Source organism: Pseudoxanthomonas sp. 97-1-1 (genome assembly GCF_057773125.1).
Genome location: NZ_JBYMTJ010000004.1, coordinates 62530 through 520560, shown reverse-complemented (window position 1 = coordinate 520560; position 458031 = coordinate 62530). Strand labels below are relative to the sequence as shown.

The 458031-nt window shown below is 66.8% G+C and carries 399 protein-coding genes, 1 tRNA gene, 2 pseudogenes and 2 riboswitches (2 of these 404 cut by a window edge); of the genes and pseudogenes, 200 read left to right on the top strand and 202 right to left on the bottom strand.

Annotation, left to right across the window (positions count from 1 at the left end):
• Together AC3DET_RS17575 and AC3DET_RS17570 are read left to right on the top strand one after the other, a co-directional pair.
• A protein-coding gene (locus tag AC3DET_RS17575) for a S46 family peptidase (RefSeq protein ID WP_488392460.1) crosses the window boundary here: on the top strand, positions 1-511 show its final stretch. The gene continues 1634 nt to the left of window position 1, outside the view; 511 of the gene's 2145 nt are visible here — the last part of the coding sequence; its start codon lies beyond the left edge, outside the window; it ends in the stop codon at positions 509-511.
• Positions 508-711 (top strand): oxidoreductase-like domain-containing protein, encoded by a 204-nt coding sequence (locus AC3DET_RS17570; RefSeq protein ID WP_488392459.1) that lies wholly within the window; start codon positions 508-510, stop codon positions 709-711. The genes AC3DET_RS17575 and AC3DET_RS17570 overlap by 4 nt, the downstream gene beginning before the upstream one ends.
• A gap of 214 nt (positions 712-925) precedes the next feature.
• Here the strand turns inward: AC3DET_RS17570 and AC3DET_RS17565 are convergent, their stop codons facing one another.
• The 5 genes from AC3DET_RS17565 to AC3DET_RS17545 all read right to left on the bottom strand — a co-directional run bounded on the left by AC3DET_RS17565 (position 926) and on the right by AC3DET_RS17545 (position 14317).
• Positions 926-3676 (bottom strand): protein kinase domain-containing protein, encoded by a 2751-nt coding sequence (locus AC3DET_RS17565; RefSeq protein WP_488392458.1) that lies wholly within the window; start codon positions 3674-3676, stop codon positions 926-928.
• 328 nt (positions 3677-4004) lie between these two features.
• Positions 4005-7046, bottom strand: a complete 3042-nt coding sequence (locus tag AC3DET_RS17560; protein ID WP_488392457.1) for a prealbumin-like fold domain-containing protein — start codon at positions 7044-7046, stop codon at positions 4005-4007.
• 368 nt (positions 7047-7414) lie between these two features.
• The gene (locus tag AC3DET_RS17555) at positions 7415-9583 is read right to left on the bottom strand and encodes a prealbumin-like fold domain-containing protein (protein ID WP_488392456.1); all 2169 of its coding nucleotides are present in this window, start codon (positions 9581-9583) and stop codon (positions 7415-7417) included.
• A 137-nt stretch (positions 9584-9720) separates the two neighbouring features.
• On the bottom strand, positions 9721-10218 hold the full coding sequence (locus AC3DET_RS17550) for a hypothetical protein (protein ID WP_488392455.1): 498 nt from the start codon (positions 10216-10218) through the stop codon (positions 9721-9723).
• A gap of 235 nt (positions 10219-10453) precedes the next feature.
• A complete protein-coding gene (locus tag AC3DET_RS17545) occupies positions 10454-14317 on the bottom strand; it encodes a DUF6923 family protein (RefSeq protein ID WP_488392454.1) in 3864 nt (1287 codons plus the stop codon).
• Positions 14318-14563: 246 nt separating this feature from the next.
• Here AC3DET_RS17545 and AC3DET_RS17540 point away from each other — a divergent pair, with 246 nt between their 5' ends.
• Positions 14564-14800: a hypothetical protein gene (locus AC3DET_RS17540; RefSeq protein WP_488392453.1), complete on the top strand. Its 237-nt coding sequence runs from the start codon at positions 14564-14566 to the stop codon at positions 14798-14800.
• Between the two features lie 157 nt (positions 14801-14957).
• On the opposite strand, the gene AC3DET_RS17535 is transcribed toward AC3DET_RS17540, so the two are convergent.
• The 5 genes from AC3DET_RS17535 to AC3DET_RS17515 form a co-directional block, all read right to left on the bottom strand.
• Positions 14958-16358, bottom strand: a complete 1401-nt coding sequence (locus tag AC3DET_RS17535; protein ID WP_488392452.1) for an FAD-binding oxidoreductase — start codon at positions 16356-16358, stop codon at positions 14958-14960.
• The gene (locus AC3DET_RS17530) at positions 16339-17424 is read right to left on the bottom strand and encodes a GNAT family N-acetyltransferase (protein ID WP_488392451.1); all 1086 of its coding nucleotides are present in this window, start codon (positions 17422-17424) and stop codon (positions 16339-16341) included. Before AC3DET_RS17530 ends, AC3DET_RS17535 begins: the two co-directional genes overlap by 20 nt.
• A gap of 123 nt (positions 17425-17547) precedes the next feature.
• A complete protein-coding gene (locus AC3DET_RS17525; protein WP_488392450.1) occupies positions 17548-18300 on the bottom strand; it encodes a class I SAM-dependent methyltransferase in 753 nt (250 codons plus the stop codon).
• A 512-nt stretch (positions 18301-18812) separates the two neighbouring features.
• Positions 18813-20702 (bottom strand): tRNA uridine-5-carboxymethylaminomethyl(34) synthesis enzyme MnmG, encoded by a 1890-nt coding sequence (gene mnmG / locus AC3DET_RS17520; RefSeq protein WP_488392449.1) that lies wholly within the window; start codon positions 20700-20702, stop codon positions 18813-18815.
• 457 nt (positions 20703-21159) lie between these two features.
• Complete coding sequence (locus tag AC3DET_RS17515) at positions 21160-21840, bottom strand: hypothetical protein (RefSeq protein ID WP_446539493.1); 681 nt, start codon at positions 21838-21840, stop codon at positions 21160-21162.
• Positions 21841-21977: 137 nt separating this feature from the next.
• On the opposite strand from AC3DET_RS17515, the gene AC3DET_RS17510 reads away from it, so the two are divergent.
• The 3 genes from AC3DET_RS17510 to AC3DET_RS17500 are packed head-to-tail and all read left to right on the top strand — an operon-like array spanning position 21978 to position 24021.
• The gene (locus tag AC3DET_RS17510; RefSeq protein WP_488392448.1) at positions 21978-22940 is read left to right on the top strand and encodes a pyridoxal-phosphate dependent enzyme; all 963 of its coding nucleotides are present in this window, start codon (positions 21978-21980) and stop codon (positions 22938-22940) included.
• Positions 22937-23545 (top strand): YdcF family protein, encoded by a 609-nt coding sequence (locus AC3DET_RS17505; RefSeq protein WP_488392447.1) that lies wholly within the window; start codon positions 22937-22939, stop codon positions 23543-23545. The genes AC3DET_RS17510 and AC3DET_RS17505 overlap by 4 nt, the downstream gene beginning before the upstream one ends.
• A gap of 47 nt (positions 23546-23592) precedes the next feature.
• On the top strand, positions 23593-24021 hold the full coding sequence (locus AC3DET_RS17500) for a ketosteroid isomerase-related protein (RefSeq protein ID WP_192203294.1): 429 nt from the start codon (positions 23593-23595) through the stop codon (positions 24019-24021).
• Positions 24022-24077: 56 nt separating this feature from the next.
• Here the strand turns inward: AC3DET_RS17500 and bioC are convergent, their stop codons facing one another.
• The 4 genes from bioC to bioB form a co-directional block, all read right to left on the bottom strand.
• Positions 24078-24974: a malonyl-ACP O-methyltransferase BioC gene (gene bioC / locus AC3DET_RS17495; RefSeq protein WP_446539490.1), complete on the bottom strand. Its 897-nt coding sequence runs from the start codon at positions 24972-24974 to the stop codon at positions 24078-24080.
• A complete protein-coding gene (gene bioH / locus AC3DET_RS17490; RefSeq protein WP_446539489.1) occupies positions 24971-25747 on the bottom strand; it encodes a pimeloyl-ACP methyl ester esterase BioH in 777 nt (258 codons plus the stop codon). The genes bioC and bioH overlap by 4 nt, the downstream gene beginning before the upstream one ends.
• Before the next feature lie 60 nt (positions 25748-25807).
• The gene (gene bioF / locus AC3DET_RS17485; protein WP_446539488.1) at positions 25808-27007 is read right to left on the bottom strand and encodes an 8-amino-7-oxononanoate synthase; all 1200 of its coding nucleotides are present in this window, start codon (positions 27005-27007) and stop codon (positions 25808-25810) included.
• A 126-nt stretch (positions 27008-27133) separates the two neighbouring features.
• Positions 27134-28210, bottom strand: a complete 1077-nt coding sequence (gene bioB, locus AC3DET_RS17480) for a biotin synthase BioB (RefSeq protein ID WP_488392446.1) — start codon at positions 28208-28210, stop codon at positions 27134-27136.
• Positions 28211-28271: 61 nt separating this feature from the next.
• Between bioB and AC3DET_RS17475 the strand changes: the two genes are divergently transcribed.
• Positions 28272-28976, top strand: a complete 705-nt coding sequence (locus AC3DET_RS17475) for a ComF family protein (protein ID WP_488392445.1) — start codon at positions 28272-28274, stop codon at positions 28974-28976.
• Positions 28977-28991: 15 nt separating this feature from the next.
• Here the strand turns inward: AC3DET_RS17475 and AC3DET_RS17470 are convergent, their stop codons facing one another.
• Positions 28992-30737: a hypothetical protein gene (locus AC3DET_RS17470; protein WP_488392444.1), complete on the bottom strand. Its 1746-nt coding sequence runs from the start codon at positions 30735-30737 to the stop codon at positions 28992-28994.
• A 108-nt stretch (positions 30738-30845) separates the two neighbouring features.
• Positions 30846-31760 carry a 4-hydroxybenzoate octaprenyltransferase gene (gene ubiA / locus AC3DET_RS17465; RefSeq protein WP_488392443.1) on the bottom strand — a complete coding sequence of 305 codons (915 nt, stop codon included), beginning with the start codon at positions 31758-31760 and terminating at the stop codon, positions 30846-30848.
• Between the two features lie 99 nt (positions 31761-31859).
• Here ubiA and AC3DET_RS17460 point away from each other — a divergent pair.
• Both AC3DET_RS17460 and AC3DET_RS17455 read left to right on the top strand, forming a co-directional pair.
• Positions 31860-31936, top strand: a tRNA-Arg gene (locus AC3DET_RS17460).
• Positions 31937-32066: 130 nt separating this feature from the next.
• Positions 32067-34724, top strand: coding sequence for a serine/threonine-protein kinase (locus AC3DET_RS17455; RefSeq protein ID WP_488392442.1), 2658 nt, complete (start codon positions 32067-32069; stop codon positions 34722-34724).
• A gap of 74 nt (positions 34725-34798) precedes the next feature.
• Here AC3DET_RS17455 and AC3DET_RS17450 read toward each other — a convergent pair whose 3' ends face one another.
• From AC3DET_RS17450 to AC3DET_RS17440, 3 genes are all read right to left on the bottom strand, one after another.
• Complete coding sequence (locus tag AC3DET_RS17450; protein WP_488392441.1) at positions 34799-38521, bottom strand: TonB-dependent receptor; 3723 nt, start codon at positions 38519-38521, stop codon at positions 34799-34801.
• A gap of 11 nt (positions 38522-38532) precedes the next feature.
• Complete coding sequence (locus tag AC3DET_RS17445; RefSeq protein ID WP_488392440.1) at positions 38533-43146, bottom strand: isopeptide-forming domain-containing fimbrial protein; 4614 nt, start codon at positions 43144-43146, stop codon at positions 38533-38535.
• Between the two features lie 513 nt (positions 43147-43659).
• Positions 43660-44409, bottom strand: coding sequence for a GntR family transcriptional regulator (locus AC3DET_RS17440; protein WP_192203003.1), 750 nt, complete (start codon positions 44407-44409; stop codon positions 43660-43662).
• Between the two features lie 123 nt (positions 44410-44532).
• Here AC3DET_RS17440 and zwf point away from each other — a divergent pair, with 123 nt between their 5' ends.
• The 4 genes from zwf (at position 44533) to AC3DET_RS17420 (ending at position 49557) form a co-directional block, all read left to right on the top strand.
• Entirely contained in the window at positions 44533-46011 is a 1479-nt protein-coding gene (zwf, locus tag AC3DET_RS17435; RefSeq protein WP_488392439.1) for a glucose-6-phosphate dehydrogenase, read from the top strand.
• 86 nt (positions 46012-46097) lie between these two features.
• Complete coding sequence (gene pgl, locus AC3DET_RS17430) at positions 46098-46811, top strand: 6-phosphogluconolactonase (protein ID WP_337732778.1); 714 nt, start codon at positions 46098-46100, stop codon at positions 46809-46811.
• 166 nt (positions 46812-46977) lie between these two features.
• Entirely contained in the window at positions 46978-47496 is a 519-nt protein-coding gene (locus AC3DET_RS17425) for a c-type cytochrome (RefSeq protein ID WP_192203006.1), read from the top strand.
• Positions 47497-47832: 336 nt separating this feature from the next.
• A complete protein-coding gene (locus AC3DET_RS17420) occupies positions 47833-49557 on the top strand; it encodes an ExeM/NucH family extracellular endonuclease (RefSeq protein WP_488392438.1) in 1725 nt (574 codons plus the stop codon).
• A gap of 67 nt (positions 49558-49624) precedes the next feature.
• On the opposite strand, the gene AC3DET_RS17415 is transcribed toward AC3DET_RS17420, so the two are convergent.
• From AC3DET_RS17415 to AC3DET_RS17390, 6 genes are all read right to left on the bottom strand, one after another.
• Positions 49625-50179, bottom strand: a complete 555-nt coding sequence (locus AC3DET_RS17415) for a DUF1697 domain-containing protein (protein ID WP_488392437.1) — start codon at positions 50177-50179, stop codon at positions 49625-49627.
• A gap of 41 nt (positions 50180-50220) precedes the next feature.
• Positions 50221-50466 carry a hypothetical protein gene (locus AC3DET_RS17410; protein WP_488392436.1) on the bottom strand — a complete coding sequence of 82 codons (246 nt, stop codon included), beginning with the start codon at positions 50464-50466 and terminating at the stop codon, positions 50221-50223.
• A gap of 5 nt (positions 50467-50471) precedes the next feature.
• A complete protein-coding gene (locus AC3DET_RS17405; protein WP_488392435.1) occupies positions 50472-50714 on the bottom strand; it encodes a DUF1653 domain-containing protein in 243 nt (80 codons plus the stop codon).
• A 136-nt stretch (positions 50715-50850) separates the two neighbouring features.
• Positions 50851-51279: a hypothetical protein gene (locus tag AC3DET_RS17400; protein ID WP_488392434.1), complete on the bottom strand. Its 429-nt coding sequence runs from the start codon at positions 51277-51279 to the stop codon at positions 50851-50853.
• Positions 51280-51419: 140 nt separating this feature from the next.
• Positions 51420-53135: a gamma-glutamyltransferase gene (gene ggt / locus AC3DET_RS17395; RefSeq protein ID WP_488392508.1), complete on the bottom strand. Its 1716-nt coding sequence runs from the start codon at positions 53133-53135 to the stop codon at positions 51420-51422.
• A gap of 69 nt (positions 53136-53204) precedes the next feature.
• On the bottom strand, positions 53205-53837 hold the full coding sequence (locus AC3DET_RS17390) for a tetratricopeptide repeat protein (protein ID WP_337732788.1): 633 nt from the start codon (positions 53835-53837) through the stop codon (positions 53205-53207).
• A gap of 155 nt (positions 53838-53992) precedes the next feature.
• Here AC3DET_RS17390 and AC3DET_RS17385 point away from each other — a divergent pair, with 155 nt between their 5' ends.
• On the top strand, positions 53993-57718 hold the full coding sequence (locus AC3DET_RS17385) for an indolepyruvate ferredoxin oxidoreductase family protein (protein WP_488392433.1): 3726 nt from the start codon (positions 53993-53995) through the stop codon (positions 57716-57718).
• A 42-nt stretch (positions 57719-57760) separates the two neighbouring features.
• Here the strand turns inward: AC3DET_RS17385 and AC3DET_RS17380 are convergent, their stop codons facing one another.
• Positions 57761-58357: a DUF938 domain-containing protein gene (locus tag AC3DET_RS17380; protein ID WP_488392507.1), complete on the bottom strand. Its 597-nt coding sequence runs from the start codon at positions 58355-58357 to the stop codon at positions 57761-57763.
• A complete protein-coding gene (locus tag AC3DET_RS17375; RefSeq protein WP_488392432.1) occupies positions 58357-59190 on the bottom strand; it encodes an NYN domain-containing protein in 834 nt (277 codons plus the stop codon). Before AC3DET_RS17375 ends, AC3DET_RS17380 begins: the two co-directional genes overlap by 1 nt.
• 124 nt (positions 59191-59314) lie before the next feature.
• On the opposite strand from AC3DET_RS17375, the gene AC3DET_RS17370 reads away from it, so the two are divergent.
• The 15 genes from AC3DET_RS17370 to AC3DET_RS17300 all read left to right on the top strand — a co-directional run bounded on the left by AC3DET_RS17370 (position 59315) and on the right by AC3DET_RS17300 (position 81925).
• Positions 59315-60943, top strand: coding sequence for a TldD/PmbA family protein (locus AC3DET_RS17370; protein ID WP_488392431.1), 1629 nt, complete (start codon positions 59315-59317; stop codon positions 60941-60943).
• A 310-nt stretch (positions 60944-61253) separates the two neighbouring features.
• Positions 61254-62888, top strand: a complete 1635-nt coding sequence (locus tag AC3DET_RS17365; RefSeq protein ID WP_192203020.1) for a TldD/PmbA family protein — start codon at positions 61254-61256, stop codon at positions 62886-62888.
• 27 nt (positions 62889-62915) lie between these two features.
• A complete protein-coding gene (locus AC3DET_RS17360) occupies positions 62916-64250 on the top strand; it encodes a TldD/PmbA family protein (RefSeq protein ID WP_192203021.1) in 1335 nt (444 codons plus the stop codon).
• A 206-nt stretch (positions 64251-64456) separates the two neighbouring features.
• Positions 64457-65161, top strand: coding sequence for a DUF4159 domain-containing protein (locus tag AC3DET_RS17355; protein WP_488392506.1), 705 nt, complete (start codon positions 64457-64459; stop codon positions 65159-65161).
• 107 nt (positions 65162-65268) lie between these two features.
• Positions 65269-66261, top strand: coding sequence for an AAA family ATPase (locus tag AC3DET_RS17350; RefSeq protein ID WP_192203022.1), 993 nt, complete (start codon positions 65269-65271; stop codon positions 66259-66261).
• Positions 66251-67165: a DUF58 domain-containing protein gene (locus tag AC3DET_RS17345; protein ID WP_488392430.1), complete on the top strand. Its 915-nt coding sequence runs from the start codon at positions 66251-66253 to the stop codon at positions 67163-67165. The genes AC3DET_RS17350 and AC3DET_RS17345 overlap by 11 nt, the downstream gene beginning before the upstream one ends.
• Positions 67162-68328 carry a BatA domain-containing protein gene (locus AC3DET_RS17340; protein WP_488392429.1) on the top strand — a complete coding sequence of 389 codons (1167 nt, stop codon included), beginning with the start codon at positions 67162-67164 and terminating at the stop codon, positions 68326-68328. Before AC3DET_RS17345 ends, AC3DET_RS17340 begins: the two co-directional genes overlap by 4 nt.
• Positions 68325-70496 carry a hypothetical protein gene (locus AC3DET_RS17335; RefSeq protein WP_488392428.1) on the top strand — a complete coding sequence of 724 codons (2172 nt, stop codon included), beginning with the start codon at positions 68325-68327 and terminating at the stop codon, positions 70494-70496. Before AC3DET_RS17340 ends, AC3DET_RS17335 begins: the two co-directional genes overlap by 4 nt.
• Entirely contained in the window at positions 70493-72319 is a 1827-nt protein-coding gene (locus tag AC3DET_RS17330) for a carboxypeptidase regulatory-like domain-containing protein (protein ID WP_488392427.1), read from the top strand. Before AC3DET_RS17335 ends, AC3DET_RS17330 begins: the two co-directional genes overlap by 4 nt.
• Before the next feature lie 58 nt (positions 72320-72377).
• On the top strand, positions 72378-72743 hold the full coding sequence (locus tag AC3DET_RS17325; protein ID WP_488392426.1) for an I78 family peptidase inhibitor: 366 nt from the start codon (positions 72378-72380) through the stop codon (positions 72741-72743).
• A gap of 240 nt (positions 72744-72983) precedes the next feature.
• A complete protein-coding gene (gene gltB, locus AC3DET_RS17320) occupies positions 72984-77456 on the top strand; it encodes a glutamate synthase large subunit (protein ID WP_488392425.1) in 4473 nt (1490 codons plus the stop codon).
• Positions 77457-77592: 136 nt separating this feature from the next.
• Positions 77593-79038: an FAD-dependent oxidoreductase gene (locus AC3DET_RS17315; protein ID WP_488392424.1), complete on the top strand. Its 1446-nt coding sequence runs from the start codon at positions 77593-77595 to the stop codon at positions 79036-79038.
• A 121-nt stretch (positions 79039-79159) separates the two neighbouring features.
• Positions 79160-80044 carry a methylglyoxal synthase gene (locus tag AC3DET_RS17310; RefSeq protein ID WP_488392423.1) on the top strand — a complete coding sequence of 295 codons (885 nt, stop codon included), beginning with the start codon at positions 79160-79162 and terminating at the stop codon, positions 80042-80044.
• Positions 80045-80163: 119 nt separating this feature from the next.
• On the top strand, positions 80164-81339 hold the full coding sequence (locus tag AC3DET_RS17305) for a benzoate/H(+) symporter BenE family transporter (protein ID WP_488392422.1): 1176 nt from the start codon (positions 80164-80166) through the stop codon (positions 81337-81339).
• Between the two features lie 133 nt (positions 81340-81472).
• On the top strand, positions 81473-81925 hold the full coding sequence (locus tag AC3DET_RS17300; RefSeq protein ID WP_192203032.1) for a PepSY domain-containing protein: 453 nt from the start codon (positions 81473-81475) through the stop codon (positions 81923-81925).
• Between the two features lie 59 nt (positions 81926-81984).
• Here AC3DET_RS17300 and AC3DET_RS17295 read toward each other — a convergent pair whose 3' ends face one another.
• The 4 genes from AC3DET_RS17295 to AC3DET_RS17280 form a co-directional block, all read right to left on the bottom strand.
• Positions 81985-83235, bottom strand: a complete 1251-nt coding sequence (locus tag AC3DET_RS17295) for a TCR/Tet family MFS transporter (RefSeq protein WP_488392421.1) — start codon at positions 83233-83235, stop codon at positions 81985-81987.
• A 185-nt stretch (positions 83236-83420) separates the two neighbouring features.
• Positions 83421-84287, bottom strand: a complete 867-nt coding sequence (locus AC3DET_RS17290) for a D-hexose-6-phosphate mutarotase (RefSeq protein ID WP_488392420.1) — start codon at positions 84285-84287, stop codon at positions 83421-83423.
• A complete protein-coding gene (locus AC3DET_RS17285) occupies positions 84284-85540 on the bottom strand; it encodes a lytic murein transglycosylase (protein WP_488392419.1) in 1257 nt (418 codons plus the stop codon). Before AC3DET_RS17285 ends, AC3DET_RS17290 begins: the two co-directional genes overlap by 4 nt.
• 118 nt (positions 85541-85658) lie before the next feature.
• Positions 85659-86081, bottom strand: coding sequence for a protease inhibitor I42 family protein (locus tag AC3DET_RS17280; RefSeq protein ID WP_488392418.1), 423 nt, complete (start codon positions 86079-86081; stop codon positions 85659-85661).
• Positions 86082-86150: 69 nt separating this feature from the next.
• Between AC3DET_RS17280 and queF the strand changes: the two genes are divergently transcribed.
• The 6 genes from queF to AC3DET_RS17250 all read left to right on the top strand — a co-directional run bounded on the left by queF (position 86151) and on the right by AC3DET_RS17250 (position 91193).
• Positions 86151-86966 (top strand): NADPH-dependent 7-cyano-7-deazaguanine reductase QueF, encoded by an 816-nt coding sequence (gene queF / locus AC3DET_RS17275; protein WP_337732806.1) that lies wholly within the window; start codon positions 86151-86153, stop codon positions 86964-86966.
• Positions 86967-87073: 107 nt separating this feature from the next.
• On the top strand, positions 87074-87379 hold the full coding sequence (locus tag AC3DET_RS17270; RefSeq protein WP_488392417.1) for a LysM peptidoglycan-binding domain-containing protein: 306 nt from the start codon (positions 87074-87076) through the stop codon (positions 87377-87379).
• A 36-nt stretch (positions 87380-87415) separates the two neighbouring features.
• Entirely contained in the window at positions 87416-87898 is a 483-nt protein-coding gene (locus AC3DET_RS17265; RefSeq protein WP_488392416.1) for a hypothetical protein, read from the top strand.
• A 159-nt stretch (positions 87899-88057) separates the two neighbouring features.
• Positions 88058-88219: a hypothetical protein gene (locus AC3DET_RS17260; protein WP_488392415.1), complete on the top strand. Its 162-nt coding sequence runs from the start codon at positions 88058-88060 to the stop codon at positions 88217-88219.
• A gap of 215 nt (positions 88220-88434) precedes the next feature.
• The gene (locus tag AC3DET_RS17255; protein WP_488392414.1) at positions 88435-90666 is read left to right on the top strand and encodes an NADP-dependent isocitrate dehydrogenase; all 2232 of its coding nucleotides are present in this window, start codon (positions 88435-88437) and stop codon (positions 90664-90666) included.
• 179 nt (positions 90667-90845) lie between these two features.
• Positions 90846-91193: a gamma-glutamylcyclotransferase family protein gene (locus tag AC3DET_RS17250; RefSeq protein WP_488392413.1), complete on the top strand. Its 348-nt coding sequence runs from the start codon at positions 90846-90848 to the stop codon at positions 91191-91193.
• A 141-nt stretch (positions 91194-91334) separates the two neighbouring features.
• Here the strand turns inward: AC3DET_RS17250 and AC3DET_RS17245 are convergent, their stop codons facing one another.
• Positions 91335-91562, bottom strand: coding sequence for a hypothetical protein (locus tag AC3DET_RS17245; RefSeq protein WP_488392412.1), 228 nt, complete (start codon positions 91560-91562; stop codon positions 91335-91337).
• A gap of 109 nt (positions 91563-91671) precedes the next feature.
• On the opposite strand from AC3DET_RS17245, the gene AC3DET_RS17240 reads away from it, so the two are divergent.
• The 4 genes from AC3DET_RS17240 to AC3DET_RS17225 all read left to right on the top strand — a co-directional run bounded on the left by AC3DET_RS17240 (position 91672) and on the right by AC3DET_RS17225 (position 97970).
• Positions 91672-92550, top strand: a complete 879-nt coding sequence (locus AC3DET_RS17240; RefSeq protein WP_337732811.1) for a LysR substrate-binding domain-containing protein — start codon at positions 91672-91674, stop codon at positions 92548-92550.
• Positions 92551-92579: 29 nt separating this feature from the next.
• A complete protein-coding gene (gene aceK / locus AC3DET_RS17235) occupies positions 92580-94289 on the top strand; it encodes a bifunctional isocitrate dehydrogenase kinase/phosphatase (RefSeq protein WP_488392411.1) in 1710 nt (569 codons plus the stop codon).
• A gap of 67 nt (positions 94290-94356) precedes the next feature.
• Complete coding sequence (locus AC3DET_RS17230; protein ID WP_488392410.1) at positions 94357-97062, top strand: bifunctional acetate--CoA ligase family protein/GNAT family N-acetyltransferase; 2706 nt, start codon at positions 94357-94359, stop codon at positions 97060-97062.
• Between the two features lie 32 nt (positions 97063-97094).
• Positions 97095-97970, top strand: a complete 876-nt coding sequence (locus tag AC3DET_RS17225) for a hypothetical protein (RefSeq protein WP_488392409.1) — start codon at positions 97095-97097, stop codon at positions 97968-97970.
• An 11-nt stretch (positions 97971-97981) separates the two neighbouring features.
• Here the strand turns inward: AC3DET_RS17225 and AC3DET_RS17220 are convergent, their stop codons facing one another.
• Complete coding sequence (locus tag AC3DET_RS17220) at positions 97982-99010, bottom strand: NADP-dependent oxidoreductase (RefSeq protein ID WP_488392408.1); 1029 nt, start codon at positions 99008-99010, stop codon at positions 97982-97984.
• Positions 99011-99157: 147 nt separating this feature from the next.
• Between AC3DET_RS17220 and AC3DET_RS17215 the strand changes: the two genes are divergently transcribed.
• Entirely contained in the window at positions 99158-100024 is an 867-nt protein-coding gene (locus AC3DET_RS17215; protein WP_446539040.1) for a class I SAM-dependent methyltransferase, read from the top strand.
• Positions 100025-100084: 60 nt separating this feature from the next.
• Entirely contained in the window at positions 100085-100621 is a 537-nt protein-coding gene (locus tag AC3DET_RS17210) for a pseudouridine synthase (protein WP_446539039.1), read from the top strand.
• A 67-nt stretch (positions 100622-100688) separates the two neighbouring features.
• Here AC3DET_RS17210 and AC3DET_RS17205 read toward each other — a convergent pair whose 3' ends face one another.
• Both AC3DET_RS17205 and hrpB read right to left on the bottom strand, forming a co-directional pair.
• Positions 100689-101072, bottom strand: coding sequence for a hypothetical protein (locus AC3DET_RS17205; RefSeq protein ID WP_488392407.1), 384 nt, complete (start codon positions 101070-101072; stop codon positions 100689-100691).
• 99 nt (positions 101073-101171) lie between these two features.
• On the bottom strand, positions 101172-103658 hold the full coding sequence (gene hrpB, locus AC3DET_RS17200) for an ATP-dependent helicase HrpB (protein WP_488392406.1): 2487 nt from the start codon (positions 103656-103658) through the stop codon (positions 101172-101174).
• 206 nt (positions 103659-103864) lie between these two features.
• Between hrpB and AC3DET_RS17195 the strand changes: the two genes are divergently transcribed.
• On the top strand, positions 103865-104674 hold the full coding sequence (locus tag AC3DET_RS17195) for a TatD family hydrolase (protein WP_192203055.1): 810 nt from the start codon (positions 103865-103867) through the stop codon (positions 104672-104674).
• Positions 104675-104702: 28 nt separating this feature from the next.
• Here the strand turns inward: AC3DET_RS17195 and AC3DET_RS17190 are convergent, their stop codons facing one another.
• Together AC3DET_RS17190 and AC3DET_RS17185 are read right to left on the bottom strand one after the other, a co-directional pair.
• Positions 104703-105956 (bottom strand): vanadium-dependent haloperoxidase, encoded by a 1254-nt coding sequence (locus AC3DET_RS17190; RefSeq protein ID WP_488392405.1) that lies wholly within the window; start codon positions 105954-105956, stop codon positions 104703-104705.
• Positions 105957-106054: 98 nt separating this feature from the next.
• The gene (locus AC3DET_RS17185) at positions 106055-106381 is read right to left on the bottom strand and encodes a hypothetical protein (protein ID WP_337732820.1); all 327 of its coding nucleotides are present in this window, start codon (positions 106379-106381) and stop codon (positions 106055-106057) included.
• 182 nt (positions 106382-106563) lie between these two features.
• Between AC3DET_RS17185 and AC3DET_RS17180 the strand changes: the two genes are divergently transcribed.
• On the top strand, positions 106564-108531 hold the full coding sequence (locus AC3DET_RS17180) for a winged helix-turn-helix domain-containing tetratricopeptide repeat protein (protein WP_488392404.1): 1968 nt from the start codon (positions 106564-106566) through the stop codon (positions 108529-108531).
• 4 nt (positions 108532-108535) lie between these two features.
• Here AC3DET_RS17180 and AC3DET_RS17175 read toward each other — a convergent pair whose 3' ends face one another.
• The 4 genes from AC3DET_RS17175 to AC3DET_RS17160 all read right to left on the bottom strand — a co-directional run bounded on the left by AC3DET_RS17175 (position 108536) and on the right by AC3DET_RS17160 (position 111826).
• Entirely contained in the window at positions 108536-109051 is a 516-nt protein-coding gene (locus AC3DET_RS17175) for a hypothetical protein (RefSeq protein ID WP_192203059.1), read from the bottom strand.
• Between the two features lie 68 nt (positions 109052-109119).
• Positions 109120-110049, bottom strand: coding sequence for a 2-dehydropantoate 2-reductase (panE, locus tag AC3DET_RS17170; RefSeq protein WP_488392403.1), 930 nt, complete (start codon positions 110047-110049; stop codon positions 109120-109122).
• Positions 110049-110858 (bottom strand): ABC transporter permease, encoded by an 810-nt coding sequence (locus AC3DET_RS17165; RefSeq protein ID WP_488392402.1) that lies wholly within the window; start codon positions 110856-110858, stop codon positions 110049-110051. Before AC3DET_RS17165 ends, panE begins: the two co-directional genes overlap by 1 nt.
• On the bottom strand, positions 110855-111826 hold the full coding sequence (locus tag AC3DET_RS17160) for an ABC transporter ATP-binding protein (RefSeq protein ID WP_337732824.1): 972 nt from the start codon (positions 111824-111826) through the stop codon (positions 110855-110857). Before AC3DET_RS17160 ends, AC3DET_RS17165 begins: the two co-directional genes overlap by 4 nt.
• A 99-nt stretch (positions 111827-111925) precedes the next feature.
• Here AC3DET_RS17160 and AC3DET_RS17155 point away from each other — a divergent pair, with 99 nt between their 5' ends.
• The 4 genes from AC3DET_RS17155 to AC3DET_RS17140 all read left to right on the top strand — a co-directional run bounded on the left by AC3DET_RS17155 (position 111926) and on the right by AC3DET_RS17140 (position 116278).
• Positions 111926-112678, top strand: coding sequence for a ferredoxin--NADP reductase (locus AC3DET_RS17155; protein ID WP_337732825.1), 753 nt, complete (start codon positions 111926-111928; stop codon positions 112676-112678).
• Between the two features lie 108 nt (positions 112679-112786).
• On the top strand, positions 112787-114295 hold the full coding sequence (locus AC3DET_RS17150; RefSeq protein WP_488392401.1) for an alpha/beta fold hydrolase: 1509 nt from the start codon (positions 112787-112789) through the stop codon (positions 114293-114295).
• Between the two features lie 43 nt (positions 114296-114338).
• The gene (locus AC3DET_RS17145) at positions 114339-115085 is read left to right on the top strand and encodes an ABC transporter ATP-binding protein (RefSeq protein WP_192203068.1); all 747 of its coding nucleotides are present in this window, start codon (positions 114339-114341) and stop codon (positions 115083-115085) included.
• Between the two features lie 2 nt (positions 115086-115087).
• Entirely contained in the window at positions 115088-116278 is a 1191-nt protein-coding gene (locus AC3DET_RS17140; RefSeq protein WP_488392505.1) for an ABC transporter permease, read from the top strand.
• A 75-nt stretch (positions 116279-116353) separates the two neighbouring features.
• Here AC3DET_RS17140 and AC3DET_RS17135 read toward each other — a convergent pair whose 3' ends face one another.
• The 7 genes from AC3DET_RS17135 to rpmH form a co-directional block, all read right to left on the bottom strand.
• A complete protein-coding gene (locus tag AC3DET_RS17135) occupies positions 116354-116488 on the bottom strand; it encodes a hypothetical protein (protein WP_488392400.1) in 135 nt (44 codons plus the stop codon).
• Positions 116489-116551: 63 nt separating this feature from the next.
• On the bottom strand, positions 116552-116899 hold the full coding sequence (locus tag AC3DET_RS17130) for an outer membrane beta-barrel protein (protein ID WP_488392399.1): 348 nt from the start codon (positions 116897-116899) through the stop codon (positions 116552-116554).
• A 201-nt stretch (positions 116900-117100) separates the two neighbouring features.
• Positions 117101-118087: an energy transducer TonB gene (locus AC3DET_RS17125; RefSeq protein WP_488392398.1), complete on the bottom strand. Its 987-nt coding sequence runs from the start codon at positions 118085-118087 to the stop codon at positions 117101-117103.
• Positions 118088-118325: 238 nt separating this feature from the next.
• Positions 118326-119666, bottom strand: coding sequence for a tRNA uridine-5-carboxymethylaminomethyl(34) synthesis GTPase MnmE (gene mnmE, locus AC3DET_RS17120; protein ID WP_488392397.1), 1341 nt, complete (start codon positions 119664-119666; stop codon positions 118326-118328).
• 88 nt (positions 119667-119754) lie between these two features.
• A complete protein-coding gene (yidC, locus tag AC3DET_RS17115) occupies positions 119755-121473 on the bottom strand; it encodes a membrane protein insertase YidC (RefSeq protein ID WP_488392396.1) in 1719 nt (572 codons plus the stop codon).
• Positions 121474-121486: 13 nt separating this feature from the next.
• The gene (gene rnpA, locus AC3DET_RS17110; RefSeq protein WP_488392395.1) at positions 121487-121927 is read right to left on the bottom strand and encodes a ribonuclease P protein component; all 441 of its coding nucleotides are present in this window, start codon (positions 121925-121927) and stop codon (positions 121487-121489) included.
• 87 nt (positions 121928-122014) lie between these two features.
• Positions 122015-122155 (bottom strand): 50S ribosomal protein L34, encoded by a 141-nt coding sequence (gene rpmH / locus AC3DET_RS17105; RefSeq protein WP_013536759.1) that lies wholly within the window; start codon positions 122153-122155, stop codon positions 122015-122017.
• Positions 122156-122426: 271 nt separating this feature from the next.
• Here rpmH and dnaA point away from each other — a divergent pair, with 271 nt between their 5' ends.
• The 12 genes from dnaA (at position 122427) to AC3DET_RS17045 (ending at position 135316) form a co-directional block, all read left to right on the top strand.
• The gene (gene dnaA / locus AC3DET_RS17100; protein WP_488392504.1) at positions 122427-123755 is read left to right on the top strand and encodes a chromosomal replication initiator protein DnaA; all 1329 of its coding nucleotides are present in this window, start codon (positions 122427-122429) and stop codon (positions 123753-123755) included.
• A gap of 431 nt (positions 123756-124186) precedes the next feature.
• On the top strand, positions 124187-125287 hold the full coding sequence (dnaN, locus tag AC3DET_RS17095) for a DNA polymerase III subunit beta (RefSeq protein WP_192203079.1): 1101 nt from the start codon (positions 124187-124189) through the stop codon (positions 125285-125287).
• Positions 125288-125489: 202 nt separating this feature from the next.
• Positions 125490-126608 carry a DNA replication/repair protein RecF gene (recF, locus tag AC3DET_RS17090; protein WP_488392394.1) on the top strand — a complete coding sequence of 373 codons (1119 nt, stop codon included), beginning with the start codon at positions 125490-125492 and terminating at the stop codon, positions 126606-126608.
• A gap of 101 nt (positions 126609-126709) precedes the next feature.
• A complete protein-coding gene (gyrB, locus tag AC3DET_RS17085) occupies positions 126710-129157 on the top strand; it encodes a DNA topoisomerase (ATP-hydrolyzing) subunit B (RefSeq protein ID WP_488392393.1) in 2448 nt (815 codons plus the stop codon).
• Between the two features lie 11 nt (positions 129158-129168).
• A complete protein-coding gene (locus tag AC3DET_RS17080; protein ID WP_488392392.1) occupies positions 129169-129999 on the top strand; it encodes a CPBP family intramembrane glutamic endopeptidase in 831 nt (276 codons plus the stop codon).
• Between the two features lie 70 nt (positions 130000-130069).
• Positions 130070-130876 carry a M48 family metallopeptidase gene (locus AC3DET_RS17075; RefSeq protein WP_337732834.1) on the top strand — a complete coding sequence of 269 codons (807 nt, stop codon included), beginning with the start codon at positions 130070-130072 and terminating at the stop codon, positions 130874-130876.
• A 133-nt stretch (positions 130877-131009) separates the two neighbouring features.
• Positions 131010-132203 carry a tetratricopeptide repeat protein gene (locus tag AC3DET_RS17070; RefSeq protein ID WP_192203087.1) on the top strand — a complete coding sequence of 398 codons (1194 nt, stop codon included), beginning with the start codon at positions 131010-131012 and terminating at the stop codon, positions 132201-132203.
• Positions 132204-132362: 159 nt separating this feature from the next.
• Complete coding sequence (locus AC3DET_RS17065) at positions 132363-133031, top strand: energy transducer TonB (RefSeq protein WP_142122859.1); 669 nt, start codon at positions 132363-132365, stop codon at positions 133029-133031.
• 96 nt (positions 133032-133127) lie between these two features.
• On the top strand, positions 133128-133889 hold the full coding sequence (gene exbB / locus AC3DET_RS17060; RefSeq protein ID WP_142122860.1) for a TonB-system energizer ExbB: 762 nt from the start codon (positions 133128-133130) through the stop codon (positions 133887-133889).
• 46 nt (positions 133890-133935) lie between these two features.
• Positions 133936-134364, top strand: a complete 429-nt coding sequence (locus AC3DET_RS17055; RefSeq protein WP_192203091.1) for an ExbD/TolR family protein — start codon at positions 133936-133938, stop codon at positions 134362-134364.
• A gap of 3 nt (positions 134365-134367) precedes the next feature.
• Complete coding sequence (locus AC3DET_RS17050; protein ID WP_192203093.1) at positions 134368-134778, top strand: ExbD/TolR family protein; 411 nt, start codon at positions 134368-134370, stop codon at positions 134776-134778.
• Positions 134779-134920: 142 nt separating this feature from the next.
• Complete coding sequence (locus AC3DET_RS17045; protein WP_488392391.1) at positions 134921-135316, top strand: ExbD/TolR family protein; 396 nt, start codon at positions 134921-134923, stop codon at positions 135314-135316.
• Positions 135317-135343: 27 nt separating this feature from the next.
• On the opposite strand, the gene AC3DET_RS17040 is transcribed toward AC3DET_RS17045, so the two are convergent.
• The 3 genes from AC3DET_RS17040 to cls all read right to left on the bottom strand — a co-directional run bounded on the left by AC3DET_RS17040 (position 135344) and on the right by cls (position 137887).
• Positions 135344-136111, bottom strand: coding sequence for a pyridoxine 5'-phosphate synthase (locus AC3DET_RS17040; RefSeq protein WP_337732836.1), 768 nt, complete (start codon positions 136109-136111; stop codon positions 135344-135346).
• A complete protein-coding gene (locus AC3DET_RS17035; protein WP_192203098.1) occupies positions 136108-136368 on the bottom strand; it encodes a hypothetical protein in 261 nt (86 codons plus the stop codon). The genes AC3DET_RS17040 and AC3DET_RS17035 overlap by 4 nt, the downstream gene beginning before the upstream one ends.
• Positions 136369-136432: 64 nt before the next feature.
• Positions 136433-137887 (bottom strand): cardiolipin synthase, encoded by a 1455-nt coding sequence (cls, locus tag AC3DET_RS17030; protein WP_488392390.1) that lies wholly within the window; start codon positions 137885-137887, stop codon positions 136433-136435.
• Positions 137888-137944: 57 nt separating this feature from the next.
• Here cls and AC3DET_RS17025 point away from each other — a divergent pair, with 57 nt between their 5' ends.
• A complete protein-coding gene (locus AC3DET_RS17025; protein WP_488392389.1) occupies positions 137945-139030 on the top strand; it encodes a PA0069 family radical SAM protein in 1086 nt (361 codons plus the stop codon).
• Between the two features lie 92 nt (positions 139031-139122).
• Complete coding sequence (locus tag AC3DET_RS17020; protein ID WP_488392388.1) at positions 139123-139656, top strand: nucleoside 2-deoxyribosyltransferase; 534 nt, start codon at positions 139123-139125, stop codon at positions 139654-139656.
• 16 nt (positions 139657-139672) lie between these two features.
• Here the strand turns inward: AC3DET_RS17020 and AC3DET_RS17015 are convergent, their stop codons facing one another.
• Positions 139673-140386, bottom strand: a complete 714-nt coding sequence (locus AC3DET_RS17015) for a 2OG-Fe(II) oxygenase (protein ID WP_488392387.1) — start codon at positions 140384-140386, stop codon at positions 139673-139675.
• 34 nt (positions 140387-140420) lie between these two features.
• On the bottom strand, positions 140421-141452 hold the full coding sequence (locus tag AC3DET_RS17010; RefSeq protein ID WP_488392386.1) for a class 1 fructose-bisphosphatase: 1032 nt from the start codon (positions 141450-141452) through the stop codon (positions 140421-140423).
• A 91-nt stretch (positions 141453-141543) separates the two neighbouring features.
• Here AC3DET_RS17010 and AC3DET_RS17005 point away from each other — a divergent pair, with 91 nt between their 5' ends.
• Positions 141544-142782 carry an MgtC/SapB family protein gene (locus tag AC3DET_RS17005; RefSeq protein WP_488392385.1) on the top strand — a complete coding sequence of 413 codons (1239 nt, stop codon included), beginning with the start codon at positions 141544-141546 and terminating at the stop codon, positions 142780-142782.
• A 155-nt stretch (positions 142783-142937) separates the two neighbouring features.
• On the opposite strand, the gene AC3DET_RS17000 is transcribed toward AC3DET_RS17005, so the two are convergent.
• The 8 genes from AC3DET_RS17000 to phhA form a co-directional block, all read right to left on the bottom strand.
• Entirely contained in the window at positions 142938-143567 is a 630-nt protein-coding gene (locus AC3DET_RS17000; RefSeq protein WP_488392384.1) for a response regulator transcription factor, read from the bottom strand.
• Positions 143564-144670 (bottom strand): sensor histidine kinase, encoded by a 1107-nt coding sequence (locus AC3DET_RS16995; protein ID WP_488392383.1) that lies wholly within the window; start codon positions 144668-144670, stop codon positions 143564-143566. The genes AC3DET_RS17000 and AC3DET_RS16995 overlap by 4 nt, the downstream gene beginning before the upstream one ends.
• A gap of 84 nt (positions 144671-144754) precedes the next feature.
• The gene (gene prpF, locus AC3DET_RS16990) at positions 144755-145948 is read right to left on the bottom strand and encodes a 2-methylaconitate cis-trans isomerase PrpF (RefSeq protein ID WP_488392382.1); all 1194 of its coding nucleotides are present in this window, start codon (positions 145946-145948) and stop codon (positions 144755-144757) included.
• 12 nt (positions 145949-145960) lie between these two features.
• Positions 145961-146347, bottom strand: coding sequence for an endonuclease domain-containing protein (locus tag AC3DET_RS16985; protein WP_446539012.1), 387 nt, complete (start codon positions 146345-146347; stop codon positions 145961-145963).
• A gap of 83 nt (positions 146348-146430) precedes the next feature.
• Positions 146431-146895, bottom strand: coding sequence for an SRPBCC family protein (locus tag AC3DET_RS16980; protein ID WP_446539011.1), 465 nt, complete (start codon positions 146893-146895; stop codon positions 146431-146433).
• A gap of 43 nt (positions 146896-146938) precedes the next feature.
• On the bottom strand, positions 146939-149554 hold the full coding sequence (gene acnD, locus AC3DET_RS16975; protein ID WP_488392381.1) for a Fe/S-dependent 2-methylisocitrate dehydratase AcnD: 2616 nt from the start codon (positions 149552-149554) through the stop codon (positions 146939-146941).
• A gap of 148 nt (positions 149555-149702) precedes the next feature.
• Positions 149703-150158, bottom strand: a complete 456-nt coding sequence (gene azu, locus AC3DET_RS16970; protein WP_488392380.1) for an azurin — start codon at positions 150156-150158, stop codon at positions 149703-149705.
• Between the two features lie 45 nt (positions 150159-150203).
• Positions 150204-151088: a phenylalanine 4-monooxygenase gene (gene phhA, locus AC3DET_RS16965; RefSeq protein WP_488392379.1), complete on the bottom strand. Its 885-nt coding sequence runs from the start codon at positions 151086-151088 to the stop codon at positions 150204-150206.
• 129 nt (positions 151089-151217) lie between these two features.
• Here phhA and AC3DET_RS16960 point away from each other — a divergent pair, with 129 nt between their 5' ends.
• The 4 genes from AC3DET_RS16960 (at position 151218) to AC3DET_RS16945 (ending at position 153547) form a co-directional block, all read left to right on the top strand.
• Positions 151218-151700, top strand: a complete 483-nt coding sequence (locus AC3DET_RS16960) for an Lrp/AsnC family transcriptional regulator (RefSeq protein ID WP_488392378.1) — start codon at positions 151218-151220, stop codon at positions 151698-151700.
• Positions 151697-152377, top strand: a complete 681-nt coding sequence (locus AC3DET_RS16955) for a glycosyltransferase (protein WP_446539006.1) — start codon at positions 151697-151699, stop codon at positions 152375-152377. Before AC3DET_RS16960 ends, AC3DET_RS16955 begins: the two co-directional genes overlap by 4 nt.
• Positions 152378-152461: 84 nt before the next feature.
• Entirely contained in the window at positions 152462-152764 is a 303-nt protein-coding gene (locus AC3DET_RS16950) for a putative quinol monooxygenase (protein WP_488392377.1), read from the top strand.
• A 171-nt stretch (positions 152765-152935) separates the two neighbouring features.
• Positions 152936-153547: an HD domain-containing protein gene (locus AC3DET_RS16945; protein WP_488392376.1), complete on the top strand. Its 612-nt coding sequence runs from the start codon at positions 152936-152938 to the stop codon at positions 153545-153547.
• Between the two features lie 9 nt (positions 153548-153556).
• Here the strand turns inward: AC3DET_RS16945 and AC3DET_RS16940 are convergent, their stop codons facing one another.
• The 3 genes from AC3DET_RS16940 to AC3DET_RS16930 form a co-directional block, all read right to left on the bottom strand.
• Complete coding sequence (locus AC3DET_RS16940; protein ID WP_488392375.1) at positions 153557-154591, bottom strand: patatin-like phospholipase family protein; 1035 nt, start codon at positions 154589-154591, stop codon at positions 153557-153559.
• Positions 154592-154663: 72 nt separating this feature from the next.
• The gene (locus tag AC3DET_RS16935; protein WP_488392374.1) at positions 154664-155476 is read right to left on the bottom strand and encodes a hypothetical protein; all 813 of its coding nucleotides are present in this window, start codon (positions 155474-155476) and stop codon (positions 154664-154666) included.
• A gap of 49 nt (positions 155477-155525) precedes the next feature.
• Positions 155526-156545: a TIGR00266 family protein gene (locus AC3DET_RS16930; protein WP_488392373.1), complete on the bottom strand. Its 1020-nt coding sequence runs from the start codon at positions 156543-156545 to the stop codon at positions 155526-155528.
• Between the two features lie 262 nt (positions 156546-156807).
• On the opposite strand from AC3DET_RS16930, the gene AC3DET_RS16925 reads away from it, so the two are divergent.
• On the top strand, positions 156808-159123 hold the full coding sequence (locus AC3DET_RS16925) for a TonB-dependent receptor (RefSeq protein ID WP_446539002.1): 2316 nt from the start codon (positions 156808-156810) through the stop codon (positions 159121-159123).
• Between the two features lie 148 nt (positions 159124-159271).
• On the opposite strand, the gene AC3DET_RS16920 is transcribed toward AC3DET_RS16925, so the two are convergent.
• Positions 159272-160057, bottom strand: a complete 786-nt coding sequence (locus tag AC3DET_RS16920; RefSeq protein WP_488392372.1) for a rhomboid family intramembrane serine protease — start codon at positions 160055-160057, stop codon at positions 159272-159274.
• 90 nt (positions 160058-160147) lie between these two features.
• Entirely contained in the window at positions 160148-161107 is a 960-nt protein-coding gene (locus tag AC3DET_RS16915) for a TerC family protein (protein ID WP_488392371.1), read from the bottom strand.
• A 241-nt stretch (positions 161108-161348) separates the two neighbouring features.
• Between AC3DET_RS16915 and AC3DET_RS16910 the strand changes: the two genes are divergently transcribed.
• Both AC3DET_RS16910 and AC3DET_RS16905 read left to right on the top strand, forming a co-directional pair.
• The gene (locus AC3DET_RS16910) at positions 161349-162518 is read left to right on the top strand and encodes a class I SAM-dependent rRNA methyltransferase (RefSeq protein ID WP_488392370.1); all 1170 of its coding nucleotides are present in this window, start codon (positions 161349-161351) and stop codon (positions 162516-162518) included.
• 2 nt (positions 162519-162520) lie between these two features.
• Positions 162521-163201, top strand: coding sequence for a 3-keto-disaccharide hydrolase (locus AC3DET_RS16905; protein ID WP_488392369.1), 681 nt, complete (start codon positions 162521-162523; stop codon positions 163199-163201).
• 187 nt (positions 163202-163388) lie between these two features.
• Here the strand turns inward: AC3DET_RS16905 and fabV are convergent, their stop codons facing one another.
• The 3 genes from fabV to AC3DET_RS16890 form a co-directional block, all read right to left on the bottom strand.
• Positions 163389-164606 carry an enoyl-ACP reductase FabV gene (gene fabV, locus AC3DET_RS16900; RefSeq protein WP_488392368.1) on the bottom strand — a complete coding sequence of 406 codons (1218 nt, stop codon included), beginning with the start codon at positions 164604-164606 and terminating at the stop codon, positions 163389-163391.
• A gap of 169 nt (positions 164607-164775) precedes the next feature.
• On the bottom strand, positions 164776-166212 hold the full coding sequence (locus AC3DET_RS16895) for an amino acid permease (protein ID WP_488392367.1): 1437 nt from the start codon (positions 166210-166212) through the stop codon (positions 164776-164778).
• Between the two features lie 171 nt (positions 166213-166383).
• Positions 166384-167022, bottom strand: coding sequence for a suppressor of fused domain protein (locus tag AC3DET_RS16890; RefSeq protein ID WP_488392366.1), 639 nt, complete (start codon positions 167020-167022; stop codon positions 166384-166386).
• Positions 167023-167239: 217 nt separating this feature from the next.
• Here AC3DET_RS16890 and AC3DET_RS16885 point away from each other — a divergent pair, with 217 nt between their 5' ends.
• Positions 167240-168535, top strand: a complete 1296-nt coding sequence (locus tag AC3DET_RS16885; RefSeq protein WP_488392503.1) for a DNA recombination protein RmuC — start codon at positions 167240-167242, stop codon at positions 168533-168535.
• A gap of 106 nt (positions 168536-168641) precedes the next feature.
• On the opposite strand, the gene AC3DET_RS16880 is transcribed toward AC3DET_RS16885, so the two are convergent.
• The 6 genes from AC3DET_RS16880 to AC3DET_RS16855 form a co-directional block, all read right to left on the bottom strand.
• Positions 168642-169643 carry an MlaA family lipoprotein gene (locus tag AC3DET_RS16880; protein WP_488392365.1) on the bottom strand — a complete coding sequence of 334 codons (1002 nt, stop codon included), beginning with the start codon at positions 169641-169643 and terminating at the stop codon, positions 168642-168644.
• Positions 169644-169674: 31 nt separating this feature from the next.
• Positions 169675-169977, bottom strand: coding sequence for an STAS domain-containing protein (locus AC3DET_RS16875; protein ID WP_488392364.1), 303 nt, complete (start codon positions 169975-169977; stop codon positions 169675-169677).
• Positions 169961-170623 (bottom strand): MlaC/ttg2D family ABC transporter substrate-binding protein, encoded by a 663-nt coding sequence (locus tag AC3DET_RS16870; protein WP_488392363.1) that lies wholly within the window; start codon positions 170621-170623, stop codon positions 169961-169963. The genes AC3DET_RS16875 and AC3DET_RS16870 overlap by 17 nt, the downstream gene beginning before the upstream one ends.
• Before the next feature lie 8 nt (positions 170624-170631).
• Positions 170632-171174, bottom strand: a complete 543-nt coding sequence (mlaD, locus tag AC3DET_RS16865; protein ID WP_192203170.1) for an outer membrane lipid asymmetry maintenance protein MlaD — start codon at positions 171172-171174, stop codon at positions 170632-170634.
• A 3-nt stretch (positions 171175-171177) separates the two neighbouring features.
• Complete coding sequence (locus AC3DET_RS16860) at positions 171178-171930, bottom strand: MlaE family lipid ABC transporter permease subunit (protein WP_192203171.1); 753 nt, start codon at positions 171928-171930, stop codon at positions 171178-171180.
• A gap of 175 nt (positions 171931-172105) precedes the next feature.
• Positions 172106-172894, bottom strand: coding sequence for an ABC transporter ATP-binding protein (locus AC3DET_RS16855; RefSeq protein ID WP_488392362.1), 789 nt, complete (start codon positions 172892-172894; stop codon positions 172106-172108).
• A gap of 215 nt (positions 172895-173109) precedes the next feature.
• Here AC3DET_RS16855 and recC point away from each other — a divergent pair, with 215 nt between their 5' ends.
• From recC to AC3DET_RS16830, 5 genes are all read left to right on the top strand, one after another.
• The gene (gene recC / locus AC3DET_RS16850; protein ID WP_488392361.1) at positions 173110-176484 is read left to right on the top strand and encodes an exodeoxyribonuclease V subunit gamma; all 3375 of its coding nucleotides are present in this window, start codon (positions 173110-173112) and stop codon (positions 176482-176484) included.
• Positions 176481-180098 (top strand): UvrD-helicase domain-containing protein, encoded by a 3618-nt coding sequence (locus AC3DET_RS16845; protein WP_488392360.1) that lies wholly within the window; start codon positions 176481-176483, stop codon positions 180096-180098. The genes recC and AC3DET_RS16845 overlap by 4 nt, the downstream gene beginning before the upstream one ends.
• Positions 180095-181972, top strand: coding sequence for an exodeoxyribonuclease V subunit alpha (gene recD / locus AC3DET_RS16840; RefSeq protein ID WP_488392359.1), 1878 nt, complete (start codon positions 180095-180097; stop codon positions 181970-181972). The genes AC3DET_RS16845 and recD overlap by 4 nt, the downstream gene beginning before the upstream one ends.
• A gap of 185 nt (positions 181973-182157) precedes the next feature.
• Positions 182158-182430 carry a hypothetical protein gene (locus tag AC3DET_RS16835; protein ID WP_488392358.1) on the top strand — a complete coding sequence of 91 codons (273 nt, stop codon included), beginning with the start codon at positions 182158-182160 and terminating at the stop codon, positions 182428-182430.
• An 8-nt stretch (positions 182431-182438) separates the two neighbouring features.
• The gene (locus AC3DET_RS16830; protein WP_337732872.1) at positions 182439-182783 is read left to right on the top strand and encodes a hypothetical protein; all 345 of its coding nucleotides are present in this window, start codon (positions 182439-182441) and stop codon (positions 182781-182783) included.
• A gap of 127 nt (positions 182784-182910) precedes the next feature.
• On the opposite strand, the gene AC3DET_RS16825 is transcribed toward AC3DET_RS16830, so the two are convergent.
• From AC3DET_RS16825 to AC3DET_RS16815, 3 genes are all read right to left on the bottom strand, one after another.
• On the bottom strand, positions 182911-183483 hold the full coding sequence (locus AC3DET_RS16825; protein ID WP_337732873.1) for an ester cyclase: 573 nt from the start codon (positions 183481-183483) through the stop codon (positions 182911-182913).
• A 339-nt stretch (positions 183484-183822) separates the two neighbouring features.
• Positions 183823-184584 carry a LytR/AlgR family response regulator transcription factor gene (locus AC3DET_RS16820; RefSeq protein WP_488392357.1) on the bottom strand — a complete coding sequence of 254 codons (762 nt, stop codon included), beginning with the start codon at positions 184582-184584 and terminating at the stop codon, positions 183823-183825.
• Entirely contained in the window at positions 184581-185672 is a 1092-nt protein-coding gene (locus tag AC3DET_RS16815) for a sensor histidine kinase (RefSeq protein WP_488392356.1), read from the bottom strand. The genes AC3DET_RS16820 and AC3DET_RS16815 overlap by 4 nt, the downstream gene beginning before the upstream one ends.
• Positions 185673-185954: 282 nt before the next feature.
• Between AC3DET_RS16815 and AC3DET_RS16810 the strand changes: the two genes are divergently transcribed.
• Positions 185955-186137, top strand: coding sequence for a hypothetical protein (locus AC3DET_RS16810; RefSeq protein WP_488392355.1), 183 nt, complete (start codon positions 185955-185957; stop codon positions 186135-186137).
• A gap of 92 nt (positions 186138-186229) precedes the next feature.
• On the opposite strand, the gene AC3DET_RS16805 is transcribed toward AC3DET_RS16810, so the two are convergent.
• Both AC3DET_RS16805 and AC3DET_RS16800 read right to left on the bottom strand, forming a co-directional pair.
• Positions 186230-187354, bottom strand: coding sequence for an alpha/beta hydrolase family protein (locus AC3DET_RS16805; protein WP_488392354.1), 1125 nt, complete (start codon positions 187352-187354; stop codon positions 186230-186232).
• Positions 187355-187391: 37 nt separating this feature from the next.
• The gene (locus tag AC3DET_RS16800) at positions 187392-187940 is read right to left on the bottom strand and encodes a DUF2058 domain-containing protein (RefSeq protein WP_337732877.1); all 549 of its coding nucleotides are present in this window, start codon (positions 187938-187940) and stop codon (positions 187392-187394) included.
• 76 nt (positions 187941-188016) lie between these two features.
• Between AC3DET_RS16800 and AC3DET_RS16795 the strand changes: the two genes are divergently transcribed.
• Positions 188017-188517 carry a M48 metallopeptidase family protein gene (locus AC3DET_RS16795; protein ID WP_488392353.1) on the top strand — a complete coding sequence of 167 codons (501 nt, stop codon included), beginning with the start codon at positions 188017-188019 and terminating at the stop codon, positions 188515-188517.
• Between the two features lie 497 nt (positions 188518-189014).
• Here the strand turns inward: AC3DET_RS16795 and AC3DET_RS16790 are convergent, their stop codons facing one another.
• From AC3DET_RS16790 to AC3DET_RS16760, 7 genes are all read right to left on the bottom strand, one after another.
• On the bottom strand, positions 189015-189311 hold the full coding sequence (locus tag AC3DET_RS16790; protein ID WP_337732879.1) for a hypothetical protein: 297 nt from the start codon (positions 189309-189311) through the stop codon (positions 189015-189017).
• A 71-nt stretch (positions 189312-189382) separates the two neighbouring features.
• Positions 189383-190840, bottom strand: a complete 1458-nt coding sequence (locus AC3DET_RS16785) for a serine hydrolase domain-containing protein (RefSeq protein ID WP_488392352.1) — start codon at positions 190838-190840, stop codon at positions 189383-189385.
• 150 nt (positions 190841-190990) lie between these two features.
• Positions 190991-191740 carry a LytR/AlgR family response regulator transcription factor gene (locus tag AC3DET_RS16780; RefSeq protein ID WP_488392351.1) on the bottom strand — a complete coding sequence of 250 codons (750 nt, stop codon included), beginning with the start codon at positions 191738-191740 and terminating at the stop codon, positions 190991-190993.
• Positions 191737-192834, bottom strand: a complete 1098-nt coding sequence (locus AC3DET_RS16775; RefSeq protein ID WP_488392350.1) for a sensor histidine kinase — start codon at positions 192832-192834, stop codon at positions 191737-191739. Before AC3DET_RS16775 ends, AC3DET_RS16780 begins: the two co-directional genes overlap by 4 nt.
• A 484-nt stretch (positions 192835-193318) precedes the next feature.
• On the bottom strand, positions 193319-194293 hold the full coding sequence (locus AC3DET_RS16770; protein WP_488392349.1) for a S41 family peptidase: 975 nt from the start codon (positions 194291-194293) through the stop codon (positions 193319-193321).
• A 98-nt stretch (positions 194294-194391) separates the two neighbouring features.
• Positions 194392-194862 carry a LuxR family transcriptional regulator gene (locus AC3DET_RS16765; protein ID WP_488392348.1) on the bottom strand — a complete coding sequence of 157 codons (471 nt, stop codon included), beginning with the start codon at positions 194860-194862 and terminating at the stop codon, positions 194392-194394.
• Between the two features lie 187 nt (positions 194863-195049).
• A complete protein-coding gene (locus AC3DET_RS16760; RefSeq protein WP_192203185.1) occupies positions 195050-195349 on the bottom strand; it encodes a hypothetical protein in 300 nt (99 codons plus the stop codon).
• A gap of 306 nt (positions 195350-195655) precedes the next feature.
• On the opposite strand from AC3DET_RS16760, the gene AC3DET_RS16755 reads away from it, so the two are divergent.
• The 3 genes from AC3DET_RS16755 to AC3DET_RS16745 all read left to right on the top strand — a co-directional run bounded on the left by AC3DET_RS16755 (position 195656) and on the right by AC3DET_RS16745 (position 197077).
• Entirely contained in the window at positions 195656-196108 is a 453-nt protein-coding gene (locus tag AC3DET_RS16755) for a fasciclin domain-containing protein (RefSeq protein WP_488392347.1), read from the top strand.
• Between the two features lie 118 nt (positions 196109-196226).
• A complete protein-coding gene (locus AC3DET_RS16750) occupies positions 196227-196568 on the top strand; it encodes a cupin domain-containing protein (protein WP_446538981.1) in 342 nt (113 codons plus the stop codon).
• Positions 196569-196588: 20 nt separating this feature from the next.
• On the top strand, positions 196589-197077 hold the full coding sequence (locus AC3DET_RS16745) for a DUF421 domain-containing protein (RefSeq protein ID WP_488392346.1): 489 nt from the start codon (positions 196589-196591) through the stop codon (positions 197075-197077).
• Positions 197078-197176: 99 nt separating this feature from the next.
• Here the strand turns inward: AC3DET_RS16745 and AC3DET_RS16740 are convergent, their stop codons facing one another.
• On the bottom strand, positions 197177-197797 hold the full coding sequence (locus AC3DET_RS16740; RefSeq protein ID WP_142122914.1) for a ferritin family protein: 621 nt from the start codon (positions 197795-197797) through the stop codon (positions 197177-197179).
• A 337-nt stretch (positions 197798-198134) separates the two neighbouring features.
• On the opposite strand from AC3DET_RS16740, the gene folE reads away from it, so the two are divergent.
• Together folE and AC3DET_RS16730 are read left to right on the top strand one after the other, a co-directional pair.
• The gene (gene folE, locus AC3DET_RS16735) at positions 198135-198740 is read left to right on the top strand and encodes a GTP cyclohydrolase I FolE (RefSeq protein WP_142122915.1); all 606 of its coding nucleotides are present in this window, start codon (positions 198135-198137) and stop codon (positions 198738-198740) included.
• A 144-nt stretch (positions 198741-198884) separates the two neighbouring features.
• Positions 198885-199268: a YchJ family protein gene (locus tag AC3DET_RS16730; RefSeq protein WP_488392345.1), complete on the top strand. Its 384-nt coding sequence runs from the start codon at positions 198885-198887 to the stop codon at positions 199266-199268.
• A 215-nt stretch (positions 199269-199483) separates the two neighbouring features.
• Here AC3DET_RS16730 and AC3DET_RS16725 read toward each other — a convergent pair whose 3' ends face one another.
• Complete coding sequence (locus tag AC3DET_RS16725) at positions 199484-200815, bottom strand: M20 family metallopeptidase (protein WP_488392344.1); 1332 nt, start codon at positions 200813-200815, stop codon at positions 199484-199486.
• 179 nt (positions 200816-200994) lie between these two features.
• Between AC3DET_RS16725 and AC3DET_RS16720 the strand changes: the two genes are divergently transcribed.
• Entirely contained in the window at positions 200995-201780 is a 786-nt protein-coding gene (locus AC3DET_RS16720) for a TSUP family transporter (protein WP_488392343.1), read from the top strand.
• A gap of 156 nt (positions 201781-201936) precedes the next feature.
• On the opposite strand, the gene AC3DET_RS16715 is transcribed toward AC3DET_RS16720, so the two are convergent.
• Positions 201937-203247 carry an amidohydrolase gene (locus tag AC3DET_RS16715; RefSeq protein WP_488392342.1) on the bottom strand — a complete coding sequence of 437 codons (1311 nt, stop codon included), beginning with the start codon at positions 203245-203247 and terminating at the stop codon, positions 201937-201939.
• Between the two features lie 152 nt (positions 203248-203399).
• On the opposite strand from AC3DET_RS16715, the gene AC3DET_RS16710 reads away from it, so the two are divergent.
• Positions 203400-204737, top strand: a complete 1338-nt coding sequence (locus AC3DET_RS16710) for an APC family permease (protein WP_446538976.1) — start codon at positions 203400-203402, stop codon at positions 204735-204737.
• A 163-nt stretch (positions 204738-204900) separates the two neighbouring features.
• Here AC3DET_RS16710 and purU read toward each other — a convergent pair whose 3' ends face one another.
• Together purU and AC3DET_RS16700 are read right to left on the bottom strand one after the other, a co-directional pair.
• Complete coding sequence (gene purU, locus AC3DET_RS16705; protein ID WP_488392341.1) at positions 204901-205752, bottom strand: formyltetrahydrofolate deformylase; 852 nt, start codon at positions 205750-205752, stop codon at positions 204901-204903.
• A gap of 10 nt (positions 205753-205762) precedes the next feature.
• Positions 205763-206080: a hypothetical protein gene (locus tag AC3DET_RS16700; protein ID WP_337732893.1), complete on the bottom strand. Its 318-nt coding sequence runs from the start codon at positions 206078-206080 to the stop codon at positions 205763-205765.
• Between the two features lie 110 nt (positions 206081-206190).
• On the opposite strand from AC3DET_RS16700, the gene AC3DET_RS16695 reads away from it, so the two are divergent.
• On the top strand, positions 206191-207249 hold the full coding sequence (locus AC3DET_RS16695; RefSeq protein WP_488392340.1) for a linear amide C-N hydrolase: 1059 nt from the start codon (positions 206191-206193) through the stop codon (positions 207247-207249).
• Here the strand turns inward: AC3DET_RS16695 and AC3DET_RS16690 are convergent, their stop codons facing one another.
• The gene (locus tag AC3DET_RS16690; RefSeq protein WP_488392339.1) at positions 207250-208512 is read right to left on the bottom strand and encodes a serine hydrolase domain-containing protein; all 1263 of its coding nucleotides are present in this window, start codon (positions 208510-208512) and stop codon (positions 207250-207252) included.
• Between the two features lie 107 nt (positions 208513-208619).
• A riboswitch (cobalamin riboswitch) is annotated at positions 208620-208853 on the top strand.
• A gap of 199 nt (positions 208854-209052) precedes the next feature.
• Here AC3DET_RS16690 and metE point away from each other — a divergent pair.
• Complete coding sequence (gene metE / locus AC3DET_RS16685) at positions 209053-211344, top strand: 5-methyltetrahydropteroyltriglutamate--homocysteine S-methyltransferase (RefSeq protein ID WP_488392338.1); 2292 nt, start codon at positions 209053-209055, stop codon at positions 211342-211344.
• Between the two features lie 168 nt (positions 211345-211512).
• Positions 211513-212046 (top strand): hypothetical protein, encoded by a 534-nt coding sequence (locus tag AC3DET_RS16680; RefSeq protein WP_488392337.1) that lies wholly within the window; start codon positions 211513-211515, stop codon positions 212044-212046.
• A gap of 12 nt (positions 212047-212058) precedes the next feature.
• On the opposite strand, the gene AC3DET_RS16675 is transcribed toward AC3DET_RS16680, so the two are convergent.
• The 7 genes from AC3DET_RS16675 to AC3DET_RS16645 all read right to left on the bottom strand — a co-directional run bounded on the left by AC3DET_RS16675 (position 212059) and on the right by AC3DET_RS16645 (position 220364).
• On the bottom strand, positions 212059-212475 hold the full coding sequence (locus AC3DET_RS16675; protein ID WP_142122924.1) for an acyl-CoA thioesterase: 417 nt from the start codon (positions 212473-212475) through the stop codon (positions 212059-212061).
• 222 nt (positions 212476-212697) lie between these two features.
• Complete coding sequence (locus tag AC3DET_RS16670; protein ID WP_337732898.1) at positions 212698-213717, bottom strand: ribonucleotide-diphosphate reductase subunit beta; 1020 nt, start codon at positions 213715-213717, stop codon at positions 212698-212700.
• 273 nt (positions 213718-213990) lie between these two features.
• Positions 213991-216327 (bottom strand): ribonucleoside-diphosphate reductase subunit alpha, encoded by a 2337-nt coding sequence (locus tag AC3DET_RS16665; protein ID WP_488392502.1) that lies wholly within the window; start codon positions 216325-216327, stop codon positions 213991-213993.
• Positions 216328-216600: 273 nt separating this feature from the next.
• Positions 216601-216819: riboswitch (cobalamin riboswitch) on the bottom strand.
• A gap of 294 nt (positions 216820-217113) precedes the next feature.
• On the bottom strand, positions 217114-218478 hold the full coding sequence (gene hglS, locus AC3DET_RS16660) for a 2-oxoadipate dioxygenase/decarboxylase HglS (RefSeq protein WP_488392336.1): 1365 nt from the start codon (positions 218476-218478) through the stop codon (positions 217114-217116).
• A gap of 74 nt (positions 218479-218552) precedes the next feature.
• The gene (locus AC3DET_RS16655; RefSeq protein ID WP_446538970.1) at positions 218553-219413 is read right to left on the bottom strand and encodes a sterol desaturase family protein; all 861 of its coding nucleotides are present in this window, start codon (positions 219411-219413) and stop codon (positions 218553-218555) included.
• Positions 219414-219423: 10 nt separating this feature from the next.
• The gene (locus AC3DET_RS16650; RefSeq protein ID WP_488392335.1) at positions 219424-219723 is read right to left on the bottom strand and encodes an EF-hand domain-containing protein; all 300 of its coding nucleotides are present in this window, start codon (positions 219721-219723) and stop codon (positions 219424-219426) included.
• A 116-nt stretch (positions 219724-219839) separates the two neighbouring features.
• Complete coding sequence (locus AC3DET_RS16645) at positions 219840-220364, bottom strand: hypothetical protein (RefSeq protein ID WP_488392334.1); 525 nt, start codon at positions 220362-220364, stop codon at positions 219840-219842.
• Positions 220365-220557: 193 nt separating this feature from the next.
• Here AC3DET_RS16645 and ompR point away from each other — a divergent pair, with 193 nt between their 5' ends.
• Genes ompR through AC3DET_RS16630 form a run of 3 tightly spaced genes read left to right on the top strand, consistent with a single transcriptional unit; the run spans position 220558 to position 223471 of the window.
• Positions 220558-221277 carry an osmolarity response regulator transcription factor OmpR gene (gene ompR, locus AC3DET_RS16640; protein WP_488392333.1) on the top strand — a complete coding sequence of 240 codons (720 nt, stop codon included), beginning with the start codon at positions 220558-220560 and terminating at the stop codon, positions 221275-221277.
• Complete coding sequence (locus AC3DET_RS16635; protein ID WP_488392332.1) at positions 221274-222539, top strand: ATP-binding protein; 1266 nt, start codon at positions 221274-221276, stop codon at positions 222537-222539. The genes ompR and AC3DET_RS16635 overlap by 4 nt, the downstream gene beginning before the upstream one ends.
• 26 nt (positions 222540-222565) lie before the next feature.
• On the top strand, positions 222566-223471 hold the full coding sequence (locus tag AC3DET_RS16630; RefSeq protein ID WP_488392331.1) for an alpha/beta hydrolase: 906 nt from the start codon (positions 222566-222568) through the stop codon (positions 223469-223471).
• A 221-nt stretch (positions 223472-223692) separates the two neighbouring features.
• Here AC3DET_RS16630 and AC3DET_RS16625 read toward each other — a convergent pair whose 3' ends face one another.
• The 5 genes from AC3DET_RS16625 to AC3DET_RS16605 all read right to left on the bottom strand — a co-directional run bounded on the left by AC3DET_RS16625 (position 223693) and on the right by AC3DET_RS16605 (position 227601).
• Entirely contained in the window at positions 223693-224364 is a 672-nt protein-coding gene (locus AC3DET_RS16625; protein ID WP_488392330.1) for a hypothetical protein, read from the bottom strand.
• A 62-nt stretch (positions 224365-224426) separates the two neighbouring features.
• On the bottom strand, positions 224427-225179 hold the full coding sequence (locus AC3DET_RS16620) for an SIR2 family NAD-dependent protein deacylase (RefSeq protein ID WP_488392329.1): 753 nt from the start codon (positions 225177-225179) through the stop codon (positions 224427-224429).
• 4 nt (positions 225180-225183) lie between these two features.
• Positions 225184-226335 (bottom strand): cell division protein ZapE, encoded by a 1152-nt coding sequence (gene zapE, locus AC3DET_RS16615; RefSeq protein ID WP_488392328.1) that lies wholly within the window; start codon positions 226333-226335, stop codon positions 225184-225186.
• Positions 226335-226994, bottom strand: a complete 660-nt coding sequence (locus AC3DET_RS16610) for an alpha/beta hydrolase (protein ID WP_488392327.1) — start codon at positions 226992-226994, stop codon at positions 226335-226337. Before AC3DET_RS16610 ends, zapE begins: the two co-directional genes overlap by 1 nt.
• Positions 226995-227058: 64 nt before the next feature.
• The gene (locus tag AC3DET_RS16605) at positions 227059-227601 is read right to left on the bottom strand and encodes a VOC family protein (RefSeq protein WP_488392326.1); all 543 of its coding nucleotides are present in this window, start codon (positions 227599-227601) and stop codon (positions 227059-227061) included.
• A 167-nt stretch (positions 227602-227768) separates the two neighbouring features.
• On the opposite strand from AC3DET_RS16605, the gene AC3DET_RS16600 reads away from it, so the two are divergent.
• Positions 227769-228683: an AEC family transporter gene (locus AC3DET_RS16600; protein ID WP_488392501.1), complete on the top strand. Its 915-nt coding sequence runs from the start codon at positions 227769-227771 to the stop codon at positions 228681-228683.
• 76 nt (positions 228684-228759) lie between these two features.
• Entirely contained in the window at positions 228760-229230 is a 471-nt protein-coding gene (locus AC3DET_RS16595; protein ID WP_488392325.1) for an MgtC/SapB family protein, read from the top strand.
• A 44-nt stretch (positions 229231-229274) separates the two neighbouring features.
• Here AC3DET_RS16595 and yczR read toward each other — a convergent pair whose 3' ends face one another.
• Complete coding sequence (gene yczR, locus AC3DET_RS16590) at positions 229275-230726, bottom strand: MocR-like transcription factor YczR (RefSeq protein ID WP_488392324.1); 1452 nt, start codon at positions 230724-230726, stop codon at positions 229275-229277.
• Positions 230727-230786: 60 nt separating this feature from the next.
• Here yczR and yczE point away from each other — a divergent pair, with 60 nt between their 5' ends.
• The 4 genes from yczE to AC3DET_RS16570 all read left to right on the top strand — a co-directional run bounded on the left by yczE (position 230787) and on the right by AC3DET_RS16570 (position 234084).
• On the top strand, positions 230787-231470 hold the full coding sequence (gene yczE, locus AC3DET_RS16585; RefSeq protein WP_337732910.1) for a membrane protein YczE: 684 nt from the start codon (positions 230787-230789) through the stop codon (positions 231468-231470).
• Positions 231467-232309 carry a PhzF family phenazine biosynthesis protein gene (locus tag AC3DET_RS16580; RefSeq protein WP_488392323.1) on the top strand — a complete coding sequence of 281 codons (843 nt, stop codon included), beginning with the start codon at positions 231467-231469 and terminating at the stop codon, positions 232307-232309. Before yczE ends, AC3DET_RS16580 begins: the two co-directional genes overlap by 4 nt.
• Before the next feature lie 200 nt (positions 232310-232509).
• Positions 232510-232827, top strand: coding sequence for a hypothetical protein (locus AC3DET_RS16575; protein ID WP_488392322.1), 318 nt, complete (start codon positions 232510-232512; stop codon positions 232825-232827).
• Between the two features lie 894 nt (positions 232828-233721).
• Positions 233722-234084: a hypothetical protein gene (locus tag AC3DET_RS16570; protein ID WP_488392321.1), complete on the top strand. Its 363-nt coding sequence runs from the start codon at positions 233722-233724 to the stop codon at positions 234082-234084.
• Positions 234085-234347: 263 nt separating this feature from the next.
• On the opposite strand, the gene AC3DET_RS16565 is transcribed toward AC3DET_RS16570, so the two are convergent.
• Genes AC3DET_RS16565 through AC3DET_RS16545 form a run of 5 tightly spaced genes read right to left on the bottom strand, consistent with a single transcriptional unit; the run spans position 234348 to position 239487 of the window.
• On the bottom strand, positions 234348-235598 hold the full coding sequence (locus AC3DET_RS16565; protein ID WP_488392320.1) for an ABC transporter permease: 1251 nt from the start codon (positions 235596-235598) through the stop codon (positions 234348-234350).
• Positions 235595-236881, bottom strand: coding sequence for an efflux RND transporter periplasmic adaptor subunit (locus AC3DET_RS16560; RefSeq protein ID WP_488392319.1), 1287 nt, complete (start codon positions 236879-236881; stop codon positions 235595-235597). Before AC3DET_RS16560 ends, AC3DET_RS16565 begins: the two co-directional genes overlap by 4 nt.
• Complete coding sequence (locus AC3DET_RS16555; RefSeq protein ID WP_337732914.1) at positions 236881-237855, bottom strand: HlyD family secretion protein; 975 nt, start codon at positions 237853-237855, stop codon at positions 236881-236883. Before AC3DET_RS16555 ends, AC3DET_RS16560 begins: the two co-directional genes overlap by 1 nt.
• Positions 237852-238829: an HlyD family secretion protein gene (locus tag AC3DET_RS16550; RefSeq protein ID WP_337732915.1), complete on the bottom strand. Its 978-nt coding sequence runs from the start codon at positions 238827-238829 to the stop codon at positions 237852-237854. Before AC3DET_RS16550 ends, AC3DET_RS16555 begins: the two co-directional genes overlap by 4 nt.
• A complete protein-coding gene (locus tag AC3DET_RS16545) occupies positions 238813-239487 on the bottom strand; it encodes an ABC transporter ATP-binding protein (protein ID WP_337732929.1) in 675 nt (224 codons plus the stop codon). Before AC3DET_RS16545 ends, AC3DET_RS16550 begins: the two co-directional genes overlap by 17 nt.
• A 1919-nt stretch (positions 239488-241406) precedes the next feature.
• On the opposite strand from AC3DET_RS16545, the gene AC3DET_RS16540 reads away from it, so the two are divergent.
• Entirely contained in the window at positions 241407-241757 is a 351-nt protein-coding gene (locus tag AC3DET_RS16540; protein WP_337732546.1) for a DUF1428 domain-containing protein, read from the top strand.
• Between the two features lie 199 nt (positions 241758-241956).
• On the opposite strand, the gene AC3DET_RS16535 is transcribed toward AC3DET_RS16540, so the two are convergent.
• Together AC3DET_RS16535 and AC3DET_RS16530 are read right to left on the bottom strand one after the other, a co-directional pair.
• Positions 241957-242352 (bottom strand): polyhydroxyalkanoate granule-associated phasin, encoded by a 396-nt coding sequence (locus tag AC3DET_RS16535; protein ID WP_337732521.1) that lies wholly within the window; start codon positions 242350-242352, stop codon positions 241957-241959.
• A gap of 119 nt (positions 242353-242471) precedes the next feature.
• The gene (locus AC3DET_RS16530) at positions 242472-243971 is read right to left on the bottom strand and encodes an AAA family ATPase (protein WP_488392318.1); all 1500 of its coding nucleotides are present in this window, start codon (positions 243969-243971) and stop codon (positions 242472-242474) included.
• 154 nt (positions 243972-244125) lie between these two features.
• On the opposite strand from AC3DET_RS16530, the gene AC3DET_RS16525 reads away from it, so the two are divergent.
• The 10 genes from AC3DET_RS16525 to AC3DET_RS16480 all read left to right on the top strand — a co-directional run bounded on the left by AC3DET_RS16525 (position 244126) and on the right by AC3DET_RS16480 (position 253481).
• Positions 244126-244758, top strand: coding sequence for a ParA family protein (locus AC3DET_RS16525; protein ID WP_142122952.1), 633 nt, complete (start codon positions 244126-244128; stop codon positions 244756-244758).
• 30 nt (positions 244759-244788) lie between these two features.
• A complete protein-coding gene (locus AC3DET_RS16520) occupies positions 244789-245265 on the top strand; it encodes a SixA phosphatase family protein (protein ID WP_192199678.1) in 477 nt (158 codons plus the stop codon).
• A complete protein-coding gene (locus AC3DET_RS16515; protein ID WP_337732519.1) occupies positions 245262-245846 on the top strand; it encodes a YceI family protein in 585 nt (194 codons plus the stop codon). Before AC3DET_RS16520 ends, AC3DET_RS16515 begins: the two co-directional genes overlap by 4 nt.
• Positions 245843-247801: a phospholipase D family protein gene (locus tag AC3DET_RS16510; protein WP_488392317.1), complete on the top strand. Its 1959-nt coding sequence runs from the start codon at positions 245843-245845 to the stop codon at positions 247799-247801. The genes AC3DET_RS16515 and AC3DET_RS16510 overlap by 4 nt, the downstream gene beginning before the upstream one ends.
• Before the next feature lie 184 nt (positions 247802-247985).
• Complete coding sequence (locus tag AC3DET_RS16505) at positions 247986-248414, top strand: hotdog fold thioesterase (protein ID WP_488392316.1); 429 nt, start codon at positions 247986-247988, stop codon at positions 248412-248414.
• Between the two features lie 37 nt (positions 248415-248451).
• Entirely contained in the window at positions 248452-248757 is a 306-nt protein-coding gene (locus tag AC3DET_RS16500; RefSeq protein WP_488392315.1) for a hypothetical protein, read from the top strand.
• Positions 248758-248832: 75 nt separating this feature from the next.
• Positions 248833-249630 (top strand): lysophospholipid acyltransferase family protein, encoded by a 798-nt coding sequence (locus AC3DET_RS16495; RefSeq protein ID WP_488392314.1) that lies wholly within the window; start codon positions 248833-248835, stop codon positions 249628-249630.
• A 93-nt stretch (positions 249631-249723) separates the two neighbouring features.
• Positions 249724-250713: a YheT family hydrolase gene (locus AC3DET_RS16490; RefSeq protein ID WP_446539107.1), complete on the top strand. Its 990-nt coding sequence runs from the start codon at positions 249724-249726 to the stop codon at positions 250711-250713.
• A gap of 52 nt (positions 250714-250765) precedes the next feature.
• Complete coding sequence (locus AC3DET_RS16485) at positions 250766-252835, top strand: tetratricopeptide repeat protein (protein ID WP_488392313.1); 2070 nt, start codon at positions 250766-250768, stop codon at positions 252833-252835.
• Positions 252836-252866: 31 nt separating this feature from the next.
• The gene (locus AC3DET_RS16480; protein ID WP_488392312.1) at positions 252867-253481 is read left to right on the top strand and encodes a YbhB/YbcL family Raf kinase inhibitor-like protein; all 615 of its coding nucleotides are present in this window, start codon (positions 252867-252869) and stop codon (positions 253479-253481) included.
• Here AC3DET_RS16480 and AC3DET_RS16475 read toward each other — a convergent pair.
• The 3 genes from AC3DET_RS16475 to AC3DET_RS16465 form a co-directional block, all read right to left on the bottom strand.
• Positions 253478-254911, bottom strand: a complete 1434-nt coding sequence (locus tag AC3DET_RS16475; protein ID WP_488392311.1) for a hypothetical protein — start codon at positions 254909-254911, stop codon at positions 253478-253480. The genes AC3DET_RS16480 and AC3DET_RS16475 overlap by 4 nt on opposite strands.
• Positions 254912-255031: 120 nt before the next feature.
• Complete coding sequence (locus AC3DET_RS16470; protein ID WP_488392310.1) at positions 255032-255853, bottom strand: DUF4377 domain-containing protein; 822 nt, start codon at positions 255851-255853, stop codon at positions 255032-255034.
• 96 nt (positions 255854-255949) lie between these two features.
• Complete coding sequence (locus AC3DET_RS16465) at positions 255950-256747, bottom strand: undecaprenyl-diphosphate phosphatase (RefSeq protein WP_337732511.1); 798 nt, start codon at positions 256745-256747, stop codon at positions 255950-255952.
• Between the two features lie 214 nt (positions 256748-256961).
• Between AC3DET_RS16465 and glnA the strand changes: the two genes are divergently transcribed.
• From glnA to AC3DET_RS16430, 7 genes are all read left to right on the top strand, one after another.
• A complete protein-coding gene (gene glnA, locus AC3DET_RS16460) occupies positions 256962-258371 on the top strand; it encodes a type I glutamate--ammonia ligase (RefSeq protein ID WP_488392309.1) in 1410 nt (469 codons plus the stop codon).
• 248 nt (positions 258372-258619) lie between these two features.
• A complete protein-coding gene (locus AC3DET_RS16455) occupies positions 258620-258751 on the top strand; it encodes a hypothetical protein (RefSeq protein WP_337732509.1) in 132 nt (43 codons plus the stop codon).
• Between the two features lie 52 nt (positions 258752-258803).
• Positions 258804-259142 carry a P-II family nitrogen regulator gene (locus tag AC3DET_RS16450; RefSeq protein ID WP_056880236.1) on the top strand — a complete coding sequence of 113 codons (339 nt, stop codon included), beginning with the start codon at positions 258804-258806 and terminating at the stop codon, positions 259140-259142.
• A gap of 15 nt (positions 259143-259157) precedes the next feature.
• The gene (locus tag AC3DET_RS16445; RefSeq protein WP_488392308.1) at positions 259158-260732 is read left to right on the top strand and encodes an ammonium transporter; all 1575 of its coding nucleotides are present in this window, start codon (positions 259158-259160) and stop codon (positions 260730-260732) included.
• A 61-nt stretch (positions 260733-260793) separates the two neighbouring features.
• Positions 260794-261846, top strand: a complete 1053-nt coding sequence (locus AC3DET_RS16440; protein ID WP_337732507.1) for a two-component system sensor histidine kinase NtrB — start codon at positions 260794-260796, stop codon at positions 261844-261846.
• A complete protein-coding gene (ntrC, locus tag AC3DET_RS16435; RefSeq protein ID WP_337732505.1) occupies positions 261836-263278 on the top strand; it encodes a nitrogen regulation protein NR(I) in 1443 nt (480 codons plus the stop codon). The genes AC3DET_RS16440 and ntrC overlap by 11 nt, the downstream gene beginning before the upstream one ends.
• Before the next feature lie 79 nt (positions 263279-263357).
• A complete protein-coding gene (locus AC3DET_RS16430; RefSeq protein WP_337732504.1) occupies positions 263358-263930 on the top strand; it encodes a superoxide dismutase family protein in 573 nt (190 codons plus the stop codon).
• Between the two features lie 120 nt (positions 263931-264050).
• Here the strand turns inward: AC3DET_RS16430 and AC3DET_RS16425 are convergent, their stop codons facing one another.
• The gene (locus AC3DET_RS16425) at positions 264051-264932 is read right to left on the bottom strand and encodes a hypothetical protein (protein ID WP_488392307.1); all 882 of its coding nucleotides are present in this window, start codon (positions 264930-264932) and stop codon (positions 264051-264053) included.
• Between the two features lie 109 nt (positions 264933-265041).
• Between AC3DET_RS16425 and AC3DET_RS16420 the strand changes: the two genes are divergently transcribed.
• A complete protein-coding gene (locus AC3DET_RS16420) occupies positions 265042-266322 on the top strand; it encodes an acetyl-CoA C-acetyltransferase (RefSeq protein ID WP_337732502.1) in 1281 nt (426 codons plus the stop codon).
• 64 nt (positions 266323-266386) lie between these two features.
• On the opposite strand, the gene ggt (AC3DET_RS16415) is transcribed toward AC3DET_RS16420, so the two are convergent.
• Positions 266387-268132 carry a gamma-glutamyltransferase gene (gene ggt, locus AC3DET_RS16415; protein ID WP_488392306.1) on the bottom strand — a complete coding sequence of 582 codons (1746 nt, stop codon included), beginning with the start codon at positions 268130-268132 and terminating at the stop codon, positions 266387-266389.
• Positions 268133-268309: 177 nt separating this feature from the next.
• Between ggt (AC3DET_RS16415) and AC3DET_RS16410 the strand changes: the two genes are divergently transcribed.
• Positions 268310-269326 (top strand): DUF4349 domain-containing protein, encoded by a 1017-nt coding sequence (locus tag AC3DET_RS16410; protein ID WP_488392305.1) that lies wholly within the window; start codon positions 268310-268312, stop codon positions 269324-269326.
• A 15-nt stretch (positions 269327-269341) separates the two neighbouring features.
• Here AC3DET_RS16410 and AC3DET_RS16405 read toward each other — a convergent pair whose 3' ends face one another.
• The 3 genes from AC3DET_RS16405 to AC3DET_RS16395 are packed head-to-tail and all read right to left on the bottom strand — an operon-like array spanning position 269342 to position 272438.
• Positions 269342-270601 carry a heme biosynthesis HemY N-terminal domain-containing protein gene (locus AC3DET_RS16405; protein WP_488392304.1) on the bottom strand — a complete coding sequence of 420 codons (1260 nt, stop codon included), beginning with the start codon at positions 270599-270601 and terminating at the stop codon, positions 269342-269344.
• Positions 270598-271620 (bottom strand): uroporphyrinogen-III C-methyltransferase, encoded by a 1023-nt coding sequence (locus tag AC3DET_RS16400; RefSeq protein ID WP_488392303.1) that lies wholly within the window; start codon positions 271618-271620, stop codon positions 270598-270600. The genes AC3DET_RS16405 and AC3DET_RS16400 overlap by 4 nt, the downstream gene beginning before the upstream one ends.
• A gap of 47 nt (positions 271621-271667) precedes the next feature.
• On the bottom strand, positions 271668-272438 hold the full coding sequence (locus AC3DET_RS16395) for a uroporphyrinogen-III synthase (protein WP_446538932.1): 771 nt from the start codon (positions 272436-272438) through the stop codon (positions 271668-271670).
• A 16-nt stretch (positions 272439-272454) separates the two neighbouring features.
• Here AC3DET_RS16395 and AC3DET_RS16390 point away from each other — a divergent pair, with 16 nt between their 5' ends.
• The 5 genes from AC3DET_RS16390 to AC3DET_RS16370 all read left to right on the top strand — a co-directional run bounded on the left by AC3DET_RS16390 (position 272455) and on the right by AC3DET_RS16370 (position 275579).
• On the top strand, positions 272455-272913 hold the full coding sequence (locus AC3DET_RS16390) for a YiiD C-terminal domain-containing protein (protein ID WP_488392302.1): 459 nt from the start codon (positions 272455-272457) through the stop codon (positions 272911-272913).
• Positions 272914-272939: 26 nt separating this feature from the next.
• Entirely contained in the window at positions 272940-273365 is a 426-nt protein-coding gene (locus tag AC3DET_RS16385; RefSeq protein WP_192199698.1) for a hypothetical protein, read from the top strand.
• 64 nt (positions 273366-273429) lie between these two features.
• Complete coding sequence (locus AC3DET_RS16380; RefSeq protein ID WP_337732495.1) at positions 273430-273873, top strand: rhodanese-like domain-containing protein; 444 nt, start codon at positions 273430-273432, stop codon at positions 273871-273873.
• 98 nt (positions 273874-273971) lie between these two features.
• On the top strand, positions 273972-274493 hold the full coding sequence (gene secB, locus AC3DET_RS16375) for a protein-export chaperone SecB (protein ID WP_142122975.1): 522 nt from the start codon (positions 273972-273974) through the stop codon (positions 274491-274493).
• Positions 274494-274541: 48 nt separating this feature from the next.
• Entirely contained in the window at positions 274542-275579 is a 1038-nt protein-coding gene (locus AC3DET_RS16370; RefSeq protein ID WP_446538930.1) for an NAD(P)H-dependent glycerol-3-phosphate dehydrogenase, read from the top strand.
• Between the two features lie 137 nt (positions 275580-275716).
• Here the strand turns inward: AC3DET_RS16370 and AC3DET_RS16365 are convergent, their stop codons facing one another.
• Positions 275717-276274 carry an OmpO family porin gene (locus tag AC3DET_RS16365; protein WP_192199701.1) on the bottom strand — a complete coding sequence of 186 codons (558 nt, stop codon included), beginning with the start codon at positions 276272-276274 and terminating at the stop codon, positions 275717-275719.
• A gap of 496 nt (positions 276275-276770) precedes the next feature.
• A complete protein-coding gene (locus tag AC3DET_RS16360) occupies positions 276771-277787 on the bottom strand; it encodes a hypothetical protein (RefSeq protein WP_488392301.1) in 1017 nt (338 codons plus the stop codon).
• Positions 277788-278303: 516 nt separating this feature from the next.
• Here AC3DET_RS16360 and AC3DET_RS16355 point away from each other — a divergent pair.
• Complete coding sequence (locus AC3DET_RS16355) at positions 278304-279938, top strand: hypothetical protein (protein ID WP_488392300.1); 1635 nt, start codon at positions 278304-278306, stop codon at positions 279936-279938.
• A gap of 92 nt (positions 279939-280030) precedes the next feature.
• The gene (locus AC3DET_RS16350) at positions 280031-280888 is read left to right on the top strand and encodes a hypothetical protein (RefSeq protein WP_488392299.1); all 858 of its coding nucleotides are present in this window, start codon (positions 280031-280033) and stop codon (positions 280886-280888) included.
• 329 nt (positions 280889-281217) lie between these two features.
• On the opposite strand, the gene AC3DET_RS16345 is transcribed toward AC3DET_RS16350, so the two are convergent.
• The 8 genes from AC3DET_RS16345 to AC3DET_RS16310 all read right to left on the bottom strand — a co-directional run bounded on the left by AC3DET_RS16345 (position 281218) and on the right by AC3DET_RS16310 (position 289393).
• The gene (locus tag AC3DET_RS16345; RefSeq protein ID WP_488392298.1) at positions 281218-281670 is read right to left on the bottom strand and encodes a hypothetical protein; all 453 of its coding nucleotides are present in this window, start codon (positions 281668-281670) and stop codon (positions 281218-281220) included.
• A 429-nt stretch (positions 281671-282099) separates the two neighbouring features.
• Entirely contained in the window at positions 282100-282714 is a 615-nt protein-coding gene (locus AC3DET_RS16340; protein WP_488392297.1) for a hypothetical protein, read from the bottom strand.
• A 60-nt stretch (positions 282715-282774) separates the two neighbouring features.
• The gene (locus tag AC3DET_RS16335) at positions 282775-283074 is read right to left on the bottom strand and encodes a hypothetical protein (protein WP_446537972.1); all 300 of its coding nucleotides are present in this window, start codon (positions 283072-283074) and stop codon (positions 282775-282777) included.
• Between the two features lie 616 nt (positions 283075-283690).
• Positions 283691-284155, bottom strand: a complete 465-nt coding sequence (locus AC3DET_RS16330; protein WP_446537973.1) for a DUF695 domain-containing protein — start codon at positions 284153-284155, stop codon at positions 283691-283693.
• Between the two features lie 372 nt (positions 284156-284527).
• Positions 284528-284899: a hypothetical protein gene (locus AC3DET_RS16325; RefSeq protein ID WP_446539538.1), complete on the bottom strand. Its 372-nt coding sequence runs from the start codon at positions 284897-284899 to the stop codon at positions 284528-284530.
• A gap of 70 nt (positions 284900-284969) precedes the next feature.
• Positions 284970-285263, bottom strand: a complete 294-nt coding sequence (locus AC3DET_RS16320; protein WP_488392296.1) for a hypothetical protein — start codon at positions 285261-285263, stop codon at positions 284970-284972.
• A gap of 1656 nt (positions 285264-286919) precedes the next feature.
• Positions 286920-287852 carry an AAA family ATPase gene (locus tag AC3DET_RS16315; protein WP_488392295.1) on the bottom strand — a complete coding sequence of 311 codons (933 nt, stop codon included), beginning with the start codon at positions 287850-287852 and terminating at the stop codon, positions 286920-286922.
• A gap of 80 nt (positions 287853-287932) precedes the next feature.
• Positions 287933-289393, bottom strand: coding sequence for a hypothetical protein (locus AC3DET_RS16310; RefSeq protein WP_488392294.1), 1461 nt, complete (start codon positions 289391-289393; stop codon positions 287933-287935).
• A 1516-nt stretch (positions 289394-290909) separates the two neighbouring features.
• Between AC3DET_RS16310 and AC3DET_RS16305 the strand changes: the two genes are divergently transcribed.
• From AC3DET_RS16305 to AC3DET_RS16290, 4 genes are all read left to right on the top strand, one after another.
• A complete protein-coding gene (locus AC3DET_RS16305) occupies positions 290910-291794 on the top strand; it encodes a hypothetical protein (RefSeq protein ID WP_488392293.1) in 885 nt (294 codons plus the stop codon).
• A gap of 175 nt (positions 291795-291969) precedes the next feature.
• Entirely contained in the window at positions 291970-294411 is a 2442-nt protein-coding gene (locus tag AC3DET_RS16300; protein ID WP_488392292.1) for an SIR2 family protein, read from the top strand.
• Between the two features lie 242 nt (positions 294412-294653).
• Entirely contained in the window at positions 294654-295043 is a 390-nt protein-coding gene (locus tag AC3DET_RS16295; RefSeq protein WP_488392291.1) for a hypothetical protein, read from the top strand.
• 808 nt (positions 295044-295851) lie between these two features.
• Positions 295852-296268 (top strand): transposase, encoded by a 417-nt coding sequence (locus tag AC3DET_RS16290; protein ID WP_488392290.1) that lies wholly within the window; start codon positions 295852-295854, stop codon positions 296266-296268.
• 95 nt (positions 296269-296363) lie between these two features.
• On the opposite strand, the gene AC3DET_RS16285 is transcribed toward AC3DET_RS16290, so the two are convergent.
• The 5 genes from AC3DET_RS16285 to AC3DET_RS16265 are packed head-to-tail and all read right to left on the bottom strand — an operon-like array spanning position 296364 to position 301889.
• Positions 296364-297626: a dicarboxylate/amino acid:cation symporter gene (locus AC3DET_RS16285; protein ID WP_488392289.1), complete on the bottom strand. Its 1263-nt coding sequence runs from the start codon at positions 297624-297626 to the stop codon at positions 296364-296366.
• Positions 297623-298417, bottom strand: coding sequence for a L,D-transpeptidase family protein (locus tag AC3DET_RS16280; protein WP_488392288.1), 795 nt, complete (start codon positions 298415-298417; stop codon positions 297623-297625). The genes AC3DET_RS16285 and AC3DET_RS16280 overlap by 4 nt, the downstream gene beginning before the upstream one ends.
• Positions 298417-299274 carry a MurR/RpiR family transcriptional regulator gene (locus tag AC3DET_RS16275; RefSeq protein WP_337732490.1) on the bottom strand — a complete coding sequence of 286 codons (858 nt, stop codon included), beginning with the start codon at positions 299272-299274 and terminating at the stop codon, positions 298417-298419. Before AC3DET_RS16275 ends, AC3DET_RS16280 begins: the two co-directional genes overlap by 1 nt.
• A 54-nt stretch (positions 299275-299328) precedes the next feature.
• Positions 299329-300426 carry a dipeptide epimerase gene (locus tag AC3DET_RS16270; protein ID WP_337732489.1) on the bottom strand — a complete coding sequence of 366 codons (1098 nt, stop codon included), beginning with the start codon at positions 300424-300426 and terminating at the stop codon, positions 299329-299331.
• Positions 300423-301889 (bottom strand): C40 family peptidase, encoded by a 1467-nt coding sequence (locus AC3DET_RS16265; RefSeq protein ID WP_488392287.1) that lies wholly within the window; start codon positions 301887-301889, stop codon positions 300423-300425. The genes AC3DET_RS16270 and AC3DET_RS16265 overlap by 4 nt, the downstream gene beginning before the upstream one ends.
• A 262-nt stretch (positions 301890-302151) precedes the next feature.
• Between AC3DET_RS16265 and AC3DET_RS16260 the strand changes: the two genes are divergently transcribed.
• From AC3DET_RS16260 to AC3DET_RS16230, 7 genes are all read left to right on the top strand, one after another.
• Positions 302152-303573, top strand: a complete 1422-nt coding sequence (locus AC3DET_RS16260) for a transglutaminase-like domain-containing protein (RefSeq protein ID WP_488392500.1) — start codon at positions 302152-302154, stop codon at positions 303571-303573.
• A gap of 46 nt (positions 303574-303619) precedes the next feature.
• Positions 303620-306607: a TonB-dependent receptor gene (locus AC3DET_RS16255; protein WP_488392286.1), complete on the top strand. Its 2988-nt coding sequence runs from the start codon at positions 303620-303622 to the stop codon at positions 306605-306607.
• Between the two features lie 137 nt (positions 306608-306744).
• Complete coding sequence (locus AC3DET_RS16250) at positions 306745-307521, top strand: N-acetylmuramoyl-L-alanine amidase (RefSeq protein ID WP_488392285.1); 777 nt, start codon at positions 306745-306747, stop codon at positions 307519-307521.
• Between the two features lie 371 nt (positions 307522-307892).
• Positions 307893-310778 carry a TonB-dependent receptor domain-containing protein gene (locus tag AC3DET_RS16245; protein ID WP_337732485.1) on the top strand — a complete coding sequence of 962 codons (2886 nt, stop codon included), beginning with the start codon at positions 307893-307895 and terminating at the stop codon, positions 310776-310778.
• Positions 310779-310891: 113 nt separating this feature from the next.
• The gene (locus AC3DET_RS16240; protein WP_488392284.1) at positions 310892-312436 is read left to right on the top strand and encodes a serine hydrolase; all 1545 of its coding nucleotides are present in this window, start codon (positions 310892-310894) and stop codon (positions 312434-312436) included.
• 10 nt (positions 312437-312446) lie between these two features.
• Positions 312447-313145 carry a M15 family metallopeptidase gene (locus AC3DET_RS16235; protein WP_488392283.1) on the top strand — a complete coding sequence of 233 codons (699 nt, stop codon included), beginning with the start codon at positions 312447-312449 and terminating at the stop codon, positions 313143-313145.
• Complete coding sequence (locus AC3DET_RS16230) at positions 313142-314407, top strand: NAD(P)/FAD-dependent oxidoreductase (protein ID WP_192199712.1); 1266 nt, start codon at positions 313142-313144, stop codon at positions 314405-314407. The genes AC3DET_RS16235 and AC3DET_RS16230 overlap by 4 nt, the downstream gene beginning before the upstream one ends.
• An 18-nt stretch (positions 314408-314425) precedes the next feature.
• Here the strand turns inward: AC3DET_RS16230 and AC3DET_RS16225 are convergent, their stop codons facing one another.
• The 6 genes from AC3DET_RS16225 to AC3DET_RS16200 all read right to left on the bottom strand — a co-directional run bounded on the left by AC3DET_RS16225 (position 314426) and on the right by AC3DET_RS16200 (position 318500).
• Entirely contained in the window at positions 314426-315325 is a 900-nt protein-coding gene (locus AC3DET_RS16225) for a DUF4440 domain-containing protein (RefSeq protein WP_488392282.1), read from the bottom strand.
• A complete protein-coding gene (locus AC3DET_RS16220; RefSeq protein ID WP_446538919.1) occupies positions 315312-315461 on the bottom strand; it encodes a hypothetical protein in 150 nt (49 codons plus the stop codon). The genes AC3DET_RS16225 and AC3DET_RS16220 overlap by 14 nt, the downstream gene beginning before the upstream one ends.
• 74 nt (positions 315462-315535) lie before the next feature.
• Positions 315536-316405, bottom strand: a complete 870-nt coding sequence (locus AC3DET_RS16215; RefSeq protein WP_488392281.1) for a helix-turn-helix transcriptional regulator — start codon at positions 316403-316405, stop codon at positions 315536-315538.
• A 19-nt stretch (positions 316406-316424) separates the two neighbouring features.
• Complete coding sequence (gene trmL / locus AC3DET_RS16210) at positions 316425-316904, bottom strand: tRNA (uridine(34)/cytosine(34)/5-carboxymethylaminomethyluridine(34)-2'-O)-methyltransferase TrmL (protein ID WP_337732477.1); 480 nt, start codon at positions 316902-316904, stop codon at positions 316425-316427.
• Positions 316905-317017: 113 nt separating this feature from the next.
• The gene (locus AC3DET_RS16205; RefSeq protein ID WP_337732476.1) at positions 317018-317395 is read right to left on the bottom strand and encodes a hypothetical protein; all 378 of its coding nucleotides are present in this window, start codon (positions 317393-317395) and stop codon (positions 317018-317020) included.
• Positions 317396-317795: 400 nt separating this feature from the next.
• The gene (locus AC3DET_RS16200) at positions 317796-318500 is read right to left on the bottom strand and encodes an SDR family oxidoreductase (protein WP_337732475.1); all 705 of its coding nucleotides are present in this window, start codon (positions 318498-318500) and stop codon (positions 317796-317798) included.
• 145 nt (positions 318501-318645) lie between these two features.
• Here AC3DET_RS16200 and AC3DET_RS16195 point away from each other — a divergent pair, with 145 nt between their 5' ends.
• From AC3DET_RS16195 to AC3DET_RS16180, 4 genes are all read left to right on the top strand, one after another.
• Positions 318646-321507, top strand: a complete 2862-nt coding sequence (locus tag AC3DET_RS16195; RefSeq protein ID WP_488392280.1) for a M16 family metallopeptidase — start codon at positions 318646-318648, stop codon at positions 321505-321507.
• A gap of 106 nt (positions 321508-321613) precedes the next feature.
• Positions 321614-321931, top strand: a complete 318-nt coding sequence (locus AC3DET_RS16190; protein WP_337732473.1) for a DUF4156 domain-containing protein — start codon at positions 321614-321616, stop codon at positions 321929-321931.
• Positions 321932-322055: 124 nt separating this feature from the next.
• The gene (locus tag AC3DET_RS16185; protein WP_142122995.1) at positions 322056-323072 is read left to right on the top strand and encodes a 3-oxoacyl-ACP synthase III; all 1017 of its coding nucleotides are present in this window, start codon (positions 322056-322058) and stop codon (positions 323070-323072) included.
• Between the two features lie 67 nt (positions 323073-323139).
• The gene (locus AC3DET_RS16180; protein ID WP_488392279.1) at positions 323140-324045 is read left to right on the top strand and encodes an alpha/beta fold hydrolase; all 906 of its coding nucleotides are present in this window, start codon (positions 323140-323142) and stop codon (positions 324043-324045) included.
• A gap of 174 nt (positions 324046-324219) precedes the next feature.
• On the opposite strand, the gene AC3DET_RS16175 is transcribed toward AC3DET_RS16180, so the two are convergent.
• Positions 324220-324600: a YkgJ family cysteine cluster protein gene (locus AC3DET_RS16175; protein ID WP_488392278.1), complete on the bottom strand. Its 381-nt coding sequence runs from the start codon at positions 324598-324600 to the stop codon at positions 324220-324222.
• A gap of 93 nt (positions 324601-324693) precedes the next feature.
• Between AC3DET_RS16175 and oleC the strand changes: the two genes are divergently transcribed.
• The 5 genes from oleC to ubiB all read left to right on the top strand — a co-directional run bounded on the left by oleC (position 324694) and on the right by ubiB (position 330187).
• The gene (oleC, locus tag AC3DET_RS16170; RefSeq protein ID WP_488392277.1) at positions 324694-326337 is read left to right on the top strand and encodes an olefin beta-lactone synthetase; all 1644 of its coding nucleotides are present in this window, start codon (positions 324694-324696) and stop codon (positions 326335-326337) included.
• Positions 326334-327335: a 2-alkyl-3-oxoalkanoate reductase gene (gene oleD / locus AC3DET_RS16165; RefSeq protein WP_488392276.1), complete on the top strand. Its 1002-nt coding sequence runs from the start codon at positions 326334-326336 to the stop codon at positions 327333-327335. Before oleC ends, oleD begins: the two co-directional genes overlap by 4 nt.
• 285 nt (positions 327336-327620) lie before the next feature.
• Entirely contained in the window at positions 327621-327779 is a 159-nt protein-coding gene (locus tag AC3DET_RS16160) for a DUF1328 domain-containing protein (protein WP_082563134.1), read from the top strand.
• A gap of 117 nt (positions 327780-327896) precedes the next feature.
• Positions 327897-328538, top strand: coding sequence for a ubiquinone biosynthesis accessory factor UbiJ (locus AC3DET_RS16155; protein ID WP_192199725.1), 642 nt, complete (start codon positions 327897-327899; stop codon positions 328536-328538).
• Positions 328535-330187 carry a ubiquinone biosynthesis regulatory protein kinase UbiB gene (gene ubiB, locus AC3DET_RS16150; RefSeq protein ID WP_488392275.1) on the top strand — a complete coding sequence of 551 codons (1653 nt, stop codon included), beginning with the start codon at positions 328535-328537 and terminating at the stop codon, positions 330185-330187. The genes AC3DET_RS16155 and ubiB overlap by 4 nt, the downstream gene beginning before the upstream one ends.
• A gap of 38 nt (positions 330188-330225) precedes the next feature.
• Here the strand turns inward: ubiB and AC3DET_RS16145 are convergent, their stop codons facing one another.
• Entirely contained in the window at positions 330226-330624 is a 399-nt protein-coding gene (locus tag AC3DET_RS16145; protein ID WP_488392274.1) for a hypothetical protein, read from the bottom strand.
• A gap of 134 nt (positions 330625-330758) precedes the next feature.
• Between AC3DET_RS16145 and AC3DET_RS16140 the strand changes: the two genes are divergently transcribed.
• Positions 330759-331325 (top strand): type 1 glutamine amidotransferase domain-containing protein, encoded by a 567-nt coding sequence (locus AC3DET_RS16140; RefSeq protein ID WP_488392273.1) that lies wholly within the window; start codon positions 330759-330761, stop codon positions 331323-331325.
• Between the two features lie 24 nt (positions 331326-331349).
• On the opposite strand, the gene AC3DET_RS16135 is transcribed toward AC3DET_RS16140, so the two are convergent.
• Positions 331350-331766 carry a hypothetical protein gene (locus AC3DET_RS16135; protein ID WP_488392272.1) on the bottom strand — a complete coding sequence of 139 codons (417 nt, stop codon included), beginning with the start codon at positions 331764-331766 and terminating at the stop codon, positions 331350-331352.
• Positions 331763-332608 (bottom strand): hypothetical protein, encoded by an 846-nt coding sequence (locus AC3DET_RS16130; protein ID WP_488392271.1) that lies wholly within the window; start codon positions 332606-332608, stop codon positions 331763-331765. The genes AC3DET_RS16135 and AC3DET_RS16130 overlap by 4 nt, the downstream gene beginning before the upstream one ends.
• An 80-nt stretch (positions 332609-332688) precedes the next feature.
• Here AC3DET_RS16130 and AC3DET_RS16125 point away from each other — a divergent pair, with 80 nt between their 5' ends.
• On the top strand, positions 332689-333549 hold the full coding sequence (locus AC3DET_RS16125) for an endonuclease/exonuclease/phosphatase family protein (RefSeq protein ID WP_488392270.1): 861 nt from the start codon (positions 332689-332691) through the stop codon (positions 333547-333549).
• A gap of 792 nt (positions 333550-334341) precedes the next feature.
• Here AC3DET_RS16125 and AC3DET_RS16120 read toward each other — a convergent pair.
• Positions 334342-337125 (bottom strand): M16 family metallopeptidase, encoded by a 2784-nt coding sequence (locus tag AC3DET_RS16120; protein ID WP_488392269.1) that lies wholly within the window; start codon positions 337123-337125, stop codon positions 334342-334344.
• Between the two features lie 82 nt (positions 337126-337207).
• Between AC3DET_RS16120 and AC3DET_RS16115 the strand changes: the two genes are divergently transcribed.
• Positions 337208-337936 (top strand): pseudouridine synthase, encoded by a 729-nt coding sequence (locus AC3DET_RS16115; protein ID WP_488392268.1) that lies wholly within the window; start codon positions 337208-337210, stop codon positions 337934-337936.
• Between the two features lie 160 nt (positions 337937-338096).
• On the opposite strand, the gene AC3DET_RS16110 is transcribed toward AC3DET_RS16115, so the two are convergent.
• The 3 genes from AC3DET_RS16110 to AC3DET_RS16100 form a co-directional block, all read right to left on the bottom strand.
• Positions 338097-338489, bottom strand: coding sequence for an MAPEG family protein (locus tag AC3DET_RS16110; RefSeq protein ID WP_488392267.1), 393 nt, complete (start codon positions 338487-338489; stop codon positions 338097-338099).
• Between the two features lie 303 nt (positions 338490-338792).
• The gene (locus tag AC3DET_RS16105) at positions 338793-340496 is read right to left on the bottom strand and encodes a M28 family metallopeptidase (protein WP_488392266.1); all 1704 of its coding nucleotides are present in this window, start codon (positions 340494-340496) and stop codon (positions 338793-338795) included.
• Between the two features lie 82 nt (positions 340497-340578).
• The gene (locus AC3DET_RS16100) at positions 340579-341241 is read right to left on the bottom strand and encodes a DUF4097 family beta strand repeat-containing protein (protein ID WP_337732456.1); all 663 of its coding nucleotides are present in this window, start codon (positions 341239-341241) and stop codon (positions 340579-340581) included.
• 136 nt (positions 341242-341377) lie between these two features.
• On the opposite strand from AC3DET_RS16100, the gene gpmI reads away from it, so the two are divergent.
• The 3 genes and pseudogenes from gpmI to AC3DET_RS16085 all read left to right on the top strand — a co-directional run.
• Positions 341378-342955: a 2,3-bisphosphoglycerate-independent phosphoglycerate mutase gene (gene gpmI, locus AC3DET_RS16095; protein ID WP_488392265.1), complete on the top strand. Its 1578-nt coding sequence runs from the start codon at positions 341378-341380 to the stop codon at positions 342953-342955.
• A complete protein-coding gene (locus tag AC3DET_RS16090; protein WP_488392264.1) occupies positions 342955-344211 on the top strand; it encodes a murein hydrolase activator EnvC family protein in 1257 nt (418 codons plus the stop codon). The genes gpmI and AC3DET_RS16090 overlap by 1 nt, the downstream gene beginning before the upstream one ends.
• 116 nt (positions 344212-344327) lie before the next feature.
• Positions 344328-345674: pseudogene (locus AC3DET_RS16085) on the top strand (S41 family peptidase); the annotation flags it as partial.
• Between the two features lie 91 nt (positions 345675-345765).
• On the opposite strand, the gene AC3DET_RS16080 reads toward AC3DET_RS16085, so the two are convergent.
• Positions 345766-346086: a DUF1820 family protein gene (locus AC3DET_RS16080; protein ID WP_488392263.1), complete on the bottom strand. Its 321-nt coding sequence runs from the start codon at positions 346084-346086 to the stop codon at positions 345766-345768.
• Between the two features lie 117 nt (positions 346087-346203).
• Positions 346204-346767: pseudogene (locus AC3DET_RS16075) on the bottom strand (rhomboid family intramembrane serine protease); the annotation flags it as partial.
• 354 nt (positions 346768-347121) lie between these two features.
• Between AC3DET_RS16075 and AC3DET_RS16070 the strand changes: the two are divergent.
• Positions 347122-348489 (top strand): OmpP1/FadL family transporter, encoded by a 1368-nt coding sequence (locus AC3DET_RS16070; protein WP_488392262.1) that lies wholly within the window; start codon positions 347122-347124, stop codon positions 348487-348489.
• A 72-nt stretch (positions 348490-348561) separates the two neighbouring features.
• On the opposite strand, the gene AC3DET_RS16065 is transcribed toward AC3DET_RS16070, so the two are convergent.
• The 4 genes from AC3DET_RS16065 to putA form a co-directional block, all read right to left on the bottom strand.
• Positions 348562-349500 (bottom strand): SMP-30/gluconolactonase/LRE family protein, encoded by a 939-nt coding sequence (locus AC3DET_RS16065; RefSeq protein ID WP_488392261.1) that lies wholly within the window; start codon positions 349498-349500, stop codon positions 348562-348564.
• 16 nt (positions 349501-349516) lie between these two features.
• A complete protein-coding gene (locus AC3DET_RS16060) occupies positions 349517-350314 on the bottom strand; it encodes a hypothetical protein (protein ID WP_488392260.1) in 798 nt (265 codons plus the stop codon).
• A gap of 58 nt (positions 350315-350372) precedes the next feature.
• Complete coding sequence (locus AC3DET_RS16055) at positions 350373-351542, bottom strand: GGDEF domain-containing protein (RefSeq protein ID WP_488392259.1); 1170 nt, start codon at positions 351540-351542, stop codon at positions 350373-350375.
• Positions 351543-351791: 249 nt separating this feature from the next.
• Positions 351792-355007, bottom strand: a complete 3216-nt coding sequence (gene putA, locus AC3DET_RS16050; RefSeq protein WP_488392258.1) for a bifunctional proline dehydrogenase/L-glutamate gamma-semialdehyde dehydrogenase PutA — start codon at positions 355005-355007, stop codon at positions 351792-351794.
• Positions 355008-355269: 262 nt separating this feature from the next.
• On the opposite strand from putA, the gene AC3DET_RS16045 reads away from it, so the two are divergent.
• The 6 genes from AC3DET_RS16045 to AC3DET_RS16020 are packed head-to-tail and all read left to right on the top strand — an operon-like array spanning position 355270 to position 359994.
• Entirely contained in the window at positions 355270-355746 is a 477-nt protein-coding gene (locus AC3DET_RS16045) for a DUF2244 domain-containing protein (RefSeq protein WP_337732448.1), read from the top strand.
• Between the two features lie 18 nt (positions 355747-355764).
• Complete coding sequence (coxB, locus tag AC3DET_RS16040) at positions 355765-356709, top strand: cytochrome c oxidase subunit II (RefSeq protein WP_337732447.1); 945 nt, start codon at positions 355765-355767, stop codon at positions 356707-356709.
• Positions 356710-356744: 35 nt separating this feature from the next.
• The gene (gene ctaD / locus AC3DET_RS16035; protein ID WP_337732446.1) at positions 356745-358358 is read left to right on the top strand and encodes a cytochrome c oxidase subunit I; all 1614 of its coding nucleotides are present in this window, start codon (positions 356745-356747) and stop codon (positions 358356-358358) included.
• Positions 358359-358377: 19 nt separating this feature from the next.
• Positions 358378-358512 carry a hypothetical protein gene (locus tag AC3DET_RS16030; RefSeq protein ID WP_255431468.1) on the top strand — a complete coding sequence of 45 codons (135 nt, stop codon included), beginning with the start codon at positions 358378-358380 and terminating at the stop codon, positions 358510-358512.
• Positions 358509-359087, top strand: coding sequence for a cytochrome c oxidase assembly protein (locus AC3DET_RS16025; protein WP_192199749.1), 579 nt, complete (start codon positions 358509-358511; stop codon positions 359085-359087). The genes AC3DET_RS16030 and AC3DET_RS16025 overlap by 4 nt, the downstream gene beginning before the upstream one ends.
• Before the next feature lie 28 nt (positions 359088-359115).
• The gene (locus tag AC3DET_RS16020; protein ID WP_192199750.1) at positions 359116-359994 is read left to right on the top strand and encodes a cytochrome c oxidase subunit 3; all 879 of its coding nucleotides are present in this window, start codon (positions 359116-359118) and stop codon (positions 359992-359994) included.
• A 126-nt stretch (positions 359995-360120) separates the two neighbouring features.
• On the opposite strand, the gene AC3DET_RS16015 is transcribed toward AC3DET_RS16020, so the two are convergent.
• Positions 360121-360342, bottom strand: a complete 222-nt coding sequence (locus AC3DET_RS16015; RefSeq protein ID WP_192199751.1) for a twin transmembrane helix small protein — start codon at positions 360340-360342, stop codon at positions 360121-360123.
• Between the two features lie 101 nt (positions 360343-360443).
• Between AC3DET_RS16015 and AC3DET_RS16010 the strand changes: the two genes are divergently transcribed.
• From AC3DET_RS16010 to cyoE, 4 genes are all read left to right on the top strand, one after another.
• Positions 360444-361163, top strand: a complete 720-nt coding sequence (locus AC3DET_RS16010; RefSeq protein WP_488392257.1) for an SURF1 family protein — start codon at positions 360444-360446, stop codon at positions 361161-361163.
• A 142-nt stretch (positions 361164-361305) separates the two neighbouring features.
• The gene (locus tag AC3DET_RS16005; RefSeq protein ID WP_446538894.1) at positions 361306-361887 is read left to right on the top strand and encodes a hypothetical protein; all 582 of its coding nucleotides are present in this window, start codon (positions 361306-361308) and stop codon (positions 361885-361887) included.
• Positions 361888-361912: 25 nt separating this feature from the next.
• Positions 361913-363058, top strand: a complete 1146-nt coding sequence (locus tag AC3DET_RS16000; protein WP_488392256.1) for a COX15/CtaA family protein — start codon at positions 361913-361915, stop codon at positions 363056-363058.
• 1 nt (position 363059) lies between these two features.
• Positions 363060-363998, top strand: a complete 939-nt coding sequence (cyoE, locus tag AC3DET_RS15995; RefSeq protein ID WP_337732441.1) for a heme o synthase — start codon at positions 363060-363062, stop codon at positions 363996-363998.
• Positions 363999-364123: 125 nt separating this feature from the next.
• On the opposite strand, the gene AC3DET_RS15990 is transcribed toward cyoE, so the two are convergent.
• Positions 364124-364636 (bottom strand): protein tyrosine phosphatase family protein, encoded by a 513-nt coding sequence (locus AC3DET_RS15990; RefSeq protein ID WP_488392255.1) that lies wholly within the window; start codon positions 364634-364636, stop codon positions 364124-364126.
• A 10-nt stretch (positions 364637-364646) separates the two neighbouring features.
• A complete protein-coding gene (gene dnaG, locus AC3DET_RS15985; protein ID WP_488392254.1) occupies positions 364647-366374 on the bottom strand; it encodes a DNA primase in 1728 nt (575 codons plus the stop codon).
• Positions 366375-366434: 60 nt separating this feature from the next.
• Between dnaG and dld the strand changes: the two genes are divergently transcribed.
• Positions 366435-368135 carry a D-lactate dehydrogenase gene (dld, locus tag AC3DET_RS15980; RefSeq protein WP_488392253.1) on the top strand — a complete coding sequence of 567 codons (1701 nt, stop codon included), beginning with the start codon at positions 366435-366437 and terminating at the stop codon, positions 368133-368135.
• A 27-nt stretch (positions 368136-368162) separates the two neighbouring features.
• On the opposite strand, the gene AC3DET_RS15975 is transcribed toward dld, so the two are convergent.
• From AC3DET_RS15975 to rpsU, 4 genes are all read right to left on the bottom strand, one after another.
• A complete protein-coding gene (locus AC3DET_RS15975) occupies positions 368163-369035 on the bottom strand; it encodes a YihY/virulence factor BrkB family protein (RefSeq protein ID WP_488392252.1) in 873 nt (290 codons plus the stop codon).
• Between the two features lie 58 nt (positions 369036-369093).
• Positions 369094-369588, bottom strand: a complete 495-nt coding sequence (locus AC3DET_RS15970) for a GNAT family N-acetyltransferase (protein WP_192199760.1) — start codon at positions 369586-369588, stop codon at positions 369094-369096.
• Between the two features lie 59 nt (positions 369589-369647).
• Positions 369648-370094 carry a GatB/YqeY domain-containing protein gene (locus tag AC3DET_RS15965; RefSeq protein WP_337732437.1) on the bottom strand — a complete coding sequence of 149 codons (447 nt, stop codon included), beginning with the start codon at positions 370092-370094 and terminating at the stop codon, positions 369648-369650.
• A gap of 109 nt (positions 370095-370203) precedes the next feature.
• Complete coding sequence (gene rpsU, locus AC3DET_RS15960; protein ID WP_002808376.1) at positions 370204-370419, bottom strand: 30S ribosomal protein S21; 216 nt, start codon at positions 370417-370419, stop codon at positions 370204-370206.
• 134 nt (positions 370420-370553) lie between these two features.
• On the opposite strand from rpsU, the gene tsaD reads away from it, so the two are divergent.
• From tsaD to AC3DET_RS15940, 4 genes are all read left to right on the top strand, one after another.
• Entirely contained in the window at positions 370554-371591 is a 1038-nt protein-coding gene (tsaD, locus tag AC3DET_RS15955; RefSeq protein ID WP_488392251.1) for a tRNA (adenosine(37)-N6)-threonylcarbamoyltransferase complex transferase subunit TsaD, read from the top strand.
• 84 nt (positions 371592-371675) lie between these two features.
• On the top strand, positions 371676-372035 hold the full coding sequence (folB, locus tag AC3DET_RS15950; protein ID WP_488392250.1) for a dihydroneopterin aldolase: 360 nt from the start codon (positions 371676-371678) through the stop codon (positions 372033-372035).
• 4 nt (positions 372036-372039) lie between these two features.
• Positions 372040-372531 carry a 2-amino-4-hydroxy-6-hydroxymethyldihydropteridine diphosphokinase gene (folK, locus tag AC3DET_RS15945; RefSeq protein ID WP_488392249.1) on the top strand — a complete coding sequence of 164 codons (492 nt, stop codon included), beginning with the start codon at positions 372040-372042 and terminating at the stop codon, positions 372529-372531.
• Positions 372528-373052 (top strand): hypothetical protein, encoded by a 525-nt coding sequence (locus AC3DET_RS15940; protein ID WP_488392248.1) that lies wholly within the window; start codon positions 372528-372530, stop codon positions 373050-373052. Before folK ends, AC3DET_RS15940 begins: the two co-directional genes overlap by 4 nt.
• Here the strand turns inward: AC3DET_RS15940 and AC3DET_RS15935 are convergent.
• Complete coding sequence (locus AC3DET_RS15935) at positions 372993-373733, bottom strand: pteridine reductase (RefSeq protein ID WP_488392247.1); 741 nt, start codon at positions 373731-373733, stop codon at positions 372993-372995. The genes AC3DET_RS15940 and AC3DET_RS15935 overlap by 60 nt on opposite strands.
• Positions 373734-373917: 184 nt before the next feature.
• On the opposite strand from AC3DET_RS15935, the gene AC3DET_RS15930 reads away from it, so the two are divergent.
• On the top strand, positions 373918-375375 hold the full coding sequence (locus tag AC3DET_RS15930) for a circularly permuted type 2 ATP-grasp protein (RefSeq protein WP_337732430.1): 1458 nt from the start codon (positions 373918-373920) through the stop codon (positions 375373-375375).
• Positions 375375-376316 (top strand): alpha-E domain-containing protein, encoded by a 942-nt coding sequence (locus tag AC3DET_RS15925; protein ID WP_337732429.1) that lies wholly within the window; start codon positions 375375-375377, stop codon positions 376314-376316. The genes AC3DET_RS15930 and AC3DET_RS15925 overlap by 1 nt, the downstream gene beginning before the upstream one ends.
• 170 nt (positions 376317-376486) lie before the next feature.
• On the opposite strand, the gene AC3DET_RS15920 is transcribed toward AC3DET_RS15925, so the two are convergent.
• Positions 376487-377317: a proteasome-type protease gene (locus tag AC3DET_RS15920; protein ID WP_488392246.1), complete on the bottom strand. Its 831-nt coding sequence runs from the start codon at positions 377315-377317 to the stop codon at positions 376487-376489.
• A gap of 119 nt (positions 377318-377436) precedes the next feature.
• On the opposite strand from AC3DET_RS15920, the gene AC3DET_RS15915 reads away from it, so the two are divergent.
• Both AC3DET_RS15915 and AC3DET_RS15910 read left to right on the top strand, forming a co-directional pair.
• Positions 377437-378621: a class I SAM-dependent methyltransferase gene (locus AC3DET_RS15915; protein WP_488392245.1), complete on the top strand. Its 1185-nt coding sequence runs from the start codon at positions 377437-377439 to the stop codon at positions 378619-378621.
• 59 nt (positions 378622-378680) lie between these two features.
• Positions 378681-379010 (top strand): VanZ family protein, encoded by a 330-nt coding sequence (locus tag AC3DET_RS15910; protein WP_337732540.1) that lies wholly within the window; start codon positions 378681-378683, stop codon positions 379008-379010.
• Between the two features lie 98 nt (positions 379011-379108).
• On the opposite strand, the gene AC3DET_RS15905 is transcribed toward AC3DET_RS15910, so the two are convergent.
• The 3 genes from AC3DET_RS15905 to AC3DET_RS15895 form a co-directional block, all read right to left on the bottom strand.
• Positions 379109-381445: a beta-N-acetylhexosaminidase gene (locus AC3DET_RS15905; protein ID WP_488392244.1), complete on the bottom strand. Its 2337-nt coding sequence runs from the start codon at positions 381443-381445 to the stop codon at positions 379109-379111.
• A gap of 99 nt (positions 381446-381544) precedes the next feature.
• Positions 381545-384235 (bottom strand): TonB-dependent receptor, encoded by a 2691-nt coding sequence (locus AC3DET_RS15900; RefSeq protein ID WP_488392243.1) that lies wholly within the window; start codon positions 384233-384235, stop codon positions 381545-381547.
• Between the two features lie 145 nt (positions 384236-384380).
• Positions 384381-385415 (bottom strand): glucokinase family protein, encoded by a 1035-nt coding sequence (locus AC3DET_RS15895; protein ID WP_488392242.1) that lies wholly within the window; start codon positions 385413-385415, stop codon positions 384381-384383.
• A 380-nt stretch (positions 385416-385795) separates the two neighbouring features.
• On the opposite strand from AC3DET_RS15895, the gene AC3DET_RS15890 reads away from it, so the two are divergent.
• The 6 genes from AC3DET_RS15890 to AC3DET_RS15865 all read left to right on the top strand — a co-directional run bounded on the left by AC3DET_RS15890 (position 385796) and on the right by AC3DET_RS15865 (position 392792).
• Positions 385796-387112, top strand: a complete 1317-nt coding sequence (locus AC3DET_RS15890) for a sugar MFS transporter (RefSeq protein ID WP_337732422.1) — start codon at positions 385796-385798, stop codon at positions 387110-387112.
• An 11-nt stretch (positions 387113-387123) separates the two neighbouring features.
• Positions 387124-388191 carry a LacI family DNA-binding transcriptional regulator gene (locus tag AC3DET_RS15885; RefSeq protein ID WP_488392241.1) on the top strand — a complete coding sequence of 356 codons (1068 nt, stop codon included), beginning with the start codon at positions 387124-387126 and terminating at the stop codon, positions 388189-388191.
• Entirely contained in the window at positions 388188-389225 is a 1038-nt protein-coding gene (locus tag AC3DET_RS15880; RefSeq protein ID WP_488392240.1) for an SIS domain-containing protein, read from the top strand. Before AC3DET_RS15885 ends, AC3DET_RS15880 begins: the two co-directional genes overlap by 4 nt.
• Before the next feature lie 5 nt (positions 389226-389230).
• Entirely contained in the window at positions 389231-390367 is a 1137-nt protein-coding gene (gene nagA, locus AC3DET_RS15875) for an N-acetylglucosamine-6-phosphate deacetylase (RefSeq protein WP_488392239.1), read from the top strand.
• Between the two features lie 10 nt (positions 390368-390377).
• On the top strand, positions 390378-391448 hold the full coding sequence (locus AC3DET_RS15870) for an acyltransferase family protein (RefSeq protein ID WP_488392238.1): 1071 nt from the start codon (positions 390378-390380) through the stop codon (positions 391446-391448).
• A 264-nt stretch (positions 391449-391712) separates the two neighbouring features.
• Positions 391713-392792 carry a PQQ-dependent sugar dehydrogenase gene (locus tag AC3DET_RS15865; RefSeq protein WP_446539103.1) on the top strand — a complete coding sequence of 360 codons (1080 nt, stop codon included), beginning with the start codon at positions 391713-391715 and terminating at the stop codon, positions 392790-392792.
• On the opposite strand, the gene AC3DET_RS15860 is transcribed toward AC3DET_RS15865, so the two are convergent.
• The 5 genes from AC3DET_RS15860 to AC3DET_RS15840 all read right to left on the bottom strand — a co-directional run bounded on the left by AC3DET_RS15860 (position 392793) and on the right by AC3DET_RS15840 (position 398115).
• Positions 392793-393080 carry a lipid-A-disaccharide synthase N-terminal domain-containing protein gene (locus AC3DET_RS15860; protein ID WP_337732538.1) on the bottom strand — a complete coding sequence of 96 codons (288 nt, stop codon included), beginning with the start codon at positions 393078-393080 and terminating at the stop codon, positions 392793-392795.
• Between the two features lie 47 nt (positions 393081-393127).
• On the bottom strand, positions 393128-393862 hold the full coding sequence (locus tag AC3DET_RS15855; protein WP_192199778.1) for a glycosyltransferase family 2 protein: 735 nt from the start codon (positions 393860-393862) through the stop codon (positions 393128-393130).
• 22 nt (positions 393863-393884) lie between these two features.
• Positions 393885-395552 (bottom strand): phosphoethanolamine transferase, encoded by a 1668-nt coding sequence (locus AC3DET_RS15850; RefSeq protein WP_488392499.1) that lies wholly within the window; start codon positions 395550-395552, stop codon positions 393885-393887.
• Positions 395549-396208 carry a phosphatase PAP2 family protein gene (locus tag AC3DET_RS15845; protein WP_488392237.1) on the bottom strand — a complete coding sequence of 220 codons (660 nt, stop codon included), beginning with the start codon at positions 396206-396208 and terminating at the stop codon, positions 395549-395551. The genes AC3DET_RS15850 and AC3DET_RS15845 overlap by 4 nt, the downstream gene beginning before the upstream one ends.
• Positions 396209-396399: 191 nt before the next feature.
• Positions 396400-398115 (bottom strand): ArnT family glycosyltransferase, encoded by a 1716-nt coding sequence (locus AC3DET_RS15840; protein WP_488392236.1) that lies wholly within the window; start codon positions 398113-398115, stop codon positions 396400-396402.
• A 127-nt stretch (positions 398116-398242) separates the two neighbouring features.
• Here AC3DET_RS15840 and AC3DET_RS15835 point away from each other — a divergent pair, with 127 nt between their 5' ends.
• The 3 genes from AC3DET_RS15835 to AC3DET_RS15825 are packed head-to-tail and all read left to right on the top strand — an operon-like array spanning position 398243 to position 400897.
• On the top strand, positions 398243-398947 hold the full coding sequence (locus AC3DET_RS15835) for a response regulator transcription factor (RefSeq protein ID WP_337732537.1): 705 nt from the start codon (positions 398243-398245) through the stop codon (positions 398945-398947).
• Entirely contained in the window at positions 398931-400190 is a 1260-nt protein-coding gene (locus AC3DET_RS15830) for a sensor histidine kinase (RefSeq protein ID WP_337732413.1), read from the top strand. The genes AC3DET_RS15835 and AC3DET_RS15830 overlap by 17 nt, the downstream gene beginning before the upstream one ends.
• Before the next feature lie 59 nt (positions 400191-400249).
• A complete protein-coding gene (locus tag AC3DET_RS15825; protein WP_337732412.1) occupies positions 400250-400897 on the top strand; it encodes an MliC family protein in 648 nt (215 codons plus the stop codon).
• Positions 400898-400945: 48 nt separating this feature from the next.
• Here AC3DET_RS15825 and AC3DET_RS15820 read toward each other — a convergent pair whose 3' ends face one another.
• The 3 genes from AC3DET_RS15820 to AC3DET_RS15810 all read right to left on the bottom strand — a co-directional run bounded on the left by AC3DET_RS15820 (position 400946) and on the right by AC3DET_RS15810 (position 405096).
• Complete coding sequence (locus tag AC3DET_RS15820; RefSeq protein ID WP_337732411.1) at positions 400946-401611, bottom strand: DUF3011 domain-containing protein; 666 nt, start codon at positions 401609-401611, stop codon at positions 400946-400948.
• Between the two features lie 92 nt (positions 401612-401703).
• Positions 401704-402933, bottom strand: a complete 1230-nt coding sequence (locus tag AC3DET_RS15815; protein WP_337732410.1) for a multifunctional CCA addition/repair protein — start codon at positions 402931-402933, stop codon at positions 401704-401706.
• A gap of 201 nt (positions 402934-403134) precedes the next feature.
• Complete coding sequence (locus tag AC3DET_RS15810; RefSeq protein WP_488392235.1) at positions 403135-405096, bottom strand: transglycosylase SLT domain-containing protein; 1962 nt, start codon at positions 405094-405096, stop codon at positions 403135-403137.
• 61 nt (positions 405097-405157) lie between these two features.
• On the opposite strand from AC3DET_RS15810, the gene AC3DET_RS15805 reads away from it, so the two are divergent.
• Complete coding sequence (locus tag AC3DET_RS15805) at positions 405158-405955, top strand: sulfite exporter TauE/SafE family protein (RefSeq protein ID WP_488392234.1); 798 nt, start codon at positions 405158-405160, stop codon at positions 405953-405955.
• Between the two features lie 214 nt (positions 405956-406169).
• Entirely contained in the window at positions 406170-409010 is a 2841-nt protein-coding gene (locus tag AC3DET_RS15800; RefSeq protein WP_337732407.1) for a TonB-dependent receptor plug domain-containing protein, read from the top strand.
• Positions 409011-409114: 104 nt separating this feature from the next.
• Here the strand turns inward: AC3DET_RS15800 and AC3DET_RS15795 are convergent, their stop codons facing one another.
• From AC3DET_RS15795 to AC3DET_RS15780, 4 genes are all read right to left on the bottom strand, one after another.
• Positions 409115-409885, bottom strand: coding sequence for an endonuclease/exonuclease/phosphatase family protein (locus AC3DET_RS15795; RefSeq protein WP_488392233.1), 771 nt, complete (start codon positions 409883-409885; stop codon positions 409115-409117).
• 23 nt (positions 409886-409908) lie between these two features.
• The gene (locus tag AC3DET_RS15790; protein WP_446538867.1) at positions 409909-410736 is read right to left on the bottom strand and encodes a thiol:disulfide interchange protein DsbA/DsbL; all 828 of its coding nucleotides are present in this window, start codon (positions 410734-410736) and stop codon (positions 409909-409911) included.
• Positions 410737-410832: 96 nt separating this feature from the next.
• Complete coding sequence (locus AC3DET_RS15785; protein WP_488392232.1) at positions 410833-411483, bottom strand: thiol:disulfide interchange protein DsbA/DsbL; 651 nt, start codon at positions 411481-411483, stop codon at positions 410833-410835.
• Positions 411484-411614: 131 nt separating this feature from the next.
• The gene (locus AC3DET_RS15780; RefSeq protein WP_337732403.1) at positions 411615-412385 is read right to left on the bottom strand and encodes a c-type cytochrome; all 771 of its coding nucleotides are present in this window, start codon (positions 412383-412385) and stop codon (positions 411615-411617) included.
• A 141-nt stretch (positions 412386-412526) separates the two neighbouring features.
• On the opposite strand from AC3DET_RS15780, the gene yihA reads away from it, so the two are divergent.
• Positions 412527-413126: a ribosome biogenesis GTP-binding protein YihA/YsxC gene (gene yihA, locus AC3DET_RS15775; RefSeq protein ID WP_142123064.1), complete on the top strand. Its 600-nt coding sequence runs from the start codon at positions 412527-412529 to the stop codon at positions 413124-413126.
• 3 nt (positions 413127-413129) lie between these two features.
• Here the strand turns inward: yihA and AC3DET_RS15770 are convergent, their stop codons facing one another.
• Entirely contained in the window at positions 413130-413846 is a 717-nt protein-coding gene (locus tag AC3DET_RS15770) for a VIT1/CCC1 transporter family protein (RefSeq protein ID WP_337732401.1), read from the bottom strand.
• Positions 413847-414015: 169 nt separating this feature from the next.
• Between AC3DET_RS15770 and AC3DET_RS15765 the strand changes: the two genes are divergently transcribed.
• Positions 414016-415380 carry a glutamate--cysteine ligase gene (locus tag AC3DET_RS15765; RefSeq protein WP_488392231.1) on the top strand — a complete coding sequence of 455 codons (1365 nt, stop codon included), beginning with the start codon at positions 414016-414018 and terminating at the stop codon, positions 415378-415380.
• 38 nt (positions 415381-415418) lie between these two features.
• Here the strand turns inward: AC3DET_RS15765 and arsN2 are convergent, their stop codons facing one another.
• The 6 genes from arsN2 to AC3DET_RS15735 form a co-directional block, all read right to left on the bottom strand.
• A complete protein-coding gene (arsN2, locus tag AC3DET_RS15760; RefSeq protein ID WP_488392230.1) occupies positions 415419-415850 on the bottom strand; it encodes an arsenic resistance N-acetyltransferase ArsN2 in 432 nt (143 codons plus the stop codon).
• Between the two features lie 80 nt (positions 415851-415930).
• The gene (gene arsJ, locus AC3DET_RS15755; protein ID WP_488392229.1) at positions 415931-417151 is read right to left on the bottom strand and encodes an organoarsenical effux MFS transporter ArsJ; all 1221 of its coding nucleotides are present in this window, start codon (positions 417149-417151) and stop codon (positions 415931-415933) included.
• A 5-nt stretch (positions 417152-417156) separates the two neighbouring features.
• A complete protein-coding gene (locus AC3DET_RS15750; RefSeq protein WP_488392228.1) occupies positions 417157-418161 on the bottom strand; it encodes an ArsJ-associated glyceraldehyde-3-phosphate dehydrogenase in 1005 nt (334 codons plus the stop codon).
• Positions 418162-418205: 44 nt separating this feature from the next.
• Positions 418206-418700 (bottom strand): arsenate reductase ArsC, encoded by a 495-nt coding sequence (locus tag AC3DET_RS15745; RefSeq protein ID WP_337732396.1) that lies wholly within the window; start codon positions 418698-418700, stop codon positions 418206-418208.
• Between the two features lie 42 nt (positions 418701-418742).
• Positions 418743-419768: an ACR3 family arsenite efflux transporter gene (gene arsB, locus AC3DET_RS15740; protein WP_488392498.1), complete on the bottom strand. Its 1026-nt coding sequence runs from the start codon at positions 419766-419768 to the stop codon at positions 418743-418745.
• Between the two features lie 32 nt (positions 419769-419800).
• Positions 419801-420136: an ArsR/SmtB family transcription factor gene (locus AC3DET_RS15735; RefSeq protein WP_185894848.1), complete on the bottom strand. Its 336-nt coding sequence runs from the start codon at positions 420134-420136 to the stop codon at positions 419801-419803.
• 41 nt (positions 420137-420177) lie between these two features.
• Between AC3DET_RS15735 and arsH the strand changes: the two genes are divergently transcribed.
• From arsH to AC3DET_RS15710, 5 genes are all read left to right on the top strand, one after another.
• Positions 420178-420993, top strand: a complete 816-nt coding sequence (arsH, locus tag AC3DET_RS15730; RefSeq protein WP_488392227.1) for an arsenical resistance protein ArsH — start codon at positions 420178-420180, stop codon at positions 420991-420993.
• A 78-nt stretch (positions 420994-421071) separates the two neighbouring features.
• Positions 421072-421347, top strand: a complete 276-nt coding sequence (frmR, locus tag AC3DET_RS15725; protein WP_337732394.1) for a formaldehyde-responsive transcriptional repressor FrmR — start codon at positions 421072-421074, stop codon at positions 421345-421347.
• A gap of 14 nt (positions 421348-421361) precedes the next feature.
• Complete coding sequence (locus AC3DET_RS15720; RefSeq protein WP_488392226.1) at positions 421362-422471, top strand: S-(hydroxymethyl)glutathione dehydrogenase/class III alcohol dehydrogenase; 1110 nt, start codon at positions 421362-421364, stop codon at positions 422469-422471.
• Between the two features lie 147 nt (positions 422472-422618).
• A complete protein-coding gene (fghA, locus tag AC3DET_RS15715) occupies positions 422619-423455 on the top strand; it encodes an S-formylglutathione hydrolase (protein WP_488392225.1) in 837 nt (278 codons plus the stop codon).
• Positions 423452-423787, top strand: coding sequence for a putative quinol monooxygenase (locus AC3DET_RS15710; protein ID WP_298126543.1), 336 nt, complete (start codon positions 423452-423454; stop codon positions 423785-423787). The genes fghA and AC3DET_RS15710 overlap by 4 nt, the downstream gene beginning before the upstream one ends.
• Before the next feature lie 139 nt (positions 423788-423926).
• Here AC3DET_RS15710 and AC3DET_RS15705 read toward each other — a convergent pair whose 3' ends face one another.
• The 3 genes from AC3DET_RS15705 to AC3DET_RS15695 are packed head-to-tail and all read right to left on the bottom strand — an operon-like array spanning position 423927 to position 426000.
• Entirely contained in the window at positions 423927-424622 is a 696-nt protein-coding gene (locus AC3DET_RS15705; protein ID WP_488392224.1) for a Dph6-related ATP pyrophosphatase, read from the bottom strand.
• A gap of 30 nt (positions 424623-424652) precedes the next feature.
• Positions 424653-424997 (bottom strand): hypothetical protein, encoded by a 345-nt coding sequence (locus AC3DET_RS15700; RefSeq protein ID WP_446538855.1) that lies wholly within the window; start codon positions 424995-424997, stop codon positions 424653-424655.
• A gap of 55 nt (positions 424998-425052) precedes the next feature.
• The gene (locus AC3DET_RS15695) at positions 425053-426000 is read right to left on the bottom strand and encodes a DegV family protein (RefSeq protein ID WP_337732389.1); all 948 of its coding nucleotides are present in this window, start codon (positions 425998-426000) and stop codon (positions 425053-425055) included.
• 265 nt (positions 426001-426265) lie between these two features.
• Between AC3DET_RS15695 and AC3DET_RS15690 the strand changes: the two genes are divergently transcribed.
• Positions 426266-427948, top strand: coding sequence for a sensor domain-containing diguanylate cyclase (locus AC3DET_RS15690; protein ID WP_488392223.1), 1683 nt, complete (start codon positions 426266-426268; stop codon positions 427946-427948).
• 16 nt (positions 427949-427964) lie between these two features.
• Here AC3DET_RS15690 and AC3DET_RS15685 read toward each other — a convergent pair whose 3' ends face one another.
• Both AC3DET_RS15685 and AC3DET_RS15680 read right to left on the bottom strand, forming a co-directional pair.
• Positions 427965-429206, bottom strand: a complete 1242-nt coding sequence (locus AC3DET_RS15685; RefSeq protein WP_488392222.1) for an amidohydrolase family protein — start codon at positions 429204-429206, stop codon at positions 427965-427967.
• Between the two features lie 146 nt (positions 429207-429352).
• A complete protein-coding gene (locus AC3DET_RS15680; RefSeq protein ID WP_192199809.1) occupies positions 429353-430774 on the bottom strand; it encodes an amidohydrolase in 1422 nt (473 codons plus the stop codon).
• Between the two features lie 113 nt (positions 430775-430887).
• Here AC3DET_RS15680 and AC3DET_RS15675 point away from each other — a divergent pair, with 113 nt between their 5' ends.
• Genes AC3DET_RS15675 through AC3DET_RS15660 form a run of 4 tightly spaced genes read left to right on the top strand, consistent with a single transcriptional unit; the run spans position 430888 to position 433829 of the window.
• Positions 430888-431664 (top strand): AMP nucleosidase, encoded by a 777-nt coding sequence (locus tag AC3DET_RS15675; protein WP_055937943.1) that lies wholly within the window; start codon positions 430888-430890, stop codon positions 431662-431664.
• A 40-nt stretch (positions 431665-431704) separates the two neighbouring features.
• Positions 431705-432544, top strand: a complete 840-nt coding sequence (gene tcmP, locus AC3DET_RS15670; protein WP_488392221.1) for a three-Cys-motif partner protein TcmP — start codon at positions 431705-431707, stop codon at positions 432542-432544.
• A gap of 2 nt (positions 432545-432546) precedes the next feature.
• Positions 432547-433293 (top strand): phage Gp37/Gp68 family protein, encoded by a 747-nt coding sequence (locus AC3DET_RS15665; protein WP_488392220.1) that lies wholly within the window; start codon positions 432547-432549, stop codon positions 433291-433293.
• Positions 433290-433829 carry a DUF924 family protein gene (locus AC3DET_RS15660; protein ID WP_488392219.1) on the top strand — a complete coding sequence of 180 codons (540 nt, stop codon included), beginning with the start codon at positions 433290-433292 and terminating at the stop codon, positions 433827-433829. Before AC3DET_RS15665 ends, AC3DET_RS15660 begins: the two co-directional genes overlap by 4 nt.
• A gap of 171 nt (positions 433830-434000) precedes the next feature.
• Here the strand turns inward: AC3DET_RS15660 and grxD are convergent, their stop codons facing one another.
• On the bottom strand, positions 434001-434930 hold the full coding sequence (grxD, locus tag AC3DET_RS15655) for a Grx4 family monothiol glutaredoxin (protein WP_446538848.1): 930 nt from the start codon (positions 434928-434930) through the stop codon (positions 434001-434003).
• A 65-nt stretch (positions 434931-434995) separates the two neighbouring features.
• On the opposite strand from grxD, the gene AC3DET_RS15650 reads away from it, so the two are divergent.
• Positions 434996-435808, top strand: coding sequence for a polysaccharide deacetylase family protein (locus tag AC3DET_RS15650; RefSeq protein WP_488392218.1), 813 nt, complete (start codon positions 434996-434998; stop codon positions 435806-435808).
• Between the two features lie 235 nt (positions 435809-436043).
• On the opposite strand, the gene AC3DET_RS15645 is transcribed toward AC3DET_RS15650, so the two are convergent.
• Positions 436044-436691: an SGNH/GDSL hydrolase family protein gene (locus tag AC3DET_RS15645; protein ID WP_337732381.1), complete on the bottom strand. Its 648-nt coding sequence runs from the start codon at positions 436689-436691 to the stop codon at positions 436044-436046.
• Positions 436692-436895: 204 nt separating this feature from the next.
• Complete coding sequence (locus AC3DET_RS15640) at positions 436896-438176, bottom strand: pyridoxal phosphate-dependent aminotransferase (RefSeq protein WP_488392217.1); 1281 nt, start codon at positions 438174-438176, stop codon at positions 436896-436898.
• 103 nt (positions 438177-438279) lie between these two features.
• Between AC3DET_RS15640 and rsgA the strand changes: the two genes are divergently transcribed.
• The gene (rsgA, locus tag AC3DET_RS15635) at positions 438280-439404 is read left to right on the top strand and encodes a ribosome small subunit-dependent GTPase A (RefSeq protein WP_488392216.1); all 1125 of its coding nucleotides are present in this window, start codon (positions 438280-438282) and stop codon (positions 439402-439404) included.
• A gap of 167 nt (positions 439405-439571) precedes the next feature.
• Here the strand turns inward: rsgA and gltS are convergent, their stop codons facing one another.
• Positions 439572-440774 carry a sodium/glutamate symporter gene (gene gltS, locus AC3DET_RS15630; protein ID WP_337732378.1) on the bottom strand — a complete coding sequence of 401 codons (1203 nt, stop codon included), beginning with the start codon at positions 440772-440774 and terminating at the stop codon, positions 439572-439574.
• A 101-nt stretch (positions 440775-440875) separates the two neighbouring features.
• Between gltS and AC3DET_RS15625 the strand changes: the two genes are divergently transcribed.
• Positions 440876-442114 carry a flavohemoglobin expression-modulating QEGLA motif protein gene (locus AC3DET_RS15625; protein ID WP_337732534.1) on the top strand — a complete coding sequence of 413 codons (1239 nt, stop codon included), beginning with the start codon at positions 440876-440878 and terminating at the stop codon, positions 442112-442114.
• Positions 442115-442162: 48 nt separating this feature from the next.
• Positions 442163-442807, top strand: coding sequence for a response regulator (locus AC3DET_RS15620; protein ID WP_337732377.1), 645 nt, complete (start codon positions 442163-442165; stop codon positions 442805-442807).
• 3 nt (positions 442808-442810) lie between these two features.
• Here the strand turns inward: AC3DET_RS15620 and AC3DET_RS15615 are convergent, their stop codons facing one another.
• Both AC3DET_RS15615 and AC3DET_RS15610 read right to left on the bottom strand, forming a co-directional pair.
• The gene (locus AC3DET_RS15615) at positions 442811-443725 is read right to left on the bottom strand and encodes an AEC family transporter (protein WP_488392215.1); all 915 of its coding nucleotides are present in this window, start codon (positions 443723-443725) and stop codon (positions 442811-442813) included.
• Positions 443726-443747: 22 nt separating this feature from the next.
• Entirely contained in the window at positions 443748-446390 is a 2643-nt protein-coding gene (locus tag AC3DET_RS15610; protein WP_488392497.1) for a hybrid sensor histidine kinase/response regulator, read from the bottom strand.
• Between the two features lie 137 nt (positions 446391-446527).
• Between AC3DET_RS15610 and AC3DET_RS15605 the strand changes: the two genes are divergently transcribed.
• The 4 genes from AC3DET_RS15605 (at position 446528) to AC3DET_RS15590 (ending at position 454739) form a co-directional block, all read left to right on the top strand.
• Entirely contained in the window at positions 446528-447883 is a 1356-nt protein-coding gene (locus AC3DET_RS15605; protein ID WP_488392214.1) for a dicarboxylate/amino acid:cation symporter, read from the top strand.
• Positions 447884-447963: 80 nt separating this feature from the next.
• Positions 447964-451014 (top strand): TonB-dependent receptor domain-containing protein, encoded by a 3051-nt coding sequence (locus AC3DET_RS15600; RefSeq protein ID WP_488392213.1) that lies wholly within the window; start codon positions 447964-447966, stop codon positions 451012-451014.
• A 13-nt stretch (positions 451015-451027) separates the two neighbouring features.
• Positions 451028-452326: an alpha/beta hydrolase gene (locus AC3DET_RS15595; RefSeq protein WP_488392212.1), complete on the top strand. Its 1299-nt coding sequence runs from the start codon at positions 451028-451030 to the stop codon at positions 452324-452326.
• A gap of 115 nt (positions 452327-452441) precedes the next feature.
• Entirely contained in the window at positions 452442-454739 is a 2298-nt protein-coding gene (locus AC3DET_RS15590) for an NADP-dependent malic enzyme (protein ID WP_337732370.1), read from the top strand.
• A gap of 174 nt (positions 454740-454913) precedes the next feature.
• Here AC3DET_RS15590 and AC3DET_RS15585 read toward each other — a convergent pair whose 3' ends face one another.
• The 4 genes from AC3DET_RS15585 to AC3DET_RS15570 all read right to left on the bottom strand — a co-directional run.
• Positions 454914-455297 (bottom strand): STAS domain-containing protein, encoded by a 384-nt coding sequence (locus AC3DET_RS15585; protein WP_488392211.1) that lies wholly within the window; start codon positions 455295-455297, stop codon positions 454914-454916.
• A gap of 112 nt (positions 455298-455409) precedes the next feature.
• The gene (locus tag AC3DET_RS15580; protein WP_337732368.1) at positions 455410-455799 is read right to left on the bottom strand and encodes an STAS domain-containing protein; all 390 of its coding nucleotides are present in this window, start codon (positions 455797-455799) and stop codon (positions 455410-455412) included.
• On the bottom strand, positions 455796-456233 hold the full coding sequence (locus AC3DET_RS15575; RefSeq protein WP_192199829.1) for an ATP-binding protein: 438 nt from the start codon (positions 456231-456233) through the stop codon (positions 455796-455798). Before AC3DET_RS15575 ends, AC3DET_RS15580 begins: the two co-directional genes overlap by 4 nt.
• Positions 456205-458031, bottom strand: the 3' portion of a protein-coding gene (locus tag AC3DET_RS15570; protein ID WP_488392210.1) for a SpoIIE family protein phosphatase. The gene runs 201 nt beyond the window's last position; the window shows 1827 of its 2028 coding nt (coding positions 202-2028); its start codon lies off the right edge, out of view; the stop codon is at positions 456205-456207. Before AC3DET_RS15570 ends, AC3DET_RS15575 begins: the two co-directional genes overlap by 29 nt.

The window sequence follows — 458031 nt, the reverse complement described above, 5'->3', positions numbered from 1 at the left end:
GCGTCCCGCCTACATGCGCGCGCTGTTCGCCTGGCGGCAGCAGCAAGGGCGGGCGTTGTATCCGGACGCCAACGGCACGCTGCGCGTCAGCTTCGGCAGGGTGGATGGTTTCTCCCCGCGCGACGGCGTGCGGTACACGCCGGTGACGACGGTGGCCGGCATCGTCGAGAAGAACACCGGTGACGTGCCGTTCGACGCGCCGAAGCCGTTGCTCGATGCCATCGCGAAGGGCGACTTCGCCGGCACGGAAGATCCCGCACTGAAGACGCAGACGGTCAACTTCCTGACCAACCTGGACACCACCGGCGGCAATTCCGGTTCACCGGTGCTCAACGCGCGTGGCGAACTGATCGGTCTCAATTTCGACAGCAACTGGGAATCCGTGAGTGCCAGCTGGATGTTCGACCCGCGCTACAAACGCGCCGTCCATGTCGACATGCGCTACCTGCGCTGGTTGATGGGCAAGGTCTATCCGGCGCCGCACCTGCTGGAGGAGATGGGCGCACAGTGACCCCGGACGACGACCCGCGACCGGTGGAACCGGAACCGCCGTTGCCCAGCGACTGCTGCAACAGCGGCTGCCCCATCTGCGTGCACGACCTGTATGCGGAGCAGTTGCAGCACTACCGCGAACAGCTGGCGGCGTGGAATGTCCGGCATCCCGCAACGCCGGACCTTGATGGCCATGACCCAGAGCTCCGCGGGTCATAGAGCCGGACTTTCGACATGAACAACGCTCGGGGCCCGTTCTTGCGGTTTTTTCTGCGGAAGCACAGGTCCGGGAGCAGCTCGGATGACTCGCTGGAGCTTGCATGGCGCTGCGCCATGCAGAGCCAGTGCTTGCGTCATTCGGGATAGAGGCTCTGCACGAGGCCGAGACGAGCGCGCGCTCGTGCGAGGCTGCTCGTCCGCGCACCGGCACGCCTCACGGCATGGGTGTCAGCCTGCCCGTGGTCTCGAGTTCCGTGATGGCCTTCCGGAGTCCCGCCACATAGCGATGGTCGTCGGCAAAGTGGGACGCGAAACGCATGTGGGCGCTTCGTAGCTGCGTGAGCGCCTGCTCTGTCCTCCCCTTCCTGGACGCAATATCCGCCCGCCTCAGCACGGCGGTGTTGAGGCGGCTGTACGCATTGGGCTCGGGAAGGCGCGTGAGGGCATCCGCTTGCTGCTCCGCATACACCGCGTCCGCCTCGTCCAGACGACCGCGCTTGTAGTACAGATGCGCGAGCGACATCTGGTTCAAGCCGTAGTAGAACGTGTTCGCGAGCCCATGCTCCAGGATGAAATCCCGGTTGTCGGCGAGGAGCGTTTCGGCGCGCTGGAAATCTTCTTCCGTTCCCCGCATCACATGGAGCCTGGCCAGCGTACGCCTGCTCAGGAAAGGAGGCGGCAGGCCCTCGTTGCGGCATGCCGCGATCACCTCTTCAAGAAGCACCATGGCCTCACCGATGGTTTTCCCCTGCAGCCCCTCCGGAAGGGTCTCCAGGTTGTTGACCAACCGCTGAGCGAGATTGATCTGCATGTTCGCCACCTTCTCGTGGCACAAGGGATAGTGCTGCCGCAGGAGAGAGAGGGACTTCCGGGTCAGCGCCAGCAACTCATGGCGCGGACTTCCTTCGATCCGCATCAGCCAGGTGCGGTAGGTCAGCAGCAGCCCGTACTCCGGATGCTGCTCGCCATAGCCGGCCAGGATCAGCGCTTCGGCCCTCTGGATGGCCTCACCACACCCGGCGAGGTCGCCGTCGATGCATCGCACGTTGCCCAGGACCATCCAGGCCGTCCCCATCCCGGGATGGGCGTCGCCCAGTGCATCGCGCGTATTCTTCCACTGCAACTCCGCATACGGTTTTGCCTCGTCCGTGCGTCCGAGGTCCGCAAGACCATCGAAGAGAAGCCTCTGGGCTTCCGCGGCAAGCAGGGGATAGGCGGGTTCGGCCAGCGCGTTCGCTTCGCGCAAATGCTTCAGCGCGGAATCGAATCGGTACTGCTGGAGATACCAGTACCCCTGGATGGTCAGAAGTTCGATGTAAGGCTCCGGCGCCGTGGACTGCTGCGCCCGGGCAAGCACGAGCGCCTGCTCCAGCGTCGCCTGAGCCTCGGTGTGCCGGACCAGATTCCATTGCGCGCGCGCAAGCTCGGTCAGCAGTTGCAGGCGCGCCGGCACCAAGCGCTCGTCCGGTTCTCCAGGCAGTGCCGACAGCCCTGCCCGCGCGGTGGCGAGTGCGCGGTCCGGCCGGCCTTCGAAGTTGGAGAGGGCTGCACGTGTCGCCTGCACTTCGATTCCTGTCACGGCCTCGCTGTCGGCTAGCCTCGATGCTTCATCGGCAAGTCGCCGCGCCTGCGGATGGTTGCCGATGGACGCGTGGCTGCGCGCCAGCACCAGAAGTCCACGGGCCAGCACGGCCGGGCGGTCTTCCAGAGAAAGCGAGCGTATCTTCCGTTCCGCCTTCAGCAGCAGCGCTTTCGAAGAATGGGGACTTCGTCCCAGGCCCGACAGCGTGGCGACACCCAGCGTCTCGCCGAAGACGGACGCAAGGGCGTCGCGAGCGCGAACCTCTTCTTCGGCCTGTCGCTGCTGCCAATGCAGCGCCAGAAGCCCTGACGCGGCTATCACCAAGGCCAATACGGCCGACGCCGACGACACGCGATGCCGGGTGACGAACTTCGTCAGACGATAGAGCGCCCCCCCATTGCGCGCCTCGACAGGGTGCTGACGCAGCCAGCGGTCCAGGTCGCGCTCCAGTTCCCCCATCGTGGCGTAGCGCCCGGCAGGATCCGAAGACGTGCAGCGCGCCGCGATGGCTCCCAAGTCGCCCTTCAGCGCGCGCGCCAGCGCCCGCGAGTCCGGCAGGCCCCTCGCCTTCGCCTCCTTCGGCGATGCCTGACATGCGAGCGCGCTCAACGTATCGGCCGCGACGTCGGGTGCGATGCCGATGCCCGCCCCCAGGAGCGTGGCGCCGGCCGGGAGCCGTCCGCAGAGTATGCGGAACATCACCATGCCCATCGAGTAGATATCCAGCGCCGCAGTCGGGATGGCGGCGGTCAAGGCCTCCGGCGCCATGTAGCCCGGCGATGCCGCGATGCGGGGCACGTTCCGTTCGTTGTCGAGGATGGACGATAGTCCGAAGTCGACGACCTGCACGCTCCCGTCCGCCGTGACCAGCAGGTTCGAGGGCTTGATGTCCTGGTGAAGCACGCTGCGACCATGTGCATACGCCAGCGCTTGGCACGTCGCCTTCAGCAGGCGCACGCGGTCGGCGATGCCCGAACGATGGCGCTCGCACCAGGCATCGATGGGCTCGCCCTCCACCATCCGCATGGCGAACCAGGGGCTTCCGTCCGGCTCGATGCCGCCGTCCAGCAGCGGCACGATGCCGGCATGGTTGAGTTTCGCCAGTGCATTGCGCTCGGCAATGAAGGCGGCGACCAGTGCAGGGGAGGTCAGTTCATCGCGGATGCACTTCAGCGCCACCTGTTGCTGGTACTGGCCATCATCGCGCTGCGCCTCATACACCGTCCCCATGCCACCCGCCCCGATGACCCGGGTGATGCGCCAGGCGCCGATACGAGTACCCAGTCTTGCGTCCGGCCCCGAGTGACCTTTGCGCCTGGTCCGTTCGAGCAGATCGCCGGGAAGCTGGTCCAGCGGGTGCGCCGCACCATCCGCCTTGAGCATGGCGACAAGCACGCGATGTACTGCCGGCTCGCTTCGCTCCAGCGCTTGCAGCTCCCGCTCGCGCTGACTGGCTGGAAGCGAAAGATATTCACCCAGGAGAGAGAGAGCTCGGGCCCTAGCAGGATTCATGGACACATTCGGACTGGATGTGATCAGGCGGGCTGGAACACGCCAGACAGGTGCGTTCCGGTGAATCAGGCGACTCACATCGTTCACCGGCATCTGACGCCCTCGGTGGAAGCCGGTAGACGTGATGCACCCGACCGGGATCTACCGCTCTCGCCAAAAGGACATCCCCGCCTTCAACCGGGACGAGAAGTCACAATCATCATAGTCCGGTCGCAGTGACGGTGCACCGGAGCTCAACCGTGACCTGCCCACCGACCGGCAGGGAGGGTATCGTCACCCCGCTCCCCAACAGCGAACTCACCGGCACGGTCGGCGAGGGACAGCTGGCGCCGCCTGTCGCGGTGCAGATCGCGGCTGTGCTGGGTGTGGTGCAGTCCTGCCCGGCACCGGCCGCATCGGTCAGCACCGCGCCGTCAGCGGCCAGTGGCCCGTTGTTGGTCACGACGATCTGGTACGTCACCACCTCCCCGGTGACCACCGGATCCGGCGAAGCGGTCTTGACCACCTGGATGTCCGCCTGGCGCAGGGTGTTGGTGAAAGTGCACTCGATGCTGGCACCGACCGCCGTCGCCGCCGTGTCCAGCACCACCGTGCGGGCAGCCAGATCCGGCGTGGCCGTTCCACCCGTACCCAGCCCCGTGCACGCGATGCCGGTGACCTGGTACGTCGCGGGCGACGTGCTTTCGATGATCGTGGTGACGGTTGCGGCGGCGGCCAGTGTCTGCGTGGCACCCGCCACAGCCGTACCGGCGGTGGTGGTGGTCAGGGTCTGCGTCTGCACGCCGTTGTCGCCGCTGAAACCGAAGCTGTCCACGCCGCCCACGCTGGTCTTCCGGATCGTGAGCCGCGGTACGGACTGGTCTACGTCGGTGGCGGAATTGTTGGCCGCATTCGCGTCATTGATCGTGACCGGTGGCGTGATGGTCACCGTGTTGACCAGATCGCCAGTGAAGCCGGTCGGCACCGTCATGGTCACCAGATAAGTTGCAACCGCGCCGGCAGGCAGATCGAGTCCCGTGTCGTTCAGGGCCCCGGTTCCGCTGGCGGCGCCGCATGCCGCGCCGCCCGATGTGGATGCACAGGTCCAGCTCATGGTCGCGGCATTGATTCCCGCCGGCACCGGATCGCTCACCGTGATGTTCTGTGCCCCGAACGGACCGTTGTTGGTTACCACGACGCTGTACGTGCGCGCCTGTCCCGGCACATAACCGTCGCCGGCCAGATCGCTGGGCCCCGATGCGGTCGTATTGGTCTTGGTCACCGACAGGTCCGCGCTGAACTGGATCGGTGCTGTCGGGCAACTGGCGCCATCATTCACGTTCGAACCGGGTGAGCCGGAAATCAATGTTCGGGCGCCGGTAACAAGATCGAAACTATAGAAGCCGCCGCCGTTCGCACTGCCAAACAGGCCGGTGGGCGAGCCGAACATCGCGCCATAGTCAACGGCCGCAGTGGGTGACCCGATGTTGGTCACTACGCCTGTCGCAGGATTGATTGAGCGCAGTTGACCATTACCCTGCACGGTGTAGATCAATCCGCCGATCCACGCCATGTCCGAAGCCTGCACGCTCGACGACAGCGTGATCAGCGTCGATGTGTTGGTTTGCACATCGATCGCCCGCAGGTTGGTCGAACCCCCGCCTGCCAGCGCATACATGACGCCCGTGTCCGAGAACGTGCCCATGATCCAGTTGTCGGTCGCCATCCCGCCGCCCACCGGACCAAGGTCGACAGAGCTGCCGTCTGCACCAACCCGGATCAAGCGATTGCCGGTGCCGCCACCCGCATTGATGCCGTAGATGAAGTTGTCCACGGGATTGAAGCCAATGGCGTTATAGACGTTGGAACCCTGCCCGATCGGCGGATACGTGAAGGGATTGGTAGCGGTGACGATGTCGTAGAGCGTGGTGTTGGTGTTTATGTTCGGGCTCTGCGACAGGTACATGCCGGACGAACAGGATGCGAACGCCGGCTGGCTCTGCACGGCATTGGTGATGGTGCAGGCGCTATTGCTCCCCGCATCGACTGCCGCCGCATTGAGGGTGAACGAACTTGCACCTTGCGTGACCGTGCCCCCGGTACCCATGCCGGTGCAGGTCACGTTGCTCAGCTGGAAGCCGGACGGCAACGCTTCGTTGATCGTGGTGGCGACCAGGGGATTGGTGAGCGTCTGCGTCGTACCGGTAACGCCCACGCCGGTCGCCGTCGTGGTCAGCGTCTGGCTGGTCCAGCCGTTGTTGCCGGTGAAGGTGAAGGCGCGCGTACCGCCCTCGCTGATCTTGGTCAGCGTGAGGGTGACCGGCCGCCGCGTGTTGACGACCGTGCAGGTGATGTCATCGCCCGAGGCAGGTGTCAGGCTGAAGCTGGTGCCCGTGCCGCTCGGCAGGACCGTCCCCGTGCCACTGGATGCGTTGGCGCAGCTGTAGGTCGAGGTGTAGTCGCTCAGGTCCGTCGTGCCGGACGCCGCTTCGGACAGCGTATGCAGCACGCCGGGATTGAACGGCGCCAATGTGGCAAGCCCGGTAGTGACCGTGGTGCCGGCACCGGTGGTCGTGGTGCTCGCCAGCGGCGACCCGCCACTCGCGATGGACAGCGCGAACTGGTCGGTGCCGCTCTCGCGCCCGGTCACGATCTGCTTCTGCAACCGCAGCGTGGCCTTGCACTGGTTGATCTGGATATTCCGGAAGCGGATATCGTCGTCGGCCGAGGCTCCGCTGTAGTTGGACCGGTAAACGTACTGCACGCTGGTGACCTGCGTGACCGTCGTTGGCAAGCGGACAGTGAAGAGGCGGTACGTGCGTCCGGTGGACGTCGCGTCGCCGACGAACGCCTGCTGCGTGGCGGTTTCCGCACTGCCGCCGACGGAGATCAGCGAACCGTTGTCGGGCCAGAACTCGCCCGCCGTGCTGTTCATGCCCGCGACCGCTTCGGAGGTGAACAAGGTGGCGTAGGTCACGCCGTTGACCCGGATCTCCATAGTGGCCCGACCGGAGTTCTGGCCAGCAGGGTTGTTCCATTGCAGTTCGCCGGCGATCACGATGGCGCCGTTGGTCTGGATGCCGTAGCGCGTGCTGGTCTGGTTACCGTTGAGCGTGGGGGTGTGGGTGATCCCGGCGGCATCGTCGTTCAGCCAGCCGCTGTCGGCCGGCGAGGTGATGATGGGCTGTGTGTTGGCCAGCGTGCACTGGTTGGCGGCCTGTGCCCAGAGTTCACGGGGCGCCAGCAACAGCAGAATGGCCATGGCCATCCAGTACAGCATGCGGCCGGTGGCCTGCAGTGGCCTGTGCCGAGGGAGGCAGCTTTCCTGCTGCTGCGTAATATCGACTACGCGCGCGCCGCGAACGGGATCGCGCCAGTCCGCAGTCCCGATCACTCCATCCATCACCGCCCCCTTTGGCGAATCCTGTATCGCCACGGCACCTTGCGGCGCCGTGCGACAAACTGCCACACCGGACAACAAGCCGCAACGCCGCTTGTCACATTGATGGTGAGTAGATCGTACTTGGCTTGTCCCTCAGGACATCACATTGCGGCGCCGTGCCCGCTCAAGGACATCACGGCGCTTTCCATACCCTTCTTGCGCCGGAAACCAGCGAAGCCATTGCGGCCTCAAAGGCCGCTGGCGGTCACCCTGCACTGCAAGCCGAACGTGACCGCCCCCCCGACCGGCAAGGTCGGGATGGTGACGCCCGCGCCGAGCAGGCTGCTCACCGGCACCGTCGGCGACGGGCAGCTCGCGCCGCCTGCGGCCAGGCAGGTCGCGGTCGTGCTGGGTGTGGTGCAGTCCTGCCCTGCCCCTACCACGTCGGTCAGCAGGACATCGGTGACCGCCTGCGGACCGTTGTTGCTGACCACGATCTGGTAGCTCACCACACCCCCGGTGACGACCGGATCCGGCGAGGCCGTCTTCACCACCTGGATATCCGTCTGCTGCAGGGTATTGGTGAACGTGCACACGATGTCGCTGCCCGGTGCCGTGGCGGCGGCATCCAGCGCGACCGTGCGCGCGGCCAGGTCCGGCGTCGCGGTGCCGGTCGCACCCAAGCCGGTGCAGGTGATGTCGGTGACGCGGTACGTCGCCGGGGAAGCGCTTTCGGTGATGGTGGTGGCGGTGGCGGTTGCCGTCAGCGCCTGCTTGGCGCCGGCTACGGGTGTCCCGTCCGTGATCGTGGTCAACGTCTGTGTCGCAACGCCATTGCTGCCGCTGAAGCCGAAGCTGTCCACGCCGCCGATACTGATCTTGCGCAAGGTCAGCTGTGCCACCGAACCATCGCTATCCGTGGCGGTGTTGTTCGCCGGCGTCGCATCCACGTAACCATCCGGCACCCGGATCGTCGCAGTGTTGGTGATGGGGGAGACGCCTGCGGCCACCGTCGCGGTGACCGTGAACGTCATGGTGCTGCTCGGCGGCAGGGTCGGAATGACGATGCCGCCCGCACCCTCTAGGGCCGCCACGGTCACGCCACCCGCGACCGGACACACGGCCCCGGCCGTCGTTGCCGTACAGGCCACCGCGGTCTTGGTCAGGCCGGTGGTGGCAGGGTCGATGAGGGTCGCCAGGTCGACGTAGTTCATCGACGGGTTGCTGACAACGAGGGTGTACGTGGTCGTGCTTCCGGGCGTCACCGTATCGTTCGCCTGATCGACGTTGCCGTTGATGCCCGGGGTATTGGTCTTGGTGATGGACAGGTCCAGCAGCGCACGCGTCAGCGTGAACTTGGCCGCCATGCCGCCGGAGGTTCTTTGGCCGGCCGTCAGCGCACCGTTCTGCGACTGCAGGGTGATGTTGGCGGCTGGTATGCCACTGGCGTACTGGAACGACGTACTGAAGCCGTCCGATTCCGTGGTGGCCAGGAAGTGCGCCCCGGCCACGCCTGCAGTGCCGGGATCGGTGTTGACCACCGCAGGATTCGACACTTCGGTGAAGCCGGGCACCGTGGCGAAGTCCAGCGGACCGCTGCGGGCGTAACCGTTGTAGCCCACCAGCAGCACGCCATCGCCGGCATTCACAGGCGCCTGGCCAACGTCGTAGCCGTCCAGGCACGCCGACCAGTTGCCCGGCGCGCTCACGCCCGCCAGGTAGACCAGCCCGGTGCCGCAGTCGGTGGTGGAAACGAAGCGGGACCGCACGATGCCCGTACCGGGATCGCCGGTCGCCAACTGACTGACATGGTTGAACTGCAGTGCCGACAGCAGCGCCTCGTCGCCGGCGCGATTCGGCGCATCGACGTTCGGGAGGGTGATCGTGAGGGTGCCGCTGGCGGCACCGCCCAGCAGGGTGCGCAGCTGCGACTCATAGATCGCGGCGAAGTAGAGTTCCTGCGAATAGGTCGCCCGGTCGGCGGCGCCATTGCCTATGCTGTAAAAACTGTTGACGAGCCGCAGGTCGCCGGCCGGAGGCGCCAGCGGGTTTGTCACCGTCGTCGAGCCGCCCGGGCCGGTCACGGTGAACTGGATCTGTACGTTCGCGCCGTTCGTGACCACGAAGGCGGGGGACGCGAAGTTGCTGTTGGCGGAAGTCTCGTCGACGCACGTACCCGAGGTTTCCAGGGTATCCGTCGTGCAGTGGTCGCGCTCGAACGCGGCGGTGATGAAGACGACGCGGTTCTGGCCCGCCGTCACGTTGAAGCTGAGGGAAGGGGTCCCCGGGACGCCTGCGCCGATCGCGGTCGATGCGCCGCCATGGTCGAAGGTCACGGTCTGTGCATGCGTCGTGGCACTCCAGCCCGAGGCCAGCCCGAACGCGAGCGCCCATCCTGCGAATCGTCTGCTTTTCATGCGGCTTCTATCTTTCCTTCCAATGGATACCGATCCGTCCGGTCGCTGCGCCGCGCCATGCGACGCGACGCCCGCCGCGGCCACCGTTCGCGTGACCGTGCCGGGCGCCTCGGCAATGGCGATGCGGACGGGTTGTATCAGCCGTTGGTCCCGCCGTTGCCATCGATGCAGGTGCCGGTACCGATCAGCCCGTTGTTCCAGTCATCGAGCACGCGCGATACGGCGATCATTTCCTGCCGCGGTTCGCTGCTCTTCGGCATCGCGGCAATCTGGGCCGGCGTGTACAGGGCCATCAACTGGCTGGCACGGGACAGCGCATCCGAGACCAGGGTGGGCGTCTGGGCGCCCAGCGTGTAGTTGGCCTGCGCGGCGACGAGCTGGTGGCCGAGGATCCAGTACGCGTTGCCGCGCGAGGGTTCCTGCAGTACTTGCTGATAGGTGAGGCCCGACAGGTAGAAGGGCTGGTAGCGAAGGGTCAGCCAGACGTCCGTGCTCAGGTCGCCAGCGTTCTGTGCCCGGTTCTGCCAGTAGCCCTGGGTGAACTGGCAACCGCTTTCGGCGCGGGCATCCGCGGTGGCCGTCAGGCCGGCGACCGCCATCAGCAGGCCCGCCGTTGCGTTACGAAACAACATCATGCGTGTGATCCTTGATTCGGGTGATGGTGAAACACGGGCGTTCCGCCCGTACCGTTGACCTCGGCTCACATCACGCGCGTGCCTTTGCGTGATCCGAGTGAGGTCAGTACCCGATCAATTCGTGACGGCCGTCAAAAAAAGGACAGCGGTTGCACATGAAAGCGAGTCGGCCACCTTGTGGTGGCCGACTCGCTTCTGTTTCGCAACAAGGAGGATGTGCGCGGGATGAATTGCGTCAGGGCGTACCGGTGGCCGAGACGGTGCACTGCAGTCCAATGGTGACCTGACCCCCCACGGGCAGGGTCGGAATCGTGATGCCGCTGCCCAGCAGACTGCTGACGGGCACGGTGGGGGACGGACACGTCGCGCCGCCCGTAGCCGCACAGGTCGCGGTGGTACTGGGCGTGGCGCAGTTCTGGCCCGCGCCGGCCACATCGGTCAGCACCGTCCCATCGGCGGCCAGCGGACCGATGTTGGTGACCACGATCTGGTAGGTCACCACGTCGCTACTGACCACGGGGTTCGGCGAAGCGGTCTTCACCACCTGGATGTCGGTCTGTCGCAGCGCGTTGGTGAAGTCGCATTCGAACAGCGCGCCCGTCACCACCGACGCGCCGGGGATCGTGTAGGTGGTGTCGGTCAGCGAACCGACGGTATTGCCGTCCACCCGACAGGTGGCGCCGGTGAGACCCCAGCCGGTGGGCAGGTTGGCCTCGTTGATCGTCAGCGACTGCCCCAATGCCGCCGTCTCGACGGTGAAGGGCTGCACGCCGGGCGTGCTGTCATCGCCGTCGACCTGCACGGGCGTGCCGGCAGCCGTCGTGGTCGCCGTGCCCGATGTGTCCACCGTGTTGTTGATCGCGAACGCGAAGGGTCCGCTGAAACCGCCCGTCGTCGTCTTGCGCAGGAGGATGGCCGGCGCACCTTGCGGCGGCGCGACCGGACAGCGGGCACCGTCCAGGCTGGCGGCCGTCAACGAGGTGGACAGCAGGTCGTAGGCCAGCGTACCGCTGCCATCGACGTTGAACACGCGGTAGACCAGCCCGGTGCCGCCAGAGCTGTTGCTCTTGTAGGCGTACAGCGTGCCTTGGTTGTCGAAGAACACGCCGCCGAACCCGCCGGGCGCGGCATTCGGCAGGCTGATGCCGATCGGCGTCACGGCGCCGGTCGCGGGATTGATCCGCACGACCTCGCCTGAGGAGCTCCGCACCGTGTAGAGGTTCCCATCGGTCGGGTGGTAAGCGATGTCGGTGCCGATGTCCGAAGAAGCCAGCGTCACCGGCGGACCCGCCAAGGTGTTGGTGGCCACATTGATGAACCACAATTGATTGTCGATCACGCCTGTGTAGATGCCTGCGGGCGAGACGTCGGCGGAATAGAACTGGGGGGCTGCCGGCAAGCCGGCCGGTGCAGTCGCATACGGCACGTCCGCCACGCCGCCAACGCCGATGCGCACCAGGCGCCGGACCGTCGCGCCATTGCCCCAGCCCCAGATGTAGCCGTCCTGTTGCCGGAAGCCGATGCCATTGACCATGTCAGCCAACGCCGGGCTGGTGCCCTGGTCGGTCATGGCGCCATCCGCCAGACCCAGCGTGTACAGCCGGACCGTCGTCGCCGTGGCACCGCGGGTGATGAAGGCATCCGCCGGGCAGGTACCGAAGCTCGGTTGGGGATTGTTGGCCTGGTCTACGTCCGTGGCGGTGTTGTTTGCAGGGTTGGTGTCGTTGATGGTGCTGGGCGGAGTGATCGTGACCGTATTGGTCAGATCGCCGGTGAAGCCTGCCGGCACCGTCATGGTCACCAGATAGGTGGCCACCGCACTGGGCGGCAGATCCAGACCGGTATCGTTCAGCGCGCCGGTGCCGCTGGCGGCGCCGCAGACGGCGCCGCCTGAGGTCGAGGCACACGTCCAACTTACCGTCGACGCATTGATGCCCGCCGGCACCGGGTCGCTGACCGTGATGTTCTGTGCGCCGAAAGGACCAGCATTGGTCACGACCACTTGATACGTGCGCACCTCACCAGGAACATACGTGTCACCTGCCTCGTCGTTCGGCCCACTCGTTGGCGTGTTGGTCTTGGTTGCTGAAAGATCCGCATTGAACTGGATGTTCGCCGTGGGACAGTTGGCGCCGTCGCCATTGTTGGTAGCAGGCGAGATGCCGCTGAGCCGCGTCACCGCACCCGTAGCCGGATCCAGCGCGTAGATCGCGACACCTTCCGAACCCAGCAGCATGTTGTTGTACCCCCACATGGCCAGCGCGTGGCTCAGTGGAAAGGTCGACGCGCCGATGGTCGTCACGGCGCCGCTGACGGGATTGATACTGACCAGCCGGCTCGGGCTGGAAGTGCTGTCAACGCCATACAGCAGCCCGTCGTGCCAGGCAAAGTCGTAACTCCGTACCGGCTGGCTCAATGTGATCGCAGTAGCGGTGTACGGCAGGGTGGCCAAATTCACGCGGTAGAGCGTCGTGTTCGAAAGACCCGATTTCAGGTAGTAGTCGCCGGTCGGCGAAATGACGCCGTTGTTCCAGAGGGTTTCTCCTGGCAGACCCGCGATGGCGCCCAGGTTCTGGCCAGTGCCGTTGGAACCTACGCGAATGAGCTCAACGATGCTTCCGCTCGCCGGCGACCGGATGCCGTACATGTAATTGTCCAGTGCGTTGTAGCCCACGCCATTGCGACCCGTCGTGGTGGTGGAGGACCCCAGCGAGGTCAGCGTGAACGGCGCCGTGGCGTAGTTCACGTCGAACAGCGTAGACGTGTTCGTGGAAGTCTGGTCCATGAACATCCGCGCATCGCATGTACCGAAATCCGGCTGGATCCTGGTATTGGTGAACGTGCACGTGAGCTGCGCACCCGCCACGATCTGGCTGCCGGGAATCGTCAGCTGTCCGGTCGTGGTATTCGCCGTTACCGGTACCGTGGTACCGCCGGCATTGGTGCAGCCGATGGATGACAGCGTGTAGCCGCTCGGGATTACCTCACGGATGCCGGTATCCGTATTGAACTGCGACAGGAATACGCCCGTGGCGGCTCGCGGATTGGCGGTCGTCGTATCGAGCGTCAAGGTCGAAGGCAGGCCATTGGTGCCGCCCGTGAAACTGAAGCTGCCGGTGTCCCCGACGCTCTGCTTGCGCACGATCACGCAGGCCGGCACCGTGGCGTTGAATGCGGTATTGGCCGCGCTCAGGATGGTCGCATCGTTGTAGGCCGTGCTGTACGACGCAATGCGCGGCGTGCCCGTATCGAATGCCTGGGTGGAGAGGGCCGTCGGATGGGCGGAATCGTAGTCGGTGGCCGCGCCGCCCCTGCTGGCGAATGCGGCCACCTCGCCCCGGTTCACGGCATTGGCCGCGGCCGCATCGATGCCCACGCCGACAATCACGGCGTTGCGCACGTTCTTGAGACGATTGCTGTAGTGATAGAAACCCAGGGCGGTTTCGCTGGAGGGCATTTCCCGGATCGAGGTGCCATTGAAGCGCCCGAAGTTCGGGTCCGCATCGGTCATGTGGATCAGCATGAGCTGCTGGGTAGGCGCCGAGGGCCCCAGCGTCGGCTGGTTGTAGCTGTCGTTGCCGCCCGTGGTGCCGCCGCTGTACAGCACGCCCTCCAGGATCTTCAGGCCATGCTGGGCGTAGTCGTCGTTGATGTCGACGCTGAAGTTGGCACCACCGCAGTTGTTGCGATTGACGGAACCGGCGAAGTTGGTGCCGAACGAACGGCAGACCCGGTTGGAGGCGCTGTTGTTGCCGGCGTAGGCGAAATCGGCGGGATTGCTGGACCACCCGCCCGGAATGGCCGAACCGGTCGCAAGGTCGATGCGGCACCCATCGCGGGTCGTGCGCCTGCCCGCCTCGCAGCCCCAGTTGACCACGGCCAGGCGGTAGCCCGGCCGGCTCAGCACACTGGCGGCGATGCTGGCGATGGCCTGCTGCGCCTCATCGAACTCGGCATTGGTGATGGAGCTGGAGTTGTCCACGAACAACAGCACATCCTTGCCGGGGGGCGTCGGACACGACTGCGCCTGACCTGCCACCGGCACACCCACCGCAGCGCTCACCACCGCCGACAGCGCTAGCCGCCTGAAAACATTCATTCCTCTATCCCCGACTGGATTCTTTCGACACGCGTGCGACCCACTACAGGATCCGCACCGGCAATGAAGGTCCACCTCGACCCACACAGGCACATTTCGCGATAAGGCCCCTTGAAGGGACATCACGTGCCCGCACCGGCTCTCGCCATGTCCTGATCCAGCCCCGTACTCCGAATAACAAGTGCTCCCCCCGGGAAAGCATCTCTGGCATGACTGGAGAACACGCAATCCGCAGGAACCCGCAACGTGATCTACCTTCCGCCACGCTGGACCACCGTCTTCGTCGACGTACTGATCCAGGAACACGCCTCGTTCTTCGTCCTGGAGAATCCGCTGGACCGGCTGGAAGCCTTCGCCGCGAGAGCCAATTGCCTGCTGGATTTCACCGCGCCCGAGGAGCAACTCGCGGTATTCGAGCGGCTTGAAGCGGTGGTGCATGCCACTGAGGGCTTCAGCAAGACCCTGCCGCCCGGGCATCCATAGCCAGGCGGGCAACACCGCTGGCCGAGCGTGACGGCCAGCCTCGCGCGCAGCGTGCCTATGTAACGGCACGATCCATCCGGAGTCGGGCGAACGGGCAATGGATCCTCTGGCGCCGACCCGAGGGTGATCCCACCCCGGGAACGAGACGCCCCACCCGCTATGCCTCTCCCGGCGGGATCCTGCTTGATGACCTGGCGGGCGGGTGCTGTATGCCGGGGATGACGCCTTCGCTGTCGTAGCGGCGCCTCAGTGCCTGCAGGCGGCTCCACGCTTCGGCCGAGAAGCACCTGGATACCGATCCGGCCCGCTCTTCCAGGTCCATTTCATTGATGTAGTGTCCGGCCGAAGACGGGGACAGTTCGTCATAGAGCGCCTTCAACCAGTCGCGATTCGACGCGTCCGCGTCCGCATCGTTCCACTGCGCGTAGGTCGAGATGAAGAACTTCCCCCCGACCGAGAAGGCAGCATCCGGGTAGTGATGCGCCGGACGGTGGATCAGCAACGAGAACGTGGCGCGCGACGGCCGCTCACCGAAGCGGGCGAGCAGCACGCGCGATGCCGTCTCCGCGTCATCGGTCATGACATTGTCTGCACGATAGCGTTTGGACACCATGGCTTCGTCCGTCTTGTCGTAGATGGACTGGAATCCGCGAAGCTCCTGCTCGTCGAACTCGTTGCCCGTCCACGCGGCGACTGCCGAGAGAAGGTCGGCATGCAGCAGCCTGGTTTCATCATGGTCACCGCAGAACGACGTCGCGCTGAGCGATGCGGCCAGGTCCGCATCACCGGAAAGCGCCACCATCACCTGCATGCGCTTGTCCGCAGCGCGTCCCGACAATGCAAGCAGCACGGAGGCCAGGTGCTTCGGATCGAATCGATAGTTGCGCGCCAGTATCTTCTTCGGCGCAGGCCAGCACTTGATATAGAACCTGACCACCACGACGAAGAGACAGGGACCCGCCCCCCGTGCGGCCCACAGCAGTTCGGCATTCTGATGCGCGTTGGCATGCAGAATCTGGCCGTCGGCGGTGACCACGTCGACCGCCTGGACATTGAACGTGCTCATGCCTCCCCAGGCATCGCAGTTCACCCCGAGCCCGCCCCCGAGTAGAAAGCCACTCAATCCCACACCGCCGCCATGGCCGGTCGGAAAGGCAAGTTCATGGGCGGCCAATGAGCGGCTCAACTGCGCACTGGTAACACCAGGGCCCAGGACGGCAGTACCTTGCTCGGCGTGGATCTCGAGGTCGTTGAGCAACGACAGATCGAGCAGAATGCCTCCGCATTGAAAGAAGCTTCCGGAGTAGCTGTGTCCCGAGCCTTTCACCCCGACCGCCAGGCTATGGGATCGCGCGAAAGCTATCGTCCTTGCGACATCGGAGATCGAAGCGGCGCGGACGATGTACTCGGGATATCGTTCGAATCCCCGTCCATTCCACGCTGCGCCGTAATGCCAGCCCGCATACTCCGCATGATGCCGGGACCGGACTTTTCCATCCAGGCACCGGGAGAATGCACGGAAGTCGTCTGGCCTGATCCTAGAGTGAAGCAGTTCCATGGCTCGCTCCTGGTGAGCATCCTTCGTTGGGGAGACTCGGTGTCGCGCACACGACCTCGCTGGTCGCCGAGTACAGGGGGAGCGGCTTGAGTCCGAGCCGGACCTTGATGCGCTCGTTCAAGCGACCCGCTTCTATGGTCTCGATGCCGTGCGCAAGCGCCCATCTGTATGCGCAGGCGAAACTGACGGTGTAGGGACTGTAGGCCGCGAGGTCATAGCGCATGCCCGCAGACCAGATGCAGAAGACGCCCCTGTCAAGAAAGCAGACCAGGCCGCCAACGACAGCACCCTCCTCTTCAACGAGGACGATGCGCGCCAGATCTCCACAGATCCTGACGAAGCGCGCCAGTGCGTCGGCCGGAAAATACTTCGGCGTACCGTTCCTCGCCGTTGTCTGCTGGCACAGCGACGTCAGTGCTTCGAGGCGGTGATCGAAGGGAGGGCCGATGACGGCCACGGTCCCATCGCTTGCATCGAACTTTCTGAGCTGGCGCGTCATCTCATGGCGCCCCTCTTTGGGAAGCGTCTGAACCAGTTCATCGAAACTGCCGAGTCGGGTCAGGTCCAGGTAGTACCTGTCGACGAGGTGACGGATCATCAACTGCTCGCCGGCAGCCGTCCTCAGTGCATCCGCCTCTGCCACATTCAGCAGGCCGACGTAGTGCACGCCGATATCGGATGCCAGCCGCTTCAGCGCCGCCACCACGACCCGGGGAGCGGATGTGCCCGGGACGCAGACCACCTTGCTGTCGAAGCAGTGCATGACATGGCTGAAGAGTGCCTGCTGGCCGCGATCACCGGCGATGCCGGCCGTGCGTGCAAGCAGACCGAAAGGATCGACGGAATCGACTGCCTGCACATAGGCCGGAAGGAACGCGACGAGCCTCCCCTCGTCCCTTGCCAGGAAATAGTAGGTGGCATTGACGGGCAGCAACGGTGAGCGCTCGGCGGCGTACAGGAATCGCCGGTCGTAGAAGAACGATGCTCCGCTCGCTCGAAAGAAGGCTTGATACTCCTCCTCTTCGACGGCATCGATCGACTGCCTGAGTTCGACTTCAATGGACATCGGAGCTCCCCCGATGAAGACATCGACCCCGTTCGTCCGGCAGCGGGCCACAGCCCGCAGGGCCAACGCGATACCGGGTCAACAGATGGCGCGGACGATCAGGCGATCAGCAGGCGCCGGCCCCTACGACTTGCGGCACTGGAGTATCGATGCATGCGGCTTTTCGACATACGCCTGGAGCGCTTGTGGCACGTCGGCCGCGCCATATCGCTCATCGAGCGCCGGATTCGCCCATCGAATGGCGGTCGCGCCCGCCTTGCCGAGGGCGGCACTGATGGCATCCTCGGACCAGTACCAGGCATACACGCTCGCGTCGTATTGGCGGTAACGCAGATCCAGACGCAAGCGCCCACCCTCCTCGTACGGGTGCTGCGGATCATCCGGCGTCAGGGTGAACCCGCATGCCGCGTAGTAGCCGGGATCGGGTTCGAAGCGCGCGTGGATCGGCAGGGCGATCAGCCTCCCGCCAGGACGAAGCGGCGCCATCATCTCGGCGCACATCTGATCCAGTTCTGCGCGTGTTGTCGCGTAGGGGAGCACATAAACCGCCAGCACCACATCGAATGCACCCTCGCATTCCGGCCCGAGTCTCGAGCGGAACTCGATGGGCACGCCGTCGCGCTCCGCCACGCGGCGGGCATCGTCGAGCATGCCGTCCGCCAGGTCGTATCCCACGACACGGCGTGCGCCTTCGGCCTTCATGGTGCGTGCGTAGAATCCGCTGCCGCATCCGTAGTCGACCACATCCAGTCCCGCGAGCGACCCCAGCGCATGTTTGACGCTGGGTGTCTCGATGTGTTCGCGGAATGGCCAGGTGGCCAGATCTTCGTAGAGAGCGCCAAGCTGATCGAACTGGTTCGCCGATTCCTTGCTCACGTGCCACTCCTTTGCGCTTAGGTTGTGTACCCCGATGCAGCGGTGCGAATGCTGGGCAACGCGGCGTTTTTAAACCGTGATGTCCGTTGTGAATCATCGAAAATTCATCTTCGATCGCGAAGCGGCATGCAGCAAGTAACTCTGGTTACTCGACTGCTCACCTCGAATGCGCCGCTTCACGTGTTTACGATGGTCATCGATGAACCCTCCCTGGAATTTCACAGGCCACAACGTGCAGGGATTCCATCCGGGCGGGATGTGCGGCTTGGAGATGGTCACCGGAGCCAGGGCGATTCAATCCGATTGCGGCGCCTGGATGAAGTATTCGAGATATCGAAGCGCTTTACGGAAGACGCGACTCCCCAACGAGGCATGGGCGCTCACTGTAGCGACGCAAGTCGCGACCGCAGATTCTCGGCGACAGTGCGCCATCGGTCGAGAATGACCCTGTTCTGGAAATCGGAACGCGTGCGATCGCGACTTGCGTCGCTCCTGCAACGGAACGCAACGGGTTACGCCACCCGCGTGCGCCGCGCGCGCTCCAGGTGCACCAGCAGCAATGAAATGGCGGCGGGTGTCATGCCGGGAATGCGCTGGGCCTGGCCAATGGTTTCGGGCTGCACGCGCTCCAGCTTCTGCTGCACTTCGGCAGACAGGCCACGCACGCTGGCGAAGTCGAAGCCGGTTGGGATCGGCGTGGATTCGTTGCGCTGCTGGCGTTCGATCTCGTCGCGCTGGCGGTCCAGGTAGCCGGCGTACTTCACACCGATCTCCACCTGCTCGGCCACCCGCGCATCCTCCACGCCGGGGCCGATCGACGGCACGGCCACCAGCTTGGCGTAGTCCAGTTCCGGACGCTTGATCAGGTCGAGCACGTTGGTCTCGCGGCTGACCTGCACGCCGAGCGTGTCGGCCACTTCGCGGCCCAGGGCATTCGCGGGCGTGGCCCACAGCGCCCGCAGGCGGCCGGTTTCGCGCGCGATGGCTTCGCGCTTGGCCTCGAAGCGCTGCCAACGCGCATCGTCGACCAGACCCAGCGTGCGACCCGTCTCCGTCAGGCGCAGGTCGGCATTGTCCTCGCGCAGCTGCAGCCGATACTCGGCACGGCTGGTGAACATGCGATACGGCTCCTTGGTGCCGTGTGTGATCAGGTCGTCGACGAGCACGCCGAGATAGGCTTCATCGCGTCGCGGCGACCAGGCCTCCTTCTGCTGCACGAAGCGCGCGGCATTGAGGCCGGCGAGCAGTCCCTGCGCAGCAGCTTCCTCGTACCCGGTGGTGCCGTTGATCTGCCCGGCGAAGAACAGGCCGGCCACCGCTTTGGTTTCCAGCGAGGCCATGAGGCCGCGCGGATCGAAGAAGTCGTATTCGATGGCATACCCCGGCCGCGTGATGTGCGCGCGCTCCATGCCGCGGATGCTGCGCACCAGCGCCAGCTGCACATCGAACGGCAGCGAGGTGGAAATGCCGTTGGGGTAGATCTCGGTGACGTCCAGGCCTTCGGGCTCGACGAAGATCTGGTGGCTGGCCTTCTCGGCGAAGCGCACCACCTTGTCCTCGATGGACGGGCAGTAGCGCGGGCCGATGCCTTCGATCTGGCCGGAATACATCGGCGAACGATGCAAGGCGCCGCGAATGATCTCGTGCGTCTGTTCGCTGGTGTGGGTGATCCAGCACGACACCTGGCGCGGATGGTCGGCCACGTCGCCCATGAACGACATCACCGGCAGCGGATCGTCGCCGGGCTGTTCTTCCATCACCGAATAGTCCAGCGAACGGCCATCGATGCGCGGCGGCGTGCCGGTCTTCAGGCGATCCACGAGGAAGGCGCCTTCGCGCAGTCGTTGCGCCAGCGCGGTGGCAGGCGGATCGCCCGCGCGACCACCGGCGTACTGGGTTTCGCCCACGTGGATCTTGCCGGCGAGGAAGGTGCCCGCAGTCAGGACGACCGCAGGCGCATGGAAGGTCAGGCCGGTCTGGGTGATCGCGCCACGCACCGTGTCGTTCTCGATGACCAGATCATCGACGGCTGCCTGGAACAGGGTCAGGTTGGGCTGCGCTTCCACGGCGCGCCGGATCGCGCTGCGGTACAGGGCGCGATCGGCCTGGCAGCGCGTGGCGCGCACGGCAGGCCCTTTCGACGCGTTGAGGGTGCGCCACTGGATGCCGGCCCGGTCGGCCGCCCATGCCATCACGCCCCCGAGCGCGTCGATTTCCTTGACCAGGTGCCCCTTGCCGATGCCGCCGATGGCTGGATTGCAGCTCATCGCACCCACGGTTTCCACGTTGTGGGTCAGCAGCAGCGTGCGTGCGCCGGCTCGCGCGGAGGCCAATGCGGCTTCGGTGCCGGCATGGCCGCCGCCGATGATGATGACGTCGTAGTGGTGGAAGCTGGCATTCATCGTGGGAGTCCGGTACCTGCGCGGATGTCGACAGGCAATGGGATTGGGTCGGGCGGATCCGGCATGCCGGGAGGGCAAAGTTGGCACGCTTCCTGCTGTATTCCCGTGCACCCGTCGTGGCAAGCGACCAGGGGCGCCGGGCTGGTAATTGGAACAGGGGCCAGCCATGCGCACGCCGGGGATGCCGAGGGGCCGGTAGTCGGGGGACTACCGGCCCCTTTTTTATGCGCGCAGGATAGCAGAGACAAGAAAAAGCCCGGCATTGCCGGGCTTTTTGCAGAGGCGCCGACGCCCGGCAGGGCCGGAACAGGGGGGATCCAGATTTCCCCACCGGACGTCGACATTGAACCTTTATTGCCGCTTACGTCAGAAAGCGACGCAACCGGTCAACTGATTGTTCGGAGCCTGCGACGACGGCGAGGGGAAAGCAACGGAAGAACCCCGTCAGGGGGCTGTTTCAGCGCTCCAGCTGACGGGTGGCATTCTCCGAGCGTCCGGATGACGGTCGCGGCGGCGGCGCGGGACGCTCCACTCTGGCCGGTGCCGGGCGCTCCATGCGCTGTTGCGGCCGCTCGACCGCACGCGGCGCGGAGGGCGAAGAAGTCACGCGGGGAGGACGATAGCCACCCTCACTCATGCGTGGCTGGTTGGGCGATGGCATCACGCGGGGCGGGCGATAACCCCCTTCACCCACGCGCGGCTGGCTGGGGGAAGGGATGACCTGGCCAGGACGATTCGGGACCATCGGCTGGGAACCGCCTTCACGCCAGCGACCGGTGGGGTCCCGCCACGGCGGCGGCCGGTTGCCACTTCCTCCATTGCCGGGCGGCTTGGGGGTGTTGTCGCCGGGACGCGGCGGCCGGGGATGGTGGTGCGGCGGGTAATAGGGGTAGTGGGAGCCGTAGTAGCCGTAGTACGGATAGCCGTAATAGCTGCTGTAGCGATAGGGTCCGCCATACCCATACCCACCATACGACCCGACGCCACCGTAGTAGCCGCCGTAGGGATCGTAGTACTGGGTGCTGGGCCGACCGTGGTAATAGCCACCCGGTGCGGTATCACCCACGTAGTCATAGGTCGCACAGCCGCCCAGGGCCAAGCTGGCGAACGCGATGGCGAAAAGAGATGTGCGCTTCATGGCGGAACCCCCGTTACTCTGCCTTTGCAGCATCTGCCCGGCGCATTGAATCAGTGCTTAACCCCTCCGGCTCCGTCCGGGCGCGGAAAGCCCGTCAACACAGGTCTGATGGACGGACGATGCGTTAACCTTTCTGCATGCCGATGCCCTTGCCCACCTTCGACGACGTCCTCGCCGCTGCCGCCCGTATCGCCCCCCACGCACACACCACTCCCGTCCTGCACTCCAGCGCACTGGATGCCTTGGCGGGCTGCGTGCTCCATTTCAAGGCTGAACCGCTGCAACGGACGGGGGCGTTCAAGTTCCGCGGCGCCTGCAACGCGGTCTGGGCGCTCGACGACGCGACGGCAGCGCGTGGCGTGGTGACGCATTCCTCGGGCAACCACGGCGCCGCGCTCGCGCTGGCGGCACGGACGCGCGGCATCGTGTGCCACGTCGTCGTGCCCGAGGGCGCAAATGCCGCGAAACTGGCCAACATCACCCGCTATGGCGCCCACCTGCACACCTGCGCGCCGACGATAGCCGCCCGCGAAGCGGCGGCTGCACGGGTGCAGGCCGAAACCGGCGCCAGCCTGATCCATCCCTACACCCATCCGCACGTGATCGCCGGCCAGGGCACGGCAGCGCTGGAATTGCTGAACGCTCACGGCCCGCTGGATGCCCTGGTCGCACCGGTCGGCGGCGGTGGACTCCTCTCGGGTACCGCGATAAGCGCTGCCGCGACGACCATGGACTGCCGCATCTTCGGTGCGGAACCGGAAGGGGCTGCCGATACCGCCGATTCGCTGGCGGCCGGTGAGCGACGGGTCGACTTTGTTCCCGACACCGTGTGCGACGGCCTTCGCGGTGCGCTCGGCGAACCCAACTTCACCCTGCTGCGCATGCATGCCGTGGAGGCGTTGACCGTGCCCGATGCCGAAACGCTCTCCGCGATGCGGCTGCTGTGGCAATGCCTGAAGCTGGTGGTCGAGCCTTCGTCCGCCATCGCATTGGCGGCGATCCTGCGGCACCGGGAGCGCTTTGCCGGGCAGCGGGTCGGCGTGCTCCTGTCCGGCGGCAACGTCGACCTGGATGCGCTTCCCTGGGAGGCAGCGGCATGAGCACGCGGCGGCGCAAATCAAAGCGTGGCCTTGCGGCCTGGATGTGGCGCCTGCTGTTGCTTGCCCTGGTGTGGCTGGTGTGTGTGGCGGCCTACATCGTGTGGGTGGGGCAGCGGGACGATGCGGCGCGCGCCGATGCGATCATCGTGTTGGGTGCCGCCGCTTACGACGCCAAGCCATCGCCCGTGTTCGAGGAGCGCATCCGCCATGGCATCGATCTGTACAAGCGTGGCATGGCGCCGACACTGATCTTCACCGGCGGCTACGGCGGCTCGGGCGCGCGCTTCTCGGAATCGCAGGTCGCGCGCCGCTACGCGTTGCGCCAGGGCGTGCCGGAGAAAGCGATCCTGATCGAGTCGCTGTCACGCAATACGCACGAGAATCTGCGCCAGGCTTCCCTGCTGATGCAGCAACACAACCTGCACAGCGTCATCATCGTGAGCGATCCGCTGCACATGGCGCGCGCCCTGCGGATCAGTCGCGGCCTGGGCATCCGTGCCGTCGGTTCGCCCACGCCGACCAGCCGCTTCCGCACGTTCGCCACGCGTTGGCGCTTCCTGTTGCAGGAAGTCTATTTCTTCCATCGCGACCGCCTGCCACGCTGAAGGCCTGGCGTATCATCGGCGCGTCGCCCTCCCCCCGGGAATCCACCATGAAGATCGACGGCACGCGCCGGCAGGATCGCGCCACCGAACTCGTCCTCAGCTACTACGCCGCGTTCAATCGCGGCGACTGGGCGAGCATGCTGGCATTGCTGACAGACGACGTGGTGCACGACCTCAACCAGGGCGCGCGCGAGATCGGGCGCGACGCCTTCGCCGCCTTCCTCGGCCGCATGAATGCCAGTTACCGCGAACAGCTGCGCGACATCGTGGTACTGGTCACGCAGGACGGCCAGCATGCCGCCGCCGAATACGTGGTGCATGGCGAATACCACCACACCGACGAGGGCCTGCCAGCCGCGAGTGGCCAGACGTACATGCTGCCGGGCGGTGCGTTCTTCGATATCCGCGACGACCGCATCGCGCGCGTCACCAACTACTACAACCTGCAGGACTGGATCGCACAGGTCGGCGGTTGATTCCCTAGGGTGCGCCCGGTGGCGCCGGATGCGCGCGATCGGGGCGGAAGCCGCTCCTACAGCTTGCGCCTGATCGGGATCTTCGCCAGCGGTACCGCCGCGATGTCTTCTCCCTGCCCGCGGATCGGGGCACCCGGCGGCGGCGCCCAGGCGTGTGCGTAGATGACATCCCAGGTGCTGGGCAGCTTGCCGTCTGCCCGCCGCAGCGGTTCGTACGCGCTGGCAGCGGCAGTGAACCGCGCACGCCCGGTCAGCGTATGCCGGCGATGCTGCAGGGCGTTGGTCGCGCCCATCGCGCGCAGCTCGCGCATCAGGGCCGGCAGGTCGTCGTAGGTCAGGGTGAAGCGGTCGCGATCGAGCACCGGATCGCGGAAACCGGCCATCATCAGCGCATCGCCGAACTGGGCGATCTGCGGGAATGGACTGACATGCGGCACGGCATCGGCATGCGCGAAGGCATCGCGCAGCTCCTGGAGCGTCTCCGGCCCGAAGGTCGAGCACACCAGCAACCCGCCGGGTTTCAGCACGCGGCGGAACCCGTTGAATGCGGCAGGCAGGTCGTCCACCCATTGCAGACTGAGATTGCAGAACAGCACGTCCACCGTCCCTTCGGCCAATGGCAATGCGCGCAGGTCGGCACACACGCGCTGGAACGGCTTCCACCAGCCGGATTGCTTCTTGGCTTCGCGCAACATCGGCAACGCCAGGTCCAGCGCGACCACCTGCGCCTTCGGCCAGCGCTTGCGCATCGCCGCCGCCGCGTGTGCGGGGCCGCACCCCACGTCCAGCACCACGCTGGGCGCTGCGGCGTCCTGCCCTCTTCGCAGGGTGAAATAGTCCAGCGACTCCATCAGCCGCTTTTCCACTTCGTGCTGCAGAGCCGCCGCCGCGTCGTAACCGGCAGCGGAGCGCGAGAAGGCGCGCCGGATATGGCGCTGATCGAAGGTGGTCATGCCGCCACCTCATGCGTGAGGGACTGCATGAAGCGGTCGACTTCTTCCGCCACCCGGTCGGCATGCCCCAGGAACGGCGCGTGCCCGCCCCCGGCGATCTCGACGAAGTGCGCCTGCGGCGCGAGCGCTGCCGCCGCATGCATCGCCTTCGACGGCACCAGCAGGTCGCGGCGACCGGCCAGCCACAGGCTGGGCACGGACAGCGCGGGCAGCGTCGCGCGCATGTCGGATTGCTCCAGCAATTGCAGGCCCGCCTGCAGCGCTTCGGGTGCGGGTTCGCCGCGCGCATAGAGATCGTGTTTCAACGTGCGCAACTCGCTGCGCGCATGTTCGGAGCCCATGGTGTCCAGCGCGAGAAAGCGCTCCAGCGTGCCCGCGTAGTCGTTGCGCAGGTCGGTGCCGAATTGCGCGAATACGCTGGCATCGACCGCGTGCGTCCATGCGTCGCTGCGAACGAAGCGCGGAGTGGAGGCGACCATCGCCAGTCCGCGCACGTGCGGCGACCGCGCGGCGGCCTGCAATGCGAACAATCCGCCCAGTGACCATGCCAGCCACACTGCGGGCGGCGTGCTGGCGAGGATGGCATCGGCGGTGGCGTCCAGCGTCAGCGCGACGTCGCTGCCACGACTGTGGCCATGGCCGGGCAGGTCGACGAGATGGAGGGTGTAGCGGTCGGACAGCCGCTGCACCAGCGGTGCGAACACCCCGCCATGCAGCGCCCAACCGTGCAGCAGCACCAGGGACGGGCCGTTGCCGAGGGATTCGATATGCATGTGCGTATTGTCGCCGATCCCGCCCGGAGCGGGATCACGCAGACGGGATGGCGCGTCGCGTCAGGCGACGGCGCCGTGCACGCGCTGTACCGCATCCCACGAGCGCGCCAGCGTCGTCACCAGTCCATCCACGTCCTGCGGCGAGTGCAGGGCGGACAGGGTGATGCGCAGGCGCGCCTTGCCGTCCGGCACGGTGGGTGGGCGGATGGCGGGCACGAGGTAACCGGCACTGTCCAGCGCGGCGGACAGGGCCAGCGCATTGGCGTCGCTGCCGCACAGCACCGGCTGGATCGGCGATTCGGAAGCCATCAACTGCAGGCCCGCGCGCTGGGCCCCGCTGCGGAAGCGATCCACCAGCGACTGCAGCTTCTCGCGGCGCCAGTGGTCGCGGCGGGCGTGCTTCACGGCGACGCGGCTGGCCGCCGCCAGCGCCGGCGGCAGCGCGGTGGTGTAGATGTAGGGGCGTGCGGTTTCGGCGAGATGCTGGATCAGGATCTCTTCGCCCACGACGACGGCGCCATAACCGCCAAGCGCCTTGCCGAGCGTGACCAGCTGCAGGGGCACGTCGGCCACGCCCATCCGGGCTTCCGCCACGCTGCCGCGGCCGTCCGGCCCGCGCACGCCGACGCCATGCGCGTCGTCGACGAACAGCAATGCCTGCTGCATGCGCGCCACCAGGCTCAACGCACGCAACGGCGCAGTGTCGCCGTCCATGCTGAAGACACCGTCCGTCACCAGCATCGCCGCGCCGTCCGCCTGCAGCTTGAGCTGGCGCAATGCGCCTTCCGGGTCGAGGTGCGGGTAACGCCGCAGCCTGGCACCCGCCAGCCGCGTCGCATCGAGCAGGCTGGCGTGGTTGAGCCGGTCCTGCACACAGACGTCCCCGTCTTCCAGCAGGGCCTGCTGCACGGCGAGGTTGGCAAGGAAGCCACTGCCGAACAACAGCGCACGCGGATAACCCAGCCATTCCGCGATGTCGCGCTCGAGTCCTTCGTGGGCGGCGTGGTGGCCGCTGACCAGATGCGATGCGCCCGCGCCCGCGCCTTCGCGCGCAGCGGCGTCCTGCAGCGCATTGGTCACTTCGAACTGCTGTGCCAGGCCCAGGTAGTCGTTGCTGCTGAATTCGGTCAGCCACCGGCCATCGACCTCCACGCGCACGCCGTCGCGCCGGCTGACGATGCGGCGTGTGCGCTGGCGGGCCAGCGCCACGCGTTGCTGGCGCTGGGCAAGGATGCGGTCGTGCAGGTCAGGGCGGGTCATGGTGTCGGCACCGGATACGGAGGATCGCGTCGGCGGATGCGGCCGGGACGCAGCGACGCCGACGCGCCGGTCCGCGATGCCCGCGCCGGCGTGATGGCCTTCGTCCTGCCCCTGTCGTTCCCCCGACTACGCCGCCTGGCCGCAGTGCGGCGCAGGGTGGGTGATGTCGGCATGCACCGTACCGCTGCCCGGGGCATCGGTTCTGTGATGCTCGTGCACGTTTTCCACCTGCACCCTCATCGGCCGCAGCCCCAGGCGTGCGAACAGCGCCTGGTCGCGCTCGGTGTCGGGGTTGCCGGTGGTCAGCAGCTTCTCGCCGTAGAAGATCGAATTGGCGCCGGCCAGGAAGCACAGCGCCTGCAGCTCGTCGCTCATGGCCTCGCGTCCCGCCGACAGCCGCACCATGGAGGCCGGCATCGCGATGCGGGCGACCGCGATGGTGCGGACGAATTCGAACGGATCCAGTTCGGTCGTCCCGTGCAGAGGGGTGCCCGCCACCTGCACCAACCGGTTGATCGGCACCGAGTCCGGATGCGCGGGCAGGTTGGCCAGCGCCTGCAGCAGGCCGGCGCGCTGGTCACGCGACTCGCCCATGCCGACGATGCCGCCGCAGCAGGTCTTCATGCCGGCATCGCGCACATGCGACAGCGTGTCCAGGCGGTCCTGGTACTCGCGCGTGTGGATGATGTCGCCGTAGAACTCCGGCGCAGTGTCCAGGTTGTGGTTGTAGTAGTCCAACCCGGCGTCCTTCAGCGCATGTGCCTGCTCACCGCTGAGCATGCCCAGCGTGGCGCAGGTTTCCAGGCCCAGGGCCTTCACTCCACGGATCATCTCGGCGACCTTCGGGATGTCGCGGTCCTTCGGCGAACGCCAGGCCGCGCCCATGCAGAAGCGCGACGCACCGGCCGCCTTGGCCTGCGCGGCTTTCGCCAGCACCCGTTCGGCATCCATCAGTTTCTGCGCGTTCACGCCGGTGTCGTAGCGCTGGGCCTGCGGGCAGTACGCGCAGTCCTCCGGGCATCCGCCGGTCTTCACCGACAACAGGGTCGAGACCTGTACTTCGGCGGGATCGAAATGACGGCGGTGCACGGCCGATGCCCGGTGCAGCAACTCCGGGAACGGCAGGTCGAACAAGGCCAACAGCTCCTCGCGCTGCCAGTCGTGGCGCAGCACCGGCGCATCGCTCGAAATGTGAGAGGACATGGTGGCCTTGGGGAATTAGAGTCGGGGAAGTCTGGAAACCGGGCTGCGCCCTGTCAACCGCATGGATGCTCTGAAAGTTGACGGCTTTTATCGATGGGCCAGCACGTTGCTGCTCGCCCCACGCTGCCTGGTCTGCCGCGAACGTGGCGCCAACGGCGTCGATCTGTGCGCGTCATGCACCGAACAGCTTCCATGGAACAGGTCTTCATGCGTCCGCTGCGGATTGCCGATGCCGGTCCCCGGCGAATGCGGAGACTGCCTGCGGCAGCCTCCCGTGCTGACGCACACCCGGGCGGTGTTCGTATACGGCTTTCCGCTGGACCGGTTGGTCCCGCGCTTCAAGTTCCACCGCGACCTGGCCGCCGGGCAACTGATGGCGGAGCTGATGGTCGGTGTCCTCGCTTCCGCGCCGAGGCCGGAGGCGATCGTGCCTGTGCCGCTGCATGCACTGCGCCTGCGAGAAAGGGGCTACGACCAGGCGCTGGAACTCGCCCGCCCGCTGGCCACCGCACTCGGCCTTGCCCTTCGTGCGGACCTGGTGCAACGCACTCGGTCGACACATGCGCAGTCGGAACTGGACGCCGAACAGCGGCGGCGCAACCTCGCCCGTGCATTCACCGCACGAGACACTGCATCACTGCCCGGTCATGTGGCGCTGGTCGACGACGTGATGACCACCGGCGCGACCTTGCACGCCGCCGCGCACGCGCTGCTCAGGGCAGGCGTGCGACGCGTGGATGCGTGGGTCTGCGCGCGCGTGCCGTGACCGGCACGCCGCAGGTCAGGGCGCGCCGGTGGCCGTGACCCGGCATTGCAGGGTCAGCACGATCTGGCCCGACACCGGAAAACTGGCAATCGGTATGCCGGCACCCTGCAGGTCGGCCACCGGCACGGTGGCACCCGGGCAGAGTGCGCCATTGGAAGCGGCGCAGCTGGCCGTGGGGCCCGGGTCGGCGCAGGCCAGGCCGCTGCCGGGCGTATCGAAGATCCGCATGCCATCCGCCGCACTGGGACCGTTGTTGATGGCAGTCAGGGTGAAGGTCGCGACATCCCCCGAGGTGACGGCGCCGGGCGTGGCCACCTTGCTGATCGACACGTCCGCACGTGGAATCCGCACGTTGCGGAAGCGGCAGGCCAGCTGGTCGCCCGCCACCGGCGTGATCGCAAACGAGGCAGCACTGCCACTGGGCGCCTGGCCACCGCTGCGCGCGTTGGTGCAGGCATAGGTCGTGGTGTAGTCGGCCAGGTTCGCACCCCCTGCACCGGTCTCGGCGAAGGTGTAGCTGCTGCCCGCCGTGGCGGGGCTGACGATCGCCGTCTGCGCGGGCGTGCTGGTGGCGCCGGTCGTGGTCACCGCCGCGTCTGCCCCTGCACCGGTTCCGGCAATGGTGAGCGCGAACTGGTCCGTGGCCTGCAGGCGACCGTCGGGCAGTTCCTTGCTCAGGCGCAGGATGGGCCGCGCCGTGTTGGTGATCGTGCAGACGATCTGGTTGTTGGCGGCGGGCGTGACGTTCCATGTCGGGGCCGCGCCCGCGGGCGTGAACGCCACGCCGTTGCGGGTGCAGCTGATCGACGCGGTATAGGCACCCGCCAGTGTGGACGCGCTCCCGCTCACCATCACGTCACGCAGGTAATACGTCGTGCCCGTGGTGACGGGCAGCGCACCGGTGCTCGCCTGCTGACCGACGCCGCTGCCGGAGGTGGTGGCCTCGCGCACGGTGCCCGCCGCCGACGTCGTGCCGATCTGGACCGTGAACTGGTCGCTCGCGTCGGCGCGCGGGGCGCCCAGCGCCTTGTTCAAGGTGATGGTGGTGCCGTTGCCGGTGATGGAACCGTTGCAGCCGGTCGCGCTGGCCGCCGCGCCCGGATCGCGGAACGCAGTCGCCGGAATGATCGCGGTACCGCCGCCCGGCAGCGTCCAGCGCAGGCGAGCGAAGTTGATGCCGCCATGGTTGAGCCAGTAGACGCGCACCAGCGCGCAGCTGTTCGCATTCGTCGCGGTGAAGCTGCCCAGCGTGGCGTACGTGGTCTCGCCCGTCGTCCAGTCGTTGACCACCCCCACGGGGACGTCATACGAGGCCGAACGGTAGTTGGTGTTGGCGTAATCGCTGGAGAGCCCGATTTCGACGTTGTCGTCGTGGGCAACGCTGAGGTTGTAGGTGCCCGCCTGCGGGAACTGGATCAGCGCGTATGACACTCGACCCATGGCCTGGAGGCCGCAGGACGTGGCGCTGGCCACTGCACTGTCGAGGTTGCAGAGGTTGTAATCCGCCTGCCGGTAGTTGATGTCGGTCGCGGTGCCGGTACGCACGGCATTGGCGGCGTTCGCGGCGATCGCACGCAATGCATTGAGCCGGTCCGCGCCGGTACCGGTGTTGTTCGCGAACGTGGGGCGACCCGCCGGGCCAGTGTAGACAGCCCCGACACGCGAATTGCCACGGTAGTCCTCCCAGCGCACCGTCTGGGCGGCCGCATTGCCCAGGCAAAGGACCAGCAACATACCCGCCAGCCAACGCCCGCTCTTCATCGAAGGGAATCCTGCGATTCCCGCCCCCCTGTCATGTTTCGCCATGGTCGCGCGTTACGTGATGTCACCCTTTGGAAATGAGAAAACTATCACGCTTTTCGCGGCGGATCATGAAGACCACCAGCCCCCCGGAACCGACAGATCCAGCGCCAGACCGGCAAATATCGCCGCGCCTATCCAGTTGTTGTGCAGGAACGCCCGGAAGCATGCTTCCCGTCCCCGGTGGCGGGCCATGACGAACTCCCACGCGACCAGGAACGTGGCCACTCCCAGGGCCGCCCAGTAACAAGGCCCCAGGGCCGCCTGTCTTCCCACCAGGTACAAGGCCAACAGCACCAGCGCATACAGGACGCCCTGGATGACCAGATCAAGATCACCGAAAAGGATCGCGGTGGACTTGGACCCCGCCCGGATATCGTCCTCGCGGTCCACCATCGCGTACCAGGTGTCGTAGGCGGTGGCCCACAGGATGTTGGCGCCATACAGCACCCACGCCACCGGCGGCACCTCGCCCTGCACGGCGGCAAACGCCATCGGGATGCCCCAGCCGAAGGCGAGCCCCAGGTAGACCTGCGGCAGGTAGGTGTAACGCTTCAGGTACGGGTAGCTCGCCGCCAGGAAAACGCCGACGACGCTCAGCCAGGCTGTGAGCCTGTTCAACGTCAGCACAAGCCCGAAGGCCACCAGCATCAGCACGGCGAACACCAGCAACGCCTCACGCCCACTGACGGCCCCGGTCGCGAGAGGGCGATCGCGGGTGCGTTCCACCTGCGGATCCAGCCAGCGATCGGCGTAGTCGTTGATCACGCAACCCGCCGAGCGCGTCAGCCACACCCCGGCCGTGAACACGAACAGCGTCCACAGCGGCGGCACCCCATCGGAGGCCAGCCACAGCGCCCACCACGTGGGCCACAGCAACAGCAACACGCCGATCGGACGATCGCCGCGCACCAGTTTCCAGTACTGCCCCAGGCGCTCGCGCCAGCGCGGTACTGCAGCCGCTTCAAAACGCTCGTATGTCATGTCGGAAAGGGTAGCAGGCCCGCCGCCAGCCCCCGATTCCCCCGCCTGCACGTCGAAGTGGGCCAACCTGCCGGTTTGCGGCTAGAATGCCCGTCCCGTGCGCCTGTAGCTCAGCCGGATAGAGTAGTGGCTTCCGAAGCCATTGGTCGGGGGTTCGAATCCCTCCAGGCGCGCCATTTCTCCGCGGCATCGACGCGCGGGGCCACGAAAGCGCTACCCTCACCGCGATGGGTCCCGGTCCGCTCGCGCATCCACTGCATCCTGCCTTCGTGGCACCTGACGCCGTGTCCTTCCCCGATGTCACCGATGTCCGACCTAGCGGCCCGCGCGCTTGAACTGTTCGACGCGTATGTCGATCTGACACCGTCGCAGCGTTGCGCTGCCTTGGCACGGCTCAGGAAAAGCGACCCCGCACTGCACGATGCCCTGCACAGGCTGCTGGTCGCCGACGCCGCAGAGCACGCGCTGCAGAGCACCGCGTTCGACGCCCTCATCGGTCTTCCGGAGCACGACGATGCCGACCTTTCCTCGTCGCGCATCGGCAACCGCCTGGGACCGTGGCGCATCGACGGCGTGCTGGGGACCGGTGGCATGGGCACGGTCTACGAAGCCAGTCGCGTCGACGGGCAGTACAACAAGCGGGTCGCACTCAAATGCATCCGTGCCGAGATGTCCTCACCGGCATTGATCGATGCCTTCATGCGCGAACGCAACCACCTCGCGCAACTCGATCATCCCCACATCGCCGCCCTGCTCGACGGCGGCGTCGAGGAAGATGGTCGGCCCTGGTTCGCGATGCGACTGGTCGATGGCATCTCGATCGATCTCTGGGCCGACCAGCAACGTCTGACACTGCACGAGCGCGTGGCGCTGCTCCTGCAGGCGTGCCAGGGACTGCAGTACGCGCACGCGCACGGCGTGCTGCACCAGGACATCAAACCCGGCAACATGCTGGTATCGACGGACGGACGCGTCCATCTGCTCGATTTCGGTCTCTCCACCGTCATAGACGGAAGGGGTGGCGCCTCACCCCCACGGATCGCGGTCTCCCATGGCTACACCTCGCCCGAAGTGCTCGCGGGCGGGATACCATCCGCGGCCAGCGACATCTACTCGATCGGCGTGGTGCTGTATCAGCTGCTGGTCGCGGATTGGCCGTGCCCACTGCCGCCACTGCATGCCGGCCTCGTCGCGCAGCCAGCAACACCGGTGCGCGCGCCCTCCGGGTTGGCGGTCGCGGCATCCGCCGACGTCGCCTGGAAGCGCAAGTGCGGCAACAGCCGGCAGCTGTGCAGGCGCCTGCAGGGCGACCTGGATGCAATTGCATTGAAGTGCGTCGCTGTCTCGCCGGACGAACGCTATGCCGGCATCGGCGCCTTGGCCGACGACCTCGATCGCTGGCTCAGCCGGCGGCCGGTGGCGGCGCGCAAAGGTGGCCGTCGCTACGTCCTGCAGCGTTTCCTGCAACGCAATGCGCTCGCCAGCGTGCTGGCCGTCAGCGTGATCGTGGTTGCGGCGACCGGCGCCAGCGTGCTGGCATGGTTCCATCTTCGCGACCGGCAGGAGATGCGTGACATGCAGGCGGTGTCCGCCCTGTTCGAACAGACACTGGGCGCGGCAACTCTCTCGGGACTCGCCGAAGCTCGCCCTTCCTCCCGGCAGCTGCTCGAGAAATCCGAAGCGCACCTGCGCGAACTCCAGCTGCAGTCCAGCCCCGCCATCAAGGCACGAGCCCTCGCGTCGCTGGCCCGCAGCTACGCCTTGCTCGGCGACTATGAGCATGCGCTTGCGCTGGCCGGTGAAGCCAATCTCCTGTTGGCGGATGATCGCGTGCACCAGTCCGATACGCAGGCGATGCTCGCTACCCTGCTCAACCTCCAGTCCCGCCATGCCGAAGCGCGCGAGGTGGCCGCAGGGGGCTTGGAGCAGGCGACTTCGACACGCCCGACCGCCGACATGACCACGCTCGGCCTGCTGACGGAGCTGGCACGCGCGAACTGGGGCCTGTCGGAATATGACGCTGCATTCGATGCCCTGAACTTCGCGCAGGAAACTGCCGCCGGCATGCCCTCACGCGTTGCGCTCGACACCCGCGTCGAACTGCTCATCCTGCGCGGCCAATGGCACCTGCAGCCGTTGAACCTGCCCGAGGCCGCCCGCGACCTTCAACGCGCCATCGACCAGGCAGGCACGAGATCCCCCGCGCTGGCAGACAATGCCCGCGAAGCGCGCTTGTCCCTGCTGCTGTCGCAGGCGCGTCATGCAGAAGCCGGCGCGCTGGCGGAATCACTGCTGGCCTCGCGCCGCCAGCGACTGGGGTCGACGCATCCGGACACTGTGCGCAGCGAACGACTGCAGTTGGAAGTGAAGTACCAACAGTCCGGCGGGGAGGCCATCCAACCCGCCGCAGTAGAGAAGGTGCGCGAAGCGATCATCGCAGCTTACGGAACGCGACACCCCGAGTACGCACGCCTGCTGATGCTGGAGGCCCGTCTGCGGCTGCACGAAGATCCAGCCAGTGCACTCGCACTCGCCAGCCAGGCCTCCCAACTGCTGGAGCAGATGCTCGGCCCGCGCCACCAGGCTACGCTCGCAGCCAAGGAAGAACAGGGCCGCGCGCTCATCGCGGCTGCGGGCCGTCAGTCAGACGCCGATGCCAGTGCCTCGTTGGCGCAGGCCATTGGCCTGCTGCAGGAGGTTGTCCACGCCACCCGTCAGCACCACCAGCCCTCCCCCGCCGCCAAGTTCTGGCTGGCGCAGGCGCTGATCCAGCGGGCCGGCCACAGCAGGCCTGCAAACCTGGATGACAGGCAGCAGGCGGAAACCCTGCTGCAGGATGCGTTGGTGGAAGCGAGCCGCCACCTGGGTACCAGTCACGCGCTGACGAAGCATATCCGCCAGTCGCTGGTGCGGAACTACCAGCCGGATACATCCGATAGCGCACCGACAGCCCTTGGCCCCTAGGCCTCGGGCTCACCAACGCGTGGGCATGCGCGCGCCGGACGACGCTGCCGGGCGATCCTTCGCCCGTGATGAGGTCAGTAGGTTCCGACCAGGTTGAGGAACCAACCCTTGTGGTCGTAATCGAAGTCGGTCAGGTCGTCGCTGAAGTCGGTGAAGTTGTAGCCCACGCCGACGCGGAAATTCTTGTTGAGGTCGCGGTCGACGCCCACCAGGAAGCCCTGTTTCGTGCCGCCGTTGTCGACGTCCAGCCAGCGATACTCGGCCAGCGCGTGCCACTGCGTGCGCAGGTCGTAACGCACCTGCGCCGCTGCGAACGTGGTCGCCGAATCCAGCCACGCACCCGTGCCGCGCCCCATCCGCACCTCGCCCTCTCGACGGGCCAGCTTGCCGGCGAACTCCCAGTGCTGATCCGGCTTGTAAACGCCCTCGAACGACAGGATCTGCGACTTCTGGTCGTACTCCGCCCCACCCAGCTGGCCCAGCGTGGCCAGGTCGTACAGATACGTGTAGCGGCCGAACAGGCCCCAGCGCTGGCTGTTCCACGGGCGGTAGGCGAAGCCCACGTTGCCTTCGATGAACTTCGCGCCTGCCAACGGATTGAGCTGGTCGTCGGTATCGGCGTAGTTCAAGCGTGCGGCGATGCGCCAGCTCTCGTTGATCTTGTGGGTCAGGCGATTCGTGCTGACCCACTGCTCGCGCTGCTCCGCACCGGAATCCTCGCGCCACTCCAGCTTGCTCTGCCAGTCCGTATCCGGTGAGGTGCGCCCGCCGGACACACTGATCGCGCGACGATCGACATTGCCGCCGCTCGAATTCGTCAGCTCGCCATCGGACAGCGTGAAGCCCATGTTCCAGCCTTGGGCCGGATAGAAATCCATGCCGAAGGTGTGTGCCAGGCCCGACTCGTTGCGCTCCTTCAGGAACTGGCTTTCGTTGTACAGGTTGACCTGGTTGGACAAGCGCCAACGCTGGCCCAGCGTCCAGCCATTCTGCGCATTGCGGGTGAACAGCGAATCGTAGGCCGTGGTGTCGGTGGAGTACGTGTACGCGCCGTACACGGAATGCTCGGCCGTCAGGCGATGCTCCGCCGACACGGTGGCGCCTTCGCCACGGTCGCCGGTGGTCACTTCCGCGCCGACCGAGGATTGGTTGCCGTACAGGTACTTGCCGCCCAACGTCAGCGCGTTGTTGTCGGCGTACTGGCCCCCATCGTCATCCAGCGTGAACTGACCGACACCGTACAGTTCCAGCGTGCTTCCGAAGCGATGCTGGTACTTCAGTGCGCCCAGCGTGCCCGCGACGTCGGTCGACGTGCTTTCCTGATCCACACGACGCAGTTCGGCGCTGAACGTGCTGGCATCATTGATGCGCCATTCCAGCGTAGCCTGCGCCTGCGTCAGTGATTCCGCACCACTCTCGGCCCGCGTGTAGCGCGTGTACAGGCCCAGATTGGGGGTGAACTGGCCCAGCAGCTCGGCACCATACTCGGTCACCGGACGGCCGGTGTCGTAGCGCGAGATCGAGTAGCCGGCACTGGCATTGCGCCACCAGGCCCCCACGCTCCAGTCCTGTTCCGTCCAGCCCAGTTCCTTGAAATTGGCGCGGGCTTCGAGCGACTTGGCCTCGCCCTCGCGGAACATGGCCGTGTTGTTCTGCTGGATGAAGCTCAGGCCACCGTTGTCGGAGAAGAACACCGGCGCACCGAATGATTCGGTCTGCGCGTACTCGGCCTTGACATAGGTGCCCTTGCCCGCCTGCAGCGTCAGGTCCCCGGCGGCCAGCGTGTAGTCCTGCCCCGCCCGGTTCTCCTGCACGTAGGTGGCACCCACGCCCACATGGTTGCCGAACCAGTGCTTGCCGCGGAAGCCGGCGGTGACGTCGTCGGCATCGAAGCCGGACGGCACCCATTCGTAGTCCACGATCAGGCGCTGCTCGAAGCCGTCCAGCGGCGTGTCGCGCGTCAGCGTGGGAATGTTCTCGCGGGTGATCTGCGTCAATGGGCGCGTCAGCAGGATGCGGCCCTGCAGTTCGTCGATCTCGTAATCCGCACCACGCTGCAGGACCACACGGTTTTCCGTGCGGCCCGTGGTCAGGTCGCGGATCTCCAGCGTCACGATGTCCGAGCCCGGCAGCAGGTCGGTGTGGCGCAGGTAGTAGAGGCTGCCGCCCGTGCCGATGAATTCGTTGTGGCCGGGTGCCGTTTCAGCCTGCGAGCCGAACATGCGCAGTTCGGTTCCCGGGTCGCCCCAGCGGTTGGTCGCGATGGAACGCCAGTTCAACGCCGCGCCGTACAGCGAGCGCTGGTACTGTGCGTACTCGGTGCCGGTGATGCCGGTGCTGTAGTTGCCCCACAGCGCCTGGTTCTTGTCCCAGTCCACGCGCAGGTAGAAGCGCCCCATCGTATCCACGTCACGATAGGTCGTGGAATCGTCGCCATACACCGGGTAATAGAGGTCCGGATCCAGCCGGCGGAACACGTCCTGCGGATCGGCCTGGGTGAATCCGTTGAACAGTCGATCCAGGTCGCGCTGGGTGGTGTCCGCCTGCGCGGTCACCAGGTACTTGCCGGCATACTTGGCCTTGCCGTAGAACGCCAGGCGACCGTCGCTGATGACATCATCCTCGTAGCGGCTGTCATTGGCGAACGGCTCAACCGAACCGCTGACCTTGTTCTGCGCGATGGTGACGTCGGCCAGGCCGACGCCGAAGAAGTAGCGTCCGGTGACGTCCACGTCCAGGGTGTGGGAGCCCGTGGCCGAATCCTTGCCTCCGGCGCTCTCGCCACTCAACCCGATATCGAAACGGTGCCGCCCGACGGGCACGAGATACTCGGCGACGAACTTGCGTTCCTGGTCGACCGGATAGCTTTCGCCATTGATCGTCAGCGATGCCGACTGTGGAATGTTGCGACCCTGGATACGGATGCGCGAGCCATACATCGCGATGTTCTGCTGGCGCAGACCATTCTCGGAAAACACGTCGCCCAGCAGGCTCTGCGCTTGCGCTTGCTCGCCACTCAACGCACTGCCCAGCGAGCGTTCCACGCTGTCGCGCAGCAGGTTGGTACCGCGCTCGGCTTCTTCCGGCGACACCAGCTGCAAGGTCCGCGGATGGGTTTCGTCGAAGCTGTCGTTGTCCCCGTAGGCGCGCAGCACGTACACCAGCTCGTCACCCTTGCGGAAGGGGTACTTCGACGGCAGCACGCCCGCCCATTCCACACTGCTGACCGCTGCAACCTCCATCGGAATGGTGGCGATCGGCTCGATCAGGTCGCCGTCGCTGCTGCGGTACAGCGAGATCTCCAGACGCTTGATGAAGGCCGGGTAGTTGCCGCGCGCATAGAACTGCACCGGCTTGGTGATGCGTTCGCCATCGAAGGCCACCACCGACGGCGCGGACACCGACAGCTCGGGCTGGCCCAGCGTGGGATCTTCCGTCGCCCAGATGACGCCTCCGCCCGGCAGGTCGATGGAGAACTTGCCCACGGCGGTCGCCTTGCCTGGCTGCTCCATCGCCACGGTGACGCGGCGGTCCGGCTGGAGGGCTTCCGACGATGAGCGCTCGCTCGTTTCCCGCGTGACCGGCTTGTCGTAGCTGCGCGTCCTCAGGCGGAACAGCAGTCCCTCCTCTCCCGTGCACGTCTCGGCGTTGCAGTCCACCGGCGTGGCCATGCCGTCGGCACGATCCTTCGCCGCCTGCGTACCTGCATCCGTCTGGGCGCCCGCCAGCGGGGCCGTGCCCGCCAGCAGACTGATCAGCGTGACATCCAGCAGCTTCATCTTCATACGCTTCTTCATGACACGCCCCCTCACTTCCGTACGCCGACAGGGGCTGTCGGATCGTTACTGGCTTCCACGCGGACCTTCGTACGTATCTCCGGACTCAGGCGTTTGGCGAGCGCTTCATAGACCGCCTTGGCACGGCGCATGCCGAGCGCGACGTTGTAGGCGTGCGACGCACGCACGTCGGTGTGGCCGACGATCGCGATGCTGCCGCCCCCCATCCTGTCCAGCGCGGCCGCCACCTTGTCCAGCAACGGCTCGAACTCCGGACGGATGTTCGATTTGTCCGTGTCGAACAGCACCGTTCCAAGCAGGGCACCCCCTTCATCGACACCGACGATCAGCGAGCCCGGATCGTCCACGTTGCCACGCGCACTGACCACCAGTCCCTTGGCCGAAACAGCGTCGAGCTTCTCCAGCAGCGCCGCCTTGACCGCGTTTGCACGATCGAAGGCCAGCGCCTCGCCATCGGCATTCGCATTGATGACCACTTCACCACCCTGGTACTCGCGCACCTTGGCTGCCATGGCCTCGATCACCGGCAGGTACTGCGGACGAATCTCGGCGCTGCCCGGGGCGAAGAACACCTCGCCCATCTCCAGTTCGACCTGTTCGCTGCCGCCTTCGATGACCTGTTCCGGCACCTTCACGCCGAAGTCGAAGCGCACCGGCACGCCCGGGGTGATCCGGCGCAGCAGCGGGTTGTCGGTGGTGAACGCGGCGCCGGCCGGCAGGGTGGACGGGTCGACCTTCAGGATGAAGTTGCGGCCCCGCTCCCACGCGCCGCCGGACACACCGGCCAGGTGGTAGCGACCGTACTGGTCGGTCTCGATCAGCAGGCCTTCCACCGACGCGATGCGCACACCGGGGATGCCGCGCTCATCGATACCGGCGTTGCGGATGATGTAGTCGACCACATAGCCCTTGTCGCCCTGGGCCACGCGCCGCTCCACCGTCGGCGCCGCGGCCGTCAGACCCTTGGCGGCATCGCCGGTGGTCTGCACCGTGGTGTTGCCCGCCGCGTCCATGCGAACGGTGACGCCCTCGGCGCTCGTCAGAATGAAGTCGTCCGTGAAGGCGGCTTCGCTCAGGTGCTGACGGATGACCACCGCGTGCTGCTCGACAGGATCGGCCACGGACTGGCGACCGCTGATGGCGCCCACGGCGATCCCGTGCAGCAGCGGCGAACTGGCGTCCGCTTCAGGCTGCGGTCCTGCGCCGCGGTCCACGGTCGTGGAGTTCGCGATGTAGGCACCCGGGGCAAAGCCGCCCTGCACCTTCACGCCACTCAGTGCCGCGCTGTCCTGCCAGCCATCACCGTCGCGGTCGTTGAAGACCGTGCCCAGCAGCAGGCTGTCGTCCAGCATCGGATCAGCCGTGAGCACCACGTCCGCAGTGGCGACATTGGACACCGGATCGTCGGTCGCCGAGCGCACCTGGGCCTGGTTGACGTGGGTGCCCGGGCGGACGCCCGCACCGACGCGCATCACATAGACCAGGGTGGCGGTCTCGCCGGCGGCCACGTCCACACCGCCGAAGCGGAGCGGGCTGCTGCCGGAAATCGTCGCCATGGCATCGGCATCGTTGGCCAACAGCGAGCCCTCGACGTAGCTGAAGCCCGCCGCCGGCGTATCGACAACAGTGCCGTTGACCAGATCGGTGCTGCCCACGTTCTCCACGGTCAGCGTGTAGCGGACCAGGTCACCGATGCGAACCTCGCGCGAGCCGGCCGTCTTGCTCAGGCGGATCTCCGGCGCATCCAGTTCATGCTCCGTACTGCAGGTGGTGCAGACGGGCGGCTCACCACCGCCGCCCGACGCGACCACCTGGTTGCCGACGATGGCGCCCGCGTTCGCATTGACGACGGCGTCATAGCTCAGCGCATGCACACCGGCGGCCGTACCGGCAGGCAAGCGGCAGGTCAGCGTGGTGCCATCGAACATGCAGCCCGCAGGCAATGCGCCCAGCGTCAGTCCGCGGTCCGGTGTATCCACCAGCACCAGTTCTTCGGTCAGCGCGGACGCGCTGATCGCGACCGACAGGGTGTAACGCACCGTCTGCCCGATCTGCACCTGAGCACCCGTCCCCGGATCGGAGGACTTCGTCACGGTCACGTGCGGCTCGGCCACCGGGGTGACGGTATCGCAACGATCAGCACAGGTCGGCGTGTCGTCACCGGTGCCTACCACCGCATTGTTCACCGTACCCGAGGCCGCGGCATTCACCGTCGCCGTGTAGGTCACCGTGTAGGTGCCCGGCAGCGTGCCCACCGGCAGCGTGCACACCAGCGGGTTGGTGCTGTTGCAGGTGTACGCACCGGCATCGGTCATCGCCACGAAGTCCAGGCCCGTGCCCAGCGTGTCGGTCAGCACCAGCTCCGCCGTGGTAGCGGCATTGTTCACCGTCGCCGTCAGCATGTAGGTGATCGTGTCGCCTACGCTGACTTCCGTCTGGTCCGCAGGCAATGCCGCGCCCTTCGCGTACGTCACCAGCGGCGGCAGCGGCTCCGTGACCGGCGTTTCGGTGCTGCAGCTGCCTGCGCAGGTCGGCGCGTCGTCGCCGGTGCCCACCACAGCGTTGTTCACCGTGCCCGAAGCCTGGTCGTTGACCGTGGCCGTGTAGGTCACCGTGTAGGTGCCCGGCGCCGTGCCCTCAGGCAAGGTACAGACCAGCGGGTTGGTATTGCCGCAGGTGAAGGTGCCCGCCGTCACGGTGCCCAGATCCAGACCAGGACCCAGGGTGTCGGTCAGCGTCAGCATGGCCGTCGTGCGGGAATTGGTGATCGACAGGCTCAGCGTGTACGCCAGGGTATCCCCTGCCGAGACTTCGGTTTGCCCTGCAGGCAGGACAACCGACTTGCTGTAGCTCACCGCAGGCGCCGTCACCGGCGTGCTCGTGTCGCAGTTCGTCGTGCAGGTCGCGTTGGTGCCGACCACGGCGTTGTCCACCGTGCCCACGGCCTGGTCATTCACCGTCGCCGTGTAGGTCACCGTGTAGGTGCCCGGCAGCGTGCCCACCGGCAGCGTGCACACCAGCGGGTTGGTGCTGTTGCAGGTGTACGCACCGGCATTGGTCACCGCACCGAACGTCAGGCCCGTGCCCAGCGTGTCGGTCAGCGTCGTCACCGACGTGGTCTGCGAGTTCGCCACCACCGTCGTCAGCGTGTAGGTGATCGTGTCACCCACCGCCACCGGGCCGGCCGTGCTGGCCGACTTGCTGTAGCTCACCGCAGGCGCCGTCACCGGCACCTCCACGAACCCGTTGCCACACGGGCTCGGACCTGAGGGTCCACCCGGCCCGGGGGGGCCAGCTTGTATCAGACAGCTGGCCGAGTTGCTGACCGTTCCCGTCGCTTCCGAATTTACGATCGCCGTGTAGCTCACCGTGTAGGTGCCCGGCACCGTGCCCGCAGGCAGCGTGAACGTCAGCTCCGGCGCACCCGCCGTGTTCGCCGTGTACGCGCCGACATTGGTCACCGACCCGAAGGTCAAGCCTGTGCCCAAGTTATCCCTAAGCACCAAGGCGCTGTATAGCTGCGAGTTACTTATCGTCGCCGTCAGCGTGTAGGTGATCGTGTCACCCACCGCCACCGGGCCGCTCGTGTTCGCCGTCTTGGTGAAGATGACCGCAGGCGACACATAGGTATTGGTGATCGAGCAGGTGGCACTCTCACCGTTCGCCAGGGTCAGCTGATCGCCCGACAGCGCGCCGCCAGTGCAACTCCAGGCGCTGGCCGTATAGGTGACATTGCTCACTCCACCGGTTTCGGACAACGTGTAGACGCCCGCGCCCACCGAAGCAGCACTTACGCCTCCCGCCCCGCTGACCGGCGTGGGGCCTGCAGCGGAGAGCGTCCAGTCGGTCGCGACCGCAGAACCACCGCTCACCGTCTTGACCAGCGTCAACGTCGCCGCCTGGTCATCGTTGACGATGCTGCACGTCGCGGAATCCCCATTGGCCAAGGTCAGCTGATTGCCCGACAAGGCGCCAGCGGTACAGCTCCACGCGCCTGCCGTGTAGCCCGCGACCACCGGTTCGGACAGTGTGTAAACGCCGGCATTCACCGGGGCGTTGGTCACCGCAGCCGTGCCGCTGATGCCCGTAATCGTGGTGGGCCCGGTTGCTGTCAGCGGGAAGTCGCTGACCGTCGCCGTGCCGCCATTGTCGTTGACCACCGTCTTGACCAGCGTCAGTGTTGCCGCCTGGTCGTCGTTGGTGATCGTGCAGGTCGCGATATCCCCGCCAGCCAGGGCGATCGAATCGGAAACGATGGCCGCCCCACCGTTGATGACGCAGCTGTAGGTCCCGGGGGTGTAGCCAGCGGGGCCACCCGCTTCGCTCAATGCATAGGTACCGACCGGCACCGCGACATTGGTGACCGCAGCGCTGCCGCTGGTTCCGCTCACTGTCTGGGCGGACCCCGTTGCCGTCAGGGTCCAGGCAGTGGCTACGGCGGCACCGCCATCGTTGTTGAGGACGTTCTTGACCAGCGTGAGGCGGGGCAGCGCCAGTACGTTGACCGTCGCCGTTGACGTGTTGTTGCCCGGTGTGGGATCCGTCACGCCAGAAGGAGGAGCGACCGTCGCCGTGTTGGCGACCTGCGTTTGGGCGAGCACCGGTGCCGTAAGCGCGCCACACATGGCCAGCACCCCCAGAACGAGGAGGGAGCGGCTCTTCTGGGCCATATGGCGGAATTGAGTCGAGACGTACACGGGTGGTCCCTTACGCTGGATCGGGAGAAAAGCCAGCCAGGGACTGCCTCCCCCAAGGCTGTCTTGAAAGTCGCAACTCCCCTCGACCTGGGCCAGGACAGCCCTGTCGGAGCGGGATTACGTCACAAATCGCATTGCATCCCCGAAAGAGGACATTTGTCACAACCAAATGAGACATACATTACACATTCACCATTTCTTAACGTCAACAAGTTGGCGTCAACAGGTAAACGTGTGAACTTCATCACATAACGAGATGCGCCAAGCGCCCGAAAACCGACATGACCGACCAATGGCCCCCGCCGACAGACAGGCGGCGGCCGGGAAAGGACCATGCAGCGCGTGCCCGCAGACACTGACGGCCTGCAGGCAAAGGGATGCGGGGACGCGATGGGAAAAAGCGGACCTTGCAGTCCGGCCGGTCAAACGGGCCGGGGCGGGTCAGTCGCTCTGGAGTTCGGCGACGAAGTCGTAAGCGTCGCCACGGTAGAAGGACCGGGTGGATTCGACGACCCGACCATCCTCAAGGAAGGCGCGGCGCTCGACCAGCAAGCCCGGCGCCCCGACCGGCAGTTCGAGGTGCCGGGCCGCCTCTTCGTCCAGGGCGACGGCGCGCAGGCGCTGGAGGGCACGCCGCGGCCGATGGCCATAGGCATCCAGTGCCTCATACAAGGATGTGGTCACGCTGTCCGGGTCCGGCAGCAGGAGGTACGGCACCAGGGTCCGTTCGATGGCGATCGGCGCCCCGTCCACGTGGCGCAGGCGGTACATGCGTACCACGCCGCTGCCCGGTGACAGGTTCAGGGCCATGGATTCTTCCGGGGTCACCTCGCCCACCGAGCGCTCGAGGAACTTCACTTGCGGGTTGAGCCCGCGCTCGCGCAGGTCGTCGGTGAAGCTGGTCAGGCGGGAGAACTGGCGCAGGATGCGCTCGGCCACGAAAGTGCCCGCTCCCTGCCGCTGCACCAGCAGACCACTTTCGATCAGACCCGCCAGCGCCTTGCGGATGGTCACCCGCGACAGGTCCAGCAGTTGGGCCAGGTCCCGTTCGCTCGGCAGGGCCTGCCCGGGCCGCAACACGCCGGCATCCATCAGGTTCTGCAGCGCGCGACGCAAGCGCAGATAGGCCACCGCACGCGTGGACTCGCCGGTCTGCAATCGCTGGTATTCCTCGAGCAGGTTCTTTTGCATACGAATCAAGATACCAGTGGAGTACCAATGCTGCAACAATTGCGTTACAGGGCCGGACCTGTTGGCGCGCCGTGGTACCCCGGTGGTATTGTTGCCACTCATTCCCGCTTCACCGAGACGCCCGTGACCGCGAAGACCCTGCCCGTCGATACCTTCGATCTCGTCATCTTCGGCGGCACCGGCGACCTGGCGCTGCGCAAGCTGCTGCCGGGCCTGCTGCGGCGCTATGCCGACGGCCAGATCCCGGAAGACAGCCGCATCATCGGCGTGGCCCGCGACAAGCAGGGCGATGCCGAGTATCGGGCGAAGGTCGGTGACGCACTGGCCCGCGCCTGCGGCAACGACGAATCGCTGAGGTCCAAGCTGCCGGCGTTCCTCGAGAAGCTGGGCTATCTGGCCCTGGATGCCACCAAGGACGAGGGCTGGGATGACTTCGCCGCCCGCCTGCAGACCACCGGCGACCGCATCCGCGTGTTCTACCTGTCCACCAGCCCCACGCTGTTCGTGAACATCTGCGACCGCCTGCGCACGCACGGCCTGAACACCGGCAACGCCCGGGTGGTGATCGAGAAGCCGATCGGCCATGACTCGGCCAGTGCCGCAGTCATCAACGACGCCGTCGGCAGCGCGTTCGCGGAAAGCCAGATCTTCCGCATCGACCATTATCTGGGCAAGGAAACCGTCCAGAACCTGCTGGCGCTGCGCTTCGCCAACATCCTGTTCGAACCGCTGTGGAATGCCAGCCGCATCGACCACGTGCAGATCACCGTGGCCGAGACCGTCGGGCTGGAGAAGCGTGCCGGCTACTACGACACCTCCGGCGCGCTGCGCGACATGGTGCAGAACCACCTGCTGCAGCTGCTGTGCATGGTGGCCATGGAACCGCCCGCCGCGCTGCAGGCCGACGCCGTGCGCGACGAGAAACTGAAGGTCCTGCGCTCGCTGCGCCCGATCACCGCCGAAGACGCCGGCCAGCTGACCGTGCGTGGCCAGTACCGCGCCGGCGCCAGCAATGGCGCGGCCGTGCCCGGCTACCTGGACGAACTGGGCCGCGACGATTCGCGCACCGAGACCTTCGTGGCCATCAAGGCCGAAGTGGACAACTGGCGCTGGGCCGGCGTGCCGTTCTACCTGCGCACCGGCAAGCGGTTGTCCGAGCGCGTGTCCGAGATCGTCATCGCCTTCAAGCACGTGCCGCATTCCATCTTCGACGACAGCGCCGGCCCGGTGATGGGCAACAAGCTGGTGCTGCGCCTGCAGCCGGATGAAGGCGTCAAGCTGTGGCTGATGATCAAGGACCCGGGCCCCGGTGGCCTGCGGCTGCAGCACGTGCCGCTGGACATGAGCTTCGCCGAAGCCTTCGGCGTGCATCAGCCGGAAGCCTACGAGCGCCTGCTGATGGACGTGGTGCGCGGCAACCAGACGCTCTTCATGCGCCGCGACGAAGTGGAAGCCGCCTGGAAGTGGGTCGACCCGATCCTGGCCGCCTGGGAAAACCTGCGCGAAGCCCCCAAGCCCTACACCGCCGGCTCGTGGGGCCCCAGCGCCGCCGTGGCCCTGGTCGAACGCGACGGCCGCACCTGGCACGAAGACACCGTCTGACGCCCCGGCCCCGCCTGCGCGGGGCCTCCCCCCGGCCACCTGCCGGCCTGCCTTCCCCCGGGAAGCCCCCACTCCCGAGTCGCGCCATGCCCCCCACCGATCTCTCGCTGCAGGTCCAGCTGCACCCCTTCCCCGACGGCGAAGCAGTCGCCGATGCCCTCGCGCTGTCCGTTGCCGACGACCTGCGCGCCGCGTTGGCGCAGCGGGGCACCGCCAGCGTCGCCCTGTCCGGCGGCACCACCCCGCGCCGCTTCCTGCAGGCGCTGTCCCGACAACCGCTGGACTGGGCGAACGTCACCGTCACCCTCGTGGACGAACGCTGGGTGCCCGACGACAACGACCGCTCCAATGCCCGACTGGTGAAGGAACACCTGCTGCAGAACGCAGCTGCCGGTGCCCGCTTCCTTCCGCTGCACCGGCCCACCGCCACGCCCGAGGAAGCGCTCCCGGCCATTGCCGCCACGCTGCCGATACCGCTGGACGTGGCCGTGCTCGGCATGGGCGGCGATGGGCACACGGCATCGTTCTTCCCAGGTGGCGACCTGCTCGCCCAGGCCACTGACCCCGCCACCACGACCACCGTACTGCCGATGCGCGCGCCCGGTGCCGGGGAGCCCCGCATCACCCTGACGCTTCCCGTGCTGCGCGATGCCGGCCATCTGTATCTGCACATCGAAGGCGGCGAGAAGCGCCAGGTGCTCCAGCAGGCCCTGTCAGGCCAGGGCGCGGGCGCCGGCTACCCGATCCGCACGCTGATGCAGGCCCTGCGCGCGCCACTGCAGGTCTATCTGGCGCAGTGATCGGCACGTGCCGGTGTTGAGGCAAAGCGGGCCGCACTGCTTATAATGCCCCCCTGCCCGCGGCGCTCCGGCGCCCGGTCCCGCCTGGATCGCGCACCGCGCACTCCGTCGGCCCCCGTTTTCGTAGCCATGCGCGGCCTTGAGGCCGTGCTGCCAAAGGTGGAAAGTGCGTAACTACGACCTCGAATTCCTCAAGCATTTCTCGATGGTGATCGGCTTCCTGGTGCTGGTCACCGGCGGTCTGATCGTCGGCGCGTACTTCCTGCACGACACGCTGCCGCCGGAAGTGAACCCCAAAGCCGTGCAGATCACCGAGGCGCGCATCGCCCCGGCCGGTGCCGTCTATGCCGGTGAAACCGGTGCGGCCGCCCAGGCTGCCGCTGCGGCCGCCGCCCAGGCCGCCGCCGCTTCGCAGGTCGCCTATGGCGGCACGCTCGATGGCGGCGAGATCTACAAGAACCTCTGCGGCGCCTGCCACACCAACGGCGTGGGCAAGGCTCCCATGCTGACCGCCGCCGGCATGGGCGCGCGCGCCGCCAAGGGCGTGGATACGCTGTACAAGCACGCCATCGAGGGCTTCACCGGTCCGGACGGCGGCATCATGCCTCCCAAGGGCGGCAACCCGGCCCTGACCGACGAGCAGGTGCACGCCACGGTCGACTGGATGCTGGCCAACAGCAAGTAAGGCCCCGCGCCTTCCACGAAACGCCGCCTCCGGGCGGCGTTTTTGTTTGGGACGACAAGAACCGTGGGGGACATTCCTTCTCCCCGTTTGCGGGGAGAAGGTGCCGAAAGCGGATGAGGGGCGAGCGAGGTCCATTTCCTGCTGTCCGGCGCCGCCCCGACCGCTCGACGCACGGGGGTAACGCACGCTCCACGGCACCAGCGCCCCTCGCCCACCCCGGATCAGGTCCGGGGCAGGCTTTCCGCGCCCTCTCTTCCCACGAGCGGAGGAGAGGGAAAACCTGCCCGTCACCCATTCCGTTTACCCTTGCCGCCTCGCTTCAATGGTCGCCCCACGATGACGCCCCCCCGCTCGCTGCTCACCCTCGCCCTGCTCGCCACCCTCGCCCTGCCGGCCTGCGCGGCCACACCGAAGGAGCGCGTCATGCCCATCGGCCAGGTGCAGGGTGAAAGCGCGCGCAGCGGGCTCGATGGCCAGACCGTCACTATCGAAGGCGTCGTCAGCGGCGCGTTCCTCGAGGGCCTCGGCGGCTTCTTCCTGCAGGACACCGGTGACGGCAATCCGAAGACCTCCGATGCGCTGTTCGTCGCGCTTGATGAAGGCGTGCCACCGCCGTCGCTCAGTGCTGGCGACCGTGTCCGCGTGAGCGGCATCGTCGGCGAACGCAAGGCCGGCGGCGACGCCACGCAGACCGCGCTGCATGCACCGGTCATCCAGCCGCGCGGCAAGGGCAGCGTCGCACCGACCGTGCTCAGTGCGCAGCCCGCCGACTGGGAAGCGCTGGAGGGCATGCTCGTGCGCATCGACGCGCCACTCACGCTCAGTGGCACGCATACGCTCGAACGTTTCGGCGAACTGATCACCGGTTTCGATGGCCGCCTGTGGCAACCCAGCGAGCGCGCCGCGCCCGGCAGCCCGGAAGCCAAGCGCCTCGCCGCCGATAATGCACGCCGCACCCTGGTATTGGACGACGGCAGCGCCGCGCGCGACCCCGTCGCCGTCTGGTACGTCAAGGATGGCCAGCCGCTGCGCACCGGCACCGTGCTGACCGGCGTGCAGGGCATCGTCGAACAGCGCCTGGGCAGCTGGCGCCTGCAACTCACCACCACGCCGACGATCGCCGCGCCGCAACGCCCGGCTGCGCCGCAGGTGGCAGGCAACGTGCGCGTGGCCGCGTTCAACCTGGAAAACCTCTTCAACGGCGACGGCAACGGCGGCGGCTTCCCCACCGAGCGCGGCGCGAAGACATCGGAGCAGCTGAAGGCGCAGATGTCGAAGCTGGTCGCCACCATCCGCGGCCTCGACCCCGACATCGCCGCGTTGATGGAACTGGAGAACGACGGCTACGGCGCCGACTCCAGCCTCGCGCAGCTGGTCGCCGCACTGAACACCGACGGTGGTACGTGGCGCTTCGTCGATGCGAAGCAGGGTCCGGGTCCGGACACCATCCGCGTCGGCATCATCTACCGCAGCGACAAGGTGAAGCCCACCGGCAAACCCGCCACGCTGCTGGAAGGTCCTTTCGGCGAACGCAGCCGCAGCCCGCTGGCGCAGGCCTTCGTGCGCGGCACCGGCAAGCCCTTCGTCGTGGTCGCCAACCACCTGAAGTCCAAGGGCTGCTCGGAAGCCATCGGCCCGGACACCGACCAGAAGGACGGTGCCGGCTGCTGGAATGCGCTGCGCCTGGATTCGGCGCAACGCCTCGACGCGTGGCTGAAGACCGACCCCACCCGCACACGCAGCGACCGCATCGTCATGCTCGGCGACTTCAACGCCTACGCGATGGAAGCACCGGTGCGCTGGCTGCGTGATGACGCCGGCTGGGTGGATGCGTTCAAGCAGGCGGGCGTCGAACAGCCCTACAGCTACGTCTACAACGGCCTGACCGGCCGCCTCGACCACGCACTGCTCAGTCCGTCATTGGCCAAGCAGCTGCGTGGCGCGGCCGAATGGCATATCAATGCCGACGAACAGGACGCACAGGGCTACGCCGACGGCGATCTGTCCACGCCCTACCGCAGTTCCGACCACGATCCGCTGCTGCTGGGATTCGATCTCTAGGCATTGCAGCATCCGGCAGTCTTGCCTGTAGGAGCAAAGGTGGGCCAAGGCCCACCCTACGCACGCACTAACGCTGCACCTTCTCTACCAGCGCCTGCAGCTTCTGTACGGTGGCCCAGTTGCGCGTGGTCGCCGCCTTCCCCGCCTTGCCCAGCAACGCCTCCGCCGCCTTGCTTTCCAGGATGCCGCTGGCGCAATGCAGGTAGGCGGCCTGCGAACCGATGTGGAACTGTTCCGGCGCCCTGACGTGCGGCGCGATCGCCGACATCGCCGACATCGCCGCGAGGACATTGGCGTCCGCCACGAAAGCCACCAGCAGGCGAGAGGGATCGTCCGCCGTGTTCGCGAACGGATTCTCCCTGGCGATCAACGCCAGCACCCTGGCCGAGATCACAATGACCGGCACCTCGATACCGAGTCTCGTCGCGATAGCGGCCGAGATGTCGGCAGCCAACTTCTTAGGTGTGCCCGTGCTTGCCTTGAAGACCACGTTGCCGCTGTTGAGCAGGGTGGCGACGTCCGTGTAGCCAAGATCTCCCAGCAGCGCGCGCAGGTCCGCCATTGCGATGCGCTTGGCCTTGCCGACGTTGATGCCGCGGAGTAGAGCGACGTAGGTAGACATGTCGATGCCGGGGTTAGGGAAGTGTGGAAACGCCGAAGCGGTCAGATACCGTCGCGACGATCATCGGCGACGCCGCCGAGACACCACGACACAAGACCGACAATTCCCACGCCGATCGCCCAACCCACATGCAGATCGACATGCCGGTGCAGCTGCGACAGGATCAACGAGGTGACGAAGGCGAGTCCGCCGATGATGCTCAAGGGACCGATCGCGGTATTGCCCGCCCGGTAGAACCGCCCGTCGTCGCGGTTGATCCAGGCGCGAAGTCTCGACAGTCTGCCCATACCGCTCACTCCTCTGCAGGCTCGACCGGGGCGAACCGCCGCACGGTGCGCTCCTCCACCACCAACTCCTCGCAGAACATCGCGTACGGCCGCACCCACAACCCGCCTTCGCCATACAGCGCGCGATACACCACCACCGGCTCCAGCGTCTCGCTGTGTCGTGCCACCGCGACGACTTCGTAGTCGTTGCCCTTGTAGTGGCGATAGAGGCCTGGGGTGAGTTCGGGGAGTGCCGGGAGTGTGGCCATGATGATCTCGTCGATCCGTAGGGTGGGCCTTGGCCCACCGATGCGGACATTGTCCACGAACTGATCCGTAGGATGGGTGGAGGGAACCACAGGCGACAACCACCTGCGTGCTGCGCACCGGATCCTGTCATGTCGCCTACCGCTTCATTGGCCGGCGTCGCTCGTCAAATATCTCCTGGATCACCCGAACGTCGTCCAGCGACTTCTGCAGAAGGCCCAGATCCAGGTCGCACGTTATCCATTCGTACGGCTCCCGACCGCTCAGCGTCAGCAGGAAGGCTTGGCCCACCACCACGTCTTCCCTTCTTGGCGTCAGGGTGCGCGAGCTGAAGGTGCTTCCCTTGTAGTGGATGCCTTTCCAGCTCTCGTCGACGCGCCAGCGTATCGTCTGCCGCCAGGCGCCCCCGTCCTGCTTGACCGATTTGGCCATCACCGTAGCCACGACGACGACGGTCGAGCCATCAAACCGCATGGCCGCGGGTGGATCGAAGCACACGCTGGTGGCACTGCCTGGCAACGCATACAGCAGTCCTGCCAGCGTCACCGCGATCGCGATCATCTTCATGCTTACCACTCCTTGGGTGATTGACACATCAATCGCGCTGGTCGGAGTGGGCCTGCGAACCCCCAACATGCTGACCCATCACCGCTGCGATGTTGGGGTTCACTCCTTTCACCCCAACCTATGAAGTACGCGCCAATCCCTCAATACCCCGCCGCCTGCCCATCCTTGCGGCTTTCGCTGGCGCCGTAGTACACACCGGTCTCCGGGTCGCGCTTGATCGCCTGGTAGCCGCCATACGGGCCGAGGGCCCATTCGACGTGGTGGCCCTTGTCCATCAGCGCGCGGATGGTTTCGTAGGGATAGCCGGATTCCAGCTGCACCACGCCACCGTCGCTCATCGCGGTGGCGCTGCCGACCGGTTCGGTGGAACCGTCGTGCTGCACGCGCGGGGCGTCGCCGGCTTCCTGCAGGGTCATGCCGAAGTCGACCAGGTTCATCACCACCTGCACATGGCCCTGCGGCTGCATCGCGCCGCCCATCACGCCGAAACTGACCCACGGCTGCCCGTCCTTGGTAATGAAGGCGGGGATGATGGTGTGGAAAGGGCGCTTGCCCGGCGCGTAGCAGTTGGGATGCGGCGCGGCGCCCTCGCAGCCCTGCAGCACGAACATCTCGCCACGGTCCTGCAGGATGAAACCCAGGCCGGTCGGCGTCATGCCGCTGCCCATGCCGCGGTAATTGGACTGGATCAGCGAGACCATCATCCCGTCCTTGTCGGCGACGGTCATGTAGATGGTGTCGCCTTCGTCGAGTTCCTTCGGCGTGCCGGGGTGCACTTCGCGCAGCGCCTTGTCGGGCGAGATCAGTGTCGCGCGCTCGCGTGCATACGGCTTGGAAATCAGGCGCGCGACCGGTGCGGGCTGGAAGGCAGGATCGGCATACCAGCGCGCGCGGTCGGCGAAGGCGAGCTTCTTGGCTTCCACCAGCAGGTGTACGTGCTCGGGGCTGCCGAAGGGAATCCTGCTGAAGTCGTAGCCTTCCAGCACGTTGAGCATCTGCAGGGCGGCGATGCCCTGTCCGTTCGGCGGCAGTTCCCAGACGTCGTAGCCGCGGTAGTTGGTGCTGACGGGTTCGACCCACTCGCCCGTGTGCGTCGCCATGTCCTCGTACGACAGGAAACCGCCGTTGGCCTTGAAGTACGCATCGATGGCGCGGGCGATGTCGCCCTTGTAGAACGCATCGCGGCCACCGTCGGCGATCTTCTGCAGCGTGTCGGCCAGGTAGGGGTTCTTCCACATCTCGCCGGTGCGCGGTGCTCGCCCGCCGATGGTGAGCTGCTCGGTGAACCCGGGGAACTTCGACAGCCTCGGCACCGAGCGCTCCCAGTAGTAGGCGATCGTCTGGTGCACCGGGTGGCCTTCGCGCGCATAGCGGATGGTGGGCGCGAGCAGCTCCTTCACCGGCAGCTTGCCGAAGCGCCCGTGCAGCGCGAACCAGGCATCCACGGCGCCCGGCACGCTGACCGGCAACGGTCCATGCGGCGGGATGTCGGTGATGCCCTGTTGCTTGAAGTAGTCCAGCGTCAGCGACTTCGGCGAACGTCCCGAGCCGTTGTAACCGTGCAGCTTCTTCGTCTTCGGATCCCAGACGATGGCGAACAGGTCGCCGCCGATGCCATTGCCGGTGGGCTCCATCAGGCCGAGCGCAGCGTTGGCGGCGATGGCGGCGTCCATCGCCGTGCCGCCCCGCTTCATCACGTCCAGTGCGATCTGCGTGGCCAGCGGATGCGAGGTGGCGGCCATCGCATGCGGCGCGATGACGTCCGAACGCGTGGCGAACGCGCGACCGGCAATGCGGTCGGCGGAGGAAGCGGGCAGCGCGGCGGCAGCGGCAAACGCCGTCGCCAGGCAGGACATCAGGAGAGTACGCATCATCGTCGGGCGATGGCGCGCACCGCGCGCGCCTTCAGCCGCCGATATTACGCATTACGGCCAGGTGGGCGGATTGACCTGCCACGCCCCCAGCACTTCGGCCAGCGTGTCGCGGTCTTCCTGCCGCCAGTCGGGCAGCTGCGCGGCGAAGTTGCGCGCATCGGTCCACTGCGTGGGCTCGGTCCGCACGGCAGCCCCGAACCACTGCACGGCTTCGTCCTTGCGGCCCAGTTTCCACAGGGCCAGCGCGAAGGTGGGCGGCACCCACGAGGCCCCGCCTACGGCGCCCACCAGCGGGCTCCACTGGTCCAATGCCTCCTGGTATTGGCCCTGCCGATAGAGGTCCCAGCCATAGTTCCAGCGGATGGACCGCCACGTATGACTGCCGGACTGTGCGCCAGCCAGGGCCTGCTGGTAGAGCTGCGCACCCAGATCGGCGCGCCCGCCCGCGCTGGCGACATGCGCCAGCTGCGCGGTAGCTTCCAGCGTCTTGCGACCGCGTTCGCGCGCCTTCATCAGCTGGTCGATCAACGCGTCGCCTTCCACGCCGGTGATCGCCACCACGGGCGCCGCCGCGCGGTCTTCGTCGAAATAGAATTCCTTCGGCTTGGGCACATTCTGCGCTTGTGCCGAAAAAACGCTCAATGCCAGCACGGTGGCCAGCAGCAAATACTTACCGGATTTCACGACATCCCCCAGACAACAGTGTTCCCCCGGCCGTCATCCTAACCGCTGCAACGCACAACGGCGGAGTGACGCGCGTCACAGAAAAAGCCGCTGTTACAATGCGCGCCTTCATGCCCGAGGGGTTTTCGGGCCACGCCAGCCGCTTTGGGCCCGCCATGACCAGCACCGCCGAACTCACCTCGCCCTCGTCCGCCAACACGCCGCAGATCGGGGTGATCGACAGCGATTACACGCTGGAACACAAGTACACCCGCACCGACGGGCGCATCTACCTGAGTGGCGTGCAGGCGCTGGTGCGCCTGCCGCTGATGCAGCGGCTGCGCGATCAGGCGGCGGGGCTGAACACCGCCGGCTTCATCAGTGGCTACCGCGGCTCGCCGCTGGGCGGCTTCGACCTGGAGCTGTGGCGCGCGCGCAAGCACCTGGAGGCGGCGGCGGTGAAGTTCATCCCGGGCCTCAACGAAGACCTGGGCGCGACCATGGTGTGGGGCACGCAGCAGACCAACCTGTTCCCGGGGGCCAAGGTCGATGGCGTGTATTCGATGTGGTACGGCAAGGGCCCCGGCGTGGATCGCTGCGGCGACGTGTTCAAGCACGGCAATGCCGCGGGTACGTCGAAGTTCGGTGGCGTGCTGGCGCTGGCGGCCGACGACCACAACTGCCGCAGCTCCACGCTGCCGCACGGCTCGGAAGACGAATTCGTCAGTGCGATGATGCCGGTGCTGAACCCGGCCGGCGTGCAGGACATCCTCGACCTGGGCCTGGTGGGCTGGGCGATGAGCCGCTACACCGGCCGCTGGATCGGCTTCAAGACGATCGCCGAGACGGTGGAATCGTCGGCCTCGGTGCAGGTGGATCCGTTCGCGCGGCAGATCGTGATGCCGGAGGACTTCGCCATGCCGGCTGGGGGCCTCAACATCCGCTGGCCGAATCCGCCGCTCGATCAGGAAATGCGCCTGCACAAGTACGCAGTCGCCGCGGCGCAGGCATTCGCGCGGGCCAACCAGGTGGACCGGATCGTGCTGGACTCGCCGCGCGCGCGGCTGGGCATTGTCACCACCGGCAAGAGCTACCTGGATGTGCTGCAGGCGCTGGAGTACCTGGGCCTGGACGAGCAGGCCTGCGCCGACATCGGCATCCGGGTCTACAAGGTCGGCATGACCTGGCCGCTGGAGCCGGTGGGCATCACCGAGTTCGCCAAGGGACTGGAAGACATCGTGGTGGTGGAGGAGAAGCGTGCCTTCATCGAGCGGCAGATGAAGGAGTACTTCTACAACTGGCCGACGAATGCGGGCACGCGCCCGTCCATCGTCGGCAAATACGACGAGGCCGGCGAGTGGATCCTGCCGTCCACCGGCGAATTGACCCCGGCCACCATCGCCGGCGTCATCGGCCGCCGCATCCTGCGCTTCCCGCTTCCATCAAGCACTTTCACGGAATCCATCGAACAGCGCCTGCGCTGGATGGAGGAGAAGGAAGCCGAGATGGCGCTGCCGCGCGCCAACTTCCCGCGTGTGCCGCACTACTGCTCCGGCTGCCCGCACAACACCTCGACGGTGGTGCCGGAAGGTTCACGCGCGCTCGGCGGCATCGGTTGCCACTACATGGTCACGTGGATGGACCGCAACACCGACACCTTCACCCACATGGGCGGCGAAGGCGTGACGTGGTCCGGGCAGGCGCCGTTCACCGAGACGGAGCACGTGTTCCAGAACCTGGGCGACGGCACGTTCTTCCACTCCGGCTCGCTGGCGGTACGGCAGTCGGTGGCCACCGGGGTGAACATCACCTACAAGATCCTCTACAACGACGCGGTGGCGATGACCGGCGGCCAGCCGGTGGACGGCACGCTGTCGGTGCCGCAGATCGCGCACATGATGCGCGCCGAGGGCGTGGACACGATCGTCGTGGTCAGCGACGAGATCGGCAAGTGGAGCAAGCGCGAGCTGTTCCCCTCGGGCGTGGAATTCTTCGACCGCAAGGAACTGGACGACGTGCAGCGCCGCCTGCGCGAGGTGAAGGGCGTCTCCATCCTGATCTACGATCAGGTCTGCGCCACCGAGAAGCGCCGCCGCCGCAAGCGCGGCAAGCTGCCGGATCCTGCCAAGCGCACGATGGTCAACACGCTGGTCTGCGAAGGCTGCGGCGACTGCGGCGTGAAGAGCTTCTGCGTATCGGTGCTGCCGAAGGAAACGGAGTTCGGCCGCAAGCGCGAGATCGACCAGTCGAACTGCAACAAGGATTTCCGCTGCGTCGACGGCTTCTGCCCCAGCTTCGTCACCGTGCACGGCGGCACGCCCCGCAAGGGCAAGAAGGCCAATGCGGCGGATCTTCTCGCCGCACTACCGGCACCGGCGTTCAATTCCGACCTCGACCAGCCCTGGAACATCCTCATCACCGGCGTCGGCGGCACCGGCGTGGTGACCATCGGCGCCCTGCTCGGCATGGCCGGCCACCTGGAAGGCAAGGGCGCCAGCGTGCTCGACCAGACCGGCCTGGCGCAGAAAGGCGGCGCGGTGACCACGCACATCCGCATCGCGCGCACGCCGGAGGACATCCACGCCGTGCGCATCGCCGCCGGCGAAGCCGACCTGGTGCTGGGCTGCGACATGGTGGTGGTCAACGACTACTGGGTGCTGTCGAAGGTCCGTGGCGAGCGCTCGCAGGTAGTGCTGAACACCTACGAAGCCATGCCCGGCACGTTCACCACGCACCCGGACATGGAGTTCCCCGCCACCGACATCATCGCCGGCGTGAAGGTAGCGCTGGGTGGCCGCGAGCCGATGCTGGTCGATGCCACGCAGGTGGCGACCGCGCTGATGGGCGATGCGATCGCCAGCAACCTCTTCATGCTGGGCTATGCGTGGCAGCAGGGCCTGGTGCCGATCTCGTTCGACGCCATCATGCGCGCCGTCGAGCTCAACGGCGCCGCCATCGAGATGAACAAGACGGCCTTCGCGTGGGGCCGACTGGCCGTGGTCAACCCGCAGGCGGTGCAGGAAGCCGCCGGCCTGATCCACAACACGCAGACCGAGAGCGAGCGCACGCCGGGTACGCTGCAGATCCTGCCGCCGGGCGAATGGGAAAGCACCGAGTGGGGCGCAAATGCCGCCCCGCGCAATCCAGGCAACGAAAGCGAATTGCGCGGTTTGCCGGACAGCGGCGCTGGCGGTGGCGACAACGTCGCCTTCCTGCCACTGGACGACCTGCGCCTGTCGCGCTCGCTGGATGAACTGGTCGCACGGCGCTCGGCCTTCCTCATCGAGTACCAGGACGCCGCGTACGCGCGCCGCTACACCGACCTGGTGGCCAAGGTGCGCTCGGCCGAGAACATCAAGGCGCCGGGTTCGACGGCATTGACCGAGGCCGTGGCCCGCTACTTCTTCAAGCTGATGGCGTACAAGGACGAGTACGAAGTGGCGCGCCTGTACACCAGCGGCGATTTCCAGCGCCGCCTGCAGCAGCAGTTCGACGGCGACTACGAGGTGCACTTCCACCTCGCGCCGCCGCTGTTCGCCAAGAAGGATGCGCACGGTCGCCTGATGAAGAAGGAATACGGCCCGTGGATGTTCAAGGCGTTCGGCCTGCTGGCGAAGCTGCGCTTCCTGCGCGGCGGCACGTTCGACGTGTTCGGCTATACCGACGAGCGCAAGGGCGAGCGCCAGCTGATCGCCGACTACGAGAAGACGATCAGCGACCTGCTGGCGGCATTGGACGCCGACCGCCTGGAACTGGCGGTCGAGATCGCCAGCATCCCCGAGCACATCCGCGGCTACGGCCACGTCAAGGAAAAGCACCTGCATGCCGCCAAGGCGCGCGAGGCCGAGCTGCTCGGCATCTGGCGCAACCCGAAGGCGCTGCATATCGTGCAGGCGGCCTGACGATGAAAACCCCGCTCCGGCGGGGTTTTCTCTACTGGTCGGTCACGCGCTCCGTCGCCACACCAGGCAGCGGTTGTTCGCCGGCATGGCGTTGTCCTCCACCTGCAGCAGTCCGATGCGGCGCGCCAGCGCATCGACCGCCTCGAAGTCGCGGATGCCGGAGGCGGGATTGCGGTCCTTCAGCCACTGCTCGAACGCGCGGTTGCTGTCGCTGGTGAAATCGCCGCCGTAGTTGAACGGGCCGTAGACCACCAACAGCCCACCGTCCTCCAGCGCGGCGGCGATGCCGGCGAAGAACGCCTGCACCTGTGCCCAGCCCATGATGTGCAGGCTGTTGGCGGTGAAGACGGCATCGAACGTCGCGTCGGGCCAAGGGCCGTCGACATCCAGCTCAATCGCAGGCGGCGTGTTGGGCAGGCCAGCATCGTCGCGCCACAGCGCGATGCCCGGCAGGTTGTCGGCGCGATCGCTGGCCTGCCACGACAGCCACGGCATCGCCGCGGCGAAGTGGACCGCATGCTGGCCGGTGCCGCTGCCGATTTCCAGCACACGGCGGGTGCCTGCAAAGTGACGCAGGAGTACCTCGAGGATCGGCCCCTGGTTGCGTTCGCAGGAAGGTGCGAAGGGCTTTTCCGCCATCATCCGCCCGCTGCGCGCACGTAGAAGCGCTTCGCGCCGCCTTCGCCCGCGCGCTCCTCGACCGTGAAATGGCGCGGATGCGCTTTCATCAGGTCGCTGAGCTTCTTGTGGCCGTAAAGGCGGGTGTCGAAATCCGGGCGCACCTTGCTGAGGTAGCTGCCGACACTGCCGAGGAAGGCCCAGCCCTGGTCGTCGCTGGCCTCTTCGATGGCCTGGCGGATCAGCCGCAGCGGCAACGACTCATGCCGGCCCTGCTCCACTGCGGGTGCGGTGGTCGGCTCGGCCTGGGCGACAGGCTTCTTCGCGGCCGGACTGGCGGCCTTCTTCGCGGGCTTGGCCGGTGGCGGCGGTGGTGCGGACACTTCACTGCGCAGCACCTCGACATAGATGAACTTGTCACAGGCCTGCACGAACGCGTCCGGCGTCTTGCGTTCGCCGAAGCCGTACACGGTCAGGCCTTCTTCGCGCAGCCGTTGCGCCAGGCGGGTGAAGTCGCTGTCGCTGGACACCAGGCACACGCCATCGAAGCGCCGCGTGTACATCAGGTCCATCGCGTCGATGATCAGCGAACTGTCGGTGGCGTTCTTGCCGCTGGTGTAGGCGAACTGCTGCACCGGGTTGATCGAATGCTTCAGCAGCGCCTGCTTCCACTGGGTCATGCGCGTGCTGGTGAAGTCGCCGTAGATGCGCTTCACGCTGGCCACACCGTACTTGGCCACTTCCGCGAGCAACCCTTCGATGACCGAAGGCTGGGCATTGTCGGCATCGATCAGCACCGCCAGCCGCGGCTGCTCTTCGTCGTTCTCTGACCGGGCGACCGGGCGGGATTTCATGCGGGGCGATTCCTGTGCGGGATGAGGCGCATTGTGCACCACGTGTGCACGGCATGACCGGCGTCACTTGACGCTGCGCTGCATGCCGACGACAGTCCGGGGGCTTTCGCTTCCGGACCCCGACATGCAACGACGCGACTTCCTCGCCCTGGGCGGACTGACCTTCGCCGGACTGGCCCTGCCCGGCACGCGCGTGATCGCTGCGGAGGCGTTGCTGGAACCCGGTGACGCGGCGAAGAAAAAGCGCCTGGCCGATATCGCGCTGGCGGCCGCCACGGCAGCAGGCGCGAGCTATTGCGATGTCCGTATCGGCCGCTACCTGCGACAGTCGCTGATCACCCGCGAGGACAAGGTGCAGAATGTGGTGAACACCGAATCCTCCGGCATCGGCGTGCGCGTGATTGCGCAGGGCGCCTGGGGTTTCGCCGCGACCCACGACCAGACACCCGACGGCGTCGCGACGGCGGCACGGCAGGCGGTGGGCATCGCGCGTGCGAACGCCCGCATCCAGGGCAAGCCGGTGCAGCTGGCGCCCTTGAAGGGCGTGGGCGAGGTAGCGTGGCGCACCCCGATCGTGAAGAACGCGATGGCGGTGCCGGTGAAGGAGAAGGTGGACCTCTTGCTCGGTGCCAACGCCACCGCACTCGCCGCCGGGGCCAGCTTCGCGGCGTCGCGCATGTTCGTGATCAACGAACAGAAGTACTTCGCCAGCACCGATGGCTCCTGGATCGACCAGGACGTGCACCGCATCTGGGTACCGTTCACGGTGACGGTGGTGGACAAGGCGACCGGCCGGTTCAAGACGCGCGACGGGCTGTCTGCGCCGATGGGCATGGGCTACGAATACCTGGACGCCAATCCCGCCGACAAGATCGCGTTGCCCGGCGGCGTGGTGGCCTACGGCGCGTCGTACGACCTGCGCGAGGACATCGTGGCGGCGGCGAAGCAGGCGCGTGCCAAGCTGACTGCGCCGTCGGTGAAGCCGGGCAAGTACGACCTCGTGCTGGACCCGTCCAACCTGTTCCTGACCATCCACGAGAACGTCGGCCACCCGCTCGAGCTGGACCGCGTGCTCGGCTATGAGGCCAACTACGCCGGTACCAGCTTCGCCACGCTGGACAAGCGCGAACAGAAGTTCCAGTGGGGCAGCCCGATCGTCAACTTCACCGCCGACAAGACCGAGCCGCGCAGCCTCGGCGCGGTCGGCTACGACGACGAAGGCGTGAAGACCCGCCGCTGGGACCTGGTCAAGGACGGCGTGCTGGTGAACTACCAGGCGACCCGCGACGAAGTGCACATCCTCGGCGAGGACGCCTCGCACGGCTGCAGCTACGCCGATTCGTGGAGCAGCGTGCAATTCCAGCGCATGGCCAACGTCTCGCTGGCACCAGGCAAGGTGCCGCTGACCGTCGCCGACATGGTCAAGGATGTGGAGAACGGTCTCTATATCCACGGTCGTGGCTCCTACTCCATCGACCAACAGCGTTACAACGCGCAGTTCGGCGGACAGCTGTACTTCGAGATAAAGAACGGCGAGGTGACGCGGCAGATCGAGGACGCCGCCTACCAGATCCGCACGCCGGAGTTCTGGAATGCCTGCACGGCGATCTGCGATGCACGCGACTTCCGCCTCGGCGGTTCGTTCTTCGACGGCAAGGGCCAGCCCAGCCAGGTGTCGGCGGTGTCGCATGGATCGGCGACCACGCGCTTCAACGGCGTCAACATCATCAATACGGCGCGGTCACTCGGGTAGTGGGCTACCGTCATCCCAGCGCACGCTGGGATCCATTGGCTTTTGAGGCTCTGCCGGGCACGACGTGAAGATCAAGGTGGATCCCAGCGTGCGCTGGGATGACGGCAGATGCCCCCACCCTGGGGCGCGCTGCTTCGCATCTTCCTGCGCCGTCGAGTCCGACGAAGGTCGCATCTATGCCGAAAGTCATTTGACGCTGTCGGCACGCAAGGCAAGAATCGGGGACGACCTGCGCGGGGATGGCGCGGGCCACAACGCGTCCGTCGCAGTCCCCGCCTGCCCATGCAGGCCCAACCGGTGGAGAACAGCCTTGCAACGTCGTGACTTTCTGGCCCTGACCGGCCTCAGCGTAGGCGGCCTGATGGTGCCGTCCTTCTTCGGCAAGGCGATCGCCGCCGAGCAACTGCAGTCCACCCTGGACGTCGCCTTCAAGAAGCGCCTTGCCGATGCCGCACTGGCGGCGGCCAAGCAGGCCGGCGCGACCTACTGCGACGTCCGCATCGGCCGCTACCTGCGCCAGTTCGTGATCACCCGCGAGGACAAGGTGCAGAACGTGGTGAACACCGAGTCCACCGGTGCCGGCATCCGCGTGATCGCCAACGGCGCCTGGGGCTTCGCCGCCACCAACACGCTCACCGCCGAAGGCGTGGCCAGCGCCGCGCGCCAGGCGGCCGCCATCGCCAAGGCCAACAGCAAGACCCAGACCGCGCCGGTGCAACTGGCGAAGGCGCCGGGCTTCGGTGAAGTAGCGTGGAAGACGCCGATCAAGAAGAACGCGATGGAGGTGCCGATCAAGGACAAGGTCGACCTGCTGCTGGGCGTGAACGCCGCTGCGATCAACGCAGGCGCGGACTTCGTCAACTCGATGATGTTCCTGGTCAACGAGCAGAAGTATTTCGCCAGCACCGACGGCTCGTACATCGACCAGGACGTGCACCGCATCTGGGTACCGATGACCGTGACCGCCATCGACAAGGCCAGCGGCAAGTTCCGTACCCGCGACGGCCTGTCCTCGCCCATGGGCCTGGGCTACGAGTACCTGGACGGCGACGCGTCGCAGAAGTTCACCACGCCCAACGGGGTGGTCAACTACGGCCTCTCCTACGACATGAAGGAAGACGCCATCGCCTCGGCCAAGCAAGCGCGCGCCAAGCTGACCGCGCCCTCGGTGAAGCCGGGCAAGTACGACCTGGTGCTGGACCCGTCGCACACCTGGCTGACCATCCACGAATCGGTCGGCCATCCGCTGGAACTGGATCGCGTGCTGGGCTACGAGGCCAACTACGCCGGCACCAGCTTCGCCACCCTGGACAAGCGCGAGCAGCGCTTCCAGTACGGCAGCGAGCTGGTCAACCTGTTCGCCGACAAGACCCAGCCCGGCAGCCTGGGCGCGGTCGGCTACGACGACGAAGGCGTCAAGACCAAGCGCTGGGACCTGGTCAGCGCCGGCAAGCTGGTGGACTACCAGACCATCCGCGACCAGGCGCACATCCTGGGCAAGACCGAATCCGACGGCTGCTGCTACGCCGACTCGTGGAGCAGCGTGCAGTTCCAGCGCATGGCCAACGTGTCGCTGGCGGCAGGCAAGCAGAAGCTCTCGGTCGCCGACATGGTCAAGGATGTCGAGAACGGCATCTACATCATCGGCGACGGTTCGTTCTCCATCGACCAGCAGCGCTACAACGCGCAGTTCGGCGGCCAGCTGTTCTACGAGATCAAGAACGGCAAGATCACCCAGCAGATCGAGGACGTGGCCTACCAAATCCGCACGCCGGAGTTCTGGAATGCCTGCGCCGCCGTCTGCGACGAAAGCGACTACCGCCTGGGCGGTTCGTTCTTCGACGGCAAGGGCCAGCCCGGCCAGGTGTCCGCCGTCTCGCACGGTTCGTCCACCGCGCGCTTCAACGGCATCAACGTCATCAACACCGCCCGCTCGCTCGGCTGACCGGCGCTTTAAGGAGATCACCAGAACATGAGCATCCTCACCGAAGCGCAGGCCAAGGCCATCCTGGACAAGGTCATCGCGCTGTCCAAGGCCGATGAGTGCACCGCGTCCCTCACCGGCTCGATCGAAGGCAACATCCGCTTCGCCCTCAACAATGTGTCCACCAGCGGCATCGTCAGCAATACCGACCTGGCCGTGCAGGTGGCGTTCGGCAAGCGCACCGGCGTGGCGACGATCAACGAGTTCGACGACGCCTCGCTGGAGCGCGTGGTCCGTCGGGCGGAAGATCTCGCCCGCCTGGCGCCGGAGAACCCGGAATTCATGCCGGCCGTCGAGAAGCAGACCTACAAGCCCAGCCCCACGTTCAGCGAATCCACCGCCGCCATCACGCCGGAGTTCCGCGCGCAGGTGGCCGCCGACTCGATCGGTCCGTGCAAGGCGGAGAAGCTGATCGCTGCGGGCTTCCTGGAAGACGGCCAGAGCTTCGTCGCCTTCGCCAACAGCAAGGGCAACTTCGGCTACCAGAAGGCCACCGCGTTCAACTACACCTGCACGGTACGCACCGAAGACGGCCGGGGTTCCGGCTGGGTGGGCCGCAACCTGAAGGATGCGAACACCTTCAAGGCCGACAGCGACATCCGCACTGCGATGCGCAAGGCCAGTGAATCGGCCGAAGCGAAGGCGCTGGAACCGGGCAAGTACACGGTCATCCTGGAGCCCGCGGCGGCGGCCGGCCTGATCTCCTTCATGATGAACTTCTTCGATGCGCGCCAGGCCGACGAAGGCCGCAGCTTCCTGTCCAAGAAGGGCGGCGGCAACAAGCTGGGCGAGCAGGTCTACGATCCCCGCGTGAACATCAGCGCAGACCCGTGGCACCCCGGCGCGGAAGTGATGCCGTGGGACAGCGAAGGCCTGCCGCGCGAGAAGATGGCCATCGTCGAAAATGGCAAGGTGGTCAACCTGGAGTACTCGCGCTTCTGGGCCCAGAAGCAGGGCAAGCGTGCGATCGGTTCGCCGGGCAACCTGCTGGTGGCTGGCGGCACCAAGTCCACCGCCGAGCTGGTCGCCGGTACGCAGAAGGGCATCCTGGTCACGCGCACGTGGTACATCCGCATGGTCGACCCGCAGACCGTGCTGCTGACCGGCCTGACCCGCGACGGCACGTTCTACATCGAGAACGGGCAGATCAAGCACCCGGTGAAGAACTTCCGCTTCAACGAATCGCCAGTGATCATGCTCAACAACATCGAAGAGCTCGGCAAGCCGGTGCGCGTGGCTGGCGACGAGTCCAGCTTCGTGATGATGATCCCGCCGATGAAGCTGCGCGACTTCACGTTCACGTCGCTGTCGGACGCGGTGTAAACGCGAGCGCGATCTGCTCCCTCCCCCGCCCGCGGGGGAGGGCTGGGGTGGGGGCCCGACGAAATCGCACGCGTTCCGCGCTACGGAGCGCACCAAAGCCCTCTCCTTCGTGCTCCGCATCCTTCGATGAAACCCCTCGTGCTCTTGCCCTCGCCGCTATCCCAACCTTCCCCCGCACGCGGGGGAAAGGGTGGTTTCCCGTGACGATGACACGCGCCGGGTTCCTGCGACTCATGGCCGGCGGCCTGGCGGGCGCCCTGCTGGCCGGGCCGATGCGCAGCGCGCGCGCTGCCGGCAACTACGACTTCTGGTTCACCCGCCTGAAGTACGACTCCGGCGACTGGGACGTGGACGCGCGCATGCCGTCCAACCTCATCACCTCGCTGATCGACTACACCACCCTGCGCGTGGACCCGAAGGAACACGTGCTGGCCCTGTCCGACCCACGCATGCTGGCCGCGCCGTTCTGCTACCTGGCCGGTCACAAGCTGGTGGAGTTCAACCCGGCCGAGCGGCGCAACTTCGAGCGTTACGTGCGCAACGGCGGCTTCGTGTTCGTGGATGACTGCAACCACGATATCGACGGCCTGTTCGCCAAGTCGTTCGAAGCGCAGATGGCATCGATCTTCGGCGCGAAGGCGATGAAGAAACTGCCGAACACGCATGCGATCTATCGCAGCTTCTTCAAGTTCGACGGGCCGCCGGCCACCGGCTTCGAGCTCAATGGCTGGGGCGACGACCTGGTGCACGAGTACCTGCAGGGCATCGAGATCAACGGCCGCCTCGGCGTGCTCTACAGCAACAAGGACTACGGCTGCGAGTGGGACTACGACTGGCGCAACAAGCGCTTCCTGGCCGAGGACAACACCAAGTTCGGCGTCAATCTCGTGATCTATGCGTTGACGACATGATCGCCAAACCACCTCTGTAGGAGGGGCTTCCAGCCCCGACCGTGAACCCGCAGAAGAGCATCGGGGCTGAAGCCCCTCCTACATCCCTCCTTCCGACGAACACGCCAATGCCCCCCATCACCGAATCCGACCTCCAGCAACAGCTCGCCAAACTGGGCGAACTTCGTGCCGCCATCGGCCAGGCCATCGTCGGCCAGCAGGACGTGGTGGAGCAGTTGCTGATCGGCCTGCTGGCCGGTGGCCACTGCCTGCTGGAAGGCGTGCCGGGACTGGGCAAGACGCTGCTGGTGCGTTCGCTGGGCCAGGCGCTGCACCTGCAGTTCCGCCGCGTGCAGTTCACGCCCGACCTGATGCCCAGCGACATCCTCGGCACGGAGCTGCTGGAAGAGGACCACGGCACCGGCCACCGCCATTTCCGTTTCCAGCCCGGCCCCATCTTCACCAACCTGCTGCTGGCCGACGAGTTGAACCGCACGCCGCCGAAGACGCAGGCCGCACTGCTGGAGGCGATGCAGGAACGTACCGTCAGCTATGCCGGCACCACGCACGCGCTGCCTTCGCCGTTCTTCGTGCTGGCCACGCAGAATCCGCTGGAACAGGCCGGCACGTATCCGCTGCCGGAAGCGCAGCTGGACCGTTTCCTGCTGCACATCCGGGTCGAGTATCCGACCGAACAGGAAGAGCACGACATCCTGGCGCAGACGACCGGTCGCGCCGGTGGCGACGTGCCACGGGTGATGGACGGCACCGAGGTGCTGGCCCTGCAGCAGCACGTGCGCGACGTGCATGTCAGCGAGGATCTGCTGCGCTGGATCACCAGGCTCGTGCGCGCCAGCCGCCCCGGCGACGGCGTGCCCGACGAGGTACGCAAGTACGTGCGCTGGGGCGCCGGTCCGCGCGCCGGCCAATCGCTGGTGCTGGCGGCCAAGGCCCGCGCGCTGCTGCACGGCCGCCTGGCGGCGACGCGCGAGGATATCGCCGCCTTGGCCAAGCCGGTGATGCGCCACCGCCTGTTGCTGTCGTTCGCCGCCGAAGCCGAACAGGTGGGCGCCGACGACGTGATCGCCGCGCTGCTGCGCGGCGTGCCGCTTGCTGCCTGATCCCGACGGCATCGTGGCGTACGACCTGATCCCCGCCGACGTCCGCAGCCGGTTGAAGGACCTGCGGCTGACCGCACGTCGCGCCATCGGCACGCAAGGCATCGGGCTGCACCACAGCCGCAGCCGCGGCGCGGGCCTGGAGTTCGCCCAATACCGCGCATACGAACCCGGCGACGAGCTGCGCCAGATCGACTGGAAACTGTATGCGCGCTCGGACCGCTTCTTCGTGCGCGAGGCGGAGCGGGAGAGTCCGCTGACGGTATGGATCATGCTCGACGCCACCGCCTCGATGGCACAGGGCGACGGCACGCGCGGTACACGCTTCGATACCGCGCGTGCACTGGTCGCCTGCATCGCCGAACTGGCGCTGCGCCAGGGCGACCGCTTCGGTCTCCTGGTGCTGCATGGCGGCGGCGTGCGCCTGGTGGCGCCGGGCAACGGGGCGCGCCAGCGCGACCAGCTGCTCCTCGCGCTGCATGGATTGCATGCCAGCGGCATGTTTCCCGCCGTCGACACGTTGGCGCCGGTGTTCGAGCGCATCGGCGCGGGCGACCTGGTGCTGGCACTCAGCGACTGGTTCGACGATGCGATGCTGGCGCTGGCCGAACGCCTGGCGTCCGCAAGGCGCGAGGTGCTGGCGATCCAGCTGCTGACGACCGAGGAACGCGACTTCCCGTTCAATGGCGGCCATCGCTTCCGCGATCCGGAATCCGGCGAGGAGCTGCTGGGCGATGCGGTGGCTCTGCGCGGCGACTACCTGCAACGCTTCGCCGACGCGCAACGCGCACTGGATGCGCGGCTGGACGCCAGCGGTATCCGCCATGCCCGTTACGTGATGGACCAGCCGCTGGACCTGCCGCTGCGACGGCTGTTCGGCGCACGCGATGCCGCGGAGTACGCATGAGCCTGGCGTTCCTGCTGCCGGCCGGCTTTGCCGCACTCGCCGCGTTGGCGCTTCCCCTGCTGCTGCACCTGGCGCGCAGGCACGAGCAGAAGCCGACCGACTTCGCCGCACTGCGCTGGTTGCGGCAGAAACCGAAGCCGCGCCACCGCATCCGCTTCGACGAATGGCCGTTGCTGGTGCTGCGCCTGCTGCTGCTTGCGCTGCTCGCACTCTGGCTGGCGCGACCCGTGCTGTCGGGCCTGGACGATACGCGCCCGTGGATCGTCGTCGTGCCGGGCGTGGAGGCCGCCGTGGCGCAAGCGCAGGCGAAGGAACCCCGCACGCGGCTGCACTGGCTGGCGCCGGGCTTCCCGGCGCTGGAAGAACCGGCGCCGTCCGGCACGCCCGCCGTCGGCAGCCTGCTGCGGCAGCTGGACGCGGAACTGCCGCCCGGCGTCGCGTTGACGGTCCTCGTTCCAGCGACGCTGCAGGGGGCGGATGCCGAGCGACCCGCGTTGTCGCGCACGGTGACCTGGAAGATTGTCGAGGGCGCGATGCAGGCGACACCCGCCGCCGCCGCGGCACCGCTTGCGCTGGTCGTTCGCCACGAAGCCGACGACGACCGCGGGCTGCGCTACCTGCGTGCCGCCGCGCGCGCATGGCAACCGACCAACGCAACGGGAACAGCGGCCATGCAGATCGGCACGACCGGCGCGCCGTTGCCCGCGCCGTCGCATCCGCTGGTCTGGCTGGCGCCCGGGCCGGTGCCGGCGCCGGTCGTGCAATGGATCTCGGCCGGCGGCACTGCGTTGCTGGCCCGGGAGAGCACGCTGGATGGCGTCGCGATGACGTCGGTGGCCTGGCGCGATGCCGATGGCGCACCGCTGGTCGAAGCGGCGGTGCACGGCCAGGGTCGCGTGCTGCGCTTCACCCGGCCACTGCGACCCGACGCGATGCCGGCTCTCGTCGAAGGGGATTTCCCGCGCCGCTTGCGCGCGTTGTTCGATGCGCCCGTCGTGCCGCCGACGCGCGTGCCCGCCGGTGACTACGCGCCCGACGGCGGCGGTGCGGCCTACCCCGTCGCGCCGCGCGACCTGCAGCCCTGGCTGGCGCTGCTGGTCGCGCTGCTCGTGCTGGTGGAGCGCTGGATGGCGACGCGACGCACGCGGAGCGCGGCGCCATGACGCTGTCGGCCTTCGACCGCCTCGCCCAGGTCCGCCGCCACGTGAGCGCGGGCCAGCTGCTGCTGGGCGCGGCCATGCCCGTTGCGCTGGGCGGCGTGCTGTGGCGCGTCGCATCGCCCGCGCTGGCGATCGCGGTCACCGTGGCGGGAATCGCAGTGCTGGCGCTGCTCGCATGGCGCCGGACGCGCGCCTTCGACAACGCCTGGCTGGTGCGCCAGCTGGATGCGCGGCGCAGGGACCTCGACGACAGCAGCGACCTGCTGCTTGCACCGCAGGCACCGCTGACGCCGTTGCAGCAGTTGCAGCAGGCCCGCGTGCGCGAACGCTTGCGCATGCAGCCGGCGCCGGACCTGCGCGCACCGTGGCCATGGGCCCGCATCGTCGCGATGTGGTGCGTCGCGGCGATCGTGATCGTCGCGGCGGCGCTCTGGCCCGCGCGCACGCCGGGCGCCGGCGCGCTCGCACCCGCGGACGATGTCGCGCCGGTGATCCCCGGTGTTCCGCGCCTGGTCGCGCAGCGGTTGCACGTGGCGCCGCCGCCGTACACCGGCCAATCGCCCCGCGACGAGGCCACGCTGGACGCGAAGGCGCCCGCAGGCTCGCGGCTCACGTGGACGCTGCGCTTCGACCCGCAACCGACGCAGGCGCATCTTGTCTTCCACGATGGCCAGCGCATCGCGCTGGACCGCGACGGCGACACCTGGCGCGCGACGCACGTGCTGGCCAAGTCCACGCTGTACCGCGTGGTCGCCGCCGGCACCGAGGCGCAGCCGCCATCGAAGCTGCGCCGGCTGGATGCCATCCCCGATCGCGCGCCGGAGGTGCGGGTGCTGGCCCCGGATCGCGGCCTGAGTCTTGTCAGCGTGGGACAGACACGCTGGGCGCTGGCTTTCGAGGCGCGCGACGACTACGGCATCGCGCCTGCCGCCACGCTCAAGCTGACGCTGGCCCAGGGCAGCGGCGAGAACATCGCCTTCAAGGAGCAGGTGATGACGGTGCGCGGCACGGGCCCGGCGAACGCACGGCGCTTTGGCGCCTCTCTGGACCTGAAAGCACTCGGCATGGCGGTGGGTGACGACCTGATCGCGCAACTGACCGTGCACGACAACCGCACGCCGTCGCCGCAGGCCGCGCAGAGCCCCGGTCTGATCCTGCGCTGGCCGGCCGACCTGGGTGCCGAAAGCACGGGCCTGGAGGGCATGGTGAAGAAGGTGATGCCCGCCTACTTCCGCAGCCAGCGCCAGATCATCATCGACGCCGAGGCGCTGCAGAAGCAGAAGCGCACGATGCCGTCGGAGAAATTCGTCACCCGCTCAGACGCGATCGGCGTGGACCAGCGCATCCTGCGCCTGCGCTATGGCCAGTTCCTCGGCGAAGAGGCCGAGGGCGAGCCGCAACCGCCACCCACGAATGACGGCGAAACCCACACGGACGACGACGGGCACGATCACGCCAGCGAAGCGGGCGGGACGGACGACGGACACGGCCATGAGCAGGCCACCAGCGCGACCGGGGCTTCGTTCGGCCGCGAAGCCGACGTGCTGGAAGCCTATGGCCACACGCACGACCACGCCGAAGCGGCGACTCTGCTGGATCCGGAAACCCGCGCGACGCTGAAGAAGGCGCTGGACCAGATGTGGCAGTCGGAACTGCACCTGCGCCAGGGTCAGCCCGACAGGGCGTTGCCCTTTGCCTACAAGGCACTCGAGTACATCAAGCAGGTGCAGCAGGCCACGCGCATCTACCTGGCGCGCGTGGGGCCGGAACTGCCGCCGATCGACGAGACGCGCCGCATGGGCGGTGATCGCACGGGCCTCGCGCCGCGCCCGCTGGGAAGCCTCGAACGCGCGCCCGAGGGCGCGGAGTCGGCGCCGGCACGCGCATGGCGGTCGCTCGCCCACGATGGCGTTCCCGCCGATGCGGCCGACCTGGATGCACTGCAGGTCTGGTTGCGTGCGAACGAGGCACGCATGCCCGACGCGCTCGATCTGTTCGCCGCCATCGACGAGGTGCGGGGCGAACCGGGCTGTGCCGCGTGCCGGGCCCGGCTGCGTGCGCTGCTGTGGTCGGCGTCGGCGCAACCGCCCGCGCAGGTGCGGCGGCGTGATGCGCTGGATGACGTGGGCCGCCGCTATCTCGACGCCCTGCAACCGGAGCCGGTGCGATGAGCCTGGACACCTCGCTGCCGCTGCTGCTGGCCACGCTGCTGGCGCTCGCTGTCGTGATCGCGTGGGCGCGCCTGACGCACTGGCGGCGCGCTGCCGCCGACCGGCATGGCACGTCGCTGCGCTTTGCGATGCTGTGCGCGTTGCAACCGGTCTTCGCGGTGCTGCTCTTCTTCACGCTCCTGCCACCCCGCCAGACCGCAACCCCCGGCATGCTGGTGGTGATGACGGCGCAGGCCGACCGCGTCGCCCTGCCCGCCCCCTGGCAGGGCCAGCCGCGCATCGCGCTCCCGGAAGCGCCGGCGATGGCCGATGCGGAGCGTGCGCCAGACCTTGGCACGGCCCTTCGCCGGCATCCGGATGCGCAGACGCTGCACATCGTCGGTGCCGGACTGGAAGCGCGTGATCGCGATGCGGTCGGTGACCGGACGATCACCTTTTCGCCCGCACCGTTGCCACGCGGCATCGTGGCGCTGTCGCCCGTCGCCATCGCCACGCCAGGCGCGCCCTTCGCCGTCAGCGGGCGGGTGAACGGCGCGTCACCGGCGACCGTGGTGCTGCGCGACCCCGCAGGCCAGCGTATCGACGCGACCGCCGTCGATGCGCGCGGCAACTTCCATCTGACGGGACTGGCGCGGCTGCCCGGCCCCGCGTTGTTCCGGGTGGAGATGCTGGATGCGCGCCACGCGGTGATCGATGCCGTGGGCTTGCCGGTGTGGACGCAGGCGGCGGCGCCCCCTCGCGTGTGGGCACTCGCCGGGGCGCCCAATGCCGAATGGAAGTACCTGCGTCGCTGGGCCACCGATGCGGGGATCGACCTGCACCTGCAGGTCAGCCTGGGCGGCGGCCTTCAACTCGGTGATGCGCCATTGCCGATGACGGCCGATACGCTGCGCCGCTTCGACCTGGTCGTGCTGGATGCGCGCAGCACAGCGGCACTGGGCGACGGCCAGCGCGCGGCGTTGGCCGCTGCGGTGCGCGATGGCCTGGGCGTGTTGCTGCGCATCGACGGAACGGTGCCACCGGCGACGCAACGGACGCTGGGCGTGTCCCTGACGGGCGACGATGAAGCCGAGTTCCACCTGCCGCGGGCCGCGCCGGATGACGACGCCTGGCGCGCACGACGCGGCGTGGGCACCGCGGACACGCCTGTCGACAGCGAGGCGATCACCGGTGGCCTGCCCGTGCTGACACGACGCGATGTGCGCGTGGTGTCGACGGACGCGATTCCGTTGGTGCGCGATGCCAACGACGCGGCAATCGCATGGTGGCGCAGCGAAGGACGGGGGCGCATCGGGGTGTGGACGCCGGTCGACACCTACGCACTGGTGCTGGCGGGACATCCCGACCTGCACGCCTCCCTGTGGTCGCGGGCATTCGGCACGCTCGCCCGCGCCGGCACGCGCACAGCACCTCAGATCCCTGCACAGATCCGCGCCCCGCAGCGCGCCGCGTTCTGCCACCTCGCCGATGGTGCGCGCATCACCGCCCCCGACGGCACCGTCACCCGACTGCAGCGCGACCCGGCCACCGGCGATGCACGATGCGCCGGCTTCTGGCCACGCCTTGCCGGATGGCACCAGTTGAACGTGGGCGAAGACAGCACGCCTTTCCACGTCCGCGCCGCGGACGACGCGCCGCACCTGCACGCCATGGACCTGCGCACGCGTACCGAACACCTCGCTGCGGCGCCACGCGCGCACCACCCGACGCGTACACCTGCGGCGCAGGGTCCGCGCGGTCCGGCCTGGCCGTGGTTCCTGGGTTGGCTGGCGACAGCGGGCCTGCTGTGGTGGCTGGAACGGCGTCGCCCGGCGGCCGGTTAACGAGTATCGAATGTCTGGTGCGTAATCCTTCCTTCAGTCCCATTGTCCGGAGTTCCGCATGATCCGAGCCGCCATCCCCGCCCTGCTGCTGACCCTCTCGCTGGCGGCCTGTTCCGCACCCGATACCGATGAACAGACGGCGGCCGCGGAACAGTCGCAGGCCGCGGCCAGCGAAGCCGCCACGCCTCCCGCCGCCACGGCTGCACCGGCCGAACTCGCCGGCAGCTGCGACGACACCCAGGCGCAATGGATCATCGGCAAGACGCCGGCCGAAAAGGACATCGAACAGGCGCGCACCGACAGCAAGTCCAGCGCCGTGCGCAGCCTGAAACCGGGTGACGCCGCGACGATGGACTTCAATCCCGACCGCCTCAACATCATCCTCGACGACAAGGGCGTCGCGACCTCGGTCAACTGCGGCTGACCCACGCCCGGCCATCCTGCAGTGCCCCCGGACCGCCTGCTTCGCGCAGGCGGTTTTTTCTTGTCCGCGAGGCGCGGCGCGACGCCCGGAAAAGTTGCCTTTGCAACCAACGAGTGGCGTGCAATAGGTGTTGTTGCGGCATCGCAACAACTGTGTTTTAGTCGGGTTTCCGGTGACATTTCGAAGTGCCGCTGCGCGGGCAGGGCACGGTGTCGCCGTCACTCCGGTTTGAGGCAACACATGGCCCCTCGCAATCGCCAAGGCGGCTTTGACCCCGGTCTGTACGACCCCAACGACGAGCGCGATGCCTGCGGCTTCGGCATGATCGCGCAACTCGACGACCAGCCCTCGCGGGCCCTGGTCGATACCGCCATCGCCGCGCTGTCGCGCATGACCCATCGTGGCGGCGTCGCCGCCGACGGGCTGACCGGCGACGGCTGCGGCCTGCTGATCCGCAAACCGGACGCGTTCCTCCGTGCGCTCGCCGCCGAAGCCAGCATCGCCCTGGGCGCGCGCTTCGCTGCGGGCCTCGTGTTCCTGCCCCACGACGAGGCGCAGGCCGCACAGTGCCGCGCCACCCTGGAAGCCGAGCTGTTCCGTACCGGCGTCGCCGTGAAAGGCTGGCGTGTGCCGCCGACCAACGATGCCGTCTGCGGACAACTGGCCAAGGACACCCTGCCCCGCATCGAACAGCTGTATGTCGAAGCGGGCGCCGACCAGAACGACGACGCCTTCTCGCTGGCCCTGTTCCTCGCCCGTCGCCGCAGCGAACAGCAGCTGCGCAAGAGCGTGCCGGATTTCTACGTGGTGACGCTGTCGCCGCACGCCATCGGCTACAAGGGCATGGTGCTGCCGGACAAGCTGGCGGTGTTCTATCCGGACCTGCAGCGTACCGAACTGGCCAGCAGCGCGGTGGTCTTCCACCAGCGCTTCTCCACCAACACGCTGCCGCGCTGGCCGCTGGCGCATCCGTTCCGCCTGCTGGCGCACAACGGCGAGATCAACACCATCGAGGGCAACCGCCGCTGGGCACAGGCGCGCAGCAAGGTGTGGAAGACGCCGCGCTTCGACATCGGCGAGTTCGACCCCGTCATCTCGATGCACGGCTCGGATTCGCAGAGCCTGGACAACATGCTGGAACTGCTGGTCGCCGGTGGCATGGAGTTGATCCAGGCGCTGCGCATCCTGGTGCCGCCGGCCACCCAGTCGCTGGAATTCAAGGACGCCGACCTCGCTGCGTTCTACGAGTTCTACGGCCTCAATACCGAGCCGTGGGACGGCCCGGCCGGCATCGTCTCGATGGACGCGCGCTACGCGGCCTGCACGCTCGACCGCAACGGCCTGCGCCCCGCGCGCTGGATGCTGACCAGCGACCGCCACTTCATCGTCGCGAGCGAAGCGGGCGTGTGGGAAGTGCCCGCCGAACGCGTGACCCGCAAGGGCAAGCTCGGCCCGGGCGAGATGATGGCCATCGACCTCAAGCGCGGCGACCTGCTGGACAGCGAAGCAGTGGACCGCATCAATCGCGGCCGCGCCCCGTACAAGCAGTGGCTGCACCAGGGCGTCACCTACCTGCAGACCGAACTGATCGATCCGTCGCTGACCGACGCACCGTTCGACGAAAAGACGCTGCGCGGCTACCACAAGCTGTTCCAGCTCACCGACGAAGAAGTGGAACAGGTACTGCGCCCGCTCGCGGAGACCGAGCAGGAAGCCACCGGCTCGATGGGCGACGACACCCCGATGGCGGTGCTGAGCCGGCAGACGCGGCCGCTGTACGACTATTTCCGCCAGGCGTTCGCGCAGGTGACCAACCCGCCGATCGATCCGCTGCGCGAAGACTGCGTGATGTCGCTGACCACCCAGCTCGGCAAGGAGACCAATATCTTCCATGCCGGCCCGGAGACGGTGCACCACATCATCCTCAATTCGCCGGTGCTGTCGCAGCGCAAGCTGCGCCAGATCGTGAAGATGGCGCCGTACGACCAGAAGCATCGCTACATCGACCTGTCGTACGACCCGGCGGAAGGCGTCAAGGCCGCCATCGAACGTATCAGCACGGAAGTGGCGCAGGCCGCGCGCGAAGGCATGGTGATGGTGGTGCTGAGCGACCGCCGTCCGCAGCAGGGCCGGCCGATGGTGCACGCGCTGCTGGCCACGGGCGCGGTGCACCACCACCTGTGCCGCGAAGGCCTGCGCTGCGACGTCAACCTGATCGTCGAGACCGGCACCGCGCGCGATCCGCACCACATCGCCTGCCTGATCGGCGTCGGCGCCACCGCCGTGTATCCCTACCTCGCCTACCAGACCCTGTTCGACCTGGGCCGGCGCGGCATCCTGCAGATCAAGAAAGGCGGCGAGCAGGCGCAGATCGGCCGCAGCTACCGCAAGGGCATCTACAAGGGCCTGTCGAAGATCATCTCGAAGATGGGCATCTGCACCATCAGCAGCTATCGCGGCGCGCAGCTGTTCGAGATCGTCGGGCTGGATGCCGACGTCGTGGACCTGTGCTTCGCCGAAACGCCCGCGCGCATCGGCGGCGTCGGCTTCGAGCGGCTCGACATCGAGGCCCGCCAACTGGAAGCACGCGCCTGGAACGACCGCGAATCGCCGGAAATCGGGGGCCTGCTGAAGTACGTGCACGGTGGCGAGTACCACATGTACAACCCCGACGTGGTGATGACGCTGCAGCGCGCGGCGCGCACCGGCGACACCCGCGACTGGCAGGCCTACGCCGACGTGGTGAACTCGCGCCCGCCGTCCGCGCTGCGCGACCTGCTGCAGTTGAAGAAGGCCGACACGCCGACGCCCCTCGACGAGGTCGCCGATGCCACCGACCTGCTGCGCCGTTTCGACACCGCGGCAATCTCGCTGGGCGCGCTGTCGCCGGAGGCGCACGAGGCGCTCGCCATCGCGATGAACCGCCTGGGCGGACGCAGCAACTCCGGTGAAGGCGGCGAAGACCCGGTGCGCTACGGCACCGAGAAGCGCAGCAAGATCAAGCAGGTCGCTTCCGGCCGCTTCGGCGTGACGCCGGAGTACCTGGTCAACGCCGAAGTCCTGCAGATCAAGGTGGCGCAGGGCGCCAAACCCGGCGAAGGCGGCCAGCTGCCCGGCCACAAGGTCAACGAACTGATCGCGCGGTTGCGCTACGCGAAGCCGGGCATCGGCCTGATCTCGCCGCCCCCGCACCACGACATCTATTCCATCGAAGATCTCGCCCAGCTGATCTTCGACCTCAAGCAGGTCAACCCGACCGCGCTGGTGTCGGTGAAGCTGGTGTCGCACGCAGGCGTGGGTACGATTGCCGCCGGCGTGGTGAAGGCCGGCGCGGACCTCATCACGATTTCCGGCCATGACGGCGGTACGGGCGCCAGCCCGGTCAGTTCCATCCGCTACGCCGGCGTGCCGTGGGAGCTCGGCGTGGCCGAGGCGCACCACGCGCTGGTGGTCAACCAGCTGCGCGACCGCACCGTGCTGCAGACCGATGGTGGCCTGAAGACCGGTCTGGACGTGGTCAAGGCCGCGCTGCTGGGTGCCGACAGCTTCGGCTTCGGCACCGGCCCGATGATCGTGCTGGGCTGCAAGTACCTGCGCATCTGCCACCTCAACAACTGCGCCACCGGCGTGGCCACGCAGGACGAGCGCCTGCGCTCGCAGTACTTCACCGGCCAGCCCGAGCGCGTGGAGAACTTCTTCCGCCTGCTGTCCGAAGAAGTGCGGCAGTGGCTGTCGTACCTGGGCGCGCGCTCGCTGGACGAAATCGTCGGCCGCACCGACCTGCTGCAGCAGATCGACGTGTCGCCCCGCCAGGGTGTCAACATCGACCTGTCGCGCCTGCTCAAGCATGCGCAGTTCGACAGCAACAGCTGTGCGGCGCAGCGCCTGTACGAATCGCCCGACAGCCTGGCCACGCAGCTGGATGGCCTGCTGGCCGAACCGATCCGGAAGAAGACCGGCGGGGACCACCGCTTCCTGATCCACAACACCGACCGCAGCATCGGCACCCGGTTGTCCGGCACCATCGCCCGCGTGCACGGCAATCACGGCATGGCCGATGCGCCGTTGAACCTGCGCTTCCGCGGCACCGCGGGGCAGAGTTTCGGCGCCTTCAACGCCGGTGGCCTGCTGATGGAACTGGAAGGCGAAGCCAACGACTACGTGGGCAAGGGCATGGCCGGCGGGCGGCTGGTCGTGCGTCCGCCGCGTGGCGCGCGCTTCGAGGCACGCAACACGCCGATCATCGGCAACACCTGCCTGTATGGCGCCACGGGCGGCGAACTGTTCGCGGCCGGACGCGCGGGCGAGCGCTTCGGCGTACGCAACTCCGGCGCGCTGGCGGTGATCGAAGGCGCCGGCGACCACTGCTGCGAGTACATGACCGACGGCATCGTGCTGGTGCTGGGCAAGGTGGGCCTGAACTTCGGCGCGGGCTTCACCGGGGGCCTGGCCTACGTGCTGGACCTGGACCGCGATTTCGTCGACCGCTACAACCACGAGCTGATCGACATCCACCGCATCAGTCCGGAAGGCTTCGAAAGCCATCGCCAGCACCTGCACACGCTGATCAGCCGCCACCGCGAACTGACCGGCAGCATCTGGGCGCAGCAGATCCTCGACGAGTTCCGCGACTACGTGGGCAAGTTCTGGCTGGTGAAGCCGAAGGCGGCGAGCATCGACTCGTTGAACGAGACCTTGCGGAGGGCTGCGTGATGCGCCCCGGACCGTCATTCCGGCGAACGCCGGAATCCATTTTGATCTTGCCTCCGAAGATGGCCGCGCGAGGCAAGCTGGATCCCAGCGTTCGCTGGGATGACGGCAGAAACCTATTGATGAAGAGCCGCACCCCATGAGCAAGAAGCAGGTATTCCAGTTCCTCGACCTGCCGCGCACGATGCCGCAGCGGATTCCGCTGGAACTGCGCACGGGCGGCGACTGGGGCGAGCTGTACGGCAAGTTCGGCAAGGAGGAAGCCCAGTACCAGGCGGGCCGTTGCCTGGACTGCGGCAATCCGTATTGCAGCTGGAAGTGCCCGGTGCACAACGCCATCCCGCAATGGCTGCAGCTGCTGCAGGAGAACCGCATCGAGGAAGCGGCCGAGCTGTGCCATTCCACCAATCCCCTGCCTGAAGTCTGTGGCCGCGTGTGTCCACAGGACCGTCTTTGCGAAGGCAGCTGCACGCTGGAGGAATTCGGCGCGGTCACCATCGGTGCGGCGGAGAAGTACATCGTCGATACCGCACTGGCGAATGGCTGGCGCCCGGACCTGAGCGACGTGAAGCCGACCGGCAGGCGCGTGGCCGTGATCGGCGCCGGGCCTGCGGGGCTGGGGTGCGCCGACCGTCTCGCACGCGCCGGCATCCAGGCCGTGGTGTACGACCGCTACGAACAGATCGGCGGTCTGCTGCAGTTCGGCATCCCCAGCTTCAAACTGGACAAGAGCGTCATCGCGCAGCGCCGCGAGGTGCTGGAGGGCATGGGCGTCGAATTCCGGCTGGGCGTTGACGTGGGCCGCGACGTGACGCTGGCGCAATTGCTGGACGAGTACGACGCCGTCTTCCTCGGCACCGGCGCCTATCGCTACACCGATGGCGGGTTGCCGGGACAGGACCTGGAAGGCGTGCTGCCTGCCCTGCCCTTCCTGGTGCAGAACGGCCGCATCGTCGGTGGCAGCGATCCGTGGGGCCGCCCGATCGCGGGCTGGGAAGACAAGCTGGCGTTGCCCGACCTGCACGGCAAGCGCGTGGTAGTGCTGGGTGGCGGCGACACCGGCATGGACTGCGTGCGCAGTGCCATCCGCCTGGGCGCAGCCAAGGTCACCTGCGCCTATCGCCGCGATGAAGCGAACATGCCCGGCTCCGCACGCGAAGTGGCGAATGCGCGCGAGGAAGGCGTGCGCTTCCTGTTCAACCGCCAGCCGCTGGGCGTCGTGGCCGGCGACGACGGCACGGTGGCCGGCGTGCAGGTCGTCGAGACGAAACTCGGCGAGCCGGACGAACGCGGGCGCCAGAGCGCCGTGCCGATCGAAGGCAGCGAATCGGTGCTGGAGGCCGACGTGGTGATCATCGCGTTCGGCTTCTCGCCCAGCGTGCCCGCATGGCTGGCCGAACAGGGTGTGGAAGGCACGCCGAACGGGCGCATCGTGGTCGGCGGCGACGAGCGCCTTCCCTTCCAGACGACGAATCCGAAGCTGTTCGCTGGCGGTGATGCGGTGCGCGGCGCGGACCTGGTGGTCACGGCCGTGGCCGAGGGCCGCGATGCCGCGGCAAGCATCGCGACGTTGTTGCTGGCATAGCGCGCGGGTGGCGCGGGCCCACCTCGCCACTTGGTAAACCTTGCCGTGCAGGGTGATTGCGATGGCGGGCTAGAGCCCGCCCTACGCTAGACTCGCGGCTCACCTCCCACACGATCCGACCATGCGCCTGGGCCTGGCTGCCAACCGCCTGCATCACCACACCGAAGATGCCGCGCTGTTCCGCTGGCTGCGCGCCAGCGAAGCCGGCATCCGCGAACTGCGGCTGGCCCTGCATGCGGTGGGTCGCACGCATGATGCGATCGCCGCCGCCGGCATGCTGCGGGGCTACGACGGCCTCAAGCGCTATCCGTACGGCCGCGATGGCGGATTGATGAAGCTGGTGGCGGAAGTCGTCGGATTGGAAGGTGCGGAACGCAGTCTGGATGGTGCGATCTATTTCATCGATCCGGTCGATCCGTCCTCGATCTTCCCCGAGGCCACCGCGCTGAAGCGGCAGTGCGTCATCCACGGCAAACCGTTCCTCTCCACCGTGGCCTCGGCACGCGACTGGGTCGAGATGGAACGCATCCACGCCGGTTTCGCACCGGACCGCGGGGCGGACCGTTTCCATGCACTGGAAACGCAAACGCTGGCCCTGATCGCGCACGACGCGATGAAACCGCAGATGGTCGCGTTCGCCGACGACCATTTCGACGTGCTGTCGCGTTTCGCCCACCGCATGGCCACCGGCACCACCGGCCAGCAGCTCAACGAGCTGGCATGGAGCCACGGCTGGCCGACGGACACGCCGTGGGTGGAACGCTTCCAGAGCGGCCCGCTCGGCGGCGACGCGCAGATCGCCGACCGCGTGCTGGAACACCGCTGCCAGCGCGTGATCTTCTTCGAGAACCCGCACGTTGCACGCCAGCACGAGGCCGACATCCAGCTGCTGGAGCGCGCCGTCACCACCGTCACCGACGAGGCGGTCTGCACCACGTCGCTGGCCGTGGCGCGACGATGGTGTGAGGCAGTGAACAAGCGCCTGGCTCTTGCAGGAACGACGTAAGTCGCGACCGCATGCCGTGACGTCGCACGGCTCCCGCTATCGAGCGCACCGGCAGAATGGTGGTAGTTTCATTTTCATGGTCGCGACCCACGTCGCTCCTACAGGGATAGCAATCGCGTATGACGGCCTCTCCACGCTACCTGCTCAAAGACCTCTCCCTCTCCGCCATCGCCGCCGGTTTCGTCACCGTGCTGGTCGGCTTCGCCAGCTCTGCCGTCATCGTGTTCCAGGCGGCCCAATCGCTGGGCGCGTCGCCGGCGCAGATCAGCTCCTGGATGTGGGCGCTCGGCCTGGGCATGGGCCTGACCTGCATCGGCCTGTCGTTGCGCTACCGCATGCCGGTGGTGACCGCATGGTCCACGCCGGGGGCCGCCATGCTGATCAGCAGCGCCGCGGGGCTGCCGCTGTCCGATGCCGTGGGCGCCTTCATGCTGTCGGCGTTGTTGATCTGCCTGGCGGGCTTCTCCGGCTTCTTCGAACGGATGATCAGCCGCATCCCGGTGTCGCTCGCATCCGGCATGCTGGCCGGCGTGCTGCTGCGCTTCGGCCTGGAGGCGTTCGGCGCGATGAAGACGCAGCTGGGCATGGTGCTGACGATGTTCGTCGTCTACCTGCTCGCGCGTCGCCTGCTGCCGCGCTATGCGGTGATCCTGACCCTGCTGGTCGGCATTGCCTTCGCCGCCGGGCTCGGATTGCTGCGCGTGAACGGGCTTGCGCTGGAACTGGCGAAGCCGATCTTCCTCGCACCCACCTTCTCCCTGGCTGCGGTTGTCGGCATCGCGCTCCCGTTGTTCATCGTGACGATGGCCTCCCAGAACGTGCCGGGCGTGGCGGTGATCCGCGCGTCGGGGTATCCGATCCCGATCTCGCCCGTCGTCGGCTGGACCGGCGTCGCCAACCTGCTGCTGGCACCGTTCGGCGCGTTCGCGTTGAACCTGGCGGCGATCACCGCCGCGATCTGCATGGGCCGCGAAGCGCATGAGGATGCGTCACGGCGCTACGTGGCCGCCATCGCCGCGGGCGTGTTCTACGTCATCGTCGGCCTGTTCGGTGCCACGGTGGCGGCGCTGTTCGCCGCGTTCCCGAAGGAACTGATCCTGGCCATCGCCGGCATCGCGCTGCTGGGCACCATCGGCAACAGTCTTGCGGCCGCGCTGCGCGAGGAGTCCGATCGCGAACCCGCACTGGTCACCTTCCTGGTGACCGCCTCCGGACTGTCGCTGGCCGGCATCGGATCCGCCTTCTGGGGGCTGGTCGCAGGCGTGGTCACGTTGCTCGTGTGGCGGCGCGCATAGCGGCCACTCTGCGTTCGCACGCCACTCATGCAGGTGAAAGCGGCGTGGAGTGTTCAGTTTGAAGCCATGGAATTCACCTCTGGGTGATGCGGGCGTGGGCAGCATCGCCGCTACACCCTTGCAGGAGAATCCCATGCAGACCACCCGCCACCGCCTGTTGACCCTGGCCACACTCGCCGCCCTTTCCGGTGCTGCCTTTGCGCAAGCGCCGGCCCCCACCGCCGGCAAGGATGCGTTGAAGGAGCCGCAGGTGCGCGCGCTGCTGACCGAGAAGGGTTACACCAACATCGACGATCTCGATTTCGAAGACGGCCAGTGGGAGACCGACGCCACCAGCGCCAACGGTGACCGCGTGGATGTACGCGTGAACCCCGCCAGTGGCGACGTGGTCGCCGAGAAACTGGTATCCAACCTCAGCGAGAACGACGTGAAGGCGAAGCTGACAGCCGCCGGCTACTCCAAGATCCACGATGTGGATTTCGATGACGGCGTGTGGAAGGCCGAGGCCGAACGCGCCGACGGCAACGATGTGGAGATCCATCTGGCCGCCAACACCGGCGAGATCATCCACGTCGAAAACGACTGACCCCCCGGTCTGCGTCGTCCCCTACAGGAAAGCCGCCCCCGGGCGGCTTTCCTTTTTCGTCACGGGGCGGCTGCGCGCGTTCGCGAGGGCCGCGCGAAGCGCCAGCCCACCAGCCAGCCGATGGCCAGCAGCAGCGCCGCCAGCAGCCACGGGGCGCCGGGCAGGTGCGCGGGCGCCTGCTTGCCGATGAACAACGCGAACGTGCCGGCGAACATCATCGGGCCGACGATGCCGGCCAGGCTCACCAGGCTCATCAACGCTCCCTGGATGCGACCCTGCACGTCGGCACCCACCTGTTGCGTAATCAGCGCCTGCGTGGCCGGACCCGCGAGGCCCCACAGCGCACTGATCGGCAATCCGACCAGGAACATCCAGCCGACGTCCGCGACCCCGTAGATGAAGAAGCCGACCACGCCACAGGCCAGGCCGAACAACAGCGTGCGGCGCTCACCGAACTTCGGCACCACGCGCCCCACCAGGCCGGCCTGCACGATCACGCTGAACACGCCCACCGCGGCCAGCACCCAACTGACCTGGCGCTCGCTCCAGCGGTATTGGTATTCCGCGAACAGCACGAACACGCTCGGATAGACGTAGTGCGCCAGGTTGGCGATCAGCACCACGGCAGCCAATCCGAACACCTGCGGGTAGCGCTTCAGCAGCACCATCGATCCCACCGGGTTGGCGTGCGCCCAGTCGAATGTCGCGGTGCGCTTCTCCTTCGGCAAGGATTCCGGCAGCACGAAGAAGCCGTACAGGAAATTCAGCAGCGCCAGTCCTGCCGCGAACCAGAACGGCAGGCGCAGGTCGATGGCACCCAGCTCGCCACCGATGATCGGGCCGATGATGAAACCGACACCGAACGCGGCGCCGATCATGCCGAAGGCCTTCGCGCGCCCTTCCGGCGGCGTGATGTCGGCGATGTAGGCATTGGCCGTGGTGAAACTGGCCGAGAACACGCCTGAGAAGACGCGCGCCACCAGCAACCACGGCAACGACTGCGCGAGCGCCATCAGGATGAAATCGATGCCCAGTCCCAGGCACGAAAGCAGGATCACCGGTCGACGGCCGAAGCGGTCGGAGAGCGTTCCCTGGATCGGCGTGCAGACGAACTGGATGGCCGCGAACAGCATGCCGAACACGCCCACCCACCACGCCGCCTGTGCGAAGTCGCCGCCGGTGAACTGCCGGACCAGTCCGGGCAGCACGGGAATGATCACGCCGAACGACAGCACGTCGATCAGCACGGTGATGAAGATGAAGATCAGCGCGGCGCGGCGGCCGGGTTGTGCGTGCGATTCGGCGTTCACGGGACCGAGACGGGCGGAAGGGTGCGCAAGTGTAGGCCATGCCACGCTCCATGGCCGCACCTGCAGGAGCGACGTGAGTCGCGACCGCGAGCCTTGCGCGAACGAAGATCGACGGGCCGCAGGAATCGTGCCTGCCGTCAGAAGAAGTTGCCGCAGACGGTCCGCGGTCGCGACTCACGTCGCTCCTACAACGAGCCTGCCGAGATAACGTGGCTCAGCCGGTGGCGCTGCCCGGGCTCCAGTTCGATGGCGTCCTCGCCGGCATTCGCGGGTTCCAGGCAGACAAAGTTCCGCCAACCATCGTCGGGCAGATCGGCGATGTCGCGTGCGCCGGCTTCACCCGGATTCCACACCACCAGCGACCGGCTGCCGAACGTGTCCAGGCGGATGCGCCTGCTTGCCACCGGGTCGAGGAGATCGAAGCGGTGGCCGGTGCCGGCGTAGATGCGGTCGCTGCGGCCGGGATCGCGCAGGTCGTGCAGCGACCAGGCACCGGATTGCACGTGCGTGTCGCCGTCGTACTTGTCCGCGTAGCGCAGGCCATCGAGACCGGTGACCTGGACCCGGGTGGCGTCCGCCACGCGGAAATAGGTGTGCAGCGCCTGCGTCAATCGATACGGTGCGTCGCCACGATGCAGGGTATCGATGCTCTGCCGCAGCTCACGGCCGACATGCACCGACATCTGGAGTTCCAGCGGCACGCCATCGCGCACCGGCAAGGCGAGCTTGAGTACCACACTGCCATCGCCTTCGCGCCGCACGTCGGTCAGCGGCCACCGCGAGATGCGTGCATGGCCGTGCTGGGGTGCGTCATCCGGCTGCCCCTGCCGTCCGAAGTACGGCCAGCACACCGGCACCCCGCCGCGGATCGCTTTCGGCGGCATCGCGGTGATCGGCGACACCCACAGCAGGTCGTCGAATCCGTCCGGCTCGAACGACACGACCTGTCCACCGTACAGGCTCAGGCGCGCGATGGAGAATGGCGTGTCCACCCGCAACACATCCAGGCCCTGCCAGACCTCGCGGGTAACGCCTTCGGGCAGTGCACTCACGGGATGACGGACTCCGGCAGCGTTACGGGCGGCCCTTCCGCCCGCAGGGCGGCGAGTATCTTCGCGCCGGCGCGACCGTCTGCAGGCTGCAGACCGAGACGTTGCTGCTCCAGGACGATGGCGCGTCGGGTCTGCGTACCGATCATGCCATCGGCCGTTCCGATCGCGTGGCCACGCGCCAGCAACAAGGTCTGCAGTGCGCGTCGCTCCGGACGTCCGAGGCCGGGATCATCCGTCGGCCACGCGGCGACCAGCCCCGCGCCGCCACGCAGGCGGTCGGCCAGCAGCACGATGGCCAGCGCGTAGCTCTCCGCGGCGTTGTAGGAATAGATCGCATCGTAGTTCTTGAACACGAGGAAGGCGGGGCCGCCGATGCCGGTCGGCACCAGCACGGCCGCGGCGCGATCATCCGCCGGCAACGGCTGGCCATCGATGCGGGCGATGCCTTGCGTCACCCACTCGGTCAGTGGCCTGCGGTTCGTGCGTCCGGCCTGGGCAAGGTCGAAGCCGGCGGGCAGCTTCACTTCGTAACCCCAGGGTTCGCCCGTGCGCCAGCCGGACTTCACCAGGTAGTTCGCTGTCGAGGCCAAGGCGTCGGGGATGCTGTCGATGAGATTGCGGCGGCCGTCGGCATCGAAATCCACGGCAATGCGTTCGTAGGTGCTGGGCATGAACTGCGTATGCCCGAACGCGCCCGCCCACGAGCCGGTCAATCCATCGGCGCGCACGTCGCCAGCCTGCAACAGCTTCAACGTGGTCAGGAATTCGCCGCGGAAGAATGCCTGGCGCCGCCCGAAGCACGACAGCGTGGACAGCGATACCAGCAGCGGCCGCTTGCCGAACACGCGGCCGTAGTCGCTCTCCACGCCCCACACGGCGACGACGGTGGCGGCATCGACCCCGTAGGCAGTCGCCACGCGCTCCAGCAGTTCGCGGTGCGTCGCCAGCATCGTTGTTCCATCCGCCACGCGCTGCTCATCGACCAATGCCGCCAGGTAGTCCCACAGCGGTGTGGTGAACTCCGGCTGCGCATCCAGCAGATCCAGCACGCTCATGTCGGCAGCCAGCTGTTGCGCATGGGTGTCGAAGGTGGTCGTGGTGATGCCCTGCTTCTCGGCAACGCCGCGCAGGCTGGCCATGCAGGCGGTGAATGCCGGGTCGGCGGCGACCGGCGGGGTGACCGGTGGTGTCTGCGCTGCCACGGGGGCTGCGACCATCAACGCCAGCCAGAGAACGGATGCATGCGAGGTCATGACGGCCTCCCTGGCCTTCGGGGGAGCGATCACTTTGCCTTGCGAAGACATCGAAGCCAAGCCGGTCATTCATGACGCACGTGACCTGCGTTGCCGCCGGCATGCGGCAATCGAAGCGTCAGCGAACGACCACCTGGTATTCGACCACTTCCACCGGCGGCACTGTTTCCCACGACCGCCGATAGACCATCCTCACCGTGGCCTCGCCCGGCTTCTCCGCGCGGAACCACCAGCGCGCGATGGATGGCGCATCCGGCATCGGCGGTTGGGTATCCATCGGCGGTGGCGTGGCCGGCCCCGTGGTCTTCGCCAGCACAGGGGAACCATCGGAAGCGAATTCCCACTGGTAACCCGTACTGGCATTGGCCGTCAGGGCGATCTCCAGCACCTGGCCCACGCGCATCGTCACCGGCGCGTCGCCTTGCGGGCGGACCAGGCCGTCGTCGGGCAGCGCATCCGTAGGCGGGTCGCTGCCGATGGCCGTCCCGCTGGCGCAGGCGGACAACAACGTGCACAGGCATAGCGTCGGCAACCGCTTCATCGTCGCGTCCTCCCTGGAGACGCCGCCCTTATACACCCGGTCTTTAGGCGCCGTCCGTAGAATGGCCGCATGAGCACCCCCCAGGATTCCTCGCTGGGTCGCGAGGTCGCGTATCCCGCGCATTACGACCCCACCCTGCTGTTCCCGATCCCGCGCCAGGCCGCGCGCGACGAGATCGGCATCGCCGCCGATGCGCTCCCCTTCGTCGGCCATGACCGCTGGCATGCGTACGAACTGAGTTGGCTGGACGCCCGGGGCAAGCCCCGTGTCGCGACGGCCACCCTGACCGTCCCGTGCACCTCGCCATGCCTGATCGAGTCGAAGTCGCTCAAGCTGTACCTCAACTCCCTCAACAGCACGCGCTTCAACAGCGATGCCGCCGTGCTGGAACGCATCGCCACGGACCTGTCGGCGCGGGCCGGCGCGGATGTGGGCGTGGTGCTCGGCCTTCCACCGATGGCGGAAGCACCCGAGGGTGAATCGATCGATGAGCTGGACGTGGAGATCGACCACTACGGCCCACCGCGTGCCGAGTTCCTGGCCGCCGATCCGGAAGAACAGGTCGAGGAAGTGCTGTCGTCCGGATTGCTGAAGTCGAACTGTCCGGTCACCGGGCAGCCGGATTGGGCGACCTTGGTCATCCGCTATCGCGGCCCACGCATCGACCGTGTCGAGCTGCTGCGCTACCTGGTCAGCTTCCGCGACCACGCCGAATTCCACGAGCAGTGCGTCGAACGCATCTTCCACGACGTGCAGGCGCACTGCCGTCCTTCGTCGCTGTCCGTCGAAGCGCGATACACGCGGCGCGGCGGTTTGGACATAAATCCATGGCGGGCGACGCCCGACGTGGCTGCACCGCTCATGAAGCGCGACGTACGACAGTAAAGTTACTCACGTAACAATAGAGCTGTTTTCACACTCGCGCTATGGATTCTTAACAGGGCGCGTGCAAGTCTTGCTCATCCCACAGCCCGCCAGGAAGGGTGGTTGCAATGAGCACAGAAAAGAAAGCTGACTTCTCCGGCGTCACCACGAGAGTGGAATCGACGGAGCAGCTGGTGGAAAAGGCGGATTTCTCCGGCGTCACGTCCCGTGTGGAAAGCACCGAAGAACTCATCGGCGAGCAGACCTACACCATCGAGAAGGGCGACACGCTCTCCAAGATCGCCAAGGAACATCTTGGCAGCGCCAACGCGTGGAAACAGATCTTCGAAGCGAACCGCGACACCATCGATGATCCGGACCGCATTTTCCCCGGGCAGGTCATCAAGCTGCCGCCCAAGCCCGCAGAAGCCTGATCGCCTCTCCACTTCATCCACAAGGATCGAGAACCCATGAAGCAGAACCGCATCTCCTACGCCCTGGCCGCCGCACTGATCGGCACCGTTGCCTTGGTCGGCTGCAAGAAGAAGGAAGAACCCGTCGTCGCCCCGCCGGCCGTGGTCGAACCGGCGCCCGCCCCATCTGAACCTGCGCCTGCGCCCGTTCCGGTCAGCGCGACCAGCGTCACTGTGGGCAATACTCAGGCCGCTGATAAATCCGTCGCCGCCGTTGGCACTTTCGGCGTGAAGGACGAGATCATTGTGTCAGTGAAGACCGATGCCTCGACACCCGCAGACGCCACCGTTGAGGCCAAGCTGACTTTCCAGGATGGCCAGGAGGCAGGCAAGCAGGCCCAAGCCATCAAGGCCGAAGATGCTGGGACAACCAACATCTTTTTCAAGAACGCCAACGCTTGGCCCGCCGGCAAGTACAAGGTCGACGTGACCTTGAATGGCCAGCCGGTCGGCATGACCCAGGAAATCGAAGTCAAGTAATCCGCAAGGCAAGTCTCTCTCCCACATGTGTGGGGCAAGCTCGGGCGTGGAGCGATCCACGCCCGCTTTTTTTGCGAGAAAAGTTAATTGCGCTCGCGCTGATGCTGCGTCATGTTCGACACGTCCCGATGTGGGACTTCAATCAAGGAATGGAGCATCATGAAAGAACTCGACGCTGGCGAAGCAGCATTGGTTTGTGGCGGTACGGCAGACTTCTCAAATGTTGAAAGTGGCTTTACTACCTCGGGCAATGTGCAGGTCGTAGAAGAGAAGTCGTTTCTCGAGAAGGTTTCGATGTTGGCGCCCGGCATGTTTCGCTAAGTAGATGCCGTTTTGAGGCGGATATGGATCGCTCTGTATCCGCTTCTATTCGCCACAAGCCCAGCCCGAGGGTTCCGACCGTAACCGCTCCCCTGGGGGCCCTGTCCCGGGACATGCCCGGGCATCCATACCCCCTCGTTTTGCCCTGCGTGCGGCGACACGCGACAATGGCGTGCTGATTTCCCCATCGCCCCTTGTCGAGAGTCCTGATCCCCATGTCGGATACGCCCCGCATCATCTACACCCTCACCGACGAAGCCCCGTTCCTCGCCACCCAGTCGCTGCTGCCGATCGTCGAGGCATTCACCAAACCCGCGGGCATCGCCGTGGAAACCCGTGACATCTCGCTGGCCGGCCGCTTGCTGTCGCAGTTCCCCGAGTACCTGGGCGACGCGCAGAAGATCAGCGACGACCTGGCCGAGCTGGGCCAGCTGGCCACGCAGCCGGAAGCCAACATCATCAAGCTGCCCAACATCAGCGCCTCGGTGCCGCAGCTGAAGGCCGCGATCAAGGAACTGCAGGCACAGGGCTACCCGCTGCCGGACTACCCGGACGAGCCGAAGGACGACAAGGAAAAGGACGCCAAGGCACGCTACGACAAGGTCAAGGGCAGTGCCGTCAACCCGGTGCTGCGCGAAGGCAATTCCGACCGCCGTGCGCCGCTGTCGGTGAAGAATTTCGCCCGCAAGCATCCGCACCGCATGGGCGCGTGGAGCAAGGATTCGGCATCGCACGTCGCGCACATGGCATCCGGTGACTTCTTCGGCAGCGAACAGTCCGCCACGCTGGCTGCGGATGGCGCGCTGAAGATTGAACTGGTCGCCAACGACGGCACGGTCACCGTGCTGAAGGACAAGGTGAAGGTGAAGGCTGGCGAGATCGTCGATGCCGCCTCGATGAGCCGCAAGGCGCTGGCCGCGTTCATCGCCGCCGAGATCGCGGATGCCAAGGCGAAGGGCGTGCTGTTCTCGCTGCACCTGAAGGCCACGATGATGAAGGTCTCCGACCCCATCATGTTCGGCGTGGCCGTCAACGAGTTCTACCAGGCCGCGCTGGCCAAGCATGCCACCGTGCTGGAGCAGATCGGTTTCGATGCCAACAACGGCATCGGCGACCTGTACGGCCGCCTGGGTGCACTGCCGGCGGAGCAGCAGGAGGCCATCAAGGCCGACCTGCAGGCCGTCTATGCCGACAGCGCCGCCGTGGCGATGGTCAACTCCGACAAGGGCATCACCAACCTGCACGTGCCGAGCGACGTGATCGTCGATGCCTCGATGCCGGCGATGATCCGCGACTCCGGCAAGATGTGGAATGCAGAGGGCAAGCTGCAGGACACCAAGGCCGTCATCCCCGACCGCTGCTACGCCGGCATCTACCAGGCCGTGATCGACGACTGCCGTGCCAACGGCGCGTTCGACCCGGCCACGATGGGCAGCGTGCCCAACGTCGGCCTGATGGCGCAGAAGGCCGAGGAATACGGCAGCCACGACAAGACCTTCCAGATCCCGACCGACGGCACCGTGCGCGTCACCGACGACGCCGGCAAGGTCGTGTTCGAGCAGAAAGTGGAAGCCGGCGACATCTGGCGCATGTGCCAGACCAAGGACGCGCCGATCCAGGACTGGGTGAAGCTGGCCGTGGGCCGCGCGCGCCTGAGCAAGACGCCGGCGATCTTCTGGCTGGACAAGGCCCGCGCGCACGACGCGCAGGTGATCGCCAAGGTGGAGCAGTACCTGAAGGACTACACCATCGACACGCTGGACATCCGCATCCTGCCGCCGGTTGAGGCCATGAAGGTGTCGCTGGAGCGTACCCGCAAGGGCGAGGACACCATCTCGGTGACCGGCAACGTGCTGCGCGACTACCTGACCGACCTGTTCCCGATCATGGAACTGGGCACCAGCGCGAAGATGCTGTCGATCGTGCCGCTGATGGCCGGTGGCGGCCTGTTCGAGACCGGTGCCGGCGGCTCGGCGCCGAAGCACGTGCAGCAGTTCCTGGAAGAGGACTACCTGCGCTGGGATTCGCTGGGCGAATTCCTCGCGCTGGCGGCCTCGCTGGAACACCTGGGCCAGCGCTACCTCAACACGCCGGCCAAGGTGCTGGCCAACGCGCTGGACGTGGCGAACGGCCGCATCCTCGACGAGAACCGCTCGCCCGCGCGCAAGGTCGGCGAACTCGACAACCGTGGCAGCCACTTCTACCTGGCGCTGTACTGGGCGCAGGCCTTGGCCGCCCAGGACGAGAATGCGGAGCTGAAGGCGAAGTTCGCCCCTCTGGCAACGCTGCTGGCCGACAACGAAGCGACCATCCTTGCCGAACTGAACGGTGCGCAGGGCAAGGCACTGGATATCGGTGGCTACTACCACCCGGACCTGGCGAAGACCGCGGCCGCGATGCGCCCCAGCAAGACCCTCAACGACGCACTGGCGACGCTGTCGGCCTGAGTCCACGGCGTCACCGCTGCCTCCAACGCCCGGCTTTGCCGGGCGTTGTGTTTCCAGTCTGCGATCTCCACTGTAGGAGGGCGTCAGCCCCGACAGGAACAACGTTGGATCGGCCGTCGGAGCTGGTTTTCAACAGCCGAAGGGCTGGTCAGCCCTTCCTACAGACCGGTTGCGACACGATGGAAGACACCCGTGACATCCTGCTGTTCTCGTACGGCACGCTGCAGCTGGAGAGCGTGCAGCGGTCGTCGTTCGGCCGCCGGCTCGAGGGCGAACCCGATGCGATGACCGGCTACACGCAGACGCTCGTGGAGATCACCGACCCCGACGTGCTGGCGGCCAGCGGCGAACGCTTCCATCCCATCGTCAGCCCCAGCGACGATCCGTCCGACGCAGTCGCCGGCACCGTCTTCCGCATCAGTGCCGAAGAACTCGCGGCCGCCGACCGCTACGAGGTCGCCGATTACCGGCGCGTGCGAGTGCGCCTGGCGTCCGGCCGCGACGCCTGGGCGTACGTGAAGGCGTGAGTCAAAGCGCATCCCGCAGCCCGTTGTAGGAGCGACGTAAGTCGCGACCGCACGGCTTGGCCGCCGGACAGTTTGCGAGAACGGAAGGATTCCGGTCGCGACTTACGTCGCTCCTACAGGGCGATCTTTCCTTGACGCTGGTCAGCGGAACAACGACAGCGAGGTCATTGCGCGCAGCCGACGCGCGCTGAGTCGTTCCAGCGCACGCCGGTGCCGGACCGTGCCCGCCGCATCATGCACGTGGTGGTGGCGGTCTTCCTGCGCTTGCAGAGGCGCGATGGAATGGACGACATGACCCTGCAGGAACAGCATGCCCTGACTCATGCCTCCCAGCTGCTGCCACCATTGCTGCCTGATTTCGGATTGCATGGCTTTGCTCCGTTGCGCCGGCGTCCGGCTTGAAGGACTACCAAGGTAGAGGCATCATCGGTCCTGAAAAAGCGAAAGCTCCGCAACCCAGACTTGAGGTGGATTCAAGATGAGTCGGCTACCGCTGGACCAGGTGGATGCGTTCGTCACCGCTGCCCGCCTGCGCAACCTGACGCGTGCGGCGGAAGCCATGCACCTCACCGTCAGTGCATTGAGCCATCGCATGCGGCTGCTGGAACAGCGACTGGGCCACAAGCTGCTCGCGCGCGGCCCGCGCGGCGTGGAGCTCACCCCGGACGGGCAGCGGCTGTTCGACGCCATCTCCGGTCCGCTCGACACCATCGAGCACGCACTGCGTCGCGCGACGTTGCGCAACGACCACATGGTCACGCTCAGCCTGATTCCGTCGATGGCCACGGCGTGGCTGGTGCCACGCCTGCCGGAGTTCCTGGCGGAGCATCCCGAGTTGGGCCTCAACCTGCAGTCGAGCACGCACGTGGTCGATTTCGAGCGCGAACCGGTGGACCTTGCATTGCGCCTGGGTGGTGGCCGATGGCCGAACGTGCACGCGGAGTTCCTGTTCCACGAATGGATCACGCCGGTGGCCAGCCCGGCGCTGGTGAAACGGCACGGCAAGCCGGCGCCGGACCAGATGGCAAAGCTGCCGCTGCTCGGTGATCCGGCCAATCGCTGGAAGGACTGGTTCGAGCACTTCGGCGGGCAGCCGCCCGCGCGCTACGTGGCGCAGTTCGACGATACCGAAACCCTGCACCAGGCCGCCGCGCAGGGCGTCGGCGTCGCGCTCGCGCGCTGGACGCTGGCCGAGCCTCTGGTGAAGGCAGGCCGGCTGGTGACGCTGACGAAGAAGCGCCTGCAGGCCGATTTCGCCCACTACCTGGTCTATCCCGAGCGCAGCCTGGCGCATCCCGGCTTCCGCACGGTGCGCGGATGGTTGCTGGAACAGGCCGGCGTCGCGGTGGAGCGATGACTCCAGTGCGCGGCGGCTAACATCGCGTCATGGTCCATGCCGACGCCATCGCCCGCCTGATCCACGATGCATTCGCGGACTACCACGCACGCTTCGCGGAGATTACGCGGCGGGCGAAGGTCCGTTTCGAGACGGCGGACTGGTCGGGTGCGCGCACCGATGCGGTGGAACGCATCGAACTGTACGACCAGTGCATCGCCGAATGTGCGCTGCGGCTGCAGTCCTTGCTGCTGGGCCAGGCACACGACCGCGCATCGTGGATCGCGGCGCGCACGGCGTTCGAGCAGCTCATCACCGGACAGATCGACCGGGAGCTCTACAAGACGTTCTACAACACGCTGAGCCGGCGCTTCTTCCGCACCCGCGGCGTGGATCCCGCACTCGAGTTCGTGGCGCTGGACGTGGAGCCGACCGACGCGATCACCCATCCCGTCGCGCGCCACAGTTATGCCGTATCCGAGCAGCGTCCCACGGACACGTTCGCGCGCGTGCTGGCGGACTACGGGTTCGAGGTGCCTTACGCGCATCGCACCCGCTGTGCCGCCGCCATTGCCGTGCGCCTGCAGGACGATCTTGCGCACTGGGGCGCGAATCCGGTGCGCGGCATCGAGCTGCTCGACACCGTGTTCTACCGCGAACGGCGCGCCTACCTGGTCGGCCGCGTCTTCGGCGAACACCGGTTCTCGCCCTGCGTCATCGCCCTGATCAACGACGGCGGACAGCTGAAGGCCGAAGCGGTGCTGACCCATCGCAGCGATGTGGCACACCTGTTCGGCACCTCGCGCAGCTACTTCCATGCCGACCTGACCACCGTGGGCGATGCGGTGGTGTTCCTGCGTTCGCTGTTGCCGGGCAAGCCGATCGACGAGATCTACACCGTGCTGGGTCGCGCCAAGCAGGGCAAGACCGAGCGCTACCGCACCTTCTTCCATCACTTCGCCGCGCATCCCGACGAGCGACTGGTGCATGCCGAGGGCACGCCGGGGATGGTGATGGCGGTGTTCACGCTGCCGAGCTATCCGCTGGTGTTCAAGGTGATCCGCGACCGCTTCGCCTATCCCAAGGCGATGAGCCGGCAGGACGTGGAGGACAAGTACGACCTGGTCTTCCACCTGGACCGCGTCGGCCGTCTGCTGGATACCCAGGCATTCCGGTTCCTGCGCTTTCCGCGCGCGCGCTTTTCACCGGAGCTGCTGCGCGAGCTGCGCGAAAGCTGCGGCCAGAGCCTCAGCGAGGATGGCGAGGACCTGGTGATCCACCTCTGCTACGTGCAGCGGCGGCTGCGCCCGCTGAACCTGTACCTGCGCGAACAGAAGGCCGATGCGGCGCGCACCGCCGCACTCGACTATGGCCAGGCGATCAAGGACATGGCCCGCAACAACATTTTCCCCGGCGACATGCTGCTGAAGAACTTCGGCGTGTCGCGCCATGGCCGCGTGGTGTTCTACGACTACGACGAACTGCGCCTGGTCACGGACTGCCGGTTCCGCGACTGGCCGCAGCCGACCACGTACGAGGAACAGATGGCGGATGCTCCGTGGTTCCACGTGGACGCGGGCGACGTGTTCCCCGAGCGGTTTCCGCAGTTCCTCGGCCTGCCCGATGCGCTGGCGAAGGCGCTGAAGGCGGCGCATGCCGATCTGTTCCGCCCGGCATGGTGGCGCGACCTCCAGTCGCATCTCGGTGCCGGTGATTACCCGGATACTGCGCCGTATCCGGATGCGTTGAGGCTCGCGTGATGGCACGCGTGCCCCCGCAACGGGCATCGCGCTACCCTAGTCGCCACGTGGAGAACGGCTTCCCGCCATGAGTACCTACCGCCTCGATTCGATCTTCAGGCCACGCGCCGTGGCGGTGGTCGGCAGCCAGTCGCGACCACGTTCGGTCGGTCGTGCGGTGATCGAGAACCTGCGAGCCGGTGGCTTCGAGGGCCAGATCGGGCTGGTGAACAAACACCCGACGCCGATGGACGGCATTGCGACCGTGCGGCATCTGCGCGACCTGCCGTGGACACCGGACCTGGTGGTGATCGCCACGCCTGCCGCGACCGTGCCGCAGCTCGCGGCCGAGGCGGCCGAGAGGGGTGCCGGCGCGGTGGTGGTGCTGACTGCGGCGATGGGCAGCGGCCCGGGTTCGCCCGCCGCGCAACTCGAAGCCCTCACGCGCGAGAAGGGCCTGCGCGTACTGGGTCCGAATTGCCTTGGCGTGATCGCCCCGCATGCGCGCCTCAACGCCAGCCTGGCCAGCCGCTTCCCGAAGGCGGGTGACCTGGCGCTGATTTCGCAGTCGGGTGCCATCTCCGGCGGCCTGGTGGAGTGGAGCATGAGCCAGCCGGTCGGCTTTTCCGCCGTGGTGTCGTTGGGCGATGCGCTGGACGTGGACTTCGCCGACCTGCTGGATTACTTCGCCACCGACCACCGCACGCGCGCCATCCTGCTGTACGTGGAAGCCATCCGCGACGCACGCAAGTTCATGTCGGCCGCACGCGCCGCCGCACGCACCAAGCCGGTGGTGGTGGTGAAATCCGGCCACAGCGGACGCGCGCAGGTCACGCCGGCCGGCAGCACGCACACGCAGAACCTGGCACGCCCCAACGCGGTCTATGGCGCCGCATTCCGTCGTGCCGGACTGCTGCGCGTGCGCTCCCTGCACGAACTGTTCGCCGCCGCGCGCACGCTGGGCCAGGTGCGCCCGTTCCAGGGCCGGCGGCTCGCCATCCTGACCAACGGGGGTGGCGTCGGTGCACTGTCCGTCGATCACCTGTACGAACAGGGCGGCACGCTGGCCACGCTGTCCGATGCCACGCGCGATGCACTGGATCGCATCCTGCCGGTGGGCTGGTCGCGCACCAATCCGGTCGACCTGCTGACCGACATCGATGCAGACCGTTACGCCGCCACCATCGAAGCCCTGCTCGCCGATCCGGCCAACGACGCATTGCTGGCGGTCAACGTGCCGACGGTGCTGTCCTCGTCCTCGGAGGCGGCCGACGCGGTCACCCGCGTGCTTTCGCAGCGCCCGGCGCAGGGGCCGCGCAAGCCGGTCTTCACTGTGTGGCTGGGCAACGATCCGCAGGCCGAAGCCGTGCTCGACGCCGCGCAGGTGCCGCGCTATCCGAACGAATCCGACGCCGTCGCCGGCTTCATGCACCTGGTCCGCCACCGCGAGGTGCAGGCCGCGCTGATGGAGACGCCGCCCAGCCTGCCGGAAGATTTCAGTCCGGACGTCGCCACCGCGCGGGCCCTGGTCGATGCTGCACTCGATGCCGGACAGACCTGGCTGGATCCGCTGGCGACGACGCGGCTGCTCGCCGCCTATGGCATCCCGATGGCCCCCGTGTGGCGGGCCGCCGATGCCGAGGACGCCGCGCGCATCGCCGCGCCGTTGCTGGCCGAGGGCACCACGGTCGCGGTGAAGATCCTTTCTCCCGACATTCCACACAAGTCCGATGTCGATGGCGTCCGCCTCAACCTGCCCCATGCCAACGCGGTGCGCGAAGCGGCCGCCAACATCCTGCAGCGCGCGCGCGAACGGCGGCCGGACGCCCGCATCGAAGGCGTGCTGGTGCAGCCGACGGTCCTGCGGCCCAAGGCGCGCGAGCTGATTGCCGGCATCGCCGACGATCCGGTGTTCGGGCCGGTGATCGCCTTCGGTCGCGGCGGCACCGCGGTCGAAGTGATCAACGACCAGGCCGTCGCCCTGCCGCCGCTGGACCTGCGCCTGGCCCACGAACTGATCGCGCGCACCCGCGTGTCGCGCGTGCTGAAGGCCTACCGCGACGTGCCGGCGGCCGACGAACGCGCGGTCGCGCTGGTGCTGGTCAAGCTGGCGCAACTCGCCGCCGACATCCCGGAGATCCAGCAACTGGACATCAACCCCCTGCTGGCCGACCGCGATGGCGTGGTGGCGGTGGACGCGCGCATCGCGGTCGCGCGCGGTCGGGTGCTGCACAAGGGCCGTGGTCATCCGCGCTTCGCGATCTTCCCGTATCCCACGGAGTGGGAACGCACGATCCTGCTCGCGGATGGCCAGCCGGCGCTGGTGCGTCCCGTGCGGCCCGAAGACGATGCGATGTTCCGCGCATTCTTCACCCACGTCACCGACGAGGACCTGCGCCTGCGCTTCTTCCAGTCGGTGCGCCACTTCAGCCATGAGTTCATCGCGCGGCTCACCCAGCTGGACTACGCGCGCTCGATCGCGCTGGTCGCGGTGCATCCGGACACGCACGAGATGCTCGGCGCGGTGCGCCTGCACGCCGACGCGAACTACGAGAAGGGCGAATACGGCATCCTCGTACGCTCCGACCTCAAGGGCCACGGCATCGGCTGGAAGCTGATGCAGATCATGATCGAGTACGCGCAGTGGCAGGGCCTGAAACTCATCGAAGGCCAGGTGCTGCGCGAGAACCGCACCATGCTGGCGATGTGCGAGAGCCTCGGCTTCCAGGTGAAGCTGGATCCCGACGATCCGACGCTGATGAATGTCAGCCTGCCGGTGCCTGCATCTACGTGAAGCGCCGCACCGCGATCATTGCAGCCTCCTTTATGCTGGCAACGTCGGCCGCCGGCATGCTGGCATGGACGTCCACGCAACCTGCGCGCCCACCCACGTCTGCGCCCCGCGCATTGATCCCCGCGGGCGCCCAGCTGCTGCAGACCGCCCACTATCGTGTGCACAGCACCGCGACGCCTACACAGACCCAAGAAGTCGCCTCCGCCGCGGAGAGTTTGCACGCCGCCTACATGTCGCTGTTCGCGGACCAGGTGGCGCCGTCGACCACGCCCTTGACCCTGGTGCTCTATCGCGACGCGGACGAGTTCGCGCGCAACAACCGCAGTCGCCCATGGGCAGAAGCTTATTACCTGCGTCCCGCCTGCTACGCGTACTACGCCGTTGGGAGCGCGAACCCACATCACTGGATGCTGCACGAGGCCGTGCACCAACTGAACACTGAAGTCGCAGGCTGGCGCTTGCCCGCGTGGGCCAATGAAGGGGTCGCAGGCTATCTGGGTGCGAGCTGGCTTGAGAACGGCGTACTGACGCCGGGGAGGAGCGACCCGGACACCTACCCGATCTGGTGGTTGTCGCGCATGAAGCTCACCGGGAGCCTGGAGGCCGACGTCGGAGCCGTCCGCTTCATCCCGCTACGCGACCTGCTTGAAAGCAGCGGCCCCGACATCAACCAGCACGTCAATCTGTACTACCTGCACTACTGGGGCCTGACGCACTTCCTGTTCCACTACGAGAACGGCCGGTACGCCGCAGCCTACAAGCAGCTGCTCGCACGGGGTGCGTCGACGTCCGACTTCGAGCGCTTGATCGGCCCGATCGAGGCCATCGAGAAAGCATGGTACGCGTACCTGCTGGACACTATTACGACGATGCAGGCGTACGAAGCGGAGAACGGCATCGAGCGCTGAGTGGGTGATCCTTAAAGCTTTACCACCACCTTGCCGAAGTTCTCGCCGCGCAACAGGCCTATCAGTGCGCGCGGAGCGTTTTCCAGCCCTTCCACGATGTCCTCGCGGTAGCGGATCTTCCCGTCGACGAGCCATGCGCCCATCTCGCGCAGGAACTGTGGATACAGTGCGATGAAATCGTGCTGGATGAAACCGCGCACGGTCAGGTGGCGGGTCAGGATCTGGCTCATCAGCAGCGCCATGCGATCGGGGCCGCCCGGCAACGTCTTGTCGTTGTAGTGCGCCACCAGCCCGCAGACCGGGATGCGGGCGAAGTCGTTGAGCAGCGGCAACACGGCGTCGAACACCGCACCACCGACATTCTCGAAATAAACGTCGATGCCGTCCGGACATGCCGCGCGTAGTCGCGCCGCGAAATCCGGCGCGCGATGGTCCAGCGCGACATCGAAACCGAGTTCGTCGCGCAGGTAGGCGCACTTGCGTTCGCCGCCGGCGATGCCGACGGTACGGGCGCCCTGCAGCTTCGCGATCTGACCCACGGTCGCACCGACCGGTCCGCTGGCCGCGGCGACCACCACGGTTTCGCCTGGCTTCGGCTGGCCGATCTCGTGCAGGCCGACATAGGCGGTGAACCCCGGCATGCCATACACGCCCAGCGCGGTGGTCAGCGGTGCGACGCGCGCATCCAGCTTGCGCTTGAGCGTCCTGCCATCGGCCACGGCATGCGTCTGCCAACCGCCGTGCGCCAGCACCATGTCGCCGGGCTGCAGGTCGGGGTGGCGCGAGACGATCACTTCCGACACCGTGCCGCCATCCATGACCTCGCCGATCTCGATCGGTTTCGCATACGACCGGCCTGCGTTCATGCGCCCGCGCATGTACGGGTCAAGCGACAGATAGCGGTTGCGCAGCAGCACTTCGCCTTCCGCGGGGGCAGGCATCGCCGCTTGTTCCAGGCGGAAGTCTTCGAGGGTCGGTTCACCTTGTGGGCGTGCGGCCAGCACGACGCGGGTGGTATGGATCGCATTCTCTGTTTCCACATCCTGTCTCCATGGCCGCCGACGCCCGCCAGTCTACTCGCCGCTGCACGTCCGGATGCGATGAAGCGTGCACGGCCTGCGGTGGCCGCCATGCCGGCTGAACATGCCGCGTGCTAGTCTCCGCGCACCTTTCTGGAGGGCTCACGCATGACGACTCGCATTCCGCTGTCCCTGGCGCTCGTGGCGGCGCTGGCTGCCTCGCAACCCTTGTTCGCTGCATCGCCGGCCAAGCCTGCCGATGCGACGCAGTCGCTGTCCGCTGCCGATACGGTTGCGCTGGACGCCGCGCTGAAAGGCGAATGGCGCGACCCGAAGAATGCAGCGCGCGACGTCCATCGCCACCCGAAGGAAACCCTGTCGTTCTTCGGCGTGACGCCGACGCAGACCGTGGTCGAGATCACGCCCGGCGGCGGCTGGTACGCGGAAATCCTCGGCCCCTACCTGAAGGCGGGAGGCCAGTATGTCGCCGCCGTGGTCGATCCTGCCTCGGTCGCCGAGAAGAGCCGCAACTACTACCAGCGCAGCGTGGACGGCCTGCAGAAGAAGTTCACCGACGGGCCCGCGCAGTTCGACAAGGCCACGATGGTGAAATACAACCCCGCCGCGCCGGTATTCGGCACCGCAGGCTCCGCCGATGTCGTGCTGACCTTCCGCAACGTGCACAACTGGCGCAGCGCGCAGCAGGCGGAGGGCATGTTCAAGGGCTTCTTCGACGTGCTCAAGCCCGGCGGCGTGCTGGGCGTGGTGGAACACCGCGCGAACCAGGACGTGGCGGCGGACGACGACTCCGGCTATGTCAGCGAGGCTCAGGTCATCGCGCTGGCGGCGGCGGCGGGCTTCCGCCTGGATGCGAAGAGCGAAGTGAACGCGAACCCGAAGGACACCAAGGACCATCCGAATGGCGTGTGGACCCTGCCGCCGTCCAACAACCATCCGGAAGCGGACCGCGCGAAGTACCAGGCGATCGGCGAGAGCGACCGCATGACGCTGCGGTTCGTGAAACCGCAATCCTGATCTCGCCGCTGGCGGCGCCACGTCCCGCATGGGCGTGACGCCGCAGTTCCCTGGTCTTCCATGCTGATTGCGTTCAACAAACCATTCAACGTGCTCTGCCAGTTCACCGATCGCAGCGATCCGCCGCGGCGGACGCTGGCGGAATTCGGCCTGCCGCCCGACGTGTATGCCGCAGGGCGACTGGACTACGACAGTGAAGGCCTGCTGCTGCTCACCGACGACGGCACGCTGGCGAACCGGCTGACCGATCCGCGCCACAAGCAGCCGAAGACGTATTGGGTCCAGGTGGAAGGGGTGCCCACTGATGGGCAACTCGAGGCGCTACGCCACGGCGTGGTGTTGAACGATGGCCCCACGCGGCCCGCGCGGATCGAGCGCCTCGAACCCGCGCCAGCCTTGTGGCCACGGGATCCGCCCGTGCGCTACCGCAAATCGGTACCGGACACATGGCTGGCAGTGACCATCACCGAAGGTCGCAATCGCCAGGTTCGCCGCATGACGGCGGCGGCGGGCGTGCCGACGTTGCGGTTGGTCCGCGTGGCGATGGGAGACGTGCGGCTGGACCGATTGGCGCCCGGCCAGTGGCGCGAGGTGTAGGACGTGGAAGAACCGCATCGCCCCGTGGGAGCGATGCGGGACCGGACACAGGAACGCGCTGGGTCAGTCAGCTCTCCGCCGAATGCGACGCCGTGCTCCGGGGTTTGCGCGGCGTGCCGGTCTTGCGCGCCGTGGAGGTCTTGCCAGCCCCGTTGACCTTGCGCGCTTCGACGCGGCGCGACTTGCCCTCGATCGGCGCATTGGCCTGGTCGCGCTTGCGCTTGCGGTAGGCGACCAGCGCCAGCAGGCCCACGCCAATGCCGGTGGCCACCGCGACGGCAGGATTGCGCCGCACGAAATTCACCGCGAGCTTGCCGCCGGTCCTGGCGACGCCCAGCGCGGCTCCCGTCCGCAGCAGCCTGTCTGCACTGGGCACGGCGTGCCTGAGGCTGGTGCCCGCCTGGCTTGCCAGTTCGAGTGCGCGGTCGGTGATGGTGGTCAATTTGCTCATGATGCCTTCCCTGAAGGTGGGTAACGGGATCAGTGTCCATGGAGGGATGTTCAAGGCGCGTTAGCACTACGCCGCCGGGCTGGCCCCCGGCTGAACGGATCAGGTGCCGCGAGGCTTGGCGCGATGGGTCGCCTGCGCACTCCACGGATCATCCGGCCATGGATGTTTCGGATACCGCCCTTTCATTTCCTTCTTCACCTCGGCGTAAGTGGAGTTCCAGAAGTTGCGCAGGTCCGAGGTGACCTGCAGCGGTTTGCCGCCTGGCGACAACAGGTGCAGCAGCACCGGCACGCGACCATCCGCCACGCGCGGGGTGTCGGCGAGGCCGAACAGTTCCTGCAGCTTCACCGCCAGTACCGGCGGGTGACCGTGCGCGTACTCGATACGGCGCTCCATGCCCGACGGCACGATGATGCGTACGGGCGCCAGTTGATCGATGCGCTGCCGCAGCGACCAGTCCATGCCTGACTTCAGCGCATTTGCCAGCGCGTCCTCTTCCAGCGCGTCGAGCCGCGTCTTGCCGGCGAATGCGGGCTTGAGCCAGTCGTCGAGCGTGGCCATCAGCGCGTCGTCGCCGACATCGGGAAGACCCAGCTCCGGCATCCACTCGCGCAGACAGCGCACACGCTCGCGCCATTGCCGCAGCGACTCGGGCCAGGGCAGCGCGTCCAATCCCAGTTCGCGCACGGCGTCCGTCAATGCCGCCGCCGCGAGCGCGGGATCGACGCGTCCAGCCGGGCGTGCATCAAAGACGATCTGGTCGAAGCGCGATTCGCGTTGCGCCACCAGCGCGCGACGCGACGCATCCCAGCGCACGGTGTCCTCGGTGACGAAGCGGTCGGCGAACTCGGTGCGCAGGCGTTTCTCGTCCACGGGCGCGCCGCGCTGGATCAAGGCGTCGCGTGCTTCGTAACGCAGTTCGCTGGCGACGATCCAGGGTTCGCCGAACAGCGCGCTGTCGTCGAACAGGCGCGCCGTGCGCCCGTTCGCCAGTTGGTAGCGACGCGGATCCTGCGGATGCTGGGTACCGATGCGGTCGGGAAAGGCATGCATGAGCACATCGCCGAGACGGTGCGCTTCGAGGGACGAGGGCGGCGGTGCGTCTTCGCGGATGCGGCGGCGCCACTGCTTCGCGGCGGCATCGATGGCAGCCAGTCCGGTGCGATGCGCTTCGTGCGGTGCACGCCCCATGCGGAACGCCGCCAGCGCCCGCCAGCGTGCGGCCAGGGCATCGCCCCCCATGCGCAAGGGATCGCGCGCCTCGACGAGCGCGGCCAGATCGGCGGCCAGCGCGCGATCCTCGGCTCCCGTCGCCGACAGCAGCATCGCGGCCAAGCGCGGATGGGTGCCCAGTGCCAGCATGCGCTTGCCCAGCGGGGTGATGGCCTGCGACGCGCTCAGCGCGCCAAGACGAGCCAACAGATCCCGCGCGGCGTTCAGCGCGCCCGGCGGCGGTGCATCGACGAAGCGCAGGTCGTCACTGCCCCAGGCGGCCAGTTCCAATGCCAACGAGCCCAGTTCGACCAACGCGATCTCCGGACGGCGCTGCGGATCGAGCCGCTGCGACGGCGGCCACAGCCGGTAGGCCCAGCCTTCGGCCACGCGGCCGGCACGACCGGCACGCTGATCCGCGGACGCCTGCGAAATGTTGGTCACTTCCAGGCGCGAGAAACCGCTGTTCGGATCATAGGACGGCTCGCGCGCCAGTCCGCTGTCGACCACAACGCGCACGCCCGGCAGCGTCACCGATGATTCGGCCACATTGGTGGCCAGCACCACGCGACGGCGGCCCTGCGGATCGGGTTGCAGGGCTTCGGATTGTTTCTCCACCGGCAGTTCGCCATGCAGGGCGAGGACGACGACGTCCTGCGGCAGGACGCCCGCCAGCATCGTCGCCACGCGCGCGATCTCGCGCTGGCCCGGCAGGAATACCAGCACGTCGCCGGGATGCGCCTGCACGGCCTGTTCAATCGCCCGGCGCGCCTGTACCTCGATCGTCTCGTCCCGGCGGGCAGCGAAGTGGGCGACCTGGACGGGATGACCGCGACCCTCGCTGCTCAGACGCGGTGCGTCGAGGAACCGCGCGAGCTTCTCGCCATCGAGCGTGGCGGACATGACCACGATGCGCAGGTCCTCGCGCAGCTGCGCCTGCACGTCCAGTGCCAGCGCCAGGCCCAGGTCGCCGGCGAGGTGGCGTTCGTGGAACTCGTCGAAGAGGATCGCGCCGACTTCCTCCAGCATCGGGTCATCCTGGATCATCCGGGTCAGGATGCCCTCGGTGACGACTTCAACGCGGGTCTTCGGTCCGACCTTGTTCTCGAACCGGATGCGGTAACCGACCGTGTCGCCGACGGCCTCACCCCGCTGCTTCGCCATGAAGCCGGCTGCCGCGCGCGCGGCCACGCGGCGCGGCTCCAGCATCAGGATCTTCTTCCCTTGCAGCCAGGGTTGGTCCAGCAACGCCAGTGGCACCTGCGTGGTCTTGCCGGCGCCGGGTGGCGCCTCCAGCACAAGGCGCGGGTGGTCGGACAGGCTGCGGACGATGTCCGGCAGCAGCGGCGTGATCGGGAGCGTGGGCGACGGCATGCGGCGCAAAGGATAAACGCATGCGGTCCCACTGTAGGAGCGACGTGAGTCGCGACCGCACGGTTCTACACACTCACAACGGGGTCAGCCACGACGCTACCAAACGACCCTGTTCTTGTGAGCTCGGCCGTCCGGACCCTCTTTTCTTCCGGTCGCGACTCACATCGCTTCTACAACAGCCTGATCCAACGACTAAAATGGCCGTCATGGATCTCATCGACATCGGCGCCAACCTGACCCACGACAGCTTCGACCACGACCGCAACGCGGTGCTGCAGCGCGCGCGCGAAGCCGGGGTGGTCCAGCAGGTCGTCACGGGCGCGAGCCGCGAGCATTCGCCGATGGCATTGCGGCTGGCACAGGCGCATCCCGGGGAACTGTTCGCCACCGCCGGCGTGCATCCGCACCACGCCACCGAGTACACCGACGAATGCGATGCCGAGATGCGCGCGCTGCTGGCGCACGCCGAGGTCGTCGCCGTGGGCGAATGCGGGCTGGACTATTTCCGCGATTTCTCGCCGCGCCCGGCCCAGCGCAAGGCATTCGAGCGCCAGTTGCAGATCGCCGTGGACACCGGCAAGCCGCTGTTCCTGCACCAGCGCGACGCGCACGACGACTTCGTGGCGATGATGAAGAACTTCGACGGCAGGCTCGGCCCGGCCGTGGTGCACTGCTTCACCGGCACGAAGAAGGAACTGTTCGACTGCCTGGACCAGGACTGGCATATCGGCATCACCGGCTGGCTGTGCGACGAACGCCGCGGCCTGCACCTGCGCGAACTGGTGAAGAACATCCCGGCGAACCGGCTGATGATCGAGACCGACGCACCCTACCTGCTGCCGCGCACGGTAAAGCCGCAACCCTCGCACCGCCGCAACGAGCCGATGTACCTGGCCCATATCGTCGCCGAGCTGGCACGCGACCGCGGCGAGGACATCGAGGTCACGGCTGTGGCGACGACGGCGACCGCGCGCGCGTTCTTCCGGCTGCCCCCGGCGGGCCGGGACGCCACCTGACGGGGCGCCCCGGACGGGTATCCCCGCGTCAGCGCCGGCGTGGCCGCAGGTAGTGGCGGGTCACGTAGTTGCCGATCTTGTTGCCCTGCTTCAGGCCGTCCATGCATGCCGTGCGGAAGTGGATGCCGGCATACACGCGCGACATCGCCGCCTCGTGTTCGGCCTGCGACAGCGTGTCGAAATGGCGTTCGATGCCGGCGGCCGTATATGTGTACGGCAAGGCATCCGTGCCCAGCAGGCGTCGCAGCACCTCCATCGCGCTCGCGGTGAGCGCCGACAGGCCGCTGGCATAGTCCGGATAGGGCGGCGATGCGAGGTACGACATCCACTGCGTGTTGCCGGCCGCATGGATCGCGGTGATCGGGCGCCAGAAGTTGTAGTGGTACTTGCCGTTGAACACACCGAAGGATGCATCGGCCTGGGCCATGTTCATCAACGCGAACAGGCGCGCGTGCTGCCACAGGTCCAGGCCGCGGCCGGCGACGACCTGCTGGGCGATGGCATTGGCGTTGGCGCCGCCACCGGCCCAGTAGCGCGCAGCGCGGCTTTCGTATGAATCCACGTTCTGCGGCGCGCCGCGCACCGCGGCACTGCCGACCGCCATCACCTCCTGGTACTCGCGCCGGTAGGTGCCGCTGCGCAGGTTCAGCAGGGGTGACGGGCCCGCGCGGAACTGGGTGACGTGGTTCAGCGCGAACGGTTTCACCTTGCCCCAGTTGCCGAACTGCGGCGGCGCGAAATTGGGCGCCGTGGGCTGGTACATGCCTGGCAGCAGCGGTGCCGAGTACGGCGCATGCGGCGTTGCCGCGCCATCGTTCGCGCGTAGCGCGAGGATCGCGGCGGCGGCGGCCGAACCGACGGCGATGCCGTCGCTCACGCAATCGGGAAATGCGGACGGGCACGTGAGTCCGGCCAGATAGGTGTCGTATGTCGTCTCCAGTGCGGTCGCCTGCGAAGGCACCGTGATCGACAGCGTCATGTAGGCGGCGGTGGCCACCGCCGCCTCCGGCGAGGCTCCGCGCGCGGCGGGATGTGCGCCCGCATAGGGTTCATAACGCAACTCGATCGAGTTCAGCGCGTCATGGATCGCCAGGTGGGTGATCGCATTGACGCGCGTCTGGATCGGCGGCGCGCCTGCCGCCGTCGCGGTCTGCCAGGCGGTGGTGTTCCAGTCGATGACGGCGTCGGCCTGGGCCAGGCCGGGCGCGAGGGCCGCGATGAGCAGGACGAAGCGGCGCCGACGGACGGTGAAGCGGCGGGCCGCGGTGGAGATCAGGTTCATGATGGACTTCCTTCGTGTTGGTGGAGGGCCGCCCTGCAGGGCGGCAATCAGTCCATGCCGGAGGATGCCTGTCCGGCACGGGCATGCAGGCCGGCGCATCATTCGCTGCGCCGATTGTCGGCCATGCGGCGCGTCTCCGACGGGCGGGACGGGGCACGTTCGAAGACCACGCGCTGCGGGCGCGCACCCTGGCGGCGGCAGGCACGGCGTGCCTCGCCCATCAGCACGGCGCGGCTGGCGTAGACCTGGCTGGCGTTGTGCTGGCCCAGCAGGGCCCCGACCTCATGCTGCGGCGGCAGGCGCGGGCGGGCGCAGTCGATCACGATGCGCGGCGCGATTGTCTCGTCGGCGCCGGCAGGCCCGGCAATGGACGGCGTGGCGACGGACAGGACGACCAGCGCGACGATGGGGGCGTACGGGTTCATGGCGTTCTCCTCGGCCCGGAAGTCGGGCGTCGGCCACCAGCGTCCGCCCCTCGGGACCACCGGTCTTGAGGAAACGCTGAGGCAGGCGCGGAGATACCCCGCGAAACCTTGGGGAATGCTTAGGCCGACCGGCCACGCGCGCTGCGTTGAAGGAAGACCGACTCCGGGGATGCTGCTCCGCCATGTCCTCGCCCGACCACGCACTGCACTTCGGCGACACCACGATCGACTTGGCCGGCCGACGCCTGTGGCGTGCGGGCGAAGAGCAGCCGCTGGAGCCGAAGGCATTCGGCGTGCTGGCGCTGCTGGTCGGCGATCCCGGTCGCGTCTTCACCCGCGATGAGATCCTCGACGCTGTCTGGGGCCACCGGCACGTCACCCCCGGCGTGCTGAACCGGATCGTGACCCTGCTGCGCCACGCACTGGGCGAAGACGCCCACCATCCCCGGCTGCTGCACACCCTGCATGGCGTGGGCTACCGCTTCGACATGCCGGTCATCGCCGGGCCACCGACAACCGAGCCTGCCGGAGCCGCAGCCGAGGTGCATGCGGACGCGAACGCGGATGCGCGCCGCCGCACCGCGCCTGCCGTGTTCTGGTACGCCGCGCTTCTCGTCGCGGCGGGTGCGATCGGCGCGGCCTGGTGGTGGTCTACCCGCTCGACGGCGAACGCCGTGCACCTTGACCCGGCTCCACCGAAGGCAGCCGCTGCCGCCGCGCCACCCACGCTGGTGGTCATGCCGTTGAAGCCGATCGGCGAAGGCGACAGCGTGCGGATCATCGCCGACGGCCTGGGTGAGGAACTGATCTGCAGCCTGGCGCAAGTGCAAGGGCTGCGCGTGATCGCGCGCGACTCCACCCAACTGGCCACCGACGCTTCGGCCGACCCGGCGACGCTGGTGCAACGACTCGGCATCACACATGCACTGGAAGGCAATCTGCAGCAGGCCGGCCAATCCCTGCGCGTGCGGTTGCGCCTGGTCGACGCGCGCGGCGGCGGCGCGTTGTGGACGAAGGATTTCGATCGCGACGCCTCGGAAGTGCTGCTGCTGCAACGCGAGATTGCCGAGACGGTTGCAGGTTCGCTCGCCCTCCGCCTGGGGCTGACCACCCCGCCGTCGCGCAGCGGCGATGCCGAATTCCTGCGTCGCTACCACATGGCGCGCGCGCTGGTCAGCCTGCGCGACCTGCCGCCCGAGACATCGACCGAGCGTGCGGAGCGGGAATTCCGCGTGCTGCTTCGCGAGCGCCCGGACGATGCCCGCGCCCATGCCGGGCTCGCCCTGGCACTCGAGATTCGTGCCCAACGGCGACCGACGCTGGCCGCCACCCTGCGCGAGGAAGCCATCCGCGAGGCGACACTGGCCCAACGCCTGGACGCGACCCTCGCCGAGCCGTACTTCGTACTCGCCGCCAATGCCTGCATCGCCGACGACTGGGAACGCTGCCTGTCCCTCCAGAAGCGGGCATTGCGGGTGAACCCCAGCAACGCGGAGATGGCCTACGGCATGACGCTCTCGCTGGCCAGGTTAGGGTACCTCGATCGCGCGGAAGCCGGGGCGCGCGACCTGCAGGCGCGCGATCCCCTGGGCCGCAACGGCGGCTTCATGCTGGCACGCGTGCTGGATACACAGGGACGGCACGACGAAGCGCACCGCCTGCTGGAGCCCCTTCCCGCCTACGCGGCCTATGCGCGCTGGTTCAATGCCGTCTGGCGCAAGGACTACGCAGGCGCTTTGCGGATCGCGAAGGTGGACATCGACGGACCAAACCACCCCGATGCGTATGCGAAGCAACTCGCGCCCGGATACATCGCCACGTCGGAGGCCTTGATCGATCCTTCCCGATGGCCGCGCGCGATCGCCGCGTTCGATGCGTACGAAAAAACCACCGGCATGGGCAACTTCTCGCGCGTACTGGCACCCGACGCGCCCGCAAACGCTGCTTCTCTGATCGACGACCTCAACCAGGTACGCCAACGGGGCTATTCCACCTGGGACCTGCTGCTGTGGACGAAGGACCTGGCCTACCTGCGGCGCGATCCCGCGTTCCAGCGGTTCCTGCGCGACAACGGCATCCTCGCCTACTGGCGGGCGCACGGATTCCCGGCACAGTGCCGTGCGCAGGGCGACGGCGCGGTGTGCGAATGAGGCGTCAGTCGACCTTGCGGTCTTCCGACTTGGCCTGCTCCATGGCCTCGGGTTCCAGTTCCTCGGCGCTGCGGTTGAGGCGGACGAACACGCCCCACGCCACCAGCAGCAACGCCGCCGAGCCGCCTATCGCGATGACGTACGGAAGCTGGCGCGCGTCCTCGTGCATCAGCTCGAACGTGGCCACCAGTGTTTCGATCGACAGCGCGATGACGATGACCACGAGGAAGCGCGACAGGTAACGGCGCACGCGCGTGGGTCCGCTGACCTTGACGTCACGCTGCACCTCTTCCTCGAACACCGTCTGCGCCAGTTCCAGCGCGACCAGCCCGATGGTCAGCATGCCGATGCTCTCCAGGATGCGGTCGAAGCGGTCGCGCAGGCCGGCGTCTCCGCCCGCCATGACCACGCCATGCCACAGCTCGCTGGCCGCCAGCACGACCAGCGCGGCGGCGGCGAAGAAGAACAGGGCGATGATGGCCAGGTGGCCGGCAAGGAAGAGTTTCTGCAGGTGCTTCATGGTGGCGCCACCGGGAAGGTGGCGCAGGATGGAGGCAGGCGCCGTCAGCGCGGCGTGAAGCCTGCGGCTCAGGCCGCCCGCTGTGCCTCGTAGGCCTGCAGGTGCGCCCAGGCGGCCTGCAGGTGGGGCGTGGCGATGCCGTGCGCAGCCGCGCGATGGACCATGTCGCCGACGATGTGGGCGGCTTCGACACGCTGGCCCGCCTCCAGGTCGCGCAGCATCGACGCCTTCATCGGTGAGCCCGGCATCGTCAACGTGTCGCGCGCGCCGGCATACGCCGGCTCGGGGATCGGATGGGCGCTGGCGGCTGCGACCGCGACGCATTCGGCATGCAGGGCGGCCATGAACTCCTTGCCGCCCTCGCCCGCCACGATCGTGCCGATCGGCGCACGCATCAGGCAGGTTCCCGCCGCGAGCGCGGCAAGGAAGCTGTACTTCACCCATTGCGCCTGTGCGATGTCCGGCGTGTGCTGATGGTCGATGCTGGCCTGCGCGCAGGCGGCGGCCAGCGCCTGCAGGCGCGCATCGGGCGACTGGCCTTCGCGTTCGCCGAACGTCATCGATGCCGGCTTGCCGAGATGCAGGATCTCGCCTTCGCCACCCAGCGTGGCGCTGATGAAGCAGAGGCCGCCGAGGACGTTCGGGAAACCGAAGCGTGCATCCAGGGCTTCGTAATGGCGCAGGCCGTTGAGCAGCGGCAGCACGCGGGCACCTGCCTCGACCGCCGGCACAATGGCGTCCATTGCGCTGTCCAGGTCGTAGGCCTTGCAGCTCAGCAGCACCAGGTCGAACGGTGTGGCATGGGGCAGTTCGTCCGCCGTCAGCACCTGCACGGGCAGATCGGCATCGCCCAGCGGGCTGCGGATGCGCAGGCCGCGATCCCGCAACAGGACCGCGCGCGCGGGACGGACGAGGAAACCGACATCGACGCCCGCCTGTGCCAGCCGACCACCGAAGTAACCGCCTGTACCGCCGGCGCCGAGCACGAGCACGCGCATCAGCTGCGCAGCCCCACGCCCTTCTTCAGCAGCCACAGGCCCAGCGATGCCAGCGCGACGACGAACCCGATCATCAGCGCATACGCCACCCACAGCGGCACGTCGCTGGTGCCCAGCAGGCCGTAGCGGAAGGCGTTGACCATGTAGAAGATCGGATTGGCATGCGTGAGCGCCTCGGCCCACGGCGGCAGCAGGGTCACCGAATAGAACACGCCACCCAGGTAGGTGAGCGGGGTGAGGATGAAGGTCGGCACGATGGCGATGTCATCGAACTTCTTCGCATACGCCGCATTGACGAAGCCGGCCAGCGAAAAGATCGTCGCGCCCAGCAGCACGGTGGTGATGGTCACCAGCGGGTGCGGCACCCGGACCTTGGTGAAGAACATCGCGATGACCAGCACGATGGCGCCCACCATCAGGCCGCGCAGCACCGCGCCGGCCACGTAGCCGAGCAGGATCACCCAGTTCGGCATCGGGCTGACCAGCAGTTCTTCCACGTGGCGGCCGAACTTGGCGCCGAAGAAGCTAGAGCTGATGTTGCCGTAGCTGTTCTGGATGATGCTCATCATCACCAGGCCCGGCACGATGAACTCCATGTAGGTGTAGCCGCCCATGTCGCCGATCTTCGAGCCGATCAGGCCGCCGAAGATCAGGAAGTACAGCGTCATCGTGATGGCCGGCGGCACCAGGGTCTGGCCCCAGATGCGCAGGATGCGGTTGACTTCGCGGCGCACGATGGTGCCCAGCGCGACGAAGTTCTTCTGCAGCGGCGTCGTCATGGCCGTCTCTTGCGGATCGACGGCGCTCATGCGGCCTGCTCCCGCTTGGCGGCGGCTTCGTCGCCGGTCAGGCGCACGAACAGCTCCTCCAGCCGGTTGCTCTTGGTGCGCATGGAGCGCACGCGGATGCCGGCGTCGCCCAGGGCGGTGAAGACGCGGTTGAGGTCCATCGCACGCGGCATGTCCAGGTCCAGGGTGTGGCTGTCGGTGGCGGACAGCGTGGTGCCTTCGATCACCGGCAGCTGCGCCGGCAGCTCGCCGTCGATGTCGAACAGGAAGCCCTCCACGTCCAGCTTGGCCAGCAATGCGCGCATCGGCCCCTGTTCGACGATGACGCCACGGTCGATGATGGCCAGGTTGCGGCAGAGGCTCTCGGCCTCTTCCAGGTAATGCGTGGTCAGGATGATCGTGGTGCCTGCCTCGTTGATGTCCTTCAGCGTCTTCCACATGCCGCGGCGGATCTCGATGTCGACGCCGGCGGTCGGTTCGTCCAGGATCAGCAGGCGGGGGCGCGTCATCATGGCGCGGGCGATCATCAGCCGGCGCTTCATGCCGCCCGACAGGGTGCGGCTCATGACGTGGGCCTTTTCCCACAGCTGGGCGCGCTTGAGTTCCTCTTCGGCCCGCACCAGCGCTTCGGCGCGCGGGATGCCGTAGAAGCCCGCGTAGTTCACGCAGATGTCGAGCGGCTTCTCGAACATGTTGAAGTTGATCTCCTGCGGCACCAGGCCCAGCAGGCGCATCGCGCCGTCGCGGTCACGGTCCAGGTCCACGCCGAACACGTCGACCTGCCCGCTGCTCTTGTTGACCAGCGAACTGACGATGCCGATGAGGGTGGACTTGCCTGCACCGTTGGGGCCGAGCAGCGCGAAGAAGTCGCCGGGCTCGACCTGCAGCGACACGCCCTTGAGGGCCTGTACGCCGGTGTCGTAGACCTTGCGCAGGTCGGTGATGGCCAGCGCGGGAGCCGCCGCCGGAGCCGTTGTTGCGGACGCCATGGGATACCTTGTGGCGCCGCGAAGGCGCCCGGGGGATGCGAGCGCTTATTATAGGCGTCCCGCCGGGGCCGCCCCGGGCCACACAGTGTTCCAGCCGCCTTGGCGATCGTGCATTTCCCGTTGAAGCTCGTCGGACGCCGCATGCTGGCACCCAGCGTCGGGCATTACAGCTTCGTCCGCGATGACGGGCAGCCGCTGGACTTCATCCCCGGCCAGTTCATCCAGGTGCACTTCGCCTATGCCGACGGCACGGCGACCAAGCGCAGCTATTCGCTGGCCACCATCCACGACCATGCGATGGGTCCGGGCGAAGCGGTCGAGATCGCGGTCAGCTACGTGCCGGGCGGGGCGGCGACCGCGTTGTTCGAAGGCCTGCCGGAAGGCGGCCACGTGGAGGCCAGCGGCCCTTTCGGCCGTTTCTGCCTGATGCCCGGCGACCGCAACGCGCGCTATCTCCTGATTGCCACTGGCACCGGCGTCACGCCGTACCGTTCCATGCTGCCGCAACTGGAAGCACTGATCGCCGAACGCGGCGTGGAGGTCGTGCTGCTGCAGGGCGCCCGCACGCCCACCGAACTGCTGTACGGCGACGAGTTCCGTGCGTTCGCCGATGCGCATCCCGGCTTCCGCTTCGTGCCCTGCCTCTCGCGTGAACTGCCGTCCCATCCGCACCCTGACGTGCGCCAGGGTTATGTGCAGCAGCACCTGGCGGAGTTCGCACCGGATCCGGCGCGCGACATCGCCTACCTGTGCGGCAACCCGGACATGGTGGACGCCTGCTTCGAGGCGCTGAAAGGCTGCGGCCTGCCGATTCCCCAGATACGCCGCGAGAAGTACGTCAGCAGCAAGTAGTCCCTGCCGGGCAGCGACCTTCCGCTATCGCGCCCGCACTTGCCCGGTCACATCCGCCGCGCTGCACCGTCATGGCATGCTGGAACCCGCCTACAACGGAACAGATGCATGGACTCCACTCTTCGTAGATCCCTCGCGCCGGCCCTGGGCGTCCTGCTGCTGGCAGGCTGCCAGGGCACCGCTACCAGCCCCGACCAGCAAGCCGTGCGCCACTACGGCGATATCGCCTTCAAGCCGTGCACGCTGACGGCGCCCTACCTGACCACCACGGTGGAGGCGCAGTGCGCGACCTTCAACGTGGCCGAAGACCCGGCCAAGCCCACGGGCCGCAAAGTGGCACTCAACATCGCATGGCTGCCGGCGACCAATGAGGGGGCGGCCACCGACGATCCGGTGTTCTTCCTCGCCGGTGGCCCCGGACAGGCCGCAGTGCAGGTCTGGCCCGCCATCGACGCCGCCTTCCGCGAGGTACGCAAGTCGCGCCATATCGTGCTGGTCGACCAGCGCGGCACCGGCAAGTCGAACCCGCTGTCGTGCAAGGACGACAAGGGCCGCAATGCCTACAGCGATGCGGAGGACCTCAGCGAGACCGCCGCGGTCGCGTTCGCACGCGACTGCGCCGCGTCGCTGCAGGCCGACCCGCGCTTCTACACCACCACCGATGCCGTGCGCGACCTGGACAGCGTGCGCAAGGCGCTGGGCGCGACGAAGATCAACCTGGTCGGCGGCTCCTATGGCACACGCGTGGCGCAGCAGTACGCCATGCGCCATCCGGACAGCACGCGCAGCGTGGTGATCGACGGTGTGGTGCCGAACGAGCTGGTACTGGGCAGCGAGCACGCGCGCAACCTGGACGCGGCGCTGGCGCTGCAGTTCCAGCGCTGCCAGGCCACGCAGACCTGCAGGGACCGTTTCGGCGATGACCTGCGCGGACAGCTGCGCACGCTGATGACGCGGCTGGCGGCCGCGCCGGTGAGCACCGAGTATCGCGACCCCTCGACCGGCGAACTGGTCACTGGCGAAGTCACTGCAGGCACCGTCGCCGGCATCACGCGCATGTACTCCTACTTCCCGCAGGGCACCGCACTGCTGCCACTGGTGTTGAACGAAGCACAACAGGGCCGGTACGGCTCGTTGATGTCGCTGTCCAAGCTGCTGGAAACGCAGGTCGGCGACCAGTTCATGCACGGCATGCAGCTGTCGGTGATCTGCGCCGAGGACGCCGACCTGCTGAAGGCCGACCCCGGCGACGCCGACACGGTGCTTGGCAGCCTGCTCGGCGACACCCTGAAGACGCAGTGCGGTGCGTGGCCAACGGGCAAGCGGCCGGCCGACTTCCACACCGCGTGGACGTCCGACATCCCGACACTGCTGACCTCCGGCGAGCTGGATCCGGTCACGCCGCCGCGCTACGGCGACCAGGTGCTGCGCACGCTGTCGAATGGACGCCACCTGGTATTGAAGGGTCAGGGCCACGGCACGTTCGCCGTCGGCTGCATGCCCAAGCTCCTCGGCCGCTTCCTGGAGACCGCGAGCGCCAAGGACCTGGACGCGAAGTGCCTCGACAGCCTCGACTACGTACCGCCTTTCACCAGCTTCAACGGCTGGGAGCCGTGAGCCGCGCCCTGCGCGCCCGCCCTTCTTCAATGGACATGACCGAATGATCATCGCCAACGACCTGCACAAGTCCTTCAAGACCAAGACCGGCACGGTCACCGCCGTGGACGGCGTCAGCTTCACCGCCCACGACGGCCAGATCACCGGCCTGCTCGGCCCCAACGGCGCCGGCAAGACCACCACCATGCGCATGCTCTACACATTGATGACGCCTGATCGCGGGCAGGTCACCGTGGACGGCATCGACACCGCGCGCGATCCTGTCGCGGTGCGGCGCGCGCTCGGCGTTCTGCCGGATGCGCGCGGCGTGTACAAGCGCCTGACCGCGCGCGAGAACATCGCCTATTTCGGCGAACTGCACGGGCTGTCGTCGAAGCAGATCGCCGAGCGCACGAAGGCACTGTCCGACGCGCTGGACATGGGCGACATCCTCGACCGCCAGACCGAAGGCTTCAGCCAGGGCCAGCGGACGAAGACCGCCATCGCACGCGCACTCGTGCACGATCCGCGCAACGTCATCCTCGACGAGCCCACCAATGGCCTGGACGTGATGACCACGCGCGCGATGCGGGGCTTCCTGCGCCAACTGCGCGAAGAGGGCCGTTGCGTGATCTTCTCCAGCCACATCATGCAGGAGGTCGCGGCGCTGTGTGACCGCATCGTCATCATCGCCAAGGGCACCGTGGTCGCCGCCGGCACCGCCGACGAGCTGCGTGCACAGGCAGGCGAGGACAACCTGGAGGATGCGTTCGTCAAAGTGATCGGTTCGGAAGAGGGCCTGCTGGCATGAACATGTTCCGTACCCGTCTTTTGTCTACGGTGTTCACCGTGATGCGCAAGGAATTGCGCGACCTTTCCCGTGACCGCCGCACGCTGGCGCTGGCACTGTTCCTGGGGCCGCTGCTCTATCCGGCACTGATGCTGGGCATGGGTTACCTGACCGAAAACCGCATCCGCACCCAGGTCGACAAGACGCTGGAGATTCCGATGGTGGGCGCCGAACATGCACCGAACCTGGTGAAGTTCCTTGCCACCAACGGCATCACGGCGGCGAAGGCGCCGGCCAACCTCGATGCCGCGATCCGCACGCAGGAGATCGATGTCGCGTTGCGCATCAGCCCCGGCTATGCGGAGGACTGGCGCAACGGTCGTCCCGCGCTGGTGGAGATCATCCGCGACAGCACGCGTCGTGACGCGGACATTCCCACCCAGCGCGTCAATGCCGCGCTCTCGGCCTACAGCCAGCAGGTCGGCGCACTGCGTCTGCTGGCACGTGGTGTCGATGCGTCCGTCGCGCGGCCGGTGAACGTCGGCATGCAGGACCTGGCCACGCCCGAGGCCAAGCAGGGCATGCTGCTGTCGGTGCTCTTGCCCTACCTGCTGATCCTGACGTCCTTCATCGGTGGCGCCTACCTGATCCTCGACGCAACAGCCGGCGAGCGCGAGCGGCAGTCGCTGGAGCCGTTGTTGGCCACGCCGGCACCGCGCAGTGCGGTGGTGAGCGGCAAGATCGCGGCGGCGTGCGTGATCGGCCTGACCACCCTGCTGCTGACGTTGCTGGCGTTCAAGTTCAGCGCGCAGTTCGCCGGCACGCTGGGCCGCCAGTTGAATGTGTCGTTCCTGTCGATGGGCAAGATGCTGCTGATCCTGCTGCCGATGCTGTTCATCGGCACTTCGCTGCTCACCTACCTCGCGGCATCGGCCAAGAGCATGAAGGAGGCACAGAGCCACATGACCTGGCTGATGCTGCTGCCGATGATCCCGACGTTCGCGCTGATGGCGAACCCGCTGAAGAGCCAGCCGTGGCAGTTCGCCGTGCCGTTCCTGGCACAGAACCAGTTGCTGCTGAAGGTCATCCGCAACGAGTACATCGGTCCGCAGACGTGGGCCATCTACATCGCTGCGGCGTTCGGCGTGGCCGCACTGCTGTGGTTCGCCGCCGTGCGCAGGTACCACCAGGAGAAGCTCGCCGTCGCCGGATAGTGCCTGCCGTCTCGATCCTTCGAAAGAGAACGGCCACCTTCGGGTGGCCGTTTTCCATGCGCGCTTCGGGCTGCTTCAGAAGCGGTATTCGTGACCCAGCGTCAGCGTCTGTGTCTTCACATCGGCATTGAACAGGTCGGCCTTGTTGTTGTCGTAGTTCAGGCTGAGACCGTTGTGGTGATCGAAGTCGTAGCCCACGCCAATGCCCACGTAGGGTTAGGTCGACCGTTCGCGCAGGCGAAGGCCATCCACGCTGAGCTTGGTATTGACGCCCTATGCACCCGCACGTCCGGCGATGAAGAAGCCGGTGTCGTCGGCACCGAAGTTCTTCTTGCCCACCACGCCCATGCCCACTGCATCCATGTCGAACGACACGCCTTCCAGCGAGCGATCGCCCAGGATGGAATAGAAACCTTCCACGGCGAAGCTGGGGTGGAAGTAGTGGCCCGCGCGCACGCCATAGGCCGTATCGGTGTCGTCGGCACTGAGGCCATCGGCGCTCAGCTTGAGGTCGCTGTGGCCGATCTCGAAGCGGCCGTACCACTGGCCGGCTTCGGTGGCCATGGTCGGCGCGGACAGGGTTGCGAGGAACAGTGCGCAGGGAAAAAGAACCTGCTTCATGGAATCCTTCCTTGAGTGTGATGTGTTGCCCGCCATGCGGGCGGCGCACATCAAGCACCGGGAAGACGATTGTCTACTGCATGCGATCACATCACATTCAATCGCTGCGTCGCGCACGCGGCCTGCTTCGCATCGCTATTCGTCTCACAAAAAAAGAGCCGGCGCATGGCCGGCTCTTCTCTCTTCTCGCCGAAGCGTGGATCAGCCGGGGCTGAAACCAATCGTGCGGCGCGTGGTGACCGGCGCATCCAGCGGTTCGAAGCGCCAGCGTCGCACTGCGTTGAGCGCTTCGCGGTCGAAGACGCGTGCCGGGGTGGCACGCACCACGCGTGCGTTGGTCACCGATCCGTCGGTGCCCACGGTGATTTCCACCAGCACTTCACCGCTGGTGCCCGAGCGCAGGGCTTCAGGCGGATAGCGCGGTGCCGGCGTGCTGACTGCACGCAGCGATTGTGCCGGCGCAGCGGCGGGAACGGCGGCACGGGTCGCGGCTGCCTGGCGTTCCGCGGCTTCACGCTGGGCGGCTGCCTGGCGTTCGGCTTCCTGGCGAGCGGCCTCGGCGCGGGCCGCTTCCTGCTGCTGGGCCAGTTGCTGTGCCGCCGCGGCCTCGCTGGCGCGTTGTTGTTCGGCCTGCTGGGCCAGGCGCTGCTGTTCCTTCTGGCGCGCCTCATCGTCAGCCTTGGTCTTGGCGTCGTCGGTGACCGCGCGCTCGGCCACCGCCTGTTGCGCGGCGGCGATGCTCTGCTGCAGGCGCGGCAGCGCCGGCGCCTTGGGGTCGGCCTTTTCGATGATGGCGGACAGGCGCTGGGCCTCCGTGAACTCTTCGCGCGCGATGCTCTGCTCGGCGGCGATCAGCGTGTACGGCATCAGGTCGGTCAGCGCGCTGCTGACACCGGGATCGTTCGGCAGTTTGTCGCGCAGGGCGAGGTAGTACTCCATCGCATTGTCGCCACCCGGCGCGTAGATCCGGTTCTCGCGCAGCGCCTTGGTGGCGGCGTCACGCAGGGCATCGGCGTCCATGGCCTGGACCTCGGCGGACACAGCCGGCGGCGGCGGTGCGGCGGGCGTGGCAGCCGCACCGGCGGCGGGTGCGGCGGGTTCTTCCTTCTTCGAGCACGCCGCCACCGCGACGATCAGCAGCAACGGCGCGATGTAACGCAGGCGCCCGGTCGTTTTGATCAAGGACATCAGTTTCTACTCCCCCAAGTGCGTTTCTAATGATGGCGACACAGCCCCGACCCGCATAGGACGCGGGATCGGACGTTGGTTGTCAACGTGGGCCCGTCGCCGCACGCCGACACTTGGTCAGGCGGGAAACGGCGCGATGCCTTCCGGGTACCCCTACCCGGTGGTCAGGGTACGTCGCCTCATCATCATCGACACTTGACGTACGTCACAGTTTTGGCCAGACCTGGACGGAGGCGCGTCACTTGCCGATGCAGAACGTGGAGAAGATGTGGCCCAGCATGTCGTCCGCGCTGAGGCGGCCGGTGATTTCGCCCAGCGCGTCATGGGCGAGCCGCAGTTCCTCGGCCGCCAGTTCCAGGTGTTCGTACCGCAGTTGCTCCGCTGCGGACGCCGCATGGAGGGAGGCGCGATGCAGTGCTTCCACATGACGGGCACGCGCCGAGAACTCGCCTTCGCCTCCCGCGGCAGCCGGCTCTCCGGCCAGCGCGCGCAGGCGCTCGTGAAGATGCGCCAGGCCGGCGCCCGTCGCGGCGGAGACATGCACGCTGGCGTCGTCATCCGCGGGCACCTCGACCAGCAGGTCGGCCTTGTTGTGGATCCAGAGCACCGTGGGCACACCGGCGATGCTGTCGGCGATCGCAGCGCGGCCGGCGTCGGGATCGCGCGCATCGACCACCGCCAGCGCGACATCGGCGCGCGTGAGCTCCGCGCGCGCGCGCCGCATGCCCTCGCGTTCGATCGCGTCGCCGCCATCCCGGAGGCCTGCGGTATCCACCAGATGCAGTTCCAGGCCATCCAGCCGGATGGTTTCGCGCAAGGTATCGCGCGTGGTGCCCGCCACGTCGGTGACGATGGCCCGCTCGCTGCCCGCCAGTGCATTGAGCAGCGAGCTCTTGCCGGCATTCGGCGGACCGACGATGACGGCGTGCATGCCGTCGCGCAGCTTGCGCCCGCGCTCCGCATCGGCGATCAGACCGGCAAGCGAATCGCGGGTATCCGCCAGACGTGCGCGCACTTGCTCGCCTCCGAGCGTGTCGATCGATTCGTCGGCGAAGTCGATCGCGGCTTCCACATGCACGCGCAAGGCCAGCAGCGACTGACCGATGCCGTCGACGCGCGTGGAGAACACGCCGTCGAGCGAGCGCCGGGCCGCGCGCGCCGCGCGGGTATCCGCGGCGGCAATCAGGTCGGCGATGGCTTCGGCCTGGGCGAGATCGAGTTTGTGGTTGAGGAACGCGCGTTCGGAGAACTCGCCCGGCCGTGCCATGCGCGCGCCCAGTGCGCATGCGCGCGCCACCAGTTGCTGCAGCACGACGGGACTGCCGTGCGCCTGCAGTTCGACCACGTCCTCCCCGGTGAAACTGGCGGGAGCAGGAAACGAAAGCGCGATGCCGTCGTCGATGACGCGGCGTTCTTCATCGAGGAAACGCACGTAGTGTGCATGTCGCGGAGTCAGCGTACACGCGCAGATATTCTTCGCGATGGCCTGCGCGACAGGCCCAGACAAACGCACGATGCCGACACCGCCCGCGCCCGGCGCGCTGGCAATGGCGACGATGGTGTCCTGTGCATTGTTCATGTGCAAATGTCGGCAGGTGGGCTTTCAGCGTAGCGGAAACACGAAGCCCGCCGGAGGGCGGGCTTCGTGGCGCAGCGGTGGGCGACAATTACTTCGCCGTCGCGGCCTTCGGTGGCGTGGCCGACTCGCCGTGGCGCTTGGTCATCCACCACTGCTGGAGCAGGCCCAGCGCGCCGTTGGTGACCCAGTACAGCACCAGGCCGGACGGGAAGAAGGCCATCATCACGCCGAACACCAGCGGCATGAACTGCATCATCTTCTGCTGCATCGGATCCATGCCCGGCGCCGGCGTCAGCTTCTGCGTCAGCCACATCACCAGCATGTTGAGCACGGGCAGGATGAAGTACGGGTCGCGCGCGGTCAGGTCCTGGATCCACGCGAACCACGGCGCCTGGCGCAGCTCGACGGTTTCCACCAGCACCCAGTACAGCGCCAGGAACACCGGCATCTGCACGAGGATCGGCAGGCAGCCGCCCATCGGGTTGATCTTCTCCTTCTTGTACAGCTCCATCATGGCGACCTGGAACTTCTGTTTGTCGTCGCCGTAGCGCTCCTTCAACTGCTGGATGCGCGGCTGGAACTTGCGCATCTTGGCGAAGCTCTTGTACTGCGCCGCCGACAGCGGATACAGCGCCAGCTTCACCAGGATCACCAGGCCGATGATCGACCAGCCCCAGTTGCCGATGAAGCCATGCAGGAAGTTCAGCACCCAGAACAGGCCCTGGCCCAGCAGCGCGAGGATCGCGAACTGGCTGTAGTCGACCACGCGGTCGATGCCGGGCGCGTTGATCGCATGGATCTTGTCGACCAGCTTGGGACCTATCCACAAGCGGGCAGTCGTGGTGGCCTGCTGGCCCGGGCCGACATTCACACCCGGCCCCATCTCGCGGATCAACGCGCGCGCGCCGCCATTCGGGTTGTCGAGCGAGATAGTGGTGGTGTCGTCGGTGTGCGGAATCCATGCCGTGAAGAAGTGGTGCTGCAGGATCGCGATCCAGCCACCCTTCACCTGCGCATCGACGCGACCGTCTTCCAGATAATCCTCGTTGAACTTGCGGCGCTGGTAGCCGCCATCCCACCATGTGGCGCCGCTGAAGCTGAAGGACTCCGGATTGGTCATCCCGCTCTTGACCTCCGGCGGTGTGCGCAGCAGCTGACGGTAGACCGTGCCCTGCCAGGTGCCGGCGCCCGCGTTGACGACCTCATCGCGTACTTCCACCTCATAGCTGGCGCGCTTGAAGGTGTAGGTGCGGCGGATGCTCACGCCGTCCGGGCCCTGCCACAGGAACGGCACGCGGACGCTGTCGGCGCCCTGGGCGAGCGCGACATCGCCGGCACCGTTCTCGGGCACGAACGCATGATGGTCGGGCGCCTTCGACTGCCCACTGACCCAACCGCTTTCGGCCACGTAGAAATGCTGGGGGTCTTCGCTCATGAGGCGGACCGGACCACTGCCCGGCGCCTTGCTCTGCGGGTAATGCAGCAGGTCTGCCTGCAGCACGCTGCCACCGTCCACGACCAGGCGCAGCACGTCCGTGGACACCGTCACCCGTGCAGCCGTCGATGTCTTCGCCGCTGTCGCGGGCGTGGCGGGCACCATCGGCGCCGTCGGCACGGTCCCGCTGGCACCGGGTGCGGTGCCGGTACTGGGGGTCGCGGTCGGTACGGTGCTGCCGGCGGGCGCTGCCGTCGCGAGGGTGGCCGCAGCGGGCGCCACGGGGGCCGCCTTCTGCTGGCCCCACTGCATCCACAACAAGGTCGCCACCATCAGCCAGGCGAAGATCAGGAATACACGGGTCTGGTTCATCAGGCAGGCAGTCTCAACCGGCGTCGGAAACCGGTTTGGTCGAAGAAGAAGGAGTGGGTGGCGGCGAAGGGGAATTCAAGCCCGGCGGCATTGTGCCGCCCGGTGCCGGTGGCGGCAATGCGCCGGCACGCACGAGGACGCGTTCGAAGGTCGCCCGCAGCTGGCCTGCATCCGCCTTGGCAGCCGGCGCGCGCGCGACCACCACGTAGTCGCCGCCGGGAAGGCCCGCGCGCAGACGACGGAAGTGTTCGCGCAACTGGCGCTTGATCCGGTTCCGCATGACGGCGCGCGTATCGACCTTGCGCGATACCGCCAACCCCAGGCGTGCAGGCCCCTCGCCCGGCAGCCAGTGCAGGCTCAGCATCGGATCGGAGGTGCGGCGCGCCTGATCGAACACGCGCGCATAGTCTGCTCGCGCGCGGACGCGCGCGACGCGCGGGAAAGTGGTGCTCATCTCAGCAAGAAGCCCGCTCGTGACCGGGCGGGCTCCTGGTGATGCAGTGAACGCATGGATGCATGGCCGCGATGTGCGGCCAAGCCATCAGGCGGTCAGGCGCTTGCGGCCCTTGGCACGACGACGGGCCAGGATCTTGCGGCCGTCGGCGGTCTTCATGCGGGCACGAAAACCATGGTCGCGCTTGCGCTTCAGGTTGCTGGGTTGGTAAGTGCGCTTGGTGGCCATGGGGCCCTCGGGCGTGTTCGGGTGGAAAGAACCGGAAATTCTATAGGAACCACCGGTTTACGGTCAACTCCCCCGGTGCTTTCGACACGATGGTCCTTCACAACGGGCTGAACACGGTGCCGTTCACACGCTTCATCCACATCTTATGCACAGGATCGTTGGCGGGTCCCGACGCCGGTGGTAGTCTGGCTGACCCCATTGACTCCGCCCCGTGCTGCCTCCGGCAACGCGGGATGGCCTGTTCTACCCCACACGCGAGTTGTTCCACCTGATGGATGCCTGGCCCCGTTGCCTCGAACGCCTGGAAGCCGAACTGCCGGCCGAGGATGTACACACTTGGCTGAAGCCCCTGCAGGCCGAGCAGCGCAGCAATGCCATGGTGCTGTACGCACCCAACGCCTTCATCGTGGAGCAGGTTCGCGAGCGTTACCTGGGCCGCATCCGTGAGCTGCTGGATTACTTTGTCGGCCACGGTGACGTTTCGCTGGAAATCGGTTCGCGCAGCAAACCGGTCGACATCAACGCGCCGGTCGCGACGGGCCACAGCACTGGGGTCGCAGCGCCTGCCGAGCCCTTCGCCGGCAACATGGACCTGCACTACACCTTCGACAATTTCGTCGAAGGCCGCAGCAACCAGCTCGGTCGCGCCGCCGCATGGCAGGCCGCACAGAAGCCGGGCGATCGTTCGCATAATCCATTGTTGCTGTATGGCGGCACCGGCCTTGGCAAGACGCACCTGATGTTCGCGGCCGGCAATGAAATGCGCCGGCAGAACCCGAATGCGCGCGTGCTGTACCTGCGCAGCGAACAGTTCTTCAGCGCCATGACCAAGGCACTGATCGAAAAGTCGATGGACCAGTTCAAGCGTCGCTTCCAGCAAGTGGATGCGTTGCTGATCGACGACATCCAGTTTTTCGCCGGCAAGGACCGCACGCAGGAAGAGTTCTTCCACACCTTCAATGCGCTGTTCGACGGCCGCCAGCAGATCATCCTGACCTGCGACCGCTATCCGCGCGAAGTGGAAGGCCTGGAACCCCGGCTTAAATCACGCCTGGCCTGGGGCCTGAGCGTGGCGATCGACCCGCCGGACTTCGAGACGCGCGCGGCCATCGTGCTGGCCAAGGCGCACGAGCGCGGTGCGCAGATCCCCGACGACGTGGCGTTCCTGCTGGCCAAGAAGATGCGCAGCAACGTGCGCGATCTGGAAGGCGCACTCAACACGCTCGCGGCGCGCGCCAACTTCACCGGGCGCGCCATCACCACGGAGTTCGCCCAGGAAACCCTGCGCGACCTGCTGCGCGCGCAGCAGCAGGCCATCAGCATCCCCAATATCCAGAAGACCGTGGCAGACTACTACGGTCTGCAAGTCAAGGACCTGCTGTCCAAGCGGCGCACGCGTTCACTGGCGCGTCCGCGGCAGGTGGCGATGGCCCTGGCCAAGGAACTGACCGAACACAGCCTGCCGGAAATCGGCGACGCGTTCGCCGGTCGCGATCACACGACCGTGCTGCACGCCTGCCGACAGATCCGCACCCTGATGGAAGCGGATGGCAAGCTGCGCGAGGACTGGGACAAGCTGATCCGGAAACTCAGCGAGTAATCGAGGATCGCCCTGCGGCGCATCCGCGTTGACGCAGGGCATCCGACCAGTGCTTCACGTTGTCCCGTGTGTCCGCCGCAGGTGCCGGCTCTGGGTATGGCATGCCGTTTCCTGTCGTCGATGTCGCTGCTCCAGGCCGCCGCCGCAACCTGTGGCGTTACTGTAGGTGGGGCGACGAAACGGGGCAACGCATAACATCGTGGACAAGCAGGCCTGCCTTCTGTGGATAAGATGTGCGTGGAATCAGGCCGGAAAGTTGTCCACAGGTTTCTGCATAGGCACACCCGCCCCTGTCCACCGGGTTGGAAGAAGAAGAAATTGATTCAATTCAAATGGTTATGTGGGTTTTCCCGGATTTCGGGCCCTACCATCACCACCAGCTTTTAAGCTTTTAGTCTTTAAAAATCCAAAGCGAAGGGGCCCCAACACTCATGCGTTTCAGTCTGCAGCGCGAAGCTTTCCTCAAGCCCTTGGCCCAGGTGGTCAATGTGGTCGAACGCCGGCAGACGTTGCCGGTATTGGCAAATTTCCTGGTGCAGGTGCAGAACGGGCAGCTCTCGCTGACCGGTACCGACCTGGAAGTGGAGATGATTTCCCGTATCGGTGTCGATGAGGCGCAGGACGGTGAAACCACGATCCCGGCGCGCAAGCTGTTCGACATCATTCGGGCGCTGCCCGACGGCAGCAAGGTGACGGTGAGCCAGACGGGCGACAAGGTCACGGTGCAGGCCGGCCGCAGCCGTTTCACGCTGGCGACCCTGCCTGCGAACGATTTCCCGTCAGTGGACGAAGTCGAAGCGACCGAACGTATCGAGGTGCCGGAAGCCACCTTGAAGGAGCTGATCGAACGCACTTCGTTCGCGATGGCCCAGCAGGATGTGCGCTACTACCTCAACGGGCTGCTGTTTGACCTGAGCGAGCGGACGCTGCGCTGCGTGGCGACCGACGGCCATCGCCTCGCCCTGTGCGAGGCGGAACTGGAAGGTGCTCCCGTGGGCAAGCGTCAGATCATCGTGCCCCGCAAGGGCGTGACCGAACTGCAGCGACTGCTGGAAGGTGGCGACCGGTCGCTGGAGCTGGAGGTCGGCCGCAGCCACATCCGGGTCAAGCGGGACGATGTGACGTTCACTTCGAAGTTGATCGATGGCCGCTTCCCTGACTATGCCGCCGTGATTCCGATTGGCGCGGACCGTGAAGTCCTGCTGGATCGGGAAGTCCTGCGCGCCGCCCTGCAGCGCGCCGCCATCCTGTCCAACGAGAAGTACCGGGGCGTCCGTGTCGAGGTTTCTCCCGGCCAGTTGAAGATCAGCGCTCATAATCCCGAGCAGGAAGAGGCCCAGGAAGAAATCGAAGCCGACACCAAGGTGGACGGTCTGGCGATCGGGTTCAACGTCAACTACCTGCTGGACGCGTTGTCGGCCCTGCGCGACGAGCACATCGTCCTGCAGCTGCGCGATGCCAATTCCTCGGCACTCGTGCGTGAGGCGAGTAGCGAGAAGTCGCGCCATGTCGTGATGCCATTGCGTCTCTGACCCGCCTTGTTCCACGTGAAACACGCCAGTCGCCCGGCCCCGCGCCGGGCGATGTCGTTTCCAGGTACCGATTTCGAGCGATCCGGCTTCCGGGCAACACCGCACGCTAGAATCTCGCGATGCCGCTGTCGCTCGCCTGCCCCTTGCTCCGCCCTCGCCTTTCCCGTGCCCAGTTGCCTTGGGGCACGCAGGGGAACTCCCCGTGCAGGTAACCCGCCTGGAGGTAAGCGGGTTGCGTCGATTCCAGCAGGTTTCAGTGGCCCCGGGACCCGGGCTCAATCTGATCACAGGCGATAACGGCGCGGGCAAGACCAGCCTGCTCGAAGCGCTCCACCTGATGGCATACGGACGCAGCTTCCGTGGTCGCGTGCGTGACGGCCTGGTCCGAACCGGTGCCGACGCCGTCGAGGTGTTCGTGGAGTGGCGCGAAACGGGCCAGGAGCGTCTTCGTCGCGCGGGCCTTCGCCATACCGGCCAGACATGGACCGGTCGGCTGGATGGCGAGAATGTGGCTCAACTCGGAGATCTTTGCGCCGCGCTCGCAGTTGTCAGCTTCGAGCCGGGTAGCCACGCCCTGGTCACCGGTGGCGGTGAACCGCGTCGTCGTTTCATCGACTGGGGCTTGTTCCACGTGGAACAGGGAGGTGAGGGGAGCTTCCTGCCGTTGTGGCGTCGGTATGCCCGGGCGCTCAAGCAACGGAATGCCCTGCTGAAGTCAGGCGCAGGGGGTGCCCAACTCGATGCCTGGGATCACGAGATGGCCGAAGCGGGTGAACCATTGACGGGTCATCGCCTGCGTTATCTCGAAGCTTTGCAGGGCCATCTGTCGGCGGTTGCCACGGAACTGGCGCCGTCGCTCGGTTCCGCAGACCTGCAGTTCCAGCCCGGGTGGCGGCGCCACGAACTGGCATTGGCGGACGCGTTGCTGCTCGCCCGGGAGCGGGACCGTTCGGCGGGTTACACCACCGTCGGCCCCCACCGGGCTGACTGGCGCATCGACTACTCCAGCCTGCCCCACCGCGAAACGCTTTCCCGCGGCCAGGCAAAACTGACCGCGTTGTGCTGCCTGCTGGCTCAGGCGGAGGATTTCGCTGCGCGAAGAGGCGAGTGGCCGGTCATCGCCCTGGATGACCTGGCATCGGAGCTGGATCGGCATCACCAGCGCCGCATCCTGGAGCGGCTGCTGGCTTGCGGTGCCCAAGTCTTGATTACCGGCACCGAAAGCCCTTCCGGACTCACTGGCATGCAGGCTACGCCCACTGTGTTCCACGTGGAACAGGGCGCCATAGGGCTGCAGCAGGTTGGCGGCAAAGAGGGCTAAGTGCCCACCAGTGCTATAATTCCGCATTGAATCCCTTGGCCCGCGCGTGGCGCCCACCGACCCGGTGACGCGGCGCCTGCCATGCAGCCGACCCGAAGCGAATGACCGACGAAACGACCTCTTCTGCACCGAACGGCAACAGCACCTACGACTCCAGCAAGATCACCGTCCTCCGGGGCCTGGAAGCGGTCCGCAAGCGGCCCGGCATGTACATCGGCGACGTGCACGACGGCACCGGCCTGCATCACATGGTGTTCGAGGTCGTCGACAACTCGATCGACGAAGCGCTGGCCGGTCACGCCGACAATGTGGTGGTGAAGATCCATGAAGACGGCTCGGTCTCGGTCTCGGACAACGGTCGCGGCATCCCGGTCGATATCCACAAGGAAGAAGGCGTCTCGGCGGCGGAAGTCATCCTCACCGTGCTCCACGCGGGCGGCAAGTTCGACGACAACAGCTACAAGGTTTCCGGCGGCCTGCACGGCGTGGGCGTATCCGTCGTCAATGCCCTGTCCTCGCACCTCTGGCTGGACATCTGGCGCGATGGCCACCACTACCAGCAGGAATACGCGCTGGGCGAGCCCACCTACCCGCTCAAGCAGCTGGAAGCTTCGGAGCGCCGCGGCACCACGCTGCGCTTCCTGCCGGCGGCCGAGATCTTCAGCGATGTCGAGTTCCATTACGACATCCTGGCGCGCCGCCTGCGCGAACTGTCGTTCCTCAACTCCGGCGTCAAGATCACCCTGATCGACGAGCGTGGCGAAGGCCGCCAGGATGTCTTCGAGTACGAAGGCGGCATCCGCAGCTTCGTGGAGCACCTGGCGCAGCTGAAGACACCGCTGCACCCGAATGTCATCTCGGTCACCGGCGAAGCCAGCGGGATCGTGGTGGATGTCGCCCTGCAGTGGACCGACGCCTACCAGGAAACGATGTTCTGCTTCACCAACAACATCCCGCAGAAGGATGGCGGTACCCACCTGATCGGCTTCCGTGCCGCGCTGACGCGCACGCTGACCAACTACATCGAACAGAACGGCATCGCCAAGCAGGCCAAGGTCAATCTGTCCGGCGACGACATGCGCGAAGGCATGATCGCGGTGCTGTCGGTGAAGGTGCCGGACCCCAGCTTCTCTTCTCAAACCAAGGAGAAACTGGTCAGTTCCGAGGTCAGGCCGGCCGTTGAGAGCACGTTCGGCGCACGTTTGGAGGAGTTCCTGCAGGAACACCCCCACGAAGCCCGCGCCATCGCCAGCAAGATCGTCGACGCCGCGCGTGCCCGCGAAGCCGCACGCAAGGCCCGCGACCTGACCCGCCGCAAGGGGGCGCTGGACATCGCCGGCCTGCCCGGCAAGCTGGCCGACTGCCAGGAGAAGGATCCGGCACTGTCCGAACTGTTCATCGTCGAGGGTGACTCGGCCGGCGGTTCCGCCAAGCAGGGCCGCAACCGCAAGAACCAGGCGGTGCTGCCATTGAGGGGAAAAATCCTCAACGTGGAACGCGCGCGCTTCGATCGCATGCTCGCCTCCGCCGAAGTCGGCACGCTGATCACCGCGCTCGGCACCGGCATCGGCAAGGACGAGTACAACCCGGACAAGCTGCGTTACCACCGCATCATCATCATGACCGACGCCGACGTCGACGGTTCGCACATCCGCACGCTGCTGCTGACGTTCTTCTACCGGCAGATGCCGGAGTTGATCGAACGAGGCCACATCTACATCGGCCTGCCGCCGCTCTACAAGCTCAAGCAGGGCAAGCAGGAGTTGTACCTGAAGGACGATGCGGCGCTCAACGTGTACCTGGCCAACAATGCGGTCGAAGGCGCGTCGCTGATTCCCGCCGATGGCGAGCCCCCGATCTCCGGCGAAGCCCTGGAGAAGCTGCTGCTTGCCTTCACCACCGCGCGCGATGCCATCTCACGCAATGCGCACCGTTACGATTCGGTGCTGCTGGAGTCGTTGATCGATTTCACCCCGCTCGATGCGGAGCACCTGCAGAAGAACATCGACGAGCGGCATGAACTGGCCGCGCTGGAAGCCAAGCTCAACCGGAGCAGCCTGGGCAGTGCGCGCTATGCGCTGACACTGCAGCCCGCCACGGAACAACGCCCCGCTGCGCTGCTCGCGACGCGTCGGCACATGGGCGAGGAGCTGGTGCAGGTGCTGTCGCTGTCGGCCTTCGAGACCGGCGAACTGCGTCCGTTGCGCGAAGCGGCGGCGCTGTTGCATGGACTGGTGCGCGAAGGCGCACAGGTCATCCGCGGCAACAAGGCGCAGCCGGTGGTTACCTTCGCCGACGCACAGGCATGGTTGCTGGAAGAGGCCAAGAAGGGCCGCAGCATCCAGCGCTTCAAGGGCCTGGGTGAAATGAATCCCGAGCAGCTGTGGGATACCACGGTGAATCCGGATACGCGCCGACTGTTGCAGGTGCGCATCGAGGACGCCGTCGCCGCCGACCAGATCTTCAGCACGTTGATGGGAGACGTGGTGGAGCCGCGTCGCGAGTTCATCGAAGACAACGCGCTGAAGGTTTCCAACCTCGACGTGTGATGTTTCGGCGGATGAACCCGGTCCCCTCCTCCCTGGTCGACGCGGGAGTCCCCGGCGGACGTCCATTGCGCGGCGTGCTGCCGGCGTTCGCACTGGATGTCGTGCTGGCGGTGGTGCTTTCGTTCTCAGCCATGCTCCTGGGTTTGCTGGGATGGGCCGGCTGGCGCGGTGTGCAGTTGGCGCGCACGCATGGCGGCATGATCGACGCGCAGGCCCTGCAGGCGAATGTGGGCGCTCCGCCCGTCCTGTTCCTCATCGTGGCCACGCTCGTCAGCACCGGCGGCACGGCGCTGCTGCTGTACTTCTGGCGCCGACGCGCAACGATCACCGAACAGAAGCAGTCACGGGCCAACACGCGTCTTCCCCGGACCTGGTTCTGGGCGCTTGCTGCGGGAATTTCGACCTTTCTGTTCAGTGCAGTCATGAGCGGATGCGGCCGCGCGCTGGGGCTGGACCTGGAACCGAGCAACCTGGACGTGATCAAGGCCGGATTCGCGCAATACCCCGTGTTCCTGGGCCTGTTCGCTGTCGTCCTTGCGCCCATGTACGAGGAGCTGCTGTTCCGCCGCGTCCTGTTCGGGCGACTGTGGCATGCGGGCTGGCCCGTCCTGGGCCTGGTGCTGAGCAGCCTCGTGTTCGCCCTCGTCCATGAAATGCCGGGCCTCAACGGAAAACCCCTCACCAGCACACTTTTCCTGGTTCTGGTCTATGCGGGCATGGGCGCCATGTTTGCCGGGGTCTACCGGTTGACAGGCACGCTGTGGGCGCCGATCGCCGCGCATATCCTGAACAACGCCCTTGCGCTGGCTGTCTTGCAGATTTACGGCCAGACGCAGGCTTAATGTGATTGACGAAAGTTTAAGACGCGTTTGCCCAGACTCGCGTTGTACGCAATGGTCGCAGGGGGCGCGCATGAAAGTCTGGATTCTCGGGACCGTCGCAATTCTCGGTCTGACGTCGTGTGCCACGACGACCTCGCCCACCGGCCGGACCCAGATGGTTGGGGGCGTCTCGCAGGCGCAACTCGATCAGTTGGGCGCACAGGCCTTTGCCGAGACCAAGGCGAAGGAAACCTTGAGTCGCGACGCGCGACAGAACGGCTACGTCACCTGCGTGGTCAACGCACTCGTGCGCCAGCTGCCTCCCGAACAACGCAGCGTCGCGTGGGAAACCGCTGTTTTCTCGGACAAAGAGCCCAACGCGTTCGCGCTGCCGGGTGGCAAGGTGGGCGTGAACACCGGCATCTTCACGGTGGCCAAGAACCAGGATCAGCTTGCGGCGGTGCTCGGGCATGAGATCGGCCACGTGATCGCGCGCCACCACGAAGAGCGCATTACCCGTCAGATGGGAGCGCAGGCCGGCTTGGGCGTCCTCGGTGCGCTGGCCGGTGCGCGCTACGGTGAGGGTGCGGCCAGCACGGTGAACCAGCTGGGTGGCATGACCGCACAGGCGGCTTTCCTGTTGCCAGGGTCGCGCACCCAGGAGAGCGAGGCGGATGTGGTCGGCCAGCGGCTCATGGCCCAGGCGGGCTTCGATCCTCGCCAGGCCGTCGATCTCTGGCAGAACATGATGGCCGCCAGCGGTGGCCGTCAACCGCAGTGGCTGTCCACGCACCCCGACCCCGCCAACCGCATTCGCGAACTGCAACGCGATGCGCCCTCCCTCGTACCCACCTACGAGGCGGCCAGGAAGGCCGGAAACGCGCCGAAATGCGGCTGACACACGGCACGGTATTGCTGCTACGCAACACCTGAAACGGTATCCGCACGCACCAGGTTTCTGTTAGTTTTGCCGGCCCCGCACGCAGGCGGGTTGGACCGTCATCCCCCGGATGGCCTGACGAGGTTTGAAGATGAAGCTCCGCATGCAAAAGAACACCCTACTCAGCATGATGCTGCTGGCCGCCTTTGGCGGCGGCGTTGTCGCCGATGCCGTGGCGCAGTCCGCCCGTTCTGCCAACCGGAGCGGTTCGCGCGAAGGCAGCCAGAAAGCGGAAGTCCGTTACCCCGACGCGACGCGCGAGGACCCCAAGACCAAGCCCTCCAGCAAGATGCAGGGCAAGCTGGGCAAGCTGTTCAAGGCCTACGAGAAGGAAGACAACGACGCCGAGACGCTGGCGTTGGCCAAGGAGCTGCTGGCCGAACCGAATGCGAACGAATATGACAAGGCCATGGCCGCCCAGCTGGGCGGGCAGGCGGCATACAACCTGGATGACATGGCGACAGCCAAGCAGCTGCTCCAGCAGGTGATCGACCTCAACGCGCTGGACAACAACGGCCACTACCAGTCGATGCTGATGCTGGCCCAGTTGCAGCTGCAGGACGACGAGTTCGAGCCGGGCATGGCCAATCTCAACCGTTATCTCGCAGAGACGAAATCCAACAAGCCCGACGACCTGATCCAGAAAGGCCAGGCGCTGTACCAGATGGAGAAGTACGCCGAAGCCATCCCGGTACTCGAGCAGGCCATCGCCGCCACGCCCGAGCCCAAGGACAATTGGTACGGTCTGCTGCTGGCCTCGCTCATCGCCGCCGAGCGGCCTGCCGAAGCGGTGAAGATCGCCGAGCAGATGGCCGCCAAGAATCCGGCCGACAAGAAGGCCCAGCTCAACCTGGTCGCGACCTACCAGCAGGCGGACCAGTACGACAAGGCCGCCACCACGCTGGAGAAGATGCGTTCCGCTGGCCAGCTGACCGAAGAAAAGGAATACCGACAGCTCTACGTGACCTACGCCAACATGGACGGCCGGGAGAAGGACGTCATTTCCGTCGTCAACGAAGGTTTGGAGAAGGGCTTGCTGAAGCCGGACCACCAGACCTTCCTGGCCCTGGCGCAGGCGTACTACTACTCCGAGCAGATCCCGCAAGCCATCGACGCGTGGCAGAAGGCAGCGCCCCTCGCCGCGGATGGCGAAACCTATCTGAACCTGGCGCGCGTCCTGTGGCAGGAAGGCCGTATCCCGGAAGCCAAGGTCGCTGCGCGAGCCGCGCTGGGGAAGGGTCTGAAGAAGCCGGACGACGCGAAGAAGATCATCGCGTTGCCGTAACGGGATTCGATGACACCGAAGGCCAATTAATCCATACGGATGATGGCATCGGGGCGCCGGATTGGTATAAGCTGGGGGTTCCGTCGGTGAAAACCACCGGCAGGGCCCAGAATCGACGAGGCGTCTCGGCGCTCGTAACAACCTTGAGTTAATTGGCGCATGGCTGAACAACTGGTCATCAACAGGTACCGGGAAGAAGAAGAGGACAACAGCCTCAACTGGCCCCGTATCATCGGTATTGCCTTCGTGATCGCATTGCACGCAGCGGCCCTGCTTGCGCTGTTGATCCCGGCGGTTGCTCCGCCGGCAGAAAAGAAGGAAGAGCGCCGCACCTCGGTCGTCATCGTCGACGCGCCGCCTCCCCCGCCGCCGCCGCCGCCGCCGCCGCCGAAGCAGGACACGCCGCCGCCGCCGGTCAAGAACCTGGCGCCGCCGAAGACGACCCCGCTGCCGCCGCCGCCGGAAGCACCGCCGGTCGACATCGCCGAGCCGCGTCCGACCGACATCGTCACCCCGCCGTCGCCGCCCGCACCGCCTGCGCCGACGCCGGACATCGGTGCCAGCGTGGACATCTCGTCGAAGAACATGAACCCGCCGCGTTACCCGCCCGCCGCTGCGCGCGCCGGTATCACCGGTACGGTCATCCTGATCATCGACGTGGACGCCAACGGCAACGTCACCAACGTGTCGGTGGAAAAGTCGAGCCGCAACCGCGACCTCGACCGTGCAGCGATCGATGCCGCACGCAAGTGGCGCTTCAATGCTTCCGTCGTCAACGGCCAGAAGTCAGCTGGCCGGGTCCGCGTGCCGGTGGATTTCACGCTTTAAGAAGGAAGACCGCGGCCAACACCTGGGCCAACGTCAACGCTCCATCCTTTCAGAACCGCAACACCCTCTATCAACACTTATATAAAGGTAAGCGTCATGCTGCAGGAAACCCTTTTTGCCGCCGCCGCCGGGGGCACCAACGCCGCGAATGCCCTGTCGCAGATGGGCTTCGAGCACATGATCAGCGAAATGATCAGCAAGCCCGGCGAGTTCATCGTCTCGTGGGTCGTGCTGCTCACCCTCGTCATCATGTCGGCCATGTCCTGGTACTGGACGGTCATCAACGTGCTGCGCAGCAGCCGCCTGAAGGGCCAGGCCGATCGCGTCACCAGCGCATTCTGGGAAACGCCGAACGCGCAGGACGCCATCCGCCTGATGGAAGAGCAGCCGAAGAACGAGCCGTTCTCCAAGATCGCGCTTGACGCTGCCCAGGCAGCCGCGCACCACCAGCGCGCCGAAGGTTCCGCCGCAGGCCTGGGCGAAACCCTGAGCCGCTCCGAGTTCGTCGACCGCGCCCTGCGCCAGGCCGTGACCCGCGAGAGCACCAACCTCCAGGGCGGCATGACGCTGCTGGCCACCGTCGGTGCGACCGCACCGTTCGTGGGTCTGCTGGGTACGGTGTGGGGCATCTACGGCGCCCTGATCCGCATCGGTGCAACCGGCCAGGCCTCGATCGACGCCGTTGCCGGCCCGGTGGGTGAAGCGCTGATCATGACCGCCATCGGTCTGTTCGTCGCCATCCCGGCCGTGTTCGCGTACAACTTCTTCAGCAAGACCAACTCGGCGACCATCGCCAAGTTCGACACGTTCGCGCACGACCTGCACGACTTCTTCGCCACCGGCTCGCGCGTTCGCTGAGCCGGCGGTACAAGCAGTCAACGCAACGTTCTAGACGGAGCCCGTCATGGCTTTCAGTAGTGGTAATAGCAGCGGCCCGATGGCCGAGATCAACGTCACGCCCCTCGTGGACGTGATGTTGGTGCTCCTGATCATCTTCATCATCACGGCGCCTCTGATGTCGCATAAGGTGAAGATCGAACTGCCCGAAGCGAATTTGGTACAGGATCCGGCGGACAAGACCGCGCCGGCGACCCCGCCGATCACCATCTCCGTCAAGGAGAATGGCGATCTGTACTGGGGCGACGAGCCGGTGACCAAGGAGATCCTGGAATCCCGCCTGTCCAGCGTGGCCCAGCTGCAGCCGCAGCCGAAGCTCAACCTGCGCGGCGACAAGACGACGAAGATGGGCACCATCGCCGACGTCACCAAGATCGCGCAGGGTCAGGGCATGCTGGACATCGGCTACGTGGCCACGAAAGAGAAGGGGCAGTAAGCCATGGCATTCAGCAGTGGTGGAAGCAAGGGCCCCATGGCCGACATCAACGTCACGCCCCTCGTGGACGTGATGCTGGTGCTGTTGATCATCTTCATCGTGACCGCGCCGATCATGACGTACCCGATCGAAGTGGCCCTGCCGCAGCGCGTGATCAACCCGCCGCCGCAGGTGCGTGAGCCGCCGCCGCCGATCGATCTGCGCATCGAGGCCGATGGCACGGTCTACTGGAACAACAGCCCGGCGAACGTGGCCGACCTCCAGCAGAAGATGGAAGAGGAAGTACAGCGCGATCCGACCAATCAGCCGGAGCTGCGCATCGAAGCCAATTCGGAATCGCACTACGACGTGATGGCCAAGGTGTTGGCCGCCGCGAAGAACGCGCAGATGATGAAGATCGGTTTCGTACAGTAATCCTGACGCGACAGACCTTTGAACGCCGCCCACCCGGGCGGCGTTTTTCTTTGCGCCTGTACAGGCCGGGTCACCCCTCTTGTCGGAACCCCGGGACCGGCGTAGCGTCAGGACCACGGTCCCTGACAGAAGGAGGTGTGCCATGGCGTTCTCCGTTCCTGCAAGCCGTCGTGAACTGGCCGAAATCAACATCACCCCGCTCGTGGACGTGATGCTGGTACTGCTGGTGATCTTCATCGTCACCGCGCCGTTGCTCTCGCGCCCGATCGACACGATCCTGCCGCAGCCCGCACCGGGAGAAAGGACCGAGCCGCCGAACGACCTCGTCCTCAAGGTCGGTTTTGGGGGAACCTACACGCTGGACGACCGCCCGGTATCACTCGCCGAGCTGCGTCTCCGGCTCGAGGATGCCCTTGTCGCCGACCCCCGGACGATACTGCAGGTGGATGCTTCCGCTGGCGCCGACTACCAGCAACTGGTCAGCGCCCTGGCACAGGCCGAAGCGAGCGGCCTGGACCATATCGTGATGCGGAACTGATGCGCGCGTGATGGCGCCGGTCGGCGCTCAGCGAGCGGCGCCGGCGGGTGTTTGCAGGATGGCCAGGTAGGCCTCCACCGTGCGCTCGAGGCCGGCGTACAACGCTTCACCGATCAACGCATGACCGATGGAGACCTCCAGGACCCCGGGCACGGCGGTCAGGAAATCACCCAGATTGTCCTGGCTCAGATCGTGCCCGGCATTGACGCCCAGACCCAGGGCCTGCGCTTCGCGTGCGGTCCGGGCGCAGAGTGCCAGCGCGGTTGCAGCGTCGCCACGCGCGGCGGCCTCAGCGAAGGGGCCGGTAAAGATCTCGACGCGGTCCGCGCCAACCCGCGCGGCTTCAGCCAGGCCCACGCAACCGGCGTCGACGAACAGGCTGACACGACAGCCCATGGCCTTCAGTTCGGCAACGAGCGGCTGCAGGCGATCCATGTCGCGACTGAAATCGAAGCCGTGGTCTGACGTGATCTGCCCGTCGGCATCCGGTACCAGCGTCGCCTGCGCCGGCCGCACGGCATCGCACAGGGCCAGGAACCCGGGATAGCCCTCGCGGAGCGGGGCGAAAGGATTGCCCTCCAGGTTCAGTTCAACGCCGCACTCGCGCGTCAGTGCCGACAGGGCATGCACGTCCGCCGTGCGGATGTGCCGCTGGTCCGGCCGCGGATGCACCGTGATCCCATGCGCGCCTGCGGACAGGCATGTGCGCGCGGCGCGCACCACATCCGGCTCCGTGCCTCCCCGTGAATTGCGCAGCACGGCGATCTTGTTGACGTTGACGCTGAGCGCTGTCACGAAGCGGGGGGCTCTGCGGGTGGCATCGCGTTGCGGCGCGCCTCGGCCACCTCGCGCAGGCGGCGCAGCTCGGTGGGATCGATCATCTGCGACGGATCCCGGCTGCTCTCACCGATGCGGCGTGCGTACCAGCCCATGATCCAGAGCAGGAACAGCACCAGCGACGCGAGCAGGGAAATCACCATCACCGCCGTGGAGGTCACGGAAAAGCCGACATACAGGGCGCCGACCGCCATCAACAGGAACAACCAGTGCATCGTCCACCCCCGGGTTGGTCGCGGCATATTACCGCCTCCGGCACGGCACAAAAACGGGCCTGCTTCACAGCAACGGCGACATCAGGCGGGCCAGCGCCTCGGGCAGCCGGTGCCGCCAGAGCGAACGGTCGCGCTGCAGCTTCACCGGTTCGCTGGCGGCGATTTCCGCTTCCAGCCACTGCGCCAGCGTGCCGGCGACGCCCCGGTCCCGGAACATCATCGAAATCTCGAAGTTGAGGCGGAAACTGCGGTGGTCGAAGTTGGCGCTGCCGATGATCGCCATGGCGTCGTCGCAGAGCAGCGCCTTGCTGTGCATCATCCGCGGGCCGTACTCGTAGACCTTCACGCCTGCGGCCAGCAACTCGTCGAAGTAGGACCGCGCAGCGAGCGTCACCAGGCGCGAATCACTCACCTTCGGGACCACCAGCCTTACATCCAGCCCACCCAGTGCCGCCGATGTCAGCGCCATCCGCGCTGCTTCACCCGGCACGAAGTAGGGCGTCACCAGCCACACGCGCTGCTTCGCTTCGTGGATGGCGGCGACCTTCAAGCGGTGGATCGGCTCCCATGCGGAATCCGGTCCCGACACCAGCGCCTGCGTGACGATGCCGCCGCGTACGTTCGCATCGCCCGCGCTCCACAACCGCGTGCCCTGGAAATCCGTGCGTTGCTGCCCGGTCGCGTAGACCCAGTCCTCCACGAACACCTGCTGGATGCTGCGCACGATCTCGCCTTCCAGGCGCAGGTGCAGGTCGCGGTAGGCATCGTCGCGCAAGGATTCGTCTTCGTCGTCGGTGACGTTGATGCCGCCGGTGAAGGCGATGCGACCGTCCACCACCACGATCTTGCGGTGGGTGCGCAGGTTGAGCCATGGCCGGGTGAAGGGCCGGAAGCGGGTGGGGTGGAACCACGCGTACTCGCCACCGGCGTCCACCAGTGACTGCAGTGCGCGCTTCTTCAGGCGGTTGGAGCCTACGGCGTCCAACAGCAGGCGGACTTTCACCCCCTGGCGCGCTTTCGCCGCCAGTGCGTCGAGCACGCGCATGCCGGTGCGGTCGCCATTGAAGATGTAGTACTCCAGGTGGATGTGGTTGTCTGCGGCTTCAATGGCGTCGACGATGGCCTGGTAGGTGGCGCATCCATCGACCAGCTGCTGCACGGAGGTCGCGGCGGAGGGAGGAAGGCCGGTGATCTTCTGCGCGAGCATGGGCAGCTCGGCACTGTTGCCGTCGGTAGGCGCGAAGACCTCGTAGCTGTCGAGCCCTTCGCGCGAGCGCGTACGACGCAACTGGTGGCGCTTGATCCGTTGCGGCCCCAGCAGGAAGTAGATCAGGTAGCCCACGTAGGGCAGCAGTGCCAGCGACAGCAGCCAGCTCAGGGTGGCCACCGGTTCCCGCTTCTGCAGCACGATCCAGGCGCACAGCGGCACCAGGTACAAGAGCCACGCGGCCGTCACCCACAACTGCAGATGCGGCAGCGAGGTGAAAGACTCCCACAGGGCGTTCAGCACATCAGTCATCCAGCGATTCTATTCGGTGTCGCGCAGCCTGCGACGATCACGGTGCAAACTGTCCGCATGACGACACCCCCGCCCAGCGTGAAGGGACGTGGTTCCGCCCGATACCTGCCCGGTCGCTTCGCGGTGACCACGCCGGAAGCCGTCGACGACGGTTGGCATGATGCCGATGGCGAAGGCGACATCACGTCCGCGCCGAAGACCGAACTGCGCGAGGAGGTCGCGCGCAGTGTCCTGACCCGCAACCAGTCGCCGGACATCCCCTTCGACCAGTCGCTGAATCCCTACCGGGGGTGTGAGCACGGCTGCAGCTACTGCTTCGCGCGCCCGTCGCACGCTTATCTCGACCTGTCGCCCGGACTGGATTTCGAAACCAGGATTTTCGCGAAGACCAATGCGCCGGAGGTGCTGAGGCGCGAGCTTGCGAAGCCCGGTTATCGGGTCAGCCCGATCTCGCTGGGCATCAACACCGACGCCTACCAGCCGGTTGAACGGAAGCTGCAACTGACACGTCGCATCATCGCGGTGCTGGCCGAAACCAGGCATCCGTTCTCGCTGATCACGAAGAACGCGCTGGTCGAGCGTGACCTGGATCTTCTCGTCCCGATGGCCCGCGAAAACCTGGTGCATGTGTACTTTTCCATCACCACGCTGGACAACGCGCTGTCCTCACGCCTCGAACCGCGCGCGTCCGCACCGCACAGCCGGCTGAAGGCCGTGAAGCGCCTCAGCGAAGCCGGCATTCCCGTTGGCGTGATGTTCGCGCCGGTGATCCCGTGGGTGAACGACCAGGCGCTGGAAGCCGTGCTGGACGCGGCGAGTGCACATGGCGCCACCGCCGCAGGCTATGTGTTGCTGCGCCTGCCGCATGAAGTCGCTCCCTTGTTCCGCGATTGGCTGCAGACGCATCTTCCCGACCGCGCCGCGCATGTGATGAGCACGATCCAGCAACTGCGCGGCGGCAAGGACTACGACAGCCGGTTCGGGAAGAGATTGAGTGGCGAAGGCGTCTATGCCGATCTGTTGGCGCGCCGGTTCGCGCTGGCACTCAAAAGGGCCGGTTTCAGGGAGCGCCGGCATCCGCCGCTCGAGTGCAGCCGTTTCGTGCCGCCACGCGCGCCGTCGCCCCAGGGCGAACTGTTCTGACGGCATCGGCGAGCGCGCTGCGACGATCGGTCACGGGAAACCCCGGAGGCGCGCATGGACAATCCCGTGTGCCTTCCTCCGCATGCACGCCGATGATCACGTCCCTCTACCTCGCCGGTCCGGACATCTTCCGCCCCGACGCGGTTGCGCACGGCGAACGACTCAAGGCGTTGTGTGCACACCATGGCTTCGAGGGCCTGTTTCCGCTGGACGCGCAGGTGGCTGGACACGCGACAGGCGATGCACGGGATACCGCGCGCCGGATCTACCGCGCCGACATCGGTCTGCTGGATGCCGCCGATGCGGTGCTCGCCAACCTCGATTTCTTCCGCGGTGCGGAACCGGACAGCGGCACGTGCTTCGAAGTCGGGTATGCCGTCGCCCGCGGCAAGCCGGTCTACGCCTATGTGCCCGACAGCGGCAGCCTTGCCGAACGCATCCGTCACCGTTGTCCCCAGTACCTGGCGGTTGATGCCGGCATGGACGTTCACGGCTGGCAACTGGAAGAGTTCGGCCTGCCGCTCAACCTGATGCTCGCAGTCCCCTGCGTGATGGTGGTGGGCGGTGTGGAGGCGGCATTGCAGCGGTTGCGCAGCGACATCGATGCACGGCGGGATGTCGCCTGAGCGACGTTGTCGCGCTTCAGCGTCCGCCGTACAGGTGTTCAGCGCGTTGGAACAGGATCCAGCTGGTCGCGATGTATTTGTCGCCGCCCACCGGACGGTTGCCGCGGTGCGTGTGGGTGAACGCCGTCGGCGCGATCAGCAGGCTGCCGGTGCGGGGCACGATCCTGCGTTGCTGGTGGAAGAATTCTGTCTCGCCCGCCTCGAAGCCGTCGTTGAGATAGAGCGTCCATAGCACGTGGCGGTGCAGCGGTTCGGCATCCGCGCCTTTCGGGAACAGCTCGCAGTGCCAGTACGGATAGCCACCCTCGCCGGCGGGATACCGCTGCAGGTTGATCCGGCCCGGCACGAACACCGCCATGATGAGCTTCATCAGCGCGTCGTCATCCATGCCGGCGACGTCCTCGTAACCCAGGCGGCGCAGCTGCCCGTCGGCGCCCGGCTGCTGCAGCATCAAGGGCGCGATCAGGCTGAAGGGATAGGTACGCAGGTACTGCTTCAACCCGGCGAGCACGGCCAGGTTGAGGCGCTGTTCCACGTCGCGCCAGTCGGCCTGCCCGCTGATGCTGATGTCGCGGCTGTGCTTGAGCTCCGGGTGGTGTCCGCCACCCACCTGCCCTGGCCGGTCCTGCCGGCTGGCATCGAAGCGCGCCACGATGGCGCGACAGGTCTCCACGTCCAGGGCGTCGTGATAGACCTCGATGAAGTCGGCAGGCTCTCTGTTCGGCGTCATGCCTGGATTCTAGCCGCCGGCCTGCGTATCGCGATCACGCCGCGGCCGTGTCGTGCGCGCGGTGGTAGCCGACGGCGGCTTCGACTTCCTTCCTCGATCCCAGGAACACCGGTACGCGCTGGTGCAGCTGTGTCGGGCGCAGCGACAGGATGTCCTCGCGCCCGGTGCTCGCCGCGCCGCCGGCCTGCTCCACCAGCATGCCCATCGGGTTGGCCTCGTACATCAGGCGCAGCTTGCCGGCCTTGCCCGGGTCCTTGCGGTCCCACGGGTAGATGAAGATGCCGCCGCGGGTCAGGATGCGGTGCACGTCGGCCACCATGCTGGCGATCCAGCGCATGTTGAAGTCCTTGCCGCGCGGGCCCTCCTTGCCGGCGAGCAGGTCGCTGACGTAACCCTGCATCGGCGCTTCCCAGTGGCGCTGGTTGGACATGTTGATGGCGAATTCCTTCGTCTCTTCGGGAATGCGCATGTCGCGCTGGGTCAGCACGAACGCGCCCTGCTCGCGGTCCAGCGTGAACGCATGGGTGCCGTTGCCCGTGGTCAGCACCAGCATCGTGCTGGGGCCGTAGATGCAGTAGCCGGCGGCGACCTGTTCGCGGCCGGGCTGGAGGAAGTGCTCGTCGCCCGGTGTGGTCACGCCATCCGGTGAACGCAGCACGGAGAAGATGGTGCCGACCGAGACGTTGACGTCGATGTTCGAACTGCCGTCCAGCGGATCGAACAGCAGCAGGAAACCGCCGCGCGGGTAGGCGTCCGGGATCGGCTGGCTGTGGTCCATCTCTTCCGAGGCGCAAGCGGCCAGGTGGCCGCCCCAGGCGTTGGCTTCCAACAGGATGTCGTTGCTCAGCACGTCCAGCTTCTTCTGCGCCTCGCCCTGCACGTTGCCGGTACCGGCATCGCCCAGCACACCACCCAGCGCGCCCTTGCTGACCGCAATGGAGATGCTGGTGCAGGCGCGGGCCACCACCGCGATCAGCTGGCGCAGGTCGGCGCTGATGCGGCCGGCGCGCTGTTCCTCGATCAGGTAGCGGCTCAGCGAGACGGCGGACGGAACGGGAGCGGGCATGATGGGATCCACGGCGAACGGTGCGCGCATTGTCCGGGTTGATGGGACCAATGCAAGACCATTCGCTATGCTGACGGGTCTGGAGGAAGGAATGGACGAAGCAACCCCGGAGACCTGGCTGGCGCTGTCCTCGGCGCTGGGCCTGGGCCTGCTGATCGGCCTGGTGCGCGAACGCAGCCACGGTCGTCGCGCGCATGCCATCGCCGGCCTGCGCACGCATGCGCTGGTGGCGCTGGGCGCAGCGGTGGCGGCATGGCTGGGACTGCCCGTGTTGCTGGTCGGGTTGGGCGTCGTCGGGGCACTGGCGGCGATGGCCTACCACGCCACGCGCCAGGACGATCCCGGCCTGACGAGCGAAGTGACCCTGGTGCTGACCTTCCTGCTGGGCGCCATGGCGATGCGCGCACCGGCGCTGGCCACCGCGCTGGCGGTGGTGGTGGCCGTGCTGCTGTATGCCAAGCAGCCGCTGCATGAACTCACCCGCGACACCTTCAGCGAACGCGAGGTGTTCGACGGCCTGCTGCTGCTCGCTTCGGCGCTGGTCATCCTGCCGATCCTGCCGGACCGCCCGATCGGGCCTTTCGACGCCATCAACCTGGCCACCATCTGGAAACTCGTGGTGCTGGTGATGGCGGTCAGTGCGCTGGGCCATGTCGTGCTGCGCGTGGTGGGCAATCGCTGGGGGTTGGCGGCGGCGGGGTTCTTTGCCGGCTACGTGTCGTCGACGGCGGCCACCATCGGGTTCGGACAGCGGGCGAAGGAAACACCGGCCCTGTTGCGTTCGGCTGTCGCGGCCGCGCTGCTGGCGAATCTGGCCTCGCTGACGTTGTGCGTGCCCATCCTGTGGGCGGTATCCCCAGCCCTGGTACGCGACCTGCTGCCGGAACTGGGCGCGATCGGTGGCGTACTGCTGGCCGGCGGCCTGCTGGGCCTGCATCGTAGCGAAGACGATGCGGTGAAGCCGCCGACCTCCGAAAGCCGCATGTTCCGCTTCGGCCAGGCGCTGGGTTTCGCGCTGCTGGTTGCGGTGCTGACCTTCGTCGCGGCGGCGCTGGCGGCGTGGATCGGTCCCCGCGGCGCGATGGCCGCAGCGGCGATGTCCGCGTTGGCGGAATTGCACGCGGCGGTGGCGACGCTGGCCAACCAGTTCTCGCGTGGCGGACTGGAGGCCGCGGAAGCGCGGTGGTGGATGCTGGCGTTGCTGGCGGCCAGCCTGACCGCCAAATCGGTGATCGCGTGGATCAGTGGTGGGGCGGCCTATGGCTTGCGCGTCTCGGCAGGGCTGTTGACCGCGCTCGCTGCGGGCGCGGCGATGGTGGTGGTGTTCTGAGCTCGGCTTTTCTGTAGGAGCGACGTGAGTCGCGACCGGGATATCGGTGCACCTTTGTCGGTGGAAACAGCCAAGGCAGATCGCGTGCCGATTTTCGGGATGAGCTGACACCGTGCGGTCGCGACTCACGTCGCTCCTACAAACACCCAGCGGACTCAGATGATCCGCAGCGTGATCGCCTTCAGCACGGCGCGGGTGCGGTCGCGCGTGCCGAGCTTGTCGAGGATCGTGGAGACGTAGTTCTTCACCGTGCCTTCGGCCAGGAACAGCGTGCGCGCGATTTCCTTGTTCGAATAGCCGCCCGCCAGCAGCCGCAGGATCGCCACTTCGCGCTCACTGAACGTATCGCTGGGTGGCGCTTCGTCGCGGAAGCGGAAGCGCGCGCGCACGGGATCTGTGCTCACCGGCTGCAGCAGCGTCTCGCCTGCGGCCACGCGCTGGATGGCGTCATGGAGGTCTTCGGGTGCAGCGTCCTTCAGCAGGAAGCCCTGCGCACCGGCCTGGGTGGCACGCAACAGCAGGTCGCTGTCGTCGAAGGTCGTCAGCAGCAGCACCGGCGTCCGGTCGCCACCCTCGCGCAGCTGCAGCAGGGCTTCGATGCCGTCGGTGCCGGGCATGCGGATGTCGCTCAGCACCACGTCCACCGGCTGGGTCTGGAGTTTGGCCAGCAGGTCGGCACCATCGTCGGCTTCGAAGACCACCTCGATCTGCTGCGCCTTCAACAAGGCGCGCAGGCCGGCGCGCACCAGGGCCTGGTCATCGGCCAGGGCGATCCGCACGGTCATGCGGGCAGCCTCACGTCCAGGCGCAGGCCACCGCGAGGCGCGGTGCCCAGGCGCAGATCGCCGCCCAGCGCCGCGACGCGCTCGCGGATGCCCGACAGTCCATTGCCTTCGCGCAAACCAACCCTGAGCTTGCCATCGTCCTCAATGCACAGGCGCATGTCAGCGTCCTCCCTGCTCAGCGAAACCATCAACGTCTCTGCGTTCGCGTGCCGTGCGGCGTTGGTCAGGCACTCCTGCACGATGCGCAGCAGCGACTCCGCCACGGCCGGATCGGTGATGCGGATGTCTTCCGCGATACGCAGATCCAGCGTGGGCCGTGGCAGCGGTGCGGCGAGGGCACGGATCGCGGTCTGGAGGTCCAGCCCGCGCGAATCGCGCAGGGCCTGCACGACGTTGCGGATATCGTCCAGCAACTCGGTGGACAACTGTTGCGCGATGCGGACTTCATCGCGCACGGCGAACACGGGATCGCTGGCCAGTGCCCGCAGGTTGAGCTTCATCGCCGTGAGTTTGTGACCGGCCACGTCGTGCAGCTCGCGCGCCACGCGCAGCCGTTCGGCGTCACGCGCGCTGTCGGCCAGCAGCGCCCGTGTGGCCAGCAGGTCCGCATTCACCAGCGCCAACTGGTCGCGGGATTCCTCGGAGCGGCGGGCGTAGTGCACGCACAGGCCGGCGAGCGCCTGGAAGCCGATGTTGATCAACGTCATCGTCAGCGGCGCGCCGAATTCGTGGTGCACCATCAGCGCGTAGAACGCCAGGTTCAAAACCAGTGCGGCGCCGATGACCCCGCGCGGCGACAGCACGTTGACCGCGCATGCCACCCAGACCACCAGCAACACTTGCGCGGTGCCCACGCGCGGCGTCAACCATGCCAGCAGCAGCGCAAGGCCGGCCATCGCCACCAGGGCGATCCGCCGCTGCCGCTCCCAGGTGTCCGGTGCCAGCGCGAACAGGAGGAATCCCAGCGCGTACGCCACCAGTGCGGCGGCCGCAGCTGGCAGCACCTCCGGCGGCAGGAAGCGCAGGCCCAGCGACACGGCGGCGAGCGTGAACACGCCCGCCAGCGTCATGGGTTCGCGAAGTCGATTCAGGGTTGGCCACATGCGCGCATGCTGTCGTGCGCGTGGCGCCGAGGCAATGGGTCGGGCGAAAGTGGTGACTTCCGGCAGGTCAGCGACACGACGTTGTCAGAACACGTCACCCGGCACGCGCACCGTGCCTTCCATCAGCACCCGCGCGCTGCGGCTCATGATGGCCTTGGTGGCCGACCATTGGCCGTCCGTCTGCTTCAGCTCCGCCCCGACCCGCAGCGTGCCCGAAGGATGACCGAACACCACCACCTCGCGTGATCCGCCGCCCGCCGCGGCATTGACCACCGTTCCGGGGACGGCGGCGGCGGCGGCGATGGCGACCGACGCAGTGCCCATCATCGCGTGGTGCAGCTTGCCCATCGACATGGCGCGCGCGAGCAGATCGATGTCGGCCGCGCGCACCGGCTTGCCGCTCGAAGACAGGTAATCCTTCGGCGACGCGACAAAAGCGACCTTCGGTGTCAGCGGTCGCGCGGCGGCCTTCGCCACATCGTCCACCAGCCCCATGCGTACTGCGCCGTGGGCACGGATCGCTTCCAGCTTCGCCAGTGCGGCCTTGTCCTCGTTGATCGCGCCCTGCAGCTCGGTGCCGTCGTAGCCCAGCGCTGCGGCCTCGACGAACACCACCGGCACGCCCGCGTTGATCATCGTGGCCTTGAACACGCCCACGCCGGGGACATCAAGATCGTCAACGAGGTTGCCGGTGGGGAACATGGCGCCACCGCCCTCGCCTTCACCTTCGTCGGCCGGATCGATGAACTCCAGCTGCACTTCTGCCGCCGGGAATGTCACGCCATCCAGTTCGAAGTCGCCGGTTTCCTGCACCTCGCCGCCGCTGACCTGTACGTGCGCGACGATGGTCTTCTGGATGTTGGCCTGCCAGATACGCACCGTGCACATGCCGTCGCGTGGCACGCGCGACGGATCGACCATGCCGTTTGCGATCGCGAACGGTCCGACCGCCGACGACAGGTTGCCGCAGTTGCCGCTCCAGTCGATGAAGGCTTCGTTGATCGGCACCTGTCCGTACAGATAGTTCACGTCGTGGCCTGGCTGCGTGCTCGGCGAGATGATCACCACCTTGCTGGTGCTCGACGTCGCGCCGCCCATGCCGTCGGTGTGCTTGCCGTACGGATCGGGTGACCCGATCACGCGACTCAGCAATGCATCACGGGCAGGACCCGGCGCCTGTGCGCGTTCCGGAAGATCCTGCAGGCGGAAGAACACGCCTTTCGACGTGCCACCACGCATGTAGGTGGCGGGGATGCGGATCTGGGGGGCGTGTGGCATATCGGGACTCTGTCAGTTGGGCTGTTCTCCCCTCTCCCCTTGCGGGAGAGGGGCCGGGGGAGAGGGCGCTTCTTCGCGCAGTGCCTTCCATATGGATTCTAGGACTGCATCCGTCTGTTGGAGAATCTCGTCGTTCCAGAATCGCAATACCCGGAATCCCTGCCTCATCAACCAGGCATCACGGCCCGCGTCGTGCGGTGAGCCGTTGTGCTGCCCACCATCGGCCTCGACGATCAGACGCGCTCCGAAATGCACGAAGTCGACGACAAAGGGTCCGATCGGTTGCTGGCGACGAAACTTCTGTCCGTCCAGTCGATGCGCACGCAGATGCAGCCAGAGCCTGTGTTCGGCATCGGTCATGTTGCGGCGGAGATGTTTCGCGAACTGTCTCGATTCCATGAGGCCCCCTCTCCCCAACCCCTCTCCCGCGAGGGGAGAGGGGCTCGCAATGTCCGTTTGCATGGAAGAGAGCATACACATCCTCACGCTCCGTCCGGAATCTCCGGCTCCACCAGCTTCGCCAGCATCTCCAGCGATTCCTGCCAGCCCTGGTAACAGAAGTCGACCGGGATCGCGGCGGGAATGCCTTCCTGCACGACGTTCAACTCGGTGCCGGCGACGCTCTTCTTCAGCGTGACGGTCACGTGCATCTGGCCCGGCAGGCCGGGGTTGTCGAACTGGTCGGTGTAACGCAGCAATTCGTTCTCCACCAGTTCCACGTAAGTGCCACCGAAGGAGTGGCTGGAGCCGGTGCCGAAGTTGGTAAACGACATCGTGTAGCCGCCGCCCACGCGGGCATCCATCGAATGGACCTTGCCGGTGAAGCCGTGCGGCGGCAGCCACTTAACCATCGCGTCGGGATCGAGGAATGCGCGGTAGACGCGCGAAGGCGGTGCGCGCAGCACGCGATGCAGGCGGACGGTACCGGGGGCGGTGTTCTCGGACATGATCGGACTCCTGTGCGTTGGGTGTACCGATACGACGAACGGGTCAGGCCGCTTTCGACGCGTCCAGGAAATCCTGGGCGAACCGTTGCAGCACACCACCCGCTTCGTAGATCGAGACTTCCTCGTCCGAGTCCAGTCGGCAGGTCACCGGCACGTGCACGGTCTCCCCGCTGGCGCGGTGGATCACCAGTGTCAGCGCCGCGCGCGGCGTGCGCGCGCCCACCACGTCGAAGGTCTCGGTGCCATCGATGCCGTAGGTCCTGCGGGTCTCGCCCGCTTTGAACTCCAGCGGCAGCACGCCCATGCCGATCAGGTTGGTGCGGTGGATGCGCTCGAAGCCCTCGGCCACGATGGCTTCCACGCCCGCCAGGCGCACGCCCTTCGCTGCCCAGTCACGCGAACTGCCCTGGCCGTAGTCGGCGCCGGCGATGATCACCAGCGGCTGCTTGCGCGACATGTAGGTTTCGATGGCTTCCCACATGCGCGTCACCTGGCCATCGGGTTCGATGCGGGCCAGCGATCCCTTCTTCACCTCGCCATCCACCACCGCCATCTCGTTGACCAGCTGCGGGTTGGCGAAGGTAGCGCGCTGCGCGGTGAGATGGTCGCCGCGATGCGTGGCGTAGGAATTGAAGTCCTCTTCCGGCAGGCCCATCTTCGTCAGGTACTCGCCTGCGGCGCTGGACGCGAGGATCGCGTTCGACGGCGACAGATGGTCGGTGGTGATGTTGTCGCCGAGCACGGCCAGCGGCCGCATGCCCGTCAGCGTGCGCTCGCCGGCCAGTGCGCCTTCCCAGTACGGTGGGCGGCGGATGTAGGTGCTCTGCGGGCGCCAGGCGTACAGGGGTTCGATCTTGCCACCGTGCTCGACGCGCACGTTGAACATCGGTCCATAGACCTTGCGGAACTGTTCCGGCTTCACGCTCGCCTTGACGATGGCATCGATTTCATCGTCGCTCGGCCAGATGTCCTTCAACGTCACCGGCCTGCCGTCTGCATCGACGCCCAGCGCATCCTTTTCGATGTCGAAGCGCACCGTGCCGGCAATGGCGTAGGCGATCACCAGCGGCGGGGAGGCCAGGAACGCCTGCTTGGCGTACGGGTGGATGCGGCCGTCGAAGTTGCGGTTGCCCGACAGCACGGCGGTGGCGTACAGGTCGCGGTCGATGATCTCCTGCTGGATGGCCGGGTCCAGCGCGCCGCTCATGCCATTGCAGGTGGTGCAGGCGAAGGCGACGATGCCGAAACCGAGCTTCTCCAGGTCCGGCAACAAGCCCGACTCTTCCAGGTACAGCTGTACCGCCTTGGAGCCCGGCGCGAGCGAGCTCTTCACCCACGGCTTGCGCGCCAGGCCCCTCGCATTCGCATTGCGGGCCAGCAGTGCGGCGGCAATGACGTTACGCGGGTTCGAAGTGTTGGTGCACGAGGTGATGGCGGCGATGATCACGGCGCCGTCAGGCATCAGCCCCTGCGCTTCATCCGCCCTGCCCGCCTCCAGCTTGGTTCCGTCGGCGATGCCGCGCTCCGCCAGCGCGCTGGTCGGCAGGCGCTTGTGCGGATTCGACGGCCCGGCCATGTTGCGGACCACGGTGGACAGGTCGAAGTGCAGCGTACGCTCGTACAGCGCGCTCTTCAGGTCGTCGGCCCACAGTCCCGCGGTCTTCGCATACGTTTCGACCAGGGCCACCTGCTCGTCGGTGCGGCCGGTCAGGCGCAGGTAGTCCAGCGTGTTGTCGTCGATGAAGAACATGGCCGCGGTCGCGCCGTACTCGGGCGCCATGTTGGAGATCGTCGCGCGGTCGCCGATGGTCAGCGCCGCCGAGCCCTCGCCGCGGAACTCCAGATAGGCGCCGACGACCTTCGACTGGCGCAGGAATTCGGTCAGCGCCAGCACCACGTCGGTGGCGGTGATGCCGGGCGCAGGCTTGCCGCCCAGCTCGACGCCCACGATATCCGGCGTACGCATCCACGACGCGCGGCCGAGCATGACGTTCTCCGCTTCCAGTCCACCGACACCGACGGCGATCACGCCCAGCGCGTCCACGTGCGGCGTGTGGCTGTCGGTGCCCACGCAGGTATCGGGGAAGGCCACGCCGTCCTGCACATAGATCACCGGCGACATCTTCTCCAGGTTGATCTGATGCATGATCCCATTGCCCGGCGGGATCACGTCGACGTTCTTGAATGCGTGCTTGGTCCAGTCGATGAAGTGGAAACGGTCCTCGTTGCGGCGGTCCTCGATGGCGCGGTTCTTGGCGAACGCGTCCGGGTCGTAGCCGCCGCATTCCACCGCCAGCGAGTGGTCGACGATCAACTGCACCGGCACCACCGGGTTCACCTGCGCGGGGTCGCCGCCCATGTCGGCGATCGCGTCGCGCAGCCCGGCCAGGTCCACCAGCGCGGTCTGGCCCAGGATGTCATGGCAGACCACGCGCACCGGGAACCACGGGAAATCCAGGTCGCGGCGGTGCTCGATCAGCTGGCGCAGGTAGTCGTCGCGGCGCGCGGGATCGGCGCGACGCACGATGTTCTCCGCATGCACGCGCGCGGTGTACGACAGCGTGGCCCAGGCGTCGGGGCGCAGGGCATCGACGGCGGCGCGCGCATCGAAGTAGTCGAGCGCGGTGCCCGGGAGCGAGGTGCGGAAATCGGTATTCATGGCGTGCCGTCTGCTGTGAACGGGGTGCGCGCGATGCGGGTCGGCGCGTGACGACATGCTACCGGAGGCAGGTGTCCATGGCCGGGAAAACGCCTGTTACCGACAAGAAATCACCGATGCGTTGATGAAGACCATCAACATGCGCGGGTCATTCGAACACCAGCTTGCCCTTCATCATGTTCCAGTGCCCGGGGAAGGTGCAGAAGAAGGTGTAGTCGCCGCCCCTGCGCAGTCGCGAGGTCGGGAACACCACCTCGGTCGCCTGTCCGCCGCCGATCACCGGCGTGTGGGCGATCACGCGGGCGTCGTTGCGGGGCAGATAGTCGTCGGCCAGTTTCATGCGGCCGCCGGCCAGGCCGAGCTCGCGATGATGGCGTGTTTCGGCCAGTACCCAGTTGTGGCCCATCGCCTGCACCGGCATGTGACCGGTGTGCTTCAACACCACCCGCAGCTGCGCGCAGTCGCCCGGCACGCGGATGGTCTTCAGGTTGAAGGTCATCATGTCCGTCGCTTCGACGGTCACCGCGCAGTTGCGGGCGAACGCGGCGCCGGAGAGGGGCAGCAGTGCGCAGAGGGCGAACAGCGGGAGCAGGCGTCGGAGCATCGGACATCCACGAAAAGGGGGACGCCCGAGATTGTACGGCGCGTGTCAGACGTCGCCGCCGTCCGCCCAGCCTTCGCCGGTGCCGCGGGTGTAGACCTTGTCGCCATCACGCACGTCGCCGGCGGGGACCGCGTCCTGCGCGTCCAGCCGCGCGTAGATCGGGGTGAAGTCCGGCGCGGTCGCATTCATCAGCTGCTCGAAGCTGTCGATGACGAAGTAGGTCTTCTGGAACGTGTCGATCCGGTAGCGCGTGCACATGATCCGCTCCAGATCGAAGCCGATGCGGTTGGGCGCATCCGATTCCAGCGAATACAGCGACTCGCCCTTCGACGACACGATGCCCGCGCCGTAGATGCGCAGGCCGTCCTTCGTGTTGATCAGGCCGAACTCCACCGTGTACCAGTACAGCCGGGTCAGGTGCTGCAATGCGTCCGGACCGATCCCGTGCGCCTTCACGCCGCCCTTGCCGTACGCTTCCATGTAGTCGGCGAACACCGGGTTCATCAGCAGCGGCACATGGCCGAACAGGTCGTGGAACAGGTCGGGTTCGGCGATGTAGTCGATCTGGTCCGGCCGGCGGATCCACCAGGTGACGGGAAAACGCCGGTTGGCCAGGTGGTCGAAGAACTCCAGCTCCGGCAGCAGGCCCTCCACGCCGACCAGCTGCCAGCTGGTGGTGGCGCGCAGCACCGCGTTCAGTTCATCGAAGCGCGGGATGCGGTCCGGCGTCATGCCCATCGCGTCCTGCGCCTGCAGGAACTCGTCGCAGGCGCGGCCGACCAGCAGCGCGCGCTGGCGTTCGTACAACGCACCCCAGGTGGCATGGTCGTCGGCCGGGTAGTCGGCGGGCTGGTCCACGATGGCGGTCGTATATACCGGTACGTAGCCCTTGTCGGTCTGCTGGTGCTCGACGCGGCGAGGCTCGTTCATGGCGACTTCCCGGAGGGAGGAGGAATAGGTCGATGCTAGCGGCAGACGCGCGCAACAGGCTTGCGAAATTGCGCCCACACCGACAAGAGGCGCAATGAAATTGCGTGAACAGGCTATCCTGTGCAGCAAATGACCGAACCCGCCTCTCTCGACCGCATTGACCTGCGCCTGCTGGCGCTGCTGCAGCGCGACGGCCGTGCCACCAATGCCGACATCGCGGCGCAGGTGAACCTGTCGCCCTCGGCCTGCCTGCGCCGCATCCAGCGGCTGGAGGCGACGGGCGTGATTGCCGGGTACGCTGCCCGCGTCGACCCCAAGGCGGTCGGGCTCGGGCTGCAGGCCTTCGTCCGCGTGCAACTGGAGAGGCACGACCCTGCCAGCGTCCAGCACTTCGGCGATGGCGTGCGGGGCTGGGACGAAGTGGTCGCCTGTTACGCGCTGACCGGCGACATGGACTACCTGCTGCACGTCGTGGTGCAGGACCTGGAGCATTTCTCCCGCTTCCTGCTCGACAACCTGCTCAATGCCAGCGGCGTGGCGGACGTGAACTCCAGCTTGGTGCTGCGTGCGGTCAAGACCGACGGCGGCCTGCCATTGGGGTATGCCGGATGACATCGATCATGGTTGTCAGCGCGACACGGCGGACAGAGCGGGATTTCCGGGAGGGCAGTGCGCTGGGGACATCGTTGCGCCGGCTGTCGTTCGACGCGCGCATCCGGAGCCGGATCGCGTACCAGAACGGTCGTGGCCTGCCGGAGGTCTACAACCAGGCGATCAGGGAAAGCCAGGACAGTGATGTGCTGGTATTCGTGCACGACGATGTCTGGATCGACGACAGCTTCCTCGCTGACCGCTTGCAGGACGCGCTGCTCCGCTACGACGTGGTCGGCGTGGCAGGCAACCGGCGCAGGCAGCCCCGGCAGCCCGCATGGGCGTTCGCCGACATGACGCTGGCATGGGACGACAAGGCCCACCTGTCGGGCGGGGTGGCGCACGGCGCATATCCTTTTGGCGGGGTGTCCTACTTCGGCGGCATGCCTGCCGACTGCGAACTGCTGGATGGCGTCTTCCTCGCCGCACGCCGGGCAGCCCTGTCGCAGGCGCGCGTCGAATTCGATCCGCGCTTCGGCTTCCACTTCTACGACATGGATTTCTGCCGGTCCGCCAGGCAGGCGGGGTTGCGCCTGGGAACCTGGCCGATCGCGTTGACGCACCAGAGTGGAGGCGCGTTCGGGTCGGATGCCTGGCAGGCCGCCTACGGCGACTATCTGGCGAAGTGGGGCGACTAGCGCAGCGTCCCCAGGTCGCGTCCACGCGGATCCTGTCCGCGACACGTGCTACAACGCACGCGGTTACCGACCCTCGAGACCATCATGTACGGACTGATCGGCAAGATGCGCGCCACACCGGGCCAGCGCGACGCGCTGCTCGCGATTCTGCTGGAAGGCACCGAAGCCATGCCGGGCTGCCTGAGCTACGTGATCGCGGGTGATCCCGCCGATGCGGATGCGATCTGGATCACCGAGGTCTGGACCGATGCGGCCAGCCACACGGCCTCGCTCACGTTGCCGGCCGTGCAGCAGGCCATCGCGAAGGCGCGGCCGCTGATCACGGGATTCGACAGCCACATCGAAACCGCACCGGTGGGCGGGCACGGGTTGCTTCCCTCCTTGTAGGAGCGACGTGAGTCGCGAACGCATGCCCACCCGGTCATGACGTCATGAGAACCTGCGACGGCGAGGGGATGCCGCTCGGTCGTCCTGTGCGGATCAAGGCGTTCATGCCGTGCGGTCGCGACTCACGTCGCTCCTACAATGGGCCCATCGCTCTTGGCCTGGACGACATCCATGGATTTCTTCCTCAGCTCCTGGCAACGCGCATGGACCGGCATCGGCGCGGCGGGCGAGGGCGACGCGCTGTTCGCACAGCTGATGACCGCGTACGCCGAGCCGCAGCGGCATTACCACACGCAGCAGCACCTCGGTGAATGCCTCTCGGCGTTCGATGACGTGCGCGCGCTGGCCGAGCATCCCGATGAAGTCGAACTCGCCCTGTGGTTCCACGACGCGATCTACGACGTCAAAGGTCACGAGAACGAGCAGCGCAGCGCCGACTGGGCGCGCGATGCGCTGCGTGCAGCCGGTGTCCTGGGCGAGTCGGCCCAGCACGTGCACGACCTGGTGATGACAACGCGGCATACCGCGGTGCCGTCGGGCCACGACGAACAACTGCTGGTCGACATCGACCTGTCGATCCTCGGTGCCGAGCGCACCCGTTTCGACGAGTACGAGCAGCAGATCCGCAAGGAATACGCCTACGTCCCCGGCTTCCTGTTCCGGCGCAAGCGGCGCGAGATCCTGAAGGGCTTTCTCGACCGTCCGGCGATCTACAGCACGCGGCATTTCCATGACGCGCTGGAGGCGAGGGCGCGCGACAACCTGCGTCGCATGACCCGCTGACGCCCTGGGTTACTGCTTGACCGGTTGTCCGGCCGCATCGCACTTCACGTCGCGGCCGAACAGGCGGCCCAGCCGCGAGGGCTCTTCCAGGCAGCGCGGATCCGGCTTCGGCGGCGCGTGGCGCGCCGCATGCGCGGCATTGCGGGTGCGCTGCAGCTCGGCGAGCTTCGCCTTGATCTGTGGCATCGCCGCCAGTGCGGCGCGTTCGCCTTCGAGGATGGCGTTGTTCTTCTGTTCGAAATCGGCCGGGCCGATATCGTTGACCTTCGGCCGGATGACGATGTCGGCACGCGCGAGTTCCTGTTCGCCCAGGCGCTGGCCCATGATGCCGATGGACTGGTTGACGATGCCCAGCATGCTGCCGGGCTTGGTGCCGGGCGCCTTGGTGGAGATGTCCACCGCGATGACGAAATCCGCGCCCAGCTGGCGCGCGGCATCCACCGGCACCGGACTGACCACGCCGCCATCCACGTAGCTGGCCTTGCCGATCACCACCGGTTCGAACACGCCGGGAATGCTGCTCGACGCGCGCACCGCCTGGCCCGTGTTGCCGCGCACGAACACCGTGCGCTCGCCGTTCTCCAGCTGCGTGGACACGGCGGCGAACGGTTTCTTCAACTGCTGGATAGTGCGCTTGCCCACCAGCTCGTTGACGTAGTCCTGCAGCTTCAATCCCTGCACCAGCCCGCCGGAGAACAGGCGCACGTCGCGGATCTTCGCCTCGTCCAGCGCGAACGCCTGCTTCTGCATCTGGAACGGATCCATGCCGCTGGCGTAGAGCGCGCCGACCACGCTACCGGCGCTGGTGCCGGACACGACCACCGGCTCGATGCCGTTGGCTTCCAGCATCTTGATCACACCGATGTGGGCGAAGCCCTTCGCCGCGCCGCCGCCGAGCGCAATGCCCACCTTGAGCTTCGGCGCCGGCAGCGCCGGTTTCACTACCGCCGGCGGCGGCGTGGGCTTGACGTTGTCGCCGCCGCACGCGGCAAGCACGAGCAGTGCGGCCAGGGACAGCACGCGGGCAGGAAAGGGGTGCGTCATGACAGGCAGGGCAGGGGAGAGGTGGGAAGGATACGGAGCTTTAGCCGAACAACTCCGGACTGGCGCCGCAGTTCATGCGTCCGGGTAGGGAGGATGGGGCATCGCACCGGTCAACGGGTGTGGCGTGAGCAGGCGCGCGTGGATCAGAGACAGTGCCGGTCGCAGGCTGTTGAAGAGCTGCTCCCAAGCGACCGCCTCGACATCGCACTGACGGGATTCCACGCCCCGTAGCCGCAGCTGGGTCAGGTCTCCCGCAGCCTGCACGTCGAAACGCGCCCACGCCTGCCCGCAACCTTCCACCTCGAAGACGAGCATCAGCCCGCCGTCGCTGGCATCGGCATCGCCGTTCCTTGCAAGCACCGTGGCAACCAGCGCATCGGCGGAAACTGGCGACAGGTAGGTGAGGTCGACATCGCGCCGGGAGACGCGGCTGGTGGCCGTGAATGCCAACAGGGCGATCAGCGCCACCGTCCATCGCAGCCACGCACGGCGAGCCACCGTGCCCGCGCTCCGGGCACGGCGCAGGATGGCCAGCGAGCCTGGCAGCACGATCAGCGCCAGCAGGTCGGTGGGATCGACCACGCGCGCGATGTCGAACCAAGGCGCGGTGTTCCACGTATCAATGAAGGGCTGAGACGCCGGCGACTTCCACCAGGTAAATGCGAGCGCCACGATCAGATGGAGCAGTGTCGGCCAGCGACCTACCAGGATCGCGAGGAAGTAAGCCAACGCGAACACGCCTGCGAAATCCGACACCTTGCCGGTAATCGCGTTATGGAATGTCGCCTTGAGCAGATGGTCGTTGACGATCAACAGCAACAGCGCCGACACGAACGCCGGATGCAACAGGGCGTTCAGGCGAGCGTGCAATGCGGATGGCGGCATGGATCCCCCGGCTGGACCGAATGGAGCATACCGCGCGGTACGCGCCGCGTCAGAAACTGTTGTCGCCGTCGAGGATCCGGCCCAGGCCACCCAGTACCGAACCTTCGCCCCGATTCTGGCTGCCACCCTGCGGCGCGGCCTGCAGCATGCGGCCGGCCAGGCGCGAGAACGGCAACGACTGCATCCACACCTTGCCCGGCCCTGTCAGCGTGGCGAGGAACACGCCTTCGCCGCCGAAGAACATACTCTTGATGCCGCTGACCGGGCGCACGTCCATGTTCACGCTGGCGTGGTAGGCCACCACGCAGCCGGTGTCCACGTCGATGCGTTCGCCCGCCTGCAGCTCGCGTTCCACCACGGTGCCGCCGGCGTGCACGAATACCCAGCCGTCGCCTTCCAGCTTCTGCATGATGAAGCCCTCGCCGCCGAACAGGCCGGTCAGGATCTTGCGCTGCAGGTGGATGCCGACGGTGACGCCGCGCGCGCCGGCCAGGAAGCTGTCCTTCTGGCAGATCAGGCGGCCGCCGTGGTCGTCCAGCTTCATCGCCAGTACGGTGCCGGGGTAGGGCGCCGCGAAGGCGACCTTCGCCTTGCCCTGGCCGGTATGCGTGTACATGGTGGTGAACAGGCTCTCGCCGGTCAGCACGCGCTTGCCGGCCGAGAACAGCTTGTCCATGAAGCCGCCACCTTGGCCGCTGTGCGAGCCGTCGCCGAACACGGTGTCCATCTGCACGCTGCTGTCCTTGAACATCAGCGCGCCGGCTTCGGCGATGGCGCTTTCGCCGGGGTCCAGTTCCACTTCGACGAACTGCATGTCGCCGCCGCCGATGCGGAAGTCGATCTCGTCCGCCGCCTTGCGCCCGCCGGAGCCCGGCAGCGGTGGCAGGTGGGGCGGCGGCGCAGCCTGGCCGGCCAGCTCCGGCAGCTCGCGTACGGGCTTCCATTCGCGCATGCCTTCACGCCAGGCCAATGCGCCGGGGTTGCGCTGGGCATGGCTGCGCGCCGCCTCTTCGTCCAGCGGACCGGTGCGGTCCGGACTGCCGGGGAGATTGAAGAACCAGTGCGTCATGGGCGCCATCCTGAGGAGGGGAAAGGGCGCCGAGTCTAGCCCGCCGTCCCCGCGTGCCGTCACCTGCCACCGGTCACGTCGGTGGCCTGAACGTACCGACCGGCTGCCGGGCGTACGGAAATACCGACTGTGGAGGGCAACCGCCGTTACCTTCGTCAGGAACGGGACTTCCGGCCATTGCCCCTGTTGTTGCTGTAATGCAACATTCGCGTGCTAGCGCCTCCGCGCGCCCCGACTCCCACCCACTCGGAAAGCCACCGCCATGTCCCGACTCCGCCCGGCCGTCGCCCGGCCGCATCGCCTCGCCTTTGCCATCGCCGCGCTGCTGCCTTTCGGCACCGCCTTCGCCCAGGAAACGCCCGCACCAGCCGAGCCCGCGACGCAGAGCGCAACCACCCTCGACACGGTCGAAGTGACCGCGCAGCGCAAGGTCGAGAACATCCAGGATGTGCCGGTGTCGATCAGCACCATCAACGGCGAACAGCTGGGCGTGCTGGCGTCAGGCGGCACCGACATCCGCTTCCTGTCGGGCCGCGTGCCCAGCCTCAATATCGAGTCCTCGTTCGGTCGCGCGTTCCCGCGTTTCTACATCCGCGGCTACGGCAACACCGATTTCCGCCTGAACACTTCGCAGCCGGTATCGCTGGTGTATGACGACGTGGTGCAGGAAAACCCGATCCTGAAGGGCTTCCCGCTGTTTGACCTGGACCAGATCGAAGTGCTGCGCGGTCCACAAGGTTCGCTGTTCGGCCGCAACACGCCGGCCGGCGTAGTGAAGTTCGAGTCCGCCAAGCCGTCGCAGGAAACCAGCGGCTACGGCAAGGTAGGTGTTGGCAGCGACAACATGTGGAACCTGGAAGGCGCCGTCGGTGGCGCACTGAGCGAGAACTGGTCCGCGCGCGCGTCGGTGCTCTACCAGCGCCGCGACGACTGGGTGGAGAACACCTACCCGGGTCCGAACGACGGCTTCGAGGGCTATGACGAGTCGGCCGGCCGTGTCCAGTTCCTGTACGAAGGCGATGGCTTCGAGGCGCTGCTCAACGCGCATGCGCGCAAGCTCAATGGCACTGCGCGCCTGTTCCGCGCCAACATCATCGAGCCGGGTACCAACGACTTCGTCGCTGGTTTCGACGAAAACAAGGTGTCGCAGGATGGCCTGAACTATTCCGAGCTGGAGTCCCAAGGTGCCAGCGCGCGCCTGCGCTGGAACCTGGGTGACTACACGCTGCACTCGATCACCGGTTACGAGAGTGTTGAAACCATCAACCGTGGCGACATCGACGGTGGTTATGGCGCGGTGTTCCTGCCCGACTCCGGTCCCGGCGTGATCCCGTTCGCGTCGGAAACCGCCGACGGCATCCCGGATCATTCGCAGTGGACGCAGGAACTCCGCATCGAGTCGGCCTTCGATGGCCCGGTGAACTGGCAGGCGGGCCTGTTCTACTTCAAGGAAGACTATCGCGTCGAAAGCTTCAGCTACGACTCGCTCAACAACAGTGCCCAGGATGGTTACCAGCGCATCCGCCAGACCAATGACGCATGGGCGGCGTTCGGCGCGGTGACATGGCAGGCGACCGACCAGCTGGAGCTGCGCGCCGGCATGCGCTACACCGTCGACGAGAAGGAACTGACGGTCGAGGACTACTGGAACACCGGCTTCGCCGCCTGCGTGCTGGCGGGCAAGTGCACGCTGGCGCAGCTGGCGGCGCTTGAGCCCGATGGCGACCTTTCCGCATCGCCGGAAGACAAGAAGTTCAACTGGGACCTGTCGGCGACCTACGCGGTCAATGACGACGTCAACGTCTATGCACGCGCTGCCACCGGCTTCCGCGGCAGTAGTATTCAGGCTGCCGGCGCATTCAACGGCAAGTCGGTCGCCGGTCCGGAAACCGTCACCTCGTTCGAGACGGGCGTGAAGGCCGACTTCTGGGACAAGCGCGCACGCCTGAGCGCGGGCGTCTTCTACTACCGCGTCAAGGATCAGCAGCTGACCGCCGTCGGCGGCGCTGCCAATGCCAACATCCTGGTCAATGCCGAGAAGTCGGTGGGCAAGGGCTTCGAACTGGACCTGCAGGCCTACGTACTGGACAACCTGCTGGTCACGCTGGGTAGCAGCTACAACGACACCGAGATCAAGGACGACGACCTGAATGTCGCCGTCTGTGCGGCCTGCACCGTGACCGATGAAGAAGTGCTGGACGAGAACGGCGATCCGACGGGCCGCTACTACATCGGCGGCAATCGCCTGCCGCAGGCGCCGAAGTGGGTGCACAACTTCACCGCGCGCTACAGCGTCGGCCTGGGCGAGGGCAGCGAACTGTACGTCTACACCGATTGGGCCTATCGCAGCGAAGTGAATTTCTTCCTGTATGACTCCATCGAGTTCACCGGGAAGTCATCGCTGGAAGGCGGCCTGCGCGTCGGTTACGGATGGGGTTACGGCGACTACGAGGTCGCACTGTTCGGCCGCAACATCACCGACCAGCGTCGCATCGTCGGCGGCATCGACTTCAACAACCTGACCGGTTTCATCAACGAGCCGCGCACGGTGGGTGTGGAGTTCAGCGCGAAGTTCTGATGGTTCCACTGTAGGAGCGACGTGGGTCGCGACCGGGCACCGCGTCATCATCCGGAGGAAGAAAAGGCAGATCGAGATGGTCTGCCTTTTCCTTTTGTCCTAGACCAAGTGCCATCCCGTCGCGACTTTCATCGCTCCCAGCGGGGGATCACAACGTCGGCGGCTCGCGCGGAGGGAAGCGCAACACCACGCCGCGTTGTTCCTCTTCCGGATGCTCCGGGCGCAACCACAGCAGCGGGACTTCGCGCGGCGCCGGCAGTTCGAGTTCATCGTCGACACGCGCGGTGGCTTCCTCTTCCTCGATCTCCCAGCTGTACTTCTTCTTCGGCAATTCGGGATCCAGGCGACGGAACAGGAACGCCGCGATCAATCCCGCCACGGCGCCACCCAGGTGCGCCTGCCATGACACGCCGGCTTCGCGCGGCAGCACGGTCAGCACCATGCCGCCGTAGAACAGGAAGGCGATCATGCCGGCCGCGATCGCCGCGCGGTCGCGACGCAGCAGGCCCAGCATGAAGATCATGAACATCAGGCCGTGGGTCAGGCCACTGGCACCCAGCGTGTGCGTGCCCGGATCGGCCAGCAGCCACGGGCCAAGCCCGGCGCCCAGCCACACCAGCGGAATCGCCCACAGCGTGGCGCGCGGATAGACGGCGCCGGCCAGCGTGCCGAGGATCAGCAGGGCGGAGGCGTTCGCGGCGATATGTTCCAGCGAGCCATGCAGCAGCGGCGCAGTGAGGATGCCGAGCAGGCCCTCCACCGACAGTGGCGAGATGGTGAAGGCACGCACGTCGAAGCTGTTCTGGGCCGAGTACACGATGGCCAGCAACAGCACGAACGCCAGGCTCAGGTTGAGCGCGCGCAGCAGCCGTCTGCGGTCGTGGCGCTGTTGGGATTCCGGATCGAACGCCGGGTCGTCGGGGTGCAGGTCCATGGTCCAGTTCTGGCGGCGGCCCGGGCGAATGCAAGGCCGGGTCATGATGGACAGACCATCCCGCGTGCGGGATGGTCTGCCAGTTGCCGGTCAGCCCGTTGCGTCGGGCTTGGCCGGCCGCGCGAGGCTCAGCGCGACGGTCACGCCCAGGATCAGCGCCACCGTGCCCAGCGCCCAGGGCACCGGGATCTTGTACACGTCGATCAGCAGCATCTTGGTGCCGATGAAACCCAGCACCACCGCCAGCCCATACGGCAGCAGGTGGAAGCGGTCGGCCATGCCCGCCAGCAGGAAGAACATCGCGCGCAGGCCCAGCACCGCGAACACGTTCGAGGTCAGCACGATGAACGGGTCGGAGGTGATCGCGAAGATCGCCGGGATGCTGTCCACCGCGAAGATCACGTCGGTCACGCCGATCAGCACCAGCACCACGAACAGCGGGGTGAACCAGCGCACGCCGTTCTCGCGCACGCTCAGCGCCGCACCGCGGTAGCCATCGGTCAACTTCAGGTGGTTGCGCATCCAGCGCAGTGCCGGGTTCTTCTCCAGGTCGGGTTCCTTGCCGGCGGCGAACCACATCTTGATGCCGGTCAGCAGCAGGAACGCGCCGAAGAGGTAGAGCAGCCAGTGGAACTTCGCCAGCAGCGCCGCGCCCGCGAAGATCAGGATGCTGCGCAGGACGATGGCACCCAGGATACCGATCACCAGCACGCGCTGGCGCTGCTCCTCCGGCACCGCGAAGTAGGTCATCACCATCAGGAACACGAAGATGTTGTCGACCGCCAGCGCCTTCTCGACCAGGTAGCCGGTCAGGAACTCCAGGCCCACGCGGTTGGCTTCGACCAGACCGGCGGTTTCGTTCACGTACCACCACAGGCCGCCATTGAACGCCATGGCCAGGGCGATCCAGCCCAGGCTCCACCACATCGCTTCCTTGAACGTCACCTTGTGCGCGCCGCCGTGGCGCATCAGCACCAGGTCCACCAGCAGCGCGATCACCACCAGGCCGCCAAAGCCGGCCCATAACCAGGGGTTGCCAATCGTTTCCATCGAGATTCCCGAAAAAGTGGAGGACGGCCGCAGGCGCGGACATCTCGGAAACCGGGGAAACGGGAGTCCGGGGGTGCCTTCGCCATCGCGGCGAAGGTCTCGCTCACAGCCCGGTGGGCTGCCGTGGGACCGGAGCATCGCTGCTCGAAATGACGGCCGGCACGTTGGGAGCTACTCCCCTTCTGCCGCGAATTGTCCGGGTGGCACGCGATGCGGTCAACCGCGCGGGTAAAATGCGTTCATGAATACCCCCAACCCGACCGTACGCCTGAAGAACGCCTGGCGTTCCAGCCACCCGTGGATCTTCCAGAAGCTGGTAGAGAAGCCCGCCGCCAAACCCAAGCCAGGCACGGTCGTGGAGGTCGTCGGCGTGGACGGGGAGTGGATCGGCCGCGGTTTCTACAACGGTCACTCGCGGATCGCCGTGCGCATCCTGGAGACGCATCCGGACATTCCGGTGGATGCCGGCTGGTTCTCGCGCAAGATCGCCGACGCGGTCTCACTCCGTCGCGACGTGCTGAAGCTGGATGCCATCAGCGATGCTTGGCGCGTGGTGCATGCCGAAGGTGACGGCCTGTCCGGCCTGGTCGTCGACCGCTATGGCGACTTGATCGTGGTGGAGTTCTTCGCCGCCGGCATGTTCCGCCATCGCGAATGGATCTACGAGGCGCTGCGCGAGCAGTTCCCGGGTTGCCGTTTCCACAGCTTCGCCGACGAACACGTGCAGAAGCAGGAAAGCTTCGACTTCCACGGCAACACCACCACCGAAGCCGAGGTCATCACCGAATACGGCGTGAAGTTCCGCGCCGATCCCGCGGGCGCGCACAAGACCGGTTTCTTTGCCGACCAGCGCGAGAACCGCGAATGGCTGAGCCGGCAGGTGGAAGGCAAGACCGTGCTGGACCTGTGCTGCAATACCGGCGGCTTCGCGGTGTATGCCGCGGCGCGCGGTGCGTCCGAGGTCATCGGCGTGGACATCGACCAGGACGTCATCCAGATCGCCAAGGGCAACGCCAAGCTCAACAATGTGCGGCCGAAGTTCGTGCAGGCCGACATCTTCCCGTACCTGCGTGATGCGGCGAACCGCGGCGAGCAGTACGACGTGGTGATCCTGGACCCGGCCAAGATGACGCGCGACCGCGAGCAGGTGATCGCCGCGCTGAAGAAGTACCTCGACATGAACAAGCTGGCGCTGGGCGTGGTGAAGCCCGGAGGCCTGTTCGCCACGTTCTCGTGCACCGGCCTGGTCAGCGAGGAACAATTCCTCGACATGCTGCGCCGTGCCGCGTACTTCTCCGGCAGGACGATCCAGATCCTGAAAGTCGCCGGCGCCGGTCCCGACCATCCGTTCATGGCGCACGTGCAGGAGTCGCGCTACCTCAAGGCCGTGTTCTGCCGCGTGGTCGACTGAACATGCGCGGCAGGCGGATCGTATCGATCCTGCTGGCCGTCCTGATCGCGGGATGTGCCTCCACGCCGGCCGCGCCGTGGCAATCGCTCGCTGATACCGCGCAATGGCGCAGCATCGGCGCGTCCACGCTGGATCCGCGCTGGCAGGTAAGCGACGGCGAACTCGCGCTCACGGTGGCGGGCGGTGGCGACATCATCAGCGTCGGCACGTACGGCGATTTCGAACTGGAATTCGAATGGCGCCTACCTGTGGCCGGCAACAGCGGTTTGTTCTATCGCGCGGTCGATGCCTCGCCGGTGTGGGCACGCGCGGTCGAGTACCAGCTGCTTGACGATCGTGAGGCCGAGGACCGCATCGTCCCCAGTCATCGCGCGGGCGCGGCGTACGACCTGGTCGCACCGACCCGCGACATGCTGCGCACCATCGATGACTACAACCACGCGCGCATCGTCGCCTGTGGCTCGCGCGTGGAGCACTGGCTCAATGGCGCACGCGTCGCGGTGTACGACACCGGCAGCGAAGACTGGCGCCAGCGCGTGGCGGCCAGCAAGTTCGCCGGGCAGGCGGACTTCGCCAAGGCGCGTCGCGGCCACCTCGCCCTGCAGGACCACGGCAACGCCGTGTACGTGCGCGGCATGCGTATCCGTGCGCTGGGTCCGGATTGCAGGCCCGCTTCCCTGTAGGAGCGACGTAAGTCGCGACTGCACGCTGACAGGTGTCGATGGCGCCGGACGAGCATCCGGCGCACCTGCGATTGCTGATGATGTCCTTGTTGTCCGGCCGTGCGGTCGCGACTTACGTCGCTCCTACAGGACGGGAAAGAAAAAAGCGGGCCGGAGCCCGCCTTTTCTTGCGCTACACGCGGGACGCTCAGCCTTCCGGCGACAGCTCGATGCAGTCGAACTGCACGTCCGGGTCCACCTCGGCGTCGTAGTCCACGTCGCTGCGCTCGAAGCCGAACAGCTTCAGGAACTCGTGCTTGTAGTTCGCGTAGTCGGTCAGCTGGAACAGGTTTTCCGTGGTCACCTGCGGCCACAGCGCCTTGGCCTGGGCCTGCACTTCGGGTTTCAGTTCCCAGTCGTCCAGGCGCAGGCGGTTCTCGTCGTCGGTTTCGGCCGGCGTGCCGTCGGTGCGGTACATGCGCTCGCGATACAGGCGGTCCAGCTGTTCGATGGTGCCTTCGTGCAGGCCCAGTTCCTTCATCACCTTGAAGACGATGCTGATGTACAGCGGCATCACCGGGATCGCGGAGCTGGCCTGGGTCACCACCGACTTCAGCACGGCGACGTTCGCGGTGCCGCCAGTGGTCTTCAGGCGTGCGTCCAGGCGCTGCGCGGTCTCGTCCAGGTCCACCTTGGCGCGACCCAGCGCGCCGTGCCAGTAGATCGGCCAGGTGATGTCGGTGCCGATGTAGCTGAAGGCGACCGTGCGCGCGCCATCGGCCAGTACAGCGGCCTTGTCCAGCGCATCGATCCACAGTTCCCAGTCCTGTCCGCCCATCACGGTGACGGTGTCGGCGATCTCCTGCTCGGTGGCGGGTTCGATGGTGGCCTGGGTGATGGCGTCCTTGTTGGTGTCGATGGCGGTGGACGTGTACGGCGCGCCGATGGGCTTCAGTGCCGAGCGCTTCACTTCGCCGGTGGTGGGCAGTTTGCGCACCGGCGAAGCCAGCGAATAGACCACCAAGTCGACCTTGCCGCCCATTTCGCCCTTGATCAGTTCGATGACCTTCGCACGCGCCTCGTCGGAGAATGCGTCACCGTTGATCGACTTGCTGTACAGGCCGGCTTCCTTGGCGAACTTGTCGAACGCGGCCGAGTTGTACCAGCCGGCCGTGCCGGGCTTCTTCTCGTTGCCCGGCTTCTCGAAGAACACACCCAGCGTGTCCGCGCCGAAGCCGAAGGCCGCGCTGATGCGCGCCGCAAGGCCGTAGCCGCTGGACGCACCGATCACCAGCACCTTCTTCGGTCCGTCGGTGCGAACGCCCTGTGCACGCGTGGCGGCGATCTGGTCACGCACGTTGAGCTCGCAACCGAGCGGATGGGTGGTGGTGCAGATGAAGCCGCGGACTTTGGGATGGATGATCAACGTCGTAACCCGGGGGATGGTGTGCCTGCGCGGCATCTTAGTGCCGCAGGCGCCGGGAATGAAGCGTCACGCGTGCACACGCAGGCGTATGGGGAAATGCATCGATGGGCGCGGGCAAAGAAAAAGCGGGCCGAAGCCCGCTTGTCCGTTTCGTTGCTGCGTGACGCGATCAGGCGTCGCCGCCCTTGGCCAGCATGCTGTTGCGGCGACCATAGGCCAGGTAGACCACGATGCCGACCGCGTTCCACACCAGGAACCACAGCTGCGTGCGCTGCGGCAGGCTCCAGAACAGGTACAGGCAGCCCAAAATTGCGACGGGGCCGACCACCCACGCCAGCGGCGTGCGAAACACGCGCTTGCGCTCCGGTTCACGCGCGCGCAGCACCAGCAGGCACACGCCCACCGCGACGAAGGCCGCCAGCGTGCCGGCGTTGGCGAGCGCGGCGATCTCGTCCAGGCGCGCCACGCCGGCCAGCGCCGCCACCAGCACCGCGGTGAACACGGTGATCGCCACCGGCGTGCCGGTACGCGCGTTGACCTTCGACAGATTGCGCGGCAACAGGCCGTCGCGCGACATCACGAAGAAGATGCGGCTCTGCCCGTAGAAGAACGCCAGCAGCACCGTCGGCAGCGCGATGATCGCCACGATGCCGATGACCAGCGCGGCCGTGCCGTGGCCGAGTTCACGCATGATCAGCGCCAGCGGCTCGGCGCTCTGGCCGAAGACCGTGTAGCTCAGGGCGCCCACCGCGGCCACCGCCACCACCAGGTAGATCAGCGTGCAGCCGACCATCGAGCCGATGATGCCGATGGAAAGATCGCGGCCGGGATTCTTGGTTTCCTCGGCTGCGGTGGAGATCGCATCGAAGCCGTAGAACGCGAAGAAGATGATCGCCGCCGCCGCCATCACGCCGCGTTCGACCCCATCGGGCCCGATCGATTTCGGGAAGCCGTACGGCATGAACGGCTGCAGGTTGTCCGGGTTGAAGGCCGGCAGTGCGACCGCGATGAACACCGCCAGTGCGATCAGCTTGAGCACCACCAGGACCGCATTGAGCGTCGCGCTTTCGCGCGTCCCCGCGATCAGCATCCCCGCGACGAGGAACGTGATGACGATGGCCGGCAGGTTGATCAGGCCGCCGGCATGCGGACCGGCCGACAGCGCTACGGGCAGGGTGACGTTCCAGCCGAAGCTCTGCTGCACCCATTCGAGGAAGCCGACGAAATAGCCCGACCAGCCCACGGCCACCGTGCTGACGACCAGCGAGTATTCCAGGATCAGGCTCCAGCCCACGATCCACGCGATCGCTTCGCCAAGCACGCCATAGCTGTAGGTGTACGCGCTGCCGGCGGCGGGCATCATCGTCGAGAGTTCGGCGTAGGCCAGCGCGGCGCACGCGCAGACGATGCCGGCGACCACGAACGAGATCAGTACCGCGGGCCCGGCCTTCTCGGCGCCCACGCCGATCAGCGTGTAGATACCGGTACCGACGATGGCCCCGATACCCAGCGCCACCAGGTGCGGCCAGCTCAGCGTGGGAACCAGTCGGCGGCCCTCTTCGTGCTCGGTGATCCGGTCGATGGATTTGCGCCGTAGCCAGGTCATGGAAACTCCTCGAATGCGTCAACGGGACTGCATGCCGGCGATGAGCCGGCGCAGGAATGGTGAGGGGAGGACAGGACCCGCCGGCGCAATCCCCGCCCCGGGGCCGCCCGCAGCCTAAGCGGGCAGGGCACGGGCTGGCAATCGGCGCCGCACCACGCGATGCGGGATCGCTCAGAGGTAGGACGATCGCGACGGATCGAACACCTGCGGGTAGTGGTGCACATCCAGCAGGTCGAGGAACACGTCCAGGCCTTCGTCAGATCGCACCAGGTCGTACTCCGCATCCGACAGCAGGTGCACCACCAGGGTCTCTATGCCATGGCCGTGCAGATGCAGGTTGTCGAACAGGTGCCGGTCCGCCGCGACCGCGGGCGGCAGCAGCAGGAACGTGGAGAACGGCGAGGCGGCCAGGGGGGGCACGGGCATGGGCACGGTATGGCCGTAACCCAGCCAGCTGCCTTCGGCGAACGGCAGTTTGGCCAGCCAGCGCAGCTGGGCGATGAAGTCCGGATGCGGCTCGCGGACGTACCAGAACAGCTCGCGCGCGGCGGATTCATCGCCGTCATAGCCCGCCGGCATCGTCATCAGGCGGTCGCTCATGCCACTGGTGACCAGCACGTGGCCGGTGTCGCCGCCGCCGGAGAACTCGCGTGCGTACACGTGCACGTCCACGCGGTGCCGGCGGTCGTCGTCGCGGTCGATGTATTCGGGTTCGCCCAGCGCGTCGCGCAATGCGGCGATCCGCGCGCCGGCGAGTGCGGGCAGCGGATCGGGCGCGGCGCCCATCAGCGTGCGGAGGCGTTGCAGCATGCCGGCTTTCCCCAAGCGGTCAGTGCGCGGCGACTGTGCGCCGCCGGCTCGAGCGGGTCAAGCCGCATCTCCACGTCCCGTGACGCGGCGCGCGCTTCCTGTGCGAGGGCGTTCGCGCCGTGGCCGGCTCAGGCGATGAGACGCCAGCGGCTACACTGTCCGCATGGATTCCCAGACCCTGCTCGTCCTCCTGCTGATTCTTGTGGCCTTCGCCGTCGTGCTGCTGGCGGTGCTGGTGCTGCGCCGTCCGGAGGCCCGCATCGGTGACCTGCTGGAACGGGCGCTGCGCGACGAGCAGCGCGAGGGCCGTGGCGAGTTGCGCGAGCAGCTGGAGGGGTTGTCGCGCGCGCAGGAGGCCCGCATCGACGGCTTTGCCCGCAACCTGGCCGATCTCAGCACCCGCACCGACCAGCGCCTGGACGTGCTGCGCGATACCTTGACCGAAGACGCGCGCAAGGGGCGCCTGGAAGCATCCGAGTCGCAGCAGCGCTTCGCCGACACACTGGGTCAGCGGCTCAACGAACTGACCCAGCGCAACGAGCAGCGGATCGGCGAGATGCGCGCCACGCTGGAGGATCGCCTGAAGGAACTGCAGGCCGACAACGCGCAGAAGCTGGAGCAGATGCGTGCGACGGTGGACGAAAAGCTGCAGGCCACCCTGACGCAGCGGCTCGATGCGTCGTTCTCGCTGGTGTCCGAGCGGCTGGAGGCGGTCCAGCGCGGCCTGGGCGAAATGCAGCAGCTCGCCACCGGTGTCGGCGACCTCAAGCGCGTGCTGAGCAACGTCAAGGATCGCGGCGGCTGGGGCGAGGTGCAGCTGGAGAACCTGCTGGAGCAGGTGCTGACGGCCGAGCAGTTCGCGCGCAGCGTGAAGGTGCGTCCGGACAGCAACGAAGCCGTCGATTTCGCCATCCGCCTACCTGGCCGGCAGGATGGCGACGTGCCGGTGTGGCTGCCCATCGATGCCAAGTTCCCGCGCGAGGATTACGAGAAGCTGATCGAAGCGCAGGAGCGCGGCGACGCCGATGCGATGCGTGTCGCGGCCACGCAGCTGGAACGCGCGATCAAGGTGCAGGCGAAGTCGATCAACGAAAAATACGTGGTGCCTCCCCACACCACCGATTTCGCGGTGCTCTTCCTGGCCACCGAAGGCCTGTATGCGGAAGCCATCCGCCGTCCGGGCCTGGTCGATGCGTTGCAGCGCGACTACCGCATCGTCATCGCCGGCCCGACCACGCTGGCGGCACTGCTCAACAGCCTGCAGATGGGCTTCCGCACGCTGGCCATCGAGAAGCGTTCCAGCGAGGTACGCGTGCTGCTGGGAGCGGTGAAGACCGAGTTCGGCAAGTTCGCCACGGTGCTGGAGAAAGCCAACAGCCAGTTGGACACGGTGCAGAACAGCATCAAGCAGGCGGGGGTGCGTACGCGCGCGATCGAGCGCCAGCTGCGCGGCGTCGAAGCGTTGCCGGGGGAGGAAACGCAGAAGCTGCTGGGCGGCGACGAAGCAGAGTGAGGCGTCGGGCGTTGTTCCTTCTCCCCGCTGCGCAGGGAGAGGGCAACAGCCAAAAGACAACGGCGCCTAATGGCGCCGTTGTCTTTGATCGCATTCCAATCCCGCCTCAACCGCCGCCGCTGATCTCCGGCATCGGCATGGCGTCCGCCGGCACGGTGGGGGTGCTCTCGTCCTGCAGGTACTCCGGCAGTTCTTCTTCGGTCTGCTTCGGCGTGCGGTGGCTTTCGATCTGGTAATTGCGGCGCTGCAGCCACGAATCGCGGACCAGCGCGTAATCGTCCACCGCGCCTTCGCGCAGGCTGTCCAGCGACAGCAGCTGGGCGCGCGTGTCCACCAGGTTCAGCCCCTGCAGGAAGATGCGGGTTTTGTCGTCTTCCACGTACCGGGTCGGACTGAGCGGCATGTCGCCTGCCAGTCCGAGCACATCACGCACGGTACGGGGACCGAAGAATGGCAGCTCCACATAACGAGAGCGCTTCCAGCCCCAGGTACCGAGCGTCTGGCCGAAATCCTCGCTGCGGCGCTTCATCTTGAGGTCGCTGGCGGGGTCGAAGATGCCGCCGATGCCGACCGTGGAGTTCAGCAGGAAGCGGCCGAACGTCTGCGTGGCATCGCGCGGACGCCCCTGCAGCAGCTGGTTCACCATCGTCAGCGGCTGGCGCAGGTTGTCGAAGAAGTTGCCAACGCCCAAGCGCACGGGTCGCGGCACCGCCGCCACGTAGGCACGGGCCAGCGGGCGTGCGACCGCACGGTCGACGACGTTGTTGAACGCGTGCACCTTCCGGTTGAACTTCTCCCACGGGTCGTAGGCGGTCGGCGACTGTGCGGGTGCGGGGAGGGTCGGATCGGCCACCGGGTCGTAGGCACCCTGGCCGTAGATGGCGGCGAAGTCGTCCTCGCCCTCCGACGCCGTGGCGGTGTCCATCGCCGGCGCAGGCGTGTCGATGCTGGCCGGGTCGATGGGCGGTTCGGTCGGCAACGGGGCCGACGCGGTGCTGTCGATCACCACCGCGTCGGCCGGCGCGGCTGTCGAGGATTTGGGCGCCGACGCACATGCGGTCGCCAGGGCGGCGAGCAGGACGACGGTGCTGAGGCGGAACAGATTCATCCTGATTCCTGCAAAACGGCGGGGGTGGGGGTTACGCCGGGAAATCCAGTTCCGGCGTCAGGCGATACGCGGCCTGGAGGTCGGCGAGACCTGCGGGCTGTCCTTCGAAACGGGGAGCGGCGCCGCCGGCGCGCAGTCGCGCGGCCAGCTCGGCCAACAGTGCCAGCCCGGCGCTGTCGACGGTAGTGACGTTGGTCAGGACAATGCGTTGCACGCCGGCCAGCTGCGCCGTGAGCTGTGGCCACAGCGCTGCCGCCGCCGCGCGGTCCAGCGCGCCCGCGAACACGAGCGCCTCACCGTCCCGGCGGACGCTGGCGTCAGCGGCCGCTGGCACTGCCGTTGACCTGCAGCTTGCCGGACTTCAGGTCCGCGGCCACCTGGGCGATGGACTTCTGCCGCAGCGGCGTGTCGAACTGGGTCTTGAACGTCTGCACGAAGGACACGCCTTCCGGCAGCACGTCGAACACCTTCCACTGGCCACCCACGTTGCGCGCGTAGAAGGTGATCGGGGTGACGGTCTGGTCGGGCTGCAGGAACTCGGTGTCGACCTTCACGCCGCGCCCGCCGGGCAGCGGCGTTTCGGACTTCACCCGCACCTTGAGGCGGGCATTGAAGTCCGCCAGGCGCGCACCGTACGCCGACAGCAGGCGCTCGGTCAGGGCCTGGCCGAACAGCTTCACGTCGGCATCGGAGGCGCCGCGGCCGTGCACGCCCAGCACCAGGCGGGCAGCGTAATCGCCGTCGAACAGCGTGTTGAACTCGCCGGTGACGAACTGGCGCAGCGCGGCCGGATTCGACTTGAATTCGGCACGGCGCTGGTCGAGCGTGGTCAGGATGCGCGTGCTGCTGGCCAGCACGACCTGGCTGGCGGTGTTCTGCCTGGTAGCGGTGGCGGGCGCCGCTGCCTGTGCGAAGACGGCGACCGGCGCGGACGCCAGCAGCGCGGCAGACAGCACGACGGACAGGAGGGAGGGCTTCATCAGGGTCTTCATGGTGTGGGTTCTTCCGTAACGGGGGGCGCGGCAGTCTCGCCGCTGGCCGGGGTTTCCCCGGAGCCTGCACCGGCATTGTTGGTGCCGCCGCTGAACATGTACTTGCCGGCCAGCTGCAGCAGATCGACCGCCGGCTGGGTGAAGGCGATCTCCTCGCCGGGCTTCAGGACTTCGGGATCACCGCCCGGCGACAGGCCAATGTAGTTCTCGCCCAGCAGGCCGCTGGTGAAGATGCCGGCGGCGGTGTCGGCCGGCAGGTCCTTGTACTGGCTGTCGATGGACAGCGTGACCAGCGAGTCGAACTTGACCGGGTCCAGGCGGATGTCGGCCACCTGACCGATGACCACGCCGCCGATCTTCACCGGGGCCTGCTTGCGCAGCTGGCCGAGGTTGGAGAAGCGCGCAGTCAGCTCGTAGCTGCCGCCGCCCACGCCGAAGCGCTTGTTGGTGGAAGCCAGCGCCAGCACCAGCAGCGAGGCCAGGGCCAGCAGCAGGAAGGCGCCGACGGCGAACTCAAGACGGGGTCCACGGACGGACATGGGTCAGCTCCTGAAAAGCAATGCAGACATGACGAAATTGAACATCAGCACCAGCAGCGAGGCATTCACCACCGCGCGGGTGGTGGCCACGGAGGTGCCCTCGATGGTCGGCTCGGCGTGGAAGCCCACGTAGGCCGCGACCAGCGCGGCCGTACCGCCGAAGACCGCCGACTTCAGCAGGGCCACGCCGAAGTCGTCCCAGAAATCCACGCTGTTCTGCAGCGCCGACCAGAACGTGCCGTTGTCCAGGCCGAGCACGTGCACGGCTTCGAAATAGCTCGCGCTGATCGCCAGCGAGCAGAAGAAGCCGGTCAGCAGCGGCACCGTCAGCACCGCCGCCCAGAAGCGCGGCGCCACGGCCTTGGCCACCGGATCGATGGCCATCAGCTCCAGCGCCTTGATCTGGTCGGTGGCGCGCATCAGGCCCAGCTCGGCGGCGATGGAGCTGCCGGCGCGGCCGATGAACAGCAGCGCGGTCAGCACCGGCCCCAGTTCGCGGTACAGCGACAGGCCGAGCAACGTGGACAGCGCATCACTGGCGCCGAACGTGGTCAGCGTGCGGTAGCCCTGCAGCGTCAGCACCAGGCCCACGAACGCACCGCCCACCGCGATGATCGGCAGTGAGCGGCCGCCGATCTTGTAGATCTCGCGGGTGAGCTCGGCGAAGAAGTCGCGGGTCGGCTTCGAGGCACGGAACACCGACAGCGAGAACAGGCCGGCACGGCCCAGCGAACGGGTGGCTTCGACGAAGGGCATCAGTGCACCTCCCCAACAGCGCCGTCTGCCGCGCTTGAGCCGTCATTTCGGCGAACGCCGGAATCCATTGTGCTCTTGCGGTTGCTCCGGGCCTTGCGAGCAGAATCAAAATCAACATGGATCCCGGCGTTCGCCGGGATGACGAGAGAGACAATCTGCGCCGTGCAATAACGCATCACGCAGCCTCCCCGCGCTTGACCGTGTCGAACGCGATCGGGCCATCCGGTTCGCCGCGCAGGAACTGCTTCACCAGCGGGTCGGACGTCGCTTCCAGTTCGGCCGGCGTGCCGGAGAACACCAGTCCGCCGTTGGCGATCACCACCGCCTGGTCGGCGATGGGCAGGGTTTCATGCACGTGATGGGTCACGATGATGCTGGTCAGTCCCAGGGTGTCGTTGAGGCGCTGGATCAGGCTCATGATCACGCCGCTGGCGATCGGGTCCAGCCCGGTCAGCGGTTCGTCGTAGATCATCAGCGGCGGGTCCAGCGCCAGCGCGCGGGCCAGCGCCACGCGGCGTGCCATGCCGCCGGACAGTTCGCGCGGATAGGCGTCAGCGGCGGCGCGCAGGCCGACCGCATTCAACTTGAATTCCACCAGCCGGCGGATCAGTGCGTCCGGCAGTTTCGTGTGCGTGCGCAACGGCAGCGCGACGTTCTCGGCCACCGTCAGGTCGGTCAGCAGGCCGTTGCCCTGCAGCAGCACACCAATGCCCTTGCGCATCTCCAGCAGCGCGCGGCTGCGGTGCGGGACGGGCTGGCCGAACACTTCCACGGTGCCTGCGGCCGGCGGCAGCTCGCCTGTCAGCGCCGCGAGCATCGTCGACTTGCCGCTGCCGGACGGGCCGAGCACAGCGGCGATGCTGCCACGGGGCACGGTCAGGTCGATGCCGCGCAGGATCGTGCGGCCGCCGCGATCGAGGCGGAGTCCGGACAGGTGCACGGCAGGGGCGTCGGCAGGCGTCATGGGCGTCGTCGGCGGACCAGCAAGGGGTTAACGGAAAAACAACGGCGTAGCTTCGCGGCCAGCGGCTGAACATAAACCGTACCGCGCAGTTTGATTATTGTGGCACCCATGTCGCGGCCATGTCGTATCCGCGTGCGGTTTCCGTGCGGGATGCTGTGGCCCAAACGCTGCCGTCTCGGGGACTGCGACCGCGATCCGGCACAATGCCGGCGACGATGACGACCGACGCCACGCCCGACTTCCGCCTCTACCACTCCAACGCGCTGGAGGTGCTGGCGGGCCTGCTGGCGCGGGAATTGAGTACGCCCGCGCCCGGCGTGCCGCTGCTGACGCCGGACACCGTGCTGATTCCGCAGGTCGCGATGCGGCGCTGGCTGCAGGCCACGCTGGCCACCGAGCACGGCATCGCCGCGAACCTGGAATTCCTCACCCCTGGCGAGTTCGTCGCACGTGCGCTGGACGCCAATGTGCCGGGCGAGGGCGACGATCTCGATGCCGCGACGCTGCACTGGCGGCTGTACGCCGCGCTGACCGACCCCGTGCTGCTCGCGCGTCCGGCCATGGTGCAGATCGCCGCCTACCTGGCGGGTGCCGCGTCGCGCCGGCCCGATCCACTCAAGCCGTGGGCGCTGGCGGGGGAACTGGCTGACGTGTTCGAGAAGTACCAGGCCTGGCGTCGCGACTGGTTGCTGCGCTGGGAAAGTGGCGCCGATCCCGACGACCCGCAGGCGATCCTGTGGCGCCACGTCGCCGGTGGCCACGACTACCGTGCGCGGCGCATCCAGCGCTATCTCGACCGCTTCGAGGGCGCGGGCCAGCCGTTGCCGCAGGGACTGCCGCCGCGCGTGTTCGCGTTCGCCACGCTCAATGTCTCGCCCGACGTGCTGCGCGTGCTGGCCACTCAGGCGCGCGTGGGCACGCTGCATTTCTATGTCCCTTCGCCGGTGAAGGACTACTGGGGCGACCTGCAACGCCTGCGTGCGGGCACCGAGGACGACACGACCGCCGACGCCCGCCTGCTGCAGGCCTGGGGTGCGGCGGGACGCGATTTCATGGCCGTGATCGGCGGTTACGAACTGGTGCATCCCAGCCTGGACGTGCGCGGCCATGCCGATCCCGGTGCGGGGGGCGGCAAGTTCCAGGGCAGCCTGCTGCGGCGACTGCAGTCGGACCTGTTCCATCGCCGCGCGCAGCCGCTCGACCTGCTGCCGGCCCTGCGCACCGACGATCCCAGCCTGCAGGTGCACGCCTGCCACACGCGCCTGCGCGAACTGCAGGTGCTGCACGACCAGCTGCGTGCGTTGCTGGAGGACGACCGCTTCGATCCGCCGCTGCAGCCGCGCGAAATTGCGGTGCTGGCGCCGGACATCGACCCGTACGTGCCCTACCTGGAAGCCGTGTTCGGCGCGCCGGGCGATGGCGACCGGTTGCCGTACGCGCTGGCCGACACCAGTCCGCTGGCCGGCGAGCCGTTGGCCGACGTGTTCGTGCGCCTGCTCGGCCTGCCGGTCTCGCGCTTCGGCACCCACGAGATCCTCGATCTCCTCGCCAGTGCGCCCATCGCGGACGCGGCCGGTCTCGATGCCCCCGCCTTCGAGCGCCTGCACGCGTGGCTGCAGGCCGCGGGCGCGCGCTGGGGACTGGATGCGAAGCACCGTGCCGCACACGGCGCACCCGCCGACGATGCCTACACCTGGCAGTTCGCACTCGATCGCCTCTTGCTGGGCCACGCCAGCGGCACGCAAGACGACATCGCCGGCGTCGCCCCCTGGCCGGAACTGGAAGGCAGCGCGCTCGACGCGCTCGACATCCTGGTCCGCCTGCTGCGCGTGCTGGCCCGCCACCAGAAATCTCTGGGCGAGGCGATCACGCCCGCGCAATGGCGCGAACGGCTGCTCGGACTGCTCGCCGCACTGCTGCCGCGCGAACCTGCCCTGCCTGTCCGCCAGCGCGCACTCGACCGCCTGCGCATGCTCATCGACGACTTCGCCGCGCAGGCGGAGAAAGCGGGCTATGCCGACACCGTGCCGGCCGACGTGGTGCGCGCACACTTCACCACCACACTTGCCGAAGCCGATACGCGCGCGCCCCTGCTGACCGGCGGCATCAGCTTCGGCCGCATGGTGCCGATGCGGCTGCTGCCGTTCCGCGTGATCTGCGTGCTCGGCATGAACGATGGCGACTACCCGCGCCGCGATCCCGCCGCCGGCCTCAGCAAGCTCACGGCCGAACTCGGTACCGACAAGCGCCGGCATGGCGACCGCTCGCTGCGCGAAGACGACCGCTTCCTGTTCCTGCAACTGTTCGCCGCCGCGCAGGACGTGTTCCTTCTCAGTTATCTCGGCGCCGATCCGCGCGACGGCAGCGCACGCGAACCGTCGGTGCTGGTCAGTGAACTCATCGACGCCGCCGCGCAGCAGCATGCCGATCCGGCGTCCGTCGCCAGGGCACTGGTGGTTCATCACCCGCTGCAGCCGTTCTCGCCGGCGGCGTTCGGTGGCGACGACGACCCACGCCGCTTCAGCTACCGCCGGCAATGGCATCCCGCCGCCGGCCAGCTGGCAGGGCGGCGCTCGCCCCTGCCGCGCTGGTTCCCGGGCGACGCGATGCCGCCACCTGCCGACGCCGGCTCCCCGCTGTCGCTCGACCTGCTGCGCCGCTTCCTGACCGCACCGGCCGAGCAGTTCCTGCGCGAGCGGCTCGGCCTGCGGCTGGACGGGATCGACGAGACGGGCGACGACGTCGAACCGTTGCTGTTGCCGGGCCGCGGCCTGGCGCGCAGCGAAGTGCAGGCGGCCGTGTTCGCCGGGGTGCTGCAGGGCGACGATGACGCCACGCTGCATGCCGCCCTGCGCGCCCGCGCCCTGCTGCCTTCGGGTCCGCTGGGGCGGCGCACGCTGGCCGCGCTGCGCAGCGAGGTCACGCCGTACGCACGAGCCTTCGCCGACTGGACCGGCGGCAAGTCGCCGGCGACGCAGCGCATCGAGGTGGACATCGACGGCGTCGCATTGCACGGCACGCTGGCGGGCGTGTATCCGCACGGGCTTGCCCGCGTTCGCATCGGTGCTCCGGGCGGAAACGCGGCGATCCGCGACGGCCTGGACTGGCTGCTCGCCAGTGCGGCCGGCCTGGCGCTGCCCCTGGTTCAATTCCACGAAGGCGGCAGGAAGCCGGCATCCGGCCATCCGTTCGGTCCCCACGTGCGTCCGCCACTCGCTCCGGACCAGGCGCGCACGGTGCTCCGGCACCTGCTCTGGCTGCGCGAACAGGGCCTGCGCGAACCGCTGCCGTTCGCGCCTTACAGCGGTTGGGAATTCTTCGCCGCCGCGCCCGACATGGAAGCGGGCCTGAAGGAAGCGGCGAAGAAATGGTACGGAAGCGAGCGCAGCTGGAGCGAAGGCAGCGGAGATGCGCTGCGGCTCGCGCTGCGCGGGTGCGATCCGTTCACCGATGACGCAACACGGCTGCGGTTCGCGGATCTTTCGATGTCGATCTATCTGGCGGTCACGCAGGGTGAGGTCTACACCGGTACCGATCCCGATGCCCTGCGCGCGCTGGCCCCCGTCTTCGACGCGGAGGACGCCGGATGACCCTCGCGCACGATCCCTATCTCGCGCTGCCGCTCGATGGCGTGCAGTCCATCGAGGCCTCTGCCGGTACCGGCAAGACCTTCACCCTGGCCACGCTGGTCGCGCGGCTGGTGGTCGAAAGCGGCTTGCGCATCGGCGAAGTCCTGGCCGTCACCTTCACCGAGGCTGCCACCCAGGAGCTGCGCGCGCGCATCCGTGCCCGTCTGCTGCTGGCGGCATCGCTGCCCGCGGTCGCCGCCGCCGATGAAGGGCCGGAAGCGGCATTGACGCGTGCGCTCCTCGATGCGCATCTCGCGCGGAGTGGTGAGCCTCCCGCCGCACTGCATCGGCGTCTGCGCGAAGCCGCCGATGGCATGGACCTGGCGGCGGTGTTCACCATCCACGGCTTCTGTGCACGGGTGCTGCGCGAACACGCCCTGGAAAGCGGGCACGGTTTCGATGCGCCGCCGTTGCTCGCCAACGACGCATCGCTGCGGCATGAAATCGCCGCGGACCTGTGGCGCGCGCATGGCGCGGACGATGACGGTGCGGATGATCTGCTTGCGCTGTGGAAGGGCGGCCCCGACGCCTTGGCGGCCGACCTGCCCGCGTTGCTGCGCGAACAGCGGTTGCAGCCGCACCCCGTCGATCCGCTGCCTGCCGGGCCCGCACCCGCCTTGTGCGCGGCGGGCGAAGCACTCGCCGCCGCGTATCGCGCGCACGGGAACGCGTTCCGTGACGCCCTGGTCGCCGCAGTGGAGGGCAAGGTGCTGCATGGCGGTAGCTACAAGGTCGAGTGGATCACCGGGCTGTTCGACGCGCTGCAAGCGTGGGCGGCCGCGGACGATGCTGGCATGCCGTTCGCGCACGACAAGCTGCCGCAGCTGCGCCATGAGGCGCTGCTGCAGAAAACCAGCAAGGCCGGCGCGGGCCGCACACCGGAATCGCCGCTGACGCATGCCATCGATGCCTACCTGCAGGCGCAGGACCGCGTCGACGCCTACCGCGAAGCGCGCCGCGTCGCCCTGCTGCATCGCCTGCGCGACGATGCCCGCGCGCGGCTGGTGCTGCGCAAACAGCAGCTGCGTGTGCAGACCTACGACGACCTGATCGACGGCGTCGCGGATGCGCTCGAAACGCCGCAGGCGGACGCCCTGGTGCAGCGCCTGCGGGCGCAGTACCGCGTCGCGCTGGTCGATGAATTCCAAGACACCGATCCACGCCAGTGGCGCATCTTCGACCGCGTGTTCGGCAGCAGAAGTCCGCAGCCGGCGCTGTTCGTCATCGGGGATCCCAAGCAGGCCATCTACGGTTTCCGTGGCGGCGATGTGGAAACCTATCTTGCCACGCAGGCCGATGCCGTCGCCGCGCCGCCGCTCTCGCACAACTTCCGCTCGCGGCCCTCGGTGCTGCGCGCCATCGAAGCGTTGTACGCACAGGCCGGCGACGACGCGTTCGTCGATGTGCGCATCCGTTTCCATCCGGTCGCGCCTGGAGGCACCCGCCACGATGACGATTTCCAGCGCCATGGCGCAGCCGCACCCGCGCTAACCGTGTGGCAGGCGCCAGCGCCAGCGCCCGGACCGGACGGCAAGCTCAAGCCCTGGGACGCAGGCACCTCGCGTGAGCTGGCCACCGCCGCCTGCGTGGCTGCCATCCACCGTGTGCTGACGGATGCGCGCGCCGGCAACGCGACGATCGGAGGCAAACCCGTGCAGCCTGGCGACATCGCCGTGCTGGTCCGCACGCACCGGGATGCCACCCGCATCCGTGCCGCGCTGGCCGAGGTCGGCATTCCGGCTGTCGCCGCTGGCAAGCTCAGCCTGTTCGCCACGCCGGAAGCGCGCGAACTGCACGCGCTGCTGCGCACATTGATGCACGGCGCGGACGACGGCCATCTGCGCGCCGCGCTGTCCACCGTCCTGCTGGGCGTGGATGCCACCGGCATCGCCGCACTCGAGACCGACGGTGATGCGATGCGCCGCTGGCAGCAACGCGCGCAGGACTGGCGCGAACGCCTGCAACGCGGCGGCCCGCTGGCGCTGGTCAACGACCTGTGCGCGGAGCACGCCCCGCGCCTGCTCGGCCTGCTCGACGGTGAGCGCAGGCTCACCAACTACCTGCAGACGGCCGAAATGCTGCAGGAGGCCGACGCCCGTACGCTCGGCCTGCCCGGCCTCGTCGACTGGCTGGCCGCTGCCATCGCCGATGCCGGCACCGGCGCCGATGACGACGCGCAGCTGCTGCGGCTGGAATCCGACGCGCACCGCGTGCAGGTGGTGACACTGCACAAGAGCAAGGGCCTGGAGTATCCGCTGGTGTTCCTGCCGTACGCAGGCATCGGCGGCAAGGCGCCCGATCCCGGCCAGCGTGTCGTCGTCACCGACGCGGACGGCCGCGTGCTGCACTGGAAGCTGCAGGACGAAGTCTCCGGCTGGAGCGCGGCCAAGGCGCAATGGAGCGAGGCACAGCGCGCCGAAGATGCGCGCCTGTTGTACGTCGGCCTGACCCGTGCCTGCCACGCGCTGTGGCTGGCAGCGGGCGCCTTCTACCAGCACGCCCAGTCACCGCTGTGGGCGATGGTGCGCGATGCCGACGCCCTGCTGGCGCGCGACCCGGGCATCCGCATCGACCCCACGTCGCCGCCGGCGGCATTGCCGTGGTTGCCGCCCGTGGCGGAGGGCGCGGTGCCGCCTGCCCGCATCGCCCGGCGTTCCATCGCGCCCGACTGGTGGGTCTACAGCTTCACCCAGCTTGCGCATGCCGATGCAGGCCACGCCGTCGATGCTGCCTCCACCGAGGCCGATGGCGCGGCCGCAGACGAACTGGTGCAGCCGCCCGATGACGCAGACGCATCCCCCGACATCACCGCCGACGTATACGACCCGCGCTTCAGCGGCAGCCGTTTCGGCAACGTGCTGCACGCGGCGCTCGAAGACACCCGCTTCAGCGCATGGGCGCAGTGGCAGGCGGGGGATGCGGCGCCTGAAGGAGAGCATGCCGCCCTGCTCGCCGCGCTGCGCAGGGAAGGCTACGCCCAGGACGACCTGGCCGACGGCATCGCGCTGCTCACCTCGCTGGTTGGGCGCACGCTGACCGTCGTGCTGCCCGAGGGCGGCGCACTGCATGCGCTGGGCGAATACGAGCGGCGTGCCGAAATCGAATTCCACTTCGCCCTGGCGTCCACCGCCGTGCCGGCGTTGCTGGCGCTGCTGCACGCGCATGGCGTGGTGCGCGCGCGCCAGGGGTTCGGCCTGCGCTCGCGGCTGGAAGGGTTGATGACCGGCAAGATCGATTTGACCTACGTGCGCGACGGGCGCTGGTACGTGCTCGACTACAAGTCCAACCGCCTGCCGCGCTACGACGCGCCCGCGCTGGCCGTCGCGATGGCGCACAGCGAGTACGACCTGCAGGCCCTGGTCTACACCGTCGCGCTGCACCGCTGGCTGCGTTTCCGCCTGGGCGACGGCTACGACTACGCACGCGACTTCGGCGGCATCCGCTACGTGTTCTGCCGCGGGCTCGAACCCGCGCGCGATGCGTCGCTCGGTGTGCATGCGCAGCGCTTCGCGCCGGAACTCGTGCATGCACTCGATGCCCTGTTCGCCGGCCACGGTCAGGAGGCGGCCGCATGAGCCTGCTCGATGCCCTGTTCCGCCACGGCCACCTGCGCACCCTGGACCACGCCCTCGCGCAGAGCCTGCGCCGCCTGGATGCGTCCACGCCCGACACGGTACTGGCCGCTGCCGCGCTGGCGTCGCTCGCCGTCGCCAAGGGCCATGCCGGACTCTCGCTGCGCGAGCCGCAGGCACTGCTCGATGCCGAAGCCCCCATCGACTGGCCATCCGCCGATGCGTGGCGCGCATGCCTTGCCGCCTCGCGCTGGGTGGCCACGCCGGACGATGCCGATGCCATCGCCGATCCGCACGCGCCGCTGGTGCTGGAACAGGACCTGCTCTACCTGCGCCGTTATCGCGAGTACGAACGCGCGCTCGCGCTCGGCCTGCAACGCCTCGCCGCGCACGCGGTGCCGGCAACCGGCATCGATGCGCTCGCGCCCGTGTTCGCACAGCTGTTTCCGCCGGCCGCGCATGATGCTCACCAGGCGCGTGCCGCCGCGCTCGCGCTGCGCCATGCCCTGCTGCTGGTCACGGGCGGTCCCGGTACCGGCAAGACCACCACCACCGCGCGCCTGCTGGTGCTGCTGGCCGCACAGGCGCAGCACGCGGGCCGCGCCGCGCCGCGCATCGCCCTGGCCGCGCCTACCGGCCGCGCCGCCGAACGCATGGCCGAGAGCGTCCGCCATGCAGTGCAGGCTTTGGCGGCGCAGGGCGTGGACGCCGACCTGCTCGCGGCGCTGCCCACCACGGGCACCACCCTGCACCGGTTGCTCGGCACGATTCCGGATTCGCCCCGCTTCCGCCATCACGCCGACAACCCGCTGCCGTTCGACGTGGTGGTCGTCGACGAAGCCTCGATGATCGACCTGCCCCTGATGGCCAAGCTGGTGGACGCCGTGGCCGATGGCACGCGCCTGGTGCTGCTGGGCGATCCGGACCAGTTGCCATCGGTGGAAGCGGGCGACGTGCTGGCCGCCATCCTCAGCGCGGCGGGGGAAGGCAACGACATCGGCATGCAGGATGCGGGGGCGCTCCGCCCGCTGCTCGGCGATGCTCCGCCCGCTGATCACCATGCAGGCGGGGATCAGCGACCGGGCCGCTTCGCCGGCATCCGCGTGCACCTGCAGCGCGGATGGCGCCAGAGCGAGGCCTTGCAGCTGGCGCCGCTGGCCGCCGCGGTGCGCGAAGGCGATGCCTCCGCCACGCTGTCGCTGCTGCGCGGCGACACGCTGGCCGGCGTGCGGTTCCATGAAGACCTGGCCGATCCGCTGGACATGCAGCGCGAAGACCTGTTGTCGCACTGGCGCGCGCTGGGCGAAGCCGCCACGCCCACCGACGCGCTGGCACTGTCCGCGCGCCTGCGCATCCTCACCGCCGTGCGTGAAGGCCCGCAGGGCGCGCGCACGTTGAACGCGCGCATCGAGCGCCTGCTGGTGGAGGGCGGCACCGGCCTGCAGCGCGCCGGGCAGGGACACTTCCACGGCCAGCTGGTCATCGTCACCGAGAACAGCTATCGCCACCGCCTGTTCAACGGCGACATCGGGCTGTGTTTCCGCGATGCGCAAGGCGTGTTGCTGGCCTGGTTCCCGGGCGACACACCCGCACAGCCGCGCGCCTTCCATCCCGCCTCGCTGCCCGCGCACGAGTCCGCATTCGCCATGACCGTACACAAGGCGCAGGGCAGCGAGTTCGACGCGGTCTGGCTGCTGCTGCCGGCACGCGGCAACCGCGTGCTGTCGCGCGAGCTGGTCTACACCGGCATCACCCGCGCCCGGCGCGAACTGCACATCGCGGGCAGCGAAGCGGTGATCCGCGACGCACTGTCGCGGCATGCAAGCCGGTGGTCGGGGCTGGGCTGGCGATTGGCGCGTCCACGCATCGCGTGGTAGCACCGCAGTACCGTGCAACCGCATCGCACGCGCGTCGCAAAGCATGAACACGGGTTTGCGGTCACGCCCCCAAGGGCGTATACCTGTCCTGGCTGACTGGCAGTCTCCTCCGCCGCCTCCCGCGGGCCGATTTCTCTCCCTCTCGGCTTACCGAACGCGACTGAGCGCGCGCCGAGGAGGTGTGTATGACGAACCAGCAGGTCCAGGTGTTCATTCTCCATCTGGGATCGCAGCAATCCATTGGTCCCGGCGACCTGCGGGTGATGTGGGCCACGGCGTGCGAGTCGCTCGATATCGCGGTGTCCCGGCGCGAGCTTGGCCACAGCCACAACACCGGTCGCCCGTGCTTCAGTCTGTGGGCGGGCCGCCAATTCCATCGCGCACCGGCCGAAAGGCGGATGCGTGCCCTGCTTGAAGCGCGTGGCTTCCTGTTCACGCTTACGCATACCGCCCTGTAGGAGGGTGCATGGCTTTTGATGTTGGGATCGGCAAGTGCCGGTCGGTGTCGTCGGATTCGGTGGAAGTCTGGGTGGATGGTTCCATCGTCCGCCGGCTGGTGCCGGAGACCAAATGGCAGCGTGATGGCATCAGCGTGCTGCATGTGCCGTCGAAGCTGTGCAGTGCCCGTCATCCGTTGACGGTGGGCGAGGAGGTGTTCCTGGACACCGGCCTGATCAACGCCAACAGCGTGGGCAAGCTGGATGTCGACGGCGGCGGCGAGTTCGCCAAGGCGCGGCTGTCGATGCTGGTGCCCACCATCGACCCGGCCCCCACGCCCCCGCAGCCCTCGCGCAAGGCGAGCTGGCGCTGAGAACCTCCCGCGCGTGCCCGGCACGCGCGGTCAGATGGTGGTTGCACCCTCCCGATGAATGAAGCGGCCCCACGCGGGCCGACGAATGGTGCGTGCCCGGCTTCGGGGTTCGTACGCTCACGCCAACCTATCGCGCTGGCGCTGCTGCCGGCGTCGCCAACAGGCCCAGTTGCTTCATCAGCCCAAACGAATCGGCGCAGGTCCATTCCTCGGCGATTCGTCCGTCCGCCATTCGAAACAGCGTCGTGCCCGTGATCTGCACTGCGCGACCGGTCGCCGGAATGCCATTCCCTGTGCCGGTGTTGGTCCCGCGCGCGGTCCAGTGCACGGCCACCAGATCGCGCTCGGCAACCTGTTTGTCGACCGTGATGTTGAGATCCGGAAACGCCTCGCGCCATCCCTTGGCTTCTGCCATGCCGTCGGCATGGGTGAAGTTTCTCCTGCCGCCGTGGCCCACGAAGTCCGCGCTGTACGGCACTTCGAATCGACCCTGATTGAGGCCTTCCTCGTATACCCTACGGGTGACCGACTTGTTGAGTTCCAGAGACTCGGCGCGAACGCCGTCGGACGCAGTGGCTCCGCACGGAGTCATGCCGGTGAGGGCGACGAGTGTTGCCATTGCGGACAGCAGGATATTGCAGGTTTTCATGACCATCTCCGAAACGCGGAAGCGCGTGTTGCGGATGATGGGGTCGTGCACGACCGCTCGCGCCCCCTTGGTGTCGGGTGGACGTGGTGGCGGGATGAGTGGTGGCTGCGGAGTGACGGGAGCGCGTCACACCTCGGTGCTGCCGGCATGTTGTCGATCATGGCTCCGGGGTGCGCGCTGAACTTCGTGATGAGCCGCGCTGCCACGATTGCGCGCCGACATCGAAGGCGTGGCCACGCAGCTCAAGGAACGTCCACGGGTGCCGCAGGGCTGCATGCAGCGACTGCGTTGGCCGCGATCCCTGAAGTCTGCGGTTGAGATCCCCCCTCCCGGGCGGCGGAGCGCACTCTGTCGTATTGCCCGCATAGCGAGCGGAGCGGAAAACGGCGCTCAGCGAAGCAACACGTCGAGCGCCGCCCGATAACGGCGACTGCCGTTGACCTGCGCCCCGTTCTTGAGGAGAACGACGAAATCGCCATTGAACAGTGGCTGGACTTCGCGAATCCGGGCGATGCTGACGATCGCTGCGCGTGATACCCGGATGAAACATTGTGGATCCAGGCGGGACTCGAGGCTGGCCATCGTCTCGCGCAGCAGGTGCTGTTTCGCGCCCGTGTGGATCTCGACGTAGTTTCCTGCGGCGACGATGCGATCGACCTCGTCGATGTCGAGCAATCGGACGCGTCCCTCTGAACGGATTGCGAGTCGCGTGGGATAGCGATGAGATGCACTTCGATCGATCGATTTCAGCACCTCGGAAACGCGGCGGGCGAAGCTGTCATCGGGATGGCCGACGTGGGAACGGGCGCGCTGCAGCGCACGGCGGAAGCGTTCCGGATCGATCGGCTTCAGCACGTAGTCGATCGCTTGGGCATCGAACGCGCGCACAGCGTGTTGATCGAATGCGGTCACGAACACGACCGCCGGCATGCGGTTGCCGCCGATGGCTTCGATGACGGCGAAGCCATCCAGTTCGGGCATCTGCACATCGAGGAAGACGAGGTCGGGCGAATGCGCGCTGATGGCCGATATGGCCGCTCCACCGTCCTCGCACTCTTCGACGACTTCGATGTCCGGCTCCTGCCGCAGGAGCCGCACTATCCCGCGGCGGGCGACTGGTTCATCGTCAACGATCAGTACGCGGAGGGTCATGCGACAGTGCGCCAGGGTAGCTCGATCTCGGCGATGACGCCGCCGTCGTCGGAATTTCGCACTTCGAAGCGCTGCCTGTCCGCATACAGCAAGCGCAACCTCGCCCGCGTGTTCGCCAGGCCGATGCGTTCGGTCGTCGACGGTGGCAATCCTCGGCCGTCATCCGAAACGCGCAGCAGCAGGGCATCGTCCTGCCGGTCCGCCCTGATTTCGATGTGCCCAGGTCCTGCGCGCGTGGCCAGTCCATGGCGCAGGGCGTTCTCAACCAGGGGCTGGAGGATCAGGTTGGGGACCCGCGCTTCACGCACCTCGTCGGGGACTGTGATTCGGTAGCTCAGACGCCCCTCGAAGCGGGCCTGCTCGATCTCGAGATAGCTTTCCAGAAAGCCGATCTCCTCGCCAAGCGGCACCTCATGCGCCTCGCTGCTGTCGAGCGAGCGGCGCAGCAGGGCGCTCAGCTGCAAGAGGATCCGATCCGCCGAGTCGGCATTCTCGTGCATCAGCACGGAGATCGTGTTCAGGGCGTTGAAAAGGAAGTGAGGCTGCAGCTGGGTGCGCAATGTCTGCAGGCGGGCGTCCGCCAGCTGCGCTTCCAGGCGGAGCTGCCGACGATCCTTTTCGCGGGCGGTCCGCACCAAACGCTCCACGTGTGCCACAGCGACGATGAGCCAGTACACCGGGAGATTCAGGAGAAACGTCGTGCCGAGCAGCCGGTTGAAGGTGCCGAACCAGGTGGGCTCGACCTGGGCCGCGCCGATCATCGGCGCCGCCAGCGCGAAGAGCGCCAGGTTGACCAAGGCGCAGATCCCCGAAGCGAGGCCGTGGACCACGAGCGCGCGGAGGACCTGCGGTCGTTGTAGCGGAAACCGTGCCGCAAGCCGGAGGGCAGCCGGCGTGAGGGCAGCCCAGACGGCGGCCCAGACGAGCCAGATGACACTGGCGCGGACCCACGCCAGCGGTTCGCCCCGCACCTGGGCGGCGAACCAGGCCTGCCCGGCGAAGAGCATAGCGACCAAGGTCCATGCCCCCAGGATGGCCACGCCCCGGCGACCGAATCCGGACCCGGTCTCCATCATCGGTATCGCCATGTCGGGCTCTTTTCCAGCGAGGTGTGCCACCGGCCGAGCTGCCTCCCGTCGCCGATCCCGTCGCCGGCGTGGGCAGCATACCCAATTGCTTCATCCCCCCGAACGCGTCGCCGCACATCAATCCCTCGGCAATGTGCCCATCGGCCATCTGGAAGCGAGTAGCGCCTGTGTTGATCCATCCCCTGCGATGTCCGGTGCACATCCCCAGCCCCTTCGGCGAGCGTGCTGTCGACGGCGACCCTCAGGTCTGGAAGTGCAACGTGGAAGCCGTTGAGTTCGACCATGCCGTCGGCGCCATGGCCGACAAAGCCCGGACTGCAGCGCGCGTCGAATCGGCTCCGGCTCAAGCCCTCCCCTGGTGCCGGCAAGGACGAGGGCCTCGATGGAGCCTGGCGCGAACTGGCCTCGCGCTTTCGCCGCAGCCACGCGCCGGACATCCGACAATGGAGCGGCGGCAACGACTGACATGCGACCGCCCCAGACAGCAGAAGGCCCCACAACGCGGGGCCTTTCTTTTGCGGCAATACCAGTGCGTGGCCGGCGATACCGGCCGCGCCTCACTCCCCGCCCGGCCGTTTCCCCGTGACCGACCACTGCGTCAACGTGCGGAACGCCTCGCCGATCTGTTCCGGGGAAAACCCGCAATGCCCTTCGCCCGCGTCGGGCAGCACCAGCGGTGCGATGACGTCCCCGCCCGCGCGCACGAGGGCCGCATAGAGGGGCTGCAGACGCGGCGCGATGGTCGGGTCGCCGGTGTTGTACTGGATCACCAGCGGCTTGCGCACCTGCCCGGTGAGCGCCGGTGCGTTGGCTGCATAGGCCATCGCCGCCGCATCGCCCGCGTGGCGTGGCACCGCTGCATTGAACACCGCGTTGTCGCCGAACCCCGTGTACACCGTGCGCGTGTTGTCTACCGGCAGCCCACCCGCGCGGCGTCGCATGTCGTTGAATACCAGGGCATGCAGGCTGACGATGCCGGGCACCGCGTCGACAGGTACCTCCATGTGCTTGGCCAGCAACGCGGCGGCGTCCGGGTTGCCGGGCAACGCGCCGGTCACCGCGTTCATCACGTCCATCTGCCCGAGCTCCGCCGCGGCAGGACCGGACAGCCCACCGTCGGGTACGCCCGTGGCGCCGGGGAAGAACGCGTCGAATGCCACCAGCGTGGTGAACAACTCTTCCGCCAACCGTGCGCCCGGCACGTTGGCGCCGCACAGCGACAGCGCGCCGTCGTACTGCGCCGGCTGCTGTTCAAGACTGGCCACCGCGATGCCGCCGCCCATCGAGAAACCCACCAGCCACGTGCGACGCGGTGCGCCATGGCGTTCGATGAAGTGCGCGCGCAGGCGCTCGGTATCGTCGATGCCATCGCGCATCGCCCAGCCCTGCGTCGCGAACCCGCTCTGCGCCACCGCGTATCCCTTCGACAGGAACACCGGCGTGGCCTCGTTGGCCGGCCACGGCGACGCGCGCGGCACGCCGACCGGCTCGAAGCCGTGCACCAGCATGACCAGCTCGCCATTCCAGTCGGCGGGAATGTCGATGCGGTACGGTGCGGCGGCCAACGTACCGGTGTCTTCCACCGGCGGCGCCACCGCCGTTGAGGCATCCACGGCACGTGCCGGCGGCAACGCCAGCAACAACGCGATCGGCAGGCAGGCAAGCAGGCGGTGCAGGCGCATGGTGGAACTCCTTGTCAAAGCGATGCGGCGGTCTCTGTCACCACATCAGGTCGTCGGGCACCTGGAACTGCGCGTAGTACGCATCGTCCTCGGAGGTGGCGGCCCCGGTGTCGGTGCCCTGGCCATGGTCCAGCACGATCATGCCGGCATCGCGTTCGCGCACCTTGTCGGCGGCCACGCGCGGCAGCAGTTCGTAGCGGTCATCCAGCTGCACGATCACCAGCGCGCCGGCCGACAGCTTCCGTCGCAGGTCGTCGTTGACCAGCACGGTGCGGATGGCACCGTGCGCGGTGAAGCGGTATTCGACTTCACCCGTGCGCGGCACCTTGCGGTCTTCGATGATCTGCCGCGCCTGTGCACGCAGTTCCGCGCTGCGCGCCTGCGCCTTGCGCTCGGCTTCGATGGCGCGGTCGCGTTCGGCTTTCTCGGCGCGTGCCCGTTCCGCATCGCGCTGGATATCATTGGGCGCGGCCGGTCCCTTGCCGTGGCGCGCCTTGTTCTGCTCACGTGCGACCTCGGCCAGTTTGGATTTCTTGACCAGGCCTGCCTTGAGCAGCTGTTCCTGTAGCGGATTTCCCTTTGCCATGTCGTGGTGTCGTGCAGGAGGTTTCCGGGCCATCATACCCGCCGTCCCCGCCCTCCACCCGCCGTCCACGCCCACGATGGATGCCCTGAAATACCTCGCCGGTTACCCCGCCGACCTGCAGGCGCGCGTGCGTGCGCTGATCGCGCAGGAGCGGCTGGGCCCGATGCTGGCCGACAAGTACGGCCAGCTGCATACGGTGCGCAGCGACGGCCAGCTGTACGACTACGTGCAGGCGCTCAAGGAACGCCACCTGCGCCGCTCGGTGCCGCTGGGCAAGGTGGCCTACGACAGCACGCTGCAGGTGATGAAGCACGCGCTGGGTACCCACACCGCGATTTCACGCGTGCACGGCAGCCGGCTCAAGGCCAGCCGCGAGATCCGCATCGCCACCGTCTTCCGCGATGCCCCCGCCGAGTTCCTGAAGATGATCGTGGTGCATGAACTGGCGCACCTGAAGGAAGCCGACCACAACAGGGCCTTCTATCAGCTGTGCACGCACATGGAACCCGACTACCACCAGCTGGAGTTCGACCTGCGCTTGTACCTGACCCATCTGGAGATGGGTGCGGGCAGGTAGCACGCGCAAGTGCAACGCACCCGGGGAATGAAAAGGGGGGGGCGTGCAGTGCTCATGCTTCTCCCTCGCCCCGCGCGCGGTGGAGCAACTGTCTTGATCCAGGGGCAACGCAACTGCCGCTGCGTGTCGCGCGTGCATGACGCCTTCGAAGCCGGCGTTGCCCGGATACGGCCAGCGGCCGCATCCGGGCACACGGGGCCGGACATGTCCCGATGCCCCGGGTGCGCTGCGCTTGCCCGGGCTACGTGGCTTCAGCACCGCCTTTCTGCTCGTCCCTCATCCGCCCTCCGGGCACCTTCTCCCCGTGAACGGGGAGAAGGATTCATGGCGCGGGGCGTTTTTCTTCCCCTCATCGTCTGTGGGGAAAAGGAGGCATGGAGGAGCGTTCTCCCTCTCCCCGCTTGCGGGGAGAGGGTGCCGAAGGCGGATGAGGGGCGAACGGAGCGCGGGTGCGCCCGCTCACTGTTCGCCGTCAGCGTCCGGTGACGTGCACGGCGTCAGCGCGGCTGGCACACCGGCGGGTTGGTCATGCCGAACGACAGCAGGTTGCCGCCGTTGACGGTACAGGCATACGTTTTGCCGTTGCGGGCCTTGAGGGTGACGTAGGTGTTGGTGCCCTCGGTGCGGCGTTCCGCGATCGTCAGTTCCGAAGGGGACAGACCGAGCACGCCACCGGTTTCGGACAGGATGCGTTCGTCCGACAGGGAGTTGGTGCGGCTGGCGATGGAGCTGCAGCCGGCAGCGATGAGGCAGCCGAGTGCCAGGACATTCCAGGCGAGGGTGCGAAAACGCATCGTGTGAATCCTTTTCATGATGGGGGTCGGAGAGGCAACACGCGCGCAGACCCCGGAAGCGCGCGCGGGGATCACAGCGTCAGTTCGAGCGTCGCCTCGGCGTTGAACGCTGCCGACCAGCGGCGTGCGCCGGTAGCACGCAGGTCGTACAGGCCGTAGGGCGTGGCCAGTGCGGCGCGCGACAGCGAGCCGTCGCTGGCCAGCGAGACGATGCGCAGGCGCTGGCCGGGCCACGCGTAGGCATTGGCGAAGAAGGCGCGCAGCGGTTCCGCGCCGGCCAGTTCGCCGACGCAGCGGCCGTGCTCGATGCGGAACGAAGCCTCGGTGTCGAAGCGCGCGCCCTTCAGCGTGCCGGCCACGCGACCGGAGGCGGGGCAGGCCGCCGCGACCAGTCCGTCCGGTTGCGGGCGGAATGGCGCCGCCAGCAACTGTGCGGTGGGCTCCATCGCCGATACCCACATCGCGTTGGACAGCACGCTGGCAGCGGTGTGCTGCGCCGGCCACAGCATCAGGATGCTGCGCGCGCCGGTGGTGATGCCGGCGTGGTGCGCGGTGGGTTCGCCGTCAGCATCGCGGCCGATGCGCCAGCCGAAGCCGACGTCGTAGGTGCTGTCATGCGCGGGAGCGCCGCTGGCCAGTCGCATGGGTTGTCGCATCGCTTGCCAGCGCGCGGCGCCGACGATGCGGTGCTCCAGCACGCGGCCGCCGAAGGTGACCAGCGCCTCGGGCGTGGCGGCCAGTCCACCTCCGGGCCAGGTATAGCTCATGTCGGTGCGCGGTACGTGGCGCACAGCGCCGTGTTCGATGTCGTACAGCTGCGAAGCGTGTCCGCCATCCGTTTCGCCGTCGGCACCGATCGCCAGCCCATCGGTGACGTGGTGGCGGACGTAGTCGAGGAAGTGTTCGCCCGAACGCGCTTCGATCACCGCGCCGAGCAGCGTGTAGCCCCATGACGAATAGCGGTAGGTGGTCCCGGGGGCCGACAGCAGCGCGCGGCCGGAGAAAATGCCGACCGCATCGCGCGCGGTCGGATAGCGGACGCGACCGAGCACCTGGAGGTCGTTGCCGGCGTAGTGCGGAGCGCCGGAGGTGTGCGAGGCAAGCTGGCGCACCGTCACCGGCGACCACGTCGCCGGCAGCCAGGGCAGTGCGTCGCCGACGGGCGCATCGATGTCGATACGACCTTCTTCCGCCAGCTTCGCTGCCGCGGTGGCGGCGATGACCTTGGAGACGCTGGCCAGCCGGAACACCGTATCGCGCTGCACCGGCATGCGGGCTTCGACATCGCGCAGTCCAGCGCAGCCGGTCCACACCACGCGACCGTCGCGCCACACGGCGGCGCCCATGCCCGGCACACCGTTGGTGGCCACCAGGGCCTGCAGCAGTTGTTGCGCCGTCATGGCGGCGGCATCGTCGGACGGCCCGCCGCAGGTGTCGGCGGCAAGCACGGGCGTCGCCGTGCAGGACAGCGCAAGCATGCATGCGATGAAGCGCAGTGGCGCGAATGGACGGAAGGAGGTGACGCGCATCGGACGGCTCCGGAAGGGGAGCCCTCACCCTAGTGGCGCGATCCTGCGTTGTCGTCGCGCGTGCGGCTGCACGTGCACGCGCTGCGCCGGTCCGGTGGGGCGGTGTCCGCGCGGCGGATGAGACGGCGTGCGCGCGCGCCGTTGCCGGGATCAGCCGCCCGCGTGCAGCGCAGACAGCAGCGCGTCGATGTAGGTGCGGCTGACGCGCACCGGCGTGCCGTCGTGCAGCCGCAGCACCGCATCGCGGTTGGTCAGCGGCTGCAGCTCCGCCACCTGGTCCAGGCGCACGATGGAAGAGCGGTGCACGCGCACGAAGCGCGCCGGGTCCAGCTGCGCGGCGAGCTGGTGCAGCGATTCGCGCACGATGTACGTGCGTTCGCCGACATGCAGCACGGCGTAATCGCCGTCGGCGCCGATCCACGCGACGCTGGCGGCGCGGATGAAGAGCGTGCGGTGGCCGATCCGCACCGAGAATTTCTCCAGGTGCCGCGTCGGCGCGTCGGCGACGGGCAGCGTGCGCGCCGTGTCCAGGTCACGCAGGCGCAGCAGCTGGCGCGCGCGGGTCATGGCCTCGGCGAAACGCACGTCATCGACGGGCTTGAGCAGGTAGTCGACGGCGTTCAGGGCGAACGCCCTGACCGCGAAGCTGTCGTGCGCGGTCAGCAGGATCGCCAGTGGTCGCTGTTGCGGCGGCAGCGCCGCCAGCACGTCCAGGCCGGTCATGCCCGGCATCTGCACATCCATGAAGACCAGATCAGGTGGCTGCGCCTGCAGGCCGGCCAGCGCGGTGGTGCCGTCTTCGTACTCGCCCACCACCTGCAGATCGTCGAACGCCGCCAGCAACGACAGTACACCGCGCCGTGCCAGCGGTTCGTCGTCGACCACGCAGACGCGGATCACGCGGCCGGCTCCGGCGCGGTGCGCAGCGGCAACGTCAGCCGGACGCGGTAACGCCCCGCATCGATGCCGGCCTGCAGGCCGGCGTGGTCCGGATAAAGCCGGGCGAGGCGGCCACGCACGTTGTCCAGGCCGACGGCGGTACGCGCGTCCTCCGATCGTGGTGGTGCTTCGCCGGGCGCAGGAAGGTCGTTGTCGATGCGGATATCCAGCTGCGTATCGTCGCGGGCGATGCGGATGTCCAGGCGGCCCGGCGCACTGCGCGGGGCGATGCCGTGGCGGATCGCGTTCTCCACCAGCGGCTGCAGCAGCAGCCCGGGCACGTGCGCGCCGAGCACGCCGTCACCGACATGCCACGACAGCAGCAGGCGCCGGCCAAGCCTTGCTTTTTCCACTTCCAGATAGGCTTCGGTCATGACGATCTCTTCGGCCAGCGTCACCTCGTGTCCCGCGCGTGCGTCGAGCACCGCGCGCAGGAAGTCGCCGAGCCGCGCCAGCATCTGCCGTGCTTCCGGGCCCCGCTCCTCGGCGACCAGTGCGGAGACCGCGTTGAGCGTGTTGAACAGGAAGTGCGGCTGCAGCTGGTAGCGCAGTGCACGCAGTTCGGCATCACGCGCCAGGGCACGCGCCTCCAGGTGCCGGGCCTGCTCGTGGCGCAGCTCCGCGTAGTACGTCACCACCGCATGCACCGCGCAGTACGCCACCAGCACCAGCCAGGCGCCTTCCAGGCCACGGAACAACAAGCCGACATCCAGCGTGCCCGGCGCGACAAGACGCGCCAGGCTGCCTGAGGTGGCGGCCTGAAGTGCGACACTGAGCAGGCGCGTGGCCAGCGCCATCGCATAGGTCGCCAGCAGCAGCACCAGCGCGATCCGCCACACCGCCATGCCGCGCCGCCACAGCCATCGCTGCAAAGCGGTCAGCGGCAGCACCCACAACACGAACGCCGACAGGTACAGCGTGCGTGCCAGCGTGGCATTGCCGTGGCCGAGGATCGGCATGGCCATCACCAGCAGGCAGACGCCCAGCGGCAGCCCGGCCAGCACCGGCAGCCAGAACGGCGGCAACGCGTGCCGGCTGGCGCGCGCAGGCGTCATCGGCATGTCGCACCGTGTTCGCAACAGGTTGAAGGACGTTCAGACGAACACATGGGCGATGGGCGGGCTCGGAGTGGATGAGGCATGGCGCGTGTCCATGCGCGGTCGTACGACGGCCATGGTCGGCGGGGAGCGCACGGACGCGCAATGGCGGATGCTCTGGGCGCCAGCTCAGCATGGCCGCCGGCACCGCCACCAGCGCGCTGCGCCAGGGCGGTGACGCCATGCGGTGGTGCGGTTGGCCGCAGCCATGGACGCCGCACGCCTACGTTGGGCGCAGGCATCCTTGCCATGCCTGCGAACGGAGAGGTCGGTGTCTGGCAGCATCGGATGAAGTGATGACGTCATCCGGGCGGAGCGATCCGGGTGATGCGGACGGCACGTGCAGCAATGCCGGGAGCGTGCGCCACCGCTTCGCGCGGCGCCGTGCCTCCTTGTGCCCGGACCCCCGCGGATCGCCCGCAGGCTCACGCCAACCTCGGCGTCAGTGTTGCGCGCACTGCTTGACCAGCCACGCGCGTGCGGCCTGCAGCGGCTGGTCCGTGGTCTCGTCAGGCACGACGGGCCCCTGGTGGATCACGCCACGCCGGTCCTGGATATGCGCGGTGGTCAACGCCACCATGCCGCCGTTCGACAAGCGCATGCTCGCGTTGGCGGTGGTGGCGCCCCGGGTGGGCTGGCCGAAGAAACGCACGTTGCGTTGGCCCTTGAAGCCCAGTGCCAGGATCTCGCCGGAACTCATTGTGCCCGGCCCCAGGATGACGGCGAGGTGCGCGGGCTTGCGTACCAGGGCCGGCAGCTCCGCGCGCGGAAACACGCTTTCGTTCATCCGCAGCTGTCCGTCGCGGACGTTGACCACCTGCGGCGCTCCGCTGCGTCCCTGGAAGGTCTCCAGTACGCCCTCGTCGTACAGCGGCGCGATGCCGCCCATCATCGGCCACATGTTGCCACCCGGATTGTGGGCGACGTCGACGATCAATCCGCAGGGGGCGTTGGCCAGTGACTGGTTGAGTGCATCGCGCACATCGCGCGTCGCCGCGGGCGTCTCGGCCGAGCCGCCGCTCCAGGCGTTGATCGCCAGATGGCCGACGCCTTCGACGGCGCCATGCGCCTGCGCGATGGGCTTCGGCGTGCGTGCCGCCGGGTTGCCGGTGGACGTGCCGGCCGCTGCTCCGGACGGCGCTGACGAAGGCGGGGGTGGCATGTAGAAGGAATGCCCATCCTTGAGGGCGCCAAGGACATGTCGGATGGCAGCGGTGCGACCGGCTTCGCCGGGCGAGGCCGCCAGCAACACGTACGCGTCGCGTTCAACGACGGGCCAATCCGGCAGGTGGCCATTCACGCCTCGCGTGCGTGCCGCTGCGATGACTTCATCAAGGATGGCGTCCGCCGCATGGAGCGGCGGTGCGCAAGCGAACAGGGCCAGGGCGATGGCGGAAAGACGGGTGCGTAGCTTCACGAATGCGCGTTCCTTGTGCATGGGGAATCGGAGGGAGGCGGGCGGAACTTCGACGTTCCTTTCGTTGGTGGTGGTCCGCAGGTGGGGCGGGTGCGCCTTCAGGGCAGCCGCTTGAACGTCGTCGTCTGCAGGAACGGGGTGCCGTCCTTGTGGAAGGCGGCCTTGGTTTCGGTCAGCGTGCCGCCGTCTTCCGTCACCGAGTAGATGCGGGTCGAGGAGGGCGTGCCCTGGTAGGCGAGCTGCAGCACCACCACGTTGGGGGCGGGCATCTTCGCCGTGCCGACGTCGGCCCAGTAGCTGCCGGTGATCTTGCCGGGTGTCCCGTCCAGCGCCAGGGTGGCGTCCGAATCCATCGTGCCGCCATTCGGATCGACGATCTCGATATGCGTCGACCACATCCCGTCGCCGGGCTGCCTGAATTCCATCGTGACGCTGCGCGGGCGGGCGTCGGGGGGCATCGGCAACGTCGCCACATCCAGTGCCCAGCGGCCGACCAGCGGTGATGCGGCGAACGCGGGCGCGGCGTGCAGGGCGAGTGCGGCCAACAGGGCGAGGGACTTGGTCTTCATGGAGCCTCCGTGCAGGGTGGCGCGATGGCGGCGGGAACCGCATCCGTCGCGGGCAGGGCGACCATGCCATTCCATCCGCAATACTGTCCAGCCATGCAGCCCCGGCATGCGCAACGCGCCCGGGGCCAAGCGAGGTATCGGGATCTGCAGTGCCGGATGCGGCCGTGGCCTCACCCGGGCGGCGTGATCACGGTGAGGCGGATGCGTGCAGCAGCAGCGACGGAAGTGCGCGCCTCGGTCTCGCCCTGCGCAGTGCATCCTTGCGCCCGGACCAGAAATGGATCTCGCGCTTGAGATGCTGCCCGAAGAACACCGCCACGCGTTGCACCACGCCGGTCTGCACGACCACCAGCATGGGTTCGCGCGCCTCGGCCGGAATGGGCCAGCCTTCGTTCTCGGCGCATTCCACCGCGCGGTCATTCAGCAGGTGCGCGACGCGCTGGAAGCCGGATGCATTCGAGATGACGCGATGCAGCTTGGTGTTCATGGCGGCTCCGGACGTTGTGCGAGCCGGCACACTGCGGGCGCGGAAGTTAACCAGTTTCGGAATTCCGCGTGAAGCCACGCTAGCACGTCGCCAGCATGCACGGCGCGGTTTCGGACAGGCGGGCGTCACGCCACGGTCACGACGGGGCGCGCATCGTGGCGCAGCTACGGCGCAATACCGTATCGGCTGCTCAGCCGCGCGCCACGTCTTCCACATCCTCCGCATTGAGCTGCACCTGGCATCGCGCCGGGTCACGGCCTTGGCCGTCCACGAGACCCAGGAAGGGTCCATCCCGCAGGAACCCCCATGGAAATGCAGCAGAAAGAAGGCCTCGTGCAACAGAACCTGGTAGGCACCCTGAGGAGCCACCACACGTTCGGCACGTTCGCCCATGCCATCGACAAGGCAGGGCTGACCGCATCCCTCAATGGCAGCGATCAGTACACCCTGTTCGCGCCGACCGATGATGCGTTCTCGGCGTTGCCCGCCGGAACGCTGGATCGCCTGCTGGAACCGTCCAACAAGGATGAGCTCACCGCGCTGGTGAACTATCACCTGGTCACCGGCCGCAAGACCACGGCCGATGTGGGCAAATGGCAGTCCGCGCGCACCGTGCAGGGCCAGGGCGCGCCGATCAGGATTGCCGACGGACAGATCAGCATCGACGGCGCCCACCTCACCCGGCCCGACATCATGGCCAGGAATGGCGTGATCCACGGCATCGACAAAGTGAACATTCCGGAATCCAGGCCTCACTGAGGTGAGGCAGCAAGGGAATGCACGCGGCGGGGAGCAATCCCCGCCGTTTTTTTGACGGAACCTGCACGTGCGACGACCGATGCTGCGCACGGACCGCGCAACAGGCGAGAAACGATCCATGAAATCCAGGCATCTGCGCATGGGCGTCGGCTTCCTGCCGATCTTCGAGGCGAACGGTGTGCAGGCGGCGCAGATGGTCATCAGGCCCGGTGGCAGGGAAGGCGGACCGGACAATCGCCATCGCGGCGCCGATCAGTGGCTGTTCGTCGCCGAGGGCCAGGGCGTGGCCATCGTGGAAGGCGCGCGCCGCGCGTTGAAGCCCGGCAGCCTGCTGCTGATCGAACGCGGCGAACGCCACGAGATCCGCGCCACCGGCCGTACGCCGCTGAAGACGGTCAACTTCTATTCCCCGCCCGCCTACACGCCCGACGGCGATGAGCGGCCGGCGGGCAAACCCTGATACACGACGAGGTGACGACGATGGAAAGCGTGGCGCGCAGCCTGTTCGAACTGGGCATGCCGTGGTGGGAATTCGTGTTGCGTGCCGTCGCCGTCTACGTGGTGGTGCTGCTGATGGTGCGCCTGACCGGCAAGCGCACCGTGGGCCAGTTCACGCCGTTCGATCTGCTGGTGGTGGTGCTGCTGGGCACGGCGGTGCAGAACTCGCTGATCGGCGAGGACACCTCGTTGCTGGGCGGCCTGATCCTGGCGGCTACGCTGCTGGGCCTGAACTGGAGCGTGGGCAAATTTTCCGCGCGCAGCCGCCCCTTCGACCAGGTGGTGGAGGGCAAGCCGGTGATCCTGCTGCGGCATGGCGAACTCTTCCGCGATGAGCTGGCGCGCCAGTCGCTGAGCGAGCACGACTTCGCCATCGCGCGCCGTTCCGCAGGCTACGCCACGCTGGGGGAAATCGAACTGGCCGTGCTGGAAACCTCGGGCGAGATCACCTTCATCGGCAGGAAGCCCTGATCCGGTAGCCAGGTGGGCGGCAAGACGGTGCGCCCATTCCTTCTCCCCGTCGTGCGGGGAGAAGGATGGCCGGAGACCGGGCGTGCGGCCGGTGGAAACTCAGTGCTTGTGCCCGAGCATCTCGTCGCGGCTCTGTTCGGCACGCGAGGCGCCGATCGCGGTTTCGACTTTCTTGACCTCTTCCGGGGGCGGCAGCACCGCGGGCATGCCCAGCGACTGGATCCACAGCTCCCGGCACCAGCCCATCGTGTGGTACAGGTGGTGGTCTTCGTCGCTTTCCACGGCCTTGTACGCGGGCTCCAGCACCTTGGCCAGTTCGCCGCCCTGTTCCACGACCTTGCCGATCAGTTCCCAGTTCTGATGGTCCTTGGTTTCGGCCAGTACGACGCATTCGGCAGCGACCAGTTCGGCGGCTTCCGGCGTGTCGCTCTTCATGGCCATCTCGATGGCTTTCACCAGCGAAGCGCCCTGGTGCGCGACCACGCTGCGGCCTGGCGACTTCTCTTCGGTATCCATGCCGAGTTGCTCGAACACGCGGGTAAGCACTTCTTCATGCGTGCGTGTTTCGTCGAGGTACTCACCCCACTCCTTCTTCAGGTCCTTGTTCACTGCGGCCTTGATCGCCGTGGTGTAGATCTGGATGCCGCCGCGTTCGGTTTCGATGGCCTGCAGCAGCAGCTCGTGGACTTGCGCGGTGTTGACGGTGCGGGAACGTGCCATGGCGGTACTCCGTGGCTGTGAAAGGAGTAACCGTTCTAGGCGCAGGCGCGAAAACACGATGTGACGGCGACGCATGCACGACGTTCACATAGCCAACTGCGCACGCGCCGGTGCAGCGCCTGCGAGGCGCGATGCGCGGCGTCATGTCGTGGATACCCGACGCGTGCCCGCAGTCCTGTTCCGGCAGCGGACATCGGCAGGGTGCGCCGCGCGCTGTGGAGGCGCGCATCCGGACGTTGCCCCGTTCCGTAGTGGTGAACGCGGCCCAGCCCGGGGCCGCCCGGGCCATGTCCGGCATGATGGGTTATCCTCCACGCCCCCCGCAGGAATCGATGCGATGAGCCAGTCCGACGACAACCCCGGCAAGGTCACCCAGGCGCAGGCCGAGGATGCCGTGCGCGTGCTGCTCGAATGGGCCGGCGAAGACCCGGCGCGCGAAGGCCTGCTGGACACGCCCAAGCGCGTGGCCAAGGCCTACCGTGACTGGTTCAGCGGCTACCAGATGGATCCGCGCGAGTACCTGGCGCGCACGTTCGAGGAAGTGGCCGGCTACGACGAGATGATCGTGCTGCGCGACATCGAGTTCGAAAGCCATTGCGAGCACCACATGGCGCCGATCATCGGCAAGGCGCACGTGGGTTACCTGCCCGACGGCAAGGTGGTGGGCATCAGCAAGCTGGCGCGCGTGGTGGACGTGTATGCGCGCCGTTTCCAGGTGCAGGAGAAGATGACCGCGCAGATCGCGCAATGCATCCAGGACGTGCTGCAGCCGCGCGGCGTGGCGGTCGTCGTCGACGGCGCGCACGAATGCATGACCACGCGCGGCGTGCACAAGCGCGGCGTCAGCATGGTGACCAGCAAGATGCTGGGCACCTTCCGCGAAGACGCGCGCACCCGCGCCGAGTTCCTGCGCTTCATCGAGACCGGCAACGGGCGGCGGTGAGGGCGGGCGACGTTGTAGGAGCGACGTGAGTCGCGACCGGATGACATCTGCGTCCATTCGCCTGCCGTATCCCGTGGCGCCCGCGTCCCTGTTATCGGGAGGTGTACGGTCGCGATTCACGTCGCTCCTACAAAGGGCACAAGCATGACCACCTGCCCCTGTGGCACCGGCCGCGATTACGCGGCCTGCTGCGGCCGCTACCACGTCGGCGGCGTTGCGCCGGATGCCGAAGCGCTGATGCGTTCGCGCTACTGCGCCTTCGTCATGGCGGATGCCGGCTACCTGCGCGCCACCTGGCATCCCGACACCTGTCCGGCCGAGCTGGGCCTGGACGCGCCCGGCGCGCCACGCACCACGTGGCTGGGCCTGTCGGTGAAGCAGCATCGCGTCACCGGACCGGATACCGCCGAGGTGGAGTTCGTCGCCCGCTACCGCGTCGGCGGTGGCAGCGCCGTGCGGCTGCACGAGCGCAGCCGCTTCGTCCGCCTCGACGGGCGGTGGCTGTACGTGGAAGGCGAGCATCGGTGACGGGCTTTTCCTTCTCCCCGCGTGGCGGGGAGAAGGTGGCCGCAGGCCGGATGAGGGGCGAACGAAGCGGCGATGCTGGCCATGTCGCGCGCCCATTACATGCGTGATCACTTCTTCTAATGGTTTCGCGTGCCGTCGAGGAACAGGTCTCCGTTCGCCCCTCACCCGCCTTCGGCACCCTCTCCCCGCTGGCGCAGGGAGAGGGAGAAACTATCTCAGCCCCTCGGCTTCTCCAGATAATCCAGCGTGACCTGCAGCAGTGCGCGCACACCGACGTCGAGCGAGGCTTCGTCCAGCATGAACTCCGGGGAATGGTTGCTGGGGGCGGTCACCGGGTCGGTGCCCTTCGCCGTGCTGCCGACGAAGAAGAACATCGACGGCACTTCCAGCGCGTAGAACGAAAAGTCTTCGGCGCCCATCTGCAGCGGCGGGGTGATGACGTTGTCCGCGCCGACCACGGCCTGCAGGCTCGGCGTCATGCGCGCAGTGAGCGCGGGATCGTTGATGGTGGCGGGGTTGCCGACGCGGTCGGGCACGTTGGCTTCCACCTTCGCGCCATGCGCGGCGGACACGTGGCTGGCGACGTTCTTCAGGTCGGCGAAGATCTTCTGCCGCATGCCTTCGTCGAAAGTGCGGATGGTGCCGACCACTTCCACGTCGTCGGGGATGATGTTGTAGCGGATGCCGCCCTTGATGGCGCCGAAGCTGACCACCGCGGGTTGCCGGGAGATGTCGGTGCGGCGGCTGACGATCGTCTGCGTGGTGCCGATGACGTCGGCCATCGCCACGATCGGGTCCACGCCGCCCCATGGCCGCGAGCCATGCGTCTGCCGGCCGACGACCTTCAGGTTGAAGCTGTCCGAGGCCGCCATCAGCGGGCCCTGGCGCACGCCGATCTGGCCGACGGGAATCGACGAGAACACGTGCAGGCCGAACATCGCATCCGGCTTGAAGTCCTTGAACAGGCCTTCCTTCAGCATCAGCGACGCGCCGCCTTCTTCGCCGGCGGGCGCGCCCTCCTCGGAAGGCTGGAACACCAGCAGCACTTCGCCGGGCAGCGTGTCCTTCATCGCCACCAGCGATTTCGCCACGCCCAGCAGGATGCCGGTGTGCGCGTCGTGGCCGCAGGCATGCATGACGCCGACGGTTTCGCCGCGATAGGTCGCGGTCGCCTTCGATGCGAACGGCAGGCTGTTGCGTTCGGTCACCGGCAGCGCATCCATGTCCGCCCGCAGCGCGATGCGCGGACCCGGCCTGCCGCCCTTGATGACGGCGGTGACGCCGTGGTGCGCGATGCCGGTGCGCGGTTGCAGACCGAGCTTGCGCAACTCTTCAGCGACACGCCTGGCGGTCTGCTCCTCGCGGTTGGACAGCTCCGGATGCTGGTGGAAGTGCCGGCGCCAGTCCACGACCTGCCGCTGCACGGCCTTGCCGGCGGCAGCGACTTCCGCTCGTTGCGCGGGTGCGGCGTCCTGCGCGGCGGCGGGCAGTGCGCAGGCCAGCGCGACGGTGAGCAAGGAAACGGCGAAGGGACGTGCGTGGCGCATCGTGTCGGCTCCTGGAGGCAAGCCCCGATGCTAACCGCAATGGGCTGGCACTGTAGGAGGGGCTTCAGCTCCGACGCCTTGCCGATAACGTCAGGTCGGGGCTGAAGCCCCTCCTACAACCCCGCCGCGGCTTCTAGAATGCACACGCGGACACGCACCGACTTCCGTCCGGAACCCCCATGCCCGACCTCGCCCTGCAGGTGCTCCTGCTGTTGTTCCTCGCCGCGATGCTGGCGGGCTTCATCGATGCCATCGCCGGCGGCGGTGGCATGGTCACCATCCCGGCGATGCTGTTGGCCGGCATTCCGCCGCTGCACGTGCTGGGCACCAACAAGCTGCAGTCGCTGTTCGGTTCGGCCTCGGCCAGCTGGGCCTACGCGCGGCATGGGCATGTCGACCTGAAAGGCCAGTTGCCGATGGCACTCACCGCCGCGCTCGGCGCGGTGGGCGGCGCGCTGCTGGCGACCATCATCCCGGTGGAGTGGCTGAAGCTGGCGCTGCCGTTCCTGCTGGTGGGCATCGCCATCTATTTCGGGCTGAAGCCTGACATCGGCCATGTGGACCGGCACCAGCGCATGCGCCCGCTGGTGTTCGGGCTGACCTTCGTGCCGGTGATCGGTTTCTATGACGGCGTGTTCGGTCCCGGCACGGGGTCGTTCCTGATGCTCGGCTTCGTGGCGCTGGCGGGCTTCGGCATCCTGAAGGCCACCGCGCACACCAAGTTCCTCAACTTCGGTTCCAACCTGGGCGCGTTCGCGGTGTTCGTGGCGTTCGGCGCGGTGCTGTGGAAGGTGGGGCTGGTGATGGGCGCGGGGCAGTTCCTCGGCGCGCAGCTGGGCTCGCGCTTCGCGATGAAGCAGGGCGCCCGCATCATCAAGCCGCTGCTGGTCACGGTGTCGATCGCGCTGGCGATCCGGCTGCTGGCGGACCCGCAGCATCCGTTGCGGATGTGGGTGGGCCTGTAGTCCTTCTCCCCGCGAGGCGGGGAGAAGGTGCCCGGAGGGCGGATGAGGGGCGAGCGCGATGCTTCGATTGCGTCCTGCACACGTCGGGGTCGACGGCTTCGTCTGCCCCTCACCCGCCTTCGGCACCCTCTCCCCGCAGGCGGGGAGAGGGGAAGATCAAGGTTTCGTGGCGAGATAATCCAGCGCCACCTGCAGCATCGCCTGGCTGCCGGTCTGCAGCGCCTGTTCGTCCAGCAGGAACTGCGGCGAGTGGTTGATCGGTGCGGTGGCCGGATCGATGCCCTTCGACGTCGCACCGACGAAGAAATAAAAGCCCGGCACCGTATTGGCGAACTGCGAGAAGTCCTCGGCCACGGTCACCAAGGGCATCTCGACCACGTTCGTTGCGCCGACCGCCTTTTCCAGCGAAGGCCGCACGCGCTGGGTGAGCGCGGGCTGGTTGATGGTGGCCGGCGCGTTGTTGGCCACCTTCAGCTCGGCGCTGCCACCGCTGGCATGGCTGTAGTCATCGGCGATGCGGCGGAAGCGTGCGATCACGTCTTCGCGCACCACCGGGTCGAACGTGCGCAGCGTGCCGACCAGCGTGGCCTCGTCGGGGATGATGTTGAAGCGCACGCCGGCCTGGAACTGGCCCGCCGTCAGCACCACCGGGCTGGTGGCGATGTTCACCTGCCGCGCGATCATGCTCTGCGTGCCCAGCAGGATCTGCGCGCCCAGGGTGATCGGGTCCACGCCATCCCACGGACGCGAACCGTGCGTCTGCTTGCCTTTCACCACCAGCGACCACTCGTCCGCCGCCGCGAGCAGAGGACCGCTGCGGTAGCCCACGCTGCCCACCGGCAGGCCGGCCCAGACGTGCAGGCCGAACACGGCATCGGGCGTGAAGTCCTTGAACACGCCCTCCTGCAGCATCAGCGCCGCGCCGAATACCTCACCGGCGACCGGTGGACCTTCCTCGGCCGGCTGGAAGACGAACATAACCTCGCCGGCGAGCTCGTCCTTCGCGGCGACCAGCGCCTGCGCCACGCCCATCAGGATGGCGACATGCGCATCGTGGCCGCAGGCGTGCATCACGCCGACCGGTTGGCCGCGGTAGTCGGCCTTCACCTTCGAGGCGAACGGCAGGCCCGTCTGCTCGGTGACGGGCAACGCATCCATGTCGGCGCGCAAAGCGATGCGCGGACCCGGCTTCGCGCCCTTCAACACCGCGACCACGCCGGTCTTGCCGACGCCGGTGCGGACCGTCAGGCCGAGTGAGCGCAGGTGGTCGGCGACGCGCTTGGCGGTGCGGACTTCCTGCTCGCCCAGCTCGGGATGCTGGTGGAAGTCGCGGCGCCATTGCACCAGCTGCGGTTGCGCACGCTCGAGCGCAGCGAGCGCGGTGGCGTCCTGAGCACGGACGTCGGCACCTGCCAGTGCGGCGGTGGCGACGAGCAGGGCGGCGAACAGGCGTTGGGCGCGAAGCATGGTGGCATCCGGGGCGTGCGGGGAGCACGATGCTAGCCCCTGCGGGGCGCGCGTCCAATGGCGAATCACCATGAGTGCATGCCCGCGCGCGGCTCGCATTCGATAGGCGCGCGTGGCAGGCTCGCAGGCCACTGAGCAGCCCCCGTATACCCATGACCCGCGACGCCGATCCTGCTTCCTCCCGTCCGCTGCAGGGCGATGCCGCATTGCTGCGCGCGGTGGGCAGCCTGGCGCTGGCGGCCGCCGTCATCAACATCATCGTCGGCGGCGGCATCTTCAAGATGCCGGCGGCGCTGTCATCGCAGGTCGGTGCGGCCGCGCCACTGGCGCTGCTGGCCGGCGCGGTGGTGATGGTGCCGGTGGCGTTGTGCTTCGCCGCCATCGGCAGCCGCGCCTCCGCCACCGGTGGACCGTACACCTATGTCAGCGCAGTGTTCGGCACGCTGCCGGGCTTCCTGGCCGGGGCGTTGATGTGGATCTGCAACGTGGCCTCCAGTGCCGGCGTGGCGGCGGCGCTGTCGCTGCAGGTCGCCAGCCTGTGGCCCGTGTTCGCCGCGCCGGTGCCGCGCGCGCTGTTGCTACTGGGCGTGTACGCCGCGATCTACGCACTGAACGCCTTCGGCGTGAAGCTGGGCGCGCGCGCCGTAATGACGCTGGCCACGCTGAAGCTGGTGCCGCTGTTCCTGCTGGTGCTCGTGGGCCTGGCCTTCGTCGACACCACGCAGGTCAGCTTTGCCTTCACCGACGTGCCGTCGTGGACGGCGCTGGGCGCGGCCATGGTGATGGTGGTGTTCGCGTATTCCGGCGTGGAGACGGCGCTGATTCCCGGTGGCGAAGTGCGCGATCCCTCGCGCAGCGTACCGCGCGCTGCGCTCAGCGCCATCCTGCTGGTGGTGCTGCTGTACCTGGGCCTGCAGATCGTCTGCCAGGGCGTGCTGGGCCCGGCCCTGGCGAGCAGCAGTGTGCCGATCGCCGAGGCCGCGGGCCGGCTGTGGGATCCGGCGCGCATCGCGCTGCTGGTCACCGCCTGCATCTCGATGGCGGGTTTCCTGCTGGGCAACCTGCTGGGTTCGTCGCGGTTGCTGTTCGCGCTGGGTCGCGATGGCTACCTGCCGCAGGCCTTCGGCCGCGTCAGCGCCGCCCACCGTGTACCGCTGCTGGCGCTGGCCACGCACGCCGGCATTGCCTGCCTGCTGGCGGTGGTGGGCAACTTCGAAGCACTGGTGCTGATCTCGGGCGGGGCCGTGTGCCTGGTGTACGTGATGGTGTGCGTGGCGGCATGGCGCGCGCAGCGAAGCGACCTGCGCGAGCGCGGTGAGCCCTTCGTGCTGCGCGGCGGTCCGCTGGTGCCGGGGTTGGCGGTGGTCGGCATGGTCGCCATCCTGACCACGCTGAGCGCGCGCGAATGGACGGCGATCGGTGTGGCGGTGGTGGTGCTGGCGGTGGTGTACGCGGTGCTGGTGGGGCTGCGTCGGCGTGTTGGGGCCTGATCTGTAGGAGCGACGTCAGTCGCGACCGCACGGCCAATCTTCATATGGCAAGCCGGTTGTTCTCCGTGCGGGCGCGCTGCGGCGCGTTCCTGTTCTGCACGGTGGATCGCTATCGGGGCGCGGTCGCGACTGACGTCGCTCCTACAGGAAGCCCATCCCCTGCTCAGCGGAACACCACTGTCCGGTGCCCGTTCAACAGGATCCGGTGTTCCACGTGGCGGCGCACTGCGCGGGCCAGCACCAGCGATTCGATATCGCTGCCCATGCGGACCAGTTCCTTCGGCGTCATCGCATGGTCCACGCGGGCGACGTCCTGTTCGATGATCGGGCCTTCGTCCAGGTCGCGGGTCACATAGTGCGCGGTGGCGCCGATGATCTTGACCCCGCGCTGGTGCGCCTGGTGGTACGGCCGGGCGCCCTTGAAGCTGGGCAGGAAGCTGTGGTGGATGTTGATCGCGCGGCCGGCCAGCGCATCGCACAGCGCGGGCGAGAGGATCTGCATGTAGCGGGCCAGCACGACCAGGTCGATCTGCTCGCGTTCGACCAGGTCGATGATGCGCTGCTCCTGCTCGTCCCGATGCGCCGCGGAGATGGGCAGGTGGTGGAACGCCACGCCGTAGGATTGCGCCAGCGCCGCGAAGTCGTCGTGGTTGGACGCGACGCAGGCGATCTCCACCGGCAGCTGCCGGCTGTGCACGCGGAACAGCAGGTCGTTGAGGCAATGGCCCTGCTTGCTCACCAGCACCATCAGCCGCGCCTTGCGGCGTGCGTCGTGGATCTGCCATTCCATCGCGAACGCGTCGGCCAGCGGCGCGAAGCGCGCGCGCAGGGCATCGGCGGCAATCGCCTCCGGCAGATCGAAATGCACGCGCAGGAAGAAGCGGCCGGATTCGTCGTCGCCGAACTGCTGGGCGTCCAGGATGTTGCAGCCCGCGTCGAACAGCAGGCCGGTGACGCGATAGACGATGCCGGTGGTATCCGGGCAGGAGAGCGTGAGGATGTGGTCGCGGCGCATGGGGGTCTGCTTACTCGCAGCGGGCCGCGGTGATGCGATTGTCGGCGTCGAGGTAGACACGCAGGCGGTCGTTGCGCGCGTCGTGCTTCACGACCGTCTTCGGGCCGATGGGGTTGACCAGTCCGGCACCGCTCTCGCGCGACAGGCGCTTGAGCGTGGCCTCATCCGCAGGTTGACCCGTCGCCCAGCCAAGCGCGCTATCGCTGCAGCGCCCGCCGCCCTCCACCTGGGGGCCAGGGGTGCTGACGCAGGAAGACAGGGCGAAGGCGGCGCCTGTCAGCAGGAAGGCCTGGAAAGACGAACGGTGCAACAGGCGAGGGGATGTCATGGCAGCATCTCCGGATGCGGGGGAGGACCGCTGTTTAACACACTCGCTGGCTCAAAGGGCGGGCCCCCGCCGCCATCGCCTGCTGCCGTCCCACGCCTACGGAGATCGCCATGGATCGTCGCTTCGTTCTGCCGCTTGCCCTTGCCGCCGTGCTGTTGCCCACCCTGTCCTCCCGGCCCGCCGCTGCCTGCACCCGGCTGGTCTATCTGGGGGCGGGCAACGACGTCATCACCGCCCGTTCGATGGACTGGAAGAACGACGTGGCGACGAACCTGTGGATCTTCCCGCGCGGCATGCAGCGCAGCGGACAGGCGGGGCCGAACTCGATCACGTGGACATCGAAGTACGGCAGCGTCATCGCCACCGGCTACGAGGTCTCCACCACCGACGGCATGAACGAGGCCGGCCTGATGGCCAACGTGCTGTGGCTGGTGGAATCCGAGTACCCGGTCTACAACGGGCGCGGCCCGGGCCTGAGCATCGCGGCGTGGGCGCAGTACGCGCTGGACAACTACGGCAGCGTGAAGGAAGCCGTCGAGGCGCTGCGCAAGGAGCCCTTCACCCTGGTGACCGACAAGGTGCCCGGCGAGGACCGGCTGGCCACGCTGCACCTGTCGCTGTCGGACGCCAGCGGCGACAGCGCCATCATCGAGTACATCGGCGGGAAGCAGGTGATCCACCACGGCCGCCAGTACCAGGTGATGACCAATTCGCCGGTGTTCGACCAGCAGCTCGCGCTCAACGCGTACTGGAAGCAGATCGGGGGCACGGTGATGCTGCCGGGTACCAACCGCGCCGCGGACCGCTTCGCGCGCGCGTCGTTCTACGTCAACGCGATTCCGAAGAGCGAAGATCCGGTGAAGGCACTGGCCAGCGTCTTCAGCGTGATCCGCAATGCATCGGTGCCATTCGGCATCAACACGCCGGAAGAACCCAACATCTCCTCCACCCGCTGGCGCACGGTGGCCGACCACAAGCGCAAGCTGTACTTCTTCGAATCCGCGCTGACGCCGAACACCTTCTGGGTGGACCTGAAGGACGTGGACTTCTCGAAGGAGACCGGCAAGGTGCTGCGGCTGGACCTGGGCCCGGACCAGCGCAACGTGTTCGCCGGCAACGCGGTGAAGGACTTCAGGCCGGCGGAGCCGTTCGAGTTCCTGGGCCTGTAGTCAGAGGTCGAACGCCAGCAGGTCGTGACCGGTGGCCGCGCGCACCACGCGCCGGTACAGCACGTTGCCGCTGCCGCCATTGGTCAGCGCCACCAGCGCGCGCTGGCCGGCAAGATCGCCCAGGGCGAAGTTCTTGAAGATGCCGCCATTGCTGCCCGAGTGGTAGAACACGGGCCCGCGCGGCGTGGCTTCCAGGTTCCAGCCCAGACCCTTGTCGGTCCAGCGGCCGGGCACGTCGATCTGCTTCGTCAGCATCGCCGTGCGCGTGGCCTCGCTGATCTGCCAGGGCTCGCGCGGCGTACGCACCATCAGCGCCATGAAGCGGGCGTAGTCCGTCGGCGTGGTGCGCAGGCTGGCCGCGGCATTGGCCAGGATGTCGCCGGGCCAGTTCACCAGGCCCTTCGGCGTGATCGCCTGCACGTCCGGCAGTGCATGCGCGGCGTCTTCGTAACGCCACGAGGACAGCGGCCTGCCCCAGCGACCGGCGATGACCTGCGCCGCACTCCACTGTTCGCGCAGCATCTGCGGCGGCATGCCGGGCTCTTCGTCCTCGACGGCGCGATGGCCATGGACCGAACGCGCGGCGAGGTCCGCGCTCCACGTGTAGCTGCTGTCGCGCATGCCGGCCGGACCGAACAGCAGGCGGTGCATGGACTCGTCCAGGCTCTCGCCGGTCAGCGTCTCCACCACCAGTTGCAGCCAGAAGATCGCCTCGCCCGAATAGTCGATGCGCGTGCCGGGCTTCACTACGGACACCAGTTTTTCGTTTGCCGGATCCTTGCGCCAGTTCGGCATGCCGGTGGAATGGCGCAGCACGTCGCGCGCGGTGACCAGGTCCACCCAGGGATGATCGGCCAGGTAGTCCATCCGCCGGTAACGCACCAGCGGCGCGTCGAGATCGATCACGCCCTGGTCCGCCAGTTGCAGCACCAGGTAGGCGAACACGGGCTTGCTGAGCGAGGCATCCTCGAACAGCGTGTCGTCCGCCACCGGCGTACGCGCCTGCGCATTCGATACCCCGAGGTTGCGTGACCACACCACCTCGCCGCGTTCCACCACCGCCAGGCCGATGGCCGGGACACGCAATGCCTGCATCAGGCGCGGCAGGTCGGCGAGGAAAGGATCGGGCGGGATCCAGCCGGCAGCATCGTCGCAGGCGGCGGCGCGGGTGACCTGCGGCCAGGTCGCGGCCGCCAGGGTCGACAGGGCGGCGGTCTTCAGCCAGCGGCGGCGCGGGAGGGATGGCAGGGAGGGATGATTCATGCGGGCCTGGTTGAAGATCGTGGCGTCATGGAGGTGGACGAACGAGCGACCGCAAACCCCGCCGCGAGATCGTCATGGCTGCACTTGACGTACCACCATGCCGGGGGTAATTTGCCCATCGCCAAGGTTTCCATCGCTTTATCCAGATATAGCGATGGAATTAAAAGGGAAGCCGGTGCGGCCTGTTCCATGGGCCTATTCCGGCGCTGCCCCGCAGCGGTATTTGGAAACGAACCTCGCCAACAGCACTGGTCCTCGCGGACCGGGAAGCGGCGGGAAGTAGGCCAGCGCACCCGCGCCCGTCCATGAGCCCGAAGACCTGCCCTGGCCGGAGGACACGACCGTCCTCCGACTGACCTGGAGCTTCCGAGGGGAGGTGGCCGGAGCCCGTGTCCGTGCGCGCCTGCCCGGATGCGTCCTCCTGCGCCCGACTTCGGCACTCCGGCTCGCCCGCGGGGGCGAAGGTCGCTGGCGTGGCGGGCCCTGGCCTGGCGCGCGGTTCCTTCGTTCCTCATCCGCTACCGCATGAGGACACGCACCATGACCACCGTTACCACCCTCGGCTTCCCGCGCATCGGCGTGAAGCGCGAACTGAAATCCGCCCTGGAAAGCTACTGGCGTGGCGAAAGCACCGCCGACGACCTCCAGCGCACCGCGCGCGACCTGCGCCATCGCCACTGGCAACTGCAGCGCGAGGCCGGCGCCGATGTCGTGCCGTGCAACGACTTCGCGCTGTACGACCACGTGCTGGACACCGCCTTCCTGTTCGATGCCATCCCGGATGCCTACCGCGCGCTGGCCGACGCCGATCCGCTGGCCGGCTATTTCGCACTCGCGCGCGGCGTGCAGGACGGCGGTGCCGACCTGCGCGCGCTGGAGATGACCAAATGGTTCGACACCAACTACCACTACCTGGTGCCGGAGCTGCACGCCGGCCAGACCTTCCGCCTGCGTGGCGACAAGCCGGTGGCGGAGTTCCTGGAAGCGCGCGCCGCCGGCCATGCCGCGCGGCCCGTGCTGCTGGGGCCGGTGAGTTTCCTGCTGTTGGCCAAGACGGTGGATGGCAGCGATCGTCTCGCGCTGCTGGAAGCATTGCTGCCGGTGTACGCGGCGCTGCTGGCCAGGCTGCACGACGCAGGGGCGGACTGGGTGCAGATCGACGAACCCTGCCTGGTGCTGGATCTGGATGATGCCGCGCGCGCCGCCTATGTGCAGGCCTATGCCACGCTGGCGAAAGGGGCGCGGCCGTCGCTGCTGCTGGCGACCTACTTCGGCCGCCTGGGCGACAACCTGCCGCTCGCGTGCGCGCTGCCGGTGGATGGCCTGCATGTCGACCTGGTGCGCGGCAAGGAGCAACTGGACGAGGTGTTGAAGCATCTGCCGAAAGGCCGCGTGCTGTCGGCGGGGCTGGTGGACGGCCGCAACATCTGGCGCACGAACCTGGACAACGCGTTGATCCTGGCGAAGTACGCGCAGGGCCATGTCGGCGACATCGCGTTGTGGTTGTCGCCGTCGTGTTCGCTGCTGCACGTGCCGGTCGACGTGGCCGGCGAGAAGGCGTTGCCTTCCGACCTCCGATCGTGGCTGGCCTTCGCGCGCCAGAAGATCGAAGAACTGCGCCTGTTGTCCGATGCCCTGCGCGATCCGCGCGCGGCGGAACCGGGCCTGGCCATCGCCCGCGACCGGATCGAATCGCGCCGGCATTCGGCGCGCGTGCATCGTCCCGCAGTGGCGGCGCGCCTGGCATCGACGGAGGTCGCCGACATCCATCGCGATTCGCCTTACCCGCAACGCCGTGCCGCGCAGGCGGCGCGCTTCGGATTGCCGGACTTCCCCACCACCACCATCGGCTCGTTCCCGCAGACGCACCAGGTGCGCGAAGCACGGGCCAGGCACAAGAGTGGCAGGCTGTCCGACGCGGACTACGACACCTTCCTGCGCGAGGAAACCGGGCGCTGCGTGCGCTTCCAGGAAGAGATCGGCATCGACGTGCTGGTGCATGGCGAGTTCGAGCGCAACGACATGGTGGAATACTTCGGCGAACAGCTGGAAGGCTTCGCCTTCACCCGCAACGGCTGGGTGCAGAGCTACGGCTCGCGCTGCGTGAAGCCGCCGGTGATCTACGGCGACGTACAGCGCCCGGCGCCGATGACGGTGCGCTGGTCGCAGTACGCGCAGTCGCTGACCGACCGGCCGATGAAGGGCATGCTGACCGGCCCGGTGACGGTGCTGCAGTGGTCCTTCGTCCGCGACGACCAGTCCCGCGCGCAGACCTGCCGGCAGATCGCGCTGGCGCTGCGCGACGAAGTGCTGGATCTGGAAGCGGCCGGCATCTGCGTCATCCAGATCGACGAGCCTGCACTGCGCGAAGGCCTGCCGCTGCGGGGCGCCGACTGGTCTTCATACCTCGACTGGGCGGTGGAGTGTTTCCGCATCACCGCCGCCGGCGTGGCCGACGACACCCAGGTGCACACGCACATGTGCTATTCCGAGTTCAACGACATCATGGACGCCGTTGCGGCGATGGACGCCGACGTGATCTCCATCGAAACCTCGCGCTCGCGCATGGAGCTGCTGGATGCCTTCGTGAAGTTCCGCTATCCCAACGACATCGGGCCGGGCGTGTACGACATCCATTCGCCGCGCATTCCCTTGGTCGGCGAGATGATCGGCTTGCTTGAGAAAGCGCGTGCGGTGCTGGCGTCGGAGCAGATCTGGGTCAATCCCGATTGCGGCCTGAAAACGCGGGGCTGGCCGGAGGTACGCACGGCTCTGGAGCGCATGGTCGAAGCGGCACGGGCCGTGCGCCAGGGGGAGGTTCGCGCGGCGTAGGGGAAGCGGATGCCCCGCGTGGCGCGGGGCATCGCGCAGGGGCGCGTTCGCGCGCATGGCCCAGCGTGAACACCGGCAGGCGCGCAACATCGGCTGCACACGGGTTTCACCCTTCGCCAACGCCGCCGGCATCACGGTGGGCTTACACCCCCACCGGGAGCCGTCGTCATGACCGGATCCGTGTTCTTCACCGAAGAGGTTTCCAACAGCAAGGTGGCGGCCATCTGTCCGAGCGTGGCGGTGGCGCGCCTGCAGGCGGCGCGCGTGCGTGAGGCGATGGGCCTGACGGCGAGCCAGGTCCAGGTCCTCACACCCGGCGATACGAAGCCGGGCCGCATGCTGGAGCCTGAAAGCCACGGCATCTATCGCACCATGCTCTGGTCGCACGCCAAGCTGGGTGCCATGGGTGCGCTTGCCGGCATACTTGCCTACGCCGTGCTGCGCATGCAGGCGGTGCCGATGATCACGCAATCGCCATGGCTGTCGCTGGCGGCGCTGGTGTTCTTCGGCGGCATCGCCGGCCTGATGGTTGGCGGGCTGGTCACCTTGCGACCCGATCACGATCCCTACGTGATGAAAGTGCTCGGTGCGCTGCGGGAGGGCGACTCCGCCGTGGTCGTGCACGCGCTGTCCGCAGAGCAGAAGCGCGAGGCCGAACGCATCCTGGCGCAGGCGGGCAACGAGACCACATCCACCCTCTGAACGTCGCGGCGGTCAGTCCTGCGCAATCGCGGGGGGCAACGGCGGTGCCGGCGTCGGCCGGCCCAATGGATCCAGCGCGATCATCACGAAGTGCCCGCGCGTGCACAGCTTGCGTTCGCCGGTCAGCAGGTTCTCGGTGATGACTTCCACGTCCACGTTCATCGAGCTGCGGCCGACCTTCACCACGCGCGCCACCACTTCCACCAGGTCGCCCTTGTGGATCGGCTGGTTGAAGTCCACCTGCTCCGAGCGTGCGGTGACCACGGTGCTGCGCGCATAGCGCGAGGCGACGATGAAGGCCGACATGTCCATCCACGCCAGCGCCTGGCCGCCGAACAGCGTGCCCAGGTGGTTGGTGTGGTCGGGGAAGACCATGTGCAGCAGGCGCGCCTCGAGGGGACGCACTTCGGCGTTGGCCAGCTCAGTCATGGTGGTGCTCCGGTTCGCGTGCTCCCGACCGCAGCATAGCGCGCCGGACGTTGTGCTGGTGTAGGAGCGACGTGAGTCGCGACCGCGGCAATGAATCCCTCTCCGGCCCTGCAGCGTCACGGATGACGGCGGCCGCTTGTTTGGATTGCCTTGAAGTGATCCGAGGCCAGGCCCCGTCATTCATGCGGTCGCGACTCACGTCGCTCCTGCAAGGGGCCTGCGCTAGAACGCGTGGTCGAAGCCCACCTCGCCCTGCACGCCCAACTGGTAGGCCGACACGCGGCGTTCGAAGAAGTTGGTCAGCTCCTGCACGTCCTGCAGTTCCATGAAGGGCAGCGGGTTGCGCACATTGTACTTCTTGTCCATGCCGAGCTTGGCGAAGTGCTGGTCGGCGCAATGCTGCAGGTACTGGCGCATGTCGCGGGTGGAGATGCCGGCCACGCCGCCGGACAGCACGTCCTCGGCGAACTGCACTTCGCACTCGATCGCCTCTTCAAGCATGTCGTACACCTGCTGCTGCATGACGTCGTCGAACAGGTCGGGTTCTTCCTCGCGCACGGTGCGCACGCACTCGAACGCGAACTCCATGTGGCAGCTCTCGTCGCGGAACACCCAGTTGGTGCCGGATGCCAGGCCCGGCAGCAGGCCGCGCGAGCGGAAGTAGTACACGTAGGCGAACGCGGCGAAGAAGAACAGGCCCTCGATGCACGCGGCGAAGCAGATCTGGTTGAGCAGGAACTGGCGGCGCTGGTCGCGTGTCTCGATGCGGCGCAGGTCCTGGATGCTGTCGATCCACTTGAAGCAGAAGTCGGCCTTCTTCTTGATCGCCGGAATGTTCTCCACTGCGGCGAACGCCTTGAAGCGCTCCGACGGGTCGGGCAGGTAGTTGTCCAGCAGGGTCAGATAGAACTGCACGTGCAGCGCTTCTTCGTAGAGCTGCCTTGACAGGTACATGCGCGCTTCCGGCGCGTTGAGGTGCTGGTACAGGTTCAGCACCAGGTTGTTCGACACGATCGAGTCGCCGGTGGCGAAGAAGGCGACCAGCCGGTGGATCAGGTGGCGGTCGGCCGGCGTCATCTTCGAATGCAGGTCGGTGATGTCGATCTGGAAGTTGATCTCCTCCACCGTCCACGTGTTCTTGATGGCGTCGCGGTACATGTCATAGAACTGCGGGTAGCGCATCGGGCGCAGCGTCAGTTCGAAACCGGGGTCTAGCAGCATCTGCTTGGGGTGTGCGGACATGGTGCGGTGTTCCTGTTCTGCTCCTTCCCCCGCGTGCGGGGGAAGGCTGGGATGGGGGCGAACGAAGCCGTTAGGCGTTCGTTTGCTGGAGCGGAAAGAGCAGCGAAGGTTTCGGCCGAGCCTGTGGTGGTTTGCCGTCGGAGTCGTCGGCTGGCCCCCACCCCAGCCCTCCCCCGCACGCGGGGGAAGGGGCGATTTGCGTGGGTCGGCGCTTCCATGCGCCCGGAACCTCCGTGTCCCGTAGTCCGTCGGGGATGCCGACGCGGGGATACGTTACTGGCAGGCCTCGCAGGCTTCCGGATTCTCCAGCGAGCAGGCGATGGCTTCGGTCGGGGTGTAGTCGCGCTTCGGCGCGGTCGTCGCCGCCGCGCTCACCGTGGTCTTGGCGATGCGGGTGGCCGGGCGCGAGCGCAGGTAGTAGGTGGTCTTGATGCCCTGCTTCCACGCGTACATGTACATGGACGACATTGCGCCGATGTTCGGGCTCTCCATGAACAGGTTGAGCGAGGCCGACTGGTCGATGAAGGCGCCGCGGCCGGCGGCCATGTCGATCAGCGAACGCATCGGGATTTCCCACGCCGTGCGGTAGATCTGCTGCAGCGTGTCCGGCACCTGCGCCAGGCCCTGCACCGAGCCTTCGGACAGCTTGATCGCATCGCGCGTCTCCGCCGTCCACAGGCCCAGCTTCTTCAACTCGTCCACCAGGTAGCGGTTGACCTGCAGGAAATCGCCCGACAGCGTCTCGCGCTTGAACAGGTTGGACACCTGCGGCTCCACGCATTCGTAGCAGCCGGCGATCGAGGCGATCGTCGCCGTCGGCGCGATGGCGATCAGCAGCGAGTTGCGCAGGCCGTGCTCCTTGATGCGCGCGCGCAACGCGTCCCAGCGCTCTGCGTTCTCGGGCACCACGTTCCATGCATCGAACTGCAGTTCGCCGTTGGCGGCGCGGGTGTCGGCGAACGAAGGATGGCGGCCGCGTTCCTGCGCCAGTTCCACCGAGGTTTCGAGTGCGTGGAAGTAGATGGTCTCGGCGATTTTCGCCGACAGCGCGCGCGCTTCGGCGCTGTCGAACGGCAGGCGCAGTTTGAAGAACACATCCTGCAGGCCCATGCAGCCCAGGCCCACCGGGCGCCAGCGCAGGTTACCGCGCCGCGCGGTTTCGATCGGATAGAAATTCAGGTCGATCACGCGGTCCAGCTGGCGCACGGCCAGGCGCACAGTCTCGGCCAGCTTGTCGAAATCGAAATACCCGTCTTCGTCGAAGTGGCGGGCGAGGTTGATCGAGCCCAGGTTGCATACCGCGGTTTCTTCGGCCGACGTGACCTCGAGGATCTCGGTGCACAGGTTGGACAGGTGGATCACGTTGCCGGCACGCAGGGTCTGGTTGCTGGCGGCGTTGCACTTGTCCTTGAACGTCATCCAGCCGTTGCCGGTCTCGGCCAGCGTACGCATCATGCGGCCGTAGAGCTTGCGGGCGGAGATGGTCTTCATCGCCTTGCCCTGCGTCTCGGCCTGCGTGTACGCCAGCTCGAATGCAGCGCCGTACAGGTCGGTCAACTCCGGCACCACGCGCGGATCGAACAGCGACCATTCCTGGTCGGCCTCCACCCGCTTCATGAAGAGGTCCGGCACCCAGTTGGCCAGGTTGAGGTTGTGCGTACGGCGGGCTTCGTCGCCGGTGTTGTCTCGCAGCTCGAGGAAGTCCTCGATGTCGGCATGCCAGGTTTCCAGGTACACGCAGGCCGCGCCCTTGCGCTTGCCGCCCTGGTTGACCGCGGCGACCGAGGAATCCAGCGTCTTCAGCCACGGCACGATGCCGTTGCTGTGGCCGTTGGTGGACTTGATCAGCGAGCCGCGCGAGCGCACGCGGGTGTAGCTCACGCCGATGCCGCCGCTGAACTTGCTCAGCTGCGCGATGTCGCCGTACTTGGCGTAGATGGACTCCAGCGTGTCCTGCGGCGAATCCAGCAGGAAGCACGAGGACAGCTGTTCGTGGGTGGTGCCGCTGTTGAACAGCGTCGGCGAGCTGGGCAGGTAGTCCAGGTTGCCCATGCGGCGGTACAGCGCCAGCGCTTCCGGCACGTCCTCGCTCAGCGCGCAGGCGATGCGCAGGAAGAACTGTTGCGGCGTCTCAATGACCTTGCGCGTGTGCGGATGGCGCAGCAGGTAGCGGTCGTACAGCGTGCGCAGGCCGAAGTAGTCGAAGTGCAGGTCGAGCGAGGCATCCAGCGCGTCGTTGAGTTTGCGCGCGTTGGTCTGCACGAAGTTCAGCAGGCGGTCGTTGATCAGGCCGACCTCGTGGCCGCGGGTGACCGATTGCGAGAACGCGTGGATCTCCTGGCCGGTGACTTCCTTCACGATGTAGCCGGCCAGCAGGCGCGCGGCCAGGCGGCTGTACTCGGGCTCCTCGCCGGTCAGCAGCGCGGCGGTGCGGATGGACAGTTCGTCCAGTTCGCGCGTGCTGGCGCCGTCGTACAGGCCGGAGATGGTGCGGGTGGCCACGCGCATCGGGTCGATGGCGTGCAGGCCTTCGCAGTTGCGCTGCACCGCGCGCACGATCTTGTTGAGGTCCACCGGCTCGCGGCCGCCATTGCGCTTGGTCACGCTCATCGCGGTGGCGGTGGGCGGCGGGGTCAGCGAAAACGCGTCCTTCTGGGACGGGGTGGTGCCGGCGTCGGCGACGGCGGTGTCGATCTGGGTCACGAGATTCCTCCATGCGTGGTGCACGCGGCGGCCCGTCCCTCGCGGGGCAGCGGAAGGCCGGATGGGGAATCACAGTGGGGAAGCGGCGTCGCAGGCGGCGAGACCACGCAGTCGGACTGCGGGTGCCCTGCTTCGCCAGCCATCTCCCCCCGGAGAATCCGCGGCCGGCACCGCGCGGTGTGCAACGCGCGGCTGTCGGCAGGTCTTCGGACTCATGGGCCTGGAAGGCGGTGCCTTCCTCCTAGTCCGCCGCTTCCCGAGGCGTGGGCCTCAGTGCTGTGTGGCGGGGTCGTTCCCAGTTACCGCTGCGGGGCAGTGCCGGAGTGGCGCGAGGCGTCACCGGCTTCCCTTTTCATCCGGAGACTAGCCATCTCCGGAACCGACGGCCACAAGATAGTGGGGGTGCATGGAGGCGTCAACACCAAATGTTGTGTGGAACAGCCGATGTCGACGCGATGCGGGTTTCACGAGTTGAATCCTTCTCCCCGCTGGCGGGGAGAAGGTGCCCGAAGAGCCTGCCCCGTACTGGATACGGGGGCGGATGAGGGGCAGGCGCGGTGATGATTCGTGCATGAAGCTCTTTGGCATCAAAAGCGCTGTCGCGATCCGACGCATTGGGTGTCCGGACTTCGTTCGCCCCTCACCCGCTTTCGGCACCCTCTCCCCGCTCACGCAGGGAGAGGGGAAGGAGCATCACGCCTTCAGCGCGGCGATCGACGCGTCTTGCGCCTGCTGGTACAGCGCGAACGGGTCGTGGATCGTCTTGCCCAGTGCTGCCTCGAACGCTTCCTGGTTGGCGTGCGCGTCATACGCGCGTTGTTCGCCGCCGCCCAGGTTGGACTGGAAGATGCCCGCCGCGCTGACCGGGAGGAAGTCTTCGTAGACGATGGGATCGACCACGGCGTGGCCCGCCTCGACCAGCGCGTCAGGCGTCATCGCTGCGCGCTCGCTGGCGGGCAGTGCTGCGCCGGCATCGGTCAGGCGGTAGCGGAAGTAGCCCAGGCCCTCACGGCGCAACGTGTCCTCGTCGTCCGGGAACGCGGCGAACGCGGCCGCCAGCCGCTGCGGATAGTCCGCCGAGGTATTGCCGGCACCGCCTGCCTGGCGCACCTGCGCCAGAAGTCGGTCGTAGAGTTCGCGTCCGGCCGGCGTCAGCGCCAGGCCGCGCTGTTCGATCTCGCCGAAGCGCGCGCTGTGGCTGCCGGGTACCAGCGTGCCGGTGGCATCGGGGAAGGCGACTTCCTCTTCCAGCGCCTTGAAGCTGGTCTGTCGCAGCAGGATCGGCACTGCGCGGCGGGGCGGGCCTTCGATCAGGGCCTTGGCCTGGATGCCACGGTCGAGCATCGCCGCCTGCGCGGCATCGATGTCCAGCGTGCGCGGGGTCAGGTGGTTGATGTGCGGGCCATGGAAGCTGACCACGTCGGCGACCAGCCGGTGCAGGCCGTGCAGGGCCTGGTAGGTCTGCAGCGAGACGGTGGCATCGCCGTGCCAGCGGAAGGTCTCGAGTACTTCGGCGACGAAGCGCTGCGCGTCGGCCTCACCCAGTCCGCCATCGCGTTCGGCCTGCGCCACCAGGGCACGCGCGCCCGCGGTGAAGATGTCGCGGCGGGCCAGAATGGCCTCGGCTTCCGTGCGCAACGCCGCGTCCGCGATCAGTTCCAGCCGCAGCAGCGAGGTGAAGATGCGGAACGGATTGGCGGCCAGCGCTTCTTCGGTCAGCGGGCGGAACGCGGTGGCGTGCACCGGCACGCCGGCCACGGTCAGGTCGTAGTAGCCCACCGGGTGCATGCCCATCAGCGCGAACACGCGGCCGAGCATCGCCAGTTCGGCCGGCGTGCCGACCCGGATCGCGCCATGGCGCTCCAGGTCCAGCCGTTCGGTTTCGCCCGTGCGCTGCAGGCGTGCGGTGAGCGCGGCATCGTTCTCCAGCGTCATGGTATTGATCTCGCCAACCAGCTCGATCAGGTCGCCGTACAGCGGCACCTCGGCGCGGTACATGTCGGACATGGCCTGCGCGAACAGGCCGCGGATGCGGTCGGGGGAAACGAAAGCGGTCATGGGGCTCGGCATGCGGGCGGCGTGGGGCCGCCGGGGGCGCGTATTGTCGCCGCCCGGGCGGGCGCGGGCCACTCTCAACGGCGCGGGCGGACCGCTTCCGCGCCGTCCGGGACATATCCGGGCGGCCCGAACAGCGTCATCACGACCTGCCGCAGGCCACGCGCCCGGCGCAGGTCGCGACCCAGCTTCACCCAGGCGTGGAAGACGATCTTCACCGGGTTGTAGCTGCGCACCGGCTCGACCAGCCCGTAGCGGAGCGGTACGCCGGGGATTTCCTCGCGGCAGGTGCCGAACAGGCGGTCGAACACGATCAGCACGCCGCCATAGTTGCAGTCCAGGTACTCCGGGTTGCTGGCGTGGTGCACGCGGTGATGCGCGGGCGTGTTGAAGACGAACTCGATGGGGCGCGCCAGCCGTGGCACCAATTCGGTATGCAGCCAGTACTGGTACAGCAGGTTCACCGCCAGCGCGCCGACCACGTACGGCACCGGAAAGCCCAGCCACACCAGCGGCCCGAAGAACACCGCGGCACCGGTCAGCTTGCCGGTCCAGCCCAGCCGGTACGCGGTCGACAGGGCGTACTGCTCGGAGGAGTGGTGCACCGAATGGTTCAGCCAGAACCAACGCACGCGGTGATCGGCGCGATGCATCCAGTAGTAGCAGAACTCCTGGCCGACGAAGAGCGCCACCCAGTGCCACCCGCGATCCATCGCGATCGTCGTCAGCCGGAATTCCCAGATCGCCAGCAGCAGCATGCCCACCACGCCACCCTGGATCAGCAGGCCCAGCAATGCGCGTCCCGCCGCATCGCCCAGCGATGCCCAGTAGCTCTTCCAGTCGTAGCCGCCGCGCCGCATCAGCCATGCGCCTTCCAGCGCGGCGATGCCGGCGAACACCAGCAGGGGTACACCCAACAGTGGGGGCAGCGAGGCCATCGTCGTGGCCTCAACGCGGGCGACGGCGTTCGGCCAGCTGCGCGGCCATCGCCCGCATTTCGTCAGGCGACAGCCTGCCGTCGCCATTGGCGTCCAACGTGTCGAAGTTCTTCGCCACGCGCGGCAGCCTGGCCTCGGCTTCCGCCTTGTCGATCAGGCCATCGCCATTGGCATCGGCGGCTTTCAACCGTTCCTGCAGCTTGGCTTTCTGTTCTTCGGTCAGCGTGCGCTGCTGCGCGCCGGCGGGAGCGGCCACCAGCACAAAGATGGACAGCGTGGTGGCGAGGGGGAGCAGGATGGAACGGGACATCGGGAATCTCCGGGTGAGGGAAGGAAAAGGTGCAGGCGCGGCGGTGCGGGAATGCATCCGTGCGACAGGGGGGAGTGCCATGCCGCCGCGCCTGCGGGAAAGCGGATGCAGGCCGATCAGTTGCCGCGCGGACAGGCGATGGCGTCACCGGCGGCATTGGTGCAGCTGCGTGTGTGCACCAGCGTGCCGTCCGACACCGTCGTGCTGCCGGTGTAGCTGTTGCCGTTGGCGCCGGTGGCCGTGGTGTTGCGCGCGCCGCTGACATGGCCGTCCGCGTCGCGGCTGATGCCGCCGCTGGTGCTGGCGGTGCCGCCGTTCGGACCGTTGGCATAGGCGCTGCCCTGGCGGCCGGCGCTGCCATCGGCATTGCGGTAGGCGCTGCGGTCGTAACCGGCGCTGCCGCCGTTGGCGCCGCTGATGCTGCCGCTGCGCGCGGCGCTCGCATTGCCCTGGCCATCGGCCTGCCAGCCGCGCTGGCGCTGGCTGTCGAAGCGCGCATTGCTGCGCTCGACGGCGACGCTGCCGCCCTGGGCGGTGCGCTGCACGACGCGGCTGCGCTCGCGTGCGTCGACATGGTCGGCGAACAGGGTGGTGGTGCACAGGGCGAAGGCGGTGGCGATCAGGAACGGGGTCTTGCTCATGGCGGAATCCTCGTCGGGTGTGGGATGGCCGCACAGGGGAAGCGGCGGCAGGACCACGGTAGGACGGGCAACGCCGGCAGGTGTGTCGCCGTTGACAGCAGATGTGTCTGCGGGCGGCGCGGGAAACATCTGCTTACAAACGGGCCGCCGGCGGGGTTTGCCGGCCGTCGCGGCGGCGGGCGATAGTGGCCCCATGGAAGACGCCCTGCCCCGTGTGCTGCTGGTCGACGACGACGTGCGCCTGCGCGAGCTGCTGCAGCGTTACCTCCAGTCGCAGGGCTTCGACGTGCGCGGCGCGGGCGATGGCGTGCAGATGCGGCAGGCGCTGGATCGCGGCCACTTCGATCTGATCGTGCTGGACCTGATGCTGCCCGGCGAGAACGGCCTGGAAATCTGCCGCCGCCTGCGCGGGCAGGGCGACGCCACGCCCATCGTCATGCTGACCGCGAAAGGCGACGAGATCGACCGCATCGTCGGCCTGGAAATCGGGGCCGACGATTACGTGCCCAAGCCGGTGAATCCGCGCGAGCTGCTGGCGCGCATCCGGTCGGTGCTGCGGCGCACGCGCCCGGCGCCCGGCGCGCCGCAGGCCGACGGGGGCGAGGTGGTGTTCGGACCTTTCACCCTCGACCTTGGGCGGCGCGAACTCACCCGCGACGGCGCCTTGCTGCGGCTGACCAGCGGCGAATTCGCCGTGCTGTCGGTGCTGCTGCGCCATCCGCGCCAGCCGCTCAGCCGCGACCGCCTGATGAGCCTGGCGCGCGGCCGCGAACACGATGCCTTCGAGCGCAGCATGGACGTCACCATCGCGCGCCTGCGCCGGCTGCTGGAAGACGATCCGCGCCAGCCGCGCCTGATCCAGACCGTATGGGGCGTGGGTTATGTGTTCGTGCCACCGGAGGCCGCACCGTGAGGTCGCCGCTGCCGCGCAGCGTGTTCGGCCAGCTCGCGCTGGTGATCGCGCTGGTGCTGGCCGGTGCCGGCGTGCTGGCGCTCCTGCTCGGGCGCGAACTCGCCACGCGGCCGGCCGCCGACCAGTTGTTGCGCGCGATGCAGGGCTTTGCCGAAGTGGTGGAAGCACTCGACCAGCACCAGTCGCATGCGCGCACCGTCGCGCAGCTGCGTGACGCCGGGCTGGAGGTGCGCAGCACGCCACCCGCCGACGCACGACCGCGCTTCGCCCCCTTGCTGCGCGAACTGCGCGAACAGGCCGCAGGCACGCTGGGCGCCGGGCGCGAACTGCGGATGAGTGCCGGGCGTGGATTGCGGGTGATCTGGCTGAAACCGGCCACGCGCGAACCGCTGTGGGTGTCGTTCGCCTATGACCGTCCGGCCACCGGCATGCGTCGCTTCTCCGTGTTCATGCTGGTCGGTTGCGTGGCGCTGGTATGGCTGGCCGCCGCGTACTTCGCGCGCCGGCTCGTGCAGCCGCTGCGCCAGCTCGCCGCGGCCGCGCCGGCCATCGTGCGTGGCGATGCGCCACCGCCGGTGCATGCGCGTGGCCCGCGCGAGGTGGCGGACCTGGCGCAGGCACTGGGCGACGCCAGCCGCGATGTCCGCGCGGCGGCGGAAGAACGCGCGCTGCTGCTTGCCGGCATCTCGCACGACCTGCGCACGCCGCTCACGCGCCTGCAGTTCGCACTGGAGATGGTCCCCGACACCGATCCCGGACTGACCCGCAGCATGCAGCGCGACATCATGGAGATGGACGCGATCCTGGGCCAGTTCATCGCCTTCGCCCGCGATGGCCGCGACGAAGGCAGCGAGAGCGTCGACCTGGCCGCGATCTGCCGCCATGCGGTCGCCGCCGCTTCGAAAGCCTGGCGGGTGGACCTGCCGGAACATGCGCTGCTCCCCGGCAAGCCGATGGCGCTGCTGCGCGCGGTGGAGAACCTGCTGGTCAACGCCGAGCGGCATGGCGCGTTGCCGTTGTCACTGCAGCTGTGGGCCGAAGGATCGGCATGGGTGGTCGAGGTCGCCGACGGCGGCTCCGGTCTCTCCGCCGACGCGGCCGAACGTGCACGCCAGCCGTTCGTCCACGACCAGGCGCAGGGCGGCAGCGGGCTGGGCCTGCCCATCGTCGACCGCGTGGCACGCCAGCACGGTGGCGAACTGCGGCTGCTGCCGAACACCCCCCACGGCCTGCGTGCCCAGCTGGCGCTGCGCGCGGGTTGAACCGGACGTCCCCACGAGGTGATGCGATGAAGACGCTGTTCCGTGCCGGCCTGCTGGCCTGCGCCCTGTTCACCGTGCTGCCGCTGGCGGCGCAGACCTTCCGTGAACGCCTGCAGGAGATGCGCGAGGCCTCGCGCCAGCCCGCGGCGCGTGCGCCCACGTTGCCGGCCGGCGCGCGCGCGATGCGCGATGTCGCCTACGGCGACGATCCGCGCCAGCGCTACGACGTTTACCTGCCTGCGCAACCGCAACGCGCGCCGGTGATCCTGTTCGTGCATGGCGGCGGATGGGCCAACGGCAACAAGGACAATCCGGGCGTGGTCGAGAACAAGGCCGCGTACTGGTTGCCGAAGGGCTACGTGCTGGTGTCGATCAACTACCGCATGCGCCCGGACACCGCGCCGATCGACCAGGCTCGCGACGTGGCGCGCGCGCTGGCCGATGTGCAGAAGCGCGCGCCGTCGTGGAACGCCGATCCGGCGAACGTGATGCTGATGGGCCACTCCGCGGGTGCGCACCTCGCCGCGCTGGTCGGCGCTTCCTCCACCCTGTGGCGCGAAGCCGGCGCCACCCGGCCGCGCGGCGTGGTCTCGCTCGACAGCGGTGCGCTCGACGTGCCGCTGACGATGAAGAAGCCTCCGCTGCCGCGCATCTACGACACGGCGTTCGGCCGGAATCCAGCCGACTGGATCGCCGCCTCGCCTTACCACCAGCTCACGCGCGACGCGGTGCCGATGCTGTTCGTCTGCTCATCACGGCGCCAGGACGCCTGCCCGCAGGGACGCGCGATGGCCGAGAAGGGCAAGGCGCTGGGCGTGGCGATGGAGGTGCTGCCGGAGGATCTCTCGCATGGCGAGGTGAACCGCCTGCTCGGCGCATCCTCCGTCTACACCGAGGTGGTGGATGCGTTCGTGCGGAAGCAGTTGCAGTAGTCCTGACCGAAGTCTCCCTCGCCCCGTGAAACGGGGAGAGGGTGCCGAAGGCGGGTGAGGGGTGAACGGAGTCGGGAGAGGAAAGTCCGCCAGAATCATTCCGCGTTCGACGATTCGGAGATATCGCTTGGTGAACGCATCCGCGCCCAAGAGAAGCGCCCCTCATCCGCCCTCCGGGCACCTTCTCCCCGCATGCGGGGAGAAGGGAGTTGAGCATTGCGTCAGCGGATGATCCGAACCGCAGCCAACGCCTCCTGTAGTCGCACGCGCGCCGTCGCTTCGTCGAAGGGTGGCGTTGCCGGCGGGTCGTAGACCTCTGGACGGGTGCCGGCGATCAGCAGGTCGATGGCGATGCAGCGCTCGTTGCGCACCGAGCGGTAGGCATCGACAGATTGGTAGTGGCTCATCGCGGCATCGCCGGCACGGAAGTGACGGAATGCCTGGCCGTCGATGCGCACTTCGTCCGGAGCTTCCGTCGACGCGCCTTCCGGCGGATCGAGACAGGTCACTACCGCATGACTGTCGATGCTGGTACCGACGCGCAGCTCGGCGGCAGTGATCTTGTCGGAGCCTTCCAGCACCAGCGCCACCAACGGTTCGCCACGCGCATCGGGCGTGGCGAACGTCTTCCATGCACCGTCGGACAGATAGTCGCGGCTGAAGTCGCGATGGAGCGTGAAGCCCGGGGTCGGCGCCAGGGCAATGCCGATCTCGTCGTGGGCGAACTGGAACTGCGGCGCTTCGCGCCCGGTCACCGGGGGCGCGGGATCGGCGATCTCGGCGGCGGTCTGCGTGGCCGCATCGACATCCTGCTCGTCGGGCGTGCGCTGGCAGCCGGGCAGCACCGCAACGGCGAGCGCGACGTAGAGCGACGCGTAGATGATCGGCTTCATGGCGGTCTCCTCGACGGATGCCCCGAGTCTGGCAAGCACCGCGTGAAGCCGGTGCGTGCGGATCAACCCAGCAGCTGCGGCAGCGCCCGTGCCGCGGTCGCGCGCAAGACATGGTCGACCTCGGCGGACAGCGCGGTGGGCTCCGGGTTGATCTCCACTAACGTGGCGCCGTGGCGGCGGGCCAGCGCAGGCAGGCCGGCAGCGGGATAGACGAGGCCCGACGTGCCCACGACCAGCATCAGTGTGCAGCGTATCGCCGCGTCGGTCGCTGCGTTCCATGCGTCGTCGGGCAGCGCCTCGCCGAACCACACCACGCCCGGGCGGATGCGATCACCGCAGGCGACGCAACGCATCGGCTCGACACGCTGCGCATCGTCCACGTACTCGTCGAGCGGGCCCTCGTGCGCGCGCCCGCAGGCGAAGCAGCGCAACGCGAACAGGCTGCCGTGCACATGCGCGTCGACCGTGCTGCCACCGCGCTCGTGCAGGTCGTCCACATTCTGGGTGACCAGCCAAAGCGGCACGCGGCGCGCCAGCTGCGCGAGCGCACGATGGCCGGCATTCGGCTGCGCCTCGCGGACCCGGTGCATCCGCCAGCGGTACCAGCCCCAGACCAGCGCAGGATCCTCGCGCCACGCCCCGGCCGTCGCCAACCGCATCGGATCGAACCGCGACCACAGGCTGTCGTGGGTCCCGCGGAAGGTGGGGATGCCGCTCTCGGCCGACATGCCGGCGCCGGTCAGCACGCAGACGTGGCCGCCGCTGTCGATCGTCCGATGCAGCACGTCGTCGATCGCGGCGGGCACGGCGCGCATGTGCTCAGGCCTTGTGCGGCGTGGCCAGGTATTCGGCGCTCTGCATCTCGATCAGGCGCGAAGCGGTGCGCTCGAACGCGCCCTGCAGGCGCGCGCCGGTGTACAACGCCGTCGGCGTTTCCGCCGCGGTGCAGACCAGGTTGACGTGGCGGTCGTAGAGCTCGTCGACCAGGTTGACGAAGCGGCGCGCGGCATCTTCATTCAACGCATCGAAGCGCGGGATGTCGCCGAGCAGCAGCGTGTTGAACTCGTGCGCGATCTCGATGTAGTCCGTCGTGCCGCGCGGACCTTCGCACAGCGCGCCGAAATCGAACCACGCGATGCTCTTGCCGCGCCCGCGCACCGGGATCTTGCGGCTGTCGATTTCGATGTTGCCGCCGTGCGCCGCGTCGCCGCCGCTCAGTTCGCGCCAGCGCATCGCCAGCCAGTCGTCGGCCGCGCCGTCCAGCGGCGTGCGGTATACCGGCGAACGTGTCAGCGCGCGCAGGCGGTAGTCTTCCTGTCCGTCCGAGCGCAGCACCACGCAGTGCTGCTGCAGCAGGTCGATGGCGGGCAGGAACCCGGCACGCTGCAGCCCGTCCCGGTACAGGTTCTCCGGCGCGGTGTTGGACGTGGTCACCAGCGAGATGCCCTCGGCGAACATGCGCTCCAGCAATCGCGCCAACAGCATCGCGTCGCCGATGTCGGTGACGAAGAACTCGTCCAGCACCAGCACGCGCAGCTTGCCGCGCACCTCGCGCACGATCTTCGCCAGCGGGTCGCTTTCACCCGCGTGCAGGCGCAGGCGTTCGTGCACGCCGCGCATGAAGCGGTGGAAGTGGGTGCGGTACTTGCCCCCGCCTTCGCCATGCGCCTTGTTCTGCGAGACCGAATAGGTGGGCAGCGGCAGGTTGTCGTAGAACAGGTCCACCAGGAAGGTCTTGCCGCGACCGACCTCGCCCCAGTAGTACAGCCCCTTGACGGTTTCCGGTGGCTTGCCGAACAACCTGCCCAACAGGCCGGGCGACGCCGGCTCCGCCAGCAACGCTGCATGGATGCGGTCGAGCTCGGCCAGCGCGGGATGTTGCGCCGGGTCGTCCTGCCATTGGCCTTCCGAAGCGCCGCGCGCGTAGACCTGCGACGGCGTGGATGCCGCCCCCCGTGCGTCGTCCCCCATCACGCCGGCACGTAGGCTTTCATGGCGTGCTTGATGGCGCCGCGCAGGTCCATCAGCTTGCGGTGGAAGAAGTGGCTGGTTTCCGGCATGCGGATCAGTTCCGGCGGCTGCTTCAGCGAATCGATCCAGTCGTACACCGCCTGCGGTTCGACGATCTCGTCCTCCTCGCCCTGGATCACCAGCCACGGGCAGGCCGGCGGCGTGATCGCCTTGAAATCCCAGCGCCCGGCGGGCGGTGCGATCGACACCAGCGCATCGGGCTGCAGTCCTTCGGTGGCGCGCAGCGATACATAGGCGCCGAAACTGAAACCGGCCAGCCACAGCTGCGTGCCGGGCCGCTGTTCGCGTATCCACTGCACCACGGCGCGCAGGTCGTCGACCTCACCATCGCCCTGGTCGAACAATCCGGCGGACGCCCCGGTGCCGCGGAAGTTGAAGCGCACCGTCACCGCGCCGAGTTCGCGCAGGCTGCGTGCTGCCATCACCACGACCTTGTTGTGCATCGTGCCGCCCTCGGTGGGCAGCGGATGGCAGATCACGGCGGTGACCGGCTTCACCGGTTCGCCGTCCTCGGGCCAGTCGACGTGGGCTTCCAGGGGGCCCTCGGGGCCTGCCAGCGTGATCGGGCCGGACGCGGTGGGGAATGCAGGGGCGTTCATGCCGCCATGATAAGCCCAGAGCCATGCAGGGCCGCGGCCGGTGCGCCGGCACGGCGCGACGGGATCAGCCGGGCGCGGTGCGCGGATCGCGCAGGCGGGCCATGGCGTCCATCAGGGTGGCGTGGATCTCGTCCAGATCCGGATTCGAATACGCCCACCCGTCGCCGTGCGCATCCTCCAGGGAACCCACTCCGTCGTCCCACGAGGCGACCGCGAGGGGATCGTGCTGCTGGATCCACCACAGGTTGCCGGAAGGATCCTGGAAGCGCGCCAGCGTGTCGCCGAAGAACGGCGTGGGTCGCGTCACCACGTGCGCGCCGCATTGCACGGCGTGCACCAGGGTCGCGGCCGCATCCGCCACGTAGACACGCGTCAGCGCCGGCGTGAACGGCCAGCCCGGCTTGCGGTCGGCGAGGGTCAGCAGCGAGTCGCCGATGCGCAGTTCGGCGTGCAGGACCAGGCCGTCGGCATCGAGTGTGCGCGCTTCGGGGACCTCTTCCGCGCCGAAGACCTCGACAAGAAACGCGATCAGGTCGCTGGCGCGATCGGTGATCAGGAACGGGTTGACCGTGTTGGAGCCGGCGGGAACCGGGATCGTGCGTGCCATGGGCGTGCTTCCATCCGGGAGGGAAGCGTGATGGTTGCCCGCATCGCGGTCAGACGCGGCCCGCGGCGATGCGGCGCCTCCGGAATGCACGGGTATCGACGAAAGGCGCAGGCGCACCCGTAAGCGCCTGTGCGATCCTGCCATCCCCACGCAATGCTCCGATGTCCATGGCATTCGATGCCTTCGCCCTGATCCTCACCATGCTGGCGCTCGGCATGGTGTTCGCGCGCCTGCGCGTGTTCCCCGACAACGCGGCGGACGTGCTCAACCGCGTGGTGTTGTACGTCAGTCTGCCCGCCGCCGTGCTGACGTACGTGCCACGCCTGCACGTGGACGCTTCGCTGCTCGGCGTGATCGCCACGCCGTGGGTGCTGACCGTCGCCACCGTGGCGCTGGTCACGCTCGCCACGCGTATTTTCAGGTTCCGCCGCGACGAGCATGCCGTGCTGCTGCTGTGCGTGGCGCTGTGCAACAGCAGTTTCATCGGTTATCCGATGGTGCGTGCGCTGCTGGGCGAGCACGCGCTGCCCTACGCGGTGGTCTACGACCAGTTCGGCACCTTCGTCCTTCTGTCCACCTTCGGCCTGTACGTGCTGGCGCGCTACGGCGGCGATGCGCCCCCGACCGCGCGCGAGATCGGCCTGCGCATCGTGAAGTTCCCCCCGGTATGGGCGCTGCTGTTCGGGCTGACGCTGATGCCGGAGCAGCCGCCGGCCTGGATCGCGTCCGCATTGCAGAAGCTCGCCGACGCGCTGCTGCCGCTGGTGATGCTGGCGGTGGGCCTGACCATCCAGCTGAAGCTGCCGCGCGACGAGGTGAAGCCGCTCGCGGTCGGCCTGCTGCTGCGGCTCATCGTCATGCCGGCCCTCGCGCTGCCGTTGTCGCTCGCCTTCGGCATGACCGGCGAGATGCTGCAGGCCAACGTGCTGGAATCGGCCATGCCCACCATGATCACGGCGGCAGCGCTCGCGATTTCGCACCAGCTCGCCCCGCGCCTGGCCGCCGCGCTGGTGGGCTACGGCATCCTGCTGTCGCTGGCGACGCTGCCGATGTGGGCGTGGGTGGTGGGGCGGTTGGCCTGAGCAGGCAGACACCGGCATCCGCCTTCGCACCGCGTTGACCCGGCCGATGGAAGCATCGGCGCAGGAGGATCACGCCATGTTCGATGGATGGGAAGCGCAGGCGGCGGTGGTCGCGCGCATCGCGTTCGCCATGCTGCTGGGAGGTGTCATCGGCCTGGAGCGCGAGATGAAGGATCGGCCGGCCGGCTTCCGCACCCACACGCTGGTGGCCGGTGCGGCGGCCATGCTCACCGGCATGGGCGACATGATGCTGGCGCAGGCGCAGCACGACCATGACGGTCGCGTGCAGATCGATCCCTTCCGGCTGGTGGAAGCGGTGATCGCCGGTGTCGCCTTCATCGGTGCCGGCACCATGATCGCGCACCGCGGCCGCGTGGTCGCCGGCGTCACCACGGCCGCCTCGCTGCTGATGGTGGCGGTGATCGGCGTGGCAGTCGGCTTCGGTCACGGCTGGCTGGCCCTGCTGGCCACGCTGCTGACGTTCGGCGTGTTGTCGCTGCTCGCGTGGCTGGAGCGTCGCGTGACACGGCGCGATGACGCGGGCTAGCGGTCAGGTATCGCGAAGCCCGCCGGACAGCGCGATGGCGATCATCACGCGATCAGTCGCCGCGTGGTGTTGCGACGGTGCCCGGTATCGCGGGCGCTTTCCGACCACGTCTCGGCCATGATCCGGACCGCCTGCACCAGCTGCGCTTCCGGCTTGGCGTACGGAATCCGCAACCAGGTGTCGGCGCCACCTTCCACGCTGAAGACGGGGCCCGGCGCCAGATAGACGCCCTTGCGCTCCACATCGGCGGCCAGCTGCGTGGCGCTGCCGTGCGGCATCCTCACCCATAGCGTCAGGCCGCCATCGGGCAGGCGGAAACACCACGCGGGCAGGTGCTCATGCAGTGCCTGCGCCAGCGCGTCGCGCCGTTGCCGCAACTGCGTGCGCCGGGTGGCGAGTGCGCCGTCCGCCTCCAGCATTTCCGCGACCACCAACTGGTCGAACAGGGAACTGCCCAGGTCCATCTGCACGCGCGCGGCGATGATGCGGTCGACCGCCGGCCGTGGTGCGCGGATCCAGCCCACGCGCAGGCCACCCCAGCACAGCTTCGATGCACTGCCGATGGTGAAGGCATCCGTCGCGTGCGCGGCGAAGGGCGCGGGCATGGGATCGTCCGACAGGCAGGTCGATTGCAGCGTCTCGTCGATGATCGCGGTCGTCCGTGTCGCCTGCAGCGCGGCGGCGTAGCGGGCGCGCTGGCCGTCGCGCATCAGGAAGCCGGTGGGGTTCTGGAAATCCGGAATCAGGTAGGCCGCGCGTGGCGATGTCTGCCTGAGCGTGGCCTCGATGGCCGCCAGGTCCCAGCCTTCGTCGCCGAGCGGATCGGCCATCGGTGCGCTCACCAGGCGACCACCGCCCAGACGCAGCGCTTCGATCGCGTTCGAGTACACCGGCGACTCGATCATGATGCGGTCGCCGGGTCGCGACAGTGCGCGCGCGATGATGGCGATGGCCGACAGCGCCCCCGAGGTGATCACGATCTGCTCAGGCGCGGTGGGCAGTCCCCGCCGCACGTACGATGCCGCGATGAGCGCGCGCAGCGCCGGCAGGCCCGAGGGCAGGTAGCCGTCGCTGGCCAGGTAGGCCGGCAGTGCGGCCATGGCGCGCTCGTAGGCCGCGGCGACGCCGGGCGTGGCCGCACCGGCGGCGCAGTTGAGATCGATCACGCCTTCCGTCGACGCCGCGGTGCCGAGGGCGTGCAGGGCATGGTCGTGCGCGCGCCGGCGGTCGAGCGGTACGGCCGCATACGTGCCGGCCCCTTGGCGGGCGGTGGCGAACCCGGCCGCGACCAGGTCCGCGTAGGCCCGGGTGACGGTGTTGCGGGACACCCCCAGCACCTGGGTGACGGCGCGCTCGCTGGGCAGGCGGGTACCGAGCGGGATGCGGCCATCGCCGATCAGCTCCTCCAGCGCCTTGCGCAGGCCCCGGTAGGCCGGGGTGCGCGGGAAATCACCCACGAGGGTGGCGAGGTGGTCGGGTGCCAGGGATCTGTCCATGGAGCCACTATCGCAGAATTGGCTCTATCAGAAAGAGCCAATTAGAACGATGGTGGCCCCATGAAACCGCTCACCTCTCCCGTCGGACTCGCCAATCTCGGACCGCTCGCGCAACTGAAGGCCGGCCGCCTGCCCGAACGCCTGCTGCGGCTGGGCGTGGGCCTGTGGCTGTACGGCCTGGCCATCGCGCTGATGATCGAAGGGGCCGTCGGTGCCTCGCCCTGGGATGTCTTCCACCTGGGTGTATCGCAGCACGTGCCGCTGTCCTTCGGCATGGTCATGGTGGTCACCGCCGTCGCCGTGTTGCTGGCCTGGATTCCCCTGCGCCAGATGCCCGGCCTGGGGACGGTGGCCAACACGCTGCTGCTGGGTCCGTTCGCGGACCTCAACCTCGCCCTGCTCGGTACGCCGGAGGGCCTGCCCCTGCGCTGCGCCTACCTGCTGGCCGGCGTGGTGGCCTGCGCCCTCGCCACCGCGATGTACATCGGTGCGCAGCTGGGACCGGGTCCGCGCGACGGATTGATGACGGGACTCGCGCGCCGTACCGGCTGGTCGATCCGCAGCATCCGCACGCTGATCGAAGTCACCGTGTTGATCATCGGCGTGCTGCTCGGCGGCATCGTCGGGGTCGGCACCGTGCTGTTCGCGTTCGGCGTGGGCCCGCTGACCCAGTACTTCCTGCGCTATCTGGTGGTGCCGCTGGATGCGCCGAAGGCGGTCGCGCTCGGCGAGCAAACACCATGACCTCCGCCGTGCTGCGCTACAGCGCTTTCACCACCGATCCTCAGGGCGGCAATCCCGCCGGCGTGGTGCTGGACGCGCGTGGCCTCGACGGCGACGCGATGCAGCGCATCGCCACCGAGGTGGGCTATTCGGAAACCGCGTTCCTTCTGCCGCGCGCGGATGGGGATCTCGATGTGCGCTACTTCAGTCCGCTGGCCGAAGTGAGCTTCTGCGGCCACGCCACCATCGCGGCGATGGTCGCGCATGCACGCGAACACGGTCCTGGCGATGCTGTGCTGCACACGCAGGCCGGACCCGTGCGGGTGACGGTCGATGCCGGTTTCGTCGCCACGCTGACCAGCGTCGCGCCCCGCGTCGACACGCTGCACGCAGCCGACCTGGACGCGCTGCTCGCAGCGCTCGGCTGGCGCCACGACGAACTCGATCCCGCGCTGCCGCCCGGGCTGGCGTATGCGGGCGCATGGCATCCGGTGATCGCCGCCGCATCGCGCGCGCGCCTGGCCGACCTGCATTACGACTTCGATGCCCTCGCCGCGTTGATGGCCGCGCGCGGCTGGACCACGATCAATCTGGTGTGGCGCGAGAACGCGCACACGCTGCACGCGCGCAATCCCTTCCCGCCGGGTGGCGTGGTGGAAGATCCGGCCACGGGAGCGGCGGCCGCCGCGCTGGGTGCGTATCTGGCGTCACAGGACCGGTTGCCCGACGACCGCAGCTTCACCATCCACCAGGGGCATGATCTCGGGCGGCCGAGTGTGTTGCGGGTGGAGGTGCCGGCGGATGTGGGCGGGGGAGTGCGCGTGAGCGGGACGGCGGTGGAGATTGCGGTGAGGGATTGAGTCGATCGTCGCCCCGGGTTGGGGGTGATGATCCCCGGCGAAGCATGCCTGTGGCGCTTGGGCCCCTACTTCCCGGCATGCGCTCAACACCTATGTGCAGCAATGCATCATCTGCCTTGACGCGTAGTGGGAAGGACGTGAACATCCGCGTTACCACCCCGGGGATGGGGTCTACTAGGTGTTAGGCCGCAGGGGGAAGCATGCGAGACATTGATGCAATCATTGACAAGCTTCGTCTCGCTTACCCAGATATTTCTGCAGAGCAGTTAGCCGTTCTGCACCTTGGCGCTGACGATGATGGCCTGTGGGTCTTTCGTCACCCTGCAAGTGAGCTGGAGTTCCAGCTAGAGTCCAGTACCGGCGCTTGTCCGTTCCTTGCTGAGAGTTCTGCATCAGCTGAACGACTTACGGCGAACACTATTGAGCAAGCTGTTGCATTGGTGGTCGCCGGCCTCGGCCTCACGGGCCAGCGGCCTAACAATTCATTCAAGCCGAACCCGCTTCGCGGGTCGGCTTAATTCCGGTGTTAGGCCTTGCTAATGGGCATTCTCTCAGTCGCAACTGTCGCAACAATCAGCGCATCGATGGCCGCAATTCTAAGTTGGCGGTCGTTGCGCACGGGCACCACCGTTAGAGAATTATCTATTTGGGGTCTCGCGTGCGTGGTCATTGCCGCAGGGATACTTGTCTATCTCATTCTGCTCACCTCAATGCTCGGTGGCGACACAATTGCCCTTCTGACCCCAAGCATCTTTGGCACGCGTCCCGAGCGGAGCCCGCTAACCTTTTACGCAATAGGCTCTGCAGGGATTGGCATATTGGTGACGTCTTGGATTGCAAGATTCACATCACGAGGCAAGGCCTAACAATTCATTCAAGCCGAACCCGCAGCATGGCGGCGCCTAGTTGCACGCCTTCGGCTATATTCGCACCCAGTCGCCGCCCTGCTGCGGGTCGGCTTTATTCAGGCGTTAGGTGCCACATGATGTTTGTTCGCACCCGAAAGATACTGACTGCCGTTGTGTTGGCAGCTAGCCCTTCTATCGCACAGGCGTCAGACCCTACTCCGCTTTTCGTGGCCTTCGTCGGGGTACCAGCAGTTACGCTCTCTATTGCAGCCCTTGCCTTGCCCTACCTCACGCCAAGATTTGCCCTTGTGCCAAGCCTCGTATTGCTAGTGGCGAATATTCCATTAATGATCTGGGCACATCATGTTGGGTACATGGCTGACGCAGGTCACTGGCTCTATATTTCATGCGGCTTGGCAGCCTGCGCACTCGTGCTCTCACTCGTAAAGCGCAAAGCTGCTCATGTCGGTGAGCAGCGTGGCACCTAACAATTCATTCAAGCCGACCCCGCTTCGTGGCTCGGCTCATCGGAAGACATAAGGCGTCAGAGGCAGAGATACATCCATGAGTCTCAATGCCATTTCCGGCCTGGCACTTGGGCTTTTGCCCCTTCTGCCACTTTTGTTGCCTGTGCCCTTCTTACTACATGGCGCTCGCCAAGATCGTAGGCTCATCGCAGTATTACCTGGCTTGCTTGGCGCGGCTGTTTACATCGCTACCGTTCTGGCATCGCATTGGTCACCGTCACCCGTTTCTGACTCCATCCTGTGGCTACATTCAGTGGCTTCGGTCTTGCCTCTGTTGCTGTTGGCTCCTTCTGTTATGGCTTTACGGAGCAAATGGCTATCCATTCTGCATCTGATTACGCTGACCGGCGTAGTGGGATCCTGGCTATTCGGCGGCATCCTGATCGATGGGACGTCATAGGTTGCCCCGTTCTCGGAGACTCGTCCTCCTGACTTCTTAGTTGAGCGGGGTGGCGCTTGGTCAGCGAGTAGGATGGGTTGAGCCGTAGGCGGCTTTCAACGGCGAAGCCGGTCTACCCATCATCTTCGTTCCCGTTCGCTGGAACGCGTGTTGGAACGGTGCAATCCTGGATACTTCGTTCCTACTGGGCCTTCCGAATTGCGCGTGATGGGTATTGCCTGCGGCTCAACCCATCCTACGAATTCGTTTGCGAATGCGTTGGCTCAGTCGTGCCGCAGCGCGGCGATCGGATCCAGCTGCGCGGCCTGTCGCGCGGGATACACGCCGAAGCCCAGGCCGACCACCGCGCAGAAACCGGCCGACAGCAGGATCGGCACCGGGGCCCACGCGACCTGCCAGTCGGCGAACGTGGCGATCAGGTAGGCCAGCACGCCGCCGAACACCAGGCCCAGCAACGCCCCGGCGATGCAGATGACGGTGGCCTCGCGCAGGAACTGCGCGATCACGTCGCGCCTGCGCGCGCCCAACGCGCGCAACAGGCCGATCTCGCGACGCCGTTCCAGCACATTGGCCAGCATGATGTTCATGATGCCGATGCCGCCCACCAGCAGGCTGACACCGGCGATCGCGCCCATCACCACCTGGAAGATGCGCTGCGTCTGCTGATGCTGCTGGAACAGCTGCTGCGGCACGATCAGCTGATAGTCCGTCATGCCGGCGTGGCGCTGGTCCAGCACCGCCGACAGCACGCCCGCGCCGGCTGCCAGCCGCTGCGGATCGTCCAGCCGCAGCAGGAAGCGGTCCACTTCGTCTTCCTGCGGCTGGAAGCGGAAGCGCGCGCGCGCGCTCGCCAGCGGCACGTAGATGCGGTTGCTCTCCGAGCCCAGTTGCACGCCCTCGAAATCGTCCTGGCCCAGGTCGCGGTCGGTCAGTACGCCGATCACCTCCAGCCAGACGTGATTGACCTTCACCAGCCCGCCCACGGCACCGCCTTTCGGAAACAGGCTGATGGCCGCCTGGTGGCCCAGCACCGCGACGGGCGCCAGCGCGGCTTCGTCGTCGGCGGTGAACGCGCGGCCCTGCGCGATCTTCAGCGACGACAGGTCGAACCAGTTCGCGCTCACGCCGCTGGCCTGCGCATCGCTGCGGCCGGTGTCGCTGAAGACCGTATGCGTGCGTACCTGTTTTTCGGCGGCATGGCGTCCGGCACCGGGCACCACGCTCAGGGCGGCGTCCGCATCGGCGACGGTCAGGCCGACGCTGCGCTCGCGTGTTTCCTTCAGCGTGTCCTCGTCCTGGGGCTTGGCCTCGGCGATCAGGTTGTGCAGGCCCAGGCCTTCCACCAGGCGCAGCGCTTCGCGCCGGCTGCCTTCGCCCACCGCCTGCATCGCCACGATGGCGCCCACGCCGAAGATCATGCCCAGCAGCGTGAGCAGCGTACGCAGGCGGCGCCGCCACAGTTCTTCCACCGCTTCACGCCAGACGGTGGGCAGGCGGTTGATCAGTCCGGTCATGCGTTCTTCCCTTCGGCATCGCCGGTGGCGGCATCGTCACCGGCGTCGTCGGTCTTGTCCTGTTCCTTGTCGTCGTCGCCGGGTGCAGGCACTTCGATCTGCGACAGGCGCACCTGGTCGCCGGGCTTCAATCCCGACAGCACCTGCGAACGCGCGGTACCGCGCACGCCGAGTTTCACTTCGCGCGCCACGTAGTCGTTGCCCTGCTTCACCTGCACCCAATGGCGGTCGTCGCGTTGTTCGATGGCCACGTTCGGTACCGCCATCGCGTCCTTTGCCTCCAGCAGCACCACGGCGGCGGCGAAACGCTGGCCGGGGATCAGGCGGTACTTCTCCACCGCCGAGGACGGAATCGGTGCGCGCATCGACAGGAATTTCACCGGGCTTTCGCGATTGCGCACCTTGGCCGCGCTGGCCACCCACGAGAGCTTGCTGTCGATGCGCTGGTCGGGCCGGCCCAGCGGATGCAGCACCACCGCATCGCCCGCCTGCACGCCCTGCGCCTCGATCTGCGGCAGGTCGATCTCCACCTCCATCGCCGAGGTATCCGGCAGGCTGCCGAACTCGAAGCCCGCGCGCAGGTTCGCACCCACCATCGGCTTGTCGCCGGACCAGTTGGCGGCGAGCAGCAGCACGCCGTCGTTGGGCGCGCGCAGTTCCAGCGCATCCAGGTCGCCCTTGCGGGTCTGCGCATTCATGTCGAAGGTGGCGCGCTGCGCGTCCAGCACGGCCAGTTCCGCGCCGCCGCGCACGTCCGACTGGTCGCGCTGCCATTGCAGCACGCCCTGCCGTACCTGCAGGTATTCCTTGTCCTCGATGGCATCCAGCACCTGGTTGCGCGCCACGGTGCTCAGGTCGGCTTCGGCGTAGCGCTGGGCGATGCCCAGCTGCACGGCCACCTGCGACAGGTCCACTTCCACGCGGCCCTGGGTGGCGTCCAGTCCGCTTTCCTTCGCCGCGCGCGCCAGCGCATTGCGCTGCAGGTCGATCATCGCCTGCGCCAGCTGCTGCTCGCCTTCGGGCGAGATGAAGCGCGCCAGCAGGTCGCCCTTCTTCACCAGGCTGCCTTCCGGCACCATCCATTCCACCTGGCGCGCGGACCAGTTCTTGCCGGGCACGATCAGCGGCGTGGGCTTGGCCGAACGCAGTTCGCCTTCGCCCCGCACGCTGAGGGTCAGCGCGCCCCGCGCCACGGTCTCGCTGGCAACGGGCACTTCCGGCGCACCGCAGGCCGTCACCGCCAGGGCGCATGCCAGCACGGACGCGACGCGCGTGATCGGCATCATTTCGCTCCTCCCCCGATGTCGGGCACGGTCAGTTCCACGCGCACCGCCTGGCCGGGACGCAGCTTCGCCTTCGCGTCGTCCAGCCGGATCTCCAGGTCGAGTACCGGCACCGGCTGCACCTGCGATTTGCTGCGCACGGCGCGCCCGATGCCGGCCACCTTGCCGTGGTGCACGCTGCCGCCACCGCCTTCCACCACGATGCGCGCGGGCACGCCCACCTTTACCCGTTGCAGGTCGCGCTCGGGCAGCTGCGCGCGCACCGCCAGCGTGGCCGGGTCGGGAATCTCGGCCACGGTCTGGCCACGCCAGACCTGCGAGCCCACGTCGAACTTCTCGCCGTTCCAGTTGCTCTTGTGCATGATCACGCCGTCGCGCGGCGCGGGCAGGTTGAGCGCCGCGATGGAGGCTTGCAGACGGTTCACGTCGGCCTGTGCCTGCTGCAGCTCGGCGTTGACCAGGCGCAGTTCCTGCCGCCGCTGTTCGGCGGCGGCGCGTTCGGCCACCTGCGTCAGTGCGGCGCGGCGTTCGGTGCGCCTGCGTTCCTCCACCAGCTTGTCGTACTCCAGCGCGGCGATCAGTTCGCGCGGTTGTTCGGTCTTGCGTCCGGCCTTGTCGCGCTCGGCGGCCGCTTCGGCGGTGGCCAGGCGCTGGCTGCGCTCGCGTTCGGCCACGTCCAGGGTCAGGTTCTCCAGCTCGCGCTTCTTTTCCTGCAGCAGGCTCTGCTTCTCGCTGAGCTGGCGCACCAGGTCGTTTGTGTCGAAGGCGACCACGATCTCGCCCTTCTTCACCGTGCTGCCGTCCGGCGCCAGCTGGGTGAGGTTGAACTGCCACAGGCGATCGACGGCCGGCGGCACCAGCTGCGAACTGCGCTGCGCGTACACCTCGCCATCCACGCGCAGAGTGGCGGCGTGCGCGGCCGGCAGCGTCGCCGCCAGCGCGACCATCCACGGCAGCATGCGTGCCCGGTTCATCGCGTGGCCTCCTTGCCCGTCGCGGCGGCGGGCCGTGCGATCACGCGCACGCTCATGCCCGGCATCAGCGACAGCGTCTGCGCATCCAGCGTGATGTCGAGGGTGAAGTAGCGGCCTTCGCCCCATTCCGGTCGCCGGTCCGGCGCACCTGAAATGAACGCGATGCGCCCCGGCACCTTGCGGCCGGGCACGGCGTCGAACGTCAGCTCGACGGACTGGCCCACCACCAGCCCGCGCCGGTCCGGTTCCAGTGCCCAGGCGCGCACGTTCATGCGTCCGCTGCTGACCACTTCACCAGCCTTGCTGCCGGGCATGGTCGAAGAGCCTTCATCGATCCGTCCGCCGATCCAGTTGTTGTTGAATCCGTGCACCACGATGCCGTCGCGGTCGGCGACGACTTCCGAGGTGCGGACCAGCGAGGCGTGGTAGTCGCGCTGCAGCACCAGCTTCTCGATCTGCAGGCGGCCATCTTCGACGCGCCGCTGCACGGCGGTGCGCGCGGCATCCAGCTCCTTGCGCTTCAATGCCACTTCGCGCGTGGTGCGGTCCAGTTCGCCCTGGTGGCGGTCGTAGTCCAGGCCGGAGATCAGGTCGCGCGGGATGGTGGCGTCCAGCTTCGCGGTGGCGAGCTCGGCTTCGGCATCCACCAGAGCCATTTCCGCTTCCAGCGCCTTCACCTGCAGCTCGGCGACTTCCTTGGCGTCCTTGGCCTGGCCCTGTTCGATCTGGGCCTCCAGATCGGGGATGCGGCTGGCGGACTGGCCGGGATCGATGCGCAGTACCACGTCGCCCTTCTTCACCCGTTCGCCTTCGGGCACGTAGTAGCGGATCACCACAGGCGAGCTGTTGGATTGCGGAGTGAGGATCTGCTGCGCGTCCACCGCACGCACTTCGCCGGTCAGCACCACGGCGTGCGCGGGCGCGGTGGCGGCAAGGGCCAGCGTGACCCACAGCGTCTTACTGGAGCGCGTCATGTTCCACCTTGCCGTCGCGCAGCTTCACCTGGCGCGGGGCGCGCGCGGCGATGTCGTTGTCATGGGTCACCAGCACCACGGTCTGGCCGCCGGCATGCACTTCATCCAGCAGCGCCAGCACGTCGGCGGCGCTCTTCGAATCCAGGTTGCCGGTGGGCTCGTCGGCCAGCAGCAAGGCCGGCTGCAGCAGCAGCGCACGGGCGATGGCGGCGCGCTGCATCTGTCCGCCGGACAGTTCGCTGGGGCGGTGGTCGCGCCGTTCGCCCAGGCCCACGCGGTCCAGCAGCGCCAGGGCGCGGTCGTGCGTGCCCGGCGGCGGCTGGCGGTGGAAGCGCAGCGGCAGCATCACGTTCTCCAGCACGCTCAGCCGCGGCAGCAGGTGGAAGCTCTGGAACACGAAGCCGATGCGCCGGTTGCGCAGGTCGCTGCTGGCCTCGTCGTCGAAGGTGGCCACGTCGCGGCCTTCGAACAGATAGTGGCCGGCGTTGGGATGGTCCAGGCAGCCGAGGATGTTGAGCAGGCTGGACTTGCCCGACCCCGAGGGCCCGGTGATGGCGACGAATTCGCCCTGGCCGATGCGCAGGTCCACCCCTGCCAGCGCCTTTACCGTCTGCCCGCTCATGGCGTAGTGGCGCTGCACGCCCTGCAACTCGATCATCACGTCCCCTTCGTTCCCTCGTCTGTGTCGACCATCGCGGCCCGCCAAGGTTCCCGGCGCGTGGGCGGGGAAGGCGACGACGGTCGTGCATCCTGTCGGGTGAGGCGCGAGCATCCCAGATGCCTGCGCGAGGTTGCAACCGCAGCAGGCCGCAGACCTTTTGCAGACCACCAGCCGATGAACAAGGCCGGTCAGGCGTGATACCCGGCATGCCGCGTCCGCAACGCGGTGAGCAGGGTGGAGGAAACGTTGCATGTGGCGCTACGAGACATCCTGGCCTGGCGCTGCGCTACTGCGACCATGAAGGCTGCACTCGCGACCTACCGGCATTGGAGCGCCTGCAACCACGGCAGGCCCGCATAAGCCGCCTGCACAAGCGCATGGCCGACACCGAAACCGCCCTCGGCAGCGACCTGATGACCGCCGCATTGCCGGCGTATGCTTTTCTAAAGGTTGCCAGCGAGCGGGAAGGTTTGGGTACGAGCCGGCGGGAGTTGGTGGCCCCGTGTGCAAGGCCGCCGCGACGTGGGGTGGTGGGTAATGGAGGGGCGCGGGGAGAAGACATGATCTGGCGCGCAGAGGCGTCGACTATCTATATGGTGTGATCAACCCTGCGGGTTGAAAACATGCTCGCAAGAATCTACTACACAGCGCTTCGCTGATATCCGCCCTCAAGTCACCATTGACCCAGTGTCGTCTTTTGAGTCTTACGCTTGGAGGAGGCAAAGACCTTGTCGGTATAGTCTTGAGCCGATATTGGGTCAGCAGCGTTAGACGTATCTTTGCAGTTGTCGCGGACAACACCCTTGCCCCATAGTCGTTCTATGCTAGATTGCCTGCGGAACCGCGTGTTCCGAGCATTGTCAATGGAGAAATGACATGATCTATAAAAGTGCTTTGACTGTAGTAGCAGTTGGTCTTCTAGGTCTCGCCGGCAGCGTTACAACTATCGACTCTGCTTATGCCCAGGCTGTCACCCCGGGGATTTCCTGTGAGCCTTACAATTCGCAATGGAACGTATGCACTCGCACCTTCTTTAATCCTGAAACAGGGAAGTGGGATCAGGAGGTATATTTTGCACCTCGCGATAAAAGGTACGCTGAGTTCGAGCAGTAACGTCTGATGCAATCGGGGCCAGCCAACGAGGCTGGCCTTTTTCATGTGTTCGAAATGAATATTCGTTGCGGATGAGGTTAACGATTTGCTCTGGCTGAGTCCGCTTCGCGGGTCGACTAACTCAGAGACTGATCTTCCGACCAACGGTTAGGCGACCATCCCGGCCTCCCGAACCAGCTCGTCACGTGGCCACGCATTGATTCTGATCAGCGGCGTAAGCTAAGACGCTAGTGTCGAGTTGGCTACTCAGCTGGCGTAACAACCTGTCGATCCCGGCTTGCTATCGGCAAACCACAGCACGCCTGCGCGTACTTCGATGACCACGTTCAGGTTGGCCTTGCCTATATCGATAACCACTGCCGTCATCCCGGTTCTCCGCTAGAGTTGGCCTGTCGCTCGGCAGCCCAGATGCCGATGCCCTCCTTGAGGCCGTCCGCCCGACGCTTCTGGCAGCGGACTTCATGAAGCGTGCAACGACAACAAAGGTGTATGGCGAACTGGGTTCGGACGTACGCCGTGAAGAAGTGCAGCTTGTCCCCTAACCGTTCGCACAAGCCGATGCTCCTTCGCGACACGGATTAACTCAGGCGTCATCACCCCACGACACTTGATCAGCCAGTGTCACCCGGGTATGCAACGTGCACCGAGGTCTTACGGGCGGCAACTTACTCGGGAGCGGCATTATTGAAGTGCGCTACGCTTGTGCCACCCATGCACGGGCCAGGTAGAGAGCCTTCAATGTCCCCGTGCTTGCCACGGCCTAGGAGCGTATGACGCAACTTGGACGACATCAGGAGAGCTATATGTATATCGACGGATTCGTGGCCGCTGTACCGGCAGCCAACCTGGAAGCCTATCGGAAGATGGCGGCCGAGGCCGCCGCGATCTACCGTGAACATGGTGCACTCAGTGTCGTCGAGTGCTGGGGCGATGATGTGCCGGAGGGCGAAGTGACCTCGTTCCATTCGGCTGTCAAACGGAAGCCGGACGAAGTGGTGGTCTTTGCGTGGATATCGTGGCCTTCGAAAGAGGCGCGCGACGAGGGAAACGGCAAGGTCATGGCCGACCCGAGGATGGAGCGCGGCGATGAAGTCCCGCCCTTCGACGCACGGCGCATGATCTACGGGGGCTTCAACGTCATCGTTGATGTCTGAGAGGCCGTGGCCCGCATGCGGGATGGGTTGAGCCGCAGGCAATACCCACACCCCATGACGTGCCGAGTGCAACGTGCAGATCAGCCACAGCGACGTTCCTGTCGGGGCTTCACGCTATGGCAGAGAAACGGATCGACGGGTATCGCCTGCGGCTCAACCGATCCTGCGGTCCTGCCGCCGACCATCCTGTGGCGCTGGATCAGCGCGACGGCTTGCGCTTGCTCAGGCGTCGCTGGTTGGCCACGGTGATGCGGCGGTAGGGCTTCATGCCGGCGGTTGCCATGTTGACCACGGCGTCCTCAGGGGATGGCAGGGGCTTCGCCGTGAATGCCCATGGCATCCAGAACGCCAGCGCGGCCTGCGTTGCCGTGGTGTTCAACGTCACCGCGTAGCCGGCCATGGCGCGCCAGGATTCCCAGGCGGCTGCGACCTTCTCGTTCGACATCAGCGCGAACTCGCGCCGGTCGCGGGCCGACGGGTTGGGGCCGGCCGTCGCCAGCCGCGCCATGCGGTGCGAGATGACGAACGGTGCCGCGGTGCCGAGTTCCACCAGTTGCGTGCCCAGGGCACGTGCAGCGCTGCGATGGCGGGTCATGGCGGTCTCCGTGGGAACGGCATGATGCGATGGCGCGCGTATGCAGCCAGTGAATGCAGTGGCCGGGCGCGGGGCGTGCGCTCTTGCCACCCGTGCCGCTCCCGCCACGGAACAGGCCGTCAGTCGGCGGGGACGGTGCGCTCGCGCGCCCAGTCGCGCAGCGCCTGCACCTGTTCGGCCATCATCACCGAGAGCGGGCGGGTGCTGCGGATCTCGTGCATCACCAGATCGGTGTCGAGCGGCTTCTGTTCGGCATGCGCGGCGTACAGCGCGGAGACGATGGCCTGTTCCAGCTCCGCGCCGGAGAAGCCGTTCGCCGCGGCGGCGAGTGCGGGCAGGTTGAAGGCTTCCGGATCCAGCTGGCGGCGGGCCAGGTGCACGCGCAGCACCTCGACGCGCGCCTCGGGCGAGGGCAGGTCGACGAAGAAGATCTCGTCGAAGCGGCCCTTGCGCAGCAGTTCCGGCGGCAGGTCCTGCACCTGGTTCGCCGTGGCCACGAGGAAGACTTGGGCGCTGCCGGCACCGGCCTTGCGTTCCGCCATCCACGTGAGCAGGTAGCCGAGCACGCGGCGCGAGACGCCGCCGTCGTCGTCGCCGCCACTGGCCAGCCCCTTCTCGATCTCGTCGATCCACAGCACGCACGGCGCCAGCTGTTCGGCCGAGGCCAGCGCGGCACGCAGGTTCTTCTCGGTCTCGCCGTGGTACTTGTCGTACAGCGTGCCGAAGTCCAGCCGCAGCAGCGGTACGCCGAAGCCGGCCGCCGTGGCCTTGGCCAGCATCGACTTGCCGCAGCCCTGCACGCCGAGCAGCAGTACGCCCTTGGGCAGGTCCAGCCCGGGCGGCGGGTTGCCGGAGACGAACACCGCGCGGCGCTGCTCGATCCAGCGCTTCAGGCGGCTGGCGCCGGCGACCTCGGCGAACTTCGCGGTGTCGTATTCGTAATGCAGATGGCCGCTGCGGTTGAGCAGCTCGAACTTGAGCTTGTTCAGCGCGGGCAGGTCGCTGGCGGTCAGCGCGCCGTCGGCGAAGATCAGCTGCCGCGCGATGCGGCGCGCGTCGACCAGGCTCAGGCCCTGCAGGTTGCGCACGATCTGCCTGACCGCCTCGCCATCGGCTTCCACGCGGCGCCCGCCGTGCTCGCGGGCATAGTGGTCGGCTTCCTCGCGCACCATCTTCAGCAGGGCGTTGCCGTCGGGCAGGCGCGGGTTGAAGCGCACGGCCAGCGCTTCCAGTTCGGCCGGCAGTTCGATCTTCGCACCCACCAGCACCACCACGTGCGGCAGGCTGTGGCGGCGCTGCATGATGTCGCGCAGCTGGCGCTGGCTGCTGGCGTAGCCCAGGTAGGGATGGAAATCGAGCAGCAGGTAGATGCCGCGCTGGTCGGCCTGCTTGATCGCCTGCAGGGCGGCGCTGGCGTCGGGCGGGCCGACGGCGTCGTCTTCGCGGTCCATGTCGAGCCGGCGCAGGCCTTCGGTGATGCTCCAGCGGTGCAGCGCCCGCCACACCTGGCCCAGGGCCTGCCGGAACAGGTCGACCACACGGGCTTCGTCCTGGGTCTCGATGACGATCAGCGGGGTGTTGGCGCGGATCAGCGCGGTCAGGTCCTGCAGCTCGTTCATGGGGCATCCGGTCCGTGGGGACGGGCACGATAGCAAGCGCGCACGGGAACGGGGAGCCGACCGGCCCGCGACAACGGGTCGCGCTTCGCCGCGCCGGTTCCCGCTTAACTTGCCCCGGTGTACCCTCCGGGTTCTCCAGCAACGAGGTGCGCGCATGAAGACGATTCTGGTCGCCAGCTCCAAGGGCGGCGCGGGCAAGACCACCCTGGCGACCAATCTGGCCGCACATTTCGCACTGGACGGCAAGCGCACGGTCCTCGTGGATGCCGATCCGCAGCATTCCTCCACCCGCTGGGCCGAGCGCCGGGCGGAGCTGGAAACCGCCGTATTGCCGATCGATGCCAGTGGCAAGCGCGCCTGGCGCGCCTGGCTGCCGGAAGACGCGGAGCGGGTGGTGATCGATGCACCCGCCGGCGCGATGGCCGACGACCTGGGCGGCTTCCTGGAGCACGCCGATGCGGTGGTGGTGCCGGTGCTGCCGTCGGCGCTGGACATCGAGGCGACGGTGGGCTTCCTGAACACCATGGCCAAGGTGCCGCGCGTGCACAAGCGCAAGCTGCCGGTGGGCCTGGTGGTCAACCGCAGCAAGCCGTGGACGAATGCGTCGCAGCAGGCGGTCGAAATGCTGAAGACCTGGCCTTACCCGGTGATCACCCAGTTGCGCGATACGCAGGCCTATGTCGTGATGGCCGGCCTGGGCCGCAGCCTGTTCGACTACCGCTCGGCCCAGGTGCGCGATCACCAGGCCGACTGGGAACCGTTGTTGAAATGGATCAAGAAGGCCTGATCAGGCCGAACCCGAAGGAGTCGTTGTCCCATGCGTGAACTGATCCTGTTGCGTCATGCCCATGCCGAACCCGCGACCACCGGGCAGTCGGACCTGGATCGTCCCCTGTCGCCACAAGGCCTGGCCGAGGCCGAGGCCGCCGCGCGCTGGTTGCAGGACAAGGGCCTGGTGCCGGATCGGGTACTGTGCTCGCCCGCACGCCGGGCCCGCGAAACGCTGGAGGCGGTGCTGGGTGCCGTCGGCTACGTGGAGCAGCGGCTGGAGGAGCGCATCTACGAAGCCACGCCGGGCACGCTGGCCGATCTGGCCGACCAGCACCGTGAAGCCGAGCGCCTGCTGATGGTGGGCCACAACCCCGGCTTCGAGCAGCTGGCTGCGCTGATGTATTCCGGCGTGACCAGCGAATACCGCGGCATGCCGCCGGCCGGCGTGGTGGTGCTGACGCTGCCGGTGGACACCGCGATCGAGCCGGGAGTGGCGCAGCTTTCCGCTTTCTGGTGGCCATGACACAGGCAGTCCCGGGGATCATGCGGCTGGCCGCGCTGGGGCTGGGCGCGCTGCTGGCAACGCCTGCCCTGGCCGATGGACGCAACGATTTCGACCCCTCGCACACGCGCCTGGGGTTCGAACTGCGCACGCGCTGGGGGCAGGTGCTGGATGGCGTGTTCCAGCGTTACGAGGGCTCGGTGGAACACCTGCCCGATGGCCGCCAGCAGGTCCGCCTGCGCATGTACACGCGCGAGGTGGAGATCGCCGGGCATCCGCGCTACAGCGAGTGGGCGCGCAGCGAGAAGTTCTTCGATGCCGACCGTTACCCGGTGGTGACGTTCACCTCCAAGCCATATGACCCGATGCTGCTGTACGACGGCGGCAAACTGGAGGGCGACCTGAGCATCAAGGGCATCAACCGGCCGCGCAGCCTGGACGTGGCACCGGCCACCTGTTCGCATCCCGCGGTGGGTTGCGATGTGGTGGCGACGGGCGCGGTGCGCCGCAGCGATTACGACATGGACGACTGGATGCTGGCGGTCAGTGACCGCGTGGTGTTCGTACTGCGTGCGCGCATCCGGAGTGCGAAGACACCGTGAACTGCCGTTTTCCCGCCTTGGCCGCGCGGTGCGCGGTGCTGTGTGTCGCGCTGCTGGGCAGCGCCTGCGCCAGCCTGTCCGATCGCCAGCGTGAGCGTGCTGCCGGCATCGCCGCAGGCGCGCGTTCTTCGGTGGTCGAATGCACGCAGGCCGATGCCTGCGCGCTGTCGTCGCCGCTCTACGACCTGGCCGGACAGGCGCGCGCCGCGTCCACGCCGGAAGCGCCGCGCCACTACGCGGTGATCCTGGACCAGGGCTCCGATGCATTGCTGGCACGCCTGAACCTGATCCGCAGCGCGCGCACGCGCATCGACCTGCAGACCTACATCTTCGACAAGGACGACAGCGCGCGGCTGGTGCTGGATGAACTGCTGGCGGCGGCACGGCGCGGGGTGAAGGTGCGGGTGCTGATCGACCAGTTGTCCGCCATCGCCGACCTGGAGATCCTCGCGGCGCTGTCCGGCGCGCACGAGAACTTCGCCATCCGCATCTACAACCCCAGCTTCGGCAAGGCCAAGCTGAACTACTTCGACTATGCGGGCAGCGTGCTGTGCTGCTTCCGCCGATTCAACCAGCGCATGCATACCAAGCTGCTGCTGGTGGACGACCGCATCGGCATCAGCGGCGGACGCAATTACCAGGACGACTATTTCGACTGGGACGCGGAATACAACTTCCGCGACCGCGACGTGCTGGTGGCCGGCCCGGAAGCGGCCGCGATGGCGGACAACTTCCAGGCGTTCTGGGAGGCACGGCGCAGCGTGCCGGCGGAACGCCTGAACGATGTCGGCCGCACGCTGCTCGACGAAGGCGTGCCGGCGATGCCGGTGCCGCGCTATCTGCGCCCGGAGCGCGTGCAGGCCGCGAGCGGCCAGGCGAGCGACCCGGAGGTCATGCGGACGCGTTTCGTGGAGGCGGCCTTTCCGGTCGGTGCGGTGCGCTACATCGCCGACCTGCCGCAGAAGCACCGCCGCGAGCGCCGCGACGACGATGCGCCCGCCGCGCCGGAACTGGAAGCGCTGATCCGCAGCGCGCAGTCGGAGGTACTGCTGCAGACGCCGTACCTGGTGATGTCGAAGCAGGCGCAGGCGATGTTCCGCGAAATGCGCGAACGCCAGCCACCGCCCCGCGTGCTGGTGTCGACCAACAGCCTGGCTGCGACCGACAACCCGGTCGTCTATTCGATGTCGTTCAAGTACAAGCGCCGCTACCTGCGCGAGTTCGGTTTCCAGATCCACGAGTACAAACCGTTTCCGGAAGACGCGCCGGTGGACTACGCCGCGCTGATGCCGGAAGGGCCGCCGCTGGCGACCTCCGCCGGCGGTACCGGTGGCAGCGGGCGCGTTCGCGGACCGTCGGGATCCATCGGGCCGTCGGCCGGCTCCGAGGGCGAGACCACGCGTCGCCTGCAGCGTACCGAATCGCGGCCGTCGTTCCTGAGCAGCGGCGCCGGTTCCGAGCCGCTGCCGTTGAAGCGTGCCGGCGTGCGCATGGGCCTGCACGCGAAATCGATGGTCATCGACGGCGGCACGGCGGTGATCGGCACGCACAACTTCGATCCGCGCTCGGAGAACTACAACACCGAAGCGGCGGTGGTGATCCAGGACCCTGCCTTCGCGCAGGCACTGGCCGACAGCATCCGCCGCGACATGTCGCCGCGCAACGCGTGGGTGATCGCGCCGCGCGCCAAGCCGCCGGTGTTCTCCGGCCTGGACTACAGCCTGGGCAAGGTCTCCGAGTCCTTGCCGATCTTCGACATCTGGCCGTGGCGGTATGCGACCAGCTACGAGTTCCAGCCCGGCCCCGATTGCCCGCTCCCGGTGGGGCCGAAGGACCCGGCGTTCCACCGGTGCTACGTGGCCGTGGGCGACTTCCCCGAGGTCAATGTCGGCCCGAAATGGCTGTACACGCGCGTGCTGACCGCGTTCGGTGCGGGACTGGTGCCGATCCTGTAGGTCCGCAGGTCTGTAGGAGGGGCTTCAGCCCCGATGCTTTTCGACCAGACGACAGAGAGCCCCCGAATGCAGCCTGGTCGACCTCGGGCCTGTCGGACGGTGATGGGGAAAAGCGTCGGGGCTGAAGCCCCTCCTACATGAGCGTGGGTAGAATCCGGGCACCTTCTCTCCTGGTCTGCACGCCATGGCTTTCCGCGCCCCCGTCGATCTCGCTGCCGTCAACGCCCACGCCGCCGACACGCTGGTGTCCCATCTCGGCATCGTCATCACCGGGGCGGGCGAGGACTGGTTGCGCGGCACGATGCCGGTCGATGCACGCACCGTGCAGCCCTACGGCATCCTGCATGGCGGGGCTTCGGTGGCGCTGGCCGAGACCTTGGGCAGCGTGGCGGGCAACCTGTGCGTGGACATCACCAAGGAGATGGTGGTGGGCCTGGAGATCAATGCCAACCATGTGCGCGCGATGCGCGGTGGCGCGGTGACCGGTACGGCGCGTGCGCTGCATGTGGGCCGAAGCACGCAGCTGTGGGAGATCCGCATCGAGAACGATGAAGGAAAACTGGTCTGCGTGTCCCGGCTGACCCTGGCGGTGGTGCCCCTGCCCAAGGCCTGAGACCCGGCGTGGCAGCGACGACAGGCTCGACATGGGCATGATCGACACGCACTTTCTGGCGATCGTCGGCGCGGGCGGTGTGGCCGGGTCCGCGTGGCTTCCGCTGCTGGCCCCGCTGTTCGACAAGGTGGCCGGTCGTGCGTCCCGCAGGATCACCGCAGCCGGGCTGCCGCGCTTTCTGCTCGCCCTCGTGCTCTGGGTGGTGGTGACGGCACTGGTGTTCTGGCTGCCCGCAAAGCTGCTGGGCCTGTTGCCGGTCGATGGCCGCTTCAAGCTGTATCAGGTGTCCTTCCTGGTGGGCGCGCTGGCAGGCAGGGCGCTGACCGCACGCATGCGGCGCTGAGATCTTCATGACGCCTGCCACCTCCGTCGACCATGGCACGTTCCGCTGCGGCGACGCATCCGGTATCGTGACAGGATGACGCCGCCCCCTGTTCATGTTGCTGGCGGCAGCGGTGTGGCGCGGGCGATCCGCTACCTCTACCGCGTGCCGTTGCTGCTGGTCCACCTGCTGGTCTTCCTGCCGATCATCCTGCTGTGCCTGTCGCCACTGCTGGCCTGGGTGCGGGTGGGCGACGAGAGCGTGGGCGAGGTGGCGGTGCGCTGGTGGTCCAGCGGGCTGATGCGCATCTTCGGGTTCCGCCTGCGTCGCGTGGGCACGCCGCTCCCCGGCGCCACGATGTTCGTGGCCAACCACGTCAGCTGGATCGACATCGAAGCGCTGCACAGCCAGCGCATGATGGGATTCGTCGCCAAGCATGAGATCCGCAGCTGGCCGGTGGTCGGCTGGCTGGCGGCGCAGGGCCACACCATCTTCCACCAGCGCGGCAGCCAGGAGTCGCTGGGCGGCGTGCTGCAGGCCATGATGCAGCGCCTTCGCGAGGGCCGTCCGGTGGGTGTGTTCCCGGAAGGACGTACCCGCGACGGCCGGTCGGTGGGCCCGTTCCACGCGCGCATTTTCCTGGCGGCGGTGGAAGCCGGCGTGCCGGTGCAGCCGGTGGCGCTGCGCTACGGTGCGCGCGGCAGTGCGCAGCCGGTGGTGGCGTTCGGGCCGAAGGAGAGCTTCTTCGCCAACTTCGTGCGCCTGCTGGGTGAGCCGGCCCGCACGGCCGACATCTGTTTCCTGGAGCCGATCCGGATCGCCGATGTGGAAGGGCGCCGCCGCATCGCCGAGTTGTCGCGCGAGCGCATCGTGCAGGCGATGTCGGAAGCCTGAGCGGATGCGTTCGGCCGGCATCGCGACGGAATCGAAGGAATACTCCACACTGCGGTGCCACCCTCGTCCCGACACCGCTGCGATGACCCCATGATCACTGCCGCCGACTACCGCCCGCCACGCTGGCTGCGCAACCCGCACCTGCAATCGGTGCTGGGTTCGAGCGCACTGCGCCGCCGCCGCGGGCTGCGCGCGCTGGCGGGCAGTGGTGCGGTGACGGTGGAGCACATCGTGGATGGCGGCGATGGCGTGCGCCTGCAGGGGTTCCTGAGCCGGATGTCCGGACAGAGTCCGCGCGGCCTGGTGCTGCTGCTGCATGGCTGGGAAGGCAGTGCCGATTCCAGCTACATGCGCCTGACCGCCGCGCAGCTGCTGGCGCGCGGGTTCGACGTGTTCCGGCTGAACTTCCGCGACCACGGCGATACCCACCACCTCAACGAAGACCTGTTCCACTCCAACCGCCTGGATGAAGTCGTGCACGCGGCGCTCGACGTGTCGCGGCGGTTCGCCGGCGACGTGCCGATGCGGGTGGCGGGCTATTCGCTGGGCGGCAACTTCGCGCTGCGGCTGGCACTGCGCGCACCGGAGGCGGGACTGGCGTTGGCCCACGTGGCGGCGGTCTGCCCGCTGCTGGATCCGGCCACGACGATGGACCGCATCGAGAATGGCCTGCCGCTGTACGACTGGTACTTCGCGCGCAAGTGGCGCCGTTCGCTCGAACGCAAGCGCAGCCTGTTCCCGCAGCGGCATGACTTCGACGACACCGTGCTGGCGCTGGACATCCGCGCGCTGACCGACTGGCTGGTGCAGCGGCACACGGCCTTCGGCACGCTCGAGGACTACTTCGACGGCTACGCCATCGCCGGCGGCCGCCTGGCGGGGCTGACCGTGCCCGCGCACATCCTGATGGCCGAGGACGATCCGGTGATCCCGTTCGAGACCTTCCGCGACTGGGCGCTGCCGGCACAGGCCACGCTGGAGATCGCCCCCTGGGGCGGGCACTGCGCCTTCATCGAGAACGCCGCCTGCGACGGCTACGCCGAGCGCTGGGTGGCCGAACGCCTGGCCGGCGGCACCGCCTGAGCCGGGGAACGGCCGGTACAATCGGCGTTTGCCCGAATCCTGGTAGTTCTCCATGTACGACCCGATCCTCGATGCCCTTCGCCGCGGCGCAGTGGCCGATGCCCTGACCGCCGCGCAAGCGCTGGTGGCAGAACGCCCCGACGACGCCCAGGCGTTGCGCTGGCTGTCCGCCGCCCAGCTGCAGAGCGGCCAGCCCGACGCCGCCCTGGCCAGCATCGACCGCGCCATTGCCCTGGCGCCGGACAACGCCGACCTGCACTTGGCCCGTGCGGGCGTGCTGGTGGGCAGCCGGCGTCCCGACGAGGCGCAGGCATCGCTGGCCCAGGCCACCGGGCTGGATCCCAACCAGTTCACCGCGTACCTGGTGCAGGCACAGCTGGCGCTGGGTCGCGGCGACCTGGACGAAGCCGAACGCCTGAACCGCCTGGCCGCCCGCGTGTCACCGGATCATCCGCAGCTTGCCGCCGTCGAAGGCATGGTGACCTTGCGTCGCGGCGATGCCGACACGGCCCTGAAGATCGTGAGTGCGGCATTGCAGGTGGCACCCGAGGAAGTGCAGCTGCGCTATTCGCTCGGCTTCATCCACATGGCGCTCGGACACTGGGCGTTCGCCGAACAGGCGTTCCGTGGCGTGGTGGAGCGGACGCCGGGCGCGGACAGCCTGCGCAGCCTGATCGCGGACCTGATCCGCCGGCAGGGGCGTCCCGCCGATGCCGCCGACGAACTGGTCCCGCTGGTGGCGCGCAACAACGCGCCCGCGCTGCACCGCTACATCGGCCACCTGCGCCTTGCCGCAGGACAGGACGAGGAAGCGCTGGCCTCGCTGCGGATCGCCCTGGCCGGACAGCCGCGCGATCGCGACACCGTGCTGGCGATCATCGAGGCGTGGCGTCGCCTGGATATGCAGGATGATGCGCGCAACACGCTGGATGCGGCCCTGGCCACCACGCCGGACGAGCACGATCTGTGGCTGGCGCGCCTGCTGTTCGAGCCCGTGGGCAGCGCCGAGGCGCGCGCGGTGGTCGAGCGCTGGGTGTCGGCGATGCCGCAGCACGTGCCCGCGATGGAGGCCCAGATGTCGGTGCTGGATGCGGCGGGCGAGCGTGATGCGGCCGAAGCCGTGGCGCGGCAGGTCGTTGCGCTCGACCCGGGCCGCGCGAGTGCCGAGCAGCGGCTGGTCGAGGCACTGTTCGAACGCGATCCGGTGTCCGCGATCGCACGCGTCGGCGAACTCGCCGACCAGGCCACCGAACCGCACCACAAGCGCAGCCTGCGCAGTTGGCAGGCGTTCGTCCGCGACCGCGCCGGCCGCTATGCCGATGCCGCCGCCACGTGGGCCGCACTGGCCCGCGAACTGGCCCCCACGCGCCTGCCGTTGTGGACCCCGAGCGGTGCCCGGGGCCCCTGGCCCGACGTGGCGCCGATTCCGATGTCGTCCGCCGGCCGCCCGTACCCCATCCTGCTGTGGGGCGCGCCGGGCACCGTGGTCGAATCGATCGCCGGCGTCCTGGGCGCGATCAGCCATCGCCTGCGCGGTGACCGCTTCCTGCCCAATCCGCCGGTGGACGCCTTCCAGAACTACCACACGCCGGCACGGCTCCTGTCCGGCGAGCTGTCGGGCGAAGCCTGCGTGGCAGGATGGCGCGAGACGCTAGCCACCCGCTCGGAAGATGGCGGCATCGTCGACTGGCTGCCGTGGTGGGACAACGCGTTGCTGCTGGCCCTGCGTCCGCACTTGCCGGAGGCCCTGCTGATCATCGCGGTGCGCGATCCACGCGATGCCTTCCTCGACTGGCTGGCATTCGGTGCCCCGGCCCCGCTGGCCCTGGACGACCTGGACGCCGGCGCGCGCTGGCTGGCGCAGCTGTTCGACCAGGTCGCCGATGTGCACGAGCATGACCTGTTCCCGAGCCGCCTAATCGCGATGGATGCGATCAAGGACGATGCCGCGGCCGTGGCGCAGGCGCTGAGCCGGGCGCTGGGCGCGCAGCTGACGGAGCCGCCGTCTTCCGGTGCACGCCGCTTCCCGGCGGGCCACTGGCGCCACTATGCCGACGTGCTGGCGGGCCCGTTCGCCGCGCTGACGCCGGTGGCGGTGCGACTGGGTTACCCGGAAGCCTGATCCCTTTTCCCCGCATCTGCAGGAGTCATGCATGCGCCTCTGGAGCGACAGTTTCGAAAATGCGAAGCCCATCCCCGCCGGCTTCGCGATGGGCCAGCCCGACGGATTCGCCGCGAACCGCAATCCTCACCTGGCCTGGGACGGCGTGCCTGCCGGGACGAAGTCCTTCGCCCTGCTGTGCATCGATCCCGACGTGCCCACCGTGCCGGAGACGGTCGGTCGCGACGACCTGCAGATCCCGGTCGAGCAGCCGCGCGGGCATTTCATCCACTGGGCGATGGCCGACATCGCGCCGGAAGTGCGGGAGATCGCCGCCGGCAGCTGCAGCGACGGCGTCACTGCCAAAGGCAAGCAGCAGCCTGCGGGGCCGGCGGGTGCGCGGCAGGGCCTGAACGACTACACCGGCTGGTTTGCCGGTGACGCGCAGATGGGGGGCGACTACTACGGATACGACGGCCCGTACCCGCCCTTCAACGACTTGCGCGTGCATCGCTACTTCTTCCGCCTGTTTGCGCTGGATCTCGCCACGCTCGACCTGCCGGCGCGATTCACCGCCGGCGATGTGGAGCGCGCGATGCAGGGCCATGTGCTGGCCGAAGCCGCCGTGCATGGCACCTATACGTTGAATGCGTCGCTGCGCGGCTAACGCGGCTGCACGCCGCCCGCGACGGGCCGCAAGCGCCAGCGCCCATCGGCGTCGATGACAAGGCACGCGCCGGAAGGCGGGCATTCGCGCACCCTGCGGATGGTGTCCGGTGCCACGCCCAGGCGCCATGCCAGGCCCATCTGGCCGATGGCATAGAAGCGCTGTTCGTCCGCCACCTGCACGTGCAAGGGCGTGGCGACCGGCTGCTGCGCCAGGGCCTGCAATGTTGTTTCCGCCCAGCGGGCGCGCCCGATGAGGCCGGGGTGGTCGAGGCGGCGCGTGCCTTCCACCGCGATCCATGACGACACCGCGATCAGCACGGCGACCACGGGAGCGAGGCGATCCGTGGCGATGCAGCGCGCCAGCGCGATGACCGGCAACACCACGGCGATGGCCGCGTAGTACTCGTAGCTGTTCCATGCGAACAGGAAGTACGGCGCGTACGCGAACACCGCGAACGCCGCGATGCAGAGCCATTGACGCGTTGCGAGCAGCCTGCGGCCACGCCAGCCCGCGATGCCCCACGCCGCGAGCATCGGCAGCGCCGTCGCCGCGATCCAGGCCAGCCCCCGCATGCGCTCCCCGGCCACCGCCATGCGCATGGCTTCGCGCGGGACATTCAGCAGCCACGCCACGAACGAGGCCGCGTTGCGCACCACGTTGCCACCCAGGGTCATGGCATAGGACGCGTCCGTATTGGCGGTGAACCGCGCGCGCAGCACCAGCCATGCCGCCACGACGGCGACACCGGCAAGCCACGCGACGAGTTCGCCACGGTCCAGCCGGCGCGCGGCGACGAATCCGCTGACGATGAGCATCAGGGCCGGCGTCAAGGCGGCCGACTCCTTGCTCAGCAGCGCCAGTGCGAGCAGCAGCGGAACGGAAGCCAGCAGTACCGAGCGCGTCGCGTGCTTCGCGTCGCGCGCGCTCACCCATGCCGCCAGCAGCAGCGTGGTGAACAGGGTGAGCATCGCGTTGTTGGCGGCGGCGGCCCAGTGCACGGGCAGCGTGTGCAGGGTCAATGCACCGTAGACGGCCCCCGCCAGCGCGGCGATCCGGCCAGCGTGCGGCCATTGGCAGGCGCGTGCGAGGCGGAACCCGAGCAGTGCCACACCCAGGGTGGCCAGCAGGTGCAGCACCAGGCTCACGACGTGGGCGGCATGTGCGCTGCCCCCCAGCGCGGCATCGACCCAGCGCCAGTACCCTTCCTGCGACAGCGGTCGCCAGAACCGGGGCGGCGATGCAGGCCAGAAATCCGACCACCATGGCGCGCCGGATGCATTCGTGGCATGTGCCGCGTGCAGGAACGCGTAGTCGTCGCCCCAGAAGGGGGTCTGCAGCGCAGGCAGCCACATCAGCAACGCGGAGGCCGCCAGCAGCGCGGCGGCGATCCAGGGTAGGGGAGAGGCGTTCCTTGCGGGCAGGCTCATCAATCGCGCGTCGTGTCCGGTGACGGCGCACTATACCGGCCGCTGCAGTGCCTTCGGAGCGTCACGTCGCCACGGCGCGCGCGGCGTGGCCACCGTGCGCGCCGTGCGGGGACGGAAGCGTCATTTTTTCTCGCTGGCGGATTCCACCACCATGTCCAGCACATACGCCTTCGGCGGCGCATCGGCAGGCGGATTCTTCACGGTGTAGCGGTCCACGCGCAGCACGTTGCGCACGCCCGGCTCGTGGGTATAACCCTCGATGCTGTCGTGGAAGTGCTGGAATTCACCGGGCGTGCCGACCTTCAGTCCCTTGTCGTCGTACTGGATCTCGCGTACCTGCAGGCACTGCTTGTCTGGGATCAGCGGATGGCTGCAGGGCTTGGTCTCCGACGCGACTTCCAGGAACACGCGCTCGCCGGGACCGCCGTAGCGGGTTTCGGCGGTGGGATTGCCCGCGAACAGGAGCTTGTCGCCCGTCGCCGTCGTGAGTGCCAGCTGGGTGACGCCGTCCTGCGTCGCCGCCACCTTCAGCGTCCCTTCGAGGCGCTTGCCGACTTCCTGGTCCAGCGCCATCAGTGCGTTGTCCGTGCAGGCCATCATGGTGGACACCAGGCGACCGATGGTGAGGCTGGTATCCGACAGTGTGTAGGTTCCCCCCATGCGGTTGCAGGTGTTGGCCACACCGAGTCGCCCCTCCTTGAAGTCGAGTTGCACCGGCTTGTCGGCGCGTGCGAACAAGGCGTCGATGCGTTTGCCCTGGGCGTCGGTGGCGTCCATGAGTTGCCAGTGGTGCTGGGACAGCAAGGCAGCCGCGTCGACCGATGCGGGAACCGGTGTATCCGGGGTGGCGGCCACGGTGGGCGTGGGCGTGTCGGCCTGTTCCGCCGGCTTGGGGCAGCCCGCAAGGGCCAGTGGCAAGGCAAGCAGCAGCAGTCGTTTCATGGCGTTCTCCGTCGAAGGTGGCCCAATGCAAACGCGCGACAGGTTGGAATGGGGTGAAGGCCGGGCATCGCGCTTGATTGCAGGGAGCGCGGCGGATCAGCTGCCCACGGGCATCAGCAACAACAGCAGTGCGCCCAGCACGATGCGGTAGATCGCGAAGCCGGTGAACCGGTGCGCCTTGATGAAGCCGAGCAGCCACTTCACCACCACGAAGCCGGTGGCGGTGGCGGCGACGAATGCGAGCGCGACTTCGCCCCAGTTCTCGCTGCCCAGCGCGTCGTCCTTCACCAGTTCCAGGAAGGCATAGCCACTGGCGGCGAACATGGTGGGAATACCCAGCAGGAAGACGAACTCCGCCGCCGACGAACGCCGGCTGGTGCCAGCCAGCATGGCCATGAAGATCGCCGCCGCCGAGCGCGAGGTGCCGGGGAACACGCCGGCCACTACCTGCGCCAGGCCTACCAGGATCGCCACCTTCCACGTGATCGTCGCCACATCGCCGCGTTTTTCGGCGAAGTGCTCGGCGAGCAGCATCCACACGCCGCCCAGGATCAGCGCCCACGCGACCGGGGTGACCGTCTCCGGCAGTTCCCACCCAGCCAGGCGCACGGGCAGGCCGACCAGCGCGGTGACCAGGAAGGCGGCCGCCAGCTTCATGGAGTAGTCGCGGGCTTCGGCATCGCGCCAGCAGCCGGTCGTCAGTTCCCAGATCCGGCGGCGGAACACCAGCGTGGTGGCCAGGATCGCGCCGGCCTGGATGACGATGTTGAAGAAGTCCGAGCGCTCGCCCAGCCAGTGTTGCGCGATGAGCAGATGGCCCGTGCTCGAGATGGGCAGGAATTCGGTCAGGCCTTCGAGGATGCCGAGCAGCAGCGCGGCGAGCAGGTCGGTCATCGGGGCGTGGAAAGTGAGAAGGGCGGCAAAGAATAGTGGAAACCGCAACGCACCGCGTTGGTTCATTACGAATCCAGGGCGCACCAAAAAAGGGATTTCGCGTAATGGGTTTGTCAACGACCTCCATGTAAATCAGGGACTTGGCGCGATATCGGGGTTGGCACGGGGATTGCTGTGTGTTGGCACAACCCTTATCCAACCCGAGGTTCCAAAGATGTCCCTGGACAACGTTGAGAAGCTGATCAAGGACCACAAGGTCGAGTTCGTCGACCTGCGCTTCGTCGACATGCGCGGTGTCGAGCAGCACGTCACCTTCCCCGTCAGCATCGTGGATGCGACCCTGTTCGAAGACGGCAAGATGTTCGACGGCTCATCGATCTCGGGCTGGAAGGGCATCAACGAGTCCGACATGGTGCTGCTGCCCGACCCGAGCACCGCCTACCTCGATCCGTTCTACGCCGACCCGACCCTGGTGCTGGTCTGCGACATCCTGGACCCGGCCACCATGCAGGGCTACACGCGCGATCCGCGCGGCATCGCCAAGCGCGCCGAGGCCCACCTGAAGGCCAGCGGCGTCGCCGACGTGGCGTTCTTCGGTCCGGAACCCGAGTTCTTCATTTTCGACTCGGTGCAGTTCGCCAACGACATGGGCAACACCTTCTTCAAGATCAATTCCGAAGAAGGCGCCTGGAACAGCGGCAAGAGCTACGACGGCGCCAACAGCGGCTACCGCCCGGGCATCAAGGGCGGTTACTTCCCGGTGCCGCCGACCGACTCGCTGCACGACCTGCGTGCCGAGATGTGCAAGACGCTGGAGCAGGTCGGCATCGAAGTCGAAGTGCACCACCACGAAGTCGCCACCGCCGGCCAGTGCGAGATCGGCGCCAAGTTCAACACGCTGGTGCAGAAGGCCGACGAACTGCAGCGCATGAAGTACGTGGTCCGCAACGTGGCCCACCGCAACGGCAAGACCGTCACCTTCATGCCGAAGCCGATCGTCGGCGACAACGGCAGCGGCATGCACGTGCACCAGTCGCTGGCCAAGGGCGGCCAGAACCTGTTCTCCGGCGACGGCTACGGCGGTCTGTCGCAGATGGCGCTGTGGTACATCGGCGGCATCTTCAAGCACGCCAAGGCGATCAACGCGTTCGCCAACTCGGGCACCAACAGCTACAAGCGCCTGGTGCCGGGCTTCGAAGCGCCGGTGATGCTGGCCTACTCGGCGCGCAACCGTTCGGCCTCGTGCCGCATTCCGTGGGTGGCCAATCCGAAGGCGCGCCGCATCGAGATCCGCTTCCCCGATCCGCTGCAGTCGGGCTACCTGACCTTCACCGCGCTGATGATGGCCGGCCTGGACGGCATCAAGAACCAGATCGACCCGGGCGCGCCGAGCGACAAGGACCTGTACGACCTGCCGCCGGAAGAAGAGAAGAACATCCCGCAGGTCTGCTCCAGCCTGGACCAGGCGCTGGACGCGCTGGACAAGGACCGCGACTTCCTCAAGGCCGGCGGCGTGATGAGCGACGACTTCATCGACGCCTACATCGCGCTGAAGATGCAGGAAGTGACCAAGTTCCGCGCGGCCACGCACCCGCTGGAATACCAGCTGTACTACGCCAGCTGATGCCGTCGAACGCGCACATCGCCATGCATGCGGAGGGCCGGGTACCGGCCCTCCGCGACGCAGCGGTCGCGCACTGAGTTCTCGCGGCGATGGCGACGGATCTCCCCTCCCACCCGTCGCCATCGCCGCACCTTATTGGAGACATCGCGTCGCGATGGCTCCGACCGGTTGGGGAACCGGGGCACCACCCATCTTCGATTTCCGGAGATCGCACCAACGCTGTACCAGGGGAAACACAGGAGAGGTCCATGAACCGCTGCTCCCTCCCACGTCATCCGTTCCTGCCGCAAATGATCGCGGTGGGCACGGATGCGGTTCATGCATCGATCCGCACCGACAACGTGTCCGCCGCCAGGGGGCTGCGCGCACGGGTGACCTGAAACCGCCGGCCGGCTCCGGTCGGCCGGTTCCATCCACCATCGGGGTATGCGCATGAAACTGATCACCGCCATCATCCGGCCGTTCAAGCTCGACGAGGTCCGAGAGTCCTTGTCGCAGGCGGGCGTGTCCGGCATCACCGTCACCGAAGTCAAAGGCTTCGGTCGGCAGAAGGGCCACACCGAGCTGTATCGCGGCGCCGAGTACGTCGTCGATTTCCTGCCTAAGATCAAGATCGAAACCGTCGTCACCGACGAGCGACTGGATGCCGTCATCGAGGCCATCCAGCAGGCGGCCGGCACCGGCAAGATCGGCGACGGCAAGATCTTCGTCACCACCATCGACCAGGTCATCCGCATCCGCACCGGCGAAGTCGGCGCGGACGCGCTCTAACACTCGGAGCCCCACATGAAGACTCGACTGTTCTCCGGGTGGAAGACCCGTGCCCAGACGTTGTGCCTGGCCGCGCTGTGCGGCCTGATGACGGTTGGCGTGTCGGCTGCGGCGCTCGCCGCACAGGACACTGCCGCCCCGACGACCGAAGCCCCCGCCACCGACGCCGCGCCTGCGCCGGTCGAAGCCGCCGCCGCGCCTGCGGAGGTCGCTGCAGCCCCCGCTGAAGCCGTCGCCGCCCCTGCCGAGGAAGCCCCTGCCGAGGAAGCTCCCGCACCGACGATCAGCAAGCCCGACACCGTGTGGGTGCTGGTGTCCGCGGTGCTGGTGATCTTCATGACGCTGCCGGGCCTGGCGCTGTTCTATGGCGGCCTGGTGCGTTCGAAGAACGTGCTGTCGATCCTGATCCAGAACCTGGCGGTGTTCTCGCTGGTCGCGGTGCTGTGGGCGCTGTACGGCTACAGCTTCGCCTTCACCGAGGGCAATGCGTTCATCGGTGGCACGGACCGGCTGCTTGCTGCGGGTCTCGACGCCTCGTCCATCGGTGCCACGTTCACCAAGGGCGTCTACATCCCGGAACTCGCGTTCTTCGTGTTCCAGGGCGCCTTCGCCTGCATCACCTGCGCGCTGATCGTCGGTGCGTTCGCCGAGCGCGTGAAGTTTGCCGGCGTGATGCTGTTCACCGTGCTGTGGTTCACCTTCGCCTACCTGCCGATGGCGCACATGGTGTGGTTCTTCCCCGGTCCGGATGCGTTCACGGGCACCGATGCCGTCGACGGCGTGCTGGCCAAGTCGGGCTACCTGTGGGCCAAGGGCGCGCTGGACTTCGCCGGCGGCACCGTCGTGCACATCAATGCGGCGATTGCCGGCCTGGTGGGCGCGTACGTCATCGGCAAGCGCACGGGCTACGGACGCGAGGCCATCAAGCCGCACAACCTGACCCTGACCATGGTCGGCGCGTCCATCCTGTGGGTGGGCTGGTTCGGCTTCAACGCCGGTTCGGCGCTGGAAGCCGGTGGCGTGGCCGCGATCGCGTTCGTCAACACCTTCCTGGCTACGGCCGCGGCGGTGGTGGCGTGGCTGCTGGTGGAGTGGATCACCAAGGGCAAGCCGTCGCTGCTGGGTGCGGCCTCGGGTGCGGTGGCCGGTCTGGTCGCCATCACCCCGGCCGCGGGCCTGGTCGGCCTGAACGGTGCACTGGCCATCGGTGCGATCGCCGGCGTGCTGTGCCTGTGGGGCGTCAGCGGGCTGAAGAGGCTGCTGGGCGCGGACGACAGCCTGGACGTGTTCGGCGTGCACGGCGTGGGCGGCATCACCGGCGCGCTGCTGACCGGCGTGTTCGCGGCGCCGTCGCTGGGTGGTGCGGGCATCTGGGACTACGTCACCGAGACCGCCCTGGCCGAGTACTCGATCGGCTCGCAGGTGTGGATCCAGGCGCAGGGCGTGCTGATCACGGTGGTGCTGTCCAGCGTGGTGGCCCTGGTCTCCTTCCTGATCGTGAAGTACACGGTCGGCCTGCGCGTCTCCGAGGACGCCGAGCGCGAGGGGCTGGACATCACCTCGCATGGCGAATCGGCCTACGAGGCCTGATGGATTGCCGGGGACGGCTTTGCACTAAACTGGTGCAATGTCGTCCCCGGACCCTTCCCGCATGCGTTTCGAGCCCACCACCGACGCGCTCAGCACGCCGGTGGCCTGGGCGGATGCCGACGGCCTGATCCGCGGCGTGAATCCTGCCTTCGCCCGCTGGCTGGGCGTCAGTAGCCGCCGCCTGCTGGGACAACCCCTGGCGGCCCTGGAAATCGAAGGCGACGCCATGGCACGGTTCCTGGACAACACCGATCGCGACGTCCTGCGGTTGCACCGCATGGCGCTGGGCATGCCCGGCGAGTCGCCGTGTTTCGCCGAGGGCTGGCTGTCGCGCCTGGATGGCGGGGGTTGGCTGCTGGAAGCGCATCCGGTGGACGAATTCCCCGCGCTCGATCCCACCCAGGTCCTGCCCAACGCCTTGAGCGCCGCGCTGAAGGGGCTGGCGCACGAGCTGCGCAATCCGCTGGCCGGCCTGAAGGGCGCTGCCCAGCTGCTGGCGCGCCGGGCGGCGCATCGCAACGACAACGACGACGAGCGCGAGCTGATCGAACTGATCGAATCCGAGATCAACCGCCTCAACACCCTGCTGGAGCAACTGCTGTCGCCGTCCCCGCAGCGACCGCACGCGCCGTTGAATATCCATACCGTGCTGGAGCGCGTGCTGCGCCTGGCCGAAAACGAAGGTGGCTGGTCGGTGCGCCTGCAACGCGACTATGACCCCAGCCTGCCGGAATTGTCCGGCGACGCCGACCGCCTGACCCAGGCGGTCTGGAACCTGGTGCGCAACGCCATCCAGGCGGGCGCCGCCAACATCATCCTGCGCACCCGTGTCGAGCACGGGTCGCGCATCCACGACCACCTGCACACGATGGCGTTGCGGGTGGAGATCGTCGACGACGGCCGCGGCGTGCCCGAAGAGCTCGCCGAACACCTGTTCCTGCCACTGGTCAGCGGCCGCGCCGAAGGCAGCGGCCTGGGCCTGGCGCTGTCGCAGCAGGTGGCGCGCGAACACCGTGGGTCGCTGACCTACCGCTCGCGCCCCGGCCACACGGTCTTCACCCTGCTGCTGCCGCAGTCGCTGCACGACCACGACGAGGAACGTCATGTCCACTGATCGCCTGGCCGCCACCGGCGGCGCCACCGACGCACGCCGCATCTGGGTGGTCGATGACGACCGTTCGGTCCGCTTCGTGCTGGCCACCGCCTTGCGCGACGCGGGTTACACGGTGGACGGCTTCGACAGCGCCGCGGCGGCATTGCACGCACTTGGCGCGCGCGGCGCCCCCGACCTGCTGTTCACCGACGTGCGGATGCCGGGCGATGACGGCCTGGTGCTGCTGGACAAGCTGAAGGCCACGCATCCGCAGCTGCCCGTCATCGTGATGTCGGCCTACACCGATGTCGCCAGCACGGCGGGCGCGTTCCGTGGTGGCGCCCATGAATTCCTCTCCAAGCCGTTCGACCTGGACGATGCCGTGGCGCTGGCCGCGCGCACGCTGCCGGACGCGGAAGAGGCGGCGGGGACGACCCAGGATGGCGACGTAGCGGCATCGGCAACGCCGCAGCTGATCGGCGACACGCCCGCCATGCGCGCGCTGTTCCGCGCGATCGGTCGCTTGGCGCAGGCGCCGCTGTCGGTGCTGATCACCGGTGAAACCGGCACCGGCAAGGAACTGGTCGCGCATGCGCTGCACCATGAGTCGCCGCGCTCGCGCAAACCGTTCGTGGCCCTCAACACCGCGGCGATTCCATCGGAATTGCTGGAAAGCGAACTGTTCGGCCATGAAGCCGGTGCCTTCACGGGCGCGCAGAAGCGGCACATCGGGCGGTTCGAGCAGGCTGATGGCGGCACGCTGTTCCTCGACGAGATCGGCGACATGCCGCTGCCGCTGCAGACCCGGCTGCTGCGCGTACTGGCCGAGGGCGAGTTCTTCCGCGTCGGCGGTCGCGAACTGATCCGCGTGGACGTGCGCGTCATCGCCGCCACCCACCAGGATCTCGACGGCCTGGTGGCCGAAGGCCGCTTCCGCGCCGACCTGCTGCATCGTCTGAACGTTGTGCGGTTGCAGTTGCCACCCCTGCGCGAACGGCGTGCGGATGTGCCGCAGCTGGCCGAGAACTTCCTCGCGACGGCCACCCGCAAGCTCGACATCGCGCCCAAGCGTTTCAGCGCGCCGGCGCTGGATCTGCTGCAGGCCCATGACTGGCCCGGCAACGTGCGCGAACTGGAGAACGTGTGCTGGCGGCTGGCCGCACTGGCACCGGCCGACGTCATCAACACCGCCGACCTGCAGGGTGCGTTGCTGCATGCGCCTGCAACCGGCGCCCGTGGTGAATGGGACCATGCGCTGGGCGAATGGGCGCGCCGCCGCCTGCTGGAAGGCGCAGGGTCGCTGCATGCCGAGGCGCGCGAAAGGCTGGACCGCACGCTGCTGGAAGTCGCGTTGGAGCTGACCCACGGCCGCCGCGCCGAAGCGGCCGCGCGGCTTGGCGTGGGGCGCAACACCGTGACGCGGAAGCTGGGTCCCGGTCGCAAGCGCGGCTAGGCAAGCGTCGCTTCTTTCATTGAACATGAAGGTAGCGATGGTTACGGTAGCGGGCCACGATCTGCACCTGGAGCTTCCCATGCGTATCGCCCTGCTGGCCGCCGCATCCGTCCTCACGCTTGCAGCCTGCGGCACCACGCCGTCCTCGTCTTCGCCCCCGTCGACCGCCACGCCCGACGTTCCCACCACCAGCACCGCCAAGCAGGCCGTCGCGGTGCTGGCTTCCGCGTCCGGCAGCCTGGTCAGTGGCAGCGTCACCCTCACCCCGATGGGCAAGGGGCTGCATCTGACCGGCGAGATCGGTGGCCTGCCGGCCAACAGCACGCATGCATTCCACGTCCACGAGAAGGGCGATTGCAGCGCCGCCGATGCCAGCAGCGCGGGTCCGCACTTCAATCCGTTCAACGCGGCCCATGGCAAGGCCGGCAGCGGCGCCCACCATGCGGGCGACATGAACAACCTCACCGCCAATGCCGACGGGGTGGCGAAGGTGGATGCACACGTGGAAGGTGTCACGCTCGGGGGTGGCGCGGTGAATGACGTCGCCACGCGCGCACTGATCGTGCACGCGGCACCGGACGACTACGCCAGCCAGCCCGCTGGCAACGCCGGTGCACGAGTGGCCTGCGGCATCATCAAGATCACCCGGTAACCCGGCTTGGTGCTGCAGGAGGGGCTTCAGCCCCGAGGCTCTTGCTTCTAAGACATCCCCGCAAAAAGCCTCGGGGCTGAAGCCCCTCCTACAGGAATTGCGTGGGGCGGAGGTCCGCCTTCACGCCATCGCAGTCCGCGGATCCGCGTGGCCCGGGCAGTGCGCGAAGGTCACCGGGATGCCGTGTGCTTCCAGCACCGCCGCGATCTGCTGTTGTCGCGCCTGGAAGTGCTGGTAGGCGCGTTCGAGGCGTTCGTCGGTGGCTTCCCGTGGCGCGTAACGCGCGCGCCACGCCATGGGCTCGAACAGCGCGATATGCACTTCACCCTCCGCATACCGCAGCAGCGGTTCCGGCAGCGCATCCAGCCACTGTTCTTCTGCCGGCGCCATCAGCGCGGTTTCGATGACCGGCCACAGTGCGCCCAGGCCGCCATGCTCGTATTGCATCGCGGTCATCGCGGCGAGGTCGTGCAGCGTCATGTAGCGCGCGTGCTCGATCTGCGCACCGAAGGCGGTCTGTGCGAGCAATGCGGTATCGGCCTGCGCCATGCCGGTTTCCAGCAAGACCGTTTCCAACCGTTCTGCGACGGCATCGACCGTATGGTGGTCGCCGGCCAGCACGAAAGGCAGCACGCGCAACAACCCGCCGCCCAGTCCGGCATCGGCCTGCAGCGGCAAAGGCACATCGCCACCATCGTCTGCACCGAACGCGATCACACGGGCACCGTCGCCACGCCCGGGCGCGCGCTGGTGCAGTTCGCGCAGCCGCTGGTGCAGCGGCCAGCCGGGACGCAGGGCTTCGGCGGGATCGAAGTGCGCAGCGGCGAAGACGAGATCCAGGTCACGCACCTGTGGTGCATGCGTGGCGAGGTCGCGCCCCAGTTTCCCGGCCAGTTCGCTGGCTTCCGCGGCCGCCAGCGCCGCACGCTGCGGCAGGCTGCCGGCGGCCAACTCCAGGGCGATGACGCCCATCACGACGGGGCTGGTTGTGGAGGGAGTCATGTCAGCGGTTGGAGGTGGTGGAGGGGCGCATTACACTCCCCCATTATGCCTGCCGCATGCACGGCGTCTTCACTCCATCCCCACCACCATCACCTGCAAAGAGGTCCCCATGCCCGCACCCCGCCCCGTCGCCATCCTCGGCGGCGTCCGCATTCCGTTCTGCCGCCAGAACACGGCCTACGCGGATGTGGGGAACCTGGGCATGTCGGTGCGTACGCTGGGCGCGCTGGTCGAGCGCTTCGGCCTGCACGGCCAGCAGCTGGGCGAAGTGGCGATGGGCGCGGTGATCAAGCATTCGTCGGATTGGAACCTGGGCCGTGAAGCCGCGCTGTCGTCCGGCCTGTCGCCGCTGACGCCGGGCATCACGCTGCAGCGCGCCTGCGGCACCAGCCTGGACACCATCATCCATATCGGCAACAAGATCGCATTGGGGCAGATCGACTCCGGTATCGGCGGTGGCTCCGATACCACCTCCGAAGTGCCGATCGTCTACGGCAAGAAGCTGCGCGCGCGCCTGCTCGCCGCCAACCGTGCGAAGACCACGCAGGACAAGCTGAAGGCGCTGGTGAGCGGTTTCAAGTTCGGCGAGTTGAAGCCCGAGTTCCCCGGCGTGGCCGAGCCGCGCACCGGCAAGAGCATGGGCGACCACTGCGAAGACATGGCGAAGGAGTGGAGCATCTCGCGCGACTCGCAGGACGAACTCGCCGTTGCTTCGCACAAGAAGCTGGCCGCCGCTTACGAGCGTGGCTTCTTCGACGACCTGATCGCGCCGTTCCGCGGGCTGGAGCGCGACAACATCCTGCGCCCGGACACGTCGCTGGAAAAGCTGGCCACACTGAAGCCGGCGTTCGACAAGACGTCCGGCCGCGGCACGCTGACCGCCGCCAACTCCACGCCGCTGACCGACGGCGCCGCGGCGGTGCTGCTGTCCAGCGACGAATGGGCGAAGGCGCATGGCCACGAGCCGCTGGCCTACCTGAAGGATGCGCAGGTGTCCGCAGTGGATTTCGTGCATGGCGAAGGCCTGCTGATGGCGCCGACCGTGGCCGTGCCGGAAATGCTCAAGCGCAACGGCCTGACCCTGCAGGACTTCGACATCTACGAGATCCATGAAGCCTTCGCCGCGCAGGTGCTGTGCACCCTGCGCGCGTGGGAGAGCGAGGACTACTGCCGCAACCGACTCGGCCTGGACGCACCACTGGGCAGGATCGATCCCGCGAAGATGAACCCCAACGGCTCTTCGCTGGCGACGGGCCATCCGTTCGCTGCCACGGGTGCGCGCATCGTCGCTACCGTCGCCAAGGAACTCAAGCAACGGGGCGGTGGTCGCGCGCTGGTGTCCATCTGCACAGCCGGCGGTATGGGCGTGGTGGCGATCATCGAGCGTTGAGCCGTCGCGGCGTGAATGCCGCGATGCGTGCCTTCATCGTTTTCTTCCGGTAGCAGGCGCCGCTTCACCGCGCCGGCGTCTGCACCTGCGCGCTGCCGATGCCGTGGCGGCGACCTTCGCTGACCGCCGTCACTGTGCCGTCCGGGTTGAACACCAGCGCATTGGTGGCACCGATTTCCTCCACAAGGCCTGACCAGCGATGCCCGCGCTGCATCAGCGCCTTCGCCTGCACGCTGTCCGCGTAGCCGGGCTCGATGTACGTCATCGCGCCATTGCGCTGCGACAGCCGCGGCGCATCCACGGCCTGGTCCATGCGCAGGCCCAGGTCCACGTGGTTGACGATGGTCTGCAGCACCGTGGTGATGATCGTCGAGCCGCCCGGGCTGCCGATCGAGAACGCGGGCTTGCCGTCCTTCAGTGCCAGCGTCGGTGTCATGCTGCTGCGCGGGCGCTTGCCGCCTTCGGGCACGTTCGGGTGCGGGCCGGTGAAATCGAAGTCGGTCAGCTCGTTGTTGAGCAGGAACCCGTAACCCGGCACGACGATGCCGCTGCCGCCCCAGTCCTCGATGGTGAAGGTGTAGGCGACGACGTTGCCGTCCTTGTCCGACACGGTCAGGTGTGTGGTGTGCGCGCTTTCCGGCAGCAGTGCGCGCGGCGCGGGGCGCAGCGGGTAACTCGCATCCTGCTGGAAGGCGAACGGATCGCCCGCGGCGACCGGACCGGACGCGGCGCGCGCCGGATCGATCAGCGCGCGCCGCCGGGCCGCGTAATCCTTGCTCAGCAGGCCGGCCACGGGCGCATCCACGTATTCGGGATCGGCCAGGTAGGCATCGCGGTCGGCGAAGGCGAGGCGGCTCGCTTCCAGGTAAAGATGTTCGACCTGCGCGCGCGGCAGCGTCTTCAGGTCGTAGCCTTCGAGGATGTTCAGCGCTTCGAACACGGTCACGCCGCCACTGCTCGGCAACGGCATGCCGTACAGCTCATAGCCGCGGTAGGTGGAGTGCACCGGCGCGCGCACGCGGGCTTCGTAGTCGGCCAGATCCGCCAGGGTCATGCGGCCGCCGCGCACGGAAACACCGACGGCGGTCGGTGGACGATTGACCGCATCGACGATCGCGCGTGCCAGCGGACCTTCGTAGAACGCGTCCACACCACCGCGCGCCAGCAGGCGGTACGTACGTGCGAGATCGGGATTGCGCAACGTCATGCCTGCAGGGACTGCCTTGCCTTCCCTCAGGTACAGCGCGGCGGTCGCGGGGAAGCGACGGAACTTGCCTTCATTTCGCGCCACCAGCCCCGAGAAGTTCGCATCCACCGTGAAGCCCTGCTCTGCCACGACGATGGCGGGCGCCAGGACCTGTTCGAACGACATCGTGCCGTAACGCTGCAGCGCCTCATGCCAGCCGCGCACGGTGCCCGGCACGCCGACCGACAGGCCGCTGGCAACGGCGGTATCGAAGTCCATTTCCCGACCGTCTTCGATGAAAAGGGCGGGCGTGACGGCGGCGGGTGCCGTCTCGCGATGGTCGAGCGTGACCACGCGCTTCTCCTTCGCCAGGTACACCACCATGAAGCCGCCACCGCCTATCCCGCAGCTGAAGGGATCCGTCACCCCGAGCGTGGCTGCCGCTGCAACGGCGGCATCGACCGCATTGCCGCCGCGGTCGAGGACCGCGATGGCCGACCGGGTGGCCTGCTCGCTGATCGTCGCCGCGGCCCCGCCGGTGCCGGTGGCGACCGGTGTCCTGGCATGCGTGGCCGTGGCGGTCAGCAGGACCAGGAGCAAAGCGGCACGCAGGAATCGGGTCATCGCGGATCACCGAAAGGCAGGCGAACCGATTGTCACACGGTCCCGCCGGTCCACGCGGCGACCTTCACCACAACGCATCCAGGCGTGGAATGATGCAGGCCAACCCCGGTGGGCCGTGCCATGCGTTGTTAGTCGGGCCGGTACCGCCGGCCACTGCCCCGCTGCCCTGGAGTCTCCATGCGCCTGCACAGGATGTACTGCGTCGTTCCGCTGTTGGCCTTCTCGATCCTCGTTGTCGCCTGCAGCAAGCGGGAAATGGCCGAGGCCGATGCCACTGCCGCCGCCGAATCGAGCGCCGACGCCGGTGCGGCACCGGTGATGGCCGAAGCGGCCCCGGATGATCTCGCTGGCGCTGGGGCACCGCAGAAAAGCGTGGATGCGTCTGCCCTGCAGGGGCCTGGCGTCGACCCTTCGCAGATGGCCTCGGATGTGTCCACCCAGGTCGATCCGCGGCGCCGCTTCATCCGCACCGCCCAGGCGCAGTTCCAGGTGGCGGATGTCTACCGCACCGCGCTGGCGATCGAGGATGAGGTTGCCGCGCAGGGCGGATTCGTCGCCGACAACGAGATCACCTCGCAGGTGCAGCGCGTGCTGAGCCGGCCGCTGGGACAGGGCAAGCGACTGGAACTGACCGAATACACCCTGCAGGGCGAGCTGACGGTGCGCGTGCCGAGCGAACGCACGCAGGCATTCCTGCGCGCCGTCGCTGCGCAGATGGAATTCCTGGACCAGCGCAGTTTCTCGGCCCGCGATGCGCAGTTCGATCTGCTGCGCCAGCAGCTGGCACGCCAGCGCGCGCAGGACGAACAGCAGGAGCTGGGCGACGCCGTGCAGGCGGGCGGCAAGCTGGGCGACAAGGCCGATGCCATCCAGTCACGGGGCGCGGCGCGCGCCAGCCGCGACGAGGCATTGATCGCACAGAAAGAGTTCGAAGACCGCGTCGCCTTCGGCACGATCACGCTGTCGCTGCGCCAGGATGCGCAGGTCCGGAAGGCCGAGCGCGTCGACGTGGACGCGGTGTTTCGCGACAACGGACCGGGCTTCTTCAGCCGGCTGGGCGATGCGCTCGCGGTCGGTTGGCGCGGGGGGCTGGAGGTCGTCGTTGCTTTGGCGGCACTGTGGCCGTTGTGGCTCTGCGTGTTGGCGCTGTGGCTGGGCTGGCGGCGCTGGCGCCGGAAGCCGGCGGCCGGCTGACCGGACGCCGCGCGCTCAGTCCCTGAGTCGCGGCAACCCGTGCGCGTCGCGTTCTTCCACGACGGCCTCATCGTGGATCTTCTGTTTCAAGTCGCGCCCCGGCAATTCGACGGTGGCGCCGCCATGCGCGGCTTTCAGCGCATTGCTGTAGCACTGCTGCGCCATCGCGGCGTCGCCTGCCGCGCCGAAGCCGTCGCCCAGCTCTTCCCATGCCTCGGCACCCGCGCCCTGCGCGATCGCGCGGTGCAGGAATTCCTGTGCCTGCGTCCACTGCCCCTGCAGGCGCGAAAGTCGACCCAGGGCAAGCAGCAGCGAAGGGCTGGCAGGATGGGCCGCCAGCCAGTGCTGCGCGCTGGCGCGGCGGGAATCGAGCTTTCCGACGGGCAGGCGCCCGTACAGCGCGGCGAGCGATTCGTCCCAGCGCGCTTCCAGCGCCTGCTCGATGCTGCGGGTGGCGGCGTCTTCCCAGCGCAGCGCGGCGGCGCGCTCGGCATAGGCCGCAACGACGGCCGGATGGAGCCGCAACGGCTTGGTGAGCGTTTCCCAGCGTGCGGCCAATACGTTCGGATCGGCGGCTTCGATCAGCGACTGCGAGGCCAGGCGGATCTCCAGCGCATCGAACGCCGCAGGCGCCAGTGCCTGGTTCTGCTTCAGCGCGCCGAGCAGGCCATAGGCGTCGCCCGCGCGCGCGGTGGCCGCCAACGCCTGCGTGCGCAACACCAGGCCACGTGGTGGCAGCGGTTGCACATCGGCGGCATCGAGCGTGGTGAGCGCGTCGTCCGGCCGTCCGGTATCCAGTGCGATCTGTGCCGATGCCAATGCATGCGCGGTGGCGGAGCGCTCCCGCAGCGCGGCGAGATGGCGCTGCACGGCGGCTTCGTCGCCGCGTTCCCGCGCCGCCTGCACGGCGGCGGTGCGCGCGACCGGGCCGACCTCGGCATCCTCCGCGGCGCGCTCCAGCAGTTTCTCGGCCTTCTGCCACTGCCCGGCGTGCAGTGCGTCCAGACCCTCGATGAGGCGCGCGCGCGCCTGCTTGCGGCGATGGCGACCCCAGGCGCGGAACGGCAGCGAGATCAGCCGCCATGCCAGCCACGCCACCGTACCGACCAGCATCAACGAGAGCAGCGCACGCGGCACGTTCGTGTGCAGGTCGTAGCCGCCGAAGCGGATGAACACCTCGCCCAGGTCGCGATCGGTGCCCGCCATCCATTGCGCCGCCAGCACGCCGGCCAGGACCAGCAACAGCAGCAACATCACGGTGCGGAACGGCTTCATGGCGTGACCTCCGGCGTGTTCGCGGGCGCGATCGGCACATACGTGTGCACGCCCGCGTTGCGCATTGCCCGCAACTGCTGCAGCGTGCTGCCCAGCACGGCCGGGCGCGAGGGTGCGGGCGCCTGCTGCAATGTGCGCAGCTGCACCTGAACCTGCCGTCGTTGCGGTGAATCGGGCCACAACCGTGGCAGCCATGTGGCGATGCGTGCGAGGGCGGCGCGCTGGCCGGCAACGTCCCCGCGTTCCAGCGCAGCCCGCGCAAGACTGATCTCGATCTGCAGTGCCGCGTCCGCGGTGGCGCGATCGTCGGGTGCCACCAGCGTGGTATCGCGCGTGGGCCGCACGTCGACCAAGGGCGCGAGCATGCGCTGCCATGCCGGGCGAGCCTGCGCATCCACCATCCTGTCGCGCGGGAGGCCCGCGAGCGCATCGGCCAGGGCGCCCAGTTGCGCGAGCGACTCCGCCTGCGTTCCAGCGCCCAGCGCATCCATCGCAGCGCGCTCCTGCGCCAGCGTCTGCTTGAGGTTCAGCAGGCGGTGGTCGTCCATCCCGTCCAGGGTGCCGGCGGCAAGCGCATAAGCGCGTCGCGCGCCGTCCAGGTCGCGCGCGATGTCCAGTCGCTGCGCCGCCTGCGAAAGCAGGAGTTCCACTTCGTCCAGCCGCAGCGCCTGCGCACCGTGTCGATTCGGGTCGGTCAGTTTGGCAACGCTTTCCTCCAGCAAGGCGCCGCGCTGGCCCAGGCCGATCACTTCGTCACGCAGCACGCGGTTGGTGGTCGCGGCATCGAGCAGGCGCTGCGCCTGCGCGCGCTGATCGCGCCGCAAGCCGTCCGTGCGTGCTTCCAGGGCCTCGATGCGTTGCATGGCCGCGGACTGTGCGGTCAGCTCGTCGGCATTGCGCGCCTGCCACCACGACCAGCCACGCCATGCGCCGATGCCCATGACCAGCACCACCAGCGACACGGCGATGAGGCGGCGGGCACCACCGGGATGGCGGGGAGGGGATGGTTCGTCGTTCACACAAGCATCCTTGTCGGCGGTCGAAAACGTGATGGACGCCGCAGATGCTACCGGATGCCGGGAAGCATGGCCGAGCGGGCCGTCATGACCATCTGCGCCGGGCGCGGACCAGCCGCCTGAAGGACGCGCGTGAACCCGGCATCGCGCGCAGCATCGGCCAGGCGCGCACTCGCGGCGACCACGGTGGTGCCCCGCAGGCGTGCCAGCAACGCATCCGGCAGTTGTGCGAGGAGTTGCTCCAGGGCACCCCCGCTGCTCACCAGCAGGCAGGCGGGTGCGTGCAGGCCGGCGAGTGCCGCGAGTGCGCGGGGTGTCAGCGCGACGGGTTCACGCCGATAGACCTCGGCGCGATGCAGGCGGGCGCCGCGGGATTCCAGCGTGGGTATCAGCAGGTTGCGGCCATCGGGAGCGGTGACGAAGCCGACATCCGTCCCGCGCACGTCGGTCAGCGCCGGCAGCGCGAGCAGGCCTTCGCTATCCATGCGCGCAGGGAATGACACGTGCCCGATGCCGGCGCGGCGCAGCGCCGCCGCGGTACCGGATCCCACCGCCAGCCATGACTGCCCGGATTGCGCTTCCAGAGGCTGCAGGGCGTGCGCCGCCGAAACCGCGGCGGGGCTGGTGAACACGACGGTCGTGCAGGCGAGGGCGTCACGCAGATCAGCACGCGTGGCGCTGTCGTCGCATCGCTGGATGCGCCAGGGCGACAGGGCCAGCAAGCCGGCACCGTGGCGTCGCGCGGCACGGCGCAGCGCATCGTGGCCGCCCTGGGGCCGCAGCGAGATGACGTACCATGCCGGCGGCGTTGGGTGTCCCATGCGCGGATTATGAGTGATGAGTGCGGAAGAAGCCTTGCGGGAACTGCGTGAGTACTGTCGTGGCATGCCGCCCGTGGCGGCGATGGGCGTGGAAGTCGATGGCTTCCAGGAGGGGACATTGCGCCTGACCGCCCCGCTGTCCGCCAACGTCAACGACAAAGGCAACGCCTTCGGCGGCAGCCTGACCTCGCTGATGACCGTGGCCGGCTGGGGACTGGTGACGCTGAAACTCCGTCTGGCGGGCCTGAAGGCCGAGGTCTACGTGGCCGACAGCCAGATCCGCTACCTTGCGCCGCTGTATACCGACCTGGTGGCGGACGCCACCTTCGGCGAAGGACAGTCCTGGGAGGCCTTCGTGGATACGCTGGTGCAGCGTGGCCGCGCGCGTATCCAGGTCGAAGCCAGGGTTCTGCTGCCTGAAGGCGGCAGCGCCACCACGCTGGCGGGGCGGTTCGTCGCCATCGCAAAGCGGTAGCATGCCGGCATGACCGAGGGGGTGCCATGCGCGTGATCCGGAAGATGCTGTTGGCTGCGGGGCTGCTGATGCTGGTGCTGGCACCCGCTGCCGCGCAGAGCCGCCTGCAGCGCGGCAAGCTGCAGCAGTTGCAGGATATGTACGCGGCGTCGATCCGCTGGGGGGATTTCGAGAACGCCTGGCAGGCCGTCGATCCCGCCTACAAGCTCGAGCACCCGATGACCGAACTGGAGTTCGAACGCTACCAGCAGGTCCAGATCTCCGGGTACCGCGACGTGTCGACCAGTGCCGGCCCGGACGGGACGGTGGAGCGTGCGGTCGAACTGCGCGTGATCAACAAGCACACCATGGCCGAGCGGACCCTGCGTTACCGCGAACGGTGGCGCTGGGATCCGGAAATGAAGCGCTGGTGGCTGGTGGTGGGTCTGCCGGACCTGTGGGACGGGGAGTAGCCATCCGCCGCCCCGGCGACGTCCTGTGCGACAATCGCCGCCCGCTCCACTGCCTCCAAATCCCGTGAATTTCGAAGAAATCCTGGCCTTTGCCACCGGTTCGCCCTGGAACCAGATGCTGTCACTGGCCCTGGTCGGCCTGACGGTCGCGATCATCTACACCGAGATCGCACGCCTGTTCCGCGGCTACACGGCGCTGCGCCCGGCCGAGCTGACCCATCTGGTCAACAGCGAGAACGCGCTGGTGGTCGACCTGTCGGCGAGCAACGACTTCGAAAAGGGCCACATCGCGGGCAGCCGCAACGTGCTGCCCAGCAGCTTCGACCCCGAGAGCAAGTTGCTGGCCGGTTCCAAGGCCCTGCCGGTTGTACTGGTCTGCCGCACCGGGCAGGCCTCGGCGGGCGCCGCCAAGCGCCTGAAGAAAGCGGGTTTCGAGAAGGTCTATGCGCTGGAAGGCGGCATCGCCGCCTGGCAGCAGGCCGACCTGCCGCTGGTCAAGGGCCGCTGAGTCCGCTTTGGCCGCGGTCCCGCCCTTGAACAGGGCGCCGCGTGCCGCCATGACATAATTTCCATTCACCGCAGCAATCCAGATTCCGGAGTCAAGAAATGTCCGACGAGACCACCAACGGCGCGGTCGCGCCTGCCGCCGAAGCCGCTGGCCCCGCTTTCACTGTCGAAAAGATCTACGTCAAGGACGTTTCCTTCGAGGTCCCCGGCGCCCCGGCGGTGTTCGCCGAGAACGTACAGCCGGAGCTGCAGCTCAACCTCAACCAGCGCGTGCAGCGCCTGGGCGAGAACGCATTCGAAGTCGTGCTCGGCGTGACCTTGAGCTGCAAGGCCGGCGACAAGACGGCGTATGTGGCGGAAGTGCAGCAGGCGGGCATCTTCGGCCTGATCGGCCTGGAGCCGCAGGCTGTCGACGTGCTGCTCGGCACGCAGTGCCCGAACATCCTGTTCCCGTACGTGCGGCAGTTGGTCAGCGACCTGGTGCAGGCCGGCGGCTTCCCGCCGTTCTTCCTGCAGCCGATCAACTTCGAAGCCCTGTACGCCGAATCGCTGCGCCAGCGCGCCGCGCAGGGCGGGGCCGAAGGCCAGCTGGCCAATTCGGAACCTGTCGGCAACGCCTGATTGGCCGTGCAACCGTCGGATACCGCGACGCAGAACGCAGGGGGACGGATGGCCGAACCAGTGCCGGACAATCCACTGAAGATCGCCGTCCTCGGTGCCGGTTCCTGGGGCACCGCGCTGGCGGCCCTGATGGCCCGGCACGGGCACGCGGTCACCCTGTGGGGCCGCGATCCCGTGGTCTCCGCCGCCATCGACCAGCAGCACGAGAACTCCCGCTACCTGCCGGGTATTCCGCTGCCGGAAAACCTGCGCGCCACCACCGACCTGGCCGCATCGCTCGCCGATGCGGACCAGGTGCTGATCGTGGTGCCGTCGCATGCCTTCACCGAGACGCTGAAACTGGTCGCCCCGCTGCGCCCGGCGCGTGCCGGCGTGGCGTGGGCCACCAAGGGTTTCGAAACCGGCTCTGGCCGCTTCCTGCATGAAGTGGCCGAGGACATCCTGGGCCCGGACGTGCCCTTGGCCGTGGTCACGGGCCCGTCATTCGCCAAGGAAGTCGCACTGGGCCTGCCCACGGCGGTGACGGTGCACGGTGCCGACGCCGCGTTCGCCCAGGCCGTGGCGGATGTCATGCACGGTCCGGCGTTCCGCGCCTATACCGGCGATGACATGGTTGGCGCCGAGCTCGGTGGCGCGATGAAGAACGTGCTGGCGGTCGCCACCGGCGTAGCCGATGGCATGCAACTGGGCCTCAATGCCCGTGCAGGCCTCATCACCCGTGGCCTGAACGAAATGCTGCGACTTTCCGCAGCGATCGGTGCCAAGCCGGAAACCCTCATGGGCCTTGCCGGCCTGGGCGACCTGGTGCTGACCTGCACCGGCGACCTGTCGCGCAACCGCCGGCTTGGCCTCGCTTTGGGTCGTGGTCAGTCGTTGCAGGACGCGGTACGCGAGATTGGCCAGGTGGTGGAATCGGTGCAGACCGCCGACGAGGTCATGCGCCAGGCTGATCGCCATGGCATCGACCTGCCGATCTCCAGCGCGGTGCGTGCCGTGCTGCATGGCGATCTCACGCCCGCGGCCGGCCTGCAGCACCTGTTGTCGCGCGAACAGAAGCCGGAGTATCCGGAAACACTGTTCAAGTAATCCGACGCGGCGTATCGAATCAGCCCGGCCCTTGTGGCCGGGCTTTTTCTTTGACGCATGAAAAAGCCCGGCCACAAGGGCCGGGCTGGGTGCGACGCGGGGAGAGAGGGACGCGTCGCGGGGAACGCTGTTGCGGGTTACCAGGTGAAACGCGGACCGACGAACCACTGGGTGTCGTTGTCGGCGAACTTCACATCGCCACTCAGGCCCCAGTTTTGGTTGAACTTCACCTGCGCGCCGAGGCGACCGTAGAAATCACCGTCGAAGTCGCTGCCGTCTTCGTAACCGACGGTCGCATAGCCCTCGAACTTCGGCGCGATGGCACCGCGCACGCCGACTTCGGCGCTGTAGCCGTTGAAGTCGTCGACCGGAGTTTCATAGCGCTCGTAGGCCACGCGGGTGATCAGGTCGGCACGCTGGCTGATCTCGTGGTTGTAGCCCAGGCCCAGGCGCCAGTTGTCGATATCGAAATTGGTGTTGTCGATTTCCTGCGTGGTGTAGTCGCCGAAGATGCTGAAGTTCGGCGCGATCGCGACGGAACCCTTCACGCCCCAGCCATCGGCATCGGGCAGGCCATCGCTCAGGTTGGAGGCGACATAACCGCCCTCCACATAGTTGTAGGACACACCTTCGGCAGCCGACGCAGCGAAAGGAGCGGCAGCCAGCAGGGTCAGGGCAAGCAAGGACTTCTTCATGGGAACGCCTTTTTATTTTGTTGTTGTGTATCCGTCGCCTCGGGGAAGCGACGGTGGCCGAAGTATCCGCTCCAGCTCACAACAAGCCCTGAATATCAAACTTAGCAGTACATAAATTGAGTGGTCGCGCGGGGAACTTTCGCCGGTTGTATTGGGCGCAAGGGCAAAGTGTGTGCAGATGTACAAACTATGGTGTCTGAGAACGGACATGGCCACACGAAAGAGCAACGGCAGGTCCGGGAGACATGCCGCCTCAGCGCCGCGCGCCATCCCGCTCGGGAGAAGCGAGCTGACCGAGCGATTGGCCGCTCCCGGCCAGAAGCGGACTTCGAAGAGCTTCTGAATTGAGCCACGCCACAAAGGGGCGTCGGCTTGCATGAATAGCTGCCTTAGCCTACAGAGTTGACCGCTCCTCCGTGACTTCCTCTAAGCCTCTCGATGAAGACACAACTCATCCTAGTCCGAAGCGGACATCGCCATACCTCGCGACGACTTGTTAGCCCAGTGGCATCCGGGAAACAAACTGCCACCCGGCCTTCTCAAGGCTCTGATATGCCGCTCTCAGTAAGCTTCGTCGGCACTCTGCGAGTGACGTGGGATTCTCGGCTTCTGCTACGCCATTGGTGTAGAGCGTCCCCATCCAGCGACCGTTGATAAACTGCCCTTGATACGGCCCCGCGAACAAAAAGTCGCGATCTCCATGCAGGCGACGTTTTGGAAGCGTAGGGATATCGAAAGTCAAACCACCATTGCCAATAGCAGCAATAGCATCAGGCCCAAGGGTCAATTGGACGCGCCAGGCGCCAAAATCATAGTTGTAAGGCCTGCAGATGTTGCAATGGACACCCGATGTGACCACCGGGAGGATTGCCCGTGCCAACGCCGACCTGACAGACTTCAAGCAAGACTCGTCGTTGCGTTGATGTTCGGACACATAAATGAAGAGCCCACCGCTCCATTTGCCGTCCACAAGTTTTGCGGTCAAGCCCTTGCCATTGCCGTTGCTCCTTCGGGGCGCGTCCTCGCCACTATCCACACGATAGTTCCAGTTCGAGTCGACGCCATAGAGCTCCCTTTTGTTGCTGAAGAACTCCGGCAACACAAACCGGTTATCCCTCGCGCGAATCTCATCCGGTAGGCCTTTGAGCTCCACCTCAACTGCATACTGAACATCTGTGTATCGATCCGCTCGCTGTCTTTCAGGCGGCAGCTTGACGATCTCAATCCTGAGCGTTATTCCCTCGATCAACACACCAGACGCATAGGCGGTAGCGTCCCTATCAAGCAGTTCACTGAGCCGCTCCACGAAGCCCGCGTGATTGAAGGCACAAGGCATCCAGTCCACGTGCTTCTCGCGGTGCGCAACCAGTGAAGCATGTGTGCGAAATCCAACCGCGCGGGAGGCAGCCTCCCTCACATGGCCGGGCTTCAACGTGAAGTAAGGCTGGGTGACATCGATAATTTGACGCACAAGCGACTCGTCGCTTGTGCGACCGTAGAAGATGCTAGACATTTGGATTTTCTCCGTAATTGAAGTGTTGGTCCGGTCTGCCGATTACTCACGGAGCACCCCAAACGGAGATTTCCAAAAGATGAGCTGAGGAGATGGCAGATTCTCGGGCGTATACGCCCATGGCCTGTTGGCCACGCTTCGAACCTAATCCATCTTTGGAGCCGTTGCAAGTTCCAAGTGCTATATGAGGCTGAAAGTGCGACTCAGTACATGCAGAAGCTTGTGTAGCACTTGCTAGGTTTCATCTGTATTGCGCCCCTGGTTCGCTATTGCGCTCAATCCGATGGCCGCCCCAGACCTGTGCGGCAGTACGCCGCTCCTAGGCGCCCTGCAGACCGCGCCACGACGCCACGCTGGCTAGCCTGGGGGCCGTGCCTTCTTGCTTTCGGACTCTGGTAGGAGATCATTGGCCTGGGATAATGGAGGGATGGCATGCCAAGTGACAGATGCTGGGCGGAGGTCTGTTTTTTCTCACTGAACACGAATGGGACAAAACTATTCGGATTTTCCGAGCTCTTGGCAGGCCTTGCGCTGATGGTCCTGGCCTGGACGATCGCCGATGTCCGGTATCGGTTTCGTGTTCGGACCGCTCCAATACCTTTGCAGGGGCTAACGTTCTTCGTCGTGGCCGCGGTGGGCGTGCTCACCCTGCTGACGGACCTCTGGCGGGCGCAAGGTTGGCTCGTGCCAGCTGGCAACCTGCTCACGCCAGCCGCGTGGCAGGCCATCCTCGCCGGCTTGCTGCTCTTCACGTTCTTGACGTGGACGTGGTTCGCTTTCATCAGGCCTCCCACGTTTGGCAAGCATAATGCCCAGCGCTACGCGCGCACCTTGTATCGATTCATCCTTCGCGGCGCGCCTGCGGAGCTCGGCGTGATCGCCGACGAACTCGCACACTCGGCCAGAGCACTGGTCCGTTATGCAACCGACCGTGGGGCGCTCAAGAACTACGTACCAGAGCACGCCCAGGACCAGCGGCGACCTGCTCCACCCAAGGTCGAAGCCTACGCTAATGACCTGTTGCTTCTCATCGCAGACCGGCGCCTGTGCCGGGCGATCGTCGAATCCTCGCCCGGTACTGCCTTGGCCATTTTCCAGGAGATGGGCGAAGCGAAGAAGTACGGCATCCAGGTGGAAACCTTCGCAAGAAACATCGTCACTCAAGCCCTCGGGAACAAGGATTCGTTTCTCTACCACGAGGCCGAGGGCTACGAATCGGGCCTGATCGGCTATCACAAGCCCCTTAGCCAAGCGATGTTCTCAAACCACGATATGGTCGAGATCGTAGGCACGATGCTCGATCCGGACATCTGGGGCAAGACGCAGTGGGATGCCGCCCAGTGGGAAGCCTATTGTCGGCTGGTGCTAATGGCGTTCCGTGCCTACATAAAGGAGGGGGCCCGGAATCACTCCTTTGTCCTGTATCGGGCCAAGGGCTACATCGAGAGCGCGGCCTCTGATCTGTACAAGCTCAATGGCCTGTCCAGCACTTGGGATAATGATGCGGTCCAGCGCCTCCGTGTCGTGGTTGACTTCATCAAGGATGCGGTGAAGGTCCTTGATGAGAAGGCGGTGCCTGGCTATGTCCGCCTACGCAGCCGAGAGGCGCATGGCCACCCCCGCGAGAACTTTTACGATCATCTGGCCAGCATGATCTTTGAGGTCATCTTCCATGCATCCTCCGTCAAATCGCCCCAGGACGAATGCTGGACGATTCAGCACAACTCGCTATGGAGCGAGCTGTTCAACTTCAACCGACTGGACGGCGCGGCGGGTCGAGTGGTGAAGTTCAAGACGCGACGGCTCCTTTACGACGAGATCGTCGAGATGGAGGGCTTTCCCAACTTCAAAGGGGCCAGGATCCTTGGCTTTTGTCTGAACGTGATGGGCCTCAAGCGCCGGGAAGGCGACTATGACAAAGACAGCCGCGCTCTCCACACGGCGGTCCTTGCGTGGACGCAGCAGCACTATGCCTGGCTATACCGCTATAACCCGCGCGTTGCCCAAGCCTGCCTGGTTGACGGCCTGACCTACGACAGCCAAAACCACAGGATCGTCAAGACCTATCTGGCCGAAGGACTTCGCCGTGAGGCGCACTACGTTTACCTTGAGGTGGATCCCGCGCCAGAGATCCAGGAGGCACGGGAGTAACCGCGGCCTGGGTGCGCGGCCATGGCCGGCGTGTCGCATCCGGATAGCGCGGTAATGTTGTTGAGGGGTTCTGTTCCAGGAAAGGGGTTGCCATGATGCACATCGCTCCGGTTTACGGGTTTGAATTCACGCGCCCCTTCAGCGCCGCGGGGCTGAGCTTCACGCCATGTGAGACCAATTCATCCTCTGCAAAGCGCATCGCGCGCGACCTCAGCGCTCATCACATGACAGGCACCATCGCTGCTAACGCGATTGATCGCGAGACGATCTACGAGCTGGAAGGCGTCCTGTCGTTCATAGAGCACCTGGACGTGATGGTTCTGGAGCCAATTTCAGCGCACCAGGCCGAACCTGACCCAACCAAGGCCTTCGAGCCAACGCTTATCGCGCGTCGAAGGCACAATGGCGGCGGCGCGGTCATTGGATCGGACGCGTTCAATCCTTGTAAGAACTCTCGGCAACAGTTCATCGAACTTTGCCTGACTCATCTGAAGGACAAGACGTTTTGCGATCAGACGCGATTTCGCTCGCTACTGTTCAAGTCGGTGGAGACCTTTCGGCAACGGCAGCCGTTCCTTGAGATCACCTACTTCTTGCTCATTTCCGGGTTGGAGGCGTTCTGCAGGGCATGTCAGGGCGACTACACGAGCAGGAACGCGGCAATTCCCATCACCAATCAATTGAAGCTGTACGGCTTCAACGTGTTCCAGGATAATCCAGGCGAGTTGTCCCGCTCGATCTCCACCTATCTGCACATCAGAAACGCCCTCTTTCATCAGGGCGACTTTACCTCTACCGTCAACATCAACCATGGCCTGGTTCAGTTCAATTGCTCCCAGCACCTGTTCAACCTTTCCATGTTGTGCTCGCTCACCGTCATGAAAGCCATTGGATTCGATGATGGTCATACCAACTGGGACTGCTGGATTGATCGCGAGCTTCACCGGTAAGCGGCATCGGGGTCGCCGCTTGCCCAAAAGGAAACAACCGCTCCCACGGCTATGAGCAAGTGCGCCCTGCCCCGCATGGCGCTCGGCTCGTGGGCTGCTTGAGCAGCCCAAGGCCGAGTGATCGTCTGGCTACCATGCATCGGACCCTGCTATCAGCGCGCCTGCGCGCATGACAGACCCAGCGCTCCGGCTCAATCGACCCAGGCTGAGCTGACCGCTAATGGCCGATAGCTGCCACCAGGCCTTGCAGGTCCGCTTCCGGCCAGAAGCGGACATCAACCGACGCTTGGCTTAAGCCGCGCCCTAGAGCGGATCGGCTTGAATGATTGTCAGATGCTGTTGCCGCCGCCTACTTGCTGTCGCTCCAAGTACTGTAGGTCGTCGATTGCAAGCTCCGGTGGAAATGCAAAGAATCTAGCAAACGGCTCTTGATCAAAGAGATATAGAAGATGGGGTTGCTGCCCATGCATCCGAAGCAGAGAGTGGCAATTGCCGGGCTGAATATCCAGCCTTTGCCGCGTTGTTAGCTTGTCACCAGCACTGTATCGGCCCTTCCACGCTACCAGCACTTGCCATTGAATGGTCTGTTGAGCCTCGCCCACATGTCGCGGAAGCTTTGCCGTATCTGGCTTGATGGAGTTTCCGAGTGGCACCGCAAGAGCTACCGAGTGAGCGTCACTAAATCTTCTGCTGGGCGGATCGGGAAGTATCGAGCAGGCAGCAGCGTCATGGTTCATCGACGCTAACAACGCAGCGATTAGGAGTGCGTTGATCTTGACCATTGCACCTAACACCTTGAATTAAGCCGACCCGCGAAGCGGGTTCGGCGTGAATGAATTGCTAGGTGGCGTGCTAGCTGACACGGTCCACCATCAGACTGTCACTATGAGCTGCCAACGAGTGGATGACAAAGCCAAGAACCTGATCGAAGAGTCGCCCGCTACCTTGCCCTGCAACCGAAATGTACGGTGACTCGTCTTTGGGCTCGATGAGACGGACAGCTCCGTTCTCACGTGAGTCCGATAGATCAACGTGATATTCGTTGCCGTCCTGAAACTCGGGCCAACTCTTTAAGGATGCAGCCAAATCAGTGGGCAGCGAGAAGTACGAGAGTATGTGCACTTCACGGGATGTCATTGCAGCCACCTAACACCTGAATTGAGCCGCGTTCGGAAGCAACGTCGGCTTGAATGAATTGTTAGGTGCGCACCTCATGGACTGGGCGGACGACATGAGGTGCCATATGCTTCCGTGTAAGGTTTGCCGAAGCAGGCCACCAACCCGTCCACGACTTCGATGTTAGGTGGCCAGCGCATCTTCATGGTTGGCTGGCCGGGTGGAGTAGGCAGCTCAAAGTAGCCATCCTTCAGTGGCGGCATACCAGCGCCTTCCGGGTAAGCAACAGCTGCGAGGCGCTCTTGCGCGGCCAGTAGTGCAGGATTGTCCTGTCGCAGGAAAGCTAAGGTGGCATCCACGTAATAGTTCCAACCGACTGGGTCTTGCTCTACGGGCTTCCGGGCGGCCTCTAACAGCGGGATTGCCTGCTCGTATTGACCTGCTGAGGCACGCATTTGACCCTCGTGCCACGCTAAAAGCGAGCCTGCGTTTGAATGCTTGGCCCGGTACGCCGCCAATAGGTCCGCAGCTGCGAGCTCGCAGCCAGGAATATTGGCAATGGCCCGCCAGCCACCTGAAAGGTCTTGGTCAAAGGCGTTTTCATCAAGCGCAAGTAAGGCGTCCTCGTCGTACTTGCAACGGTCAGTCGCATGAGCTACAGGATTGCCAAATAGCAGGGAGTAGAATGTTACAGCTGCGAAATTTTTCACGTGCGCACCTAACACTGGAATTAAACCGACCCGCGAAGCGGGTTCGGCTTGAATGAATTGTTAGGCCGCATCTCTGAACACGAACTCATAGTGCGTGACCTCATTGGGATGTTGAGCAATCTCTGCCAGGACAGCCTTCATGTCAGGTGCGCCAGGGCCGCTCCAATCAGGGCTCCACTGAAGGTGCGGCTGGATGAACTCGTCCGTAACCGTGAAGGAATCGTAGCCCAAGAACCGCCAGCCTTGAGAGTAGATAAGCTCAATGCAGCGTGGCGCGTCGGCCCGCGACACCAGCGTGACACCGCCACGCCCCGTGTGCGGAAAGTTGAAATCTCTCAACAGATCAGACCAGTCTGACATGCGGCCTAACACCTGAATTAAGCCGAGCCGCGAAGCGGCTTCGGCTTGAATGAATTGTTAGGCCTTGGCTGCAAACTACTGGGCCCGAACAGTGAACTGAAGGAAATCCTCTCTACTCTCCTTGGAGTTGTCCAGTGAGTACTCCAAGTCGATCTGGACATCGGCCGTGGTCAGTTGCGGGCTGTAGAAGGACGCTTTACCGGACCAAGACTCAATGCCGGTATTCCCACTCGGCCCGGCGATGCGTTGGCCTTGGAGGCAGGTAATGGAGCGGTTGATGTTTGACTCCATGAACTCTGTGGAAGTGTTCTCCATGAGCCACTCACAGAAGACGCCTGCCGCTATGTCACCATCGGAGTGCTCGCAGCTCTTGTAATGGTTGACCATCCATGTGCCTCCCCGGATTAGCTTGACTGTGCTCGATTGTCCCGCCGGCACAGTTTTGGCCCATGAATCCAAGTGCTCGCACATGCTCGTATCAGCAAGGTGCGGCGTGGATGCGCACGAGGAGCAGGCAATTGCCAATGCCGTTACTACGAGTAGCCGCATAGCTCGCTCCAAGGCCTAACACCGGAATTAAGCCGACCCGCGAAGCGGGTTCGGCTTGAATGAATTGTTAGGCATCTGTCCCGTTAGCCAATGGGAAGAGCCTGAAGATGTAACCAGCCTCTTGCCACTCTGGGTCGTGGTGCATGCGGAACTCCCAGAACCGGGTATGTGGCTTGTCCGAAAGTAGTGACTGCAAGCTGTCATTCGCTAGTTCCGGGTCATGCACGCGAAATGATAGCTGCCGGAGGCCGTTCCAGGTGCTGCGCGCCAGAAACAAGGCATTCTTTCCCTCAATAGCGGACTCAATCTTGTCGCCAATCTCGAACAAGAGTTTGCTCTCCTCAGGGGTTGGCATGCCTTTCTCGGCAAGCTCCTCCGCCTGGATATTTACCTCTAGGTGCCAAGGAAATATCTCCGGGTGCTGGAAGGACAGCAAAGCGTCATTAACCACAATGACCTCTGGAAGATCATTGCGATTGCTGTCAAAGAGCGTGTAGTGCGGCTCCGGAAGGGCTATGCGGACGTGTGCCACAGATGCCTAACACCTGAATTAAGCCGAGCCGCGAAGCGGCTTCGGCTTGAATGAATTGTTAGGTGTCTTGCCGACCATGTCTCAACCCTCGCCAACCGAAGCCGATGATAAGGGCGGAGCCGATCAGCACTGCGCCATAGATTACTGCTGCCTCCATGCCGTGAGCAGTGAATCCGTACTTGCTGGACGAGAACTGCAACGTTCCCGCGGCGAATGACGTTACGGCTTGGCTGAGTGCCATGAGCATAGCTGCGGAGCCGCCTGCAATGTACGTCCAGCTCCAGAATTTGCTTGAACTGCCGGTGGCTTTCATAGACACCTAACACCTTGAGTTAAGCCGACCCGCGAAGCGGGTTCGGCTTGAACGAATTGTTAGAGCGCGCCGAAGAAATCTGTCAGCTCTTTGTCCGTGTGTGGTGTTTCCCACTTGGACATCCAGCAGAAGGATACTCCTGCACGCTCCGCGGTACGCTTGAACTGCTCCAGCTCTTCCTGGCTGGGAGTGTAATGCTCAGGGATAAAGTGCATCAATGCGGTCGGCCTACGCAGTGAGAAGCCAGGCGCCAGCTCGCGAACCATCTCCTTCAGCAGGAGGCGAATGCGCGAGAAGTCCTCGACCGGCCCTCTGCGGTTATCCAGAGCATGACAGTCTCGACGGATGGACCTTTCCCCGCCTAGTACGCGGGCCATCAGGTGGTCGGGATAGACCTGTATGTAGATGATTGGGCGATCCCAGAACCCCATAGCGCTCTAACACCTGAATTAAGCCGACCCGCGAAGCGGGTTCGGCTTGAATGAATTGTTAGACCGCGTGTCACGAGCTAATGCGTCGAATCTCATAGGCGACCTCGCGATCCGGGAAGAATTCGGGCGGGTAGTAGATGACGTCGTATCTGACTGGCCCGTTGCAGGTCTCCACTACCCAGCGCTCGATCCTAAAGCCATTGTTCCCGACGAGTGACAGGGTTCGCTCTGCCGGCCGAGCAGAGCATGTGGAGCCGACATCTGCGCGAATCTGGTCAAGTGGCACTTGATCGAAATCCGACGCCTGCGCGGGCGGCATCAGCGCCACTAAAAATATGACCACAAGCATTTGGATAGCTTTCATCAGCGGTCTAACTACCCAATAGCCGGATCCCTGGGTCCGGTTATACGACTTATCCACAGCACACCGTATGGTGGACTATCCCCTTGATACGGCTCGATCTTAGGGCGACTGGCTCCGGCTAACAAGCCGATGCATAACCGGACCGAGCAAGGTTCAGAGCTTGCGCAGCCGCGAATGTCCGCTTTGGGTCGATAGCCGCCATCCAGGCGAGCCGATTGGCAATCCCCTGAGGAAAAATTTGAAACAAATCACGCGCGTGCGATGCCTATCCTGCTTCTGGCTAGCGCCAGTGCTTGAACTTGCTCAACTCCGCCCAGCAAATCAAAGCGATGCTTACAATGGCCCGAACCTCATCCTTCGGCCGCCCGTGCATTTCAGACAGAAGCCGGACAATTCTGCTACTTCGATCAGAAGTTACTCGCCGACTGTTGGCGATAGATCTAACGGCTTGCCTAAAAATCGTCTCCGCGGATGTTGCAAGAAAATGTGCGTCTTGCTGAGCGAAGACGTACTGGTAACGAGATCGTACACTTACATCGTCAAACTCGACTTCTACGCTAGCGCGAGCGGCCTCAATCAAGAGCCTCAGCGGTGGCAAGAAGCTGTACCTGCATCTATCAAAAATCTTAGATACGCAACTGTCAAAGGCCGCAACTCTAAGGAAATGATGTCGGTGCAGGGAACTAGGTTCGTCGAAAGCGGTGCCCGCAGAAAAGAGCGGAGGTGACGCAGCAGCACGCGGGTTGACCAGAAGCTCAACTGCCGACACTCCTTGGAATGCCGCGAAAGCGACGAGTGTGCCTAGACTAACGCGCGTTTTTCTGCCTGCAAGTACCTCCATGTATGAATGGCGGATTGCTCTTGGTAATAGGCCAGGACGCTCAAGCCACTTAGCAATCCCTTTTACGAAGCAGACGTACGCGTCCTCCCCTATTGGTCTTTGCCCAGGGGTGGCGCAGAGCTCAATTAGCTCACTGACCTGCCTTTGTGCCCAGACGGCATAGTCAGATGGGCTGAACACCCTTCCAGGACCACTCAAAGACAAGCCGCAGGTACTGCAGGTGCGCCTCTTCTCGTAACACATAGAAACTGCCTGAGGTGAGTCGCAAGAGCCGCAAGATGTTTCGAGAGCACACAGGTGGATTGGACAGTACACACTCAAGTTGACGCGCCATAACAGTGGCTCATAAGACCTTTCATCATCCCACTCCAAGTAGCACTTTGGGCACCAACGGTGCCGCACGGAGGACTTACTGAGCGCTTTCGATGAGAGCACAGAGTTGAGAACAGAAAAGGTTCCGCAGCGTATAAACTCGACGCCAGTGAATCCTTCGAGTCGAGATACGCGGTCGTCGAACAATCTTCCAGGTCCGCAGAAGGCGCTGGTTCCGCCGCTGCCTCCCCTGCCATGGATATGGAACAAGCGTCGGAGCTGGCTCATGGAAACGCCGCTCGTCCAAGCGAGGCGGCAAGCATAATGCTCCGCGGACTCCACTAGAGACGTACCAACGCCCATGATGGGAAGAGGAGGAAAAATAGTCCACTCGAATTTGCTTCGTGAGTTCATGGGACCAAGGATGTCTGCGGCAAGAGCGTGGACTAGCGGCTCTCAGTTGAGCTCGAGCTTTAGGTTCTGGCGCGCATCATGAATTCATATCAGGTTCTGTCGCTCGAAGGCAGGCTCCAACGGGATCTGACCAGCGATGCTCGCTGTGAGACATCCCCGGCGCACATCACATCTTCGAATGCTTCAACATCCCGCCACATCGCCGCAAGATCCTTGTCAGACAAATACGCAGCTTCGACGTGGCGCTTCAAAATTCTGCTTGAGCCCTCGTTCTGGGAACAACGATCCGCTCGAAGCAACAGTTCGAAGAGCTGCCCGAATATTCCTCCCGTGGCAGCAAGTAGGTCGCTGGACATTCGGAGAAGCATGTCTCTCTGAGAAAACCTAAACTTGGATTCGAGTGATCTCAGGACCCTAAGGAAGGGCACCTTATCTGCAGGTCTCCGATCGCTGTAGGGCGGAGCCCAAACTACAATAACGCGTCTCCGCAACTCGGAGTGTACGTTCCACAGGCGTGCCGCCTCGTGGATACCAGTCATGATGAACATGATTCCGCTCGACTCTGCGAGTGCCATCAGGTGCAAGGTGTGATCTGCTGGCGAAGTGTCTCTGTGGTTCTTAAGAAGAGCGGTAACCTGATCGATTGAGACGTACTTGCATCCCCTCGCCACGAGGCTTCGTCTGAAGGCGCCCCACATCTCCCCCTCTGTACCCTTCAGCGGTCGGAGGTCATCCCAGAAGTCGTGTGTGATCTTGAGCTGGGATTGAATCTGGGACAACTTCGCAGCGGGAATCGAGCTGTCGCGCAGTAGCCACTCCAACGACGGATCATGGAGCTCTGATAGGAGCTCTCGAACAAAGTCCTTGGAACTGAAATAGGACTGATTTACTAGAAACGCAAACTGTTCGATTGCGGGGATCTTTCCCCGCCCCCAATGAGCCGGATCACCAAACATCTCCTGCATGACCGAAGTTCGCATGGTCGTCTTTCCAGCGCCAGAAGGACCTATCAAGAACACCATGTGTCCTGGTCGATGGTCGTCGAGCGCTCTGCGAAGTTGAGCACGCGAGTTCTCATAGGCAAGATGGCGTAAGCAGTACATCAGAAGTTCTCCCGCTCTTCGAAAGGGAGAACTTCAGCGTAGGAATCCAAGGACGTTTTCTCGGTGAACGTGTCTTGGGGAAGCGTCTGTTCCTCACTTTCTGGCTTCAAATGCTCCACTGCAGGCATGGCAAAAATAGCGTTCTGCATCCTTGTATGACGGCGTCTTCCGAGGTCTTCGCGTTTCTTCCTCGCGTCCCGCCGCCTTGTTGGGGCGTAGAGAAGCTCGAATAGCCGCTCCGAATCAGAAAGCATCGCCATGCTCTGTACCCTGTTGTGGAACGCCCTAATCCACCGATCTCCAATCTTTACGTGGAGAATGCTCGGGTCGCAGCAGTCGCTTCGGACCTCCTCCACCGCGTGTCCTCGCATGAGGAGCAGAAGTTCATCACTAGAGAACCAACCGTCCGCCGTGCGAATGCCCCGCCGTGGATCCGGTTTCAAGCGCCTGGAAACATGCACAGAAGTCCTGATCAACAGGTCATCATTGAATTCGCACGTTGAACCGAGCTTGCCAAACATGGCGATTGATTCCCTTCTCTTCTCAATGGGTGAGAATCCATCAGACCTTGGAGTGGACGGTAGATCACCATAGACGTACGAGACAAAGTGATTGAGAATCATGACAAAAGAGGTTCGCGCGTTGCTGTAACTCTTGAACCGGCCGTCCACCTTACGGCCCTTCTGATCCGGAGCCGTGCTTCCGTCCAGCTTGTGCGCAACCTGGTCGTTCACCTGCTTGATTGCATTCTCAGCCAATCCGTTCCATGCGCTTGCTGCGGTGGGAGAGTGCCGCAGAGAGATGCGTCCCTCGGCGAACTCCTTTAGCCAGCGCGAAGTGTTCTCAGAACCCCTATCGAGATGGATCATTCTGGGGAGCATTCCATGTCGCCTGACATACTCGCGTATCAGCAGCGCTAGCCCGTCAGTTCGCGCAGCCCCGAATATGAGGGAATGCGCCATCGTGTCTCCCGTCGCACCATCGATGCCGATGTAGAACTTAGCCTTGATTGCGGGCATTCCATTCATCAGATTCGGAGCGCACCTAACATCTAGATCCGAAGAGTCGACGTGGAGGACCTGGCCGTAGCCGAGCGGAGGAAGGGATCGCATTCGCGGGTCTGTGCTGGGCCGAAGGGCGTGATAAGCCCGAAATCCACCAGTCGAGAGGGCGTGGCGGAGGGGGTTCTGTTCACGTCTACGCTTGTCCAAGCGCCAACGACCACAAGGTTCGATACCTCGGCTTTCGCACTCATCGAGAAACCTCTGGTAGAGCTCGTCGGCGGACCGTACTTTGCCGGGCAGCCAGAAATCTCGAACGATATCCTCGATAGCCTGCTCCTGCTCCAAGTGGAGACGGGATACTCGATTGCCACTCTTCGAGTAGCGGGTTAGGCGCGCTGCTAGAGCAGAGCCGCCCTTCGCGACCTCCCTATCCACATGGGTGGCGAGATCTTGCATTCGTCTTGTCCATTGGAGTGTACCTACCGCCATTTGTTCCAGCCGCGCTAGACGTTCTCCAGCCTTGCGTCGATCGGTAGGTGACGCAGAACTCAGTGGATCTACGGTCTCTGGTTGCTGCATGTAGATCCATGCATGCTGCAGAAGGTTCGTGTCGTCCGCGCGCGCGTGGCCACGATCAAGGTGGAGGTGGAATCGATCTCCTAGAGAGATGGGAGTGCTCATCCATGGACCGAAAGCTTCACCGTTCGCGAGCATCCAGAGGGCAACCCGATAACTGAAACCCTCAATGAGTCTGCAGAGTTCGTTGATACTTCGTGTCGAACCTCGCAGAAGATCGCTTGCTCGGGAGGCAGCCAGTCTGCCTAGCGGATCTAGTTGTGATCTATGGAGCGAATAGCAGGCTTCGAGATTCTGCTGGTAAACCCCAGACGGTTGAGGCGGTGACCACACAGAAAATGGGATTCCCAGCTGCTTCGCCCAATTCTCGTATGGAAGATAGGTCCACTGGTCACCCGAAAGCTCCCACCCTTGATCGATCTTTGCTCGCTCCTCGATCCATGCGCGCGTTTTGCATTCGACGAGCTCGACCGTCTCTCGGCGAAACACCAAGAAGTCAACGTGCGCATTCGAGACGTGTTTGCGTCCAAGCGAAGTGATTCTTTGCACCCCACGGCAGGGCACCTGGACTTGGTACCCCAGTACGTCGGGATCGAGCTCGAGTTCATATGCAAAGATCAGCTCGCAGGTATGGCTTTCGAGTACGCGGGACGTGTAGTTCTTTACTGATGCATGACTAACGCGAACATTGGTGAGAGCTGCACTGCCCACCTTCCTTTTCCCGCTCGTTGAGGCCATTGCCTCCAGCCGGGGGATGCTTCGCTCAGGCAGCCTCATATGGGCGTAGGCCTGCTGCCTGGTATTCAGGTCAGCAGCGCCGACTTTGAAACCTTCGAACATGACGTATCCCTTCCCAGTTCAGGCCTACGGCGACGACGAGCGATAAGCGCCCGTGCCATGCCGAAGAGGCTTGACAGAATGGTCAAGAAGGGGGAGAGTTCGACAACGGCAGCACGCCTTTGCTTCACCCGGAAAGTCCCAGAGTTCGCGCTCGGGACTTTCTTTTTATCCGACCTCCGGCGGGAATCTAAGCCGAATCAGCTCATCGGGTCCTCCTGGGGATGCTGGGCCTTTTGCCGAAGGTAGCCGCCCACGTCGCTTGCGTGAGCGAATAGGCCACGGCGGCCCTCCAATTCAAAGAGAGGAAGCGGCAGGCGCCCGGTCGCACGCGCGCGTCGCAACGCCGCTGGCGTAGGGAACCCGAGAAGTTTGGCAAGGGATTTCACTGGCACGAATGCGCCGTAGGTGCTTGCGATCCAAGCACTGTCAAGCTCTTGGCTTAGTTGCTTCACGTGTCACCAAGTGGCGCCGGGTACGCCATCACCTTATGCTTGGTTGATCGGCTTTGCATCCAGCAAAAGTGGCCGAGGAATCGATACATTCATTGGAGGTCGCAATGGGCGATTTCTTTGAAGCAATGCGCGATATCGACTCACCCGGCGCAAAGATGGGCCGCCGCACCAGAAGCGCTCCTGAAGTGCTGCACTCAATGATCGTATGGGCCGCCTGGTGCGAGATTGAAGGCGGTGAAGCTGCGCTCTATGCGAAATACCGCAACCGGCGTGACGGCGGCGATCATGATCTAGCTTTCCGAAGTGATGAGCTGGGCAGCTATAAGGCTGGTCGGCGAAGCGTGTCCGGCGAACGAAGAGCGGTGCTTGGACGGCGTTACCCATCACTCAGACGCGTGATGGAGTGGCCGATGAAGCTCTTCGATGTAGTTTCTACGGATCAGAAGCTGGCACAGAAGTATCTGAAATCGAGCTTTGAGGAAGCATTCATCTGGCCTCGGCATGTGTTTCCAGGTGATGAGGACTCGATAGGTGCGTTGAATCGGCGGCCGATAGGCTACCTTGACTTGGAACGCCTCTTCGAGCGCGGCGATGACTATGGATTCTTTACAATCCTAGCGGCGTTCCGGTTGTTTGGCTTTGAGAAGGAGCGCGATCAACAGTGGCACGCCGCAAAATACCTCATCAAGGCAGCTCCTAGCCTGTGTCGCTTAAGTTTCGCCAGGGCATTCTCGGAGTCGCTCATTAATCTGATTGATCATTTGCTCGTCCTGCTCCCGGACACGAGCTTTGTCTTAGAGATCGATCGTGAAGAAATGCGCCGACAGATCTTCGCAGCCACGCATGAGCCGTGCCGCGATATACGTCTTGCCTCTCTCGCCGCGGGAACAAGGATTGAAGAACCCCCAGATCCCATTGTTTCCTATACATATCGAAGATGCCCACCGGAAGAGCGGCCAATGCTTCTCGCCGGCTCGCGAGGACTCTAAAGAAGCAAGGCTGTAAGCTTTAAGCTCGAGCTGTCGCGCTGACCAACGACCTGGCAACTCGGGGCGCAATGCTCTATATGCTGCGTTGCGTCACGTGGAGTGGTTTGTTGTATGCATCTGGACTAGTGCTACACAGCTTGTAATGATTGCAGGACTAGGTGTAGGGGAGCAATGGATGCCAATCACGATCGCCGAACTTGTAGAAGAGCTAGTACCCGAGAATACAGTCTTGTTGCTCGGCGCGGGAGCGTCGATTCCATCAGGTGCGCCGAGCGCACCAGCCCTTGCGAGTGGACTCTCACAAGTATTCAAGCTAGGCGAAGGCGACTTGAATCTTCGAGATGCGAGCAGCCTCGTTGAAGTGCGACGTGATCGAAGTGACTTGATTCGTTATATACGTGGAAAGTTCAATGGCCTACGCGCGAAAGGTGCCATTCTGAACTTGCCGCACTATGCGTGGAAGAGCATCTTTACTACTAATTATGATGCCCTCGTTGAGGATGCATATGACCGCGCGGGAAAGGTACTGAAACCATTCTCTTCGAACTTCGACTTCACTGCCGATGCTCCACTGGGGGCAACAAATCTATTCAAGATTCATGGCACCTTGGATAAGGATATCGTCGACGGAAACGTCTCAAGACTGATTCTTACCGACACTGATTACGATCTAACAGAGGACTACCGTGAGGCCCTGTATGATCGAATGAGGTCCGAAATGGATCCCGGATCAAGTGTCCTAATTGTAGGGCAATCGCTTGCCGACAGTGACATTCGCGACCTCGTACAGCGCGCCATCCAAATCAACCAGCGGGCCAATCGAAAGGGACGGATCTCTCTTCTGCTTTACGAGGCGGATCAGAATCGAGCACAGCTTCTGGAGGCGCGTGGAGTTCGGGTATCGTTCGGGAGTCTGGATGACTTTGTAGCTGCGCTCGGAAGGCGTCAGCCGACGAGTCCCGTCGCTGATGCGCTCAAGGATGAGCCGTTGGACAAAGTCATTGCGCTGCGACCCGTGACCCACATTGTGGATGAAGAGTGTGCGCCGGAAAAGGCTAACGCCAGTGCAATCTTCAACGGTTGGCCAGCAAACTATCCCGAGATTGTTAGTGGATTGACGTTTGAGCGCACCTCTTCAATTGAGATCTCCAGCTATCTTCAGAGCGAGCTCAAAACTTGCGCCATCATTCTGGGTGCGAGCGGAGTCGGGAAGACGACCGCCGGTAGGCAAGCGGTCCTGAAGCTGAGACAGCAAGGGTTCTCAGCCTGGGAGCACAAGGGGGATCATCCTTTATCTGCCGCGCATTGGCTTGAGGTGGCTCATCATCTTCGCTCGCAAAACAAGAAGGGCGTTCTCTTCATAGATGATGCCCACAGCCACCTCTTCTCTCTAAACGAACTGATAGATAGGCTCGCTGCAGCTCAGTACACTCACCTTAAGATCATCGTTGCTTCATCTCGAAATCATTGGGGTCCCCGCGTAAAGACTCCCAACATCTATCAATGCGGAAAGGAATTCCCGATGATTCTTTTGGATCATCAGGAGATTGACCGTCTGATTGTGCTGGTGGACTCAGTCCCTGAGCTCCGCACCCTCGTCGAGGCTGGATTTGCGGGCTTCAATGCTTACGAGAAGAGAAGGAGAATGATCGATAGGTGTCATGCGGACATGTTCGTTTGCTTGAAGAACATATTCGCATCCGAGAAATTTGATGACATCGTTCTAAGAGAATATGCCGCGCTGGCGGAAGAGTCTCAAGACATCTATAAGTTTGTCTCTGCAATGGAGCATGCGGGCGTTAATGTGCATAGGCAGCTTGTTGTAAGGACGTTGGGAATTTCTGCTGGCGCAATCCAGTCCGTGTTGGCGAGCCTAGACGAGATCATTAATGAGTACGTCGTTAGTACCCGGGATGGGGTGTATGGATGGAAGGTTCGTCACTATGTAATTGCAGGGATAATAGCCAAGTACAAATTTTACGAGCAATCACAGCGAGTAGAGCTTTTTCAGCGAGTTATAGACAACATATCTCCAACTTACGATATTGAAATCAGAACAATTCGTGAGTTGTGCAATATGGAGAGCGGCATCCCATCTATCCCCGACAAGCACGTGCAGAACACACTTCTTCGGCAGATGATGTCAGTGGCCCCTGGCGAAAGAGTTCCGAGGCATCGCTTGATTAGGAACTTGATCTCATTAGGAGAGTATGAAAAAGCTGAGTCAGAGATCAGAATTTTTGAGAAAGATTTTCGTAGAGAGGCGCCAATCGCTAGGTACAGGATCCTCCTTACAATTGCTCGTGCTGTCCATACGCCCGGATTAATGCGAGAGGACAGAGTGACGATTCTTTCGCAGGCTCGTGACCAGGTGGTCATCGCGCTCGAGAGGTACGAGAGCAACAAGTACATTCTCAGCGCATACTGCGAACTTGGAGTCGAGTATTTCCGAATCACAGGCTCTCATGAAGTCTTTGACGACGCGATGGTTCGGTTGCAGAAGGCAGAGGCGAGGTTGGGGGATCCGGATGTGACGAAGATGGTTGTGAAGTATCAGCGAATCATCTCTGGCCAACTCGGTTCCGTAGATGAGCCGGAGGAAGCGTTGGGCGAGTGAGAGTGTTGGCGCTATTTCGTATGTCTGACGAATCTCTCCGCCGTGGCCGTAGCCAACCAGCTTTTGTGGCTGCAAGGTCCGGCCAGAGTGCTACAAGGTTCACGCCAGACACCGGTGCAGGCTCAACCTGCCGCTTGCGGGTGCAAGAGCCCTCGTATTAACCCTGTTGCCAGCATAGTTTGGCAATGCGGCCGCAAAGCAAAACTGTTGCATGTACTCACGAGCCTCTTCCAGAACACCAAATGAGCTCTCTGCCGAACAGCGAACCCACAATCTCAGATGTTGCCGCCGAGCTTCGTCGCTACGACGCGGCATGCTCTGAACTTTTGTCGCTTCTGAGGCTAAAAAAGCGGACGCGGCAAGAAGACCATCTTTGCGTCAACGGCTACGCAGAGCTGAAAGCACAACTTAAACGGGATTCTGTGCACGGGACTATCGGTGGCGTTAAGCGCGGCACGAGCGATGCCGAGCGGTTCTTCTTTGAGTACGCGGTGAGGCATGCGGCACAAGCCTTGAAGCCCGCGATAAATTATTCACGCGTCGTCACGACTTGGGCGTCCGCGGTGTCAAATGCTCAGTTTGAGATTCAGTACAAGTTGCACGACCTAGAAAAGAGACACCCAGGCGCTTGAGCCGCCTTTGAAGCCATTTGCGACAAAGCCCAGCCTACGCGTAGAGAGGTGTGGCGACAGCTGCTCCGCCGCGCCTTCTACCGCTAGAGGTACAACGAATCTTCAGAGGTCGAAGTGTCGCTATGCACACACCGGCCCCGTTCCTACTGTGCGGGCGTGCGTGGTCGGAATGTCTGCCGACACCCTTGCAAGGCGCGCTGCGCAAAGCGGCCTTGCGCCGACGAATCGTTAGTCGGGGCGGCCGAAGGTCGCTCGGTTTACGCATCAAATGCTGCGATAGAACTCATTGATAGATTCGATAGCGCGTTCCGCCCCCTCGGGCGAGCGAGCATACTTGCGGACAATCTCTTCGAGAGATGCGCGATCCGTAATAGAAAGTGCTTCACGTTCAGCCAGAAGTTCCTCGATTCGGACTTCAATTTCTGCGACAGCGGTGCCTGAGCTGAGACGGGTGCGCTCCTCACGCCTTTGCTGTGAAAGTCGACTTATTTGGCTCGAAATTAGATGCCGGGCCAGGTCGTAGAGATCAGCGTGTGAGGGCGGAATCACTCAGGAACATCCTTATAGCTGGACCGGCGAATTGTAGCCGTGCGCGGAGCCCTATTGCCTGGGTACATTCCGGAGTGCACCAACTATGCCCTTCAGGGCGTACAAACTATGCCATTCAGCTCAGTATTTCGCGCCTTGCTTGATGTGGGCTTGGGTTTGTCCTCTTCCGGCAAAAGGCAACGAATTGAACTGGCAAGCGGAAGGATTTCGCAGCGCGTGCAGGCGCGCAGGCTTTTCTCGGAGCGGCAGGAGCTACGCGATGATGGAAGACCACGGCGGTGGGGTGGTGCAGGAACACGGATGCGGGGACATGGACGCGCCCGCCGTTCTACTGGATGAAATGCGATGGAATGCGATCGTCGCGACATTGCCGCCACTTGTGCGCGCAAGGGCACTGAATGGAGTGGGCACCCGGGGCTTTCTCGAAGGAGTGCTCTGGGTCGCAGTCACGCAGCAGCCCTGGGGCCGGTTGCCCAGGGCATGCGGCCCCTGGCATAGCGTCTACGTCCGCTTCACGCGATGGACCCATGAAGGCATCTGGGATGTGGTGATCGCATCCCTGGAATCCCATCCAGACGTCGCCGATGCCCTGCGCCGGCTTGTCAGCGCCTACCGGAACTCGAACCATCCCGCGTCAAGCGCGCGGCGTGCCGAGCAGCGGCCTCAGCCGCTCTGAGCAGCGTGGCTGCAGGTCCGTAGGCGCTCGAGGCATCCTGCCTCGTCATCCGTGGTGCCGATGGAGCATCTTGTGCCTGGATGCAGTTCGCCGCCTCAGTTGGCGACGTCATCCGCATCGCGCGCGTCGGGAGACTGGCGCGCGACGATGCTGGTCGCGGTGAGGTCACCGGTGACATTGCCGGTGGTCGCAAAGACGTCCGGAATGGTATCCACAGCAAGCAGCAGGCCCAGCGGCTCGATCGGCAGCCCCATCGATTGCGTCACCGGCATCACCGTTGCCATGAAGCTGACCTGCCCGGGCAGGCCGATCGAGCCGAGGCTGATCACCACCGCCAGCGCGGCGCCGGCTGCCAGCGTCACCGCATTCACGTCGATACCGTATGCCCACGCGACGAAGCATGCAGCGACGATGTACTGGATCGGGCTGGTGATCCGGAACAGCGTCACCGCCATCGGCAATACCAGCGCTGCCACCGCGCGCGGATGCCCCAAACGGAAGCGTGCGCTTTCCACCATCGCCGGCAGCGAAGCCAGGGATGACTGCGTGCTGGCGGCCACCACCTGGGCCGGCAGGATCGCCTTCGCGAATGCGAGCGGCGACTGGCGTGCGAAGGCCGCAACCAGGACGTAGCAGATCAGCGTGGCGCCGAGATACATGCCGCACTGCAGGCCTATGTACCCGGCCAGCGCGCCGATCACGCCGATGCCCGCCTGCGCGCACACGGCCAGCACCAGCGCGAAGACGCCTATCGGTGCCGCGAGCAGCATCCAGCGCACGATCACGATCATGGTGTCTGCGATGCCATGGCAGAACGCGATGATCTGCACGCGTCGATCTTCCTGCACGCGGGTCAACGCAAACCCGAAGAACAGCGCGAACACCACCACCGGCAGCATCGCGCCCTGTGCCGCCGCCATGATGGCGTTGCTGGGCACCACCGATCCTATCCAGTCCGCGAGCCCGGGTGTTGCCATCTCGCCAGCTGCGGGCAATGTGCCGCGCAAGGTGGCTGTGAGGCCGGCACTCGGCGGCACCAGTGACAGCACGAGCGGTGCGACGATCGCGGCATAGGCGGCGAACAGGGAAAGCAGGCTGATGAAGACCACCATCGCGCGTCGTGCGACGCGGCCGGAGGCCGCCGCATCGCTGGCGGTGGCGACGCCCAGGATCACCAGCGAGAGCACCAGCGGCACCACGGTCATCTGCAGGCCGCTGAGCCAGAGCTTGCCGATCGGCTGCGCGATCGCGACTGCGTTGCCCGCGCTGTCCGGCAGCCAGTGCGCCAGGGACAGGCCGGCAACGGCACCGGCGCCCAATCCGAGCAGTACGCGCGCCGTGGCGCCGGGCCACCTCATCGCGTCGCCTCCGGTAGCCGCCAGTCATGCGCCAGGCGCGCGTATTCCTCGCGCGGCAGCAACACGAACACCGGCCGTGCGTCCGGCCGCAGCCAGGCCAGCAAGCTGTCCATCGTCCCGGAGGCCATGGCGGTGCAGCCCGCCGTCGCTTCGCCGGGGGTGCGCCACAGGTGCGCGAAGATGCAGCTGCCGCCACGCGGTGTCGCGTTGGGGTTGTGGCCGATCACCAGGCCGTTGCGGTAGCGCGGGTCGCCGTTGTTGTGCAGGTCCAGCCGCATGGGTTCTGTCGATCCCTTCGCGGCCGCTTCGCCCTGCTCGCGGGTATCGATGATGCGGTTGTAGAGCGGTGAGTCCGGCACGTCGATGCAGTAGCTGGTCGCATGCATCGGACGATACGGCATGGCCGTGCCTGCCTTGGATTCGTAGCCGAATGCCTCGCCCAGAGTGAAGATACCGGCGGGCGCGCGTCCATCCCCTTCCTGCTTCACCGGCCCCTGCGGTTGCGCCGGGTGCAGCCCGTCGCCCCATGCCGAGCCATTGCGTCCCACCGTGATGGGCGCGGCGGAAGCCTCGGATTGCCAGCGCCCGTCCCTGAATTCGAACCGCTGCAGCGTGCCGCTGGTGGCTTCCCAGCCATCGGTGAGGACCAGCACCATCTGGCGTGCATCGCGCCAGGGTAGCGAAGTGGACGCCTGCGTGCCTGCGGCGGATGCGCTGCCGCCGTACGCGAGCATGAGGGCTGTGAAGGCGAGCGAGCGGAACGAGTGGCGCATGGACGGCAGTGCGGGCATCACGACTCCAGCAGATGATGGATGCGTTCGAGATTGATGGCGAGCTGCCGGTTCCGGTCCGGATTGGTCTGGCACAACAGCACGAAGACGAAATCCAGCAGCGACTGCAGCGAAGAACGGTACAGCAGTTGTTCCACGTGCGGCGCAGGGTCGTGCGCGGAAATCACCAGCGCGGCATCGGCATGCGCGCGCAAGGGATTGGCGGTATGCCGCGTGATCGAGATGACCTTGCCTTCGCAGGCCTGGAATTGCCGGCTGACCTGGGACAGCTCGGGCAACTTGCCGAATTCGGAGAACATCAGCAGCACGTCGCCGGGTCGCGTTGCCGACAGGTTGGCCATCATCAGGATCGGATCGGTATGGTGCACGGTCAGTACGCCGAGCAGTGACAGCCGCATCGCGAACTCGCGCGCGAACAGGCCGTCGTCACCCAGGCCGCAGACGAACACCTTGTCCGCCCGGTCGATCAGTTCGACGATCGGCTCGATGTGCGAGCGCGGGTTGAGGCTGCGGGTTTCTTCCTCGGCCGAGGCCTTGCTGCGCCGCAGCCCATCCTGCAGTCGCTGGTAGGCGTCGCCCGCCTCGTCACCTGCGGACGCCGGGGGTTGCGCCTGCCCGTTGCCGTTGCGCGCGACCGCCTCGCCGATGGTGTACTTCAGGTCGGGATAGCCCTTGAAGCCGAATTTCTGCGCGAACTTGACCACGCTCGACTGGCTGACGCCCAGCGCGCTGGCCAGCTGCTGCGAGGAGTAGTCGCGCAGCAGGTGCGCGTTGTCGAGGATGAAGTCGGCGATGCGGCGCTCGATGGCCGACATCTGGTCGCGTTCGGAGCGGATCTTCACCAGGGGCGTTGTCATGGCGTGAGTGTGATGGCGGTGGGCGGTGCTGACAACGGGCCTTCGCCACCGGGCTCAGCCCGGCAGCATCTCGAGGCCGCGGATCTCGCGGATGCCCAGGCCGGGCGCGTCGGTGATCGTGATCTCGGATTCGTTGAAGATCACCCCGCCCTCGACCGGGTTGAACTGGCCCAGCGACGGACCGTCAAGGTCCACCTTGGTGATCACGTTGGCCTTCGCGGCGGCCACGTGGACGGCGGCCGCCACGCTGATGCTGGTCTCGATCATGCAGCCGATCATGCATTCCACGCCATACAGCGATGCGATGTCGGCGATCCGGATGGCGTTGGAAATGCCGCCGGTTTTCATCAGCTTGATGTTGATGATGTCGGCGGCGCGCATCTTGATCAGGTCGATGACTTCGGTGGGCCCGAACACGCTCTCGTCGGCCATCACCGGGGTGTGCACGCGGTCTGTGACGTACTTCAGTCCCTCGAGATCGCGCGCCTTGACCGGCTGTTCCAGCAGTTCGAGCACTACGCCTGCATCTTCCAGGTGCTGCATGGCGAACACCGCCTGCTTGGCGGTCCAGCCCTGGTTGGCGTCCAACCGCAGCAGTGCGCGGCCTTCGACGGCGGAATAGATGGCCTTCACCCGTTCGATATCCAGGCCGATGTCCTTGCCCACCTTGATCTTCAACGACTCGAAGCCACGCTCCACCGCACTGATGGAATCGGCCACCATCTTGTCGATGTAGTCCACGCTGATGGTGATGTCGGTGGTGATGACCGGGTCGCCACCACCGAGCATCTTGTAGAGCGGCGCGTCGTACAACTGGGCCCAGAGGTCGTAGACCGCGATCTCCACCGCGGCCTTCGCGCTGGTGTTGCGCTCCAGTGACGTCTGGATGAGGTCGGTGATGCGGTTGAGGTGGGCGATTTCCTGCCCGATCAGCCGCGGCCGGATGAACTTGCCGATGGCTTCGATGATGGAGCCATGCGTATCGCCGGTGATCACGGCGGTGGCCGGTGCCTCGCCGTAGCCGATGTGCCCGGTATCGGTGTGCACGATCACCACGATGTCCTCGACCGTGTCGACGGTGCGCAGGGCGGTCTTGAACGGGGTCTTCAACGGCACGCGCAGCATGCCGAACTTGATGTCGGTGATCTTCATGGAGCCCCTTGGGCACGGATTCTCTGGATGGCGGTGATGCGGTCCACGGTGGGCTGCTCGCTGTTGAACATCAGCGGCTCCAGCGGGGTGACGGCCACCGAATTGAGCCGGGTGCGCACGGTCTTCCCGTCCGCGCCACGATAGGTGATGCCGGTGGTGTCGTGAATGGTGTAGGTGGTGCCATTGTCGTGGCCGATCACCATCATCACGTGGCCGGGGATATAGACAAGATCGCCTACCTGCAGCGTACGCAGCACGGCGAGGCGCTTCTCGTGGCTGTCGGAAGCCTCGAAGCCTACCCGCTCGAGAGCGGGACTGACGGCCTGCGCGCTGGTGTTGCGCGGCAGGGTGATGCCCATGCTGCGGTAGACCTCGGAGACGAAGCCGCTGCAGTCGCGGGTGTTGTAGCTGTGGCCCCAGCCGTAACGCTCGCCAAGGAATTTGAAGCTCTGTTGCAGCAGGTTGGCCTGCGTCAGCGGCAGGTAGTCCGGTGCCACGTCCGCCGTGCGCGGCAGCAGAGCGGGCAGCAGCGCCAGCGCGCCGTCGGCGCGCCGCACGGGCAGCTGGATGACATGCGAGGTGTAGGGGTGCTGCCCGTTCACCGGCGTGTCGGCCGGCCAATCGGCAAGCAGCGGGACGCGCACGCCCATGTCCAGTTGCAGTTCGGACAGGCCGGCCTCCTCCGGGTTGTGGACGGTGCGCGCTGTCGCGCCCGTCACCACCAGTGAAGGTGTGCCGCGTCCATAGCCGAACACCACCGCTCTATCGCCCTCGGCGACGTACTGCTTTTCGATCCATGCCGCGTAGAGCGGGCTGACCACGAAGTACCAGTCGCCGTCAGCGCTGGTATGCGCGATGACGACGGGGGTACCGGGAAACAGGGCGCTTTCCTGGAAGCGGTCGATATCGGTGTCGCCCTGGCTGCTGAACACACGCTCGCGGCTCGGGAACGTGCGCAGGTCGGCACGATGCACGACCAGGCCGTAACGTGCCGGCGCACGCTCCGCGACGGCATCCACGGCGGCATTGGCGGCGATCGCGGCCAACTGCGTCTTCGTCACCTCGCGACCCCCTGCGTCGTACAGGGTGCGGGTAGGCGGTGCCGAGAGCGGCAGCAGCCATGCCCGCACCTCGGCGCGGGCCAATTCCGCCGGCAGTGCTTCCAGTGCATGGACGTGACGGTCGGTCTGCTGCATGCGCTGGTTCTGCGCGGCCACGCCGGCACGATCGAGCAGTGCGCGCTGCGGGTGCGCCAGCTTGCCCGTCCAGTAGCCGGCTTGCAGGTGGTGGTCCTCCACGCCGATCACCGCATGCTGCGGTAGCGGCAATGACGCGCGTGCCAGCGCGGGCGGCGTGGCGCACAGCAGCGCCGTCAGGGCGAAGCAATGCAGCCACCGGCGATGGGGGGCGTGCCCCGGAGTGTCCCGTCCCACCGTGGGCCGGTAAGGCGTCGATGCGTTCATCCGCTCCCCTTGGTCAGGCCTGGTCCGCCGGGCATACATGACGCCATGCCGGGGGTAGGTTCTGCAAGAATATTTATTTCTTCCGAGATAAAAATCAAGAATAAATTATTGACCCATGCATTAATGCCGTGTTACACAGCCGTGACCAGTCGACGTGGGGATGTACGACGTGGATGCCAGCAAGCGCCAGCACACGGTTGCAGCACGCGGCAGGCGCCCCCGGCGCCGGCTGGCGGCGTGGCTGTGCCTGTGCGGGTGGCCGATGGTACTCCTCGCTCCCCCGGCTGCATGGGCGGGAGACCCGCTGGTGGAGATCGTCGCCGACGTGGACCAGGGGCGCTTCCGTGACGCCGACGCTGCCATCACCCGAGCGCTGGCGGCGAACCCCACCGACGACGCCGGGCGCCAGGCGCTGCTGTTCCAGCGCGAACGCATGCGCCGGATCCGCCTGGACTTCACGCTCGACGCAGACGCCGTCCGTCGTCGGATCCGTGCGCAGGTACCGGACCTGCGCGAGGACGAGTTCCAGCGCTGGGATCGTGCCGGCCTGATCGAGCGGCTGGATATCGATGGCGAGCCGCGCTATTTCAGCCGCTCCGTCTCGAACCTGTTCCGGCTCAGCCCGGAGGCAGCCGCGCGCCGGGCGCCACCGGTCAAGCCGTTCACCGAGGGCCCGTTCGAATCCCTGCATCCCCACCACCATGAAGTGGTGCGTGCGGCTGCGGCCTCGCGATCGAGCAGCGTGGCGCCGCGCCGCATCCGCGTAACCCAGTCGCTGACGGTGAAGCCGGGTGCGGTGCCGGCGGGAGAGAGGGTGCGGGCGTGGATCCCTTACCCGAGAGCGATCCCCGGCCAGCAGGAAGGCATTCGCCTGCTGGGCAGTCTGCCGGCGGGTGCGCAGGTCGCGCCGGAGTCCGCGCTGCAGCGGACGGCCTATCTTGAGCAGCCCGCCTTGGCCGATGCGCCGACGACGTTCTCGGTGACCTACGAGATGACCGTCCATGCGCGCCATTTCCCCATTGACCCCGACAAAGTGGTGCCTGCGGACATCACGCCGGCCTTGGCGCCGTTCGTGACCGAACGCGCGCCGCATGTGGTCTTCAGCGAGGACCTGCGCCGCTTCAGCGCCAGCGTCGTTGGCGACGAGACCCATCCCTATCGCATCGCGCAGAAGCTGTTTGCCGCCGTGGATCGCATTCCGTGGGCAGGTGCGCGCGAGTACTCGACCATCAGCAACATCAGCGACTACGCGTTCCGCGCCGGGCATGCCGATTGCGGGCAGCAGACCCTGTTGCTGATCACCCTGCTGCGCATGAACGGTATTCCCGCGCGCTGGCAGTCGGGCTGGGTGTACTCGGACGATGCAGTCGGCTACGACAACATGCACGACTGGGGCTGGGTGTACTTGGCGCCCTACGGCTGGGTGCCGATGGACGTGACCACCGGCCAGCTGCAGTCGGACGATCCCGCGCTGCGCTGGTTCTACCTGGGTGGGCTGGACGCCTACCGCATCGCGTTCAACGACGACTATTCGCGCGAGTTCGTTCCCGCCAAGCAGCACGTGCGTTCGGAGACGGTGGACCTCCAGCGCGGCGAAGCGGAGTGGCAGGGCGGGAACCTCTACTTCGATCAATGGGATTACCGGTTCGAATGGACCGTGTTGCCGCAGGACCGGCACGACTGACCACGACAGACTGTTCAACCAACATCTTTAGCAGGAGAGAGCGGGGATGAAAGGCAAGGTACTGAAAAAGGCGGCGCTGGGCATCGCGCTGGGGGCATGCATCGCGACCATGGCGCCGTTGGCGATGGCGCAGAGCGCGACCGGCGCTGTCGCGGGACGGGCCAGTGCGGGCGACCAGATCACGATCACCAATACCGCGACGGGTGCCAGCCGCACCGTCACGGTGGAAGGCAATGGCAGTTACCGCCTGACCCAGTTGCCGATTGGCGATTACCAGTTGCAGGTCAAGCGCGACGGCGCCAACGTCGGCGACGCCGTCGGTGTGAATGTATCGCTCGGCGGCACGACCACGGTCAACCTGGGCGCCGATGGCGGCGTGGTCAATCTCAACGCGGTGCAGGTAGTCGGCTCGCGTGTGGTCAACCGCGTGGACGTGCGATCGACGGAATCGGCGACGAACATCAACAGGCAGGAGCTGTCGAGGTTGCCTGTCGACCAGAGCCTCAGTTCCGTCGCGTTGCTGGCGCCTGGCGTGATCAACTCGGGCGCCACGTTCGGAGGTCTTTCGTTCGGGGGGTCGTCCGTCGCGGAAAACGCCGTCTACATCAACGGCCTCAACGTCACCGATCCGTACCGTCGCCAGGGCTTCTCTTCAGTACCGTTCGGCTTCTACGAGGAATTCCAGGTCAAGACGGGTGGCTACTCCGCGGAGTTTGGCCGCAGCACGGGTGGCGTCATCAATGCCGTGACCCGTTCGGGCAGCAACGAGTTCCGCGCTGGCGCGGAGGTGACCCTGGAACCGTCTGCCTGGGAAGCATCGAAGGAAGATCATTTCCATCGCGACGGCACCCTCGATGAGCGCAATCGTACGAGTCGGGATTCCAGTTCGTTCTACAAGGCGAATGTCTGGGCATCCGGCGCCATCGTGCAGGACAAGCTGTTCTTCTTCGCCATGTACGAGAAGCGGGACAGCCAGCCGCAGGACTATGACAACAATGCGGCCTTCATCACTCAGGGCGACAACGACTTCTGGGGTGCCAAGCTGGACTGGCGCATCAACGATAACCATTCGCTCGAGTTGCTGGCCTTCTCCGACAAAAGCGAATCGACGACCGACATTTACCAGTACACGTGGAACACAGGCACGAAGGATAGGCTGAAGGGCGACAGCGTTTCGGGTTCCGGCGGCGACAACTGGTCGCTCACCTACACCGGCCATTTAAGCGACAGCTTCACGGCCAAGGCGATGTACGGCGTGAACGAACGCAGCGCGTCCAATAGCAGCAATCAGGATCCGGACTGCAGCATCGTGACGCGATCGGGAAGCTACACCACCCGGTTCGGCCCGGAAACGGTGTTTGAAGGTTGCCACCCCACGGACACCGGCATCAGTGACCGCGAGGACAAGCGCGAGGCAGCGCGTCTCGATTTCGAATGGACGCTCGGCGATCACTTGCTGCGCTTCGGCGTGGACCAGGAAGTGATGGATTCCAACAGCGCGGTGCGCTACCCGAATGATGGCGTCAGCTATCAGGTGCAGTCCGCCAACGCCGGCGGCGCGCTCAATGGCACGGTTATTCCCGCGGGCACCACCGCGATCGTCGATGCGCGCCGTTACATCACCGGCACCCCCGTCACGACGGAGGCGCAGGCGTTCTATATCGAAGACAACTGGAGCGTAACGCCCAACCTGTTGTTGAACCTCGGCTTGCGCGCCGACAAGTTCCACAACAAGTACGCATCGGGGGTGACGTTCGCGAAGGCGGACTTCTCCGACATGATTGCCCCGCGCGTCGGCTTCAGCTGGGACATGAAGGGCGATGGTTCGACCAAGTTCTTCGGCAATGCGGGCCGATACTACCTGCCCCTGACCAACAAGCTCGCGGACTACTTCGCCGGCAGCACCGACGAGCACACCTACTATGTGCTCGATGGCTGGACCCAGATGGAGCATCCGGTTGCCGGAACCTATCTGTTGCCCATCCTCGGCCAGCAGATCGGTCCGGTGAACACATCCAACAACGTGCCCGCGCCCGAAGACTTCCGGACCGCCGTCGCGAAAGACCTGAAGATGGTGTTCCAGGACGAGTTCATCCTCGGGTTCCAGCAGGCGATCAACCAAGCCTGGTCGTACGGTGTCAATGCCACGTATCGCCGGATGACCCGGGCGGTGGAAGACGCGCGCATCAACCATGTCGAAGGCTGCCCCTGGTACTCGGGCGACTGGCCGATCATCAATCCCGGCGAAACCACCACCTTATGGTGCCCCACCACCAGCGACTGGGTGACGTTCGATTCCTCCCAGGACGGTTACATCGCGTCCGGCAGCGGCGAGATCATGGGCTACAAGAAGCCCAAGCGCACCTACAAGGCCGTCGAGTTCCAGTTGGACCGCGCGTGGGACGACAAGTGGGCATTCAACGCCAGCTATCTCTGGTCCAAGTCCGAAGGCAACATGGAAGGCCCGGTGAACTCGGACACCGGCTATGCCGATACCAATCTGGTGCAGTACTACGATCATCCGGCCGTCAACGAACGCTATGGCGTGCTGTTCAACGATTCCCGGCATCAGATCAAGTTGCGGGGCAGCTACAAGCTCAGCGAGCAGTGGTCATTCGGCAGCACGTTCTCCGCCCGTTCGGGTGGTCCCATCACGGCTTACGGCGTGGTCTGGCCGAACGACAATCGCGCCGCCGGCGGTCCAGGCGAATTCAGTGGTGGCGGGTCCGGGTGGCTCTGCGTGGCCAATTGCTCCAATTGGGCGACACGTGAGCTGGTGTACTCAGAACGCGGTGCATTCGGCCGCATGCCTTGGGTCTACGACCTGGGCGCCAACGTGACCTGGACGTTGCCTGTCGAGGGCATCGACCTCAAGGCGCGCCTCTCCGTGTACAACCTGCTCAATCGGCAGACGGTCGTCAACGTTCACTCCCGCTATGAAAGCACGCCCGGTACAGCGATGCCGCACTTCGGCCAAGGGACGGTGTGGCAGTCCCCGCGTTATGCCCAACTCGTCGTGACCTGGAACTTCTGATCGCGCAGCGCATGCGATCGAAGCGGTGTTTCTCCGGTGGCCTGCCGTTCGCGGCAGGCCTTTCTTTTTCCGCCGTCTGCGCCAGTCGGCATCGTCCGTGCTATTCCTTGGCACGGCTGCCCAACGAGGGTTTCATCATGACCACGTCCGTCCCGTTCGCTTGCCGCGCTGCGCTGATTGCTGCGCTGGCCTTGTTCCTCGGCGGCTGCGCCCATTCCGGCCCGCGCAACCCGCTCGCCAGCTGGGTACCCTCGAAGAACTTCGATGAGCGGCGCCCGGTCGTCATCGTGCTGCACTACACCGAACAGGACTCGGTCGAGCAGTCGCTGGACACGCTGCGCACCCGCAACAGCGGCGGTCGCGTCAGTGCCCACTATCTGGTCGGCAAGGACGGCAAGGTCTACCAGTTGGTGAAGGATTCACAGCGCGCGTGGCATGCGGGCGCCGGCCGCTGGGGCGGCATCACCGACGTCAACAATGCCTCGATCGGCATCGAGATCGACAATGATGGCAAGACGGCGTATCCCGATGCCCAGATCGAGAGCCTGATCGTACTGCTGCGCGACCTGTCCGAACGCCTGCGTATTCCCCCTGCCCAGGTGATCGGCCATTCCGATCTCGCACCGTCGCGCAAGATCGATCCGGGCCCGCTGTTCCCGTGGAAGCGCCTGCACGATGCCGGTTTCGGCATCTGGCCCGCCGAAGGAGCAGGCGACCCCCCCGCGGGATTCGATCCCTGGCTCGCCCTGCAGGCGGTCGGCTACTCCGTCGAGGATCGTGGCTCCACCGTGCGCGCGTTCCATCACCGCTTCCGTGGCATGGAAGGAACCGAACTGGATGCGGAGGACCTCCGCATCCTGCATGCGCTGACCCGCGTGGCGCCAGCACAGGACGCGGGCACTCCGTCGCCTTGATCAGGAATATTCAAGTCAGTTTTTTCGTGCAACAAGAATAAATTATTGACTCACTCCGGGTGGCGTGCTACACGGATGTACAAGGGTTTTTGTGATGGATGGCGGCATCGTCCATCCATGGGTGCCGGCGGGGTGCCGGCGCACGTCATAGCAATCAAAACAACGTACTAACGTACTGCGGTGCGCATCCGGGACGGGTGCGCCGGAAGGCGCCAGTGGGGATTCGTGCGCTCCGGGGAGATGGCAGGCAACGCGTCCGTCGCGGAAGCCATGCGAGGACCATCGAGCTCTCCTGGAACAACGCGTCGGCGCATCGCAGCGACAGTGTAGTGGCCGCGTATTGCAGCGTTCTTTCATCCAGGAGATTCCGCATGCCCGTTCGATCCCATCCGCTCAAGCCGAGCCATCTCGCCGCCGCCATCGTGCTGGGACTCGCCATCCCCGCAGTCGGCCTCGCGCAGGATGCAGCGCCTGCCCAGGAAGGCGGTGCGCGCACGCTGGATACCGTCACCGTCACCGGTTCGCGCATCAAGCGCACCGACGTGGAAGCCGCACTGCCCGTCACCATCATCCAGAAGGCGGAGATCGAGGCGCAGGGCATCACCTCGGCGGAGCAACTGCTGCAGTTCCTCAACATCGCCAGCAACGGTTCCGACAGTCTTGCTTCCAACGCGGGCATCGCTCCGGCGGATCTGCGCGGGAACAATGGCGTGTCCGGTGCCAACCTGCGCGGCCAGGGCGCGGATGCCACGCTGGTGCTGCTCAATGGCCGCCGCGTCGCCACCCACGGCCTGCGTGGCCAGGCGGTGGACCTGAATTCGATTCCGTTCGCGGCGATCGACCGGGTCGAGGTGCTGCGCGACGGCGCGTCCGCCGTCTACGGCACCGATGCGATCGGCGGCGTCATCAACTTCATCACCCGCAGCGACTATCAGGGCATCACGGTCAATGCCGGGTTCGACATGACCCAGGAAGGTGGCGGCAACATCTTCACCTACAGCGTCCTGGGAGGCATGGGCGACATCGACAACGATGGCTGGAACGTCTGGGGCACGATGAACTATCGCGAGAACGAGATCCTGCTGGGCAGTGATCGCGATTTCTCCAACACCTTCCAGCTCAACCGCGGCCTGTCGCCCGACACGCGCGGCACGCCGTTCGCCACCGTGTCCAACCTTGCGGGCGGCATGATCACGGGCACCCTGGCCGATCCGGCCGGCGGCGGCGGACAGGCCCTGATCAACATCCTCAACCTGCCGGGCGCAGCGGGCTGCGAAGCCGGCGGCGACATGATGGGGCCCTATGCCTACCAGCTGTGGGGCGTGGCGAACTCCAGGTACGCCTGTGCGTGGGACTACCCGGCCGCGCAGGTGATGCAACAGCCACAGGAGAGCCTCCAGGCCCTGGGCCGTGCCACGTTCAAGATCAGTGACAACCACCGCTTCTACGCCGAAGCGATGGCCTCGCGCTCGGAGTCCAACCGCCAGTTCGAAGCGCAGCAGATCACCTCCAGCACCTCGACCGCGGCCTCGGCGCTCGGGCCGAGCACGTGGTATCCGCTGAACGCGAATACCACGGCGACCTATAACATGATCTACAACGCGCTGGTCGGCTATTTCGGTCCCGCCAACCTCGTCTACGGCCGTCCGATCCCTTACCGGTGGCGCTGCGAGATCTGCGGACCGCGCCAGATCGAGACCACCACCAAGGCATACCGTTTCCTGGTGGGCTTCGACGGCACCCTGGGCAGCTGGGACTACGATATCGGCCTGTCGCGCGCCTCCAGCGAGGCCGAGTCGGTGCTGGGCACGGGCTATTACTTCACCCCGGCGTTCAAGGCGGTGCTGGGCAGTGGCCTGCTCAATCCCTTCCTGATGCCCGGCCAGCAGCACGATCCGGCGGGTGTTGCAGCGTTGCAGGCCGCATCGGCGGCGGGCGTCCGCCTGTACGGCGGCGAGTCCACGGTCACGACGCTGGATGCGGCGTTCTCGGGTGGACTGGGTTTCAACCTCTGGGGTGGTGAGGTGATGGCGGCGGTCGGCGTGGACTTGCGTCGCGAGGAGTTCGAGTTCGGCTCGACTTCGGACGGCATTGTTCTGGACAACAGCTACATCTTCGGTGCGCCGTTCGATGCGACCAACAACCTGCCCAAGGTGCAGCGCGATGTGAAGGCGGTCTATGCGGAAGCCTTCCTGCCGGTACTGGATAGCCTGGAAGTGAGCGTGGCCGTGCGCCGCGACGATTACGACGGCTTCGGCAGCACGGTCAACCCGAAGTTCTCGTTCAAATGGCAGCCGATCGATTCGCTGGCATTCCGTGGCGCCATCAGCGAAGGCTTCAAGGTGCCCGAGTTCACCAAGCTGTTCAGCGGTGTCACCGAAAGCCCGTACACCGGCTTCGACCTGGCCGACCCGGCAACCTGTCCCGGCGGCGCGGCGAATCCCGCAGTGCCGGGCTGCGAAGCCATCCAGCCCGCCATCTTCACGGGCGGCAAGGCCGACCTGCAGCCGGAAACGTCCGACCAGAAGAGCTTCGGCGTGGTGTTCGCGCCCAATGATCGCTTCAATATCAGCCTGGACTGGTGGGAGATCGAGCGCACCAACACCATCCGCACGCCCAACCAGGCGACCCTGATCGCCAACTACGATCTCTTCGTCGACAACTGGATCCGCGACGCCAGCGGCGAGGTGGTGGCGATCGACCGCCGCTTCATCAACTCGGGCGGCACGCTGATCAGCGGCGTGGAGGTGGACGCCAACCTGACCGGTGAACTGGCCGGCGGCACGTGGCGCGTCAACCTCAACGGCAGCTACATCGACAGTTTCCAGGAGAAGGCGCTGGAGAACTCGCCCTATGGCGACAACCTGGTGGGCAAGTACGTCCGCTACTACAGCCTGCCGTTGAAGTGGAAGCATACGCTGGGCGTCAGTTGGGCAAAGGGCGATTGGTCGCACACGCTGACCCAGATCTACCGCGACGGTTACAAGGATGAATTGCCGGTCAGCGTGAGGAACGGCAGCTACATTCCGGAAGACTGGAACCCGGACGTGGACGACTACATCACGTACAACTACAGCGTGGGCTGGACGGGTCTGGACAATGCCAAGTTCACCTTCGTCGTGCGCAACCTGCTCAACGAAGATCCTCCGTTCACCGCGCACCAGAACGACTTCGCTTCCGGCGCCGCGTGGGAGCCGCGTGTCGCCGATCCGCGCGGTCGTTCGTTCGCATTGATGGTCGAGTACAAGTTCGACTGACCTGATCCGCCATCGGACCGTCTGAAGGTTCGGGCCGTCGCCGGCTTTCCGGTGGCGGCCCGCCTGCATGCGGGATGCCTCGCCTGCGATTCCGCGGAGTCCTGAGTTACGCCATGAAACATCTCCTCGTCTGTCTTGCCCTGGTCGCGCCGCTCGCGCATGCCGCGCCCGGCAACGAAACCTTCGATGCGGCAGTGGAGCAGACCTTCGAGCACTACCAGCTGCCCGGTCTTGCGGTCGGTGTCATCGAAGACGGCAAGATCGTCTACACGCGCACGCTGGGTGAGGTACGCGCTGGCGGCGGCGGGAAGATCGACAACGACACGCTGTTCAAGATCGCCTCCAACAGCAAGGCGATGACCGCAGGCGTGCTGGCGCGCCTGGTCGACGCGGGCAAGTTGAAATGGGACGACCCGGTCACCAAGTACCTGCCGCAGTTCCGCATGCACGATCCGTGGGTCACGCAGCAGATGCAGGTGCGCGACCTGTTGATCCACAACAGCGGCCTGGGCCTGGGTGCGGGCGACCTGATGCTGTGGCCGGAGCCCAACCGGTTCACCCGTGCGGACATCATCGCAGGGCTGGCGCACCTGAAGCCGACGCACAGCTTCCGCGCCAACTACGCCTACGACAACCTGCTCTACGTCGTCGCAGGCGAGGTCGCAGCGGCGGCAGGCGGCGCCTCTTACGAAGAACTGGTGAAGCGCGAACTGTTCCAGCCGCTCGGCATGCACCGGTGCCAGGTGGGCGAGTGGAACCGTGCGCAGGTCGGCAACGTGGCGCAACCGCACATGCGCACCGCGCAGGGCAATCGCGTGATCCGCGAAGACGCCGAGGTAGTGCCGGATCTCACCTCGATGGCGGCCGGCGGCATCCGCTGCAGCCTCGACGACATGCTGGTGTGGATGGACATGTGGCTGTCGCCGGAGCGTACCCCGGCGTGGTTGTCGCCCGCCCAGCGCAAGGCCGTATGGACCGCGCACATGCCGATGCCGGTGAGCGCGCGCATGCGTGCCTGGGACAACAGCCATTTCTCCGCTTACGGCTACGGTTGGCGCCTGTCCGACGTCGATGGAGTCTGGAAGGTCGCGCATACCGGAACCCTCGCAGGCATGTACTCCTCGGTGATCCTGCTGCCGGACCAGCGCACCGGCATCGTCATCCTGATCAATGGCGAAGGCGAGGCCGCGCGGACGGTGCTGGGACAGGTGCTTACCAAGCACTTCACCGCGCCAGGGACATCGCCCACCGTCGCGCACTATGCGGCGCTGCTGGACAAGGAGCGCACCGGTGAGCGGGCCACCAGGCCCAAGCCCGACACGGGGCATCGCACGCGTGCGACGGCACGCGCGATGGCGCCGTGGATGGGACATTACCGCGATCCCTGGTTCGGTGAGGTGACCCTGTGTGCGACAGGCGATCGCGTGCGCTTTTCCGCGGCGCGCTCACCCATGCTCACGGGTACCGTGATGCGGGTGGACGAGCGCTGGCTGGTGGATTGGGATGATGACAGCGTGGATGCCGAGCCTTGGCTTCACTTCGCCCCAGCCCAGGCCGGCAGCGATGCCGGGCTTAAACTGTCGCACGTCGACCCCGAAGCAGACTTCAGCTACGACTATGCCGATCTCGATTTCCACCGCACGCAGGCCTGCCGCTGACGTGCGAGGCATGGCGCTGCTCCTGTTGAGTGCGCTTCCGTTGCTCGGCGCCTGCGCTTCCGCGCCGGGCGTGCAGGTGTCTCCGGCACAGGAAGCGGCGCAGGCGGACCTGGTCGATGCGGTGACGGTCGTGCCCGGTCTGCAGCAGGAAATCCGCTATGCGGGCAGGGACAATTTCGTGGGCGCGCCGGTCGCCGGTTACGACGCGCCCAAGTGCCTGCTGCTGGAACCGGTCGCACGGGCGCTCGCCCGCGTGCAGCAGGACGTGCAGCGCGAAGGCCTGTCGCTGAAGGTGTTCGACTGCTATCGCCCGGTACGCGCGGTGAAGCACTTCGTCGCCTGGGCACGCGACCCTGCCGATCAGCGCACCAAGGCGGCGTACTACCCGAACCTGGACAAGGCGCGCCTGCTCGATGGCTACATTGCCGAGTCCTCGGGGCACAGCCGGGGCGCGACGCTGGATCTGACGCTCGTGCGCTGCAACGGTGGCGCGTGTACGGAACTGGACATGGGTACGCCGTTCGATTTCTTCGATCCGCGCGCCAATACCGCGCATCCGCAACTGGGCGACGAGCAGCGACGCAACCGCGACCAATTGCTGCAGGCCATGGCGCGGCATGGGTTCCATAATTATCCGATGGAATGGTGGCACTACACCTTCCGCCCCGAACCCTCCCCCAAGACCGCCTACGACGTTCCGATCCGATGAGTGCTTCCCTTTCCTCCCCTGCACCGCGCACCACCGATGTCGCGGTGATCGGCAGCGGCATTGTCGGCCTGTCGACGGCCCACCACCTCCTCGATCGCGGGCTGTCGTGCACGCTGATCGATGCGAAGGGACCCGCTGGCGAAACGTCGTTCGGCAACGCCGGCTCCATTTCCGTCGGCAACGTGATGCCGCAGTCCACGCCCGGCATCGTCATGAAGGCGCTGCGGATGCTCGCCAATCCGTTGGCGCCATTGAAGCTCGATTGGGGCGTCAGCCCGAGTTACGCGCGCTGGCTGCTGCAGTTCCTCGACCAGGGCAGGATGGAGCACGTGCTGCCGATCATCGATGCGTTGAGTGCGATCAATACCGCCTCGCGCTCGGCGTGGCTCGAACTGGGCGAGCGGATCCGCGCACAGGACCTCATCGCGCACACCGGCTACCTGCACGTCTACAGCGAGGAGGCCAGCTTCGCGAAGGGCGAATGGGAACGTGGCCTGATGCGTGACCGCGGCGTGGCGTTCGACGTGCTGGACGCCGACCAGCTGCGCGAGCTCGAACCCGGCATCGGCACAGGCTTCCAGCGGGCGGTCTTCCAGCGCGAATCGCTGGCGATGCGCGACCCCGGGGATTTCTGCCGGCGCCTCTTCAATCACCTGAGCGCGCGCGGCGCGACACCGCTGATCGCCAGCGTCTCGGCGATCCTTCGGCAAGACGGCGGCTATCGCCTCGACACCGATCATGGCGCGGTGCATGCCGGCCGCGTGGTGGTGGCCGCTGGCGCCTGGAGCAACACTCTGCTGCGTCCGTTCGGGGTGAAGATCCCGGTGATTCCCGCACGCGGCTACCACCTGATGTATCCGCAGAAGGATGTCATCGTGCGTCGGCCCACGCTGTGGGCGGAGCGCTACATGGTGGTGTCGCCCATGCAGTCCGGCATCCGCATGACCAGCATCAAGGAGCTGACGGCGCTGGGCCGCGACCCGCATTACCACCTGATCCGCCGGCTCGACCCCGAAGCGCGGAAGCTGTTCCCCGGCATAACGACCGAACCGGTATCGGAATGGGCGGGCAATCGGCCATGCACGCCGGATTCGCTGCCGATCATCGATCGGGTGCCGGGCGAGGACATCTTCGTCGCCACCGGGCATGGCCATCTCGGCTTGACGCAGGGCCCGGTAACAGGACGGCTGCTCGACCAGATGATGGCGGGCGAAGCGACCGACATTCCGCTGACGCCCTACGGGCTGGCGCGGTTCGCGTAGCGTTCTGCGAGGACAGGGTCACGCGGGTGGAGTGTGCACGGTGATGTGCGCCGCCACGCACCACCAGCGCCCGGCGCGCTTGATCCAGATGTCGGTATAGCGGTTGATGCCCCGGCGGCCGTCTTTCAGCGTGTAGGCGTTCTCGGCATGGATCAAGGCGAGCTCCCCGATGCGGTTGATCCGCACCTTGTCCAGCGGAAACGTGGCGATGCTTTCAGCGAACACCGGCCTGGCGAAGTCGACCAGGGCAGCGGCACGGTCCTGCAGCGAGCCGTCGCCGGAGACGACCCGATAGTCCGGCGCCAGATGCGCGTCGTACCAGCCCGCGTCGGCGTCGCGGAAAGCCTGCACGTACTGTTCGTTCAAGGCTGCCAGCACGGTGGCATCGTCGCCGACGGGATCGGAGCCACGCCACTGCGATGGCGCGGAGGAGGGCGCCTGCATCGATGCGGGGGCAGCAACGGCGTTCGCGATGCGCGTGCGCTGTCCATGCACCCATGTCCAGCGCCCTTCCCGCCACGCATAGACATCGGTGTAACGCACCCGCCGTGCATCGCCTGTGTGCGGATGGCCCAGGAGGGTGCCGTGCACCACTGCGGCCGTGCCGAACAGGCGCACCTGCACATCGTCGTAGGCGACGTCCGCCAAGGGCGATGCGGTGGGCAGCGATGCGAGAAATGCGGTCCGGTCCAGCCATTGACCGTCGCTGTCGATCACCAACAGGTCCGGCGCGGCAAGTGCATGCAGGAACGCCGGGTCCGGCACGCGATGGGCCGCGACATGGCGATGATGGATCGCGCGCAGCTGCATTTCCGCCCCCGGAGGAAGGAGGGTCTTCGCCAGGACAGGCCAGGTGCCTGCCGTCAGCATGACGGCAAGCACCAGCAGGGCAGCCTTGTGCACGTCAGGCAGCCGCATCGGCGTCGGCGCCGGCCTCGCGCAGCTTGGCAGCGCATTCCTCGCAACACACCTCAACGGTGCGGCCGCCAAGGGTGACTTCAATGGCGCCGCCGTCCAGCGGGTAGTCGCAGGCAGCGCAGGTCTGTTCGGTCATGACACGTTCCTTGGGCAGCCCGGATCGGGCAGGCGCAGGAGACCATGCGGGCAGCGTTGGCGCTGTCGGAATCTTTAGCCGGTTGCGGCAGGTCGGCGGGTGAGCGCGCGGAAGGCGCTGGGCGTGCGGCCGTAGGTCTGCCGGAACGCGGCGGCGAAGTGGCTGTGGCTGGAGAAACCGAGGTTCTGCGCGAGCGTGGACAGGTCGTCGTCGCCTTTCAGCAGATCCAGTGCGCGCGCCAGCCGCAGGTGCAACTGGTAGCGGTACAGCGGCATCTCTTCGACCTGCCGGAACGCCTGGGTCAGGTAGACGGGAGAGCCGCCGGTGTCGGCCGCGATGTCTGCCAAGGTCCAGCGCCGACCGGGATCGCTGGCGAGCAGCACCTTGACGCGATCGACCAACCGCTGCCGTGCCCGGGTGGCGCCGGGGACGTGCGCGGTGCGGGGACCCAGGCTGCGCGAGGCGAGGGTGAGCGCCAGGCCTTCCGCTTCCAGCGGCTCTATCCCGCCCTGCCGCAGTGCATGCTGCAGCAGGGCGACCAGCGCCTGCGCGCGCGCGTCGATGCGCAACGCCTGATGGCGGAACACGGCGCGTCCGCCGTTACGGATCTGCGATACCGGCGAGAGTTCGCGCAGCAGTGGTTCGGCCAGCTGCAGCACTAGGTTGGCGTCACCGCCGGCGACGGGATGGCTGACCTGGTAGTCCTCGTCGGCGTTGAACAACAGGACATGGTTGGCGTCGGCGACAGTCTGGGCGCTGCCGACATGGCGCAGGTAGACACCGCGGTACGGAAACACCAGGTGGGTCGCGTTCGTACATTCCTCGCCGCTGCGATGCCGGCACTCGCCGCGGCAGCAGACCTCGCGCACCGATACCGTGGCCGTATCCAGCAATCGGGTGACCTCGAAGGGTGGCGATGGCGGCGGCGTGGCAGGGCGGGTCATGGCGACAGTCTGCGCGCGATCACGCGCCTCCGCCGAACCCCGCCTGCCGCCACGCTTCGAACACCACCACGGCCACCGTATTGGACAGGTTGAGGCTGCGGTTTTGCGGGCGCATCGGCAGGCGCAGGCGCTGCTGTTCGGGCAGGCCCTCCAGTACCTCCTGCGGCAGGCCGCGGGTCTCGGGGCCGAACAGGAATGCATCGCCGGGCTGATAGGCGGGCTGGTCGTAACGGAGGGCGCCGCGGGTGCTCAGTGCGAACAGGCGCGTGGGTCGCACGTGCTGCAGGGCCGCTTCGAGCGACGCGTGGACCTGCAGCGTGGCGTATTCGTGGTAGTCCAGGCCGGCGCGCTTGAGCTGCTTGTCTTCCAATGCGAACCCGAGCGGTTCGATCAGGTGCAGCCGCGCGCCGGTGTTCGCGCAGAGGCGGATGACGTTGCCGGTATTCGGGGGAATTTCCGGCTGGTACAGCAGGACATCGATGTCCAGGGTGTCGGTCATGGCGCGCATTCTACGCGGCGCTGCATGGCCTCACGGGCATGTGGTGCGGTGGAACTCCGGCGGCTGCCGGCTTGCGTGGAAACGCAGGTGGAGCGTGGTGTGTTGCCTGCGTATTAGCGCGAAGCCAGCTGGCCGGCCAGCACGCCCGCCTGCACCGCGATCTGCTGCATGTCCTCGGCGGACGGACGCACGGTGACCACCGGCATGTCGACCACGCGCACTGCCTGCTGGGCAACGAAGTAGGCCAGGTCTTCGGCGCTGGGCTTCACGGTGACCGTGGCCAGGTCGACGATCTTGGTGTCCTTGTAGGTCAGGTAGTGGGCCAGGTCGGCCGCATCGGGCTTCACCGTGACCGTGGGCAGGTTGACGATGTGGGTGGCTTCGGCGGTGTTGCGGTTGTTGTCGGCGTGGGTGGCGGAAACGACCATGGATCCGGCGCACAGGGCGAACACGGCGGCGGCGGTCAGCGGGAGGAGGTTCTTGGTGTTCATTGTCATGCCTCTGTAGTGATGTTGTTGTGTGGTGTGGTAGTAAGGTAGTACACCTAGACAGACAGATCAAGCAAAACCGTTCGTTTCGGTGAGTTGATTCAGGTTTCAGTCAGGTTGACGTCGGACAGCGGAAGGCTTGTTATGGATAGAGCAGAAACCGTGCCAATCGCAAGTTGTTGATCCAATAGGGCTTTAGGCTTCTGTTCTGCGTGTCCGGTGTCCGAGTGCATGTCCGCCCGGGTGTCCGTCCTGCATGCAACAGGACGCGCCTGGGTGTGCGTTGTGACTGCGAACACGCCGCTTCGGCCCGATCCCGGTCAATGCGGTGTGTTCTGGTTTGGATGCCGTTCAACCAGGAACCGTTGCGGTCCACTGGCGCCGGCGCAGCCGGCATTCAGCTTTACCAGGGCAGCGGAGCGCCCTGCCAGTCGAGGAAGCGGCCGCTGTCTTCTGCGCCTAGATGGTCTATCACATGAAGCAGCCCTGTGGCGGACTCCTGCACGGACAGCGCTGCGTTGTCGCCCCCCATGTCGGTGCGGACCCAGCCCGGATGCAGGGCGACGACCGTGATGCCGCGTGCGGCCAGGGCCTGCGACAACAGCGAGGTGGCCATGTTCTGCGCGGCCTTGCCGATGGCATAGCTCGGGGTGCGGAATTCCTGCCTAAGGCCGATCGATCCGACCTCGGACGAAATATTGGCCACCACGCCGCCCTCGGCCAGGCGTGCGGCCAGCGTCTGCACCAGCAGGAACGGGCCGGCGGCGTTGGTATGGAAGCTGGCGTCGAGATCGGCAGCGGTCACGTGGCCGAAACGCTCGCCGCCGCGCAGCACGCCGGCATTGTTCACCAGCAGGTGCAGGGGTTCTTCATCGGTAACCAGCGACACCTCGTGGAGCAGCTGGTTGCGGCTGCGGGCGTCGGCAACGTCGAGCGGCAGCACATGCAGGCGGCCGGGGTACTCGCCCGCCAGGCTGTTGAGCGCAGTGGCCTTGCCGGGCTGCCGGCAGGTCGCGATGACGTGGCAATGGCGGGCCAGCAGCTGCCGGACAAGTTCCAGGCCCAGGCCCCGGTTGGCCCCGGTCACCAGGCAGTGCTTGCGGTCCATGGCACCTCCGCACAACAGGATTGGCGGGCCGCAGCGGGGCGGCGGATGAGCCATTCGTCATGGCTTGTGGCCTAGTGTAATGACCGCGGGCGGCGGTTAGCATCGGGGGTTCTCCAGGCCCATTCAGTATTCAAAGGAGTGTCCGATGCACCTTTCCCGCCGGCCCCGCGCCGCCCTGCTCGCCATCGCCCTGTCCGCCGCGCTCGGGGGACTGGCCTACGCGCCGGCGTCGACGCATGCGAAGCCGGCGGGCGCGGACGTCGTGATTCCGTATGAAGAGTTCACCCTGCCGAACGGCCTGCGCGTGATCGTGCACACCGACCGCAAGGCGCCCATCGTGGCGGTGAATGTCTGGTACCACGTGGGCAGCAAGAACGAGACCCCGGGCCGCACCGGCTTCGCGCACTTGTTTGAGCACCTGATGTTCCAGGGCAGCGAGAACCATGACGGCGAGTTCTTCACCCCGTTCGAGCTGGTCGGCGCCACCGACCAGAACGGCACCACCAACCAGGACCGCACCAACTATTTCCAGAACGTGCCCACCACCGCCGTGGACATGGCGTTGTGGATGGAATCCGACCGCATGGGCCACCTGCTGGGCGCGATCGACCAGAAGGCGCTCGACGAGCAGCGCGGCGTGGTGCAGAACGAGAAGCGCCAAGGCGAGAACCAGCCCTATGGCCGCCGCATCTTCGCGCGCATGTTCGAGGCGCTGTACCCGGCCGGGCATCCCTACAGCTGGCAGACCATCGGCTCCATGGCCGACCTGGACGCCGCCACGCTGGATGACGTGAAGACCTGGTTCCGCAGCTGGTACGGCCCCAACAACGCCGTGCTGGTGCTGGCCGGCGACATCGACGTGGCCACCGCCAAGGAGAAGGTGACCCGTTACTTCGGCGACATCCCGGCCAGCGCCACGCTGGCAGACATGAAAACCAACATCCCGAAGCACGCCAGGGACACCCGCGAGACGATCCCCGACCGCGTGCCGCAGGTGCGCGTCTACCGCGCCTGGCCAGTGGCGGAGATGGGCACGAAGGACGCCACCCTGCTGGACCTGTTCGCGCAGGTGCTGGGCGGCAGCGCGGCCTCGCGCTTCGACACCCGCCTGGTGCACGGCGACAAGATCGCCGACCAGGCCAGCGCGTTCCAGTGGAGCAGCGAGATCAGCAGCACGTTCTTCCTGATGTCCACCGTGAAGGAAGGCGTGGAGCCGGCCAAGGTCGAACAGGCCCTGGACGAGGAACTCAAGCGCCTGGTCACCCAGGGCCCGACAGCCGAAGAGCTGGAGCGTGCCAAGGTCTCCGGGCGCGCGGCGTTCGTGCGCGGCATCGAGCGCATCGGCGGTTTCGGCGGCAAGTCCGACGTACTGGCCTCGTGCGCCGTCTACCAGGGCACGCCGGATTGCTACAAGGAAGAGTTGGACATCCTCGCCAACGCCACGCCGGCGGAAGTGCAGGCCGTGGCCAGGAAATGGCTGGCAGGGGCCTCGCACACCATCCTCGTGCAGCCCAGCGAGACGCCGGCCTCGGCCCTGCCGGAAACCGTGTTCGCCGCGCCCGCCACGCAGCCGGCCCCCACACCCAAGGTCGATCCGAAGTTCAAGACGGTGAAGACCGACGTGGATCGCAGCCAGGGCGTGCCGAAGACCGCGACCTTCCCGGACCTGAAGTTCCCGGCCGTGCAGCGCGCCACCCTGTCCAACGGCATGCAGGTCGCGCTGGCCGAGCGGCATGAAACGCCGGTGGTGCAGATCAGCGTCGAGTTCCCCGGCGGTTACGCCGCCGATGTCGGCAAGAAGCTGGGCACCGCCAGCTTTGCGCTGCAGATGATGGACGAAGGCGCGGGCCAGTACGGCGCGCTGGACTTCGCCGCCCGCAAGGAAGCGCTGGGCGCGGAACTGACCACGGGCGCCGGCCTGGACAGCGCTTCGGTGGGCCTGTCGGCACTGACCGAAAAGCTGAACCCGTCGCTGGACCTGCTTGCCGACGTATTGCGTCGCCCGACCTTCGCCCCGGCCGAGATCGAGCGCGTGCGCGCCACCTGGATCGCCGGCATCAAGCAGGAGAAGGCGCGCCCGCAGACCGCCGCGCTGCGCACGTTGCCGCCGCTGCTGTATGGCGCCGGCCATCCGTATGCCATCCCGTTCACCGGCTCGGGCACGGAGGCATCGATCGCCTCGCTGACCCGCGACGACCTGGTCGCCTTCCATCGTGACTGGCTGCAGCCGGACCAGGCCCGCATCACCGTGGTCGGCGATACCACGCTGGCGCAGATCGTGCCGTTGCTGGAAGCCCGCCTGGGCGACTGGAAGCCCGCGCCCAACGCACCGAAGCTGGCGGCCGTGCCCAAGGTGGCCAACGCCACCAAGCCGCGCGTGTTCCTGATCGACCAGCCGGGCGCCATCCAGTCCAACGTCTACGCCGCCCAGCTGGTGCCGCCCACCGGTGACACCGGCACCATCGACTTCGACTTCGCCAACGGCGTGCTGGGCGGGCAGTTCAGCTCCCGCCTCAACATGAACCTGCGCGAGGACAAGCATTGGGCGTACGGCTCGTACAGCGGTGCCCGCAATGCACTTGGTCAGCGCCCGTGGTGGGCCAGCGCCGCGGTACAGAGCGACCGCACTGCCGACTCGATGAAGGAGCTGCAGAAGGAGATCAGCCAGTTCGCCACCGGACAGGCGCCGTCCAAGCCGGAGGAAATCGCCAAGATCCGCGCGGCCAACACGCTGGAACTGCCGGGCGCGTACGAAACCGCGTCCGCCGTGCTGGGACAGATCGCCACCAACCAGCGGTACGGCCGGCCGGACGACTACATCGTCCAGTACAAGGCCCGCAACGAAGCGATCGGCGCAGCCGACGTGGCCAGGGCGGCGTCCACCCTGTCGCCGTCCGCGCTGACCTGGGTGGTGGTGGGTGACCTGTCCAAGGTCGGCGAATCGGTCCGCGCGCTGCAGCTGGGCGAAGCGGTGGAACTGGATGCCGACGGCAAACAGAAGCCGTAAGGCCCGAACGGCACCGCTCCTCCGCGCGGGGAGCGGTGCGCGTGCCCGGAGCGATTCATCCCGCGTGGGCCAGAATGGCCGCGACTCCCCTTTCCAGGTGATCCCGATGCGACTCGTCCTGCTTGCCGCCGCTTCCACCGTGCTGCTGTCCGCCTGCACCTGGGTGCACCTGGCGCCCACCGCCCGGGATGTCCGCGTGGTCGGCGTGGGCGCCGTTCCCGCCGGCTGCGAGAAGCGCGGCGAGGTATCGGTATCGGTCAAGGACAGCGTGGCCTTCTATGAGCGCAACGCCCTGAGGGTGCGCGATGAACTGGAAACCCTGGCCCGCAACGAGGCCCCCGGCCTGCAGGCCGATACCCTGCAGCCCCTGGGCGATCCGGCCAACGGCGAGCAGCGTTTCGCCGCGTTCCGTTGCGGCCGATGAAATGTGACGCACATCACTGTTCAGGATGGCGCGCGCCCAGGGCGATCCTGCGTAAAGATGCGGTGAAGGCGGGAAGTGAGTACCCTTGTCGGCCCCCTTTGCCTGAGCCTTGGCGCTAACCTCGATGCTCTTCAAGAATGTCTCCATCGCGGGACTGGCGCATATCGATGCGCCGCACACGCTGACGTCCGACGAGATCAACGCCCGCCTCCAGCCCACGCTCGACCGCCTGGGCATCAAGACCGACGTGTTGAACGACGTCGCCGGTGTGCATGCCCGCCGCCTGTGGGACGACGATGTGCAGGCCTCCGACGCAGCCACGCTGGCGGCACGGAAGGCCTTGCTCGACGCCGGCATCGGCGCTGACAAGATCGGCCTGGTGGTGAACACCTCCGTCAGCCGCGACTACCTGGAGCCGTCCACGGCCAGCATCGTCTGCGGCAACCTGGGCGTCAGCGACCATTGCCAGACCTTCGACGTGACCAATGCGTGCCTGGCCTTCATCAACGGCATGGACATCGCCGCCCGCATGCTGGAACGCGGCGAGATCGATTACGCGCTGGTCGTCGATGGCGAGACCGCCAACCTCGTCTACGACAAGACCATCGAGCGCCTCAATGCCCCGGATGTCACCGAGCAGCAGTTCCGTGACGAGCTGGCGGCCCTGACCCTGGGCTGCGGTGCCGTGGCGATGGTGATGACGCGCCGCGAGCTGGCGCCGGATGCCCCGCGTTACAAGGGTGGCGTGACCCGCTCGGCGACCGAGTGGAACAAGCTCTGCCGCGGCAACCTGGACCGCATGGTCACCGATACCCGCATGCTGCTGATCGAGGGCATGAAGCTGGCCACCAAGACCTTCGCCGCGGCCAAGATCGCACTGGGCTGGGCGGTGGACGAACTGGACCAGTTCGTCATCCACCAGGTCAGCCGCCCGCACACGCAGGCGTTCGTGAAGTCGTTCGGCATCGACCCTAAGAAGGTCATGACCATCTTTACCGAGCACGGCAACATCGGCCCGGCCAGCGTGCCGATCGTGCTGAGCAAGCTGAAGGAACTGGGCAAGCTGAAGAAGGGCGACCGCATCGCCCTGCTCGGCATCGGCTCGGGCCTGAACTGCACGATGGCCGAGGTGGAGTGGTAACCCCACCCGGCATTCGCATTCCAGGGGCCGGTTCGCCGGCCCTTTTCTTTGACGGCGGCGACGCGCGATGAACCTTCCCGGCTACCCCTCCCATCCGAAGCGCTTCGAGGTCCGCCCGGGCCTGTCGATGAACTACCTCGACGAAGGCCCGCGCGATGGCGAGGTGGTGGTGATGCTGCACGGCAATCCGTCGTGGAGCTACTACTGGCGCACGCTGGTGGCCGGGCTGACGGACCCCGCTGCTAGCAAGCGTTACCGCTGCATCGTGCCCGACCACATCGGCATGGGCCTGTCGGACAAGCCCGACGACAGCCGTTACGAGTACACGCTGCAGTCGCGCGTGGATGATGTTGCAGCGTTGCTGGAACACCTGGGCATCACCGGCCCGGTGACGCTGGCCGTGCACGACTGGGGCGGCATGATCGGTTTCGGCTGGGCGCTCTCGCATGCGGCGCAGGTGAAGCGTCTGGTCATCACCAACACCGCCGCGTTCCCGATGCCGGCCGCCAAGCCGATGCCATGGCAGATCGCACTCGGCCGCGACTGGAAGATCGGCGAGTGGATCATCCGCGGCTTCAACGCGTTTTCCGCAGGCGCGTCATGGATCGGCGTGGAGCGCCGCATGCCCCCCGATGTGCGTCGCGCGTACGTGTCGCCGTACGACACCTGGGCGAACCGCATTTCGACGATCCGCTTCATGCAGGACATCCCGCTGGGCCCGAAGGACAAGGCGTGGTCGCTGCTCGAAGCCGCCGGCAAGGCGCTGCCGTCGTTCGCCGACCGGCCCGCGTTCCTGGGTTGGGGTTTGAAGGACTTCGTGTTCGACAGGCACTTCCTCGATGGTTTCCGCGCAGCACTGCCGAATGCGGAAGTGCACGTCTACGAGGACGCCGGCCACTACGTGCTGGAAGACAGGCACGAGATCCTGGTACCGCTGATCCGCGACTTCCTGGACCGCCATCCGTTGGATTGATCCCATCTCCCACGGAGGTGTTCCCTTCTCCCTGCGCCAGCGGGGAGAAGGTGCCGAAGGCGGATGAGGGGCGCTCTTGCCGTTGCTCTATTTGACGGATGTCTGAGTGGCTCGCTGCGCTCGCCTCCCCTCATCCGGCGCTTCGCGCCACCTTCTCCCACAAGGGGAGAAGGCTTAAAGCTCCGGTAACGGATTCTTCTCGGCCTCGACCACGCCTACCCAGTCCGCTTCCTCCAGCAGCGGCAACCCATGCGCCAACCGCGCCTTGTCGCACTGCGCGCTGCGCTCGCCGAACTCCAGTGACGCCGGCACCAGCGCGCATACCGACGGTCGCCGGTCGTGGATCGTGCAGCGGCTGTAGCGGCCGATGTCGGCATCCAGCGCCACGCAGTGCGGGTGCTTCTGGGAGGTGCCCCGCATCACCCGCTCGTGCACCCGCAGCGGTTCGGTCAGTTCGATCGGTACCACGCCGCCCTGGTCGGGATCCGCCTCGCTCCAGTGGAAGCTGACACGGAAGTGGGCGCAGCAGGCGCCGCAGGTCAGGCAGGGATGCATCGGGGCTTGGCTGGCGGCGGTGCGCGGGCGGGACGCGCATTCTGCCAACCCGGGCGGCTGACGCAAGTACCGTCCAGCGGCGACAATGGCCGCATGACCGATCCGTGCAACATCGCCGCCAGCCTGCCCCGGCTGGCCCGCGAGCAGCCCGACCGCGTGGCCATGCGCTGTCCCGACGCCGCCGGACGCTACACCCGCGAACTCACCTATGCCCAGCTGGACGCGCGCAGCGACGCCATCGCCGCCGGTCTTGGCGCGTACGGCATCGGTCGCGGCGACCGCACCGTGGTGATGGTGCGGCCCACCCCGGAATTCTTCCTGCTGATGTTCGCGCTGTTCAAGGCCGGCGCCGTGCCGGTGCTGGTGGACCCCGGCATCGACCGGCGCGCGCTGAAGCAGTGCCTGGACGAAGCCGAACCGCAGGCCTTCATCGGCATCCCGCTGGCGCAGGCCGCGCGTTGCGTGCTGGGCTGGGCGAAGTCCGCGAAGAGGATCGTCACCGTCGGCACGCGCTGGGCGTGGGGTGGCACTACGCTGGCGAAGATCGAGGCGCGCGGTACCGACGCCGGTCCGCAGCTGGCGGCCACCGCACCCGACGATGTCGCCGGCATCCTGTTCACCAGCGGCTCCACCGGCGTGCCGAAGGGTGTGGTCTACCGCCACCGCCATTTCGTCGCCCAGATCGAACTGCTGCGCAACGCCTTCGGCATGCAGCCCGGTGGCGTCGACCTGCCCACGTTCCCGCCGTTCGCGCTGTTCGATCCCGCGCTCGGGCTCACCTCGGTGATCCCGGACATGGATCCCACGCGCCCGGCCAGCGCCGATCCGCGCAAACTGCACGCGGCCATCGCGCGTTTCGGCGTCACCCAGCTGTTCGGCTCGCCTGCGCTGATGAAGGTGCTCGCCGACCATGGCGCGCCACTGCCGGGCGTGCAGCGCGTGACCTCGGCCGGCGCACCGGTGCCGCCGGACGTCGTGGCGAAGATCCGTACGCTGCTGCCGGATACCGCGCAGTTCTGGACGCCGTACGGGGCCACCGAATGCCTGCCGGTCGCCGTCATCGAAGGCCGCGAACTGGACGCCACGCGCGTGGACACGGAAGCCGGTGCCGGCACCTGCGTCGGTCGCGCCGTGCCGCCGAACGAGGTCCGCATCATCCGCATCACCGACGCGCCGATCGAACGCTGGACCGATGTCGAGGTGCTGCCCGACGGCGAAGTTGGCGAGATCACCGTCGCCGGCCCCACCGCCACCGATACCTATTTCCGTCGCGATGCCGCCACGCGCGCAGCGAAGATCCGCGAAACCCTGCCCGAGGGTGCCGAACGCACCGTGCATCGCATGGGCGACGTGGGCTGGTTCGATGGCGAAGGCCGACTGTGGTTCTGCGGTCGCAAGACGCAACGCGTCGAGACCGCCGACGGCCCGCTCTACACCGAGCAGGTCGAACCCGTCTTCAACATCCATCCGCGGGTCCGCCGCACCGCACTGGTCGGGGTTGGCGAGCCCGGACGCCAATCGCCGGTGCTCTGCTACGAACTGCAGCCCGGCGCCAGCGCCGACCGCACGCAGATGGAGGCCGAGCTGCGCGCCATCGGTGCACGCCATCCGCACACCGCGCGCATCGCCACCTTCCTGCCGCACCCCGGCTTTCCCGTCGACATCCGCCACAACGCCAAGATCGGTCGGGAGACATTGGCGGCATGGGCACGCACGCAACAAGGACACCACGCATGAAGATCCTGGTCACCGGCGGCGGTGGTTTCCTTGGCCAGGCGCTGTGCCGTGGCCTGGTCGAACGCGGGCACGAGGTGATCAGCCTCAACCGTGGCTACTACCCGGTGCTGCGCGAACTCGGCGTGGGCCAGGTGCAGGGCGATCTCGCCGACGCGCATGCGGTGATGCATGCCGCCGATGGCGTGGACGCGGTTTTCCACAACGCCGCGAAGGCCGGGGCCTGGGGCAGCTACAAGAGCTACCACGACGCCAATGTGGTCGGCACGCAGAACGTGCTCGAGGCGTGTCGCACGCACGGCATCGGTCGCCTGGTCTACACCTCAACGCCCAGCGTGACCCACCGTGCCACGCATCCGGTGGAAGGCGGCACCGCCGACACCGTGCCCTACGGCGAAGGCTTCAAGGCGCCGTATGCCACCACGAAGACGATCGCCGAAAAGGCGGTGCTCGCCGCCAACGATGCATCGCTGGCGACGGTCGCGCTGCGCCCGCGCCTGATCTGGGGTCCGGGCGACCACCAGATCCTGCCGCGACTGGTATCGCGTGCCCGCGCCGGTCGCCTGCGCATCGTTGGCAGTGGCGAGAACCATGTCGACACCAGCTACATCGACAACGCCGCGCAAGCGCACTTCGACGCCTTCGACCACCTGGCACCCGGTGCGGCCTGCGCGGGCAAGGCGTACTTCATCTCCAACGGCGAGCCATGGCCCATGCGCAAGCTGCTCAACGCGCTGCTGGAATCGGCCCATGCGCCGCGCGTCGAGAAGCACCTGTCCTTCAAGGCCGCGTATCGCATCGGTGCGGTGTGCGAAGCCCTGTGGACGGTGCTGCCACTGCAAGGCGAGCCGCCGATGACGCGCTTCCTGGCCGAACAGCTGAGCACAGCGCACTGGTACGACATGGCACCCGCACGTCGCGACTTCGGTTATGTACCGCGCGTGTCGATGGAAGAAGGGTTCGAGCGCTTGCGCGCCTGGCTGCGCGATCATCCGTTGTAGGAAGGGCTTCAGTCCGCGCCTCGACCAACGTGCCATGCCTGCGTCGATGAGCGCGCCGCAGTGCGGCAGGAGAGTGGATGCCTCTGAGGGCGACTGCATCCCTGGTGTAAGAGAGGTGGGGCTGCAGCCCCTCCTGCAGAACGCCTGATCTTCACGTCCGAATCACGACACTGAAGCGTGTCCATATCGCACCGCGCGGAAATCACGCGGCGATGACTCCCCGCGTTCCAGCATGGCGCACGCCACTACCGGCTGCATCGCTGGCCACAGCCCAAAGGAGTTTCCATGCTGCGCTACGCCATCATCTTCTTCGTCATCGCCCTCATCGCCGCCGTACTGGGTTTCAGCGGCATCGCGGGTGCCGCCACCAACATCGCGTGGGTACTGTTCGTCGTCTTCGTGATCCTGGCGATCATCTCGCTGTTGCGCGGCAAGCGCGTCTGACCTTTCCACCGTCTCTCCCCGCCGGGATGGCAGGACGCCATCGAGCCCGCCCCGAGCCTGCATGAAGCAGGCCGACGGGCGGGCAGGGCATGCAGGCTTTGCCGCTAGAATGGCGGCATGGACCTGTCTCCGTTCGATGCCCTGAAACCCCTCGCCGGTCGCGCACTCGAAGCCGCGCTCAACCAGGCGATCGCGCTTGATCCCGACACATCGGCGGCGCTGCGTCCTCTCGAAGGCCGCCGCATCCAGCTGGTGGTCGATGCTCCGCCGCTGGCAATGGACATCATGGTCGGCGGTGGTCGCCTGCAGGTAGGTCCGGCCAGTGAAGTGCTGGAAGCCGATCTCGCCGTGCGCAGCACGCTCGGCGGACTGCTCGGTCAACTCCCTTTCCTGCGTCGCGACAACGCGACCCCGGTCGGCAAGGTCAAAGTCTCCGGCGACGCCGAGCTCGCACGCCGCCTGCAGACGCTGGCCACGCGCTTCGATCCCGACTGGTCGCTGCCGTTCACCCGGGTGTTCGGTGACGTGATCGGCGTGCAGGTGGCGAATGCCGTACGTGCCGGTCTGCAACAGGCCCGCATTGCCGCGGGCAACCTTGCGGAAAGTGCCGCCGAGTACGTGACCGAAGAATCGCGCGACGTGGTCGGCCGCGACGAACTCAATGCCTTCCATGATGACGTCGATGCCATGCGCGACGACGTGGAGCGGCTGGCCGTCCGCATCGGCCGCCTCGCCGCACGCGTGGAGCACCGCGCATGAAGTCGGTGTTGAGGGCCAGCCGCATCGGCCGCGTGCTGCTCCGCTATCGCCTGGACGACCTGCTCGAAGGCACGCCGGTCGAGCGCTGGCTGAAGCTGGGCCGCCCGTTTGTGCCGCGTGCATCGGCGGAGATCGCCGCACAGCCGCGAGGTGCGCGACTGCGCCTGGCGCTGCAGGAACTCGGGCCCATCTTCGTCAAGTTCGGGCAGATCCTGTCCACCCGCCGCGATCTCATCCCGCCCGACATCGCCGAAGAACTCACCCTGCTGCAGGACCGCGTGGCGCCGTTCGATGGTGATGTCGCGCGTGCGCTGGTGGAACAGGAGCTGGGCCGGCCGATCATCGAGGCCTTCGAGCATTTCGACACCACGCCGCTGGCCTCCGCGTCCATCGCGCAGGTGCATGCGGCCACGCTGCCCGGTGGGCGCGAGGTGGTGGTGAAGGTGCTGCGCCCGGACATCCGTCGGCAGATCGCCGGGGACATCGCGCTGCTGGAGAGCATCGCGGCCATCGTCGACCGCGCGCATCCGAACGCCGACAAGATCCGCCCGCGCGAGATCGTCGCCGAGATCGAGAACACGCTGGCGGCGGAACTCGACCTGCAGCGCGAGGCCGGCAATGCCAGCCTGCTGCGGCGCAACTGGGCGGACTCGCCCGACCTGTACGTGCCCGAGGTGATCTGGTCGCACACCGCCGAGCGCGCGATGACGATGGAACGCGTGCGCGGCATCCCGTCCGACGACATCGCCGCGCTGGATGCCGCGGGCATCGACCGCAAGGCACTCGCCGCCAAAGGCGTGCGCGTGTTCTACCAGCAGGTGTTCCGCGACAACTTCTTCCACGCCGACGCGCACGCCGGCAACATCTGGGTGGATCCGGAGCGGAAGACCGATCCGTGCTTCATCGCGCTGGATTTCGGCATCATGGGCCAGCTCTCACGCGACGATCAGTATTGGCTCGCCGAGAACTTCATGGCGATCTTCAACCGCGATTACCGCCGCATCGCCGAACTGCACGTGCAGGCGGGATGGATGCCGGCGCACATCCGCATCGACGAACTCGAAGCCGCCGCGCGCGCCGTCTGCGAACCCTATTTCACCCGCCCGCTCAGCGAGATCTCGCTGGCCGAAGTGCTGGCCAAGCTGTTCCGTACCGCGCAGCGCTACGAGCTGACCCTGCAGCCGCAGCTGATCCTGCTGCAGAAGACCCTGCTCAACATCGAGGGCGTGGGCCGGCAACTGGACCCGCAGATCGACATCTGGGCGGTGGCGCGGCCGGTGCTGGAGCGCATCCTGCTGGAGCGCTACAGCCCGCAACGCGCCGCGCAGGAGTTCCGCAAGCGCCTGCCCGAGATCATGACCCACGCGCCGGACATGCCGCGCCTGGTGCATGCATGGCTGAGCCAGCAGGTGGAAGGCCGGCACGAGCTGGCGATGCGTTCCAAGGACCTCACCGAACTGACCCAGACGATGAAGGGCCTGCAGCGCCGCGTCGTCGCCGCGATCCTCGGCGTGGGCCTGCTGATCGTCGCGGCCGTGCTGTATGCGCTGGAAGCGGGTGGGCCACGCCTGCTCGACGTGCCCGCTTCCGCGTGGATCGCCGGCATCGGCGGCTTGTGGGCGTTGCTGGCGGCGTGGCCGCGGCGCTGAGGTGGAACACTTCTGTGGGCGAAGCGCAGTCCTGAGCCTCACGTATCCGCGCGCGTGGCGCGCCGACGTCCCCACGCCAACCACCAGCCCAGCCACACCTGCACGGGCAAGGTCAGCAGGCAGGCGAGGGTGAACCAGCGCGGGAAGTCTTCCCACGCGAGCCAGACCAGGGTCACGCCGAGGGCCAGGTACAACGCGAGGAACACCCAGGCGTGCGCGGTCTTCGCGACTGCCGCCACACCGACCATCAGCATGCTGCCGGCCACGCCGGCCATGACGACCCACAGCAGGTCGTAGGCCAGCCGCGCGTCACCGCCGGAAGGCAGGCGCAGCGCCGCTGCGAGTTCACCGCCGATCTGGTTGACCAGAGGCAACGCGTAGAGCGACACGACGCACGCCGCCACGCTGCGTAACACGACAACCATGCGACGGGGCATGAGTGCCCTTCCATGAACAGATGAGGCATTGGAGCACATCGACTACGCGCGTTGACACGATGGCAACGATTCCTTCGCATGCCGTGCGCGTGGCGCACGCTACCGTGATATCTCATTCATACGGGAGCCTTCCCATGAGCCACCTGACGGGAAAACGCGTCGCCATCCTCGCCACCGACGGCTTCGAGCAATCCGAGTTGACCGAACCGATGCGCGTACTGCAGTCGCACCACGCGCAGGTCGACATCGTCTCGCCCGATGGCGGACGCATCCAGGGCTTCAAGCACTTCGACAAGGGCGACCAGGTGGACGTGGATCATGTGCTGTCCGAAGTCTCCGCCAAGGACTACGACGCGCTCGTCATTCCCGGGGGGCTGTTCAATCCGGACGCCCTGCGCGTGGACGACCAGGCACTGGCCTTCACCCGCGGCTTCTTCGAAGCCGGCAAGCCGGTCGGTGCGATCTGCCACGGCCCGTGGGTGCTCGCCAACGCCGACGTGCTGCGTGGCCGCACCGTTACCTCGGTGCCCAACATCCGCAAGGACCTGGAGAATGCGGGCGCGAACTGGAAGGACGACGAAGTCATCGTCGACAAGGGCCTGGTCACCAGCCGCACACCGGAGGATCTGCCCGCGTTCTGCGCCAAGCTGGTGGAGGAGATCGCGGAAGGAAAACACAGCGGCCAGCGCCGCTTGGCGTAAGCCCATCTCGCGACGCCACGCAGTTCAGCGTGGCGTCGTCGTCGCCGCGGGCAGGGTCGTCGGCGTGCAGCGCGGCAGCGGCAGGGGTCCGAATACCTTCGTGGTGCCGGCGAAACCGCCTTGTTCCACCACATAGACCGCGCGTGCCTGCGTATCGACATGCAGGAACTGCTGGTAGCCGTCGGCGACGTGGCCCATGTCCGACAAGGGCGTGCCCAGCGTGTGCAGCATGTCGGCCGGCGGCGATGCCATCACCGGCCATGCCTGGCGGACGCCGTAGGGGCTCGTGAAAGGTTTGAGGCGTGCGGCAGCGCAGGCTGTCGCGGTGTCGTTGGTAGCTGGCGAAGGTGCAGGCGCGGGCGAGGTCGACGAAGCCACGGCCGCCTGCGCCAGCAGCGTGCATGCGCACAGTGCACGAAGAGTGGATGCCACCGTCTTCATTGTTCTTTCTTCTCCCTGCGCGACATCAGCCTGGTCTTGCCATCCTCGATCAGCCAATTGCCTTCCGACGTAGCCACATACATCGGCTGGCGCGCCCACAGGCTCCAGAACACGTGCACCTCGGTCGGAACCGGGTCTAGCAGGTGGGTGACCATCATGGCCACGGCTTTCATGGATCTGTCGTTGCGTGGACTGTCGAGCGCAATGCAGGTGCGAGTGAAGGGCCGTTGCTTGAGGATCCGTTCTCCGGCGGGATCCAGATCGAGGCGATAGCTGCCGCCGATGGGGACGATGCCATGCTGCGTGGTTCCCGGCAGCAGATACGCGGCCCAGCCACCGCCCTCATTGTTGGTGGGCAGCACGACAGTGTTGTAGGTGCGTGAGCAGGGCTCGAACTTTGCAGCGGCGGCGGTGGCACGCGCCCGCGCCGCGCCAAGTTCGTACGCCGTCAACGCCACCGGCTCAGTGAGCGCTTCCGCCTTTCCCGAGACGCGGCCGTCGCTCGTGACCGTCGCCCGGTATCGCGCCCGTGGTACCGGTTCGCTGCTGACGAAGCTCACAACGATGCCTTCCTCGCGCTGCTCGGTGATCCAGCCCGCCAGGTCTCCGTGCTTGCCGTCCCGACGAAACGCCTTGAGCTCCATCGCTGCGTCAGTGGCGACGGCAGCCGCCTGGTCGTGCAGGTAGATCAAGCGGCCCGTGGCATCGGCATCCAGGATCGCGCGTGTCGTCTGCGCGTCGTCGATCGGTACGGGAGCGTCACTCTGCGCAGATGCAATCTGCGCATACACCAGAGCAGACAACAGCCAGGCGGCACGGCCGATGCACGTCATTCCTCGCATGATCGAACTCCTTCCCTCCCCAATGGGGCGCGACGTTACCGCAGTTCCTATACTGGTGCGAGTCGAACCGGAAGACCGCCATGCCTCTCCTCCGCGCCATCCTGATCGTGATGATCCTCGCCACCACCGGTCTGCAAGCCCAGGCCACCGACGTGCCGCCGGCAAAGCCCACCAATGCCCTGCGCATCATGAGCTTCAACATCCGCCTGCCCGCGGAGAGCGATGGCGTGGACTACTGGGAAACACGCAAGCCGCTGGCGGTACGCATGCTGCGCGAGGAGGCGCCAGACGTGATCGGCCTGCAGGAACTGGTGCAGGCGCAGGCCGAGTACCTGGCGCGTGAATTGCCCGAGTACGCGTGGTTCGGTCGCGGTCGCAATGCCGATGGCGGCGGCGAGCACATGGGCGTGTTCTACCGGAAGGACCGCCTGAAGGTGGTCGAGTCCGGCGACTTCTGGCTGTCCGATACGCCCGACGTGCCGGGCAGCATCACCTGGAACCATCTCTATCCGCGCATGGTGACCTGGGCGCTGTTCGAGCAGCGCAGCGACGGCAAGCGCTTCTACCTGTTCAACACCCACCTGCCATACCGCGATCAGGACGAAGCCGCGCGGGTGAAGGGCGCGCAGGCCATCGCGCGCCGCCTGGCCGCGTTGCCGGCCGGGGTGCCGGTGGTGCTGACTGGCGACTTCAACACCGCGCCGGACAGCCAGGTGCACGCCGTGCTCGCGCAGACGCTGCAGGATGCGTGGACCACCGCACCGCGGGTGGAAGGCAGTGAAGCGACGTTCCATGGGTTCACGGGCAACGCCGACAAGCGCATCGACTGGGTCTTCGTCCGCGGCGTGCAGCTGGAATCGATCGCCTCGATCACCACGCGCTGGGGCGGACGCTATCCGTCCGACCACTTCCCGCTGCTGGCGACGCTGCGGCTGCCGTAAGCCTGCGTTGCCTGTCGAAGGCGCGCAGGCGAGGCTCGATGTGAGCACGATGGAGCGCCGAATCCCATCAACAGCGTTCCGAGCCTCGCAGATGGCGCTCAATGTGAGACAGATGGAGCTCCCGAGCTCCATCGATCGAGCTCCGAAAGCCATCCCATCGCATTCCGAGTGCCATCGATGGCACTCCGAGCCTCGCGGGTGGAGCTCGATGTGAGAACGATGGAGCTGCCGAGCTCCATCGATGGGGCTCTGAAAGCCATCCCATCGCCTTCCGAGTGCCATCGATGGCTTTCCGAGCCTCGCGGATGGAGCTCAATGTGAGACTGATGGAGTTCCCGAGCTCCATCGATGGCATGGGAGAGCTCGATCGTTGGCATTCCGAGCCCCATCGACGGAGCTCCGGGCTCCATGGCTGGGCTCCGAGGCCGGTGTACAAGGCTCAATGTGAGGCGGAGGGGGCTCGCCAGGCGTTCGCGACGTTCAGGCGCGCGATGAAGGGTTTTCCCTTCGCCCCGCTTGCGGGGAGAAGGTGCCCGGAGGGCGGATGAGGGGCGGGCGCGATGGTCGGGCACGCGGGATGTGTCGTCGCGGCCGCGCCTCTGGCAACAGTACGGGCGCGTTGTACGTCGCCTCTCCGTTCCCCCTCACCCGCCTTCGGCACCCTCTCCCCGCACGCGGGGAGAGGGGAGCATCTGCAGGGGAGAGGGGAACATCTGCGCGGGAAAGGATCTTCTGCGAGCGCGAAAACGAGAACGGCCCCTTGCGGGGCCGTTCCGTCTCACGTCATGCGGATCACTTCGCGGGCGCCGCCGCCGGCGCGCCGGCCTTCTTGGCGAAGTCGCCCGCCAGGAACACGCTCAGCGCCTCGGGCTTGAAGTGCTTGCGGATCGCGGCGTTCACCTGGTCCACCGTCAGTGCGGCGTACTTCGCATCCAGGTCGGCGGTGAACTGCATGGTGCGACCGAAGAACAGCTGGTCGGCCAGCATGCCGGCGACGCTGCCGTCGTCCGCGCGGCCCTGCTCGCGTTCGGTCAGCATGCCGGCCACGGCGTCCTTCAGTTCGTCGGCGGTGATGCCGTCCTTGACGAGTTTCGTCAGCTCTTCGCGCACCAGCGCTTCCACCTTCGCCATGTTCTCCGGCGCGGCGATGGCCTGGATGCTGAAGCTGCCGGCATCGTCCTGGCCGGTGCGGCTGTCGTCGGCGCGCACGCCGCTGGAGACGCCGTAGCTCAGGCCCTCCTGCTGGCGGATGCGATCACCCAGGCGCGACTTCAGCGCGCCACCGCCGAACACGCGGTTGGCGATCACCATCGCCGGGTAGTCCGCATCGGTGACCTTCAGTGACAGGTTGTGCCGGGCCAGCAGCACGGCATTGGGCTTGTCCGGCGTCTCGAAGCGCGCCTGCTTCGCCGCCACGCCGGTGTAGCGGGTGGCGATGGGCGCGTACGGCTTGCCGCTCTTCCAGCCGGTGAACAGCTGCTCCAGCTGCGCGCGCACGGCGGCGGGGTCGAAGTCGCCGACGATGGCGATCTCGCCGTTGGCGGTGCCGTACACGTCGCGGTGGAACGCGCGTACGTCGTCCAGCTTCAGCGCCCTCAGTTCCGCCAGCGATTCGTCCAGCGTACGGTTGCGCAGCGGATGGCCGGCCGGCCACGGGTCGAAATACTCCGCCAGCGCGCGACCGGCGATCGCCCCCGGCTCCTGCCGCGAGGCTTCCATGCCGGTCAGTGCCTGCAGGCGCAGCTGTTCGAACTCGCTTTCAGGGAACGCCGGATTGCGCAGGACGTCGGCGGTCAGCGCCAGGGCATCGGCCAGGTGTTCGCGACGCGTCTGCAGGCCGATGCTGGCACCCTGCAGGCTTCCGCCCACGCTGCCCTGCGTCTTCAGCTGTTCAAGTCGCTGGTCGATCTGCTCGCGCGTCATCGTCTTGCTGCCGCGCATCAGCATGGCGCCGGCCATGCCGGCGGCACCTTCGCGGCCGGTGAGCGCGGCTTCATCGGCAAAACGGAAGTTGGCATCGACGATCACGGTGCCGCCACGGGTCTTCTTCGGCAGCAGCGAGACTTTCAGGCCGTCGCCCAGCGTGAAGGTCTGGGTTCTTGCTTCGATGTTCTTCGGCGAGGGATCGAACTGCTCGCCGGCGCTGACGGCGGTACCGCCGGTGTAGCCGTCCACCAGCGATGCGACCGCGGGCGCGGCAGGAATCTCCACCCGCTCCGGGGTGGTGGTGGGAATGAAGCGGCCCAGCGTGCGGTTGCTCGACTTCAGGTACGCGGCGGCGACGCGGTTGACATCGTCGGCGGTGACCTTCGCGATGGCGTCGCGACTGGTGAACAGCAGGCGCCAGTCGCCGGCGGACTGGAACTCGGACAGGCCCATGCCCACGGCATTGACGTCGGTGAAGTACAGGTCGTAGGCGTTGCCGATGCGCTGTTTCGCCTCGTCCACTTCCTGCTGCGTGACCGGGCGGGCGGCGAGCTGCTCGACCTGCTTCAGCAGTTCGGCTTCGGTCTTCGCGGCGTCGCCGTCGTTGGGCACCACGGCCACCACGGTCAGCAGTCCGGGGTCGCGCATGGATTCGCCGTTGGCGCCGCTGCCGGCGGCAAGCTTGGTTTCCACCAGCGCCTTGTGCAGGCGGCCACCGGGCGTGTGTCCCAGCACGTTGGCCAGCACGCTGAGCGGTGCGTTGTCCGGATGCGCCACCGCCGGAGCGTGGTAGGCGGCCGCGACCAGCCGCAGGTTGCCGACGCGGCGCACGGTGACTTCGCGCTCGCCATCCTGCGCCGGTTCCTGGGTGTAGAAGCGGGGCAGCGGGCGGGTGGGCTTCTTCAGTGCGCCGAAATGGCGCGCGACGCGGGCGAGCGCGTCGGTGGTGTCCACACGGCCGGCGAGGATGAGGGTGGCGTTGTCGGGCTGGTACCACTGCCGGTAGAACGCCTGCAGTTTGTCGATCGGCACGCCCTCCACGTCGCTGCGTGCGCCGATGGTGGTGTTGCCGTAGTTGTGCCACAGGAACGCCGTCGAGCGGATGCGCTGGAACAGCACGCCACCGGGGCTGTTCTCGCCCGCTTCCAGCTCGTTGCGGACCACGGTCATCTCGCTGTCGAGGTCCTTCTTGGCGACATTGGAGTTGACCATGCGGTCGGCTTCCATCTTCAACACCCACTCGAGGGTGTCGGTGTTGGCCGGGAACGAAGCGAAGTAGTTGGTGCGGTCCAGGCCGGTGGTGGCGTTGAAGTCGATGCCGCGTTTCTTCATCTCGCCGCTGATGTCGGACTGCGTGGGCGTGCCCTTGAACAGCAGGTGCTCAAGCAGGTGCGCCATGCCGGTCTCGCCGTAGTTCTCGTGCACCGAACCCACGCCATAGACCAGGTTGACGGTCACGGTGGGCTTGGTGGCATCGGGGAACACCAGCACGCGCAGGCCGTTGGACAGCGTGTACTCGCTGATGCCTTCGATGCTGGGGCCGGCGGTGATGCCCTTGGGCAGCGCGGGCGCGGCGTAGAGGCTCGCGGGCTGGCCCAGGGCAAGCGCCACGGCCAGGCCGAGTGCGACAATGAAACGGGGTGACTTCATCCACAATCCTCCATCAGGGCCGCGTGCGTCCATCGCGTGCGGCGAACCCCGAGTTTCGCAGATTTGGAAGGCACGCAGATTCATGGATTACGGTGAGACGAAAGCGGGCGACGGCGCGTTGCCCGTGCTGTATGCCGATGCGCAGATCGCGGTGGTCAACAAGCCCGCGGGCGTGATGGCGCACGACAGCAAGCTGGCCGGTGGGGAAACGGATTTCGTCGCCGACCGGCTGCGCATGCAGTTCGGCCGCCCCATCTTCCTGATCCACCGGCTGGACCGCGCCACCAGCGGCTGCCTGCTGGTGGCATTCGACCGCGACAGCGCATCGACGCTGGGCAAGGTGTTGATGTCGCGCGAGGTGGAAAAGGATTATCTGGCCGTATGCCGCGGCTGGCCGGAGCCGGACTTCATCGTCGACCATCCGCTGGACGGCGGCCCGGGCAAGCCGGACAAGAAGCCATCGGTGACGCGTTTCGTGCGCTTGGCGACGGGCGAGCTGCCGCTGCCGTCCGCCGGTTTCGAGACCTCACGCTATGCGCTGCTGCGATGCCAGCCGGAGACAGGCCGCTTCCGCCAGATCCGCCGACACCTGAAGCACGCGTTCCATCACCTGATCGGCGACACCAGCCATGGCGATGGCCGCCACAACCGGAACTTCCGCATGCAGGGCGTGCACCGCATGCTGCTGCACGCGGTGCGGCTGTCGTTCCCGCATCCGGTCACGGGCGAACGCATCGAAGCGGTGGCGCCGCTGAATGCGGAATTCCGCAAGGCGTTCGCCCTGTTCGGATGGGAAGAGGACCTGCGGTAGTCGTGCTCTCTGTAGGAGCGACGTGAGTCGCGACCGCAGAAGTGAAATGCCGGGATGGTCAGACCAGGAGCGGTCGTATCGGTGGGGCTGCTTGCCCTGGAACGTCAGCGGCTTTCATGGCGTGCGGTCGCGACTTACGTCGCTCCTACAGGGAGCGACATCACGCCACCTGCAGCGCCGCCAGCACCATCAGCGCCACGGCGCACAGCATGCCGAGCAGCCAGACCAGGCTGCGCATGGAGTACATGTCCATCAGGTAGAACCAACCATGGAAGATGCGGGCGACCACGAACGCTACGGCGAGCGGGGTGACCTGACTGACCGGCACGCCGGCCAGCTGCGCCATCAGCACGCCGGCGACGAACGCAGGGAACGCTTCGAAGCCGTTGAGATGCGCGGCGTTCGCACGCTGCACCTTGTAGTTGCCATCCTGCTTGGCGACCCACGCGCGCGGATTGCGGTTGTTGTAGCGCTCGCCCGAGCGCTTGGCGATGAAGACCCACAGGTACGGCAGCAGTGCGGTGACCAGGATGCACCAGTAAGCGATCGACATGACGTTTCCCTCCGAGGATGGCGCAGGGTAGTGGGTGGCGAGGGTGGGCGTCCATGGGAAGTTCCCCTCTCCCCGCGTTGCGGGGAGAGGGTGCCGAAGGCGGGTGAGGGGCGAGCGGAGGCATCCTCTTGGATCTGCGCGTGCGCATTGCCGGGTTCGACGATGGCGGAGAAACATCGCGCGGAATATCACCGCGCTCGCCCCTCATCCGCCCTGCCGGGCACCTTCTCCCCGCAGGCGGGGAGAAGGAATAAGAAAACGGCGCCTTTCGGCGCCGTTTTCATTTTCGCATCGGAGCGAGGCTTACTGCTTCGCCGGCTCCGCCTTCATCATCGCGTCGCGCGCGGCCTTGAAGGGATTGCCGTCGTACCAGGTCGGCCATTTGTCTTCGACGGCCAGGTCCTTGCCCACGCCGTACAGCGCCTGCAGGTCCTGCACCACGCCGTCCAGCTTCCAGCCGTCGTGTACTTCGTCGCTGGCCTGGTGATAGCGCTTCGCGTATTCCTCGCTCGCGGCCTTGCCGGCCTCGACGCCGCCGTCCACCAGGTCGTTGCCCCCCTTCGCGTAGAGCGCCGGCACGCCGGCCTTGGCGAAGTTGAAGTGGTCGCTGCGGAAGTAGTAGCCGCCGGCCGGGTTGCCTTCCTCGGCGAGCACGCGGCCCTGCTGGTCGGCGTAGACCTTCAGCATGTCCTCAAGCTGCGAGTTGCCCTTGCCGGTGACGACGAAGTCACGCGACTTGCCGCCCACGCTCATGGCGTCGAGGTTGATCACGCCGGCGATCTTGTCGAGCGGGAAGGTCGGGTGCGCGACGTAGTACTTGGAACCCAGCAGGCCGGATTCCTCCAGGGTCACCGCCACGAAGACCACCGAACGCGCGGGCTTGGGATCCTGGTGGGCGAACGCTTCGGCGATCTCCAGGATGCCGGCCACGCCGGTCGCGTTGTCGACGGCACCGTTGTAGATGTTGTCGCCTTCCTCACCCTCGTGCTTGCCCAGGTGGTCCCAGTGCGCCATGTACAGCACGGCTTCGTCGGGCTTGCTGCTGCCCGGCAGCACGCCGATGACGTTGCGCGAGGTCTTCTCGGTGATGCTGCTCTTCAGCGAGGCGGACAGCTGTGCCTTCAGCGGCACCGGCTTGAAGCCGCGCTTGCCGGCGCTGGCGTAGGCCGCGTCCAGGTCCACCCCGGCATCGGCGAACAGCTGCTTCGCGGCTTCGGCGCTCAGCCAGCCCTGCAGCGGGATGCGCTTCTCCGGATCATCCTTGGCGGGCAGGTCGTACTGCGGGCCGGCCCAGGAGTTCTTCACCACGTCCCAACCATAGCTGGCGCCGGGCGTGTCGTGCACGATCAGGGCGGCGGCGGCGCCCTTGCGCGCGGCTTCCTCGAACTTGTACGTCCAGCGGCCGTAGTAGGTCATGCGGTTGCCGCCGAACAGGGCTTCGTCCTTGGCGTGGAAGCCGGGATCGTTGACGAACATCACCACGGTCTTGCCGGTCCAGTCCTGGCCGGCGTAATCGTTCCACTTCTGCTCCGGTGCATCGACGCCATAGCCGACGAACACCAGCTCGCTGGCGTCCAGCTTGACCTCGGTCTCGCCGGTACGGGTGCCGATGACGTAATCGGTGCCGAACTTCAGGTCGCGCTTGCCGGCGGACGTGGTCAGCGACAGCGTGGTCGCGGCCTCGTCGGCGGTGGTCTCCACCATCGGCACGTCCTGGAAATAGCTGCCGTTGTTGCCCGGCTGCAGGCCGATGCGCTTCATCTGCGCTTCGAGGTAGGCGGTGGTCTTCTCTTCGCCGACCGAGCCGGGCGCGCGGCCTTCGAACTCGTCCGACGCCAGCGCGTTCACCATGTCGGCGAAGTCGCCCTCGGTGATGTCGGCGGTAAAGGTGTGCGCCGCGGCGGGCGGCGTGGCGGCTTCGGGCGCGGGGGCCGGGGCCTCGGCTTCGCGCTTGCATGCCGTCAGTGCGACGGAAGCGGCAAGCAGCAGCATCAACTTGCGGGACATCGGGATTCCTCAACGAAAGGAATCCCGATTCTAGCGGCAATGGACAGGCCGGGCCTGTGCCTTGTGCCGCGGTCCGCCTTCCTTACTCGGTCGGGGCCCTGTCGGTGCTGTACGGCGTGGCCGTGGCGCCGGTCACCGGGCCGGTCTTCGCGCTGCTGTGCACGTACAGGGTGACCGGGCGCTCGAACACCAGCGCGCCTTCGACGACGGCATTCGGTCCGATGATGATGCGCGGGGGACGCTTGCTGTCGGTGTTGAAGAAGCCGGTGGACTTCTGCACGCGCAGGCCGCCGCGCACATGGGACCCCACGCCCACGGTGATGTCGCCGCGCACGGTGTGGATGCTGCCGCTGACCTGGGTGGCGACCAGGCCGATGGCGCCATTGACGGTCTCGATGTCGCCGCCGATCACGCCGCCGTGGTCGATGAAGATGCTGCCGTTGACGGTTTCGACGTCCTTGCGGATTTGCACGTCCTTGCCGGCACGGACGGAGCCGTTCACGGTTTCCAGCGAATCCACGCGCGCCTTGTCGCCCACGTTGATGCTGCCGTTGACGGTGCTGGCATCCTCGGCGGTGGCGCCATCCCCGATGCGGATGCTGCCGTTGACGGTGTCCAGGTCGGCATAGGTCTGGCCGGCCTCGGCGGTGACACTGCCGTTCACCTTGGAGATCTCCTGTTGGGCCAGCGCGGGCGTGGCAGCCAGGGCCAGGGTCAGCAGCAGGACGGTGCGGGTACGGGTCATGGGGTCATCCTTCGGGTGGTGTTGATGACTGTGATGCGCGCGGGGAGGGAAAGGTTTAGCCCGGCCGTCATCGGGGACGCCATGGCACCACGCTTCGCTACAATCGTCACCTGCCTGAAGTCACTGGAATCCTGCCGTGTCCGCATCCCCCCCGCCTGAAGACAACATGCGCGTGAAGCGTCCCAAGCCCGTCGTGCTGCTGATCCTGGATGGCTGGGGGCATCGCGAAGATCCCGCCGACAACGCGCTGGCGCAGGCCACGCTGCCGAACTGGCACCGCCTGCTGGCGAACGCCCCGCACACGCTGATCCACACCGAAGGCCGCCATGTGGGCCTGCCCGAGGGGCAGATGGGCAATTCGGAAGTGGGGCACATGAACCTGGGGGCGGGCCGCATCGTCTACCAGGACCTGACCCGCATCGACGCTGCCATCGAGGACGGCAGCTTCTTCGCCAATGCCGAGCTTGTCGCCGCCTGCGAGGCGGTCAAGGCCGCAGGCAAGACCCTGCACGTGTTCGGCCTGCTGTCGCCGGGCGGCGTGCACAGCCATGAACTGCACATCTTCGCGATGCTGGACCTGGCCAAGCGCCAGGGCGTGCCGCGCGTCGCGGTGCACGCCTTCCTGGATGGCCGCGACACGCCGCCGAAGTCGGCCGAACCCAGCCTGCGCGCGCTGCAGGACCTGTGTGCGGAACTCGGCAACGCGCACATCGCCTCGGTCAGCGGCCGCTACTACGCCATGGACCGCGACAAGCGCTGGGACCGCCTGCGCCTGGCGTGGGACGCGATGGTGGAGGCACGCAGCGACCACCATGCCGCCAGCGGCGTGGCCGCGCTGGAAGCCGCGTACGCGCGCGGCGAGAATGACGAGTTCGTGCTGCCGACCGTGATCGACGGCGCCCAACCGATGGCCGACGGCGATGCCGTGGTCTTCATGAACTTCCGCGCCGATCGCGCGCGCCAGCTGACGGCGGCGTTCGTGTCACCCGCGTTCGACGGCTTCGATGCACGCAAGCCGTCGCTGGCCCGCTTCGTCTGCCTGACCGAGTACGACGCCAAGCTGCCCGCGCCGGTGGCGTTCGCGCCGGACGACCTGCGCCAGACCTTCGGCGAACTGCTGGCGGACGCGGGCCTGACCCAGTTGCGCATCGCCGAGACGGAGAAATACGCGCACGTGACGTTCTTCTTCAGCGGCGGACGCGAGGATGTGTTCGCCGGCGAGGAACGCATCCTGATTCCCAGCCCGAAAGTGGCCACCTACGACCTGCAGCCGGAAATGAGTTGCCCAGAGCTGACCGCGAAGCTGGTGGAGGCCATTGGCTCGGGCCGCTTCGACGCCATCATCTGCAACATCGCCAATCCCGACATGGTCGGACACAGCGGCGACCTGCATGCCGCGATCCTCGCCGCGCAGGCGGTGGACGTGGCCATCGGTGAAGTGGATGCCGCCGTGCGCAAGGCCGGTGGTGCGCTGCTCATCACCGCCGACCACGGCAACCTGGAAATGATGCGCGATCCGGCCACCGGCCAGCCGCACACCGCACACACGGTCGGCCCGGTGCCGCTGGTCCTCGTGTTGCCAGAAAGCGCGGGCCAGCGTGCGGTGACGTTGCGCAGCGGGGGTGCGTTGCGCGACGTGGCGCCGACGCTGCTGGATCTGCTGGGCCTTGCGCAGCCGGCCGACATGAGCGGCCGCAGCCTGATCGGCGCCTGATGCCCAGCCGCGCGCGCACTGCGTTCACCGCGCTCCTGCTCGCCGGGCTGGCCGTCGCGGCGGTTGCGCCGGCGCAGAATCCGCGCGAGACCGAACGCAAGCTGGAGCGCGTGCGCAGCGAGCTGAAATCGATCGCGCAGGAGCGCCGCAAGCTGGAAGGCGAGCGTGGCACGGCGTCGCGCCAGCTGCGCGATGCGGACGAGCAGGTCGGTCGCACGACGCGGTCGCTGTCCGAGACCGAAGCGGCCCTGCGTCGCGAGGCCGCCGCGCTGCAGGCGCTGCAGCAGAAGCGCGATGCCATGCAGGCGCAGCAGGCGTCGCAGCGCCGGCAGCTCACGGCACTGGTGCGTGCGGCCTACCAGCAGGGCGACGACGCCCCGTTGAAGGTGCTGCTGTCGCAGGATCGCGTGGCCGATGCGAACCGCTTGCTGGCCTACCACCGCTACGTGCAGCGGGACCAGGCGCGGCGCATCGCGACATTGAACACCGAGCTGGCGGCGTTGGACCAGGTGGAGCGCGACATCGTGGCCCGTCGCACCGAGCTGGACACGGCGCGGGCAAGGCAGCGCGAGCAGGTCTCGCAACTGGAGAAGGCCCGCAGGACACGCGCGAGCCTGGTCGCGGACCTGGACGAGCGATACCAGGATCGTGCCGCAAAGGAAAAGGCGCTGGGACAGGACGCGCGTTCGCTGCAACGCCTGCTGGACAACCTGCGCGCCGCAGCTGCGCGTGCCGAGACCGAACGTCGTGCCGCCGCACGCCGCGAAGCCGCTGCGGCAGCGGCACAGAAGCGCGACAGTGCCGGTACCGCGTCACGCAGTACGCGCACCCCGCCTGCGCCGCGTCCGGCCGTGGCCTCCGCACCTCCGCTGAAAGTCGGCGGTCTGGGCTGGCCGGTATCGGGCAGTCTGTTGGCGCGCTATGGCGGACGCATGCCCGATGGTCGCGCCAGCACCGGCGTGCTGATCGGCGCACCTTCGGGCACGCCGGTCACGGCGGTGGCGGACGGTACCGTGGTGTTTTCCGAATGGATGACGGGGTACGGCCTGATCCTGATCCTCGATCATGGCAATGGCTACATGAGCCTGTACGCGCACAACGACAGCCTGCTGAAGGACAGCGGCGAACGGGTCAAGCGGGGTGATGCGGTGGCGCGTGTGGGCACGTCGGGCGGACAGGGCCAGGCTGCGCTGTACTTCGAACTGCGCCGCAACGGCCAGCCGGTCGACCCGGCATCGTGGCTGCAGCGGCGATGAACAGGGCGCCGGGCCCTAACCCGGCTTGAACAAACGTGCCAGGTGGCTTCGCGCATAATCCGGTGAACTTCGCGCCCGTGCGCGAAGTCCCATCAAGCCCCTCCTGGAGCGTCTGCATGCCGCTGCGTCTTTCCCTGGCCACCCTGACCGTCGCCCTGTTCGCGTGCATGCCGGCGTGGGCGCAGCAGCAGGCGCCACTGCCGGAGACGCCGCCGGTGGTCGCGCCCAGCGACGATCCCGATGCCGCGGAAAACGCCCCGTCGAAAGTGCCGCTGGACGAGATCCGCCGCTACGTGGCCGTGTTCAATGCGGTCAAGGAGGCGTATGTCGAACCGGTCGAAGACCGCGAACTGATGCAGTCCGCCATCCGGGGCCTGTTGCTGGACCTGGATCCGCACAGCACCTACTTCGACAAGGAAGATTCCGACGCCTTCGACGAACAGGCCACCGGCGCCTACGAAGGCATCGGCGTGGAACTGCAGCAGCAGCCCGACCGGACGCTGCTGGTGGTGTCGCCGATCGACGACACGCCCGCCGCGAAGGCGGGCATCAGGTCCGGCGACGTCATCACCGCCATCGACGGCAAGCCGATCAGCGCCGAAGACGGCATGGAGCCGCTGCGTGGCGCGCCGGGCAGCCGGATCGTGCTGACGATCCTGCGCGATGGCACGCCCAAGCCGTTCGACGTGACCCTGGTGCGGGACACCATCCGCATCACCAGCGTGCGCAGCCGCGTGCTGGAGCCGGGCTACGGCTACGTTCGCATCAGCGCATTCCAGACCGACACCGCCGCCGATTTCCAGAAGCAGGTGGACAGGCTGCAGGAGAACGGGAAGCTGCGCGGACTCGTGCTGGACCTGCGCAGCAATCCGGGTGGACTGCTGCTGGCGGCAGTGCAGGTGGCCGACGACCTGCTCGACAAGGGCAACATCGTCAGCACCCGCGGGCGGATGTCGATCAGCGACTCCAAATTCGATGCCACGCCGGGCGACCGCTTGAACGGCGCGCCCGTGGTGGTGCTGGTGGACGCAGGCTCGGCCAGCGCCTCTGAAGTGCTGGCCGGCGCGCTGCGCGACAACAAGCGCGCACGCGTGGTGGGCAGTCGCACCTTCGGCAAGGGCTCGGTGCAGACGGTGCTGCCGCTCGACAACGGCGATTCGGTGAAGTTGACGACTGCGCGCTACTACACGCCCAGCGGCAAATCGATCCAGGCCAGCGGCATCGTGCCCGACGTGGTGGTCAAGCCGGAACAGGATGGCAAGCCGGGCACGGCGATCGGGCCGGATGGCCAGCCGTACATCACCGAGGCCACACTGCCCGGTCATCTGCGCGGCGACGAAGAAGGTGCGGCCGGCTACACGCCGGGTGACGTGCTCGACGGTGATGCGCCGATCACGGCGGCGCTGGTCGAACTGAAGAAGGTGGTCGCCACGGCGCGGGCGCCCTCGAGCCAGCAGCGGCGCTGAGCGTTGGCGGACGTGGGCGCGACATCCGTCGCGAAGCCGGATGCCTGCATCGCGACGGAGGCCGCTCCATCGGAAGCGGGAGGCGCGCCTAGCGCGGCTTCGCCGGCATCGGGAACGGTGTCACCACTTTCTCGCCGGTGGCCGCGTCGCGGATCGCCGACTGGCCTTTCCGCTCCACCTCTTCCACCCGGATGATGCTCTGCATCGGCAGGTGCAGGACCTTGGTGTTGCCGAACTCGTCGCGCAGGCGTTCTTCGGTGGGGTCCACCACCAGGCCTTCGTGCATGTCGAACACCAGTTCGCCCACCTCGGTGAATCCCCACAGGCTGCTCGCCGCCACCTTGCGCGCGTACAGCTCGTAGACCTTGGTGTGGTTGTGGAAGGTGACCTTGTAGAGCGTGGTTTTCATGCAGCGGATTATACGGAGTGCGTTGCGTGCGGCCGGCACCCGTCGACAGGCGGGCCCGCTTCCGTTCCCGGCGCAAGCCGGGATGACGACGGGCATCGTGGGCGGCAGGTGGCCTCTTCAGTATCCCTGCCGCTTGCGCATCCGCCGTGCGATGGCGGCGCGCACGAACAGGGCGAACACCACGCCGAACAGGAAGCCCGCGATGTGCGCCGACCACGCCACGGTGCCGAAGGCGGGGCCCGTGTAGGCGAAGACCACCTGCAGCAGTGCCCAGATGCCGATCAGGAGCGAGGCCGGCGCCTTCACGAATTCGAGGAACAGGCCCAGCGGCAGCACCACGCCCAGCTTGGCGGTGGGGAACAGGGCCAGGTAGGCGCCGATGACGGCGGAGATCGCACCGCTGGCGCCGATGATGACGCGGTCGGGTGTTCCGATGCTGAGCACGGCGGCGACGTTCGCCACGGCACCGCCCACGAGGAACAGCAGCAGGAACCGCCACGGCCCCATCGCCCGTTCCGCGGGCAGGCCGAAGATCAGCAGGAACACCAGGTTGCCCAGCAGATGCGCCCAGTCCGCATGCAGGAACAGCGCGGTGAACAGGCGCAGCACCGTGCCGCGCTGCAACGACGCCAGCCAGACCTCCGGCGCCACCATGCCGCCGGTCAGCGCCCCCCATTGGGTCAGCAGGTAGCTCTGCGCGGCCTCCCCGAGGGTCAACGCCCAGCAGAAGGCGGCGGACAGGACCACCAACAGGGTCGGCGTGGCCCAGCGGACGGGCGGTTTCCGGCGGGACGGGAGGGAAACGAACATGCGTCGGCACTCTACCCGCTCACTGCCGGACTGCCCATGGTGCGTCGCGGCGAAACTGAATAGGGGCAATGACTTACGACGGATTGTTAGAGTTTAGTTAGCAGGTATACTGCATACGGCGTCGTATGTCGGGAGGGGCTTCCGGCAGGCCGAACGGGTGGACCACAACACCCGCGGCCATGGACGACGCAGGCGCTTTTACCCACGTCTCCGGAGAAATCATTCATGGAATTTGCAAAGAACATCACCCGCGTTTCGGCGCTGGCGCTCGGTATCGCAGGCGTGCTCGCCTATGGTGACGTGCACGCCGCCGCCTTCCAGCTGAAGGAAAACAGCGTCAAGGCCCAGGGCCGCGCGATGGCCGGTGCGGCTTCCGCCAAGGGCGACGCCTCGGTCGTGGTCAACAACCCGGCCGTCATGTCCACCTTCACCGAGCGCACCCTGCAGGCCGACGTCACCGCGATCGACCTGTCCTACGAATTCGAAGGCAGCGGCACCGCCGCGACCGGCACCCCGTTCCAGCAGCCGCTGACCGGCGGCAACGGTGGCGACGCCGGTGACGTGGCCGCCGTGCCGGCCGCTTCCTTCATCCTGCCGCTGAGCGGCGATTTCGAATACCTGACGCTGGGCATGATGATCAGCGCGCCGTTCGGCCTGAAGACCGACTACGACGATGGCTGGAAGGGTCGTTACCACGCGCTGGAATCCGACGTGAAGATCGTCGACCTGACCCTGGCGGCATCCCTCGAACTGAGCGACCGTTTCTCGGTCGGTGCGGGTTTCATCTACGAGCACGCCGACGTCACCCTGTCCAACGCCGTCGACTTTGGCACCGTCATCTGCGGCCGCAGCCCGGCTGCCTGCGTGGGCCCGACGGCGCAATTCGGTCCGCAGCGCAACGACGGTTTCGCCAGCATCAACGGCACCGACAACGGCTTCGGCTGGATCGTCGGCATGAACTGGCGCCCGACCGACAAGCTGTCGCTGGGTTACTCGCACCGCTCTGAGATCGACCATGAGCTGGACGGCGACGCGGTGTTCGAAGTGCCTGCCAACGTGCGTGCCGCGCTCGGCAACGGCGTCTTCATCAACGGTGGCGGCGGTGCCGATCTGACCACGCCGGCCATCGATGCCTTCAGCGCCACCTACTACGCCACCGATCGCTTCACCGTGATGGCCGAAGCCACCCGCACCGACTGGTCGTCGCTGCAGGAAATCCGCATCGAGTTCGACAACCCCGCGCAGCCCGACTCGGTCGAGGACTACAGCTGGGATGAGAACTGGTTCTATTCGATCGGCGGCGAGTACAAGTTCAGCGACAAGTTCACCTTCCGCGCCGGCGTGGCGCGCGACGACTCCCCGGTCAGCCGTCCGCACCGCACTCCGCGCCTGCCCGACCAGGACCGCATGTGGTACTCGCTGGGCATGACCTGGAACGTGTCCGAGCATTTCGAGCTCAGCGCCAGCTACGTCAAGATCGACATCGTCGATACGCCGGAAGTCGACCTGACCAACAGCACGCGCGCGCGCCTGGTGGGCGACTTCGAGGGCGGCGCCGACCTGTTCGGTGTGGCGATGCAATACAAGTTCTGATCGCGGCACGGATCCGAACCACGAAAAACCCCGCCTCGGCGGGGTTTTTCATTGCCTTCCTGCATCACCGGATCAATACGGAAGACCGGCGACCGGCAGTTCGATCGACCACAGGCTCGCGGCGCCGGTCAGGAACAACGTGCGCCGGTCTTCGCCGCCGAACGCGGCATTGGTGATGTTGGCGTCCACGCGGATCGTGGCCAGCACGTCACCCGCGGGAGAGAACACGCGCACGCGCTGTTGGCCGTGTTCGGTGACGTAGATGTTGCCCAGGCAATCCAGCGTCAGGCCGTCGCCGCCGGTGATGCGCGCCAGGTCGCGGCCCGGGCCGGGCACGCTGTCGCGCAACGGATAGGCGCGCAACACGTCGCCATCGCCGGTTCCGCCTGCCACGTACAACGTGCCGCCATCCGGCGACAGCGCGATGCCATTCGGATTGCGCAGGCTGTCGTCCACCACCGTTGTCACGCCCTCGTGGTGGCGATACACGCGGGTGAGGGGCTGGCCACCGGGCGCGGCCTTGCGCTGGTAGTCGGGATCGGTGAAGTAGAGGGTGCCGTCGGCAGCCATCACCAGGTCGTTCGGGGAGTTGAATGGCGCGCCGTCGAACGTCGACACCAGTGGCGTGCGCGTGCCGTCGGCCAGGTCCACCCGCGCCACCTGCTTGCGGTCGTGGGTGGCGGCGATGAGGTGGCCGTCCGTATCCAGCGCGAGCCCGTTGCTGCCGCTGTCCTCGACCATGGTTTCCCAGCGGTCCGGCGGGGTGAAGCGGCGGATGCGCGAGGGGAAGCGGCCGTTGTGGACGAAGTCCGACAGATACAGCGCGCCGTCGCGCCACACTGCGCCTTCGTACAGGCGCTCTTCGCTGTCGTCCGCGCGTGCAGCGGCCACGCGCGTGGCGGTCAGTTCGCCCTTCGGTGCGGTTCCCGGGAAACCTTGGCAGGTACCGGCCGCGGTCGCCGCAGCGATAGGAAAGCACAGTACAACAAGCAATGGGACGAGTTTGAGCATAGCAGGCACTCCCTATTCAGCGAAGGGTGGCGCACCGCGCCGCGAAGTCCTCGATGGTTGAGTGGGCGCCCGCAGTCTCCTCAAGCTTCTGGTGGAGCTTGCTTCTCGCGTATTCGACCAATCGAGCGTCATATAGATTGTTCCTCTCCAATCTTCTGAAAAGTTCGTCGCCAAGGAGTTTCTCCAGGATAGCCAGGCGAGCGTCTAGGGAAGGATCGCGATCGCTTCGATTCTGGGGGAAATATCTTGCATCGAAACTTGGCCACCATGGACGGAGCTGGTGCTCCAAGCTGACCATGCTGGCGTCGTACTCATCGACCACCCCCACGAAGTCGAGCGCTTCGATTCTCGTTCTCGCGGTACTCAGGTCGATCTCATTGGGCGGCTCGTAATAGACGCCGCCGCGCGCAAAGAACGATGTCTGTGTATCACACAGCACGTAAGGTCGTTCTTCCAGACAGCGATGCACCCAATCAGCCAAGCCTGTGTACGAGTCCACTAGGCCTGCACGACGCTCTTGTTCGAAAATGGACGCGATTCTGTCCAGCGGATGCCTCAGCAGTACGATTGGAAAAACCCGCGATAACCGATCAATCGGAAATCTGAAGTGATGACTGCTGAATGCGATAGATGAAGGATCCTCCTTAAGGATCAGTTCAATGTCTTCTTCCACAAGCGTGGACTCGGCATTAGGCCCGTGGACTTCCCGGAATGCGTCGCCGAAATTTCGCCGGAGAATCCAGTCCAGTGTTGACCCGCCATTCTTGAAGATATGGAAGTGCAGCAGGCATGGAGGGATAGTGGCTGTTGACATGGTGATCACCGGGAAAGCCTCCATTCTCGTGCTTGCCGCGAAGTTGTTCCGTGATACGTTAGGCAGCTTGCGCAGGGTGCCAGCGTACCTCGATCCGGTTGCGGCCCTTATGCTTGGCGGCGTACAGGGCTTCGTCGGCCAGGCGCACCAGAGTGTCGTAGGGCGCGTTGCGGTCGGCGGCGAACGACACGCCCAGGCTGACGGTGATGCGGATTCCCGTCCCGACCGGAGCGAATTCAAGCGCCATCACCTGCTGGCGGATGCGTTCGGCAAGGGCCTGCGCGGTTTCGGCCTGCGTGTCGCGCAGGACCAGCATGAACTCCTCCCCCCCCAGGCGCGCGAACAGGTCGTCGCCGCGGATACAGCTGCGCACGACATCGGAGAAGCGCTGCAGCACCAGGTCGCCCGCTTCGTGGCCATGATCGTCGTTGACGGCCTTGAAGTGGTCCAGGTCCAGTGCGATCACGGCCAGCCCGTGCTCGGCGGCATGCCGCCCGCTGCGGGCCTGCAGTTCGTTGTCCAGGCCGCGGCGATTGAGCGCGCCGGTGAGCGGATCGAACAGCGCGCCACGACGCAGCGGTTCGGCCGCGCGGAAGCTGGCCAGCATCAGCATGCAGAAATTGAGCATGAACCAGATCGACAGGTCCAGGTTCACCCAGACCGGATTGGGGCCATAGCGCCCGGTCAGTGCGGCGAGCAGGTCGCCGCCATACAGCCACAGCAACACGAAACAGCCGGTGATCATGAGTCTGGCCGGCACATGGTCGGGCGCGCTGCGCAGCGCGAGCAGGTGCCGGATCATCACCGCCAGCACGATGACTTCGGTGGCGCTCATCGCAGCGCCCTGCGCGTCAACGCTGCCGCCCGCCACCGCGCCGACCAATGAGAAGCCGATGCACAGCGGCAGCAGCGCACGTTCCCACCCTGTCAGCGCGCGCTGCTGCACGAACTGGATGATCGACCAGGCCAGGCCGGCAAGGCCGGCGCAGGCCAGCAGGCCACCCAGGCCGGCAATCGCTTGCGCGAGCGACGCGTCACCGGCGCGCACCAGCATCTGCGCAGTGCCGTCCAGCATCGCGGCGCCGAGGGAATACAGGAAATGCGCCACGCCCCAGGTGGCGATGCCGCGCACGCCGCGCGAGACCCTGCCCACGTAGAAGAAGAGCGCGAGCAGCACGGCGGCGAGGGCGGAGTCGCTGAGCAGCAGGTTGTAGAAGTCGGTCGTCATGCGCGGGGGCCCTGCTGGCCGTGAAACTCCTTGTCGACGCTAGAACGCAGGATGTGGATCAATCCGGCAGGCGGGATCGGCTGATGTTCACGCAGGCGGGGTGAAGGTCCAGCGACGGGTGGGGTGGGGACAGCATCGCCTGCCGATGCCCGGGCAAGCAGTGCCGTGGGTCATGCCCAAAGAAAAGCCCCGCCGGAGCGGGGCTGTGCATGCAACGTGAGAGCTGCCGATGCGCGGCGGAGCCCGGGCTCAGTCGCCGAGCGTCAGCAGCGAGGCGTTGCCGCCTGCGGCGGTCGTGTTGACGGTGACCGTTTTCTCGGTAGCGAAGCGCGGCAGGTAGTGCGGGCCGCCGGCCTTGGGTCCCGTACCCGACAGGCCCTGGCCGCCGAACGGCTGCACGCCGACCACCGCGCCGATCTGGTTGCGGTTGACGTACACGTTGCCGACCTTCACGCGTGCAGCGATGCGGTCGATGGTTTCGTCGATGCGCGAGTGAACGCCCAGGGTCAGGCCGTAACCGGTGGCATTGATCTGGTCGATCACCGCATCCAGCTGGTCGGCCTTCCAGCGCACCACGTGCAGGGCCGGTCCGAAGATTTCCTTGTGCAGCTGATCCAGCGACTTCAGTTCCCACGCGCGCGGCGCGAAGAAGGTGCCGTGCGCCGTTTCTTCACCGGCGTTGGCCTGCTTGATCAGACGTGCTTCGGCCGCCATGCGCACGGCATGGTCGTCGAGGATCTTCAGCGCATCGGCATCGATCACCGGGCCCACGTCGGTGGACAGCAGGCCGGGGTCGCCGATCTTCAGCTCGTCCATCGCGCCGGCCAGCATCGTCATCACCTTGTCGGCGATGTCGTCCTGCACGAACAGCACGCGCGCGGCCGAGCAGCGCTGGCCTGCGGAGGTGAACGCCGAACCCATCGCGTCCTTGACCAGCTGCTCCGGCAGTGCGGAGGAGTCGGCGATAAAGGCGTTCTGGCCACCGGTTTCGGCGATCAGCGTGGCGATCGGGCCGGCGTCGCGGCCGGCGAGCGCGCGGTTGATGGCGCGCGCGGTGTCGGTGGAACCGGTGAAGGCTACGCCGGCCACGCGCGGGTCCTTGGTCAGCGCGGCGCCGACGGTGGCGCCGTCGCCGGGCAGGAACTGCAGCACGGCTTCCGGAACGCCGGCTTCGTGCAGCAGCTTCACCGCCGCGTGGCCGATCAGGTTGGTCTGTTCGGCCGGCTTGGCGATCACGCTGTTGCCGGCGGCGAGCGCGGCGCTGACCTGGCCCAGGAAGATCGCCAGCGGGAAGTTCCACGGGCTGATACAGACGAACACGCCGCGGCCCTGCAGTTGAAGCTGGTTGGATTCGCCGGTCGGGCCGGGCAGCTGTTCGGGCGCGCCGAACTGCGCGCGCGCCTGGGCGGCGTAGTAGCGCAGGAAGTCGACCGCTTCGCGCACTTCGGCGACGCCGTCGGGGATGGTCTTGCCGGCTTCCTTCACGCACAGCGCAATGTAGTCGGGCAGGCGCTGCTCCAGCAGGTTCGCGGCGTGCTCGAGGATGGCGGCGCGGCTGGCGGCCGGCGTGCGGTCCCAGGCCGGCTGTGCGCCGACAGCGTTCGCCAGCGCCTTCTCGACCGTGCCGCCGTCGGCCGGCTGCCATTCGCCGACGGTCTGGCGGCGGTCGGCGGGATTGGTCACCGGCAGCGCAGCGCTCGACACGACCGCGCCCGGCACCAGCGGCGCGGCGCGCCACGGCTTCACGGCGGCGTTGATGCGCTCGGCCAGCGCGCGCAGGTCGTTGTCGTTGGCGAGGTTGGCGCCCATGGAGTTGTTCCTGTCAGAAGAGGCGATGGGAGCGGGTTGGCTCCGGAAAAGATCGACCGGCAGCGGGATGCGCGGGTGCGGGATGGATTCGAATTCCGACACGGTCTGCACCGGGTCGCGCACCAGGTCCTCGATGGCCACGTTCTCGTCGGTGATGCGGTTGACGAAGCTGCTGTTGGCGCCGTTCTCGAGCAGGCGGCGCACCAGGTACGGCAACAGGTCTTCGTGCGAGCCCACGGGCGCGTACACGCGGCATGGCGTGTCCAGCCGGTGCTTCGGCACCACTTCGGCATACAGGTCGTCGCCCATGCCGTGCAGCTTCTGGTGCTCGTAAGGACGGCCGTTGGCGATGAAGCGGATCGCGGCGATGGTCTGCGCGTTGTGGGTGGCGAACATCGGGTACAGCGCATTGCCGTGGTCGAGCATGCGGCGCGCGTTGGCGAGATAGGACACGTCGGTGTTCGGCTTGCGCGTGAACACGGGATAGCCCGGATGGCCATCGATCTGCGCGCGCTTGATCTCGGCATCCCAGTAGGCGCCCTTGACCAGGCGCACCGGCATGCGGCGACCGACGCGACGGGCGAGGTCGGCGAGGAAGTCGATCACGTACGGCGTGCGCTTCTGGTAGGCCTGCACGGCCAGGCCGTAGCCTTCCCAGCCATCGAGCGAGGCATCGGAGAACGTGGCCTCGATCAGGTCCAGCGACAGCTCCAGGCGGTCGGCCTCTTCGGCGTCGATGGTGAAGCCGATGCCGTAGGACTTGGCGAGTTGCGCCAGTTCGAGGATGGCCGGGGCCAGTTCCTTCATCACGCGGGCGCGCTTGGCGTGCTCATAGCGCGGGTGCAGCGCGGACAGCTTGATCGAGATGCTGGGCGCGGCGAACACGTCGGCGAAGGGGCCGGTGCGGCCGATCGCATGGATCGCCTGGCGATAGGCCTCCAGGTAGCGGGCGGCGTCCCGGGTGGTCAGCGCGCCCTCGCCCAGCATGTCGAAGGAATAGCGGTAGTCGGCGTTCTCGCCCTTGCGGCTGCGCGACAGCGCTTCGTCGATCGTGCGGCCCATGACGAACTGGTGGCCCATGATCCGCATGGCCTGGCGCACGGCCAGCCGGATCACCGGCTCGCCCACGCGGCCGACCAGGCGCTTGAACGCGCCAGGCACGTCGGCGCGGGTCAGGTCGTTCAGGTTGACCAGCTTACCGGTCAGCATCAGGCCCCAGGTGGAGGCGTTGACCAGCACGGAGTCGCTCTGGCCCAGGTGCCGCTCCCAGTCCGCGTCGCCCAGCTTGTCGCGGATCAGCTTGTCGGCGGTCTCCTGGTCCGGGATGCGCAGCAGGGCCTCGGCCACGCACATCAACAGCACACCTTCGTCGCTGCCGAGGTCGTACTGGCGCATGAAGGCTTCGATGGCGCCCTGGTCCTGTGCGCGGGCGCGGACCCGCTTCACCAGGTCCACCGCAAGCCGTTGCGCCTGGATCTGCTCGTTGGCCGGCAGGCGCGCCTGCTCCAGCAGTTCGTGGACATGTCCGGTCTCGTCGCGCAGCCAGGCGGCGGTGATCGCGGCGCGCAACGGGGACGGCGGAGCGGGGATTTCGGGGGAAATGATGCGGCCGGCCGGCGGAACGGCGGGCGACGGGACAGGCGAGGGTGTCGACATGACGGCAGGGCAGTCCAAAGGCAGTCCACTAGTTTAGGGCCGTGCGCGCGGCCCGGATATGCCCGCCGTTGCCCGCTTGCGGGGGTTGCCCGTCCTCCTGCGCCCTGCGGTGACGGTGGTCGCGGAATGCATCCGCGGATGCCGGATGAGGTTCGCGCGGCCGGGCCGAGCACCTTGTCCTGGATCAATGAAACTTGCCGCAAAGTGTGGCGGGAGCTACCATTTAACGGTTTTCCGCAGCCCGGATCGTGTGGCGGGCGACATGATCGAAGTGGTGCCGTCATCGTGGGACGGACACGGCGCGCAGCTCAGGCTGCGGCCGCCGCGGGCGCTGACGCGCCGCCAGTTCGTGATGTTGTTCGTGGCGCTGTCGGGCGCGATGTGGATCGTCGCCATGCTGGGCTGGTGGGGAGGCAATGCCTTCGCCCCGGCTTTTGCATTGCTCCATTCGGCCATCCTGGCCACGGCGCTGCGCGTGCTGTGGCGCAGTGGCGACCGGAGGGAAGACATCAGCATCGGTCCGGACGCGGTGGAGGTCACCACCTCCGTGTCAGGGGCGGTGTTCCGGGCGCATCCCTATTGGGTGCGCCTGTGCATCGAGCGGGATGGCGAAAGGATTTCGCTGGCCTCCAGCGGCAGGCAGGTCCAGGTGGGCAACTTCCTGGGGCCGGCCGAACGCCGGGAGCTGGCGGACAGATTGCAGGATTTACTGGCGGCCGCGAGTGGCCGCAACCGATGACGCATTGGGGTCTAGGCAATGACGCAAGTGAATGGGATGTGGAAGCGGTTGATGACGGCGTGCACGCTGCTGGCAATGCCGGCGCTGGCCTGGGCGCAGTCGGCGGACCCGAAGCCGTGGCAGCTGAACATGGGCAAGGGCGTGACGGCGTCGTCGCAGCATGCCTATGACGCGCACATGATCGCGCTGTGGGTCTGCATCGTCATCGGCATCATCGTGTTCGGTGCGATGGGCTACGCGATGTTCAAGTTCCGCCATTCCAAGGGCGCGGTGCCGGCACAGTTCAGCCACAACACCACGGCCGAGATCATCTGGACCGTCATCCCGGTGCTGATCCTGGTGGTCATGGCCTGGCCGGCGACCGCCAAGCTGATCGCCATGTACGACACCCGCGATTCCGAGATGACCGTCAAGGTCACCGGCTACCAGTGGATGTGGAAGTACGAATACCTGGGCGAGGGCGTGGAATTCACCAGCCGGCTGGACCGCGAGTCCGACCGCCTGCGCCAGAACAAGGCGACGACGCAGGAAGAGATCAAGGCGCACCCGCACTACCTGCTGGACGTCGACAACCAGCTGGTGCTGCCCACCAACACCAAGATCCGCTTCGTGATCACCGCCGACGATGTCATCCACGCGTGGTGGGTGCCGGCGCTGGGCTGGAAGCAGGACGCCATCCCGGGCATCGTCAACGAGGCCTGGACCGACATCAAGGAACCGGGCATCTACCGCGGCCAGTGCGCCGAGCTGTGCGGCAAGGACCACGGCTTCATGCCGATCGTCGTGAAGGCGGTGCCGAAGGCCGAGTACGAGCAGTGGCTGGCTTCGAAGAAGCCCGCCCCGGCTGCCGCCCCCGCCCCGGCCGCGCCGGTGGAAGAGGCCGCGCCGGCCGACGCCACGACGGCCCCGGCCGTTGACGCCGCCCCCACCGCCGAGACCCCCGCGCCGTCGGCGCAGGGTTGATCGACCGCCCGCATCAGCTGCAAGAGATTACGCACATGGCCAACACCGCCGTCGATCATCATGACGATCACCACGGTCACCAGCAGAGCTTCATCGAGCGGTGGTTCTTCTCCACGAACCACAAGGACATCGGCACGCTCTACCTGATCTTCAGCTTCATCATGTTCATCATCGGCGCGGGCATGTCGGTGGTGATCCGTGCCGAGCTGATGGTGCCGGGCCTGCAGCTGGTCAGCCCCGAGTTCTTCAACCAGATGACCACGGTGCATGCGCTGGTCATGATCTTCGGTGGCGTGATGCCGGCGTTCGTCGGCCTGGCCAACTGGATGATCCCGCTGCAGGTGGGCGCGCCGGACATGGCGCTGCCGCGCATGAACAACTGGTCCTTCTGGATCATGCCGTTCGCCTTCACCCTGCTGCTCAGCTCGCTGTTCCTGCCGGGCGGCGCGCCGGCCGGTGGCTGGACGCTGTACCCGCCGCTGTCGCTGCAGGGCGGCGCGAACGTGGCGCTGACCATCTTCGCCATCCACATGATGGGCGTCAGCTCGATCATGGGCGCGATCAACATCATCGCCACGGTGCTCAACATGCGCGCACCGGGCATCGACCTGCTGAAGATGCCGATCTTCTGCTGGACCTGGCTGATCACCGCGTTCCTGCTGATCGCGGTGATGCCGGTGCTGGCGGGCGCGGTGACCATGCTGCTGACCGACAAGTTCTTCGGCACCAGCTTCTTCAACGCGGCCGGCGGCGGCGACCCGGTGATGTACCAGCACATCTTCTGGTTCTTCGGTCACCCCGAGGTCTACATCATGATCCTGCCGGCGTTCGGCGTGGTGTCGGAAATCATCCCGACCTTCAGCCGCAAGCCGCTGTTCGGCTACCAGGCCATGGTGTACGCGACCGCCTCGATCGCGTTCCTGTCGTTCATCGTGTGGGCGCACCACATGTTCACGGTGGGCATGCCGCTGGGTGGCGAGATCTACTTCATGTTCGCCACCATGCTGATCGCCATCCCGACCGGCGTGAAGGTGTTCAACTGGGTCAGCACGATGTGGAAGGGCTCGCTGAGCTTCGAAACGCCGATGCTGTGGGCCGTGGGCTTCGTGATCCTGTTCACCATCGGCGGCTTCTCCGGCCTGATGCTGGCCATCGTGCCGGCGGACTTCCAGTACCACGACACCTATTTCGTGGTGGCGCACTTCCACTACGTGCTGGTGACCGGCGCGCTGTTCTCCATCATCGCCGCCACCTACTACTGGTGGCCGAAGTGGACCGGCCGCATGTACAACGAGTTCTGGGGCAAGTTCCATTTCTGGTGGACGATCGTGTTCGTCAACCTGCTGTTCTTCCCGCAGCACTTCCTGGGCCTGGCCGGCATGCCGCGCCGCATCCCGGACTACAACCCGGTGTTCGCGGACTGGAACTTCATCAGCTCGATCGGTGCGTTCGGCATGTTCCTGACGCCGTTCATCATGGCCGCGATCCTGTGGTCTTCGCTGCGCAGCGGCAAGAAGGCCGAGGCGCGTGCGTGGGAAAACGCGAAGGGCCTGGAATGGACCGTGCCGTCGCCCGCGCCGCACCACACGTTCACCACGCCGCCGGTCATCAAGGACGGCGACCTGGCGCACGGCGACGTGACGCACTGAGACGGCCGAGCATCGCGCCATGAACGCCCCCGTGCTGACTCCCGAGGAACTCGCGCGCCGCCGCAAGGCGGTGCTGCGGACGGCGTGGGTGATCGGCGGCATCGCGTTCGCGATCTTCGTGGCCTTCATCGGCCGCGCGGTGTTGAGCGCATGAGCGCGGCCAAGTCCAACTCGGCCGGGCTGTTCAAGCTGGTGGGCGTGGCGGTGGCGGTGTTCGTGCTGACGTTCTCGCTGGTGCCGCTGTACCGCATCGCCTGCGAGAAGGTATTCGGCATCCGCCTGGAGCAAGGGCCCGGCCAGGTGGCCGCAGCGGCGGCGACCAAGGTCGCGCGCACGGTGACCGTGCAGTTCGATGGTGGCGTCAACTCCAAGCTGCCGTGGGCGTTCCGGCCGGAACAGCTGACCATGGAAGTGGTGCCCGGCGAGCTGTACGAGGCGAAGTATTTCGCCCGCAACGACAGTGAGCGCGCCGTCGTCGGCAGCGCGGTGCCGTCGGTGGCGCCGGCCCGCGCCTCGGGCTATTTCACCAAGACCGAGTGCTTCTGCTTCACGGCCCAGACCCTGCAGGCCGGCGAAAGCCGCGACATGCCGGTCCGCTTCATCGTGGACCCGGACCTGCCGGCGGAAGTGAAGACCATCACCCTGTCCTATACCTTCTTCAAGAACGACGCACTGACCGCGCAGATCGGTACGGGCAACGCGTCGCCCTCGCCGCTCGCGGCACCCTGACCACGTCTTACGCAACGGAAACAACGCCATGGCACAAGCCCAATCGCCAGACGCCAACATCTACTTCGTGCCGCACAGCTCCAAGTGGCCGTTCGTGGGCTCCATCGCCATGTTCGTCACCATGGTGGGCGTGGCCAGCTGGCTCAATGACGCGGCCTGGGGCATGTGGGTCTTCTATACGGGCGTGGTGATGCTGTGCGCCACGCTGTTCATGTGGTTCGGCGACGTGATCCGCGAATCGGTCAGCGGCCACTACAACCGCCAGGTGGACGTGTCGTTCCGCATGGGCATGGTGTGGTTCATCTTCTCGGAAGTGATGTTCTTCGCCGCGTTCTTCGGCGCGCTGTTCTATGCCCGCACGCTGGCGTTGCCGTGGCTGGGTGGCGAAGGCGACGGCGTGATGACCAACAGCCTGCTGTGGGAAGGCTTCTCGGCCGCGTGGCCGAGCGCGGGTCCGGGCCAGGTGGGTGGCCAGTTCCAGACCATCCCCGCGTGGGGCCTGCCGCTGCTCAACACGCTGATCCTGCTGACCTCGGGCGTCACCATCACCATCGCGCACCATGCGCTGAAGGCCGGCAACCGCAGCCAGCTGCTGATCTGGCTGGGCGCCACGGTGCTGCTGGGTTGCGTGTTCCTGTTCTTCCAGGCCGAGGAGTACATCCACGCCTACAAGGAACTGAACCTGACGCTGGGCTCGGGCATCTACGGCTCCACGTTCTTCATGCTGACCGGCTTCCACGGCCTGCACGTGACACTGGGCACCATCATGCTGGCGATCATCTGGTTCCGCTGCGCCAAGGGCCACTTCACCAAGGACAACCACTTCGGCTTCGAGGCCGTGGCGTGGTACTGGCACTTCGTGGACGTGGTGTGGCTGGGCCTGTTCCTGTTCGTCTACGTGCTGTAAGGGACGGGACAGGTGATCCGGGATTCGTGATTCGCGACAGCGAACGCCGTATCCAGCAAAAAGCGACGGAAGCCCGTCGCTTTTTTGCTTCTGCGAACCAGGAATCGCGTTCCACGCCTCACGGCGTCAGCCGGGATTGACCCCATGCGGGGTGATCCATCCCATGTAGATGGCCAGGACGACCAGCAGGATCAGGCCCACGGACAGCGCTATGCGACGGGTCAGCGCATTGACGGTGCGCTTGCTTTCGCCCTTGTCCACCAGCATGTAGTACAGGCCCGCGCCCAGGTTCCAGACGATGAGGATGAGGAAGGCGATGATCAGCAGGGTTTTCAGCGAATCGTTCATGGCGTCCTCGACGGGGCCCGGGCGGTGAGGCGCGCATTATCGCTCCCCCGGCGTGAGCCGAAGGTGGGTGCGACATTCGGACGCAGTGCGTGAGCCGGCACATGCCGCTGCCGGTCGGTTGGACGCTGGCCGTGCTGGCCATGTCGTTGTTCTGCAGCCTGGGCGCCTGGCAGTGGGGCCGGGCCGAGCAGAAGGAGGCCATGCTGGCGGAGACCGCGCGCGTACTCGCGGAGCGTCGCCCGCAGCCGCTGGCACTGGCGGAAGATGCGGGCCGCACGCAGTCCTACGACTGGGCCGGTGGCGAAGGCGAGTTCCTGTCAGGACCGGCGATCCTGCTGGACAACCAGACGCGCGACCGGCGGCCCGGCGTGCGCGCGTATCGCGTCTTCCAACCCGTCGACGCTGCTCCCTTGCTGGTGGAGCTGGGCTGGTTGCCCGTGCCGGGAAACCGCGCGATGCCGGCCGTGGCACCGGTGGCCGGGCGGCAGCGCCTGTCGGGACTGCTGGTGCCGCCGCCGTCGGAAGGCATCGCGCAGGCGCCGCCCGCCGTGCAAGCCGACGGCAGTCTGTTGGTGATCGCGCTGCAGCGTGAGGAGCTGGCGCAGGCACTGAAGCTGCCGGCATTGGCGCCCCGCCTGCTGAAGCTGGACCCGGACCTGCCGTTGGGCTATGCCCGCGACCTCGACGTCCTGCCCAATACGCTGCCGCCGGAGCGCCACATCGGCTACGCGGTGCAGTGGTTCGGGTTGGCCGGTGCGGTGCTGGTCACTGCGCTGCTGCTGACCTGGCGCAGTCGGAGAGGCGCGCGAAAGGGCTTGTAAGTGCCGGGTGGACAGGTCCTGCAGGGAATCGCAAAGAACGTGGTTCGACAGGCCCGCCCCGAACGGCCTTCAAGGGGCTTTGCCTGCTGGACGGTGTCGCCCCGCGTTGCCAGAGGGGCAATGATCGCCCGGGCGTGAGAAAATGACGTCCATGGACCCAAAACCATTCGATCCCGCCCAGCGGCGTCGCGGGCGGTGGATGCTCGTCGCCCTGTTCGCCCTGTTCTTCGGCACCGTGTTCGGTGCGGGCATCCTGCGCTTCTCCGGCTGGCAGCCGGCGACGCACAAGAACCACGGTTTGATGTTGCAGCCGCCTGCGGACGCGCGAAGCATCGCGCCGATGCTCGCGGACGGCAGCGCCTACGACTGGAAGCCCGCCGAACGCCGCTGGCGCATCGTCGCCGCGCCGGCACCGGGGTGTGCGGAGGCTTGCCTGAAACTGGCGCAGGACCTGGACAAGGTGTGGCAGCTGTTCGGCCACAACGCCGACGAAGTCGACATCCTGTGGGTCGGCGACTACCCGGACGGGGCGCCGAAGCACAGCGCGCTGCGCCTGGTGCGCTCGGATGACCCGCTGCGTGGCCTGCTGCCGCAGGTGGACGATCCGGCCGGCACGCCTGTGTACGTGATCGACCCGCACGGTTTCGTGATCCTGCGCTATGCCCCGGGCTTCGATCCGGCCGGCCTGCGCACGGATGTCTCGAAACTGATCAAGCTCATCTGAGCGCTCGCCCGAACTGCAGACGATGATGAACGCTGTCGCACGTCCCGTGATCTACCGACATTTCCATAGAATCGCCTGGCTGGCGGTCGCCCTGACGCTGTGCGTCGTGGTGTTCGGCGCCTTCGTGCGCCTCTCCGATGCCGGCCTGAGCTGCCCCGACTGGCCCACCTGCTATGGCCGGGCCGCATGGCCGGGCGCGGTGAACGAAGCGGCCTCGCACGCGGCCAGCGACATCCGGCCGTTCGAGACGCACAAGGCATGGCGCGAGCAGGTGCACCGCCACATCGCCGCCTCGCTGGGCGTGCTGGTGCTGGTGCTCGCACTGCTTGCTGCACGCCGCCGGCGCTGGGGCATCGCGCAGATCCTGGTCGCCGCCGGCCTGGTCGGCGCGGCCATCCCGCTGTACATGCATGGCCAACACGGCGCGGCTTCAGCGCTCGCGATCCTCGGCGAAGCGATCCTGCTGCTCGCCGCGCTGCGCTGGTCCAACATCGACCTGGCACGCGCGGGCGCGCTGACGCTGGCGGTGATCATCTTCCAGGCGCTGCTGGGTATGTGGACGGTGACCTGGCTGCTCAAGCCCATCGTGGTGATGGGCCATCTGATCGGCGGGCTGACCACCTTCTCGTTGCTGGTGTGGATGGCGTGGCGGGCGACCGACCGGCCGATCACGCTGGCCGACGCGACCGTGCTGCATCGCTGGCTGATCGGCGGCCTGGTGCTGCTCGGCATCCAGATCGCGCTCGGTGGCTGGGTCAGCGCGAACTACGCGGCGCTGGCCTGCGGACTGGATTTCCCGAAGTGCGTCGGCCAGTGGTGGCCGCCGGCGGATTTCGGCGAGGGCTTCGTACTGTGGCGCGGCATCGGCGTGGACTATGAAGGCGGCGTGCTGGATGGCGCTTCGCGCATCGCGATCCAGATGACCCACCGCATCATGGCGGTCGTGGTGGCGTTCTATGTGCTGGCGCTCGCGTGGCGCCTGTTCCGCACGCCGGGCATGCGCAGCTGGGCGTTGACGCTGCTGGTGCTGATCACCGCGCAGGTCACGCTGGGCATCCTCAACGTGAAGCTCAACCTGCCGCTGCCGGTCGCAGTGGCGCACAACGGTGGCGCGGTGCTGCTGCTGTTCACCCTCGTATCGCTGACCGCGCGCCTGCGCAGGCCCGACTGACATGGCCTCGACGTTCCGCCAGTACTGGGCGTTGACCAAGCCGCGCGTGGTGGCGCTGATCGTGTTCACGGCCATCGTCGGCATGTTCCTCGCCATCGATGGCCTGCCCGACGGCGCGCAGGTGTTGCGCGGCGGGTTGGGTTTCCTCGGCATCTGGCTGGCGGCTTCCAGCGCGGCCGCCATCAACCAGCTGCTGGATGCGCGCATCGACGCGAAGATGGCGCGCACCTCATGGCGCCCGCTGGTGCAGGGCCAGGTGAAGCCGTGGCAGGCGCTGGTGTTCGCGCTCGCGCTTGCCGCGCTGTCGATGGCCATCCTGGTGCTGTGGGTCAACACGATCACCGCGATCCTGACCTTCGCTTCGCTGATCGGCTACGCGGTGATCTACACCGTGTTCCTCAAGCGTGCCACGCCGCAGAACATCGTCATCGGCGGCATCGCCGGCGCAGCACCGCCACTGCTCGGCTGGGCCACGATGACCGGCATGCAGGGCGAGTGGGACTGGCCGCACGCGCTGCTGCTGGTGCTGATCATCTTCGTGTGGACGCCGCCGCATTTCTGGGCACTGGCGATCTTCCGTCGCGAGGACTACGCGCGCGCGCTGGTGCCGATGCTGCCGGTGACGCACGGCGTGACCTATACGCGCTGGCAGATCCTGTTCTACACGGTGCTGCTGGTCGAAGTGACCGTGCTGCCGGTGGTATTCGGCATGAGCGGTTTCTTCTACCTGGGCGGCGCGCTGGTGCTGGGCGCGGTGTTCCTCTGGTACGCGTGGCGCCTGCTCGATCCACCGGACGAGTTCTTCGCCATGCGCGTGTTCAACTACTCGATCGTCTACCTGATGGCGCTGTTCGCGTTCCTGCTGGTGGACCACTGGGTGATGCCGCTGCTGCAACCGGCCGCCTCGGCTGCCGGTATCGAGTTCGTGCCGGCGGGATAGCTCGGGGCGATCGATCTTCCTGTGTGGGAGCGACGCAAGTCGTGATGCCGAAGACTGGGCACTCAAGGCATCTGAGACCTCATCGAAAAGCGATCGCGACTTACGTCGCTCCCACGGAGAGGGGGTCAGTCGGCAGTCGTATTCCCTGTCTGCTTCGGCGGTGCCAGCCGCTCCACCACCGCCGGCTCCAGCGACTTCAACCCTGCCACGCGACCCAGCGCGAGGGCTTCTTCCGTCGATGCACCGTCAACCTGGGCAGCGCCGAGGGCGAGCAGGGCGCCGACGCGATTGCCCGAGGCGCAATGCAGCAACACCTCACCTTCCCTTTGTTTCAGCAGGGCGTGCAATGCCTTTGCGTTTTCCGGCGTGAGGTCGTCCTTGCCGGTGATGGGCATCGCGACGTATTCCATGCCCAGGCGGCGCGCTTCAGCGGCCTCGTCGTAGCCCCGTTCCTCCTGCGACCCGCGCAGGTCGATGACCGTGCGGACGCCCTGCGCATGCAAGCGGGCAAGATCATCCAGCGCGGGCTGGCCGCCGGTATGCAGGCCGGGACGCGGCTGGGTGAATTCCGCCGCCAGCGTGGAGAGCGAGGTGCCGTACAGCAGCGTGGCGAACAGGCAAAACGCGAAACGTGTCATCACGGACTCCTCAGTGGCGGCCGATGCGGGCCTGCAGCAGGGTGCGCAGTTCGTACTTGTCGGCTTCGTCCAGACCCATGCTGCGCTGCTTGGCCTGGAGTTCGTCCAGACGCTGCTGCAGCATCTGCTTCTCCAGTTGCACGGCGGCATCGAGGACTTCGAGACGCCAGTTGTCTTCGTCGCCGGGCAGTTCCTGCATCGCCAGTTTCTGCAGCGCGACGACCTCCTCGCGCTCGGCGAAGTGCTCCAGCAGCGCCCCGGTGGTGATATCGGGCCGCGCGTGCACCAGCGCGATCACCTCCAGCAGCAGGTCCATGCCAGCCAGCCGCAACGCCGAGAAGCCGTGCGTGGATTCGATCGACAACGCCAGCGCCGGCTTGTGCAGGAGTCGCACGATCATGCTGCGCACGAGGCTCGGTTTCTGGCCGGCCTGTGACGGCGCAGGACGGCGAGCAGGCAGCGGCGCGGTCGGTGCCGTGCTGCCGGCACCCACGCCGGTGATCTCGGTGAGGCGCTGCCGCATCAGGTCGCCGAACGCGCCGTCGGGGATCTGCGCCAGCAACGGCCGCGCGCGTTCCGCGAGGCGCGCCTTGCCGTCGAGCGTGGACAGTTTGATGTCCTTGCCCATCTCTTCGAAGAAGAATTCCGACAGCGGCATCGCCTGTTGCAGGCGTGCGTCGAAGCCAGTCGCGCCCTCCTGCCGCACGATGGTGTCGGGATCCTCGCCATCGGGCAGGAACAGGAAGAACGCCTGCCGTCCGTCCTTCATGCGCGGCAGCACCGATTCCAGCGCTCGCCATGCGGCACGCTGGCCGGCCGCATCGCCGTCGAAACAGAAGTACACGTCCGGCGCATTGCGGAACAGCAACTCGGCATGCTCGGGCGTGGTCGCGGTGCCCAGCGTGGCGACGGCTTCCTTCACGCCGAACTGGAACAGCGACACCACGTCCATGTAGCCCTCCACCACCACCAGCCGCGCGATCTTCTGGTTGGCCTGCTTCACCTGCCACAGGCCGTACAGCTCGCGGCCCTTGTGGAACAGCGCGGTCTCCGGCGAGTTGAGGTACTTCGGCCCGTCGTCCTTCTGCAGCACGCGGCCGCCGAAGGCGATCACGCGACCGCGGCGATCGTGGATGGGGAACATCACCCGGTCGCGGAACTTGTCGTAGACGTGGCCGCGATCGTTCTTCGAGAACAGGCCGGCGCGGTCGAGCAGCTTCATCCGGCGCTCGTCGGTGCCCAGTGCATCCTTCAGCGCGGAGTAGCCATCCGGCGCGTAGCCGATCATGAACTGCGTGCGGATCGCCGCATCCACGCCGCGGCCATCGAGATAGGTCTTCGCCTTCTCGCTGGTGTCGAGATTGCGCTGGAAGAAGCGTGCGGCGGCTTCGAGGGCGTTGAACAGATCGCGGGTATCGTTGTTCTCGTTCCGTTGCTGCGTTTCGCGTGGCACTTCCATGCCGCTGCGGCGCGCCAGTTCCTCCACGGCATCCAGGAACTCGAGGCGGTCGTAGTTGATCAGGAACGACAGCGCGGTGCCGTGCGCGCCGCAGCCGAAGCAGTGGTAGAACTGCTTGGTCGGCGAGACCGTGAACGACGGCGAACGTTCATCGTGGAACGGGCAGCACGCGGAGTATTCCTTGCCCTGCCGCTTCAATGGCACGCGCGCGCCGACCACCTCGACGATATCCGTCCGGGCGAGCAGTTCGTCGATGAAGGCGTCGGGGATGCGGGCCATGGGCCACATAGGATGCCATGCCGGGCCGGCACACCGTCGGGGCGCGTTACCATGCGGTACATGTCCTCCGCCCCCTCTTCCGATGACGCCCTGCTGGCCCGGTTGCGCAGTGCGGTCGGGACTTCCCATGTGCTGACCGGCGCCCGCGCCACGCGACGTTTCCGGCGCGGTTACCGCTTCGGCGAAGGGCCGGTGCTCGCGGCGGTGCGCCCCGGCACGCTGCTGGAACTGTGGCGGGTGCTGCAGGCGGTGGTGGACGCGGGCCGCATCGTGCTGATGCAGGCGGCCAACACGGGCCTGACCGGCGGCTCCACGCCGGATGGCGACGACTACGATCGCGGCATCGTCCTGGTCAGCACCCTGCGCCTGACCGGCGTGCAGCTGATCGACGAAGGGCGGCAGGTGGTCTGCCTGCCGGGCGCGACGCTGGATGTACTGGAGAAGGCGCTTGCCCCGCTGGATCGCGAGCCGCATTCGGTGATCGGCTCTTCATGCATCGGGGCGTCGGTGCTGGGGGGCGTCTGTAACAACTCAGGCGGCGCGCTGGTGCGGCGCGGGCCGGCCTACACCGAACTGGCCCTGTTCGCGCAGGTGGATGTTGAAGGCAGGCTGCAGCTGGTCAACCATCTCGGCATCGCGCTGGGCGACACGCCCGAAGACATCCTGTCGCGGCTGCAGGCGGGCGACTACGGCCAGGGCGACATCATTCGCGACCCGGCGCGCGCGGCATCCGATCCGCACTACGCCGCGCATGTGCGGCAGGTGGATGCGCCCACCCCGGCCCGCTACAACGCCGATCCCTCGCGCCTGCATGAAGCGTCCGGCTGTGCAGGACGATTGGCCGTGTTCGCCGTGCGCCTGGACACCTTCGAGAAAGAGGCCGCGTCGGTCTTCTACATCGGCAGCAACGATCCGGACGATCTCACCGCGGTGCGCCGGCACATGCTGACGGCCTTCGAACGCCTGCCCATCTCGGGCGAGTACCTTCATCGCGATGCGTTCGACATCGGCGACCGCTATGGCAAGGACACCTTCCTGCTGATCGAACGCTTTGGCACCGACAAGGTGCCCGGGGCCTTCGCGCTGAAGAGCCGCCTGGATGGCTGGTGCGAACGCATCGGCCTGGGAGGCCTGACCGACCGGCTGCTGCAGGCGGTGACGTCGCTGCTCCCGGACCATCTGCCGCCGCGCCTGCGTGCCTGCCGCGACCGTTTCGAGCATCACCTGCTGCTCAAGGTGTCAACGCGCGATGCGGAGGCCACGCGTGCGTTCCTCGAACACTTCTTCGCCGCACGCGCGGGCGGTTTCTTCGCCTGCGATGCCGACGAGGGACGCAAGGCCTTCCTGCTGCGCTTCGCCGTGGCGGGTGCGGCGGTGCGCTACCGCGCCGTGCATCGTGCACAGGTGGAGGACATCGTCGCGCTGGATGTCGCTCTCCGTCGCGATGATCGCGACTGGGTGGAGGCATTGCCTGTGGACGTCGCGGACACGATGGTGGCGCGGCTGTACTACGGGCACTTCTTCTGCCACGTATTCCACCAGGACTACATCGTGAGGAAGGGTGTGGATCCGCTGGCCGTCGAGCACCGCCTGTGGGACCTGCTGGACGCACGCGGCGCCGAGTATCCGGCCGAACACAACGTCGGCCACCTCTATCGCGCCAAGCCGCCGCTGGCCGATTTCTACCGGCGACTGGATCCGACCAACACGTTCAATCCCGGTATCGGGATGACCAGCAGGCACGCCGGATGGAAGGACTGAGTGGAGGGGAGCGACCGCCTGCCTTCCTCACTGGTCCCTCCCCGCTCTCCGCTCATCGATGACCGCCGTGAGCAGCGCGCCGATGAAGAACACCACGCTGGCGTAGTAGATCCACACCAGCAGCAGGACCAGCGCCCCCATCGAACCGTACGCGCTGCCGGGCGCGGCCTGGGCGAGGTACAGGCCGATCAGGTAGCGGCCGGTCGCGAACAGCACCGCGGTGATGGCGCCGCCCAGGAATGCCTGCCGCCATGCGACGCGCCGGTCCGGCAGGTAGTGGTAGAAGAACGCGAATGCGAGCGTGTACAGCAGCAGCGTGGTGGCGTAGCCGAGCATGGGCAGCAGCGAAGGCAGCCGGGCGAACACCACCTGCAGCGCGGTGGTGGCGATCATGGACACGATCAGCAGGAAGCCGATGGCCAGCACGACACCGAGCGAGAACACCCGTTTCATCAACCATGCGGGCAGGCCGTTGAGGCGCTGCGCATCGGTGCGGAATATCAGGTTCAGCGCGCCCTGCAACTGCGCGAACACGACGGTGGCGCCGACGAACAGCAACGCCGTGCTCCACCATCCCGCCAGCGAGCCCACATCCGGCCGGTCGCTGGCGTTGCGGATCACCGTCTCGGCGACCGTGGCGGCGCTGGGGCCCGCCAGCTGGTGAATCTGGTCGAGCAGCGACTGTTGCGCCGGCGGGTAGAGCGAGGCCGTCAGCCAGAGCAACAGGACCAGCAGCGGTGCAAGCGACAGCAGCGCATAGAACGACAGTGACGCTGCCTGCGTCATCAGGTCGGTCTCGATGAAGCGCCGGCCCAGCGCGACGGGCAGGCTGCGGCTGGCGCGTTCGCCGGCATCGCGTGCCAGCGTGCGCAAGGTGGCGAGGTCGTTTCGACGGGGCATGCGCCGAGGGTGGCGTACGCCGTGTCAGCGGTGCGTTAGGGTTGCGTGGCGGTGGTGTTCATGCGTCCGCGCCGGCGAGGGCATGCAAGGCGGCGCCACTGACGCGTTGCACCGTCCATTCGTCCAGACCGACCGCGCCCAGACTGCGGTAGAGGCGGATCGCGGGTTCGTTCCAGTCCAGTACCGACCATTCGAAGCGGCCGCAGCCACGTGCGACGGCCAGCTGTGCGAGATGCACCATCAGCCGCCTGCCGAGACCGAATCCACGGTAGCGCGGCAACACGAACAGGTCCTCGAGGTACAGCCCGGGCTGGCCGAGGAACGTGGAAAACGAGTGGAAGAACAGCGCGAAACCGGCGGGCGTGCCATCGGCCTCGGCGATCACGACTTCAGCGGCGGGACGTTCGCCGAACAGGTGGGTTTCGAGCAGGGCGGGCGTGGCGACGGCCTCGTGGGCGAGTTTTTCGTACTCGGCCAGCCCGCGGATGAAGGCAAGGATCTGCGGGATGTCGGCGCGGGTGGCCGGGCGCAGGGTGATGGCAGGGGTATCCATGGCGCGAGGATGCCACGGATGGGGCAAGGCGCCAGGATGCCTGGCGCCCCGCGGCGGGCTCAGCCCGCGAGCTTCTTCTTGATCAGCGCGGAGACCTGGCCCATGTCGGCCTGGCCAGCGAGGCGTGGCTTCAGCACGCCCATCAGCTTGCCCATGTCGGCCGGACCGGTGGCGCCCGTCTCGGCAATGGCGGCCTCGATGGCGGACAGGATCTCGGCTTCGCCCAGCTTGGCCGGCAGGTAGGCTTCGATCACCACGATCTCGGCACGCTCGATGGCGGCCAGGTCCTCGCGGCTGGCGGCTTCGAACTGGCTCACCGAATCCTTGCGCTGCTTGACCATCTTCTCCAGCACGGCCAGCACGGCGGCGTCGTCCAGTTCGATGCGCTCGTCCACTTCTCGCTGCTTGATGGCGGCGTTGATCAGGCGGATGACAGCCAGGCGGTCTTTCTCGCCGGCCTTCATGGCGGCCTTCATGTCATCGGTGAGCTGCTGTTTCAGGGACATGGCGTACTCCGGGGGAATGGGGGCGGGGAAGGCGTGGGGCGGCCGGAAGCCAAAAACACAAAAAGCCGGCGACGCTCGCGCGTGCCGGCTTCTTGCGAAGCGACGCGGCTCAGTACAGGCGCTGGCGCTTGGTGACGTCGCGCGAGCTGCGACGCAGCTGACGCTTCACCGCAGCAGCGGCCTTGCGCTTGCGCTCCTGGGTCGGCTTCTCATAGAACTCGCGCTTGCGGGTTTCGGCCAGGACGCCGGCCTTTTCGCAGGTGCGCTTGAAGCGACGCAGCGCAAACTCAAACGGCTCGTTTTCGCGGACTTTGACGCTGGGCATACGTAATCTCGGTGAAGTAAACGGCCCGGGCATACCGGGTGAGCCGCGTATTATAGCGGCTGCCTCCGGCGCTGCAACCCACCCTGCTAACGGCCCGGCTTGCCCTCTCCCTCCCTGAGCCCCAGATCCCGGTCATGAAAGTCCTCGGCATCGAAACCAGCTGCGACGAAACCGGCGTGGCCGTCTACGAAACCGGCCTGCCCGGCACGGCGGGCCTGCGCGCCCATACGGTCTACAGCCAGATCGCTTTGCATGCCGAATACGGCGGCGTGGTTCCGGAACTGGCCAGTCGCGACCATGTGCGGAAGCTGCTGCCCTTGATCCGGCAGACCCTTGCCGAGGCGGGCATGACCACCGCCGATCTGGACGGAGTGGCCTACACCGCCGGGCCCGGACTGGTTGGCGCGCTGCTGGTCGGGGCCGGGGTGGCCCGCTCCCTGGCATGGGCGCTGGACGTGCCTGCCGTCGGCGTCCACCACATGGAAGGCCACCTGCTGGCGCCCCTGATGGAGGACGACCCCCCGGAACCGCCGTTCGTGGCCCTGCTGGTCTCCGGGGGCCATACCCAGCTGGTGGCGGTGGACGCCATCGGCCGCTACCGTCTGCTGGGTGAAACGCTGGACGATGCGGCCGGCGAAGCCTTCGACAAGACGGCCAAGATGATGGGTCTGCCTTACCCCGGCGGGCCGCAGCTGGCGGCGCTGGCCGAGCAGGGAACCGTTGGCAGGTTCAGGTTCGCCCGGCCGATGACCGACCGACCGGGTCTGGATTTCAGCTTCTCCGGCCTGAAGACGCAGGTACTGCTGGCCTGGCGCGACAGCGACCAGTCGGAACAGACCCGCGCCGACATCGCGCGCGGCTTCGAGGATGCGGTGGTCGATACGCTGGCGATCAAGTGCGAACGCGCACTGGACGCAGCCGGCAGCGATGTCATCGTCATCGCCGGTGGTGTGGGCGCCAACAAGCGCCTGCGCGCCAAGCTGCAGGAGATCGCGGCGAAGCGCGGTGGCCGTGCATGCTTCCCGCGCCCGTCGCTGTGCACCGACAACGGCGCGATGATCGCGTTCGCTGGCGCGCTGCGCCTGCAGGCGGGCCAGCACGAAACGCCGGAAGTGAAGGTGGTGCCGCGCTGGGACATGGCGGCGCTGCCGCCCGTGATTCGGAATTTGTGATTCGTGATTGGTAAAAGCCGGGACTCCACGTAGCCTGTGTCCCATCAATCATCCATCACCCATCACCCATCACGGCTTTCATCCATGGACACCGTTTTCATCGAAGACCTGCGCATCGAGACCGTCATCGGCATCTACGACTGGGAGCGGGAGATCCGCCAGACCGTGGCGCTGGACGTGGAGATGGCATTCGACAACCGCGTGCCCGCCGCGCGCGATGACATCGCACTCACGCTGGACTACAAGGCGGTGTCGAAGCGGCTGATCTCCTTCGTGGAGGAAGCGAGCTTCGGTCTGGTCGAGACCCTCGCGGAACAGTGCGTGGCGATCATCCGCGACGAATTCGGCGTGGCCTGGGTTCGGTTGAAGCTGAGCAAGCCCGGTGCGGTCACCGGTGCGCGCAACGTCGGCGTGCAGATCGAACGCGGCACACGCCCGGCCTGACGTCATGGGAACCGCTTACCTGAGCCTGGGCAGCAACATCGAGCCCGAACGCCACCTGCGTGCCGCCGCCGCCGCGCTATGCGAACGCTTCGGCGAGGTCCGCTTCTCGTCGGTCTACCGCACGCGCTCCGTCGGTTTCGACGGCACGGATTTCCTCAACGCCGCCGCCGTGATGGAAAGCGACCTCGACCCGCTTGCGCTGAACGATTGGCTGCATGCGCTGGAGGACGCGCATGGCCGGGACCGCAGCGGACCGCGCTTCTCGGACCGCACGCTCGACATCGATATCGTCTTCTATGACGATCTGGTCCTGCAGGGGCCGGGCAACCTGCGCCTGCCGCGCGAGGAGCTGAAGCACGCCTTCGTGCTGCTGCCACTGGCCGAGATCGCGCCCGACATGATCGACCCGCGCAGTGGCCGAACGCTGGCCTCGCTGTGGCGCGCGCATCCGGACCACGGCAGTCCTCCCAGTCCTTCCCGCATGGAGTTCGCATGATCACCGCCGACTGGCTCAACGTGGTTCTGGCCGGCGTGAACATCGTGGTCACGGCCTTCATCGCACTCGCCGTACACCGGGCGAGCAAGCGGTCGGCGAGGATGGAGCACGACCGCGGCATCAAGGACGCCTGGATCAACATCGACATGGCCGCCCTGCAGGACCCCGACAACATGCGCCTGCTCGATCAGTTGATCCATGCGGACCAGCAGGGCACGGACCCGGATGCCTCCCGTCGGCGTTGGCTGGCCTATATGGTGCTCAATCCCTTGGAGGCAGCGTGGAGTGGAGCGAAGTTCGGCCACCTTCCGGATGCGGTGCTGGACAGCTCCGAGCGCACCATGCGCGGCCTGGTGCAGCACGATGATGTGTACGCGCTTATCCAGGGATTCGTGTACTCGATGGAGTTCCGTGCGCGCTGTGCAGAACTGCGCAAGGCCTGGCAGGAGGACAGTGCGCGCCTAGTCCAGCGCGCGCCCGCCGTCCACGCGGACCACCTGCCCGGTGATGTAGCTGGCTGAGTCACCCAGCAGCCACGCCACGGTGCCGGCGATGTCGTCCGGATCCCCGACGCGACCCAGCGGCGTCTGCGCCAGCAGGTTGGATTGCATCCCGGGGTCGATCCCGCCGTCGGGCCACAGGATGGCGCCCGGCGAAACCGCGTTCACCCGCACTTCCGGCGCCAGCGATACAGCCAGTCCGCGCGACACCGCCAGCAGTGCCGCCTTGGATGCGGCGTACACCGCCAGGTCGGCACGCGGCTTGTCGGCATAGATGTCGGCGATGTTGACGATCGCCCCGCGTGCGGCGCGCAGGTGCGGCGCCGCCGCCTGCGACAGGAAGAACGGCGCGCGTGCATTGACCGCGAACAGCTCTTCCCACTGCGCCGGCGTGGCGCTGCCGGCCGGCGTGGGATAGAACGCCGACGCGTTGTTGACCAGCGCGTCCAGGCGACCGTAATGGCCCACGGTCCTCGCCACCAGTTCGGGCAGGCGATCGAAGGCGGTCAGCTCGGCCTGCAGCTTCAGCGTGCTGCCGGCGCGTGCGGTTTCCAGTTCGGCGATCAGGGCCTGCATGTCGCTGGCCGAGGCGCGATAGTGCAGGGCCAGATCCCAGCCATCGGCGTGCAACCGGCGCGCGATCGCCGCTCCCACGCGGCGGGCGGCACCGGTGACCAGGACGACGCGGCGTGAGGTGGGCATGGCGGACTCCGGTGCGGGGACGGACATTCTCCCTGCTTTGCACCGGAATGGCGCAACGCGACGCCTGCGGATGTGAGTCGAATCCACCCTGCTGCGGAAGCTTGACGACGTGCACGGTTAGCGTGCATGTTGCGACGCATCACCCTTCGCCGGATGCGCCGGCCAGGGACAACGGAAAGGGCGAATGGACTGGGCGAAGTACCGCACCACGACCTTTGACGAACTCATCCAGGCCGATGGACGGCCGCGTCCGGCCGCACGCCGGCTGGTGGAGTACCTGGCGGGCCTGTCCGGCCGCGAGCTGGCCGAACGCCAACTCGCCGCCGACGTGGTGGCACGCGTGCAGGGCATCACCTTCACCGTGTACTCGGATGGCCGCAACGTCGACCGCACGCTGCCTTTCGACCTGATCCCGCGCATCATTCCGCTCAGCGAGTGGCAACGCACCGAGGCCGGCCTGAAGCAGCGCATGCGCGCGCTGAACCTCTTCATCGGCGACATCTACGGCAAGCAGCAGATCGTCAAGGACAAGGTGTTCCCGGCGATGCTGCTGAAGGACTCGGTGAACTTCCGCGAGCAGTGCGTCGGCGTCACCCCGCCGCTGGGTGTATGGGCGCACATCTGCGGTTCGGACCTGGTGCGCGACGGTGATGGCACGCTGTATGCGCTGGAGGACAACCTGCGCATCCCCTCGGGCGTCAGTTACATGCTGGAAAACCGCATGGTGGCCAAGCGGGTGTTCCCGGAGCTGTTCGAGACCAGTTCGATCCTGCCGGTGGACGAGTATCCCAGCCAGCTTTACGACACCCTGGCCGCGCTGTCGCCACGCCCCGGCAACACCCCCGTCATCGCGCTGCTGACACCGGGCGTGTTCAACAGTGCGTACTTCGAGCACGCGTACCTGGCGCAGGCCATGGGCATCGAGCTGGTCGAAGGCAGCGATCTGTTCGTCGCCGACGACGACTGCACCTACATGCGGACCGTGTACGGTCCGCAACGCGTGGACGTGATCTATCGCCGGGTCGATGACCTGTTCATCGATCCGGACGTATTCCATCCCGAGTCCGTGCTCGGCGTGCCGGGACTGATCCGCAGCTGGCGCGCGGGCAAGGTGGCGCTGGCGAACGCGCCCGGCGCGGGCGTGGCCGACGACAAGGTGGTCTTCGCCTACGTGCCGAAGATGATCAAGTACTACCTCGACGAGGACCCCATCCTCCCCAATGTGCCCAGCTACCTTTGCCACAACGCGAAGGAACGCAAGTACGTGCTGGAGAACATCGAGAAGCTGGTGGTGAAGCCGGCGAACGAATCCGGCGGTTACGGCATGCTGATCGGCCCGCGCTCGACCAAGCGCCAGCGCGAGAAGTTCAAGGCGCTGATCGAGGCGAATCCGCGCAACTACATGGCGCAGCCCACGCTGGCGCTGTCCACCGCGCCCATCGTGACCAAGCAGGGACCATCACCCCGCCACATCGACCTGCGGCCCTTCGTCCTGTCGCGCGAGGACACCTACGTCACCACGGGTGGCCTGACCCGCGTGGCGATGGTGAAGGGCTCGCTGGTGGTCAATTCATCGCAGGGCGGCGGCGCGAAGGACACCTGGGTGGTCGATCTGTCCGACCATGACGAGGAGGCTGCCTGATGCTGTCGCGCGTCGCCGACAACCTGTTCTGGTTCAGCCGCTATGTGCGGCGGGCGGAGAACACCGCGCGCCTGGTAGGCGTGGGCAGTCAGCTGCAACTGGACATGCCGCGCTCCGTCCGTTTCGCGTGGCGGCCGATGATCGACACCGTCGGCGCCGGGCCGTACTTCGAGGAATGCCATCCCGGTGCCGGCCATGGTGCCGCCGACGTGGACGTGATCCATTTCCTGCTGCTGGACGAGCGCAATCCGTCTTCGCTGCGCACGTCGGTGGATTCGGCGCGCGAGATCCTGCGCAGCATCCGCGACAGCCTGCCGCAGGACGTGTGGGAAGCCATCAACGACCTGCACCTGTACATCGGTGCGCACGGCGAGCGCAGCCTGAGCCGGCGTTACCGCATCGAGTTCCTCAATCGCATCATCGATGGCTGCCTGAAGGTATCGGGCCTGCTCAGCGCCAACGTAAGCCGCGACATCGGCTACCAGTTCCTGCGCCTGGGCACGGCACTGGAACAGGCCGACATGACCACCCGCATCATCGATGCCGGCGCGTCGGGGCTGGTGACGCCGCGCAACGAGGATGACCGCGAGGCCTTCCAGAACATGCAGTGGATGAGCGTGCTGCGCTCGCTGGCCGGCTACCAGATGTTCCGTCGCCACGTGCGCCAGCGCGTCACCGCCGAACTGGCGCTGCGCTTCCTGCTGCAGAACAACGAGTTCCCGCGCAGCGTGCAGTTCTGCCTGACGCGCGCGCAGAGCGTGTTGCCTACGATGCCTCCACGCCCCGGCGTGGACCGTCATCTCAACCGCCTGATCGGCATGACCCGCAATGCCGATCCGGTGTCACTCGCGGCACGCAATCCCGCGCCCTTCATGGACCAGATCCAGGTCCACCTGAGTTCGCTGCATTCGGCCATCGCCGAGGGCTATTTCCACGGGTGAGGACGCGGCTTTCTGTAGGAGCGACGCAAGTCGCGACCGCACGGCCGATGCTTTCGCCCACGTTTGGATCATGCGCAGAAGCCTGTCGTCCCGCGCTCTCGCTTGGTCGCGGTGCCGGGACGATTGGGCGTGCGGTCGCGACTTGCGTCGCTCCTACAGAGGCCTGAGGTCTATTGCTGCCCTTGCGCGTCGCCGGGATCCTGCCGAGAGGGTGCGCGCCGCGGCGGCATCGTTGGCAATGGGCCGGCGGGTGCTTCGCGTTCCTGCTGCGGCTCCCAGGGAAACCGCGGCAGGCTGTGCACTGCGGCTTCCAGCTTGCGCGACCACGTGTCGTGGATCTCGGCGTACAACGGCGTGTCGGCTTCCAGCCGCACCTTCTGGCTGATCTTCAGGTCGCCCGTACGCAGCAACGCCATGTCCACCGGCATGCCGACCGACAGGTTGGAGCGTATCGTGGAATCCAGCGAAACCAGTGCGCAGCGCGCCGCATCTTCCAGCGAGGTCTCGGGCCGGATGATGCGGTCGAGGATGGGTTTACCGTACTTGGATTCGCCGATCTGCAGGTACGGCGTTTCCGGTGACGTGGCGATGCAGTTGCCCAATGGGTAGACCATGTACAGGCCGGGCCGCTCTCCGGCGATCTGGCCACCGAGGATCAGCGTGGACTGCACGTTGACGCCGCTCTGCTGGGCATCGTCGATCACCCGCGCCTGGCTGGTGACCAGCGTCTCGCCCACGTACTCGGCCACCTCGTACAGGTGCGAGAACGTGCGCAGGCTGCGCGGCGCATGCGGATCATCCACGTCGCGCTGCAGCTTGGACAGGGTGAGCTGGGTGGTGGCCAGGTTGCCGGCCGACATGATGACGAACACGCGCTCGCCCGGCCATTCGAACACGTGCAGCTTGCGGTACACACGCACATCGTCGAACGAAGCGCTGGTGCGGGTATCCGCGGCGAAGACCAGGCCTTCGTTGACTTCGATGCCGACGCAATAGGTCATGGCGTGTCCGTTGCTGCTGTGCACCACGATTCTATGCGTGGCCCCGGGGGTTGGCTAGGGCCGCCGTGCCAATGTGAATCGGCCCGTACAATGACGTGGTTTCCCGTTTCAGGTGCGCCATGCAGGCTGATCTACCCCTACCCGACGATGTGGCACAGGCGCACAGCGAACGCCTGGCCGTACTGATCCGCGCCGAGATCGCCGCCGGGGGCGGCAGCATGCCGTTTTCGCGGTTCATGGAGCGCAGCCTCTACGCGCCCGGGCTGGGCTACTACAGCGCGGGGAGCACCAAGTTCGGCGAGGCGGGTGACTTCACGACGTCGCCGGAGTTGGGGCCACTGTTCGCCAGCTGCGTGGCGCAGGCGGTAGCGCCGGTGTTGCAGCAGCTGGGCCCGGAGGCCGAATTCGTGGAGATCGGCGGCGGCAGCGGCGCTTTCGCGGAGATCATGCTGAAACGCTTGCTGGCGCTGGATGCCCTGCCTGCACGGTACGCGATCCTCGAACCCAGTGCCGACCTGCGCCAGCGCCAGCGCGAGCGCCTGGAAGCGCGACTGATTCCGCCGGTCTTCGATCTGGTCGAATGGCTCGATGGCCCGCCGTCCGACGCCTGGAATGGCGTCCTGTTCGCCAACGAAGTGATCGATGCCCTGCCGACGCCGCGCTTCACGCTGCGCGATGGCGAAGTGTTCGAGGAAGGCGTGGCGCTGGACGGCGAAGGTCGCTTCGTCCGCACCGACCGGCCGGCCGACGCTTTGCTCGCCGCCGCCGTGCGCCATGTCGAGCGCTATCTCGAGCAGCCGTTCCCGGACGGCTACCGCTCGGAACTGCTGCCGCAACTGCCGTACTGGATACAGGCGGTGATGGGGGGCCTGGATCGCGGTGCCATGCTCTTCGCCGATTACGGCTACACGCGGCGCGAGTTCTACCAGCCTGACCGGGACGACGGCACGCTGCGTGCGTATTACCGCCATCGGGTGCACAACGATCCCTACCTGTGGCCGGGTCTGCAGGACATCACCGCGTCGGTGGATTTCACCGCGCTGGCGGAAGCCGGCACGCAGGCGGGCTTCGACATGGCGGGTTACACCACGCAGGCCAACTTCCTGCTGGGCAACGGCCTGCAGGAACGGTTGGCCGAAGCCGAAGCGCGCGCGGACGAAACCACGTTGTTGCGCCTGCGCAACGAGGCCAAGCGGCTGACCTTGCCCAGCGAGATGGGGGAACGATTCCAGGTGATGGGTTTTTCGCGCGACGTGGAGTTCGGCGTGGCGTTCCTGTTCAACGACCTGAGCTGGCGCCTGTGAGCGGGACATTCGCGCTCAAGCCGTTCCGTCGTCCGCGGCTGTGGCTGCCGCTGTGGTTGATGGCGGTCACGGCCGTGGTCGTGTTGTCGCTGGTGAATCTGAGTGGATTGCCGCCGGTGCCGGCAGGTGGCGACAAGGTCGAGCACTTCCTGGCGTACGCACTGCTTTCCGCGGCGGCCGTGCAGCTGTTCGCCAAGCGCCGTGCCTGCCTGCTTGTGGCACTGCTGCTGGTCGCGCTGGGCATCGGCCTGGAGTTCGCGCAGGGAATGCTGACCAGTACGCGCATGGCCGATCCGCGTGATGCAGTGGCGAACACGCTGGGCGTGCTGGCCGGCCTGGCGACGATGACCACCCCGCTGCGCGACCTGCTGCTGCGCCTGCGCGGATGATGGTAGGAGGGGCTTCAGCCCCGATGCTTTTCGTCAAATCGATGGGATATCGACCGAAGAGCATCGGGGCTGAAGCCACTCCTACAGGATCCTGATGGTTACTGGGGCTGCAGCGTGATCCGGTCCAGCACCCACATTTGCGGGCGTGTGTCGCCGGTGAAGCGCACGCACAGGTCCTGCCTGCCGGTCGTACCGGCCGGAAGCGGCGCCTCCAGGTCGAGGAAACCATCGGCGTTGGGCGCGGCCGGCAACGCCACCGTCGCCAGCGTGCGGCCCTTGCAGCCGCCGCCCAGGATCTCAAGTTCGCCCAGCGGCGACTTCGCCGGCTCGAACGTGCGGTGCGGTTCGTCGTGGGCCAGCTGGAAGTAGTACGGGATTCTGCCCGCGCGCACCTTGATCGACGCGATGCCGTCGAGATCGGCCTGGTTCCACTGCCAGCAGGGATAGAAGATCGTGGCGTTGAAGATCGCGCGCTCGCCATCGGCCGGGCCATCGTCTTCCAGTCGCAGCAGCAGGCGTCCGGCGTCCGGACAAACGGCCATCGCTTCGTCGGTGCGCGACAGCAGCGAGGCGGGCGTCAGTTCGAACGTGGACGCAGGTGCCAGCGCACGGCCGTCGGCGAATGCTGCGGCGCGCACGGTGGCGGGGAGCTTCACGTCCAACGGCGTCGTGAAGGCCGGTGACGTCGCCTTCGGTTCGCTGCCGTCCGTGGTGTAGCGCACGGCATAGCCCAGCGGGTTCGACAACGTGATCTTCGCCGTGCCGGCCTTGCGATCGTCCTCGGTCGCGATCATGGCTTCGAACGGCGTCTTCGCGTAGCCCAGGCCGATGGCGTCGTAGCGCTTCAGCTGCGCCGGCAGGCGGGCGGTGAAGTTGGCGAAGTCCTTCTTCGCCGCCGGTGTCCAGCCGGTTTCCGCCACGGCGGCCAGGCGCGGGAACGCGTTGTGCTGCAGGCGGGCGAAGGTGCGCGTGTGTTCGGTCCACAGATTGGCCTGGATGCCGAGGATATGGTGGTGCTGGCTCTCTTCCAGTTCCGCCGGAACCGGATCGAAGCCGTAGACATCCTGCAGCGTAATCAGTGCGGGACGACCCGGCGGCTCGTTCGGCGAGGCGGTCTGCAGGTAGTCGAGGTACGTCTTGTTGGAAGGCGACATCACCACGTCATGGCCCTGGCGCGCGGCCTGCAGGCCGCCTTCGATGCCGCGCCACGACATCACCGTCGCCTCGGCGGGAAGCTTGGCTTCCAGAATCTCGTCCCAGCCGATCAGGCGCTTGCCGTGCGTGGCGAGATACTTCTCAAGGCGTCCGACCAGGTAACCCTGCAGGTCCATCTCGGTCTTCGCGCCCACCTCGCGCATGCGCGCCTGCTCGCGCGCGGAGGCTTCCCACTGGTCCTTCACCGCTTCGTCGCCGCCGATGTGCACGTAGGTGCCGGGGAACAGCGTGACCACTTCGCCCAGCACGTTCTCGAGGAAGGTGATGGTGCCTTCTTCGACGTTGACCAGGTTCGGGAACACGCCCCATTCGTTCGACGGCACCAGCGGCGTGTCGATCGAACCCAGCTCGGGATACGCGGCAATGGCGGCTGTTGCATGGCCCGGCACGTTGATCTCCGGCACCACGGTGATGTGGCGCTCGGCGGCGTACTTCACCACGTCGCGGATCTGGTCCTGCGTGTAGAAGCCGCAGTAGGGACGCGGCTCGCCCGTCTTCGGGTCCTTGCCGCCATCACCGGCGGGGATGCGGCAACCACCGATCCCGGTGAGCTTCGGGTACTGCTTGATCTCGATGCGCCAGCCCTGGTCGTCGGTCAGGTGCCAATGCAGCGTGTTGAGCTTGTGCAGGGCCATCGCGTCGATGACCTTCTTGACCTCGTCCGCGCTCTGGAAGTGGCGCGCCGGGTCCAGCATGAAGCCGCGCCAGCCGAAGCGGGGCGCGTCCTCGATTTGCAGCACCGGGAGGGTGACGCCGCCCTTGTCGCCCTGGGTGGCGAGCTGCCACAGCGTCACGGCACCGTAGAACAGGCCGCGCTCATCGCGCGCCTTCACGGTGACGCCGTCGGGCGTGACGTCGAGCGAGTAGGCTTCCGGGTTCTGCTTGTCCGCACCGGCCGACTCCAGCACAAAGCGGATCACGCCCTTGCCCTCGTCCTGCGTGGTGGCCAGTGCAGGCCCCCCCGCGGACTGCAGGTAGGCCGCGAACTGCTGTGCCACGCGCGTTGCGGCCTCGCCGCTGGCGGCCAGGCGCGTGTCCGCAGTGATGGCAAAGGCGCCTTCGCCCGTTTGCAGTGCGGCAGGCGCCGGAATAAGCGACGGCGTGATCGGCGTGGACGCCGCCACGCCGCCATCGTCGCTCGTCTTCGGCGTGCAGCCGGCGAGAGCCAACAGGGTGAAGGCCATTCCGGCCAGGGCGCGATGGGCGATGGGTCGTTTCATCGGTGTCCTCGGTAGCGATGGGCACAGCATGCCCAAAAAAAAGCGGGCCAGGACGCATCCGGGCCCGCAGAGGGAGAGTGTTCCCTTACATCGTTACGATCAGAACTTGAAGCGGAAGTTCAGGTAGTACTGGCGGCCGTTGCTGTAGAAGGCGTGCGGCAGGTAACCCGGAACAGCGTCGTTCTCCGTGTAGTACTTCAGCTTCGGATCGTTGAGGTTCAGGCCGTCCAGGCTGATCGTCAGCCAGTCGGTGGCCTTGAAGCCCAGCGAAGCCGACACCGTGGCGAAGTCGTCCTGGTAGAAGTTGTCGGTGCGGCTGACACCAGCGTAGAACGAGCTGCGGTAGCTGTAGTTGACGCGGGCGTTGAAACGATCGTTCTCGTACCAGGCCGACAGGTTGTAGGTGTTCTCGGACGTGCCGTTCAGCGGCTTGCCGCCATCGGCGTCACCATCCACGTAGGTGTAGTTGGCGTTGAAACCGAAGTTCTCGCCGATCGGCTGCTCGTAGGTCAGCTCCACGCCGCGGGCCTTGCCGTTCGAGTTGACCGGGATCGACACCAGGTAGTCGCTGTAGACGTCGGTACCGGCGGCCTGGCTGGCCTGCTGGTCCTTGTACTGCACGACGACGTTGTCGAAATCGACATAGCCGTCCATGTCCATCGAGAACACGCTGGCGGCCAACAGTGCACGTGGTGCGAAGTACCATTCCAGCGAGGCATCGAAGTTGGTCGAGACGAGCGGATCGAGGTTCGGGTTGCCGCCGCTGCCTTCGTGCGTCAGGTCGTTGAGCGTCAGCGAACCGGCCAGCGCCGAGAAATCCGGGCGGGTCATGGTCTTGCTGCCCGAGACGCGCGCCACCAGGCTGTCGGTCAGTTCGAACTTGAAGTTCACGCTGGGAAGCAGTTCGTTGTAGTCGTTGTTGACCACGACCGGCAGGTAGTCGCCGAATGCGGAGCCCACGATCGCCCCGGGAATGCCGGAGTTTGGCGCGAGCGCCTGGTTGTAATGCACGTCCGTCTGCGTCCGCACGTAGCGTAGGCCGGCGTTGCCGCTCCAGCGGTCGCCCCGGAAGTTCAGCTGCGCATACACGGCATTGATGTCTTCCTCCACGCCGTAGACGTCGGAGAAGTAGAAGCGTTCGGGATTGTTCCGGTTGGCGAAGTCGGCGTTGATCTGCGCCAGCTGCCCGGGCGTGTAGTACCAGATGCCCGAGGGCACGTTGCCACCCACGCCGAAATCGCTCGGGTATGCGCCGCCGGCCGCCGGATAGGCGGTGATGTCGGTCCAGTTGCTGGCCCAGTTCGGTCCCTGCGCGAGCGAGAAATCATTGCTGCGTTCGTGCGTGGCGTAGCGGTAGCCGAAGTCCAGCGAGGACAGCACGCCGTCGTCGAAGAAGAACTGGCCGTCCGCCGAAGCCCAGTCTTCCTTGTCCAGCACATCGATGCCCTGCGCGCCGAAGATCCAGCCGTTCTGCGGCAGGTGGTTGGCGGCGGTATTGGTGCCACCCAGCGACCAGTCGATCGGGTTTCCCACGCCGTTCATGTTCCAGCTCGCGCCGGCGTTGCCGGCGATGCCGGTTTCCAGCACGTCCTGCGTGGGGCTGCTGCCGTTGCCCTTTGTGGAACCGAGCTGGAACACGAACTTCAGTGCGTCGCTGGCATTCCATTCGGCATCGAGCGCGATGTACTTGGAGGTCGAGACCGCGCCTGGGCGGGAGATCATGTCGTACACGCCGTAAGGAACGGCAGGCGTGTTTGTGCTGGGAGCGTAGGTGGCGCTGGTAAGCACGCCGTTCTCGACTGTGTAGCTGGTGGGCGTATTCGAATTGACGAACTGGCTCGCCCACATCATGTAGTTGCGGTTGTAGTTGTCCGCCTTCAGGCGCGAGTAGAACGCGTTGACGTTCAGGGTCAGGTTATCGGTAACCTTGGCTTCGATGTTGGCCACGCCGCCCTGACGCTTGCGCACCTGTTCGAACAGCGCCGCGCCGATCAGGTTGGGGTAGAGCACGCCATTGAGCTCGGGATTGGCCGACGTGATGGTGCCATAGCCGCCCACCACTTCCTGGCCGTCGCGGCGCAGGCTGCGCTCCTCGTTGAAGACCTGCACCAGGAAGCCGGCGGTGCCTTCGTCGTTGCGCCAGTTCAGCAGTGCGTCGAGCTGCGGCTTGGTGTCGCCCGGCAAGTCGGAATGCACCGCGCCGATGGAGCCCTGGATGGTGAGCGGCTCGGCGAACTGCAGCGGACGGCGGGTGATGATGTTCACCGAGCCGGCCGTGCCGCCTTCCACGAGCTTCGCTTCGGAGGTCTTGTGCACGACCACGCGGTCCACGATCTCGGACGGATACAGCGAGTAGCTCACGCTGCGGCCGACGTTGCCTACCTGGCTGAGCACGAACCAGTCGCCCGTGCCGATGGTGTGGCCGTTGACCAGCGTCTGGGTCAGGCTGGGGTTGGTGCCGCGCAGGCTGACGCGGTCGGCTTCGTCGAAACCGCCTTCGCTGGCGCTGGACGACGCGATGTTGACGCCGGGCAGCTGGCGCAGCGTGTCGGCCACGTTCTTGGCCGGCAGCTTGCCGATGTCTTCGGCGGTGACGACTTCGACGTGCGTGGCGGCGTCACGCTTGGCATCGAGGGCCTTCTCGATGCTGCCGCGGATGCCTGTGACGACGACCGTGTCGAGGTCGGTCGCCGTCGTGTCGGCCGGTGCGGCGTCCTGCGCATGGACTTGCATCGAGAACGCGAGCCCGGCGGCGATCGAGGCCGAAAGGATCGAGGTGCGGTACTTCATGATGTCTCTCCCATCATTGTTTTAGAGTTCCGGCAGCCATCGCTCGCGCTGTTCCGCCGTGCTTGGTACTTCGATGTCGCCTGGCGTTGCACGTATCCCCTGCACCCCGCCCCTTCAGTTTCGCGCCTGTGCCGGCGCTTCCCTTTCAATCGTCCCGGTGTTGCTCCAGGTACCACTTGGCGGCACCCACCACCCCCAACTGCCCGTGCTCCACCAGCTTCACGGGGATGCGTTCAAGCGCTTCGCGCATCGATCCCTTGTTGAGGAACCGCGGCGCGAAACTGCTTTGAATCAGGAAATCGCGGATCTTCGGCAGGATGCCGCCGGCGAGGTACACGCCACCCTGCACGCCGTACAGCAGCGCCATGTCGCCGACCACGCTGCCCAGCAGGCCGCAGAACACGTCGAGGCTTTCGCGCGCCATCGGGTCCTCGCCGGACAGGGCGGCGGCGGTGATGTCGCCGGGGCGCGCATACGCTGAAGGCGCGGCCCCGCGCACCGCGCACAGCGCGGCGTGCAGGTTCATCAGGCCGGGACCGGAGAGGGCCTGTTCGACCGGCACGTGGGTGCGGGTCTTCAGCATCTCGGCCAACAGGGCCATTTCGAGTGTGTTGCCGGCGGTCAGCGCGGCCTGGCCGGCTTCGGTGGCCAGGACCACGGCACGCTTGCCGGCGGGAATCCAGACCGCCGCCCCCAGGCCGGTGCCCGGGCCGAGGATCAACGTGGGTCCCCGCGCCGGCGCGATGGCGGGACCGGCCAGTTGCAGGACCTCGCTGGCGTCCATCTGTGCCGCGGCGTGCGCCACGGCTTCGAAATCGTTGACCAGGCGGACGTCGTCGAAGCCCAGCTGCGCGCGCAGTTCGACTGGCGACAGTCGCCACGGCAGGTTGTTGGTGATGACGGTGCCGTCTTCCAGCGCGTAGCCGGCACTGGCGATCACCGCGCGGTTCACCCCGGCCGGAGCCAGGCGGGCGAGGAAGTCGCCGACGATGTCACCCAGGCTCGCGTATTCGGCGCAGGCGTACTTGCGGTACTCGAGCACACTGACCGGCGCGCCAGGATCGCCGCTGCCGCGGACCAGGCCGATGCGTACATGCGTGCCACCGACGTCCGCCGCGATGAAGGCGTCTTCCGCCCTGCGGATGGCATCTGCCGGTACTGGATTTGCAATGGCGACCACACGTCTCCCCACATGTTCGCGGCCGGGACTCCCGCATCCCGATATGGCCCGAGTGTGGAAAGTGTTTGACAACGTTGTCAAGACTCTGTCATCAAATAGGCGTCTGGCGGCCAGTTGGGTGTAGCGAAACGGGAACAATTGGCGTATTCAGCATTTGATTATCCGCATATTTGCGGTTAATCATTGAAAAGGAAGGTCAATTTTCTTCAAGTCTCGCAGGACTTCATGCTGCAGTGCACGAAGGCTTGGCGCTCACACAAGGGGTTGCGCTGTCGCCGCAACTGCCCATACGGTCGCTCTTTGATGGATTCTTTGACAACGTTGTTTCCGGTCGCGGGTTTGTTGCGGACCCGCTCATCGGCCAGCACGAGGGGACTCTCATGACCATCGCATCCGGCTCCAACCCGCTTCGCTCGCTGGCCATCGTCGGCCTGCTGTTCTTCATCATCGGGTTCTTCACCTGGATCAACGGACCGCTGATCACCTTCGTGCAGCTCGCGTTCGACCTGGACGAGGTGAATGCCTTCCTCGTGCTGATGGTGTTCTACCTGTCGTACTTCTTCCTCGCCCTCCCGGCGGCGGCATTGCTCAAGCGCACCGGCATGAAGAAGGGGCTGGCGATCAGCCTGTTCGTGATGGCAGTGGGTGCCGCGATGTTCGGCGAGTTCTCCACCCAGCGCTGGTACCCGGGCGCGCTGTCCGGCCTGTTCGTGATCGGCGGCGGATTGGCGTTGCTGCAGACGGCGGTGAACCCGTACGTCAGCATCCTCGGCCCCATCGAGAGCGCGGCCCGGCGCATCGCGCTGATGGGCATCTGCAACAAGATCGCCGGCATGCTGGCGCCCATCGTGATCGGCACGCTGGTGCTGCATGGGGTGGGCGACCTCGCTGCACAGGTCGAGGCCGCCGACGCGGCCGGCAAGGCGGTACTGCTGGATGCATTCGCCGCGAAGATCCATCTGCCGTACCTGGTGATGGCCGGCATCCTGGTGGTGGTCGCCATCGGCATCCTGTTCTCGCCGCTGCCGGAGGTGAAGCCTTCCGACGCCAACGCCGCGCCCGTGGCGGATGCCGCCAATGGCGAACGCGGCCTGGCGCAGTTCCCGCACCTGTGGCTGGGCGTGTTGTGCCTGTTCCTCTACGTGGGCGTGGAGGTGTTGGCGGGCGATGCGATCGGCACGTACGGCCGCGGCTTCGGCCTGCCGCTCGACCAGACCAAGCTGTTCACGACCTACACGCTGTTCGCGATGCTGGCCGGTTACCTCGTCGGCCTGGCCGCGATCCCGCGCTTCGTGTCGCAGGAACGCTACCTGGCCATCTCCGCAACGCTGGGCGTGCTGTTCGCGCTTGGTGCGTTGCTGACCCATGGCTATGTGTCGGTGGGTTTCGTCGCGGCGCTGGGCTTCGCCAACGCGATGATGTGGCCGGCGATCTTCCCGTTGGCGATCAAGGGCCTCGGCCGGCATACCGAGACCGGATCGGCCCTGCTGATCATGGGTATCGCCGGTGGCGCCATCCTGCCGCAGGCGTTCGCGGTGCTGAAGCAGCACTACGACTTCCAGGCGGTGTTCGCGGGGCTGGCCGTGCCTGGGTACCTGTACATCCTGTACTACGCACTGGCCGGTCACCGGGTGGGCCGGTCGCGGCCGGCGACGGACGTGCCGGAACGCGGCATCATGGCGGACTCGCCTCCATGACGGAAACGCCCATGCGCCGACCCACCATCAAGGACGTCGCCGAACGCGCGAAGGTCTCGCTGAAGACCGTGTCCCGGGTCATCAACAACGAACCGTCGGTGCTGCAGGGCACCCGCGCGCGCGTGCTGCACGCGATCGCAGAACTGGACTACGAGCCGGACCAGTCCGCGCGCAACCTGCGCAGCGGCACGCCGTTCGTGATCGGGCTGGTGTACGACAACCCCAACCCGTACCACATCATCGGCGTGCAGAACGGCGTGCTGGCCGCGTGCAAGGAAACCGGCTTCGGCCTGCAGATCCATCCGGTCGATTCCACCTCGCCGTTGCTTGCGGAGGAACTGGTCGAGTTCGTGCAGCGTTCGCGCCTGGCCGGGCTGGTGCTGACCGCACCGATGTCCGAGCGCGCCGACCTGGTGACGGCGCTCGCCGCGCGCGGGGTGAAGCTGGTGCGCATCATCGCCGCCACCGAAGATCCGGACGATGGCCTGCCCTGCGTCTACGTGGATGATCGCGACGCCGCGTACGAGATCACCGAACACCTGATCCAGCTCGGCCACCAGCGCATCGGTTTCCTCTGGGGCGGCCTGGCGCACCGGTCGAGTACGGAGCGCTATGCCGGCTACGAGAAGGCGCTGAAGGATTACGGCATCCAGCTCGACAAACACCTGGTGGTACCGGGCGACTACACGTTCGACGACGGCTTCCGGGGTGCACGCCGGTTGCTGGCGCTGCGCGAGCCCCCCACGGCGATCTTCGGTTCCAACGACGAGATCGCGGCCGGCGTGCTGGCCGCCGCCAAGTCCACCGGCATGAACGTGCCTTACGACCTGTCCATCGCCGGTTTCGAAGACAGCCCGTTCTCCAAGCAGTCGTGGCCGCCGCTGACCACCGCCAAGCAGGCCACGCAGGACATCGCGAAACAGGCCGCACGCCTGCTGATCGCCGGCCTGCGCCAGGACGCTTACGACGACAATCCCTCGCCCGTGCACAACCAGGGCTTCGTGCCGCAACTGGTGGTGCGTGGCTCCACCGCGCCGGTCAGGCCGCGCGCGGACCGACCTGACCCGACATCCCCATGACCGACACCTCGTTGCCCGCACCCTCCGATACGCTGATGCACCAGGAGGCGGCCCAGACCGCCGGCATCGTCGCCGACCAGTACGCCCGCAACGCCGCCACGGTGAAGGCGCTGGCCGACGACCTGCGCCGCAATCCGCCGCCCTTCGTGGTCACCTGCGCGCGCGGCAGTTCGGATCATGCGGCCACCTATGCGAAGTACCTGTTCGAAACGCAGCTGGGCGTGGTGACCGCATCTGCCTCGCCGTCGGTGGGTTCGGTCTACGAAGCGAAGCAGCGGCTCGACGGCGCGCTGTACGTGGTGATCTCGCAATCGGGCAAGAGCCCGGATCTGCTGCGCAACGCGGCCTCGGCGAAGGAAGCGGGCGCGCGCGTGGTGGCGCTGGTCAACGTGGAGGATTCCCCGCTGGCGCAACTCGCCGACACCGTGCTGCCTCTGCGCGCGGGGCCCGAGCGCAGCGTGGCGGCGACCAAGAGCTATCTCGGTTCGCTCGCGGCCATCCTGCAGCTGGCCGCGTACTGGAAGGACGAAGCGCCGTTGCATGCGGCGACGGAGGCGCTGCCGGAGGCGTTGCGGCGCGCGTGGCAGGCGGACTGGTCGCCGTTGGCGGAGGGGCTGGTGGGGGCACACAACCTGTTCGTGCTCGGCCGCGGATTGGGCCTGGCCGCCGCGCAGGAAGCCGCGCTGAAGTTCAAGGAGACCTGCGGACTGCATGCGGAAGCCTACAGTTCGGCCGAGGTGAAGCACGGGCCGATGGCGCTGGTGGGGCCGGGTTTCCCGGTGCTCTGTTTCGCACAGCCCGATGAAACCGAGGCCGGCACGCTGGCGCTGGCGCAGGAATTCCGCGGCCGCGGCGCACAGGTGTGGGTGGCGTCGCGGCAGGGCGATCTGCCGCTGGTCGAAGCACCGCATCCGGCCTGCGCGCCGCTGCTGACCATCCAGAGCTTCTATCGCGCGATCAATGCACTGGCGTTGCGTCGCGGCCACAATCCCGATGTGCCGCCGCATCTCAACAAGGTCACTGAAACGGTATGAATGCGATGAGTCCTGCCACCGCCCTGTGCCACGCGCGCGTGCTTACGCCCGACGGCGTCATCGATGGCCTGGCGGTGCTGATGCAGGATGGTCGCATCGCCGACCTCGTCGCCAATGACGCGGTGCCGGCGGAAGCGAAGCGGGTCGATCTGGGGGGTGCACTGCTGGCGCCCGGCTTCATCGATGCGCAGGTCAATGGCGGTGGCGGCACGCTGTTCAACAACGACACCAGCGTCGAGGCGATACGCACCATCGCCGAGGCGCACCGCCGTTTCGGCACCACCGGGCTGTTGCCCACGCTGATCAGCGACGACGCCGAGGTGATGGCGCGCGCCATCGCCGCCACGCGTGACGCCATTGCGCAACAGGTGCCGGGCATCCTCGGCATCCATCTGGAAGGACCGTACATCGCGCCGGCGCGCAAGGGCACGCACGATGCCGGCAAGTTCCGCGTACCGGGCGAAGACGAGGTCGCGATGGCCACCTCGCTGGCCAATGGCGTCACCTTGCTGACGCTGGCACCGGAGCAGGTGCCTGCGGACACCATCCGCGCGATGGTGGCGCGCGGTGCCATCGTGGTGGCCGGGCACACCGCCGCCACGTACGAACAGGTCCGCACCGGCATCGATGCCGGCATATCCGGGTTCACCCACCTCTACAACGCGATGTCGCCCCTGCAGGGCCGCGAGCCCGGTGCGGTCGGTGCCGCCCTCGAAGACGACGGCTGCTGGTGCGGGGTGATCGTCGATGGCGTGCACGTGCATCCGGCCAGCCTGCGCGTGGCGCTGGCGGCCAAGCCGCGCGGCAAGGTGTTCCTGGTCACCGACGCGATGCCACCGGTCGGTGCGGATGATCCCTCCTACGTGTTGTACGGCGAAACCATCACCGCCATCGACGGCGTGGTGCGCAACGCCGCGGGCGCGCTGGCGGGCTCGGCGCTGGACATGATCACGGCAGTGCGAAACAGCGTGCATCTGCTGGGCCTGCCGCTGGAAGAGGCGCTGCGGATGGCGTCGACCTATCCGGCCGAATTCCTTGGTCTGGGCGCCACGCACGGTCGCATCGCGCCGGGATACCAGGCCGATCTGGTCGCGCTGGACGCCGGGTTGCAGGTGGTGGGGACGTGGATCGGCGGGAAGTGAAGCGGTACGCATGAGCGTCGCCTCTGCCCGGTTCGTCTCCGTCGACGCACTGCGTGGGTTGACCGTCGCCGCGATGCTGCTGGTCAACACGCCGGGCGACTGGTCGCATGTGTATGCGCCCTTGCTGCATGCCGAATGGCATGGCGTCACGCCGACCGACCTGGTGTTCCCGTTCTTCCTCTTCATCGTCGGCGTGTCGATCGCGCTGGGTGTCGTACCGCGCATGGAGGCCGGCGTGGAGCGCAAGGGGCTGGTGCGTGCCGTGCTGTGGCGGGCGACGAAGATCATCGCGCTGGGGATGGCCCTGCACCTGCTCGCATTCTGGTGGCTGGATCGTCCGCAGTTCCGTCCGTGGGGCGTGCTGCAGCGGATCGGGCTCTGTTTCGCGGCCGGGGGGATGATCGCGCTGTACCTGAAACCGCGCCTGCAATGGACGGTGGTCGTGACCACGCTGCTCGGTTACTGGGCGCTGCTGGCGCCGTGGGGCTACGCGCCCTTCGAGCATCTTCCCGCCCGGGTGGACACCGCGCTGTCCGGACACTGGCTGTACCAGTGGGACCCGGCGACGGGGCGCGGGCAGGATCCCGAAGGATTGCTCAGCACATTGCCCGCCATCGCCACCACGCTGCTCGGAGTGCGTGCGGGCGAGGTGTTGCGTGCGGGCGCGGTGAAGCCACTTGCGGTCGCGGGCGTGCTCGCGGTCGCGCTCGGCCTGGGCTGGGCGCCGTTGTTTCCGTTGAACAAAGCGCTCTGGACATCGTCCTACGTGCTGTTCACCGCCGGCTGCGCGACGCTGGCGCTGGCGGCGTGCCATCTGCTGGTGGATCGGCATGGCTGGCCGGCGCTGGGTCGTCGCTTCGGCATCAATGCCATTGCCGCGTACGTCGGTGCGGCGGTCATGACCTACGTATTGCTCGGCATGGGCTGGATGGGGCCGATCTACCAGATCGGCTTCGCCGGATGGATGACGCCGCGATTCGGTCCTTGCGTGCCGTCGCTGGCGTTCGCGCTGGCCTTCGTCGGCGTGTGGTGGCTGGTCGTGCGCCTGATGGACCGCCAGGGCTGGTACCTGAAGGTCTGAAGCACAGGAACCATCACGCTTTTCTTCACCGCGCGGGAGTACAACGGCAGCCAGTCACCCGCCGGATGCGCCCGCATGAGGATGTCGTTGCTGCTCGCCTGTTGCCTGAGCCTGCCCGCATGCCAGCGGGCCACGGTGGACGACCAGGGCGTGAAGGTCGTGGTGGCCTCGCGGACGGGCTCCGCGACATCCGGACCGGCCGCTGGCATTGCGCCGGTGGCGTCGCCGGCACCCGATGCCTCCGCATCGGGAACCGGCCGCACCATGGCGGGCCTGTCGCGGGCGCGGGCGGTGCCGGACCCGCCCTTCACCAGCACGCCGGTGGCCACGTTCAACGAGCCCTGGGCGATGACGTTCCTGCCCGATGGCCGCCTGCTGGTGACGGAGAAATCCGGCAGGCTGCGACTGGCCAATGTCGCCACGGGCCAGGTCGGCGAGATCATCGGCGTGCCCACCGTCGCGTACGGGGGACAGGGCGGATTCGGTGACGTGCTGCCGCATCCGCGTTTCGCCGACAACCGGCTGGTCTACCTCAGCTATGCCGAAGCCGGTAGCGGCGGCACGCGCGGCGCCGCGGTGGCGCGTGCGACGCTGGTGCTGGATGCCAGCGGCAACGGCGGCAGCCTGTCCAACCTGCAGGTGGTGTGGCGGCAGTTGCCGAAGGTCAGCGGCGATGCCCACTACGGGCATCGGCTGGCGTTCGGTGCGGATGGCAAGCTGTGGATCACCTCCAGCGACCGCCAGGCGATGGCGCCTGCGCAGGACCTGCAGTCGTCGCTCGGAAAGCTGATCCGCCTCAACGACGATGGCAGCGTGCCACCGGACAATCCGTTCGCCGCGCAGGGCGGCATCGCCGCGCAGGTGTGGACGCTCGGGCATCGCAACCTGCTAGGCATCGCCTTCGACGGCAGTGGCCGTTTGTGGACCCACGAGATGGGTCCGGCGGGCGGCGACGAACTCAACCTGATCGAGCGCGGCAGCAACTACGGTTGGCCGGTGGTCTCCAATGGCGACCATTACGGCGGCACGCCGATTCCCGATCACCCGACACGCCCGGAGTTCAACGCGCCGGAAGCGTGGTGGACACCGGTGATCGCGCCGGCAGGCTTCGTCATCTACTCGGGCAATCTGTTCCCGTGGTACCGCGGGAAGGGCTTCATTGGCGGGCTCGCCTCGCAGGCGTTGATCGAGATCGAGTTCGATGGCACGCAGGCACGCGAGGCGCGTCGCTATCCGATGGGCCGCCGCATCCGCGAGGTCGAACAAGGACCGGAGGGCGCGCTGTGGCTGCTGGAAGACGGCAGTGGTGGCCGCCTGTTGAAGCTGACGCCCAATCGCAGCTGATCAGGGCGTGCTTCCCAGCGCCCGCTGCTGGCGCTGGTGATGGATGTCCAGGTAGAGGCTGTAGGCGGCGGTGAAGGCCGGCAGCAGGTTCTGCAGCACGCCTACCGCATCCTGCTTGGACGAGAACAGGAAATAGCTCAGCGCCATCAGGCTGCCGCACAGGCTCATGTACCAGAACAGGCGCGGAATCACCGGGCGGCGCGCGCGCCGCGATGCGACGAACTGGACCAGCCAGCGCGCGCCGAACAGGGCGGCGCCGGTCAGGCCGATCAGCTTCCACGGCGTCATGTGCAGGCCGGTCCAACCCAGCCAGACGATTTCCTGGTCCAGGATGTTCACGATTTGCGCCCTGCATGGATCTCGCTGACGGCGGTCACGTGGCTGCGATGGATCAGCCACGACACGCCCATCAGATCGCGAATGCCGACCAGTGCGCGGCCCAGGTTGGTGTACTTCGATTGGCCGGACCCGCGTGGCCGGTGCGACACCGGCACGCTGACCGTCAGCCAGCCGGCACGCTGCATGAGCGCGGGCAGGTAACGGTGCATGTGGTCGAAATAGGGAAGCTCGAGGAACGCCGCACGCTCGAACAGCTTGATGCCGCAGCCGGTGTCGGGCGTGTCGTCATGCAGGAGCCACTGGCGGATGCGGTTGGCCCAGCGCGATGCCCAGCGCTTGCTGCTGGTGTCCTTGCGATCCACCCGCCAACCCGCGTAGAGCCGGGTCTGCGGATTGCCCGCCTCGCGTGCCGCCAGCAGCTTGAGGATGTCGCCGGGATCGTTCTGGCCGTCACCGTCGAGGGTGACGATCCATGGCGACAGCGCATGCTTCACGCCGGTGCGGACGGCGGCGCTCTGGCCGCTGCGCCGGTGATGCACCACCACGCGCAACTCCGGCACCTCGGCCTTCAGCGCCGCGAGCACGTCGCGGGTGTCGTCTTCGGACTGGTCATCCACGCAGACGATGTCGAACACGATGCGGCCACGGAGGTGCTGGACCACTTCGCGCACCAGCGGCCCGATGTTGCCGGCCTCGTTGAAAACAGGAATGACGACGGAAAGACTTGTCATGGCAGTGCTCGTCTCGACCATGTCAGCGTGCGCTCCTGCAGGTCAGGAAAATGTCGTAGTCCGGCTGATACAGCGATGTCTTCACGTCGGTGAGTCCCAGTACGGTGTGGAAAAGCTGGTCATGGCTGGCCTGCCTGCCCGCGCGGTCGCGCAGGCACTGCGGATCCAGGTGCGTGGATTGCCGCCACGAGGGCGAGAACCACGCGACCATCGGCACGTCGAGTTGCTCGCGTGGCGCGATGGCGTAGGGCATGCCGTGCAGGTAGAGGCCTTTCTCGCCCAGCGATTCGCCGTGGTCGGAGACATAGAGCAGGGCCGTGTCGTAGCCCGGGAGCGTCGACAGGCGATCGATCGCGCCCGCCAGCACGTGGTCCGTGTAGGCGAGTGCGTTGTCGTATGCATTGACGATCTGCGCGCGGCTGCAGCGCCCCAGGTCCGAGGTCTCGCAGACAGGCGTGAAGCGACGGAAAGCAGGCGGGTAGCGCTCGAAGTAGGTCGGGCCGTGGTTGCCCAGCATGTGCAGCACGATCACCTGGTCGCCCTTGTTGCGCGCGACGGCTTCTTCCAGCCCTTCAAGCAGGATGCCGTCGAAGCAGCGCGCCCCGTTGCAGAGTGCGGGGTCCTTGCGTGCATGCAGGTCTTCGACCGGCAGGCCCGTGCAGACGCCTTTGCAACCGGACTGGTTGTCGCGCCACAACGTGGCCACGCCCGCGCGTTGCAGGACGTGCAGCAACGACTGGTGGCTGCGGATCGCTTTTTCGTCGTAGTTTTCGCGTCCCCACGGCGAGAACATGCAGGGCAGCGAGACTTCGGTGCTGCTTCCGCACGCACTGACGTGCGGGAAGTTGAGCACGCCGCGTGCGGCCAGTTCCGGCGTGGTCTGGCGCGCGTAACCGTTGAGGCCCCAGTTGGCGGCACGCGCGGTCTCGCCCACCACCAGCACCAGCAGGCGCGGTCGCCGCATCGTGGCGGCAGGCGACTGCACGGCGTCCTCGCCGATGGGAAGTTGGGCATGGGTGCGGCCGGGCGGGTCTTCGCTGACCACCTTCGCTAGCGACACGAGCACGTTGGCGGGCGTGACGAGGTAACGCACTTCGCGCTGGTTGCGCAGGAAGGCGGTAAGCGGCTGCAGGGAAGGCAGCACGCCGACCAGCCCGACCACGACCATGCCGAGGAGGAAGACGCTGCGCGCCAGCACTGCGCGTGCAACGCCGCGCGGCCGCAGGCGCACGCGCCACACCACGAACAGCGGCGGCACCGCCGCCAGCAATGGCAGCAGCGCATCCGGGCCGGCGAGGTCGGCGGCTTCGCGCCAGTCGGTATGCAGGACGTTGCGGACCATGTCGGCGTCGATGTAGATGCCGTACGCGGCCATGTAGTGGCCGGCCAGCGCCGCGACCACCACCAGCAATGACAGCACCACGCGCGCGGTACGGCGCCAGACCAGCAGCGACAGCCAGATCCCGTGCACCGCGGTGATCAGCAGGAACAACGACAGTGTCCAGGTTCCCTGTGCCCATGGCTGCGGGGACGCTGCCCGCCAGAAGACCGCGTTCGCGAACAGGCTGAAGTAAAGGCAGGCCGCCAGGATCAGTGTTTCCGTGCCCACCAGCGGGCGGACCGCCAGCGCGGCACGCAGCCGTTGCCAGCGAGAGGGAACGCCTGCGTGATCGAGCACCGAAACGCTCATGCGCATGCCTCTGTCGTCACCTGGCCGCGTCGCGCGCCGACTCCCTCGACGGCGCAGGCGATGGTCCAGCACACCGCCAGGCTGGCGACGTCATGCGACAGGAAGTGCGCACCGCGCAGCTGCTGCGCCAGGCCGAAGACGCCCCCCGCCAGCAGCCCGACCGCGAGCCCTGCAAGCCGCCACCGGGGCGCGACGTGCAGGAAGAAAAAGTACGACGCCACCCAGGCGTAGCCGCTGGCGGCGTGCGCGGCAGGAAAGCAGGCGGCGGGGCCCAACGAAGCCGGGCGCGGTGCCAGCAGCGGCACGTAGGCACGCTGGCCACCGAATCCCGACAGATCCCATGGGCAATCCACCTGCGTGACCGCCTTCAACAGGGCCACGCATGCGGTGGACGCGAGCAGCGCCAGCAGCAGGCGGGCGGCAGGACGCGTCCATGGGGCCGATGCAGGCTTCGCCCAGTGCACCAGGGTGGCGGCCAGCAGGCCAAGCCAGGCCAGCAGGCTCGCGGTGCGGCCGCCGCGATGCAGGACGGTTTCCAGCAACACGCTGCGCTTGAGCGACCACGCATCGCCTTCCCAGTGGAACAGCCAGCCCGCCCAGGGCAGGTCGATGCGGCATGCCAGCTGCCATGCGATCAGCAGCAGGGGAATGGACACCAACGCGAGGCGCGGTCCGGGACCTGTCGTCGGAGCGGAGGACGGGAGCGACGGAACGGGCATGCGGATGCGGATGCAGGAAGGTGCACGCATGCTCGTGGCCGCGATGTCGTAGCGCAGTCGGACAGCCGTCGGAAACGCGTTAAGTCACGCGCGAATGATTCCCGCCTGCACGCGGCGTTGTTCCGGATTCAGTCTTCGCTGACATCCGCCGACCAGTCGGGTGGCACATCGCAGGCTTCGATCCAGGCATTCCCGGGTGCAAGGATCCATGCACGCCGGTTGGATGCGCCGATGTCGACCACCTTCGCCGGATCCAGGCACGGGCCGATGGCTTCCCTGCGCAGGAAAAGCCAGCGCTTCGCCGGTGCTTGCAGCAGCCACGCGTGCGCATGCTGCCACTGCGCCGCCCAGGGCTGCTTGAAGCCGAAGTCGGTCACGGGCCGGTCTGCCTGCAGCAGATGCTGTTCGCGCCAGCCCAGCATGGCCAGTTCGGCATCCGGACCGATCCGCTCGCCGACGCGCTGCATCAACGCCTGGGCCGAACTGTCGGGGCTGAGCGCCGGCATGAAGCCCATGCCATACGACGTCCACAGGGCGGCCGTCACGGCGACCAGCGCCACCGCCACATGTCGTCGCGCGGCGACTATCGCGGCGAGTGCCACGACGGCGAATCCCAGCAGCCATCGGCTCAGCTGCGCGACCGTCGCCATGTCCATGCCGCGGCCGTCGAGCAGTGCGTGCAGGCGCTCGGGGGGCGCCATGGACAGCCACGCGCCCAGCACCCCTGCGACCAATGCCAGCACGGCCATGTACGACCACAGCGTTGCGCGCACCGCGCGTCGTCGCAACAGGCCCGGGAGCAGCGGTGCCGCCGCCACCGCCAATGCCGGCAGCATCGGGAAGATGTAGACCTCGCGCTTGCCCGGGCTCGCGCTGAAGAACACCAGCACCAGCGCCGCCCAACCCAGCAGCAGGACGTGGCGTGCATCCGGCCGGCGCACGCGCCGCCACCACGCGGGCAGCAGCCACGGCGCCAGCAGCACGCCGGGCAGCCACAGCGTCAGCATCGCTTGCAGGTAGTACCACGCGGGTTTCACGTGATGCCATGCGTTGGCATAGCGCGTGCCGGTCTGCTTGAACAGCATCTCGCGCGCATACGCCTGCAGCGCGGAATCCGGGGAAGAGAGCGCCGTCGCGAGCATCGGCACGAGCCAGGTGCCCGCGCCCAGCAGGAATCCCGCCACGCCTGCAAGCACGTGCACGCCACGCGGTGCGGGCAGCGCGCGGGATGCCGTCCGTCGCGCCCACAGCCACGGCAGGAACACCAGCAGCGGCAGGAAGCCGACACCCTTGGTCACCGTGCCCAGGCCGGCGGCGAAGGTGCCGAGTGCCAGCAACCACGGACTCGGCTTCTCCAGCAGGTAGCGCAGCAGTGCCCACAGCGACAGCGTGGTCATGGCCACCAGCACCATGTCGATCTGCGCGCGCTTGGCCTGCAGGGCGAACTGCAGGCAGACGAACAGGCCGGAGACGGCGTAGGGCACCGTGTGCCGGCCCCACAGGCGGCGCGCCAGGTCACCGGACAACCCGAGGGTCAGCAGCGCGGCCAGCAGCGACGGCAGCAGGAATGCCACCTGCCAGTTGCGCACCAGCAGGTAGCTGGTGGCCTGCAACCACATGAATGTCGGAGGTTTCTCCGCATACAGTTCCGCACCGCGGTGCGGGAACAGCCACTGGCCGGTCTCCACCATCGTCCGCGCGGCCAGCACGAAGCGTGGTTCGTCCGCCGGCATCGGCTCGCGCATGCCCAGTCCCGCCAGCAGCGCCCACAGCATCAGCACGAGCAGCAGAGGCGTCTGCCAGCCGGGGGCGTGTTGAAGGCGCATCGGGCGCATGGGGGGCATGCCGGTCTGCAACGCGGCGCATGATCGTGGATGATGGGGCGTAGGAGATTCGTCGGAATTCCGACGGCGCTTCGACGTCCGGCCTGCGATGCTGCCGGTCCTTCCCCTGCTGGCGCGGACCTTGCCGATGCGGCTGCTGGTCATCGAAGACAACCGGAACCTGGTGGCGAACCTGTTCGATTACTTCGAGGCGCGCGGCCATACCCTGGACGCGGCGCCCGATGGCGTGACCGGCCTGCACCTGGCCAGCACCCAGGTCTACGACGCCATCGTGCTGGACTGGATGCTGCCGCGCCTGGAGGGCCCGGAAGTGCTGCGCCGCCTGCGCGAGGAGCACGACTCCAGCGTGCCGGTCATCATGCTGACCGCGCGCGACGAACTGCCCGACAAGATCGCCGGTTTCCGCGCGGGCGCCGACGACTACCTGACCAAGCCGTTCGACCTGCCGGAACTCGAAGTGCGGCTCGAGGCGCTGATGGCGCGGATGCACGGCCGGCAGCGGCGCAAGGTGCTCGAAGTGCACGACCTGAAACTCGACCTCGCCACGCTGGAGGCTACCCGCGCCGGGCAGGTGCTGCATCTGTATCCCGCCTGCCGCAAGCTGCTGGAAACGCTGATGCAGGCCAGTCCTGCCGCCGTCACCCGGCAGCAGCTGGAACATGCGCTGTGGGGCGACCACCCGCCGGATGGCGACATGCTCCGCTCGCACATCTACGAATTGCGCCGCAGCGTGGATGGCCCATTCCCGGTGAAGCTCATCCAGACCCTGCCCCGCACCGGCTACCGTCTGGCGGTCACCCATCCGGAGGGACGCGATGGAAAAGCGCCGTAGCCTGCATGCGAAAATCAGGCGCCTGCTCGGTGGTTACGCGGTACTGCTGGCCGCCATCATCATCCTGGTCTTCGCTGATGACTTCCTCGAGGACTGGGTCTGGAAGTCGCTGCTCCAGCAGGAGATCGTGCACTACGTCCAGCAGAAGGCCGCAGATCCGGGCCACGAATGGCGTGACACCGGCGCGATACAGCTCTACCGGGTGCCGGGCCGCCAGCCCCCGCCCGGTCTGTCGATGCTGCCGCAGGGCGTGCACGATGATTTCTGGTTCGGCGGGCGCGAGAACGTGGTGCTGGTCCAGCGTGTGCAGGGCGTTGACTACTTCGTCGTGCGCGACATCACCGGGATCGAGACCATCGAGGACGCCCTGCTCCTGGGATCACTGGGCCTGGCGTTCATCGCGCTGGTGGTCATAGGGGTGATGGTCGCCCGGGGGGTGCGGACTGCGCTGCGCCCCCTGTCCGACCTGGCGAACGACATCGGGGCACTTTCTCCCGATCATGCCGGCCAGCGCGTGGTCGTGGCGGATGGCGCCAGCTCCGAGCTGCACGTCATCACCAACGCCCTGAACGATTACCTGCGCCGCCAGGATGACTTCGTCGAGCGCGAGCGCACCTTCATCGATACCGCCAGCCACGAGCTGCGTACGCCTATCGCCATCATGGCGGGCGCCAGCGAACTGGCGCTGGAGCAACCCGGCCTGCCGGCGCCGGCGCGCCAGCAGGTGCAACGCATCCATCGCACGGCCCGCGACGTGGAGCGCCTGATCGCCCTGCTGCTGACGCTCGCCAAGGACCCGGCACGGTTGTCGCGCAGCAACGAAGTGGTGATGCTGCATGAACTGCTGCCGGACATCATCGACGACCACCGCCACCTGCTGGCGGGCAAGGATCTTTCCATCGTGGTCGACGAACTGCTGCCATGCACGGTGTCCGCGCCACTGCACATCGTCCAGGCGGCCATCGGCAACCTGCTGCGCAACGCCATCGAGAACAGCGACCGCGGCGAGATCCACATCCGCCTCGACGCCGATGCCACCGTCACCCTGCAGGATCCCGGGCACGGCATGACGCCGGAAGACATCAGCCGCATCTACGCACAGCTGGCGCGCGGCGGCAGTCGCGAAGGTGGCGGCATCGGACTGGATCTGCTGGCACGCCTGTGCGAACACCTGGGCTGGACGCTGTCGATCCAGTCGGCGCCGGGGCGCGGCACGATCAGCCGGCTGCGCCTCTCGCGCTGACGGCACGCCTTCACGCGATCGGCGCTAGCATGCGCCGCACCCCGTGCCGGAGACCGCCGATGAAGTCGCCCCTGTTGTGCTTCCCTCTGCTCCTGCTGGCAGCCTGCGCGCCCGAAACCCCCGCGCCTGCCGCTACAGCGCCCGCCTCCGCGCCCGCCGCCACGGCTCCTGCCGCGAACGTGGCGGCGCCGGAGACCACTCCCGCGCTGGCACCGCCCTCGTTCGATTGCGCCAAGGCCGCCAGCGAGGCGGAGAAGCTGGTCTGCACCGACGCCGAACTGGCCGCGCTCGACCGTCAGCTTGCCACGCGTTACGCGGAAGCCAAGGACGCCGACCCTGCGATGCAGCGCGGCTGGGTGAAGGGACGCGACGAGTGCTGGAAGGCGGACGATGTGCGCCTGTGCGTGCTGGAGTCCTACAGGACCCGCCTGGTCGAGCTGGCGATCCATGCGCCCGGCCTGGTGGTGCCGAAGGCGGTGGAATACCGCTGCGACGACAACAGCAAGCCGTTCACGATGACCTTCTACAACGACCTCGATCCGGCGGCGGCGGTGATGACCTGGGGCAACGACCAGGCCATCGTGTTCCCGCAACCGGCAGCCAGCGGCGCCAAGTACGGCCGCGGCGGTATCGAGTACTGGGAACACCAGGGCGAAGCCAGCGTGGACTTCTTCGGCAACAAGCTCAGCTGCCGGCCTGTCCCGTGACCATGAGGGAAGGACGCCAAGCGTCCTTCCTCCACGGGCTTCCGACGTTCAGCGAACGCGGCGGTAGCGCACCTCGTTGTGCCGGTCCCCCACCTGGGAGGTGACCAGGCCGTCACGGGACTGGTCGATGTCGAACGTGGTGTTGCCGACGTTGAGGCGGCCGTCGTTGATCCAGCCGTTCACGGTCTGGCCACCGGAACGGGCTTTTGCGCGGCCATCGGAGTCGATGGTCAGGGTTACGTCGCTGTTGTACATCGGGTTGTAGCCTTCGAACGTGCCGATCATCCAGCCGGGAACATACGACGTATGCCGCGGCCCCTGGTAACGGTCGTCGTCGTATTTGTTGTCCTTCTTGTCCGCGTTGGCGGCGATGGCACCGAGGATGGCCGCGCCGATGAGCACCCCGGCCGCCACCTTGGCATCCTTGTTGCCGTCATGGTGGCCTGAAGAACTCGTGTGCACGCGGAAGGTCGCGCGGCAGCCGTCATCCACCCAGATCTCGCGGCGGTTGTAGTCCCAACTGCGGCCCTGGACGCATGAGGTGCTGGACAACTGGCGGTCCAGGGTGACGTAGGCCGAGGTGGAGATCGGGCAACTCTGGTAGCGGTCGTTGCGGCTTTCGCAGGTGACATAGTCATCGTCGGCCCGGGCTTCGGAGCCCCAGAGGCCGGCGCCGGCCAGGCAGAGGTACAGAATGGTGCGCGTGCATTCCATGACGGACCCTCGAGTGATGGGATGGCGTGATGCGGCTCCCGTGCCGCGAACGCGACAATACCCGCCCAGGTGTGAAATGGGATGCGGGTGGATCAGCCGCTGATCCGACGGGCGCGCTGCACGGCGGCAACCCGCGCGGCGCGTACGGCGTCGCCGATCTGCGGCCCGGTCATGCCGTCGCAGGCCACGTCGCGGGTGCTGACCTGCCGGGCCGCCTGGTGCAGGCGCAGCAGTTCCCGGCCCTGCGGATAGTCCGCCTCTGCATGGTCGCCACGTCCGCGTTTGTCCGCCTCGCAGACCGTGGCCAGCCACGGAATGCGCTCGGGACGGCGGAAGGCATCGCAGCGGGTGAGCAGCTCCACGACCGTGGCATCGCGCAGTTCGGCCAGGCGATGCACGTTGAGATGCTCGCGACACGCCATCACCGCCAGCTCGCGGTAGTCGGCCGGCACCTTCAGGCGCTCGCACAGGGCGAGCACGGGCCTGACGCCCGCGTGCTCGTGCCCGATGTGCTTCGGCAGCATGTCGGCCGGCGTCAACGCCTTGCCGAGGTCGTGGGTCAGCGCAGCGAACCCGATGCACGCATCACCGGGCGCCAGGCGCGCGGCCATGTCGCTGACCATTTCCTGGTGCACGCCCGTGTCGACTTCCGGGTGATACTCCGCGCGCTGCGGAACGCCGTACAGCGCATCCACCTCGGGCAACACCACGGCCAGCGCCCCGCAGGCACGCAGCGTGGACAGGAAGGCAGAAGGCGTCGTCGACGCCAGCGCGCGCCTGAGTTCCTGCCACACCCGCTCCGGCACCAGCGCGTCGAGTTCGCCACTGGCGACCAGTTCGCGCATCAGCGCCATCGTCTCCGGCGCAATGGTGAAACCCAGCGATGCAAAGCGCGCCATGAACCGCGCCGCGCGCAGCACGCGCAGGGGATCTTCGACGAAGGCCTGGCTCACGTGCCGCAGCACGCGCGCGTCGATGTCGCGCGCCCCTCCGTACGGGTCGATCAGCGTTCCGTCGGCGTCCTGCGCGATCGCATTGAGGGTGAAGTCGCGCCGCTGCAGATCCTCTTCCAGCGTCACGGAGGGATCGGCATCGACCACGAAGCCACGGTAGCCCCGTCCGCTCTTGCGTTCCGTGCGCGCGAGCGCGTACTCCTCGCCCGTATCGGGGTGCAGGAACACGGGGAAGTCGCGACCGACCGCCTTGAATCCCTGCGCTTCCATCGCCGCCTGGGTGGCACCGACCACGACCCAGTCGCGGTCGCCGGGCGCCAGCCCAAGCAACCGGTCGCGCACCGCGCCGCCGACGAGATAGATCTTCATGCCGGCATGATGCCGGATTGGTGCGTCCGCCGTCTGCTGTCGACCTCTGCAGGAGCGACGTGAGCCGCGACCGGAAAAGCGGAACGATGTGACGCCTGATGGAGCGACTGCTCCTGACTCGCAGCGGAGCATCCGCATACCTCAGGATGCAGAGGGGCGAGGTCGCGACTGACGCCGCTCCTGCAAGGAGCGCATCCGCCTTCAGCTCTTCGGCATCTGCGCCGTCGGGCAGGTGAAGGCTTTCCGCTTGGCCTGCACGCGCCCCATCATGCGGTCGGTCACCGGCAGGGCGGTGCCGTTGAGGCGCCAGTCGTAGATCACGCTGAAGGCGAGCACGCGCGCCACGTACTCGCGGGTTTCCTTGTAGCTGATGGTTTCGATCCAGACGTCGGGGTCGAAGCCCGGTCGCTGCGCCTGCCAGCGCGCGGTCGGCGCCGGTCCGGCGTTGTACGCGGCGATGGCGACATAGGGCACGCCGTACTTGTCTTCCATCTCGCGCAGGTACGCGGTGCCGATGGCGATGTTGGTGTCGGCGTCGTACAGGCTCGCCGCGCCCGCATACGGAATGCTCCATCGCTTGGCAACGCCGGCGCCCGTGCCGGGCAGTACCTGCATCAGCCCCATGGCGTTGGCACCGGAGCGCGCCTTCGGGTTGAAGATGCTCTCGGCGCGGATCTCGGCCGCGACCCAGGCCGGATCGATGTTGTGCTTCGCTGCTTCGCGCTTGATGGTGTCGTCGTGGTGCAACGGGAAGCGAAGCGTATACAGGCGCTGCTCGTCCGGCTGCCTGCCGAGCGAGAACACGGCACGGTCGAACCAGCCGTTGTCGCGCGCCACCTCCACCGCGATGCGGCGCTGGGTATCGTCGAAGCGCGACAGCGCCTCGTTCCACTCGGCGGTCGCCCAGCCGGGCCGCTCCAGTTGCCACAGCTCCATCGCGCGGACGATGGCCGGATCGCGCGCGACCATCTGCTTTGCGGGGGCGGGGTCATTCGGGATCCAGGCGCACAGTGCGTAGGGCTGCTCCAGGCGGTCGGCCGCCAGGAAGCCATGGAACGTGGGGCTGGCGGCGGTTTCCCGGAACAGGCGTTGCGCGCTGGCGCGGTCACCCGTCTTCTCGGACATGCGCGCTTCGAAATAACGCCAGCGCGAATCCGCGCGCTGTGCAGGCGGCATCTTCTTCAATGCCGCCAGCGCGGCCGGCCAATCGCCACGCGACAGGGCCTCGCGCACGCGCCATTCATGCAGGCGTTCGTCGTAGGCGGACTCGGGCACGTTGCCCAGCCGGCGCGCGGAATCCGGACCGTAGGAGGCGACCGTCCACAACGCGACCTGGTACAGCACCTGTCCGCGTTCGGATTCGCCCATCCCCAACGCATCGGCGTACTGGGGCAACAGGCGCACGGCGGTGTCGGGGTCGTTCTGGGCCAGTCTGGCCAGTCCATGCGCGGCCATCCGCCGGCTGCGTTCGGTCTTGGGCCAGTTCAATGCGCGCGGATGGATGGCGTCGATGAAGGCGGCGTAGTCGGCGGCCAGCGCGCCCTCCTCGGCGGGCAGCCCCCGGGCAGCCGAGCGCATCACGCCGGTCTGGCGTTCCGCGGCCGCTGCCTCGATGCGTTCCCAGCGCAGCGCGGGAGTGAGTCCACCCTGGCTCGCGAGCACGTTGAAGACCGGCTCGCAACCATCGGGCAGCGACTTCGCGCCCTTGCGCCAGATCGCCTGCGCCTGCTGTGTCCACGCGGCATCTGTGCGGCCGGTGGCCTGGCGTGCCTGCAGGTGCGCGCATTGCAGGGAGAGGTTTTCAGTGGGCTTCCACGCGGCGAGGAAGGTGGGCCACTCCTGGCGCCGCGCCAGCGCCGCCAGCCACAGGGAACGGAATTGTTCGGCCACGGCCTGGCCTTCGTGACGTTTCAGGAAGGCCTGCGCCTGCGGTGTCGATACTGCATCGATCTGGCGACGCAGCGAGGCGAACTCGACCCAGCCGTACAGCGGGTGGCGGACGAGGGCGGATGACGTGGCACCATCGAGGCGACCGGCTTCCGCTGCGGCGAGCGCGTCGCGGACGACTGGACGTTGGGTGTCGAGCGATTGCGCGCGCGATACCGGCGCGATGCACAGGCCCGCGAGGGCAGCGAGTACGATGACAGGGGGGATGCGGATCATGCCGGGGACTATACCCAAGCCGGCTGAACCTCCCTGTAGACAGGCGATGACGAGGTGATGCTTGGATGGTGTTTGGATTTTCCCTGTACTGGGCGTGCTGGCCGGCATCCTCGCGGGCCTGCTCGGCATCGGAGGCGGCCTGGTGCTGGTGGCCGCACTCGCGTGGATACTCCCGCTGCATGGCATTCCGAAAGAAGCCGCAATGCATGCCGCGCTCGCCAGTTCACTGGCGAGCATCGTGCTGACGGCCACGTCGTCCGCGTATGCGCACCATCGTCGCGGCAGCGTGTTGTGGCCCACGGTGGCGTGGATGGTGCCGGGCCTGCTGCTGGGTGGTTGGGTCGGCAGCGGTCTGGCGGTGTACCTGGATGACGACGTGCTGCGCTGGATCGTGGCCGGCTACTGCTTCATCGCAGGCGCGCAGATGCTGTTCGGCGGCAACGCACACCCCGAAGGTCGTGGCGTACCCGCCCCGCGCGGTGCCGGCATGAGTGTGGCGGGCACCGTGATCGGTGCAGTGTCGGCGGTGGTCGGTATCGGGGGCGGCAGCATGACGGTGCCGCTGCTGGTGTGGCGCGGTGTGCAGCCGGTGCGCGCGGTCGGCACGTCCAGTGCATGCGGCGTGGCCATCGGGCTCGCAAGTGCCGCGGGTTATGCGCTGCACGCACCGCCGGGTGCGTTGCCGGCGCATGCGGTGGGTTACATCTATCTTCCGGCCGCCATCGGCGTGGCGGTCGCCTCCGTCCTTGCCGCACCCTACGGCACGCGACTGGCGCACCGCATTGGCGGCAAGGCGCTGAAGCGTGTGTTCGCCGTCTTCATGGTGGTGATGGGGATCGCGATCATCGCCAGTGGCTGATCGCAACGCGCGCTACACACATTTACTTGTTAATCATCGTGACGGCTGTGTGTAGAAACTCGCGGTAAACCTGTTTATGTCCAGATAATCACCGTTACCTTTTTCAAAACGGTGACTTGTTTCCGTTGTGGGTGTTTTACCGATTCTTTACAACGATGGGCAAGCCGCTTTAGGCATCGGCCGTGCGGCCCAATCCCTTCCGGAGAGAGAATCCATGAACGCACGCCGCCACAAATTGGCTTCGGCCATACAACTCGCAGTGCTTCTCGCGTTGCCTGCCACCGTCCTGGCCCAGGAGGCCACCACGCTGGACACGATCACCGTGACCGGCAGCCGCATCAAGCGTGCCGAGATGGAGGGCCGCGTACCGGTGCAAACGCTGTCACGCGAAGACATCGAGCGCTCCGGCCTGACCTCCATCGGCGACATCCTGCAGGAACTCACCGGTTCCGGTTCTGCCCTCAACACCAAGTTCAATTCCTCCGGCAACTTCGGCTTCTCGCCCAATGGCGATGGCGTGGGCGCTGGCTCGGCACAGGTGGACCTGCGCAACCTGGGCCCGAAGCGCGTGCTGGTGCTGGTGGACGGGATGCGCTGGGTCAACGAGTCTTCCGCTTCCGGCGTTTCCGCGGCGGTCGATCTCAACACCATTCCACTGGCGCTGGTGGAGCGCATCGAAGTGCTCGAAGACGGCGCGTCGTCGCTGTACGGTTCCGATGCCATCGCCGGCGTGGTCAACATCATCACCCGTCGCAACTTCGATGGCGGGCAGGTCACGCTCAACTACGGCCAGTACGACAAGGGTGACGGCGAGATCACCGGTGCCGACTTCGCGTGGGGCTTCGACACCGAGCGCAGCAACCTGTTCCTGAGCCTGAGCTACACCGAACAGAAGGAAGTCAGCTCGGCGGACCGCTACATCTCTTCGATCCCGATCCAGGGTGGCAGTTCGCGCATCCTCGGTGGCCGCTACGCCTTCACGGATCCGAACGGCAACGAATACGACCTGTCGGTGAAGCCCGGACAGACCAACCCGGTCTACACGCCCAACCTGCCGGACTGCGATTCGGGTGTTGCGCGCACGGACGGATTCCAATGCTTCGACTTCGGGCGCGATGCCTTCAACTATGCGCCGTACAACCTGCTCATCACCCCTTCCAAGCGCATGGGCGTGTTCGGCCAGTATCGCTTCTCCATCACCGAGCAGCTGAACTTCTATGCGAAGGCGCTGTACAACCGCCGCGAATCCACCAACCAGGCCGCGCCGGAGCCAATCGACCTCGGGCCCGGCGCGGGCACCAGCTACACGGCCGACCTGGTCATACCGGCCAACCATCCCTACAACCCGTTCGGCTTCGATCTGGTGGGTGGGCCCGGCGGCAACATCGGCACCATCCGCCGCCGCCCGCTGGAAGGCGGTCCCCGCATTTTCGAGCAGGAGGTCGATACGCAGTACATCGCGGCCGGGCTCGAAGGTTCCTTCGGTGGCGAGCGACAGTTCTTCTGGGACGTCAACGCGGCCTTCAGCAAGAACGAAGCGGACCAGACCAACCGCGGCAGCTACAACGCGCGCAACATCGCCACGGCCTTGGGCGATCCCGCGGTCTGTGCGGCCACGAACGGGTGCACGCCGCTGGATATCTTCGGCTTCGACACCATCACGCCCGCGATGCTTGCCTACATCAGCCCCCTGTTCCGCGACCGCAGCGAACAGAAGCTGACCCAGGTCACCGCCAATCTGAGCGGCGCGCTGTTCCCGGCGTGGGCGGGTGACGTGGAGTTCGCAGCAGGCGTCGAGTACCGCAAGTACGAAGGCAGCTACAACCCGGATCCGCAGACGGTGGCCGGCGAGTACAACGGCGTGCCGTCGCTGCCGACATCCGGCGAGTACGACGTCAATGAAGCGTACGTGGAATTGAACGTGCCGCTGTACGCGCAACAGGATGGCGCGGGCAAGCTCGACCTGAGCCTGGCTGGCCGCTATTCGGACTACTCGACCTTCGGTGGCGAGTTCACGCCAAAGTATGGCCTGCGCTGGCAGGTGGCCGAGGACCTGGTGCTGCGCGCGACATATGCGGAAGGCTTCCGCGCGCCGTCGATCGGTGAACTGTATGGCTCGCAGAGCCGCTTCGATGCCTTGCTGGTCGATCCTTGCCTGGTACCGCCAAGCGCACCGGCCGGGTCCGTCGCGCCGGTCGCATGCCCCGGCGTGCCGGTGGGCGCACGGCAGAATGATCCGCAGATACCGGTGCTGACTGGCGGCAACCCGGAACTGCAGCCGGAAACCGCGCGCAGCTTCAGTGCCGGACTGGTGTTCAGTCCTTCGTTCGCGGAAGACGTGGCATGGTCGGACAAGCTGGACTTCGAAGTGACGTACTACCGGCACAACCTGGAAGGCGCCATCCAGGCCATCGACGCGCAGACACAGCTGGATCTGTGTGCGACCACGCAGGATCCCCAGTACTGCACCGGCATCAACCGCCTGGCATCGGGCGAGATCGATACCTTCGCCAACTTCCTGATCAATCTCGGCTCGATCAAGACGGATGGCTGGGATGCGGACGTGTTCTGGACGCTGCCGGAGAGCTCGATCGGCCGCTTCAAGTTGAGTTGGCAGAACACCATCGTGACCCGTTACGAAGCCCGCGGTGCGGGTGGCCAGTTGCAGCCGCAGGCCCCAGGCATCGTCGTCAACGACACCGCGATCCCCGAGTGGACGTCGACCGCGACGCTGGACTGGAAGCTGGGCAACTGGAATGCCGCGTGGAGTATCCGTCACCTGTCCGAGATGGAGGAGGCCTGCCTGGCGGCGGATCCGTCCGAATTCTGCGACACGCCGACCCGCAATACGCTGGCCGCCACGACTTACCACGACCTGCAACTGGGCTATGAGTTCGAATGGTTCAAGGGGCTGCAGCTGACCGGTGGCGTCAACAACGTGTTCGACGAGGATCCGCCGGTGTGCACATCGTGCTCGCTCAACGGCTACGAAGCCTCGACCTACGACATTCCCGGCGGTCGTTTCTTCTACGTGCGTGCGAACCTGCGGTTCTGAGACATCGCATTGCCTGCAGTACGAAGAAGCCGGCGTCTGCCGGCTTCTTCATGTGGCATGCCGTGACGGCGCCGCGATCCTTGGCCCTGGCATACGGCGAGTTGTCAGCGCAACGCGATGTCCGGCACGTCGATGTCCATCGCCAGCGCAAGATGGTCCGAATTCGCGGCGGGCATGGCGCGTGCGTTGTCGGTGCGCAGGCCTTCGCTGACCAGGATGTGGTCGATGGCGCGCTGCGGGCGCCAACTGGGGAACGTGGGCACGCAGAATGCCGGAGGAAGCAGACGGGTGCGCTTGTAGAGCAGTTGCATTTCCGGCGTGTCGGGCACGCAGTTGAAGTCGCCCATCAGCACCGCATGCGGATGATCCGACAGCAGTTCGCCGATGAAGGCCAGTTGCGAGCGGCGCGAGTTGGCGCCCAGCGACAGGTGCGCCACGGCGACCGTGAGCCCTTCGTCACCCTCGCCGAAGCGCGCCATCAGCACGCCGCGACCGCTGATGCGGCCGGGCAGGCTGTGGTCGGTGACCTCCACCGGTTCAAGTTTGCTGAGCAGGCCGTTGGCACTGCCGGCGACCCGCGCGACATTGCGGTTGGGCTGGTGCGTCCAGTAATCGAAGCCCGCGCGCTCGGCCAGGTAATGCGTCTGGTTGGTGAAGCCCGAACGCAGGCTGCCGGGATCGGCCTCCTGCAGGCCGACGATGTCGTGCTCCCCGGCCAGCTGCGCGATCAGGTCCAGGCTGCCGCGCTTGTTGCCCGCCGGCAGCGCATGCGACCAGCTGCGGGTCACATAGTCGCTGTAGCGGCGGGTGCTGGAGCCGGCCTGGATGTTGGCGCTGAGCAGCCGCAGCCGCCGCGTGGCCGGAGAGTCGATCATGGAAGTGGGGGCTTCCGTGGCGTTCAGCGGCGTGCGCGTTCCATCGCGACCAGGTGGTCGGCGATGCGCAGCACGTCGGCGTAGGTCTGGCCGCCGGTGACGCGGTACTTGCCGTTGACGATGATGGTGGGGGTGCTTTCCGCTCCGGCGTTCTTGGCGAACTGCATGCCGCGGGCGACCTGCGAGTTGGTGCCGAAACTGTTCATCAGCGACACGAACTCCTTCGCGTCCACGCCGTACTGGGCATACCACTGCGCGATCTGCGCCGGATCCGCCGGCGGCTTGCCTTCGCCCGGCAGCGAGCGCTGCAGGTGGATGGCGCTGAACACCGCGTCATGGGTCTTGTCGACCAGGCCCTTGGCCTGGGCCGCGTAGAACGCCTTGCCGTAGGGCGCCCACACGGGACCGAAGACCACCGGCACGTAGGTCACGCGCACGTCGGCAGGCTGTTTCTTCTTCCAGGCCGAGACTTCGGGGGCGAAGCGGGCGCAGGCCGGGCAGACATAGCCGAATACCTCGACGACTTCGATCTGGCCGTTGAGCGGCGCGTACGGCTGGCCATTGGGGATCTCGACGTAGTCCGTGCCGGCGACCGGCGGCGGACCCTGCGGCGGCAGGACCGGGTTGGTGTTGGCGGTTGCCGTGCTGTCGGCACCGTCGGCCGGCGCTGCGGTCGCGGCTTCGGCGGAAGCTGCCGGCGCGTCGGCGGCGGGCGCGGTGGTGGCATCGGTCGTGGTCGCTGGTGCGGCGGGCGCTTCGGCGGCAGGCGTGGTGTCGGTGGCCGGCTTCGGACCACAGGCCGCCAGCACGGGCAGCAGCAGGGACAGCATCAGGACGTGACGGGATTTCATCGCGCGAGCTCCAATGGTTCAGAGGAAAAAGGTGCCGGCCGGGCCGGGGACATCACATTCTGCATGGCGCCCTCAACGGCCGCCATGACGGGATCGTCACTTGCGGCCGCGTTCGCGGGCGACGAGCCGGTCGGCGATCTTCAGCCTGTCGCTGTAGTTGCCGCCGCCGGTGACGCGGTACTTGCCGTTGACGATGATCGTCGGCGTGCCTTCCACGCCGGCGGCGGTGACCCAGTCGCGCGCCCTGGCCAGCTGTGCATCGACCTCCGGGCCGCGCAGGGCGGCCAGGAACTTCGCGCGGTCCACGCCCTGGCTGGCATAGAACCCGGCGATTTCCTCGGCGGATGCACTCTGGATGGGCAGGTTGCCGGTCTTGTGCAGGGCGTCGAACACCGCCTGGTGGGTGCGCTCCTGCACGCCCAGCTGCTGCGCGGCGTAGAAGGCGCGTGCATAGGGAATCCAGTAGCCGCCGAATGCCGCCGGGACCGGCGTCAGCTGCACGTCGCGCGGCAGCTTCTTCTTCCAGGCGGCGAGCGTGGGTTCCAGGTGCGCGCAGTGGATGCAGGTGTAGCCGAACACCTCCACGACCTCGATCTTGCCCTTGGCGGGCGCGAACGGCTTGCCGTCCGGAATCACTTCATAGTCCTGCCCCTCGACCAGTGGGGGCGATGCGGGCGGTGCGGCAAGGGTGGCGACCGGCAGCAAGGCAAGCAGGGTGATCAGCACGGGCAGCAGACGCGAGGCCATCGGGATTCTCCAGACTGGAACGGGACGTCCCGCTCCGGGGCGTCGCGGAAAAAGAAACGCCGGCCATGGTGGGGCCGGCGCGATGAACAGGAGCTTGCACTTCCGGCCGCGCGACGCGGCCGCATGCAGGATTACTTGGCGGCGGCCACGTCGTCGGCGCGGGCATGCAGGCCCTGCAGGTAGCTGGCCAACGCCTGGATTTCCTGCTCGGTCAGCGGCGCGGCGACCTGCGCCATGATGTTGTGCAGGGTCGGGTCCTTCAGCGTGGTGGTGCCGGCCTTGTATTCCTGCAGGCGACGCACGGTGTAGTCCTGCATCTGCCCGCCGATGTGCGGGTAGGCCGGGCCGGGGTTGCCGGCGCCGGTGGGGCCATGGCACGCCATGCAGGCCGGCACGCCGCGCGCGGCGTCGCCGTTGCGGTACAGCTGCTGGCCCACTTCGTAGAACTTCATGTCCTTGTAGGGGCCCTCGGCGACGATGCTGTCGTCGGCCAGGCCGGCACCCGACTTCTGGGTGGCGAAGTACGCACCGACGTCGCGCATGTCCTGCGCATTGAGGGTCTGGGCGAACGGGGCCATCACGGCCGCCATGCCGGTGTTGCGCTCGCCCGAGGCGAACAGCGCGAGCTGGTGCGCGATATAGCGCTCGCTCTGGCCGGCGATGCGCGGGTACTGCGGATCGCTGGGGTTGCCGTCGGCGCCGTGGCAGGCCGCACAGGCGGCCGCCTTGGTCTGGCCGGCCTTGGCATCACCCCAGGTGGTCTTGGCGAGGTTGATGTCCAGCGGCGCGGTCTCGACCGGTGCATTGTCCGGCACCGGAACCACGGTGGTCTGTGCAAAAGCGACTGCGCCCACGGCCAATACGGCCAGTCCGGCAAGTCCCATAACGCGAGCGTGGCGCATGCTAAAGCTCCGAAACCCTAGACGATACGCGGCGCAGAATGCAGCCGCGAAACCGTTGAATTATCCCTGCGCCGGGGCGGTCCGGTCAATTCAACAGGCTTCCGGCATGTCCCCGGGGCCGGCACATGCCATGCTAGTGCCATGTCGAACCCCCTGAATTCCGCCACCTACCTGCTTTCCGCCCACACCCCGCGCCAGCTGCCGGAAGATGGTGGATTCGAGGTGGCCTTCGCCGGCCGCTCCAATGCCGGCAAGTCCAGTGCCCTCAATGCGCTGGTCAACCACAACCGCCTGGCGCGGGTATCCAAGACTCCCGGCCGCACCCAGCAGCTGGTGTTCTTCCAGGTCCAGCCGGAACGCTATCTGGTGGATCTTCCCGGCTACGGCTACGCCAAGGTGCCGCAGGATCTCCAGGCGCACTGGCAGGCCTTCATCGACCGCTACTTCCGCACCCGCGAAGCGCTCAAGGGGTTGGTGGTGGTGATGGACATCCGCCATCCGCTGAAGGACTACGACCGCCAGATGCTGGGGTACGCCGTCCAGCGCGGGCTGCCGGCCCATGCGTTGCTGACCAAGGCCGACAAGCTGGGCCGTGGCCAGCAGGGCAACGCACTGCAGGCGGTGAAGAAGGAGCTGTTCTCCGCCTTCGGCGACACCGTCAGCGTGCAGACCTTTTCGGCCGAGTCCAAGCAGGGCGTGGACGAGGCACGGATGATCGTGGGGAACTGGCTGGCGGTTTAGGGATCACACGGCGACATGGAACAGGCGGCCCACCAGCGCCGCCGCGCCCATCGCCATGGCACCCCAGAAGCCGACCCGCAGCGCGCCGCGCAGGATCGGTGCGCCGCCGACCCGGGCCGCCAGCGCCCCCGACAGCACCAGCCCCACCAAGGTCGCCACGGTCGTCACCATGCCAACCTGGCCGGCGGGCGCCAACAGCGTGGTCGCGATGGGCAGCAGTGCGCCCACCGTGAACGCACCCGCCGACGCGAGCGCCGCCTGCACCGGACGGGCACGCAGGGCCTCGGTGATGCCCAGCTCGTCGCGTGCATGGGCTTCCAGCGCATCGTGCGCGGTCAGCTGTTCCGCCACCTGGCGCGCAAGCGCGGGCGACAGGCCGCGCTGCACGTAGATCTGGGCCAGCTCCAGCAACTCGCTCTCCGGCGTATCCCGCAGCTCGCGTGTCTCCACCGCGAGATCGGCTGCCTCGGTATCGGCCTGCGACTGCACGGAGACGTATTCGCCTGCAGCCATCGACATGGCGCCCGCCACCGTGCCGGCCACGCCGGTCAGCAGGATCGTCGAAGGCGCTGCGCCACTCGCGGCCACGCCTACCACCAGGCCGGCGACCGACACGATGCCGTCGTTGATGCCCAGCACAGAGGCGCGCAACCAGCCCACGCGATCGGTGCGATGACGTTCGCGATGGCGGGCCTGGGGCGAGCGGGGATGCGAGGGCATGGACGCAGCGTAGTCCACGTCCGGACACGCGTCGATGTGCACCAAGGATGGGATGCTGCGGCGCCTGGATGGCCATGCTGGCGTGCACCCGGTCACGTTATAGTGCCGGCCTTGAGACCGCGGGGCTTCGTCTCCACGTCGTGGCCTCTCCCTTCGCGCGAGCCTGCCCTTGTCCAGCCCCAGCCACGTTGCCGACACGCTGATCACCGATCGCGCGCAGTTGGTCGAATACATCGCCTCGGGTGAGAAGCCTGCGCCGGATTGGCGCATCGGCACCGAGCACGAAAAGTTCGGTTTCCGCCTGGACGACCTGCGTCCGCCGACCTTCGACGGCGAGCGCGGCATCGAGGCCCTGCTGAAGGGTCTGACGCGTTTCGGCTGGGAAGCGATCGAAGAGAAGGGTCGCGTCATCGCCCTGACGAAGGACGGCGCGTCGGTCACGCTCGAGCCGGCCGGCCAGCTGGAACTGTCCGGCGCGGCAGTCGAAACCATCCACCAGACCTGCGTGGAAGTGGGCACGCACCTCAAGGAGGTGAAGCAGGTCGCCGATGAACTCCAGCTCGGCTTCCTCGGCATGGGGTTCCAGCCCAAGTGGCGCCGCGACGAGATGCCGTGGATGCCCAAGGGCCGCTACCAGATCATGAAGTCGTACATGCCCAAGGTCGGCCAGCTGGGCCTGGACATGATGACGCGCACCTGCACCGTGCAGGTCAACCTGGATTACGCCACCGAAGCGGACATGATCAAGAAGTTCCGCGTGTCGCTGGCGCTGCAGCCGGTGGCGACGGCGCTGTTCGCGGATTCGCCGTTCACCGAAGGCAAGCCGAACGGCTACCAGAGTTACCGCTCGCACATCTGGACCGATACCGACGGCGACCGCACCGGCATGCTCGACTTCGTGTTCGAGGAGGGTTTCGGCTACGAGCGCTATGTCGACTACCTGCTCGATGTGCCGATGTACTTCAGCTACCGCGATGGCGTCTATCACGACGCCAGCGGGCAGAGCTTCCGTGATTTCCTCAAGGGCGAGCTGCCCGTGCTGCCGGGCGCGCTGCCCACGCTGCGCGACTGGTCCGACCACATGACCACCGCGTTCCCGGAAGTGCGGATGAAGAAGTTCCTGGAAATGCGCGGCGCCGACAGCGGTCCCTGGAACCGCATCTGCGCGCTACCGGCGTTCTGGGTGGGCCTGCTGTACGACGATGCCGCACTCGATGCGGCGTGGGACCTGGTGAAGGACTTCACCCTGGAAGAGCGTCATGTACTGCGCGACGGCGTGCCGAAGCATGCATTGAAGCTGCCGTTCCGCGGCGGCACCGTGCGCGACCTGGCCAGCGAAGCAGTGAAGATCGCCATCGGCGGTTTGAAGCGTCGCGCACGCCTCAACAGCAAGGGCGTGGACGAGGCAGGCTTCCTCGATGCGCTGGTGGAGATCGTCGAGGCCGACGAAACGCCCGCCGAACGCAAACTGGCGTTGTTCCATGGCGAGTGGAACGGCGACATCGATCGCGTGTTCCGCGAGTTCGCGTACTAACTCATCCTGCACCCGGACACCAGGCCGCTCCGCAATGACTACAGCGGCTTGAGCATGCAGATGGCGCTGGCGGGACACAGCGACCGGAATTCCGCGCTGTCGCGCACGGCGTCGGGCACGGCGTCGCGCGCGACCACGGCGTAGCCCAGGCGCGCGAAAAAGGCGTCCGCTGTCTGCGTCAGCAACACGATCCCGGTGATGCCGCGCGTGCGCGCCTCGGCTTCCAGGGATTGCACGAGCCGCTGGCCATGGCCTTTGCCCTGGTGCAGGGGCGACACCGCCAGCGAGCGCAGCAAGCCGGTGCCGCCATGTTGCTCCAGGCCGATCACGGCCGCGATACGGCCACCCTCTTCCTCCACCCAGAAGACCACCTGCGAGGCGGCAAGGTCGGCCGTCGGCAAGGCGTGCGTTTCCAGCAGTGTGGTGATGGCGGCGATGTCGTCGGCGCGGGAAGGGCGTATCGAGGTCATGGTGTTTCCCGGGGTATCGTGTTGCGTGCAAGCGCGATGATGCCTTGAATCCGATGCGGCGGCCGGAAGCGTCTCGCTGCTCAGCCCCTTGCTTGCACCGCCGATCGGGGAAGTGCCACCGACACCGCCGCTGCCAGCGCGATCAGCACGGCGGAGATCGCCAGGCACATGGCCAGTCCCCAGCGCTGGAAGACCCAGCCCGACAGCACCGTGCCCATCAGGCGTCCCATGGCGTTGGCCATGTAGTAGAAGCCGACATCCAGTGACACACCATCTTCGCTGGCGTAGCTCACGATCAGGTAGCTGTGCAGCGCCGAATTCAGCGCGAACAGTACGCCGAAGACCGTCAGCCCGACGATCAGCACCCACGCCGCCGGCACGCCGTAGACCAGCAGCACTGCCATCGTTGCCGGCACCATGGCGAGCAGCACGGCCCATGCGCTGGCCGAGCGACCATCCGGCAAGCGACCCGTGCCGCGCCCGGTAATGTGCGGTGCGAACGACTGCACCAGTCCATAGCCGATGATCCAAGCAGCGAGGAATCCGCCCACCTGCCAGAAATCCCAGCCCAGCGTGGAAGCCAGGAACACCGGCAACGCGACAACGAACCAGACGTCGCGCGCACCGAACAGGAACATCCGCGCGGCCGACAACAGGTTGATGGCGCGACTCTTCGAGAAGATGTCGCGGAATTTCGGCTTGGCCTTGGCCTTGCCGAGGTCGCGCTTGAGCAGCAGCAGGCTCAGCAGCCACACAAGCAGCAGTGCGCCGGCCATGATCGCCACCGCTGGCGCGAAGCCCACGTTGGCAAGCAGCGCGCCGCCCAGGAAGAACCCGATTCCCTTCAATGCATTCTTCGAGCCTGTGAGTGCCGCCACCCAGCGATACAGCATGCCTTGCCGGTCGCCCGGCACCAGCAGCTTGATGCTGCTCTTGGCGCTCATCTTGTTGAGGTCCTTGGCGATGCCGGACAGCGCTTGCGCCGCCATGACCCACGGCACCGTCAGCCAGACAGCCGGCACCAGCAGCATCGACAGCGCAATGACCTGCATCGCCAGCCCGATGTTCATCGTCCGGTTGAGCCCGATCCTGGCACCCAGCCATCCGCCGACCAGGTTGGTGATGACGCCGAAGATCTCGTAGAACAGGAACAACATCGCGATCTGCAGCGGGCTGTAGCCCAGTTGATGGAAGTGCAGCACCACCAGCATGCGCAGCGCGCCATCGGTCAGGGTGAAAGCCCAGTAGTTGCCGGTGATCAGCAAGTACTGGCGGACGTCGGTCGACAGGCGCGCGAGCATCGGTGTCAGCCCGCCTTGCCGACCAGTTGCACGAGTTCCGCCGTGCGATTCACGTAGCCCCATTCGTTGTCGTACCAGGCATACAGCTTCACCTGCGTGCCGTTGATCACCATCGTCGACAGCGCATCGATGATGCTGGAACGCGGATCGGTCTGGTAATCGATCGACACCAGCGGGCGCGTCTCGTAGCCCAGGATGCCGGCCAGCTCGCCGTCGGCGGCGTGCTTCAACAGCGCGTTCACTTCCTCGACCGTCGTCGCGCGCTCCACTTCGAATACGCAGTCGGTCAGCGAGGCATTGGTCAGTGGCACGCGCACGGCATGGCCGTTCAGGCGGCCCTTCAATTCGGGGAAGATTTCGGCGATGGCGGTCGCCGAGCCCGTCGAGGTCGGGATCAGGCTGCTGCCGCACGCACGCGCACGGCGCAGGTCCTTGTGCGGCGCATCCACGATCACCTGCGTGTTGGTCAGGCTGTGGATCGTGGTCAGGCTGCCGTGGCGGATGCCGATGCCTTCGTGGATCACCTTCACCAACGGTGCGAAGCAGTTGGTTGTGCACGAGGCCGCCGACACGATGCGGTGCAGAGCGGGATCGAAGCGGTGGTGGTTCACGCCCACCACCACATCCAGTACGCCGGGTGCCTTGACCGGCGCGGTCACCACCACGCGCTTCACGCCCTGGTCGAGGTAGGGCTGGAGTACATCGGGTTTGCGGAACCTGCCGGAGGATTCGATGACCACGTCGCAGCCCGACCAGTCGGTCGCCGCGATGTCCTTGTTGTGCGTCACCGGGATGCGCGCGCCGTCGATCACCAGCGCATCGCCATCGGCACTGATTCCGCGATGCCACGGTCCGTGGATCGAGTCGAACTCCAGCAGGTGCGCCAACGTCGAAGCGTCGCCCGCCGGATCATTGATCTGCACGAATTGCAGGTCGGGATTGTCCCAGGCCGCACGCAAGGTGAGGCGGCCCATGCGGCCGAAACCGTTGATGCCAACGCGAATGCTCATGGATGGTTCTTGGATGGAGGAGGAATAACAGGTGGATGTGGCGTTCAGGACGAGGTGCCGATCTCGCGCACCCGCGTCTCCAACGCCAGGCGATCCAGCGCCTCGGGCTTGAGCGCAAGCAACAGCGTGATGCGGTGCTGCAGCAGGTGCAGCGCATGGGCGAACGCGTGGCGTACCTGCTCCGGTGAGCCGGCGACGGCGGCGGGATCTTCGACGCCCCAATGTGCGGTGACCGGATGGCCGGGCCAGACAGGACATGCTTCGCCAGCCGCCTTGTCGCAGACGGTGATGATCAGGTCCATCGGTGGCGCATCGGCGGTGGCGAATTCGTCCCACGGCTTGCTGCGCAACGACGCCGTCGGCAGGCCGGCCTCCTGCAGGATCTGCAGCGCGACCGGATGCACCTCACCGCGCGGGTGGCTCCCCGCGCTGTAGGCATGGAAGCGGCCTTTGCCCAGGTGGTTGGCCATGGCCTCGGCCATGATGCTGCGGGCGGAATTGCCGGTGCACAGGAACAACAGGTTGCAGGGGCGGTCCATGGGCGTGTCCTGAAGGAAGAGGAGTGAGTAGGGAAGAAGCGATCAGGCGCGGCGTTCGTACCAGGGCTTCGAGGCGTTGACGAGGCGGACCACGGACAACATGACCGGCACTTCCACCAGCACACCGACCACCGTGGCCAGCGCCGCACCGGAATGCACGCCGAACACACCCACAGCCGTAGCCACGGCAAGCTCGAAGAAATTGCTGGCGCCGATCAGGGCCGACGGGCCTGCCACGCAATGCGCCACGCCCAACCGGCGGTTGAGCCAGTACGACACGCCGGCGTTGAAATACACCTGGATCACGATGGGGACCGCGAGCATCGCGATGATCAGCGGCTGGTCCACGATCTGGCGGCCCTGGAAACCGAACAGCAGCACCAGCGTGAGCAGCAGCGCGCCCAGCGACACCGGCCCCAGCCGCTCAAGCAGCACCTGCAGTGCCGCGTCGCCACCACGGCCAAGTACCCAGTGGCGCAGCAGCGCCGCGACGATGACCGGCACCACGATGTACAGCGCCACCGACAGCATCAGCGTCGCCCATGGCACGGTGATGGACGAGATGCCCAACAGCAGGCCGACGATGGGCGCGAAGGCCACCACCATGATCGCGTCGTTCAATGCGACCTGGCTCAGCGTGAAGCGCGGCTCGCCATCGCACAGGTGGCTCCATACGAACACCATCGCGGTGCACGGCGCTGCCGCCAAAAGGATCAGCCCGGCCACGTACGAATCGATCTGCGCCGCAGGCAGGTGATCGGCGAACACATGGCGCACGAACAGCCACGCCAGCAATGCCATCGAGAACGGCTTGATCGCCCAGTTCACGAACACGGTGACGCCGATGCCCTTCCAGTGCCGCTTCACGTCGCCCATCGCGCGGAAGTCGATCTTCAGCAGCATCGGGATGATCATCAACCAGATCAGCACCGCCACCGGCAGGTTCACCTTGGCGATTTCCGCCGCTCCCAGTGTGGCGAACGCGCCCGGCAGCAGATAGCCCAGCGCCGTGCCCACCCCGATGCAGCCCAGCACCCACCAGGTCAGATGGCGCTCGAAACCGCCCATGCGGCGCGCCAGTGGGGGCGTGGCAGCTGCCGTCATGCACAACCTTCAGGGCCACACGGCGCGGCAGGCGCGCATTGCGCCGTGTCGCCACCGCAGCAGTTCCGGGTCAGGAATTCGATCAGCCCGTTCATCGCCGCGAAATCGGCCCGATAGCAGACGTGCCGCCCGCGCGCCTCGCTCTGCACCAGTCCTGCGGCCACCAGTTCCTTCAGGTGGAAGGACAGCGTGGCGCCCGGCAGCCCCAAGGCTTCGGCGATCTCGCCCGCCATGCGGCCGGACGGGCCGGCTTCGACCAGCAGGCGGAAGACCGCCAGGCGGGTGGTCTGGCCGAGGGCAGCCAGGGCAACGGTTGCGTTTGTTATTTCCATAATTCTAGAATAATCGAACAATCACAGCCTAACAAGCCGACATGACAGTTCCATTGCTGCCGCAGCTCGCGCCCGACGCCTTCGACATGCCGGACGCCGGCAAGCTCGCCATTGGCGGTTCTCCGCACCCGCCGCGCATCCTGATCCTGTACGGCTCGCTGCGCCCGTCATCCTTCAGTCGGAAGCTGGCCCTGGAGGCGGAGAGGCTTCTGCAGCAATTCGGTGCGGAGACGCGCGTGTTCCATCCGCACGACCTGCCGATCCTGGACAGCGTGGGCGCGGACCACGCCGAGGTGCAGCGGTTGCGTGCGTGGTCGCAGTGGTCCGAAGGCCAGGTCTGGGTCAGCCCGGAACGCCATGGCACGCTCAGCGCGGTGTTCAAGAACCAGATCGACTGGCTGCCGCTGTCCGAGGGCAGCGTGCGCCCCACGCAGGGCCGCACGCTCGCGGTCATGCAGGTGTGCGGCGGTTCGCAATCGTTCAATGTGGTCAATGCGTTGCGCGTGCTGGGCCGCTGGATGCGCATGGTCACCATCCCCAACCAGTCGTCCGTGCCGAAGGCCTGGCAGGAATTCGATGACGAAGGCCGCATGAAGCCCTCGCCGTACTACGACCGCGTGGTGGACGTGATGGAGGAACTGGTGAAGTTCACCCTGCTGGTGCGTGACCGCAGCGACTACCTGACCAGCCGTTACAGCGAACGCAAGGGCGATCTGGCATCGCGCGCCGCGACGGATGCGTCCGGGGTGGTCGAGCTGGCCACGCCTGTTGCGACCTCGCTTGCCGTCTCACGGCAGAACGATGCCGCCGCGCCCGCGAAGTCCTGTTGTGGGCCTGCCTGCTGCGCAGCCACGTAGCGGTATCCGGACGAGCGGGGCTTCATGCGTTGGGGCGGGTCGCTTATACTCCCCCCCACTATAAAGGCGCTGGCCGACATGCCCCATTCCCCCGCCGACAAGAAGAAGGCGCTCACCCGTGTGCGTCGCATCCGTGGCCAGTTGGATGCGCTTGAGCGCGCGCTGGAGGAGGGTGCGGATTGCGCGCCCGTGCTGCAGCAACTCGCTGCGGTGCGCGGCGCGGTCAATGGGCTGATGTCGGAGATCCTGGAAAGCCATTTGCGCGAAGAATTCGCGCAGCCGGCCGCCACCCCCAAACAACGCGAGGCCGGCATCGATGCCGCCGTCGCGCTGGTCCGTTCCTATTTGAAGTAAGCAGGAGTACCGCCATGAAATCCCGTGCCGCTGTCGCCTTCGCCGCAGGCGAACCGCTGAAGATCGTCGAGATCGATGTCGCCCCGCCGCAGAAGGGCGAGGTGCTGGTGAAGATCACCCACACCGGTGTCTGCCACACCGATGCGTTCACGCTGTCCGGTGATGATCCGGAAGGCCTGTTCCCGGTCGTGCTGGGCCATGAAGGCGCCGGCATCGTGGTCGAGGTGGGCGAGGGTGTCACCAGCGTGAAGCCGGGCGACCATGTCATTCCGCTCTACACCGCCGAATGCGGCGCGTGCCTGTTCTGCAAGAGCGGCAAGACCAACCTGTGTACCTCGGTGCGCGCCACCCAGGGCAAGGGCGTGATGCCGGATGGCACCTCGCGCTTCTCCTACGAAGGCCAGCCGCTGTACCACTACATGGGCTGCTCGACCTTCAGCGAATACACCGTCGTGGCCGAAGTCTCGCTGGCGAAGATCAACCCCGACGCGAATCCGGAGCACGTCTGCCTGCTCGGCTGTGGCGTGACCACCGGCATCGGTGCCGTGCACAACACCGCCAAGGTGCAGGCCGGCGATTCGGTGGCCGTGTTCGGCCTGGGCGGCATCGGCCTGGCGGTGATCCAGGGTGCGCGGCAGGCGAAGGCCGGTCGCATCATCGCCATCGACACCAATCCGTCCAAGTTCGAGATGGCCAAGCAGTTCGGCGCCACCGACTGCGTCAATCCGAAGGACTTCGACAAGCCGATCCAGCAGGTGATCGTCGAAATGACGGGCTGGGGCGTGGACCATTCGTTCGAATGCATCGGCAACGTCAACGTGATGCGTGCCGCGCTGGAATGTGCGCATCGCGGCTGGGGCCAGAGCGTGATCATCGGCGTGGCCGGTGCGGGGCAGGAGATCAGCACGCGTCCGTTCCAGCTGGTGACCGGCCGCAAGTGGATGGGCACGGCGTTCGGCGGCGTGAAGGGCCGTTCGCAACTGCCGGGCATGGTCGAGGATGCGATGAAGGGCGACATCGAACTCGCGCCGTTCGTCACGCATACGATGCCGCTGGACGACATCAACGAAGCCTTCGACCTGATGCATGAAGGCAAGTCGATCCGCAGCGTGGTGCATTACTGATGGGGTTCCCTTCTCCCTCCGGGAGAAGGTGCCCGCAGGGCGGATGAGGGTGCGGCGAAGTCCGCATGCCTCAGGCCTCAATGCCTTCGCCGTACCCTCACCCCAACCCCTCTCCCGGCGGGAGAGGGGCTACAGCAGGATCTTGTGATGACACTCGAACGCATCGAACACCGCGCCTGCTTCGGCGGCTGGCAGGACGTCTACCGGCATCGCTCTGCCGTACTCGGCTGCGACATGACGGTGGGCGTCTACTTTCCGCCGCAGGTCGAACAGGGACCGTGCCCGGTGCTTTACTGGCTGAGCGGCCTGACCTGCACCGAGCAGAACTTCATCACCAAGGCCGGTGCGCAGCGCTATGCGGCCGAACACGGCCTGATCCTCGTCGCGCCGGACACCAGTCCGCGCGGCGAAGACGTGGCAGACGCCGAGGGCTACGACCTGGGCAAGGGCGCGGGCTTCTACGTCAATGCGACTCAGGCGCCCTGGGCCTCGCACTACCGGATGTACGACTACATCGTCGACGAACTCCCGGCCTGGGTCGAAGCCGATCCGGCGGCGAGCGACCGGCGTGCGATCAGCGGGCATTCGATGGGCGGGCATGGCGCGTTGACGATCGCGTTGAAGAATCCCGGCCGCTACCGCAGCGTCTCGGCGTTCTCGCCGATCGTCGCGCCCTCGCAGGTGCCGTGGGGCGAGAAGGCGTTCACCGCCTATCTTGGTGAGGACCGTGCGGCTTGGAAGGCGCATGACACCGTCGCACTTGTCGCGGCCGCGCAGGAACGGCTGCCGCTGCTGGTCGACCAGGGCGATGCGGACGAGTTCCTGCGCACGCAGCTGAAGCCGGAACTGCTGCAGGCCGCAGCCGAGGCTGCCGGCCACCCGTTGACGCTGCGCCTGCAGCCCGGCTACGACCACAGCTACTACTTCATCGCCAGTTTCATCGGCGACCACATCGCATACCACGCCAAGGCCCTGCACCGATGAGCCTCGATCACGCTGCAACCCCGTCCGTACCGCTGGTGTTCTACGTCCGTCTGCGCGTGAAGCCGGAGCGCGTCGACGAATGGCTGCGTGCGGTGCACGATATCGTCGATGCGATGTCGAAGGAGGACACGTTCCTGTCGTGTGCACTGCATCGAGACGCCCACGACCCGACGTTGTTCACCCTCTATGAACGCTGGGCCGAACCTGACGTGGCCACCTTCCTCGAGCGACAGGACAAACCCTACCGTCGCGACTACGAGGCGCGGTTGCCCGAGTTGCTGCAGGGGCCGCGCGAACCGCAGGTACTCGTGCCGTTGGCCAGCTGGCCGTAACCGGACTGGGTCGGCAGTGCGTAATCGGTGACATCGAACATCGTGTCGGCGGAGACGCGATGCATCGAAGGCGTAAGGCGGGCTCAAGCCCGCCGTCCCGTGACCATCGGCTCACCGCGATGGTGGGCCAAGGCCCACCCTACGTGGGCACGTCGGCGAGTGCGTAGTCGGTGAACGCGAAGCGGCCGTCGCGCAGTTCGGTGTCGCCCTGCGCCAGGGCGAGTGGTGCGTCGAACATCGGGCCGGCCGAGACGCAGGTGTGGAACTCGCCGTTCTCGCCGCACGGGTCCACGCCCGCCGGCAGTGCATCGAGCAGCCCGGTATCGAATGCATGCCCGGCGAAGGAAGCATCGAGTTGCTGCGTGTCCACGCAGCACAGGTGCGCGCGCAGGCCGCTCTCGATCATCTCGCGCGCAAGCGTCGCCGTATCGCTGCCGAACAGCGGCGTCAGTACGTCCCAGCCGATCCTCGCCAGGTTTTGCACGCGGTACGCGCGGATGTCCTCCAGGAAGAGGTCACCGAACGCCATCGTGCGCAGGCCGGGCCAGCGTTGCGTCGCCCGCGCCAACGCGGCGGTCATCGCCCGTTCGTAATCATCGTTGGTGCAGCGCGCTGGAATCATCGCTTTGATCAAAGGCAGGCCAGTGGCCTGTGCCTGTGCATGCAGCACGCTGCGACGGATGCCCTGCATTGATACGCGGCCGTGATCCTCGGTCACCGTGGTCAGCAGACCAACCACCTCGACATCATCGCGCTGGTGCAGGACGTGCAGCGTCCACGCCGCATCCTTGCCACCACTCCAGGCCAGCAGTGCAGGCGTGCGACACGCCGTCATGAGGTGGTGGCTCCGCGCGAAGGCCGCGCGCTACGCGGCCGAGACGTCGCGCAGTTCCCACGCATGGCCCGCCAGCAGCCGCAGGCGGTGCTTGAGGACCTGACCGGGGATGGACGAGGTCGCCACCAGCAGGATGCTGAGATCGTCCTGCTGTCCACGGACCATGGCGTCGTCATCGACCACGCCCAACCCGGGGTCCACTTCGTCCGGTTCTTCCTGGCGCGCGCGCCAGCGGTCGAACAGGCTGCTCGTGCGCAGCGCATGCTGGAGTTGCGCGGCGAATTCATCCGCACCGTGTGCATCGAAACTGAAGGCCGGATCGCCGCCGCGCGCGCGGCCGGGATCCGGCAGGCTGATGTAGTAACGGACCGCCATGGCACCCCCGGTTCAAACCAGGGGCATAGCGTATCCCCGTCGCGTTAGGTCGCCGTTATGCCGCTTTGAACGGGGCCGGTGGCGCCGCGAAGGCGGCCACCACGGCCCCCTTGCCCACGTTGACCATGCCGGTGAGGCTCATCACGCTCTCGAACACTTCGACCTTGTTGTTCTCGCAGATGTCGCGCAGGCGCTGGTAGCCCGGCAGCGCACGCAGTTCCGAGAGTTCGCCGCCGTAGCTCAGGCAGACGGTCGGCGTCATCAGGCCGGCCATCACCCGGTTGCCTGTGAACTTGAACATCTGTTCGACCGCATTGTCGAAACCCTTGATCTTCGCCACCGGCTCGGTGTTGCCGGCATGACCGTACAGCACGGGCTTGATGTCCAGCGCGCTGCCCAGCGCCGCGCTGAGCAGGCCCACGCTGCGGTCGCCCTTGGTGCGCGCGCGGTTGCGCAGGTAATACAGGTCGCGCGGGATCATGTAGCCATGCGTGTTGTTGGCCAGTTCCTCCAGCCGCACGCGGATCTGCTGCACGTTCGCGCCGGCATCGCGCATGCGCACCGCTTCCACCGCGGTGATGCCCTGCGCGGCGAACAGGTTCTGCGTATCGATCACCCGCAACGCGAAAGGCGAGTTGTGCCCCGCGGCCTGGCGTACCGGCTTGTAGTCGTTGAGGATCGCGAAGCTGGCCTGCATCGCGTTCTCGTGGATCGGGCTGCGCGTCTTGGTGATCGTCATGCAGAAGACGTGGTCGTAGTCGATCACCAACTGGCCCAGGAACAGGTCCCGGATCTGGTTGACGGTGAACGGCGTGGTCTCGGCCTCGTGCCCGCGCTCGGCCACGTGCGCATGCAGGAAGCTCAGCGTGGCCTGCTCGTCGCGATGATCGGCAAGCACGGCTTCGCCGATGCGTACCGTGATCGGCAGGATGACGATGTTGTGTTGTTGCAGATACTCCAGCGGCAGATCGCACGCCGAATCGACGACTATTCCAATGCGCATCTCAGCCCCTCCCGGCATCCATCGCATTTGCTCTTATCTCCGCAAAACTAGCGGACATCCGCCGGCAAGTCGTTGCGTAAACGCGTGAAGTGTGAGTTGTATCACCTTTTATCCGCATGCGGCAGGGAAGAAAACGTGGGCTGCGTCCGACACCGGTTGAGGTATGTGCCCATAGTTTATGTGACTTACATCACATAATTGCCAGATTCCGGCTTGCCGGTGGAGGGGCCCGGCCCGACACTCGCCTCGAACGCGATGGGGCAACATGAAACAGGGGTGGTGGTCTCTACTGCTGCTTCTGGCCCTGCTGCCAACGATGGATGTGCGAGGGGAGAACATCGCGCGCATTGATCGCATCCAGCCACTGGCGCTGGAGCAGCAGGCCGGACAGCGCGCCGGATTGTTCTCGGAACGCCGCTTCGACGACGGGGGCGTGACCGTGCGCGTGATCGGCAACGGGGAATGGCGCGTGGAACCCACGCCGGGCGTGCGGGAGCCGCTGCTGGTGTTCTATCACCCCTATACCGCCCGCGTGACCGTGCTCGACCAGGCGGAAGGCACGCCGCGCCGGCGGGACATCTTCAGCGCCGACCTCGATCCGCAGTACAGCCGGCGTGCCCTGGTGTTCCCCTTGCAGGGCGATGGCCCGGTGTACGTGAAGGTCGAGGGCGCGCGTTATCCGCTGCATGTGTCCGTGGAGTCCGGCCCGTCCTACGCTGTCGCGGACCTGTGGCACGTGCGGCTGGTGCTGCCGGCGATCGGCGTGGTGCTGGGCGTCTCGCTGGCGGTGCTGCTGTTCTGGGCCGTGCTGCGCGAGCGCGTCTACCTGCTGTACGCCGGTGCCATGCTGTTCCAGTTGCTGTACGCGCTGTGCTCATACGGTGAAGCCTACGCATGGCCGGGATTGTCCCTGCTGGCGCGCTTTGGCGCGCAGGGGATCTGGGGCACGGGCACGCTCGCCACCATCCTGCTGGTCTACCTGTGGCTGGACTACGCTGGCCTGCGCCGGGTCGCGCCGCGGCTGGCGTGGCTGGTGCGCGTCGTGGGCGCCTACGGATGTGGCCTGACCCTGCTGCTGTTGCTGTTGCCGTGGCCCGCCGACAAGGCCTGGTTCCCCGACATCGCCAACGCGCTTTTCCTGCTCACCAATGCCATCGCGCTGGTCACGCTGGTGGTGGCCTGGCGTCGTGGCCAGCGGCATGCGGCCTACGTGCTGATCGCGTGGGTGCCGCTGCTGGTGTTCACCATGACGCGTGCGTTGCGCTTCAGTGCCGGTGAGCGAGCCGAGCCGTGGCTGGAATACGGCCTGCCCTGGGTACTCGCCTTCACCGCCGTGGTGCTGGCGCTGGGCCTGGCCGACCGCATGCTGACCTTCCGCCGAGAACGCGACCGGGCCAAGGCGCACGCCGAGCGCGACGGGCTGACGGGCGTGCTCAACCGGGGCGGCATCGAACACCGCCTCGACTGGGCCCTGATCGAGCGGCAGCGCGAACGCATCCCGGTCTCGCTGCTGTTCATCGACCTGGATCACTTCAAGCAGGTCAACGACCGCCACGGGCATGCCCTGGGCGATGCCTGCCTGCGCGCGGTGACGCGCGTGGTCAGCCAGCGCTTCCAGTACGGCGACCAGTTGGGACGGCTGGGCGGCGAAGAGTTCGTCCTGGTGCTGGCCGGCGTGGAACTGCCGGCCGCGATCCGGTTCGGCGAAGAAGTCAGCGAACGCATCCGCCATGACTGCGCGAGCGTGGAAGGCGTCCCCGTGGGCGTGACCGCCAGCATCGGTGCCGCACAGGCGCGCGATGGCGATACGGTGACCTCGCTGATCGCGCGGGCGGACCATGCCATGTACGCGGCCAAGCGGGCGGGCGGCGACCGCGTGGTGGGCGAGGACGCGCTATCCGTGCCGTCGCACAGCACGAGGGCGCCCGAAGGTGCCCCCGTGGACTGATGCCGCGCGGCATCGCTTACTTCGAATAAGCCCGCGGCAACGGACCGGCCTGCTGCAGGTAGCGGTCGCGCAGTTCGGTCTGGCGCGAGCGCATCGGGATCGCGCGCCCACCCAGCCACACCTGCTCGGCGGTGTTGGCCACGTCGAGCGGATCGCCGCTCCACAGCACCAGGTCGGCCAGCTTGCCCGGTGCGATCGTGCCCACCCGGTCGCCCACGCCGAATGCCTCCGCCGGCACCCGGGTCAGCCCGGCCAGGCCGTCTTCCCACGGCAAACCGTTGGCCACCGCGTTGCCCGCCAGCTGGCGGATCTTGCGCGCGTTGTGCGAGGCATCGCCGGCCTGCGAGAAACTGACGCCCACGCCCGCTGCATCCAGCCGCGCCGCATTCTCCAGCGTGGCGCCGATCTGGTCGAAGTCGGCCGGCAGGTCCGCGAGTGCATCCACGAACACCGGCACCTTCGCCTGCGCGAGCTGGGGCGCCAGCTTCCACGCCTCCGCACCCCCGGCGATGGCGATGCGCACGTTCTCGCGCTGCGCCCAGCGCAGCAGCTGGCGGATGTCCGCCGCACGGTTCACCTGCACGACGATGCGGCCGTTGCCGGCGAGATAGCGCGCCAGCGTGGCGCGGCCGGCAGGCGTCAACAACGCATGCGGCGAATCCACCGGCACGCGACCGCGCGCCTCGGCCACCATCTGGTCCAGCAGCATCCATTGCGCCGCGCGCGACTTGCCGCTCAGGTCGGACGCGCCAGCGCCCAACCGTACGAACAGCGCACGCGGGCCGACCGGGTCGGCGCTGCCGTCCAGCCGCACCACGCCCCCCTGTCCGGCGATGAAGGAGCCGCCCGTCGACGCCGCCAGCAGGGTAAAGCCGATGCCCTCCACGCGCGTCACCGGGATCACCACCGATGCCGGGTTGTACGCCAGCGTCACGTCGAACTCCGGCCGCATGGGCTGATCGGTCAACGTCACGGCCGCATCGACCGTGGACGCTTCGCCCGACACTTCCTCCACGCCGATCTCGGTGATGCCACCGAAGAACGCCGGCGTCAGCGGATGGCCGTTGGCTTCCACCACCGTCGCACCGGCGGGCGCCGCGATGCCGCTGCCGACCGACTGCACCACGCCGTTGCGCACCAGTACATCAGCATTCTTCAGGGTGCCCTGTGCCCCGGCGGTGTGCACGGTGGCGTTGCGGATCAGCACATCCTGGGCAAGTGCTGCCAAGGATGTGGACGCCAGTGCAGCCGCCAGCACCGCCGCCCTCGCCGTCCTCCCAGCGCATGCTGGGATCCATTTTGCTTTTGCTCTTGTTGCTGCTCTCTCCTTCGACCCGAAGGGCAAGAGCCACAGGGATGCCCGCATGCGCTGGAATGACGGCAGGGAACTACGACGGGCAGGGCTCACGGCATCACCTCCTGGCCCAGCATGAAGTCCGACACCGGTTGCCTGCTGCGGTCGTTGCGGTCGTAGATGCGCGCGCCGTCGATGTAGACCTGCTCGGCCTTGGCGTACACGCTGAAGGGGTTCTGGTTCCACAGCACCACGTCGGCCATCTTGCCGGCCTCCAGCGTGCCGGTGCGCTCGGCGATGCCCAGCGACTTCGCTGCGTTGCTGGTCACCCAGCGGATCGCACGCTCCGGCGCGATGTCGCCCATGCCGGCGCGGCGCGCGTTCGCCATCACCTTGGCGGCTTCCTGGTTGAGCCGCTGGATGCCTTCGTCCGAATCCGAATGCACGATGGCGCAGCTGTTGGCGGGCCGGTCCACCAGCGCGATGTTTTCCTGGATGCCATCGAAGGCCTCCATCTTGAAGCCCCACCAGTCGGCCCACAGCGCGCCGCAGACGTTCTCCTGCGCCAGGCGGTCGGCCAGCTTGTAGGCCTCCACGCCATGGTGGAACGCGGCCACCTTGAAGCCGAACTCCTTCGCCAGGTCGAGCATCGTGGTCATCTCATCGGCGCGGTAGCAGTGGATGTGCACCAGGATCTCGCCGTTGATCGCACCCGCCAGCGTGTCCAGCTTCAGATCGCGCTTGCCGCCGGCATCGCCACCGCTGTCGGTACCTTCGCCGCCACTGGCGCGCTCCCACCAGCGCTTCCGTTTCGGCTGCTGCGGCTTGGGTGCGTTCTTCTTCAGGTATTCGCTGGCATCGATGAAGGCTGCGCGGTAGCCGGCCACGTTGCCCATGCGTGTGGCCGGGCCGGCCTTGCCGCCGTACACGCGCTTGGGGTTCTCGCCGCAGGCCATCTTCAGGCCCCACGGCGCACCCGGGAACTTCATGCCCTGGTAGCTGGTGGACGGCACGTTCTTCAGCGTCACGCCGCGGCCGCCGACCAGGTTGGCCGAACCGGGCAGGATCTGCATCGACGTCACGCCGCCGGCGAGCGCGGTGTGGAAGCCCGGGTCCTGCGCCCAGATCGAATGCTCGGCCCACACGTTCGCCGTCACGGGAGCCGTCATTTCGTTGCCGTCGCTGTGCGCCTTCACGCCCGGGCTGGGATACACGCCCAGGTGCGAATGCACGTCGATCAGGCCGGGCGTGACCCACTTGCCCGTCGCGTCGACGCGCGTGGCGCCTTCCGGTGCCGACAGGCCGCGGCCGACCGCCGCCACCTTGCCGTCGGCGAGCAGCACGTCCGCACCGTCCAGGCGCTCGCCGGTGCCGGTCAGCACGGTCGCGTTGGCCAGCAGCACGGGTCCGGAACCGAGCGCCCGGTAGGTGCTGGGGTACGGGTCCTGGGTGAAGCGGGAGGCGGGCGTGGCGGCATGGGCGCCACTCCCCGATGCAGCCAGGACCAGCCCGGCCAACAAGGTCATTCGCATGGTGTATCCCCTGGAAGAGAAGCGAAACCTAACCGGCCCGGGCGCACTCTGCCAAGTGCGCGCGTCGCAGTCGTGCCAGAATCGTCGCAAACAACGAAAAGAAGAGGAATCCCATGAAAGACAAGAGCGAAATCGTCGACAACTGGCTGCCGCGCTACACCGGCGTGCCGCTGGACCAGTTCGGCGAGCACGTGCTGCTGACCAATTTCGGCGGCTACCTCAACGTGTTCTCGCAGCTCACCGGCGCGCCCATCGTGGGCCTGGACCGGCCGATGGCCAGTGCCACCGCCGATGGCATCACCATGATCAACTTCGGCATGGGCAGCCCCAACGCCGCCACCATGATGGATCTGCTGTCGGCCATCATGCCCAAGGCAGTGCTGTTCCTTGGCAAGTGCGGCGGGCTGAAGCGGAAGAACCAGTTGGGCGACCTGGTACTGCCCATCGCGGCGATCCGCGGCGAAGGCACCAGCAACGACTACCTGCTGCCGGAAGTGCCGGCGCTACCCGCATTCGCACTGCAGCGCGCGGTCTCCACGATGATCCGCGACCTCGGCCACGACTACTGGACCGGCACGGTCTACACGACCAACCGCCGGGTGTGGGAACACGACGTCGCGTTCAAGGAGCGCCTGCGCGCGATGCGCTGCATGGCCATCGACATGGAAACGGCCACCGTCTTCGCCGCCGGCTTCGCCAACCGCATCCCCGTGGGCGCCCTGCTGCTGGTCAGCGACCAGCCGATGATCCCGGAGGGCGTGAAGACCGAAGCCAGCGACGCCAAGGTCAGCTCATCATTCGTCGAGAACCACATCACCGTGGGGATCGAGGCGCTGAAGCTGATCCGGCGGAACGGGAAGTCGGTGCGGCATTTGCGGTTTGATGAGTAGCTAACGAAGATGATCAGGCAAGTCACGCAAAGGAGTTGCAATGGCTAAATCCAAGAAAGATCAGTACGAGACTGACCCCGATGACGGTTTAACGCGAGGTGTGGTGGGCGCTTGGGGCGCTGAGGACAAGCATGAGCGTTTGCAGAAGTACATCTTTGCGTCTCACGCAACCCGCAGAAGGTTCTGGCGAGAGTTCGGAAAAGACACGGGATTTGTCGATCTCTACTGCGGCCCTGGGCGTGCCAAGATACGTGGCACCGACGTCATCGTAGATGGAAGCGCGGTTGTAGCTGCTAAGAAAAGTGAGGCATGCACTCCGTTTCAGCGATACGTAATTGGTGACATAGCAAAAGATCTTCTAGATGCTTGCGAAGCTAGACTGCGTGCTATCGGCGTCGGCGATGTCTATCCGTTTCTCGGGCCGGCGGAAGAAACAGCTGAGCGCGCGATATCTGTTCTTCACAAAACCAGCCTAAATCTTGCGTTCATTGATCCGTTCAATGCCAACTTGCCGTTCTCAGTAATTGAGACGCTGGGTAGGCTGAATAAAATGGATCAAATAATTCACTTCAGTGTTATGGACTATCGGCGGAATTTGCCGGTAATGATGGAAGATGGTCGGCTGAGTTCCTTGGCCCCAGGCTGGCAGAAGGTAGTCTCCAGAAGTATGGGTATAAATGAGCAGCGTCACGCAATTTTCACCTACTGGCGAGGCTTGCTGGAATCCAAGTTGAATTACAAGGTCTCAGATAAAATTGTCCGCGTCCGGAGCCCAAACGGGGCTGAGATCTACTGGCTAGTATTTGCATCACGGCATGATCTAGGTGGCAAGTTGTGGAGTGAGATTGCCAATCTGGGTCCTCAGCGTGGACTTCTGTAAACATGACCACGAAATCCAGAATCGAGTGGACAGAAAGCACTTGGAACCCCGTGGTTGGCTGCACCAAACTCAGCGCTGGGTGCAAGCACTGCTACGCGGAGACCATGGCGCGGCGGCTACAGGCGATGGGCGTTGCATGCTACGAGCAGGGATTCAAGGAGGTGCGGACACTTCCGTTCCGTCTTGACGAGCCGCTGAAGAAAAAGCAGCCGACGGTCTACTTCGTCAACTCCATGAGCGACCTGTTCCACACGGCGGTGCCGGAAAGCTTCATCGATCGTGTGTTCGACGTCATGACGCGTTGTCCGCAGCATACGTTCCAAGTCCTCACCAAGCGCGCAGAGCGGATCTCCGAGTACAGTCAGGAGCGCGCGATTCCACCCAACGTCTGGATCGGGGTTTCCGTCGAGAACAAGCGCCACGGTGTACCGCGTATCGCACACCTCCAGTCGGCCAAGGCCAGCGTCAAGTTCCTCAGTGTCGAGCCGTTGCTGGAGGATGTCGGAAAACTCGATCTGACTGGCATCGCCTGGGTGATCGTAGGGGGCGAATCCGGTCATGGCGCCCGACCGATGAAAGAAGCGTGGGCGTTGAACGTGAAGCGACAATGTGAAGAGCAGGGCGTTCGCTTTTTCTTCAAGCAGTGGGGTGCGTTCGGCGCTGACGGCATCAAGCGCGACAAGAAGTCCAACGGACGTGAGCTGCTGGGTCGCACCTGGGACGCCATGCCGGAGTACGCACGCCCATGAACGAATCCAACGACGTCATCACTTTCTGGAAGAGCGCCGGCTACGAGAAGTGGTTCTCGCGCGACGACGCCTTCGATGCCGACTTCGACCAGCACTTCCGCGGGCTGCATTTCCGTGCCGCGCGGCGCGAACTGGAAGGCTGGATGGGCGATGCCGAGGGCGCGTTGGCGCTGGTGTTGCTGCTGGACCAGTTCCCGCGCAACTGCTTCCGCGAGAGCGCGCACTCCTACGCCACCGACGGCCTGGCGCGGCACTACGCTGATCGTGCCGTCGGGGCCGGCTTCGACACCCAGGTCGATCCCGTGCTGAAGATCTTCTTCTACATGCCGTTCGAGCATTCCGAATCGCTCGATGACCAGCAGCGCTCGCTCGACCTGTTCCGCGCCCACGGCAACGACGAGTACATGAAGTACGCCCAGCTGCACTACGACCTGATCGCCCGCTTCGGCCGCTTCCCGCACCGCAACGAGGCGATGGGGCGCACATCGACGCAGGAAGAGCGTGACTACCTGGCGGCGGGCGGGTTCGCCGGGTGACGTAGGGTGGGCCTCGGCCCACCGTCGCGACGCAGCGTGACAGCATGACCCCGCCAAGGTTTTGGCCTTCCGTGGTGGTGGGCCGAGGCCCACCCAACAGGGTCGCTCCCCTACATTTGCCACGAAAAAGGCGGGCCGAAGCCCGCCTTTTCGGTGTCGCGAAGACGCGACTCAGTACTTGCTGATCGTGCCGTCCACATCGTCGGCCCAGGCGTTGATGCCGCCGGTGATGTTGTAGACGTTCGTGAAGCCGAGTGCGAGGAACTCTTCCGCCGCCTGCTGGCTGCGGCCGCCACTGCGGCACAGGAAGGCGAGCGCCGTGTCCTTCGGCAACGCTTCCAGCTCGGCGCGGCCGTTGCCGTCGAAGGTCTTGAAGGGCAGCTTCACCGAGGCGATGGCGCGCTCGTCGGCCGGGCGCACGTCGACCAGCAGCACTTCGCTGGCGCGGACCTTCGCATCGGCGTCCATCGGCGACAGCGCCTGCACCGGCTTGGGTGCATTGGGGTTGTCGATAGCCAGGCCCTTGCCGCGGATGTCGTCGACCCAGTCGATGGTGATGCCGTCGGCGCGGCGCGCGCTGGCCAGGTCGAACTGCACGCGCACGCCGTTGGATTCGCTGGCGATGGCGTTGGCGTCGAACTGCGCCAGCTGGAAGTTGGGCTGGAACTGCGCGTTGATCGACAGCGCCAGCGCCGCGCCCGGCCCGGCGTCGGCCACGGCGTTCTGCAGCATCTCGGCGGCCGAGGCGGTGATGGTGATCGCCGGCGGGGTGCGGTCGGGGGCTTCCAGGCCCAGCAGCGTGGCCAGTTCGCCGGAGTTGGTCATCTGTTCGATGATGTCGCTGCCGCCGACCAGTTCACCGTCGATGTACAGCTGCGGGATGGTCGGCCAGTCGCCGTAGACCTTGATGCCCTCGCGGATGTCCTGGTCGGCCAGCACGTTGACGTGGGCGTAGTCCACGCCCAGCGCGGACAGCGCGCCCACCGCCTTGGCCGAGAAACCGCACTGCGGCATGGTCGGCTGGCCCTTCATGAAGAGCACCACGCGGTTGGATTGCAGGAGGGATTCGATGCGCGAGCGCAGGGCGGGATCAAGGGACATGGCAGTTACCGGAATGCGTGAAGGGCGTGGGGAATCGGATTTTACGCCCCGTGGCATCATGGGGCATGACCACGCCGGGAACACTGCATCGTCCGCCACGCCGTCCCGGTCTGATATTGGGCCTGCTGGCGCTGTCGCAAGTGGGTGTGGCGTGGCTGTGGTGGACCTACGGGTGGCGCATCGGCGTGCCGGCGATGCTGGCGACGCACCTGCTGGTGGTGTGGGCCACGCTGTACCCGCGCGCCACCCTGTTCTGCCCGGCCCTGTCGCGCCTGCCCACCGACGAGCGCGTGGTGTGGCTGACCATCGACGATGGCCCGTCCGGGGACACACCCGCCATGCTGGACCTGCTGGACCGGCATGGCGCGAAGGCCACGTTCTTCCTGGTCGGCGAGCGCGCGCTGGCGCAGCCGCATCGGGTGCAGGCGATCCGCGACCGGGGGCACGGCATCGGCAACCACAGCGCCAGCCATCCGGACACGCGCTTCTGGCGGCTGGGCCCGGGTGCGCTGGAGGACGAGATCAGCCGCAGCCAGTCGCTGCTCACGGCCATCACCGGGCAGACGCCGCGCTGGTTCCGCAGCGTGGTGGGTATGACCAATCCCTTCGTCGGCCTGTCGCTGAAGCGTCACGGACTGGCGCGCGTGGCGTGGAATGCGCGCGGCTTCGATGGCGTCGATTGCAAGCCGGAGCAGGTGCTGGCGCGCATCACACGCGACATCGCGCCGGGCGCCATCGTGCTGCTGCATGAAGGCGCGGCGCATGGACACAACGTGGCGATCCTGGCGCAGTTGTTGGCGTGGCTGGACGCGCAGGGCTACCGCACGGTGCTGCCGGAAGCAGAGGCCGTACATGATGCGTTGGGCATCACCGCTTGAATCCTTCTCCCTTCGGGAGAAGGTGGCGCGCAGCGCCGGATGGGGGTCGGCGATGCAGGAAGCTGCCCGATGCTCCGACCCTCACCCCAACCCCTCTCCCGAGGGGAGAGGGGCTCTGATCGAGACCGCTTGAATCCTTCTCGCTCCGGGAGAAGGTGGCGCGTGGCCCCGGATGGGGGTTGGCGATGCAGGAAGCTGCCGGATGCTCCGACCTGCACCCCAACCGGAGAGGGGCTTATGCCAGCAGGTGATGCGCGACGGGGAATGCCAGTCGCGTCCATTCGGTGTACATCGCGGCGGAAGGGTGCAGGCCATCGCCGGCGAGCATCGCCGGTTCCGTGCCACGCGCGCGACTCACGGCGGTGATGTCGACGAAGGCCACGCCGCGTTGCGCGCAGACCTCACGCGCGGCGGCGTTGTAGGCGTCCAGTTCCCGTGCGATCTGCCTGGCGTCGCGGCCGGACTGCGCGGCGAACGGGGTAACGCCCCAGTCGGGAATCGACAGCACGAGTACGCGACCCGGCCGGTTGCGGGCGAAGCCGATGGCGCGCCACAGCAGCGCGGCGAACTGCGTGCGATACTCCTCCACGTCGCGGCCGCGGTACTGGTTGTTGACGCCGATCAGCAGGGTGACGAAGTCATGCTCGCCCAGGGGTTCGGCGGCGGTGATCGCGGCGTCCAGTTCGTCGGTCGTCCAGCCGGTGGTGGCGATGATGCGCGGGTCGCCGACCAGCACACCCTCCATCCGCAGCAGGCGCGCCAGCTGCATCGGCCAGCGGCCCGCTTCGTCCACCGCTTCGCCGATGGTGTAGGAGTCGCCGAGCGCGAGATAGCGCAGCTCGGTGGTGAGGGCGGTGGTGTGCGGGGCGGAGATCGTTGTCATGGGTGAATGATGCGCTCTTCGGATCCCCTGTAGGAGCGACGTGAGTCGCGACCGCAAAGCTGGGTGGTCAGGAAGGCATCGATCATCAGGAGCGAAAAACTGCGGTTGTCGCCGGTTCTCGCGCCATCAAGCATCACGGTCGCGTCGTGGCGTGCGGTCGCGACTTACGTCGCTCCTACATTCGAGCAACAGCCGCGCGGGGACCTAAGCCGCCGCCGGCCGCGACTTGCCCTTGATCGGCACCACCTTGGTGGCAGCCTCGGCACGGCGCGACAGGGCGCGGTCGATGCGGGCGAAGACTTCGCGCATCGTGGCCGCTTCCGGCAGCAGGGTGACGCGGAAATGGTGGCGGTAGGGCACGTTGAAGCTGGAGCCCGGCACGACCAGCACGCCTTCGATTTCCATCAGCTCGAGTGCGAACGCATGGTCGTCGAAGCCCTTGGCGGCATCGCCGACCACCGCCGGGAACGCGTACAGCGCACCGGCCGGGTTCACCAGCTCCAGATGCGCGCTGGCTTCGCAGGCTTCGATCACCGCGCGGCGGGTTTCGTACAGGCGGCCACCGGGCGCGCACAGCGCGCTGATCGTGTCCGGGCCGTTGACCGCGGCGTCGATGGCGTACTGGCCGGGCACGTTGGCGCACAGGCGCAGCGCGCTGAGCAGGTCCATCGCATGCAGGAAGTCGCGCACCACGTCGCCGTGGCCGGATACCACGCCCCAGCCCACGCGCCAGCCGCAGGCACGGTGCACCTTGCTCAGGCCGCTGAAGGTGATGCACGGCACGTCGCCCGCGAGCGGCGCGACCGGCACGAAGGTGGCGCCGTCGTACAGCACCTGGTCGTAGATCTCGTCGACCATCAGCAGCAGGCGGTGCTTCGCGGCGATGGCGACGATGCGCTCCAGCAGCTCGCGCGGATAGGTCGCACCGGTCGGGTTGTTCGGGTTGATCAGCACGATGGCGCGCGTGCGCGAGCTGACCAGCTGCTCGAGCTCGTTCGGATCGGGCAGGAAGTCGTTCTCCGGATCGCAGCGGTAGTACACCGGGCGGCCATCGTTGAGGATGGTGGCGGCCGACCACAGCGGGTAGTCGGGCGACGGCACCAGCACCTCATCGCCGGGATTCAACAGTGCGCGCAGCGAAAGATCGATCAGCTCCGACACGCCGTTGCCGACGAACACGCGGTCCGGGTGCGCATCCGGCGTGCCGCGCTTGGCGTATGCCGCGGCGATGGCCTCGCGCGCCGAGGGCAGGCCCTGCTGGTGCGTGTAGGGATCGGTACGGCCCATGTCGTCGGCGATCGCGCGCTGCAGATGCTCCGGCGCACGGAAACCGAACGCGCCCGGGTTGCCGATGTTGAGCTTGATCAGCTTCTGCCCCTGTGCCTCCAGCTCCCGGGCTCGCCGTGCCAGTTCGCCCCGGATCTCGTAGCGGACTTCGGAAAGGCGTTCGCGCGTGGCGAGCGGTTTGACGGGCGGGGTGGACATGGCGGGACCGCGGGGCTGGTGAAAGAAGGGAAGAAAGGCCAAGCTTAACGGATATTTAGCCTCTCCGGCCCTTCCGCTCCAGTGCCCGTCTAGAATCCGCCCCATGCCCGAAACCCCCGCTCCGAATGTGTCCGACGTCACCCTTCTGCGGTCGATCGGATGGCCGTATGCGGGCGCCCCGGACGACGATGCGTGGCGGGCCGCGATGGACGCACATCCCCAGGCCACCCCGGCGCGGGTGATCGAGCAGCACCGTTCCGGGTACGTGGTCGCCGATGCGCCCGGCATGGGGGTCAAGGCCGAGTCGCTGCCGGAGTGGCAGCGTCCCCGTTTTCCGGCGCACGAACGGCCCGCCGTCGGCGACTGGGTGCTGCTGGAGGATGCGGCGGGCAAGCGCCCGCGCATCGTCGCCCTGCTGCCGCGCCACACGGGCATCAAGCGCGGCGCGGCCGGCGAGCATTACCACCAGCAGGTGATCGCGGCGAACATCGACACGGTGTTCATCGTCTGCGGCCTGGATGCGGACTTCAATCCGCGCCGCATCGAACGCTACCTGCTGCTGGTCGGTGGCGGCGGTGCGCAACCGGTGGTGGTGCTGACCAAGGCCGACCGCACCGAGTACGCCGACGACGCGGTCGAGGTGCTGGCCGATCTGACCGCGCAGGGCGTGCCGGTGTTCACCGTCAACGCGAAGGACCCCGAGAGCGTGGCGCAGCTGGTGCCGTGGCTGGAGCCCGGCCACACCGTCGTGCTTGTCGGCTCCTCGGGCGCGGGCAAGTCCACACTGACCAACACGCTGCTCGGCGACGAACGGATGAAGACCGGCGAAGTACGCGAGAACGATTCGCGCGGGCGTCACACCACCACCTTCCGCGCCCTCATCCCGCTGCCGGCGGGTGCCTGTCTGATTGACACGCCCGGCATGCGCGAACTGAAGCCCACCGGCGAGGAAGACCTGGCCGATGGCGGTTTCGCCGACATCGAGGCGCTGGCGGCGCAGTGCAAGTTCCGCGACTGCTCGCACGACCGCGAGCCCGGCTGCGCGGTGCGTGCGGCGATCGAGCGTGAAGAACTGGACGAAGGCCGCTTCCTCAACTACCTCAAGCTGCGCGACGAAGTGGCCGCCGCCGCCGACAAGCTCGCCAGTCGCCTGGCCGACAGGGCAAATGCCAAAGTGCAGAACAAGGCGTTGAACAAGCGGCTGACCGACAAATACGGCAAGCGCTAGGTTCTTCGCGCGTCGCGCGAAATACCTCCCACGCTTTGCGTTGCAAAACGTGGGCCCCAGCTGACGCTGCCGATCCCCCATTTACGCCGCTGGCGCGAATCGCCCCCTTACCAAGGGGGCTCGTCAAGGGGCTGCGGTCACTTCACGCCGCCCAGCAGCCGATTGCCTCAATCCCAGAAATTGATGAAGCCGGTGATGATCAGCGCGTTGGTGAAGTCGATGAAGAACGCGCCCACCAGCGGCGCCACCAGGAACGCGCGCGGCGCCATGCCGTAGCGCTCCACCAGCGTGCGCATCACCGCCATGGCATTCGCTGTGGTGCCGAGCATGAAGCCGATGAAACCGCCGCCCATCACGGCGGCATCGTAGTCACGGCCCATCACCCGGAACACCACGCCGCAGAACAACGCCACCAGCGCCACCTGCAGCGCCAGGTTGACCAGCAGTGGCGCGGCCAGTCCCGCCAGTTCCCACAGCTTGAGGTTCATCAGCGCCACCGCCAGGAACAGCGAGAGGCAGACGTTGCCGACCAGGTCGGTGGTCGCCACCGGCAGGCCGATCCAGCGAGTGCGGTCGTCGATGTAGCGGATCATCGCGCCGACCATCATCGCGCCGACGGTGGCCGGCAGGGTCATGCCGATGGCCTCCAGGCCGTTGCTGACCCCGGCACCCAGCCACATCGCCACCAGGATCACCACGATGCTCTTCAGGGCGGCATGCTCGCGCGTGGCGAAGTCGGGCGTATCGCGCGCGCCCGCGGGCTCTGCCGCGGATTCGTCCGGCGCGCCCAGGCGCACGCCGCCGTACAGCTTGTGGCGGCGGATCAGCACGGTGGCCACCGGGCCACCGATCAGGCCACCGCACAGGATGCCCGCCATCGCCGCCGCGACCGCGATGGATTCCGCGCCGGCCACGCCCGCCTGTTCGAACAGCGGCGCGAACGCGAGCCCCGTCGCCGGACCGCCGGTCAACGTGGTGGAACCGGCCAGCACGCCGAACAGCGGGTGCAGGCCGAAGCCCATCGCCACGGCCACGCCAAGCAGGTTCTGCGCGATGGCGAACGCGGTGGCGAGCAGCAGGAACACCACGACCTGCCGGCCGCTGATCTTCAGCAGCGCCACGCTGGCGTTGACGCCGATGGTGGTGAAGAAGGCGATCATCAACGGCGTCTGCAGGCTGGTGTCCAGCGTGAACAGGGTGACGTCGCGGCTGCGCGCGAACAGCACCGCCACTGCCACCACCAGGCCGCCGATCACGGGTGGGGGCAGGTTGTAGCGGGAGAACAGCGGGACCACGCGGCAGAGCGCATAGCCGAGGAAAAGCGCCAGGCCCGCGAAGGCCAGCGTCTGCACCGCATCGAGTTCCAGCACGCTGCCCCCGCACCGTTGGAAGAATGCCGAGCATAGTCGAGCAGCCGTGGTTGTGCCGGCTGTCGCGCAGGCTGGGCTACAGTGGCGGCCGGGAGGACCACATGCAGCCTGACATCGCCCATCACGCCGCGCTGGACGCGCGCCTGGTCAAGGCCGTGCGCGGCATCAAGCTGCTGAGCCTGGCCAGCTGGCCGGCCGACGTGCAGGCGCCGTTCCTCGACGGCGTGGCGCGCGGCCAGCCGCAGCTGCCGGTGATCGCCTACCCGCGGCTCGATTTCGGCGATGCGCGTCGCGAACTGGCCGCGATCGCGGCGGCGGCCGATGCCGCGCATCCGCTGGGATGCTATCTGCGCGAGTCGGTTCACAGCTGGGACATCGCCGCGCAGTTGCTGGAGTCGCTGGGGACGCCTGCGGTGACCACGCATTCGGTCGCGCTGTTCGGCACGCCGGAGGAATGCCTGCCCGGCGACGGGCCGACCACGCGCGACGCCGCCGGCCACTTCATCGCCATCGCCAACGAACTGGACCACGAACTGCTCGCGCCGGAGGAACAGATCCCGGTGTCGGCAACGGCGTTGCAGTTGCAGTTGCAGGCGGACCTGGACGACTTCTTCGATGGCCGCGTCATCACCGTGGAGCTGGACCGCAACCTGATCGCCAAGGCCGCTGCGGGCGCCACCCGCATTCGCCTGCGCCACGGCGCGGCCTTCAGCGATTACGACCGCCGCCAGCTGCTGCAGCACGAAGCGCTGGTGCATTCGCTGACCGCGTTGAACGGTCGCGAGCAGGCGGTGCTGCCCAGCCTGGCGCTGGCCTCGCCGCGCGTCACCGCCACGCAGGAAGGGTTGGCCACGTTCGCCGAGCAGATCACCGGCAGCATCGACATCGAGCGGATGAAGCGCATCAGTCTGCGCATCGAGGCGGTAGCGATGGCGCTGGCCGGCGCCGACTTCATCGAGGTGTTCCGCTACTTCACCGACGCGGGACAGAACCCGGCGGAGAGTTTCTCGTCCGCGCAACGCGTGTTCCGCGGCGTGCCCACCTCCGGCGGCGCGGCGTTCACCAAGGACACGGTGTACCTGCGTGGCCTGATCGGCGTGCACACCTTCTTCCGCCACTCGCTGCAGCAGGACCGCCTGCGCCTGTGCCGTCGCCTGTTCGCCGGCAAGATGACGCTGCAGGACGTGGCCACGTTCGAGCCGCTGTTCGAAGACGGCGTGCTGGCACCGCCGCGCTGGCTGCCACGCTGGGTCAGCCGCGCCAACGGCCTGGCCGGCATGCTGGCGTTCTCGCTGTTCGCCAACCGCATCCGGCTGGACCGGTTGTCGGACGACACCTAGCCACAAAGTGCTAACCGCGCCGGCGGTCGGCGATGGCACACTGGCGGCATGAGTTCGCCTGCCATCCTCGTTGCCGACGACCACCCGCTGTTCCGCAATGCGGTGATCCATGCACTGCGCGAGGCGTTGCCCGGTGCGATGGTGTCCGAGGCCGCCAGCGCCGCCAGCCTGGGCCAGGCGCTGGACGCGCGGCCGGATACCGACCTGGTGCTGCTGGACCTGAGCATGCCCGGTGCACACGGCTTCTCGGCGTTGCTGCATGTGCGCGGCGAGCATCCCGAGGTGCCGGTGGTGGTGATCTCGTCGAACGAACACCCGCGCGTGATCCGCCGCGCGCAGCAGTTCGGCGCGGCCGGTTTCATTCCCAAGTCGTCGCCGGCCGAGACCATCGGCGAGGCGGTGATCGCCGTGCTGGATGGGGGTGCCTGGTTCCCGCCGCTGACGGTGGAGCGTTCGGAACAGGATGCGGCGCTGGCCGCACGGCTGGCGCAGATCACCCCGCAGCAGTTCCGCGTGCTGCTGTGCCTGGCCGACGGCCTGCTCAACAAGCAGATCGCGCACGAGCTGGGCCTGGCGGAAAACACCGTGAAGGTGCACGTCACCGCGATCCTCAAGAAGCTGGAATGCCACAGCCGCACGCAGGCGGCTGTGCTGGTGAAATCGCTGGAGCCGGAAGGGCCGCCGGTCGAGTGAGGCTCAGGCCAGCCAGGCAGGCAGCTGCATCGCCAGCGGGACGGTCGCGGCGGCCAACAGGGTCTGCCAGGTCACCAGCGAGGCCATCAGCGGCGCATCGCCGCCCATCTGCCGGGCCATGATGTACGCATTGGACGCGGTGGGCAGCGCGGCGTAGAAACAGGCCGCCACGGTCACCGCCGCACTGGCATCCAGCCACCGGCATACCAGCACGGCCAGCAGCGGCAGCACGAGCAGCTTCAGCGCGGAGGTGGCGCCCAGCAGCCACGGACGTACATCGTCGCGACGGAACTGCAGGCCACCGCCCACGCACAGCAGGCCCAGCGCCAGCGCCGCGTCGGCGAGGATGTCGAGCGCCGCCGCCAGCGGTACCGGCAACGGCAGGCCGCCGAGGTTGAACAGCAGGCCGGCCAGCGTCGCCAGGATGATCGGATTGCGCGCCAGCGCCCGGGCGATGCCGCGTGCGCTGGCATCGCCATGGCCCCAGGCGGCCAGCGCGACGACCGCAATCACGTTGACCACCGGCAGGCAGATCGCCAGCGCGAGCATCACCATCGCGGTGGTCTCCGGCGGGAACAGCAATGCCGCGACCGCCAGCCCGAAGTAGCTGCTCGGCCGCACCGCGCCCTGCACCACCGAGGAGCGGCTGGGATCGGGCAGGCGCTTGGCGAACCGCAGCGCGAGCAGCACGAGGCCGGTCAGCAGCAGCGTGGGCAGCAGCGCGGCCAGCGACAGGTCGAGCGCGTCGGTGGCGGACAGCGCCAGCCGCGCCGTGCCAACGAACAGCAGCGCGGGGAAGGCGACGTAGAAGGAGAACCACTCCATCGCCGGGAACAGGCCCTCGGGCACGCGGCGCATCCGTCGCAGCGCGGCGCCGAGCAGCACGATGGCGAGGACGGGAATGACGTAGGTCAGCATCGGCACGGCATGCGAGGGTCCCTCAGCGCGCGCGGCGCACGTGGAGTTGGGTCATCAGTGCGCGTAGCGCCGCGGGTTTCACCGGCTTGGCGAGGAAGCCCCAACCGCGCTCCAGCGCCAGCGCCCGCAGTGCCTCGTCGCGCTCGGCGGTCACCAGGATCACCGGCGGCGTGCTGCCCCAGCGTTCGCACAGGCGCGCGTACAGCGTCGGCCCGTCGGTGTCGCCCAGTCGCACGTCGAGCAGCAGGAGATCGGGTGCCTGGTCCGGCACGGCCGCTGCCATCGCGTCGTCGGGACCGGACGCAAGGTCCACTTCGCACTCCCAGCGCAGCAGCAGCGCGCGCGTGGCTTCGCAGACACGCGGGTCGTCGTCCACGCACCATGCGCGGCGACCGCGCAACGGCGAGCCATCGTCGATGTCATCGAGCATTGGCAACGCTTGCGCTGTCGTGGCGTTGGCCACGCCGCGCGGCAGTTCCACCCAGAACACGCTGCCCCGCCCCAGCTGCGACCGCAGGCCGATGCGGTGGCCGAGCACGCGGCCGATACGTTCCACGATGGCCAGCCCGAGGCCGGCGCCGCGATCGTTCACCACCCCGTCGTTGAGGCGGCGGAACTCTTCGAAGATCTCCGCCTGCAGGCTTTCCGGGATGCCGGGCCCCTGGTCGTGCACTTCGATACGCACCTGTCCGCCGCGCCGACGTACACCGAGCAGCACGCGCCCGCGCGGCGTGTAGCGGATCGCGTTGGACAGGAAGTTCTGCAGGATGCGGCGCAGCAGGGCTTCATCGCTGCGCACGATGCTGCTGGTCGGAATGCACGCAAGCGTCAGGCCGCGTTCGCCGGCGACCATGCCGAACTCGCGCGCCAGCGTTTCCAGCAGCGGCGCCAGGGGGAAATCGCGCACGCGCGCCGGCAGCGTGCCCGATTCCAGCCGGGCGATGTCCAGCAGGCTGTTGAGGATGGCGTCCTGCGCGGTCAGCGCATTGTCCACGTGGTCGGCGATGCGGCGGGCTTCGTCGTCGTGCAGCCGCCCGCGCAGTGCCGACACGAACATGCGCGCGGCGTTCAGCGGCTGCAGCAGGTCGTGTACCGCCGAGGCGACGAAGCGGGTCTTGTAGCGGTTGGCGTTCTCCGCCGCCTGCGTGGCAGCGGCGAGCGCGCGCGTACGTTCCTCGACGCGGCGTTCCAGCGCATCGGCCAGTGAGCGCAGTTCGCGGGCGGCATTCTTGTAGCTGGTGATGTCGGCGTAGCTGGTGACGAAGCCGCCATCCGGCAACGGGTTGCCGCGGATCTCCAGCACCACGCCATCGTCCTTCTCGCTCTCGCGCATGTGCGGCTTGCCGCTGCGCAGATGGTCCAGCCGGCGCTGGATCGCCTCTTCGACCGGTCCCGGCCCGAGCAGGCCGCGGCGTGCGTTGTGGCGGAACACGTCTTCGATCGGGCGGCCGACATGGATCAGGTCGGGCGGGAAGCGGAACAGGTCCATGTAGCGGGAGTTCCATGCGACCAGCCGCAGGTCGGCATCGATGATCACCACGCCCTGTGGCAGGTGCTCCAGGCTGCGGCTGAGGCCGGCATCGGCCTGGCGCGCGGCCTCGACGATGCCGTCCTGCGCGGTGCGCAGTTCCTGCGCATGCTGCTGCAGCACGGCTTCCAGCTCGTCGCGGCTGCGCTGCTGCAGCAACGCGGTGCGTCGGCGCTGCTGCATGAACAACGCCAGGAACGCCAGCGCCAGCCAGCCTCCGCCGGCCGCAAGTGCGGCGGTGCGGCCTGCGGCGGTGATCGCCGAAGCATCGTGCAGCAGGTGCAGGTGCCAGCCTTCCTCCGGCAGCGCCATCGATTGCCACAGCACCGCACCGGCCAGCGCCGGGTCGGTGAACTGCACGCGCCGTGCGCCGGCATCCGTCGTGGACAGGTCCTGCGATTGCAGGGGCGTGAGCCTCTGCCGCGCATACTGGCGGGTGGCAGCCAGTTCGCGACGGTCGGCATCGCTCAGCGCGTTCAACGTGCGATAGCGCCATCCGTCGCGGCTGGCGAGGAAGATCACGCCGTGCGCGTCGCTGACCAGCACGATGTCCGGCGTCTGCAGCCACTCCTGCTCCAGCGCGTCCAGTTCGATCTTGATCACGACCAGGCCGGCGACCTTGCCGTCCGGACCGCTGATCGCCTGCGACAGGAAGTAGCCCGGCTCGCCCGTGGTCAGTCCGATGCCATAGAACTGGCCCCGCCCGGTGCGCAGCGCCTGCTTCACGTAGGGCCGGAAGCTGTAGTCCTCGCCCACGTTGCTGGTGGGCTCGCGCCAGTTGCTCGCGGCCACCGCGATGCCGCGACGGTCGATCAGCGTGAGCGTGGACGAACGGGTGACGCTGTTGGCGTCTTCCAGGCGCTGGTTCAACGCGTTCCGGCGGGCATCGTCCACTGGCCCGGCGAGCGCATCGCGGAGATCCGGATCCTGCGCCAGCACCTGCGGCAGCGTGCGGTAGCGGTCGATGCGCTGCTGCAGTGCCTGCGCGTGCAGGTCGAGCTGGCGGTCGAGCTGCGCGGTCTCCGTCCGCTGCGCGCGCGTGCCGGCCCAGTGGTAGGCCAGTGCCATCACCAGCAACGCGCCGCCCAGGATCGACAGCAGTACCAGCAGGATCCGGCGGTGGCGGCGGGCGCGCAGCATGGGGCAAGTCTACGGGTGCCGCCGCCGCCGGAGTGTGGGCTAGTACCAATAGGTTATCGGTGCGGCGGCGATGCGGGGGTACAACATGCCGGCCACCGATCCGGGTGGCGTCGCCATCCGTTCGGAGTTGACCCATGCACCTGGCCGATACGCCCTACACGCCGCCGCCGCGCCAGCCGCTGTACAGGCAGCTGTACTTCCAGGTGATCGTGGCCATCGTGCTGGGCGCACTGCTGGGGCACTTCGAGCCGGCGTTCGCCGAGTCGATGAAGCCGCTGGGCGATGCCTTCATCAAGCTGGTGAAGATGATCATCGCGCCGGTGATCTTCCTGACCATCGTCACCGGCATCGCCGGCATGACCCAGCTGCGCACGGTGGGCCGTGTGTTCGCCAAGGCGATGGCGTACTTCCTGTTCTTCTCCACGCTGGCGCTGGTGATCGGCATGATCGTGGCGCACGTGGTGCAGCCCGGCGCCGGCATGAACATCAATCCGGCCGACCTGGACCAGTCCGCCGTGCAGGACTACGTGCAGAAGTCGCACGAGCTGTCGCTGGTCGGCTTCCTGATGGACATCATCCCGAAGACGCTGGTCAGCCCGCTGGTGGGCGACAACATCCTGCAGGTGCTGTTCGTCGCGGTGCTGTTCGGCCTGTCGCTGGCGCTGGTCGGCGAAAAGGGTCGGCCGGTGCTGAACCTGCTGGAGGCGCTGACCACCCCGGTATTCCGCCTGGTGCACATCCTGATGCGCGCCGCGCCGATCGGTGCGTTCGGTGCCATCGCCTTCACCATCGGCAAGTACGGCGTGGGCATGCTGGTCAACCTGGCGTGGCTGGTCGGCTCGTTCTACCTGACCTCGCTGCTGTTCGTGATCGTCATCCTCGGCCTGGTGTCGTGGTGGTGCGGGTTCTCGATCTTCCGCCTGATCCGCTACCTGAAGGCGGAACTGCTGCTGGTGCTGGGTACGTCCTCGTCCGAATCCGCACTGCCGTCGCTGATGGAGAAGATGGAGCGCGCCGGCGCGTCGAAGTCGGTGGTCGGCCTGGTCGTGCCTACCGGCTACTCGTTCAACCTGGACGGCACCAACATCTACATGACGCTGGCGGCGCTGTTCATCGCGCAGGCCACGAACACCGAGCTGAGCCTCGGCCACCAGATCATGCTGCTGCTGGTGGCAATGCTGAGCTCGAAGGGCGCCGCGGGCGTCACCGGCGCCGGCTTCATCACGCTGGCCGCCACGCTGGCGGTGGTGCCGGAAGTGCCGGTCGCCGGCATGGCGCTGATCCTCGGCATCGACCGCTTCATGAGCGAGTGCCGCTCGCTGACCAATTTCACCGGTAATGCCGTCGCCACGCTGGTGGTCGCGCGCTGGGAAAACGCGCTCGACCGCGACGCACTGGCGCGCGCGCTGGGCGGGCCATCCGCCCCGATTGCCGCCGCGCCGGATCCGGCCGCGGGCCCGGGCGACCCGACACGACTCACGGCCGACTGACGCCGGCCACACCACGTCTTCAGAGGAGGGACTGAAAGATGCACGATTTCAACCGACGCTCCGCCCCGTTGCGGAGCAGTTTGACCCTGGCCCTGTTGGCCGTGATCCACGCGGCCGCAGCCCAGGAGGCGCCGTCGCAGGCGGCCGATCCGGCGCCGCAGGCCGCCGCCGCGGCTGCAGTGGGCGACGATGCGACCAACCTGGACAAGGTGGTCGTGGTGGGTTCGCACATCCAGGGCGCATCGACCACCGATGCGCTGCCGGTGATGGTGGTCGGCGCGGAACAGATCGACGCCGCCGGTGCGATCTCCGGCGACGAACTGATGCGCACGATCCCGCAGATGGGCGACGTGCTGTTCGATGCGTCCAACAATCCCCAGACCAGCAACGCGGCGCGCGGCGACGTGAATTCGGTGAACCTGCGCTCGCTCGGTGTCGGCAACACGCTGGTGCTGCTCAACGGCCGCCGGCTGGTGCAGCACCCGACCAGCCAGGGCACCTCCGACACCGGGACGGTGCCCGTGCAGAGCTTCAACTCCAACGCGATCCCGGTCTCGGGCCTGGACCGCATGGAGATCCTGCTGGATGGCGCGGCCGCGATCTACGGCGCCGATGCGGTGGCGGGCGTGGTGAACACCGTACTGCAGACCGACTTCGACGACGTCAGCGCTAGCACGCGCTATGGCAGTGCCGAAGGCACCGGCATGCACGAGTTCGAGGTCAACCTGTTCGCGGGCCACAACTACGACCGCGGCAACGTGTCGGCGTTCCTCAACTACACCGACCGCTCGGAACTGATGGCGGCCGACCAGGACTTCACCGAGACCGACGATCTGCGCGGGCTGTTCGCGGACTATCCGGATTTCGCCGGCCTGGCAGTGCTCGATGGGCGCTCCTCGCACACCCCGTGGGCGCGCCTGAGCGTCGGCCCGCGTGCGGTGATCCGCTCCAACGGGACGGCGGTGACGAATACCGCAGGCGCGTTCCGCATCCAGCCGTCGGACTTCGGCTGCGGCGTCAGCCTCGGCAACGACCTGTGCCTGTCCAGCGGCAACCACAACTTCAACACCACCAACCGCGAGATGCGCTACGACACGCGCTACGGCACCAGCGTGCGGCCGTCGGTGGAGCGCATCAACCTGTTCCTGACCGGTCATTACGACATCGGCGACAACGTCGAGGCCTTCGGCGAAGTCGGCTTCTACCACGCGGTCAGCGAAGCCACGCAGCCGCCGGTGGTGAACCTCAACAGCCTGTGGATCCCGGCGACCAACTACTGGAATCCCTTCGGCGCTGCCACGCTGCCCGATGGCTCGCCGAATCCGAACCGCCTGCCGGGCCTGACCAACGTGCCCGCCGCCGGCCTGCCGGTGCAGATGAGCAACTACCGCTACGTCGACACCGGCTTCCAGCGCGTGCGCGTGGAGAACTACCAGGCGCGCTTCCTCGCCGGCCTGCGTGGCGAGTGGAACGGCTGGAACTGGGAAACGGCGCTGCTGTATTCCGAAGCCGAAGCCGAGGATCGTTCGCCCAACATCAACATGACGCTGTTGCAGCAGCAGTTGGCGCTCGCCACGCCGGATGCCTACAACCCGTTCAGCGGCGGCTGCGTGTCCACGCCGACCCATGGCGACTGCTCGCCCAGTTCGCAGGCGGCCATCGACGGCATCGTGTTCGACCTGGTGCGCGAGTCGCGCACCACGCTGACGATGGCGGATTTCAAGATGAGCCGTGGCGACCTGTTCTCGCTGCCCGCCGGCAGCGTCGGCATGGCCTTCGGCGCGGAAGCGCGCCGCGAGACGCAACGGGACGATCGCGACGCCAACCTCGACGGCACCCATACCTTCACCGACATGGTGACCGGCGAGACCAACCCCAGCAACGTGGCAGCCGTCAGTCCGAACCCCGACACGCGCGGCTCGCGCAATGTGGGTTCGGCCTATGTCGAGTTCGCCGTGCCGCTGGTGTCCGAGGACATGGGCATCCCGCTGGTGCACCGCCTGGACATGCAGCTGGCCGGCCGCTACGAGCACTACTCCGACTTCGGCTCCGTGGCCAAGCCCAAGGTCGCGCTGGCCTGGGACCTGGTGGAAGGGCTGCGCCTGCGCGGCTCGTATTCCGAGGGCTTCCGTGCGCCCAATCTGGAGCAGACCAACGCCACCCAGTACGCGCGCCTGGCCAGCGGCGTGGACCACATCCGCTGCGAAGCCGACCTGCGTGCCGGTCGCATCGCCTCGTTCAGTGCATGCGGGCAGAACACCGCCGGTGCGTCGCTGCTGGTGGCCGGCAACCCGGACCTGGAACCGGAGGAAAGCACCAACACCTCGTTCGGCGTGGTGTTCCAGCCCACGTTCATTCCCGAGCGGTTCGGCAGCTTCACCTTCACCGTCGACCGCTGGAAGATCAAGCAGGAACAGATCGTCGGCCTGCTCGGCGCGCAGACGGCGCTGACGGTGGACTACCTCAACCGCGTGGAAGGCGGCAGCAACCCGCTGGTGGTGCGTGACGCGCCCACGCAGGAGGACATCGACTTCTTCGCCGGCACCGGCATCGATCCGGTCGGCCAGGTCATCGCCATCAACGACCGCTTCATCAACCTGCAGCCGCAGACCGCGGGCGGACTCGACTTCGGCGTGGACTGGTCATTGCGGCGCACGCGCTTCGGCTCGTTCTCGGTCAACCTCAACGCGACCCGCCTGCTGGAGTTCACCCGCGATCCCGGCGACATCGTCAACGCCCTGTACGCGGCGCGTGCGGCCGGCACGATCGATCCGCTCACGCCACTGCCCGATTCCACCCGGCTGATCGGGCAGAACGGCCGGCCGGAGTGGCGTGCGAGCGGTTCGCTGACGTGGAACAAGGCGGCATGGCGCGTGGGCTACTCGGCGCAGTACATGAGCTCGTTCGAACAACCGCAGCTGCTCGGCATCTCCGGCGATCCGTGGGTCGTCGAAGACCGGCTGACGCACAATCTCTACGGCCAATACCGGTTCATCGATGGCACGGCGGTGCGCCTGGGCGTGCGCGACCTGACCGACGAGGGGCCGGCGCTGGCCGACGGCGGCTACCGGGGTTCGCTGCACAATCCGTGGGGTCGCTACTGGTACGTCAATATCAGTCGATCGTTCTGAGGAAGCCGTTGCGATGCACCTGAGCCGTCACTGGATCACCGCCGCGTTCGCCGTGCTGGCCGCCACCGCGCTGTCAGGTGGCGCAGCGGCGGCCGATGCGGAGGCAGCGTTCGCGCCTGTCGCCTGTCCTGCCTCGGTCGGCCCGCAGGTCGACTGCCATGAGGCGCAGGATGCGAACGGGGCCTGGCTGCTCGTGGCGATGCCGCGTACCTGGAACCGCAGGCTGATCGTGCATGCGCACGGCGGTCCGCGGCTCGGCGCACCGGAAGCGGGGGATTCCGCCGAGGACCTGGATCGCTTCGCGGTGATGGTGCGCGCCGGCTATGCGTGGATCGGCAGCACCTACCGTCGCGGTGGCTATGGCGTGCGCATGGCGGCGGCCGACGTGGACGTCAGCCGCCGTGCGTTCCGGGCGCGCTGGGGCCGCCCGGAGCGCACCTTGCTGCATGGCCAGTCGTGGGGCGGCAACGTGGCGGCGAAGGCGGCCGAGCTGTACGCGCTCGACATCGACGGTCGCGCCAACTACGACGGCGTGCTGGCCACCAACGGCATGCTGTTCGGCGGCACGCGCGGGTACGGCTTCCGCGCGGACCTGCGCGCGGTGTACCAGTACTACTGCCGCAACCATCCGGCACAGGACGAGGCACAGTATCCGCTGTGGCAGGGGCTGCCTGCGGATGCGCGCATGACCCGCGACGATCTGCGCGCGCGCGTCAACGCCTGCACCGGTATCGATCTCGTCCCTGCGAAGCGCTCGCCGGACCAGGCGGCACGGCTGCGCGACATCCTCGCAGTCACCGGCGTCGACGCGAAGCAACTCGTCTCCCACCTGGCGTGGGGCACGTTCCACTTCCAGGACGTGGTGCAGAAGCGCCTCGGCGGGCGCAATCCGTTCGACAACGCGAAGACGGTCTATCGCGGCTCGCACGACGACACGGCACTGAATGCCGGCATCCAGCGTTTCGCCGCCGATCCCGCCGCGGTCGCCGCATTGGCCTACGACGCCGACCTCTCCGGATTGATCGTGCTGCCCACCGTCACCGTGCACGCGCGCCACGATCCCACGGTGTCCTACGAAGCAGAAGCCGCCTATGCGGCCACCGTGGAGTCGGCCGGTCGCGGCCATCTGCTCCTGCAGGCGCTCACGGACGAACACGACCACAGTCGCCTGCAGGATGCGACGTATGCCACCGCATTTCAGGTGCTCGAACGCTGGCTCGACAGCGGCGTGCGACCACCGGCCGATGCGTTCCGCGAGACCTGCGGCCGCCTGTCGCAGGCGCGCGACGGCTGCCGCTTCATCGCGCCCTGAGGCGCACCTGCACGCGCCCCGCGTGACGCAGCGCCGCAATCGGCCGGGTCCGGCCATCACGGGGAAGGGGTAGAATTGCCGCTCCCCCGCCTTCACCACAGGCACCGTTTCCGCAATGACGAACGACGATTTCAAGCAGGCCGCGCTGGAATACCACCGGCTGTCTCCGCCCGGCAAGATCAAGGTCGCACCGACCAAGCCGATGCTCACCCAGCGTGACCTGGCGCTGGCGTATTCGCCGGGCGTGGCCTATGCCTGCGAGGCCATCGTCGAGGATCCCAACACCGCCAGCGAGCTCACCGCGCGCGGCAACCTGGTGGCCGTGGTCACCAACGGCACCGCCGTGCTCGGACTCGGCAACATCGGTCCGCTGGCCGGCAAGCCGGTGATGGAAGGCAAGGGCGTGCTGTTCCAGAAGTTCGCCGGCATCGACGTGTTCGACATCGAGATCAACGAGACCGATCCGGACAAGCTGGTCGACATCATCGCCTCGCTCGAGCCGACGTTCGGCGGCATCAACCTGGAAGACATCAAGGCGCCGGAATGCTTCATCGTCGAGCGCAAGCTGCGCGAGCGGATGAGCATCCCGGTGTTCCATGACGACCAGCACGGCACCGCGATCATCGTCGGCGCGGCGGTGGTCAACGCGCTGGAAGTGATCGGCAAGAAGATCGGCGACGTGAAGCTGGCCACCAGCGGCGCAGGCGCCGCCGGCATCGCCTGCCTGGACATGCTGGTCGCGCTGGGCCTGAAGCCGGAGAACATCCTGGCCTTCGACCGCGACGGCGTCATCTACACCGGCCGTCCCAACCTGGACCCGGACAAGGCGCGTTATGCGCGCCCGACCGACAAGCGCACGCTGGCCGAGATCGTCGACGGCGCGGACATCTTCCTGGGCCTGTCGGCCGGCGGCATCCTCAAGCCGGACATGGTCGCCACGATGGCCGACAAGCCGGTCATCCTCGCGCTGGCCAATCCGAATCCCGAGATCTCGCCGGCCGATGCCAGGGCCGTGCGCCCGGACGTGATCATCGGCACCGGCCGCAGCGACTACCCGAACCAGGTCAACAACGCGCTCTGCTTCCCGTACATCTTCCGCGGCGCGCTGGATGTCGGCGCGACGGTGATCAACGAAGCGATGAAGGTCGCCTGCGTGCACGCCATCGCCAACCTGGCGCGGCGCGAAGCCTCCGACCTGGGCAGCGCGTACGGCGACGACGTGCCGTGCTTCGGCCCCGAGTACCTGATCCCGCGTCCGTTCGACCCGCGCCTGCTGGTGGAAGTGGCTGCGGCGGTGGCGCAGGCCGCGATGGATTCCGGCGTGGCGCTGCGCCCGATCCCGGACATGTGGGCGTATCGCGAGAAGCTGGGCCAGTTCGTCTACCGCACCAGCCTGATGATGAAGCCGGTCTACGACCGCGCACGCGCCGACAAGAAGCGCGTGGTCTATGCCGAAGGTGAGGAAGAGACCGTGCTGCGCGCCGTGCAGACGGTGATCGACGAAGGTCTGGCGTTCCCGATCCTGATCGGCCGTCCGGACGTGATCGACGCGCGCATCGAGCGCCTGGGCCTGCGCATGCGCGCGGGCGTGGATTTCGAGCTGACCAACCAGGACGACGATCCGCGCTTCAACGACTACTGGCAGCATTACCACGCGCTGACCGCGCGCCGCGGCGTGACGCCGGCGGCGGCGAAGAACCTGATGCGCTCGCGCCCGACCCTGATCGCCGCGGTGATGGTGGCGCGTGGCGAGGCCGATGCGCTGGTCAGCGGCATCGTCGGCCGCTTCCACAAGAAGCTAGGCTACGTGCGCAGCGTGATCCCGCTGGACCCGGGCGTGCAGTCGACCTCGGCGATGACCGGCGTGATCAACAACCAGGGCGCGTACTTCTTCCTGGATACGCACGTGCAGGACAACCCGACCGCCGAGCAGATCGCCGAGGCCACGCTGCAGGCGGCGTACCGGCTGAAGCTGTTCGGCATCGAGCCGCGCATCGCCCTGCTGTCGCACGCCAACTTCGGCAGCCACGAGACCGCCAGCGCAGTGAAGATGCGGCACGTGCGCGAGCTGCTGCTCAAGCGCAAGCCCGATCTCAACGTGGACGGCGAGATGCAGGGCGACACCGCCTGGGACGAAGTGCTGCGCAACCGCATCATGCCGGGCAGCACGCTGACCGGACGCGCCAACCTGTTCGTGCTGCCCAACCTGGACGCGGCCAACATCACCTACAACATGGTGCGCGTGGTGACCGACGGCGTGGCCATCGGCCCGATCCTGATGGGCATCTCCAAGCCGGTGCACATCCTGACCACCAGCGCCACGCCGCGCCGCGTCATCAACATGACCGCCATCGCCGCCGTGGACGCGCAGATCCGCCAGCAGCGCGAAGCCGAGCGCAACGGGCCGGGCTGATCGGCCTGCGGTGCCCGGAAAAGAAAACGCCCCGCATGCGGGGCGTTTTCTGTTGGGGATCCCTGCAGGAGTGGTGCTGGCATGCCCGGCACCGGTGAGTCGCGACCGCATGAATCACGTGCCCAGGGTGTTTGGTGGCATGCGGTCGCGACTCACGTCGCTCCTACATAAACGTCAACTTTCTTCCTCGCCATCCAGGATCCGCCGCTGCAGCGCATCCAGGTAGGCATCGGCATCGGCGGTGGACTCGAAGATCTCGTCCATCGGCACGGCCTGCACGATCTCGATGACCTTGCGGATCTGTTCCTGCGGGTGCACCACCAGCAGACGGCCTTCATGCGGGGCCAGGGCCTTGCGCGCCTTCAGGATGCTGCGCACGCCGGCGCTGCTGATGTAGTCCAGGTGGGCCAGGTCCAGCACCAGTGCCTGCGGGCGTGCAGCCAGCATCGGCGCCAGCTGTTCGTCGAGCTGTGCGTGGCTGGCGGTGTCCAGGCGGCCGCTGAGCAGCACGTACTGGTTGCCGTTGACCGGCGGGTAGATCTCAATCTCCAGCGTCATCGGGCATCTCGGTAATCCGGATATGCCGGGTGGGGGAGCCCGGGAGGGAGGGGAGGGACGCTGGATCGTAAATCAATCGCGCGACGGGCGTATGGCCCGGGCGCGTGCTCGCTCAATCGTCGTCCTCTTCGCCGGCACGCAGCACTTTGCGCTGCATCACGTCCAGGTAGGCATCGGCTTCGGCGGTGGACGAGAAGATCTCGTTCAACGGCACGGCCTTGACCATGTCCAGCACCTTCTGGATCTGCGGCTGCGGATTGACCAGCAGCACCTTGCCGCCGTGCGGGGCGAGCGCCTTGCGGGCCTTGAAGATGGAACGGATGCCGGCGCTGCTGATGTACTCCAGCCCGGACAGGTCCAGCACCAGCGAATGCAGCTGTCGGGTCATCAGCGGTGCGAGGGCTTCGTCCAGGTCTTCGTAGGTGTGCGTGTCCAGCCGGCCAGCGAGGGTGACGCGCTGGCTGCCCTTGCCTGTCGGGTGGATGTCGATGCTGAGGCTCATGCGTCGCTCTCCTCGGTTGGGATGCGCAGGGTCAGGCGCAGCACGTTGTAGTTGCCGATCCGCTGGTAGGCGGCTTCTTCCGCCACCTGGCGCACCAGGTGCAGGCCGAGACCGCCGGTGGGCCGGTCGAGGATGTCGGCATCGAGATCCGGGGGCGGCTGGTCGAGCGGATTGAACGCGGCGCCGCTCTCGCGGAACTCGAGCGTCAGCAGGTGCTCGCGGATGCCGATGTCCACGCACAGTTCGTGCTCCTCGGCTCCCACGCGGGTCGGGTCGCCATGCTCGATGGCATTGCTGGCCAGTTCCTCCACGATCAGGCGCACGTCGCACTGGATCGCGCGGCTGACGCCGTTGTTGGCCAGCACGGCCTCCAGCGACGCGTTGAGGTCGTCCACGCGGGCGTGCTCACGTGGGATGAACAATCGCATCTGCATGCGGGGTCTCCTGTGATGGCGGAGCTTCGGCCGAAGCGGTGGTGCTGTCCAGCCGGCGACGGATGGCCAGCACGGTGATGTCGTCCGATTGCGGGGCGGCGCCCGTAAATGCGTGAACCTGCGCGATCAGCCCTTCGCACTGGTCGCGCGCGGTCGCGCCCGGCAGCAGCGCACCGGGGATGCGTTCCGCACCGAAGGCCTGGTTCCCGTCGTCGAAGGCTTCGGTGATGCCGTCGGTCCACGCCAGCAGGGTGGCGCCCGCCGGCAACTGCCCTGACCAGAGCGGGAAGGTGTCGCCCACTTCGAAGCCCAGCGGCGGCCCCGGCTGCAGCGGCAGTTCCTCGTGGCGTCCATCCGCATGCAGCAGCAGGGGCGCGTCGTGGCCCGCGCTGGCGAGCACGCAGGCGCCGCTGCGCACGTCCACGCGCCCGCACAGCACGGTGGCGAACATGCATGCATCGTTGCCCTGCACCAGCCGGCGCGACGCCTCGGCGAGCACGCGTTCCGGCGAAGCATGCGTGCTGGCGGCCACTTCCAGCACGGTCACGGTGCGGGCCATGAACAGCGCCGCCGGCACGCCCTTGTCGGACACGTCGCCGATGGCGAACCACAGGCCATCGGCGTCGGTTTCGATGAAGCAGTAGAAGTCGCCGCCCACGGCCTTGGCCGGCTCCAGTCGCGCGTAGGCCTCGAGGTGTGCGTGTTCGCGGTCGATCACGCGGCCCGGCGGCAGCATGGCCTGCTGGATCTCGCGCGCGATCGACAGCTCGCTCTCCAGCTTCTGCCGGGCCGCAGTCATGTCCTCGATCTCGCGAAGCTGCAGCTGGATCGAGCCGCGCGCGTGTTCCAGCGTGCGTGCCATCTGGCCGACTTCGTCCCGCCTGCGCACGAAGGGCACCGGCATGCTGTAGTCGCCCTGCGCCAGCCGCGCCGCCGACGACGAAAGCCCTTCCACCGGCTGGCTGATGTGGCGCGCCAGCTTGCGCACCACCAGCATGCACAGCAGCGCGAGCAGCGCGCCCACCGCCGCCAGCATCCACAGCGCCTCGGTCAGGCGGGCCATGATCAGCTCGTAGGACTGCGCGACCAGCAGGGTCCAGCCGCTGCTGCCGACCGGCTCCACCACGGTGTAGCGCCGCTCGCCGCTGACGGCATCCACGTGCGCGTACTGCAGCGGCTGCCGAACGCGCACCGCCTGCGCGGCTTCGCGCAGGTCGGCGCGACCGGCGCGCAGGATGTAGTCGTCCAGGGTCTCCAACCGCTCAACGCCCACCTCCGGATTCAGCGCCAGCGTGCCGGCCGGTGCCACCAGCGTCACCCGCCATCCCGGCAGGTGCGCCAGCGCATCCACCAGGTCGGTCAGGTTGGCCAGCGGCAGGTCCAGGCTGACCATGCCGCGGGTGCGCGCGCCGCGTCCGGGTTCGCGCAGCGGCATGTTGTAGGTGACCATCCACACGCCGCCCGCGGTCTGGTTGAGGTAGGGCTCGGACCACCAGCCGCCGGGCGATGCCACGGTACGCTGGTACCAGCCCTGGTCGCGAAAGCGATAGCCGTCGGCGACGAAGTCGCGGTCGCCGCCATTGCCGGCCACGTAGCGTGCGAACGGTACGTCGTTGCGAGTGCGGGGCTCCAGGATCAGCAGGCCGCCCACGCAGCCGGGCGTGGCGTTCACCATCGCGCGCAGGGTGGTGGTCAGTTCGTCCGGCGACAGCTGGGCGTTGCCCACCAGGTCCGAGATGCCGTGGGTGGTGATCGTCACCACGTGCAGCGCGTTGTCCAGTCGTTGCGCCGCTTCCTG

Excerpts from the sequence above, each read along its gene's own strand:
- AC3DET_RS16100 (WP_337732456.1), bottom strand. The coding sequence starts at position 341,241 with ATGACCCGTACCCGCACCGTCCTGCTGCTGACCCTGGCCCTGGCTGCC.
- dnaA (WP_488392504.1), top strand. The coding sequence starts at position 122,427 with ATGGATGCCTGGCCCCGTTGCCTCGAACGCCTGGAAGCCGAACTGCCG.
- purU (WP_488392341.1), bottom strand. The coding sequence starts at position 205,752 with ATGCGCCGCGACCACATCCTCACGCTCTCCTGCCCGGATACCACCGGC.
- AC3DET_RS16315 (WP_488392295.1), bottom strand. The coding sequence starts at position 287,852 with ATGGTGTTCTTGATAGGTCCTTCTGGCGCTGGAAAGACGACCATGCGA.
- AC3DET_RS15935 (WP_488392247.1), bottom strand. The coding sequence starts at position 373,733 with ATGCCCACCTCACGCCGCGTCGTCCTGGTCACCGGTGCCGCCCGCCGC.
- AC3DET_RS16730 (WP_488392345.1), top strand. The coding sequence starts at position 198,885 with ATGACCACCTGCCCCTGTGGCACCGGCCGCGATTACGCGGCCTGCTGC.
- AC3DET_RS15890 (WP_337732422.1), top strand. The coding sequence starts at position 385,796 with ATGACCATCGCATCCGGCTCCAACCCGCTTCGCTCGCTGGCCATCGTC.
- AC3DET_RS16785 (WP_488392352.1), bottom strand. The coding sequence starts at position 190,840 with ATGCGCGTCACCTCCTTCCGTCCATTCGCGCCACTGCGCTTCATCGCA.
- AC3DET_RS16005 (WP_446538894.1), top strand. The coding sequence starts at position 361,306 with ATGACGTCCATGGACCCAAAACCATTCGATCCCGCCCAGCGGCGTCGC.
- AC3DET_RS15665 (WP_488392220.1), top strand. The coding sequence starts at position 432,547 with ATGACCACGAAATCCAGAATCGAGTGGACAGAAAGCACTTGGAACCCC.
- AC3DET_RS16765 (WP_488392348.1), bottom strand. The coding sequence starts at position 194,862 with ATGAAGACCAAGTCCCTCGCCCTGTTGGCCGCACTCGCCCTGCACGCC.
- AC3DET_RS17150 (WP_488392401.1), top strand. The coding sequence starts at position 112,787 with ATGGACTCCACTCTTCGTAGATCCCTCGCGCCGGCCCTGGGCGTCCTG.
- AC3DET_RS16250 (WP_488392285.1), top strand. The coding sequence starts at position 306,745 with ATGACCACGTCCGTCCCGTTCGCTTGCCGCGCTGCGCTGATTGCTGCG.
- AC3DET_RS17315 (WP_488392424.1), top strand. The coding sequence starts at position 77,593 with ATGAGCAAGAAGCAGGTATTCCAGTTCCTCGACCTGCCGCGCACGATG.
- AC3DET_RS16675 (WP_142122924.1), bottom strand. The coding sequence starts at position 212,475 with ATGACTGAGCTGGCCAACGCCGAAGTGCGTCCCCTCGAGGCGCGCCTG.
- AC3DET_RS16890 (WP_488392366.1), bottom strand. The coding sequence starts at position 167,022 with ATGCTGCAACGCCTCCGCACGCTGATGGGCGCCGCGCCCGATCCGCTG.
- AC3DET_RS16530 (WP_488392318.1), bottom strand. The coding sequence starts at position 243,971 with ATGAACGAGCTGCAGGACCTGACCGCGCTGATCCGCGCCAACACCCCG.
- AC3DET_RS16350 (WP_488392299.1), top strand. The coding sequence starts at position 280,031 with ATGATGCACATCGCTCCGGTTTACGGGTTTGAATTCACGCGCCCCTTC.
- AC3DET_RS16930 (WP_488392373.1), bottom strand. The coding sequence starts at position 156,545 with ATGACGCACTGGTTCTTCAATCTCCCCGGCAGTCCGGACCGCACCGGT.
- AC3DET_RS17375 (WP_488392432.1), bottom strand. The coding sequence starts at position 59,190 with ATGAAATCCCGCCCGGTCGCCCGGTCAGAGAACGACGAAGAGCAGCCG.
- AC3DET_RS17500 (WP_192203294.1), top strand. The coding sequence starts at position 23,593 with ATGAAGATCGACGGCACGCGCCGGCAGGATCGCGCCACCGAACTCGTC.
- AC3DET_RS16925 (WP_446539002.1), top strand. The coding sequence starts at position 156,808 with ATGTCCCGACTCCGCCCGGCCGTCGCCCGGCCGCATCGCCTCGCCTTT.
- oleD (WP_488392276.1), top strand. The coding sequence starts at position 326,334 with ATGAAGATCCTGGTCACCGGCGGCGGTGGTTTCCTTGGCCAGGCGCTG.
- AC3DET_RS15825 (WP_337732412.1), top strand. The coding sequence starts at position 400,250 with ATGAAGTCGCCCCTGTTGTGCTTCCCTCTGCTCCTGCTGGCAGCCTGC.
- AC3DET_RS16700 (WP_337732893.1), bottom strand. The coding sequence starts at position 206,080 with ATGACATCCCCTCGCCTGTTGCACCGTTCGTCTTTCCAGGCCTTCCTG.
- AC3DET_RS17065 (WP_142122859.1), top strand. The coding sequence starts at position 132,363 with ATGGCTGAACAACTGGTCATCAACAGGTACCGGGAAGAAGAAGAGGAC.
- AC3DET_RS15920 (WP_488392246.1), bottom strand. The coding sequence starts at position 377,317 with ATGACCTATTGCGTCGGCATCGAAGTCAACGAAGGCCTGGTCTTCGCC.
- AC3DET_RS15690 (WP_488392223.1), top strand. The coding sequence starts at position 426,266 with ATGAAACAGGGGTGGTGGTCTCTACTGCTGCTTCTGGCCCTGCTGCCA.
- AC3DET_RS16455 (WP_337732509.1), top strand. The coding sequence starts at position 258,620 with ATGAACCGCTGCTCCCTCCCACGTCATCCGTTCCTGCCGCAAATGATC.
- AC3DET_RS16135 (WP_488392272.1), bottom strand. The coding sequence starts at position 331,766 with ATGAAGACGGTGGCATCCACTCTTCGTGCACTGTGCGCATGCACGCTG.
- AC3DET_RS17050 (WP_192203093.1), top strand. The coding sequence starts at position 134,368 with ATGGCATTCAGCAGTGGTGGAAGCAAGGGCCCCATGGCCGACATCAAC.
- AC3DET_RS16225 (WP_488392282.1), bottom strand. The coding sequence starts at position 315,325 with ATGCGGCTGCCTGACGTGCACAAGGCTGCCCTGCTGGTGCTTGCCGTC.
- AC3DET_RS17070 (WP_192203087.1), top strand. The coding sequence starts at position 131,010 with ATGAAGCTCCGCATGCAAAAGAACACCCTACTCAGCATGATGCTGCTG.
- rnpA (WP_488392395.1), bottom strand. The coding sequence starts at position 121,927 with ATGAGCACCACTTTCCCGCGCGTCGCGCGCGTCCGCGCGCGAGCAGAC.
- ubiA (WP_488392443.1), bottom strand. The coding sequence starts at position 31,760 with ATGACATACGAGCGTTTTGAAGCGGCTGCAGTACCGCGCTGGCGCGAG.
- AC3DET_RS15705 (WP_488392224.1), bottom strand. The coding sequence starts at position 424,622 with ATGACGGCGTGTCGCACGCCTGCACTGCTGGCCTGGAGTGGTGGCAAG.
- AC3DET_RS16430 (WP_337732504.1), top strand. The coding sequence starts at position 263,358 with ATGCGTATCGCCCTGCTGGCCGCCGCATCCGTCCTCACGCTTGCAGCC.
- yihA (WP_142123064.1), top strand. The coding sequence starts at position 412,527 with ATGTCGAACCCCCTGAATTCCGCCACCTACCTGCTTTCCGCCCACACC.
- AC3DET_RS16320 (WP_488392296.1), bottom strand. The coding sequence starts at position 285,263 with ATGAAAGCTATCCAAATGCTTGTGGTCATATTTTTAGTGGCGCTGATG.
- AC3DET_RS15900 (WP_488392243.1), bottom strand. The coding sequence starts at position 384,235 with ATGAAGTACCGCACCTCGATCCTTTCGGCCTCGATCGCCGCCGGGCTC.
- arsJ (WP_488392229.1), bottom strand. The coding sequence starts at position 417,151 with ATGCTCGCGCGCCTGTCGACCGACGTCCGCCAGTACTTGCTGATCACC.
- AC3DET_RS16610 (WP_488392327.1), bottom strand. The coding sequence starts at position 226,994 with ATGAACGCCCCTGCATTCCCCACCGCGTCCGGCCCGATCACGCTGGCA.
- AC3DET_RS16060 (WP_488392260.1), bottom strand. The coding sequence starts at position 350,314 with ATGTCAACAGCCACTATCCCTCCATGCCTGCTGCACTTCCATATCTTC.
- AC3DET_RS15885 (WP_488392241.1), top strand. The coding sequence starts at position 387,124 with ATGCGCCGACCCACCATCAAGGACGTCGCCGAACGCGCGAAGGTCTCG.
- AC3DET_RS17075 (WP_337732834.1), top strand. The coding sequence starts at position 130,070 with ATGAAAGTCTGGATTCTCGGGACCGTCGCAATTCTCGGTCTGACGTCG.
- AC3DET_RS16605 (WP_488392326.1), bottom strand. The coding sequence starts at position 227,601 with ATGGCACGCACGATCCCGGTTCCCGCCGGCTCCAACACGGTCAACCCG.
- AC3DET_RS17300 (WP_192203032.1), top strand. The coding sequence starts at position 81,473 with ATGCAGACCACCCGCCACCGCCTGTTGACCCTGGCCACACTCGCCGCC.
- AC3DET_RS15830 (WP_337732413.1), top strand. The coding sequence starts at position 398,931 with ATGGAAAAGCGCCGTAGCCTGCATGCGAAAATCAGGCGCCTGCTCGGT.
- rpsU (WP_002808376.1), bottom strand. The coding sequence starts at position 370,419 with ATGCCCAGCGTCAAAGTCCGCGAAAACGAGCCGTTTGAGTTTGCGCTG.
- AC3DET_RS16515 (WP_337732519.1), top strand. The coding sequence starts at position 245,262 with ATGACACAGGCAGTCCCGGGGATCATGCGGCTGGCCGCGCTGGGGCTG.
- mlaD (WP_192203170.1), bottom strand. The coding sequence starts at position 171,174 with ATGTCCGTCCGTGGACCCCGTCTTGAGTTCGCCGTCGGCGCCTTCCTG.
- queF (WP_337732806.1), top strand. The coding sequence starts at position 86,151 with ATGAGCACCCCCCAGGATTCCTCGCTGGGTCGCGAGGTCGCGTATCCC.
- AC3DET_RS15660 (WP_488392219.1), top strand. The coding sequence starts at position 433,290 with ATGAACGAATCCAACGACGTCATCACTTTCTGGAAGAGCGCCGGCTAC.
- AC3DET_RS16070 (WP_488392262.1), top strand. The coding sequence starts at position 347,122 with ATGGAATTTGCAAAGAACATCACCCGCGTTTCGGCGCTGGCGCTCGGT.
- AC3DET_RS16580 (WP_488392323.1), top strand. The coding sequence starts at position 231,467 with ATGACCTCCGCCGTGCTGCGCTACAGCGCTTTCACCACCGATCCTCAG.
- panE (WP_488392403.1), bottom strand. The coding sequence starts at position 110,049 with ATGCGCGTGCTCGTGCTCGGCGCCGGCGGTACAGGCGGTTACTTCGGT.
- AC3DET_RS15840 (WP_488392236.1), bottom strand. The coding sequence starts at position 398,115 with ATGCCCCCCATGCGCCCGATGCGCCTTCAACACGCCCCCGGCTGGCAG.
- mnmE (WP_488392397.1), bottom strand. The coding sequence starts at position 119,666 with ATGAACAATGCACAGGACACCATCGTCGCCATTGCCAGCGCGCCGGGC.
- AC3DET_RS16120 (WP_488392269.1), bottom strand. The coding sequence starts at position 337,125 with ATGAAGTCACCCCGTTTCATTGTCGCACTCGGCCTGGCCGTGGCGCTT.
- AC3DET_RS16140 (WP_488392273.1), top strand. The coding sequence starts at position 330,759 with ATGAGCCACCTGACGGGAAAACGCGTCGCCATCCTCGCCACCGACGGC.
- oleC (WP_488392277.1), top strand. The coding sequence starts at position 324,694 with ATGACCGATCCGTGCAACATCGCCGCCAGCCTGCCCCGGCTGGCCCGC.
- arsH (WP_488392227.1), top strand. The coding sequence starts at position 420,178 with ATGACAGTTCCATTGCTGCCGCAGCTCGCGCCCGACGCCTTCGACATG.
- AC3DET_RS15870 (WP_488392238.1), top strand. The coding sequence starts at position 390,378 with ATGAGCGTCGCCTCTGCCCGGTTCGTCTCCGTCGACGCACTGCGTGGG.
- AC3DET_RS15850 (WP_488392499.1), bottom strand. The coding sequence starts at position 395,552 with ATGAGCGTTTCGGTGCTCGATCACGCAGGCGTTCCCTCTCGCTGGCAA.
- bioC (WP_446539490.1), bottom strand. The coding sequence starts at position 24,974 with ATGACCACCTTCGATCAGCGCCATATCCGGCGCGCCTTCTCGCGCTCC.
- AC3DET_RS15745 (WP_337732396.1), bottom strand. The coding sequence starts at position 418,700 with ATGGACCGCCCCTGCAACCTGTTGTTCCTGTGCACCGGCAATTCCGCC.
- AC3DET_RS16025 (WP_192199749.1), top strand. The coding sequence starts at position 358,509 with ATGAGCGCGGCCAAGTCCAACTCGGCCGGGCTGTTCAAGCTGGTGGGC.
- AC3DET_RS17125 (WP_488392398.1), bottom strand. The coding sequence starts at position 118,087 with ATGTCCTTGATCAAAACGACCGGGCGCCTGCGTTACATCGCGCCGTTG.
- AC3DET_RS15605 (WP_488392214.1), top strand. The coding sequence starts at position 446,528 with ATGCACCTGGCCGATACGCCCTACACGCCGCCGCCGCGCCAGCCGCTG.
- AC3DET_RS16235 (WP_488392283.1), top strand. The coding sequence starts at position 312,447 with ATGGCGCTGCTCCTGTTGAGTGCGCTTCCGTTGCTCGGCGCCTGCGCT.
- AC3DET_RS16710 (WP_446538976.1), top strand. The coding sequence starts at position 203,400 with ATGACCCGCGACGCCGATCCTGCTTCCTCCCGTCCGCTGCAGGGCGAT.
- rpmH (WP_013536759.1), bottom strand. The coding sequence starts at position 122,155 with ATGGCCACCAAGCGCACTTACCAACCCAGCAACCTGAAGCGCAAGCGC.
- AC3DET_RS16185 (WP_142122995.1), top strand. The coding sequence starts at position 322,056 with ATGCTCTTCAAGAATGTCTCCATCGCGGGACTGGCGCATATCGATGCG.
- AC3DET_RS15625 (WP_337732534.1), top strand. The coding sequence starts at position 440,876 with ATGCAGCCTGACATCGCCCATCACGCCGCGCTGGACGCGCGCCTGGTC.
- AC3DET_RS16045 (WP_337732448.1), top strand. The coding sequence starts at position 355,270 with ATGATCGAAGTGGTGCCGTCATCGTGGGACGGACACGGCGCGCAGCTC.
- AC3DET_RS17360 (WP_192203021.1), top strand. The coding sequence starts at position 62,916 with ATGAGCATCCTCACCGAAGCGCAGGCCAAGGCCATCCTGGACAAGGTC.
- AC3DET_RS17420 (WP_488392438.1), top strand. The coding sequence starts at position 47,833 with ATGACGCCCCCCCGCTCGCTGCTCACCCTCGCCCTGCTCGCCACCCTC.
- AC3DET_RS17340 (WP_488392429.1), top strand. The coding sequence starts at position 67,162 with ATGAGCCTGGCGTTCCTGCTGCCGGCCGGCTTTGCCGCACTCGCCGCG.
- yidC (WP_488392396.1), bottom strand. The coding sequence starts at position 121,473 with ATGAACCAGACCCGTGTATTCCTGATCTTCGCCTGGCTGATGGTGGCG.
- AC3DET_RS17550 (WP_488392455.1), bottom strand. The coding sequence starts at position 10,218 with ATGATGTTGTTTCGTAACGCAACGGCGGGCCTGCTGATGGCGGTCGCC.
- AC3DET_RS15675 (WP_055937943.1), top strand. The coding sequence starts at position 430,888 with ATGAAAGACAAGAGCGAAATCGTCGACAACTGGCTGCCGCGCTACACC.
- AC3DET_RS15785 (WP_488392232.1), bottom strand. The coding sequence starts at position 411,483 with ATGGCCTCGCGTCTGCTGCCCGTGCTGATCACCCTGCTTGCCTTGCTG.
- AC3DET_RS17475 (WP_488392445.1), top strand. The coding sequence starts at position 28,272 with ATGGATGCTCTGAAAGTTGACGGCTTTTATCGATGGGCCAGCACGTTG.
- AC3DET_RS17130 (WP_488392399.1), bottom strand. The coding sequence starts at position 116,899 with ATGAAGCAGGTTCTTTTTCCCTGCGCACTGTTCCTCGCAACCCTGTCC.
- AC3DET_RS16010 (WP_488392257.1), top strand. The coding sequence starts at position 360,444 with ATGCCGCTGCCGGTCGGTTGGACGCTGGCCGTGCTGGCCATGTCGTTG.
- grxD (WP_446538848.1), bottom strand. The coding sequence starts at position 434,930 with ATGTCCCTTGATCCCGCCCTGCGCTCGCGCATCGAATCCCTCCTGCAA.
- AC3DET_RS17020 (WP_488392388.1), top strand. The coding sequence starts at position 139,123 with ATGATCACGTCCCTCTACCTCGCCGGTCCGGACATCTTCCGCCCCGAC.
- AC3DET_RS15915 (WP_488392245.1), top strand. The coding sequence starts at position 377,437 with ATGCAGGCTGATCTACCCCTACCCGACGATGTGGCACAGGCGCACAGC.
- AC3DET_RS15640 (WP_488392217.1), bottom strand. The coding sequence starts at position 438,176 with ATGTCCACCCCGCCCGTCAAACCGCTCGCCACGCGCGAACGCCTTTCC.
- AC3DET_RS17190 (WP_488392405.1), bottom strand. The coding sequence starts at position 105,956 with ATGAACCTGATCTCCACCGCGGCCCGCCGCTTCACCGTCCGTCGGCGC.
- AC3DET_RS16805 (WP_488392354.1), bottom strand. The coding sequence starts at position 187,354 with ATGCGCCTGCACCGCCTGCTTGCCTGCCTGCCGATCGCGTTGTTGCTG.
- AC3DET_RS15645 (WP_337732381.1), bottom strand. The coding sequence starts at position 436,691 with ATGACAACGATCTCCGCCCCGCACACCACCGCCCTCACCACCGAGCTG.
- AC3DET_RS16405 (WP_488392304.1), bottom strand. The coding sequence starts at position 270,601 with ATGAAGCCGTTCCGCACCGTGATGTTGCTGCTGTTGCTGGTCCTGGCC.
- azu (WP_488392380.1), bottom strand. The coding sequence starts at position 150,158 with ATGCTCCGACGCCTGCTCCCGCTGTTCGCCCTCTGCGCACTGCTGCCC.
- AC3DET_RS16750 (WP_446538981.1), top strand. The coding sequence starts at position 196,227 with ATGAAATCCAGGCATCTGCGCATGGGCGTCGGCTTCCTGCCGATCTTC.
- AC3DET_RS16555 (WP_337732914.1), bottom strand. The coding sequence starts at position 237,855 with ATGAACCGGGCACGCATGCTGCCGTGGATGGTCGCGCTGGCGGCGACG.
- folB (WP_488392250.1), top strand. The coding sequence starts at position 371,676 with ATGGACACCGTTTTCATCGAAGACCTGCGCATCGAGACCGTCATCGGC.
- AC3DET_RS17205 (WP_488392407.1), bottom strand. The coding sequence starts at position 101,072 with ATGAGCAAATTGACCACCATCACCGACCGCGCACTCGAACTGGCAAGC.
- AC3DET_RS15770 (WP_337732401.1), bottom strand. The coding sequence starts at position 413,846 with ATGCCCTCGCATCCCCGCTCGCCCCAGGCCCGCCATCGCGAACGTCAT.
- AC3DET_RS16940 (WP_488392375.1), bottom strand. The coding sequence starts at position 154,591 with ATGACGCACCCCTTTCCTGCCCGCGTGCTGTCCCTGGCCGCACTGCTC.
- AC3DET_RS15795 (WP_488392233.1), bottom strand. The coding sequence starts at position 409,885 with ATGATCGACTCTCCGGCCACGCGGCGGCTGCGGCTGCTCAGCGCCAAC.
- dld (WP_488392253.1), top strand. The coding sequence starts at position 366,435 with ATGTCCTCCGCCCCCTCTTCCGATGACGCCCTGCTGGCCCGGTTGCGC.
- AC3DET_RS17195 (WP_192203055.1), top strand. The coding sequence starts at position 103,865 with ATGGATCTCATCGACATCGGCGCCAACCTGACCCACGACAGCTTCGAC.
- AC3DET_RS17445 (WP_488392440.1), bottom strand. The coding sequence starts at position 43,146 with ATGTGTGGCGCGCTTACGGCACCGGTGCTCGCCCAAACGCAGGTCGCC.
- AC3DET_RS16450 (WP_056880236.1), top strand. The coding sequence starts at position 258,804 with ATGAAACTGATCACCGCCATCATCCGGCCGTTCAAGCTCGACGAGGTC.
- AC3DET_RS17455 (WP_488392442.1), top strand. The coding sequence starts at position 32,067 with ATGTCCGACCTAGCGGCCCGCGCGCTTGAACTGTTCGACGCGTATGTC.
- AC3DET_RS17530 (WP_488392451.1), bottom strand. The coding sequence starts at position 17,424 with ATGTCCATTGAAGTCGAACTCAGGCAGTCGATCGATGCCGTCGAAGAG.
- AC3DET_RS16755 (WP_488392347.1), top strand. The coding sequence starts at position 195,656 with ATGGAAATGCAGCAGAAAGAAGGCCTCGTGCAACAGAACCTGGTAGGC.
- AC3DET_RS16300 (WP_488392292.1), top strand. The coding sequence starts at position 291,970 with ATGCCAATCACGATCGCCGAACTTGTAGAAGAGCTAGTACCCGAGAAT.
- hglS (WP_488392336.1), bottom strand. The coding sequence starts at position 218,478 with ATGACCGCTTTCGTTTCCCCCGACCGCATCCGCGGCCTGTTCGCGCAG.
- acnD (WP_488392381.1), bottom strand. The coding sequence starts at position 149,554 with ATGAATACCGATTTCCGCACCTCGCTCCCGGGCACCGCGCTCGACTAC.
- AC3DET_RS16055 (WP_488392259.1), bottom strand. The coding sequence starts at position 351,542 with ATGACGACCGACTTCTACAACCTGCTGCTCAGCGACTCCGCCCTCGCC.
- AC3DET_RS17215 (WP_446539040.1), top strand. The coding sequence starts at position 99,158 with ATGACGACTCGCATTCCGCTGTCCCTGGCGCTCGTGGCGGCGCTGGCT.
- AC3DET_RS16655 (WP_446538970.1), bottom strand. The coding sequence starts at position 219,413 with ATGGCCTCGCTGCCCCCACTGTTGGGTGTACCCCTGCTGGTGTTCGCC.
- AC3DET_RS15865 (WP_446539103.1), top strand. The coding sequence starts at position 391,713 with ATGGCGGGCCTGTCGCGGGCGCGGGCGGTGCCGGACCCGCCCTTCACC.
- AC3DET_RS16665 (WP_488392502.1), bottom strand. The coding sequence starts at position 216,327 with ATGAGCGTGACCAAGCGCAATGGCGGCCGCGAGCCGGTGGACCTCAAC.
- AC3DET_RS15975 (WP_488392252.1), bottom strand. The coding sequence starts at position 369,035 with ATGCCCCGTCGAAACGACCTCGCCACCTTGCGCACGCTGGCACGCGAT.
- AC3DET_RS17145 (WP_192203068.1), top strand. The coding sequence starts at position 114,339 with ATGATCATCGCCAACGACCTGCACAAGTCCTTCAAGACCAAGACCGGC.
- AC3DET_RS17350 (WP_192203022.1), top strand. The coding sequence starts at position 65,269 with ATGCCCCCCATCACCGAATCCGACCTCCAGCAACAGCTCGCCAAACTG.
- zapE (WP_488392328.1), bottom strand. The coding sequence starts at position 226,335 with ATGGGGGACGACGCACGGGGGGCGGCATCCACGCCGTCGCAGGTCTAC.
- AC3DET_RS16090 (WP_488392264.1), top strand. The coding sequence starts at position 342,955 with ATGCCCAGCCGCGCGCGCACTGCGTTCACCGCGCTCCTGCTCGCCGGG.
- AC3DET_RS16020 (WP_192199750.1), top strand. The coding sequence starts at position 359,116 with ATGGCACAAGCCCAATCGCCAGACGCCAACATCTACTTCGTGCCGCAC.
- AC3DET_RS15590 (WP_337732370.1), top strand. The coding sequence starts at position 452,442 with ATGACGAACGACGATTTCAAGCAGGCCGCGCTGGAATACCACCGGCTG.
- ubiB (WP_488392275.1), top strand. The coding sequence starts at position 328,535 with ATGAAGTCGGTGTTGAGGGCCAGCCGCATCGGCCGCGTGCTGCTCCGC.
- AC3DET_RS17180 (WP_488392404.1), top strand. The coding sequence starts at position 106,564 with ATGTCCTCGCCCGACCACGCACTGCACTTCGGCGACACCACGATCGAC.
- AC3DET_RS16790 (WP_337732879.1), bottom strand. The coding sequence starts at position 189,311 with ATGCGTTTTCGCACCCTCGCCTGGAATGTCCTGGCACTCGGCTGCCTC.
- AC3DET_RS15595 (WP_488392212.1), top strand. The coding sequence starts at position 451,028 with ATGCACCTGAGCCGTCACTGGATCACCGCCGCGTTCGCCGTGCTGGCC.
- AC3DET_RS15800 (WP_337732407.1), top strand. The coding sequence starts at position 406,170 with ATGAACGCACGCCGCCACAAATTGGCTTCGGCCATACAACTCGCAGTG.
- AC3DET_RS16215 (WP_488392281.1), bottom strand. The coding sequence starts at position 316,405 with ATGACCCGCCCTGCCACGCCGCCGCCATCGCCACCCTTCGAGGTCACC.
- gltB (WP_488392425.1), top strand. The coding sequence starts at position 72,984 with ATGGCCCCTCGCAATCGCCAAGGCGGCTTTGACCCCGGTCTGTACGAC.
- ctaD (WP_337732446.1), top strand. The coding sequence starts at position 356,745 with ATGGCCAACACCGCCGTCGATCATCATGACGATCACCACGGTCACCAG.
- AC3DET_RS16175 (WP_488392278.1), bottom strand. The coding sequence starts at position 324,600 with ATGCATCCCTGCCTGACCTGCGGCGCCTGCTGCGCCCACTTCCGTGTC.
- AC3DET_RS15925 (WP_337732429.1), top strand. The coding sequence starts at position 375,375 with ATGCTGTCGCGCGTCGCCGACAACCTGTTCTGGTTCAGCCGCTATGTG.
- AC3DET_RS16230 (WP_192199712.1), top strand. The coding sequence starts at position 313,142 with ATGAGTGCTTCCCTTTCCTCCCCTGCACCGCGCACCACCGATGTCGCG.
- AC3DET_RS15905 (WP_488392244.1), bottom strand. The coding sequence starts at position 381,445 with ATGAAACGACCCATCGCCCATCGCGCCCTGGCCGGAATGGCCTTCACC.
- AC3DET_RS17230 (WP_488392410.1), top strand. The coding sequence starts at position 94,357 with ATGAGTACCTACCGCCTCGATTCGATCTTCAGGCCACGCGCCGTGGCG.
- AC3DET_RS17380 (WP_488392507.1), bottom strand. The coding sequence starts at position 58,357 with ATGGCGGAAAAGCCCTTCGCACCTTCCTGCGAACGCAACCAGGGGCCG.
- AC3DET_RS17175 (WP_192203059.1), bottom strand. The coding sequence starts at position 109,051 with ATGAAGCACCTGCAGAAACTCTTCCTTGCCGGCCACCTGGCCATCATC.
- AC3DET_RS16145 (WP_488392274.1), bottom strand. The coding sequence starts at position 330,624 with ATGCCCCGTCGCATGGTTGTCGTGTTACGCAGCGTGGCGGCGTGCGTC.
- AC3DET_RS16565 (WP_488392320.1), bottom strand. The coding sequence starts at position 235,598 with ATGACCGGACTGATCAACCGCCTGCCCACCGTCTGGCGTGAAGCGGTG.
- AC3DET_RS16220 (WP_446538919.1), bottom strand. The coding sequence starts at position 315,461 with ATGACCGAACAGACCTGCGCTGCCTGCGACTACCCGCTGGACGGCGGC.
- AC3DET_RS15930 (WP_337732430.1), top strand. The coding sequence starts at position 373,918 with ATGGACTGGGCGAAGTACCGCACCACGACCTTTGACGAACTCATCCAG.
- AC3DET_RS16995 (WP_488392383.1), bottom strand. The coding sequence starts at position 144,670 with ATGTGGCCAACCCTGAATCGACTTCGCGAACCCATGACGCTGGCGGGC.
- AC3DET_RS17560 (WP_488392457.1), bottom strand. The coding sequence starts at position 7,046 with ATGGCCATTCTGCTGTTGCTGGCGCCCCGTGAACTCTGGGCACAGGCC.
- ggt (WP_488392508.1), bottom strand. The coding sequence starts at position 53,135 with ATGTCCTGCCTGGCGACGGCGTTTGCCGCTGCCGCCGCGCTGCCCGCT.
- AC3DET_RS15750 (WP_488392228.1), bottom strand. The coding sequence starts at position 418,161 with ATGAGCATTCGCGTTGGCATCAACGGTTTCGGCCGCATGGGCCGCCTC.
- AC3DET_RS16495 (WP_488392314.1), top strand. The coding sequence starts at position 248,833 with ATGACGCCGCCCCCTGTTCATGTTGCTGGCGGCAGCGGTGTGGCGCGG.
- AC3DET_RS17565 (WP_488392458.1), bottom strand. The coding sequence starts at position 3,676 with ATGCTCAAGGCGGATGGTGCGGCGCACCCGCTGGACCAGCTTCCCGGC.
- AC3DET_RS17355 (WP_488392506.1), top strand. The coding sequence starts at position 64,457 with ATGACACGCGCCGGGTTCCTGCGACTCATGGCCGGCGGCCTGGCGGGC.
- AC3DET_RS15855 (WP_192199778.1), bottom strand. The coding sequence starts at position 393,862 with ATGACAAGTCTTTCCGTCGTCATTCCTGTTTTCAACGAGGCCGGCAAC.
- mnmG (WP_488392449.1), bottom strand. The coding sequence starts at position 20,702 with ATGAATGCCAGCTTCCACCACTACGACGTCATCATCATCGGCGGCGGC.
- AC3DET_RS16255 (WP_488392286.1), top strand. The coding sequence starts at position 303,620 with ATGAAAGGCAAGGTACTGAAAAAGGCGGCGCTGGGCATCGCGCTGGGG.
- AC3DET_RS16800 (WP_337732877.1), bottom strand. The coding sequence starts at position 187,940 with ATGGCAAAGGGAAATCCGCTACAGGAACAGCTGCTCAAGGCAGGCCTG.
- AC3DET_RS16630 (WP_488392331.1), top strand. The coding sequence starts at position 222,566 with ATGAAGACGCTGTTCCGTGCCGGCCTGCTGGCCTGCGCCCTGTTCACC.
- AC3DET_RS17535 (WP_488392452.1), bottom strand. The coding sequence starts at position 16,358 with ATGGAACTGCTTCACTCTAGGATCAGGCCAGACGACTTCCGTGCATTC.
- putA (WP_488392258.1), bottom strand. The coding sequence starts at position 355,007 with ATGTCGACACCCTCGCCTGTCCCGTCGCCCGCCGTTCCGCCGGCCGGC.
- AC3DET_RS16645 (WP_488392334.1), bottom strand. The coding sequence starts at position 220,364 with ATGAGCAAGACCCCGTTCCTGATCGCCACCGCCTTCGCCCTGTGCACC.
- AC3DET_RS16895 (WP_488392367.1), bottom strand. The coding sequence starts at position 166,212 with ATGACCTGGCTACGGCGCAAATCCATCGACCGGATCACCGAGCACGAA.
- AC3DET_RS16420 (WP_337732502.1), top strand. The coding sequence starts at position 265,042 with ATGCCCGCACCCCGCCCCGTCGCCATCCTCGGCGGCGTCCGCATTCCG.
- nagA (WP_488392239.1), top strand. The coding sequence starts at position 389,231 with ATGAGTCCTGCCACCGCCCTGTGCCACGCGCGCGTGCTTACGCCCGAC.
- AC3DET_RS16000 (WP_488392256.1), top strand. The coding sequence starts at position 361,913 with ATGAACGCTGTCGCACGTCCCGTGATCTACCGACATTTCCATAGAATC.
- AC3DET_RS15965 (WP_337732437.1), bottom strand. The coding sequence starts at position 370,094 with ATGTCCCTGAAACAGCAGCTCACCGATGACATGAAGGCCGCCATGAAG.
- AC3DET_RS17210 (WP_446539039.1), top strand. The coding sequence starts at position 100,085 with ATGCTGATTGCGTTCAACAAACCATTCAACGTGCTCTGCCAGTTCACC.
- AC3DET_RS17025 (WP_488392389.1), top strand. The coding sequence starts at position 137,945 with ATGACGACACCCCCGCCCAGCGTGAAGGGACGTGGTTCCGCCCGATAC.
- trmL (WP_337732477.1), bottom strand. The coding sequence starts at position 316,904 with ATGACCGACACCCTGGACATCGATGTCCTGCTGTACCAGCCGGAAATT.
- AC3DET_RS17270 (WP_488392417.1), top strand. The coding sequence starts at position 87,074 with ATGAGCACAGAAAAGAAAGCTGACTTCTCCGGCGTCACCACGAGAGTG.
- AC3DET_RS16395 (WP_446538932.1), bottom strand. The coding sequence starts at position 272,438 with ATGGGACACCCAACGCCGCCGGCATGGTACGTCATCTCGCTGCGGCCC.
- AC3DET_RS16080 (WP_488392263.1), bottom strand. The coding sequence starts at position 346,086 with ATGAAAACCACGCTCTACAAGGTCACCTTCCACAACCACACCAAGGTC.
- AC3DET_RS16985 (WP_446539012.1), bottom strand. The coding sequence starts at position 146,347 with ATGGAATCGAGACAGTTCGCGAAACATCTCCGCCGCAACATGACCGAT.
- AC3DET_RS17510 (WP_488392448.1), top strand. The coding sequence starts at position 21,978 with ATGCCGATGCCCTTGCCCACCTTCGACGACGTCCTCGCCGCTGCCGCC.
- AC3DET_RS16545 (WP_337732929.1), bottom strand. The coding sequence starts at position 239,487 with ATGATCGAGTTGCAGGGCGTGCAGCGCCACTACGCCATGAGCGGGCAG.
- AC3DET_RS16725 (WP_488392344.1), bottom strand. The coding sequence starts at position 200,815 with ATGCGCCACGCACGTCCCTTCGCCGTTTCCTTGCTCACCGTCGCGCTG.
- AC3DET_RS17140 (WP_488392505.1), top strand. The coding sequence starts at position 115,088 with ATGTTCCGTACCCGTCTTTTGTCTACGGTGTTCACCGTGATGCGCAAG.
- AC3DET_RS16160 (WP_082563134.1), top strand. The coding sequence starts at position 327,621 with ATGCTGCGCTACGCCATCATCTTCTTCGTCATCGCCCTCATCGCCGCC.
- AC3DET_RS17405 (WP_488392435.1), bottom strand. The coding sequence starts at position 50,714 with ATGGCCACACTCCCGGCACTCCCCGAACTCACCCCAGGCCTCTATCGC.
- AC3DET_RS16325 (WP_446539538.1), bottom strand. The coding sequence starts at position 284,899 with ATGGGGTTCTGGGATCGCCCAATCATCTACATACAGGTCTATCCCGAC.
- cyoE (WP_337732441.1), top strand. The coding sequence starts at position 363,060 with ATGGCCTCGACGTTCCGCCAGTACTGGGCGTTGACCAAGCCGCGCGTG.
- AC3DET_RS15810 (WP_488392235.1), bottom strand. The coding sequence starts at position 405,096 with ATGATCCGCATCCCCCCTGTCATCGTACTCGCTGCCCTCGCGGGCCTG.
- AC3DET_RS16870 (WP_488392363.1), bottom strand. The coding sequence starts at position 170,623 with ATGAAGCCCTCCCTCCTGTCCGTCGTGCTGTCTGCCGCGCTGCTGGCG.
- AC3DET_RS15910 (WP_337732540.1), top strand. The coding sequence starts at position 378,681 with ATGGCGGTCACGGCCGTGGTCGTGTTGTCGCTGGTGAATCTGAGTGGA.
- AC3DET_RS16335 (WP_446537972.1), bottom strand. The coding sequence starts at position 283,074 with ATGTCAGACTGGTCTGATCTGTTGAGAGATTTCAACTTTCCGCACACG.
- AC3DET_RS16345 (WP_488392298.1), bottom strand. The coding sequence starts at position 281,670 with ATGGTCAAGATCAACGCACTCCTAATCGCTGCGTTGTTAGCGTCGATG.
- recC (WP_488392361.1), top strand. The coding sequence starts at position 173,110 with ATGACGACCGACGCCACGCCCGACTTCCGCCTCTACCACTCCAACGCG.
- AC3DET_RS16920 (WP_488392372.1), bottom strand. The coding sequence starts at position 160,057 with ATGGACCTGCACCCCGACGACCCGGCGTTCGATCCGGAATCCCAACAG.
- AC3DET_RS16065 (WP_488392261.1), bottom strand. The coding sequence starts at position 349,500 with ATGCTCAAACTCGTCCCATTGCTTGTTGTACTGTGCTTTCCTATCGCT.
- yczE (WP_337732910.1), top strand. The coding sequence starts at position 230,787 with ATGAAACCGCTCACCTCTCCCGTCGGACTCGCCAATCTCGGACCGCTC.
- AC3DET_RS16950 (WP_488392377.1), top strand. The coding sequence starts at position 152,462 with ATGTACGGACTGATCGGCAAGATGCGCGCCACACCGGGCCAGCGCGAC.
- AC3DET_RS16285 (WP_488392289.1), bottom strand. The coding sequence starts at position 297,626 with ATGAGGTGGCCCGGCGCCACGGCGCGCGTACTGCTCGGATTGGGCGCC.
- AC3DET_RS17035 (WP_192203098.1), bottom strand. The coding sequence starts at position 136,368 with ATGCACTGGTTGTTCCTGTTGATGGCGGTCGGCGCCCTGTATGTCGGC.
- AC3DET_RS16600 (WP_488392501.1), top strand. The coding sequence starts at position 227,769 with ATGGCATTCGATGCCTTCGCCCTGATCCTCACCATGCTGGCGCTCGGC.
- AC3DET_RS17000 (WP_488392384.1), bottom strand. The coding sequence starts at position 143,567 with ATGACCGTGCGGATCGCCCTGGCCGATGACCAGGCCCTGGTGCGCGCC.
- AC3DET_RS16570 (WP_488392321.1), top strand. The coding sequence starts at position 233,722 with ATGAGTCTCAATGCCATTTCCGGCCTGGCACTTGGGCTTTTGCCCCTT.
- AC3DET_RS16525 (WP_142122952.1), top strand. The coding sequence starts at position 244,126 with ATGAAGACGATTCTGGTCGCCAGCTCCAAGGGCGGCGCGGGCAAGACC.
- AC3DET_RS17370 (WP_488392431.1), top strand. The coding sequence starts at position 59,315 with ATGCAACGACGCGACTTCCTCGCCCTGGGCGGACTGACCTTCGCCGGA.
- AC3DET_RS16550 (WP_337732915.1), bottom strand. The coding sequence starts at position 238,829 with ATGACGCGCTCCAGTAAGACGCTGTGGGTCACGCTGGCCCTTGCCGCC.
- AC3DET_RS17515 (WP_446539493.1), bottom strand. The coding sequence starts at position 21,840 with ATGAAGCGCACATCTCTTTTCGCCATCGCGTTCGCCAGCTTGGCCCTG.
- AC3DET_RS16575 (WP_488392322.1), top strand. The coding sequence starts at position 232,510 with ATGCGAGACATTGATGCAATCATTGACAAGCTTCGTCTCGCTTACCCA.
- AC3DET_RS15860 (WP_337732538.1), bottom strand. The coding sequence starts at position 393,080 with ATGACGCCGTGGAAGCTGATCGGCCTGACCGGCGCCGCCCTGTTCGGC.
- AC3DET_RS16180 (WP_488392279.1), top strand. The coding sequence starts at position 323,140 with ATGAACCTTCCCGGCTACCCCTCCCATCCGAAGCGCTTCGAGGTCCGC.
- AC3DET_RS16130 (WP_488392271.1), bottom strand. The coding sequence starts at position 332,608 with ATGCGAGGAATGACGTGCATCGGCCGTGCCGCCTGGCTGTTGTCTGCT.
- fghA (WP_488392225.1), top strand. The coding sequence starts at position 422,619 with ATGACACTCGAACGCATCGAACACCGCGCCTGCTTCGGCGGCTGGCAG.
- AC3DET_RS15835 (WP_337732537.1), top strand. The coding sequence starts at position 398,243 with ATGCGGCTGCTGGTCATCGAAGACAACCGGAACCTGGTGGCGAACCTG.
- AC3DET_RS17245 (WP_488392412.1), bottom strand. The coding sequence starts at position 91,562 with ATGCAATCCGAAATCAGGCAGCAATGGTGGCAGCAGCTGGGAGGCATG.
- AC3DET_RS17225 (WP_488392409.1), top strand. The coding sequence starts at position 97,095 with ATGCTGGCAACGTCGGCCGCCGGCATGCTGGCATGGACGTCCACGCAA.
- AC3DET_RS17260 (WP_488392415.1), top strand. The coding sequence starts at position 88,058 with ATGAAAGAACTCGACGCTGGCGAAGCAGCATTGGTTTGTGGCGGTACG.
- AC3DET_RS15990 (WP_488392255.1), bottom strand. The coding sequence starts at position 364,636 with ATGACACGTTTCGCGTTTTGCCTGTTCGCCACGCTGCTGTACGGCACC.
- AC3DET_RS16695 (WP_488392340.1), top strand. The coding sequence starts at position 206,191 with ATGGATCGTCGCTTCGTTCTGCCGCTTGCCCTTGCCGCCGTGCTGTTG.
- AC3DET_RS16290 (WP_488392290.1), top strand. The coding sequence starts at position 295,852 with ATGATGGAAGACCACGGCGGTGGGGTGGTGCAGGAACACGGATGCGGG.
- AC3DET_RS16680 (WP_488392337.1), top strand. The coding sequence starts at position 211,513 with ATGACCGGATCCGTGTTCTTCACCGAAGAGGTTTCCAACAGCAAGGTG.
- AC3DET_RS16310 (WP_488392294.1), bottom strand. The coding sequence starts at position 289,393 with ATGCAAGATCTCGCCACCCATGTGGATAGGGAGGTCGCGAAGGGCGGC.
- AC3DET_RS16370 (WP_446538930.1), top strand. The coding sequence starts at position 274,542 with ATGGCCGAACCAGTGCCGGACAATCCACTGAAGATCGCCGTCCTCGGT.
- AC3DET_RS16715 (WP_488392342.1), bottom strand. The coding sequence starts at position 203,247 with ATGCTTCGCGCCCAACGCCTGTTCGCCGCCCTGCTCGTCGCCACCGCC.
- AC3DET_RS17335 (WP_488392428.1), top strand. The coding sequence starts at position 68,325 with ATGACGCTGTCGGCCTTCGACCGCCTCGCCCAGGTCCGCCGCCACGTG.
- hrpB (WP_488392406.1), bottom strand. The coding sequence starts at position 103,658 with ATGCCGTCGCCCACGCTCCCGATCACGCCGCTGCTGCCGGACATCGTC.
- AC3DET_RS16295 (WP_488392291.1), top strand. The coding sequence starts at position 294,654 with ATGAGCTCTCTGCCGAACAGCGAACCCACAATCTCAGATGTTGCCGCC.
- AC3DET_RS17555 (WP_488392456.1), bottom strand. The coding sequence starts at position 9,583 with ATGAAAAGCAGACGATTCGCAGGATGGGCGCTCGCGTTCGGGCTGGCC.
- AC3DET_RS17310 (WP_488392423.1), top strand. The coding sequence starts at position 79,160 with ATGCGCCTGGGCCTGGCTGCCAACCGCCTGCATCACCACACCGAAGAT.
- AC3DET_RS16190 (WP_337732473.1), top strand. The coding sequence starts at position 321,614 with ATGCGACTCGTCCTGCTTGCCGCCGCTTCCACCGTGCTGCTGTCCGCC.
- AC3DET_RS16240 (WP_488392284.1), top strand. The coding sequence starts at position 310,892 with ATGAAACATCTCCTCGTCTGTCTTGCCCTGGTCGCGCCGCTCGCGCAT.
- secB (WP_142122975.1), top strand. The coding sequence starts at position 273,972 with ATGTCCGACGAGACCACCAACGGCGCGGTCGCGCCTGCCGCCGAAGCC.
- AC3DET_RS16905 (WP_488392369.1), top strand. The coding sequence starts at position 162,521 with ATGCGCGGCAGGCGGATCGTATCGATCCTGCTGGCCGTCCTGATCGCG.
- ntrC (WP_337732505.1), top strand. The coding sequence starts at position 261,836 with ATGTCCACTGATCGCCTGGCCGCCACCGGCGGCGCCACCGACGCACGC.
- phhA (WP_488392379.1), bottom strand. The coding sequence starts at position 151,088 with ATGAACGAGCCTCGCCGCGTCGAGCACCAGCAGACCGACAAGGGCTAC.
- folE (WP_142122915.1), top strand. The coding sequence starts at position 198,135 with ATGAGCCAGTCCGACGACAACCCCGGCAAGGTCACCCAGGCGCAGGCC.
- AC3DET_RS16205 (WP_337732476.1), bottom strand. The coding sequence starts at position 317,395 with ATGAACACCAAGAACCTCCTCCCGCTGACCGCCGCCGCCGTGTTCGCC.
- AC3DET_RS15650 (WP_488392218.1), top strand. The coding sequence starts at position 434,996 with ATGACCACGCCGGGAACACTGCATCGTCCGCCACGCCGTCCCGGTCTG.
- AC3DET_RS16760 (WP_192203185.1), bottom strand. The coding sequence starts at position 195,349 with ATGAACACCAAGCTGCATCGCGTCATCTCGAATGCATCCGGCTTCCAG.
- AC3DET_RS15585 (WP_488392211.1), bottom strand. The coding sequence starts at position 455,297 with ATGACGCTGGAGATTGAGATCTACCCGCCGGTCAACGGCAACCAGTAC.
- AC3DET_RS16470 (WP_488392310.1), bottom strand. The coding sequence starts at position 255,853 with ATGAAACGACTGCTGCTGCTTGCCTTGCCACTGGCCCTTGCGGGCTGC.
- AC3DET_RS16540 (WP_337732546.1), top strand. The coding sequence starts at position 241,407 with ATGTATATCGACGGATTCGTGGCCGCTGTACCGGCAGCCAACCTGGAA.
- AC3DET_RS16425 (WP_488392307.1), bottom strand. The coding sequence starts at position 264,932 with ATGACTCCCTCCACAACCAGCCCCGTCGTGATGGGCGTCATCGCCCTG.
- AC3DET_RS16485 (WP_488392313.1), top strand. The coding sequence starts at position 250,766 with ATGTACGACCCGATCCTCGATGCCCTTCGCCGCGGCGCAGTGGCCGAT.
- AC3DET_RS17265 (WP_488392416.1), top strand. The coding sequence starts at position 87,416 with ATGAAGCAGAACCGCATCTCCTACGCCCTGGCCGCCGCACTGATCGGC.
- bioF (WP_446539488.1), bottom strand. The coding sequence starts at position 27,007 with ATGACCCGCCCTGACCTGCACGACCGCATCCTTGCCCAGCGCCAGCAA.
- AC3DET_RS17450 (WP_488392441.1), bottom strand. The coding sequence starts at position 38,521 with ATGAAGAAGCGTATGAAGATGAAGCTGCTGGATGTCACGCTGATCAGT.
- AC3DET_RS15815 (WP_337732410.1), bottom strand. The coding sequence starts at position 402,933 with ATGAAGATCTATCTCGTCGGCGGCGCGGTGCGCGACCGGTTGCTTGGG.
- AC3DET_RS16910 (WP_488392370.1), top strand. The coding sequence starts at position 161,349 with ATGAATACCCCCAACCCGACCGTACGCCTGAAGAACGCCTGGCGTTCC.
- AC3DET_RS15820 (WP_337732411.1), bottom strand. The coding sequence starts at position 401,611 with ATGGAATGCACGCGCACCATTCTGTACCTCTGCCTGGCCGGCGCCGGC.
- AC3DET_RS16775 (WP_488392350.1), bottom strand. The coding sequence starts at position 192,834 with ATGACGCCTGCGCGCGCCAGCCGGCACGCGTTGCCGCCGTTCTGGCTG.
- AC3DET_RS17055 (WP_192203091.1), top strand. The coding sequence starts at position 133,936 with ATGGCTTTCAGTAGTGGTAATAGCAGCGGCCCGATGGCCGAGATCAAC.
- AC3DET_RS16115 (WP_488392268.1), top strand. The coding sequence starts at position 337,208 with ATGGATTACGGTGAGACGAAAGCGGGCGACGGCGCGTTGCCCGTGCTG.
- AC3DET_RS16155 (WP_192199725.1), top strand. The coding sequence starts at position 327,897 with ATGGACCTGTCTCCGTTCGATGCCCTGAAACCCCTCGCCGGTCGCGCA.
- AC3DET_RS16980 (WP_446539011.1), bottom strand. The coding sequence starts at position 146,895 with ATGTCCGAGAACACCGCCCCCGGTACCGTCCGCCTGCATCGCGTGCTG.
- AC3DET_RS16030 (WP_255431468.1), top strand. The coding sequence starts at position 358,378 with ATGAACGCCCCCGTGCTGACTCCCGAGGAACTCGCGCGCCGCCGCAAG.
- AC3DET_RS17440 (WP_192203003.1), bottom strand. The coding sequence starts at position 44,409 with ATGCAAAAGAACCTGCTCGAGGAATACCAGCGATTGCAGACCGGCGAG.
- gyrB (WP_488392393.1), top strand. The coding sequence starts at position 126,710 with ATGACCGACGAAACGACCTCTTCTGCACCGAACGGCAACAGCACCTAC.
- AC3DET_RS16855 (WP_488392362.1), bottom strand. The coding sequence starts at position 172,894 with ATGACGCCTGCCGACGCCCCTGCCGTGCACCTGTCCGGACTCCGCCTC.
- AC3DET_RS16835 (WP_488392358.1), top strand. The coding sequence starts at position 182,158 with ATGACGAACCAGCAGGTCCAGGTGTTCATTCTCCATCTGGGATCGCAG.
- AC3DET_RS16105 (WP_488392266.1), bottom strand. The coding sequence starts at position 340,496 with ATGTCCCGCAAGTTGATGCTGCTGCTTGCCGCTTCCGTCGCACTGACG.
- AC3DET_RS17250 (WP_488392413.1), top strand. The coding sequence starts at position 90,846 with ATGGAAGACACCCGTGACATCCTGCTGTTCTCGTACGGCACGCTGCAG.
- AC3DET_RS17330 (WP_488392427.1), top strand. The coding sequence starts at position 70,493 with ATGAGCCTGGACACCTCGCTGCCGCTGCTGCTGGCCACGCTGCTGGCG.
- AC3DET_RS16475 (WP_488392311.1), bottom strand. The coding sequence starts at position 254,911 with ATGAGCCTGCCCGCAAGGAACGCCTCTCCCCTACCCTGGATCGCCGCC.
- coxB (WP_337732447.1), top strand. The coding sequence starts at position 355,765 with ATGACGCAAGTGAATGGGATGTGGAAGCGGTTGATGACGGCGTGCACG.
- AC3DET_RS15580 (WP_337732368.1), bottom strand. The coding sequence starts at position 455,799 with ATGAGCCTCAGCATCGACATCCACCCGACAGGCAAGGGCAGCCAGCGC.
- AC3DET_RS16690 (WP_488392339.1), bottom strand. The coding sequence starts at position 208,512 with ATGAATCATCCCTCCCTGCCATCCCTCCCGCGCCGCCGCTGGCTGAAG.
- rsgA (WP_488392216.1), top strand. The coding sequence starts at position 438,280 with ATGCCCGAAACCCCCGCTCCGAATGTGTCCGACGTCACCCTTCTGCGG.
- AC3DET_RS16390 (WP_488392302.1), top strand. The coding sequence starts at position 272,455 with ATGAGTGCGGAAGAAGCCTTGCGGGAACTGCGTGAGTACTGTCGTGGC.
- AC3DET_RS17255 (WP_488392414.1), top strand. The coding sequence starts at position 88,435 with ATGTCGGATACGCCCCGCATCATCTACACCCTCACCGACGAAGCCCCG.
- AC3DET_RS15970 (WP_192199760.1), bottom strand. The coding sequence starts at position 369,588 with ATGGATACCCCTGCCATCACCCTGCGCCCGGCCACCCGCGCCGACATC.
- AC3DET_RS16270 (WP_337732489.1), bottom strand. The coding sequence starts at position 300,426 with ATGAAGATCACCGACATCAAGTTCGGCATGCTGCGCGTGCCGTTGAAG.
- AC3DET_RS17400 (WP_488392434.1), bottom strand. The coding sequence starts at position 51,279 with ATGAAGATGATCGCGATCGCGGTGACGCTGGCAGGACTGCTGTATGCG.
- AC3DET_RS15720 (WP_488392226.1), top strand. The coding sequence starts at position 421,362 with ATGAAATCCCGTGCCGCTGTCGCCTTCGCCGCAGGCGAACCGCTGAAG.
- AC3DET_RS16955 (WP_446539006.1), top strand. The coding sequence starts at position 151,697 with ATGACATCGATCATGGTTGTCAGCGCGACACGGCGGACAGAGCGGGAT.
- AC3DET_RS16500 (WP_488392315.1), top strand. The coding sequence starts at position 248,452 with ATGATCGACACGCACTTTCTGGCGATCGTCGGCGCGGGCGGTGTGGCC.
- AC3DET_RS17545 (WP_488392454.1), bottom strand. The coding sequence starts at position 14,317 with ATGAATGTTTTCAGGCGGCTAGCGCTGTCGGCGGTGGTGAGCGCTGCG.
- AC3DET_RS17160 (WP_337732824.1), bottom strand. The coding sequence starts at position 111,826 with ATGGCGTCCGCAACAACGGCTCCGGCGGCGGCTCCCGCGCTGGCCATC.
- AC3DET_RS17045 (WP_488392391.1), top strand. The coding sequence starts at position 134,921 with ATGGCGTTCTCCGTTCCTGCAAGCCGTCGTGAACTGGCCGAAATCAAC.
- ggt (WP_488392306.1), bottom strand. The coding sequence starts at position 268,132 with ATGACCCGATTCCTGCGTGCCGCTTTGCTCCTGGTCCTGCTGACCGCC.
- AC3DET_RS16410 (WP_488392305.1), top strand. The coding sequence starts at position 268,310 with ATGCGCCTGCACAGGATGTACTGCGTCGTTCCGCTGTTGGCCTTCTCG.
- AC3DET_RS15880 (WP_488392240.1), top strand. The coding sequence starts at position 388,188 with ATGACCGACACCTCGTTGCCCGCACCCTCCGATACGCTGATGCACCAG.
- AC3DET_RS16260 (WP_488392500.1), top strand. The coding sequence starts at position 302,152 with ATGGTACTCCTCGCTCCCCCGGCTGCATGGGCGGGAGACCCGCTGGTG.
- tcmP (WP_488392221.1), top strand. The coding sequence starts at position 431,705 with ATGGCTAAATCCAAGAAAGATCAGTACGAGACTGACCCCGATGACGGT.
- AC3DET_RS15780 (WP_337732403.1), bottom strand. The coding sequence starts at position 412,385 with ATGCGCCACGCTCGCGTTATGGGACTTGCCGGACTGGCCGTATTGGCC.
- AC3DET_RS16880 (WP_488392365.1), bottom strand. The coding sequence starts at position 169,643 with ATGAATCTGTTCCGCCTCAGCACCGTCGTCCTGCTCGCCGCCCTGGCG.
- AC3DET_RS15575 (WP_192199829.1), bottom strand. The coding sequence starts at position 456,233 with ATGCAGATGCGATTGTTCATCCCACGTGAGCACGCCCGCGTGGACGAC.
- AC3DET_RS16015 (WP_192199751.1), bottom strand. The coding sequence starts at position 360,342 with ATGAACGATTCGCTGAAAACCCTGCTGATCATCGCCTTCCTCATCCTC.
- AC3DET_RS17325 (WP_488392426.1), top strand. The coding sequence starts at position 72,378 with ATGATCCGAGCCGCCATCCCCGCCCTGCTGCTGACCCTCTCGCTGGCG.
- AC3DET_RS16745 (WP_488392346.1), top strand. The coding sequence starts at position 196,589 with ATGGAAAGCGTGGCGCGCAGCCTGTTCGAACTGGGCATGCCGTGGTGG.
- dnaN (WP_192203079.1), top strand. The coding sequence starts at position 124,187 with ATGCGTTTCAGTCTGCAGCGCGAAGCTTTCCTCAAGCCCTTGGCCCAG.
- AC3DET_RS17385 (WP_488392433.1), top strand. The coding sequence starts at position 53,993 with ATGACCAGCACCGCCGAACTCACCTCGCCCTCGTCCGCCAACACGCCG.
- AC3DET_RS16560 (WP_488392319.1), bottom strand. The coding sequence starts at position 236,881 with ATGCCGATCACGCGCGTCGCGTCCGTGCTGGCATGCGCCCTGGCGGTG.
- AC3DET_RS16720 (WP_488392343.1), top strand. The coding sequence starts at position 200,995 with ATGCCCGACCTCGCCCTGCAGGTGCTCCTGCTGTTGTTCCTCGCCGCG.
- AC3DET_RS15700 (WP_446538855.1), bottom strand. The coding sequence starts at position 424,997 with ATGGCGGTCCGTTACTACATCAGCCTGCCGGATCCCGGCCGCGCGCGC.
- prpF (WP_488392382.1), bottom strand. The coding sequence starts at position 145,948 with ATGCCACACGCCCCCCAGATCCGCATCCCCGCCACCTACATGCGTGGT.
- AC3DET_RS16830 (WP_337732872.1), top strand. The coding sequence starts at position 182,439 with ATGGCTTTTGATGTTGGGATCGGCAAGTGCCGGTCGGTGTCGTCGGAT.
- AC3DET_RS17010 (WP_488392386.1), bottom strand. The coding sequence starts at position 141,452 with ATGCCCGCTCCCGTTCCGTCCGCCGTCTCGCTGAGCCGCTACCTGATC.
- cls (WP_488392390.1), bottom strand. The coding sequence starts at position 137,887 with ATGACTGATGTGCTGAACGCCCTGTGGGAGTCTTTCACCTCGCTGCCG.
- AC3DET_RS16195 (WP_488392280.1), top strand. The coding sequence starts at position 318,646 with ATGCACCTTTCCCGCCGGCCCCGCGCCGCCCTGCTCGCCATCGCCCTG.
- AC3DET_RS16385 (WP_192199698.1), top strand. The coding sequence starts at position 272,940 with ATGCGCGTGATCCGGAAGATGCTGTTGGCTGCGGGGCTGCTGATGCTG.
- recD (WP_488392359.1), top strand. The coding sequence starts at position 180,095 with ATGAGCCTGCTCGATGCCCTGTTCCGCCACGGCCACCTGCGCACCCTG.
- AC3DET_RS16465 (WP_337732511.1), bottom strand. The coding sequence starts at position 256,747 with ATGACCGACCTGCTCGCCGCGCTGCTGCTCGGCATCCTCGAAGGCCTG.
- AC3DET_RS16125 (WP_488392270.1), top strand. The coding sequence starts at position 332,689 with ATGCCTCTCCTCCGCGCCATCCTGATCGTGATGATCCTCGCCACCACC.
- bioB (WP_488392446.1), bottom strand. The coding sequence starts at position 28,210 with ATGTCCTCTCACATTTCGAGCGATGCGCCGGTGCTGCGCCACGACTGG.
- AC3DET_RS17505 (WP_488392447.1), top strand. The coding sequence starts at position 22,937 with ATGAGCACGCGGCGGCGCAAATCAAAGCGTGGCCTTGCGGCCTGGATG.
- arsN2 (WP_488392230.1), bottom strand. The coding sequence starts at position 415,850 with ATGACCTCGATACGCCCTTCCCGCGCCGACGACATCGCCGCCATCACC.
- AC3DET_RS15620 (WP_337732377.1), top strand. The coding sequence starts at position 442,163 with ATGAGTTCGCCTGCCATCCTCGTTGCCGACGACCACCCGCTGTTCCGC.
- AC3DET_RS16810 (WP_488392355.1), top strand. The coding sequence starts at position 185,955 with ATGCCGTCGGCGCCATGGCCGACAAAGCCCGGACTGCAGCGCGCGTCG.
- AC3DET_RS16620 (WP_488392329.1), bottom strand. The coding sequence starts at position 225,179 with ATGCGCGCCGTGCCCGCCGCGATCGACGACGTGCTGCATCGGACGATC.
- AC3DET_RS15615 (WP_488392215.1), bottom strand. The coding sequence starts at position 443,725 with ATGCTGACCTACGTCATTCCCGTCCTCGCCATCGTGCTGCTCGGCGCC.
- AC3DET_RS16795 (WP_488392353.1), top strand. The coding sequence starts at position 188,017 with ATGGATGCCCTGAAATACCTCGCCGGTTACCCCGCCGACCTGCAGGCG.
- AC3DET_RS16245 (WP_337732485.1), top strand. The coding sequence starts at position 307,893 with ATGCCCGTTCGATCCCATCCGCTCAAGCCGAGCCATCTCGCCGCCGCC.
- AC3DET_RS16960 (WP_488392378.1), top strand. The coding sequence starts at position 151,218 with ATGACCGAACCCGCCTCTCTCGACCGCATTGACCTGCGCCTGCTGGCG.
- aceK (WP_488392411.1), top strand. The coding sequence starts at position 92,580 with ATGGTCCATGCCGACGCCATCGCCCGCCTGATCCACGATGCATTCGCG.
- AC3DET_RS16595 (WP_488392325.1), top strand. The coding sequence starts at position 228,760 with ATGTTCGATGGATGGGAAGCGCAGGCGGCGGTGGTCGCGCGCATCGCG.
- AC3DET_RS15695 (WP_337732389.1), bottom strand. The coding sequence starts at position 426,000 with ATGCGCATTGGAATAGTCGTCGATTCGGCGTGCGATCTGCCGCTGGAG.
- AC3DET_RS16445 (WP_488392308.1), top strand. The coding sequence starts at position 259,158 with ATGAAGACTCGACTGTTCTCCGGGTGGAAGACCCGTGCCCAGACGTTG.
- AC3DET_RS16275 (WP_337732490.1), bottom strand. The coding sequence starts at position 299,274 with ATGACAACGCCCCTGGTGAAGATCCGCTCCGAACGCGACCAGATGTCG.
- AC3DET_RS16845 (WP_488392360.1), top strand. The coding sequence starts at position 176,481 with ATGACCCTCGCGCACGATCCCTATCTCGCGCTGCCGCTCGATGGCGTG.
- pgl (WP_337732778.1), top strand. The coding sequence starts at position 46,098 with ATGCCCCCCACCGATCTCTCGCTGCAGGTCCAGCTGCACCCCTTCCCC.
- bioH (WP_446539489.1), bottom strand. The coding sequence starts at position 25,747 with ATGCATATCGAATCCCTCGGCAACGGCCCGTCCCTGGTGCTGCTGCAC.
- ompR (WP_488392333.1), top strand. The coding sequence starts at position 220,558 with ATGGAAGACGCCCTGCCCCGTGTGCTGCTGGTCGACGACGACGTGCGC.
- AC3DET_RS17280 (WP_488392418.1), bottom strand. The coding sequence starts at position 86,081 with ATGAAGCGGTTGCCGACGCTATGCCTGTGCACGTTGTTGTCCGCCTGC.
- AC3DET_RS15790 (WP_446538867.1), bottom strand. The coding sequence starts at position 410,736 with ATGAAATCCCGTCACGTCCTGATGCTGTCCCTGCTGCTGCCCGTGCTG.
- AC3DET_RS16110 (WP_488392267.1), bottom strand. The coding sequence starts at position 338,489 with ATGTCGATCGCTTACTGGTGCATCCTGGTCACCGCACTGCTGCCGTAC.
- AC3DET_RS16305 (WP_488392293.1), top strand. The coding sequence starts at position 290,910 with ATGGGCGATTTCTTTGAAGCAATGCGCGATATCGACTCACCCGGCGCA.
- AC3DET_RS17185 (WP_337732820.1), bottom strand. The coding sequence starts at position 106,381 with ATGAACCCGTACGCCCCCATCGTCGCGCTGGTCGTCCTGTCCGTCGCC.
- AC3DET_RS16945 (WP_488392376.1), top strand. The coding sequence starts at position 152,936 with ATGGATTTCTTCCTCAGCTCCTGGCAACGCGCATGGACCGGCATCGGC.
- AC3DET_RS15680 (WP_192199809.1), bottom strand. The coding sequence starts at position 430,774 with ATGCGAATGACCTTGTTGGCCGGGCTGGTCCTGGCTGCATCGGGGAGT.
- AC3DET_RS16265 (WP_488392287.1), bottom strand. The coding sequence starts at position 301,889 with ATGAACGCATCGACGCCTTACCGGCCCACGGTGGGACGGGACACTCCG.
- AC3DET_RS15710 (WP_298126543.1), top strand. The coding sequence starts at position 423,452 with ATGAGCCTCGATCACGCTGCAACCCCGTCCGTACCGCTGGTGTTCTAC.
- AC3DET_RS17165 (WP_488392402.1), bottom strand. The coding sequence starts at position 110,858 with ATGAGCGCCGTCGATCCGCAAGAGACGGCCATGACGACGCCGCTGCAG.
- AC3DET_RS16520 (WP_192199678.1), top strand. The coding sequence starts at position 244,789 with ATGCGTGAACTGATCCTGTTGCGTCATGCCCATGCCGAACCCGCGACC.
- AC3DET_RS16480 (WP_488392312.1), top strand. The coding sequence starts at position 252,867 with ATGCGCCTCTGGAGCGACAGTTTCGAAAATGCGAAGCCCATCCCCGCC.
- AC3DET_RS16505 (WP_488392316.1), top strand. The coding sequence starts at position 247,986 with ATGGCTTTCCGCGCCCCCGTCGATCTCGCTGCCGTCAACGCCCACGCC.
- AC3DET_RS17305 (WP_488392422.1), top strand. The coding sequence starts at position 80,164 with ATGACGGCCTCTCCACGCTACCTGCTCAAAGACCTCTCCCTCTCCGCC.
- glnA (WP_488392309.1), top strand. The coding sequence starts at position 256,962 with ATGTCCCTGGACAACGTTGAGAAGCTGATCAAGGACCACAAGGTCGAG.
- exbB (WP_142122860.1), top strand. The coding sequence starts at position 133,128 with ATGCTGCAGGAAACCCTTTTTGCCGCCGCCGCCGGGGGCACCAACGCC.
- AC3DET_RS16280 (WP_488392288.1), bottom strand. The coding sequence starts at position 298,417 with ATGCCCGCACTGCCGTCCATGCGCCACTCGTTCCGCTCGCTCGCCTTC.
- AC3DET_RS16650 (WP_488392335.1), bottom strand. The coding sequence starts at position 219,723 with ATGTCCCGTTCCATCCTGCTCCCCCTCGCCACCACGCTGTCCATCTTT.
- AC3DET_RS16360 (WP_488392301.1), bottom strand. The coding sequence starts at position 277,787 with ATGTCTAGCATCTTCTACGGTCGCACAAGCGACGAGTCGCTTGTGCGT.
- AC3DET_RS16625 (WP_488392330.1), bottom strand. The coding sequence starts at position 224,364 with ATGAAGCCGATCATCTACGCGTCGCTCTACGTCGCGCTCGCCGTTGCG.
- AC3DET_RS16815 (WP_488392356.1), bottom strand. The coding sequence starts at position 185,672 with ATGGCGATACCGATGATGGAGACCGGGTCCGGATTCGGTCGCCGGGGC.
- AC3DET_RS17285 (WP_488392419.1), bottom strand. The coding sequence starts at position 85,540 with ATGACCTCGCATGCATCCGTTCTCTGGCTGGCGTTGATGGTCGCAGCC.
- AC3DET_RS15940 (WP_488392248.1), top strand. The coding sequence starts at position 372,528 with ATGATCACCGCCGACTGGCTCAACGTGGTTCTGGCCGGCGTGAACATC.
- dnaG (WP_488392254.1), bottom strand. The coding sequence starts at position 366,374 with ATGGCCCGCATCCCCGACGCCTTCATCGACGAACTGCTCGCCCGGACG.
- AC3DET_RS17410 (WP_488392436.1), bottom strand. The coding sequence starts at position 50,466 with ATGGGCAGACTGTCGAGACTTCGCGCCTGGATCAACCGCGACGACGGG.
- AC3DET_RS16670 (WP_337732898.1), bottom strand. The coding sequence starts at position 213,717 with ATGTCCGCACACCCCAAGCAGATGCTGCTAGACCCCGGTTTCGAACTG.
- AC3DET_RS16915 (WP_488392371.1), bottom strand. The coding sequence starts at position 161,107 with ATGGAAACGATTGGCAACCCCTGGTTATGGGCCGGCTTTGGCGGCCTG.
- tsaD (WP_488392251.1), top strand. The coding sequence starts at position 370,554 with ATGAAAGTCCTCGGCATCGAAACCAGCTGCGACGAAACCGGCGTGGCC.
- AC3DET_RS15735 (WP_185894848.1), bottom strand. The coding sequence starts at position 420,136 with ATGGAAATAACAAACGCAACCGTTGCCCTGGCTGCCCTCGGCCAGACC.
- yczR (WP_488392324.1), bottom strand. The coding sequence starts at position 230,726 with ATGGACAGATCCCTGGCACCCGACCACCTCGCCACCCTCGTGGGTGAT.
- AC3DET_RS16740 (WP_142122914.1), bottom strand. The coding sequence starts at position 197,797 with ATGGCACGTTCCCGCACCGTCAACACCGCGCAAGTCCACGAGCTGCTG.
- AC3DET_RS16535 (WP_337732521.1), bottom strand. The coding sequence starts at position 242,352 with ATGACCCGCCATCGCAGCGCTGCACGTGCCCTGGGCACGCAACTGGTG.
- AC3DET_RS16365 (WP_192199701.1), bottom strand. The coding sequence starts at position 276,274 with ATGAAGAAGTCCTTGCTTGCCCTGACCCTGCTGGCTGCCGCTCCTTTC.
- AC3DET_RS17240 (WP_337732811.1), top strand. The coding sequence starts at position 91,672 with ATGAGTCGGCTACCGCTGGACCAGGTGGATGCGTTCGTCACCGCTGCC.
- folK (WP_488392249.1), top strand. The coding sequence starts at position 372,040 with ATGGGAACCGCTTACCTGAGCCTGGGCAGCAACATCGAGCCCGAACGC.
- AC3DET_RS17015 (WP_488392387.1), bottom strand. The coding sequence starts at position 140,386 with ATGACGCCGAACAGAGAGCCTGCCGACTTCATCGAGGTCTATCACGAC.
- AC3DET_RS16935 (WP_488392374.1), bottom strand. The coding sequence starts at position 155,476 with ATGCCGCCATCCGCATTGCACGCTCGCCTGAACGCCCTGTTGCATCCG.
- AC3DET_RS16860 (WP_192203171.1), bottom strand. The coding sequence starts at position 171,930 with ATGCCCTTCGTCGAAGCCACCCGTTCGCTGGGCCGTGCCGGCCTGTTC.
- frmR (WP_337732394.1), top strand. The coding sequence starts at position 421,072 with ATGCCCCATTCCCCCGCCGACAAGAAGAAGGCGCTCACCCGTGTGCGT.
- AC3DET_RS17080 (WP_488392392.1), top strand. The coding sequence starts at position 129,169 with ATGAACCCGGTCCCCTCCTCCCTGGTCGACGCGGGAGTCCCCGGCGGA.
- AC3DET_RS16820 (WP_488392357.1), bottom strand. The coding sequence starts at position 184,584 with ATGACCCTCCGCGTACTGATCGTTGACGATGAACCAGTCGCCCGCCGC.
- AC3DET_RS17005 (WP_488392385.1), top strand. The coding sequence starts at position 141,544 with ATGGACGAAGCAACCCCGGAGACCTGGCTGGCGCTGTCCTCGGCGCTG.
- arsB (WP_488392498.1), bottom strand. The coding sequence starts at position 419,768 with ATGGGCGGTTTCGAGCGCCATCTGACCTGGTGGGTGCTGGGCTGCATC.
- AC3DET_RS17415 (WP_488392437.1), bottom strand. The coding sequence starts at position 50,179 with ATGTCTACCTACGTCGCTCTACTCCGCGGCATCAACGTCGGCAAGGCC.
- metE (WP_488392338.1), top strand. The coding sequence starts at position 209,053 with ATGACCACCGTTACCACCCTCGGCTTCCCGCGCATCGGCGTGAAGCGC.
- AC3DET_RS17470 (WP_488392444.1), bottom strand. The coding sequence starts at position 30,737 with ATGAAGAGCGGGCGTTGGCTGGCGGGTATGTTGCTGGTCCTTTGCCTG.
- AC3DET_RS16200 (WP_337732475.1), bottom strand. The coding sequence starts at position 318,500 with ATGGACCGCAAGCACTGCCTGGTGACCGGGGCCAACCGGGGCCTGGGC.
- AC3DET_RS16440 (WP_337732507.1), top strand. The coding sequence starts at position 260,794 with ATGCGTTTCGAGCCCACCACCGACGCGCTCAGCACGCCGGTGGCCTGG.